At 35.4% G+C, this 461,373-nt stretch carries 389 protein-coding genes, 14 tRNA genes, 2 rRNA genes, 1 other RNA gene and 33 pseudogenes (2 of these 439 only partly in view); 221 read left to right on the top strand and 218 right to left on the bottom strand.

The features are described from left to right. The 7 genes from ABWU75_RS04610 to rsmD form a co-directional block, all read left to right on the top strand. A protein-coding gene (locus ABWU75_RS04610) for a VirB4 family type IV secretion/conjugal transfer ATPase (protein ID WP_353287072.1) crosses the window boundary here: on the top strand, positions 1–1,186 show its 3' end. The gene continues 1,220 nt to the left of window position 1, outside the view; the window shows 1,186 of its 2,406 coding nt (coding positions 1,221–2,406); its start codon lies beyond the left edge, outside the window; it ends in the stop codon at positions 1,184–1,186. After that, the gene (locus ABWU75_RS04605; protein WP_353286703.1) at positions 1,179–3,749 is read left to right on the top strand and encodes a type IV secretion system protein; all 2,571 of its coding nucleotides are present in this window, start codon (positions 1,179–1,181) and stop codon (positions 3,747–3,749) included. Before ABWU75_RS04610 ends, ABWU75_RS04605 begins: the two co-directional genes overlap by 8 nt. A 33-nt stretch (positions 3,750–3,782) precedes the next feature. Continuing rightward, positions 3,783–6,218: a type IV secretion system protein gene (locus ABWU75_RS04600; protein WP_353286702.1), complete on the top strand. Its 2,436-nt coding sequence runs from the start codon at positions 3,783–3,785 to the stop codon at positions 6,216–6,218. After that, a complete protein-coding gene (locus tag ABWU75_RS04595; RefSeq protein WP_353286701.1) occupies positions 6,215–9,247 on the top strand; it encodes a type IV secretion system protein in 3,033 nt (1,010 codons plus the stop codon). Before ABWU75_RS04600 ends, ABWU75_RS04595 begins: the two co-directional genes overlap by 4 nt. 90 nt (positions 9,248–9,337) lie before the next feature. Further along, positions 9,338–12,733, top strand: a complete 3,396-nt coding sequence (locus tag ABWU75_RS04590; RefSeq protein WP_353286700.1) for a type IV secretion system protein — start codon at positions 9,338–9,340, stop codon at positions 12,731–12,733. After that, entirely contained in the window at positions 12,717–13,349 is a 633-nt protein-coding gene (locus ABWU75_RS04585; protein WP_264731533.1) for a hypothetical protein, read from the top strand. The genes ABWU75_RS04590 and ABWU75_RS04585 overlap by 17 nt, the downstream gene beginning before the upstream one ends. A 120-nt stretch (positions 13,350–13,469) precedes the next feature. Then, a complete protein-coding gene (rsmD, locus tag ABWU75_RS04580) occupies positions 13,470–14,018 on the top strand; it encodes a 16S rRNA (guanine(966)-N(2))-methyltransferase RsmD (protein ID WP_253309159.1) in 549 nt (182 codons plus the stop codon). Here the strand turns inward: rsmD and ABWU75_RS04575 are convergent. The 3 genes from ABWU75_RS04575 to murD all read right to left on the bottom strand — a co-directional run bounded on the left by ABWU75_RS04575 (position 14,015) and on the right by murD (position 17,458). Continuing rightward, the gene (locus ABWU75_RS04575) at positions 14,015–15,355 is read right to left on the bottom strand and encodes a hypothetical protein (RefSeq protein WP_353286699.1); all 1,341 of its coding nucleotides are present in this window, start codon (positions 15,353–15,355) and stop codon (positions 14,015–14,017) included. The genes rsmD and ABWU75_RS04575 overlap by 4 nt on opposite strands. Before the next feature lie 90 nt (positions 15,356–15,445). Next, positions 15,446–16,045, bottom strand: coding sequence for a COQ9 family protein (locus ABWU75_RS04570; RefSeq protein ID WP_264329272.1), 600 nt, complete (start codon positions 16,043–16,045; stop codon positions 15,446–15,448). A 6-nt stretch (positions 16,046–16,051) separates the two neighbouring features. Then, positions 16,052–17,458, bottom strand: coding sequence for a UDP-N-acetylmuramoyl-L-alanine--D-glutamate ligase (gene murD / locus ABWU75_RS04565; protein WP_341822845.1), 1,407 nt, complete (start codon positions 17,456–17,458; stop codon positions 16,052–16,054). Between the two features lie 1,058 nt (positions 17,459–18,516). Here murD and ABWU75_RS04560 point away from each other — a divergent pair. From ABWU75_RS04560 to ABWU75_RS04550, 3 genes are read left to right on the top strand one after another with little or no spacing between them, the layout of a single operon-like run. Next, a complete protein-coding gene (locus tag ABWU75_RS04560; RefSeq protein WP_064125547.1) occupies positions 18,517–18,876 on the top strand; it encodes a ferredoxin family 2Fe-2S iron-sulfur cluster binding protein in 360 nt (119 codons plus the stop codon). A 2-nt stretch (positions 18,877–18,878) separates the two neighbouring features. Then, on the top strand, positions 18,879–19,919 hold the full coding sequence (locus ABWU75_RS04555) for a hypothetical protein (RefSeq protein WP_353286698.1): 1,041 nt from the start codon (positions 18,879–18,881) through the stop codon (positions 19,917–19,919). Further along, positions 19,903–20,298 (top strand): cytochrome c-type biogenesis protein CcmH, encoded by a 396-nt coding sequence (locus tag ABWU75_RS04550; protein WP_264735675.1) that lies wholly within the window; start codon positions 19,903–19,905, stop codon positions 20,296–20,298. Before ABWU75_RS04555 ends, ABWU75_RS04550 begins: the two co-directional genes overlap by 17 nt. Here ABWU75_RS04550 and ABWU75_RS04545 read toward each other — a convergent pair. Both ABWU75_RS04545 and gltX read right to left on the bottom strand, forming a co-directional pair. Further along, positions 20,291–21,181: an Rpn family recombination-promoting nuclease/putative transposase gene (locus ABWU75_RS04545; protein ID WP_353276007.1), complete on the bottom strand. Its 891-nt coding sequence runs from the start codon at positions 21,179–21,181 to the stop codon at positions 20,291–20,293. The two genes, ABWU75_RS04550 and ABWU75_RS04545, sit on opposite strands and share 8 nt — an antisense overlap. Before the next feature lie 163 nt (positions 21,182–21,344). Further along, complete coding sequence (gltX, locus tag ABWU75_RS04540) at positions 21,345–22,667, bottom strand: glutamate--tRNA ligase (protein ID WP_353286697.1); 1,323 nt, start codon at positions 22,665–22,667, stop codon at positions 21,345–21,347. A 78-nt stretch (positions 22,668–22,745) separates the two neighbouring features. Here gltX and ABWU75_RS04535 point away from each other — a divergent pair, with 78 nt between their 5' ends. From ABWU75_RS04535 to ABWU75_RS04525, 3 genes are all read left to right on the top strand, one after another. After that, positions 22,746–22,892: a hypothetical protein gene (locus tag ABWU75_RS04535; protein ID WP_264687924.1), complete on the top strand. Its 147-nt coding sequence runs from the start codon at positions 22,746–22,748 to the stop codon at positions 22,890–22,892. Between the two features lie 4 nt (positions 22,893–22,896). Then, positions 22,897–24,894 carry an NAD-dependent DNA ligase LigA gene (ligA, locus tag ABWU75_RS04530; RefSeq protein WP_353286696.1) on the top strand — a complete coding sequence of 666 codons (1,998 nt, stop codon included), beginning with the start codon at positions 22,897–22,899 and terminating at the stop codon, positions 24,892–24,894. Between the two features lie 415 nt (positions 24,895–25,309). Beyond that, positions 25,310–25,831 (top strand): hypothetical protein, encoded by a 522-nt coding sequence (locus tag ABWU75_RS04525; RefSeq protein ID WP_264731514.1) that lies wholly within the window; start codon positions 25,310–25,312, stop codon positions 25,829–25,831. Here the strand turns inward: ABWU75_RS04525 and dapA are convergent. The 11 genes from dapA to ABWU75_RS04470 all read right to left on the bottom strand — a co-directional run bounded on the left by dapA (position 25,824) and on the right by ABWU75_RS04470 (position 37,098). Continuing rightward, positions 25,824–26,753: a 4-hydroxy-tetrahydrodipicolinate synthase gene (gene dapA, locus ABWU75_RS04520; RefSeq protein ID WP_264731512.1), complete on the bottom strand. Its 930-nt coding sequence runs from the start codon at positions 26,751–26,753 to the stop codon at positions 25,824–25,826. The two genes, ABWU75_RS04525 and dapA, sit on opposite strands and share 8 nt — an antisense overlap. A 9-nt stretch (positions 26,754–26,762) precedes the next feature. Further along, complete coding sequence (gene ssb / locus ABWU75_RS04515) at positions 26,763–27,236, bottom strand: single-stranded DNA-binding protein (protein WP_096616007.1); 474 nt, start codon at positions 27,234–27,236, stop codon at positions 26,763–26,765. Positions 27,237–27,303: 67 nt separating this feature from the next. After that, positions 27,304–27,377 (bottom strand) — tRNA-Arg (locus ABWU75_RS04510). A 110-nt stretch (positions 27,378–27,487) separates the two neighbouring features. Beyond that, positions 27,488–28,303, bottom strand: a complete 816-nt coding sequence (locus ABWU75_RS04505) for a hypothetical protein (protein WP_353287071.1) — start codon at positions 28,301–28,303, stop codon at positions 27,488–27,490. A gap of 4 nt (positions 28,304–28,307) precedes the next feature. Continuing rightward, complete coding sequence (locus ABWU75_RS04500; RefSeq protein ID WP_253309205.1) at positions 28,308–28,916, bottom strand: hypothetical protein; 609 nt, start codon at positions 28,914–28,916, stop codon at positions 28,308–28,310. A gap of 4 nt (positions 28,917–28,920) precedes the next feature. Beyond that, a complete protein-coding gene (locus tag ABWU75_RS04495) occupies positions 28,921–30,360 on the bottom strand; it encodes a hypothetical protein (RefSeq protein WP_264731510.1) in 1,440 nt (479 codons plus the stop codon). 323 nt (positions 30,361–30,683) lie between these two features. Continuing rightward, the gene (locus tag ABWU75_RS04490; RefSeq protein WP_353286695.1) at positions 30,684–32,429 is read right to left on the bottom strand and encodes a type I secretion system permease/ATPase; all 1,746 of its coding nucleotides are present in this window, start codon (positions 32,427–32,429) and stop codon (positions 30,684–30,686) included. A 407-nt stretch (positions 32,430–32,836) separates the two neighbouring features. After that, positions 32,837–33,844, bottom strand: coding sequence for a tRNA (adenosine(37)-N6)-threonylcarbamoyltransferase complex transferase subunit TsaD (gene tsaD, locus ABWU75_RS04485; RefSeq protein WP_264731506.1), 1,008 nt, complete (start codon positions 33,842–33,844; stop codon positions 32,837–32,839). Between the two features lie 234 nt (positions 33,845–34,078). Continuing rightward, positions 34,079–34,369: a GIY-YIG nuclease family protein gene (locus ABWU75_RS04480; protein WP_264731504.1), complete on the bottom strand. Its 291-nt coding sequence runs from the start codon at positions 34,367–34,369 to the stop codon at positions 34,079–34,081. Positions 34,370–34,560: 191 nt separating this feature from the next. Then, complete coding sequence (locus ABWU75_RS04475; protein ID WP_264735927.1) at positions 34,561–35,298, bottom strand: hypothetical protein; 738 nt, start codon at positions 35,296–35,298, stop codon at positions 34,561–34,563. Between the two features lie 783 nt (positions 35,299–36,081). After that, complete coding sequence (locus ABWU75_RS04470) at positions 36,082–37,098, bottom strand: aspartate-semialdehyde dehydrogenase (RefSeq protein ID WP_264731500.1); 1,017 nt, start codon at positions 37,096–37,098, stop codon at positions 36,082–36,084. Positions 37,099–37,238: 140 nt separating this feature from the next. Between ABWU75_RS04470 and ABWU75_RS04465 the strand changes: the two genes are divergently transcribed. Then, the gene (locus tag ABWU75_RS04465) at positions 37,239–37,682 is read left to right on the top strand and encodes a hypothetical protein (RefSeq protein ID WP_264731498.1); all 444 of its coding nucleotides are present in this window, start codon (positions 37,239–37,241) and stop codon (positions 37,680–37,682) included. 8 nt (positions 37,683–37,690) lie between these two features. On the opposite strand, the gene ABWU75_RS04460 is transcribed toward ABWU75_RS04465, so the two are convergent. Next, complete coding sequence (locus ABWU75_RS04460) at positions 37,691–38,968, bottom strand: APC family permease (RefSeq protein ID WP_353286694.1); 1,278 nt, start codon at positions 38,966–38,968, stop codon at positions 37,691–37,693. Positions 38,969–39,099: 131 nt separating this feature from the next. Here ABWU75_RS04460 and ABWU75_RS04455 point away from each other — a divergent pair, with 131 nt between their 5' ends. Continuing rightward, positions 39,100–40,533, top strand: coding sequence for a hypothetical protein (locus ABWU75_RS04455; protein WP_353286693.1), 1,434 nt, complete (start codon positions 39,100–39,102; stop codon positions 40,531–40,533). A gap of 1,258 nt (positions 40,534–41,791) precedes the next feature. Here the strand turns inward: ABWU75_RS04455 and ubiA are convergent. The 5 genes and pseudogenes from ubiA to ABWU75_RS04430 all read right to left on the bottom strand — a co-directional run bounded on the left by ubiA (position 41,792) and on the right by ABWU75_RS04430 (position 50,137). After that, positions 41,792–42,649: a 4-hydroxybenzoate octaprenyltransferase gene (gene ubiA, locus ABWU75_RS04450; protein WP_253307364.1), complete on the bottom strand. Its 858-nt coding sequence runs from the start codon at positions 42,647–42,649 to the stop codon at positions 41,792–41,794. Between the two features lie 3 nt (positions 42,650–42,652). Next, entirely contained in the window at positions 42,653–43,069 is a 417-nt protein-coding gene (locus tag ABWU75_RS04445; RefSeq protein ID WP_353286692.1) for a ribosome-binding factor A, read from the bottom strand. A gap of 9 nt (positions 43,070–43,078) precedes the next feature. After that, positions 43,079–45,403: a translation initiation factor IF-2 gene (gene infB / locus ABWU75_RS04440; RefSeq protein WP_353286691.1), complete on the bottom strand. Its 2,325-nt coding sequence runs from the start codon at positions 45,401–45,403 to the stop codon at positions 43,079–43,081. Between the two features lie 9 nt (positions 45,404–45,412). After that, on the bottom strand, positions 45,413–46,975 hold the full coding sequence (nusA, locus tag ABWU75_RS04435; RefSeq protein WP_264731488.1) for a transcription termination factor NusA: 1,563 nt from the start codon (positions 46,973–46,975) through the stop codon (positions 45,413–45,415). Between the two features lie 88 nt (positions 46,976–47,063). Then, positions 47,064–50,137: pseudogene (locus tag ABWU75_RS04430) on the bottom strand (efflux RND transporter permease subunit). Between the two features lie 175 nt (positions 50,138–50,312). Between ABWU75_RS04430 and ABWU75_RS04425 the strand changes: the two are divergent. Next, positions 50,313–50,927 (top strand): hypothetical protein, encoded by a 615-nt coding sequence (locus ABWU75_RS04425; protein WP_264731484.1) that lies wholly within the window; start codon positions 50,313–50,315, stop codon positions 50,925–50,927. Here the strand turns inward: ABWU75_RS04425 and ABWU75_RS04420 are convergent. Beyond that, entirely contained in the window at positions 50,910–51,668 is a 759-nt protein-coding gene (locus ABWU75_RS04420; RefSeq protein WP_353286690.1) for a glutamine synthetase, read from the bottom strand. The two genes, ABWU75_RS04425 and ABWU75_RS04420, sit on opposite strands and share 18 nt — an antisense overlap. A gap of 326 nt (positions 51,669–51,994) precedes the next feature. On the opposite strand from ABWU75_RS04420, the gene dnaA reads away from it, so the two are divergent. Then, positions 51,995–53,377, top strand: coding sequence for a chromosomal replication initiator protein DnaA (gene dnaA, locus ABWU75_RS04415; RefSeq protein WP_253309363.1), 1,383 nt, complete (start codon positions 51,995–51,997; stop codon positions 53,375–53,377). A gap of 27 nt (positions 53,378–53,404) precedes the next feature. Here dnaA and ABWU75_RS04410 read toward each other — a convergent pair whose 3' ends face one another. Continuing rightward, on the bottom strand, positions 53,405–54,670 hold the full coding sequence (locus ABWU75_RS04410; RefSeq protein ID WP_353286689.1) for a metallophosphoesterase family protein: 1,266 nt from the start codon (positions 54,668–54,670) through the stop codon (positions 53,405–53,407). Between the two features lie 190 nt (positions 54,671–54,860). Here ABWU75_RS04410 and ABWU75_RS04405 point away from each other — a divergent pair. From ABWU75_RS04405 to ABWU75_RS04370, 8 genes are all read left to right on the top strand, one after another. Continuing rightward, positions 54,861–54,948, top strand: a tRNA-Leu gene (locus ABWU75_RS04405). Between the two features lie 31 nt (positions 54,949–54,979). Then, the gene (locus tag ABWU75_RS04400; protein WP_264731477.1) at positions 54,980–56,062 is read left to right on the top strand and encodes a GTP cyclohydrolase II; all 1,083 of its coding nucleotides are present in this window, start codon (positions 54,980–54,982) and stop codon (positions 56,060–56,062) included. A gap of 72 nt (positions 56,063–56,134) precedes the next feature. Continuing rightward, entirely contained in the window at positions 56,135–56,815 is a 681-nt protein-coding gene (locus tag ABWU75_RS04395; RefSeq protein WP_264731475.1) for a virB8 family protein, read from the top strand. Beyond that, complete coding sequence (virB9, locus tag ABWU75_RS04390; RefSeq protein ID WP_253309956.1) at positions 56,802–57,602, top strand: P-type conjugative transfer protein VirB9; 801 nt, start codon at positions 56,802–56,804, stop codon at positions 57,600–57,602. The genes ABWU75_RS04395 and virB9 overlap by 14 nt, the downstream gene beginning before the upstream one ends. Positions 57,603–57,618: 16 nt before the next feature. Beyond that, complete coding sequence (locus ABWU75_RS04385; RefSeq protein ID WP_353286688.1) at positions 57,619–59,115, top strand: TrbI/VirB10 family protein; 1,497 nt, start codon at positions 57,619–57,621, stop codon at positions 59,113–59,115. 1 nt (position 59,116) lies between these two features. Next, a complete protein-coding gene (gene virB11, locus ABWU75_RS04380; protein WP_253309358.1) occupies positions 59,117–60,109 on the top strand; it encodes a P-type DNA transfer ATPase VirB11 in 993 nt (330 codons plus the stop codon). Positions 60,110–60,139: 30 nt separating this feature from the next. Then, entirely contained in the window at positions 60,140–62,155 is a 2,016-nt protein-coding gene (locus ABWU75_RS04375; protein ID WP_264731469.1) for a type IV secretory system conjugative DNA transfer family protein, read from the top strand. Between the two features lie 122 nt (positions 62,156–62,277). Further along, the gene (locus tag ABWU75_RS04370) at positions 62,278–63,141 is read left to right on the top strand and encodes a P44/Msp2 family outer membrane protein (protein ID WP_353286687.1); all 864 of its coding nucleotides are present in this window, start codon (positions 62,278–62,280) and stop codon (positions 63,139–63,141) included. A gap of 194 nt (positions 63,142–63,335) precedes the next feature. Here the strand turns inward: ABWU75_RS04370 and prmC are convergent, their stop codons facing one another. Both prmC and ispF read right to left on the bottom strand, forming a co-directional pair. After that, positions 63,336–64,175, bottom strand: coding sequence for a peptide chain release factor N(5)-glutamine methyltransferase (gene prmC, locus ABWU75_RS04365; protein WP_353286686.1), 840 nt, complete (start codon positions 64,173–64,175; stop codon positions 63,336–63,338). A gap of 607 nt (positions 64,176–64,782) precedes the next feature. After that, positions 64,783–66,111: a 2-C-methyl-D-erythritol 2,4-cyclodiphosphate synthase gene (ispF, locus tag ABWU75_RS04360; RefSeq protein WP_264731464.1), complete on the bottom strand. Its 1,329-nt coding sequence runs from the start codon at positions 66,109–66,111 to the stop codon at positions 64,783–64,785. Between the two features lie 84 nt (positions 66,112–66,195). Here ispF and ABWU75_RS04355 point away from each other — a divergent pair, with 84 nt between their 5' ends. From ABWU75_RS04355 to ABWU75_RS04310, 10 genes are all read left to right on the top strand, one after another. Next, entirely contained in the window at positions 66,196–67,104 is a 909-nt protein-coding gene (locus ABWU75_RS04355; protein ID WP_253309353.1) for an alpha/beta hydrolase, read from the top strand. Positions 67,105–67,153: 49 nt separating this feature from the next. Next, entirely contained in the window at positions 67,154–68,227 is a 1,074-nt protein-coding gene (locus tag ABWU75_RS04350; protein WP_264735948.1) for an AI-2E family transporter, read from the top strand. Positions 68,228–68,356: 129 nt separating this feature from the next. Next, positions 68,357–68,992 (top strand): DnaA ATPase domain-containing protein, encoded by a 636-nt coding sequence (locus ABWU75_RS04345; RefSeq protein WP_253309351.1) that lies wholly within the window; start codon positions 68,357–68,359, stop codon positions 68,990–68,992. Positions 68,993–69,205: 213 nt separating this feature from the next. Continuing rightward, positions 69,206–69,376: a hypothetical protein gene (locus tag ABWU75_RS04340; RefSeq protein WP_309166781.1), complete on the top strand. Its 171-nt coding sequence runs from the start codon at positions 69,206–69,208 to the stop codon at positions 69,374–69,376. Next, positions 69,366–70,352 carry a tyrosine-type recombinase/integrase gene (locus tag ABWU75_RS04335; RefSeq protein WP_264731460.1) on the top strand — a complete coding sequence of 329 codons (987 nt, stop codon included), beginning with the start codon at positions 69,366–69,368 and terminating at the stop codon, positions 70,350–70,352. The genes ABWU75_RS04340 and ABWU75_RS04335 overlap by 11 nt, the downstream gene beginning before the upstream one ends. 55 nt (positions 70,353–70,407) lie before the next feature. Next, on the top strand, positions 70,408–71,133 hold the full coding sequence (locus tag ABWU75_RS04330; RefSeq protein ID WP_341822820.1) for a lysophospholipid acyltransferase family protein: 726 nt from the start codon (positions 70,408–70,410) through the stop codon (positions 71,131–71,133). Positions 71,134–71,184: 51 nt separating this feature from the next. Then, positions 71,185–71,454, top strand: a complete 270-nt coding sequence (gene rpsT, locus ABWU75_RS04325; RefSeq protein ID WP_006279236.1) for a 30S ribosomal protein S20 — start codon at positions 71,185–71,187, stop codon at positions 71,452–71,454. Between the two features lie 80 nt (positions 71,455–71,534). Then, positions 71,535–72,785 (top strand): citrate synthase, encoded by a 1,251-nt coding sequence (locus ABWU75_RS04320; RefSeq protein WP_353287070.1) that lies wholly within the window; start codon positions 71,535–71,537, stop codon positions 72,783–72,785. 1,189 nt (positions 72,786–73,974) lie between these two features. Further along, positions 73,975–76,548: a DNA polymerase I gene (polA, locus tag ABWU75_RS04315; RefSeq protein ID WP_353286685.1), complete on the top strand. Its 2,574-nt coding sequence runs from the start codon at positions 73,975–73,977 to the stop codon at positions 76,546–76,548. A 51-nt stretch (positions 76,549–76,599) separates the two neighbouring features. After that, positions 76,600–77,547, top strand: coding sequence for a hypothetical protein (locus tag ABWU75_RS04310; protein WP_264731454.1), 948 nt, complete (start codon positions 76,600–76,602; stop codon positions 77,545–77,547). 37 nt (positions 77,548–77,584) lie between these two features. Here the strand turns inward: ABWU75_RS04310 and ABWU75_RS04305 are convergent, their stop codons facing one another. The 4 genes from ABWU75_RS04305 to ABWU75_RS04290 all read right to left on the bottom strand — a co-directional run bounded on the left by ABWU75_RS04305 (position 77,585) and on the right by ABWU75_RS04290 (position 79,987). After that, positions 77,585–78,364, bottom strand: a complete 780-nt coding sequence (locus tag ABWU75_RS04305; protein WP_264328846.1) for an exodeoxyribonuclease III — start codon at positions 78,362–78,364, stop codon at positions 77,585–77,587. Beyond that, complete coding sequence (locus tag ABWU75_RS04300; protein ID WP_353286684.1) at positions 78,364–79,071, bottom strand: uroporphyrinogen-III synthase; 708 nt, start codon at positions 79,069–79,071, stop codon at positions 78,364–78,366. Before ABWU75_RS04300 ends, ABWU75_RS04305 begins: the two co-directional genes overlap by 1 nt. A gap of 245 nt (positions 79,072–79,316) precedes the next feature. Further along, the gene (locus ABWU75_RS04295; RefSeq protein WP_264732582.1) at positions 79,317–79,832 is read right to left on the bottom strand and encodes a hypothetical protein; all 516 of its coding nucleotides are present in this window, start codon (positions 79,830–79,832) and stop codon (positions 79,317–79,319) included. Positions 79,833–79,902: 70 nt separating this feature from the next. Further along, positions 79,903–79,987: transfer RNA gene (locus ABWU75_RS04290), tRNA-Leu, on the bottom strand. Between the two features lie 62 nt (positions 79,988–80,049). Between ABWU75_RS04290 and tldD the strand changes: the two genes are divergently transcribed. From tldD to ABWU75_RS04270, 4 genes are all read left to right on the top strand, one after another. Further along, positions 80,050–81,468, top strand: coding sequence for a metalloprotease TldD (gene tldD / locus ABWU75_RS04285; protein WP_353286683.1), 1,419 nt, complete (start codon positions 80,050–80,052; stop codon positions 81,466–81,468). A 1,040-nt stretch (positions 81,469–82,508) separates the two neighbouring features. Further along, on the top strand, positions 82,509–83,618 hold the full coding sequence (locus tag ABWU75_RS04280; protein WP_353286682.1) for a PQQ-binding-like beta-propeller repeat protein: 1,110 nt from the start codon (positions 82,509–82,511) through the stop codon (positions 83,616–83,618). Continuing rightward, on the top strand, positions 83,611–84,999 hold the full coding sequence (gene lpdA, locus ABWU75_RS04275; RefSeq protein ID WP_353286681.1) for a dihydrolipoyl dehydrogenase: 1,389 nt from the start codon (positions 83,611–83,613) through the stop codon (positions 84,997–84,999). Before ABWU75_RS04280 ends, lpdA (ABWU75_RS04275) begins: the two co-directional genes overlap by 8 nt. A gap of 2 nt (positions 85,000–85,001) precedes the next feature. Further along, entirely contained in the window at positions 85,002–85,934 is a 933-nt protein-coding gene (locus tag ABWU75_RS04270) for a tyrosine recombinase XerC (protein WP_253309339.1), read from the top strand. Here the strand turns inward: ABWU75_RS04270 and ABWU75_RS04265 are convergent. The 5 genes from ABWU75_RS04265 to serS all read right to left on the bottom strand — a co-directional run bounded on the left by ABWU75_RS04265 (position 85,879) and on the right by serS (position 92,903). After that, positions 85,879–87,468 carry an ankyrin repeat domain-containing protein gene (locus tag ABWU75_RS04265; protein ID WP_353286680.1) on the bottom strand — a complete coding sequence of 530 codons (1,590 nt, stop codon included), beginning with the start codon at positions 87,466–87,468 and terminating at the stop codon, positions 85,879–85,881. The two genes, ABWU75_RS04270 and ABWU75_RS04265, sit on opposite strands and share 56 nt — an antisense overlap. Positions 87,469–87,704: 236 nt before the next feature. Continuing rightward, positions 87,705–88,643, bottom strand: a complete 939-nt coding sequence (gene trxB, locus ABWU75_RS04260; RefSeq protein ID WP_264687975.1) for a thioredoxin-disulfide reductase — start codon at positions 88,641–88,643, stop codon at positions 87,705–87,707. Beyond that, a complete protein-coding gene (locus tag ABWU75_RS04255; protein WP_264731438.1) occupies positions 88,630–89,229 on the bottom strand; it encodes a peroxiredoxin in 600 nt (199 codons plus the stop codon). The genes trxB and ABWU75_RS04255 overlap by 14 nt, the downstream gene beginning before the upstream one ends. A 1,090-nt stretch (positions 89,230–90,319) precedes the next feature. Beyond that, positions 90,320–91,591 carry a phosphoribosylamine--glycine ligase gene (purD, locus tag ABWU75_RS04250; protein ID WP_353286679.1) on the bottom strand — a complete coding sequence of 424 codons (1,272 nt, stop codon included), beginning with the start codon at positions 91,589–91,591 and terminating at the stop codon, positions 90,320–90,322. Positions 91,592–91,625: 34 nt separating this feature from the next. After that, positions 91,626–92,903 (bottom strand): serine--tRNA ligase, encoded by a 1,278-nt coding sequence (gene serS / locus ABWU75_RS04245; protein ID WP_264731433.1) that lies wholly within the window; start codon positions 92,901–92,903, stop codon positions 91,626–91,628. A gap of 143 nt (positions 92,904–93,046) precedes the next feature. Between serS and ABWU75_RS04240 the strand changes: the two genes are divergently transcribed. Together ABWU75_RS04240 and dusB are read left to right on the top strand one after the other, a co-directional pair. Further along, the gene (locus tag ABWU75_RS04240) at positions 93,047–94,306 is read left to right on the top strand and encodes a hypothetical protein (RefSeq protein WP_353286678.1); all 1,260 of its coding nucleotides are present in this window, start codon (positions 93,047–93,049) and stop codon (positions 94,304–94,306) included. Positions 94,307–94,311: 5 nt separating this feature from the next. Beyond that, positions 94,312–95,274, top strand: coding sequence for a tRNA dihydrouridine synthase DusB (dusB, locus tag ABWU75_RS04235; protein ID WP_353286677.1), 963 nt, complete (start codon positions 94,312–94,314; stop codon positions 95,272–95,274). 6 nt (positions 95,275–95,280) lie between these two features. Here the strand turns inward: dusB and ABWU75_RS04230 are convergent, their stop codons facing one another. The 13 genes from ABWU75_RS04230 to ABWU75_RS04170 all read right to left on the bottom strand — a co-directional run bounded on the left by ABWU75_RS04230 (position 95,281) and on the right by ABWU75_RS04170 (position 112,022). Then, positions 95,281–103,794 (bottom strand): DNA-directed RNA polymerase subunit beta/beta', encoded by an 8,514-nt coding sequence (locus tag ABWU75_RS04230; protein ID WP_353286676.1) that lies wholly within the window; start codon positions 103,792–103,794, stop codon positions 95,281–95,283. Between the two features lie 56 nt (positions 103,795–103,850). After that, a complete protein-coding gene (gene rplL / locus ABWU75_RS04225; RefSeq protein WP_264731424.1) occupies positions 103,851–104,252 on the bottom strand; it encodes a 50S ribosomal protein L7/L12 in 402 nt (133 codons plus the stop codon). Between the two features lie 26 nt (positions 104,253–104,278). Beyond that, complete coding sequence (rplJ, locus tag ABWU75_RS04220; protein ID WP_253307300.1) at positions 104,279–104,797, bottom strand: 50S ribosomal protein L10; 519 nt, start codon at positions 104,795–104,797, stop codon at positions 104,279–104,281. A gap of 12 nt (positions 104,798–104,809) precedes the next feature. Continuing rightward, a complete protein-coding gene (gene rplA / locus ABWU75_RS04215; protein ID WP_182183217.1) occupies positions 104,810–105,463 on the bottom strand; it encodes a 50S ribosomal protein L1 in 654 nt (217 codons plus the stop codon). A 4-nt stretch (positions 105,464–105,467) separates the two neighbouring features. Beyond that, on the bottom strand, positions 105,468–105,908 hold the full coding sequence (locus ABWU75_RS04210) for a 50S ribosomal protein L11 (RefSeq protein WP_264731423.1): 441 nt from the start codon (positions 105,906–105,908) through the stop codon (positions 105,468–105,470). A gap of 2 nt (positions 105,909–105,910) precedes the next feature. Then, positions 105,911–106,747: a transcription termination/antitermination protein NusG gene (gene nusG, locus ABWU75_RS04205; protein WP_341823216.1), complete on the bottom strand. Its 837-nt coding sequence runs from the start codon at positions 106,745–106,747 to the stop codon at positions 105,911–105,913. Beyond that, entirely contained in the window at positions 106,737–106,946 is a 210-nt protein-coding gene (gene secE / locus ABWU75_RS04200) for a preprotein translocase subunit SecE (RefSeq protein WP_064125120.1), read from the bottom strand. The genes nusG and secE overlap by 11 nt, the downstream gene beginning before the upstream one ends. Before the next feature lie 10 nt (positions 106,947–106,956). Continuing rightward, positions 106,957–107,029 (bottom strand) — tRNA-Trp (locus tag ABWU75_RS04195). Between the two features lie 13 nt (positions 107,030–107,042). After that, positions 107,043–108,215, bottom strand: coding sequence for an elongation factor Tu (tuf, locus tag ABWU75_RS04190; RefSeq protein WP_353286675.1), 1,173 nt, complete (start codon positions 108,213–108,215; stop codon positions 107,043–107,045). 11 nt (positions 108,216–108,226) lie between these two features. After that, positions 108,227–110,299 (bottom strand): elongation factor G, encoded by a 2,073-nt coding sequence (gene fusA / locus ABWU75_RS04185; RefSeq protein WP_353286674.1) that lies wholly within the window; start codon positions 110,297–110,299, stop codon positions 108,227–108,229. A gap of 21 nt (positions 110,300–110,320) precedes the next feature. Continuing rightward, positions 110,321–110,800, bottom strand: coding sequence for a 30S ribosomal protein S7 (rpsG, locus tag ABWU75_RS04180; RefSeq protein ID WP_253307294.1), 480 nt, complete (start codon positions 110,798–110,800; stop codon positions 110,321–110,323). Positions 110,801–110,805: 5 nt separating this feature from the next. Further along, entirely contained in the window at positions 110,806–111,180 is a 375-nt protein-coding gene (gene rpsL / locus ABWU75_RS04175; protein ID WP_006279787.1) for a 30S ribosomal protein S12, read from the bottom strand. 765 nt (positions 111,181–111,945) lie between these two features. Then, positions 111,946–112,022, bottom strand: a tRNA-Arg gene (locus tag ABWU75_RS04170). A gap of 148 nt (positions 112,023–112,170) precedes the next feature. Between ABWU75_RS04170 and ABWU75_RS04165 the strand changes: the two genes are divergently transcribed. The 7 genes from ABWU75_RS04165 to ABWU75_RS04135 all read left to right on the top strand — a co-directional run bounded on the left by ABWU75_RS04165 (position 112,171) and on the right by ABWU75_RS04135 (position 118,046). Further along, on the top strand, positions 112,171–112,899 hold the full coding sequence (locus ABWU75_RS04165) for an ABC transporter ATP-binding protein (protein ID WP_353286673.1): 729 nt from the start codon (positions 112,171–112,173) through the stop codon (positions 112,897–112,899). A 173-nt stretch (positions 112,900–113,072) separates the two neighbouring features. After that, positions 113,073–113,240, top strand: a complete 168-nt coding sequence (locus ABWU75_RS04160) for a twin-arginine translocase TatA/TatE family subunit (RefSeq protein WP_006013840.1) — start codon at positions 113,073–113,075, stop codon at positions 113,238–113,240. A gap of 289 nt (positions 113,241–113,529) precedes the next feature. Continuing rightward, complete coding sequence (locus tag ABWU75_RS04155) at positions 113,530–114,624, top strand: hypothetical protein (RefSeq protein ID WP_264731420.1); 1,095 nt, start codon at positions 113,530–113,532, stop codon at positions 114,622–114,624. A gap of 226 nt (positions 114,625–114,850) precedes the next feature. Next, the gene (locus ABWU75_RS04150; protein ID WP_353276814.1) at positions 114,851–115,507 is read left to right on the top strand and encodes an exopolysaccharide biosynthesis protein; all 657 of its coding nucleotides are present in this window, start codon (positions 114,851–114,853) and stop codon (positions 115,505–115,507) included. A gap of 90 nt (positions 115,508–115,597) precedes the next feature. After that, positions 115,598–116,254, top strand: a complete 657-nt coding sequence (locus ABWU75_RS04145; protein WP_264687737.1) for an exopolysaccharide biosynthesis protein — start codon at positions 115,598–115,600, stop codon at positions 116,252–116,254. Beyond that, positions 116,247–117,620 (top strand): cysteine--tRNA ligase, encoded by a 1,374-nt coding sequence (gene cysS / locus ABWU75_RS04140; protein ID WP_353286672.1) that lies wholly within the window; start codon positions 116,247–116,249, stop codon positions 117,618–117,620. Before ABWU75_RS04145 ends, cysS begins: the two co-directional genes overlap by 8 nt. A gap of 6 nt (positions 117,621–117,626) precedes the next feature. Continuing rightward, the gene (locus ABWU75_RS04135) at positions 117,627–118,046 is read left to right on the top strand and encodes a hypothetical protein (protein WP_096560637.1); all 420 of its coding nucleotides are present in this window, start codon (positions 117,627–117,629) and stop codon (positions 118,044–118,046) included. A gap of 151 nt (positions 118,047–118,197) precedes the next feature. Here ABWU75_RS04135 and ABWU75_RS04130 read toward each other — a convergent pair whose 3' ends face one another. Both ABWU75_RS04130 and gatB read right to left on the bottom strand, forming a co-directional pair. Beyond that, the gene (locus tag ABWU75_RS04130) at positions 118,198–119,028 is read right to left on the bottom strand and encodes an NB-ARC domain-containing protein (protein ID WP_264732580.1); all 831 of its coding nucleotides are present in this window, start codon (positions 119,026–119,028) and stop codon (positions 118,198–118,200) included. A gap of 996 nt (positions 119,029–120,024) precedes the next feature. Then, positions 120,025–121,440 (bottom strand): annotated as a pseudogene (gene gatB / locus ABWU75_RS04125) (Asp-tRNA(Asn)/Glu-tRNA(Gln) amidotransferase subunit GatB); the annotation flags it as partial. A 374-nt stretch (positions 121,441–121,814) separates the two neighbouring features. Here gatB and ruvX point away from each other — a divergent pair. Continuing rightward, positions 121,815–122,282 carry a Holliday junction resolvase RuvX gene (gene ruvX, locus ABWU75_RS04120; protein WP_253309368.1) on the top strand — a complete coding sequence of 156 codons (468 nt, stop codon included), beginning with the start codon at positions 121,815–121,817 and terminating at the stop codon, positions 122,280–122,282. A 44-nt stretch (positions 122,283–122,326) separates the two neighbouring features. Here ruvX and ruvC read toward each other — a convergent pair whose 3' ends face one another. The 14 genes from ruvC to pheS all read right to left on the bottom strand — a co-directional run bounded on the left by ruvC (position 122,327) and on the right by pheS (position 135,573). Further along, positions 122,327–122,815, bottom strand: coding sequence for a crossover junction endodeoxyribonuclease RuvC (gene ruvC / locus ABWU75_RS04115; RefSeq protein ID WP_253309367.1), 489 nt, complete (start codon positions 122,813–122,815; stop codon positions 122,327–122,329). Next, positions 122,816–123,643: a cytochrome c oxidase subunit 3 gene (locus ABWU75_RS04110; protein ID WP_264731416.1), complete on the bottom strand. Its 828-nt coding sequence runs from the start codon at positions 123,641–123,643 to the stop codon at positions 122,816–122,818. Between the two features lie 47 nt (positions 123,644–123,690). Further along, on the bottom strand, positions 123,691–124,272 hold the full coding sequence (locus tag ABWU75_RS04105) for a TenA family protein (protein ID WP_353286671.1): 582 nt from the start codon (positions 124,270–124,272) through the stop codon (positions 123,691–123,693). A gap of 121 nt (positions 124,273–124,393) precedes the next feature. After that, positions 124,394–125,068: a TenA family protein gene (locus ABWU75_RS04100; RefSeq protein ID WP_353286670.1), complete on the bottom strand. Its 675-nt coding sequence runs from the start codon at positions 125,066–125,068 to the stop codon at positions 124,394–124,396. A gap of 125 nt (positions 125,069–125,193) precedes the next feature. Next, positions 125,194–126,366, bottom strand: a complete 1,173-nt coding sequence (metK, locus tag ABWU75_RS04095; protein WP_265016733.1) for a methionine adenosyltransferase — start codon at positions 126,364–126,366, stop codon at positions 125,194–125,196. A 169-nt stretch (positions 126,367–126,535) separates the two neighbouring features. Then, positions 126,536–130,822 carry a hypothetical protein gene (locus ABWU75_RS04090; protein ID WP_353286669.1) on the bottom strand — a complete coding sequence of 1,429 codons (4,287 nt, stop codon included), beginning with the start codon at positions 130,820–130,822 and terminating at the stop codon, positions 126,536–126,538. Positions 130,823–130,840: 18 nt separating this feature from the next. After that, a complete protein-coding gene (locus ABWU75_RS04085) occupies positions 130,841–131,347 on the bottom strand; it encodes a hypothetical protein (protein WP_353286668.1) in 507 nt (168 codons plus the stop codon). 68 nt (positions 131,348–131,415) lie between these two features. After that, the gene (locus tag ABWU75_RS04080; protein ID WP_353286667.1) at positions 131,416–131,568 is read right to left on the bottom strand and encodes a hypothetical protein; all 153 of its coding nucleotides are present in this window, start codon (positions 131,566–131,568) and stop codon (positions 131,416–131,418) included. 130 nt (positions 131,569–131,698) lie between these two features. Then, positions 131,699–131,775 (bottom strand) — tRNA-Ile (locus ABWU75_RS04075). Between the two features lie 9 nt (positions 131,776–131,784). Continuing rightward, positions 131,785–132,054: a 50S ribosomal protein L27 gene (gene rpmA / locus ABWU75_RS04070; RefSeq protein WP_096617064.1), complete on the bottom strand. Its 270-nt coding sequence runs from the start codon at positions 132,052–132,054 to the stop codon at positions 131,785–131,787. A 10-nt stretch (positions 132,055–132,064) separates the two neighbouring features. Beyond that, the gene (gene rplU, locus ABWU75_RS04065) at positions 132,065–132,367 is read right to left on the bottom strand and encodes a 50S ribosomal protein L21 (RefSeq protein WP_096617066.1); all 303 of its coding nucleotides are present in this window, start codon (positions 132,365–132,367) and stop codon (positions 132,065–132,067) included. A 330-nt stretch (positions 132,368–132,697) separates the two neighbouring features. Continuing rightward, positions 132,698–133,165, bottom strand: coding sequence for a P44/Msp2 family outer membrane protein (locus ABWU75_RS04060; protein WP_264687812.1), 468 nt, complete (start codon positions 133,163–133,165; stop codon positions 132,698–132,700). Positions 133,166–133,236: 71 nt separating this feature from the next. Then, positions 133,237–134,529 (bottom strand): bifunctional UDP-N-acetylglucosamine diphosphorylase/glucosamine-1-phosphate N-acetyltransferase GlmU, encoded by a 1,293-nt coding sequence (glmU, locus tag ABWU75_RS04055; protein WP_353286666.1) that lies wholly within the window; start codon positions 134,527–134,529, stop codon positions 133,237–133,239. Further along, a complete protein-coding gene (gene pheS / locus ABWU75_RS04050; protein WP_353286665.1) occupies positions 134,530–135,573 on the bottom strand; it encodes a phenylalanine--tRNA ligase subunit alpha in 1,044 nt (347 codons plus the stop codon). It lies immediately after the preceding gene. Positions 135,574–135,718: 145 nt separating this feature from the next. On the opposite strand from pheS, the gene ABWU75_RS04045 reads away from it, so the two are divergent. The 3 genes from ABWU75_RS04045 (at position 135,719) to ABWU75_RS04035 (ending at position 139,006) form a co-directional block, all read left to right on the top strand. Beyond that, positions 135,719–137,506 (top strand): hypothetical protein, encoded by a 1,788-nt coding sequence (locus ABWU75_RS04045; RefSeq protein WP_353286664.1) that lies wholly within the window; start codon positions 135,719–135,721, stop codon positions 137,504–137,506. A 240-nt stretch (positions 137,507–137,746) separates the two neighbouring features. Next, positions 137,747–138,343, top strand: a complete 597-nt coding sequence (locus ABWU75_RS04040; RefSeq protein WP_353286663.1) for a riboflavin synthase — start codon at positions 137,747–137,749, stop codon at positions 138,341–138,343. 57 nt (positions 138,344–138,400) lie between these two features. Next, on the top strand, positions 138,401–139,006 hold the full coding sequence (locus ABWU75_RS04035) for a CvpA family protein (RefSeq protein WP_253307316.1): 606 nt from the start codon (positions 138,401–138,403) through the stop codon (positions 139,004–139,006). Between the two features lie 50 nt (positions 139,007–139,056). Here the strand turns inward: ABWU75_RS04035 and uvrC are convergent. The 13 genes and pseudogenes from uvrC to secB all read right to left on the bottom strand — a co-directional run bounded on the left by uvrC (position 139,057) and on the right by secB (position 158,083). Further along, positions 139,057–140,876: pseudogene (gene uvrC / locus ABWU75_RS04030) on the bottom strand (excinuclease ABC subunit UvrC). 7 nt (positions 140,877–140,883) lie between these two features. After that, positions 140,884–142,977: a glycine--tRNA ligase subunit beta gene (gene glyS / locus ABWU75_RS04025; RefSeq protein ID WP_353286662.1), complete on the bottom strand. Its 2,094-nt coding sequence runs from the start codon at positions 142,975–142,977 to the stop codon at positions 140,884–140,886. Positions 142,978–142,980: 3 nt separating this feature from the next. Further along, positions 142,981–143,820, bottom strand: coding sequence for a glycine--tRNA ligase subunit alpha (locus ABWU75_RS04020; RefSeq protein ID WP_253307313.1), 840 nt, complete (start codon positions 143,818–143,820; stop codon positions 142,981–142,983). Between the two features lie 44 nt (positions 143,821–143,864). Then, positions 143,865–144,623 carry a phosphatidylglycerophosphatase gene (locus ABWU75_RS04015; protein WP_253307312.1) on the bottom strand — a complete coding sequence of 253 codons (759 nt, stop codon included), beginning with the start codon at positions 144,621–144,623 and terminating at the stop codon, positions 143,865–143,867. 137 nt (positions 144,624–144,760) lie between these two features. Continuing rightward, positions 144,761–145,765: a porphobilinogen synthase gene (gene hemB / locus ABWU75_RS04010; protein WP_353286661.1), complete on the bottom strand. Its 1,005-nt coding sequence runs from the start codon at positions 145,763–145,765 to the stop codon at positions 144,761–144,763. Next, the gene (nuoH, locus tag ABWU75_RS04005) at positions 145,758–146,783 is read right to left on the bottom strand and encodes an NADH-quinone oxidoreductase subunit NuoH (protein WP_264687804.1); all 1,026 of its coding nucleotides are present in this window, start codon (positions 146,781–146,783) and stop codon (positions 145,758–145,760) included. Before nuoH ends, hemB begins: the two co-directional genes overlap by 8 nt. Next, positions 146,767–148,815, bottom strand: coding sequence for an NADH-quinone oxidoreductase subunit NuoG (gene nuoG, locus ABWU75_RS04000; protein ID WP_353286660.1), 2,049 nt, complete (start codon positions 148,813–148,815; stop codon positions 146,767–146,769). The genes nuoH and nuoG overlap by 17 nt, the downstream gene beginning before the upstream one ends. A gap of 5 nt (positions 148,816–148,820) precedes the next feature. After that, on the bottom strand, positions 148,821–149,033 hold the full coding sequence (locus ABWU75_RS03995) for a hypothetical protein (RefSeq protein ID WP_006015760.1): 213 nt from the start codon (positions 149,031–149,033) through the stop codon (positions 148,821–148,823). A 245-nt stretch (positions 149,034–149,278) separates the two neighbouring features. After that, positions 149,279–150,781 (bottom strand): leucyl aminopeptidase, encoded by a 1,503-nt coding sequence (locus ABWU75_RS03990; RefSeq protein WP_353287069.1) that lies wholly within the window; start codon positions 150,779–150,781, stop codon positions 149,279–149,281. Positions 150,782–150,877: 96 nt separating this feature from the next. Continuing rightward, the gene (locus ABWU75_RS03985; protein ID WP_264735873.1) at positions 150,878–151,528 is read right to left on the bottom strand and encodes a protocatechuate 3,4-dioxygenase; all 651 of its coding nucleotides are present in this window, start codon (positions 151,526–151,528) and stop codon (positions 150,878–150,880) included. Positions 151,529–151,711: 183 nt separating this feature from the next. Continuing rightward, positions 151,712–154,852 (bottom strand): bifunctional proline dehydrogenase/L-glutamate gamma-semialdehyde dehydrogenase PutA, encoded by a 3,141-nt coding sequence (gene putA, locus ABWU75_RS03980; RefSeq protein ID WP_353286659.1) that lies wholly within the window; start codon positions 154,850–154,852, stop codon positions 151,712–151,714. 118 nt (positions 154,853–154,970) lie between these two features. Next, positions 154,971–157,565 (bottom strand): aconitate hydratase AcnA, encoded by a 2,595-nt coding sequence (gene acnA, locus ABWU75_RS03975; RefSeq protein ID WP_353286658.1) that lies wholly within the window; start codon positions 157,563–157,565, stop codon positions 154,971–154,973. A 14-nt stretch (positions 157,566–157,579) separates the two neighbouring features. Next, positions 157,580–158,083, bottom strand: a complete 504-nt coding sequence (gene secB, locus ABWU75_RS03970; RefSeq protein ID WP_253309505.1) for a protein-export chaperone SecB — start codon at positions 158,081–158,083, stop codon at positions 157,580–157,582. 164 nt (positions 158,084–158,247) lie between these two features. Between secB and ABWU75_RS03965 the strand changes: the two genes are divergently transcribed. The 5 genes from ABWU75_RS03965 (at position 158,248) to gyrB (ending at position 163,125) form a co-directional block, all read left to right on the top strand. After that, positions 158,248–158,898: a Tim44/TimA family putative adaptor protein gene (locus ABWU75_RS03965; protein ID WP_264688327.1), complete on the top strand. Its 651-nt coding sequence runs from the start codon at positions 158,248–158,250 to the stop codon at positions 158,896–158,898. Positions 158,899–158,922: 24 nt separating this feature from the next. After that, entirely contained in the window at positions 158,923–159,618 is a 696-nt protein-coding gene (gene dnaQ, locus ABWU75_RS03960; protein WP_353286657.1) for a DNA polymerase III subunit epsilon, read from the top strand. A gap of 44 nt (positions 159,619–159,662) precedes the next feature. Then, on the top strand, positions 159,663–160,271 hold the full coding sequence (locus ABWU75_RS03955) for an SCO family protein (RefSeq protein ID WP_253309508.1): 609 nt from the start codon (positions 159,663–159,665) through the stop codon (positions 160,269–160,271). Between the two features lie 69 nt (positions 160,272–160,340). Next, positions 160,341–160,571 (top strand): hypothetical protein, encoded by a 231-nt coding sequence (locus ABWU75_RS03950; RefSeq protein ID WP_264688326.1) that lies wholly within the window; start codon positions 160,341–160,343, stop codon positions 160,569–160,571. Between the two features lie 166 nt (positions 160,572–160,737). After that, complete coding sequence (gene gyrB / locus ABWU75_RS03945; RefSeq protein ID WP_353286656.1) at positions 160,738–163,125, top strand: DNA topoisomerase (ATP-hydrolyzing) subunit B; 2,388 nt, start codon at positions 160,738–160,740, stop codon at positions 163,123–163,125. A gap of 321 nt (positions 163,126–163,446) precedes the next feature. On the opposite strand, the gene ABWU75_RS03940 is transcribed toward gyrB, so the two are convergent. Next, a complete protein-coding gene (locus ABWU75_RS03940; RefSeq protein ID WP_264731352.1) occupies positions 163,447–163,569 on the bottom strand; it encodes a hypothetical protein in 123 nt (40 codons plus the stop codon). A 438-nt stretch (positions 163,570–164,007) separates the two neighbouring features. On the opposite strand from ABWU75_RS03940, the gene lpdA (ABWU75_RS03935) reads away from it, so the two are divergent. Beyond that, the gene (gene lpdA / locus ABWU75_RS03935; protein WP_353286655.1) at positions 164,008–165,393 is read left to right on the top strand and encodes a dihydrolipoyl dehydrogenase; all 1,386 of its coding nucleotides are present in this window, start codon (positions 164,008–164,010) and stop codon (positions 165,391–165,393) included. 1 nt (position 165,394) lies between these two features. On the opposite strand, the gene ABWU75_RS03930 is transcribed toward lpdA (ABWU75_RS03935), so the two are convergent. Continuing rightward, the gene (locus ABWU75_RS03930) at positions 165,395–165,787 is read right to left on the bottom strand and encodes a hypothetical protein (protein ID WP_264731349.1); all 393 of its coding nucleotides are present in this window, start codon (positions 165,785–165,787) and stop codon (positions 165,395–165,397) included. A gap of 69 nt (positions 165,788–165,856) precedes the next feature. Between ABWU75_RS03930 and murG the strand changes: the two genes are divergently transcribed. Beyond that, positions 165,857–166,888, top strand: coding sequence for an undecaprenyldiphospho-muramoylpentapeptide beta-N-acetylglucosaminyltransferase (gene murG, locus ABWU75_RS03925; RefSeq protein ID WP_353286654.1), 1,032 nt, complete (start codon positions 165,857–165,859; stop codon positions 166,886–166,888). Here the strand turns inward: murG and gshB are convergent. Then, positions 166,873–167,802: a glutathione synthase gene (gshB, locus tag ABWU75_RS03920; protein ID WP_353286653.1), complete on the bottom strand. Its 930-nt coding sequence runs from the start codon at positions 167,800–167,802 to the stop codon at positions 166,873–166,875. The two genes, murG and gshB, sit on opposite strands and share 16 nt — an antisense overlap. Before the next feature lie 60 nt (positions 167,803–167,862). Further along, positions 167,863–168,459 (bottom strand): BON domain-containing protein, encoded by a 597-nt coding sequence (locus tag ABWU75_RS03915; RefSeq protein WP_064124795.1) that lies wholly within the window; start codon positions 168,457–168,459, stop codon positions 167,863–167,865. Between the two features lie 140 nt (positions 168,460–168,599). Here ABWU75_RS03915 and ABWU75_RS03910 point away from each other — a divergent pair. From ABWU75_RS03910 to ABWU75_RS03885, 6 genes are all read left to right on the top strand, one after another. Beyond that, a tRNA-Leu gene (locus ABWU75_RS03910) sits at positions 168,600–168,681 on the top strand. Positions 168,682–168,839: 158 nt separating this feature from the next. Beyond that, a complete protein-coding gene (gene tig, locus ABWU75_RS03905; RefSeq protein WP_264731343.1) occupies positions 168,840–170,174 on the top strand; it encodes a trigger factor in 1,335 nt (444 codons plus the stop codon). Positions 170,175–170,185: 11 nt separating this feature from the next. After that, a complete protein-coding gene (gene clpP / locus ABWU75_RS03900; RefSeq protein ID WP_164225183.1) occupies positions 170,186–170,812 on the top strand; it encodes an ATP-dependent Clp endopeptidase proteolytic subunit ClpP in 627 nt (208 codons plus the stop codon). Next, a complete protein-coding gene (gene clpX, locus ABWU75_RS03895; RefSeq protein ID WP_353286652.1) occupies positions 170,812–172,089 on the top strand; it encodes an ATP-dependent Clp protease ATP-binding subunit ClpX in 1,278 nt (425 codons plus the stop codon). The genes clpP and clpX overlap by 1 nt, the downstream gene beginning before the upstream one ends. A gap of 15 nt (positions 172,090–172,104) precedes the next feature. Further along, entirely contained in the window at positions 172,105–174,558 is a 2,454-nt protein-coding gene (gene lon, locus ABWU75_RS03890; protein WP_264731340.1) for an endopeptidase La, read from the top strand. Between the two features lie 185 nt (positions 174,559–174,743). Beyond that, a complete protein-coding gene (locus ABWU75_RS03885; RefSeq protein WP_319803082.1) occupies positions 174,744–176,039 on the top strand; it encodes a cbb3-type cytochrome c oxidase subunit I in 1,296 nt (431 codons plus the stop codon). Positions 176,040–176,714: 675 nt separating this feature from the next. Here the strand turns inward: ABWU75_RS03885 and ABWU75_RS03875 are convergent. Beyond that, a complete protein-coding gene (locus ABWU75_RS03875) occupies positions 176,715–178,910 on the bottom strand; it encodes a hypothetical protein (protein ID WP_353286650.1) in 2,196 nt (731 codons plus the stop codon). Between the two features lie 130 nt (positions 178,911–179,040). Between ABWU75_RS03875 and ABWU75_RS03870 the strand changes: the two genes are divergently transcribed. Then, a complete protein-coding gene (locus ABWU75_RS03870; RefSeq protein WP_353286649.1) occupies positions 179,041–180,396 on the top strand; it encodes a phosphomannomutase/phosphoglucomutase in 1,356 nt (451 codons plus the stop codon). 360 nt (positions 180,397–180,756) lie between these two features. Beyond that, a complete protein-coding gene (gene ppdK, locus ABWU75_RS03865) occupies positions 180,757–183,438 on the top strand; it encodes a pyruvate, phosphate dikinase (protein WP_353287068.1) in 2,682 nt (893 codons plus the stop codon). 909 nt (positions 183,439–184,347) lie between these two features. Here the strand turns inward: ppdK and ABWU75_RS03860 are convergent. Further along, complete coding sequence (locus tag ABWU75_RS03860; RefSeq protein ID WP_353287067.1) at positions 184,348–185,643, bottom strand: Na+/H+ antiporter NhaC family protein; 1,296 nt, start codon at positions 185,641–185,643, stop codon at positions 184,348–184,350. A 2-nt stretch (positions 185,644–185,645) separates the two neighbouring features. Here ABWU75_RS03860 and ABWU75_RS03855 point away from each other — a divergent pair. Next, positions 185,646–185,858 (top strand): annotated as a pseudogene (locus ABWU75_RS03855) (RluA family pseudouridine synthase); the annotation flags it as partial. A gap of 7 nt (positions 185,859–185,865) precedes the next feature. Here ABWU75_RS03855 and ABWU75_RS03850 read toward each other — a convergent pair. Continuing rightward, positions 185,866–187,128, bottom strand: coding sequence for an MFS transporter (locus ABWU75_RS03850; RefSeq protein WP_353286648.1), 1,263 nt, complete (start codon positions 187,126–187,128; stop codon positions 185,866–185,868). A gap of 35 nt (positions 187,129–187,163) precedes the next feature. Next, positions 187,164–188,966 (bottom strand): aspartate--tRNA ligase, encoded by a 1,803-nt coding sequence (gene aspS, locus ABWU75_RS03845; protein WP_353287066.1) that lies wholly within the window; start codon positions 188,964–188,966, stop codon positions 187,164–187,166. A gap of 195 nt (positions 188,967–189,161) precedes the next feature. Between aspS and ABWU75_RS03840 the strand changes: the two genes are divergently transcribed. From ABWU75_RS03840 to ABWU75_RS03830, 3 genes are all read left to right on the top strand, one after another. Then, entirely contained in the window at positions 189,162–189,593 is a 432-nt protein-coding gene (locus ABWU75_RS03840; RefSeq protein WP_264731325.1) for a hypothetical protein, read from the top strand. Positions 189,594–189,596: 3 nt separating this feature from the next. Further along, complete coding sequence (ccmA, locus tag ABWU75_RS03835) at positions 189,597–190,220, top strand: heme ABC exporter ATP-binding protein CcmA (RefSeq protein WP_264731323.1); 624 nt, start codon at positions 189,597–189,599, stop codon at positions 190,218–190,220. A 456-nt stretch (positions 190,221–190,676) separates the two neighbouring features. Continuing rightward, positions 190,677–190,850: a hypothetical protein gene (locus tag ABWU75_RS03830; RefSeq protein WP_353286647.1), complete on the top strand. Its 174-nt coding sequence runs from the start codon at positions 190,677–190,679 to the stop codon at positions 190,848–190,850. Between the two features lie 317 nt (positions 190,851–191,167). Here ABWU75_RS03830 and ABWU75_RS03825 read toward each other — a convergent pair whose 3' ends face one another. Further along, a complete protein-coding gene (locus ABWU75_RS03825) occupies positions 191,168–192,190 on the bottom strand; it encodes an IS110 family transposase (protein WP_353286589.1) in 1,023 nt (340 codons plus the stop codon). Between the two features lie 203 nt (positions 192,191–192,393). Here ABWU75_RS03825 and ABWU75_RS03820 point away from each other — a divergent pair, with 203 nt between their 5' ends. Then, positions 192,394–192,603 carry a hypothetical protein gene (locus ABWU75_RS03820; protein ID WP_353286646.1) on the top strand — a complete coding sequence of 70 codons (210 nt, stop codon included), beginning with the start codon at positions 192,394–192,396 and terminating at the stop codon, positions 192,601–192,603. Then, positions 192,590–193,334, top strand: a pseudogene (locus tag ABWU75_RS03815) (integrase core domain-containing protein); the annotation flags it as partial. The gene ABWU75_RS03820 and the pseudogene ABWU75_RS03815, both read left to right, overlap by 14 nt. A 270-nt stretch (positions 193,335–193,604) precedes the next feature. Here the strand turns inward: ABWU75_RS03815 and ABWU75_RS03810 are convergent. Next, positions 193,605–195,013: pseudogene (locus tag ABWU75_RS03810) on the bottom strand (IS4 family transposase). A 164-nt stretch (positions 195,014–195,177) separates the two neighbouring features. Here ABWU75_RS03810 and ABWU75_RS03805 point away from each other — a divergent pair. The 11 genes and pseudogenes from ABWU75_RS03805 to ABWU75_RS03755 form a co-directional block, all read left to right on the top strand. Further along, positions 195,178–195,478, top strand: a pseudogene (locus ABWU75_RS03805) (major capsid protein); the annotation flags it as partial. A 181-nt stretch (positions 195,479–195,659) separates the two neighbouring features. Then, positions 195,660–195,957, top strand: a pseudogene (locus tag ABWU75_RS03800) (hypothetical protein). Positions 195,958–196,056: 99 nt separating this feature from the next. Continuing rightward, the gene (locus tag ABWU75_RS03795) at positions 196,057–197,202 is read left to right on the top strand and encodes a PQQ-binding-like beta-propeller repeat protein (RefSeq protein WP_353286645.1); all 1,146 of its coding nucleotides are present in this window, start codon (positions 196,057–196,059) and stop codon (positions 197,200–197,202) included. A gap of 155 nt (positions 197,203–197,357) precedes the next feature. After that, complete coding sequence (locus tag ABWU75_RS03790; RefSeq protein ID WP_353286644.1) at positions 197,358–197,741, top strand: phage tail protein; 384 nt, start codon at positions 197,358–197,360, stop codon at positions 197,739–197,741. 113 nt (positions 197,742–197,854) lie between these two features. Then, the gene (locus ABWU75_RS03785) at positions 197,855–198,328 is read left to right on the top strand and encodes a hypothetical protein (RefSeq protein WP_353286643.1); all 474 of its coding nucleotides are present in this window, start codon (positions 197,855–197,857) and stop codon (positions 198,326–198,328) included. Then, positions 198,315–198,779 (top strand): phage baseplate assembly protein V, encoded by a 465-nt coding sequence (locus ABWU75_RS03780; protein WP_264731077.1) that lies wholly within the window; start codon positions 198,315–198,317, stop codon positions 198,777–198,779. The genes ABWU75_RS03785 and ABWU75_RS03780 overlap by 14 nt, the downstream gene beginning before the upstream one ends. An 8-nt stretch (positions 198,780–198,787) precedes the next feature. After that, positions 198,788–199,042, top strand: a complete 255-nt coding sequence (locus tag ABWU75_RS03775) for a PAAR domain-containing protein (protein ID WP_253308963.1) — start codon at positions 198,788–198,790, stop codon at positions 199,040–199,042. Next, positions 199,026–200,129: a YhcG family protein gene (locus ABWU75_RS03770; protein WP_353286642.1), complete on the top strand. Its 1,104-nt coding sequence runs from the start codon at positions 199,026–199,028 to the stop codon at positions 200,127–200,129. Before ABWU75_RS03775 ends, ABWU75_RS03770 begins: the two co-directional genes overlap by 17 nt. Before the next feature lie 19 nt (positions 200,130–200,148). Further along, positions 200,149–200,484 carry a GPW/gp25 family protein gene (locus ABWU75_RS03765; protein ID WP_264731085.1) on the top strand — a complete coding sequence of 112 codons (336 nt, stop codon included), beginning with the start codon at positions 200,149–200,151 and terminating at the stop codon, positions 200,482–200,484. A 2-nt stretch (positions 200,485–200,486) separates the two neighbouring features. Further along, positions 200,487–201,266 (top strand): annotated as a pseudogene (locus ABWU75_RS03760) (baseplate J/gp47 family protein); the annotation flags it as partial. 2 nt (positions 201,267–201,268) lie between these two features. Beyond that, complete coding sequence (locus ABWU75_RS03755; RefSeq protein ID WP_264731090.1) at positions 201,269–202,432, top strand: phage tail protein; 1,164 nt, start codon at positions 201,269–201,271, stop codon at positions 202,430–202,432. Here ABWU75_RS03755 and ABWU75_RS03750 read toward each other — a convergent pair. The 13 genes and pseudogenes from ABWU75_RS03750 to ABWU75_RS03690 form a co-directional block, all read right to left on the bottom strand. Continuing rightward, entirely contained in the window at positions 202,429–202,722 is a 294-nt protein-coding gene (locus ABWU75_RS03750; protein ID WP_353286641.1) for a recombinase family protein, read from the bottom strand. The genes ABWU75_RS03755 and ABWU75_RS03750 overlap by 4 nt on opposite strands. Continuing rightward, positions 202,631–202,882, bottom strand: a complete 252-nt coding sequence (locus ABWU75_RS03745; RefSeq protein ID WP_353275781.1) for a hypothetical protein — start codon at positions 202,880–202,882, stop codon at positions 202,631–202,633. Before ABWU75_RS03745 ends, ABWU75_RS03750 begins: the two co-directional genes overlap by 92 nt. Positions 202,883–203,102: 220 nt before the next feature. Beyond that, complete coding sequence (locus ABWU75_RS03740) at positions 203,103–203,657, bottom strand: ankyrin repeat domain-containing protein (RefSeq protein ID WP_353286640.1); 555 nt, start codon at positions 203,655–203,657, stop codon at positions 203,103–203,105. 194 nt (positions 203,658–203,851) lie between these two features. Next, positions 203,852–205,015 (bottom strand): phage tail protein, encoded by a 1,164-nt coding sequence (locus ABWU75_RS03735; RefSeq protein ID WP_264731090.1) that lies wholly within the window; start codon positions 205,013–205,015, stop codon positions 203,852–203,854. A 2-nt stretch (positions 205,016–205,017) separates the two neighbouring features. Further along, positions 205,018–205,797 (bottom strand): annotated as a pseudogene (locus ABWU75_RS03730) (baseplate J/gp47 family protein); the annotation flags it as partial. A gap of 2 nt (positions 205,798–205,799) precedes the next feature. Then, positions 205,800–206,135 (bottom strand): GPW/gp25 family protein, encoded by a 336-nt coding sequence (locus tag ABWU75_RS03725; RefSeq protein WP_264731106.1) that lies wholly within the window; start codon positions 206,133–206,135, stop codon positions 205,800–205,802. Positions 206,136–206,137: 2 nt separating this feature from the next. Continuing rightward, positions 206,138–206,392, bottom strand: coding sequence for a PAAR domain-containing protein (locus tag ABWU75_RS03720; RefSeq protein ID WP_264731107.1), 255 nt, complete (start codon positions 206,390–206,392; stop codon positions 206,138–206,140). A gap of 1 nt (position 206,393) precedes the next feature. Then, a complete protein-coding gene (locus ABWU75_RS03715) occupies positions 206,394–206,858 on the bottom strand; it encodes a phage baseplate assembly protein V (RefSeq protein ID WP_353286639.1) in 465 nt (154 codons plus the stop codon). Next, positions 206,845–207,324, bottom strand: a complete 480-nt coding sequence (locus ABWU75_RS03710) for a hypothetical protein (RefSeq protein WP_264731109.1) — start codon at positions 207,322–207,324, stop codon at positions 206,845–206,847. Before ABWU75_RS03710 ends, ABWU75_RS03715 begins: the two co-directional genes overlap by 14 nt. After that, complete coding sequence (locus ABWU75_RS03705) at positions 207,321–207,845, bottom strand: phage tail protein (RefSeq protein ID WP_264731111.1); 525 nt, start codon at positions 207,843–207,845, stop codon at positions 207,321–207,323. Before ABWU75_RS03705 ends, ABWU75_RS03710 begins: the two co-directional genes overlap by 4 nt. Further along, entirely contained in the window at positions 207,846–208,151 is a 306-nt protein-coding gene (locus tag ABWU75_RS03700; protein ID WP_264731113.1) for a hypothetical protein, read from the bottom strand. Positions 208,152–208,253: 102 nt separating this feature from the next. Further along, positions 208,254–209,249, bottom strand: a complete 996-nt coding sequence (locus tag ABWU75_RS03695; RefSeq protein ID WP_353286638.1) for a major capsid protein — start codon at positions 209,247–209,249, stop codon at positions 208,254–208,256. A 70-nt stretch (positions 209,250–209,319) separates the two neighbouring features. Next, positions 209,320–209,397: pseudogene (locus tag ABWU75_RS03690) on the bottom strand (head decoration protein); the annotation flags it as partial. A gap of 249 nt (positions 209,398–209,646) precedes the next feature. Between ABWU75_RS03690 and ABWU75_RS03685 the strand changes: the two are divergent. Next, on the top strand, positions 209,647–210,246 hold the full coding sequence (locus ABWU75_RS03685) for an ankyrin repeat domain-containing protein (RefSeq protein WP_264731117.1): 600 nt from the start codon (positions 209,647–209,649) through the stop codon (positions 210,244–210,246). 126 nt (positions 210,247–210,372) lie between these two features. After that, the gene (locus tag ABWU75_RS03680) at positions 210,373–210,705 is read left to right on the top strand and encodes a hypothetical protein (protein WP_264731119.1); all 333 of its coding nucleotides are present in this window, start codon (positions 210,373–210,375) and stop codon (positions 210,703–210,705) included. Positions 210,706–210,824: 119 nt separating this feature from the next. Here ABWU75_RS03680 and ABWU75_RS03675 read toward each other — a convergent pair. The 7 genes and pseudogenes from ABWU75_RS03675 to ABWU75_RS03645 all read right to left on the bottom strand — a co-directional run. Further along, a pseudogene (locus tag ABWU75_RS03675) lies at positions 210,825–211,134 on the bottom strand (phage portal protein); the annotation flags it as partial. Further along, positions 211,134–212,165, bottom strand: a complete 1,032-nt coding sequence (locus ABWU75_RS03670; protein ID WP_353286637.1) for a YhcG family protein — start codon at positions 212,163–212,165, stop codon at positions 211,134–211,136. The gene ABWU75_RS03670 and the pseudogene ABWU75_RS03675, both read right to left, overlap by 1 nt. 26 nt (positions 212,166–212,191) lie before the next feature. Continuing rightward, positions 212,192–212,416, bottom strand: coding sequence for a gpW family head-tail joining protein (locus tag ABWU75_RS03665; RefSeq protein WP_353286636.1), 225 nt, complete (start codon positions 212,414–212,416; stop codon positions 212,192–212,194). Then, positions 212,403–213,143, bottom strand: a pseudogene (locus ABWU75_RS03660) (terminase gpA endonuclease subunit); the annotation flags it as partial. The pseudogene ABWU75_RS03660 and the gene ABWU75_RS03665, both read right to left, overlap by 14 nt. Positions 213,144–213,148: 5 nt before the next feature. After that, positions 213,149–213,481 (bottom strand): annotated as a pseudogene (locus ABWU75_RS03655) (Holliday junction resolvase); the annotation flags it as partial. 1 nt (position 213,482) lies between these two features. Further along, positions 213,483–213,806, bottom strand: a complete 324-nt coding sequence (locus tag ABWU75_RS03650; protein ID WP_353286635.1) for a hypothetical protein — start codon at positions 213,804–213,806, stop codon at positions 213,483–213,485. Continuing rightward, the gene (locus ABWU75_RS03645) at positions 213,766–214,020 is read right to left on the bottom strand and encodes a hypothetical protein (RefSeq protein ID WP_353286634.1); all 255 of its coding nucleotides are present in this window, start codon (positions 214,018–214,020) and stop codon (positions 213,766–213,768) included. Before ABWU75_RS03645 ends, ABWU75_RS03650 begins: the two co-directional genes overlap by 41 nt. Before the next feature lie 1,033 nt (positions 214,021–215,053). Here ABWU75_RS03645 and ABWU75_RS03640 point away from each other — a divergent pair. After that, positions 215,054–216,085 (top strand): virulence RhuM family protein, encoded by a 1,032-nt coding sequence (locus ABWU75_RS03640; protein WP_353286633.1) that lies wholly within the window; start codon positions 215,054–215,056, stop codon positions 216,083–216,085. A 745-nt stretch (positions 216,086–216,830) separates the two neighbouring features. On the opposite strand, the gene ABWU75_RS03635 is transcribed toward ABWU75_RS03640, so the two are convergent. Next, a complete protein-coding gene (locus tag ABWU75_RS03635) occupies positions 216,831–218,933 on the bottom strand; it encodes an AAA family ATPase (RefSeq protein ID WP_353286632.1) in 2,103 nt (700 codons plus the stop codon). A gap of 153 nt (positions 218,934–219,086) precedes the next feature. Here ABWU75_RS03635 and ABWU75_RS03630 point away from each other — a divergent pair, with 153 nt between their 5' ends. The 5 genes and pseudogenes from ABWU75_RS03630 to ABWU75_RS03610 all read left to right on the top strand — a co-directional run bounded on the left by ABWU75_RS03630 (position 219,087) and on the right by ABWU75_RS03610 (position 224,104). Continuing rightward, positions 219,087–219,671 (top strand): sigma-70 family RNA polymerase sigma factor, encoded by a 585-nt coding sequence (locus tag ABWU75_RS03630; protein ID WP_341814810.1) that lies wholly within the window; start codon positions 219,087–219,089, stop codon positions 219,669–219,671. Positions 219,672–219,722: 51 nt separating this feature from the next. Next, a pseudogene (locus ABWU75_RS03625) lies at positions 219,723–220,457 on the top strand (ATP-binding protein); the annotation flags it as partial. Between the two features lie 385 nt (positions 220,458–220,842). Continuing rightward, positions 220,843–221,112: a hypothetical protein gene (locus ABWU75_RS03620; protein WP_353286631.1), complete on the top strand. Its 270-nt coding sequence runs from the start codon at positions 220,843–220,845 to the stop codon at positions 221,110–221,112. After that, positions 221,076–221,573 (top strand): transposase, encoded by a 498-nt coding sequence (locus tag ABWU75_RS03615; protein ID WP_341822455.1) that lies wholly within the window; start codon positions 221,076–221,078, stop codon positions 221,571–221,573. Before ABWU75_RS03620 ends, ABWU75_RS03615 begins: the two co-directional genes overlap by 37 nt. A 950-nt stretch (positions 221,574–222,523) precedes the next feature. Then, positions 222,524–224,104 carry a hypothetical protein gene (locus ABWU75_RS03610; RefSeq protein ID WP_353286630.1) on the top strand — a complete coding sequence of 527 codons (1,581 nt, stop codon included), beginning with the start codon at positions 222,524–222,526 and terminating at the stop codon, positions 224,102–224,104. Between the two features lie 193 nt (positions 224,105–224,297). Here ABWU75_RS03610 and ABWU75_RS03605 read toward each other — a convergent pair whose 3' ends face one another. Beyond that, on the bottom strand, positions 224,298–224,480 hold the full coding sequence (locus ABWU75_RS03605; protein WP_353286629.1) for a hypothetical protein: 183 nt from the start codon (positions 224,478–224,480) through the stop codon (positions 224,298–224,300). 507 nt (positions 224,481–224,987) lie between these two features. Between ABWU75_RS03605 and ABWU75_RS03595 the strand changes: the two genes are divergently transcribed. Further along, positions 224,988–225,185: a hypothetical protein gene (locus ABWU75_RS03595; RefSeq protein WP_253309710.1), complete on the top strand. Its 198-nt coding sequence runs from the start codon at positions 224,988–224,990 to the stop codon at positions 225,183–225,185. Positions 225,186–225,219: 34 nt separating this feature from the next. Continuing rightward, a complete protein-coding gene (locus ABWU75_RS03590; RefSeq protein ID WP_353286627.1) occupies positions 225,220–227,583 on the top strand; it encodes a hypothetical protein in 2,364 nt (787 codons plus the stop codon). Positions 227,584–227,593: 10 nt separating this feature from the next. Here the strand turns inward: ABWU75_RS03590 and terL are convergent, their stop codons facing one another. Continuing rightward, positions 227,594–229,021, bottom strand: coding sequence for a phage terminase large subunit (terL, locus tag ABWU75_RS03585; RefSeq protein WP_353286626.1), 1,428 nt, complete (start codon positions 229,019–229,021; stop codon positions 227,594–227,596). A 60-nt stretch (positions 229,022–229,081) separates the two neighbouring features. On the opposite strand from terL, the gene ABWU75_RS03580 reads away from it, so the two are divergent. Beyond that, positions 229,082–230,182: an alpha/beta hydrolase gene (locus ABWU75_RS03580; protein ID WP_353286625.1), complete on the top strand. Its 1,101-nt coding sequence runs from the start codon at positions 229,082–229,084 to the stop codon at positions 230,180–230,182. 47 nt (positions 230,183–230,229) lie between these two features. On the opposite strand, the gene ABWU75_RS03575 is transcribed toward ABWU75_RS03580, so the two are convergent. The 3 genes from ABWU75_RS03575 to hflK are packed head-to-tail and all read right to left on the bottom strand — an operon-like array spanning position 230,230 to position 233,627. Then, the gene (locus tag ABWU75_RS03575; RefSeq protein WP_353286624.1) at positions 230,230–231,714 is read right to left on the bottom strand and encodes a DegQ family serine endoprotease; all 1,485 of its coding nucleotides are present in this window, start codon (positions 231,712–231,714) and stop codon (positions 230,230–230,232) included. A gap of 3 nt (positions 231,715–231,717) precedes the next feature. Continuing rightward, positions 231,718–232,590, bottom strand: a complete 873-nt coding sequence (gene hflC, locus ABWU75_RS03570) for a protease modulator HflC (RefSeq protein ID WP_353286623.1) — start codon at positions 232,588–232,590, stop codon at positions 231,718–231,720. Between the two features lie 2 nt (positions 232,591–232,592). Beyond that, entirely contained in the window at positions 232,593–233,627 is a 1,035-nt protein-coding gene (gene hflK, locus ABWU75_RS03565) for an FtsH protease activity modulator HflK (protein ID WP_264687825.1), read from the bottom strand. A 454-nt stretch (positions 233,628–234,081) separates the two neighbouring features. On the opposite strand from hflK, the pseudogene ABWU75_RS03560 reads away from it, so the two are divergent. Beyond that, positions 234,082–235,579: pseudogene (locus ABWU75_RS03560) on the top strand (hypothetical protein); the annotation flags it as partial. Between the two features lie 428 nt (positions 235,580–236,007). On the opposite strand, the gene ABWU75_RS03555 reads toward ABWU75_RS03560, so the two are convergent. Continuing rightward, on the bottom strand, positions 236,008–236,256 hold the full coding sequence (locus ABWU75_RS03555) for a hypothetical protein (protein WP_264731159.1): 249 nt from the start codon (positions 236,254–236,256) through the stop codon (positions 236,008–236,010). A 108-nt stretch (positions 236,257–236,364) separates the two neighbouring features. On the opposite strand from ABWU75_RS03555, the gene ABWU75_RS03550 reads away from it, so the two are divergent. The 4 genes from ABWU75_RS03550 (at position 236,365) to ABWU75_RS03535 (ending at position 237,536) form a co-directional block, all read left to right on the top strand. Next, complete coding sequence (locus ABWU75_RS03550) at positions 236,365–236,508, top strand: hypothetical protein (protein ID WP_353286622.1); 144 nt, start codon at positions 236,365–236,367, stop codon at positions 236,506–236,508. A 42-nt stretch (positions 236,509–236,550) separates the two neighbouring features. After that, positions 236,551–236,886 carry a divalent-cation tolerance protein CutA gene (gene cutA / locus ABWU75_RS03545; protein ID WP_264731156.1) on the top strand — a complete coding sequence of 112 codons (336 nt, stop codon included), beginning with the start codon at positions 236,551–236,553 and terminating at the stop codon, positions 236,884–236,886. Beyond that, positions 236,877–236,951, top strand: a tRNA-Gln gene (locus ABWU75_RS03540). Before cutA ends, ABWU75_RS03540 begins: the two co-directional genes overlap by 10 nt. Positions 236,952–237,086: 135 nt before the next feature. Then, the gene (locus ABWU75_RS03535; protein ID WP_253309718.1) at positions 237,087–237,536 is read left to right on the top strand and encodes a hypothetical protein; all 450 of its coding nucleotides are present in this window, start codon (positions 237,087–237,089) and stop codon (positions 237,534–237,536) included. 7 nt (positions 237,537–237,543) lie between these two features. On the opposite strand, the gene ABWU75_RS03530 is transcribed toward ABWU75_RS03535, so the two are convergent. Beyond that, positions 237,544–237,831 (bottom strand): hypothetical protein, encoded by a 288-nt coding sequence (locus ABWU75_RS03530; protein ID WP_264687830.1) that lies wholly within the window; start codon positions 237,829–237,831, stop codon positions 237,544–237,546. An 819-nt stretch (positions 237,832–238,650) separates the two neighbouring features. Next, the gene (locus ABWU75_RS03525) at positions 238,651–239,298 is read right to left on the bottom strand and encodes a heme exporter protein CcmB (RefSeq protein ID WP_353286621.1); all 648 of its coding nucleotides are present in this window, start codon (positions 239,296–239,298) and stop codon (positions 238,651–238,653) included. Between the two features lie 107 nt (positions 239,299–239,405). Between ABWU75_RS03525 and ABWU75_RS03520 the strand changes: the two genes are divergently transcribed. Continuing rightward, entirely contained in the window at positions 239,406–239,798 is a 393-nt protein-coding gene (locus tag ABWU75_RS03520) for a TraR/DksA family transcriptional regulator (RefSeq protein WP_253302608.1), read from the top strand. A 172-nt stretch (positions 239,799–239,970) separates the two neighbouring features. On the opposite strand, the gene ubiB is transcribed toward ABWU75_RS03520, so the two are convergent. Both ubiB and ABWU75_RS03510 read right to left on the bottom strand, forming a co-directional pair. Then, on the bottom strand, positions 239,971–241,401 hold the full coding sequence (gene ubiB, locus ABWU75_RS03515; protein WP_264736205.1) for a 2-polyprenylphenol 6-hydroxylase: 1,431 nt from the start codon (positions 241,399–241,401) through the stop codon (positions 239,971–239,973). Next, complete coding sequence (locus tag ABWU75_RS03510) at positions 241,398–242,138, bottom strand: metal ABC transporter ATP-binding protein (RefSeq protein ID WP_064124826.1); 741 nt, start codon at positions 242,136–242,138, stop codon at positions 241,398–241,400. Before ABWU75_RS03510 ends, ubiB begins: the two co-directional genes overlap by 4 nt. Here ABWU75_RS03510 and ABWU75_RS03505 point away from each other — a divergent pair. After that, positions 242,130–243,011, top strand: coding sequence for a zinc ABC transporter substrate-binding protein (locus ABWU75_RS03505; RefSeq protein ID WP_353286620.1), 882 nt, complete (start codon positions 242,130–242,132; stop codon positions 243,009–243,011). The genes ABWU75_RS03510 and ABWU75_RS03505 overlap by 9 nt on opposite strands. Positions 243,012–243,085: 74 nt before the next feature. Here the strand turns inward: ABWU75_RS03505 and ABWU75_RS03500 are convergent, their stop codons facing one another. Together ABWU75_RS03500 and rpmG are read right to left on the bottom strand one after the other, a co-directional pair. Then, complete coding sequence (locus ABWU75_RS03500) at positions 243,086–243,361, bottom strand: helix-turn-helix domain-containing protein (protein WP_264687833.1); 276 nt, start codon at positions 243,359–243,361, stop codon at positions 243,086–243,088. 25 nt (positions 243,362–243,386) lie between these two features. Next, complete coding sequence (gene rpmG, locus ABWU75_RS03495) at positions 243,387–243,587, bottom strand: 50S ribosomal protein L33 (protein WP_064124823.1); 201 nt, start codon at positions 243,585–243,587, stop codon at positions 243,387–243,389. Positions 243,588–243,736: 149 nt separating this feature from the next. Between rpmG and ABWU75_RS03490 the strand changes: the two genes are divergently transcribed. From ABWU75_RS03490 to ABWU75_RS03470, 5 genes are all read left to right on the top strand, one after another. Next, positions 243,737–245,500, top strand: coding sequence for a ribonuclease E/G (locus ABWU75_RS03490; protein WP_353286619.1), 1,764 nt, complete (start codon positions 243,737–243,739; stop codon positions 245,498–245,500). An 87-nt stretch (positions 245,501–245,587) separates the two neighbouring features. Beyond that, positions 245,588–247,510, top strand: coding sequence for a molecular chaperone DnaK (dnaK, locus tag ABWU75_RS03485; RefSeq protein ID WP_264731144.1), 1,923 nt, complete (start codon positions 245,588–245,590; stop codon positions 247,508–247,510). A gap of 88 nt (positions 247,511–247,598) precedes the next feature. Continuing rightward, positions 247,599–247,883 carry a BolA family protein gene (locus tag ABWU75_RS03480; RefSeq protein WP_253309613.1) on the top strand — a complete coding sequence of 95 codons (285 nt, stop codon included), beginning with the start codon at positions 247,599–247,601 and terminating at the stop codon, positions 247,881–247,883. A gap of 7 nt (positions 247,884–247,890) precedes the next feature. Continuing rightward, entirely contained in the window at positions 247,891–249,132 is a 1,242-nt protein-coding gene (gene metC / locus ABWU75_RS03475; RefSeq protein WP_264731140.1) for a cystathionine beta-lyase, read from the top strand. Beyond that, complete coding sequence (locus tag ABWU75_RS03470; protein WP_353286618.1) at positions 249,107–250,546, top strand: Mur ligase family protein; 1,440 nt, start codon at positions 249,107–249,109, stop codon at positions 250,544–250,546. Before metC ends, ABWU75_RS03470 begins: the two co-directional genes overlap by 26 nt. A 151-nt stretch (positions 250,547–250,697) precedes the next feature. Here the strand turns inward: ABWU75_RS03470 and ABWU75_RS03465 are convergent, their stop codons facing one another. The 6 genes from ABWU75_RS03465 to ABWU75_RS03440 form a co-directional block, all read right to left on the bottom strand. Beyond that, complete coding sequence (locus tag ABWU75_RS03465; protein ID WP_353286617.1) at positions 250,698–251,441, bottom strand: ankyrin repeat domain-containing protein; 744 nt, start codon at positions 251,439–251,441, stop codon at positions 250,698–250,700. Positions 251,442–251,505: 64 nt separating this feature from the next. Then, positions 251,506–252,231 carry a ComF family protein gene (locus ABWU75_RS03460; protein WP_353286616.1) on the bottom strand — a complete coding sequence of 242 codons (726 nt, stop codon included), beginning with the start codon at positions 252,229–252,231 and terminating at the stop codon, positions 251,506–251,508. A gap of 121 nt (positions 252,232–252,352) precedes the next feature. Beyond that, positions 252,353–252,949, bottom strand: coding sequence for a hypothetical protein (locus ABWU75_RS03455; RefSeq protein WP_353286615.1), 597 nt, complete (start codon positions 252,947–252,949; stop codon positions 252,353–252,355). 54 nt (positions 252,950–253,003) lie between these two features. Continuing rightward, on the bottom strand, positions 253,004–255,799 hold the full coding sequence (gene uvrA, locus ABWU75_RS03450) for an excinuclease ABC subunit UvrA (RefSeq protein ID WP_353286614.1): 2,796 nt from the start codon (positions 255,797–255,799) through the stop codon (positions 253,004–253,006). A gap of 300 nt (positions 255,800–256,099) precedes the next feature. Beyond that, the gene (locus ABWU75_RS03445) at positions 256,100–256,612 is read right to left on the bottom strand and encodes a hypothetical protein (RefSeq protein WP_253309619.1); all 513 of its coding nucleotides are present in this window, start codon (positions 256,610–256,612) and stop codon (positions 256,100–256,102) included. A 203-nt stretch (positions 256,613–256,815) separates the two neighbouring features. Then, positions 256,816–259,938, bottom strand: coding sequence for an AIR synthase-related protein (locus ABWU75_RS03440; protein WP_353286613.1), 3,123 nt, complete (start codon positions 259,936–259,938; stop codon positions 256,816–256,818). Positions 259,939–260,088: 150 nt separating this feature from the next. Between ABWU75_RS03440 and ABWU75_RS03435 the strand changes: the two genes are divergently transcribed. The 3 genes from ABWU75_RS03435 to ABWU75_RS03425 all read left to right on the top strand — a co-directional run bounded on the left by ABWU75_RS03435 (position 260,089) and on the right by ABWU75_RS03425 (position 265,124). After that, positions 260,089–260,844 carry an ankyrin repeat domain-containing protein gene (locus ABWU75_RS03435; RefSeq protein ID WP_341814748.1) on the top strand — a complete coding sequence of 252 codons (756 nt, stop codon included), beginning with the start codon at positions 260,089–260,091 and terminating at the stop codon, positions 260,842–260,844. Between the two features lie 80 nt (positions 260,845–260,924). After that, the gene (locus ABWU75_RS03430) at positions 260,925–263,807 is read left to right on the top strand and encodes a WPE palindromic element domain-containing protein (protein WP_353286612.1); all 2,883 of its coding nucleotides are present in this window, start codon (positions 260,925–260,927) and stop codon (positions 263,805–263,807) included. A gap of 294 nt (positions 263,808–264,101) precedes the next feature. After that, a complete protein-coding gene (locus tag ABWU75_RS03425) occupies positions 264,102–265,124 on the top strand; it encodes an IS110 family transposase (RefSeq protein WP_353286589.1) in 1,023 nt (340 codons plus the stop codon). Positions 265,125–265,367: 243 nt separating this feature from the next. Here the strand turns inward: ABWU75_RS03425 and ABWU75_RS03420 are convergent. Then, a pseudogene (locus ABWU75_RS03420) lies at positions 265,368–266,000 on the bottom strand (IS110 family transposase); the annotation flags it as partial. Between the two features lie 459 nt (positions 266,001–266,459). Here ABWU75_RS03420 and ABWU75_RS03415 point away from each other — a divergent pair. From ABWU75_RS03415 to petA, 4 genes are all read left to right on the top strand, one after another. Continuing rightward, positions 266,460–267,335 carry a tetratricopeptide repeat protein gene (locus ABWU75_RS03415; protein ID WP_253309898.1) on the top strand — a complete coding sequence of 292 codons (876 nt, stop codon included), beginning with the start codon at positions 266,460–266,462 and terminating at the stop codon, positions 267,333–267,335. Between the two features lie 81 nt (positions 267,336–267,416). After that, positions 267,417–267,489 (top strand) — tRNA-Val (locus ABWU75_RS03410). Positions 267,490–267,541: 52 nt separating this feature from the next. Beyond that, positions 267,542–270,250, top strand: a complete 2,709-nt coding sequence (gyrA, locus tag ABWU75_RS03405) for a DNA gyrase subunit A (protein WP_353286611.1) — start codon at positions 267,542–267,544, stop codon at positions 270,248–270,250. Positions 270,251–270,336: 86 nt separating this feature from the next. Beyond that, positions 270,337–270,936 (top strand): ubiquinol-cytochrome c reductase iron-sulfur subunit, encoded by a 600-nt coding sequence (petA, locus tag ABWU75_RS03400; protein WP_264731315.1) that lies wholly within the window; start codon positions 270,337–270,339, stop codon positions 270,934–270,936. 9 nt (positions 270,937–270,945) lie between these two features. Here petA and priA read toward each other — a convergent pair whose 3' ends face one another. Then, positions 270,946–272,949 (bottom strand): primosomal protein N', encoded by a 2,004-nt coding sequence (priA, locus tag ABWU75_RS03395; protein WP_353286610.1) that lies wholly within the window; start codon positions 272,947–272,949, stop codon positions 270,946–270,948. 102 nt (positions 272,950–273,051) lie between these two features. Between priA and ABWU75_RS03390 the strand changes: the two genes are divergently transcribed. Next, positions 273,052–273,861: a hypothetical protein gene (locus tag ABWU75_RS03390; RefSeq protein WP_353286609.1), complete on the top strand. Its 810-nt coding sequence runs from the start codon at positions 273,052–273,054 to the stop codon at positions 273,859–273,861. Further along, on the top strand, positions 273,833–274,666 hold the full coding sequence (locus tag ABWU75_RS03385; RefSeq protein ID WP_353286608.1) for a hypothetical protein: 834 nt from the start codon (positions 273,833–273,835) through the stop codon (positions 274,664–274,666). Before ABWU75_RS03390 ends, ABWU75_RS03385 begins: the two co-directional genes overlap by 29 nt. A 346-nt stretch (positions 274,667–275,012) precedes the next feature. On the opposite strand, the gene ABWU75_RS03380 is transcribed toward ABWU75_RS03385, so the two are convergent. Continuing rightward, positions 275,013–275,210 carry a hypothetical protein gene (locus ABWU75_RS03380; RefSeq protein WP_253309883.1) on the bottom strand — a complete coding sequence of 66 codons (198 nt, stop codon included), beginning with the start codon at positions 275,208–275,210 and terminating at the stop codon, positions 275,013–275,015. 211 nt (positions 275,211–275,421) lie between these two features. Between ABWU75_RS03380 and ABWU75_RS03375 the strand changes: the two genes are divergently transcribed. After that, positions 275,422–276,063, top strand: a complete 642-nt coding sequence (locus tag ABWU75_RS03375) for a hypothetical protein (protein ID WP_264731306.1) — start codon at positions 275,422–275,424, stop codon at positions 276,061–276,063. Positions 276,064–276,188: 125 nt separating this feature from the next. On the opposite strand, the pseudogene ABWU75_RS05905 reads toward ABWU75_RS03375, so the two are convergent. Further along, positions 276,189–276,376 (bottom strand): annotated as a pseudogene (locus tag ABWU75_RS05905) (hypothetical protein); the annotation flags it as partial. A gap of 319 nt (positions 276,377–276,695) precedes the next feature. Here ABWU75_RS05905 and ssrA point away from each other — a divergent pair. The 11 genes from ssrA (at position 276,696) to fumC (ending at position 285,767) form a co-directional block, all read left to right on the top strand. After that, positions 276,696–277,031, top strand: a transfer-messenger RNA (tmRNA) gene (ssrA, locus tag ABWU75_RS03370). 22 nt (positions 277,032–277,053) lie between these two features. Continuing rightward, the gene (locus ABWU75_RS03365) at positions 277,054–277,491 is read left to right on the top strand and encodes a ClpXP protease specificity-enhancing factor SspB (RefSeq protein WP_138264795.1); all 438 of its coding nucleotides are present in this window, start codon (positions 277,054–277,056) and stop codon (positions 277,489–277,491) included. Between the two features lie 209 nt (positions 277,492–277,700). After that, complete coding sequence (locus ABWU75_RS03360; protein ID WP_253309905.1) at positions 277,701–277,922, top strand: hypothetical protein; 222 nt, start codon at positions 277,701–277,703, stop codon at positions 277,920–277,922. Beyond that, positions 277,903–278,214 (top strand): type II toxin-antitoxin system RelE family toxin, encoded by a 312-nt coding sequence (locus ABWU75_RS03355; RefSeq protein WP_264731303.1) that lies wholly within the window; start codon positions 277,903–277,905, stop codon positions 278,212–278,214. The genes ABWU75_RS03360 and ABWU75_RS03355 overlap by 20 nt, the downstream gene beginning before the upstream one ends. Before the next feature lie 142 nt (positions 278,215–278,356). After that, positions 278,357–278,635, top strand: a complete 279-nt coding sequence (locus ABWU75_RS03350; protein ID WP_253309879.1) for a YggT family protein — start codon at positions 278,357–278,359, stop codon at positions 278,633–278,635. Beyond that, positions 278,636–280,759, top strand: a complete 2,124-nt coding sequence (locus ABWU75_RS03345) for an FtsK/SpoIIIE family DNA translocase (RefSeq protein ID WP_353286607.1) — start codon at positions 278,636–278,638, stop codon at positions 280,757–280,759. It abuts the gene before it with no gap. A gap of 154 nt (positions 280,760–280,913) precedes the next feature. Continuing rightward, positions 280,914–281,438, top strand: a complete 525-nt coding sequence (locus ABWU75_RS03340) for a GAS domain-containing protein (RefSeq protein ID WP_253309908.1) — start codon at positions 280,914–280,916, stop codon at positions 281,436–281,438. Positions 281,439–281,635: 197 nt separating this feature from the next. Beyond that, a complete protein-coding gene (locus ABWU75_RS03335) occupies positions 281,636–282,256 on the top strand; it encodes a TRP75-related protein (RefSeq protein ID WP_264731296.1) in 621 nt (206 codons plus the stop codon). Positions 282,257–282,281: 25 nt separating this feature from the next. Beyond that, positions 282,282–283,562 (top strand): flavodoxin-dependent (E)-4-hydroxy-3-methylbut-2-enyl-diphosphate synthase, encoded by a 1,281-nt coding sequence (gene ispG / locus ABWU75_RS03330; RefSeq protein WP_264736024.1) that lies wholly within the window; start codon positions 282,282–282,284, stop codon positions 283,560–283,562. Between the two features lie 111 nt (positions 283,563–283,673). Beyond that, on the top strand, positions 283,674–284,030 hold the full coding sequence (locus ABWU75_RS03325) for a hypothetical protein (RefSeq protein ID WP_264731293.1): 357 nt from the start codon (positions 283,674–283,676) through the stop codon (positions 284,028–284,030). 342 nt (positions 284,031–284,372) lie between these two features. Continuing rightward, complete coding sequence (fumC, locus tag ABWU75_RS03320; protein WP_353286606.1) at positions 284,373–285,767, top strand: class II fumarate hydratase; 1,395 nt, start codon at positions 284,373–284,375, stop codon at positions 285,765–285,767. 81 nt (positions 285,768–285,848) lie between these two features. On the opposite strand, the pseudogene ABWU75_RS03315 reads toward fumC, so the two are convergent. Both ABWU75_RS03315 and ABWU75_RS03310 read right to left on the bottom strand, forming a co-directional pair. Further along, positions 285,849–286,140, bottom strand: a pseudogene (locus ABWU75_RS03315) (IS4 family transposase); the annotation flags it as partial. A gap of 695 nt (positions 286,141–286,835) precedes the next feature. Next, the gene (locus ABWU75_RS03310; protein WP_353286605.1) at positions 286,836–287,972 is read right to left on the bottom strand and encodes a cysteine desulfurase family protein; all 1,137 of its coding nucleotides are present in this window, start codon (positions 287,970–287,972) and stop codon (positions 286,836–286,838) included. Between the two features lie 155 nt (positions 287,973–288,127). On the opposite strand from ABWU75_RS03310, the gene ABWU75_RS03305 reads away from it, so the two are divergent. Next, positions 288,128–288,826 carry an alpha/beta hydrolase gene (locus ABWU75_RS03305; RefSeq protein WP_353286604.1) on the top strand — a complete coding sequence of 233 codons (699 nt, stop codon included), beginning with the start codon at positions 288,128–288,130 and terminating at the stop codon, positions 288,824–288,826. Positions 288,827–289,071: 245 nt separating this feature from the next. Here ABWU75_RS03305 and ABWU75_RS03295 read toward each other — a convergent pair whose 3' ends face one another. Continuing rightward, a complete protein-coding gene (locus ABWU75_RS03295) occupies positions 289,072–289,746 on the bottom strand; it encodes an ABC transporter ATP-binding protein (protein WP_253309781.1) in 675 nt (224 codons plus the stop codon). 39 nt (positions 289,747–289,785) lie between these two features. Next, positions 289,786–290,247, bottom strand: coding sequence for a HesB/IscA family protein (locus tag ABWU75_RS03290; RefSeq protein ID WP_253309780.1), 462 nt, complete (start codon positions 290,245–290,247; stop codon positions 289,786–289,788). A 47-nt stretch (positions 290,248–290,294) separates the two neighbouring features. On the opposite strand from ABWU75_RS03290, the gene ABWU75_RS03285 reads away from it, so the two are divergent. After that, the gene (locus ABWU75_RS03285; protein WP_353286603.1) at positions 290,295–291,476 is read left to right on the top strand and encodes a deoxyguanosinetriphosphate triphosphohydrolase; all 1,182 of its coding nucleotides are present in this window, start codon (positions 290,295–290,297) and stop codon (positions 291,474–291,476) included. After that, entirely contained in the window at positions 291,476–292,726 is a 1,251-nt protein-coding gene (ribD, locus tag ABWU75_RS03280; RefSeq protein WP_353286602.1) for a bifunctional diaminohydroxyphosphoribosylaminopyrimidine deaminase/5-amino-6-(5-phosphoribosylamino)uracil reductase RibD, read from the top strand. Before ABWU75_RS03285 ends, ribD begins: the two co-directional genes overlap by 1 nt. A 63-nt stretch (positions 292,727–292,789) precedes the next feature. Here ribD and ABWU75_RS03275 read toward each other — a convergent pair whose 3' ends face one another. Next, positions 292,790–293,257, bottom strand: a complete 468-nt coding sequence (locus ABWU75_RS03275) for a hypothetical protein (RefSeq protein ID WP_353286601.1) — start codon at positions 293,255–293,257, stop codon at positions 292,790–292,792. 133 nt (positions 293,258–293,390) lie between these two features. On the opposite strand from ABWU75_RS03275, the gene truB reads away from it, so the two are divergent. Genes truB through pnp form a run of 3 tightly spaced genes read left to right on the top strand, consistent with a single transcriptional unit; the run spans position 293,391 to position 296,899 of the window. Then, entirely contained in the window at positions 293,391–294,326 is a 936-nt protein-coding gene (gene truB, locus ABWU75_RS03270) for a tRNA pseudouridine(55) synthase TruB (RefSeq protein ID WP_353287065.1), read from the top strand. A 12-nt stretch (positions 294,327–294,338) separates the two neighbouring features. Next, positions 294,339–294,611, top strand: a complete 273-nt coding sequence (rpsO, locus tag ABWU75_RS03265; RefSeq protein ID WP_006279944.1) for a 30S ribosomal protein S15 — start codon at positions 294,339–294,341, stop codon at positions 294,609–294,611. A 14-nt stretch (positions 294,612–294,625) separates the two neighbouring features. Then, on the top strand, positions 294,626–296,899 hold the full coding sequence (gene pnp / locus ABWU75_RS03260; RefSeq protein ID WP_353286600.1) for a polyribonucleotide nucleotidyltransferase: 2,274 nt from the start codon (positions 294,626–294,628) through the stop codon (positions 296,897–296,899). A 202-nt stretch (positions 296,900–297,101) separates the two neighbouring features. On the opposite strand, the gene rpe is transcribed toward pnp, so the two are convergent. After that, positions 297,102–297,782: a ribulose-phosphate 3-epimerase gene (gene rpe, locus ABWU75_RS03255; protein WP_353286599.1), complete on the bottom strand. Its 681-nt coding sequence runs from the start codon at positions 297,780–297,782 to the stop codon at positions 297,102–297,104. 117 nt (positions 297,783–297,899) lie between these two features. Continuing rightward, positions 297,900–298,328 (bottom strand): zinc-ribbon domain-containing protein, encoded by a 429-nt coding sequence (locus ABWU75_RS03250; RefSeq protein WP_264731275.1) that lies wholly within the window; start codon positions 298,326–298,328, stop codon positions 297,900–297,902. A gap of 73 nt (positions 298,329–298,401) precedes the next feature. Here ABWU75_RS03250 and dapD point away from each other — a divergent pair, with 73 nt between their 5' ends. Next, a complete protein-coding gene (gene dapD, locus ABWU75_RS03245; RefSeq protein WP_264731273.1) occupies positions 298,402–299,232 on the top strand; it encodes a 2,3,4,5-tetrahydropyridine-2,6-dicarboxylate N-succinyltransferase in 831 nt (276 codons plus the stop codon). A gap of 6 nt (positions 299,233–299,238) precedes the next feature. On the opposite strand, the gene ABWU75_RS03240 is transcribed toward dapD, so the two are convergent. Next, positions 299,239–299,523, bottom strand: a complete 285-nt coding sequence (locus ABWU75_RS03240) for a DUF2610 domain-containing protein (protein WP_007549418.1) — start codon at positions 299,521–299,523, stop codon at positions 299,239–299,241. Then, positions 299,524–299,895 carry a hypothetical protein gene (locus ABWU75_RS03235; RefSeq protein ID WP_353273101.1) on the bottom strand — a complete coding sequence of 124 codons (372 nt, stop codon included), beginning with the start codon at positions 299,893–299,895 and terminating at the stop codon, positions 299,524–299,526. Between the two features lie 101 nt (positions 299,896–299,996). Here ABWU75_RS03235 and ABWU75_RS03230 point away from each other — a divergent pair, with 101 nt between their 5' ends. Continuing rightward, positions 299,997–301,052, top strand: a complete 1,056-nt coding sequence (locus ABWU75_RS03230; protein WP_353286598.1) for a class I SAM-dependent methyltransferase — start codon at positions 299,997–299,999, stop codon at positions 301,050–301,052. Positions 301,053–301,160: 108 nt separating this feature from the next. Here ABWU75_RS03230 and ABWU75_RS03225 read toward each other — a convergent pair. The 4 genes from ABWU75_RS03225 to ABWU75_RS03210 form a co-directional block, all read right to left on the bottom strand. Beyond that, positions 301,161–301,247: transfer RNA gene (locus tag ABWU75_RS03225), tRNA-Ser, on the bottom strand. Between the two features lie 31 nt (positions 301,248–301,278). Beyond that, a complete protein-coding gene (locus ABWU75_RS03220) occupies positions 301,279–302,085 on the bottom strand; it encodes a DUF2163 domain-containing protein (RefSeq protein WP_353286597.1) in 807 nt (268 codons plus the stop codon). Between the two features lie 173 nt (positions 302,086–302,258). Next, a complete protein-coding gene (locus ABWU75_RS03215; RefSeq protein WP_253309591.1) occupies positions 302,259–302,549 on the bottom strand; it encodes a GIY-YIG nuclease family protein in 291 nt (96 codons plus the stop codon). A gap of 127 nt (positions 302,550–302,676) precedes the next feature. Next, complete coding sequence (locus ABWU75_RS03210; RefSeq protein WP_353286596.1) at positions 302,677–304,689, bottom strand: porin; 2,013 nt, start codon at positions 304,687–304,689, stop codon at positions 302,677–302,679. A gap of 337 nt (positions 304,690–305,026) precedes the next feature. Here ABWU75_RS03210 and ABWU75_RS03205 point away from each other — a divergent pair, with 337 nt between their 5' ends. Then, positions 305,027–306,349: a lipase family protein gene (locus ABWU75_RS03205; protein WP_353286595.1), complete on the top strand. Its 1,323-nt coding sequence runs from the start codon at positions 305,027–305,029 to the stop codon at positions 306,347–306,349. Between the two features lie 53 nt (positions 306,350–306,402). Here the strand turns inward: ABWU75_RS03205 and ABWU75_RS03200 are convergent, their stop codons facing one another. From ABWU75_RS03200 to ABWU75_RS03185, 4 genes are all read right to left on the bottom strand, one after another. Beyond that, positions 306,403–307,212 (bottom strand): 3'-5' exonuclease, encoded by an 810-nt coding sequence (locus tag ABWU75_RS03200; RefSeq protein WP_406719025.1) that lies wholly within the window; start codon positions 307,210–307,212, stop codon positions 306,403–306,405. Next, positions 307,205–308,089: a GTPase Era gene (gene era, locus ABWU75_RS03195; protein WP_353286594.1), complete on the bottom strand. Its 885-nt coding sequence runs from the start codon at positions 308,087–308,089 to the stop codon at positions 307,205–307,207. The genes ABWU75_RS03200 and era overlap by 8 nt, the downstream gene beginning before the upstream one ends. A 291-nt stretch (positions 308,090–308,380) precedes the next feature. Continuing rightward, positions 308,381–308,521 (bottom strand): hypothetical protein, encoded by a 141-nt coding sequence (locus tag ABWU75_RS03190; RefSeq protein ID WP_264736007.1) that lies wholly within the window; start codon positions 308,519–308,521, stop codon positions 308,381–308,383. Positions 308,522–308,845: 324 nt separating this feature from the next. Beyond that, positions 308,846–308,918, bottom strand: a tRNA-Gly gene (locus ABWU75_RS03185). Positions 308,919–309,098: 180 nt separating this feature from the next. On the opposite strand from ABWU75_RS03185, the gene ABWU75_RS03180 reads away from it, so the two are divergent. The 9 genes from ABWU75_RS03180 (at position 309,099) to ABWU75_RS03140 (ending at position 315,256) form a co-directional block, all read left to right on the top strand. After that, the gene (locus tag ABWU75_RS03180) at positions 309,099–309,719 is read left to right on the top strand and encodes a ribonuclease D (RefSeq protein ID WP_264731256.1); all 621 of its coding nucleotides are present in this window, start codon (positions 309,099–309,101) and stop codon (positions 309,717–309,719) included. A 125-nt stretch (positions 309,720–309,844) separates the two neighbouring features. Beyond that, positions 309,845–310,168, top strand: coding sequence for a thioredoxin (gene trxA, locus ABWU75_RS03175; RefSeq protein ID WP_253309585.1), 324 nt, complete (start codon positions 309,845–309,847; stop codon positions 310,166–310,168). A 42-nt stretch (positions 310,169–310,210) separates the two neighbouring features. Continuing rightward, positions 310,211–310,287, top strand: a tRNA-Ile gene (locus tag ABWU75_RS03170). Between the two features lie 78 nt (positions 310,288–310,365). Then, complete coding sequence (locus ABWU75_RS03165; RefSeq protein ID WP_410541774.1) at positions 310,366–310,995, top strand: CADD family putative folate metabolism protein; 630 nt, start codon at positions 310,366–310,368, stop codon at positions 310,993–310,995. Between the two features lie 62 nt (positions 310,996–311,057). Continuing rightward, entirely contained in the window at positions 311,058–311,453 is a 396-nt protein-coding gene (locus tag ABWU75_RS03160; RefSeq protein WP_264731255.1) for a dihydroneopterin aldolase, read from the top strand. After that, positions 311,453–312,733, top strand: coding sequence for a dihydropteroate synthase (folP, locus tag ABWU75_RS03155; RefSeq protein ID WP_353286593.1), 1,281 nt, complete (start codon positions 311,453–311,455; stop codon positions 312,731–312,733). Before ABWU75_RS03160 ends, folP begins: the two co-directional genes overlap by 1 nt. Further along, the gene (locus tag ABWU75_RS03150; protein WP_264731251.1) at positions 312,730–313,242 is read left to right on the top strand and encodes a dihydrofolate reductase; all 513 of its coding nucleotides are present in this window, start codon (positions 312,730–312,732) and stop codon (positions 313,240–313,242) included. The genes folP and ABWU75_RS03150 overlap by 4 nt, the downstream gene beginning before the upstream one ends. A gap of 76 nt (positions 313,243–313,318) precedes the next feature. Next, on the top strand, positions 313,319–314,089 hold the full coding sequence (locus ABWU75_RS03145; RefSeq protein WP_353286592.1) for a putative folate metabolism gamma-glutamate ligase: 771 nt from the start codon (positions 313,319–313,321) through the stop codon (positions 314,087–314,089). A 144-nt stretch (positions 314,090–314,233) separates the two neighbouring features. Next, positions 314,234–315,256: an IS110 family transposase gene (locus tag ABWU75_RS03140; protein ID WP_353286589.1), complete on the top strand. Its 1,023-nt coding sequence runs from the start codon at positions 314,234–314,236 to the stop codon at positions 315,254–315,256. Positions 315,257–315,445: 189 nt separating this feature from the next. On the opposite strand, the gene ABWU75_RS03135 is transcribed toward ABWU75_RS03140, so the two are convergent. From ABWU75_RS03135 to ABWU75_RS03125, 3 genes are all read right to left on the bottom strand, one after another. Next, positions 315,446–315,583, bottom strand: coding sequence for a hypothetical protein (locus ABWU75_RS03135; protein ID WP_353286591.1), 138 nt, complete (start codon positions 315,581–315,583; stop codon positions 315,446–315,448). 76 nt (positions 315,584–315,659) lie between these two features. Further along, a complete protein-coding gene (locus ABWU75_RS03130) occupies positions 315,660–316,415 on the bottom strand; it encodes an SDR family oxidoreductase (RefSeq protein WP_264687976.1) in 756 nt (251 codons plus the stop codon). After that, the gene (locus ABWU75_RS03125) at positions 316,402–317,217 is read right to left on the bottom strand and encodes a YihY/virulence factor BrkB family protein (protein WP_253309333.1); all 816 of its coding nucleotides are present in this window, start codon (positions 317,215–317,217) and stop codon (positions 316,402–316,404) included. The genes ABWU75_RS03130 and ABWU75_RS03125 overlap by 14 nt, the downstream gene beginning before the upstream one ends. A 135-nt stretch (positions 317,218–317,352) precedes the next feature. Between ABWU75_RS03125 and ABWU75_RS03120 the strand changes: the two genes are divergently transcribed. Beyond that, positions 317,353–317,703, top strand: a complete 351-nt coding sequence (locus tag ABWU75_RS03120; RefSeq protein WP_353286590.1) for a TrbC/VirB2 family protein — start codon at positions 317,353–317,355, stop codon at positions 317,701–317,703. A 536-nt stretch (positions 317,704–318,239) separates the two neighbouring features. Next, positions 318,240–319,262: an IS110 family transposase gene (locus ABWU75_RS03115; RefSeq protein ID WP_353286589.1), complete on the top strand. Its 1,023-nt coding sequence runs from the start codon at positions 318,240–318,242 to the stop codon at positions 319,260–319,262. Positions 319,263–319,661: 399 nt separating this feature from the next. Here the strand turns inward: ABWU75_RS03115 and trmB are convergent, their stop codons facing one another. Beyond that, positions 319,662–320,327 (bottom strand): tRNA (guanosine(46)-N7)-methyltransferase TrmB, encoded by a 666-nt coding sequence (gene trmB, locus ABWU75_RS03110; protein WP_353286588.1) that lies wholly within the window; start codon positions 320,325–320,327, stop codon positions 319,662–319,664. Positions 320,328–320,474: 147 nt separating this feature from the next. On the opposite strand from trmB, the gene ABWU75_RS03105 reads away from it, so the two are divergent. From ABWU75_RS03105 to ABWU75_RS03095, 3 genes are all read left to right on the top strand, one after another. After that, entirely contained in the window at positions 320,475–322,127 is a 1,653-nt protein-coding gene (locus tag ABWU75_RS03105; protein WP_353286587.1) for a 30S ribosomal protein S1, read from the top strand. A gap of 29 nt (positions 322,128–322,156) precedes the next feature. Continuing rightward, positions 322,157–322,435: an HU family DNA-binding protein gene (locus ABWU75_RS03100; RefSeq protein WP_010963035.1), complete on the top strand. Its 279-nt coding sequence runs from the start codon at positions 322,157–322,159 to the stop codon at positions 322,433–322,435. A gap of 72 nt (positions 322,436–322,507) precedes the next feature. Then, positions 322,508–322,834, top strand: coding sequence for a cell division protein ZapA (locus ABWU75_RS03095; RefSeq protein ID WP_353286586.1), 327 nt, complete (start codon positions 322,508–322,510; stop codon positions 322,832–322,834). Here ABWU75_RS03095 and ABWU75_RS03090 read toward each other — a convergent pair. Further along, on the bottom strand, positions 322,809–323,087 hold the full coding sequence (locus ABWU75_RS03090; protein ID WP_182158663.1) for a succinate dehydrogenase assembly factor 2: 279 nt from the start codon (positions 323,085–323,087) through the stop codon (positions 322,809–322,811). The genes ABWU75_RS03095 and ABWU75_RS03090 overlap by 26 nt on opposite strands. Positions 323,088–323,187: 100 nt before the next feature. Here ABWU75_RS03090 and rseP point away from each other — a divergent pair, with 100 nt between their 5' ends. The 8 genes from rseP (at position 323,188) to surE (ending at position 335,316) form a co-directional block, all read left to right on the top strand. Beyond that, complete coding sequence (gene rseP / locus ABWU75_RS03085) at positions 323,188–324,306, top strand: RIP metalloprotease RseP (protein ID WP_264731241.1); 1,119 nt, start codon at positions 323,188–323,190, stop codon at positions 324,304–324,306. Between the two features lie 7 nt (positions 324,307–324,313). Next, complete coding sequence (gene bamA / locus ABWU75_RS03080) at positions 324,314–326,650, top strand: outer membrane protein assembly factor BamA (RefSeq protein ID WP_353286585.1); 2,337 nt, start codon at positions 324,314–324,316, stop codon at positions 326,648–326,650. Continuing rightward, positions 326,651–327,202: an OmpH family outer membrane protein gene (locus tag ABWU75_RS03075; protein WP_264731237.1), complete on the top strand. Its 552-nt coding sequence runs from the start codon at positions 326,651–326,653 to the stop codon at positions 327,200–327,202. Between the two features lie 4 nt (positions 327,203–327,206). Then, positions 327,207–327,647: a 3-hydroxyacyl-ACP dehydratase FabZ gene (gene fabZ / locus ABWU75_RS03070; RefSeq protein ID WP_253309601.1), complete on the top strand. Its 441-nt coding sequence runs from the start codon at positions 327,207–327,209 to the stop codon at positions 327,645–327,647. A 29-nt stretch (positions 327,648–327,676) separates the two neighbouring features. After that, positions 327,677–330,520, top strand: a complete 2,844-nt coding sequence (locus tag ABWU75_RS03065) for an FAD-dependent oxidoreductase (RefSeq protein WP_353286584.1) — start codon at positions 327,677–327,679, stop codon at positions 330,518–330,520. Positions 330,521–330,823: 303 nt separating this feature from the next. After that, the gene (locus tag ABWU75_RS03060) at positions 330,824–332,383 is read left to right on the top strand and encodes a proton-conducting transporter membrane subunit (RefSeq protein ID WP_353286583.1); all 1,560 of its coding nucleotides are present in this window, start codon (positions 330,824–330,826) and stop codon (positions 332,381–332,383) included. Continuing rightward, the gene (gene ffh, locus ABWU75_RS03055) at positions 332,368–333,711 is read left to right on the top strand and encodes a signal recognition particle protein (protein WP_353286582.1); all 1,344 of its coding nucleotides are present in this window, start codon (positions 332,368–332,370) and stop codon (positions 333,709–333,711) included. The genes ABWU75_RS03060 and ffh overlap by 16 nt, the downstream gene beginning before the upstream one ends. 852 nt (positions 333,712–334,563) lie before the next feature. Next, entirely contained in the window at positions 334,564–335,316 is a 753-nt protein-coding gene (gene surE, locus ABWU75_RS03050; protein ID WP_253309702.1) for a 5'/3'-nucleotidase SurE, read from the top strand. 20 nt (positions 335,317–335,336) lie between these two features. Here surE and hisS read toward each other — a convergent pair whose 3' ends face one another. After that, entirely contained in the window at positions 335,337–336,563 is a 1,227-nt protein-coding gene (gene hisS, locus ABWU75_RS03045; protein ID WP_253309703.1) for a histidine--tRNA ligase, read from the bottom strand. Continuing rightward, positions 336,560–337,132 (bottom strand): NifU family protein, encoded by a 573-nt coding sequence (locus tag ABWU75_RS03040; protein ID WP_264731225.1) that lies wholly within the window; start codon positions 337,130–337,132, stop codon positions 336,560–336,562. Before ABWU75_RS03040 ends, hisS begins: the two co-directional genes overlap by 4 nt. Positions 337,133–337,301: 169 nt before the next feature. Between ABWU75_RS03040 and ABWU75_RS03035 the strand changes: the two genes are divergently transcribed. After that, entirely contained in the window at positions 337,302–337,553 is a 252-nt protein-coding gene (locus tag ABWU75_RS03035; protein ID WP_353287049.1) for a J domain-containing protein, read from the top strand. 19 nt (positions 337,554–337,572) lie between these two features. Here the strand turns inward: ABWU75_RS03035 and ABWU75_RS03030 are convergent, their stop codons facing one another. Further along, entirely contained in the window at positions 337,573–339,102 is a 1,530-nt protein-coding gene (locus ABWU75_RS03030) for an N-acetylmuramoyl-L-alanine amidase (protein WP_353287048.1), read from the bottom strand. 68 nt (positions 339,103–339,170) lie between these two features. On the opposite strand from ABWU75_RS03030, the gene ABWU75_RS03025 reads away from it, so the two are divergent. The 4 genes from ABWU75_RS03025 to ABWU75_RS03010 all read left to right on the top strand — a co-directional run bounded on the left by ABWU75_RS03025 (position 339,171) and on the right by ABWU75_RS03010 (position 342,261). Further along, on the top strand, positions 339,171–339,341 hold the full coding sequence (locus tag ABWU75_RS03025; RefSeq protein WP_264731219.1) for a DnaJ domain-containing protein: 171 nt from the start codon (positions 339,171–339,173) through the stop codon (positions 339,339–339,341). Between the two features lie 88 nt (positions 339,342–339,429). After that, complete coding sequence (locus ABWU75_RS03020) at positions 339,430–340,653, top strand: cytochrome b (RefSeq protein WP_353287047.1); 1,224 nt, start codon at positions 339,430–339,432, stop codon at positions 340,651–340,653. Continuing rightward, on the top strand, positions 340,653–341,414 hold the full coding sequence (locus ABWU75_RS03015; protein WP_406833358.1) for a cytochrome c1: 762 nt from the start codon (positions 340,653–340,655) through the stop codon (positions 341,412–341,414). The genes ABWU75_RS03020 and ABWU75_RS03015 overlap by 1 nt, the downstream gene beginning before the upstream one ends. 598 nt (positions 341,415–342,012) lie before the next feature. After that, on the top strand, positions 342,013–342,261 hold the full coding sequence (locus ABWU75_RS03010) for a hypothetical protein (protein WP_353287046.1): 249 nt from the start codon (positions 342,013–342,015) through the stop codon (positions 342,259–342,261). Positions 342,262–342,450: 189 nt separating this feature from the next. Here the strand turns inward: ABWU75_RS03010 and ABWU75_RS03005 are convergent, their stop codons facing one another. Both ABWU75_RS03005 and ABWU75_RS03000 read right to left on the bottom strand, forming a co-directional pair. Further along, a complete protein-coding gene (locus tag ABWU75_RS03005) occupies positions 342,451–343,473 on the bottom strand; it encodes an IS110 family transposase (protein WP_353286589.1) in 1,023 nt (340 codons plus the stop codon). Positions 343,474–343,711: 238 nt separating this feature from the next. Continuing rightward, a complete protein-coding gene (locus tag ABWU75_RS03000; RefSeq protein WP_353287045.1) occupies positions 343,712–344,728 on the bottom strand; it encodes a substrate-binding domain-containing protein in 1,017 nt (338 codons plus the stop codon). Positions 344,729–344,843: 115 nt separating this feature from the next. Here ABWU75_RS03000 and ABWU75_RS02995 point away from each other — a divergent pair, with 115 nt between their 5' ends. Together ABWU75_RS02995 and dcd are read left to right on the top strand one after the other, a co-directional pair. Next, entirely contained in the window at positions 344,844–345,005 is a 162-nt protein-coding gene (locus ABWU75_RS02995; protein ID WP_264732390.1) for a hypothetical protein, read from the top strand. A gap of 175 nt (positions 345,006–345,180) precedes the next feature. Beyond that, positions 345,181–345,738, top strand: coding sequence for a dCTP deaminase (gene dcd, locus ABWU75_RS02990; protein WP_353287044.1), 558 nt, complete (start codon positions 345,181–345,183; stop codon positions 345,736–345,738). Positions 345,739–345,741: 3 nt separating this feature from the next. Here the strand turns inward: dcd and ABWU75_RS02985 are convergent, their stop codons facing one another. Then, positions 345,742–346,611 carry a hypothetical protein gene (locus tag ABWU75_RS02985; RefSeq protein ID WP_353287043.1) on the bottom strand — a complete coding sequence of 290 codons (870 nt, stop codon included), beginning with the start codon at positions 346,609–346,611 and terminating at the stop codon, positions 345,742–345,744. A 339-nt stretch (positions 346,612–346,950) separates the two neighbouring features. Here ABWU75_RS02985 and ABWU75_RS02980 point away from each other — a divergent pair, with 339 nt between their 5' ends. Together ABWU75_RS02980 and ABWU75_RS02975 are read left to right on the top strand one after the other, a co-directional pair. Next, a complete protein-coding gene (locus tag ABWU75_RS02980) occupies positions 346,951–349,569 on the top strand; it encodes a glycoside hydrolase TIM-barrel-like domain-containing protein (protein ID WP_353287042.1) in 2,619 nt (872 codons plus the stop codon). 43 nt (positions 349,570–349,612) lie between these two features. Beyond that, on the top strand, positions 349,613–350,143 hold the full coding sequence (locus tag ABWU75_RS02975) for a hypothetical protein (protein ID WP_353287041.1): 531 nt from the start codon (positions 349,613–349,615) through the stop codon (positions 350,141–350,143). Between the two features lie 68 nt (positions 350,144–350,211). Here ABWU75_RS02975 and ABWU75_RS02970 read toward each other — a convergent pair whose 3' ends face one another. After that, positions 350,212–350,451, bottom strand: coding sequence for a hypothetical protein (locus tag ABWU75_RS02970; protein WP_264732387.1), 240 nt, complete (start codon positions 350,449–350,451; stop codon positions 350,212–350,214). Between the two features lie 102 nt (positions 350,452–350,553). Here ABWU75_RS02970 and ABWU75_RS02965 point away from each other — a divergent pair, with 102 nt between their 5' ends. From ABWU75_RS02965 to ABWU75_RS02955, 3 genes are all read left to right on the top strand, one after another. After that, positions 350,554–351,738: a multidrug effflux MFS transporter gene (locus tag ABWU75_RS02965; RefSeq protein WP_253309931.1), complete on the top strand. Its 1,185-nt coding sequence runs from the start codon at positions 350,554–350,556 to the stop codon at positions 351,736–351,738. Between the two features lie 58 nt (positions 351,739–351,796). Further along, positions 351,797–353,413, top strand: a complete 1,617-nt coding sequence (locus tag ABWU75_RS02960) for an ankyrin repeat domain-containing protein (protein WP_353287040.1) — start codon at positions 351,797–351,799, stop codon at positions 353,411–353,413. Between the two features lie 287 nt (positions 353,414–353,700). After that, positions 353,701–354,723 carry an IS110 family transposase gene (locus ABWU75_RS02955; protein WP_353286589.1) on the top strand — a complete coding sequence of 341 codons (1,023 nt, stop codon included), beginning with the start codon at positions 353,701–353,703 and terminating at the stop codon, positions 354,721–354,723. Positions 354,724–354,953: 230 nt separating this feature from the next. Here ABWU75_RS02955 and ABWU75_RS02950 read toward each other — a convergent pair whose 3' ends face one another. The 15 genes and pseudogenes from ABWU75_RS02950 to ABWU75_RS02880 form a co-directional block, all read right to left on the bottom strand. Continuing rightward, on the bottom strand, positions 354,954–355,121 hold the full coding sequence (locus ABWU75_RS02950) for a hypothetical protein (protein WP_353287079.1): 168 nt from the start codon (positions 355,119–355,121) through the stop codon (positions 354,954–354,956). Between the two features lie 13 nt (positions 355,122–355,134). After that, a pseudogene (locus tag ABWU75_RS02945) lies at positions 355,135–357,056 on the bottom strand (DUF4815 domain-containing protein). A gap of 16 nt (positions 357,057–357,072) precedes the next feature. Beyond that, on the bottom strand, positions 357,073–357,759 hold the full coding sequence (locus tag ABWU75_RS02940) for a hypothetical protein (RefSeq protein ID WP_065094337.1): 687 nt from the start codon (positions 357,757–357,759) through the stop codon (positions 357,073–357,075). A 20-nt stretch (positions 357,760–357,779) separates the two neighbouring features. After that, positions 357,780–358,997, bottom strand: coding sequence for a phage tail protein (locus ABWU75_RS02935; RefSeq protein ID WP_264951371.1), 1,218 nt, complete (start codon positions 358,995–358,997; stop codon positions 357,780–357,782). Between the two features lie 6 nt (positions 358,998–359,003). Then, a complete protein-coding gene (locus ABWU75_RS02930; RefSeq protein WP_065094335.1) occupies positions 359,004–359,801 on the bottom strand; it encodes a baseplate J/gp47 family protein in 798 nt (265 codons plus the stop codon). A gap of 9 nt (positions 359,802–359,810) precedes the next feature. Further along, complete coding sequence (locus ABWU75_RS02925) at positions 359,811–360,146, bottom strand: GPW/gp25 family protein (RefSeq protein ID WP_353287039.1); 336 nt, start codon at positions 360,144–360,146, stop codon at positions 359,811–359,813. A 5-nt stretch (positions 360,147–360,151) separates the two neighbouring features. After that, positions 360,152–360,406 (bottom strand): PAAR domain-containing protein, encoded by a 255-nt coding sequence (locus tag ABWU75_RS02920; RefSeq protein WP_065094333.1) that lies wholly within the window; start codon positions 360,404–360,406, stop codon positions 360,152–360,154. Between the two features lie 8 nt (positions 360,407–360,414). Beyond that, positions 360,415–360,869 (bottom strand): annotated as a pseudogene (locus tag ABWU75_RS02915) (phage baseplate assembly protein V). Further along, a complete protein-coding gene (locus tag ABWU75_RS02910) occupies positions 360,856–361,329 on the bottom strand; it encodes a hypothetical protein (RefSeq protein WP_353287038.1) in 474 nt (157 codons plus the stop codon). The pseudogene ABWU75_RS02915 and the gene ABWU75_RS02910 overlap by 14 nt, the downstream one beginning before the upstream one ends. After that, complete coding sequence (locus ABWU75_RS02905) at positions 361,310–361,807, bottom strand: phage tail protein (RefSeq protein ID WP_065094330.1); 498 nt, start codon at positions 361,805–361,807, stop codon at positions 361,310–361,312. The genes ABWU75_RS02910 and ABWU75_RS02905 overlap by 20 nt, the downstream gene beginning before the upstream one ends. After that, positions 361,800–362,120, bottom strand: a complete 321-nt coding sequence (locus ABWU75_RS02900) for a hypothetical protein (protein WP_065094329.1) — start codon at positions 362,118–362,120, stop codon at positions 361,800–361,802. The genes ABWU75_RS02905 and ABWU75_RS02900 overlap by 8 nt, the downstream gene beginning before the upstream one ends. Before the next feature lie 83 nt (positions 362,121–362,203). Then, entirely contained in the window at positions 362,204–363,208 is a 1,005-nt protein-coding gene (locus ABWU75_RS02895) for a major capsid protein (RefSeq protein ID WP_065094328.1), read from the bottom strand. Positions 363,209–363,234: 26 nt separating this feature from the next. After that, positions 363,235–363,606 (bottom strand): head decoration protein, encoded by a 372-nt coding sequence (locus tag ABWU75_RS02890; protein ID WP_353287037.1) that lies wholly within the window; start codon positions 363,604–363,606, stop codon positions 363,235–363,237. Between the two features lie 27 nt (positions 363,607–363,633). Beyond that, positions 363,634–364,704: a S49 family peptidase gene (locus tag ABWU75_RS02885; protein ID WP_353287036.1), complete on the bottom strand. Its 1,071-nt coding sequence runs from the start codon at positions 364,702–364,704 to the stop codon at positions 363,634–363,636. Continuing rightward, positions 364,701–365,920: pseudogene (locus ABWU75_RS02880) on the bottom strand (phage portal protein). The gene ABWU75_RS02885 and the pseudogene ABWU75_RS02880 overlap by 4 nt, the downstream one beginning before the upstream one ends. 66 nt (positions 365,921–365,986) lie before the next feature. On the opposite strand from ABWU75_RS02880, the gene ABWU75_RS02875 reads away from it, so the two are divergent. Continuing rightward, positions 365,987–366,998, top strand: a protein-coding gene (locus ABWU75_RS02875; RefSeq protein ID WP_353286847.1) for an IS630 family transposase whose coding sequence is annotated in 2 segments (ribosomal slippage) — positions 365,987–366,448 and positions 366,450–366,998 — 1,011 coding nt in all. Because the reading frame shifts where the segments join, the coding sequence is not laid out codon by codon here. Positions 366,999–367,008: 10 nt separating this feature from the next. Here the strand turns inward: ABWU75_RS02875 and ABWU75_RS02870 are convergent. From ABWU75_RS02870 to ABWU75_RS02845, 6 genes and pseudogenes are all read right to left on the bottom strand, one after another. Further along, positions 367,009–367,224, bottom strand: a pseudogene (locus ABWU75_RS02870) (phage portal protein); the annotation flags it as partial. After that, on the bottom strand, positions 367,225–367,449 hold the full coding sequence (locus ABWU75_RS02865) for a gpW family head-tail joining protein (RefSeq protein ID WP_065094324.1): 225 nt from the start codon (positions 367,447–367,449) through the stop codon (positions 367,225–367,227). Further along, positions 367,442–369,268: a phage terminase large subunit family protein gene (locus ABWU75_RS02860; RefSeq protein ID WP_353287035.1), complete on the bottom strand. Its 1,827-nt coding sequence runs from the start codon at positions 369,266–369,268 to the stop codon at positions 367,442–367,444. Before ABWU75_RS02860 ends, ABWU75_RS02865 begins: the two co-directional genes overlap by 8 nt. Continuing rightward, positions 369,265–370,755: an ankyrin repeat domain-containing protein gene (locus ABWU75_RS02855; RefSeq protein WP_353287034.1), complete on the bottom strand. Its 1,491-nt coding sequence runs from the start codon at positions 370,753–370,755 to the stop codon at positions 369,265–369,267. Before ABWU75_RS02855 ends, ABWU75_RS02860 begins: the two co-directional genes overlap by 4 nt. Positions 370,756–370,773: 18 nt before the next feature. Beyond that, a complete protein-coding gene (locus ABWU75_RS02850; protein WP_353287033.1) occupies positions 370,774–371,244 on the bottom strand; it encodes a hypothetical protein in 471 nt (156 codons plus the stop codon). Between the two features lie 132 nt (positions 371,245–371,376). Further along, the gene (locus tag ABWU75_RS02845; protein ID WP_353287032.1) at positions 371,377–371,847 is read right to left on the bottom strand and encodes a Holliday junction resolvase; all 471 of its coding nucleotides are present in this window, start codon (positions 371,845–371,847) and stop codon (positions 371,377–371,379) included. 873 nt (positions 371,848–372,720) lie between these two features. Here ABWU75_RS02845 and ABWU75_RS02840 point away from each other — a divergent pair. The 6 genes from ABWU75_RS02840 to ABWU75_RS02815 are packed head-to-tail and all read left to right on the top strand — an operon-like array spanning position 372,721 to position 378,074. Continuing rightward, positions 372,721–373,212, top strand: a complete 492-nt coding sequence (locus ABWU75_RS02840; protein WP_353287031.1) for a sigma-70 family RNA polymerase sigma factor — start codon at positions 372,721–372,723, stop codon at positions 373,210–373,212. 51 nt (positions 373,213–373,263) lie between these two features. Beyond that, positions 373,264–374,061: an ATP-binding protein gene (locus ABWU75_RS02835; protein WP_353287030.1), complete on the top strand. Its 798-nt coding sequence runs from the start codon at positions 373,264–373,266 to the stop codon at positions 374,059–374,061. A gap of 30 nt (positions 374,062–374,091) precedes the next feature. Further along, positions 374,092–374,571 carry a hypothetical protein gene (locus ABWU75_RS02830; RefSeq protein ID WP_353287029.1) on the top strand — a complete coding sequence of 160 codons (480 nt, stop codon included), beginning with the start codon at positions 374,092–374,094 and terminating at the stop codon, positions 374,569–374,571. Continuing rightward, positions 374,568–375,788 carry an AAA family ATPase gene (locus tag ABWU75_RS02825; RefSeq protein WP_353287028.1) on the top strand — a complete coding sequence of 407 codons (1,221 nt, stop codon included), beginning with the start codon at positions 374,568–374,570 and terminating at the stop codon, positions 375,786–375,788. Before ABWU75_RS02830 ends, ABWU75_RS02825 begins: the two co-directional genes overlap by 4 nt. 22 nt (positions 375,789–375,810) lie before the next feature. Beyond that, positions 375,811–377,865: an AAA family ATPase gene (locus ABWU75_RS02820; protein WP_353287027.1), complete on the top strand. Its 2,055-nt coding sequence runs from the start codon at positions 375,811–375,813 to the stop codon at positions 377,863–377,865. Next, on the top strand, positions 377,838–378,074 hold the full coding sequence (locus ABWU75_RS02815) for a hypothetical protein (RefSeq protein ID WP_353287026.1): 237 nt from the start codon (positions 377,838–377,840) through the stop codon (positions 378,072–378,074). The genes ABWU75_RS02820 and ABWU75_RS02815 overlap by 28 nt, the downstream gene beginning before the upstream one ends. Before the next feature lie 39 nt (positions 378,075–378,113). On the opposite strand, the gene ABWU75_RS02810 is transcribed toward ABWU75_RS02815, so the two are convergent. Together ABWU75_RS02810 and ABWU75_RS02805 are read right to left on the bottom strand one after the other, a co-directional pair. Beyond that, entirely contained in the window at positions 378,114–379,226 is a 1,113-nt protein-coding gene (locus ABWU75_RS02810) for a hypothetical protein (protein ID WP_264711505.1), read from the bottom strand. Then, positions 379,192–380,388 (bottom strand): hypothetical protein, encoded by a 1,197-nt coding sequence (locus tag ABWU75_RS02805; RefSeq protein WP_353287025.1) that lies wholly within the window; start codon positions 380,386–380,388, stop codon positions 379,192–379,194. Before ABWU75_RS02805 ends, ABWU75_RS02810 begins: the two co-directional genes overlap by 35 nt. A 349-nt stretch (positions 380,389–380,737) precedes the next feature. Between ABWU75_RS02805 and ABWU75_RS02800 the strand changes: the two genes are divergently transcribed. From ABWU75_RS02800 to trpS, 5 genes are all read left to right on the top strand, one after another. Then, positions 380,738–382,180: a recombinase family protein gene (locus tag ABWU75_RS02800; RefSeq protein WP_353287024.1), complete on the top strand. Its 1,443-nt coding sequence runs from the start codon at positions 380,738–380,740 to the stop codon at positions 382,178–382,180. Positions 382,181–382,427: 247 nt separating this feature from the next. Beyond that, positions 382,428–382,748: a 30S ribosomal protein S16 gene (gene rpsP / locus ABWU75_RS02795; RefSeq protein ID WP_253307256.1), complete on the top strand. Its 321-nt coding sequence runs from the start codon at positions 382,428–382,430 to the stop codon at positions 382,746–382,748. A gap of 11 nt (positions 382,749–382,759) precedes the next feature. After that, positions 382,760–383,746 (top strand): polyprenyl synthetase family protein, encoded by a 987-nt coding sequence (locus ABWU75_RS02790; protein ID WP_264732453.1) that lies wholly within the window; start codon positions 382,760–382,762, stop codon positions 383,744–383,746. Between the two features lie 61 nt (positions 383,747–383,807). Next, on the top strand, positions 383,808–384,377 hold the full coding sequence (locus tag ABWU75_RS02785) for a nucleotide exchange factor GrpE (protein ID WP_253307254.1): 570 nt from the start codon (positions 383,808–383,810) through the stop codon (positions 384,375–384,377). A gap of 17 nt (positions 384,378–384,394) precedes the next feature. Continuing rightward, positions 384,395–385,393, top strand: coding sequence for a tryptophan--tRNA ligase (gene trpS, locus ABWU75_RS02780; protein WP_341822535.1), 999 nt, complete (start codon positions 384,395–384,397; stop codon positions 385,391–385,393). Positions 385,394–385,479: 86 nt separating this feature from the next. On the opposite strand, the pseudogene ABWU75_RS02775 reads toward trpS, so the two are convergent. Further along, a pseudogene (locus ABWU75_RS02775) lies at positions 385,480–385,688 on the bottom strand (IS256 family transposase); the annotation flags it as partial. A 10-nt stretch (positions 385,689–385,698) separates the two neighbouring features. After that, positions 385,699–386,214: a gamma carbonic anhydrase family protein gene (locus tag ABWU75_RS02770; protein WP_253307252.1), complete on the bottom strand. Its 516-nt coding sequence runs from the start codon at positions 386,212–386,214 to the stop codon at positions 385,699–385,701. A gap of 144 nt (positions 386,215–386,358) precedes the next feature. On the opposite strand from ABWU75_RS02770, the gene secG reads away from it, so the two are divergent. From secG to ABWU75_RS02755, 3 genes are read left to right on the top strand one after another with little or no spacing between them, the layout of a single operon-like run. After that, a complete protein-coding gene (gene secG / locus ABWU75_RS02765) occupies positions 386,359–386,679 on the top strand; it encodes a preprotein translocase subunit SecG (protein WP_264732556.1) in 321 nt (106 codons plus the stop codon). After that, complete coding sequence (locus ABWU75_RS02760) at positions 386,679–388,283, top strand: CTP synthase (protein ID WP_353287023.1); 1,605 nt, start codon at positions 386,679–386,681, stop codon at positions 388,281–388,283. The genes secG and ABWU75_RS02760 overlap by 1 nt, the downstream gene beginning before the upstream one ends. Before the next feature lie 41 nt (positions 388,284–388,324). Next, positions 388,325–388,744 (top strand): nucleoside deaminase, encoded by a 420-nt coding sequence (locus ABWU75_RS02755; protein WP_264732554.1) that lies wholly within the window; start codon positions 388,325–388,327, stop codon positions 388,742–388,744. Positions 388,745–388,850: 106 nt separating this feature from the next. On the opposite strand, the gene ABWU75_RS02750 is transcribed toward ABWU75_RS02755, so the two are convergent. From ABWU75_RS02750 to ABWU75_RS02740, 3 genes are all read right to left on the bottom strand, one after another. Then, a complete protein-coding gene (locus ABWU75_RS02750) occupies positions 388,851–389,051 on the bottom strand; it encodes a hypothetical protein (protein WP_264732445.1) in 201 nt (66 codons plus the stop codon). A 765-nt stretch (positions 389,052–389,816) separates the two neighbouring features. After that, a complete protein-coding gene (locus tag ABWU75_RS02745; RefSeq protein WP_353287022.1) occupies positions 389,817–391,601 on the bottom strand; it encodes a ribonucleoside-diphosphate reductase subunit alpha in 1,785 nt (594 codons plus the stop codon). Positions 391,602–391,659: 58 nt separating this feature from the next. Then, a complete protein-coding gene (locus tag ABWU75_RS02740) occupies positions 391,660–392,736 on the bottom strand; it encodes a methyltransferase domain-containing protein (RefSeq protein WP_264329070.1) in 1,077 nt (358 codons plus the stop codon). Positions 392,737–393,071: 335 nt separating this feature from the next. Here ABWU75_RS02740 and ABWU75_RS02735 point away from each other — a divergent pair. Continuing rightward, a 23S ribosomal RNA gene (locus tag ABWU75_RS02735) occupies positions 393,072–395,837 on the top strand. Between the two features lie 66 nt (positions 395,838–395,903). Then, positions 395,904–396,010: ribosomal RNA gene (gene rrf / locus ABWU75_RS02730) — 5S ribosomal RNA — on the top strand. Between the two features lie 16 nt (positions 396,011–396,026). On the opposite strand, the gene ABWU75_RS02725 is transcribed toward rrf, so the two are convergent. From ABWU75_RS02725 to rpmH, 3 genes and pseudogenes are all read right to left on the bottom strand, one after another. Then, on the bottom strand, positions 396,027–396,251 hold the full coding sequence (locus tag ABWU75_RS02725) for a hypothetical protein (RefSeq protein ID WP_353287021.1): 225 nt from the start codon (positions 396,249–396,251) through the stop codon (positions 396,027–396,029). 90 nt (positions 396,252–396,341) lie between these two features. Then, a pseudogene (rnpA, locus tag ABWU75_RS02720) lies at positions 396,342–396,617 on the bottom strand (ribonuclease P protein component); the annotation flags it as partial. Positions 396,618–396,684: 67 nt separating this feature from the next. Further along, on the bottom strand, positions 396,685–396,819 hold the full coding sequence (rpmH, locus tag ABWU75_RS02715; protein ID WP_006279898.1) for a 50S ribosomal protein L34: 135 nt from the start codon (positions 396,817–396,819) through the stop codon (positions 396,685–396,687). A gap of 107 nt (positions 396,820–396,926) precedes the next feature. Here rpmH and pstC point away from each other — a divergent pair, with 107 nt between their 5' ends. From pstC to fsa, 4 genes are all read left to right on the top strand, one after another. Next, positions 396,927–398,015: a phosphate ABC transporter permease subunit PstC gene (gene pstC, locus ABWU75_RS02710; protein ID WP_264688474.1), complete on the top strand. Its 1,089-nt coding sequence runs from the start codon at positions 396,927–396,929 to the stop codon at positions 398,013–398,015. 101 nt (positions 398,016–398,116) lie between these two features. Then, the gene (atpD, locus tag ABWU75_RS02705) at positions 398,117–399,544 is read left to right on the top strand and encodes a F0F1 ATP synthase subunit beta (protein WP_353287020.1); all 1,428 of its coding nucleotides are present in this window, start codon (positions 398,117–398,119) and stop codon (positions 399,542–399,544) included. Between the two features lie 12 nt (positions 399,545–399,556). Next, positions 399,557–399,901, top strand: a complete 345-nt coding sequence (locus ABWU75_RS02700) for a F0F1 ATP synthase subunit epsilon (RefSeq protein WP_264732108.1) — start codon at positions 399,557–399,559, stop codon at positions 399,899–399,901. A 314-nt stretch (positions 399,902–400,215) separates the two neighbouring features. Next, positions 400,216–400,857 (top strand): fructose-6-phosphate aldolase, encoded by a 642-nt coding sequence (gene fsa, locus ABWU75_RS02690; protein WP_253309151.1) that lies wholly within the window; start codon positions 400,216–400,218, stop codon positions 400,855–400,857. A 10-nt stretch (positions 400,858–400,867) separates the two neighbouring features. Here the strand turns inward: fsa and guaB are convergent, their stop codons facing one another. Both guaB and rsmA read right to left on the bottom strand, forming a co-directional pair. Further along, positions 400,868–402,361 (bottom strand): IMP dehydrogenase, encoded by a 1,494-nt coding sequence (guaB, locus tag ABWU75_RS02685; RefSeq protein WP_253309150.1) that lies wholly within the window; start codon positions 402,359–402,361, stop codon positions 400,868–400,870. 31 nt (positions 402,362–402,392) lie between these two features. Beyond that, positions 402,393–403,211, bottom strand: coding sequence for a 16S rRNA (adenine(1518)-N(6)/adenine(1519)-N(6))-dimethyltransferase RsmA (gene rsmA, locus ABWU75_RS02680; RefSeq protein WP_264732538.1), 819 nt, complete (start codon positions 403,209–403,211; stop codon positions 402,393–402,395). Between the two features lie 78 nt (positions 403,212–403,289). On the opposite strand from rsmA, the gene ABWU75_RS02675 reads away from it, so the two are divergent. After that, positions 403,290–403,362 (top strand) — tRNA-Thr (locus ABWU75_RS02675). 24 nt (positions 403,363–403,386) lie between these two features. Continuing rightward, a complete protein-coding gene (locus ABWU75_RS02670) occupies positions 403,387–404,115 on the top strand; it encodes a triosephosphate isomerase (RefSeq protein ID WP_264732110.1) in 729 nt (242 codons plus the stop codon). Positions 404,116–404,335: 220 nt separating this feature from the next. Here ABWU75_RS02670 and ABWU75_RS02665 read toward each other — a convergent pair. After that, a pseudogene (locus ABWU75_RS02665) lies at positions 404,336–405,234 on the bottom strand (DNA-processing protein DprA). 61 nt (positions 405,235–405,295) lie between these two features. Here ABWU75_RS02665 and ABWU75_RS02660 point away from each other — a divergent pair. The 4 genes from ABWU75_RS02660 (at position 405,296) to ABWU75_RS02645 (ending at position 409,293) form a co-directional block, all read left to right on the top strand. Then, complete coding sequence (locus ABWU75_RS02660) at positions 405,296–405,670, top strand: ferredoxin family protein (protein ID WP_264732113.1); 375 nt, start codon at positions 405,296–405,298, stop codon at positions 405,668–405,670. Positions 405,671–405,884: 214 nt separating this feature from the next. Continuing rightward, on the top strand, positions 405,885–407,204 hold the full coding sequence (locus ABWU75_RS02655) for a hypothetical protein (RefSeq protein ID WP_353287019.1): 1,320 nt from the start codon (positions 405,885–405,887) through the stop codon (positions 407,202–407,204). A gap of 330 nt (positions 407,205–407,534) precedes the next feature. Beyond that, positions 407,535–408,554: a D-alanine--D-alanine ligase gene (locus ABWU75_RS02650; RefSeq protein WP_264732117.1), complete on the top strand. Its 1,020-nt coding sequence runs from the start codon at positions 407,535–407,537 to the stop codon at positions 408,552–408,554. Then, on the top strand, positions 408,535–409,293 hold the full coding sequence (locus ABWU75_RS02645; protein WP_353287018.1) for a cell division protein FtsQ/DivIB: 759 nt from the start codon (positions 408,535–408,537) through the stop codon (positions 409,291–409,293). The genes ABWU75_RS02650 and ABWU75_RS02645 overlap by 20 nt, the downstream gene beginning before the upstream one ends. 581 nt (positions 409,294–409,874) lie before the next feature. Here ABWU75_RS02645 and murB read toward each other — a convergent pair. From murB to ABWU75_RS02630, 3 genes are read right to left on the bottom strand one after another with little or no spacing between them, the layout of a single operon-like run. Continuing rightward, positions 409,875–410,762, bottom strand: coding sequence for a UDP-N-acetylmuramate dehydrogenase (gene murB, locus ABWU75_RS02640; RefSeq protein ID WP_253309144.1), 888 nt, complete (start codon positions 410,760–410,762; stop codon positions 409,875–409,877). After that, positions 410,753–411,631, bottom strand: a complete 879-nt coding sequence (hemC, locus tag ABWU75_RS02635) for a hydroxymethylbilane synthase (RefSeq protein ID WP_264688058.1) — start codon at positions 411,629–411,631, stop codon at positions 410,753–410,755. Before hemC ends, murB begins: the two co-directional genes overlap by 10 nt. Positions 411,632–411,670: 39 nt before the next feature. After that, the gene (locus ABWU75_RS02630; RefSeq protein ID WP_253309142.1) at positions 411,671–411,883 is read right to left on the bottom strand and encodes a hypothetical protein; all 213 of its coding nucleotides are present in this window, start codon (positions 411,881–411,883) and stop codon (positions 411,671–411,673) included. A gap of 964 nt (positions 411,884–412,847) precedes the next feature. Between ABWU75_RS02630 and secD the strand changes: the two genes are divergently transcribed. Then, on the top strand, positions 412,848–414,365 hold the full coding sequence (secD, locus tag ABWU75_RS02620; protein ID WP_353287064.1) for a protein translocase subunit SecD: 1,518 nt from the start codon (positions 412,848–412,850) through the stop codon (positions 414,363–414,365). Here the strand turns inward: secD and ABWU75_RS02615 are convergent. Further along, entirely contained in the window at positions 414,362–415,147 is a 786-nt protein-coding gene (locus ABWU75_RS02615; protein WP_264732120.1) for an enoyl-ACP reductase, read from the bottom strand. The two genes, secD and ABWU75_RS02615, sit on opposite strands and share 4 nt — an antisense overlap. Before the next feature lie 259 nt (positions 415,148–415,406). On the opposite strand from ABWU75_RS02615, the gene ABWU75_RS02610 reads away from it, so the two are divergent. The 3 genes from ABWU75_RS02610 to ABWU75_RS02600 all read left to right on the top strand — a co-directional run bounded on the left by ABWU75_RS02610 (position 415,407) and on the right by ABWU75_RS02600 (position 418,954). Next, positions 415,407–415,844, top strand: coding sequence for a hypothetical protein (locus tag ABWU75_RS02610; RefSeq protein WP_353287017.1), 438 nt, complete (start codon positions 415,407–415,409; stop codon positions 415,842–415,844). Continuing rightward, positions 415,796–416,602 carry a hypothetical protein gene (locus ABWU75_RS02605; RefSeq protein ID WP_353287016.1) on the top strand — a complete coding sequence of 269 codons (807 nt, stop codon included), beginning with the start codon at positions 415,796–415,798 and terminating at the stop codon, positions 416,600–416,602. The genes ABWU75_RS02610 and ABWU75_RS02605 overlap by 49 nt, the downstream gene beginning before the upstream one ends. A gap of 1,155 nt (positions 416,603–417,757) precedes the next feature. Then, positions 417,758–418,954: a hypothetical protein gene (locus ABWU75_RS02600; RefSeq protein ID WP_353287015.1), complete on the top strand. Its 1,197-nt coding sequence runs from the start codon at positions 417,758–417,760 to the stop codon at positions 418,952–418,954. 252 nt (positions 418,955–419,206) lie between these two features. On the opposite strand, the pseudogene ABWU75_RS02595 reads toward ABWU75_RS02600, so the two are convergent. The 8 genes and pseudogenes from ABWU75_RS02595 to mnmG all read right to left on the bottom strand — a co-directional run. Beyond that, positions 419,207–419,353, bottom strand: a pseudogene (locus tag ABWU75_RS02595) (transposase); the annotation flags it as partial. Positions 419,354–419,402: 49 nt separating this feature from the next. After that, a complete protein-coding gene (locus ABWU75_RS02590) occupies positions 419,403–419,537 on the bottom strand; it encodes an IS3 family transposase (RefSeq protein ID WP_353287014.1) in 135 nt (44 codons plus the stop codon). Next, positions 419,534–419,767 (bottom strand): DDE-type integrase/transposase/recombinase, encoded by a 234-nt coding sequence (locus ABWU75_RS02585; RefSeq protein WP_353287013.1) that lies wholly within the window; start codon positions 419,765–419,767, stop codon positions 419,534–419,536. Before ABWU75_RS02585 ends, ABWU75_RS02590 begins: the two co-directional genes overlap by 4 nt. A gap of 27 nt (positions 419,768–419,794) precedes the next feature. Next, positions 419,795–419,977 (bottom strand): hypothetical protein, encoded by a 183-nt coding sequence (locus ABWU75_RS02580; protein WP_264732130.1) that lies wholly within the window; start codon positions 419,975–419,977, stop codon positions 419,795–419,797. Positions 419,978–420,201: 224 nt separating this feature from the next. Continuing rightward, complete coding sequence (locus tag ABWU75_RS02575) at positions 420,202–420,345, bottom strand: hypothetical protein (RefSeq protein WP_264328802.1); 144 nt, start codon at positions 420,343–420,345, stop codon at positions 420,202–420,204. A gap of 252 nt (positions 420,346–420,597) precedes the next feature. After that, entirely contained in the window at positions 420,598–420,963 is a 366-nt protein-coding gene (locus tag ABWU75_RS02570) for a hypothetical protein (protein ID WP_096641498.1), read from the bottom strand. Positions 420,964–421,082: 119 nt separating this feature from the next. Further along, complete coding sequence (locus ABWU75_RS02565) at positions 421,083–422,750, bottom strand: aminopeptidase P family protein (protein WP_341822640.1); 1,668 nt, start codon at positions 422,748–422,750, stop codon at positions 421,083–421,085. 5 nt (positions 422,751–422,755) lie between these two features. Next, positions 422,756–424,777 carry a tRNA uridine-5-carboxymethylaminomethyl(34) synthesis enzyme MnmG gene (gene mnmG / locus ABWU75_RS02560; RefSeq protein WP_353287012.1) on the bottom strand — a complete coding sequence of 674 codons (2,022 nt, stop codon included), beginning with the start codon at positions 424,775–424,777 and terminating at the stop codon, positions 422,756–422,758. Between the two features lie 408 nt (positions 424,778–425,185). Here mnmG and ABWU75_RS02555 point away from each other — a divergent pair, with 408 nt between their 5' ends. From ABWU75_RS02555 to ABWU75_RS02525, 7 genes and pseudogenes are all read left to right on the top strand, one after another. Beyond that, a complete protein-coding gene (locus tag ABWU75_RS02555; protein ID WP_353287011.1) occupies positions 425,186–426,274 on the top strand; it encodes a Fic family protein in 1,089 nt (362 codons plus the stop codon). A 313-nt stretch (positions 426,275–426,587) separates the two neighbouring features. Next, positions 426,588–427,604, top strand: a complete 1,017-nt coding sequence (locus tag ABWU75_RS02550) for an RDD family protein (protein WP_353287010.1) — start codon at positions 426,588–426,590, stop codon at positions 427,602–427,604. Positions 427,605–427,802: 198 nt separating this feature from the next. After that, positions 427,803–428,252, top strand: a pseudogene (locus ABWU75_RS02545) (hypothetical protein); the annotation flags it as partial. Between the two features lie 51 nt (positions 428,253–428,303). Then, positions 428,304–428,519: pseudogene (locus tag ABWU75_RS02540) on the top strand (PD-(D/E)XK nuclease family transposase); the annotation flags it as partial. A 230-nt stretch (positions 428,520–428,749) separates the two neighbouring features. Then, positions 428,750–429,217 carry a thioredoxin-dependent thiol peroxidase gene (gene bcp / locus ABWU75_RS02535; RefSeq protein ID WP_264688477.1) on the top strand — a complete coding sequence of 156 codons (468 nt, stop codon included), beginning with the start codon at positions 428,750–428,752 and terminating at the stop codon, positions 429,215–429,217. Positions 429,218–429,233: 16 nt separating this feature from the next. After that, positions 429,234–430,313, top strand: coding sequence for a DNA replication/repair protein RecF (gene recF, locus ABWU75_RS02530; RefSeq protein WP_264732143.1), 1,080 nt, complete (start codon positions 429,234–429,236; stop codon positions 430,311–430,313). A gap of 301 nt (positions 430,314–430,614) precedes the next feature. Then, positions 430,615–430,962, top strand: a pseudogene (locus tag ABWU75_RS02525) (IS110 family transposase); the annotation flags it as partial. Positions 430,963–430,980: 18 nt separating this feature from the next. Here ABWU75_RS02525 and ABWU75_RS02520 read toward each other — a convergent pair. From ABWU75_RS02520 to ABWU75_RS02495, 6 genes and pseudogenes are all read right to left on the bottom strand, one after another. Next, positions 430,981–431,365 (bottom strand): annotated as a pseudogene (locus tag ABWU75_RS02520) (transposase). 217 nt (positions 431,366–431,582) lie between these two features. Then, the gene (gene leuS / locus ABWU75_RS02515) at positions 431,583–434,090 is read right to left on the bottom strand and encodes a leucine--tRNA ligase (RefSeq protein ID WP_353287009.1); all 2,508 of its coding nucleotides are present in this window, start codon (positions 434,088–434,090) and stop codon (positions 431,583–431,585) included. 12 nt (positions 434,091–434,102) lie between these two features. Then, complete coding sequence (locus ABWU75_RS02510; protein ID WP_253310003.1) at positions 434,103–434,708, bottom strand: murein hydrolase activator EnvC family protein; 606 nt, start codon at positions 434,706–434,708, stop codon at positions 434,103–434,105. Positions 434,709–434,761: 53 nt separating this feature from the next. Next, a complete protein-coding gene (locus ABWU75_RS02505) occupies positions 434,762–435,097 on the bottom strand; it encodes a MerR family transcriptional regulator (protein ID WP_264732147.1) in 336 nt (111 codons plus the stop codon). Next, on the bottom strand, positions 435,097–435,402 hold the full coding sequence (locus ABWU75_RS02500) for an integration host factor subunit alpha (protein WP_253307244.1): 306 nt from the start codon (positions 435,400–435,402) through the stop codon (positions 435,097–435,099). Before ABWU75_RS02500 ends, ABWU75_RS02505 begins: the two co-directional genes overlap by 1 nt. A 60-nt stretch (positions 435,403–435,462) precedes the next feature. Further along, positions 435,463–436,644 (bottom strand): MFS transporter, encoded by a 1,182-nt coding sequence (locus ABWU75_RS02495; protein WP_353287008.1) that lies wholly within the window; start codon positions 436,642–436,644, stop codon positions 435,463–435,465. Between the two features lie 260 nt (positions 436,645–436,904). On the opposite strand from ABWU75_RS02495, the pseudogene ABWU75_RS02490 reads away from it, so the two are divergent. Further along, positions 436,905–437,063, top strand: a pseudogene (locus ABWU75_RS02490) (hypothetical protein); the annotation flags it as partial. Between the two features lie 50 nt (positions 437,064–437,113). Here the strand turns inward: ABWU75_RS02490 and ABWU75_RS02485 are convergent. Both ABWU75_RS02485 and ABWU75_RS02480 read right to left on the bottom strand, forming a co-directional pair. Beyond that, a pseudogene (locus ABWU75_RS02485) lies at positions 437,114–437,694 on the bottom strand (winged helix-turn-helix domain-containing protein); the annotation flags it as partial. Between the two features lie 279 nt (positions 437,695–437,973). Further along, entirely contained in the window at positions 437,974–439,401 is a 1,428-nt protein-coding gene (locus tag ABWU75_RS02480) for a sensor histidine kinase (protein WP_353287007.1), read from the bottom strand. Positions 439,402–439,466: 65 nt separating this feature from the next. Here ABWU75_RS02480 and ABWU75_RS02475 point away from each other — a divergent pair, with 65 nt between their 5' ends. Next, on the top strand, positions 439,467–440,642 hold the full coding sequence (locus tag ABWU75_RS02475; RefSeq protein WP_353287006.1) for an aspartate aminotransferase family protein: 1,176 nt from the start codon (positions 439,467–439,469) through the stop codon (positions 440,640–440,642). A gap of 10 nt (positions 440,643–440,652) precedes the next feature. Here ABWU75_RS02475 and ABWU75_RS02470 read toward each other — a convergent pair whose 3' ends face one another. Next, positions 440,653–444,354 carry a DEAD/DEAH box helicase family protein gene (locus ABWU75_RS02470; RefSeq protein WP_353287005.1) on the bottom strand — a complete coding sequence of 1,234 codons (3,702 nt, stop codon included), beginning with the start codon at positions 444,352–444,354 and terminating at the stop codon, positions 440,653–440,655. Positions 444,355–444,474: 120 nt separating this feature from the next. On the opposite strand from ABWU75_RS02470, the gene rimM reads away from it, so the two are divergent. From rimM to ABWU75_RS02455, 3 genes are all read left to right on the top strand, one after another. Beyond that, positions 444,475–444,981 (top strand): ribosome maturation factor RimM, encoded by a 507-nt coding sequence (gene rimM, locus ABWU75_RS02465; RefSeq protein WP_253307237.1) that lies wholly within the window; start codon positions 444,475–444,477, stop codon positions 444,979–444,981. Between the two features lie 62 nt (positions 444,982–445,043). Then, positions 445,044–445,610 (top strand): elongation factor P, encoded by a 567-nt coding sequence (gene efp, locus ABWU75_RS02460; RefSeq protein WP_187297399.1) that lies wholly within the window; start codon positions 445,044–445,046, stop codon positions 445,608–445,610. Between the two features lie 8 nt (positions 445,611–445,618). Then, on the top strand, positions 445,619–446,314 hold the full coding sequence (locus ABWU75_RS02455; protein ID WP_264732157.1) for an inositol monophosphatase family protein: 696 nt from the start codon (positions 445,619–445,621) through the stop codon (positions 446,312–446,314). A 118-nt stretch (positions 446,315–446,432) separates the two neighbouring features. Here ABWU75_RS02455 and hemA read toward each other — a convergent pair whose 3' ends face one another. From hemA to htpG, 3 genes are all read right to left on the bottom strand, one after another. Beyond that, positions 446,433–447,641, bottom strand: coding sequence for a 5-aminolevulinate synthase (hemA, locus tag ABWU75_RS02450; RefSeq protein WP_341823204.1), 1,209 nt, complete (start codon positions 447,639–447,641; stop codon positions 446,433–446,435). A 71-nt stretch (positions 447,642–447,712) separates the two neighbouring features. Continuing rightward, entirely contained in the window at positions 447,713–450,778 is a 3,066-nt protein-coding gene (locus ABWU75_RS02445) for a lipase family protein (protein WP_353287004.1), read from the bottom strand. Positions 450,779–450,815: 37 nt separating this feature from the next. Continuing rightward, positions 450,816–452,720, bottom strand: a complete 1,905-nt coding sequence (gene htpG / locus ABWU75_RS02440; RefSeq protein WP_353287003.1) for a molecular chaperone HtpG — start codon at positions 452,718–452,720, stop codon at positions 450,816–450,818. A gap of 529 nt (positions 452,721–453,249) precedes the next feature. On the opposite strand from htpG, the gene ABWU75_RS02435 reads away from it, so the two are divergent. From ABWU75_RS02435 to ABWU75_RS02405, 7 genes are all read left to right on the top strand, one after another. Continuing rightward, positions 453,250–453,423 carry a hypothetical protein gene (locus ABWU75_RS02435; protein ID WP_353286647.1) on the top strand — a complete coding sequence of 58 codons (174 nt, stop codon included), beginning with the start codon at positions 453,250–453,252 and terminating at the stop codon, positions 453,421–453,423. A 658-nt stretch (positions 453,424–454,081) separates the two neighbouring features. Next, positions 454,082–457,522 (top strand): DNA polymerase III subunit alpha, encoded by a 3,441-nt coding sequence (gene dnaE / locus ABWU75_RS02430; protein WP_353287063.1) that lies wholly within the window; start codon positions 454,082–454,084, stop codon positions 457,520–457,522. Between the two features lie 48 nt (positions 457,523–457,570). After that, entirely contained in the window at positions 457,571–458,353 is a 783-nt protein-coding gene (gene rpsF, locus ABWU75_RS02425) for a 30S ribosomal protein S6 (protein WP_353287002.1), read from the top strand. Next, the gene (gene rpsR, locus ABWU75_RS02420) at positions 458,353–458,628 is read left to right on the top strand and encodes a 30S ribosomal protein S18 (RefSeq protein WP_064125330.1); all 276 of its coding nucleotides are present in this window, start codon (positions 458,353–458,355) and stop codon (positions 458,626–458,628) included. Before rpsF ends, rpsR begins: the two co-directional genes overlap by 1 nt. Positions 458,629–458,635: 7 nt before the next feature. Further along, positions 458,636–459,181: a 50S ribosomal protein L9 gene (gene rplI, locus ABWU75_RS02415; RefSeq protein ID WP_264735518.1), complete on the top strand. Its 546-nt coding sequence runs from the start codon at positions 458,636–458,638 to the stop codon at positions 459,179–459,181. A 112-nt stretch (positions 459,182–459,293) separates the two neighbouring features. Then, on the top strand, positions 459,294–460,586 hold the full coding sequence (gene purB, locus ABWU75_RS02410) for an adenylosuccinate lyase (RefSeq protein ID WP_253309630.1): 1,293 nt from the start codon (positions 459,294–459,296) through the stop codon (positions 460,584–460,586). Beyond that, positions 460,586–460,658 (top strand) — tRNA-Met (locus tag ABWU75_RS02405). The genes purB and ABWU75_RS02405 overlap by 1 nt, the downstream gene beginning before the upstream one ends. Positions 460,659–460,853: 195 nt before the next feature. Here the strand turns inward: ABWU75_RS02405 and ABWU75_RS02400 are convergent. Beyond that, a protein-coding gene (locus ABWU75_RS02400) for an iron-containing alcohol dehydrogenase (protein WP_353287001.1) crosses the window boundary here: on the bottom strand, positions 460,854–461,373 show its 3' end. The gene runs 818 nt beyond the window's last position; only the last 520 of its 1,338 coding nucleotides appear in the window; the start codon falls outside the window, past its right edge; its stop codon occupies positions 460,854–460,856.

Below are 461,373 nucleotides of genomic sequence, written 5' to 3'. Positions count from 1 at the left end.
TGCATCTCAACATAATTATCCTACTGGTAATAAATTCAATAACCACTGGGGAGATGCCGTTACAGTTTTCGACACGACATCTGGTACTCCATTTTTTTTCAACTTTCATATAAGGGATGTTGGACACACTATGATAATTGGCCCAACTGGTGCTGGTAAAACTGTTTTAATGAATTTCTTATGTGCTCAAGCGATAAAATTTTCTCCAAGGATATTCTTTTTTGACAAAGATCGCGGTGCAGAGATTTTCTTAAGAGCACTTGGTGGTATCTATACTGTAATAGAACCAAGAACTAAAACAAATTTTAATCCTTTGCAACTTGATGATACCTCTGATAATAGAACATTTTTAATGGAGTGGATAAAGTCTTTAATTTCGGTATATAATGATAAATTTACTTCAGAAGATATTGCACGAATTAATGATGCAATTGAAGGAAATTTTAAATTAAGAAAAGAAGACAGGTTCTTAAGAAACCTTGTACCGTTTTTAGGACTTGCAGGTCCTGATACTCTAGCTGGGGCAATATCTATGTGGCATGATAATGGTTCTCATGCTGCAATATTTGACAATAAAGAAGATTTGCTAGATTTTTCACGAGCAAGAGTATTTGGTTTTGAGATGGCTAGCTTGCTCAAAGATCCTGTTGCCCTTGGACCAGTATTGATTTATTTATTTCATAGGATTAGTATATCTCTTGATGGCACTCCATCTATTATCGTTCTTGATGAGGCATGGGCATTAATAGATAATCCAGTTTTTGCACCCAAGATAAAAGACTGGTTGAAGGTACTGAGAAAACTAAATGCTTTTGTGATTTTTGCTACTCAGAGTGTTGAGGATGCAAGTAAAAGTGCTATTAGCGATACGCTTGTACAACAAACAGCGACACAGATTTTTTTACCAAATCTGAAAGCTACTAGTGTCTATCGGGATGTTTTTATGTTAACTGAACGTGAATATATATTAATTAAGCACACAGATCCGAGTACTAGATTCTTTTTGGTGAAACAAGGAGTTAATGCTGTGGTAGCTAGAATAGACTTAAAAGACTTAGATGATATAATCAACGTATTATCCGGACGTGCAGAAAGTGTTCTATTGTTACACGATATATTAAATGAAGTTGGGGACAACCCAAAAGTATGGTTGCCTATATTTTATCAGAAGGTAAAAAATGTTTAAGACTAAGCTGTCATTGCTATTAATTGCGATATTTTTACTAAATATAGACTTTTTACTCTCATATCCAGTGCTTGCAGATGGAGTAAGTGGTACTGACAAGACAGAATTTGTTAGCAGATTTAATTCCACTGGCAGCTTCAGTCGTGCCTCTAATCCTGATTGTGGGGCGTTTAAAACAGCTGCAGCACTTGCTGGAATAGCGATTGCTGTTGGCGCAATATTTACTGGCATTGTCTTAATCGTCTCTTCTGCTGGTTTGTTTACCGCTCTTGTTATTGTTGGAATGATAGCTGCAATTGTTGGAGTCTGGAAAGCAATAGGGGGGCTTGTTGTTTGTGAACATAGTTTTGTTAAACACCCAGTTGCACGTGGTCATGATGGAAAATACAAAAATTTTAAATTAGAAGACACAGGTTATAGTGGCTGTACCAATAAAAATTACCAAACAGAAGATGAATATTTTTCTTGTTTGCAAGATAAAGCTCGGGAAGGCGTGAACAAAAAAGACTATGACGGGAAAAGAGCAGAAAAAGAAGCCTTAAATTCTAACGTTCAGGAGAGTACAGAAAGTTATTACTGGCCAAAAAACGGTGTGCAATACAGTGAATATATAGAAATATGTCATCGAAATCCTTTAACTTTTGGTAATCTTTTTAACAAGAAAGACTTTGATTCCAGAGAAAAACCTGGATACATAGACTTTGATGTAAGGGAAAAAGATACTGGATATGTAGATGGGTCATGGTCCCCGACGGTCGATGGTGAGCTGAAATGTAAAGTTCTTAAAGCTGGGCAAAGCGAAACCATACATGGGTCAACATTTAAAGCAGTGAGAAAAATGGGCAGATTGTGTGTGGAGTTAGCAAGTGTGAGAATGCTTGGTATCGAAATGACTCCTTGGCCGCAAGGGGTTGATATGGGGTGCACGGAATTGCCACCTGACCCACTTGCTCCTATGTGTGAAAAATCTATGATGATTTTCAAGGATAAGGCCAGTGTTAATACTGATAAGCCAATAGAAATTGATCCCAAGAAAGATTACAAAACTCTGATAAGGGAAACGGAAGAAAAAGGAAAAGTTTTTGTAGGTTATGATAATGCTCGCTGTTTTAGCTCGTATGTCTCTAAAGCTTGCTATAACCAGGCAGGGAGTAAATCATTAGCTCCTATTCCCGTGACTTCTATGATAGTGCAATGCATTAAGGAATCGTTAGATAATTTAGTTGCAGGTATTGATTCAAGTGGCAGCCCACTTAAAGATAAAGATGGACATAACAAGGGCAGTTTCTTATCTGTAGCACAAAAGAGGTTGAAAAACACTGTAACTGCTGTTTTGGTTTTAGCTTTAATACTGTTCTCTATAAAAGCTATGTCTGGTGGAGTTCGCAGTCCACAAGAGATGTACATGTTGATTATTAAATTCGCTTTAGTGATTTACTTCACAACAGGCAGTACCATGTCTCATTATTATGGAGAATTAACTCGTCTCTCAAATGGTTTGTCAGAGATAGTGCTAAAAGCGTCATCTGAAAGTAAAGGCATATGTAATTATAAAGCAGGTACAGATTATGAATATACTCGTGAAGGAAAGAAGGTATCTTACAGTTATCTTGCACCTTGGGATAGGCTTGATTGTAGAATTTTATTTTATTTAGGTGCCCCTTTAGATGGAATTGGTGGCAAAATTGGTACTGGAGGTGTTGCAACGTTAGCAGTCTTGCTTGGTGCTGCTCCTGTCTTGTTAGTTGCAGGTTCGGTGATTGGTATTATTTTCGCTGGTGGACAAATTTTAGTAGCTCTTGTCTGTATATTTATGGCCGTTCTGATGATGATGGTTATTTTGTGGCTGTGCTATGTATTTATTTTATCTCTAGTTGCTTTAAGTGTAATTGTTATTCTATCACCTTTGTTTATTCCTATGGTTTTATTCCAACACACCAAAGGATATTTTGACGGCTGGGTGAAAGAGTTGATTACCTATAGCTTATACCCGGTTATCCTTTTTGCGTTTTTGTCCTTTATGTTCATAGCATGTGATAAAATCTATTTTAAAAATTTAAATTTTGAACTGGACGAGTCATATAAAAATGAACAACCGGACAAGTCATATGAAAAGAAACAAGCAGAAATCTCATATAGTAAGAAAAAACAGTGGTTTAAATTGAAAGATGGGGAATGTGATAAAAATGAAACTAATCTTGCATGTATGATGCAAAATTATGGCTTTAAAAAGAGCAGCATACTTGGTCTATTCGACTTTACATACATGGAGTTTGGCAGCTCTCTCATCGGAGAGTTATTAAAGTTGTGTCTAGTGTTATTCCTCTTTTACCACTTTTTAAACATTCTTCCTAACATGGCTGCTGAACTTGCTGGTAACCATAGAGCATTACTCGGTTCTGGTAGTACACCTGGACAAATGGTGGGCAAAGCTTTATCTGCTGCCAAAGCTGCTGCTGGAGGTGTTGGTCAAGCTGCTGCTGCTGCTGTCAAGAAGGCAAGAGGTGGTGCTGGTGGAGGAGGTGGAGATAGTGGTAAAGGTTCCAGCGAAAAGATTAACTAAGGTGGCGGTGATGCTAGTTAAGGTAAGTAACAGATGCTTGAACGTTTAAGTAACCAAAACTTGGGTAAGCTATGCATAAGTTTTGTGGTACTTTTTTTATTGTCTGGATGCGGGGAGGATCACTGTATTAAGCCAGAAAATTTATCAGGTTTGCGTGAAAAACTAGATATAGTGTCGACAGAGCAGAAGTGGGTTGATTCTGGTGTTTACATCTCAGATGGGATAAGAAGCGTAACAGAGATTAATATAGTGCCTAGTAAGGTTAATTTTTGTCCTAAGCAGTATGCAGATTTTGCAATTAGGCCTGGGAGAAATGACGTTACATTACCATTTGCACTTAAAAAAGACGATACGATAAGCTTTAGTGTTATTGGAAGTAAAGTGTGTAAAGATAAAGAGAGTGAGACAAAAATCAGGTATGTGAAAATCGATGAAAAGTGTAGCGAGCAAGAAACGGAACATTTTGCACATGTTTTAAATCAAGAAGAATGTCAAGGTAGTATTCAAGATGGAATATGTCCTAATAAATATATAATAGGCGATGCGCAATGGTTGAATGGAAAAGAGTACTGGGATTCAGATTTTTCGAAGTTAGATCAAGATGAAAAAAAGATTAAAAATGTCATCAATTCTATAAAACAAGAAGGGGGAAATATAGACTGCAGGGGGCTTTCAAGTGATCAGAAAAGCAAAATAGATACGCGCATTTTGAATTTACTCTGCGGACGTATATGTAAATTTCCTTCCGACAGCGGAAACAAAGGTTGCGCATATATTGAATACAATAGTATAGAAGGTGAGATATTCAATGCTTTAAATTCTAGTGGTGAATCTGTTATTGCTGAAACTATTAGTAACGTATTAAAGGAAAAACAGGTAAAAACTGACATTACACTATTACGTGTTCACATGGATGGTGAAGATTTTGAATACATTCCAACAGGTGGCATATGTACTAACTGTGATTATAAGATAGAAAAATACCATCGAACACCAAGTTTAACTTTTAGTTTATGTAGTAGAAATGACGAGCACTGCTACGATAGAAATGACAAAGGTGGTTTCAACATAAGGGTAACAAAGAACCATAGCCTAAAAAATAACTTATATATACGTGTTTCTGATAAATTCCCTGACCATAAGCCTGGTGAAGACCAAGCGGATATATCTGTGGATATTAGCCAAGTTCATGATACTGAGTACATGGAAGGCTTAAAAGAAAAGTTAAAAGACAAAACAGGCACCATATATTACGGAATAAGAGACCATGGCTGCGATTACAAAAATGAAGGTCAGTTTAGCATTAACCTAACAACTAAAGAGCCACCTACAAGAACTTTTAGTGCAATCTATAATTTTTTTGACGAAAAAGTAAAAACTGCATTTTTTGGTTCCAGCTATAAAGACTCCAACGCGATTCACTCTGATACTAGTCCTGTAAAGCATCTTTACGAAAGTTTTCTAAAATCAAACAAAACAAACACCATTAGATCTACGATAATATCGCTGTTAGTATTATACATAATCTTATATACCCTTTACTACTTTTTTGGATTAACTCATATTTCTATATATGAGTTTCTAATTATATGCGTAAAGATAGGAGTTATTACCCAGCTGCTGCAGGACAACAGTTGGAATTTTTTTTATAACAATGCATTTTCTATTTTTATTAACACCCCAAAACAGTTAATAGAAATAGCAAATTTCAGAGGCACTACTTCAAATGTTTTTGAGTTTCTTGATTTGCCGTTAAATAGATTTCTGTCATCGCATTCAGTATTGTTAATAGTATCTCTTATATTTTCTGGCCCTTTGGGCATTGTATCTTTTTGCTTGGTGATTTGGGGTTTAATCACAGTGAGCTTATCTATTTTTAATGCCTTATTTTCTTTTATTACATCTATAGCAATAGTTGCGTTATTGCTTTCTTTAGCACCTATTTTTATTATTTGTCTTTTATTTGCGTATACTAGGCAGATGTTTCACAACTGGGTTAAAAATTTAGCAAGATTTGCGATTCATCCAGTAGTGCTTTTAATTTTTATATCACTGATAAGTCAGGTTATGGATTATATCATATATTCAGTATTTGATTTTGAAGTCTGCTCTACGTGTATACTTAGTATTAACCTAAAGATTTTTAACCCTTGTATCTTCTATGGTTATGCTTCCAAATATACACCTAATATTACCGCTATGATGGCTTTTGTTATTTTGGGACACGCTATGAAAGCTTTAGTTAAAGCTTCTTCGGCAATATCTGACTCGTTGTTTGGTGCTTATGTGCAAAACGAACCTGGAAAAGAATATCAACAAAGCTTAATGGGAACAGTAGGGTTAGATGAACAAAGCGTTCAAAGAAGAGGAGGAGGTACTTTTCAACAGTCAGGTGCGTCAAGACCTCAAATACCACAAGGGACTCAAAGGTCAACGCCTCAGATACCACAACCAGGAAGACAGCAATGATAAGTAAAAGATCACTATTATTGATACTGTGTCTTGCAATCACTGGTTGTACTATGGAGTGTGTTGAGCCTGGGTTGCAGAGCAGAAACACCAGCGTTAATGTGGATGTTCCAGTTCATAAAGCCGATAAAATTCATTGGGTTGATTCTGGTCAGGTAATTAGTGGGGGTGAGGAAATCAAATTCACCCTCGATGGATCAGTAAATTTTTGCCCTCTTAAAGAAGGTAAAAATCCAAGGAAAGTACTTGTGCCAGCTAGCTTTTGTGCTGATGGCTCAGAACCAAATTATAGTAAAGCTGCAAATATTAACGATGTGCCTAATAATTATGGCGTTGATGAAAAAGGCGTAAATGAAAACGAATTGTGCGGCGGTAAAGAATTTGGCAGCAATAGACGTTATGTGGACACTGGAATTAAAGTAAATCCTGGTGATAAGTTAAGCTTCAGCTTAATTCCCAGGAAGATAACAATTGATTATGATAATCCAGGAGGGAAAGGCATCAGCTTTGATGACAATTGTTATAGAGCTGAAGAAGGAGGTGAAAAAGTGTCAGCAAGTGAAATATTGAATGTTAGCAAGCAAGAGGGAGAGGAATTTTTTTGTGAGGGCAAGGATGGAAAGAGAAATAAAATAAAATTTTTACCTCTTGATAAAACAAAAGCAAAGGAAAGCAAAGTGCTAGTTGGCAATGGGTATACCCCATATGATAATAAGGTACATTTTAATAAAGGTTATATTCAAGACAACGAACCATGGATATATGGCTCGCTACTCGATTTACGCCGCGCTAAAATAGGATTGAACGAATTATGTGATGGAAAAAACTGCGATTCTAACGAGGTGAAAAAGTACAGCTCTTATGAGCTTAATTGTTACTATCAGAACGTGTGCTATACTGAGAAGGGTATATGGAATTATACATATAAAGACAAAGAACGGAACTGTGTCTCTTCTATAAGGTATAACAAATATGATAAAGGAAATAAATGTGATATGTATTCTCACCTTAAAGAAGTTGAAGATAAACTTAAGAAGAGAGAAGAAAATAAAGGGGATCTCAAGCAGATTAACATTGATTTTACAATAAACACTAAAGAAGATATTTCCTGGGCTGAGGCTCTTGTTGCAAAAATTGGTGATCTTGATAATCAAGGTACTGCTGTTGCAAAAATTGGTGATCTTGATAATCAAGGTACTGCTAAAGGTATGCAATGTCTTCCAGATAATGAAGTAGGTGCAAGAAAGGATAATGTGTGTTCGCAAATTAGTGATAATTTTAAGGATTTTTCTCTGAAATTAAATCATGACTATCCAATAGGAAGTGTAACACCTGGTAGCAGTGTGATGCTTGCCATTGCAGATTATGGTCATTATGGAGCTAATAGGGGTGGGTACCATGTTAAAGTGACTAGATCATGTGAATACATTAATGGCGAAAAATTATATGTATATTTAGGTGATGAGCCACCTAAAGATTTGCATAGTGTGGGAACTAATGATTTCAAAGTGGTAAGAGAAAGAGTAGACGGAAAAGATGAGTACACTATATTAGATGTAATAAGCGGAAAACACTTTCAGAACGAAGAATCTAAGAAGATATATTTTGGTATTGATGTAAGCAACGTAGAGAGAGATGACATTACGGACAAAAATGGCAAATATTACGAAAACAATAAGTATAGTGTAACTTTATTTGTCAAAAGAAAAATTAATGATTTTATTTCATCAAATATAAACAAGATATTTGGTTTTATGAAAAAAGAAGTAATTGGTGACAGCGTTAAAGATTCATACAAAGGATATGCAAGAGGTCTTCTTCAAGGAGTAAGAGCTTTGCTTACTCTATACGTTATATTTACTGTCGTTGGCTATATGCTTGGAACAATACAGCTAAGTAAATTTGATTTCATTGTAAGAATGTTCAAGATAGCATTTATAGCTTTTGCCTTTAGCGATAGAAGCTGGGAACTTTTTGGTACAACTTTATCCAGACTTTTTATAGATGGTAGCACTTATTTAGTTGATAGCTTTTCTGGCTATATAGGGGAAGGGGGGAGAAAATTTGCATTCTTAGACTTGACAGCAGGAATATTATTCACAGCAGAAACTTGGTTAAAGTTTTTATCGTTGATGCTCTCTGGTCCTTTTGGCTTTATTGCATTTTTGGCAATACTCTACGCTACTTTTGCGTTTTTAAAATGCATTATTAGCGCTACGTTTAAATATGTAATATCTACTGTTCTAGTAGCGTTTTTACTGTCATTAACACCTTTGTTTATCGTGTTTATTTTATTTCAACAGACTAAACCCTTGTTTGATAACTGGATAAAAACGCTGGCTCACGTTGCAGTACAACCAGTTATTTTATTTTCATCTTTATCTCTTTTAAATCAGTTGATGTATTCAGTTCTATACAATCTCACAAATTTTTCTGCATGCTATCAATGTTTAATTAGCGTAAATTTCTTATCGTATGATCTGTGCTTGATGAAATCAATACTGCCTCTTGGATACAGTCCTGGCACTAATGTTGATGTTGCACTCAGTACCGGAGAAAGGGCTGGTGGGCACTTTGCAGCGTTGCCCATAGATCTGATCCAAGCATTTATGTACTTAATTATTGCTAATGCAATGGAAGCTTTTGTTACTATATCAGAAACTATGGCACAAGCACTATTCAGCTCTGGTTGGGGAGCTGCTCAAAATGTTAGCAAAGTTGCCGGTAGCGCATCACAAGCTATACTGTCGGCTGTTGGCCTTGATAATAACACCCAAGGTATGATACAGAACATTAGGCAACAAGTGGGTAAAGATCGGACGGAAGTTGACGTGAAGGATAATTCCATGAGCCCTAAATCTGAAATACCAGAACAATCAGGTAAGCAAGAAGGTCCTGATAAAAAGGAGAGGGGGAGCTCTAAACCTGAAGCACCAAAACAATCAGGTCAGCAAAAAAATCCTGATGAAACAATAAGAAGTGATCCTAGTGATAAAGCTAAAAACAAGGAAGGAAATGGAGAGAAGTAAGATATGAATGATGTTATGGAGTAACTAATTAAAAAGATATTTTAAGTAAAGTTTTAGAAATTTATTTCTATATTTGGAAAAAGTTTAGATATGCAATCACGCTTAGGCAAATGTTGGTTTAGGGTATTACTTCTTGCAGCTTATGTGCTGATCACAGGTTGTAGTAAGAACGATATGCCTTTCTCAAGGTGCATATCTGCCGATTATTTTGGTCCTGAACCTATTGCAGTAAGCGCTCGTTTTACAAACGATCACGATGCGTTTATTCCAGAAGATGGAGAAGTTATTGATCCTGAAACTGGAGAAATTAATTATGGTTTCCACCATAACCAAGTGGTGAAGTGGAAAGATACTGGATTAGAAACCAATGGAGATAGCTTAATAGTGCGAGTTAATGGTGCATGGACATCTTGGAGTAATGATAACAAGAAGGAATCTAAAAAAGGCAGTTATACCTTACAAAGCTTGGAGCAGTTAAAATATGCAACTAAATTTGAAGGCAAGTCAGGTGATAATAGTCTACCTGACTTTCACTTAGTTTGTAATGATTATAAACCTAGCATACAAAAATTTTCAAGTAAGCCTGATGCAAGTTGCACTGTAAAGTGCAACTGCATTAATGAAGATGATAGCGCAAATACAGTATCACGTGGTGCTCCATGTTGGTTTACCAATGGTCATGGTGCTTATCTTTTGTTTCAAACGGGGAAAGATGATCCTAACGAAAATCTAAAGTTAATGCGCGATCCTCAATATCCTACTGTACATCTAGGTTATAACTCCACAGCAGAGGGCGCCAATGGACTTTTTACTTTAGACAGAGATAGCACTAAATTAAAGGACAGAAATTGTAATGAGTTGAAGTTAGAAAAGGGATGGAAAATATATGTAAAAATATTAGATAGATATTACTTAGATAATGTAGGTGGCTACTCTTTTGAGTTTTTGGGTGGAGTACAAAAACCAGGTACCTTTGGATTTTTCAATGAAGTTTATCATTATCTAAAAGACACTTTATTGATCTCACCTGATAAAGATTGTAAAGGTAGTGAGTGTGCGGCTGCGCAAACTATGTTTGAGAATATAGTTAAAAAAGGTTCAAGTTTTCACAATTTTGTTCTTTCCTTGCTTGTTCTATTTGTAATGATTTCATCGCTTCTTTATCTTTTTGGCATGATACGAGAAACTAAGCATGATATGCTCATCAGAATGATGAAAATCACTCTAGTAATAGTGCTTATATCTCCTGGAAGTTTTAGATTTTTCTATGATCATTTTCTCGTTCTATTCGTTAAAGGTCTTGAACAACTGATAAGTATAATTACTAATTTTGCTCCCAACATGAACACCGGAAGTATTGCTCAAGGAAATGAAGCTAAGTTGTTTAGCTTCATGGAGGACATGTTCAATAAGTTTTTTGCTTATTCTGTTTGGAAAAAGTTTGCAGCGTTTTTACATTACCAAATGTGGGCAAGCTTACTTATGATACCAGCAATTTTCATAGGGATAGTTTTATATTTCTTGCTGTGCTTATATGCTTACATAATATTTCTCTCTGGTTTTATGGGTATAGCTTTTCTTATAGCTATCATGCCATTGTTCCTGATCTCTATTTTATTTTCACCGCTGAAAAGTCTGTTTGAAGGTTGGATAAAATTCTGCATCAGCTTTTGTTTACAGTCGATTATGATATTTGCTCTCTTGTCATTACTGGCTTCCATTATAATGAATACCTTTTATAGGCAGTTAGGTTTTACTGTATGCTACAATAAATGGTTTGAGGTAAGGTTATGTGCTCCAAAATGGGTGTTTGGCGGTTTTTGTATCGTTGATAACCAGTACTTTGGTTGGACCCCAGGGCAAATTTTCGTACCTTACACTCTTGGAGAAGCTTCTCCGCTGAACGTAGATAAGAACATAGAAGGTATAGAAAAGATAAGCAGAGAAGGTGGTACAATAAAATTTACTGGAGGCGCTGGATATATCCCGCTTCCACCGGATTACCCTAAAGATAAAAATGGTGAACATATAAAAGGGTTTCGTTATATAGATTATCCTTTCTTTAATCCAATTCCTGGAACTAAAGATAATCCAGCAGACCACTATATTGCGGAAAGTGATATAGTAGTGGATAATAACTGTAGTGCAAAGGATCTAGTACGCTTAACAAATAGTTTATCTCATGCATCAGAGAGGGCTAACATTATATTACTGATCAACAATATAGACAAAAAGATAGGTGGTATGAATAGTAAAATAACAGAGCTTTACTGTCAACCTCAGCAAGATGAAGAAAAATGTAAAAATTATAGGAAAATAGTGGATGACTACAGAAAAGGTACCATAAGACCAGATCTTAAAAGAGAGATAAAGTCTTTGGTGCAGGATGTTATTAGACGAGAGCCACATTGCCAATTACAGGATTTGCACAAATTATATAGGGATCCCAACAGTGAATACTGTCAGAAATGTAAAGATTGTGAGGATTGCAAAAATTATCAAGAAAATAGCGATTACCAAAGGGTGCAAGACATACAGAGGGGCTATTTAATCAATGCGGGGGAAATCTTTGTATTATTCTTGCTCTCATTCTTAATGTTCTCCTTACGTGAGTTTGTGCAACAAATGGGCTCAAGTATTGCCGGTGGTGGATACAGCGTTTACAGCATATCTAGCATGTATCATGCGTCACCTTTAGCTGGTGTAGCAGAAGGATTAAAGCAGAAGTGGCAAGATTTTGCTGGTGGAAAACTAGAGTCTTTAGGCAGTTGGGCTACTCATTTACCAGACAGATTAGCCGGAGGTACAGCTAATCTACTGGGTAGGATACCAAGAGTTGAAGGTGTACTGAAACATGCTATTGATGCGCCACGTAAACTTGTAAATGCTACTATTGAAGCAACAAAATTTGTGACATCGCCTGAAAATGACATTGATAAGCTTGAGGAAAAAATTTATAGGGCATTTGGAGTTGATAAAGAAGATATTACACATAGAAGGATTGGTAAATATTTAGATTATTATAAAGGATATGTAGGGTCACATTTGGGCTATACAATAGAAGATGCTATGAAGTTTACTTGGGAGCATGGCCTTGATTCTATAGGAGTTAGCCACCGTACAGGAGAAAAAGATGGTTACCAAGGTAATCTGCTCTGTAGAGCAAAATCGCATAGGCGAGATTTCTTAGAAAAACTTCATGATTACACTATCGGACGTAAGAGAGAACCAGAAAAAGACAAGCTTGATCAACCACTAAAGGAAAATAAGTCTAATCAATCAAATGAATTAGCACGAGAGTTAGGCACAGAAAAATACACTAATACTCCGGAAGCTATAGAAAAACGTGCTGAAAGAGCTAGAAGAAAAAAAGAAAGAGATCAAGAAGGCGAAAATTACGACACCTCGTTACTTTTTGGAGAAGATACAGAACGTGAGAATAATGAAAGGGCTGATAACAGGGGTGATAATGACGAAGAATCATAACTTTAAAGGATTAAATTATTATGGTCTGCAGCAAGACGGTGATGGTAATATAAAGTTAAATGACTACGATGACATTTTAAATGCGCGTAGGGCAAGAGTAGATCTACTATTAGACAACACACCAGACAACAATATCGACCTCACTAAATTAAATAAAGCTTTGAGTGAGAAATTTGTAGATAATCATAGTTTATTGTCTGAATTTGATAAGGAAGACAAAGAGATTGCACAAGAAAGGCTTAAGGTGTTTAATATTTTAGACAATCTTGATAATCTTGCAAACATTAAAAGTGAAGATCTATTAGAGGTTAGTTTATTACTATCAGATCTTAGCTTCGTAGAGAGAAATGTTGTACTGAATACCGATCAGAATTCCGATTTAGTAGGATTTAAAAACCTATTTGTTGAAAAAAAAGCATCTGGCGAAGAGTATAGTGATGAAGAATGTAAAAGCTTTCTCGATAACATAGATAAAATTAATACTATAATTAAGCTGGAGTTAGAAAGCAGAATTGAAGGGATAAATCATGATGAAAGAAATGATTATGGTGGTTTACAAGATGAGATTGGTCAAGCAATTAATGCAGTAGGTAAATCAGAAAAAAATAACGGATGAGTTTTGTGTTTGTGTTTTTCTTACAAGCGACTCGATAGCTTCTCTCTATTAAACTGCTAAAGCCATATTGACATTAATCATATAGTATTAAATAATTAGTTATTTTGGAGCTTATTTAGTATGCTACGCATCATTGCAGGCAAATATCGCGGAAGAAAAATAACTACAGGTAAGCATTTAGCTGCACGGCCAACTATGAGTGTTGTCCGAGAAGCAATATTTAGTATACTTTCCTCAAGAAAACCTATTTATAACTTGAATGTACTTGATTTATTCTGCGGAAGTGGCTCTTTTTCATTTGAAGCACTTTCTCGCGGCGCTAAACATGCATTCATGGTGGATTCAGATTATTACAATTTGCAACTGCCTAAAAAAACAGCAGAAGATTTTGGAATTACGAACAATGTCACGCTAATTTGTTGCAGTGCTAACAAATTGCCACAACCTATTTCAAAGTGCGATGTAGTTTTTATAGACCCACCTTACAATAGCAATCTAGTTGAATCAACGTTGAATGGACTAGCTCACTCAGGCTGGTTAAGTGATGATGCATTGATAATTCTAGAGATTAGGAAAAACGAAGGTTTTGAGTGCAATAAAAACTTCAGTATAATCTTGGAACGTACCTACGGTATAGCAAGAATAATTTTTCTTTCTCTATTAACTTAAACTTGCATATACTTTTCATTGATGGGTTTCAGTTCTATTTCCGTCAAGTTTCCTGAGAAATGGCTTTTTTTGTATTCTTCAGGCTTATAACCTCCATTAAAGTTATTACTTACCAGATAATTATCCGCCAACTCAATAAAATCACTTTTTATTTTAATATAACTTTCATATTTTTCGCCATCTTTCCATACCAAATGTTCTTCATGATCGATGTGAATATTTTTATTCTCACAAGCTCTTTCTGGATCATGTTCAAGCACTCTATTTCTTCTTAACCTTTCTTCAGTTGATTGATCACTCAGTTTACCAACAAGTTGTATTTCCTGTGGAATCACAGTATCGCCTTTCCTACCGACAATCAATACAGGACATTTTGTATTCTCTATAATCTCTCGTGAATTAAATTCCAATCCGCAACGACTAAACCAAAAATTCAAGAATTTTGCAGGAAGCCGTCTCATGAAAAAACTCCCTACCCCATGAGGAAAGTTATTAGTTGCATCCTTAAGCGAGCTATAAGAATTACTATGAATTAGCGTTAAATAAATCCCTTGCTTTTCAAACCTTTTTAAAACTTCTGCTGCAATTCCTCCTCCAAGAGAGTTAGTATCCAAAATTATATCGTTTGGATGCACACCTTTTACAAGTAACATGTTTACCATTGCCATTCCAGCTTGAACTAACTTTTCACCGTTTGTTAGAAATTCATATAGCGCTACAATTTTCTTTCTTTCCAAGAGAAACTCCACGATATCTTCTATATCTTTATTTTCTCCTAACTCTTGATCGTGAGCTTCTGCATCCACTTCCTTATCGTCACCTACAAGTTCTTTTTTGTAACGCTTTATCCACTCAGGGCTAACTTCATTTTCCAAAAAGCTTTTGATTCTATGTACAACGAACCTTTTCTTAACAAAGTCAAAAAGCATCCATAGGCAAAATACGATAAAACATATGGTAGCCAAAATTGATAGCACTACTGATGCAAAAGCTAACCCTGTAAGTACCTTTTTTGATTTTTGATTCTGGTATGCCAAGTATAACGATACAATAGAAGCAGTAGAAAATATAGCAGAACATAACCATAGTGATACTATTCTCCTATTGAATTTTCTTTCTTCATCATTCAATTCTTTTTTAAAGAATTCTGGATTAACAATTCTAGAAAAATAAGGATAGTCAAAATAATGCTTAACTAACTTACTTTCTTGCCCATTAGGTGCACCTTTACCAAGTGCATTAACCTTAATACACCCAAGTACTCCAAAAAAGTTTATCACGTGTTTTGTATTTTCTTCTGGCTTGATATCACTATTGGTATGATAAATAACTTTCATTTTATCGTTAATGAATATTTAGTTATTTTAACATAAAGATCAAAAAAAAACAAGAGAATATAAATATGAATAACCAGTATGATGAAAAGCTTATAAGAAATTTCCTATGATTCCTTTTAAGCGAGTTTTGAATTTTTGAAATGTCATGACATTGTTGATACGGTTATCAAGAAACGATAAAGTATCCGCAAAATCTTCTGAATAATCATTGATAAAAAAAAGTATCGTACTTAAGTACACCCCAGCTAATATTGCTCTTTTTGTATAGTAGTTAAAATCTGTTGATTGGTCATGAATGCCATACCAAATCGCGCTAATAGTTCTGTATAAAAGTTTACTAGAAAAATATGTATTTTTTGGTGATACGGAGAATGATAAAACATTTTTTAAAAGTTCTCTATAATTCGGTAGCTTAGCGTAGTTTGAAAGGCGTATTTGAATAGCTAACTTTACCCGCTCTCGCACTTTCATATCTTCTAAATTGGAATTTCTTAGTTCAGCTTCCATTGAGCTATTTAAGTCCTCTGCTATGTGCTCCAAAGCGCTATATATTCCATTCTGAAATTTGCAAAAGCTATTAGCTAGATTAAGGTCTGTGCAAATTTTTAATAGGGTTTCATCGCTTATCCCTTCAAATGGAATAACCCTAATTAGCTTATCTATTATTAACTTTATTTCATCTTGTTCCACGCAACATTATACTAAACAGCATGTGTGATTGTACCTGAGATTTTCAAACATTCTACAAAATGCTTCACCACGTTCCTCGAAATTTTTCCATTGATCAAAAGAAGCACACGCGGGAGAAAGTAATATAGTTACTTCTTCTGCGCTATTTAAGGCCTCTTCAAAAGCCAATCTGAATGCATCTTCTAGATTGCAACATCTAACATAATCTACTTTATTCTCCATAGTGTTTGCAAAGGCTTCGGTTGATTCCCCAATAAGAAAAGCTTTTCTAATCCTCGTGAAATGCTTGCTTAATGATTCTATTCCACCTTTTTTGCTTCTTCCACCAACGATCCAATTTATGTTTTCATAAGATAAGATCGCCTTTTCGCTCGACTTTGCATTAGTTGCTTTGCTATCGTTCACGAAAAACACATTTCTTATTTTGCCAAGCAGTTCATTCCTATGCCTCAGTCCTGAAAAGGACTTGATTCCATTGATAATAGTGTTGCTATCTACTCCAAGTAGCTTACATACGGCATATGCGGCTGCTATGTTTTCTGCATTGGATATTAGGTTTATTTTCACGTCGCTTACTGATAAGCTATGATTCTCTAGTTTTAACGAGATCTTCTGGATCCGAGTAGCCAAGCACTGGGATGACAAAAGAAGTGGCTGGAATGACAAAGAGGATGACATCGAAGCTGAGATTGGAATTTTGTTTCCAGTGAATTTGTTGAATATGTCAGCAGTAATCTCATTGTCACATCCTATTACGGCAACCTCACTACCGTTTATCAGTTTTAATTTAGTTGCTATGTAGTTCTCCATACTTCCATGCCTATCTATGTGATCTGGTGTAATATTGAGCAGTGCTGAAATGTCCACGTTAATTTCATTCATCAACTCCAATTGAAAAGAGGAAAATTCAATTACATAAATTTCTGCATCTCTTTCTAGATCCAAAACAGGAACGCCTAAGTTTCCACCAATAGCTACTTTTTTCCCTGCAGATTTTAATATGTGCCCTATTAGTGATGTAGTGGTTGATTTACCATTTGTTCCTGTGATGCCTATTACCTTCTGGTTCGTAGTTTTAGCTTCAAGAAATAGCTCAATGTCTGATTTTATTTTGCAATCAAATCTCCTTGCAAGTTTTACTATCCAATGTGGCTCTGTTGGCACTCCAGGGCTTAAAACCAATGCACTGATCTCATGCCAATTGTATTCCTTGGGATGAATAAAATTACATTTTTTATACATCATTTTTGCATTTGCTATTTGCTCTTCATGATCATCCCATGCATATATTCTTGCACCACTCTTTATTAGAGCGTTAATGGCGGATAAACCAGTTTTACCAAGACCAAAAACCGCGACGTTTTGATTTTTGTATTTGTTTAGTTGCACTGCTAGATAACTTATGCGAACCATTTTATAAAGATATCGTACAAACTACAACAGACTTCTTGCATAGGTCACAACTGTCATTCAGTAGAAACGAAAAAACTTCCTTGACAAACTCCGCCAGCCCCCTTATTGTAGTATTAAGGGTATTTATGACTCAAAACTTGTTTTTGATCCGCGCGGGTTCAACAACAAAATTCAGTAAAAAAACTCAGGTATTTATTGGCGGATTACATAAAATTATAGCGGCTGCATGTCTTTTAAATTTTTTCTACATTCAGCCAAATCGCGCTTAAACTAAGCGTCAGCACATTATTACAGCGCCACTTACAGTAATATAGAGTCAAAACTCGCTACTCGGGGCTTCTTTTGCCTTTTTTTTCGTTTGGTAAATTTCTTAAACATTCATGGCTAAAGTAATCTAGGTTTACCGTCATCCCGCTACGTGTTAGCGGGATGACGTAGGGGTTGCCGAGAACTTGTCATTTCAGTCTGGAATCTAGTTCTTATTGTACATTTACTTGGTGTAGAGTTAAGTTTTCTGGATCCAAGTAGTCAGGGCACTGGGATGACACCCTCTTGGATGGAAACCAGTGTCAGCTACTTTCATGACACCATGACAACCGTCATCCCGCTGCTTGTTAGCGGGATCTAGAGATACCGCGGCGGTATGACGGTCTGCGGCGGTATGACGGTTCGTGGTGACATGACGATAACCTCGTCATCCCGCTGCTTGTTAGCGGGATCTATGTGAGATACCGTGAATAAATCACGGTATGACGGTCTGCGGCGGTATGACGGTTCGCGGCAGCATGACGATAACCTCGTCATCCTGCTGCGTGTTAGCGGATGAGATACCGTGAATAAATCACGGTATGACGGTTCGTGGCGGTATGACGTAGAAGCTATACTTTTATACTCACCAACTCAGTATCCAATCTGGATCCAAGTAGTCAGCTACTTGAATGACAAGAAAGGGGTACTTGGATGACAAAAAATAGGCACTGGAATTGCAAAGAGTTTGCAAATATTAGTTATTACCTGTAGAATACAGAGAAATTAGTAAGGATTTTAATAGGAATAATATGCCATCTGTTACTTTTGTTTTACCTGATGGGAGTAAGAAAAGCTATGAAGCTGCAGAGGGAGAAACTCTGCTTAATTTAGCCCACAGAAGTGATCCAGATCTGCTTGAAGGTGCATGTGAAGGCTCTCTTGCTTGTTCTACATGCCACGTGATTGTTGATCCAGAATTTTATGATGCTGTAGAAACGCATAATCCCATATCTGATGAGGAAAACGATATGTTAGATCTAGCCTTTGGCTTAACAGAGACATCAAGACTTGGGTGCCAAATAAAAATCACAAAAGATATCGACGGTTTGTGTGTAACCATACCAAGGGGTACAAGAAATATATCATTGGATAAACAGGGGAATAATTAGCTATGCGTAAGATTTTTATCTATATTATCATCTCTTTACTTTTGTTTATTCCTGTAGCGTATGGTGGTTTTTGGTATTTTTCTGCATGTAAGGTAAAAAATCTTTTAGCTGAAGCAATACTATACATTAACGACGAAAAGTTTGATATTTCACATGATTTCAGTGGACTTCCTTCTAACCTAATTTTCCGTGTGACAAACCCAAAATTTTCCAATAAGCAATTAACCATCTCATCTGATGCTTTATTGATAAAAAATAGATTGTTTGATAAATCAGTATATATCTACATACCAAGCAATGAAGTCAACATTGTTGTTCATGGTGATGAGAAAAAGAATATAAAATGCCACACAAACGATAGCAGCCACTTTGTTGTTAGACTAAATGATTTACCATCTTCATTGCGATTCAACAAAAATAGTACCGTGATAGACTATATAGATACACTTCGTTACGCAGATTATGGATTAAAATGTGATGTTTCAGAAAATCAGCAAAGTGTTATAACTGAAGTGAATGATAAAAGCAATTACATTCAATTTCACCTCGATAAAGAACCAAGTGGAAATACTAAACTAGGATTTGATTTTTATACTTATCGGTATAAAAATACTGCAAGTCCTGAAAGTTACCTTAGTATCGACACTAAATTTGATTACGAATTTGTAAACCACATCTCAGCTTCCAGAGTTAATTTCAACATAGAGAAATTTTTAATTCAAAGTAATAATTTTTCTCTTGCTGCAGATGGTGGAATGCAAAATTATAATTTGGTTACGTCTTCATTTAAAGACAAAATCAACGTGGCTATATCAAATTATAAAGAATTAATCTCGTTTATGATTGGTGACTCAAAAACTTCAGATGCGTTTGAAAAATTAATGTCTTCCTTATCAGAAAAAACAACTGATGACAGCGTTCAATTTTCAATAAAGTACGATGATGATGTAGGGTCAAGCTTTATTGGAAAGTTATCCACCACTGATTTTATGAACCAACTCAGTAAAATAACCCAATTAACCAAGGATGAGAGCAGTAGTTAGTTTACTTTTCATATTGATATTTCACTCAGGCGTAAACGCTTTTACTCTGGATAATAAACTCAGAGATAAAAGCATGGAAAAACGAGCAACCAGTTTATTTGAAATAATAAGGTGTCCAATATGTTCTGGCGAATCATTGTCTGAATCTGGATCTCAGATTGCGTATGATATGCGAGAAGCAATTCGTAAAAAAATCAATGATGGATACACAGATGAAGAGATAATCTCAGAGTTAAAAAATTCTTACGGCAATTCAATTATAACTACCCCACCTAGCACTTACATTTTGTGGTTTATTCCACTCACAACTCTGCTTATTGGGTGTTTTTTAATACGAAAGTATATCAGTATGTCCAGTATATTTAAACCTTTTATGTAATGTAACCGTTCACACTTAATTCTTCAATCTCACTAATAGAAAGGCCAGTAAACTTGACAATAGTGTTGACATCAACATTATTAGCCAGCATTGCTTTTGCAACTTCAATTTTTCCTTTCTCTATACCTTTTTCTATACCTTTCTCTTCAGCAAGATCAAGTCTGTATTCAAGAATGGCTTCTTCTTTGCGTAGATCCATTATTCTTTCTTCGTAAGCTACTAAATCTTTTTCGTTCCAACGAAACTTATCTAACTCATCATATGCTAGCTTTATTATTGGTGCCTTTTCTGCAATTTTCTTTAGATCTTCATCTGTCGTTTCTTCAGCATATTTAAAGAAAAATAGCCAACGATCTACTATGCTTTCTAGCTGTTCTACTTTGCTTTTTGTAAATTTAGGTAACTCAATAAAGACAAATTGAAAATCTTTTAAGTAATGGCCGTTGGTTTTTATATCACGTATATTATGAGTAGAGATATAACCAACTTCTTCAGGAAGTAAGTTACAATTGGAAATAGCAATAAAGAAGACTTTCTTTAAATCAATGTAGTTGCCAGATTTATCTAATTGTCTTGAGTAAGCCTTAGCAGCATATAGTTGAGCGCGTTTCTCAAAACCTTTATCACGAGCCAGTTGCATCTCAATCACAAACCTATTACCAATAGAATCCTTGCAGAGAACATCAACAATACTTTGTTTATCAGAGGCAATTTCGGGATCCATGATAGTACTTAAGAATTCTACTTCTTGTATTGCACTTGCCTCAGCAAATCCTAAAATATCGTTCAAAAAGTGAATAAGGATATTCTTATTTTTTTCCGTTCCAAAGATTTTTTTGAAACACAAATCATTGCGAGGATCGAGAAATTTTGAAAGAGCCATAATGCTTGGAAAATATTAATAATTATACACTATTATTAACAATTATTCAACTATATTTTTGAAGATAGCTAGTTTCTGTATTTACTTTAAATTGAAGAAAGCTCAAATGAAAGATCGTGTTTTTCACAGAATGCAGTCTGGTTACTATATAATTTTTTGATTTTCACTTTTTTTTTAACCTTGCAATGATATTTTCTTTGCCGATAAAAATCAATAATTTAGCAAGTTCTGGGCCTGTTTCTGTTCCTGTTAAAGCTGAACGCAACTGCATAAATAAGTCTTTTGCCTTTATATCCACTGTCTGTCGAATAGCTTTTACCCACTCTGATAATGTGTTTTCGTTACAATCGCCTTGAGGCAATGCATTGAACGCAATTTTTATAAGCTCCTTATCAAGAATCACAGGCTCTATATCAGATTTGCATATTTTCCACCACTTGGCCACCTCAGAAAACTTTTCTATATTGTTCCTTATAAAATACCAAAACTCTGAGGAGTCCACTCCAATTTGATTTAAACGGTCTTGCACTATTTCAAATGGCATTTGTTGCAGCACTTTGCTATTTAGCTTGTATACTTCACTCAAGCTGAATTGTACAGATGCTGAGCTAAATTTTTTAATGTCAAATGAGTCAATCAAAGATTGCATACAGGCGCAAGCTTCAATTGGATTGGATGTTCCGAGCTTCACTAAATAACTAACTAGCGCCATTGGTTCAGTCTCATCTTCTCTTATGGACTTGATATCCAGCCCGCCTTTCCGTTTCGATATCTTGCTATCATCAAAATGTAGTAGAGAAAGGTGAGCAAATATAGGAATTTTCGCTTTTAATGCTTTAATCATTTGGATCTGAACTGCGGTATTAGTTACATGATCTTCCCCACGTACAACATGGGTTACATTAAAGTCAACGTCATCAATAACAGAAGGTAGCATGTATGTATAAATTCCATCTTCTCTTTTTACCACAGGGTCACTGACGCTACTGGTTGCAATATTTATTTCACCTTTAACTTCATCATTCCATTTAACAACTTCATTTCTATCCAATTTAAACCTGAAATGTGGTCTTCGTCCTTCTTGCTCATAATGGATTTTCTCTTGCTCAGTTAGAAGCAATGCACTTCTGTCATAAACAGGAGGAAGTCCTTGTTTTAATTGCAACTTTCGTTTAATTTCTAACTCTTCTCTTGTTTCATAGCATGCATAAATATGCCCTTCTTTTATTAACTGCAAGAACGCCTTGTTATAGCGCTCAAAGCGCTCTGATTGCTTAAAACTTGCATCCCAATCGATACCAATCCATTTTAGGTCTTCTATGATATTATTTATATATTTGACATCTGAACGCTGAAGGTCAGTATCATCAAAACGGAGTAGAAATTTTCCATTTTGATTACGTGTGTACATCCAACAAACCAAAGCAGTTCGTACGTTTCCTACGTGGAGATAGCCAGTTGGGCTTGGAGCGAATCTTGTTAGCATTTAAATAGCAATATTGTAAAATAATAACTTATTTACTCTAATTTATTTTAATTTTATATAAATATACGGCTAAAGCAAGTGAGATCTGCTAATACAATTGAGCAAGAGAAGAATAAGTATGGCTATAGCATTGTGGCACCTTTGATATTTGATGGATTAAGACCATATGATAAATTCAAGAAAATTCACAACTTGACGACAAAGGCTAATGTAGCATCATATTGATATCATGACTAACTTAGAAAAGATGAGAGAAAAACTGCAAGATCAAATAAATTATCATAATGTTTTGTATCACCAAAAAAATAAGCCAGAAATAAGTGATGCTGAATATGATGAACTGAAGAAAAAGTTAGCTGAAATAGAGGCACAATTTCCAGAAATTTATGCAACACAAGATAGTGTTGGTGCTCCACCTGATGAGAGGTTTTCTAAGGTGGAACATCAAGAACCTATGCTTTCTCTTGAGAATGCTTATGATGAACAAGGTGTAGAGAAATTTTTGTCTAAAATAAAGAGATTTTTAATTGAAGACAAAATAGAGATATTATGTGAGCCCAAAATTGATGGGTTGTCGTTTTCTGCAATTTATGAGGATGGAAGATTTGTTAAAGCTGCAACTCGAGGTGACGGTTTTGTAGGGGAAGATGTCACTCACAATGTTGCAACAATAAAAGGCTTTCCTAAGTTTTTGCAAGGTGTGCAAGGAAGACTAGAAGTAAGAGGTGAAATATACATCAGTAACAGCGACTTTTTAAAGTTAAATGAAAACGATGAATTTGCCAATCCTCGAAATGCAGCTGCTGGTTCTCTAAAGCAATTGGATGCAAACATTACAGCAAGTAGACCACTTAGATATTTTGCTTATTCTTTGATTGGTGGAGCAGAGAAAAGTCAAAGTGAAATACTAAATAAGCTTGAGGCACTTGGTTTTTGCGTAAATGAGCATCAGTCCTTAACGAGTAGTTTGGATGGAATGCTGAAGTTCTATAACGAGGTCTATAATTGTCGCTATAACTTGGATTATGATATTGATGGAATAGTCTATAAAGTAAATGATTTGGTACTACAAAATCGTCTAGGGAATACTCACAAAGCACCGCGCTCAGCACTTGCATACAAGTTTTCTGCGGTTTATGCAAAAACAAAGTTAAATAAGATATTTATACAGGTGGGCAGAACAGGGGTTTTAACTCCAGTTGCAGATTTAGTGCCAGTCAATATTGGTGGGGTGCTAGTTAGTAGAGCAAGTCTGCATAACCAAGATGAGATAAAACGTAAAGACATAAGAGAGGGAGATATTGTAACAATCAAAAGGGCAGGAGATGTAATTCCCCAGGTCATTGAAGTGAACAGAGATTCTCGTCTTCCAAATACACCTGAATTTGTGTTTCCTGGAGTATGCCCTGAATGTGGTAGTAAAGTACGTCAGGTTGAGGGAGAGGCGGCAGTAAGATGTCCTGAGGAATTTGCCTGTAAAGCTCAAATAATAGAAAAACTAAAGCATTTTGTATCGAAAGATGCATTTGACATTGTTGGCCTTGGTGATAAGCAGATAGAGTTTTTTTACGACCTTGATCTGATAAAACAAATCCATGATATTTTTACTTTAGAAGAAAAATTGGATGAATTTAATCTGGAAGGACAGTCTGGCTGGGGCGAGAAATCTATAGCTAATTTGTTAAATTCTATACAAAGCAGAAGGGTAATAACTCTAGATAGGTTTATATTTTCTTTAGGTATTAGATTTATTGGCCAAGTTGCAGCAGAATTGCTTGCAGATTATTATGTTTCTTATGATAATTGGTATAATTCGATGATTGAACTGTCATCAGATAATACTGAGCTAGTCGGTATAGACGGCATAGGAAAAAAAGGGGCTGAATCTTTGGAATCATTTTTTTCTAAGGAACATAACATCAAAATGTTAAATGATCTTACTGCTTGTCTTCAAATTCTTCCTGTGAGCTCCAACTCTAGTGACTCTGTTTTAAATAATAAAATTATAGTGTTTACTGGTAAGCTACTTGCTATGAGTAGAGGAGAGGCAAAAGTAAGAGCCAAAACTCTAGGAGCAAAGGTCAGCTCACATCTTTCTGCTAAAACTGACTACCTAATTGCAGGAGAAAAACCAGGATCCAAATATAAAAAGGCAGTGGAATTAGGTGTAGAAATTTTAGATGAAGACCAGTGGCATAAAGTGATAAGTTCGGGAGTGTTCAAATGACACTTGGATTGTATATTAAATCAAAGTTGCAAGACTATAATGAGCAAGCTGTTAATTGGATTGATTGGATTACCACAAAAAAACTCCTTTCTTTCTCTCCATTTTTTCTGGGTAAGGTCATGGTGCTGGTACAGGTCCTATAGCTGACCCAAGCAACACATCATACCGCGATTTATTCGCAGTATCTCAGCATAGATTCCGCTAACAAGTAGCGGAATGACGAATTTTTGTTTTTCAAATTATCGGTAAACCTAATCCACTTTAGCTATAGATCTGACATGTCTTATAGCTTAAGATATTAAAATTGTATAGACTAAAGTGCGCTCAAAGTCAATTAAAAAGCCTCAGTTATATAATTGACATTGGTTGCAACATTATGCAATAATGAAGGATTACATCAATGAAGAGGATTATCATGCCTGATCAAAAAAAGTTTGCATCATATGCAGCAATAACCATAGGGTCTATAGGGCTTATAGCTAGTACCATAGCTCTTACTATGTATCGTTCTAGTTTATCACCTCTTATTGTAGGGGGGATGATTGGCTCTATGCTCCCGCTAGTTGCGTGTACGCTTGTTGGCATTTTATTGCTTATAGATAGAAGCTCTCTCGATAAAATATACGGTAATATATATGACCAAAAAAAGATAAATGAAAAAGCTGAATTGTTTGATAAATTGAGTAAGTGTGTTTTACCTCTTATAGCAGTGGCTGTTGTTTCTTTTGGAGTTGGAGCAGGTTTAGCTGCCCTTGGCCTTGAATCGCCCCTAGCTATAGCCGTCTTAGCTGCAGTAGCATGCAAAGTTATTATGTCACTTTTTAGTGCAATAACTGAACGCTCTTCTTCTCCACCAACACCACCAAGTGGCTTGGTTGACAGCGGTGTGAAAGCTGATGGTGCTGATAAAGGTTGTAATCCTTGTCCTACTAATTAGTCAGTTCTTTCCATCCAAGAATCATTTTATTGGCTTGCCTTAATATCTCAACAGAAGGCAAGTCTTCTGTGCTGAGTGGTAGGCGGACAGTTTGATGTTCTATAAGACCAATATCATGCAAAAGTGCTTTAGTGGGTATTGGGTTGCTGGCAATAAATAGAGCTTTGCAAGCTTGTTGCCAGATATCTGTTGAACTTTTCATGTCATTTCCTGTCATTTGAGGAGTTGTTTTTTTTCTAGTTACGTGCTGGAATGACAGTAGGCATTGCTTAACATATTCATGTGCTACATGTGGCCAAACATTGGAAGCAACGGAAACCAGACCAGCCGCACCATAAGCGGCCATATCGGATATCATATTATCATCTCCGCAAAAGACCTCAATATTTGGAGCAACTTTCTTATACTGAGCTAAAGTATCAACGGTGCCACTTGAATCTTTGATAGCCCAAAATTTTTCGTGGCTGGATAAGTTGCGTACAGTTTCAGCGTGAAGACTCACTCCCGCTCTCGATGGAATATTGTAAAACATAGCCGGCACATGTGCTTTCTCAAGCAGCTTTTCAAACCATAAAGTCTGCCCCATAATTCCGGGCTTTGCATAAATGGGAGTTGTCATTAGATAGCCATGAATAGGCATACCCTTGCAAAAATCAAGCCATTCAAGAGTTTGATATAGATTCACTCCTGGTACACCAATTATAATTTTCGTATTTAATTTTAGCTTACATACAAATTCAACTAATGTACGCTTTTCAGAATCAGTAAGCGATAGGCCTTCACCTGTGCTACCCAGTAAAACTACGCCATTTTCAGCTTCAGCTTGTATTGTAAGTAAACGCTGCAAACTGCGGTAATCTATGTCATCCCCATTGCAATTAAAAGGAGTAACACAAGCAGTCCATAAAAATGTAAATTTCAATTTAAATTGTTAAAATGGTATTTCATCGTCGATTAGTTCATCTTTTATATCGTTGTCAAAACTTTCGTGCTTATTTTTTTGTTCTGTTTCATTTTGCTTGTATTCACTTGGCTTGTAATCGGAATTTGGTCGCGAATCCAAGAGAGTAAGAGCGCTATTAAAATTATATAGAACCACCTCTGTTGTGTATCTTTCACTACCGTTTTGGTCAGTCCATTTTCTAGTTCTCAAAGAACCTTCAACATAAACTTTACTGCCTTTGCGTGCAAAATCTTTGACGATTTTTACTAATCCTTCACTAAAAATTACAATATTATGCCATTCTGTCTTTTCAGAGCGCATACCGGAAAGTTTGTCAGTCCAACTTTCAGACGTGGCTATTGAAAAACTTGCCATCTCTTTTCCATTTTGTGTAGTCCTAATTTCAGGATCTTTTCCTAAATTACCAACTAATATGACTTTGTTTATGGTACCACCAGACATAATTATGCTCTAAATAAATCTCTTTATTATCTTATGTGAAAGTACTATTGTCAAATTTAATTAAAAGTGCGCTTGGAGGGATTCGAACCCACGGCCTTTGCCTCCGGAGGGCAACGCTCTATCCAACTGAGCTACAAGCGCATATATAGCTACCCACCCGCGGTATCTATGTTGAGATCCCGCTAACGAGCAGCGGGATGACGGTTTTTCAAATTGTCGGTAAACCTAAGTCACTTTGGCTATATACTAAATTATTTAATAGATAAGCTATCCAAGTCAAATTTTTGTTTTGGATAAAGCGTAAACATAACACTCCCATGTCCAAGACATACATTTTGAGAATCATTCGCATGCTTTTTTATTGCTTTTTGATCTACGGCCCATACAAAAGTCACACAATTTTCAGTGACTGAGTGCACCTTTAAGTCCTTAGTATTTATAAACAGCTTTCCATTTACCCATATTTTCCATGTATCGGAAGAAAGATATAAAATTGAGTCTAAACTCACTACCTTACAGTTGAAATTATCTGATACCTCCTCTTTTGCAGCTCTTGAAGACCGTAAATTGAACTTTTCCATTTCATTGACCATTCTATTAACTGGCTCTTCATCAAAAAAAATGCTTTTTACGTTACTATATTGTGACAAAACGTCAAAGTCACTTTCCACTGCTTCTCTTATTATATCGTCCCGATCTGTATAGCTTAGTTTTTGATTGTTAATAAAGAAACACTCTTTTGCACGCAAATTTGCTATATCAATAAAATCATCGATTTCTTGATTGCCAACTTTAAGAATACTTTCAAAATATCTTTTTTCTATCATCATTCCATACTGAGAATGATGACAAACCATTTCATCATCACCTTGTTTTTCTATATATACGCATAAATTTCCACTATTTAATCCTAATATTTTATGCTCAATAAAATCTTCATTGCCAATACATTGTCGGCAAGAATACTCCTTACAAATTTCTATGCTTTCTATGATATCTTCACAACTGCAATATGCATTAACATTGGAAATGAGTAGCGTAAAAATAAAAAACAGCTTTATGTTCATCACCTTATCTACTTAATATAGTATACCAATCAAAGACTATATTAACTCTCACTATCTCTATCATATTACCATTCAAAATTTGATTCATAGTTGCAGCATCAATATTTCTCTGCTTGTTTAAAATAAGAGATTTGATCATAACATAACCGGGCAGATTTGGAATAGACTGTAGAAATAAAAAAATATGCTTATCGCTGATTGAACTTAAATTTAGGACCACTTCACTTTTTATTACTTTTGTGCGTTCACTTTTGTTGTGGAGCTCAACTTCTTCGGGTATAGAAATTGATATTTCAGGTTCTAATATATAGTACTTTTTATATAACCTGCTAAGCTCGAAATTTAAATTTGCAATGTATCTGCTACTGTGTAAATTTGAAGAAGAAATTTTTTTCCATAAATCTAGGTTTTTATTTAGAACAACTTCCTTTTTTTGAATTCCAGTAATCTGTAAATTAATAGAACGTATTTTATCAATCGCAATTTGGTTTTTATTATAAACCTTTTCGTTATAGATAACAACATATGTTAATAACCCTATTAATCCAACAGATAATAACAAACACGATATAAACTGAATTGTAGCTTTTCTTTTTAATTGAGAGATAGTCATTAATCTACATTGCCTCTCCTATTTCAACATCAATAGATAGATTTTGCCCTTTAGCAGCAGGTAAGTTAGAAATATTAATGTCATAGGTACGAAAATTATCGTTTAAATTTTTTCGTAGTTTCTCGTATTGATAGGAAATATTTTTACCGGATCGAAAATTAAACCTTAAAGTTGTGGTAATATAACTTTTTGCCTCATTATAATTCCATTCAAATGATCGAAGCTCTATACCTGGTACTTTTAACTTTTCTACATATTTAACTTGTGTAAGAGGAGAGTATTCTATTTTTGATAAAATATTATTGATATTAATAAAATCATAAACTTCATCTATTTTTTTTACATTATAGCTTTGGCTAAGTTTTGTTAATTGGTTATTTAAGGTGCTCTGCTTTGCGGATAAATTATCAGCGACACTGAAGTTTGAATACAAATTTAGCAAACAAAGGGCGTTAATTACAACTAAAACCAAAGCGAAGTATAGAAAAATTTGAGGAGAGTTTAAATAAAGATAATTGAATAGATAAAATTCTTTAGTTTCCTTTGTATTAAAAATAGCTGCTAATTTATTCTTAAAGCTGTGAAACAAAATTATGGTATCGCAAAAGTTATCTTTTTCACTTATAGCTAGTTCTGCTCCTAATAGTTTGCCTAACTCATATGGAGTTAATATGTTCACACTGTTCTCTGAAAAATTTATGACTGATAAACTAGCTTTAATATCTTCTGACACTATGATGCAAAGGTCGATAGGGTTATTTTTTTCAAACCCAAACTTAGTTAAGGATCGAATAGTATCTTGCACTTCCTGATATATTCCACCAGCAATAATTCCTGGTAAATTATCATTAGTAAATGGTACTAAACGCGTAAATATCATTTTATTCTCTTTAAGAACCACTTGTCTATAGCCTCCCGTTTTAGTTGCAGCAACTATAATTTTCCAATTATTAGGATCTTTATGTAGAATCTTTTTTGTTATATTACTTATTTCTATAGGAAACATTAATATTCCCTTAAAGTTGGAGCCTATCTCAATAAACACATTCAACCAATATTCTACTAAATGCTTTGCTTTTGATGAAACAAGAAGATAGCACCAGTTTTGATTGAATTTGTTTGGCTTCTCAACCAAAAAAACTGAACTTATGTCATTATTACGAGAAAAATGCTCCATCTTTGTTTTTGCTGATAGATAGGCACTAATCTTGTTTGCCCTTGTAATAAACTGTAGCGAGTAATTTTGATCTGCATGATTAAGCACCAGGTATAAAGGTGCTTTTTTGTCTGATGAAAGACATGAAATTAAATCGGAAACTGCTTTATCGTTTTTGCCCTTAACAAAATACCTTTTATTTAAAGTATTATTTTTAAAATATAGTAACATTATGCCTTCTTCTCCAATAGAAAGCATAAACTTACTTTTGGATTTTGAACTAAACATATTAACAGAGCATATACTTATCTAGAATTAAAAAGGCAATTTATTGAAATTCATTAAACGTTAGAGGGAAATATTGTTATAAATTTTCGCAGCAACATTATTTATATTATAATTTTTTTATAAAATCACTACTAATATTAAGCTATTTAATTAATAAATTAAGAAAACTCATTAATTAGAAATATACACTATCTGCCGATTAACTTTAATTAATAGGAGTTATTAATCTATTTACTATTCTTGTAATATTATTTCTAATGGTAAACATTTCTAGTAATACTGGAACAGTTGTTATTTCAGATACAGAATTTAGTGTAAGTAAACTAACCATTTGCTGAAGAGTGCTCATCTTCTGTGGTATTTGATGATGGAGCAACTAATTTGCTCAAAATCTCATCTTTTGGTCCCATAGCGTAAATGACACCATCTGACATGAGGATCACCTTATCAACTACGGACAATAACGGTAGCTTGTGAGTGATGATAACAGTAGTAGTATTTTGCTTTCTTGCAATGCCAATTGCATTAATTAAGCATGCCTCTCCATTGCTATCTAAGTTAGCGTTTGGTTCATCAAGTACTAAAAGTTTTGTGTGACCATAAAAAGCTCTGGCAAGTCCAAGAAGCTGTCTTTGGCCGCCAGAGAGCGTTACTCCTCCAGGACCTCCTATTGTTGTATCATATCCATTTGGTAAGCTTAGTATTAGTTCATGTATTCCTGCAATTTTTGCTGCTTTGATTATTTCTTCAGGATTTGGATCTGGTCTCATGCGAGCAATATTAGCTTTGACACTAGTGTTAAATAACTCAATATCTTGAGGTAAGTAGCCAACATAATTACCAAAATTTTCTCGATTCCAAGTATATACATCAGCGCCATCTAGTCTGACTACACCAGATATTGGCTTCCATACACCAACAGTTAATTTTGCGATAGTGGATTTACCAGAAGCACTTGCACCAATCACACCTACTACGTCCCCTGGTTCTATTACAAATGATATTCCTTTTACTGTCGGTTTATTGCTTCCATAAGGAGTAAAAAATACTCTATCAAATTCCAATTTTCCTTCAGGTTCTGGTAGAGCCATCGTTTGCTCTCTTTTTGGCGATGTTAATATAAGTCTTTGTAGCCTTCCATATGACATTCTAGCCTGATTTAAAAACTTCCAAGTATGAACCGCAGCGTCAAATGGTGCTAATACTCTACCCATTAAAATTGAAGCAGCGATGATGCTACCAGCAGTTTTATGAGCTGTAATTGCAAGTAATGCACCTGTTCCAATTACTGATATTTGCAGAGTTGAGCGCAAAAACTTAGTGATTCCAGTAATTACATTAGAGCGATTTTGTGCTTTAATTTGCATTGCTCGATTCTGATCATTTCGTTTACACCAATCAGAGACTATGAATTCTGACATGCCCATAGCTTCAACTACTTCTGCATTTCTTGTTGCAACATCTATAGCATTGATATTCCGTATAGTTTCTTCGTTGGTTTCTTGTAATATTCGTTTAGTGGCAAGTTCATTCCATATTGCCATAGAGACTAATATAATGATTCCAGCAATAGCTATAAACCCCGTGGAGGTGTGTATCATGAAAATCACAACAAGGTAAATTAACGACCATGGAGTATCAAACAGTGAGAATATACCATTTCCTGTAATGAAATTTTTTATTACCCCGAGATCTCGTATTGCTTCACCACTTGAAGTTGAGCTCTGCACTGACGTTAGCCTGATTGACCTTACTATCAGATCTGGTGTTGCAGTTTTATCGATCCAATCACCTATTTTTGCCATGGCTAAATATCGACAAGTTTCAAGCATTGCAGAACATGCAAATGCAGATAAAGTGATAATTGTCAGCATAGTTAGTGTTGATACACTTTCGCTTGATATCACCCGATCAAGCACTTGAGAGGTATAAAGTGGTAGAAATAACATTAATAAATTGATTCCCGCACTAAACCAAAAGATAAACCAAAATGCACTTTTGCATTTTTCTAGGCAAATATATAGAGTACTTTGCTTCAATTCTTTTTTTATTAATGGCGTAATTTCCACAATCTTCCTCTTAATTTGATTACATGCACCATATACAATTTTTATTACAAAAATATTAATAACGGCAGTTAGCTTACTTTAAGTGAGTAAAATATTAATATATGTAAATAGGAAATATAAACAATGGTAAAAAGAAGTATAGTTAATATTTCCTTCATTGCCTATAGCTGAGCTACGTCATACCGCCGCGGCGCTAACAAGAGATCCCGCTAACACGTAGCGGGATGACGGTTGTCAGGGTAGCTGTCATCCCTTGTGGAAATTGTTCTCAAATCACAATGTTCGTACAGCTATAGATTCATTCGCGGCGTAGATTCCGCTAACACGTAGCGGAATGACGAATTTGTCGTTTTTCAAATCGTCGGTAAACCTAAGTCACTTTAGCTATAATTCAGAATTGAGAGCTTTTAATAACTCTCCAACTCCCACTTAGGTCTTGGTGCAAAATTAAGTGGATCTATATAATTCTTCTGTAACCTTTCAATTCCTGCCCATCCAACCATTACTGCATTGTCTGTACATAGATTATTAGGGGGGAAAAATATGTTTAAGTTTATGTGTTCTTTCAGTTTTTCTCTCAAAAAATTATTTGCTGCAACTCCGCCGGTAATCACAAAGTCATTGATTTTGATATTTAAAGATTCAGCCATAATAATCGCATTACTAACCCTGTCCAGCAGTATGTCACTAATACACTCTTGAAACGAAGCACACACATCACACACATCTTGCTCGCTCATTTCGAGTTTCTGCACTAAGTTTTTTACTGCTGTCTTGATTCCAGAAAACGAAAAGTTACATCCAGAACGTTTTATCATCGCCCTTGGCAGTTTAAATCTTGCACCATTGCCTTTTTTAGCTAACTTTTCAATTAATGGCCCTCCGGGATAGCTTAAACCCAGCATCTTAGCAACTTTATCAAATGCTTCTCCTAACGAGTCATCAAGTGTCTCCCCGAGTTTAATATATTTACCTACATCCTGTGCAATTAAAAATTGACAGTGACCACCTGATATTAGTAGGACTAAAAATGGAAATTTCACCTCATGTAGTAACCTAATAACTAATGCATGCGCTTCTAAGTGATTCACTGCAATGAACGGTTTTTGTGCTACATGCGCAATTGCTTTAGCCATCATTGTACCAACTATTAATCCACCTATGAGTCCTGGTCCTGATGTTGCTGCAATTGCATCAAGATCGCAAAAGTTAAGGTTAGATTTTTCCACGGCGCTTTTTATTAGACCACTTAAATGCTCCATATGAGCACGTGACGCTATTTCAGGGATCACCCCACCGCGTTTTTTGTGTTCTGCTTGGGAGAGAATTTCGTGAGCAAGGACTTGCTTGTCACTATTTACAATCGCTACTGCAGTTTCATCGCAGCTTGTTTCAACAGCTAAAATGGTTTTCATGTATATTCGAGCACTTTATTATAAAAACTATACCTTGAAACGCTGTAGAAGTTAACTGCAAAGTTAACTTCTATAGCTAAAAGATTTACCGACAACCGTCATTCCGCTGCTTGTTAGCTGATGAGATACCGCGAATGAATCTACAATCGTATGAACATTGCGCTATTGAGATGGAGCACTTTCTTGTTATTCCAGGTCTCCTCTCTCGTCATCCCAGTGCGTGACACTGGGATCTCACTTAGTAATTTCGTAATATAAATCATACCAATTTGGGTTTTTTCTTGCAACTAAATTGATTTTCCATTCCCTTCTCCAACTTTTTAGAAGTTTTTCTCTATTAAGAGCCGAATCTACGTCTTGAAATTCTTCAAAATAAACTAATTTTTGTACATTATATTTCGACGTAAAACCGGGAATAACCTTGTTCTTATGCTCCCAAATTCGTTTAATTAAATTCGACGTAACACCTATACATAGAGCCTTATTGTGTCTACTTGCAAGTATATAAATATAATAGTTTTTCATAAAATTTAGATCCCAGTGTCACGCACTGGGATGACAGGAAGAGGAGACTGAGATGACAAATGTGAGTGCTGATGTAACAAATGTAAATGCTTGAATGACATCAATAATTATATACATTTTATCACTAAACTAGACGTTCGTACAGTCGTGGAATGAATTGCGGTATGACGTAGGAAAACCTGCACTATAAGCTAATCATCATCTCCAAATATAGAGCTAATTTTTTTGCCCCCAGGAGAAAATTTATTAGTCCAACTGCTTTGCACTTTGGTTACGTCTTTAGTGGCGGTTTTATTGCTGTATTCCTTGATTTCCTTATCTATTCTATCCATCATTTGTGGATCCAGGCAGCTCTTTTTCCATTGATCAGTAGCAAGGAACACTTTGTTTAAATCTTGAGTGCGAATTAAGTATTCTTTATCCTTAGGATAAACCTCTTGTGCCCAAGCAAATAGCTCAAAATAGCGTGCAAACAATTCAGATGCGCGTGACTTTGCAGTTTGATAAGCTTGTATCTCCTTAAATATAACTTGGCTAATAATTTTCTGCACAAGAACATTTGCTTGCCTTAAATTCTGCTCAATATCCTGGTAAACCTTATGGAGAAATTCCTGCTCTAGGCTCAAGTTAAGCTCATTTTCAACCATATGTGAAAGTTCATGCACTATAATGTATGGATTTGACCTTCTCAGCACAATAACATACCTATTTACACCGGAAGACCTGATTGTCTTACACACCCCTTCTTCCATATCCACTAATCCCTCTTGGTATATTTCAAACGAAAGCTTATTTTGCTTTATTAGTGATAAAGTGAGGTTTAATGTGTTTCTAAACTTCTCAAATTGATAGAGATACTCAATATATCGTATTGCATTTTCACTGCTTCCTACTTTAGTCGCTTGTTTGATTAAATTCCTGATTAGCATGCCTTATTATTAAAGGAATTTTTTTTTATACTCAAGAGCTATAAAGTGTTTTTTAGGAAATCTCATTGCATAGCTAAAGTAATTCAGGTTTACTGACAACCGTCATCCTGCTAACACGTAGCGGGATGACGAGATGCCACCGCGAACCGTCATACCGTCACGAACCGTCATACCGCGATTCATTCGCGGTATCTCTTAGCATAGATCCCGCTAACACGTAGCGGGATGACGATTGTCGATGAACCTAAGTTACTTTAGCTACAAACATTAAGAAATTTACCAAATAAAAAAAAGGCAAAAGAAGCCCTGGTCATTATCTATTTTCAGTATTGGCGTTTTTTAAGTCTTAAACACTGCAATTTAGCTGCTTTTAAGTGCAACTCACCTTAGTTCAAATGTTTAAGAAATTTACTAAGCAGAAAAAAAGGCAAAAGAAATCCCGTGTTAGCTAGTTGTCACTCTCTAATCCTGCAAATTGGCGTACTATACTGTCTTAAACGACTTATAAGCGCGTTTCAGCTTGTGTAGGTAAAAACCTAGAAATATTGTGAAGACATAAGGTGCACATAGTGCAAAAAATTAAAAATAAGACGCCAACTACGTTGTTTTCTTGCTGTTTAATCTGCACAGATGAAGATAACTGAATACCTTCAGTACCATGATAAGAGGACTGGCGGAGTTTGTCAAGGAAGTTTTTGTAGCTCTCATGGTTTTTGCGTCACACGCTGCCATGTGGTATACAAATTTCCTTCGAATTACAACGTACGTGCACTCTATATGCACTTAATACTCTCTTATCAAAATCTCAAGAATCTGCACTATATTTAATGCTGCGCCTTTGCGCAGATTATCAGCCACTATCCACATATTTAATCCGTGTTCAACAGTATTGTCTCTTCTAATACGCGATACATATACAGCATTCTCCTGTACAACATCAATTTGAGTGATGTATTCACCGTCTTCACGCCTGTTGTACACTAAAACTCCACTATCTTCGGCTTCACTTAGCACTTCACGAGCTTGTTCTTCAGTGATATGTTGATCAAATTCTACATTTACTGCCATAGCGTGACCGATAAAGACGGGTACTCTTACACAAGTTGCAGTAACTTTTATATCTTCCTCTAAAATTTTTTTTGTCTCCTCTTGCATTTTCCATTCCTCTTCTGTAGAACCATTCTCCATGAATTTCCCTACATGGGGAATGCAATTAAACGCTATTTGCTTGGGGAATATCTCGGGCTTTTTAGTCTCATTCATGAAGATTTTTTTTGTCTGGTCATAGAGCTCATCCATTGCTGCTTTGCCTGCGCCAGAAGTTGATTGATAAGTTGAAGCAACGATTCTCTTTATTTTTGCTTTCTGGTGTAATAGATGTAGTACTAGCAGCATCTGTATTGTAGTACAGTTTGGGTTGGATATTATGTTGTGGTTTTTATATTCCATAATTTTTTCTTTATTAATCTCCGGAATAATGAGTGGCACACCTTCTTTCATTCTAAAATGGGAACTGTTATCTATCACGATGCATCCAGCCTGTGTTGCAATTGGTACATACTTTTCAGAAACATGATATCCAGCACAGAAAATGGCTACATTAGTTCCAACGAAGTCATAATCCTCAAGGCACAAGACAGTTAATTCTTCATTACCGAAACTCACCTTCTTCCCTTCTGATTTTTTCGACGCAAGTGCAATAACAGAATCTATTGCCTCATCTTGAAACTCAGCAAGCGTGCTTAATACCTCGCGCCCTACTCTTCCGGTTGCTCCAATAACAGCAATTTTGTATCCCATATAGATGAACCTCTAACTTTAAAGTTCTATTATATTTTTACTGACAAAATTTACAATTGTTTTAATATTTTTACCTTGCAATTAATTGTAATTTAGCTATTATTATGCAATATTAGTAATATTACATAATAAAGTGAAAGATGAATAAAGAATACAATGAAACTAAGGTTAAACCTGCAATGTCTACACCTCAAGAGCCTGAAAGAACCAATGGATTAAAGGCTCAAAATGTTCTTTCGAAAAAAAGAAAGCCTGCAATAAATTTTGATGATAAAAAATATGGTGTAAGAAACCTTAAAATAGACCAACAGTTCCTAAATAAAAGACAAGAATCTTCAAAGCTAAGAGATTTCTTAAGATCAATACCAATAATAGGGAGATTTTTAGCAAGGATTTTCACACCTGAAAAAATAGAAATCATCAGTAACCCTATATATGACAACATGGAAGCATATGAAAAATCGCAAGCAGGTCACTCCAGTAAGATAAAAGATGAGACTAGTGTAGATGATGAACAAGCAAAAGTAGATAGTAAACTTAAGAAGGGTAATGTTGAACAAGTGGACAATAAGAAAAGTCGTTAAACTCTATTTTATTGTGCAGGAGCTCTGCAGTACCAAAATAAATAAATGGGTATGCCACTTGCGGTGAATAAGCTTGCGATCAGCAAGGTATTCACAGAAGTTTCAAATATTACCCAGCAGCAAAAGGTTGTTGCTATACTGCCAATTAAAAATTTGTAATAGTTTTTCTCCTTTATAATAACCTTGAGAAAAGCAAGACTGCATGCAAGGTAAACAAATAAAAATGAAACTACAGAAAAGTCGATAATTGATGTGATCTGTTTAGCAAAATTGTTGCTTGAAGTGAGAATTAGTAGAACTGAAGTGCCAACGGAGCTGATTGTTATGCCCCAGAAAGGAGAACCGTGCTTGTTTCTTTTAGCAAAGAACTGTGGCATCAGTTTATCTTCTGCAAGGCCAAGGGCCACTTGTCCACTAGCTAGTACCCAAGCATTTAAACTGCCAACACAAACAATAAAAGCAACAATAGAAATGATCAAATGCCAATTACCAGGAAACATAATTTTTATTGCGTCAACATACGGCGCTTTTGAATTAACTAGATCATTGCCGTTTATCAATCCCATGATTGCAAGGCTATTAATGAAATATATAACTGCAACAGAGATTGTGCCAAGCACTATGGCTCTTGGTATAGTCTTGGCTGGATCGTTGACTGATCCTGCAGGTGCTGTTGCTGATTCAAGTCCAATAAAACACCATAGAGTGAGTAGTGTAGAGCGAGCAAGGACTTGAGACATCGTGAGGGTTGATATTTCCTCACTTATGATAAAATTATTCCTATCAAAGAAAAACAACGCTGTTACTGGTATAGCAAGCAGTGCGGTAATTTTGACAGTCATCAATAAAAGCTCAACACATCCAGCAGCAGTGACACCTCTTAAATTTATTAGTGTAATGATCGTAAATAATAGTATTTCTAAAAATAAGCGTATATTTTGAATATCTCCATGAAAAAGCGAAGTAAGATAGCCAATACTTGCAACGATTACTGCTGTCGTGCTAACCCATGAGATCACCCAATACGTCCAACCAACAAAGAAAGCTGCAGCAGGGCCAAAAGCATGCTTTACATAAACGTGAGGACCACCCGTTTCTGGAAATTTTGCGCAGAGTAAGGCAAAAACCAAAGCAAGAGATATAGCACCAAGCCCTGATATCACCCAGCTTATAAGGCTGTACATGCCATATGGAGCAAGGCTAATTGGAAGCATAAAAATTCCAGAGCCAATTTGGCTGCTAATCACTAAGGCAAAAATAGCCCAAAAACCTATTTTATTTGACACAATAATTTTTATCTAAATAGACTAACGATATAACTGAAGCTCAGAAATTTCAATCGATCTTTATAAAAACTTGCATTTTTCTCAATTTATTTCTAAAATAGATTATGTTAACAGATTATTAAGAGGGGGTTATGAATCCAGGGTTAAAAGCATTTTTGGTTGTTTGTGGTTTTATTTTACTCTTATGTGGTTCTATTTTATTCTTATTTTTTACTTATTACTATTTAAGTCTTCTCGTCAACTATATCCTTGACCCGATTCTAGTTCGCCCTTGTAAGGACTTAATTAGTAATTTTTATACCTATTTATCTACAAGCACCTCTAGCCCTGCACTAGCATTTTTGGCTACAGGTTTTATTGTTATCGCTGCATTTATTTGTCTGAATAAAATGCTCCTTCCTTTGCAAGAAAAAATCATAAACAACTATAATTCCTTTAAAAACGACAACATTGATAGTAATAGCAAGTTATTTGAGGTTTATAAAGATCCAACAATAAAATTAAAGGACAAAATCTTATTCTTCAATATACACTTGATATATTACCTACAGCTTCCGTTTTTGTACGTTGCATCAAAGGTATCAGCTCTACGTGGGTTTCTTATATTTAATTTTGGTTTATTATTGTTAAATTATGCACTGCTAATTCCAGTAGCACTTCTTGAATTGATAAAGTATCCATTAGTGAGGCTTTTCTCACCTTTGGGTTTGAATGTAAAGCAGCTAAGCTTTTTGTTTAATGTAAGTGACGTGGGCACTAGTAATCAGAGTGTTCACACGAGTAGTTTTGAACATAGTATTCTCCAATGCGCTCAAGAGTTAAAACAGAAATTTGGAGCTCAACCAAATGTACTGGATAAAGAATTTGAGGATTACATAAATGGTTCAGATGAGTTGACAAGGGATCAAAAAGAGCAATTAAAACTTTATCTTAACTTTAATAACTCTAACAGAGCGGCTTGGCAAGAATCAAGAACTAGCCTTACTCTCACGCAAGCTGCAAATTTAGTTTTGACTACAGCTAAGGATCAAAAGTCAGATATAGATTTTCTAAAGTGCATGTTACTGATACGTTTCAAAGAGGGAAATGGTAAGTGCAATCTAGGAATGTTCAATCGTATTATTTACTCGCTTAGCTGTCTTGAAGCAAAAAATAACTTTACAGTTGAGGTAAACGCTCAAGTGTACGAGAGAATGCCAAGTATTACGGAAAAATTCCTGAGAAGCTGTAACAATAAAAAAATTACAGTTTTAAAGGACAATTTTGATAATTTTTATTCTGATGGTGATATGGATCCTCAAATAAAAAGCAACATCAGTAAACTAATAGAAGAAGCAAAACAATCTGTCTTTAATGAATTATATGTGGATTATTACAATAGGTATGGGCAAGATGTTGGAAGAGGCCCTATAAAACATAAATTAAAAGAGTTAATTACAAGCGACGATGTAAAAGAAGCAATAAGCGCTGTTATAGATGGTATAGAAATTCCTCCAGTACCACCTACTTATCTTGAAAGAGTAAAAGCATTTTTTGGAGGTCATGCAAGGTCTTCTGCTGCTTAGTAGTGCTATAGCAGAAAACTTTTTTATTTTAACTAAAAAAATTACTTCTGCATATTCAAAGCCTTATTATAATGACAATTAGAGATATTTAGAGAACTCAAAATCTATCTCCGTCTGCAGACTTTTCATCTAAATTTCAGTTAAAAATGTGGCGTATCTTCTTCAGCGTGTATACATTACTTAATCTCTGCCCAATGTACGTTGCATTTTTTCTGAATCTTGTTCATATGGGGGATTCTATGTCTAAAATTCCAGACACTTGACTTTAGCTAAAAACCATCTGGCGCCTATGGTTTTTTATAGTTTTGTCTTCCCTTTTCTGAATGGTTTGCAAGCTGCTGTAGCTAACCAAGAAAGGTTTCCCTACGTCATACCGCCGCGGTATCTCTAGATCCCGCTAACAACTTACTATTACCCACAAATAAAAACATAGTATTGTATTTACTCAAATAATTTAATTTTATTAACCTGAAAGCTTATTGGATTAAAATTATTAAACTAAGAGTTATAATCTTAGCAACTAAAAGCTGTAAATTGCACCATATAAACAGTTATTTCAAGCAAAAGTTATGCCATTAAGAGCTATGCAACAAACATTTATATTTGTGGGTAATAGTAAGCGCTAACAAGTAGCGGGATGACGAGATGCCACCGCGAACCGTCATATCGCCGCAGACCGTCATACCGCGATTCATTCGCGGTATCTCTTAGCATAGATCCCGCTAACACGTAGCGGGATGACGATTCTTCAAATCGTCAAGGTGTCATCCGAGTAGCTTGACTACTTGGATCCAGAAAACTTAACTTTAAATAAGTGGCTGCATAATAAAGACTAGATTCCAGCGTCACGCGCTGGAATGACACCATTTTCGGTCTCTTAAATTACTTTAGCTACAAACATTAAGAAATTTACCAAACGAAAAAAAGGCAAAAGAAGCCCCATGGTGCGAGTTTTGACTCTATATTACTGTAAGTGGCGCTGTAATAATGTGCTAACGCTTAAAATAAGCGCGATTTGGCTGAATGTAGAAAAAATTTAAAAGACATGCAGCCGCTATAATTTTATGTAATCCGCCAAAAAATACCCTAAGTTTTTTACTGAATTTTGTTATTGAGCCTGCAGGTCAAAAACAAGTTTTGAGTCATGAATACCCTTGTTATCATAATAAGGGGGCTGGCGGAGTTTGTCAAGTAAGTTTTTTCGTTTCTGCGAGCTACCTGAGTTTATTGACTTCATTAGAGCCAAAACTCTTGAGACCTAGGTGATAATTCTATCTAAAAGGATGCCAAAAAAGAGAAGCAACCCTACGTAGGAATTATTTTTAAATATGGACATGCATTGACTGGGATCGTCAGGATTGAAATTTTTGTATTGGCGGTGAAATATGAACCCTACAGCAAGTAGAGCAATATAAAAGATGTTATTTAATGATGATAAGATACCAGCATATAGCCACGTCATAAGAGATATTAAATAAAATCTTTTCAACCAAGATTTTGTTGTATCACCAAAATATAATGCGGTAGATTTCATTCCGAGTTTTTCATCATCTTTTTTATCTTGATGAGCGTATATGGTGTCATAGCTAAGTGTCCAAAAGACGCATCCTATATAAAACAGCAAGGATTCTATACTGATCTGGTTTATTATTGCTGCTGAGCCCATGAGCGATCCCATATTGAAGGTAAACCCTAAGAACAATTGTGGCCACCAAACATACCGCTTTAATAAAGGGTAAGTAGCTATCATACACATTGAGATTATTCCAAGTATGAGTGTGGTTTTATTAGTTAACAATAAAATTACCAAGGCGATAGATAGTAGCAGTGAGAGTAAAACCAAAGCCTGCTTTATGTTTAATGCACCACTTGCAAGTGGCCTATATTTTGTTCGTTCAACGTGCGCATCTATTTCCCTATCGAAAATGTCATTGATTATGCACCCTGCAGGTCTCATTAAAAATGCACCTATAGTAAATAAAACAAGGAGAAAAAGAGCCTGATACGATAGAGAAGTTGAGGCTAAAAGAATACCGCTCAAACTGGGAAATAGCACAAGCCACAAACCTGTTAAACTGTGCAGTCTCATTAATGAAAAGTAACGGTTGAAATACATTAATTAAGTGTGATTATGTAATATTTTGCTTACATTAACAAAATTATCGAACGCTAAATCAGGCTTGAAAACTAACTCAGGTATAAATCGCAAATCAACATAACACAATATAGATTTACGTATTGACCATGCAGATTGGTTCATTTCATTAACAACAGTGTTAATATCACAATTATCCTCAGAAGGATCTCCAGTGCGTGATGCTGAAATCCATGTACTTTTTTCTGAATCTGAGTAGTCAGCTACTTGGATATTCAATAAAGATAACACAATATATACATCTGCTTTTTTCAAATCTTTACTTAATTTTACGTCAGATACCGCTACATTTTTATTGAACACCTTACCTTCCATTAGGACTCTTGATATTGCTCTATGCAATACCGATGCTATTTTTAGGTTTCTAATTTCCTTTTTCATATCCATCTACTATAACACCCTTTCTTCTTGCACTAATTGATAAGCTTCCAAAATATCTCCAACTTTAATATCGATATTACCCTCTAGTGATACTCCGCATTCAAAGTTTACACCTACTTCTTTAACATCATCTTTAAATCTACGTAGTGCTTTTAACTTTCCTTCATGCACCAATTTGCCACCACGCACTACCTTAATTAAAGAATCTTTTCTTATGACTCCATCACTTACGTAACATCCAATGATATTACCAGCTTTAGATACGTTAAATATTTGCCTCACAGATGCAGAACCAACACGAACCTCTCGTGTAACAGGCTTTAACATTTTAGTTAAATACATTCTCATGTCGTCAATGAGCTCGTATATTATGTTATAAATATGTATTTCTACACCTTTTTGTTTTGCCAAGTCCCTTATTTTTGAGTCCACTTTTACATTAAAAGCTAAAATTACTGCACTTGATGCTTCTGCAAGCAGCACATCTGAATCTGTTATCCCTCCTACTGCTTTGTGTAGGATATTTAATTTCACTTGGTCTTTACCGAGTTTATCAATTGAACTTGATATTGCTTCAATAGAACCAGTTACATCGCACTTTAAAACTACAGATAGTTCTTCTGTTTCATTGTTATTACGACTGAATATATCTAAATTATTGTCGTCTAAATCTTCTTTCTTTTTCTTGATCAACTCTAGCCTGTATTCAACAATTTCACGCGCCTGCTTTTCAGAATTTACAACAACAAATTTATCTCCAGCATTTGGCACACCATTTAGACCAGTAATTTCAATTGGAGCGGAGGGTAGTGCTGCTTTTTCTCTTTGACCAAGGTGATTAACCATACTACGTACTTTGCTGTATGTTGTACCAACTACCAATATATCACCAACCTTTAACGTTCCTTCCTCAACTATCAATGTAGCTGATATTCCTTTCGCTTTATCTATTTTGGATTCTATTACCCATCCAAGTGCTCGACAATCTTCTATTGCTTCTAGCTTCATTAATTCAGCGATTAACAAAATCGCCTCTTCTAGTTTATCTAAATTAGTTTTCTTTTTTGCTGATACTGGCACAATCATAATATCACCACCAAGCTCTTCAGAGATGAGATCATATTGAGGCAAACTATTAATTATTTTTTCTACATCACCAGGTTCAGATTTATCAATTTTATTAATAGCAACTATAATAGAAACATTTGCTGCTTTTGCATGATTTATTGCTTCAACTGTTTGTTTCATGATTCCATCGTCAGCTGCAACTACTATTACGACTATATTAGTAATATTGGCACCACGTGCACGCATCGCAGTGAACGCTTCATGTCCTGGTGTATCAATAAAAGTAATTTTTTGCTTATCTTTTGTCGTTATTTGATAAGCACCTATGTGTTGAGTTATGCCACCTGACTCTCTTTCTGCAACATTAGATTCACGAAATGCATCGAGCAATGAGGTTTTACCATGATCGACGTGTCCCATAAAAGTGACGATTGGTGGTTTAGGTTTTTTAGGCAGGCTTTCTCTGCCTTCTATAAAAAATAAATCCTTTTCTCTGTTGGTATCGCTCACTCGTTTAGCCGTATGATTAAATTTTTCCACTATTTCAGATGCTATATCTGGATCCACCAGATCATCTACTCTATAACTCTCACCGACTTCTTCTTTGAACATTTTTAGCACACTCTTGCTATCTTCTGCCATACGAACAGATAACTCCCTGATAGTTATTTTGTCTGGTATAATAACTTCTCTTGATATATTTTTACCCTTAGTAAACTTTGACTTTCTACTTCTTATACCAAATCTTTGCTTAAATACAGGGGGTTGTTCAGTTTTTTCATCTATTGCCTGTGCAATTACCAGTTTAGAATGCTTAGAATATATATCTTTGTTGACTTTAGAAGACTTTTTATTGTCATCCTCATTGTCAACACCATCTTCTCTTAGTTCAACTAAGTGAACATCACTTAAAACTTTCTTATTTATTTCCTTAGATAAAGCGTCCGCTTCATTTTTCTCGTCAATCTCTTTATTGCTGTCTTCTTTTGCTGTTTTCTCTTTTTCTTCTCTCTGATTTCTTTCTTTCAGCAAAGCAGCATTCTGCACAGCATTAATGCGGAAAATTTGTTCTTTCTCTGTTAAAGAACCTAATTTACTCTCGTCAAATAAATTATGTTCTTCTGCATCATGAGATTTTTTTCTTCTTTTTTTTACTATTGTAGCTCCAGTACTTGGGCTAGCTGAAGAGTTTAAATTGAGGTCTAATTTAAGCTTGCTTAAGCCTTGGAGCGTTAATTTTTTATTACTGATATCTTCATTATTCATATTATTTTATTATATTAACCCAAGCTTTTTACGTGCTTCTATGATTATTGAGTCTACTGTATCTTTTAGATTTTCTTTACTATCAGCTGAGGAAGAGAGTATGCTGCAAAACTCATAACTTGATAAATCTGCTATGTCCTCTAAAGTCTTAATATCATGTTTACTAAGAGCAATTTTATTGTCTATTGATAAAGTTAAATTGATTACATCATCTTCCATACCTAGACTTTTTAGCTCTTCTATTTTTCTATCATTTTCTGCTTTCAGGTGCTTGTTTGCTCTGTTATGAAGTTCGTTTGCAATATCCTCATTAAAGCCCTCTATTGAAGAAAGCTCTTTAATTGAAGCGTTTGATATATCTTCTACGCTTGAAAAACCTTCTGTTACCAATAGCTGACCCATAATCTCTTCTAAGTTTAAAGCTTCAGCAAATAAAGCTGAACATTGACTAAGTTCTTTACTTCGCCTTTCTGATTCTTGCTGAGTGCTTAATATCTCAATTTTCCATCCAACAAGCTCTGAAGCTAATCTTACATTCTGGCCCTTTTTTCCTATAGCTAAACTCAATTGATCTTCAGCAACTATTAACTCTATGCAATTTTCATTTTCATCAATAATAACCTTCGATACTTCTGCAGGAGTAATGGCTTTAATAACAAATTGACCCAAATCTGAGGAGTAATTTATAACGTCAATTTTTTCACCATTTAATTCGTGTATAATAGTTTTTATTCTATCTCCCTTAACTCCAACACAAGCACCTACTGGATCAATGTTCTTGTCAGGAGAGAAAACAGCAACCTTAGACCTTGAGCCGGCGTCTCTAGCTATACCTTTAATTGTTACTAACCCGTCAGCAATTTCTGGTATTTCTTGATTTAATAATGCCTCTAAAAAGCCTTCATGAGTCCTAGAAAGAATAATTTGACGTCCATCATCAGAGCGCTTAACGGTCTGTATGTAAGTTTTAACCTTATCGCCTTCACGAAATGATTCACCACCGGTCAAATTTCGCAATGGAAGATATGCCCTAGTGCCATTTATGTCTATAATAAGATCTGAATATTCTACTTGTTTAACAATACCATACCTTATTTCTCCCACCTTATCTTTAAATTCCTCATATTGCTTTTTTGACTCTTCATCTTTAATTATTTGAGCAATCTTTTGCTGGGCAATCCTTGCTGAAGCAAGATCAGTGTTAAGAGAGAGCAATTCACTAACAGTATCTCCAACTTTTGCATCTCCTTTTATTAATTTAGCTTGTGTCAGCGTAATTGATTCATACTCAGTGTTCTCTTCTTCATTTGATTCGTCATCAATAACTTTTAGTTTTCTGTATGAAGTAACTTTGCCTGTATTTCTATCTATATTAACTACAATTTTACTTTTGCTACCATATTTTTGATAAGCCACTGCTTCTATAGCACTTTCTAGTGCCTTTATTACAACATTAAAATCTAAACCTTTTTGAAGTGAAAGTTCTCCTGCTGTTTTTATTACATCAAGGCTTCCAACTATGTTATTCTTGTTACTTTTCTGCTTAACACTGCTTTTACGATTAGCAATCATAATAAATAAATCCAATGTAATTAGTTATAATTATAGCTTCAACGGGCAAAGAACGCTATCTTAAATGTTAAATGATTGCTAATTTAAGTCAAGTTTTTTCATGTCTTTGTATGACAAGCAACGCCGGAGTAAAGAATAAAGTTAAGACCGTTGCAGCCAATATTCCACTTGCTATGGTTGTTGAAATGTCAACCCACCACTGGCTTGATGGAGCATCATATGTGATTTGTAGCGTAAAAAAATTGATATTTAACCTGGTAATCATCGGTATTAAACCAAGAACTGTGGTTGCAACGGTAAGCAATATTGGCCTAATGCGAGAAATTGCAGCGTTTATTACACATCGCTTGATGTCATTTTTGTGTACCTTAATTTGGTGATGAAAGGCATCAAGCAATAGTATGTTATTATTCACTATAATTCCTGCCAAAGCAATTATCCCCACTCCACACATAACAACTACGAAAACTTGTTGGATAAGAAAGAAAACAAAAAACACACATGTTGTGGATAAAAACACTGCTGTCATTACGATAAATGTATGGTATACATTATTAAACTGTGTCACTAATACCAATATCATTAGTGTAATTGCTAATATAAAAGCCTTTAACAAAAATGTTCCTGATTTTTGTTGATCTTCTTTGTCGCCTTTAAAATCAATTTTTACTCCCTTGTCCCAATCCTGGGCAATAGAATTCTGAATAAACTTTACTCTTTCATTAACAAGATAGCCAGTATCCACATCAGCGGAAATTGTCACTGTACGTAATCCATCAATCCTATTTAGTTTGTTTACCTTTTTTTCGGGAGCATATTTTACTATGTTGCTCATAGGATACGGGCCATTAACTGTATTGATAAAAAGATTATCTATAGTCTTCATGTTGCGGTCCCTTCTGGGGAAACGGAGTACAATATCGATTTCTTCATCCGTGTTATTTGGTCTATATTTTCCAATCAACACTCCATTTGTAACCATCTTTATAAAATCGCCAATGGTTGCAACACTTACTCCAGAACTTGTAGCCTTACTCTTATTAACACTCATATTCCACTCTATTTCAGGTGCTGATCTGCTATCTTGAATATTTATAAACCCGGATGAAGGTTGGTCCATAATTTTTAGAATTTTCTCTGCTGCTAAATTCAGATTGGATGCACTTCCGCTGAGGTTAATTTGTATTGGCTTGTCAGCCGACGGTCCTGACTTTTCCTCTTGAACATTAATTATTATTCCTTTCATGTCTTGCACACTGCTCCTTATATCGTTTAATATGTGCTTAGCTTTGCGCCTGAAGCGCCAATCCATAAGTTCTAGTTGAATTCTGGCGATAACGTTGTCTGAAAATGCTCCTGATCTAGCATAAGAAACATGAATTTCTTTTTCAACGCTCAAAATGCGTTCTTCCACTTCTTTTAGTATCAAATCTCGTTCTTTGGCTGATAAGCTTTCTTTTGCTTTAACACTGATTAAAATATTATCTGAATCCACTTTCGGAAAAAACTTCACTCCAGGACCAAAGGTAAAGTACAGCACACTAAATGAAAACAGGACGAATACAGTAGCACATATGAATTTTTTAGGATGATCTAAAACCTTCTCTAGCATGCGTATGTAAGCTCTTATTATAGGCCCAGCATTTTTTATCTCACCACTTTCTATAGCACTCATTTTTTTTATTTCTTTTTTTGAAGTTATTGAAGGCTTACCAAATATTGCACCAAGTGTTGGTATAAAAACCAAAGCCATAATGAGCAATCCAGTCAAAGTTAGAATTATTGTAATTGGTATGTACTGCATGAATTTACCAACAGTATCAGGCCAGAATAATAGAGGAAAAAACACTGCTAATTTAGTTAACGTCGATGATAGAACCGGATAAAACATATCACGAACTGAAGTGTGAAAGGCTTCTACTTTGTCCATTCCGCAGATCATCTTTCTATCGGCATATTCGCTGATCACAATTGCATCATCAACCAGCATGCCAACAGCCATGATTAAACTGAAGAGCACAACGATATTTAAGGTTATGCCCATAAAGTAAAGAGCTATTATCCCAATGAGAAAGGAACCGGGTATCGAGAGTGCCACAAGAATAGCAATCCTTGTTCCCATAGAAAGCATCATTATGATCAATATTAACAACACAGCGAATATTATGCCGTTTTCCAAGTCATCAAGCACATCGCGGACGTTTTTTGACTGGTCATTTAAGTACACCACTTTTAAATTTTCAGGTAATTGATCTTTTGCCTTATCCATTAAGTATTTTACTTGATTTACTGTGTCTATTATGTTTTTTCCGTTACGTTTTGAAATTTCTAGCACGACACTAGGTAATCCATTAATGCGAGCAAACCCTTGGTGATCCTCAAACCTAGGGTATACTTTTGCTATATCTTTGATTCTCAAAACTGCATCGCCTTGAGATCTAATAGGAATATTCATAATATCTTCTATATCTTTTAATAACCCTGATATTTTAATCGAATATTTACCGGTATCATTTTCCAGTGACCCAGCTCCCACTAGTCTATTATTGCTTGATATAGCTTGGAATATTTCGTTTGATTGAATGTTATATTTTGTTAGAACTGTGGGCTCAATTATAACTTCCACTGTTTCTTTACGCATACCTGCCACTTCAACTTTGAGAACATTTGGCAGAGATTCTATTTCTTTCTTTAGCTTGCGTGCTATTTCAGTTAAGGCTCTTTCTGGCAAATTACCAATTAAGCCGACATTGAGTATCGGAAATAAGCTCAAGTTTATTTCATTGATTATCGGAGATTCCGCTTCAACAGGTAACTTCGATTTTATGTTTGAAAGCTTTGAACGGACATTATCGAGCACTTCTTTATTATCATACTCTGTTCCAAATTCGAGTATCATGTGAGCACCATCATTAGTTGCAAAAGCTCTCAATTCTCTTACACCTTCGATGGATCTTAGTTCATTTTCTATAGGCAGCACTAATAGCTTTTCACTATCTTGAGCAGAAATCCCAGGAAGTCCAACAAACACGCTGATTATAGGAATCTGTATATCAGGGTTACTTTCCCTTGGCATTTTTACATAAACGTATGACCGAAGATAAAAATTACTATAAGTAATAATACCACCGCCCTGTTTCGCTCTATGAGTAAGCTCTGCATGTTGAATGTTAACTAAATATGTGTGTTTGTACAATATTATAGTCGAGATACGTTGCATATTAATTAATCCTTGTATAGCTTTAAAACTTTACGCAAATAATTAAAATTTTCGCAAAATTGCAAGTATAAGAAAATTTCTGTATAATAATTCTAGAACAGTATTTGAGAGGTTATTATGGTGGCAATTTTAAATGTAACAAAAGGCAAGAGAAAAGTTATTGTGTCTGGATTAGCTGGAGCTTTATCAGCTTTAATATTTTTAACAGCAATCCACATTGCCGCAAAGATAGCCATTATCGTTTCTGCTGCTGCAGTTACTTACTTATTACTTTTGCTGATTCATAAAATAAGAACTAAAGCTGAAATTACTCGTGTTTCAGAAGATGAAGGTGAAGAAAAAGATACGGAAATATCCGTAAAAGAACCAAAAAGAACTGAAACTGAGCTAGCAGAAGAATTAAAAAATAAAAGAGCACAAGAAGAAATGAAAAATGGACTACCTGAACATATGGATTTCAAAGGTAATTCACTTTCTAAAAGCGCTGATACTAAAGATAGTCATTCCGTTTCTAGTGATACAAATATTGTTATGGAACCTTTACCTAAACACATGGATGCGCTTGGTAATCCACTTCCTGAAAGACCAAGTGCAAATATTAGTATAGAATCTAAACCTGAGAGAAAACTATCTCCTGCAGAGTGGCTATTACAGCATGGGGTAAATAATGATGTGAGGGAAGTGCTAGAACGGCCAGCAAAGGGGTTTAACGGGTTAGGGTTTAACATGTAGTTGTTGTATTAAGCTCTCCATCTTATATTGAGAATCAGATGCAATGCCGTAGACCCTATTTGGCGGAGCAATTTTGTTCTCTATACCAAAAACTATACCTTCAATTATTGCTGTGAGTACTTTTTCAAGGTTACAGTCTGCTCCAGGAACACGGTGCTCTAGGCGGCATCTTTTGGAATCGTTGCCAAAATAGGGAATTCTTATCGCAGCAGTTCTGTTATTTACTCCCCAACTAATCGTAGTTGGAGTGTAAATATCCGGGTACTGAAATCTTAAATATGAATCATCATTTGGAGCAAAAAACAACATATGTTTTTTCATCATTGCACATAATCCGCCAATACTATGAATCAAATAATCACTATACTTTTGCTCATTGATATAAAATAAGTTATCGTTATTTGAATTCACGAGATTAACATGCACATTTAATGCACTGCCTGCTCTATCCAAATAAGGCTTTGCTTTAAAAGAAACGTTCCCACCAAGTTTTTGTACTACTTCAGTAAGTAATTGTTTTGCTAACTCAAAATGCTTAATTAAATTGTCGGAGTTCGTATAACAACCACTTTTTATCTCATATTGATGTGTAGAATTCTCCTTCTCGCAAGAAAATTCAAGAAATGCTATTTTATTTTTGATGCTATTCAGAAATAAATATTCTTTTTCTATTCCTTCAATGTAAAACTCTAGTTCAATACCGAATACAGCATGACAACTCAAATTACTTAATATAATCATAAATTTGCTTCAGTAAATCTATATTAGGTTAGCTATATTTATATGAATACTTTACTTATTTGCCAGTAAATTTAACATCTTATTTATACATAATGTATTACTATTTTTAATAGCATGCTTCTAATCCTCGATACAAGCGACATTTACAAATTTTTCATTTTTTTGAAATAAAAATGATCAATTTTAGTGTTTTTATACCCTTTACAACTCATCAAAAAATCACCATAATTTTTAGTATGTATTAAGTAGTATTAGCTTTTCATTTTGCAGTAAGCTATTGATTATCTTATATTTTTCTAATTGTTGCTTTTTTCTTGGTATGGTATATGAACTTAACTAGCCCTAAGGTTTCTACTATGTTTTTTGATCAGATTATTACAGTAACGGATCACAATGTTACTTGGGAAAAAATCCAAAATTGTCTTTATAATCTTTATGGAGAAGCAACATATAACAGCTGGCTGAGTTCGCTAAAATTTGTCAGTAGCAGAAATGGGGAAGTTCTTTTATCCGTGTCAACAAGGTTTATAAAAGAGTGGATTACAGTTCATTACATGAAAAAAATATTATCATTATGGCAAAGCGAAGATAAAAGCATACGTTCTATTGATATTCAAGTAATTGAGGAAAGGAATTCAAATTTTAATGTTATACTAAAAAACAGAGAGGAAAGTAATCATAATCTTGGTTCGCCGCTGGATCCAAGGTTCACCTTTGATAATTTTGTAGTGGGAAAGCCAAATGAATTAGCATTTACGGCGGCAAAGCGTGTGGCAGAATCTATAGATCCAATATTAGGCAGCAATCCTTTGTTTCTATATGGTGGAGTGGGACTTGGTAAAACACATCTAATGCATGCTATAGCTTGGCACATAGTCAATTCCCCATCAGAAAAAAGAAAAGTAGTATATTTATCAGCAGAGAAATTCATGTACCAATATATTACAGCGCTGCGAAGCAAAGATATTATGTTATTTAAAGAGCAATTTAGATCAGTAGATGTATTGATGGTAGATGATGTGCAATTTATCAGTGGTAAAGATAGTACACAAGAAGAATTTTTTCACACTTTCAATGCATTGATAGACCAAAATAAGCAATTGGTTATATCAGCTGATAGGTCTCCTAGTGATCTTGATGGAGTGGAAGAAAGAATAAGATCACGACTCGGTTGGGGGTTGGTGGCAGATATTAATGAAACAACTTTTGAATTAAGGCTTGGTATATTGCAGGCAAAAGTGGAGCAGATGAATATGTATGTTCCGAAAGATGTCCTAGAGTTTTTAGCAAGGAACATAAAATCTAATATAAGAGAATTAGAAGGAGCATTAAATAAGGTTACCCATACCTCATTAATTGGAAGAAGTATGACGGTAGAATCAGCTAGTGAAACCCTAATCGATCTTCTTAGGTCAAATCATAGGTCAATCACAATAGAAGAAATACAAAAGAAAGTAGCTGAATTTTTCAATATAAAGGTTGCAGATATGCAATCCAATAGAAGACTTCGCAGTCTTGCAAGGCCAAGACAAATAGCTATGTATTTTGCCAAAAAATTTACGCAAAAAAGCCTACCAGATATTGGGAGAAACTTTGGTGGCAGAGACCATGCTACCGTTATACATGCAGTAAAACAAGTAGAAAATTTTATAAAGACCGACTCAAAATTTGCTGATGAAATCAATCGATTAAAAAAAATGTTTAAGTAGCGTTGTTAAAATAGCTAATAACAAGTCCTAAAATGAATCGACTATAGTTTTAATCCGTTTAAGTTTAAAATCTTCTGTTAGCTTCGCAGAATACATTTCCTTATTGTGTTGATTATAGAAGGTAAATTTGTGATCATCTAAGTTTAGTATTGCAAAGCCAAAACCGAAAAAGTTTCTAACCTCGTGTACTAAGTAGTTTCTACCATTTGAATAGTCAAATTCTACATTTTGATAAACAGGCTCTTGATCTTGAGCGTGTAATAATGCACCACCGTTTCCAACTATAATCTGGTCTGGAACATTATCCATTAATAAAATCTGGGCTATATGAATGTGGCCAGAAACTATGGTAGTGACATTGCTTGGAAATTTATCTCCAAAAGCTTCAATTTGTGTAAGATTACCATGGCTTTTTAATGTCAAAAATTCTTTTTTTGGAGATCTCCAAAGCGGTTTATGAGTTAAAAACCACGTGGGCTTATCTTGTATCAATTTATCAAATTGCCTTTCAAAAGCATCAATTGTGCTTTGGGTTGTAAAAATATCCTCACCGGATGAAGAGTCGAAGATAAAAAATTTCATCGGTCCAGCATCTAAGGACCAACTAGAAACGAAGTTTCCACATTTTTCAGACGAAAAGGGGTATGAATCTAGATACCTGAACCATCCTTCATAAGCTCTATTACAACTCTCATGGTTTCCACGAACAAAAAGGAAAGGGGATTGTAATGAAATATCCTTTGCAGGCTCAAACCAATCAGCGTACCAAGCTTTTTTATTATATCCATAAATATCGCCACACTTTTTTGTATTTCTACATTTTGTTTGTCTATAATGATAATCACCAACATGGATAATTAAATCTGGTTTATGAAGGGCGATTGAATCTAAATTTTTTTTTAAAGGCCAGCTATCTACCGAATTACATTCCTGCTGAAATAACATATTTATTCTACAACCCGTGTCACCAATAAAAGCAATTTTATTAACCTTTTCTGGTAATATAGGAACTCGTAGATCCTCAATACTAATGTTTTTGGCACTTGTTTGTGCTGTCAGTTCACAAACTGTTTCGTTATGATCACCATTGTTAATTGAGCTGCGATTCAGCATTTCTATTTCCTCGCCATCGACATAAACAATGGGACACATGTCATTGTCTGTAATTGCACGTATGCTTAATTTATTTTCTGGGATAACTTGAGACCATGTGTATAATATCTGTGCATGGACGAAATGAAAGCTGGTTATAAGAGATAGAGCTAAAAAAATAAAGATATTAGCTACATTCATTTGTATAAAAACCTAAGTTAAAAATTAGTAGTAAGGTTGTCTTAAATGATTAAAATTTATAATCACAAAATTCATAATCAAATTATACAAGTAATTTCTAAATTATTCTAGTATCAGATTGACACTCTAGATGAAAAATTCTAAAATGATTAAATAATTTAAAATAATTATATAAAAACTAGAATATAGTGCGGCCGTGGTGGAATTGGTAGACACGCAGCGTTGAGGTCGCTGTGGCTCATAAGGCCTTGGAAGTTCAAGTCTTCTCGGCCGCACCAGTTTTTTCATAGCTGCTTAATATGGGTAAAAATGTTTATAGGAAATCAGAGTAGCAATAAGGTAGAAAGAGCTATCAGCGAAATCAGGCGCGGCCGGCCAATTGTAATATATGATAAAAGTAATTACCTATTGTTTGCTGCTGCTGAGGCTTTAGAAAGAGATTTATTTAATCAATACAAGCTTATATCAAGTAATGTATATGTTACTTTAACTTCAAGTAAGGTAAAATACATATCTCAGAATAAAGAACATAACAGCAAACGTCTGTTGGTGAATAATTTTGATGAACTGCTCCATTTAATAAACTGTTCAAAGGAAGATTGCATAAGAGAGTTGCAATGCTCAAAGACAATAGATGAATGTGCTATTGCCTTGCTTAAGTTCTCAGAATTATTGCCATACGCGTTAGTGGCTGATATGACTTTTGAGAATAACCATGAAATGCGAAATTGGTGCGAGAAAAATGACATTATTGCACTGGACACGTCATTCATAAATAATTTTCAAGAAAATCAGGATGTATATGAAGTGTGCAAAACATCATTATTTTTAAAACAGACTCAAGAAGTAAATATCATATCTTATAGAACAGAAAGTGGTGGAAGAGAACATCATGCAATTATCATTGGCAATCCAGATAAAGATGGCGAACCATTAGTAAGAATTCATTCTTCGTGCTATACGGGTGACTTGTTAGATAGCTTATCATGCGATTGCAGAAGTCAGTTACATCAAGCAATTCAAATGATAGCTGACTCTGGAAGTGGTATTATATTGTATTTGATGCAAGATGGAAGAGGCATTGGTTTAACTAATAAGTTAAGAGCGTACAGTGTGCAAAGAGGACATAATCTTGATACTGTTGATGCAAACAGAATATTAGGTTTTGAAGATGATGAAAGGAGTTTTGCTGTTGCAGCTAAAATGCTTAATAAATTGAACATTAACAAAATCCAATTACTTACAAACAATGATAGGAAATTGTCAGAATTGGAAAGTAGTGGTATAGGAGTTACAAAGTGTCTACCACTTATTGTGGAACGTAATAAATATAACGATTCATATATGGAGACAAAGTTTGGTAAGCTAGGCCATAGATTAAGAGTTTTTTAGCTTTTTTGTTGTAACTACTTTGTTAATTTGCTATGTTTATTAACATAAGTTAAGATTTTTAGGAATACTAAAATGCTAAGATTTTTTAAGCGAGAAAAAAATACTGAATCCTTAGATAAGGATATAGATTGGAATTCAAACCGCTACAGCACAGTTATTGCTCAAAGGAATATTCTACTTTTATTTGCATTAATATTATTAGCAACGATCTCTATCAGCATATTAGTCATATTTAAAATTAGCACAAGTAGCACTATTGAGCCATTTGTTATAGAAATTGACAAGAAATCAGGAATAGTGCAATTGGTTGATCCTGTCACAGTAAAACAATATTCTGCAAATGAAGCGCTAAACGATTATTTTATTTCAGAGTATATAAAAGCAAGGGAGGTTTTTGATCCATATCATTATAATTATAACTATTATACAAAGGTGAGGTTGTTTTCCTCACCTAATGTGTATAATGAATTTAGAAATTATGTAGGATCACAGAATATGGATGATCTTTTTAATTTGTACTCAGATACCAAAAGTGAATTTAAAATTCGCTCAATTCAAAAATTGGGTAACGATGCTCTTCAGGTGAGGTTTTTTGTGGAATTTATACGGAAAGATGGAAGTTCCACAAGAAAAAATAAGATAGTTATTATGTCATATAGATATGCATCGCTTGAAATGGATGATCAGCAAAGATATATTAACCCATTAGGATTTCAAGTTATTTCATATAGAGTAGATGATGAATATGTATAGGATATTATTAGTTTTAGCTTTACTTGTAAGTGGCAATTTAAACGCATCCATTAATTATAATGAGCCTATTTCTGTAGATAGTAGAATAAAGACTTTTGTGTATAGCCCTAATGAAGTATTTACGGTGGTTTTTAGTCAGGGTTACTATTCTTATATTGAATTTGCGGAAGGAGAAAAAGTTAAAAATATCGCTGTTGGTGATGCATCAAGTTGGAAAATTAATCCTTATGACAATAAATTGCTTATCATGCCATTTGAAGTTAGTAGTCGCACTAACATGATTATTACAACAACTAAAAAAAGAAATTACATTTTTGATTTAATCTCAAGGCCAAACTACGATAAATACCCAGATACTGATGCTAAGAAAGTGGGTCACGATTATTCTGCTGAAAAGGATATATCTTACGTAGTACGTTTTTATTATCCTCAAGAAGAAGGTGAATTTGATCTTGATTTAGATGAGGTTTCTTTACCTACTCAAATGCAATATACTACAGACAAGCCAGAAAAAATAATACAAGAAAATGATACGAAGTACAATTATACATATATTGATGAAGGTGGTAATGCGGATATAGTTCCGATTGAGCTATTTGATGATGGTTATTTAACCTATTTAAAATTTAGAAATAATAATAAAATACCTCAGATTTTTGTAGAAGAGGAGGATAAACCTTGTAAAAGGCTGTTATTTGATGATTATGTTATAATAAAAGGAGTACATAAAAAGCTATTTATGCGTTATGAAGATGGTGAAGTTGAAATTATAAATAGGTCACTTTAGCTGTGGTATATGCAATATGAGTAAAGAAAGGCGTAACAATTCAGAAGATGAATCAGAAATAGAGAACAAGGTAGTAACAGTTGGCTCTAATCAAGGTCATAGGGCATTGATGGTCATTATTTTAGTGCTTCTGGTTGGTGGAGTGTATTATCTCTATTTTAGTCCTTCTCATAAAGAGGGTTCAGAAGTTATTAAAAAAGAGGAAACAAAGCAAAATGTTCAAGAATTGAAGGGAAAGTTGGAACAAGTTCCAGATAATGTAATGGTTCCTGAAAGAATAATAACTGATCCCTTACCACCCTTACCTCCTCTTCCTACACCACCAATCATACCAGAAATAAAACAAATTAGAAAAGAAGAAGAGAAACCAAAAGAAACTCCTGTGTCAAATATACCTATTTTGCCAAAGCAAAATTTTCCTTCTAGTAATGTTATGGGCAATTTACCTACCTCGTTTCCTACAATAGGGGGTAGCGGTTATCCTAGAGACAGACGTAGTGCACAAATGTTAACAATTTCAAGTGATGGTGGAGAGAATAAGGCTGCTGATGCTATTTTATCTGACACTTCAGCACAATCGAGCAAAGCTACCAGAGTAGGAAAGCTTGGTTTAATGGTTACTCAAGGTAAAATTATTGATGCTGTTCTTGAAACTGCAATAAACTCTGATCTGCAAGGAATGCTGCGTGCTATGGTGAGTAGAGATGTTTATGCAGAAACTGGTGATACAGTTTTAATACCTAAAGGCTCAAGATTGATAGGCAGTTATTCATTTGACTCGAATGTCGCAAGAGCTCGTGTAAATATAAACTGGAGTAGGGTCATTCTTCCTCATGGAATAGATATTGCTATCTCATCACTTAGTACTGACGAGCTTGGCAGAGCAGGAATAGCTGGAATAGTTGATAATAAAATAGTAAGTGCATTATTCTCTTCAGTGGCACTTGCTGGTGTTTCAATTGGTTCGGCTGTTATAGGGCAAAAGGCCTCTAATCTTATTGATACGCTAACTGCTATGGATGCGGTGAGATCCATCACTGCAGCTGAAATAGATATCTCTTCTCTCAAAGGGGCTATTGTTGAGAGATTGGAGGATACTATAAAAACTGAAGTTGGGAGGGTAGGAGACGAAAAATGGAAATTGGGTCTTAGGGCTATTGAAAAAATTCGGAATGCTAAAAGTGATCAGGATTTACTGAGAATAATAAAGGAAGAAATAGTAAGTGTGATAAAAAGTTCTGGAGCTAGTGGAGTTGATGCAATTACTAGTGACAATATCGGTATAACTTTAGACGATGTACGTCAACTGTTGAGGCAAACTCAGAAAAGAAGCAAATCTGTTTATGATGAAGCAATCGGGAAGTCAATCAATGATTTTTCTAAAGACATGCGAGATATAGTGGGCAGATATACAGATAAAAAACCAACTATTTATGTCGATCAAGGCACCGCGTTGAAAGTATTTGTTAACCAAGATATAGTATTTCCTCCACAGGCAATATTAAATCAATGAAATGAATTATGCTGCACTTGATACATATTTGGAGCCATTACAAGGCATATTTCAAGAAGAAGGCGTAAATGAAATATCAATAAATAAGCCAAAGGAAGTATGGATTGAAAATCGCGGTGAAATAAGGTGTGAAAAATTAGAAGTATTCGATCTTAACCATTTGAAATCTCTTGGCAGACTGATTGCTCAAGCTACAGAACAAAAACTTAGCGAAGAAGCACCTTTACTTTCGGCAACATTACCAAATGGTTATCGTATACAGATAGTATTTCCACCAGCATGTGAACCTGATAAAGTAGTCATGTCGATTCGTAAGCCTTCTAGCATGCAATTAGCACTCGATGATTACGAAAAAATGGGGGCTTTTTCTGAAACTGTTACAGAAGCAACTGATAATCCAGTTGACCGTCATTTGGATTTACTGTTAAGGCAAAAAAAAATAAAAGAGTTTTTAGAATACGCTGTAATAAGTAAGAAAAATATTATAATTAGCGGTGGAACTTCCACTGGTAAGACTACTTTTACTAATGCTACTTTGCGTGCTATTCCAACTGAGGAAAGAATTATTACTGTTGAGGATGCAAGGGAAATCGTTTTGAACGATCATCCAAATAGAGTGCATCTGATTGCCTCCAAAGGAGGGCAGGGCAGAGCAAAAGTAACCACTCAAGATTTGATAGAGGCGTGCTTACGTTTAAGGCCAGACAGAATAATAGTTGGTGAGCTCCGTGGAGCGGAAGCTTTTAGTTTTCTTAGGGCGATAAATACTGGTCACCCTGGATCAATATCAACCCTTCATGCGGATAGTCCAACAATGGCCCTTGAGCAAATAAAATTGATGGTTATGCAGGCAAATCTTGGCATTCCTCCAGACCAAATTATACCATACATTAGAAATGTGATTGATATTGTTATTCAGCTAAAAAGAACCGGTGGGGGCAAAAGAAGCATTTCTGAGATATTATTTACTAGATCTGCAAGCGAAAATGCTTAAATTTATACATAAGTTAAAAAAGAGTAGTTTATGAGTAATGGAAATCACCTACGTAATATTCTCATAGGAGGTGTAGTAGCTTTTAGCGTACTTGAGTTTTGCTTCTATCTATCTGGTATATTGTTCTTTCTATTAGTTGACGGTCCGGATGCTGTGGATTTTAAGGCAATTAATCCTAGTTTGACGCCTTTCCCTCAAGCTCTTTGGCCAACGATTTTTGATCATATACAATATTGTTGGCACCACCCAGAGTTATATAGCCTTGAGCTCAAATTTAAATTAATTCTATCTTCTACAATGCCTATTGTTGTTTTAATGATTATCTTATGGAATTTAAGAGAAAGGATAATTGAGTGGCGACCATTTAAAAAGAAAGAATCACTTCATGGAGACTCGCAGTGGGCATCAGAGAAAGACATACGAAAAGCAGGATTAAGAAGCAAAAAGGGATTATTGCTTGGTAAAGATAAAAGAGGATACTTTATTGCTGATGGGTTTCAGCATGCATTGTTATTTGCACCTACAGGTTCTGGTAAGGGTGTTGGCTTTGTAATTCCTAATTTATTATTTTGGACTGACTCGGTAATTGTACACGACATAAAATTAGAAAACTATGAAATAACAAGTGGTTGGCGAGAACGACAAGGACAAAAAGTATACGTATGGAATCCAGCGCAGCCAGATGGAATAAGTCACTGTTACAATCCATTACAATGGATTAGTAAAAAACCTGGGCAGATGGTTGACGATGTGCAAAAAATAGCTAACCTCATCATGCCTGAACAAGACTTTTGGCAAAATGAAGCAAGAAGCTTATTTGTTGGAGTGGTATTATACTTACTTGCTGCACCAGAGAAAGTTAAATCTTTTGGTGAAGTTGTGCGTACGATGCGTAGTGATGACGTAGTTTATAATCTTGCTGTTGCTCTTGATACAATGGGTAAAATACTACACCCTGTAGCATATATGAATATTGCAGCTTTTTTACAAAAAGCTGATAAAGAAAGGTCGGGTGTTGTATCAACTATGAACTCATCGCTTGAATTGTGGGCAAACCCATTGATTGATACTGCAACTGCGTCAAGTGATTTTAATATTTTAGATTTTAAAAAGAAGAAAACTACAGTTTATGTTGGTTTAACTCCTGACAACTTGACTAGGCTCAGGCCTTTAATGCAGGTTTTTTACCAACAGGCAACTGAGTTTTTATGTAGAAAATTGCCATCGGATGACGAGCCTTATGGCGTATTGTTTTTAATGGATGAGTTTCCTACACTTGGAAAAATGGAGCAATTTCAAACAGGTATTGCATATTTTCGTGGTTATCGAGTTAGGTTATTCTTAATTGTTCAAGATACTGAGCAGCTCAAAGGAATATACGAAGAAGCAGGAATGAACTCCTTTTTGTCAAACTCGACTTACAGAATAACTTTTGCAGCCAATAATATTGAAACAGCTAATTTAATATCGCAACTTATAGGAAACAAAACTGTACAACAAGAATCGTTGAATAAGCCTAAATTTTTAGATTTAAATCCTGCTTCAAGGTCGTTGCATATCTCTGAAACACAGAGGGCATTGCTATTGCCTCAAGAAGTTATTATGTTGCCACGCGACGATCAGATAATTTTAATAGAGTCAACTTACCCAATTAAATCAAAGAAAATTTTGTACTATAGTGATAGCACCTTCACAAAAAGACTGCTCAAGCAAACTCGTGTGCCTACACAAGAACCATATGACCCAAACAAAGTTCTTTCTGCTGCTGCGAGCAAAGATAAGGTTAATAACGAGGGGAATAATGCTCTTGAGGGGCCTAATTCAGTTGATTATCCTGCTGAAACTAAAACAGAGGATGCAGTGTATGATGAATCAGATGAATTTGCAGACGAAGATATTGATGATGAAGATATTGACGATAAGTTTGAAGATGATGATGAAGGGTTTGATGACGAGAGGAGCGATGATGGGTTTGATGACGAAGACGAGGATGATGAATTTGAAGATGAGGATATTGACGATAAATTAAAAAATGATCAAAAATAAAGGTTAACTTTGCCTATTTTTAGCTCAGAAAAGTGCAAGTTATGCAAATAATTAGGTTTTTCATATTAAGCCATTTTTAATTAATTAGTATTAGATTAGCTATTTTAACTAGGGGAGTAGTAATGATTAGTAAAAAAACATTAGCGGTTACAGCACTTGCTTTGCTGTTGTCACAACAATCTTTTGCAAGTGAAACAGAAGGATTTTACTTTGGTAGTGGGTATTACGGTCAATTTTTAAATGGCATGGGTGAGTTGAAAGCAAAAATTGGAGATAAGGATGCTGCAGATACTAATAAGGTATCTATAAATGACAGGAGTGCTCAGAGAACAGACGGTCAATTACTAAGTAAGTATAAAGGAGATTGTAATCCACCTTTTGCTGCAAATGTGGCATTTGGTTACACAGGGGAATTGGGTAACAACAGCTATAGAGCTGAATTGGAAGGAATGTATTCTTCTGTAAAAGTGGATAATATTGGTTTAACAAGTAGCCAAATAACTGTTTCATACCTAAAGAAGATTGACAAGGATCCTAATAAAGGAACTTATCTCTATAGTGCTGCAGTTAGTCATGACCAAATTGAGAACATATCTGTAATGGCAAATGTTTATCATCATTGGAAAAGTGACCGTTTCTCTTTTTCTCCTTACGTTGGTATTGGAATCGGTGCAACAAGAATGACGATGTTTGAAAAACCGTCAATAAGACCCGCAGGTCAATTAAAAGCTGGCTTTGACTATCGCATAAACGAAGATGTAAATATGCATATCGGATATAGAGGTTTTGGTGCTATTGGTAGCGATATTAAGCTTACAGCAGAAAAGTTAGGACAAGTGGTAGACGACCCTAATAATATTGGAAAAAAGAAGCTTGATCCTAGCTCAGGTAACAAAGTAACTGAGGAAATAAATATAGGTAATCAACTATTTCACACACACGGCATAGAGGCTGGCCTTACTTTCCACTTTGCCAGCAAAGCTTAAACATGTTGCCCTTTTAAAAAATGCATAAAACCGTTCCTGTCATCCTATGGCTTGACCATAGGATCTAGTTAAATATAGATCCCAGTGTCACGCACTGGGATGACGAGGTAGAGGGTACTGGGATGACGAGGTAGAGGGTACTGGAATGACATAGGATAATATGGGATGAAGGAGATAATACAAGAAAACATTAGCTATGTTTTTTGCACAACAATGCACCTCTTCATTCCTGCCAAATCATGTACATATTCCTGAAAAGCTAATTTGTATGAGGGTATTATTTTGTCAATATCATTTTGATCTTCACCTATCTCCAATATCGCAAACCCATTTTTTTTAAGACACCTCCTTAATATTGAAAAAATACTCAAGTAACAGTTTAAACCATCAATTCCACCATCAAGAGCAATTCTTGGCTCTTTTTGCACTTCAGCTTGCAAGTCTTTCAATTTGCTTCTTTTAATATATGGAGGGTTGCTAATTATAAGATCGAATGAACCTCTGCACTCTGTCCATGAGCTTGGAAATATTTTGGCTCTGCTGAGGAGATTATGTTTCTTTGTGTTCTGATAGGCAACTTTGTATGCTTCCAAGCTTTTTTCAAAACCGATACCAACGGCATATTCATACTCACTAAGTACAGATATCAATAAACAACCTGTGCCTGTACCAAAATCTGCAATTTTTAGTCTCTGCTTTTTATTTGGGTAATATTTTAACACTGTTGAGATTAATGTTTCACTATCTGGTCTTGGATCCAAAACATGCTGGTTAACTATAAAATTTTTACTCCAGAATTCACGATTACCTATTATTTGCGATATTGGATATCTTTCCGCTCTTTTTTTTGTTAATTTCCAAAATAAAAGTTCTTTCTCCATCGGCACTTGATCAGCATGGTTCATAATTATGAATGATCTTTCCACTCCAAGTACGTGCTGCATGATGATTTCACAATCTAAATGTGGTGATTCAACTTTATGTGACGATAATAACTCCGATCCTTCTTGAATTAAAGTGCTGATTGTTTTCATTATTCTAAAAATGTGTTCCTTTCAGCCAAGAATAGCAATTCCAATTTAGGGTAGCTGCACTAAATCCAAGTGTCAAGCATGGGTTCTTGCATAACCTAAACAGAAAAAAGATACAAGGTATTATTTTAGATATAAGCTATAAATATTTAAGAAATTTACCAAATGAAAAAAAAGGCAAAAGAAGCCCCGTGGTTGGCTAATTACTTACATTATACTTTCAAGTATGGCGTTTTTTTATTCTAAACACTTAATAACCGCGATTCAGCTGCTTTTAAACCGCAACTAATCTAAATTATAAATGTTAAGAAATTTACTAAACAGAAAAAAAGGCAAAAGAAACCCTAGGGTAGCTAGTTATTCACTATCCATTTTTTAAGTTGGCGTTTTTTGATGTTTTAAATGCTTTATAAGCGCATTTCAGCTTATATTAGGTAAAAACCTAGAAATTTTATAAAGACATAGAGTGCACATAGTGCAAAAAATTAAATATGAAACGCCAGATACGTGAGTTTTTTTGTCATTTAATCTGTACAGAGAAGATAAATAAATAGCCTCAGTGTTTATGTTAAGGGGGTTGGCGGAGTTTGTCAAGTAAGTTTTTTCGTTTCTATTCCCAATAAAAGTTTGTATGCAATAACACAGAAGCATATGCTGCTATTCCTTCATTTCTTCCAATAGAACCTAATTTTTCTGCAGTGGTTGCTTTGATATTTACAAATTCATCATCAATCTCTAATGCTTTTGATATGAATTTCTTCATTTCTACTTTGTAAGGCGATATTTTAGGCTCCTCACAAACTATAGTAATATCTAAATTAGACACGCTGTACCCTTTTTCCTTTGCTTTTTTAGCAGCAAAGTCAAGAAAGTGAGATGAATTGCAATCTTTCCATTCAGAGGAACTAGGAGGAAAGTGCTCTCCTATGTCGCCACATCCCAGTGCTCCGAGTATTGCATCAACGATTGCATGTATTGCAACATCACCATCAGAGTGCGCTTCTATTGCCATGTTGTGTTCAATTTTCACACCGCAAATTTTTATAAAGCTCTCAGCACCATTTTGAACTTTAATGAACTTATGTATATCATAACCAGTTCCGACACGAAATTTTGGCTCTTCAAAGAGAAGCTTTGCCATATTGATATCCTCTTTTGTGGTTAACTTAAAATTGCTTTTCTCACCTTTAATAATCGCAACATGTTTTTTGTGCTCTACCATTAGTGATGAATCGTCAGTAAATTCTTTGTCTGATTGATGGCACGATAATAATTCTTTGAAATTAAAAATTTGAGGAGTTTGTATGGCTCTGAGTTTTCCTCTTGAAATCGTAGATTCAACGAAATTATTACCCACCAATGACATAGTGTCTTCGACTTCTATTGCTGGTACTACTCCTGTATATTGATCATTAATCATGGACTGAGCCAAGTTATCTATCAGAACATCTGACACAAAAGGCCTACAAGCATCGTGTATAACTACAAAATCTGGGTTAATTTTTTGTAAGCTTTCAAGCCCTAGTTTAACTGAATTTTGCCTGTTTTCTCCTCCATATATTGGACTTAGTAATTTAGTATCTACACCTCCTGTCATCCAAGTAGCTTGACTACTTGGATCCATACTTTCTTTTTTTCTAGATTCCAGCGTCACGCGCTGGAAGGAGTGTACTGCTGATTTTTCACTTAAATAATGGTTGGATAAGAGATCCATTGCTTCCCTATAAAAACTTTCATGGTCTCTATTAATTGCTATTCTTATGTAATCTATATATTGGTTAGCCAGAAATCTTTTAATTGCATGAAATAAAACAGATTTACCTGCAAGTTTTGTATACTGCTTAGGAATTGTGTTACTGCATCTACTGCCTACTCCTGCTGCAACTATTAATGCTGCTATTTTGTATTTCTTAAGTCTGTTAGTGTGCATATTTATCATTTTCAGCGTAAGTGTATAGTAACAAGTTATTTACAGTTTTAAAAAAAGAGTGTATTATCTTATAAGATATAATACGATGCTAGAATGCACATTACTAAGTGTAATAAAGAAAATGAGATACACCTTATATTCTTTCATGGAATAGGGGATAATCATAAAAATGCTCAACAATGCTTACAGCATTTATGTGGCAGAAATAGGCTAAAAGCTATTGCTCATACACATAAATATCCGGCTATATTCCAAAACTACATAACTTATGCTGCAGTTAGCTTTTTGTTCCTCGTGGCATCTGTATCAGCGCCCATTGCAATATTACTACTTATAAGCCCCATAACAGCTGGAGTAGTTGGTTTAGCAAGCTTAGCTGCTCTAACTTGCATTTTTTTATCCGTAATGCTTATTATTATTCCCTTTATAAATAGAGATCAAAGTTTGCTTAAGCCCTCGATAGAAGAAATCAATGAATTAATGGACAAGGGTGTGAGGCCTGAAAACATTATACTTTTTGGCCATTCCTTTGGAGGAGCAGTTGCATCGGCAGTTTTGAAGCACTTTGCAGACAAAAACGTTAAACTTGGAAGTGTTATTTTTACTAGCACTTTCAGCTCTTTTCATACAGCAATAGGGCATTTTCCGATCCCTCAAGCAAAAATTTTAAGTATGTTGCCCTCATCCATTTTTAAAAAATTGCTAAAGGCTTTAGATCTAGATTTTGATTTAGTGAACGATATACGAAAGTTGCGAGATGAGGGAAAATTGAATATGCCAATAATAGTTATTAATAGCAAAAGAGATTACTTAATACCACAACCTGCACAATTGGCGCACGCAATAGAAAATGATGTATTGCTACGTGGAAAATTGATCAAGATTGTTAATTCGAAAAGGTATGAAGATGATCCACATAACGGAGTTTTATCTAGTTGGGAATTGGGTGAAAATTTGATTGACCTAATACTTAATAAAATTGATAAAACAATGAATAGATAGTATTTACAATAAACTGTATATTTTTCAGTAAATTGACTATGCTAAACGCATGCAAAAACGTCATATAACTATTTGTTTTATACTGCTTTTTATAATAGGGATGTTATTCCTGATGCGTCCTATGATTTTTCCATGTTTAATGTCTATTGTTATTGCATATTTGTTTAATCCGCTAGTAGTCAAGTTTGAAAAGTATAGAATACCGCGTTCATGTTCTGTAATTTTTATAATACTTGTTTTATTAATAGCTTTTATACTAGTTATAACATTTGTTTTACCTATTATATATGTTCAAATTACTTCAATATTAAATTTCTTAGTGAGTAAAGTGCCTTCATTAAAACTTAAAGTAATCCCCTCTGTATTAGAATTTCTTAATATAAAAATCGAGGATAGCTTATTTGATCACTTATCTAAAAATCTAGCAGAAAATTACAGCGACTATGTATCTTATTTCATAAATGCTCTTGATATTGCTAGTAACTTTATAATCCAAGTGTTAAGTTCAAGCTTTAGCTTGATTCACACGGTATCATTAATGGTGATTACTCCTGTAGTGTTTTTCTATATATTACGTGATTGGCCTTTAATTATAGAAAAAGCTAATAAATTAATTCCTGTTTCTTATAGAGAAAAAGTTGCAAATTATTTTTCCAAAGTGGATTTCATCATATCTAATTATCTAAAGGGGCAGGTAAATGTATGTATTGTCATGATGGTCTTTTACTCTGTGAGCCTGAGCATAATCGGATTGAAACACTCTATTGTTATTGGAATTTTATCAGGAATATTAACGTTCATACCTTACGTAGGACCATTATTATATACCATTATTGGGTTTTTGAGCGCTATTACTCAATTTAGTGAATGGTTTGAAAGTGCTGCCGTTTTGCTATTATTTGGTGTTGGACAATTAATAGATTCAAACATATTAGTTCCTTTATTAATAGGAAAAAAAGTTCATATACATCCAACTGTAATTATTCTGGGAATTACTATATGCGCTTCATATTTTGGGTTTACAGGTATATTACTTTTTATTCCAATAATAGCAATGTTCAATGTATCAGTAGAATATGCAATCAATAAATATTTTAAAAGTGAGCTTTATAAAAACGGCTAACAGACCTTTTGCATAATCAATTTATGGTAAGAGGAGAAATGAGCCCAGAATACCTGAGATATTTGAGGAGCGTAAGTAAATTTCTGCGCAAAAATTACTACCAGAAAGAGGTTACGTAGGAGGTTTAATGTGCAATTAAATTTATTTAACAACAATCAAGCTGATTATAGTCGGCAAAATTACATCATCTTAGATGAAAATAAGCACATATATAATTCAGTAATTGAGGATTTATCTTGGAAATCTCTCATTCTTTTTGGACCTAAAAGCTCTGGTAAAACTCATCTTGCTCATATTTGGCAGTCAATAAACGATGCAATTTTTATCAATGTGAATAACTTTGTAAGCGAGATTAGGTATAGCGATGCTTTTATTTTAGAAGACGTACAAAACATTAAAGATGAAGAAATGTTATTACATTGTTACAATTACATGAAAGAAAATGATAAGAAGCTGCTAATCACTTCTTCAATTTCACCAAAAAAACTTAACTTCAAACTAAGAGATTTAAGTTCTCGAATATTGTCAACTATCAGCGTAAAAATTTTGCCTGCAAGCGAAGAATTATTAAGAATCATGCTAATAAAACGATTTTCAGATAAACAGTTAAAAATTGATTTAAAAGTGATTAATTATATTTTAGCAAGAATAGAACGTTCTTTCTATAGCATTGATAAAATTATAGAGAAGATAGATAATGAATCTATAGGGTCAAATGTGACCGTTCCTTTTATTAGCACTTTATTTAAAAAAGATGCCATTTGATTTCTTCTTTTGTAAAGTACTCATTGTATATATTAAAAATTTATTAACACCCATAACACTAACGTAATTGAAATCTCTATCTGTCCATGTTAGAATTATAATAAATGTTATGTTATAATAAATATAGATAGATACAGCTAAGAAGTATTCTATATTTATAGTAGAGCTCACTTTATAAGGTGTTTTTTATAGATTTGACGTTATAATTTAACTATGATAAGAGTAAGATTAAATTTAAAAAAAAGGTTAAAGCAAAGGTTTGTGATGTTCACTCTATTGATAAATGCCTTATTTGTCTCATATTTTCTCATAAGACACATAGGAAACACTTCCAATCAAATTATAGCCAAAGAAATAAATATAGGAGCTGATAATGAAAAATAAACAGTCGCAAAATAAAAAAGAAAATCTTTACATAACATATTACATAGATGCTTTGGCTTCAGAGAGGTCCGCTACACAAAATACTCTGGAAAGTTATCGTTCGGATTTACACCAGTTTGAAGAATTTTTATTAGAAAGCGGCACTACCTTGGTTGGCGTAAACAAAACCAATATTAAAGATTATGTGAAATATCTATGTACACAAAAAAAATATAAAAGTAGCTCTATATCAAGAAAAATATCCGCTACGAAAAATTTCTATAAGTGTCTATTTAATGACGGAATAATAGATTTTAATCCAGCACCGGCTAATGATGCTGAATTAAAGAATCCAAAAGTTTCTCGTCCTTTGCCTAAGTATTTAAGTGTCGAAGAAATATTTTTGCTAATGGACGCAGTGAGAAAATCAGCAAGCGAATCGAATAAAGAGATAAGCAGTAAAAGGCTATGTGCGATTTTAGATATCCTTTACTCTTCTGGAATGCGTGTTTCTGAACTAATTGATATGAAGTTATGTGAAGTGTCACATTTAATAAACAGTAATAACAAAGAATGCTATATAATAATAAAAGGAAAAAGTGGTAGAGAGAGGCAAATTCTTTTTAATGAACAAGCATTGCAGAGCCTTAGAAATTATTTATCAGTTCGTGACAATCTGATCCCTAACGAAAAGGAATCCGATTGGCTATTCCCAGGTGATAAACCTAATAAACCAATTACAAGGCAGAGGGTCGGTCAATTAATGAAGGAGTTAGCAAGAAAATGCAATATTGATGAAAATAAGATCTCTCCACACGTGATTAGGCATTCTTTTGCTACCCATCTACTGGATAGCGGAGCAAATATTGTGTTGATACAGAAAGTTCTTGGCCATACTAACCTTTCTACAACACAAATATATACTCATATTGCTAACGAAAAGTTAAAGGACAAATTAGCTGATTCGCATCCTATTACTCAGATGATCAATAATTAAACTTATTGCTTTTAATTTGTAGTAAAGTTAAATTCAAATAAGTTTATGTGAGTTTGTGATTTCAAGTTTATTGTTTAATTTCTTCCTTATATTATGGGAAGTATTCTATACTTTAATTGCTCTCCCTGTAATTTTCTTTCCTGAGTATGTAATAACCATTTTCCTCGTCTGTTCGGTGAGAGTTGTATTATTCATGCTGCGTTTATTATGTGGCATTAAATATGAAGTTAGGGGAATGGAAAACATTCCTAAGCAACCTTTTATCATTGCATCTAAACACCAATCTCCATTTGAAACATTTATTTTTATACTACTATTTAGAAAAGCGGTTTTTATTTTAAAACGTGAATTGAAATGGATTCCATTCATTGGTTTACATCTTATAGCGCTGAAAATGATTTTTATTAACCGTTCAGATGGTATCAGTGCTATACGCCATATAATTAAACTAGCAAAAATGCGTATAAAAGAAAATAGAAGCATAATAATATTTCCTGAAGGTACAAGAACGACTATAAACCAAAATATAAAATATCAACCAGGTATTGCTGCTTTATATAGCGTATTATCTGTTCCTGTGTTACCGGTTGCTTTAAACACTGGTTTGTTTTGGCCAAAAAGCATACTTTCTCTGAGAAAGAATCCCGGAAAGGCAGTAATAGAAATATTGCCCCCAATATATCCTGGGTTAAACAAAAATGAATTCTTGCAAAGTTTAGAAAAAATTATTGAAGAGAGAAGCAGTAGATTAACCATAGAAAAAACTGATATTGCAAATTAACAAAAAAACTTTATAATTAAAAAAAAAGTACAGTATTTTAGGTATTAATATATGGCAAATCATAAGAGTGCTAAAAAAATGATAAAGGTAATAGCAAAGCGCACTTTAATAAATAAGATGCGGAAAAGTAAAACTCGCACCGCTATTAGAAAATTGGTTGATATAATCAAGTCTGGCGACAAAGAAAATGTTGTTCTGGCATTTCGGAATGCTGAATCTAATTTACACAAGTGTGTGAATAAAGGTGTTATTCATAGGAATACTGCTGCGCGTAAAATAAGTCGCTTAAATGCAAAAGTAAAAGCATTGATGACCGCTTAATACGGTTAATGTAAAGTTAACTGTATTAATATATACTCTTCAGTTTGTATATTCTGTATAAAATTTAAGTAGCTTAAGTGATGGATAAAAAAGTGCTATTAGAACTAAGTAATGGATTAAAAATTGAGCTACCCATATTAAGTGGAACAATAGGTCCTGACGTGTTAAATATCAAGGATTTATATAAGACGACAGGATTATTCACTTATGATCCGGGGTTTGTTTCCACAGCTTCATGTTCTTCTTCGATTACATTTATTGATGGAGATGAAGGAGTTCTTAAATATAGGGAACATGATATAGCTGATTTGGCAGAGAATAATAGTTTTACTGCTGTGATTTATTTATTACTCTATGGTGAACTACCCAGTTCAGAGCAACACAAAAAATTTCTTCTCAAAATACAAGAATCATCCAAAGTATCAGAGCAAGTTACAAATGTAATCAAAGCATTTCCAAAAACTGCTCACCCTATGTCGATTTTAGTTGCATGTTTTGCAAATTTGTCAGCATCTTACCATGAAACACATGGCAACAATGTCAATGGTGAAGATTTAGATTTTGGAATTTCTGCAATAGCACAAGTTCCTGCAATTGTTGCAATGATTTATAGGCATATCAACAATCAGGAATTCATAAATGCTAACAATGAATTAAGTTACAGTGAAAATTTCTTAAAGATGATATTTGGCGATGCTGTTGATAATGATAAAAGCGCCCTTTTTGCAAAAGCTCTGGATAAAATATTTACTCTCCATGCTGATCATGAACAGAATGCTTCTACGGCGGCTGTCAGATTGGTGGGATCGGCTGGCTCTAATCTGTTTGCAAGCCTCTCTGCAGGAGTTGCTACACTTTGGGGACCAGCACATGGTGGAGCTAATGAAGCAGTTATAAATATGCTAAAAGAGATAGAGCAAAGTGAAGATATAGATAAATTCATCGAAAAAGCTAAAGATGATAAAGATCCATTTAAATTGATGGGATTTGGACATCGTGTTTATAAAAATTATGATCCGCGCGCGCGGATATTGAAAGACGCTTGTCATGAGGTTCTAAGTAAACTAGAACAAAATAATGAATTGCTCAAAATTGCAAAAAAACTTGAAGAAATAGCTTTAAAGGATGAATATTTTATCGTGCGTAAGTTATATCCAAATGTTGATTTTTACTCAGGTATAATAATGAATGCTATCGATATTCCCTCAAATATATTCACGCCTATTTTTGCACTTGCAAGAACCACTGGTTGGGTTACTCAGTGGTATGAAATGATAAATGATAAAGAAACTAAGATCTGTAGACCAAGGCAACTCTATTTTGGTAAATAAATTTATTTTCACTTCATTAGACTTCTTGTATAACCCAAGCTAAGTAGAAAAAAGGTATAGCTAACACGTCATACCGTGATTTATTCACGGTATCTCTAGATCCCGCTAACAAGCAGCGGGATGACGAGCTTATCATCATGCCGCCACGAACCGTCATACCGCGATTCATTCGCGGTATCTCTTAGCCGCTAACAAGCAGCGGGATGACGAGATGCCACCGCGAACCGTCATACCGCCACGAACCGTCATACCGCGATTCATTCGCGGTATCTCTTAGCATAGATCCCGCTAACACGTAGCGGGATGACGAATTGCTTAACCGTCATGTCACCGCAGACCGTCATACCGCGATTCATTCGCGGTATCTCGGCATAGATCCCGCTAACAAGTAGCGGGATGACGAATTACTTAACCATCATCTACACCGTCATACCGCCGCGGTATCTCTTAGCCGCTAACAAGTAGCGGGATGACGAGCTTATCATCATGCCGCCGCGAACCGTCATACCGCGATTCATTCGCGGTATCTCTAGATCCCGCTAACAAGCAGCGGGATGACGATTGTCGTTTAGCCACAAATATTAAGAAATTTACCAAATAAAAAAAAAGGCAAAAGAAGCCCCGATTAATATCTATTTAAAAACATTGGCGTTTTTTAAGTCTTAAACACTGCAATTTAGCTGCTTTTAAATACAACTTACCTTAGCTAAAATGTTTAAGAAATTTACTAAGCAGAAAAAAAGACAAAAGAAACCCCGTGTTAGCTAGTTGTCACTCTCTAATCCTGCAAATTGGCGTACTATACTGTCTTAAACGACTTATAAGCGCGTTTCAGCTTATATAGGCAAAAACCTAGAAATGTTGTGAAGACATAAGGTGCACATAGTGCAAAAAATTAAAAATAAGACGCCAACTACGTTGTTTTCTTGCTGTTTAATCTGCACAGATGAAGATAACTGAATACCTTCAGTTTCATGATAAGGGGGCTGGCGGAGTTTGTCAAGTAAGTTTTTTCGTTTCTATTCCCAATAAAAGTTCGTCATATGGTTATGCAAGAAGTCTAATTGGTATAACCATGCATGAATGCTATTTTCGGCAGAATCTCTTACAATGCTCAAAAGCAGAAAAACAAAAACTTGATTTTCGCAGCTAAATAGTGGACCATCAAAAGCACGCATAAATATCTACAATGAAAGAAAAAACTTTCACAATCATCGATGGCTATGGTTTTCTTTTCAGAGCTTACTATGTACTACCTCACTTAATTACCACAACAGGAATGCCAATAGGTGGTGTATATGGCTTTCTGAATATGGTTCTTAAGTACATTGCCCATTCGGACTACTTAACTATAGCACTTGATGCAGGAAAAAAGAATTTTAGGCACAATTTATATCCTGAATACAAAGCAAACAGAGTAACGCCTCCTGAGGATCTAATTCCACAGTTCACCATACTGAGGGAAGCGGTAGAAGCTTTTAACCTCAGCTATGAAGAAATTGAAGGTTATGAAGCAGATGACATAATCGCAACACTAGCTGCAAAATACGCCAACCACCAAGACTTTAAAGTGGTAGTCGTTTCATCAGATAAAGATTTATTTCAACTCTTGAACCATAATATTTTAATATTCGACCCCATTAAAAATATATATATAGATGAAAAACAAGTAATAGAAAAATTTAGTGTAAACTCACACAAGCTTCTTGATTTATTTTCTCTAACTGGTGATGCATCTGACAACATTCCAGGCGTTCCGGGAATAGGTCCGAAGACTGCAGCTAAATTACTAGATGAATTTGATTCATTGAATAATATTATAGAGAACATTGATAACATCGAGCAAACGAGGATTCGTAATATTCTTGCTGAACATAAGGAAAAAGCGCTAATTTCAAGAGAACTTTTATCACTATGCGAAAAAGTAGACCTTCAACATGATATTGCAAAATGTGAAGTTCGCCCTCCAAATATGGAAAAACTATTATCCTTTTTAAAGAAGTATGAATTCAATTCCTTAATAGGTAAAATAGAAAAGCTTTTTTCCTATAATGGATCTAGCACAAAAGAGAAAATAGAATATAGTAGTGAAGAGTTAGAGAAATTTTTGGAGCATTGTAGATATGAAGGCAAAATTGCAATTCATTACCACCTTGAAAACAATGTATTAAGTCTATCTTATAGCGAAAGTAATATTTTTTGTATAGAGCAAGATAGCATACAAAATGCACTCATTACAATCAACTCAACTTTACTCTCAAATGGGGTGCTTAAAATAATACATAACATTAAAGAGATGAGGAAAATCTTCCCTGCAGTGGAGAAGATGCTAGATTCAGTTGATGATTTGATGATAATGTCGTATAGCTTGGATACAGGAAAACATGATCACAGTATTCCAAACATAGTTGCGCATAATTTGAGTGAAAATGCAGAAATTTTCTCGGCAAAAACTTTAATAGCAATTCATGAAAAGCTAAAGCAAAGGTTATTTCAGGAAAAATTGTTCACAATTTACGAGCGCTTCGATAAGCCACTTATGAAAGTAATATTTGATATGGAGAAAAATGGAATATTGCTGAACATACAAAAATTACAGGAGCTGTCCGATAAATTTCAGCAGGTAATTGCCGTGCTTGAAGATGAGATATATAACTTAGCAGAGGAAAGATTTAATATTGCTTCGCCAAAGCAATTAAGTGATGTTTTATTTAATAAAATGGGGCTTAATAAAAAGAAAAAGTCAAAATCTGGATCGTATAGCACCAATTATGAAGTTCTAGAGGCACTCGAAGAAGAAGGGGTAGAAATTGCAGGTAAAATTTTAAGTTGGCGACATTTAAGTAAATTGAAGAGTACCTACACTGATGCATTAATAAAACAGGTTGATCCGCTCGATGATAGAATACACACAAGCTTTTCAATAACTGCAACTGCAGCTGGAAGGCTGAGCTCCAGCAATCCTAATTTACAGAATATTCCTATCAGAAGCGAAGAGGGAAATCTTATCAGACAAGCATTTATTGTGCCAAAAGGGTGCAAGATAATCTCTGCTGACTATTCGCAAATAGAATTGAGGCTCCTGGCACACGTTGCAAACGTTGCAGCATTTAAAGAAGCTTTTGCAAACGGACAAGATATTCACGATATCACCGCTAGGCAAGTTTTTGGAGTGCAAGAAATAGATGAGCAATTAAGGCGCAAAGCAAAATCCATTAATTTTGGAATTATATATGGAATCAGCCCGTTTGGCCTTGCAAAACGGCTTGGAATTACCATTGCGGAAGCTGCTGAATACATTAATTACTATTTTTCCTGTTACCCAGAAATAAAGGTCTATATGGAAAAAGCAGTGTCTATCGCAAGATTGCATGGTTATGTAGAAACTTTGTTTGGCAGGAGATGCTTTGTAAGAGACATAAACAATACAATTCCTTATGTAAGACAATTTGCAGAAAGGGCAGCAATAAATGCACCACTGCAAGGAACCGCTGCTGATATAATAAAACGTGCGACGATTCAGCTTTTTGATCAGTTAAAAGTAGGTAAAATAATCCTCCAAGTTCACGATGAACTACTGGTTGAAGTAGAAGACGAAAAGGTACAAGAAACAGCAAAACTTATGAAAGACGTAATGGAAAATGCAATAGAAATTTCTATACCACTTGAAGTGGAAGTAAAAATTGGCGACAACTGGGGTCTAAATTCTCTTAATTATGATTTAAACATTGCGAATTCTAGGAGTATAAATCATTTGAACTAATACGAAAAATATGCTACAATTATAGCATAGGTAAATGCAAATAGGTCAGCCATGACAGGTATATTAGTTCCACAAAAAGAGAATGCAAAACCTTCAGAGCCATCTGCTCAGGTAATGGAGGATGAAGTAATCTTTAAGGAGGAACATAAGGCAATCTATGATGCCTTTATACAGTCGCTAGAAAACAGAGTACAATCTGAAGAATTAAAGGAAGATGATGAGACAGTACTTGCTTTCATGCTAAGTCAAAATCAGATCATATTCAAAAATGTCAAGCTAGAAGATGTAAAACCACTAAGTGAAGAAAATTTTCTTCAGTTTTTACTTTCCGTATTTGAAAAAATTAGAGAAAAAAATTTAGCTAGTGAAGAGAATTTAAAGAATGACAAAATAAAGCAAGAAGTAGCTGAATGTGTAGCTGATATACGCGGTACAGAAGCTAAAGATTCACTCATAAAGCTTGCTGGGTGGCCGCTTGGAGTAAAGATAGACCCAAAAAATATTTCCAGCTCTTTTATGAATGGGGTGAAAGAAAAAATACCATTCTTAGGTAAAGGTAAAAAAGAGGAGGATGAACCACCACTCAGTGATGAAGAGATGGCAACAGCATTCTTACGTAAGATTTTTCTTCCTATTTCTTTTTCCATTGCTTCAATATTAATTTTTGGTCCTACTACACTCGCGATAGTTGCTGCCGTTATTGGTACAATATTCGCCATAAAAGGGGGAGTTGAGGTTCTTTTTTCAAATGACAAAGAAGGTACTTTATATAACCCTCATTCACGAGATGAAAAGAAAAAAGAAGGATGGGATGGGAAAATTCTTGATGGTATTAGTAAAATTTTAGGATCCAAAGTTAATGAAACTGGGCAGGGTAATCAACCTGCTGTAACAACTGAGGAGCAACTTACTCAAAAGAGTGAGCAGTCTACTGTGCTTGAACAAGTTACTTTAGATCAGCAAAAAACCACAGGGCAGCAACCAAGTAAGACTACCTAAGTTTGCCAATAAAGTGAGTTGTGTAAGAGGTCTACTATTATTCTATAACGCATACAACAGGAGTATGATCAGATGGATTTTCTAGCTTACGCAATCTATCATCTATGTAGCATGTTTCCAATTTATCTACAGCTTGTGGCGATAATAGCATATAATCTATTCGCATTCCTTGATTGTTTCTGAGTGAATTGCCTTGATAATGCCACCAAGTGAATTGTTGCAAATTGGGGTGGGATATTCTAAACGTGTCTTTAAACCCAAGATTCAAGATTGCTCTTAACTTCTCACGTTCTTTTATATGAAAGCACACTTGGCCATTCAATAAATTTGAATCAAAAACATCAATTTCATCCAGTGCAACATTATAATCGCCAGCTATAATAGTTAACTCTTCATTTTTCAACAAAGTGCTCATCCTTTCATATAGGTTATCAAAAAACTTGAGTTTATACTCAAACATATGAGAGTCTGGGCTTTGACCATTTGGAACGTATACACTTCCTACCCTTACCTTATGATTGGTGTGTTTTATCACACATTCTATATAACGTGCTTCTTGATGACTCTCTACAACATCAATTTTTAATTTTTCCAGTATCGGATATTTAGATAAAACACAAACGCCATTTCTTGCAACTTGTCCATAGATAGCATATTCATATCCTAACTTTTCTATCTCTACATAAGGAAATTGCTCTTCCGTACATTTTATCTCTTGCAGCAAAACTATATCTATCTGACTGTCAACTATAAAACTACAAAGTTGGTTAACTCTTTTACGTATGGAGTTTACATTCCAAGTTGCAATCTTTAGCATCAACAATCCTTATTAATTATATCAATTAAACTCTCCCCAGTAGGCAACCTCGATGTTATAATTTTTTTCCATTTGATTAACCTTAAACTATCAGCAATGTTTTTACTCATGGTATATGCAGCTGTATTATTCATCACATGAGATAGCCCACTTTTTAGAACTAATGAACAAAATACCCTTGCTGTCTGTGAGGAAAAAAAAGCAACACTATCAATTTTACCATCCAACAGTAAATTTTTACACCTATTAGTTAGACTCCTTTTTATAATTGTTTTATAGAGTACAACTTCTCTTACATTAAAATCTTCTTCAGATAATCTCTTTTTTAGGTCACATGATACTTCTTGTCCCCTTATATACAAGAACTTTATTGCGTTTGAATAATGAGCTTTTATGAATGATATCAGACCATCAACGTTGCTGTCTGCTGAGATTATATCAGAAAATCCCAAATTTTTTGCAGCCTGCATGGTTGAATTACCAGCTGTAATAATCGGAAAGTCATCCTCTTTGCATATTTGACTAAAAGCCTTTACACTGTTTTTACTTGTAGATATCACAACGTCAAATTCGTACGCAGATATATCAGGATTTAAGTACTTTATTGTGAATACTGGTTCTATAAAAACTTTGTATCCATACTTTCTCAATATATTTCTTGTATTGAACGAATCCAATAAAGGCCTCGTTAATAAAATAGACTTCATTCTGATTTATTTCACTACTAGTAAAATAGTACCCTTTATACACAAATTACTGAATAAAAATTTTTATTTTGATGGCTTGAGCAACTATTCAAGTAATTGATGTTGAAATAAGGATACTCAGTCCCCTATTTACCACTAAGCTTTAAATTCACTTATACTTTTCTAATGCTAATTACGTTGAGCTCTTTTGAATGGCTCCCTTCAATGGAATTATATAGCTAATATTCCTGTATAAGTCGAATGGGTTAATTTATTGATGCATGATAATTAGGCCCAGCTATCGCGGTTTGAATGTTAATTTGATCACTAGCTTTGAGATTATCATTTTTATCTATTTGTGGCTTACTAATCATAGTCCGAACGATATTAGCTGCCATAAAGGCACAGCCTAGAATAAAAAAGGCAGTAGAAACAAAAGGAATGATAGGAGATTCGAGAGGCAATATAGATGCAATTCCTCCTATTAAAAACGAAACGTTAGATGTAATATCAAGACAGATCTTTGTTAGTTTTTTTTGTCCTGCTACACCAAGTTGCTTCTGCTGTAGGAAATGATCCTTTAATGACCATATATTTAAAGCAAACGAAAGTACACTTAATATAGTGCCGGCAATACTAAAATACAGACTTAAGACAGGAATACTAAAGGCTAATGCTGCTATATATCCAATAAAAGAAGCAGTAGATAGTGTAGTAACTAAGCGTTTCGAGTAAGTTCGTACCTTCTTTCTGTAGGCTAACTTATCTTTTTCACCATACATAGCATAAATATTACCTAATACGTTATATTGTAGCATTAACTAATTCAACAAGCAATATGGAAGCTAAGAGTGCCCGAGAGAAGACTTGAACTTCCACAACTTAAAAAGTTACTAGCACCTGAAGCTAGCGCGTCTACCAATTCCGCCACCCGGGCTTTTTATAGTTTACTATGTTAAAGTTAAATAATATACTTAAACAATTTTTAGTTCAAAGGTAATGCCAAATCTAGACCAAATATTTTTCGCTCAAAACAATGTTAATATTAATAACGTATATAAAATAGTCAATAACGCTTTGAGCAATAGCGATGGTGGTGAGCTGTTTCTAGAATTTTGCCAGTCGGAGTCCCTAGTTTTTGATGACAATATATTAAGACACGTGGATTTGAATACCAGAAGGGGATTTGGTTTAAGGTCTTTTTGTGAGGATAGTACATCTTTCGTTTGTTCTTCTGAGATTAGCGAAAAAGAAATTAGTAATGCTGCTTCTATGGTAAAAAGCTCAGTGTCTTTAAACAAGACAAATTCAATAAATTTAAACGAAGAGACAAAAAGCCTATATTCGAGGATTAACCCTACAAATGAAATGGATCTGAATTCAAAGATTAAACTACTCAATGAGGTTAATGAGTATGTAAGGTCCAAAAATAACTGCGTGAAGCAAGTAAAAATAACTCTAAGTGGAGAATGGCAAGTCGTACAAATAATAAAGGGTGATCACAGATTAAGCGATATCAGGCCTCTGGTACGTTTTAATGTGCTAGTCATTGTAGAAAAGGATGGCCGTACCGAGAGAGGCTCCGCAGGACACGGTGGAAGGGATTCTTATAGTAAGTTTATTTCTGAGAAAAAGTGGAAAGAAGTTGCAAACCAGGCTTTGGAACAAGCACTGGTAAATCTTGAAGCAATTCCAACTCCAGCCGGAGAAATGACAGTTATTCTAGGTCCGGGCTGGCCGGGAGTATTGTTGCATGAAGCTGTGGGTCATGGACTCGAAGGCGATTTTAATCGTAAAGGAGTCTCAGCATTTTCAAATTCTATTGGTAAACAAGTAGCAGCTAGTGGCATCACAGTAGTTGATGATGGAACTCTGCCTAATTTGCGTGGTTCTATTAGCATAGATGATGAAGGTACTCCACCCAGTTATAATGTGTTGATAGAGGATGGAATTCTCAAAGGCTACATGCAGGATCATATGAATGCTAAACTCATGGGTGTGAATCCAGCTGGTAATGGTAGAAGAGAAAGTTATAAAGAAGTTACTATGCCGCGCATGACAAACACCTATATGTTACCAGGGAAACATACGCCGGAAGAAATAATATCTAGCGTAAAGAAAGGTCTGTATGCAGTAAATTTCGGTGGTGGGCAAGTTGATATAACGTCAGGGAAATTTGTTTTTTCATCTTCAGAAGCTTACTTAATAGAAAATGGTAAAATTACACGGCCAGTCAAAGGAGCAACACTAATTGGTGATGGGCCAACAGTGCTAAAAAAAGTATCCATGGTTGGCAACGACTTAAAGTTGGACCCCGGTGTTGGCACATGCTCAAAAGATGGACAAAATGTGCCCGTTGGAGTTGGTCAACCAACACTCAAAGTCGACGCAATAACTGTTGGTGGAACTGAGATATAGATAAGGGCTAAAACGGGTTCCAGCGCATGACGAACAATTGTACAAACATTGTAGCCGTTATTCAAGTAGCCCGCAGAAGCGAAAAAACTTACTTGACAAACTTCGCCAGCCCCCTTATTATGACAATAAGGGTATTTATGACTCAAAACTTGTTTTTGACCTGCAGGCTCAATGACAAAATTCAGTAAAAAACTTAGGGTATTTTTTGGCGGATTACATAAAATTATAGCGGCTGCATGTCTTTTTTATTTTTTCTACATTCAGCCAAATCGCGCTTATTTTAAGCGTTAGCACATTATTACAGCGCCACTTACAGTAATATAGAGTCAAAACTCGCACCACGGGGCTTCTTTTGCCTTTTTTTCCGCTTGGTAAATTTCTTAATGTTTGTAGCTAAAGCAATTTAAGAGACCGAAAATGGTGTCATTCCAGCGCGTGACGCTGGAATCTAGTCTTTATTATGCAGCCACTTATTTAAAGTTAAGTTTTCTGGATCCAAGTAGTCAAGCTACTCGGATGACACCCTCTTGGATGGAAACCAGTGTCAGCTACTTTCATGACACTATGACAACCGTCATCCCGCTGCTTGTTAGCGGGATCTATGCTAAGAGATACCGCGAATGAATCGCGGTATGACGATCTGCGGCAGTATGACGGTTCGCGGCGGTATGACGTAGGATTGCTGTCATCCCGCTATGTGTTAGCGGCTGAGATACCGCGAATTAATCACGGTATGACGCAGAGCTCGCGTTAGCTATACTTTTATACTCACCAACTCAGTATCCAATCTGGATCCAAGTAGTCAAGCTACTTGGATGACATCTTTCTTCTTGGTATAAATTACTTTTATATCTCAATGTTCATACAGCTATGCACGTTGCCGCATAGTGGATGAGGTGTATTACCTCTAAGAGTATGATTTTTACATAATAATATAATATTCTGTTCATAAATCAATGTTTCAACGTACAACAAGAACATTTTCATTGTGATTAAGATTTCTAGTATGTATATTAATAAATCTTGTTCTCAACTAAGTAATGAAAGTAATAATTGTTATAATAATGTTATTGTGTAGCAGTTACACAATGGCAAGCGAGCGAATAAGTCTAGTGGATAAAAAACTATCTCAAGGATATGTAGCTCCAGTGCTTACAGAAGATAGCGTTATTTTATCAGACAAGCACGGCGCTTTATATTCCTTTGATATTGATAACTCAAAGGCTATGAATTGGAAATTACACCTCTCACGTAGGAAAAAAATTGGTAACATGAGCCTATCGCATTATGAAAAAAATGTTTTCTTTATAGTGGATAACACTTTACACGCAATAGATGCAAAAACTGGCAAGATTGAGTGGGAAAAAGAATTGAGAGCTCCAGTAAGAGGGAAAGCAGCAGTAATAAATAATAAATTGGTAGTATTGACTATTGATAATTATCTGTACGTGTTTGATATAAAAGATGGCAGCTCCGTTTGGGCTTATCAAAACGGTATCAATGAGGTTCGAGGTTTGTATTCCATATCGCCAACAATTTCTAACGATAAAATAATAGCACCATTTTTAAATGGTGAGTTAATAGCTTTTAATGAAGACGGTAAAAAATTGTGGAGCCAAAAATTGGCTACAAACCTTTTGGATACACAGCTCACAGATGTAACTACTACACCGAGAGTGCTTGGCGATACTTTAATAGCTACAAACAATTCTTATATTTATGGTATTGACGTGAAATCAGGAAATATTTTGTGGTCAAAGTCACTGCAAGTAAAAAGTGTATCAGACATTGAGTCATATTATAGTCCTCTTATTCCTGCAGAGAAACAAAAAGAAGGCGGAAGAATTTTTATAGTAACTGAAGATAATAAAATAATCGGCCTGGATATAAAAAATGGAGAAACAGTCTGGGCATCTGATTTAATAGAAAATACGCAATTGTTTGCTCCAATTGTGCATGCCCATACACTGTGGGTGACAAGCAATAAAGGTTCAATGCTTGCTTTTCCTGGATCTGAAAGTGCAGGAAAGGTAATCAAAGTACCTGGTAATGTGTTTCACACTCCAGTGTTTACTCACGATAAAATATATGTAACAACTGAGGGAAATGGTGTTTATTCTTTAGAAAATAGGTTTGTTCTTTATGATTGATTATGACCTGATTGTTATAGGTGGTGGTCCAGGCGGTTATAAGTGTGCTATTGCTGCTGCAAAACTTGGATTGAAAGTTGCCTGCATAGATAAAAATAGCATTTTTGGTGGTACATGCTTGCGAGTTGGGTGCATACCTTCCAAAGCACTACTTCATTCTTCCTATCAGTATGCTCACACGAAAAATGATCTGTCGAAGCTTGGCATAAAAATTAAGGATGCAAGTTTCGATTTAAAAGAAATGCTAGGCTATAAGGACGCCAGAGTTCAGGAACTTGGAAAAGGTATAGAATATCTGTTTAACCTTCACAAAATCACTAAAATCAATGGACTTGGGAAAATTACTTCTTTTGACCAAGGTAATCTTGAAGTTTCAGTTGAAGATAAGGTGCTGAAGACAAAAAATATAGTAATTGCAACCGGTTCTGACGTTATTTCTTTGCCAGGAATTAATATCGATGAGAAAAGTATTATTTCATCAACTGGTGCATTGTCTTTAACTGAAGTACCAAAAAAACTTGTCGTAATCGGAGCCGGGGCAATAGGGCTTGAAATGTCTTCTGTATGGAGGAGGCTAGGGTCTGAAGTCACTGTAGTAGAATTTTTTGACAGAATCGCTGCAGCAATGGATGGAGAATTAAGTAAGTCTCTACTTTCTAGTCTACAAAAACAAGGAATAAAATTTTTACTTAGCACTAAAGTTGAGGGAATAAAACAAAGTAGTAACTTTTTGAGTGTGAAAGTTTGCTCTGTAAAAGATAATCAAACAAACACTATAGAAGCGGATAAGGTATTGGTGGCAGCAGGACGCAAACCATGTACTGATGGTCTTGGTATTGATGAAAAAATAGAAAAAGATAATCGCGGTTTCGTTCAAGTTAACAACAGATATGAAACTAATGTGAAAGGAATATTTGCTATTGGTGATGTGATTGGTGGAGCAATGCTTGCTCATAAAGCAGAGGAAGAAGGAGTGGCAGTTGCAGAGATAATAGCAGGACAGTCACCTCACGTTGATTATGAAATTATACCATCTGTCATTTACACTCACCCTGCGGTTTCTTCGATCGGTAAAGCCGAAGAGGAACTCAAAAATGCTGGCTATAAGTACAAAGTTGGTAAATGTCAATTTGCTGCAAACGGCAGAGCAAAAATCACTGATGATGCTGAAGGATTCGTGAAAGTGCTGACTTGTAGCAGAGCAGATACAATACTAGGTGTGCATATCATAGGAGCATACGCTGATACGCTAATCAATGAAGCAGCGGTTGCAATGGCATATGGCGCAGCAGCAGAGGATATATACAGAATTTGTCACTCTCATCCTGATATAAATGAAGCCTTTCGAGATGCGTGCATCGATGCTTTCTTTAAAAAATAATTGTGGACCTCGGTTCAATCATTGAAAAATGGTATGAGTGGCTGAGGTGCAACAGATCTTATTCACCAAACACTTTAGAGTCATACATGAGGGACTTGAAGGATCTTATAAGTTTCCTAAATACTCACATTGGTGGAGAAGTAAATGTTGGTACTCTGAAAAATTTAAGTATACCTGAGTTAAGAAGTTGGCTTACCTCTCGTTATGCAAGAGGTGTGAATGCAAGATCTAACGCTCGAGCACTCTCAGTAATCAGAAATTTCTTCAAGTACATAAAAAACAACTACAATATAGACAATGAAGCTGTATTTTCCTTATCAAGGCCAATTCAGAGAAGAACTCTGCCCAAAGCATTATCAATACCTGATATAAAAACTTTGGTGAAAGAAATGAAATTATCTGACTTGAGCGAACCTTGGGTGGTAAAAAGAGAAATTGCAATTATCGTCCTGCTATATGGTACAGGCTTAAGAATCAGTGAAGCGTTGAACCTTGGGGTTAGTGATATTAACAATGAAAGTTTAATAGTAACAGGTAAGGGAGATAAACAAAGGCAGGTATTCATTCTTCCGGTAGTAAAAAAGTGTATACAGGAATATGTAAAAGCCTGTCCTTATCTTGGCATTAATAATGAAACACAATATCTTTTTTTGGGAGTAAGAGGAAAAAAATTGGGAAGAACTTATGTGGCTAATCGTTTGCAGAAAATAAGGAGAATATTAAATCTGCCAGAAATCTTATCTCCACATGCATTTCGTCATAGTTTTGCTACTCATTTGCTTCAAGAAGATATTGACATAAGATCAATACAACAACTGCTTGGCCACTCAAGCCTGGAAACCACCCAGGTTTACACTCACCTCAATTATCAAGATGTTTTTAACATGTACAAAAATTTTCAGCAGGGCCTGGAGAAGAAATCAAAACCCTTGTAACTTGAGGATTGTCGGTGGTACCACCAGGTCCTATATCTCGTTCATCCGCTTTACATAAATAATATCCTACTAAAAAAAGGACCAGTGCAACTGCTGTAAGACAAGCACCTATTACTAGATAATCGTATAAAATTGCTAAACCTACACAACCAGTCAATGCTCCAGATAATATAAAAAATGCATAAGCATAGTTGCTTTGTTTTTTACCAGGAGAAATTGCTTGTGAGGATTTTTCGTTTTTATTACTCAGACTTTTAGTACGGAGCAGTATATTTTCTGATGAAAGCCTATCTCTTTCTTCCCTTACTTGTTTCAAATCTCTTTCTAATTGTGAAATTTTGCTAGTTTCGCTCGTTTTTTCACGCACAACCTTATCCAGCTTTTGCTCTGTTTCTGCAAGTTGAGCTTTTGTCTTTTCAAGTTCATCTACAAGTTTTTGTGCAAACTCCTCAAAACCTGCTGGTATATTATTCGTATTTGCTACAGGTTGCTCTGCACTTGTAGGGAATTTTTCATTTAGATAATTTCTGATACGTTCAATACTTTCAAATGCAGCAGTAACAATTGCACGATTTATGAAACAATTATCCTCTACTAACTTTTCTACATCATCTAAATCTTTTCTATTAATAGCATCAGTTAATCGCTCTGTAATAGCTTGTTCAATTATTTTCTTCAACCGTGAATTTTGCTCTATAGCTCGTATTGGCTTTATTTGACTAAAATCTAGGTCTTTATGTTTTAAAAGTTTAATCAATACTTCTTCGTTATCTTGTGTTATTCCTTGTAAACATATTAAGCTCAGGGGTGTTTCTATTTCTCCATTTTGGTTTCTTTTCCAGCAATTAGGATTAAGCTCTTGAGCCAACAGTGTTTTTGCTCGGTTAATATTTCCATTAAAAAGAGCATCTAATAATTTTTTTCCTTTTTGTGCTTTTGTTATTTCCATTGTAAGATGCGAAAAGTCCTTTTTTTGTATTCGCCCTATTTTTTCAATATATTCCTTAGAAGTATAAAAAAAACATTGGTTGTACTCTGCATGTTCTATAAGATATGCTCTGGTACGATCATGTTCAGGCTCAAGATATTTATCCTGAAGAAGAAAAACTTTGTTTTTACTGTTTGTATTAATGCTAGGATGTCTAAGTAACATCCGTATAAAATTCTTATTTTCCATGTGAAAGGCTAGATGTAGAGCTGTATTACATTTTTTAGTTTCTTGAGCATTAATATTTAAATTTTGATGTTGTAAAAGCAACATCATCATTTTTAAGCATATAGGGCTGTCATCACCATTCATGATAATAGTCATTAGTGGTGTATATCTCTCATCAAACGCATTAACATCCGCACCTTCTGCTAGAGCTTGTTTAAAATTCTCTAGGTTTTCATCATCAATAGCTTTAAATAACTGTTTTGTTGATTCACTTAGCTGTCTTAAAGTTGTCGAATTTCGAGCTTGCGATGCCGTGTTATCACCACCTCCATAAGCTCCATAAGCTCCATAATATGTTACACCGTTTCTATAAGGCATACTAAACCCTCTTTATTAATGATTTACTAATATAATTATGTAAAAAAAAAGGAAAATTGCAAGCGATTTATCTATAGCTAACCCAAGAAAGGTTTTCCTACGTCATACCGCGATTTATTCGCGGTATCTCAGCATAGATTCCGCTAACAAGTAGCGGGATGACGAATTTTTGTTTTTAAAATTATCGATGAACTTAAGTCACTTTAGCTATAAAATCCTAATTCTGAGTTAATTAATTACGACTCTAAAAACTTCTCTGCATCAAGTGCAGCCATGCACCCTGTTCCTGCGGCAACTACTGCCTGGCGATATACCTTATCTTGAACATCACCTGCAGCAAATACTCCTGCTTTACTAGTTAAAGTTGTTCCAGGTTTTGTAATTATGTAACCCTGTTCATCCATTTCAACAAAACCTTTAAAAATACCAGTATTTGGTGCATGCCCGATTGCAATGAACACTCCATCGACTTTCAATTCTTGAGCTTCCGTTGATTTAACTATAATACCAGTAACTTTTTTCGGATTTTCTTCTCCAAGAATCTGCTCTACGGTATGGTTCCACATTACTTTTATTTTATCATTTTTAAAGAGCCTATCTTGCATTACCTTTTCCGCTCTCAATTTATCACGCCTGTGTATTAATATCACTTCTTTGGCAAATCGAGTTAAAAATATTGCTTCTTCAACAGCGGTATTTCCACCACCAATCACGGCTACAACTTTATTCCTAAAAAATGCACCATCACAAGTTGCACAAGCTGAAACTCCGTAACCTTGAAATTCCTTTTCACTCTTGAGACCAAGCCATTTTGCTTGCGCACCAGATGCAATTATAATTGCATCTGAATAGTAGTCATTAGTATTACCAGAAGATCTAAACCTATACTCATTAGAATCCTCAAGTTGTTCAACGCTTTTTATCTCATCATCTATTATTTTTGCTCCAACCTGTTCTGCATGCAACCTCATTTGCTCCATTAGTTCTGGACCCTGTATTGAAACAAAACCAGGATAGTTTTCAACATCTGTAGTAATTGTAAGCTGACCACCAGGCTGCATTCCCGTTACTACAATTGGCTCTAAGTTTGCACGTGCTGCATATATAGCAGCAGCATAACCCGCTGCTCCAGATCCAATAATAAGAACTTTTGTACTAAATCTATAATTCTTCACTGTATGAGTTTAGATAATCAGCTACTCCTTCATCGCTTGCCTGCATTGCTGGCTTACCTTTTTTCCACCCTGCTGGACATACTTCACCATGCTCCTCATTATGTTTAATTGCATCAACGATTCTAACGAATTCATCGATATTACGCCCTAAAGGCAAATCATTTATCGATTGATGACGTACAATAAATTTATCATCAATAACGAAAGTTGCTCTCAGCGCAATTGAGTCATCATATAAGACCCCATAGTCTCTTGATATAGACTTTTTGATATCAGATACTAAAGTGTAGCTAACCTCTCCAATACCACCATCATTAACTGGAGTGTTTCGCCATTTATAATGTGAAAATTTTGAATCTACACTTATTCCTATCACTTCAATACCACGCTTTGCAAACTCATTTATTCTATTATTGAGCGATATCAATTCAGTTGGGCAAACAAAAGTAAAATCAAGTGGATAGAAAAAAAGGACAGCATACTTATTTTTTATGTGCTTACTCAGACAGAAATCATCAACAATTTCTCCGCCGGAGAGAACAGCTGAAGCAGTAAAATCGATAGCAGATTTTGTTACAAGATTCATAATTGACCTATTCTTTTAAAACAACTCTAATTTTACACTTGATGAACTTATATGCAAGTTTTCTTTAGTTTTAGCCCTATAAAAACTTCCTAAAATAGCTCTTCTTTTTTACCGATAAGATACAATCCAGATTGGACACTGAGTTGGTGAGTATAAAATTCTACGTCATTCCACCATGAACCGTCATACCGCCGCGGTATCTCTAGATCCCGCTAACAAGCAGCGGGATCCAGGATTTTGATTGGGTTGGTAAGCATAAAAGTATAGCTTCTACGTCATACCGTGATTTATTCACGGTATCTCACATAGATCCCGCTAACAAGCAGCGGGATGACGAGCTTATCGTCATTCCACCACGAACCGTCATACCGCCGCGGTATCTCTTAGCATAGATCCCACTAACATGTAGCGGGATCCAGGATTTTGATTGGGTTGGTAAGCATAAAAGTATAGCTTCTACGTCATACCGTGATTTATTCACGGTATCTCACATAGATCCCGCTAACAAGCAGCGGGATGACGAGCTTATCGTCATTCCACCATGAACCGTCATACCGCCGCGGTATCTCTAGATCCCGCTAACACGTAGCAGGATGACGGTTGTCGTTTAGCCATAAATATTTAAGAAATTTACCAAACGAAAAAAAAGGCAAAAGAAACCCTGGTCATTGTCTATTTTCTGTATTGGCGTTTTTTTAAGTCTTAAACACTGCAATTTAGCTGCTTTTAAGTGCAACTCACCTTAGTTCAAATGTTTAAGAAATTTACTAAGCAGAAAAAAAGGCAAAAGAAATCCCGTGTTAGCTAGTTGTCACTCTCTAATCCTGCAAATTGGCGTACTATACTGTCTTAAACGACTTATAAGCGCGTTTCAGCTTGTATAGGTAAAAACCTAGAAATTTGATAAAGACATAGAGTGCACATAGTGCAAAAAATTAAACATGAGACGCCAAATATGTTGAGTTTTTTTGTCATTTAATCTGTACAGAGAAGATAAATAAATAGCTTCAATTTCATGATAAGGGGCCTGGCGGAGTTTGTCAAGTAAGTTTTGCATTTCTGTGAGCTAACTGCTAACCGACAGCTAACATTAACTACCAATATCGTATCTGAAGAAGCCCCCTGGCCATTCTAAAAAATTTAATGCTGAGTACACCTTACTTTTGGCTTCCTCTATAGTGCTCCCTTCTGCTACTATATTTAGCACTCTTCCGCCATCTGAAACCCAATTACCACTCTCATCTAATTTAGTACCAGCGTGAAATACCAATATACCAGGAATGCTTTCAATTTTATCTAATCCCTTAATTACTTCTCCCTTTTGATAATCACCCGGATAGCCTTTACTTGCAACAACTACACAAACTGTAGATTTGTTGTTAAGTTCCACCATTTTGACATTTAACTTTCCTTCTGCAGATGACAACATCAATTTTAACAAATCGCAATTTGAATCAAATCTAGGTAATATAGATTGCGTTTCTGGATCACCGAATCTAACGTTATACTCGAGAAGTTTTGGGCCATCTCTGCAAATCATTAAACCAGCAAAGAGTACTCCCTTATAAGGCGTACCCATGTTAACCAATGCTTGAGCTGTAGGGTATATTATTTTTTGGATGATTTTTTGCTCCATGTCCTTACTTATAATTGAAGGTGATGAGTACGATCCCATACCCCCAGTATTTTGGCCTTCATTATTTTCATTCACTCTCTTATAATCTTTTGCGCACCCAAGAGTTACTACTTTCAACCCATCAACAAGAGCAAAAAAGCTTACTTCTTCTCCAATTAAAAATTCTTCTATGATTATTTCTTCACCTGATTCACCAAATTCTTTCTCCACTAGCATTGAATCTATTGCTGAAAAAGCTTCGTTTTCTGCGCAACATATCATCACGCCTTTCCCTGCCGCAATTCCATTTGCTTTCACTACAAGTGGAAACTTTATTTTATTGCTACGTACAAAATCTTTAGCTAATCCTTCATCAACAAAACACTCGTACTTGGCAGTTGGTATGCCATATCGCTTGCATAGTCCTTTGGTGAAAGACTTTGATCCCTCAAGTTTTGCAGCTGCTTGACTCGGAGCAAAAACATTTATTCCCTCTGCAACTAAATCATCAGCAAGCCCATCAATTATTGGTTGTTCTGGACCAATAACAACCAACTCTATATTTTCTCTCTTGCAAAATTGTGTAACATCCACTGAATTTTGAATATTTACATCCACAAGAGTCCCAAGATCTTTCATAGCTTGGCGACCAGGAGTTACATATAACTCAGTCAAGATAGGAGATTTTTTTAGAGCCCAAAGTAGAGCGTGCTCACGTCCACCAGAACCTATAACCAGAACCTTCATCTTTATTTCCTCGCTTTTCTATATGTCAAAATTATTATTTGCTTATAACAGTATCATTACTCATGTATTTTTGCAACACGTTTGGTATTGCAATCGACCCGTCAGAATTTTGATAATTCTCCATTATGGCAACAATCGTTCTTCCTATAGCTAAAGCTGAGCCGTTTAAAGTGTGAACATATTTTTTTATCTTTTTATCAGTTTCTGAAGAGTATTTAGCGTTCATCCTTCTTGCTTGAAATGCACCACAATTTGAGCAGCTTGATATTTCTCTATATTTATTTTGCTCAGGTAACCATACCTCTATGTCATAAGTCCTTTGTGCAGCAAAACCCATATCACCACTACACAGTAGCATTACTCTATACGGTAATTCTAGTTTTTTTAATATCTCTTCAACAACATTCGTCATGCGCTCAAGTTCATCATTTGATTGGTCTTCAGTTGTAATACTCACCAACTCCACTTTACCAAATTGGTGTTGCCTTATCATGCCTCTCGTGTCTCGCCCTGCGCTGCCTGCTTCTTTACGAAAACACTCTGAATACGCAGTAAAACGAATAGGCAGTTCTTTTTCCTCTACTATTTTATCAGCAACCAAATTTGTTAAAAACACTTCACTTGTGGGAATCAACCTCAATTCGTCGGTAGTTAAATACGAATCGTCAGAAAATTTTGGTAGCTGACCAACGTTATACATAGCTTCGTTTTTCACCAAAGCTGGGTGGTACACCTCAGTATAGCCAAATTCATTAACATGCATTTCAAGCATAAAATTTATTAGCGCTCGTCCAAGCTTAGCTAACTGTCCTTTTAATATCGCAAATCTTGATCCGGAAATTTTCGCCGCTTGTTCGAAGTCCATTAAACCTAATTTTTCTCCGAGTTCATAATGAGATTCTGGTACAAAATCAAACTGTCTTTTTCCTCCATATCTTCTCACCTCTAAATTAGAGTTCTCATCTGCGCCTATTGGCACATCTTGCGCAGGAATATTCGGCAAGTTAGATAAAACATTCACTAACTTATCCTTTTCTGCTTGTTCCTTTAAGCTAATTGCCTCTATCTCATTCGTGATGTCTTTTGACAACTCTATTTGCTCTTCACAAGGGCTCTTGCTCATTTTAAGCTTCTTTATTTCCTCTGTGATTTCATTGCGCTGCCTATTTAAATCTTGCAATTTAGTGGTTAATGACCTTTTCTCGTGATCAATTTCTAATACCTCTTTTGCAGTAAACTCTCTTATCCCCCTGCTTTTCATTGCCTTTTCAAATCCTTCAGGGTTTTTGCGTATATATTCTATATCGTGCATATATTGTGCTATTACTAACATTATTACTGTACTTCAAAAGCTCTTAATATTCAATATTTTCTCATACTACTAAAATTATTATGGTTGATTTTTTTGTTAGAATTTGTTAAAATCTAATTAACTTAGCGTTCATAGGATATAGTATGTCGGGCATCATAAAAAAATATAATCAATTTAAAGAGAGCACTTACTTTGCTGGTGGAAAATTCGTTATCTACGCTACTTGTGTATGCCTAGCAGCCACATTTGCTGTTGGCTATTTGGGGTTGATAATAGGATTCCCTCTATTGATCTTTCCACTTGCTATGCTCATCTCTAACCCCATAGTTTGGGTTTTAATGGGAATAATTCTTACAGTAGCATACAAAATGGTTGTTGAACCTTTATTTTACTTAGCAAAGAACTATATTAATGGAAAAGGAGCAGGTCAAGGTGAGCAAAAAACTCAAGATGGAGATAGTGGTGTTGTACCAGATGGCACGGAAAGCCCAGAGAATAGAAGTCGTAGAAATTCTGATGCTTCAGTAGATAGTGGTTTGGATATGAACTCAAAAATTGTTACATATAATACTGCAGGGGACGGTAACTGCTTTTTCCATGCGGTATTTGGTGATAATAGCTCTGGTCAATATAAGGCTGAAAAAGCACAAGATATGAGAATGGAGAGGCACAAATTTTTAAGTCAATTTAAATCTTTGGATGATCCAAGTATGCCAGCTTCTCTAAGAGGGCATCTAGAAACGCTTTTTAATATGTTTTTAAACAAGCCAGGAGATCTAACTGGGAGGTCAGATGAAATAAAGAAGCTGGTTGAACAGACAAATGAAAAGACTAGAAATGCTAAAGATAAGGTTGGGGAGCTAGTAGGTAGAGTTATTAGAAATTTTAATGTATCGCATGATAAAGCTATCAGCAATCTAAGAGAATATGCAGAAGCTCTTGATCCAGATAATTTTGATGAAGAGATTTACAAAACAAAATACAATAGTGATGTTATTACAAATTCATTTCTTAATAACCCTGAACTTTACAAAGCTTATTTAGAAGCAATAAATAATCCGTGCTATTATATTTTTATCAAAGAAATTCCTATTTTAGCTTCTTTAGCTAACATTAAAATTAATGTCTATTATAAAGACAATAACAACGAGAAGCACGAGGAGTTTAAGCCAGATCCACAAATGATAAATAATGATCTGCTAAATCACATATTTGGTCGTGGAAGTTATAAATTAAACGACGAGTTATGGGGTGATAAAAGACAAGAAACAATATACTTAAAACCTGGTCATTACGAGAGAGCTAAGGTAGTAGAGGCAGAGCCTTCTCTTATGGAAAAAGTAAATTCGGCTCTACAAGGTGCTGCAGCAGCATATGCTAATGCATTAAGTTTGAACACATAGAATGTATGCCCCTCCAAATAGGAAGTTTGACGATTGATTCTTCAGTTATTTTAGCTCCAATGTCAGGGGTAACTGATTATCCGTTTAGAAGTATTGTAAAGAAGCTAGGTGCAAGTTTGTTAGTTTCAGAAATGATTGCAAGCAGAGCCATGATTATGCAAACTCGCCAGAGTCTGCAAAAAGCAAAAGTCGATGAATTAACTGCTGTGCAGCTTGCTGGATGCGAGCCGGATGTAATGGCAGAGGCTGCAAAACTAAATGAGGATATGGGTGCAAAAATAATAGATATAAATTTCGGTTGTCCTGTTAAAAAAGTTGTAAACGGTTATGCAGGATCAGCGCTAATGCGTGATGAGAAAAAAGCCGCTGAGATAATTGAGGCCGTGGTCAAAGCAGTGAATGTGCCAGTTACGGTGAAAATGCGCACTGGATGGAACGATGAAAATCGCAATGCACCGAGGCTTGCGAAAATTGCCGAAGACTTAGGAGCAAAAATGATCACTGTGCATGGAAGAACGAGGGCACAGCTCTATAACGGCCAAGCAGATTGGAAATTCGTTAGAAATGTTAAGGAGCAAGTGAAAATTCCAGTTATAGTAAATGGCGATATTAAAAATTTAAATGATATTCAGAATGCTCTCAAAGAATCTGGAGCAGACGGAGTGATGATAGGTCGTGGTGCCTACGGTAAACCTTGGCTGATTAATCAAGCAATGAACTTCCTCAGTGGAAGTGAAACTTCTGAGCCAACAGCTTCAGAGAGATTAAGCATCATACTCGAGCATTACAACAATATTCTTGAGTACTATGGAAATGACACAGGAATAAAGATGGCCCGCAAACACATAGGTTGGTACAGTAGCGGGCTTCAAAGCTCATCTGAATTTCGCATGAGAGTAAATAACATGACAGATAGCACAGAAGTGAAAGAAAATATTATTGGCTTTTTTGGTCAAGAGACACACTAGCTGTACTCAATTCGACTGATCATATGCCACTACGCTCTCTTCCTCACCAGAGTGTAAATGACAATTATTATCCATAAACCATTTCTCGTCATAAGTTTCAATATCAAAATATTTTTCATATTTATCTATATTATCACAAAGTGAAAGTGCTCTGATCTTATTCATAATCAAACCTGTACCAGCAGGAATTAATCTTCCTACTATAACATTTTCTTTTAATCCACTTAAAGGATCACTCTTCCCGCAGAATGCTGCTTCTGTAAGTACTTTTGTTGTCTCTTGGAAAGAAGCAGCAGAAATAAAGGAGCTAGTTTCAAGACTTGCCCTAGTAATCCCCTGCAGAATAGGAAGATAATAAGCAGGCCGTTTGCCAGAGTTACTCATAGCATCATTTTCCCTATCAACTTCCAGCTTGTCAATGCTTTCGCCAACCAAGTACATAGTATCACCAGGATCAGTAATTTCCACTTTTTGTAGCATTTGTTTTAAGATCACCTCTAAATGCTTGTTGTCTATACGAACACTCTGCAATCTATAAACTTGCTGTATTTCAGAAATCATATAGTGCGCTAAAGCTTCTAACCCAAGCACACGTAAAATATCATGGAGATCAGGGTCACCATCCATCAATAGATCACCTTTACGTACAAAATCACCTTCATTGACTATTACATGCTTACTTCTTGATACCAAATATTCAACTGGAGAAATTTGTTCATCTACAGGTTTAATTAATATACTGCGTTTTCCTCTACGGTCTTTTTCAGAAAACGCTACATAGCCATCTATCTCACTAACAATAGCATGCTCTTTAGGACGACGTGCTTCAAATAACTCTATAACCCTCGGTAAACCACCAGTAATATCACGAGTTTTAACTGACTCTCTTGGTGTTCTTGTAATAACATCACCTGCATGAACCTTCTGGCCATTTTGTACATTGAGCACTGCACCAATTGGTATAAAATAACATGCTTCAACGCCACTTGCGAGTGTCATTACTTCACCATTATCGTCAAGCAGCACAATACGAGGACGTAAACTAGCTCCACCAGAATGCAATTTCCAGTCTTTTACTACTTTGCTTGATATTCCTGTAGATTCATCCATCACTTCAGTGATCGAAATTCCATCTTTTAAGTCCTGATAAGACACTGTACCAGTCTTCTCCGTGATAATAGGCAATGTATAAGGATCCCATTCCGCAACTTTATCGCCAATTTTTACTGACCCACTCTCATCCACATAAAGTTTAGCACCGTAAGGTACACTATGCTTCAACTTCTCACTACCAAGGCTATCAACCAACACGACTTCACAGGAACGGCTTATCACAATTTTATTTCCGTTTCTATCTATAATTATATTACTATTGTTTAACTTTATTTTAGCACTAATAGAAGCTATAATATTTGAGGATTCAACGCCTCTAGTCATTACCCCACCTATATGGAAAGTACGCATCGTTAACTGAGTACCTGGCTCTCCAACAGATTGAGCAGCTATAACACCAACTGCTTCACCTATTGAAACAATTTTACCAGATGCAAGGTCTCTTCCATAACACAAAGAACACACACCTGGACTTATTTCACAAGTTAAAGGCGATCTAATTTTTACAGCATCAAGACCTGCAATGCTGATTTGCTTTACTTTATCCTCATCAATTAATTCCCCTGCTTTTACTAATAATTCTTTTGTCACTGGGTTATATATACCATTTGCAGATGTTCTACCCAGCACAACACTCTCTAGAGATGCAACTATAGTACTTCCTTCAACTGTAGCTCTCACAACAAGACCATTTTTTGTTTTACAGTCATGCTTTGTAACTATGCAATTTTGAGACACATCAACTAAACGACGAGTTAAGTATCCAGAGTTTGCAGTTTTAAGCGCAGTGTCAGCTAAACCTTTACGCGCACCGTGAGTAGAATTAAAGTATTCAAATACGTTCAATCCTTCACGGAAATTAGAAATTATAGGTGTTTCTATAATCTCACCAGAAGGTTTGGTCATGAGCCCTCGCATTCCTGCTAGCTGTTTCATCTGTGAAGTAGAACCCCTTGCACCAGAGTTAACCATCATATACACTGAGTTGTACTTACTATTTCCATCATATATAGATATTGCTTTTAACATATCATTAGCTATCATATCCGTACACTTAGACCATTCATCTATAACCTTGTTATACCTCTCACTTCTAGTTATTAGCCCATCTTGATATTGCATAGAGAATTTCTTAATTTCACCCCTCGCGTGATCAACATGTGTAGCTTTAGTTTCAGGTATAACCAGATCACAACGACCAAAAGAAACACCAGAAAATGTGGCATACTCAAAGCCAAGTACCATTAATTTATCAGAAAATGCCACTGTAGCACTTTGACCACAGTTACGATATACTAAATCAACTATACCAGTTATTTCCTTGACTGTTAATATCTGATTTATTAGATCGAAGCCTAGATTCTCATGCTTAGGAAAAATTTGCCATAATATTAAACGGCCAGGAGTTGTACAAACAGTTTTATAGTGAGTTTCACCGCTGCTATTAATATACTCCATCCTATACTTTATACTAGAATGAATATGTAAAGTGCCATCACTCAAAGAATGCTCAACTTCACAAAAAGCACCAAAAGATGGTAAATTATCTTCCTTAGGTTCTTGTAAAGTCAGATAATATATACCAAGTACTATATCTTTACTAGGAACTATAATCGGTCTGCCATTAGAAGGACTTAAAACGTTATTAGTGGACATCATCAACACCCTAGCTTCAAGCTGAGCTTCCAATGAAATTGGCACATGCACTGCCATTTGGTCACCATCAAAATCAGCATTAAACGCCGTACAGACAAGCGGATGAAGCTGTATTGCTTTGCCTTCAATAAGGATTGGCTCAAAAGCCTGAATACCAAGTCTATGTAGCGTAGGCGCTCTATTCAACAAAACAGGATGCTCTTTTATTACCTCTTCAAGCATATCCCAAACTTCTGGTTTTTCTGCTCTTATCAACTTACTAGCAAACTTAATAGTTGGAGCCATACTATACATCTTAAGCTTTGAGTAAACAAAAGGTTTGAATAGTTCAAGAGCCATTCTTTTTGGTAATCCACACTGATTTAGTTTCAAAGTTGGACCAACAACTATTACAGAACGTCCAGAGTAGTCTACCCTTTTTCCTAAGAGGTTCTGGCGAAAACGACCCTGTTTTCCTTTTAACATATCACTAATGGACTTTTTATATCCAACAGCACCAGCTTTGTTTACCAAAGTATTACGACGACTATTATCAAAAAGAGAATCAACTGCTTCTTGTAACATCCTTTTTTCATTACGAATCATAATCTCAGGAGGATTTAAGCTCAACAATTTCCTCAACCTGTTATTTCTATTAATAATAGTCCTATAATGATGATTCAGATCAGAAACTGCAGGACGACCACTTTCAAGCGATACCAAAGGACGCAAATCAGGCGGTAAAATAGGTATAGTTGTAAGTATCATCCACTCAGGCCTATTTCCAGATTTAATGAAGTTTTCAATAATACGCAATCTCTTTATAATTTTCTTTCTTCTTATCTCAGAAGCAACAGACTCTAATTCTAGTCTTAAATCCTTCCTAATTTCATGTAAATCAAGGCGCGTTAGCAACTCTCTTATAGCTTCAACACCTTGCATAGCTACAAAACTATCGATCCCATAGCTATCTTTAGCTTCATTATAAGCTTTTTCACTAATAATCTCACCTTTTTCAAAAGGCGAAACAAGAGGATCTATCACGATATAATTATCGCTATATAAAATATTCTCAATATCTCTGAGAGACATATCCAATAATGCTCCAATTCTTGAAGGAAGCGATTTCAAAAGCCATATATGAGCAACAGGAGATGCAAGCTCTATATGACCCATCCTTTCTCTTCTTACTTTAGAAGATGTAACTTCTACTCCGCATTTTTCACATATGCGACCTCTGTGTCTTCTTTTTTTGTATTTTCCACATAAACATTCATCGTCATTGACAGGGCCAAAAACCTTAGGGCAAAATAATCCACCTTTCTCAACTTTGAACGTACGATAATTTGCAGTTGAAACATCTTCTATCTCACCACAAGATATACGCTTAATACTTTCAGGGCTAGCAATCGATATGCTAACCTCATTAAAAGGTTGTGCAATGTTAGTGTGAGATATATCTTCAATCACTACATCATTTTGCTTTAAATCTACATTTAAACATAAAGAACGTAGTTCTTTTATCATCACATTAAAGGATTCAGGAATTCCACATTCAAAATTACTGTCACCTTTTATTATCGATTCGTAAATCTTAACTCTACCATTAATATCATCAGACTTCACAGTTAACATTTCCTGCAAAGTATAAGCAGCACCATAGGCTTGTAATGCCCAACATTCCATTTCACCAAAACGCTGACCACCAAAATGAGATTTTCCTCCTAGAGGTTGTTGAGTAACCAAACTATAAGGCCCTACTGAACGCGCATGAATTTTACCATCAACCAAGTGGTGCAACTTAAGCATGTACATGTAACCAACTGTAACCTTGCGGTCGAATTTTTCACCACTGCAACCGTCATATAATACAGCTTGTCCAGAGTTATCCAAACCAGCAAGTTCAAATAATTTTGCTATTTGTTCATCTTTTGGACCCTCAAATACAGGTGCAGCAACAGGAACGCCATCACGTAATTTACGTGCAAATTCAATGAGATTATTATCACTAATATTACGAATATCATTACAGATAGATACGTTACTACCATAGCTATAAACCTCAATCAGGAAATTACGTAAATTGCTGTATGAACTTTTACAAGAGTTCAAATAGTTCTCTACTAACGCATTCAACTCGTCATTTAGTGCATTTTTATTAGGTGTATTTAAAACAGAAGCCATTATTTCATCATCATCAATATTTTCAATTTTTTTATTGTCAAGGTATGCTACTGAAAATTGTGTAAAATTATCATCGTTAAGGGACCTAATTCCCTTGCAAAAAGCACTTTTGATTTTATTGATCTCATCGAGAATATTACTTACCCTTTCCCCTAATTTTCTACAAGCCCAACCTACATGCGTTTCCAGTATTTGCCCTACATTCATTCGTGAAGGAACACCAAGAGGGTTAAAAATAATATCAACAGGAGTACCATCTTCCAAATAAGGCATATCTTCCACTGGCACAACTCGAGAGATCACACCTTTATTCCCATGTCTACCAGCCATTTTATCCCCTGGTTGCAGACTATGTTTCACAGCAATGAAAACTTTTACTGACATCGACACACCTTGAGGCAGGTCATAACCTTCATGTAATTTTTCTACTTTTCGCTTAAACTGTGCTATTGCATGTGATACTTTTTCATCAAAATCTTTTTTTAAGCTCTTAACTTGCTCAGAAATGGATTGGTTTTTTAATCCTATACCCCACCATTGCTCACGTTCAATAGAGTCAAATTTTTCTCGATCTTGAGAACCAGAATTAATAAGAAGTTTCTTCAGTTCATCATAGAAATATTCACTAGTAACATTGATTATATAATCTCGCTCTTCCTCAAAGTCATTTACCTCTTTTTGTTTGATGAGTAATGCCCTTTCATTTTCTTCAACCCCCCTGCGTGTAAAGACTTGTACATCAATTACTGTCCCTTCAACATCTGGAGATGTATATAAAGAGGAATCTGCACAATCGAATGACTTTTCACCAAAAATTGTCATTAATAACTTCGTTTCAGGAGGCAATGAAAGAGAAGGTTTAGGTGTAACTTTACCTACCAGAATATAGCCTGGACCAACTCTTGTACCAATTTTCACTATACCACTATCATCCAAGTGATATAGATTTTCTTCATTAACACCAGGTATAGCACGAGTTATTTTTTCTGATCCTAAAGGGGTATCATGTACAACACAGTCAAATTCTTCTATATGAATAGAAGTAAAGAGATCTTTTTTAACAACTTCACTAGAAATAATAATAGAGTCTTCAAAATTATAACCTTGCCAAGACATAAAAGCGACTAGCAAATTTTTACCAAGCGCCAACTCACCACTGTTAATTGCAGGACCATCAGCTATTACATCACCCTTTTTAACATAATCACCTACGCACACTAGCGGTCTTTGATTAATACAAGTATTATGGTTAGAACGCTGAAATTTCCTTAGATGATAAATATCTACGTCCAAGTAGTTAACCCTTTCTTTATCAAAAGCACGTATAACTATAGAGTTACTATCAGAACTATCAACTATGCCATCGCGTTTTGCTAAAACTACAGCACCAGAGCCAGAAGCTACAAAAGACTCCATACCAGTAGCAACCAGAGGAGCGGTAGGCTTCAATAAAGGTACGGCCTGACGTTGCATATTTGAGCCCATTAATGCTCTATTAGCATCATCATTTTCTAAAAATGGAATCAAGGAAGCCGCAACTGATATTACCTGCTTAGGAGATACGTCAATGTAACTCACCTGATCACTACTTACCATAATGAAACTACTAGCATATCTACAGTATAGCATATCATCAACAAAGCAATTATTTTCATCGAGCTTTGCGCTGGTATCAGCTATATAATATAAACCTTCATCTATGGCAGACAGATACTCAATTTGATCAGTAACAACCCTATTAACTACTTTTCTATAAGGACTTTCAATGAAACCATATTTATTAATACGCGCGTATATAGCTAAACTGTTGATTAACCCTATATTTTGCCCTTCAGGAGTCTCAATAGGGCAAATTCTTCCATAATGAGTTGGATGAACATCACGCACTTCAAATCCTGCCCGTTCTCTTGTTAAACCACCAGGACCTAACGCGGACAACCTTCTTTTATGTGTTATTTCAGATAACGGATTAGTCTGATCCATAAATTGAGATAATTGAGAAGAATTGAAGAAATCTCTTAAGACATTAGTTAACACTTTTGGATTAATAAAATCAGATGGAGAAACTTTATCTAAACTAGAAGTGGACATAGAATCAACTATTGCGCGTTCCAATTTCAACAACCCAGTTCTAAATTGATTTTCTATAAACTCTCCAACTGATCTTACTCTTCTGTTTCCTAAATGATCAATATCATCTACAAATCCTTGACCGTCACGTAACAATACTATTTTTTTTACAATTTCAATAATATCTTCATACGTTAAAACAGTTAAATCCTCATCATAATTTAATCCAAGGTAAGAGTTAAGCTTCAACCTACCAATGTTAGACAAATCATAATATTCCGGACTGAAGAAAAGATTACGGAAAAACTCCTCTACTATCTCTAAAACAGGAACTTCACCAGGACGCAAAACTCTATATATTTCATATAGCGCATCCTGATAAGACATGTTTTCGTCTAAGAAAAGCGTATTTAATATATAAGGTCCAACAGATACATTATCTATGTTCAATACTGATATTTCATCCACAGACAATAACTCAAGCTTCTTTATGTCTTCCAGCTTTATAGATTCACCAGCAGATAAAATTTTCGTAGAGCTAGCACTATCCATTAAATCTTCTGCGAGGAATAAACCACATATAGAATTAAAAGGAACCAGATACTCTTTCAATTCATTATCATATAGCTTTTTAGCTAGTCTTGAGGTGATACGAACGTTAGCTTTAAGCAGCACATTACCTTCAATATCCATTAAGTCGAAAGGCAATCTCACTCCTTTAAATTTATCAGGAACAAAAGGCACTTTCCAACCATCTTTATGTTTTACATACTTTATTTTCTCATAAAATCTATCAAATATATCATTATTTGATAGACCTAACGCCTTTAACAAAACTGAGATTGGCAATTTTCTTTTTCTATCAACACGAAAATACAAATGGTCTTTAACATCAAATTCAATATCAAGCCAAGAACCCCTATAAGGAATAATTCTAGCAGAATAGATCAATTTACCAGAATTGTAAGTTTTTCCCTTATCGCTATCAAAAAATACACCAGGAGACCTATGCATTTGTGAGACAATAACTTTTTCTACACCATTAATGATGAAAGTGCCCTTATCAGTCATCATAGGCAACCCACAAAAGTGGACTTCCTGCTCTTCTATAGATTTTACAACGGTTGCAAGTTTAGAATGATCTCCACTCTCTTTAATCGATTTATATTCATCAAGAGAAATACCATCCTGCATAACAACAAGACGTATAGAAGCAATAACCTGAGCAGAAAAAGTTACACCACGCTTTATACACTCAGATTCATCATACTTAGGATCATCTACCCTACAACTTATAAACTCAATAGTAGCCCTACGCAAAGGATCATTTATTGGAAAGATTGTATGAAAGATAACTTCAAGTCTTTCATTACCCTTATTCTTAGGAGCAAATGAATCATACGATTCTTTTTGAACCTTAACCAAATCCAATAAAGAATCTTTTAAATCAATCGACCTAGAATAAGAAACTCTAGGGACAAAAGCACCAGAAGCGTACATATAAGAAGAATCAACCATTAAAATACCCCAAACTAATTAAAAGAGCTATATCAATAAAATTAATACATTAAATATTATTCAAGCTCCACTTTAGTTGCTCCTGCTTCAATAAGTTTTTGCTTGATTTTTTCTGCTTCGTCTTTAGGAACATTAGCAGTTAAATCTTTAGGTAAAGATTCAACCAACTCTTTTGCTTCTCTTAAATTCAATGTAGAATTAACTTCTCTCACAGCTTTAATAACTTCTATTTTTTTTTTCGCATCAATTTCTTTAATCACAACTTTATACTCAGCTTTTTCTTGAGCAGCAGGAGCAGCAGCATTATCACTAATAGGCGCCCCAGCACCAACAGCCCCACCAAGAAAAGAACCAGCAGGCAACCCTATTTTCTCTTCTAGAACTTTTACAAGTTCAGAAGCCTCTAATAGGTTTAAAGATAATATTTTATCAACCAAATCACTTGTTACATTACTCATAATTACCACCTTACTTAACAACAAATTTATTTTTTAGAACTATAATAATCCAAAACTCTCATAAGCCTCATAGAAGATGAATTAATAGACAACGCCAATCGAGCAGGAATATCATAAGATATTAAACGCATAATTTTAACACGCAACTCATCCAAAGAAGGCAACTTAGCCAGTTTATTAACATCTTCCACTGTTAACAATTCATTTATATGAGCCGCGCAAATCACAGACATTTTTTCTTTGTTAGCATTAATAAAATCAACTATTAACTTTGCAGCTTCTACTATGCCACTAGAGTATATAATAGCAACAGAACCAGAAAATTTGCCTGATAAATAAGAAAATTTACCAGTCCTTTCCAAAGCCAAGCGCGCTAGAGTGTTTTTAACTACTAATACCCCACCTGCTATAGACTTCAGGCTATTCCTCAGAGTTAATGAATCATTAGCATTTATAGATTTAAAATTTACTAATATCAAGAAATCATTATTTACAAATACGTTTATTGTGCTCTGTATAAATTCATCCTTATTTTTACGCTTCACGGTATCACTCCCTTAAATTATATCTTCCACTTTGCTTATCTTATAAGCTTCACCCATAGTTGAATTTAAAAAAACACCCTTAAAGTAAATTCCTTTCGCAGAAATAGGTTTATTATCTTTAATTACTTTAAGAAAGGCTTTTAAATTTTCTAGCAAGTCATCAATATCAAATTTAATATTTCCTAATTTACCATGAATAACACCATTTTTATCTGTTCTAAATTTTATCTGACCAGACTTAATGGTTTTAATAGCTTCTGCAATGTTAGAAGTCACAGTACCAAATTTAGGGTTAGGCATCAGCCCTTTAGCACCCAATACTTTTGCAATAGGAGTGATTTTTGCCATAAAATCAGGAGTAGTAATGCACCAATCAACATCTAATTTTCTACCCTTTTTTATTTCTTCAACTAAATCCTCTCCTCCTGCAATATCAGCACCAGCTTTTTCAGCTTCTAATAAATGTTTATCTTGAGCGAAAACAGCTACTTTAATATTCTTCCCGATACCTTTAGGCAAAACTACTGTACCACGCACCTGCTCTTCAGATTTACGTGAATCTACGCCTAAATTGACTGCAATATCAACTGATTCATTAAATTTTGCTGAAGCAGACTCAATAATCTTCTTCAAACACTGCTTAGGATTATCATTATATGTATTCATTTACCTAACCTTCCACAACTTCTATACCCATAGATTTTGCAGTGCCTACAACCATTTTCACTGCTGAATCTTCATTATCCACTTTCATATCAACCATCTTGCACTTTGCCACTTTAATTATAGCAGACATAGGTAATTTAGCCACTAATTCTTTACCAGGATTACCAGAACTTTTACTTAATTTAGCCTCCTGCTTAAGTAAATAAGCCACAGGTGGACCGCTGACAGTAAAATCATGAGAGCGATCATCCTTTATGGAAATTCGCACTGTTACTAAATTGCCTACTTTATAATTAGCGTTAGCAGCGCTAGTAACTTTATTAAAAGCTTCACAAAACTTAGGAACAGGTATACCACGTGGACCAAGTACTGAAGCAATTTTCGGTCCTGGAATTGCTTTCCCAGCTTCCATAAGTAAGTTAATCTTAGCAACTATAACACTCATAATTAATCCTCTATTTTCTCTACTTGAGCCAGATCAAGCTCTATTATTGTCGGCTTACCTAAAATTGATACTTCCACATTAATAATTTTTTTCTCATCGTTTACCATATTTACCTTACCAGTAAAATTTTGAAAAAGACCATCATTAATTTTCACTTTTTCACCTTTTTCATAACCATAACCTAACTTCTTTGTCTCTTGAGCATTATAAAGTGCATTACACATTGAGTGAATCTCATCATCCAAAATCACCTTTGGAATATTACCATTTTTCAAAAATCCATAAACCTTAAGAGATTTTGGTATATTATTGATAAAATTCAATACTTCATCGCATAAATTCACGTATAAAAAGACATAACCAGGAAAGCATTTCCTTCGTGTAGCAATTTTCTTAGATTTCAACTCTACTTCACTTAGCTCTTCATATGGAATAAAAACTTCCTTAAAGTAATCATTAACACCCAATCTCATAGAATTTTCCAATATATGTTGGCGCACTTTCTCTTCACAATTGGAAGCAACTCTCAAGATATACCATTTATATCTATTAAATTCTTTACACTTTAAACTTATCTCATCATCTGAAATCATCTCAAAATCACCAGATTCGCCACTGCAGAATCCAGGCGTTTGATTCAAAATATTTTTGCTTTCATCACATAGATGCATATATACATACACTTCACATAACTCTTTTATATCAGACTTTGAATTACATACCGTTTGATAAGGAATAAACACTTCCTTAAAATAAACAGCATTACTTACCAATTCGCGTATATTTTGCTCATATCCATAATCAACTCTAATGATATACCATTTATATTCACATTCCATAAATAATTCCAAATAAAGCCTTAATTACGTAAAGAGACATAAAATCCACAAAACAGAAGAAAATCGAAAAGCATAATATAACAATCATCACAACAAATAGAGATGACAACACCTCCTGTTTCTTTACCCAAGCAATTCTTCGTATTTCTTGCTTTATATCATAGAAAAAAACACACAAACTTTTTAACATTTTCACCACAACATTAATGCAGGAGCGATAGGAATTGAACCTACAACCTCTGGTTTTGGAGACCAGCGCTCTACCAATTGAGCTACACTCCTATAACTCAAACTCTCACTCCAAAATTTCAGAAACAACACCAGAACCAACAGTTCTACCGCCTTCTCTTATCGCAAAACGCAATCCCTTATCCATTGCTATCGGTACTTGCAATTCTACTTCTACACTCACATTATCTCCTGGCATTACCATCTCCTTCCCATCTAGCAATTTTATGCTTCCGGTTACATCCGTTGTCCTTAAATAAAACTGTGGCTGGTAATTCGCAAAAAATGGTGTATGCCTTCCTCCTTCCTCTTTCTTTAATATATAAACCTCCGCCCTAAACTTTCTATGCGGCGTTATCGTCCCCGGTTTTGCTAATACTTGCCCTCTCTCCACTTCTTCTCTTTTTGTTCCTCTTAACAATATTCCTACATTGAGTCCTGCACTCCCCTTATCCAGCAACTTCTTAAACATTTCTACACCTGTGCATATCGTCTTTTGCGTCGCTTTCAGACCTATTATCTCTATCTCTTCTCCCGTCTTTATCTCTCCCTTCTCTATCCTTCCTGTTACCACCGTTCCTCGCCCCGATATCGAAAATACATCCTCGATTGGCAATAAAAATGGTAAATCCACAGGCCTTGGTGGAACCGCCACATACTCATCTAACTTTTCCATCAATTTATCTATTGATTTCTTTCCATATTCGCTACTGTCATCCTCCAGCGCTTTCAATGCAGACCCCACTACCACAGGCACTTCATCCCCTGGAAATCCGTATTTATTCAGCAATTCCCTCACTTCCATTTCTACCAAATCTATCATATCAGCATCAGCAACATCAGCTTTATTTATATACACCACGATATATCCAACACCTACCTGCTTCGCTAGCAATATATGCTCTCTCGTTTGTGGCATTGGCCCATCAACCCCCGACACTACCAATATCGCCGCATCCATCTGTGCTGCACCTACTATCATGTTCTTTACATAGTCAGCATGTCCAGGACAATCAACGTGTGCATAATGCCTTTTTTCCGTCTGATACTCAACATGCGCTGTTGCTATCGTTATCCCCCTTTTCCTTTCTTCTGGCGCCTTATCTATCTGATCGTACGCTACAAAATTTCCATAATGCTTTGTTATCGCCGCTGTTAACGTTGTCTTCCCATGATCCACATGTCCTATTGTTCCCACATTTATATGCGGCTTTCCAAATGCTTCCACTACTGCTGTCATAATTATTACCCTTAATTATACTTTAACTTTAACTCATCAACCACATATTGTGGTACTTGTTCATAATAAGAAAAATGCATACTATACTGAGCTCTTCCTTGAGATATAGAACGCAAAACATTTATATAACCAAACATATTTGCAAGAGGTACGAAAGCAAGAATTATAGTGCTACTATTATGCGTTTCCATACTTGAAACTTGCCCCCTTCTGCTATTTACATCGCCCATGATATCGCCCATATACTCTTCAGGCGTAATGATTTCAACTTTCATTATAGGTTCTAACATTTTTGGACCAGCTTTGTTTGCCATCTCTTTAAAAGCACCTTTAGCAGCAAGTTCAAAAGCTAAAGGACTAGAATCAACTTCATGGAAAGCACCATCAATAAGGGTAGCCTTAAAATCAATAACCGGAAAACCAGAGATCATGCCTCCTTCTTTTATCAACTCTAAACCATTTTGTACACCAGGAATATATTCTTTTGGAATTGCACCACCTACAATTTTACTTTCAAATTGAAACCCAGAACCAGGCTCAAGAGGTTCAAATATAATCTTTACTTTTGCAAATTGGCCAGCACCGCCGGACTGTTTTTTATGAGTATAATCAATTTCAACAGATTTAGTGATAGTTTCACGATATGCAACTTGAGGCGCACCGACGTTAGCTTCAACGTTAAACTCGCGCTTCATTCTATCAACAATAATCTCAAGATGCAGCTCACCCATGCCTTTCAATATAGTCTGTCCACTCTCCGCATTTACTGACATTCTTAAAGAAGGATCTTCTGCAACCAATCTATTTAAAGCAACACCTAATTTTTCCTGATCTGAAGTAGTTTTAGGTTCCACAGCAATTTCAATAACAGGCTCAGGAAATTCCATACGCTCTAATAATATAGGAAAATCAGGTGAACATAAAGTGTCACCAGTAATTGTTCTCTTTAATCCAACTAAGGCAACTATATCGCCAACTTTAGCTTCGTTTATATCTTCTCTGTTATTTGCATGCATAAGCAGCATTCTGCCAATTCCTTCAGTCTCATTTTTTCCCGCATTTAACACAGCGGATTTGGATTTTAACTTACCGGAATAAATACGAATAAACGTCAAGCTGCCTACAAACTTATCCGTCATCACTTTAAACGCAAGAGCAACGAATTTCTCTTTTTCTGAAGGTTTGATCTCAATTTTCTTTTCTGAATCTTTAGGATCAGTTCCAACAATTACATCAACATCAATAGGAGGAGGTAAAAAGTCAACCACACCATCTAAAAGTGGTTGTACGCCTTTATTTTTAAAAGCTGATCCACATAATACAGGAACAAATTTTCCTTTGATGGTTCCATTTCTCACGCATTTTTTCAGTAAATCTACTGGCAGATCATTAGACTCAAAGTAAGTATTCATCGCTTCATCATCCATCTCAGCTGCAGCATCTAATAAAAGATTTCGATATTCTTGAGCCTTGTCAAGCAAATCAGAAGGAATATCTTCATAAGAAAATTTAGCACCCAACGTTTCTTCTTGCCATATAATGGCTTTCATAGAAATAAGGTCAATTATACCTTTGAAATCTTTCTCACTTCCTATTGGCAACTGAATGACTAAAGGTGCTGCACCAAGCTTCGTCTTTATCATATCAACACATCGATAAAAATTTGCCCCTATTCTATCCATCTTATTAACAAAGCAGATACGAGGAACGCTATATTTATCAGCTTGACGCCAAACTGTTTCAGATTGAGGTTCAACTCCAGCAACTCCATCAAATACAGCAACTGCACCATCCAAAACCCTTAAAGATCTCTCAACTTCAATAGTGAAATCAACGTGACCTGGAGTGTCTATTATATTGACCCTATGATCATTCCAAAAACATGTTGTTGCAGCAGATGTGATTGTAATACCACGCTCTTTTTCCTGCTCCATCCAATCCATAGAAGCTGCCCCATCGTGCACTTCACCAATTCTATTTTGCTTACCAGTATAAAATAAAATACGCTCTGTTGTGGTAGTCTTACCAGCATCTATGTGAGCCATTATTCCTATATTTCTGTATTTAGATATCCCAATTTCCATATCACAATTAATTAGCTAACATTAAAAACGAAGATGGGAAAATGCCTTATTAGCCTCAGCCATTTTATATTTTTCTTCGCACATCTTAAACGCACCACCGCGTTTATTATAAGCATCCAGTATTTCAGATTGCAAACAATCAACAGTGGTTTTTCCACTCTTTTTTCGAGCAGCAGAAGTTGCTTTAGCAATCCACCTTAACGCTAAAGAAATCGCTCTATCTTGTCGAACTTCAACAGGCACTTGATAAGTTGCACCACCAATGCGTCGAGAACGCACTTCTATAGAAGGAGTAACATTTCCTACCGCTGTTTCAAAAATTGATAACCCACCTTCACCTATTTTCTTTTCAGCTAAAGACAAAGCGTCATAGATAATCTTTTCTGCAGTAGATTTTTTACCACATTTCATGATTGTATTAATGAAACGCATCAGCAAAACACTGCCATAACGCGAATCAGGACTTATTTCTCTTTTTTTTGCTTTATTCCGACGAGCCATAAATTTTAACCAGATTTCTTTACACCATATTTTGAACGAGCTTTCTTTCGATTTTGCACGCCACGCAGATCAAGGGCACCTCTTATTATGTGATAACGCACACCTGGCAAATCTTTAACCCGCCCACCACGTATCAAAACAACAGAATGCTCTTGTAAATTATGACCTTCACCAGGTATATAAGCTGTCACTTCACCATACCCACTAATTTTTACTCTGGCTACTTTACGGAGTGCTGAGTTAGGCTTCCTAGGAGTTGTAGTATACACCTTAGTGCAAACACCCCTCCTTTGAGGGTTGCTTTCTCCCAAAGCTGGTACCTTTTTCTTATGGGTCAATCCTAATCTACCCTTACGTATTAATTGATTTATCGTAGGCATATGTTATAAATTCAAGCTCATTAAAATAACTAAGTTTTTAGTTATAAAATAATAAACCTCAATAGTCAATATAAAAATAAACATTACTACTCTAATAATTAAGCTCAGCTGCTTTGAAAGCCATCAGTAGACTTCTTGCACTACCTCCCAAGCCACAATTGTCATTCAGTAGAAACGAAAAACTTCCTTGACAAACTCCGCCAGCCCCCTTATTATGACAATAAGGGTATTTATGACTCAAAACTTGTTTTTGACCTGCAGGCTCAATGACAAAATTCAGTAAAAAACTTAGGGTATTTTTTGGCGGATTACATAAAATTATAGCGGCTGCATGTCTTTTAAATTTTTTCTACATTCAGCCAAACCGCGCTTATTTTAAGCGTTAGCACATTATTACAGCGCCAGTTTAAATTATTATAGGGTCAAAACTCGCACCACGGGAGTTCTTTGCCTTTTTTTTCTGCCTGGTAAATTTCTTAAATATTTATAACTAAACGACAACCGTCATCCCTGTAAAGGTCAAGTATCCCGCTACGTGTTAGCGGGATCTATGCTAAGAGATACCGCGAATGAATCGCGGTATGACGGTTCGCGGTGGCATGACGATAACCTCGTCATCCCGCTGCTTGTTAGCGGGATCTATGCTAAGAGATACCGCGGCGGTATGACGTAGGGGTTGCCAAGAACTTGTCATTCCAGTGCTTGACACTGGAATAGGTGTGTGTATTTGTGAAAAAAAATCTCCATGAAATTTGTGAAGCAATGTGGTGGGACTAGTGCGATTCGAACGCACGACCTTCGGATTAGGAGTCCAACGCTCTATCCTGCTGAGCTATAGTCCCGTGTTTCCTACCATTTATGTAAAGTTATAGCAAAAAATCCTTCTCTTTTCTAGATTTCTTGCATAACCAATTTATGACGACAAGAAACATTTCTGTACTTCTTGAGTATAATGCTATTATATTTAATAACATGGTTTAAGTAAGATTAATGCTAGTTAACAACATTGGTTATTTCTATAACAATCAAGACGACTTTGCTTTAAGCAATATAAACATTAAAGTAAAAAAAGGAAGTGTTGCATGTTTATTGGGGCATTCTGGCTGTGGCAAGTCAACAATTTTGAAATTAATTGCAGGGATAGAAAATCCAAAATCTGGAACTATTTTTATAAATGATAGGTTAGTTGCAAGCAATAAGGCATCAGTCGCTATAGAGCATAGAAATATCGGATTGATTTTTCAGCATTCTGCATTATTTCCTCACAAAACAGTAGTAGAAAATATAACCTTTGCTATCCGCAGCTCTTCCAAGAGAGAAAAGCACCTAATTGCATTGGAAATCTTGAAGTTACTCAATATAGAAAAATATGAAAATATGTACCCTAACGCCTTATCTGGAGGACAGCAACAATTAGTTGCAATAGCAAGAGTGATGGCACAAAACCCTGATGTTGTGTTGTTAGATGAACCATTTTCTAATTTGGATATGCTGCTCAAGTGCCGAATAAGACAACATATATTGTCCCTTTTTAGAAGTAAAAATATCCCTGTGCTAATGGTAACTCATGACCCGCAAGAAGCATTGAAAGTTGCAGATTTTATCTACGTAATGAAAAATGGTAAAATTATTCAATCAGGAGTTTCTAGCGATATATACCATAGGCCTAAAGATGATACGCTAGCAAAGTTTTTTAGTGAGCTCTCCTCTACTCTATAGTTAAGCGAAAAGTTTCCACTTATTCGCTGCAAGAAAACAATCTAGTTTGGAATTGTTATAAAATAATTAAAAAACCTTGATTTATAATTAAATAAAGGTGATATAATCTATGTGTTACTTGACTTCAGTCAAGTTTTAATATTTAAAGGTCAATATTTTAAATGGAGGTGAAAATGAGTTTAGGACCATGGCAATTGTTTCTAGTCTTAATAATAATTTTAGTTCTGTTTGGTGCAGGCAGATTACCGCAAGTTATGGGTGATTTAGGAAAAGGCATCAAAAACCTTAAACAGGAGCTTAAGGACTCAGAAAAATTATCGTCTAATGAACCAGATCGTTAGCGTCCTCATACTTCGTGACACGCACTAAGGTGCGTGTTACTCACTTAAAGCATCAATTATTTTTCAATCTTTCCGCTTAAGCTGTTGCGTCTGCTTCACCTTCCTCTGAATTCATAATTTTTCTAATATTGTTAAAATGCTTTATAGAAATTTTCGCGGTCACTTTATATAGCATACAAACAAGTCTTGTAGTGAAAATTTAAAAATACAATCATTATTATTAATAAATTTTTATACATACTATACTGATAATGTAAGAGTAAATTTATTTAAATAGTGAGGTACGAAAATGAGTAAAAATAACAATCAACAATACAAAAACTATTCTGAAGATTATAATGGTAAAATAGGTATTAACACTAATGGACAAAAGTTTCAATTAATCAAAAATAACTCAAATCCTGTATACAATTATGAAGTTCGTGATATGGATGGGAATCATATATATAACATTAGAGAACAATGTATACCAAAATTCTTTAATAAGATATATAAGCCTTCAGAGTCAAAGATCTTTGACAAAGCACCAGAAACTATAGAGGAAGTATTACCAAAAGTATTTTCATTCCAAGATGAAGGTATAAAATATAATATAAGGTATGATGACATGTCATCACAAGAGAAGTTCCAAATTCAAAAGGACATTCATGCTGCTTATGAAAATTTTAAAAAATTGTTTGATGTAAACAAACCTGAAACAACTTTAAATTTAGAAGTTAATGTTTTTAACAACAAGAATGATTACCAGAAATATAATGAATTAGCTGGCATTGACGCAGATAATGCTTATGGTGCAACTGATGGTAAAGCGATAGTAGTATACAAATTTGCCGGTATGGACTTTGTTTTAGGTCATGAGCTGGGCCATGTGTTCCAAAATGAGCTATTAACAAATATGAAGAATTCATTAGACCCTGAATTAGTTGGAAATTTAATCGGGAATCAAGTAGAAGAAGAAAATAAAAAAGATATAGATAGTGGACAGACAAAAGAATATAAAACTGAAGAATATGAAAATCCAGCTCATAACAAGGCATTAGAGCTTAGAGAAAGCAATGAAGATGATAAAAAAACAAATATAGTGGAGGAAGAGGAAACAGAAGGAGATACACTATATAATAACAAAGAACTCTATAGAGAAAAAAGAGAAGTGCAAAAAGAAACCGCTAAGCTAGATGATAACACAGAAGAAAGTCAATCTACACAAACGAGTGAACCTGGTGTATTTTCATCTATTGCATCTATTTTTAGAAGTTTTATATCATGGATATGGGGCACAGAAGAAGAAAGTGAATCTATCGAATTATCACAGAGTTCATTGTATTCTGATCCATTAAGTGACGAAAGTCATTATTCACAGTCAGATACTAATGATATACTATAACTTTTTTTTATAGGTAGTTTAACCCTTGCGTGTAACCCAAAAAACACGCAAGGGAAAACTGTATTGCATTGATGCTGTAACAAACAACTTCATTTGCACCAACTGCAAGTATAATGACAAAATTACGATTGTACTTTAACTCTAACAATTAACAATAATAAATGTATATTGAAATACAGCAATAATTACGTTAGTTTAAAAGGAATAGTTTGATTAAAGGATAATTGTGCAAAAAAGTGAGAAACTAACTAAAGATAAAAAACTAGCTTCTGATATTCTAAAAGAGGTTGCAGATACCAATAACAATGATAGCGATAAAGTAACTTTGTTTGACATTAAAACAGCTTTGCATGAGCGCGGTTTTGGTATTTTAATAATCATCTTCTCCTTGCCGCTATCGGTGCCTATACCGGTTCCACCTGGTTATACAACTATTCTTTCTATACCTTTAATCTTATTCTCACTGCAGCTTCTATTTGGATTTGATTCTCCTTGGATGCCCAGTTGGCTAGAAAGAAAATCTTTTCAGCGTTCAACACTAGCTCTTGTGGTAGAGAAAACTTCCCCTGTATTAGAAAAAATAGAAAAATTCATGAAGCCAAGACTATCTTTCATTTTCTATGGGCCTGGTGAGAAGATTCTGGCTTTTATGATGTTGCTTTGTGCAATAATAATAGCTCTTCCATTACCTTTTACTCACTTCCTTCCTGCAATTGGCACAACTCTTATTTCACTTGGTATTATGAGTAAAGACGGGTTTCTATCCATATTGGGAGTTTTAGTGTCATTGTGTGCGTTGTTGCTTACTCTTGTTGTAATAGTCAAAGGACCACAACTTATAACCGGAGCACTTTCTCTTCTTAAAAGCTTTACAACACTTTAACAAAAGAATGAAGTACTAGCGCGAAATGAATAATGCATATTGAAATAAAACAATAATTGTGTTAAGAATTACTTTTATCAAGGGTTTTTCGTGTCACAAAATGATAAGTTGACTAAAAGTGATAAACTAGCTTCTGATATTCTAAAAGAGGTTGCAGATACCAATAACAATGATAGCGATAAAGTAACTTTGTTCGATATTAAAACAGCTTTGCATGAGCGCGGTTTTGGTATTTTAATAATCATCTTCTCCTTGCCACTATCGGTGCCTATACCGGTTCCACCTGGTTATACAACTATTCTTTCTATACCTTTAATCTTATTCTCACTGCAGCTTCTATTTGGATTTGATTCTCCTTGGATGCCCAGTTGGCTAGAAAGAAGATCTTTTCAGCGTTCAACACTAGCTCTTGTGGTGGAGAAAACTTCTCCAGCATTAAGAAAAATAGAAAAATTCATGAAGCCAAGAATGTCTTTTATTTTCTATGGGCCTGGCGAAAAAATTTTAGCTTTTGTAATGTTGCTTTGTGCATTATCAATAGCTCTTCCATTACCTCTTACCAACTTTATTCCTGCAATTGGTACGACTCTTATTTCACTTGGTATTATGAGTAAAGATGGGTTTCTATCCATATTGGGAGTTTTAATATCATTGTGCGGACTATTGCTTACTCTTGTTGTAGTAGTCAAAGGGCCACAACTTATCATTGGGGCATTTTCTTTTCTCAAAAGCTTCGTATATGGTTAGGCTTTACAACACCTTAACAAAAAAAAAGGAACTTTTTACACCAATCGATAAAGATCATGTGAAAATGTATGTTTGCGGACCAACAGTATATGACACAGCACATATAGGCAATGCACGGTCTGTTGTTGTGTATGATGTGTTATTTCAGCTACTTAAGTTTTGTTATGGCAAAGTTACCTATGTGCGTAACATAACCGACATTGATGATAAGATAATCAATGCAGCAAGTGAGAAAAATAGCAACATAGAAAGTATAACCACATATTACATTAAAGCTTTTCATGATGATATGGAAAGCATAAATTGTAAAGAGCCAACACACGAACCAAAAGCAACGGAAAACGTAGATTATATTATAGAATTAATTGAACATTTACTGCAATCAGGCCACGCTTACGAGTCTGACAAACACGTGTATTTTAATATAGAATCTTACCATGAATATGGTGCTTTATCAGGAAAAAAAACTGATGAATTGGTTCCAGGTAGCAGAGTTGAAGTTAATGAAAATAAAAAGCACCCTGGAGATTTTGTACTGTGGAAGCCTGCAAGTGATATTGACTACAAACTTTCAAGTTATTGGAATAGCCCATGGGGAGAGGGCAGGCCTGGATGGCATATAGAATGCTCAGCAATGTCATATGCTTATCTTGGCAAAGATTTTGATATTCATGGTGGCGGCATAGATTTACAATTTCCTCACCATGAAAATGAAATTGCACAGAGTAAGTCTGCATTTGCTGGATCAATGTTTGCAAAATACTGGATACATAACGGCTTTCTTACAGTAAGTGAAGAAAAAATGAGCAAGTCCTTATTTAATATAGTCAAAGTAAGAGATTTGCTAGATAGTGGAATAAAGGGTGAAGTAATACGCTATGCACTGCTCAAAACTCACTACAGAAAACCACTTGATTGGACAGAAAACGTTATTTCTGATGCACAGGAAACCTTAAATAAATTTTATCGGTTATTACGTGGCTTAGATACAACGAATATTGATGAAAGTAACGCAGAGATTTCTAAAGATTTTATAGACGCTTTAAAAAGCGACTTAAACATTCCTGAAGCTCTAGCTATACTGCATGAAATGGCTGCAAAAATTAACAAAATGAGTAATGAAAGTGAAAAGCTTAAATTAACTGAGAGTTTTGTTAAGAGTGCCAGATTTATTGGTCTTCTTGAGTCAAGTTATCAAGAGTGGTTTGCTGTGGATGTAAATCATCAAGAAATAGAAAGGTTGATAGACTTAAGAAAAATTGCAAAAAAAAATAAAAATTACGATACTGCAGACAAAATAAGGGATCAGTTGAAACAAATGGGGGTTACAATTTCTGACAATGAAGATGGTACAACAACTTGGTAAACTTATATGGAAGATTACTTTCTGCTGTTTAAAGATAGCCTATTATCATCGTTAATCTTGCCTATACACCAAGGCTTTATGTTTGAAGCTATGCTGTACTTTAGATCACATCACAATCTACTACTTATGTTATTTTTTGGAGTACTAGGATCAAGCCTTGGTGGAATAGTTAACTGGTATTTAGGTAGAATAACAATCTCTATACGAAAATCATACCACAAATTAGAAAACGAATATACAATGCCAAAAGTTACAAAAAATTTGCTAATTTTTGCAACTTTATTACTTTCATGGGTGCCAGCACTTGGAAGTGTGATTCAAATTTTATCAGGTTATTTCAAGTTAAACCTTTATATCCTTGCCCCTTTAATCATTCTATCTAATTTCTTCTATTTGTTATATCTAATACTTACTTTTGGCGTATAACACTATAGTACTACAGCTATTAAAGCCCACTTCTGTCATCCTATGCCCTGATAGAAGCGGAGCTATAAATTAAATGCAAATTTCTAGTAATAGGATGCACCATGAGCTAAAAGTAACTTTATTTGAAAAAATTTCTCTTATACAAATATCATCAGGAGCAAGGTAGGACATTTGTAATTTTCCAAATTACAAATGTTGTTTTAGTATAACAGTCACTTTTATATTTGGATTCAAAGTCAAGCAGTTTCTCTGCTTCTTCTTCATATTCTTTCAGGTAGTCACTAACACTAATTTTTTTCTTACTTCTACGACTTAGTACAATATTGCTTTCGTTTATATATTTTACTGCTTGCCCCAAAGCTAATGGAAAATACTGCAATTCTTTTGTTAGTTTTTTTATTTCTTCATCTTGTAAATTATTTCTTATATTCAAAGCCTTCTTCACAAACCTCAAAGCTTCTGTTTCAGTAAACTCATCTAATTGTATTACTTGTATCTTACCTTCCTCTTCCCCTACTTTCCAATCTTTACTACGAGAAGTAATTAATACGCAAGGCTTGTTATAGTCCTGGCCTAAAGAGAATGGCAAAAACTTACTAATATCCTCATATCCCTCAGCATTATCAAAAATGAACAGGCTTTTCCTTCCCCTTCTTGCAAAGAAAGCATATATTTCTTTAACAATAGTTTCTATCGTCTTGTCATTTCCGTACTTATCCTGGGGAGGAATACCTAGTTTATTATCCTCAGCTAACTTCAGAAAAGAATTCTTCATAATTCCAAAGTTTTCAGCGTTTACCCATACAACATTGCCATCATAATCTTTTCTATATTCATAAGCGTATTTCCTAGCTAACTCACTTTTTCCTATTCCTCCAAGACCACCGATAACAACCATTTGTGATATTGCCGTTAGTTTGCCAGTACTTTCATGCAATTTACCATATATTTCTTGCAATTCGCTGTCCCTCCCAACAAACATCTCAACTGGATATACTATATTAAACTGAATAGGCTTCTCTATCTGCTTGTTATTCTGTGTTGTTGCAACTGCATGTATTTTATGCAGTGTTTTACTATCCTTACGCTGTTGTTTTGCTATTTTACCTATTTCTTTATTCCCTTTCTCTACTTCTTGTCTTATCTCACTTAAAGTACTAGCACACATCTCTACTTTTCGGAAAAGCTCTTCGCCTTCTTTATGTGAAAGGAAACGTCCTTCTCTATCCTTCATCCAACTCCACATTTTCATAAAAAGCGCGTTGTAAGCAGTTTCGTCATTACCAAAGTAGTTGAACTTTTCGATCAATTTGTTACTTATCTCATTTTTGATTAATCCTTCCAGTTCAGCATGGTTAGGTAAATTAACTGCAAACACCAATTTATCTAGAAATTCCTCTATTTTCTTATTTATTTCTCCATCGCTAACTTGTCCACCTACCTCACCCTTTATAAAATCCATATTCTCCTGCAAGTGTGAGATAATACTATTATCAAATTTATATCTTACACTACTGCCTATATTCAGAAACTCATCTTCTGTGTTCATTCTTGTAAATGAAATTCCCTTATCTGCTAGACTTTCAAAGTCAAAACCGACATTTGTGGCAATAACAAAATCTTCTATTTCACCCTCGAACTTTCCTCTACTTTTGATTTTTAAATAAGCAACAAGATATTTTACTAAGCTGAATTCACTACTTTTTCGCCATGTTAATAAGTCACCTATGCTGATTTTTCTGTGTCCATCTTGCTTGTGCTTGATTTGTATGAATCTATGTGTTATTCTTCTGTTTTGTTCATACCGAAGAATAATATCACCAAAACCTTCAGCTAACTCCATTTCCGTAGCCAAGAGGAAAGGACACTTTTTATCCATCGCACGTTCGAGAAAGAATATGAGCCACAATTTTTGATAGGTAATACCATGGTAAAAGTGTTTTACCTCTCCAGCAGGATAACCTTCGGGCACCTTATCTAACTTTTCACTCAAAATTGAATTCATGACATCGGGGCTGGCTTTTCCCTTGGTAAGTTTCATGACTTCACCAACAAAGAAACCATATAATTTTGTTTTACCGCTTTTGTATTCTTGAACTTTATCTTGGTTGTCATTGATGATTTTATCTATTACCTCTGAAATTTGACATTTGTCAGTTATTTGCTTGAGATCCTGCTCTTCTATAATAAGGGATGCAGGTTTGCCAGTTTCAAACATAATATCAAAAATTTGTTTGCCAAGTTTAGCAGAGATTGTTCCATCAACGATAAAATCTAAGAGTTCCAACAAGGCATTTGCTTTGATTGGAGAGCTCACAATATCAATATTTGCTTTATTTAAACGACCGAAAAGCTCTACAGTTAACCAGGTGACCGCGAGCTTTGAATCATGTTTTTTTATCAATTCCTCAAAGTAATCAGCAATCGCCTTATCGGAAGTAATGACATTTGCATCGTATTCGTTGATACCTAATTTTTCAATGTATCGCTGCTTTTTCTGCTCTGGCAACTCAGGCAAAGATGATTGAATTAAATCAATTTTCTCCTGGCTTACCTCAACAGGTAATAAATCAGGCTCAGGGAAGTATCTATAGTCGCTTGCATCTTCTTTGTTTCGCATCACTTTTGTTTTTCCCGAAGCAACGTCAAACAATAAGGTATCTTGACTTATTTCTTCCCCACCTTCTAAAATTTCAATTTGTCTTTGTATTTCATAGTCTATAGCTTGCACAATATAACGTATCGAGTTCAGATTTTTTATCTCACAACGAGTGCCAAATGTGCTACTGCCTTTTAGGCGGACAGAAACATTTGCATCACAACGAAGTGATCCCTTTTCCATATCACCATCACATGAACCAATGTAACGCAAAATCTGCCTCAATTTTTTCATGCATTCTGCAGCTTCCGCAGATGAACGGAGATCTGGTTCTGAAACAATTTCCATTAAAGCAACCCCTGCACGATTTAAATCCACATAAGTTTTGCTTTCCTCATGAACGCTCTTTCCTGCGTCTTGCTCTAAATGAATTCTCGCAATTCTTATTTCCTTTTCATTGTCGTTGATAAATACTCTACCATTTTTAACTATTGGCTCAAAAAACTGGGTTATCTGGTAACCTTGCGGTAAATCAGGATAAAAATAATTTTTCCGATCAAAGTAAGAACACTTATTAATTTCTGCAGAAAGTGCAAGACCGGTGCGTATTGCTTGCTCTATGCAGTAATAATTTAGTATTGGCAGCGTACCTGGCATTGCCGCATCAACTAGAGAAACTTGAGTGTTATGCTCAGCACCAAACTCCGTTGATGAGCTAGAAAATAGCTTCGTATTAGAAGAAACTTGAGCGTGCACCTCAAGCCCAATTACCGCTTCCCAATCCTCTTTCGTCATGTATTTTATTTAAATGATAATCTTAATATTCTGCAAAATTAACACAAAAAGTCAAAACAAAACCCACATTTTTATTTTTTGTCTTAACTTTTTAACCTATAGTAATTAAAATATGACCTTACCCAGAAAGAGTGAAGAGAAAGAAAAGGCGTTTTTTTATAATAAAAATGTTTTTTCAAAAGGAGTAGTAATGACAAAAAGAAGAGAATATACAGTTGAGTTTTAATTAGAAGCTGTGTATTAAACAGCGTAGACATTCTGCTACTAATTATTGCATTCCTGAGCAATTTGATTCATTATTCTTTTTGTAAAAAATTTTCTTGACTTTCTCTCTACTTTTTCTGGGTAAGGTCACTTTAAAGGAAGTCTAATAGATGCTACATAGAAATCCAGATGAGTTTCTAAAGTCTATTCCAAAAGATAAGCGCATAATGTGCCTTGACATGGGAGAAAAGCAAATAGGCATAGCATTTAGCGATAAAACACAGCTTATAGCCACAGCTCATAGTGTATATTATAGGAAAAATATGAGCAAAGATTTAGGTTATCTGCATAGAATATTCAAAGAAAATGAAGCTGGATCAATGGTAATAGGACTACCATTAAAAATGGACGAGCAAGAAACTAAATGGTGTAAAACCATAATCCAATTCGCAAATAAAATAATAAAAAAATATAAAGTACATATATACTTACAAGACGAAAGCTTCTCAACATCTATCGCAACTCATACACTAAAAATCACTGGAATATCAATCACAAAATCGAAAAAAATAGATGATAAAATCTCCGCATGTATTATTTTGCAACGAACGTTAGACAAGATAAATACAATCAAATAGTTTTTTCAGATCTGGAAATCTTCAAACTGAATCTCATATAAAAGTTACTCAACAAAACAAGAACCTTTCGTATAAGCATGACAAATTGCTACAGCAAGAGCATCAGCAGCATGGTGACATTTTATACTCAAATTTTTAACTATTTGCTTCACCATAAATATAATCTGATCCTTATCAGCATGGCCATTTCCGGTAATGCTTTTTTTTACATAGTTTGCATCATATTCATTCATAGTTAGCTTTGTTATTTTTAACGCTAAAATTACAACCCCTCTTGCATATCCTAAAGTTAGTGAAGATTTAGGATTTTTATTAACAAAAATTTTTTCTACTGCAGCTTCATTCGGAGAATATTGAAATATTACTTTCTTTAATTGTTCAAAAATTATATGTAAGCGTTCACCTGTACCCAATTTACCATCAGTTGATATGGTACCGCCGCCCAAAAATTCAATATTATTTTTCTCGTTCAGGCTGATAATAGCCCAACCAGTCTTGCTTATCCCTGGATCTAGACCTATTATTTTAACCACTTAATAAACGCTTAACCAATAGACAAACAAAAATAAAAACATCCAGACTACATCTACAAAGTGCCAATACCAGGAGGCAAACTCAAAGCACAAATGGTCCTGAGGTGTAAACTGGCCTTTCCGCGCTCTAAATAAACACACTGATAAAAATATTATTCCTATTATAACGTGTGCGCAGTGAAAACCGGTAATCATATAAAAATTGGATGTATAAATAAGCTTTTCTCCTGTTTCTTGTAGAGAAAAACTCGCTTCATGATACTCTATTGCTTGCACTATTATAAAAAAAAACCCAAGCAATATAGTTATGGACAGCATTTTAATCATGCTCTTTTTATCATTTTCAAGTAAAGAGTGATTTGCCCAAGTAATTGTTGTACCAGAAAGCAATAATATTAATGTATTCATGAATGGTAATGACCATGGATCAGGCGGCAAAATCCCCTCAGGGGGCCATTCAACTTTTTTTGCAGGAGAAAACGCCTCAAATAAAAAAACTGGATCAAGCCAGGCTTTAAAGAATGAACAAAAGAACACTATAAAAAACACGACCTCCGAGAGAATAAATAAGTACATTGCAAATTTGAGTCCATGTTTTACAATGGCAGTGTGACATTTGTCATAAATGGCCTCCCTTATTACATCTCTCCACCAATAGAACAGCACCCCTGATACTGCAGAGATTCCCAGAACTAAACAAAACATTCCGAAAATTTGTTTATGAAGCGCGCCAACTAATCCAAGTGCAAGAATAAGAATTGCTGCTGATATAGCAATTGGCCAAGGACTTGGGTCCACTAAATGAAAATCATGTTCTTTACTTTTCATAGCATTTTAAAAAATACTTACTAAGGATACAAATTAGCTTAAAATTGTCAATGTTCCTTAGGAAATTGATTGAATCTTGAAAAATTATATGCACCGTTCAAAAAATCTAACACAAATTGTGCAGTTATTCTAAACAACTCAAGCATTTTGCTCTTTTCATTTTCTCTTGCTCTGCTGCAATATCCATCAATAATATTTTCCAAAATAATGCATCCAGACTTTACTGAATCACTGTAACAAAAATAAAACCAATCCCTATATCTATTATTTTTTTTGAATCTATTTTTCATGCTATCAACGACAGTCTTGTATATAAACATGCAAGAATACAAAACCGTCATAGCCTCATAGGTATTACTATACGAGATGGATAAAAGAAAATTAGTGAAATTAAAACACTCAAGAGATTTCTTTCCACGACTTATACTGTACATAGTAAAGTAGTAGTCATATAGCACTCTATTAACAGTCACTGCTCTTTGGGCTACTTCAGTAAGCGAGATAATACTACTATAATCTTCCATTCTGGATGCAGTAATTAAGGTGGTACGAATATAATCACCTAAGAGCAACGTCTTTTGTTGAGCATAGAATTTGAAGTTCTCTATATTTAGGGTGTTATTCGCCAACTTAACATTAAAAGGATGCTCAATTATATCCTTTAAAAGATTTGACCCGTAACAGCTCCTAATTATGCCACTGAACACTGTAGTTACCGATAAAGATCAAGTCAACGTAAATAATCCGCTGCTAATGTTCTTTGCTAGATATATTAGAGTAATACATCTCATCCCAGAATATTACCTCAAGTTCTAATCCGTTACGAAAAAACTCGAGCATCTTTTTCTTCTCCTTATTACTAGATTCTCTATACAGCTTATTCACAATCTCAGTTATAGCATCAGCTGTGTTATCCACTATATTAGTATTATAGAGATTAATCCATTTTTTATACTTATTGCTTGAAGGAATGCTATCTTTTACCGTATGTTGAAAGGTGATCTGACACATACCAAAACATGGATAAGAAGCTGCTAAGCCTTCAGCTACTGAATTATGGTATGCAGCACGCATGAAGAAATCAATAAAGGCAGAACTAGATTTCGATCTTTTGTGATTATCGGATGAGTTACATTCTGTAAACTGCTCCTCACATAGACTTCGCATACTGAATATTTTACGAGCTATAAAGGTTAATTTATCCATTGTTTCAATATCATTAGCTCTAGCTGCAATAATTAAAAAAGCACGAGTGCAATCCACTAAGCATAAAAAAGTCTGTTGAACGTAGAACTTGAACTTCTTATAACTTAATTTGCCATTCATCAATTCAACATAAAAAGGATGTTCTTCTATTCTATCAATAAGATCAGATGATTCTTTTATAGCTATGCTACAGAATTCTTCTTCTATTCCGTTATACATTTTATGAGCCTCACAATAAAAACTGAATATAATAATTATCACTAATATAGTATAATTATTATGAAAAAGCAATTATACTTCAACAATAAGCTAGTATATAAATATGAGGCTGTAAATCAAAAATTTTAGCAATCTAAAGAAATTTTACTATTACCTTCTATATTGAATTCTCTACAAAGATCAGCAGACAAGTTCATGCTTTCCCAAGAAAATCCACCGTCATTTTCTGACTCTTTACCAAAATGTCCATAACAGGCTGTACGTTTATATATAGGGCGATTAAGCGATAAATGCTTGATTATGCCTTTTGTTGATAAATCTATACTATTCTCGATAAACTCTTTAATTACTCTTTCCTCCACCGCATTCGTACCAAATGTATCAATATAGAATGAAGTAGGTTTTGATACACCAATTGCATAAGAAAGCTGCACAAGACAACGTTCAGCTAAACCTGCAAAGACAATATTTTTAGCAAGGTATCTTGCCATATAAGCTGCAGATCTATCAACTTTGGTTGCATCTTTTCCGGAAAATGCCCCTCCACCGTGTGGAATATAACCTCCATAGGTATCAACCATAATTTTTCGTCCGGTTAATCCACAATCACTAACCGGTCCACCAATAACAAATCTACCAGTTGGATTGACTAAGAGATTTTCCTCAGGACATATCCACCCTTTAGGTAAAGATGAAACTATGTAAGGATAAATTATTTCTTTTACTTTTGATTGATCCAAATCCTCAGGGTGCTGTATTGAGACAATGATACTTTCAGCACGTACCGGGAGGTTATTCTCATATGCCAAAGTGATTTGTGATTTTGCATCCGGACCAAGCTTTGCTTCTTTAACTGCGCTCATGATATTTTTCAGAATCGAGTGTGCATAAAAAATGGGTGCTGGCATAAGGTTTTCTGTCTCTGTTGTTGCATAGCCATACATTATGCCCTGATCGCCAGCACCTTGATCCAACCCTATTGCAATGTCATTTGATTGCTCATGCAGCAGTATATTTACCTTCACTTTTCTCCAGTGGAAACCATCATGCTCATAACCAATATCTTTTATTGTATTCCGTACAATACTTTCAATCCTGCTATTTTTGATGTTAGGTCCGAATACTTCCCCAGCTATAATAACGTTATCTTTGGTGACTAAAGTCTCTATTGCAGCTCGCGCAAAAGGATCAGTGAAAAGGTATTCATCAAGTATTGCATCTGAAATTTGATCTGCTACTTTATCTGGATGACCAGCAGCCACTGACTCACTGGTTACTAAATTTTTATATAAACTCATGCTTTAGGTTTCTGCTTATACAATATTAAAGTCGCTATAAAGGATACATCTACTAACTGTTAAATGGTGGACCAATAATACCAAAAACAAACTCCTCTCACAACCTTCTTGTTAAACGGGCAAAATTAGCAGTACTTTATGCATTTTAGATAATATTTATGTGCATAAATTAAGATAACCTTAAATCCAATGATTCCCCGCACCATTTTTGAGAAACAACATCATTCAGCTCAGTTGATATATTACCTTTGGAAAACTGTGCTCGGATAGGATTAGTGAACTCCGTGTTTGGAGATATAATAACTTCGCAGTTCAAAGGTTTTGCGCTTTTTAACCTTTCTCCAACACTTTCAGCAGCATATGCAACTTTCTCTTGCCTAGATGGATTATCATCTACCCAATACTTTATAGTAGAAGAACTTGACAATTTTTCCACGATTGGCTTTATGATATATCTACAAATATCCGATTTTACCTTATGAGCTTCCTTGTTTTCTAATTTCTTAATTTCTGATCTTGCGTTGTATACTGTATATTCACGTAAACTATTAGGCTGTGGTTTTATATTCTTACAGATCATTTTTTGTATTGCTGTCATATAGTCTATGACCTCTTTAGCCTGTCCTACATTAGGCTTTCCTTCTAACACGCTTTCATAAAATTTATTAATTTCTCCCACTTTTAAAGTGTTATCTTCATCACAGTAAATTGTATCCAGTGCTATCTGCAGCATACCATCATTGTACAGCGGCATTACAACATTGGTAAACAGCTCCAAGAAAACCGAACTCTTTGTGCAACAGATAATATGTTCTTCTAACTGATGAATGTCTGCATGTTCTTCTAACTGTTGAGAACCCTTACGGTCTTCTGTATAGTATTGGCTAAAAAATACCTCCATAAACTCTGGATATATCTTACGTACCCACTCAACTTTATTTTGCAAGTAATTTTTCTTGATGCTACTTTTTGTTAAAAATAAGTTAACTACGTTGTCGTAATGCTTATTATATTTCATACTATCTTCCTTATAATTTAGTATTTTTTCAAACTTCTCCTTTTTTTGTTGCGATTCTTGCTTTTTATTTGCAAGCTCTTCTATCTTTGCTTTTTCTTCCTTAAGCTTTTCTAATCTTATTCTAACAAACTCTAGACGTGCTTCATTAATAGTACTATCCACTTCACTACTCATATGTTTAAGCTGATCTATCAGTTGTTTTGCATATACATTAATCTGAGTTGTTTCGTCTAATTCCGTATTAGCGTTAGCTACAAGCGATTTTATCTCTTCTAATAAAGATAATGTTGTTTTTGTATTAAATTCAATTTTAACAAGCTGCATAAACCATTCTTCTCTCTTTAATACTTCCAGTGCTGTAATCTGCCCAAGAATGGTTTCTACTTCTTTTAAATTTTCCTTTGTAATTTCTATGTCATTTTCTATTATATACTTTCTCTCCTCCTCTGTTATATTTTTCCCTTTTATACTCTCTTTCTTTTTGATTATTCCTATGAACTCTTCTTTCTCTTCGGTTTTTATCTGTGCCTCAAATCGTGACTTTTCTTTTTCAAACTTTGTCTTTTCTTGATTAAGACTTCTTCCTTCTTTTTCAAGTCCTATTTTTTCTCTTTCAAGCTTTATTCTGCAAAATATTAAACGCCTTACTAAGCGATAAAGTTTAATTAGGAATCTTTTTATAATATTTCCATCAACTTTCAATTTTGCCTCAACTTCTCCTTTATTTTTGTTATTCTCCTGAATCTTATTCACTATATTATCAATTTTAGATTGAATACCCCTAATATTGTGCTCAATACCCAGATTATCTACTCTACCTCTAAATAGCCCCTCAATTTTATAAGTTACGCGTTTAAGAGCTTGAACAAAGTAGTCTTGTGCTTCTGCACCATTATGGCCTTTACTATTATAGGCTGCTTCAAATGCAGAAATTAGCTGATCAAGAACTTCAACTGCTAAATCATCAACCTCTTTAAATTGCAGCTTTTCCCCTTCATTACTCGAGCTTACGTCAGTCTCTTTTTTTCCTTTTATTATCTTAGATACCTCATTCTCAATGAGCTTATCTATCATACTTAAGATCTCATCACCAAACTGCTCTGGAGTTTTTGCATTATCCTGATTCACTGTTCTGTTGTAATCGTCTATGTAGTCTCCCTTCTGTAACAACTTTATATCAAACTTTAGCCTTTCACTTGAGTAACAGAAAAAGGTTGAAGGTCTTGCAAGGTTCAAACACCTAAGCCTACCAGGGCCTTGTATAAGTTGTGGTGGATTATTAAGAAAATCAGACCGTTGATCTATAAGCATCACAACATGCTGTAAGTCAATGGCATTAAAGCCCTGCACTTTCTCATGGTTAACATAATTACCACAAAGCCCCATACGCAATAGTGCATCATGATCCTGGACACTCCCTTCTATATATTTGTATTTATCAGAGAACTTCCTTAGCTTAAGCAATGGATATAGTTCTTGCATTTTAAACTGCTCTTTCACTTGACAAAATCTTTCAAATAAATTTTCCTTACTATAATGCACCAATGAGTCTAAGTCTAAGTAATCTTTGCCATTTTTATACTTGTTAAACTCTTCTTTGTCTTTACTGATTTTTTCCTCAAATTCATTTAGAGCTTGAGGACTTAAGGTATCACTGATCCTCCAAGACCGAAGCTGACAAAACCCTCCGTTACTAAGACTATATGTATATCCTTTAGGGCTTATAGCACGTACTCTATCTTCAAGTGGATACATATGCTGATCATAATATTCTTGCCTCTTTCTCTCACTCTCTTCTAATTGCTTGTACGCTTCCAAGCATTCCTCTTCTATCTTTGTAATATTGCCATTTATTTCATAATTATCTTTTAAGTACTGGAAAATATCTTTCAACTTTTTTTCATCAAATGTAAATCTTCTTCCTGAAAGTGATCTTGTTGAGTCAAACATTTCACATTCCGTAAAGTAACCAAGGTTTGTGAACAAAACCTCTTTTGCCCCTATTCCCAAAGATTTTAAAATCTTTTCTTTGTCAAGTTTATTAAGACCATATGCATCCACTGGAAGATTTATCGGTATCATAGTGTGAAGTTGTTTATCTTGATTCCAGTTTCTTACCAATCTTGTAAACAGGTCTGTATCTTTTTTATCCTGCAACAATTTAACTACATCTAGCATTCCTTGTATAATATCACTCGTTGTTTTGTCATTCACGATACCTTGCTCTGTCAAATACCTTCTCAGGCCTGCTTGCGTTTCTCCTGCGGAACATTTATCCAAACTTTCTTTAACTTGTGAACCCAGATCTTTAAAATTTGGAAACCTTGCTATATCTAACTCACTCCTTGAAAGCCCCGTAAGGAAGGAAAGTGTGTTCTCAATTACTCCATGCATAACACGAAATGCGGAATAATCGTGAACTTCACTCTTATAATCGAGAGTACCGTCAACAACTTCCTTGATTATATGGCTTTTATCACTTCCATATACATCAATTAAGTGATTTATTATTTCATTGCGTTTTTTGCCAACCGTATTATAGCCGTAACTAATCCCGTCTTTAAACACGTCATGGGTAATCTTCTTCCTGAACTCACCTTTCAGATTATTAGACTCTGCTAAAACGAGAGCTGGTTCACCAACTACGCTTTGAATATTGTAGAATATATAATTTTCTATATCCTTTTTTAAATCTTCATCCTCTAAGTCTGTGCACGGCGTATGATAAAAAGATTTTTTACTTCTTGCTTCCTCCCTAAAAGTTACCGCACCTTCAAGCTCACTAATATATTTAGTGACCAAGGGTTCTTCTACGCTTTGATGAACTTTAAGCTCCAGAGGGCCGTAAGCACCAGATTCCATTTTATCTTTCAGAGAAAGTGTTTTTATCAAGCCGTTATTGTTTTTAACATATTCATAAATATTGCCAGAAGGTGTTGCGCTCAAAAACAACGTAGGACAAAGTGCAGACAACAATCCCATGCGATACTTATACATCTCTTCTTTATCTACCCTATGTTCTTCATCAAAAGATAGGAATACTAGCTTCTCAATATCAAGAGTAAATTCTTCATTATTAATTTTAACTTTGCCATCTTTAACCTTGTATTTCTGATCGCCAAACTGAATTTCATTCTTGTGAATTACAAAACTCTTACCATCTATACTTATTTTTCCATCTCTTACTTTAAATTCTTTATCCTGAATACCCAAGGCTTTTATAATACCAGGAAGATTCTCAAGACCTACAACCTCCAAGAACTGATTCCAATTCTCCAGAAGACCCTTATTGCTTAATATAGCACAATTTCCTTTATTATTGATTCCATTTAACTTAATATCATTAACGCCTATATTAGATAATAGTTTTTTCCAATCATCACGTTTCTGTTCTACTAAATCAGTATCTGGTGCTAAAGATATGTAATGTATGCCCATTAGTCTAGCTGGCAGATATCATACAAGCAATTCTATAAAAGTTTTTCCAGTTCCTGTTGCAAGTGCTAACTCCGTAATAGGGTTCCCACCATCTTTCAAATGGGCTATTGCTTCTTTTACGTAAAGTAGATGTTGTGGAAATATTGAGATTTTACCTGGACCACCTATTATAGTATCTTTTCCCTTACTATCACCTTTAATTTTCACACTTAATATTTTCTTACCTGCCCTACCCTTGTTGATTAGCAGTTCATAAACATACGCACCCTTTATACCTAGCTGAGAATCATCCTCACTAAATTCAACACTATACGTATCATCATTTTGATGTATTAAACCCACGTAAACTTCTTTTCCATCTATAGTTATCTTACCTTTAGTTAGATTGTCTTCTATTAACTTTTCTATTTCTTCTCTAACTTCAGAGGTTGTTGACAACAAAACACCAAAATAAGTTTTTTTTAATCCTTCAATATAACTTGCTTTGAATTCATCATTAAATTTGCTAAGTACCTGTGCACCCACAGTTCTACCTCTCTATTATATCCTACTTTGTGAGTAGCTTTTTAGTATACTTAACTTAACACGAAATATCAATGATTTTTTTTATTATATTTCCTTACCCATTTGCCCAACACACCATCACTTACACCTAGTCTCTTGCTATTTTTGTAATCGTTTCTCTCACTAGCTTTACAGCTCCTAATGTTAAACTCAACTGTATATTCTCTTCTGTTTGCCATCACTATTCATTATTCAAACTTGAAAAAATATTTTCACTATAAAAAACGCCCTTTCTTTCTCTCCACTTTTTCTGGTTAAGGTCAGTTTTGTGCTATGTTAAATTACTATAGAGAAAAGTTCGAATAGGTTAAATGGTGGGTCTGGGAAGAGTTGAACCTCCGACCTCACGCTTATCAGGCGTGCGCTCTAACCACCTGAGCTACAGACCCCTGATTTATTCAAGCTGAAGCTTTCATATTATCTGTAGGCAAGATATCAATAAAAGTCTTTTTATTTGCTGACCTTCTAAAGCTGACCCAGCCTTCTACTTTGGCAAAAATCGTATGATCTTTACCTATACCAACATTCTTCCCAGGATGGAATTTTGTGCCTCTTTGGCGCACAATTATGTTACCAGGAATAACCTTCCCATTCTTCTTTATTCCTAACCTACGACCTGCTGAATCTCTACCATTACAGGAACTACCACCTGATTTTTTAGTTGCCATATCTTACCTCTTACTTTTGAAGATTAATTTCATTGATACGAAGAACAGTTATATACTGCCTATGACCAGTCTTTCTACGGTAATTTTTTCTTCTTTTCTTCTTAAAGATTATAATTTTTTCTCCTCTACACTGCTCCAATACTTCAGCTTTAACAGTAGCATTAGATGAATAAGATAAGCCATTATTTGAAATACAAATCACCTTATTGATTTCTACCTCTTTTTTTTCTTCAACTTCTAACTTCTCTACTTTTATTATACTGCCTTCTTTTACTAAATATTGTTTTCCACCAGTCTCAATTACTGCAAACATGACAAATATAAATTATTGTTATTAACTTTAATCGTAAACGATGTCATATATGCTGTCAATATAAATAAAAAACATGACTTAATGCTCCTTCTGAGCTACTTAAATACTTCTATCTTTTTTCACCTTGTTATCTGCTTTTTCTCAGACAATAATTAATTCTCAAAAAATCTTGTTTTGAACAGAAGCAAAACTTGATCATTTTTAATCTCCCTCACTTTGCTTTTGCGGTAGGTCTCTAATTAAAACTCCATAATACGGCTTATTAATTATCTAGCAAAAATTCAGCTTCAATTTGAAAAAAGTACAACCTGTTGCTATTCAGCTGGGGTTTTATAAGTTATAATTTATTCCAAGCTCAAATCCATGATTATAATCTTCAAATGCTTTCAATAGACTATAACCAGCAAAAGCACTTGTCCTTGAAGAAAGCGGAAAATCAAGACCAGAGCTTATTTTATATGAGAAACCAAACTTTGACTGTCCAATAAAATCGATAGCAGCACCTATACCAACATTGACATACGGAGTGATATCCGTGTTTGTAAACTCGTAATGATAACGTAAATTTGCTAAAATTCCTCCTTGCAGTCTGTATTTAAAAATATTTGCAACTGAAATCATAGGCTCAACTGAAATTTTTACGCTGTTTGTGTAGTGATAACCGATACTATGACTAAAATTGCCAGAACTGTATGACGAAGAAGTATAGATCCTATCTCTAACCCAATCAACTCCAAAACATGGTACTGACAAAGAAACAGCAGGCAATATAGCTACTAAGGTAAGTAATTTTTTCATTTTTACCCTCCAAATATTGATATACGCATGTATACAAATATAAGCATTAAAAATAATATAATTACAGCGAATTACTTTATTCTCTTAATCACCTGCTTTTCTCTTGCTATTGCAAGGCTTTTTTCTGGTACATCTTCCACTATAACACTACCTGCCGCAATTACAGAGTCATCATGAACATTAAGCGGTGCAATGAGTGAGCTATTGGCACCAATAAAGCAATTGCTTCCTATGTTCGTTTTATGTTTCTTTTTCCCATCATAATTACAAACAATAGTACCTGCTCCTATATTACTCCTCTGCCCTACTTTAGCATTTCCTATATAACTTAAGTGTTTTATTCTAGTGTTTTGACCAACTTCACTTGTTTTCACTTCCACAAAATTTCCTATTTTTGCCTTATTACCAATTGTTGTGTTTCCGCGTATTCTGGTAAATGGACCGACCTCAGCATTACTTTTAATTAAGCAGTTTTTTAAATGCGAAAATGGCAGTATTTTCGCACCAGACTCTATTTTCACTCCAGTACCGAAAAAAACATATGGGTAAATAACTGAATCTCTGGCAATTTGCGTATCAAGAGAAAAGAAAACAGTCTCTGGAGCAACAAGCGTTACTCCAGAGTTGGTAAAAAATTTTCTTTTGTTTTCTTGAAAGTAAAATTCAGCTTTTATAAGGTCATTTCTGTTATTTATTCCCGTTGCCTCTTCTCCACCGGTAATAACGTAACCGACATTTAAATTACTCTTCACTGCAATGGAAACTATATCGGTCAAATAATATTCATGAGTTGAGCTATTGCACTCTATTTTCTCCACCAATTCACGTAAATTCTTTGCACATGCAACCATTATTCCAGCATTTGCAAGAAACTCTTCATGATTATTTTTATCACTCTTTGCTTCTACGATTTCTCCTAAGGAACCATTCTCAATAATTAACCTACCGTATTCTTTATTGCTTGTCCTAAAACCTAGGCAAACTAGAGCCTTGCCTTCTAAGCAACTAACCATTTTAGTTATTGTGCTGCTTTTTATGAGTGGGGTATCTCCATACTGCACAATAATTATGCTCGAATCTGGCAATTCTTTCAGGTTTCTCATTGCAGTTTTGACTGCATCTCCCGTGCCAAGTGTTAATTCTTGTGTAATTAACTGTATATCCTTAAAGCACTTTAGTCTTTCAATTAAAGGCAGATCAACTACAACAGCAATATTTTCAGGATTTAACTGTTTTGCATTGTAAATGACATGCTGGAGCATGGAAAAACTGCCTATTTTGTGTAGGACCTTAGGCAAATCTGAATTCATCCGCCTGCCATGCCCTGCAGCAAGTATAACGAACGTATGAGTTTTACTTATCACTTATCTTAAAGATGAAAAATGAAAACCGTAATGATCAAGCCATCTGATTTTGTTGTCATAAAAGCTCCTTAAGTCGCTAATTTGATATTTTAGCATTGCAAGCCTTTCTATACCAATGCCAAACGCAAAACCGCTGTATTTAGTGTGATCTATTCCAACATTTTGAAATACATTTGGATGCGTCATACCGCATCCCAGTACTTCTATCCATTTACTACCTTTATAACTTATTTCCACTTCTGCAGAAGGCTCGGTAAAAGGGAAAAAACTATTACGAAAACGTATCTTCAGCCCTTTATCTCCAAAAAACTTATTAAGGAAGTGATGAATAGTAAATTTTAACTGGCCCATATTGACATTCTCATTGACATATAACCCCTCTATTTGATGGAACATAGGGGTGTGAGTTGCATCAAAGTCGTTTCTGTATACTCTACCAGGAGATACGATTTTAATCGGAAAAGTTTTCGCTTTTTCCATAGTTCTGATCTCCACAGATGAGGTATGAGTGCGCAGCACCATTCTTTTGTCGTTTATTTTATTCTTTAAGTAGAAGGTATCTTGCTCCTCCCGCGCAGGGTGGTGACTTGGAGTATTCAGTGCATCAAATACATGAAATTCATCTTCAATGTCAGGGCCATCAACTGCTTTAAAACCCATATGTGCAAAAATAAGCTTTACTTCATTTAGAACCTTACTGAGTGGATGGACCTTGCCCATTTTTTCTGGTCTAACGGGCAACGTGATATCAACCGCCTCGTTCTGCAATTTAAAGTTAACTTCTTCGGCTTTTAGTGCATTTTCCTTATTCATTATAAGCTGATCTAGCTTATTGCGTAAAACGTTGATAACTTCGCCTAAATTGCGCTTTTTTCCTGCGTCTTCTATCTCTTTTAAGTTGTCAAAATAAGCTTTAATTACACCCTTTTTTCCCAAATATGATAGCCTGACTTTTTCTAAATCTTGTAAAGAAGAAGCATTCTCAATTTCAGAGACCGCTTTATCTTCAAGTGAAGGTATTTCATTCAGTAACTCTTTATTCATCTTAGAAACGCTGGCTTAAACTTTAATTATAGTAAAATCTTGAATAGCATCAACAATCTAAAAACTGTCCCATTTTGATTATTAATTTATTGACCGATTAGTTTTTTTTATTTACCTTTGCGTTGATGAATTTGCTGTATCAACCATGCACAACAGTGACACTGAAACTGATAATAAGTACAAAATAGAGGATTTACCTAAGTTCTTTAAGGAAAGATCCAAAAACATAAGTAAAGCATTTTCTAGCAAAATAATTAAGATCAGTACCATTCGCTCGAGAAGTATTGAAAGTAATATACAAGAATTTTCATTTGAGCTAACAGCAACAGATAAAGACACCTTTAATATAAGATTATTTCGAATAAAATCTTTAATTGATTTTTTCAAAATCTGCCTTCTTCAGGAAAAAAATTTTACAGTCAACATAAAAGTGCCCAAAGAAAGCAGTGAATTATATAATAACTACTGTAAAACTAACAATTATAAAACTGTAAAAGAATTCGTAAATAATGCTCCGCCTCAAATCCTTCTGCAAGGAATAACAATCATACTACAAACAAATGTTAAAGACATTAACTTAGATAATTTGCACCAAATAGGGTCATTTTTAAATGAAAAGCTAAAACATGCAGAAAAAACTGAAAATGAGGAACAGAGTCAAGTTACACTACAAGTAAAAGAAGCAGAAAATAAAGACAGACAAGAACAGAGTGAAACTAAGCAAAAAAACGCACAAAATAGACAAATTGTACCATTTACAGGCTCGTTTGGCTTTAACGTAGCAAGCAAAGTAAATTGTAAAGCTCCAGTGGTTACTGCTGCAATAAAAGCTAATATACCAAAATATAGAATCTTCCTTCCCTTATCCAATTTTTTTAATGATGTAATAAGGTTATCCCTTTTAAGAACACCAAAACCTTCTATACAGAGCAACAATATACCATTTGGTGTCATTCCAGCGCTTGACGCTGGAATCCAGAAAAAAAAAGAAAAATGGACCCCAGTGTCAGCTACTTGGATGACAAGTAGTATAGGAAATCCAATACCTCAAGAAGCAGAACAGAATGTAGGTCAAACTACTTCGCACACAGAGTATTTTAAGGCTAACAGAAAAAAGAAGTCAAAAAAGCAGACCAAAGAACTATCAGAGAAAGAAAAACAATTAGCCATAAAACAAGCACAAAATGATGCTAGAGTAGCTATGTTAGATAACCAGATTGAGCGCAGGGGAAAAAAACTCGATGAAATATTTATTGAAGTGATGAATGGATACAAAAATCAAGATCCAGAAACATTTCGCAATGTTTTTAACTCAATATTCAATATTGTTTATTTTCAAGATAAACAATTACATGAAATATTAGAGTCAGGTGAGATATCAGAAGTATTAGAAATACTAGAAATACCACAACCAGCTGGCAAGTCTTCTTTTCCAAAAGAGTATTTACATAAGCAAGTATATAAAAAAAAAGAGCAATTGCTCAAATTAGTTTCAGGTGTTTATATACAACAACCTCCTACGCAACATGAAAATACTCCTCATAAATCTACAAACCCTTTACCAATAAATAAATATAAAGATCCTTCACCAGCAACAAATGAAGCTAAAACTCTACCACCTACTAACATTACACTCAAATCACCATTAAAAACTGTATTTTCCTCAAAAAAGGCTTATTTTTGTCTATTTATAATAGTAGCATCTGCATCAACACTTTGCTTATGGCATTTTCCATTAGGAAAAGTGTCAATGTTAAAAGGATTAGTGCCACCAGAAAAAAGAGAAAATATTGGGTTAGCATTGAACATAGGGTTACCAACATTGATTACATTATGTGTTTTGAGTTTAACTTACTTTATATATTCTGAATATTCTATAGAATCTGTTAAGCAAGTAAGTGAAAACGATCCCCTTTCTCGCGCCTATAGCTAGTGCAGGCTCAGTTTTCCTACGTCATACCGCCGCGGATAGATCCCGCTAACAAGCAGCGGGATGACAGCAGTCCTACGTCATACCGTCACGGTATCTCACATAGATCCCACTAACAAGCAGCGGAATGACGAATTTGTCATTTTTTAAATCGTTGGTAAACCAGAATTACTTTAGCTATAACAAAATAGAAGTAAGTTGTTGTAAAAAATTTTTCATGGTAAAATTATTTATTTTCACCATATGTTTAAAGGAATTATCACGGATATCGGGACTATAACTGATACTACCACTCACTCTAACTCTGATCAAATTTTCCATATCAAAACACAAAATTTACCTTCTATAAACAAAGGAGATTCAATAGCTTGCTCTGGTGTATGTTTAACTGTTGTGAACATACTGAACGATGTATTCACAGTTCAAGTGTCTCAAGAAACTATGAAGGTTGCTAACTTAAATACGTGGAGAATAGGAAAAAAAATAAACCTAGAACAAGCAATGCGGCTAAGCGACAGAATCGATGGCCGCTTGGTTCAGGGTCATGTTGATGGGATAGTAAAAATTTTAACAATTGAGCGAAATTTAGATTCTCATGAAATCAAACTATCGTGCCCACAAGAATTAATTAAATTTGTTGCAAAAAAAGGCTCCGTTACACTAGACGGGGTTTCCCTCACAGTGAATTCAGTTATTAATCAGGAATTTATAGTAAATATAATTCCCTATACATGGGAAAATACAACTTTTCAGTACAACAAAATAAATGATTATCTGAATTTAGAAATTGACATTATCGCTAGGTATTTAGATCAATTGATGCAGCATAAATACAATTAATTTTACAACCTTGTTATTTACAACTATTATATCTTGAAAACCATATAGATATAAAATATGCTTTTCGATAGCCTAATTATCTTCATTGTTGTTCTATGCGTAATAATCTCGGTAACTAGAGGTTTTATAAAAGAGCTATGCGCACTAATGTTTCTATTTTTATCAATTTTTCTGACAGCTAATCACTATGATTTTTTCACTCCAAATTATAGTAAATATTTTGATTCTAAAGTTATACTAAACATACTTTCTACAATCTCTGTATTTATTATACTTAATCTTATATTCATGATAATAAACAACTGGCTAATGTACATATTATCACCCATAAGGTTGGGGTTTATCGATAGAGTTACTGGAATCTTTCTCGGAGTGCTTAAAGGAATATTGCTCTCTTATGTATTATTTTTTGCTGTGCACTTATATTGCTATACAGTATATGACAAAAAAGAATATGGCAAAAAAGAGGAACATTCTGAAATAAAAGCAGAAGACATATTGCCTAATTGGATAATAAATTCACACTCTTATCAGGCTTTATTTGTGACAGCAGAAGAAGTAATTGACATGTATGTACCAGAGTCGTTGATACTAAAAATAAAAGAGATCGGTGGAGAAATGGTTGATCAAGAAAAACCCAAAAACAATAAAAAAGAAGAGTAAATATTTATTTATAAATATGTTCATTAGGAGTATTCAAAAAGCCATATGTGTCAGGTTAAGAGCACTCCTCTCTTATAATTCACGTATTTAAGAATGACTTCTGCTAAACCTTTACTAATTCCATGTACGTTTTGAATTTCAGCCAGAGAAGCTTTGCTTATATTTTTCACTGAACCAAAATAAGACATCAACGCCTTTTTCCTTTTGTTGCCAATGCCGGGTATTTTGCTTAATTGTGAAACTATAAACTGTTTATCGCGTTTTTTTCTATGTGAAGTTATTGCAAAACGGTGGGCTTCATTACGCAGCAATTGTAAGTAAAGCATGACTTTGCTGTCATTTGCCAGACTGAATTCTTCCCTGCCCAGCATATAAAATGTTTCATTTCCTGCGTTACGATCAGGACCTTTTGCCATACAAGCAAAAGGAACGTTTATATTCAATACTTCCAGTACATTCTGTACTATGGAAACATGTCCTGGTCCACCATCAATCAGTAAAAATCAGGTATTATGCCTTTTATATTGCCGGAGAAACGTCTGGTTAGCACTTCCCTCATCATTTTATAGTCATCGCCTGAAAATTTTTCCTTTATAGTAAATTTTCTGTACTCACTTTTTAAAAAACCCTCCTGCCCTGCAACAACCATTACACCAATTTGTTGATTTCCAAATATATGGCTATTGTCATAAACCTCAATACGCTTTGGAATGTTTGGTAACAAGAAGATTTTGCTAAGCTCCTCAAGCTTTTCTAGGTTATTTCTATAATCGATAAGCTTCTGCTCTAAGCTATGCTGAGAGTTATCATAAACAAATTTCAATAAATCACGCTCTTTTTTATTCTTTGCATGCAGAACTTTTACTGGCTTTTGAGCAACCTTATATAGTGCTTGTTCTATAATTTCCTTATCCACAATAGAATCTGGAACGTAAATTTGTATTGGAGGTATGTTAGCTGAATTATAAAAATTGACCAAAAAGGTGGATAAAATTTCATCATTTGAGTGATCACCACAGTTCTCGGCAAAGTAAGGAGTGCTGCCGTAGTTGTCTTTATTTCTGAACGATAACACACTAATACATGCTAGATCCTCTTCACGTACAATACTGAAGAAATCTGCATCTTTTTCAAAAGAAAAATCCGTGTGCTGTATTTGAATTTGCTCAAGAAACTTTACCCGATCTCTATATATAGCAGCAAGCTCATAGTTTTCTTCACTGCTGCACTTTCTCATTGTGAAAAGTAACTGTTCTTTCACTTCCTTATTTCTTCCAAGCAATGTATTTCGTGCCTGTTTTACTGATTGGCAGTAGTCGTCTTTTGTGATTTTGCTTATGCATGGTGCTGAGCAGCGCTTAATTTGATATTCAATACATGGTCTTTTTGTTGAGGAAAAGTATTGATCTGAACATACTCTTAGGAGAAAAGCTTTTTGCAATGACAATATAGTTTGCTTAACAGCAGCGGCAGATGTAAAGGGACCATAATAATGAAACTCATTCTTCTTAAATTTGCCTCTATATTTTGCTATTCTTGGATAATCGTGCTTGGAAATTGTTATATAAGGATAAAATTTTCCATCCTTGAGCACAATATTATAAAGTGGTTTCAATGATTTTATTAACTGTGCTTCAAGAAGCAGTGCTTCGATTTCATTCTCAGTGATGAATATTTCAACCTTAACAACCTGTGAGAGCATAACTCTAATTCGTTCAGAAAGGTTTTCGAATTGAAGGTAGTCAGATAATCTCGATTTCAAGTTTTTTGCTTTACCAATGTATAAAACTTTATCCTTATCTCCAATCATCTTATACACACCACAAGACTGCGGAGATAATTTTATCTGTTCTTTATATTGCTTGAACATTTATCCATTACTTGACTTGTATGAGGTTAAAATCTGCTACTAAATGAAAGACGGAAACTACATTTTCAAGCAAAGATAATCTGTTTCTTCTCAGCTTATCAGAATCACAGTTAATCTTTACACTGTCCATAAACTGATTGATAAACGGAGCAAAACCAGCAAGTTCATCAAGCGCTGCATTAAAGTGGTTATTTTTTATCGCTTGTTTTATGTTTTTACAAGCAGTTATAGCACAATTTGATAGCGCAATTTCTTCATTTTCAATCAAAAATCTCTTACTGTAAGATGCACTATAAGTAGTGCCATCACTTTTCCTTACTTTGCTCATCATGTTACTGACTCTTTTGTAAGTGCTTAGAATCTGTTCACCTTCTGGCGTACTAAGATAACGATCCAATATAACAGTTTGCTTTTCTGCTGTCAGCAGATCATTAATATCGATTTTATATAGTATTGAATCTACGACATCTTGCCTTATATCTCTATTTTTTAAAATAACCTTGAATCTTTCTAAGCAGAATCTAAATACTAGTTCTGAAATTTGTTTTCTATTTGGCTTATCAGCTGACGTTGTATTTTCATTAAATAGAAGCCTTGAATATAAAGATACTGACTTATCTATCAATAGCCTAATTGGAATATGCAAATTATTTTCAAGTATTGTTCTAATTATACTAATTGTCATTCTCCGCAAACCAAACTGATCATACGAACCAGAGATTTTCTCACCTGCTGCAATTAAACCAACTAAGCTATCCACTTTGTCTGCAATTGACACAGCAATTGCTGAAGGGGATTTAGGACACTCCTGCTCTGGCCCGATTGGCTTATAGTGTTCAGTTATAGCTTCCACTATTTCTCTATCTTCTTGAAAATAAGAAGCATAATATCCACCCATTACTCCTTGTAATTCTGGAAACTCTCTTACTATCGATGTTGCCAAATCAGCTTTTGCCAAATATGCAGCACGTTCAACTTTTATCAGCGAAGCATGTGGAATAAATATAGCTATATACTTTGACAGAGACGTAATACGCTTCACCTTTTCCCCCACGCTGCCAAGAAAAGCATGAAATAATATCGAACCCAATTTTTTGACATAATGATCCAGATCTTCCTTTTTGTCCTGAGATATCAAAAATTGTGCATCAGCAAGACGTGCTTCTAATATTCTTTCGTGTCCTTTAACAACTTCACCATTGTTGACGTTGACAACAGTGACAAAGTGTGAAATTCTCTTTCCATTACTTAAAGCAAGATATTTTTGCTGCGTATTAATTATACTAAGAATTACTTCCTTCGGTAATCCAAATGACTTTTCTTGATTCACTTCACCAAACAGTACGATTGGCCACTCTATAAGCCCTGTCAATTCATTTAGTAAATAATCATTTTTCTCAAGTTGTAAATTCTGCTCTTTTGTGAATTTATTAATCTGATCTAGTATAAATTGCTTTCTTTTGTCCAGCTGGAGAATTAAGCTATTTTTTTCTAGCAATTCAAAATAGTCTTTAGGTGCTTTAATAGTTAACGTCGCATCACTTGAGAGAAATCGATGGCCATATGTTGTGTTAGATGCTGTGATCCCTGCAAAAGACACAGGTATTATTTCGTCATTTAAAATGCATAAAATGTTTTTAATTGGCCTAACCCACCTTTCTTTTCCTTCGCCCCATCTCATGCTCTTCAACCAAGAAAAGTTTTTGAGCATTTCCTCCAGTTGATTTTTGAGGAATTCTCTGATGTTAAATGAGCAGCTTTCTCTTTTAATGAAGTAAAAATCCTCATTATTTACTTTTCGAACGAGCAAATCTTCTTCATTTTTCTGATATTTTCTTAAAAAACCTTCGATAGCACTTTTTGGTGCGTTAATGTTTGGTCCCTTAACTTCGTTATTGGAATCCTTTAGCTCCAAAGCATTTATGTTGTCAACAAATAGGGTAATGCGACGTGCCGTTACAAAAACCTCCATTGATGTAAATTTTACATTATTTTTGTTAAAAACATTGGCAATACAGCTCTTAACTTGAGTTGCAGCTACATTCTGCATTCTCGATGGTATTTCTTCTGAAAGGCACTCAAATAACAACTGCAACGACATACGCTATTTACTCATGTACAATTCGCAACATTTTTTTGTCAGCTCTCTAACTCTACCAATATGCGCTGTACGTTCATTGACACCAAGCACACCTCTTGCATCAAGCAGATTAAGTAGGTGACTAGTTTTAATACATTGGTCATAAGCTGCAATTGGTAGCTCCTTTTCAATAAGGAACTTACATAATTTTTCCGTATCTTCAAATTGCTGCTGTACCACTTTAGTATCATAATAATCTAACGCTAAATAAGAAAATTCATATTCTCTTTGTTTAAAAATATCTCCGTAAGTTACACCGTTATCGTTCCAAGTTATATCGTAAACATTATCTACACCTTGTATGCACATTGCTAAACGTTCCAACCCATATGCCACCTCACCAGGAATCATCTTGCAGTCAATCCCTCCAACTTGCTGTATATAAGTAAGCTGTGTTACTTCCATTCCATTGCATGTAACTTCCCATCCAAGTCCTGATGCACCAACACTTGGGTTTTCCCAATCATCTTCAACAAACTTAATATCATATTTTTCTGTAGATATGCCAAGAGCTTTTAAGCTATCTAAATAGACGTTTTGTAAATTATTACCAGATGGCTTTATTATAACTTGATATTGGTGATGTTGATACAAGCGATTAGGATTATCACTATAGCGTCCATCTGCTGGCCTAATTACTGGTTGTAGATATGCAATTTTTGTCGGTTTTGTATCAATTGCAGACATAATTGTTGCAGGATGTAATGTACCAGCACCAACTTCAGATGTGTATGGGTGAAGTATAACGCACCCTTCACCAGCCCAAAAATCTTGCAACTCTTTTATTATACTTTGTAAATTCACACAAATTGCACACTTTTTATACTAAATATATAAATAAATAAGTACTATTCAATATTTATTTTTTTTGCAGCACTATGTAAATAATCACCTAAAACTGCTGAACTTTCCCTCACATACTGAATTATGCTTTTATTTAGGACAATTGCATCATGCATAGTTAAATCGCAGAATATAAATGCTGTTAAATACAGTAAAATCACCGCATAAAATGTGTGAAAAATCCCCTCAAATGTAATTGAAATTGCATTATTATAGCTGAGTTGTATTGAACTTATTGGCCATGGTTTTATCACTTCTACGACATTAAAAAATACGTAAGGTATCATAAGAAAAAAGAAAAAGTGCATAAAATCATTAAACCAAAATGGGCATTGAAACATCTGCTTACATATACTCCCATAGAGTTTACTTACAGTATAATAAATTGACATTATTGCTGGCATTGAAAGTGCTACAGTCAATACTTGCCCTGACGCTATTTGTATTACTATTTCTTCACCACTGTTTGCTGAAGGGTCCTGAGCATGAAAAATAAATATTCCAATTAATTGTATTACTAACATAACTATTGCCAATTTTGTAAAAACAGCAGCTACAACTATTCCTGAATTTGGCATTTTATATAGTAAATATTCGCCTCCATATGTAAAAATCAATATAACATCGACAATAAATAATATTAAAAAAGAAGACCAATAGTTCTGCCAACCTGGTAAATATCCTATTCCCAAAAAAGAGCTTACTGTTTTGGCAGGAAAAACCTTACCTAGCATCTTTCCCAAAAATTCAAAAAAAATCCCCATGCTCTAAGTAACACTTGGTTTATATTATTTATAATACTGTATTGTAACGGACTTATCAATAACTTAAAACATGTATTGGAAAATTTTAGGTAATATGCAGCAACAGTAGAAGAACATGCGCCAAAAATTTAGTAATTTTATAGGGCTTGTGCACTTAAATTTTTTGCAATATCAAGTGCAGCGTAAGTGAATATTGCACTTGCACCCGCACGTTTGAAACCAATCAAAGATTCATAAATCACCTTGTCATAATTTAGCCAGCCATTATTTGCAGCAGCTTTTATCATTGCGTACTCACCGCTTACTTGGTAAGCAAAAATCGGAAAATTAAACTTATCACTTGCTGTTTTGATAATATCCAAATATGGCATACCTGGTTTAATCATAATAAAATCTGCACCTTCATTTATATCCATTTCAATTTCGCACATTGCTTCGTGCGCATTTTTATAATTCATTTGATAACCACTTTTGTCTATAGAATGTGATAGCCCACATGAACCAACGACTTGCCTGAATGGAGCATAGAAGCTAGAGCAATATTTCACCGCATAAGATAATATTAATACGTCTTGAAAGTTATTATCATCTAATGATTTTCTGATTCTTCCTATTCTACCATCCATCATATCAGAAGGAGCAACTATATCACATCCTGCCTTCGCTAAAGCAAGTGCTTGCTTACACAGTACTGATATAGTTTCATCGTTTTCTACATCCATCTGATTATCTTTTAAAATGCCGTCATGGCCATGAATAGTGTATGGATCCAGTGCAACGTCTGCAATAATACCAATTTCAGGTACCTTTAATTTTACAGCACGGATTGCTTTGCAGATTAAGTTGTCAGAATTATATGCTCCCTCAGCGTTTTCAGATTTTAGTTTACTATCAACTACAGGAAAAATTGCAACAGCATTAATTCCTAAATCTTTAGCTTCCTTAACTATAGACACTAATCCATCTATTGAATAACACTTTACGCCTGGTAAGCCAGAAATTGGTTCAGTTGTTTCTTTTCTGTCGTGAACAAACAGAGGAAGAACCAGATCATTTACTGATAGACTATTTTCACTTGTTAAATTGCGAACCCATTTGCTCGAGCGCCTGCGCCTTAATCTTGTATTTGGAAAATTAAACATTGGACCCAGGTAAATTCCCAGTAAAGAGCAACACTCCTGAAATGAGTACCACCCAAAGCACCGATATTGGCAGAAACACTTTCCAACCAAGACGCATTAGCTGATCATATCGATAACGAGGTATTGTTGCTCTAATCCAAATAAATACGAACAAAAGTATAACTATCTTCAAAACGAACCAAATCAAACCTGGAATTTTGTAAAGTAAACTGAACTCCAGCGGCGGATACCATCCTCCTAGAAAGAATATCGTCATCATAGCACTTGCTAGAATCATATTTGCATATTCTCCAAGAAAAAAGAGGGCAAAAGGCATGGATGAATATTCAACGTTATATCCAGAGACAAGCTCTGCTTCAGCTTCTGGTAAATCAAATGGGTGACGATTAGTTTCTGCAAGCAAAGAAATAAAAAATATTATTCCTATAGGCATTAGTAGCAAATCAACCCAAAATGGCATGTTGTGTTTCGCTACTACCATCTCTCCAAGGTTCAACGTACCAGTTGTAACAACAACTGTAGCAACTATTAAGCCTATTGAAACTTCATATGAAATCATCTGAGCAGCCGACCGTATAGCGCCAAGAAATGCATAATTAGAATTGCTTGACCAGCCTGCAATAATTACGCCGTATACTCCCAGCGACGATATAGCTAGCACATAAAGCACTCCAACATTAATATTTGCTATAACCTTAGGAATCACTACTTGCTGGCCATTTTCTACAATTACTTCAGCACCAAACGGTATAACTGCCCAGGCAATTAATGCCAAGATAAAGGTAAGCATTGGGGCCATAATGAACAGTATGGTGCTCGCTCTAAATGGTATTATCGGCTCTTTAATCAGTAGCTTAATAGCATCTGCAAATGGCTGCAATAGCCCAAAAGGTCCAACTACACTTGGGCCGTGTCTCAGTTGAATTGCACCAATAACCTTACGCTCAAAGTATACCAAGTACGCAACTGAAAGTAGTAGCGGTACTAAAATAAATAAAATATTAACTAGCGTGTTCATAAAAAGCTTTAGTACAATCTGCCATTATTTTTGAAGCGCGACTTATTGAATCCGTCATATAAAAATTACACTCCTTTAAAGTGAAAGGTGTATTACTTAAGCTTATCCCATCATTGCTAATTGGCACCCATGTGTTTTTTACCACTTGATCGGCATTTCTAAACTGTGGACCGATAGTATCTAATTTTTTTCTCACATCAAATAAACTATCATACGGTAAAGAAAGGTCTAAATATTGTGAAAGATTTTTAATAATTAACCAATCCTCCTTTGCTTCACCTGGAGGAAATACAGCTAAATTTGTTCTTTGCACTCGACCTTCAGTATTCACATAAGTTGCATGTTTTTCTGTATATGCAGCACCAGGCAAGATAACATCTGCCACATGTGCACCCTTATCACCATGATGACCTTGATAAATCACAAATGTATTTTCTAATTTTGATGTATCAATTTCATCTGCACCAAGAAGATAAACCACTTCTATGTCACCACTTTCTGCATTTTCCAGTATCTGATTAGTGTCTTTTCCACCTTTTTCAGGAACAAACTCAACGTCCAGACCACCGACTCTTGCTGCAGCTTTATGCAGCACATTAAAGCCATTCCAGTCATCTCTGACCATGTTAAATTTTTCTGCAATTTTGCCAGCTAGAACTAGAACTGATTCAGAATCATCTCTTACTAATGCATCTTGACCAATGATCAGCATAGGGTTTTGAGCAGCTACCAGCAGCTCACAGAATTTATGATTTCCATTTGCTATTTCACTCAAAATATCAGGATTATCGCCCAATTTCTCAACATGATACAAATATTCAATGTTAGGACCAACACTTGCAATAGGAAAGTTGCCCTGTAAATATCTCTTTCTCAATCTTACATTAATGATCGGTGCTTCTATCCTTGGATTTGTATTTATAAGCAGACACAAATCTGCATTCTCTATACCCTGGGTAGTGGTATTGAACACATAAGATCCGCGATTACTTGGTATAAGCTTTGCACCATCTTGCCTGCAGTCTATATTCCCCGAGCCGAGCTTCTGCATCACTTCTTTGAGTAGAAGCATAGACTCACAATCTGCTAAATCACCTGCAATTGCAGCTATTTTATTTGATTTTGTATTCTTTAATTTCTTTGCAGCAATAGTTAATGCTTCATTCCAATCAACTGGGGCTAATTTACCATCTTTTTTTACATAAGGTTGATCAAGACGCTGAACTTTTAGTCCATCATAGGCAAAGCGGGTTTTATCTGATATCCATTCTTCATTTACCTCTTCGCTCAGTCTTGGTAATATTCGCATAACTTCCAGGCCACGATAATCAACTCTAATGCTACTTCCCACAGCATCTAGCACATCTATAGTCTCACAATGTGATAGCTCCCATGGACGCGCTGTAAAGGAGTAAGGCTTTGAAGTTAAAGCCCCTACCGGGCAGAGATCTATGATATTTCCAGATAATTCAGAACTAATATGCCTTTTTATGTAAGTGCTAATCTCTACATTTTCTCCCCTTCCGATTCCTCCAAGTTCATTTGTACCTGCAACATCAGACAAAAATCTAACACACCGAGTGCAATGAATGCATCGATTCATCGCAGTCTCAATCAGTGGTCCGAAGTGTTTTTTTGGCACAGCCCTCTTATGCTCATCAAGTCTGCTGGTTCCTTTCCCATAAGCCATCGTGATATCTTGCAAATCGCATTCACCACCTTGATCGCAAATTGGGCAATCAAGCGGGTGGTTAATTAGCAAAAACTCAAGCACACCTTCACGTGCTTTTTTAACCTTAGGGGTATCAGTGTGAATAACCATCCCTTCTGCAACTGGCATTGCACAAGAGGCTACTGGTTTTGGAGGCCCACCCTCAACTTCAACCAAACACATTCTGCAGTTACCAGCAATTGCTAAACGCTCATGATAACAAAAACGTGGAATTTCAACGCCCACGACTTCACAAGCTTGAATTATAGTGAGCCCATGCTCTACTTCACATTCCTTAGAATTAATAGTAACTTTAACCACAACTATTATACAGCTTCCCACTTTATAGGATTGCCGCTTACCTCATCTTCAACCAGATTGCCGTTGTCATATTGAGCAGACATATAATTCATGCGCGAGTCACGATCTATATATCTAACAGGTTTTACCGGTTTATCTTTATACATTTTTTGCTCGGCCTTCTTACGCTGAGTAGGGTTATTTTTACTAGCTGTCTTTGCTTTCCCACCTACTGCCATATAAACTCCTAAAAACTTTTCATTCTATTTTAACACTTAAGTATATAGCGTCAATATTTAATAACTTTAAAATTTCAATAGATCTCTTATTATAATCATTGTTTAAATAAAAAGTTACTCCTTGATATCATTCCAGTGCTTGACCAGAAAAAAAGAAATATGCATCAGCTACTTTCATTTGCTGCGCCTCGAAAATAAACGTTCATGTAGCTGTGAGTCAAGCCATAAATCCAGTATAAAGACCTTTAATCATTGGCTTCGTAGTACTTTTTAACCAACTTATTAAGTAACCTTACACCAAAACCTACTGCTCCTCTTGGACAAATGTCAGTACCTTTTTCGTACCAAGCAGTGCCTGCGATATCTAAATGTGCCCAGCAAGTTTCATTCACAAAACGCTGTAAAAACTGTGCAGCCATTATGCTATCTCCACCAGAGCCTGCAGGAGCGATGTTTTGAACATCAGCAATCGGTGAATCAATAATTTTGTCATAAGTTTCATTCATAGGAAAACGCCATAACTTCTCACTTACTTCATTTCCTGCATCAATCAGACGGTTTGCTAATTCATCATTATTTGAAAGAAGACCAGCATATTCGTTATTTCCAAGTGCAACCACTATAGCACCAGTTAAAGTTGCAAGATCAATCATAAATTTTGGTGAGAATCTGTCTTGCGTATACCATAAAGCATCTGCAAGTATGAGCCTTCCTTCTGCATCGGTGTTCAACACTTCTATCGTCTGTCCAGACATTGAAGTTACTACATCACTCGGCCTTTGAGCATTACCACCCACTGCATTCTCTGCAAGTGCAACCACGCCGATTGCATTTACTTTTGCTTTTCGTCCTGCTAAAGCATGCATCACCCCAACTACAGCAGCAGAGCCTGCCATGTCATATTTCATCGACTCCATACCACGTGAAGGTTTGAGTGATACTCCACCAGTGTCAAACGTTATACCTTTACCAACAAAAGCTATTGGCTTTTGTTCTTTAGAAGCCCCATTCCATTTTATCACTACTAATTTTGGTTCTTTACTACTTCCTTGTGCAACTCCAAGCAAGGCTCCCATTTTTTTCTCTTCCATCTGCTTTTTATCAAGCACTTCGATTTCAAGACCAAGCTTAGTAAGCTCTTTTTTTATATGATCAGCATAGGATTCTGGATATAGAATGTTAGGAGGCTCTGTTATAAAAGAGCGCGCAAGGAATATACTCTCACCTTCTTGCCTTAAGTGCTCAAATGATCTTTCAGCATTACTTAATTGCTCATCTTTTACTAATACGGTAATTTCCTCTACCTCTGTAATTTTCTCATCCTTTTTAGTTTTATACTTATCAAACTTAAAACTACGCAGAAACGCACCATATGCAACATTTGCTGCACTACCTTCGATTAAAATAGCTGCTTTCTTAATTTTTAATCTGCTTAGCTCACAATATATTTTACCACCAATATTTAATTCTTTATTTTCATTCCATTCATCCTTCTTACCAAGTCCAACAACTACAACGTTTTTTCCTTCTGGTAAAATGGTAGAAGAAAATTCACCAAAGCTTCCATTAAAATCGCTAAATTGCTTTATATTATCTATGATCTGTTTTCCTTGCAAAACTCCGCCATCATTTACGGTTTCGTTGTCCTCAAATAAACCCATTACTATTGTTTTAAAATCGGGCGAAATTTTAGAAATTGTTATTTTCATTGCTGGCATCTCCGTTGCAAATAATTGTAAACTGTACATAAAACATAGCAAAAACATCAGTAAGATATTTTTCATATACATCCTAAGTACAATAACATTCAAGTTTACTATGGACTACCTTACATGCAAGGGTTTTTATCTTTTATTAGAGAACTTATTATATCCACCCAAGGTAATGTTAAACGTATAGGTTTTTATGACCTGATCACTGTAAGTAAATGGTGTTATGAGAAGGCTTGCAAGCCCATTACTAACAAAATCTCCAAGAACAGGATCAGCACAATTATCGCAATTATGGTCAGCAAAAAACATTTGCGTTGTGAATTCTGGAAAATCTGGATGTTGAACTAGAAAGTTAATATGTGGAGCTCTCTCACCAATTTTACCAGGTGCTATCGTAATAAAATTATAATAGCCAAGATTATTCACTACAAACCTTCCTGATCCAGCAAAATTCGGATCGAGTTGATTATCCTCTATATTCTCATCGTAATGGTTCACGCCGCGTGAATTCGCGTGCCATATAGAAACTACAGCATTTTGTATTGGTAAACAGTTTATATCAGTAATTCTACCCACTATGTGTATTAATTCTCCTATTGCACTATTTGGAGAACCAGCTTTCCTTCTTAAATTGTTTGAAGAGCTAAAATTTTTTGGCCTTGCATCAAGGTCATATATTTCTGGAGTTTCAATGCAGTTGAGCAAAACAGGATCAGCTGCAAATAGCGGCAAACTGAATACCGTTTGTACTAAAAGCGCTAATAAGATATTTTTCACATTCATTTCATTTATAATGCTTTTATTCAGATTATAGCAGCTTTTTTCTTTTGTTTAAAGATAAGACTTCCTTTGGAGCCGCTTTATTTCAGTGCATAAGCTGGTCCTTTTCGGATCTTAGCGCTGTGTACATAACTGCACGAACGTCTAGCTTAGGGGTAAGATAGGAGAAAAATTAGGGCCCGCAAATTAATCCAAACACATAAGTGTAGTGTTACCACCGAATGCTGTAGTGTTAACACTTACAACTTTTTCTGTAGAAAAACGCTGTAAATAATGAGGACCACCAGCTTTTGGCCCAGTGCCAGATAGTCCTCTACCACCAAATGGTTGTATCCCAACTGCTGCACCTATCTGGTTACGGTTGATGTAGACATTTCCAACTGATATTTTTTTGCTTATTAAATCGATCTGATTTTGTATACGGCTCTGCAAAGAAAATGTAAGCCCATATCCTGTATTGTTTATATCACTTATAACTTCATTTAATTGTGACTTGTTAAAACGTATGATATGCAAAATAGGACCAAATACTTCTTGCTTTAATTGCGAAATTTTTTGTATCTCATAAATATATGGAGGAAAGAAATAACCATTATGAGAATTTGTATCCATGGGTACTTTAAATAACAGATTTGAATCTTCGTCCTCTGACATTTTTTGCGTATGTTGAGTTAGCATATCGATAGATGCTTTGTCAATTATTGGACCAATATCAGTACTAAGTTGTATTGGGTCACCAATCTTGAGTTCTTGCGCTGCACCACATATCATTTTTATCTGCTTCTCTGCTATGTCCTCTTGAATAAACAGCACTCTAAGTGCAGAACAGCGTTGGCCGGCACTGCGAAACGCAGAAAGTACAACATCTGTAGTCACTTGCTCTAAGAGAGCGGAGCTATCAACAATCATAGCATTGAGCCCTCCTGTTTCAGCAATAAGCGGTACAATAGGACCATCCCTATCCGCAAGCATTTTATTAATTATTTGAGCAGTTTGTGTTGAGCCAGTAAAAGCTACTCCAGCAATTCTATTGTCTGGAACTAATATTTTGCCTAAATATCCACCATCCCCAGGAATGAGGTGTAACACATTTTTTGGTATCCCAGCTTCATGTAGTATCTTAACAGCTTCGTAGGCAATAATCGGCGTTTGCTCTGCCGGTTTTGCCAGCACCGCATTACCTGCTGCAAGTGCAGCTGAAACCTGCCCAATGAAGATAGCAAGTGGAAAATTCCATGGTGATATACACAGGAAAACTCCTCTGCCTTCAAAAAAGATGAAGTTATCTTCACCCGTTGGACCTGGCAATTTTTTCCAGTCGCTCGGTTCATTTTTTGCTATCGTTGCGTAGTAACGTAAGAAATCCACTGCCTCTCTTACTTCCGCTATTGCATCAGATAAAATTTTTCCTGCTTCTACGATCAGAATGTAAATCAACTCTTTCATCCTTTCTTCAAGCAAATCTGCAGCTTTTTCAAGGCATTTAGCGCGCTTTTCTGCTGAAACATTCTGCCATTCAGTAAAAGCATTATGTGCTATTTCAAGAGCGTTTAAAACTTGAGCACTTGTTGTATTTGACACTTCTCCAATTACATTTTCTAAATGTGCAGGATTCACCACTTCAGTAAATTTGGCATCATCAAAAAGTGACTGTCCGTCAATTATCGGCCCAACTTGCCATTTTTTTTCACTAAAGCTCTTTATATCATCTGCAAATTGTGAGACTATCACCGAGTCACTAATATCCATTCCCAAAGAATTTTTTCTTTCTGGTCCCAAAATATCTTGTGGTAACGGAATGCCTGGATGAGGTTCATAATTAAAATTTATAGCTTTTTCCAGTGGATCTGAAATTAACTCATCAATTTTAACGTTAGAATCATTTATTTGATTAACAAATGAACTATTAGCTCCATTTTCAAGAAGGCATCTTATAAGATAAGGCAACAAGTCACTATGTTCCCCAACGGGTGCGTAGACACGACAGCTAACATTTGTTGCAAGCTCTGACATTGCATAATCATATAAGTCTTTTGCCATTCCATGTAAGCGTTGAAATTCAAATCCAGGGTGGTTTTTATCAGCAAGTTCCATGATAGAAGCAAAAGTATAGGCGTTATGAGTTCCAAAGCATGGGTAAAAGCTGTTTGGTTTACTCAAAAGTTTCTGTGCGCACGCGAGGTAAGATACGTCAGTATAGCTTTTTCTTGTAAATACTGAGTAATCATTTAATCCCAATTCTTGCGTACGCTTGATTTCTGAATCCCAATATGCACCTTTTACAAGTCTGACCATAATTTTATGATTTGATCGAATAGCAACATCCTCTACAAAGTCAAGAACAGACAAAGCACGTTTTTGATATGCTTGTACAGCCAAGCCAAGCCCTTCCCACTCAGAAAGTGATTCATCAAGCCGTAATTGTTCAAACAAGATTAAGGACATTTCAAGCCTTTCTGTTTCTTCTGCATCTATGCATAATGAAATGTTGTATTTTTTTGCTTCATGACAAAGCTCTAGCAGTTTAGCTCTCAACTCTTCAGCTATATTATCGAATTGACCAAATTCATAACGTGGATGTAACGCAGACAATTTGATTGAAATTCCATGCGATTTAAAACAATCATTTATTTCAGTGGATTCACCTATAGCTTTTATTGAGTGCATGTATGAATTAAAATACTCTTCTGCATCTTCAGCTGTGTGAGCAGCTTCGCCAAGCATATCAAAAGAGTATAAAAACTTACTATTGTCATCTAGTTTTGCATACCTTAAAGCTTCTTCTATGGTTTCTCCAACAACAAAATGATTACCAAGCATAGACATTGCTTGTTTTACTGCTTTGCGAATGATCGGTTCTCCTAAATTCTTAAGTAACTTAGAAATTGCGTAATAGAACTTCGAATCGCCTTCATTATCTCTCAATATACTGCTACCTATCATCAAGCTCCATGTGGAAGCATTGACAAACAACGAAGAAGAGTGCCCTAAATATTTATTCCATTCCTGATTGGCAATTTTATCTTTGATTATTTCGTCTATTGTATAATCATCTGGTATTCTAAGTAGCGATTCAGCAAGGCACATCAATGCTATTCCTTCATCATTGGAAAGCGAGTATTGCTGCATAAAGGAATCTACAATACTTAATTTATTGTGTTTGATTTTTTCAATAACTTGTTTTGCAATATTATAAATTCTACTTTTTGAATCAGCTGAAAGCTCTGCTTTTTCTACAAGATAACGTATATAACTCTTTTCATCAGTACGATAAAATCCTTGTAAACGTTTTCTGAGTTCATTAGGTTCTTGTATAGAGGTAATCATAATTATCTATAAAACACCTTTACTATATGTAAGGTAAAATTATATCATAACTTCGCGTAGAATAAATTATTATTTATAAAAGAGCCAGGGCTGGCTAAAAGAAGTCCATGCAATAACTTTAAAAGGATTGTGCAAGTATGTAGCTTAACACTCCGCCATGCATTAAGTATTTAATCTCAGTTGCGGTTTGTACACAGCATTTGAGTTGAATTGATTGCTTTGAACTATCCTTTCTTTTGATGATACATTCTAAATTTCCACTTGGCACTATTTCACCTTTTATGCTTATTATCTCACTACCATCAAATATCTTTCTGGTTATTCCATTTTGGAATATAAGTGGAAGAACACCCATGCCGACCAAGTTGGACCTATGTATACGCTCAAAGCTTTCTGCAATTACAACTTTAATCCCCAACAATAAAGTACCTTTTGCTGCCCAATCCCTACTTGAACCTGTGCCATACTCCTTTCCTGCCACAATGATGAGAGGAACATTACTTTCTTTGTAGCGCATTGCTGCATCAAAAATCGACATAGTTTCTTGAGAAGGAATATATTTTGTATAGCCGCCTTCGATGCTTACCATTTCATTTTTTATTCTAATGTTAGCAAAAGTCCCACGCATCATTACATTGTGGTTACCACGACGAGACCCATACGAATTAAAGTCCTGTGGCTCAATTCCAAGATTTTTTAAATATATACCTGCAGGACTACTTGAGGCAATATTTCCAGCAGGGGAAATGTGATCAGTGGTTACGCTATCGCCAAACATTGCCAATATTTGTGCACCTTTTATATCGATTGTTTTATCTTTATTATTTTTAGGTGATAAATTATCAAAATAGGGCGGATCTTGTATGTAAGTGCTGTTTGCATCCCAATTATAGATTTCACTTTTTTCACACTTTATCTTTCGCCAATGTTCATCACCAGAAAAAACATCCTTATACTTTTGTATAAACATCTCACGTGTTACCACATTTTTAACACAATCTTCGATTTCATTGTTTGTTGGCCATATATTTTTGAGATAGACATCATTTCCATTCTTATCTTTGCATATTGAATCTTTTGTCAAATCAGTTTGCACAGTACCAGCAAGTGCATATGCAACAACAAGTGGCGGAGATGCCAAGTAATTAGCTTTGACTAACGGATGAATTCTTCCTTCAAAGTTACGATTACCAGATAAAACTGCAGCAACAGTTAAATTTTTGTTTTTAATGCCATCTTCTATATCTTTATTAAGTGGACCAGAATTCCCAATGCAAGTTGTGCAACCATATCCAACTAGATTAAAACCCAAAGCATTTAGATCTACCTGCAATCCAGACTTTTCTAAATATTCTGTTACAACTTGTGACCCTGGAGCAAGAGAAGTTTTAACCCAAGGCTTTGATTTTAATCCAAGTTTAATTGCATTACGAGCTACAAGACCTGCAGCAATCATTACACTTGGATTTGAGGTGTTAGTGCAGCTTGTTATTGCTGCAATAACTACACTTCCATCTTGAAGCTTATCACTTTCCTTTGATTCGTTAACTGAAAATGATTTAGAAAAAGACTCTGCCACTTGTGAAAGAAAAACCTTATCTTGTGGTCTTTTGGGACCAGCCATTACTGGCTTCACGCTTGATAAATCAAGCTCTAGTGTGTCAAAAAATGCTAACTCATTATTGCCACGCCACAATCCTTGCTCTTTCGCATAAGCCTCAACTAGCTTTTCTGGCCTTCCGGTTAAGCTTAAATAATCTAGCGTTTTCTGATCAATTGGAAAAAATCCACAAGTTGCGCCATACTCTGGGGCCATGTTTGCTATAGTTGCCCTATCTGCCAAAGATAAATAATCTAAACCATCACCATAAAATTCTACAAACTTACCAACAACACCCTTTGTTCTTAGGATATTGGTAACCGTCAGCACTAAATCAGTCGCAGTTACTCCTTCCGGCAGTCTGCCAATTAATTTAAATCCAACTACTTCTGGAATCACCATACTAATTGGTTGACCAAGCATCACAGACTCAGCTTCTATGCCTCCAACACCCCAACCAAGGACTGATAACCCGTTAACCATCGTAGTATGGCTATCCGTACCAACCAAAGTATCAGGATACAAAACCCCATCCTTATTACATACAACTTGCGCTAAATACTCAAGATTCACTTGGTGGCAAATTCCAGTACCTGGCGGTACTACTCTAAAATTTGTGAAGGATGATTCTCCCCACTTTAAGAATTGATATCTCTCCAAATTTCTTTTTACTTCTAGCTCAACATTCTTACTGAATGCGGAAACACTTCCATAACTATCTACTTGAACAGAATGGTCGATCACAAGATCAACGGGCACAGACGGATTTATGCTGCTTGGATCGCCTCCATTTTTCTTGACATAACTCCGCATAGAAGCTAAATCGACGACAGCAGGAACCCCTGTAAAATCTTGCATCAACACCCTTGCTGGCTTGTAGCTAATTTCATGATTAGCGTGTTTATTAATGCAACTTGCTAGTATTTTTATATCATCCAGCTTTACGTTTACTCCATCTTCATTGCGCAATAAATTTTCAAGCAGAACCTTAAGTGAGCAGGGCAATTTAGTTACATCTATTCCTAAAAATTCACTAGCACTATTTAGGCTAAAATAGTTGTATGACTTCCCGTCAATGTTTAAAGTCGTTTTTGCGTTTAAAGAATTATTCATCAGGCTACATCATATTAGTTAAAATTGGAATTACTACCGTTACTTCTTTGTTGTTGACTTTGCTGCTCGTACATAGTTTCAAAATCTATAGGATCTAGCATTAGTGGGGGAAATCCACCACTGCTTGTAACTCTTGCAATTATTTCTCTTGCAAAAGGGAAAAGAAAAGTAGGTCCGCCAATAAACAAAGCTTGTCTTACCTCTTCCTCACTCAACTCTTTAAAATTTTCTATTGAAAAAATGCCACAATATTTTGTCTCACAAATGAAAGCTACGCCATCTTTTATACCTTCATCTTTTATCGTTGCTCTGACTTCTATATGTAAAGTAATTTCATGGAAAGATTTTTCTTCATTTACTCCTTCTTTGTTTTCCATTCCTTCTAATTTCGCTGAATTGATATTAACCATTACATTAATATCGGGAGCTTTATTTGAAGAAAGGAATGGCGAATTCGGATTCTCAAACGATAGATCTTTAACATATTGACCGTGAATTCTCATTTTTTGTTGTGGCATTTCTTACGTCTCCTTTAATTAAGTTGAGATATTTAATACTTTCTTATATAATATATTCATTTACAAACGAATAGCAAACCTGATTATAAGTTGATATGAAAAACATATTTTCATTAATAATTAATAATGTTCGGATACTTTATATGCCAAGGAGTTGAGTTACTATGATAGAGCTTGTAATATATACTTTATTAGCGGCGTTCATTTTTTCACGTTTGTATAATTCTTTAGGAAGGTCAGCCAATCTCAATCTAAAAAAGCTAACTAGTGTGTTGGATGTAAGCCGAAGTAAAGAAGATGTAGTAGAAAACATTGAGGGTTACATTGATAGCAACGATGAAAATTCAATAAAAGTTACTTATGAACAAATATTAAAAAAAAACAAAGATTTTTCTATTTCCCACTTTATAGAAGGTTCAAGCATAGCTTTTGAATTAATAATAAAGTATTTCAATCAAGGAAATTTGTCTCAGTTAAAACCACTTCTCGATAAAGACTTATATGATAATTTTGCAGAGAAGATTAAACATCGTAAAGAGGTGCACGAGTCTATAATTGTTTCTATCGTTTCACAAAAGATTTTAGAAATAAAGCTAGTAAAAAACACAGTGTTTATTGCAGTATATTTCCTTTCAGAGCAAATTAACTTTATTAAAGATAGCTCAGAAAATATAATATCAGGTAGCACATCCACCATTAATAAAGTTGAGGATGTATGGCAATTCAAAAAAAATGTTAATTCATCAGACCCAAGCTGGTTGCTTGTTTCTATTAACTATAAAAAGACAAATAACGATAAGACAAATGACAAGTAAGATTAGTTTTATTTAGAGTTAACCATGGAAAGCAAGCTGCGCGAAATAGTACTTGACACTGAAACGACAGGTCTTGACACTGGATCTGGTCATCGAATTATTGAAATAGGGTGTGTGGAATTAATTAATCGTATTCCAACAGGTAAAGTATTCCATCGGTACCTTAACCCAGAAAGAGATATACCTTATCACTCGTTTAAGATTCACGGTATTAGTGAAGAATTTTTAGAAGATAAACCATTATTCTCAGATGTTGCACTTGAATTTCTTGACTTTATATCTAATGATATTTTGGTAATTCACAACGCTGAATTCGATGTTAAGTTCCTTAACATGGAGTTAAGCAAGCTGAATGCTGGGTTAATTTCCTCAGATAGAGTGCTAGATACATTACCTCTTGCGAGGAAAAAATTCGTAGGATCACCTGCTTCTTTGAATGCATTATGTAAGCGTTTTGATATATCGCTAGAGAATAGAGAATTGCACGGAGCACTAGTTGATGCTCAATTGCTTGCAAAGGTATATGTTGAACTTACAGGAGGGTTACAAACCTTTCTGTTTGATAATGAATGCAATCAGGACAGTAACTCTACATTCGTTCAGCATAAAGTGCGTAATCTAACTCCCAGAGAACATTCACCAAATAGTGAAGAAATTGATGAACATAAGAAACTGTTAGACAAAATTAACAATACACTTTTGGATAAATATATTGAATAGGTTAACCAATAAAGATACAATTTGATTTTACTGAGAGCATTCTAATGGTAAGGTTTATAAGATTGTTATCTAATGTGCTAGCAGCATTAGCAGTTGTTTTTTTAGGTTATTGTTATTTCACTAAAAAAGGCATATTTGCCCCGGCAGCGATTCACAACGCGGAAGTTAAGATAGGCGGAGATTTTTCTTTAATTAATCAGGACGGACAGATTCTGCGCAGTAGTGATTTTAAAGATAAATACATGATGATTTTCTTTGGATTTTCCTCATGTAAAAGAATTTGTCCTATGAACCTTGGGATAATTTCAGAAACACTTGCAAAGTTAGATGAGAAAACTAACAACAAGCTACAAACATTCTTCATCACAGTTGATCCTGAGCGCGATAGCACGGAAAGACTTAAAGAATTTCAGCAGCAATTTGACCATAGAATACAAATGTTAACTGGTGAAAGAGAAAAAATAGACGAAGTAGTTGCGAAATATAAAGTATATGCAAGCAAAGTAGACGGAGAAGAAGAAATCAACCATTCTTCGATAATATATCTTATTGGCCCTGGAGGAAAATATGTTACACACTTTGCAGCTGATTTAAATTCAGACGAAAGTCAATCTGATAAGATTTTGGCTGAGATAAGAAAATACGTAAACTGAATTATAGATTTTTCTGTTAATTAGTCGAGCACGCAACTGCATGAGCATTATGATTTGAGAGCAATCTCCATGGGAAGACATACACAGCTGTACGAACGTTGTAGTTTGGGAGCAATTCCCACCAGTGAGGTATCATCCCAGTGCCCAGACACTGGGATCCAGCTTCTATGCAACTTAATTAAAAACGTTTGTTTTAGCGTAAGACAACTACCTTTAGCTCATCAGCTCAGTTATAAGCAAAATTTCTGGATTCCAGACAGGAATGACATCATCTGTTGTGCAATTTACCTTCAAAAATGAATGTTCGTACAGTTATGGAAGACGCATTGGAATGACACCATTTGCTGTCCTTAAAAAATAAACGTTCGTAAAGTTGTGCTTTTAATGTGGGTTATCAGTTTAAAAATGTTGCTAACTAGTATATCTGGATGTAATATTAATTAACATTCATAAACGAAGCAATCTAATGGAAAATAGTTATAATGCCGATGCAATAAAAATCTTAAGGGGTCTTGATGCTGTAAGGAAACGTCCAGGTATGTACATTGGTGACACTGACGATGGATCTGGCTTGCACCACATGGTATATGAGGTTGTTGACAACGCAATAGATGAATCTTTAGCTGGATATTGTGATAAAATTGAAGTTAGCATAAATAAAGATGGTTCAGTATCTGTAACTGATAATGGTCGTGGCATTCCAACTGACCTTCATGAAGAAGAAGGAATATCAGCAGCAGAGGTAATAATGACTCAACTCCATGCTGGTGGTAAATTTGACAGTAATACCTATAAAGTTTCTGGGGGATTACATGGTGTTGGAATCTCAGTTGTGAATGCATTATCAAGCTGGTTGGAATTAACTATTTGGCGCAATAAGAAAGAACACTTTATGCGCTTTGAAGATGGTGAGTCTATTGAACCTTTAAAGGTAGTCAACAAAAATACAAACAAAAGAGGAACTAAAGTCACGTTCATGCCATCAACAGAGACTTTTAATGGCATTAATTTCAGTTACTCAACGCTTGAAAGTCGTATAAGAGAATTAGCATTTTTAAATTCAAATATCGACATTACTTTACGTGATCTGCGCAATGAACCATATACAGAATCTCATTTCAATCAGAGCAATCAATCTAAAGACAATTTTGGTACAGCGAATTTTGTGCGGTACTTAGATAAGAATAAGACACATGTAACTAAAATTGCCAGTATGAAAGGAGATGCAGAAGATCTTGGCATCAGCTTGGAAATATCGATGGAATGGAATGATTCCTACTATGAACATATGTTATGCTTCACGAATAATATAAGGCAACGAGATGGTGGTACGCATTTGGCAGGATTTAGATCCGCTTTAACCAGATGTATCAATAACTATGCAACTAATGAAGGGTTTTTAAAGAAAGCAAAAGTAAATTTAACTGGAGAGGACGTTAGAGAAGGTTTAACTTGTGTTTTATCTCTCAAGATGCCTGATCCTAAGTTTTCTTCACAAACAAAAGATAAACTAGTTAGTTCTGAAGCGCGTACAGTTGTGGAGAGCATAGTTTCTGATAAATTGAGCACAATCCTTGAAACTGATCCCAAATTGGCAGCAAGTATAGTAGAAAGAGCAATCAGATCAGCAAAAGGAAGAGAAGCCGCAAGAAAAGCACGAGAGTTAGTTAAAAGCAAAAACAATATTGATATTGCAACTCTGCCAGGAAAGCTTGCTGATTGCCAGGAAAAAGCCCCTGAGTTATCGGAATTATTTATAGTAGAGGGTAATTCAGCAGGTGGTACTGCAAAGCAGGGGCGTAATCGTAAAACACAAGCAGTGCTTGCCTTAAGAGGAAAAATTCTAAACGTAGAACGTGTAAGTTTAGATCGTATTTTTTCATCTGCAGAAATAGGCTCTTTAATTACTGCAATTGGTGCTGGAATAGGGAGTGAACACTTCAATATTGAAAAAGCTAGATATCATAAAATTATCATCATGACAGATGCAGATGTTGATGGTTCACATATAAGAACTTTGATTCTAACTTTCTTTTTTAGACATATGCGTGAAGTTATTGAAAAAGGCTACTTATACATAGCACAGCCACCCCTTTATAAAGTTACAAAGAATGCTAAAGACACTTATATTAAAGATGACGAAACTTTTGAAGAGTATATAATAAACTCAGCAGTTAAAAGATTAACACTAAGTGGTACAGCTACAGAATTTAACGACTTGCGCCTTATTTTGAATAAATGCGTTAGCATTTCTAATATTAGCAAAAATTATGATAGAGAAATACCACAAAATCTCTTAGAGTCATTGCTAATTTTAAGCAAAAAGAATGCTCTATCATCGGCTGATGAGATATTAAAGTATTTAAAATTAATGTACAGTGAATATACTTGGGAAGTAGAAATAAAGGATGAAGAAAAAGAAATTCACATCTCTAAATTATTTCAAGGATTGGCAGACAAATATATATTTGCACTTAGTATGCTTGAAGGCAAAGATATGCAAAACATATTAAGTTTGCTTGATGGTATAAGTAATTTATTTAATGGTGATTCATTTTTAAAGTCACAAGAAACTGAAATAAAAATCACTTCTCCAAGTACGCTTGCAAAAATAATAATGGACTATGGTAAAAAAGGTTTAACTCTGCAGAGATTTAAAGGTCTTGGTGAAATGAATGCTGATCAGCTATGGGATACTACGTTAAATCCTGAGGCTAGAACTTTATTGAAGGTTGAAATAAAAGATTGTGAAGAAGCTGATTCCATATTTTCAATATTAATGGGTGATATAGTTGAACCACGCCGTGACTTTATTAATAGCAATGCACTCAACGTGCATGATGTTGATATTTGAACTTTTAGCAAAATGTACGAACGTTACGGGTTTAAGCAAAAACTGTGTCATTCAAGTAGCTGACACTTGGATCCAGATTGGATACTGAGTTGGTGGGTATAAAAGTATAGCTTCTACGTCATACCGCGATTCATTCGCGGTATCTCAGCCGCTAACAAGTAGCGGGATGACGAGGTTATCGTCATGCCACCGCGAACCGTCATACCGCCGCGGTATCTCACATAGATCCCGCTAACAAGCAGCGGGATGACAGCAATCCTACGTCATACCGCGATTCATTCGCGGTATCTCATCCGCTAACACGTAGCAGGATGACGATTGTCAAGGTGTCATCCGAGTAGCTTGACTACTTGGATCCAGAAAACTTAACTCTACACCAAGTAAATGTACAATAAGAACTAGATTCCAGACTGGAATGACATCATATGGGCACTGGGATGACAAAAAAAGGAGCGCTGACCATTTTCGGTCTCTTAAATTGCTTTAGCTACAAACATTAAGAAATTTACCAAGCAGAAGAAAAGGCAAAAGAAGCCCCGTGGTGCGAGTTTTGACTCTATATTACTGTAAGTGGCGCTGTAATAATGTGCTAACGCTTAAAATAAGCGCGATTTGGCTGAATGTAGAAAAAATAAAAAAGACATGCAGCCGCTATAATTTTATGTAATCCGCCAATAAATACCTGAGTTTTTTACTGAATTTTGTCATTGAGCCTGCAGGTCAAAAACAAGTTTTGAGTCATAAATACCCTTATTGTCATAATAAGGGGGCTGGCGGAGTTTGTCAAGCAAGTTTTTTCGTTTCTATGTTGTCAGCTACCTGAATATTGATCATACGGTTTCCATCTGTTATATATAATCTTTTTGAATACGAAGAAAACTGATGAATGAGTATGATATTACGGTTATAGGTAGCGGTTCTGGTGGTTATATAGCAGCAATTAGGGCGGCACAGCTTGGGTTTAAAACTGCAATTGTAGAAAAAGAAAAAAATTTAGGCGGTATATGCTTAAATTGGGGATGTATACCAACAAAATCACTACTTAGAGCATCTGAGGTTTATAGGCTAATAAAAAGATCAAAAGAGTTTGGTATAGAAGTAAAGGGAGCGAGTTTTGATATACAATCAATAGTGAAATACTCAAGAAACGTTGTTGATAAATTGTCAAGCGGTGTTGCATATTTGATGAAGAAGAATAATATCAGAGTTCATCAAGGCTTTGGTAAACTTGCAGGCAATAGTACTATAAAAGTTGCTGGCGATAAGGAAGAACAAGAAATTGTTTCCAAACATATCATTTTAGCAACAGGAGTGAGGGCACGGAATCTGCCTGAAATAGAGGCAGATGGAGATTTAATATGGAATGCGCAGCACGCTATGACTCCAGAGAGATTACCAAAATCACTACTAATCATAGGGTCTGGTGCAATTGGAATAGAATTTGCAAGTTTTTATAGTACTTTGGGGGTTGATGTAACAATCATAGAGATAAAGAGCACTATTTTGCCGCTGGAAGATAAAGACATTTCAGGCCTAGCAGAAGAAATATTCACAAAACAGGGGATAAAAATATATACAAACAGTAGCGTAAAAGCTCTTACTAAAAGTAAAGACTCTGCTCAAGTGCTACTAAGTAGTGGCGAGAGCAAAGAATTTGATAGGGTGATTGTTGCGGTTGGAATTCAAGCAAATATTGAAAATATAGGTTTAGAAAATACAAAAATTAAATTAAGCCCTTCTGGTTTTATTGAAATGAATGAATGGTATGAAACTAGTGAATCAAATGTGTATGCAATAGGTGATGTAGCTGGCCCACCATGTTTAGCACATAAAGCGAGCCATGAAGCTGTGATCTGCGTTGAAAAGATTGCTGGTAAAAGTGCTCATGCGTTAAAAAAAGAATGCATACCAAATTGCACTTATTCTCATCCACAAATAGCGAGCATCGGCCTTACTGAGGAACAGGCAATAAGAGGTGGGTATGATGTAAAAATAGGAAAATTTCACTCTAACTTTAATGGTAAGTCTATTGCACTCAGTGAAACTGAAGGGTTAGTGAAAACAATTATAGACAAAAAGACAGGCGAACTTCTGGGTAGCCACATGATAGGTGCAGAAGTAACGGAGTTAATTAGCAATTTTGCTCTTGCAAAGCAACTAGAAGGAACAGACTTCGACATAAAATCTACGATTTTTCCTCATCCAACCATTTCAGAGATGATACACGAATCAGTGCTTGCTGCAGATGATGAGTCGTTAAATAGTTGAACTAACGTTCCATCGTTTTAGAGTTGTCAATGTCTTGGGTAGTAGTTTGATTAGGCACTTTAGTTTCAATAGATTGATTACCACCAGCATCAGAATTCTGTAACTCTTCTTTCAATCCCTTAGCTGCTTCTTTAACTTTAAGCTTTGCCTTTGGATGAAGATCTTCTGGGCCTTTTCCTTTAGTATCCAAACCTTGTTGTAGATTAGTGCTTTTCATTTTATTATGCTGCTCGTGCTCAGGTAGGTCAACAACCGAATTGAAAAGAATTTTTATTATATTTTTTAGCAGTTCTAAAAAACCTCCGCTTCTGCCTTCTCTTTGTTCTTGAGATTTATTTTTCTCATTAGGTTCTTTTTTACTATTACTTTTAGGCATTTTTAACTCAACTATCATAAAGCTTAATAAAATTCTACGTGCAAATTATTAAATAACAGTTAACAATCTAGGATGCATTATTTACAGATGGATATTATTTTAGCAACAGGTGGCACGGGTGGGCATATCTTTCCGGCCATAGCCTTAGCAAAAGCACTAAAGACACAAGGATACAATTGCATATTATTCACTGATAAAAAAACAAATAAAAATATCGACATAGAAAGCTATATTTTATCATTACGTAGACCAAGCGGCAACAAATTTAAGTTTTTCCTTTTATTAATGTATAGTTGTGTGCTAGCAATATATAAAATCAGAAAATTGAAGCCAAGATTAGTAATTGGTTTTGGTAGCTATGCTTCTTTTCCAACTCTTCTTGCAGCAAGGGTTCTTTCTATACCTATAATTTTACATGAACAAAATACAGTTTTAGGAAGAGTAAATAGATTCTTTTTTAAGAGTGCAAAATTAATTGCAACCAGCTTTCCGGAGACTAAATATACAGAAGGTAATAAATGTATTTTTACAGGAAATTTTATTGATATAAAAGCACAGAGCCATTCTAGCACTGAGAAAGTCCTAAACATATTAGTCATAGCAGGTAGCCAAGGTGCAAATTTTTTTGATGATGTAGTAAGCAGCGTAATTTGTAATTTGCCTATTAAAATGAAAAAGAAAATTAGAGTGACGCAGCAATGTACGAAGAAAAATGTAAACAAGGTCAAGAGTCTATACAAAAGTGAAAAGATCGATTGTGAATTGAGTGAATTTTTTGATGATATGGAAAATAGATTGGCCAATGCTCACTTGGTAATTAGCAGAGCAGGAGCAACTTCAATAGCAGAGATCACTCTTGCTAGGCGCGCTGCTATATACATTCCTTACCCTGACTCAAAAGATAATCACCAATTTTATAACGCAAAATATATTGAAGATTCGGAAGCAGCTGTAATAGTTGAGCAGAATAGTGAAGCAAAAAAAAATCTAACAGAGGTACTATTTGGTCTATTAAATAATTCTCAAAAATTGCGTGATATGACCAATAATACAAAAAAAACAGGGATAAAGAATGGGACTACTGAGTTTGTTAAGGTAATTGTTCACAGGTTTAGTTGATGGCTGCTTGCTTTTTCTTCAAACACATCCCAAAGGTCTTTTTCTAGCGATATATTATATAATTTATTGATATAAACCACTCCCGTGGGTGAAGTTGTGTTAATTTCGAGCAGGAAGTCATCTATAATATCAATACCAACAAATATTAGCCCCCTTTTCTTTAATTCAGGACCAACTTTGTTACATATTTCATTGTCTCTATCGTTCATTTGAGCGGGCTCAAAACTTGCTCCAAGTCGCATGTTTGTTCTGATCTCTCCACTGATTTTTGGAACTCGTTTCATTACTCCAATTGGTTGACCATAAAGTAGCAATATTCTTTTATCTTTATCTATGTTTTTACAAAATGATTGCGCAATTACAGGACATTCATATTTTGCTATCATGAGATCCACTACCACTTGAATGCTGTTTTCATCTCGTATTCTTATTACATCGTTTCCTCCATAACTATACAACGGCTTCAGAATAATATCTTGATAGTTGTGGTAGAAATCTCTAATCATCGATATATTTTCAGTGATCAAAGTCGGCGGAATTAGCTCTGGAAATAATGAAGTTATCAATTTTTCAGGACAATTTCTTATTTCTGTTGGATTGTTAATTACCAATGCGCTGGTTTTTTCTAAGATATAGGTTGTTGTAATGTAGCGCATATCAAAGGGTGGATCCTGTCTGATAAATATGATGTCCATTTCATTCAAGTTGATTGCTACATCCTCTTTAGAGATAAAACTAAAATCATCAACGCTGACTTTCTGAGCAAGAGCAATTGGATGGTTTAGCTTTAGTGCTAAATTGTTAGGAGCATAGACAAAAACTTCGTGCTTCCTCCTTTGTGCTTCCTTTATTAGCACGAATGTAGTGTCAGTTTCAAAATTTATATTTTCATCCATCTGAAAGGCAACTTTCATTTATGTTCTCTACCTATTGTCACAACTGTACAAATGTTATAATTTGAAGGCGATTTTTGCCTAATGGCGTAATTTACTGTACTTATATCGTACATAACTTACAACTTGTTTTACTCCCTTTACTTTTCTTGCAATTGATATTACAGCTTTTAATTCCGCTTTATTTTGGGCTATACCCATCAAATAAACAACTCTATCAACCGTATTAACGCTATAATTAATTGATTTAATATTTCTTTTCCCCAGAAGTCTTGTTCTTATTTCCGCTGTTATCATGCCATCTACAGTAGTGTCTAGCATGGAAGCCATTTGAATTGGTATTACTCTTATTTCATTTATCACTTCTTTAATTTCTTTTTGCTGCCAAGCTATTTTTTCTGCTGTAAGTTGTTTTTCAGGAGTGTCAACACTTCCAATGAGCAATACTCTTCCTTCACTTACTTTAACTTTTATGGATGAAAATAGCCCATGTTTTAAGAGCCCCTTATTAATTCTGATGACCATAGTCGTATCATCAATGATATTTCCCAAGGATTTGTCCTGCATTGTTATTGCTGTTGCTGTCGCTGTAGCCACCACACCACCTATTATAAGGGTTGTGCAACCACTTTGTGTAATCAAAAAAATTGCAAGTAAGAAGCTTGTTATTAATCTCATTATTGATTTTCAGGATTTAGAGCTTTCATTAAGAAATGTTAATAAGCTTTTTTGATTGTGTAAATACTATAAATTAAGTAAGACTTTAAACCTTGAATATTTTTAATGGAATACCTATAATAGGGTACTGAAAATTTCTTGCGGATATGGCGGAATTGGTAGACGTGCCAGGTTTAGGTCCTGGTGAGCTTGCTCGTGGGGGTTCAAGTCCCTCTATCCGCACTTTAAAGTCATGTAACTTAGGTTTTAAGGGAAAATTTATAATCACTGAATACACTTTTGTTTGTATAAAAACCTGTTCTTAAGGATTGTGTTTAACTTAAATTCTGGTAAAATGACTCTATTAAGATATGAATTAAAATGTTAATAAATGAATTATGATGTCTAATAATATACCTCAAAATACAGTCGAAGTAAGTAGCGTATATACCTACAAAGAGCTTAGTATAGATAAACTAAAGTATGAGTATGAAATCACAGTTGGTAGTGATTATATAAAACAAAAGGTAAATTCCAGGTTGCAAGAGATAGCAGAAAATGCAAAATCACCTGGGTTTAGGGCTGGAAAGATGCCCTATGACCTTGTTGTTGCAAATTATAAAAACGAAGCTTTGGAATATGTGATAAATAATACAATTGATTATTGCTCAAGTGATTTGATGAAAAAAATTGAAGTCAAGTCTCACATTTATCCTAAGGTTGATGTTATATCATTACCAGATCTGGGCAAAGAAAATGAGGAGGGCAATTTTGTATACAAGCTATCTTTTGAGTCGATGCCTGAAGTACCGATGATAGATCTTGACAAAATAAACTTAAAGAAAATTGAAGCAAAGATTGAAGAGGAAGATATAAAAGAATTTATTGATTCTATTAAAACAAAGTTCCCCAATTTCGCCTCTGTTGATGATGCTTCTTATCAAGCGAAAGATGGGGATAAATTGATAATTGATTTTGAAGGGCGGATTAGGAATAAGCTCTTTCAGGGTGGAAGTAGCAAAAATTTTGCCGTTAATTTAGGGTCTGGCACATTTATTAATGGTTTTGAAGACCAATTAACTGGTATGAAAAAGGGAGAAACAAAGGACTTTAAGTTGCAATTTCCTGAAAATTACCAAGCCATTTCCCTTGCAGGACAGGAAGCTGATTTTTCTGTGCGAGTTAATGAGATTCAAATTGCCAAAGATTTTGAAAATGATGATGAAATAGCTAAGAGTATTGGTTTTAAAGATTATTCTTTGCTAATAAGTCATGCAAAAAAAATGATTGGTGATCAGTGCACCGAAATGAGAAATCTCTTAATTAAAAAGGAGCTATTTGATTATTTGGATGCTAATTATAGTTTTGATTTACCCACAGACATAGTAAAACAGGAGCAACAAAGAATGGAAGGAGAACTGGGTGCTCAAAATGATTCTTGTAAAGAAGCTGAAAAACGTGTAAAGCTTGCTATGTTATTTATGAAATTTAGTGCAGAAAATAAAATATCATTAACTCAAAATGATGTTTTGAATGTTATTGTAAATCAATATGTCAGTAAGGATGTACCGTTTGACAGAGTACTTAAGCATTTTGAATCAAATAAACAATTTCAAGAATTAGTTAGAGGGCAAGCGCTTGAGTATAAAGTGACAGATTATATAATAGAAAAAGTTAGTAAAGAAGAGCAGATTATTTCTGTGAAAGAATTAAAGGAATTGTTTGGTAATATTTAATAGGAAAAGGTATGACTCTTATACCAATTGTAGTTGAACAAACTAGTCGCGGTGAGCGCGCTTATGACATATATTCAAGACTAGTGAAAGAAAGAATAATTTTCGTAACAGGTCCTATTGAGGACAACATGGCCAGTGTAATAGTAGCACAGCTTTTATTTTTAGAATCGGAAAATCCCGATAAAGACATTTGTATGTACATCAACTCACCAGGTGGTGTTGTAACTGCTGGTTTGTCGATCTACGATACAATGCAGTATATAAACCCAGACGTTTCAACTTTATGTATAGGTCAAGCTGCGTCTATGGGTTCCTTATTGCTTGCATCTGGTACAAAAGGTAAGCGCTACTCTCTACCTCATTCAAGAATTATGATACATCAGCCATCTGGTGGTTATCATGGTCAAGCAACTGATATAGAAATACATGCTAATGAAATTTTGCGAGTTAAGAAAAAACTAAATCAAATTTATGAAAAACATACTGGAAATTCACTGAAGAAAATTGAAGGAATGATGGAAAGAGATAAATTCATGGATCCTGAAGAAGCAAGGAAAATTGGCTTAATTGACAGGGTGATAGCTGAGCGTACAGATATTGAAATTGAAAATATTAAAGTTAAACAAAAGGTGGGTTAATGGATAACAATAATGATTTACACTACTGTTCTTTTTGCAACAAGGCGCAAGATGAAGTAGATAAATTGATTACTAACTCCTCGGATGGTTTAAAGGTGTTTATTTGTAATGAGTGCATAGAATTATCCCATAAAGCAATAAGTCAAAAGAAAGATAGATCTTTTAATTCAGATCGTATATCTGATATGAAGCTATTACTAAAGAAACCTGAGGATATAAAAAATTTTCTCAGCAAGCATGTTGTAGGTCAAGAACACGCGCAACACGTTTTATCTGTAGCTATGTATAACCATTGTCAATCCATGGTACAATTTCATGCTATAAGTGATATTGAAATCGAGAAGTCAAATATAATGCTTATTGGTCCCACTGGTTCTGGTAAGACTTTGCTAGCCAAAACACTTGCTAAAGTTTCAGATGTGCCATTTGCTATGGCTGATGCGACAACTTTAACTGAGGCAGGTTATGTGGGTGATGATGTAGAAAGCGTGTTGTCGCGTTTATTACAAGCTGCAAATTATGACGTTGCAAAAGCACAGCGTGGTATAGTGTTTATAGATGAAATAGACAAGATTACAAGAAAATCTGAAAGCACTTCAATAACCCGTGACGTTTCAGGTGAAGGGGTCCAGCAAGCTCTGCTTAAGATTATGGAGGGTACAGCTGCTTATGTTCCGCCACAAGGAGGGCGAAAACACCCACAACAAGAGTTTATACAAGTGGATACTAGTAACATACTATTTATTTGTGGAGGAGCTTTTGAAGGCCTCGATAAGATTATTGAAGCGAGAAAAAAGGGAACGTCAGTTGGCTTTGGAGCAGATATAAGTCAGTCTAAAGAGCAAAAGAAAAAGAATGCTTTACATGATGTTCAACCTGAAGATTTAATCAAATTCGGTTTAATACCCGAATTTGTAGGGCGGGTTCCAATAACTGCTGTTTTAGATGAGTTGGATCATGAAGATTTAATACATGTGTTGACAGAGCCAAGGAATGCACTAATAAAACAGTACAAAGCATTGCTTGCGTTTAGCAAAGTAAACCTTGAGTTTTCAGATGAAGCAATATCAGCTATTGCTAAAAAGGCTATAAGCTATAAAACAGGTGCAAGAATGTTACGTGCTATCTTGGAGTCACTTTTGCTTGACGTTATGTATACAGCTGGAAACGGAGATTTTGAAGGTAGCACTATAGTAATCACTAAGAAAATGGTAGAATTAGGAAAAGCAACGGTTAATCATAATAATAATGGCAATGTTATAACGGTTAATGATTAATTTGAGGCATATATTATGAACATTGAACGTGCTGTGAGCTCTAGTTTTACTGCATTGCCAGTATTACCTTTAAGAGATGTAGTAATTTTTCCAAATATAATGGTGCCTTTATTCATAGGCAGAGAAAAATCTGTTAATGCACTAGAATATGCAACAAGTAGTAGTAGTCACCAAAATGAGATTTTTCTTGTAGCACAGAAAGATGGCTCTGTTGATAATCCGGAGCCAGAAGATCTTTATGAAGTAGGTGTGTTAGCAAACATTATACAACCATTAATAAAATTGCCTGACAATGCAGTAAAAGTTATAATCCGGGGGATAAGAAGGGGAAGAGTTGTAGAATATATTAGCTCTCATACTTTATTACAAGCCAGGGTAGAGTTAGACAATCATTATAAAGAAGATGAAGACAATATTGATTTAGAAGCTTTAAGGCGATCTGTTATAGACGCGTTCGATAGCTGGTGTAAGCTAAACAAGAAAAATCAGCCTGAAGTTGCCATTAACCCCATTGATCAAATCAAAGAAGTTGATCAACTTGTAGACACGGTAGCTTCACATTTAAATATAAAAGTATCGGATAAACAAAGCATACTTGAGGCTTATGACCCAAAAGAGCGTTTAAAAAAAGCTTTTGCTTTTATTGAGGGAGAAATAAGTATTTTGAACGCACAAAACCGTTTATATAAGACAATTAAATCGCAAGTTGAAAGCACTCAGAAAGTTTACTACCTTAACGAGCAATTGAAAGCTATACAGAAAGAATTAGATGAATTTGAGAATGGTGATGAAGGGAATATACTCAATGAATTTGAAAAAAAGATAAATGAAACAAAGCTTTCCCAGGAAGCAAGAGAGAAAGCTATAACTGATTTGAAGAGATACAAGAAAATGAATCCCATTTCTCCTGAAGCTACAGTTATATCTAGTTACTTGCATTGGTTACTTGATTTGCCGTGGGGAAAGTACAAAGATGCAAAAATTAACTTAAATGCAGCTAAGAAAATCTTAGATGAAAATCATTATGGCATAGAGAAAGTAAAAGATAGGATAATAGAATTTTTAGCAGTATTAAAAAGAGTAAAAGAGATAAAAGGTCCTATACTTTGCTTGGTTGGACCGCCAGGTGTTGGTAAAACTTCTTTAGCTAAGTCTATGGCAGGAGCAGTAGGAAGAGATTTTGTTCGCATAGCTCTTGGTGGTGTGCGTGATGAGTCCGAGATACGAGGGCATAGGAAAACTTATATTGGCTCAATGCCTGGTAAAATTATTCAACATATGAAAAAAGCTAATTCATGCAACCCGCTTTTTCTGCTTGATGAAATAGATAAGATGGGTTCTGATTCGCGTGGCGATCCTGCATCTGCATTACTTGAGGTTTTAGATACTGAGCACAATAAACACTTTACGGATCATTACTTGGAAGTTGAGTTTGATCTTTCAAGTGTAATGTTTGTAGCTACGGCAAACAGCTTAAATTTGCCACATCCTTTGCGTGATAGGATGGAAATTATACAATTGTCCGGGTATACTGAAGATGAAAAAATCAGTATTGCTACACACCACCTTATTCCGAAGTTAAAGAAGGAGCATGGTTTGTATCAGAAGGAATGGGACATAACTAATGAGGCGTTATACAAGTTGATACGTTTATATACACGTGAAAGTGGTGTGCGGAGTATGGAAAGGGAGCTTGCAAAGCTCATGAGAAAGGCAGTTAAAGAAATATTGACTGATAAAAATAAGAAAATATCCGTAGGGGTTGACAATTTACAAGATTATTTAGGGGTACGTAAATATACCTTTGGTATTGCAGAAAATGAGAGTTTAGTGGGAGTAGTAACTGGGCTTGCCTATACTGAAACAGGTGGTGATATTTTGATGATAGAATCAGTCCTAATTCCGGGCAAGGGAGAAATAAAATACACAGGAAAGCTTGGAGAGGTTATGCAAGAATCTATAAAAGCTGCGTATAGTTATATTCGATCAAATTGTTTGTTTTTTGGTATAAAGCCCGAAAAATTCCAAAATAATGATATACATTTGCATGTACCTGAGGGTGCTGTACCAAAAGATGGCCCTTCTGCTGGCGGCGCGGTATGTACGTCTATTGTTTCTCTTATGACAAATATACCAGTTAACAAAAATGTTGCTATGACAGGCGAAGTGACATTGCGTGGTAGAGTTTTAGCTATTGGGGGCTTAAGAGAAAAGTTACTTGCAGCGCTCAGAGGATCAATCAAAACTGTGATTATACCAAGTGAAAATGAGAAAGATATGCAAGAGATTCCTGCAAGCATCAAAGAGGGGATCAACGTAGTTTTTGCTAAGAATATTGATGAAGTTATGAAAGTTGCTTTAATGCACCCTACTACTCCAATTGATGGTGATGATAATCAAAATAGTGTGTCTTCCTCTATAGAAAATAAAGATGATACTTTTCCTATGTCGGAAACATTGAAGCATTAGATTAAGAAGATATTATACAATCTCCATTTCTCTTTTATCCGGCAAAAATCCACCAACTTGTGCATTCCATAAGGATATGACCTGCTTTGCTGTGATATTATTCATCAATGCCAATTAATTTGAAAAATTTATAGCGCTTTATATTATAATACTTTATCAATCAAAAATAAAAAGAGAAAATGACCGTGCTCAACATACAAAATAACGCTACACTTTGCAAACAGTGGATATTCTTAGCAGTATGTGCTCTTGCTTGCTCTGGGTTACTGTCAATAATTGTTATTTTTTTACGATTGCCTTTTATCTCCTCTCTCGTTCCTTCTGCACAATATATCTTTGATAATGCGCTGGTGATACACGTGAATTTGTCAATTTTGGTGTGGATGTGCTCTATAATATCTCTGCTTTTTATTATAAACCTACAAAATACCAATAATTGGTTTAACTTTTCATGGGTTCTATCAACCCTTTCGATGCTGCTCATGTTTATATCCGCATTCGTTCCAAACACTGAAGTTATCAAAAGTAACTATATTCCCGTGTTACAAAACAAATTATTCTTATTTGGTCTTGGTTTGTTTACCACCAGTATATTAGTAAATGCAATGCTAGCATACACATCAAAAAAAGAGGTTTCATTTCTCTCTGTGGGGCAAGTTGGGCTGGTTATTACACTTGTTTCGTCATTTCTTTGCTTTGTTTTAGCATATCAAAATATGCCTCCAGGTCTATATCACTCAGATAAGAATTTGTTTTACGAATATCTCTTTTGGGGAGGCGGACATTTATTGCAGTTTGCTTTTACTCAAGGAATGTTTTTAGTCTATTTAATAATGTTAAGCGATGCTAGTTTAGCTTCAAGCAATAAAATTACTATTTTACCACTATTTATAAACACAATTTTGGCTATGGGTGCATCGTTTATATATTTTGTTTATCCAATTGATAGCGCCAAGTTAATACAGTTTTTTACTTGGCATATGAGGATTGCTGGAGCAGTTTTGCCGTGCTTTTTGATAATATTAGTGTGCTGCAACATCAGGACTTTTACTAATGATAAAAGCAACTATTTATTACATTCATTTTTATTGTTCATTTATGGAGATGTGCTTGGAGTGCTGACTATTGAAGGAAATGTCACCATTCCCGCTCATTATCATGGTTCTGTAGTTGGGATCACTATAGCTTTTATGAATTTCATTTATTGGCTGTTACCTAAATTAAACTTTAAAGAGGTAAAAAGTTCCATGGTAAGATTACAGATTTATGCGTACAGTGTGGGGCATTTTCTCCATATTACTGGACTTGTATGGCTTGGTGGATATGGTGCCTTAAGAAAAGTTGCAGATTTGCCAAGCATTTCATCAATGTTGGCACGCACGTGCTTCATTATAGGTGGCGCTATATCAGTTGTTGGTGGAATGTTATTCGTAATAATTGTGCTTTTACATCTGCTCAAAGGCAAAGCGCGTACCAACTAACCCATAGAAACGAAAAAACTTGCTTGACAAACTCCGCCAGCCCCCTTATTGTAGTAGTAAGGGTATTTATGACTCATTGTTTTTGACCTGCAGGCTCAATGACAAAATTCAGTAAAAAACTCAGGGTATTTATTGGCGGATTACATAAAATTATAGCGGCTGCATGTCTTTTTTATTTTTTCTACATTCAGCCAAATCGCGCTTATTTTAAGCGTTAGCACATTATTACAGCGCCACTTACAGTAATATAGAGTCAAAACTCGCACCACGGGGCTTCTTTTGCCTTTTTTTTCTGCTTGGTAAATTTCTTAATGTTTGTAGCTAAAGCAATTTAAGAGACCGAAAATGGTGTCATTCCAGCGCGTGACGCTGGAATCTGGTCTTTATTATGCAGCCACTTATTTAAAGTTAAGTTTTCTGGATCCAAGTAGTCAAGCTACTCGGATGATACCTTGACAATCGTCATCCCGCTACGTGTTAGCGGATGAGATACCGCGAATGAATCGCGGTATGACGTAGGATTGCTGTCATCCCGCTGCTTGTTAGCGGGATCTATGTGAGATACCGCGACAGTGTGACGGTTCGCGGCGGAATGACGATAACCTCGTCATCCTGCTACGTGTTAGCGCCATGGCGGTACGACGTCTTAGCTATAGTTAACAATAGAAGCAAAACTCATCCTTTTGAAAGAGGAGGAGATTTTTCTGGATCCTCAGCGGGGATTGATTTTGGATCTGATAATTCTGTATTTACCTTGATTGGCTCTAATGGAGTTTTCTGCTCTTCCGGTTTATCGTCTGGAATTGGAACAGGCCAATCCATAATGTTTTGCGGTATAACTTCTGCTTCTTTAGCTTCTTTTTGACCTGTTGAAGATGGTGTATCAACTCCTGCATTTTTAGTAACTTCTTGTTTTAGTTGTTTATTTTCTTCTTGTAATTGCTTTAAATTTTTCTTTAACTCGTCAATCTCTCTTATTTTTTGTTTTAATTGTTCAGATATAGTTAGTTTGTCTCTAGTCAATTTTTTGTTTTCTTGTCTTAACCCACTAGCTATTCTGCTTGAGTTGTTGTTTACAGCTTGTGTACCTTGGTCTTGCTGCTGCATGCTTGTTCCTCTACTTTCATATTCAACTTCAGTTTGAGTTGCCTGACCTTTTTCCTGCTGTAATATGTTCTGCAGCTGCTCTAGACTCTCTTTGACAGATGCCAGCTCTTCCTGTGTACACGTTAACATCCCTTCCTTTTCCTTAAGCTGTTGTTTAAGCTTATCTATTTCTGATTGTTGCTTTCTGAACGATGTTGAATCTGTACTTTTTGCTCTTAATTGTCTAAATAAATTTTCCTTTTCTTCTGCCAATTTTTCTATTTGCTCAGTCAGCTTATCTTTATTATCGATAAATTCAATCTCAGCTTGTTTTAGTTTACGGGTTAAATTTTCAATATACTCACTATCTTCGTTTTTTACTTCCGAATACTTTGCCCTTAAATCTTGAAGCTTTCCTTCTAATTTCTGGCTCTCTCTTACTATCTGCTGTATCTTTTCATCCTTCTGCTTAATTTCTTTTCTCAAACTCTCTATTTTCTCATTTTTCTCCACTTCTTCTATCTCATCTGCAAGAGACTTTTTACCTATACCAGATTGCTGAATTGCCATTTCTAAATCTTCTTTTTCTTTGTACAGTTGATTTAATTCCTTAACTAACTCTTGATTCTTTAATTGCTCTTTACTCATAAGCGACTCAATTAAAGTACCTTGCTCCTTTATTCTTTGATCTCTTTCAAATATCGCTCGCTGTTGTTCATTAACTTTATCTCTCAAGGAGTCACGTTCTAATCTTAGATCCTCAAGCTGCTTTGCCTGCGCTGCAAAATATTTAGCAAATGTTTCTTTTTCTTTCTCTAATTCCTCAATTTCGTCTACTTCACCTTTTGCTCCTTCTTGTTCATGCTCTTCTTCATCACTAGACATATCATCCTCAAGTATTTCATCTTCATCACTAAATTCACTAACACTAGAGAAAGAACTTCTACGTGAAGAAGGTGTGCTAGGAGAGGAATACCCACTGCTGCTTGGTGTAGGTGACTGTGGTGATATATGTGGATCTTTTGTAAATATTTCCTCTGCTGGTACTTGCTGATCGTCTACACTCCTGGACATGTCAGTAAAAGCTTGATGCAGAGTTTTTCCATTGATAAAAACTTCTTTATTCTGCTCAACTAATTTTAATATTTTATCTTTTGTTTCCTCTGGTGTGAACTTTAAATCACCAAACTTTGGCTCACCAATGACACTTTGTATACCACTAGAATCCAATTTTACGATCATGCTACAGTCTATGCTGTTGCCTTCAGAATCTTTAGCCTGCCAGTTAATGGTCATTTCACATGAGCTTGAACCAGTAAAATCATAGTGCCTTTCGCTGCCTTTTTTGGTCGCAGTTATTTGACTATCTTTCTCTAAAGATATGTTATAAACCTTACCTTCTCTGCTGGCTCTTAAAATATTGCTAATTTCTATTGGTTTTTCTTCATTTTCAAATCTAATTTTGAAGTCGTTATCTTTTGTTGAATACGCTAAGAAATTTTGACCAGGCAGAGACGACTTAAGTTCTTTATGCATTGCGTCTATTGATTGCTCAAATTTTTGGAACTCCTTTTCCCACTTTAAATTTATCTGTCCTGTAATGTCCTCATCTTTGCGTAAAGGACCAATAAAGTACCAGATTAAATTTTCTTCCTCCAGTCTTTTAATAAAATCCTGAAGATCGTTGCAAGATTCAATGACACTTAGAATATCATTTTTCTTCTGTTCATCTACATTTAGACTTTGATTCTCAGCTATAAATACATTTTCGTTTTCCTGTGGCATAATTTTGCATCTTTAAAAAGTATACTATAATATTAACAGATTTTTTTAAAAAATCAACTAATCGTTGAGTAAATAAACTTGAGCACTTGTCCACTATGCTATATAGTAGTTACTCCTTAAGCAGTGCAGTATGGACAATAGCATTATAAGAAAATACGATATTAGAGGTATAGTAGGCAAAGATTTGCAGATTAATGATGGGTACGAGATAGGTAGAAAGTTTGGCCAAACCGTAGCTAGTGTTTGTGTCAGCTACGACAGCAGGATAGATTCACCAAGTATAGAAAGAGAATTAATTAGGGGCTTAACTTTATCTGGAGCAAATGTTATACGTGTTGGACTATGCTCGTCACCTATGCTCTACGCTGCAACGCAAATCACGCAGGCGGATCTTGGTATCATAATAACTGCCTCTCATAACCCCAGCGAATATAATGGCTTTAAATTTTTTAGTAATAAAAAAGTCTTCTCAGATCAAGAGATAAAGGAAATTATAAGCAGTCCAATTAAAAACAGTACAAGAATTGGAAGCTTAATTAACATAAATATATATAGTGAGTACATTCGCATATTAAAAAGTGCAGTGAAGAATAATACTACACAGAAATTAAAAATAGCCTGGGATTGTGGAAATAGTCCAGCAAGTGGAATTATAAGGTGTATTGAAAAGATCTTGCCTGGTCATACGCATATCGTAACCAATAACTCTATAGATGGGGCATTTCCACTGCATGATCCAGATCCCATAGAGGAAAAAAATCTCGCTCAATTAATTGACATTGTGAAGGAATATGGATGTGATCTTGGCATTGCGCTAGATGGCGATAGCGATAGGGTGCGCTTAATTGATAATAAAGGCAACGTTGTTTCCAATGACCATTTATTTATAATTTTTGCACGTGAAGTGCTGGAGGAATATCCAGAAAGCAAAGTTATTGCCAACGTAAAAATGAGTATGAAGGTGCATGATTTTGTTAGTAAGTTAGGAGGGCAAGTTATTACCTGCGCTACTGGACATTCACTAGTTAAGAAGAAGATGGTAGAGGAAGAGGCAAAGTTTGCTGGTGAGTTAAGCGGGCACTTCTTCTTTTCTGAGCTAGGTTTTGATGATGGGCTATATTCTGCTGTTAAAGCAGCTGACATTTTGCTTAAGAAAAACCAAAGCCTATCTCAGGTGATTGAGGATTTACCGAAGTTATATATCACTCATGAAGTAAAGATTGTAGTTAAAGATGAGAAAAAATTTCAAATAATTGAATCAATAAAGAAAACACTAGAGCAGCAAAATATTGTATTTTCAGATCTTGACGGTGTTAAGGTAAATGATAACGATAATAAAGGTTGGTGGCTCCTTAGAGCATCAAATACACAAAACTGCATTACAGCAAGATGCGAAGGAGATACCTTAGAAGGTTTTGAACTTACTAAAAAGGTTTTGTTCCATTACATTGATGAAGCAAGGTCTTTAAATTGTAGCTGCTCATAGAGAAATTAACCCTATCTCTTAAATAGAGCCACTTAGGGTGGTTGCTCCTGAAACCCGATTTCGAAGGGCCTTCCTTCATTTTCAATAAAACAAACATTACTTTGTTTGTTACTGCAGCACACCATTATTCTTAGGGTTGAAAAACTTAGAAAGAGCCATAAAAAATTTTTAAATATATCTTTATATTATATATTCTTATTGATAATAATTTGTCATCTTTTTTGTTAACTTTACTGATGTTGCCAGAAGGAACGTTGTTGCCAAATTTTGTAAAATTTATTATCCTAAGGTTTCAAGTCCTCACAGGTTTATTGGAACTATATGTACAATGTGTTTATCAGTGAAAATCCGGAGAAAATGATGGGGGAAAAGTTAATACATTACTTTAGCCAGGGTAAATGCGAAGGCAATGCAGAAATGAAAAATCTGCTGGGAGGAAAGGGAGCAAATTTAGCAGAAATGTGCAATGTTGGCATTCCTGTTCCACCTGGTTTCACAATTTCCACCTCTGTTTGTCAGGCCTACTGTCAGGATAATGAATTGTCTAACGACCTACGTAACGAGATTAAAAACTACATGGCGATGCTCGAAAATGACATCGGTTGTAAATTCGGGGATTTAAATAACCCCTTATTAGTTTCAATACGCTCTGGTAGTGTTAGTTCAATGCCAGGCATGCTTGATACTATTTTAAATGTTGGTTTAAATGATGAAACAGTTATTGGGCTTGCAAAAAAAAGTGGAGAACGTTTTGCCTATGATAGCTACTGCCGTTTCATCATGATGTACTCCAATGTTGTACTACAGCTTGACCATCACCTATTTCAAGATGTTGTTGATAATGAGCAGCAAAAGAGTGGAGCAAAAAGCTTAGCTGATCTTGATGTTGATGTTTTAAAGAGAATTGTTAACAATTTCAAAAGGATAGTACATGAAAAAACAGGAAAACATTTTCCGCAGAACGTTGAAGAGCAATTGTTAAACTCAGTTAATGCAGTATTTACCTCTTGGAAAAATGATAGGGCTGTTTCCTATAGAAGAATACATAACATTCCTGAAAACCTTGGAACAGCGGTCAACGTGCAAGCAATGGTTTTCGGTAATTTAAATGATAATTCTGCAACTGGTGTGATATTTACACGAAATCCTTCAACTGGAGAAAAAAAGCTTTTTGGTGAGTTTTTGGTTAATGCTCAGGGTGAGGATGTGGTTTCTGGTGTTTATACTCCTATGCCAATTGACGGAGAGCAAGAAAACACCATGGAGAAGTTGCTGCCAAGTGTCTACCGAGAATTATGTGTGGTATGTGAAAAACTTGAAAGGCATTATAAAGACATGCAGGATATCGAATTTACTGTGCAGGACGGTAAGTTATGGATTTTGCAGACTAGGTCTGGCAAGCGCACGGCTGAAGCTGCTATTCGCATAATAGTTGATATGGTAAACGAAGGAACGATTACAAAAGAAGAAGGAATATTGAGAATTGATCCAAAAACTTTTGACAATTTATTGCATCCAGTTCTTGACGTTAAGAGTGACCAAAAAGTAATAGGGAAGGGACTGCCGGCTTCTCCAGGGGTTGCTTCTGGATATGTAGTGTTTAGTGCAAGTGATGCTGAAAAAGCTGCAGAGCAGGGTAAAAAAGTGATTTTAGTAAGGTCAGAAACGAGTCCTGAAGATATTAATGGAATGAATGCTGCAAGTGGCATAGTAACAGCACGGGGAGGGATGACCTCGCATGCTGCTGTTGTAACCCGTGGAATGGGTAAGCCATGCATTTGCAGTGTAAGTGGACTTTATATCGATAAAGATGGAACTTTCTTTTCTGTGGGGGATACAAAAGTAAATAAAGGTGAACCAATTACCATCAACGGAGGAACAGGGGAGGTTATGCTTGGCATTCTTCCTACAATTTCACCTGAATTATCGCAAGAATTCAAAACGATAATCAGCTGGATAGATGAAATCAAAACGGTCAAAGTGAGAGCGAACGCTGATACTCCAAAAGATGCAAAAATTGCAAAAGAATTCGGTGCAGAAGGTATAGGCTTATGTCGCACAGAACATATGTTTTTCGCTAGTGATAGAATCGAATTCATTCAAAAGTTGATAATAGCTGACGATGAAAATGAAAGGGCAAATGCGCTCATTAAACTGGAAGAAATGCAAAAGTCTGATTTCAAAGAAATATTTTCTATTATGGAGGGTAGGGAAGTCACTATACGGTTGCTTGATCCACCCTTACATGAATTTTTACCCAATAATCAGTCTACTATAGAAAAAATCGCCAAATCACTTAGTAAGTCAGTTGAATCAGTAAAAAATAAAATAGCACAGTTGTCAGAAAAGAACCCAATGCTTGGCCATCGAGGTTGTAGACTTGCCATTTCTCATCCTGAAATATATAGCATGCAGATTAGGGCAATACTTAGTGCTGCAAATGAGCTAAAAAAGGAAAAAAGTGTAGAAATCAAGCCTGAGATCATGATCCCTTTTATAATGAATGAGAAAGAATTTATTCTGATATGCGAGCTAGCAAAGAAAGAATCCTCTGTCATCTCAGCTGGAATCCAGACGCAGATTCCAGCGTCACGCGCTGGAATGACATCAGACAAGGCTTATTCAATTGGAACGATGATAGAACTACCAAGAGCAGCACTGATTGCTGATAAGTTAGCAAAACATGCAGAGTTTTTTAGTTTTGGCACTAATGATTTAACGCAAACAACCATGGGACTTTCAAGAGATGATTCAGTTAATTTCCTCGATTCTTATAAGGAAAGCAATATATTTGACAATGATCCATTTGAAGTGCTGGACATCGAAGGGGTAGGGGAGTTAATCAAGATAGCCATTGAAAGAGGCAAAAAAACCCGAAAAGAAATAAAACTAGGTATATGTGGAGAGCATGGAGCAGATCCAAAATCTATAGAGTTTCTCATCGAATCAGGGGTGGATTATGTTTCATGCTCACCCTATAGAGTACCGGTTGCAAAGTTAGTGGCAGCACAGTTTAGTGTAAAATCTAAGTTTGTTGGGTAAGTGAGAAATATAGCAATAATATAACCACTGGTGACTTTCCTCACTTAGACAACTGTGTCAAGCACTGGAATGACACCCTACTTAACCGTCATACCGCCGCGGCGCTAACACGTAGCGGGATGACGATTGTCAAGGTGTCATGAAAGTAGCTGACACTGGTTTCCATCCAAGAGAGTGTCATCCGAGTAGCTGACACTGGTTCACTCTATAATGGCAGTGCCTCTATGATGTAAGGAATCCAGTTTTTATGCAATCTCATCAAGAACGTTGTGTTTTAACGTAAGGTTGGCTACTTTTACACTCACTAACTTAGCTAGATCCCAGTGTCTGGGCACTGGGATGACAGCAGTCCTACGTCATACCGCGATTCATTCGCGGTATCTCTTAACATAGATCCCGCTAACAAGCAGCGGGATGACACCTCTCTTGGGCTCTTTTAGCTACAAACGTTAAGAAATTTACCAAGCAAAAAAAAGGCAAAAGAAGCCCTAGTCATTGTCTATTTTCAGTATTTGGCGTTTTTTAAGTCTTAAACACTGCAATTTAGCTGCTTTTAATTGCAACTAACCTACGCTGCAAATGTTTAAGAAATTTACTAAGCAGAAAAAAAGGCAAAAGAAACCCCGTGTTAGCTAGTTGTCACTCTCTAATCCTGCAAATTGGTGTACTATACTGTCTTAAACGACTTATAAGCGCGTTTCAGCTTGTGTAGGTAAAAACCTAGAAATATTGTGAAGACATAAGGTGCACATAGTGCAAAAAATTAAAAATAAGACGCCAACCACGTTGTTTTCTTGCTGTTTAATCTGCACAGATGAAGATAACTGAATACCTTCAGTTTCATGATAAGGGGGCTGGCGGAGTTTGTCAAGTAATTCCGTTCCTTATGGGTAAAAAAAAAGAGAAACTCTAAGTTGCAGCCGCACGATGTTTCTCTTTTCTGCTGTTGATGATTATTTCGCCTATTGTAACTGCTGCTAAAATAAAGCAGTAATATACCTGTGTTAATAAAGAAACAGGTGATACAAAGGCGATGCTACCTGCCAGCAATAGTTGAGAACCATAAGGTAAGATGCCTTTTGTAGCACAAGCAAAAACATCTAATAAGTATGCACTGCGGTATGGTATAATATCGTGTTTCTGTGCGAGTCTTTTTGCAATGCCACCACTTAGTAAAATAGCAATGGTATTATTGGCAACTAAGGTAGTAAACATAGACGCAATTCCTGCTATCAAAAATTCAGCTTTAGTTTTTGTGATATTGCTTTCATCGATGAGTTTATGCAACGCCTTTTGACCTTGTTTGTACATTATATGGCTCAACCCACCGATAAATAGAGCAAATATTACTATTTCGTTTACTTTTTTGAAACCGTCGTACACGTCATGAGGAAATTGAACGATGGCATAGTCAAAAAAAGCTATTCCTAGCACACCAGCAATAATTATGTTTACAGTTATTGTTACTAAAGTGGTGACTTCAAGCAGCCCCATGATTATTAAAGAAATATAAGGAATAATTTTTATTATAGAATAATAATCTAAATTTGATATAGAAATAATTTTTGTACTACTTGAAATCACTGCCAGATAGGTGAGTGTTATAATACCTGCAGTAAATGCAACCTTAGAGTTTATTTTAAGTTTATCTTTTGCTGAAGCTCCCTGTGAAGAAACAGATGCAATGGTGGTATCAGATATCATTGAGAGGTTGTCACCAAACACGGCACCACCTACTACAGCTGCAGTTCCTATTTCAAGGCCAAAAGCTCCACTTTTTGCCAGATTAACAGCTATAGGTACCATCAGCGCAACAACTCCCATAGATGTACCAATTGCAGTTGAAATAAAAGCAGAAGCCAAAAATACTCCAGGCAGCATTAATCTTGCTGGAAGGAAATTAAGAATTAAATTAGCAACAGTGTCTGCGCTACCAATTGATTGAGTAACCGCAGAAAATGCTCCAGAAAATAAAAAAATTAAACACATAGTAAGGGTATTTTTGTCACCCATGCCCTTGATAACAGTATCGATGTTATGCTGAATTTTATTTGTACCACGTGAGACAGCAAAAAATAGCGCTGGTAACAAGCAGATTACTGGTGAAACCTGATGAAGTGGATTATCAGTTCCGATAAAAGAAAAATAAGCACCACTTCCAAGGTACAAGATTAAAAAAATAATCAAAGGGACAAAAGCTGTCATTTCAGTTACGTGCACATTTAGCTCATATAAATTGCCCTATTCTTGGTGACGGTAAATACGGTGGTAAAAAAGCTTTTATTAATGGGGTAGCAAATAAAATTCACCTTCATTCGCATTCTTTATCTTTAAAATTACTAAGCAATAAAGAAATCACTATTACTGCTCCTATCCCTAAGCACATTGAAAAGTCTATTGAAGTGCTATTTTTCGACTGAAACGATTTCACCAATCAACTTTTCTGTCTTTGGCTTTGATTTGAAGCACAGATATTAGGCTAATTAATGCGCAGGCAGTAAGATAAATACCTGCTGCAAGTTTTGTTTCGGTTTTTTCTATAAGCCACATGCATATGTATGGAGAAAGGCCACCAAAAATTCCTGCAGATATGTTATGTGCGAGGCTAAAGCCGGTGCACCTAACTTTCGTTGGAAATAACTCACAGGCAAGAGAATTATATATCCCAAAAGATGCACCTATCGGCACACTTATCAACAGAAAAGTGAGCGTTACAATATAGTGATTATCATACGATAATAGCGAAAGTACCGGCAAACCGGCGCAAGCTAGAGCTACTAATGTAGGAATCATTACATTTTTTCTTCCAACTTTATCAGACAGTATTGCAAATAGCACTGCGGACGTTCCAAATGTAATTTCAACCATAATCCTTACTACATTTTTTATATCAATACCTGAGAGAATAAGTTCTTTTACAGATATGTTGTAAAACATGATTGCTGAATAAACAATTGCATTTTGGGCAACGCCAAGCCCAATTGCTAGCACAAATGCCTTTTTATAGTCCCTGATTAATTCTAAAAATGGAGAATCAGATAAGCTTCTATTTTGATCATGAATTTTATATGCTAGGCTCTCTTCCATTATGTATCTTATTAAGAAGCCTATTATGCCCATAATAAAGCAGAAATAGAAGAGCAACCTCCAGCCCCAAATTTCATAATTTTCACCTGTAAATTTTTTGCAAATAGCTATCATTACAAAACATGTAATAGAACCAAGAGCACCACTAAAAGCTTTCATGCTACCTAAAAAGCCTAGATTTTTTTTATCGCTTGAATGCTCTATTAAAAAGGCTGAGTTGATACTCGTTTCCCCTCCTGTTGCCATTCCTTGTATTATTCTACAAAGCAGAAGTAATATAGGAGAAAATATTCCTATTTCTTTAAATCCTGGTATGACCGCAATTGCAGTAGATGATATCGAAGCTAATATTACGGAAGTCAGCAAAATTTTCCTTCTGCCGTATTTATCTCCAATGTAACCAAAAATAAATGCACCAAGTGGTCTAAATCCAAATCCAATTGCAAAACTACCAAGAAATTTGATTGTGCTTAAATAATCGCTTTCTGAAGGAAAAAAAACATTGCTTATTATATGTGTTAAAACTCCAAATAGAGTTACTTCATACCATATAATCATATTGCAGATTATGCTTGATAGTATTGCTTTTTGAATATCGTTCATGATTTTCGGTTTACCACACTCCGCTATAAAAATTTTTATTCAATAACCTTTAAGGATAATTCACGTAAATGTTTATTGTCCACTTCAGAAGGAGCACCCATTAGAACATCCTCTCCTTGCTGATTCATAGGAAAACAGATTACTTCACGAATGTTTGGCTCATCAGCAAGTAGCATAACCATTCTATCAACCCCTGGTGCTATTCCACCATGAGGGGGCACACCAAACCTGAATGCACGCACGAGCGCGCCAAATTTTGTATCAACTTCTTCTTTGCTGTAGCCTGCAATGGCAAAGGCCTTATACATGATATCCAGCTTGTTACTACGAATCGCCCCGCTTGACAGTTCTATTCCATTGCAAACAAGATCATATTGGTAAGCAAGGATATCCAGTGGATTTTTGTCCTCTAAATCTTTCAAGCTACCATGTGGCATAGAGAATGGGTTGTGAAAGAAATCTATTTTTTTGCTCTTATCGTCATATACAAAATATGGAAAATCAATAATCCAACAGAACTTAAATATATCGTTATCTATAAGACCTAGTTCTGATCCTAAGAGAGAACGCACTTTCCCTGCAATTGTTGCTGCTTCATTTTCCTTATCAGAAGCAAAAAATACACTATCTCCAGGCTTTACATCCGTTATTTCTTTTATAGAATTTAGCCTGTTTTCATCAAGGAATTTAGCAATTGGCCCTTTTGCGATGCCGTCCTTATCAAATGTTATATACCCAAGCCCCTTAGCGCCGAATTCTTTTTGCGCATGTTCTATTTTTTTATCAAAGAAGCTGCGTGGTTCTTCTGCTGTTTTAGGAGCAGGGATGGCTCTGACTACCATACCACGATCAATATTACTTTTGAAAATATTGAACTCTGAATCACGGAAAATTTCTGTAACATCGCTGACTAATAATGGATTGCGCAGATCTGGCTTATCAGATCCATATTTGAGCATTGCGTCTTTGTATGTAATGCGCGGAAAATCTTTATCAACTGATTTGCAAGAAAATTTGGCAAACACTTTATATAAGGTAGACTCAATAATCTGAAAGATGTCTTCTTGAGTCACAAAAGACATTTCAAGATCTAGTTGATAAAACTCCCCCGGAGAACGGTCAGCCCTTGCGTCTTCGTCACGGAAACACGGTGCAATTTGAAAATATTTATCAAACCCTGAAACCATGAGCAATTGCTTAAAAATCTGTGGAGCTTGCGGCAATGCATAAAATTTACCAAGATTTAGTCTGCTTGGCACCAAATAATCACGTGCACCTTCAGGGGACGAAGCAGTAAGTATTGGAGTCTGAATTTCCAAAAACCCTTGCTCTATCATGAGCTTGCGGAGTTCTGCAATAATTTGTGAGCGCAGAATAATATTGTTGCGGGTGTTTTCTCGCCTTAAATCAAGAAAACGATATTTAAATCTCATATTTTCTGGGTATTCTTGTTCGCCAGCAATGCTCGCTAATATACTTCTTTCTTCTTTTGCTATTTCTTCATCACAGTGGAACTCGACTTCCGATTCAACGTGCAAATTGCTAACTACAACCTCAATTTCTCCGGTTGCGATAGAGCTGTTTACCGTATCTTCAGTTCTAGCTTTGACTATTCCTGTAACAGTAATTATACTCTCCAATTTTAAATTTGATGTCTCATCAAAAAAGTCTTTGTCATTATTCAATACTAGTTGAGTGATTCCATAGAAGTCTCTTAAATCAACAAAAATTAAGTTACCGTGATCGCGCTTACGATATAACCATCCAGAGAGGATAACTTCCTTTTCTACGTCGTTCTTCCTTAATTCTTCACACGTGTGAGTTTTATAGCAGTTCATATTTGTTTTACTTCTAAATTCTTTAAAAAGTATAGAAATAAACCTTACTACATACAAGCCCATTCTCAGATATTTGTCCAATTTACGAAATAGAGCAGTATTACTTTTATACTGTCTTTACCCGCAAAGAAATTGCACAATTTCTATAATTATGGTATAATAGTAAGGGTATTTTTAATGAATTAGGTACAGGAAATGCCACTTACACAGATCATATTATATAGCGTAACATTACTTGCTGTAGCTGCAGTATTTCTCTTTTTGAGAAAAATATACAAAAATCGCATTAGAAAAATCATATTTCCTAGAAAAGTTTTTAAAGAAGAGTGGGAAGAAGACAGAAAATTCAACGAATTATATCAAAAAAATAAGCAAAAAGAGTTGATGAAACAACAGGAAATGCTACGCGAAAAGCAAAAAGATATACAGGTTTATAAAGAAGATCTAGAAATAGTTGACATAGCAAAACCGTTAGGTAAATGGACAAAGATGGTTATGATGGGTAATGGTTTAATGCAGCGTTTTGCACAATTGATACATAGAGAAGGCGGCCAGAAAGGATTTTGGGAGCTATTTGTAAAAGCTCAGGCTTCAACTCAAGGTAAACATAAGGGGAAGGGCAGATAATCCATGCTCGAATGTGAAAATTTATCCTGCGCGCGTAATAATAAGGTACTATTTAAAAATCTCAGTTTTAAAGCTGAACCAAAGTCAAAGATTCTAATCACTGGTCCAAATGGTAGTGGTAAAACCAGCTTAATTAGAAGTTTATCTGGACTTTTACCGCCGGTATCAGGCAATATAAGGTACTGCGGAAAAGACATATATGATGATCCAAAATCCTATATACCTTCTATGGTCTATATAGGCCATAAGAATGCCTGTAAAGATAGCTTAACTGTTGCTCAAAACATAGAATTCTGGGCAGGAATACGAAATACTAGGGAATTGATTGTGGCAGCTATTTGTTGCTTGCAGTTGCAGCCTGTACTTAATATTAGATATGGCGAACTTTCTGCAGGCTGGAAAAGAAGAGTTGCGCTTGCTCGCCTCTTGATTTCTAATGCAAACGTTTGGCTGATAGATGAACCATTTTGTAATCTTGATAGTGCAACGTGTGAATTAGTGCTGAACCTAATCTCAATACGCTCTGAGCAAAATGGTATAGTAATTATTACAGGGCATAGCTCTACAGAGCAATTGTGTGATTTTACAACGATTGATATACGCGATTTCAATAGACTTCTTGCATAGTTTTTGGCAGCACGTTAACAACCGTTAGAAACGAAAAAACTTCCTTGACAAACTCCGCCAGCCCCCTTATCATGATAGTGAAGGTATTCAGTTATCTTCATCTGTGCAGATTAAACAGCAAAAAAAACAACGTACTTGGCGTCTTATTTTTAATTTTTCGCACTATGTGCACCTTATGTCTTCACAACATTTCTGGGTTTTTACCTACACAAGCTGAAACGCGCTTATAAGTCGTTTAAGACAGTATAGTACGCCAATTTGCAGGATTAGAGAGTGACAACTAGCTAACACGGGGTTTCTTTTGCCTTTTTTTCTGCTTAGTAAATTTCTTAATGTTTATAATTTAGATTAGTTGCGGCTAAAAAGCAACTGAATCGCGGTTATTAAACGTTTAGAATAAAAAAACGCCATACTTGAAAGTATAATGTAAGTAATTAGCCAACCATGGGGCTTCTTTTGCCTTTTTTTTCACTTGGTAAATTTCTTAATATTTATAGCAACATGAACAAACATTTGAGAGTAACTTCTGCTAGTAGGGTGTCATCCCAGTGCGTGACACTGGGATCCAGAAAAATTGATTATGTACTATACAACATTTTCGATCAAAAGCTGGATTCCAGACTGGAATGACATCATAGGGGCTACTTGCATGACATCATTCTTTTTCCTGGATCCCAGTGTTAGCTACTCGGATGACAGGAGATACCGTCTTGTTAGTCAACAAAAAAATTATAAAAATTTCCCAAGTTGCATCATAAAATCAAAAAATACTTCCAATTGTGTAACAGTACACAGATTATAGTTAGTGGATATGTTGATAAGTAAATTAGTTTTATACGCACAAAACAGATGAAGTTTACTTATCAACATATCCACTAACCAACAACATTCAATAAATTTGTGTAAGATACCACTTTACATAAGATAGATAGGAAGCATTTTTGATTTTAAAGTACTAAACCTTCAGTCAACCTCCTAGCCCTGTAGTTTTTGATATGGTTAGGATCAAAAGCACTTTTGGATGTCAGAATACCGAAAATGATATGGAGTAGCTTACGCATTGCAGCACCAACGATGGCCATATTATGCTTACCCTTTTCCTTTAATCTTTGGCAAAAGCTCATAATGATAGGATTGTGATTCTTAGCTACTATGGCAGGAAAGAAAAGTGCCTTACGTAATGTTTGTGAACCGGATTTACTTAATCTGGGTTTGGCATATACAGAGGAACCTGACGTCATATTTCGTGGTATAACTCCTGTATATGCTGCCAATTGCCTGGCATCTCTAAAAACCTCTATATCAGAAACTTCAGCTAAAATAGCTATTGCTGATTCTTCTCCTATGCCTGGAATAGTCAATAGAAGTTGAAAATTTTCCAACAATTCTTTGTGTTGATTTAATAGTTCACGTACGGAGTTTTTTATTGTTTCTATTTTTTGAGCTATATTCATTGCAAGGTCTTCCCAAGCATTTGCAACTTCTTTAGGCAGTCTCTCTTTTTTTTCTAAGTGGTTATTTACTAATGTTAACTCATCTTTTAACGCAACTGAGCAACGATAAAGATGTTTTAATTTTTTCATTTCAGGAGAAGGTGGTGTCCAACTAGAAGGTTCCTGTCTTTGGCAATAATCAGCAATAACTTCTGCATCGGTCTGATCATTCTTTTGTCGTATCAGCTTACTCCTTGCATAAGATTTTATGCAATAAGGATTTACAACACTTACAAAATGTCCAGCATTGTGTAGAAATTCAGCCAGTGCTTCGCTATAACAACCAGTAGATTCCATGCAGGTTTTTACTTTTTCTACATTATGTTTGTGTAGAAAATTCAGTAGACTTTGAAACCCATGATCATCGTTCTTAAAGCTTCTTTTTCTAGTTTCACGCTTTCCTTTTTTGCTTATAAATGAGAGAAAAACATCAAAGCGATCTTTTGATATATCTATGCCCAAAAAGTTGTTGATCATATATAACCCCATACGTTACCATTAAAAATGAAAAGTAAGGCTAGTCTTGTGAATACAGAATTAGAACCATTCAGGTCTTTCTACGATACCGTCCAGCCTATACTTTTGAGAAGGGAATTCTTATCTCCTCTACAGATTTTATATCTAAGAGGAAGCACAGAGTTCCTCCCTTCTCCACCTAATGCTTAAGCTTAAAACATTAGATGCTTTTGACAAGATACAAGACGTTGTCACTACTACATTATGCTATAAGTCATAAGAATAATCAAGCTGTAAAAGATCTTTTGGAAGAAGCCAAAAAACAAAAACTATTAAAGGAAGTTCTGAATGAAGAAATGACCACAAAATATTCAGATGGTCGGGAAGAAACTCATACAATACTTACAGATGCTATATCAATTGCCATTAGATGACTGTCTCTACGCTTTGCAAACCTCAATCCCACATTTGAGTCGCTCCAGCTTACATCGTTGTTTACAAAGGCACAACATTAGCAGACTACCAGATGTCGATGGTGAAGTTAAATCAAGAAAGAAATTCAAACAATATCCTATAGGCTATTTCCATATTGATATCGCGGAAGTTAGAACAGAAGAAGGAAAGCTGTATTTGTTTGTTGCAATAGATCAAATTCACCTACGTTGAGTTGCACAAAAGTGCTACAAAACCCATAGCTGCTGAGTTTTTAGGTAATCTGATTAGAATTTTACCGTATAAAATCCACACTATTTTGACAGATAATGGCATACAATTTACAAATCAGAAGCGCCATAAATACGCCTTCCAACACATATTTGATAGAGTTTGTGAAGAAAATAACATTGAACATCGTCTGACAAAAGTTAGCCATTCTTGGACAAATGGACAAGTTGAACGTATGAATAAAACTTTAAAGAATGCTACAGTTAAGAAATATTACTATCGTTCGCATCAGCAACTTAAGGAGCATCTTTATGACTTTGTTATGGCCTACAATTATGCAAAGAGACTCAAAGCTCTTAGGGGTCTTACACCTTTTGAATTTATATGTTCTCAGCTGACAAAGTCTCCTGAATTATTTATAATAGATCCATACCATCACACTCTGGAACCATACATCTTATTCGTCTCAAAGACTGGTGGCAAATACTCAAAGCCAAACTAAGAGGACACTATAACTACTTCGGGATTAGCGGAAATTATCGATGGCTCAATAAGTTTAATTGGGCAGTAAAGAAACTAACGTTTAAGTGGATAAACCGACGTAGCCAGAAAAAGAGCATGAATTGGGAGCAATTTATTCATTATACACAAGTCAATCCACCACCAAAACCAAAAATATGTTTTTCCTTGTATACACAGGAGGTATGTCGTGAACGCTAATATTGTGGAGCCGTGTGCGGGAAAGCTGCATGCACGGTTCTTGCGCTTACTATTACCCACAAGTATAGAATTCATGAGCAAGTCTCCATCCTTCTGCTAAATCAAAGAGACGTTTCCATCCCTTCCACAAAGCTATAGCTAAGTCATTTTTGCGAGCTAAAAACCCTCCTAACTTGGCCACCCACCTCACAATTTCTCTTATAGGTGCAGGATAGTTTTTTGTCTTAAGCATTTTGGTATATAAAACCTTCCATTCGTCATCAGTCAGTATGACAGTGCAAGAAAGATTCGCTAGCTACCAATGTGATAAAAAATATTCTCCATGCAATTATACTCATAATTGTAAGAAAGCGGATCAATCTATCTGCTGTTTGGAGCCTACATTCTTCAACTTTAAGACCGGATTTCAAAATTTTATGAAAAACCTCTATTCTCCATCTTAAGCAATACCATTGTATTTTTTCTACTGCTTCTTCAAAATTATTAATATTTATATTTGTTAACAAAATCCAGTTCATGGGCTCTTCGCCAAATGGGGGATATTTTTCTATAACATAGACAGCATTTAAATTTAAATTAGAAAGTTTTTGGGTTTTACGTCTAGCGTTGTTTTTTGATGCATTCATCACAAAGTTACTAAACTTTACTTCTAAAACTGTTGTTCTTTGAGGTTTGTTATCGCGAGCAGACTTGAATTTCTCCTTGACAAGACATGCGATTCATCAAATCCTACAATCTTTCACCACCTTTTTCAGAATAAGTCGACTTCTTGTTTACTGTTCTGTTTTGATTTCCTCTTACTACAAAAAGAGATTGATTAGTGGAAGCAACTTCAAATAAATCATAAATATCTGCTTCTCTATCACAAACGGTAACTACCTTAACATCCTTTAATCGAGGATGTTTAGTAGAGTCTTTAAGTGCACCGTATGCTTTCTTTCTCTTCTATGGGAAGAGCAGTATTATGGCTTCTTCTTTTCAACTCCTTTAGGTCTTCAGCTAAGGAAGGTCTAGTACTAATTTTTTGATCCAATAATCCTATCTTCTGTTGTAACTGCAAACGTTGTATGCATCATGGGTTTTAAAATTAGTTGTTTTAGATGTTAATCTTGCTGCTATAATCCCTAATCCTTCGGTCTTTTTATGACTTTTATATGAAATATAACTCGTGTCCTGGATAGCTAAGATAGTTGAGTATTCTTTAGCTCTTTCAACAGTTTTAATTATATGACTGTCTAATATCTTTCTTTCAGAAATGGCATCGTTTTGGAAAAATCTATAAGCTGCTTTACTTTGATGCCAATCTTCACAAGCTTGATTTATTGAACGCTCAGGCGATTCAGCAAAACTATTAACTATTTTTAGAAGCCTTTTACTTAATCTTATATCACCAAAATTAACAATTCCAAATTCACTTTCTGCCCATTCGCCAGTTGAGGTATTTATAGTTCTTTTCATCATATATTCCATTTTTAGACCATAGATCTATTTATAATAGAAAGTTGAATTAGTAAAATAGCAGCTTTTTCTCCATTTTTAGATTTATGGGTAATAGTAAGGTTCTTGCGGGGGAGTTATAGAAGTAAAACTCAATCAAGGGGGATAGGACTATGACTTCTACCGAACGATCAGGATTTACGTTCTGTGGAATAACATTTGAGGAGTACAGAGGACAAGCAACCGATCCTGAAGGAATTGTGAGAAGGTTTATAGAAAAAGATACAGGACATTGTTTTCCACTAGGAACAGCAAGCACATTTACTACTTACTTTGCGCCAGCGGACTTTAATGAAACGGTTTGGTCAGCCATTGTATGCAAAACAAGAGCCAAGAAGATTTGATAGAGGAACTGACCTTCATACCCAATCCAACCCTTTGCCGATGTGCCACCGTCCGGGGATATTAGTAAAAATCGTTGCAGCATAGAGGAGCCAAAAAGGAGATTTCCTCCTACCAATATAGCCACTTTCTTAGCGTGCTTCTTAAGTTACTATATAAAGGTAAAATGGTTTCCATGTTTGAGCAGGTAGATCAGCTATAAAAAAGAAGTGAGGTAAGAAAGTGGTCTACCCTGCTCCAAGTAAAGGCTAGTACATAAAAGCAAAAGATGCAAGAAAATATTAAAAGGTTATTGAAAGATTGTTTTGCACATTTAGGAGAGCAAGCGTTGTATGAATCAAGGGATAAGTCATACAAGGTACAGATATTAAAGCAACAGCCAGATAAATTATACGGAAGGACAATTTGTAGGAGAAATTTTGACTTTAGAAGTAAGTGTGTTTGATGTATTAAAGCCAATGGTAGGAGATATTTTTGTTGTTGGTAATCGTAGATACAAAGTCCACTCACCGCCGCTCAGGGATAATTCAGGAATATTGTGGAAAATAAACGCAGTGAGAATGTAAAATGGTTTTTCGTGTTAAAATCAAAACTAACGATAGTGAAATTGTTCAATATATCGTATCTTTAATGTGTATATAAAGTGATCTTTCTAGAAAAGTTTTATGAAACTAGCCATTTTTTTTATTGCTTTCTTATTGAGCACAAGTTGTGTTATTGCAAAAGATGGGGTAGAGCCTAGCTTAGAAATAAAAAATAAATATAGGTGTCACCCGTGGAATAATCCAAGTAGAGAGTTTTCTCAAGGTTATATACAACCAATTCCTATACACGAAAGTTATGAGCTAATTATTGGTGGTGATGGGGTATTGTACAACACAGGGTGGTACTGGAAGGATGTAGATTTATCTGGTAGTCATAAAACAATTGGTAGAATGAGTGCTACTTGCAGTGAATATTGTAGAGAAATTTACTTAGCAATAGATAATGTGCTATATGCAATAAATAGAGATAATACACAATATGAAATAAATGAAGACGCAGTTATGTGGAAAAAGGAGTTAAAGTCTTTGGTGAAAGGAAACCCTACAATTTTTAATGATAGAATAGCAATTTTGACTGTAGATAACTATTTATACATGCTGAACATAGAGAATGGTAATACAAGCTGGTTCTATCATATGTCTAATGGTAGTAATCAAATAACAAGATCAAATTACATATCTCCTGTGGTTATACACGATAAGCTAATAGTTCCATTTTCAAATGGAGAGTTAGTAGCTTTTGACAAAGATGGGAAAAAGTTGTGGTCTTATAAGTTACCTTCTACAGATATTTTAGACACTCAGCTTGCAGATATCACAACTACTCCAGTAGTAAAGAATAACACATTAATAGCTACAAACAATTCTACCATTGTTGCGATTGATATAGGATCAGGAGATCTTTTGTGGTTAAAGGCCATGGAAGCAAAAAATATCAGTGGTGGTGGGATTATGCCATGGCTGTACCCCGATGATATAAATGGTAACGAATTTTTTGTAGTAAACACAAAGAATGAAGTTATGAAAGTTGCAATACCTGATGGTCAGATAATTTGGAGTACTAACTTAGTGGTGAATGATGAGCTAAATGATAAACTAAAAGACACATATTATGCTAGACCGGTGATAGATGGAAAATTATTTATTGTGAGCAATAAGGGAATCATGTTTCTATTAGATGAGAAGTCAGGCATGATAGAAGAGATAGTCAGCATTCCAGAAGATGTGTATCATACGCCTGTAACTGATCTTGCAGTTGGGGATTAGTACTTTACAACTGAGAAAAAAGGTGTGTATAGCTGCATTGATCCAAATATCAGCAGATGAAATATTGCAGGTAATAAGGAAGGGATGTGCCATAGGTAGCACCACTTAGGGACAATTCAGGAGTATTGTGGAAAATTCAAGCGTCAGGGGTGTAGATGCGTATTAACATCGAAGTCACCGATAGCATCGAAAAAGTTATGCAAAGCACAGATGCTGAAAGAAGAAAAATAGAATTAGCAACAGTGAGAGCATTAAACAAAACAGCACTATGGGTAGGATCGCAAACTGTCAAACAAGTTAGCGAAGAAAAACAAATACCAAAAAAAGCAATGAGAAAAAAGTTAAGTGTGGATAAAGCAAATAGAAAGCGTTTATGGTCAGTAGTGAAGCTGAGTTTGCAGTGGATAGGAGTAGCAAAACTTGGGAGTATAAAACAGACAAAGATAGGAGCAAAGGTAGGAAGCCGTACGTATGAAGGAGCATTCATAGCAACAATGAAAAATGGTCATATAGAAAAGAAGGTACATACCAATAGATGAAATTAAAGTAAACACGCAAGCTCGGGAAATAATGAAAGAGTTAGTTGATAATGAAGTAGAGAGAGTATTTGAGAAGTATTTTGACCATGAACTTAATTTTATTTTAAGAGCGTATGTTTTGGAGAGATCTACATCAGAAGATTTGTACAACGCTAAAAGAAGAAATCCCAGCAATACAGACATGTGAAGTATATCCTGCAATAAGGAAAGAATTATTAGCGCCAGCGGTGTTTGTAGAGCTTGTGAGTTTAGAGCCAGGAAAAGATCCGGGGACTGAGGAATTAGCGTTGAGGGCAAGATTTGAGGCAAGAGTAGTAGTTGATGGAACAGTCGAGGATTCTCAGGTAGTGGTAAGGTTACTGGCAGCGGAAGTTGCAAGAGTAGTGAATAAAAACACTTGGGGCGTAGAAAACATTTCACCAGGAGAATTTTTATCAGCGGAAGTAGACAATTTTAAACCAGAGTTGGATGCATATTTAGTGTGGCTGGTAGAATGGGTTCACGAGCTACATACAGGTCAATCAATGTGGTTAGAAACTGGTATTATACCGCATATTATTAGTGTGGGGGAAAATGTTAGACCATAATTTTGCGATTGCAGAGCTAAATAGAAGGCTAGCGAACATTATTCGTATAGATCTAGTGAAAGAAATCGACTATGAAAAAGCAAGAGTAAGGGTCAAAGTAGGAGAATTTTTGACCGATTGGTTACCGTGGATAACAACAAGAGCGGGAGAAGATAGAAGTTGGTTTTCCCCAGATATTGATGAGCAGGTGATGGTATTATCGCCATATGGAGAGTTGTCATTAGGGGTGGTGTTACCGGCAATTTATCAGCAGAAGTATTTTCCCTCGGAATGCCGAAAAGACGCGCATATTTTAGAGTTTAAGGATGGAACGAAATTATCGTACGACAAGGAGAATCATCATCTTGAGATTGATGTAGTAGATAAAATAACGTTGAAAGTAGAAGGATCAAGCGTAGAGATGACAAAGGATGGAATAAAACTTAAGGCACAAAGAATAAATCTAAATTAGGAAAAGGAATGAATAAATCAGTTATATGCCTAGGAGATCACTGCGGGGAAGCGTTGCCGCATTTTTGTATAAGTGGAAGCAGAGATATATTTGTAAACGGAAGACCAGTTTGTCGGCAAGGAGATAGTTTTACAGAAGGTAAGGTAATGGCACAAGGGTCAAAAACAGTGTTTGCAAATGGTCATGGTATAGGAAGAGTTGGGGATTCAGTATCTTGTGGGTTTAAAGTAATAAGTGGAAGTAGTAATGTTTTTTCAGAATAAAAATAAACCATGTGCTATACTTACCAAAAGTAAAATTATGAACATGGATATAACTACTAGCCTATTAGGAGACGTTAGTAATTTAATAGATAGAGCAAAGAATCATCTTTCTGTTCAATTCAATTCTACTCTAGTATTGTTAAACTGGGAAATTGGCTCCAGAATTGATCAAGATATCCTAAAGCACAAACGTGCAGATTATGGGAAGCAAATCATCTCCCAACTTGCAAAAGAACTTCAGATGAAATATGGACGTGGATTTGATAGAGCTTCATTGTTTCGGATGGTGCAATTTTCCAAATTCTTTCCCGATCAAGAAATTGTCGCGACACTGTCACAACAATTGAGTTGGTCACATTTTGTAGAAATTATTGCAATTTCTGATGAGCTGAAGCGTAATTATTATATAGAAATGTGTCGTATTGAAAGATGGAGTGTTAGAGCACTACGTAGTAGAATCGATACCATGTTGTATGAACGTACAGCACTAGCAAAAAAGCCTGAGGACTTCATAAGACAAAGCATCAAACAGTTACGTGAAGAAAATACGTTAGCCCCCGAATTCATTTTTCACGATCCATACTTCCTTAACTTTATGGAATTGCCATTAAGTCATAGTGAGACTGATCTAGAAAATACGATTTTGGATGAATTGGTAAAATTTTTACAAGAGTTTGGTAATGATTTTTGTTTTGTGACACGTCAAAAAAGGATGAGTACCGAAAGAATTGATAGGTATTTAGACTTGCTATTTTTTCATAGGGGATTAAGGCGCCTTATTGCAATAGAACTAAAAATTGGTCGATTTGAACCAGCTTATAAAGGACAGATGGAATGGTACTTAAATTGGTTAGATAAAAATGAACGAAAACCAGATGAAGAAAAACCCCTAGGGATTATTTTGTGTGCTGATAAGGATCAAGAAGATATAGAATACCTGGAGCTTGAAGGATCTAATATTCATGTTGCACAGTATTTAACACAGTTGCCTCCTAAGGAAATCCTTGAGGAGAAGTTGAGAAAAGCTATCTCTATAGCTCGTGAAAAATACGCAAGTACTAAGAAGAAAATGATTAAACAGATATAACACAAAAGGCAACGTGTTTATGCGAGGAATGGACGTTAATACTGGAAAAGAGTTAGAAGGAATAGAACATTTAAAGCAATCAATTACTGATATTTTAACCACTCCTATTAACAGCAGAATAATGCGCAGGAACTATGGGTCAAGATTACTTGAGTTAGTTGACCGGCCAATCAATCGTGATTTTACGTTAGAAATTTACGCAGCAACAGCAGAAGCACTACAAAAGTGGGAAAAGAGATTTAAGTTAGAAAAAGTAAAAATAACAGAAGTGAAAGAAGGAAAAGTAACGCTTGACCTAGAAGGATTGTACTTACCAATGGGGGAAAAGATTCGCTTTGATGGAGTTGTGGTATAAAGATGGAGCAGCCAAATATTATCGAACCACTGAACTTTGAAGAGATTTTTTCTCGGATGAAAGAAGAATTAGTAAGTCGTGATGAAAGTTTTACGGCATTAGTAGAAAGTGACCCAGCAATAAAGATTTTAGAGGTAGCAGCATGGCGAGAACTTTTGCTCAGAGAAAGAATAAACGAAGCAGCAAGGGGCAACTTACTTAAGTTTGCAAGGGGAGAAGAACTTGATGATTTAGCTGAATTTTACGGAGTTGAAAGGGAAAAAGAAGAAAAAGATGAAAATTTTAGGAAAAGGATTAAAGCAAAAATAGTAGGCTGGAGTACTGGAGGAAATTATCGGTATTATGCATTATCAGCAGATACAAGAGTAAAAGATGCATTAGTAGAATCACCTGTACCAGGAAAAGTACAAGTTTCAATCTTATCAACAGAATTATCCACACTGCCAGAAGAATTACTAGAAATTGTCAGAAATCAGCTAAACAGGGAGGATGTGAGGATTTTAACAGATACAATTGAAGTGGTAAGTTGCAATATTATAGAAATAGATATCCACAGTAAAATTAGCATTAAAAGACCAGATATTATTGAAACGGTGAAGAAGAAATTTATAGAAAAATTTGAAACAACGAAAAGATTAGGATGGAATGTAACAAGGTCGTGGATTATAGCGAATTTGTTCGTAGAAGGAGTGGAAAACGTAGAATTAATCGAGCCAAGAGAGGATGTTGTGGTACTGGGGAATGAGTGTGCTGCCTTAAGAAGTTTAAATGTTGAGTTAAATTCATGCTATTACCGCCAAACGCAACAAAACAAGAAAAAGCGCTGGTTGATGCAATCGATTACAAAGTTGATCCAAGCAGCATAAGAGGGTTTAAATTCAGCCTAGAAGAAAAGATATTACCATGGATAGTAGAGGAATATGGTCTAGAAGAGATTCTGCGTTGGGTAACAGACAAAAGAAAGGCGATAAAAGAAGGGATAAAATTTCAAAGACTGCGTGGCACACCTGCCTCATTGAAAATAGCACTGAAGTGGGCAAATATAAATGAAGATATTACAATTATTGAAGAGCCACCTGGAGAACACTTTTTTGAATTACAGATAGGGATAAAAGATGTTCCGAAAGACTTCTTCGTAGATGCAGTAGTAGAACTAGCAAAGCTATCACTACCTGCAAGATCGAGGCTAATGAGGCTTTTCAATGACCACTATAATATTGGAAGATTTATTTTAGATGAAAGCTTTTTTGGCAGCTTATTATCAGACTACTCTGGTACAAAGATCGAAAAAGATGGACCAGTGTTATCATTTGGGAGAGTAAATTTTTTCAGGTCTAGTGGTCCAGTTATTAGGATTATAGAAAACTATCTACGCGATCATTATGAGCAGGCATTAAGTAATGATCTGTATAGGCTAGATGTAGCAATACTTGGAGAAACCGAGCCTCACACAAAGAATTATAACGGTATTTATGAAAGAAGTCATCAGTGGAATAATTTAAAAACGTTATATCCGCTACCACAGAGCTTATTACCTGAGATTAAGTTTGCTAAAGCGCAGATAGTATTATCGGACAGTTGGAGTTTAGGAGAAATAAACGCATGTTTTCCAGTAAGTAGTATAGAAGAGAGGGGAAAAAGGTTTTTACTAGGAAGTGATAAGCTATCTGAACAAGTGTGGAATTTAAAATACAAGCCAATTTTAGAAAGGTTTAGCGTTACCTATCATTACAAAGTAGAAAACTCTACCGATCAAAAAGTTATAAGATTTGGTTTAGCAAAGCACTATGTTCATTTTGAAAGCGAATTAAATTCAGAGCAAAAGGATGCAATACAGGAGTTAGAAAATTACATTTTAGTGTTTTACCCAGGTGTACTAACATGGCATGAACATCGACATTTGAACAGGTCCTGGGAAGAAAAACAACCTATATGCTTAATGAATTAAATACATATATTTATATCTTCATATACTACATTAACATTCGGTAAAAATGTGTGTTTTTTGAAAAAAAGAAGTTGCTTTTCCATTTTTCCTACTTTATCGCGTAACCTATCTAAACCGGGACGCTCTAAATCTGATCCACTATACCCATTGTCTATGAATCTATACTCATTTAGTAGCTTGTGCTCATCTTCACTAATTCTACGCTCCAACTCCGCTATTTGACTCTCTATTGTTCCCTTCTGTGCTTGCTTTTCTGATGATACTCTCGCATATAAACTCACTACTTTCATTTGTTTCTTTCTCTCTATTTTCTTTTTTTCTCTTTATTAATCTCTCTATCAGTTGCCCGTATACATCCGATAAGCGTTTATCTGCTAACTCATCAGGCTCATATCGACAGGTCACAGTTAACGTTCTCTTTCTCATAATTTCTCCTGTAAATGTTTTCATAGTTCAGGAGCCTGACCACTCCCTTTTTCCATAAATCCATTACTCTTGCGAAAAAGACGCAACTGTTAACCTTCGTTTTATTTTACTTTTATGCACAATTTTGGAAACACATAGCGCTATCTTTCATCAATTAAGCACTCTTCCAAATAATTGTCCCTTTTCCCTCAGCTCTGCCAAAGGTTTTCTCTCTAATGACAACACCACCATTTCCCTCCTTTTCTCACTTTTCTTCCATAACCTTCTGCTTCGCCACTAACTCTCTTATTATCTCCTTAGTCTTTGCCATATATGCCAGATCTATTGGTGTATATCCTTTATGATCTCTCGCATTTACATTACCTCCCGCTTCTAATATTGCTCTCACGTTCCCTATTTCCCTCATAAATACTGCTTCATGTCTTCCTATTTCATTTCCTATATTTACTTTTGACCCTCCTTTTATTAGCTCCCTTACTGTCTTTTCACAACTCATTAAGCTCGCACTATGTAATGCCGTATATCCTCCATCATCTATAGCATTTACATTTGCTCCTCCTTCTATCAGTGCTTTTACATTCTCTACCTTTCCATAGAATGCCGCTAGGTGCAATGGTGTCTCGCCTCTATTGTTTCTATCGTTTGTACCTGCACCTTTTTCTATTAATAACTTTATTACTTCTGGATTTGACACTTGTGCTGCTCGGTGCAATATTGTGCAACCTGCTGCGTCTTTTTCATTTATTCCACGAAATGAATTCTCCTTTAATTTTTCCAGTCTTTTATTTAAATTGAACATTTTAGTTACCCCACTATAAAAACATACATAAAGTCGCCAATTTGGCTCACTTCAGTGCAAGATCAATTTCTTATGTTTACCTACACCTACCTAATTTATAGCTGTTTTGGCATGGAAAAGCAACTTCTTTTTTTCAAAAAACACACATTTTTACCGAATGTTAATGTAGTATATGAAGATATAAATATATGTATTTAATTCATTAAGCATATAGGTTGTTTTTCTTCCCAGGACCTGTTCAAATGTCGATGTTCATGCCATGTTAGTACACCTGGGTAAAACACTAAAATGTAATTTTCTAACTCCTGTATTGCATCCTTTTGCTCTGAATTTAATTCGCTTTCAAAATGAACATAGTGCTTTGCTAAACCAAATCTTATAACTTTTTGATCGGTAGAGTTTTCTACTTTGTAATGATAGGTAACGCTAAACCTTTCTAAAATTGGCTTGTATTTTAAATTCCACACTTGTTCAGATAGCTTATCACTTCCTAGTAAAAACCTTTTTCCCCTCTCTTCTATACTACTTACTGGAAAACATGCGTTTATTTCTCCTAAACTCCAACTGTCCGATAATACTATCTGCGCTTTAGCAAACTTAATCTCAGGTAATAAGCTCTGTGGTAGCGGATATAACGTTTTTAAATTATTCCACTGATGACTTCTTTCATAAATACCGTTATAATTCTTTGTGTGAGGCTCGGTTTCTCCAAGTATTGCTACATCTAGCCTATACAGATCATTACTTAATGCCTGCTCATAATGATCGCGTAGATAGTTTTCTATAATCCTAATAACTGGACCACTAGACCTGAAAAAATTTACTCTCCCAAATGATAACACTGGTCCATCTTTTTCGATCTTTGTACCAGAGTAGTCTGATAATAAGCTGCCAAAAAAGCTTTCATCTAAAATAAATCTTCCAATATTATAGTGGTCATTGAAAAGCCTCATTAGCCTCGATCTTGCAGGTAGTGATAGCTTTGCTAGTTCTACTACTGCATCTACGAAGAAGTCTTTCGGAACATCTTTTATCCCTATCTGTAATTCAAAAAAGTGTTCTCCAGGTGGCTCTTCAATAATTGTAATATCTTCATTTATATTTGCCCACTTCAGTGCTATTTTCAATGAGGCAGGTGTGCCACGCAGTCTTTGAAATTTTATCCCTTCTTTTATCGCCTTTCTTTTGTCTGTTACCCAACGCAGAATCTCTTCTAGACCATATTCCTCTACTATCCATGGTAATATCTTTTCTTCTAGGCTGAATTTAAACCCTCTTATGCTGCTTGGATCAACTTTGTAATCGATTGCATCAACCAGCGCTTTTTCTTGTTTTGTTGCGTTTGGCGGTAATAGCATGAATTTAACTCAACATTTAAACTTCTTAAGGCAGCACACTCATTCCCCAGTACCACAACATCCTCTCTTGGCTCGATTAATTCTACGTTTTCCACTCCTTCTACGAACAAATTCGCTATAATCCACGACCTTGTTACATTCCATCCTAATCTTTTCGTTGTTTCAAATTTTTCTATAAATTTCTTCTTCACCGTTTCAATAATATCTGGTCTTTTAATGCTAATTTTACTGTGGATATCTATTTCTATAATATTGCAACTTACCACTTCAATTGTATCTGTTAAAATCCTCACATCCTCCCTGTTTAGCTGATTTCTGACAATTTCTAGTAATTCTTCTGGCAGTGTGGATAATTCTGTTGATAAGATTGAAACTTGTACTTTTCCTGGTACAGGTGATTCTACTAATGCATCTTTTACTCTTGTATCTGCTGATAATGCATAATACCGATAATTTCCTCCAGTACTCCAGCCTACTATTTTTGCTTTAATCCTTTTCCTAAAATTTTCATCTTTTTCTTCTTTTTCCCTTTCAACTCCGTAAAATTCAGCTAAATCATCAAGTTCTTCTCCCCTTGCAAACTTAAGTAAGTTGCCCCTTGCTGCTTCGTTTATTCTTTCTCTGAGCAAAAGTTCTCGCCATGCTGCTACCTCTAAAATCTTTATTGCTGGGTCACTTTCTACTAATGCCGTAAAACTTTCATCACGACTTACTAATTCTTCTTTCATCCGAGAAAAAATCTCTTCAAAGTTCAGTGGTTCGATAATATTTGGCTGCTCCATCTTTATACCACAACTCCATCAAAGCGAATCTTTTCCCCCATTGGTAAGTACAATCCTTCTAGGTCAAGCGTTACTTTTCCTTCTTTCACTTCTGTTATTTTTACTTTTTCTAACTTAAATCTCTTTTCCCACTTTTGTAGTGCTTCTGCTGTTGCTGCGTAAATTTCTAGCGTAAAATCCCTATTGATTGGCTTATCTACTAATTCAAATAATCTTGAACCGTAATCTCTTCTCATGATTCTACTACCAATTGGTGTGGTCAAAATATCAACTATTGACTGTTTCAGGTGCTCTAGTCCTTCCAACTCTTTTCCCGTTTTATTGCTCATCCCACGCATTTTTAGCTCGCAAATACATTTTTGCTAATACTCATTACATGAAAACCACACGATGCCAAGTCTCCTGTTCTTGTTACGCCAATACCATTAACAAATACGCTGTTTGACCCTTGCGTTAGTTTCTCACCTAGAGTTAAGATATCTCCTTTTCGACAAACAGATCTACCGTTTACAAAAACGTCGTTACTACCACTCATACAAACATGAACCGGTATCCCCATGCAATGATCTCCTATACAAACTATAGCTCTTCTCATGTCAATTGAGATCAACTCTCCTTCCCTTAAGTTTTATTCCTTCTTTTGTCATCTCTATACTCGATTTTCCAACTTTTAGCGTTATTTTATCTACTACTTCAATCTCAAGATGATGATTCTCCTTATCGTACGATAATTTCGTTCCATCCTTAAACTCTAAAATATGCGCGTCTTTTCGGCATTCCGAGGGAAAATACTTCTGCTGATAAATTGCCGGTAACACCACCCCTAATGACAACTCTCCATATGGCGATAATACCATCACCTGCTCATCAATATCTGGGGAAAACCAACTTCTATCTTCTCCTGCTCTTGCCGTTACCCACGGAAGCCAATCGGTTAAAAATTCTCCTACCTTTACCCGCACTCTTGCCTTTTCATAGTCTATCTCTTTAACTAGACCTATACGAATAATGTTCGCTAGCCTTCTATTTAGCTCTGCAATCGCAAAATTATGGTCTAACATTTTCCCCCACACTAATAATATGCGGTATAATACCAGTTTCTAACCACATTGATTGACCTGTATGTAGCTCGTGAACCCATTCGACCAACCACACTAGATATGCATCTAATTCTGGTCTAAAATCATCTCCTCCTGCTGATATAAATTCACCTGCTGAAACATTTTCCACGTCCCAAGTATTTTTATTCACTACTCTCGCAACTTCCGCTGCCAGTGACCTTACCACTACCTGAGAATCCTCAACTGTTCCATCAACTACTACTCTTGCCTCAAATCTTGCCCTCAACGCTAATTCCTCTGTTCCCGGATCTTTTCCTGGTTCCAAACTCACAAGCTCTACAAACACCTCTGGCGCTAATAATTCTTTCCTTATTGCAGGATATACTTCACATGTCTGTATTGCTGGGATTTCTTCTTTTAGCGTTTTACAAATTGCCTCATGTAAACCTTTCCAAAATTCTTTCATTGCTTCTTTAAAAGAACATTCAACTCATGCTCAAAATATTCCTCAAACACTTTTCCTGTTTTATAACTAGCCATTTCTTTTACTATCTTTTGTACATTTTCTCCGATCGGTACAGTAACTTCATGAATCGGCAAGGCTGTCCTTCCTCTTCGTCTAAAAATACCTCTATGTCCGGTTGGCATCTTAGCAATAAATGCTCCTTCAAACATATGTTTTCCTGCTTTTGCTCCTTTTGCCATTTGTTTCATATTGCCAAGCTTTGAAGATTTTACTCCGTATAACCCTATCTTTACTAGAGCCCTCTGATAATTTCTTGTTGCTCTGGTTATCCATAATCTTTTTCTGATTAATTGCCGTTTTATTTGCACATCTTTACTTAGTTCTTTCGTAGCTTGCTCTTTTGTCCACAATGCCGTTTTGTTTAATGCTCTTACTGTTGCTCGTGTTATCTTAGCTTGGCTAGCTTCAATACTTTGAATTATTTTCTCAATGCTGCCGCTTATTCCAATTTCAACACGCATTTACACCCCTGACGCTTGAATTTTCCAGATTATTCCTGAATTATCCCTAAGCGGCGGTGAGTGTACTCTGTATCTACAACTACCTATGGAAAAAGTATCTCCCACCATTGGCTTTAATACATCAAACACACTTACTTCTAAAGTCAAAATTTCTCCTACAAATTGTCCTTCACCAATTCCATATAATTTATCTGGCTGTTGCTTTAATATCTGCACCATGTACGACTTATCCCTTGACTCATACAACGCTTGCTCTCCTAAATGTGCAAAACAATCTTTCAATAATCTTTTTATTTTTTCTTGCATACTTTACCTTTATGCACTAATCTCTACATGCACGCTAAGAAGGGGCATACTGGTAGAGCACTTTCATGCCTCACCACTTTTGTAGTTGCTCTACCAGTATTGTTATGCTGCAACGACTTTGATTAATATTCCTGGGCGATGGCACATTGGTAAAGGATTTGACTGAGTATGTAAATCGGTCCCTCTATCAAATCTTCTTGGCTCTTGTTTTGCATATAACGGTTGTCCTAGTGTATTTACCGTCTCATTAAAGTCTGCTGGCGCAAAGTAAGTAGTAAATGTGCTTGCTGTACCAAGTGGAAAACAATGTCCGGTATTTTCTTCAATAAATCTTCTTACGTTTCCTTCAGGATCAGTTGCTTGCCCTCTATATTCCTCAAATGTTATTCCACAGAACGTAAATCCTGATCTCATATCGTTCCGGAGTGCTGCTCCTTCTTGCCATCTCTCATATGCTTCTTTTACTTTGGCATGCGAAGTTAATGCATCAAAAAACTCAGGGCTATGAATCCCGGTCATATATTCACCACTTAAGTTGTCCTCAACATGCCTCAATACTTCCAGACACTTACGCTTGACATCGGTGGTTGCTGTTCCCAGCGCAAAATTTACTACTTTTGGCGTAATTTCAAATTCGTTGTAAAGGTTTAATAACTCACTGCCATCTGCGTCCAAAATTATTCCTTTGAGCGCCCCCATTCGCAAATGTTCTAACGTTATTGCGTGTTTGTTTCTCATCAACTCCAGATGATCTGTTACTACACTCGCCAGTGCCGTAAGTTCGCTTTCTGACCCAAATGCCCTTATTCCTTGTACTTCTTCAGGCAATACTACGTCATCATGGGGAATATGTGGTATCGTAAACGTCCTTATTTTCCTTTTTCCTCTTTTCCCTACTGTTGCTGGTGCTCCTGGGACTTGTGTTGGTAATAAAGTTAAAACTCCGTGGTGTTCTTCTATCGTAATATGTCGAAATCTTACCGATCTACTTGGAAATAAATTTAAATTTTCGACGCAACCATAATTTATCGGCAATATGTTTATTGCTTTGGTTAATTCCGTCATACTAAATGCTGGATTTGTAAATGGATTTTGCATGTTTTTTCCCCTTAATGCTGTGTGTTTTAAGATGTTTGGTAGCTCTGCTCTTCAGTTAGGCAGTTGGCGTTTAAACTCCCTTGCGGATGATGATTCCTCGTGCTTCAAGTTGCTTTATTGCTGCAGCTTTTTGCTCTTCAGTTATATTTGTTAACTGTAGCCTTTTATCCTCTCTTAGTTCTTTTGATAATATTTGCTGTTCTGTTTTTTACTCTGCAGCTTGCATAAAACACCTTATCTTGACAATTAATGCCATTTATATTGAACAATTACATAATGTGCAAACATTTTTTTACATAATTTAATTTGTAGAAAGTTTTGCCTCAAATGCCTTTTAATTGACTCTCTTCTACAGGGTAGTCATAATGTATTATTTAATTAAAGAGAGAGGGTGATTATGGAGCCGCTACATGAAATACTGGAAGTATTAAATAATGATCAAGATTTAAACTCGAATAATATAGTTAAAAAGATAAAGAAAAAACTAGAAGAGAAAAGCAAACTAGATAGTGGATTTGAAGGAGCATTAGCAAAGGAAGAATATAATGTATGGAAAGAAAGTAAGTTTTCATTAGACTGCCAATTTACTACTAATATTGCTAGTTGGCAAGGTACATTACTGCATGTGGCTGCTAAACATGGCCATACGAACATAATAAAAATTCTGATAGAAAGTGGTGCAGATGTTGATGGCAAGCATAGCCATACTCCTTTACATGCAGCTGCTAAAAGTAATCAGCTAGAAGCAGCAAGGATTCTAATAAAAAACGGCGCAAATGTTCATACAAAAGATATCTGGGAATGTACTCCTTTACATTATGCTGCAGTTAGTGGTAGTGAATCTATAATACGGCTTCTCATACAAAATGGTGCAGATCCTTGGGTGAAGGATAAAAATAGTGAAACTCCAGTATATAGCTATGTATACGGGCGTGCATGGCTCCTTTCACCTCTTACTATTACCCACAAATATAAATGTTTGTTGCATAGCTCTTAATGGCATAACTTTTGCTTGAAATAACTGTTTATATGGTGCAATTTACAGCTTTTAGTTGCTAAAATTATAACTCTTAGTTTAATAATTTTAATCTAATAAGCTTTCAGGTTAATAAAATTAAATTATTTGAGTAAATACAATACTATGTTTTTATTTGTGGGTAATAGTAAGCTTTCACCTGGGTCTGGTGATGGGTGTTTAGCACAATTTGAAAAAGCACGCAATGGAGGCCTCTTTGTTCGTTATTCAACACTGTTACTAGGGGCTGTGGCGGCAATAACACTTTTTGCAACCGGTAGCATTACACCAGATGCACCACGTATAATAGGCGCAGCGGCTATAGTTACAGTAGCAGCACTTGCAGCTGGTCGTATCACATATGAGATATTTAAACCCAGTACTAAAATGGCAAGAGTAGAACATGAGCGTTTTGTAGCAGCACAGCAATCACCACAGTAGTCTATTTCTAAATAAAAAAACTGTTACATTATATCTCATATTATGGTAAGCCTAGCATTAGGTGGTTCATATGAGGTAAAAATGAAAAACATTATCATCGCAGGCTCTGGTCCTGTTGGTTCATCTGTCCATCTCAGCCATAATTCTTGCACTTTTTTCCGAAACTCTGCATCTTTAGCTTTTGATTGCGGTTTTATTCCTGTTCCAACGCAATTACTCACTATCGTATCGATTATGTTTGCTGCATAGGAGTTCTTTCTTACCATATCACGAGACCGACTGCGTAAGTGTTCAAGGCTTTGGGAAAGTAAGCTATTTATACTTCCTGACTCTGGTTGAAAGTGCAATAATCTCCTTCCTGAACCTCCATGCTGAACCTTTAGACTTTGGTGGTTTGCGGAATAATTGCTTGAATGATTTTAGTAGCATTACTTTTCCTTATCTGAAACTTTCGATAATTCAGCTTCTAACTCTTCTATTGTTGGCAAAGCTGTTTTGATGTTTTCTGGTAGATTTTCAGTTATTCGATATTCCGCTAATCCTATTGGTTTATTTATGTCTTTGAGTGTATATTTAGCAAGTACATCGTCTTTAGATTTACATAAGATTAACCCTATAGAAGGTTGATCTGTCGAGTGCTTCAGTAAATCGTCAGCTGCGGAAAGATAAAAATTCATTTTACCTGCATACTCTGGTTTAAAATCTTTATCTTTTAGTTCAATTACTATGAAGCAACGTAACTTTAAATGATAGAATAATAAATCAATATAAAAGTCTTTATTACCAACATCTAAATGAAATTGTCTACCAACAAATGCAAATCCCTCACCGAGTTCTAACAGAAATTTTTCCATATGCCCTACAAGTCCCTTTTCTACTTCTCTTTCGTGAGCATCCTTACCTATACTTAAAAAATCAAAAATATATGGATCTTTTAATGTGTAATGTGCTAGATCGGATTGTGGAGATGGTAATTTTTCTTCAAAGTTAGTAATAGCTTTCCCTTGACGTTTATGTAGACCAAGCTCTATCTGCATCACCATAATGTTACGTGACCAGCCATGTTCAATAGCTTCTTTTATGTAGAATAGCCTCGCTTCTTTGTCCTGAACTAAGTCCATTAGAAATACATTATGTCCCCACGGCAATTGGGCAACAAGTTGTTGCACAAATTCAATATCTTGATACTCCACTGCAAATTGACGCATATATTTCAAGTTTCTCGTGCTAAAACCTTTCATTTCCGGGAATTCAGCCTTTAAGTCTCTACTTAACTGCTCAATTACTTTAGATCCCCAACTCTGACTCTTTTGTTTTTCTAGAATCCGCGTTCCAATATAATGATAAAGCAGTAGCAGTTCTTTATTTACTGTTCTTGCTGCCTTATAACGACTAATAGCAATATGTTCTTTCAGCTGCTCTAAAAATTCTGTATATTCTTTTCCTATAATTTTTGTCATAGTGTTCCTTTCAACGATTTTTATCATTATATGATCCCTTTATTCGTTGCAATAACAATCTTTCTCTTCGGCTTCACACCTGCAACTTTTAACTCTGCTTTGATTCGTTGCCTGAGCTCCAATAAATCCTTTATTTGAACTTCCCCGTACCGAACTACATGGTCACCATATGCAATTGAGACAACCCTTTCCCCTCTTTGCAGCTTCTTTATCGCTTCTTCAACTTGGGCTAAATATTCACTGCTGTACATTCTTCTCACCCAGCCATCTACTCTTTCTTACCTTTTTAGGCTTTTTAGTTTTTTCACCTACTAAACTCTCCCACTTACTCTCTGGCCATCTGTCTACTCCCAGTGCTATCGATGCTGCTCTTGCATAAACTCTGCAATCTAGTACTTCATTTCGGTCTCTCATCTTTTGCCACTCTTGTTTGGTATATCCTTTTACTACTTTGGTAATTAGTTGCTCTGCGGTTAGCTGTTTAAAATACTCAGGTGGATACTCTGGAAAATGACAATACCCCGGCGCCCCTTCTGTTAAAACATTAAGTAGCTGAAAAAGCTCTGACTTTAATATCGATACCCCAACTGGCCACAGCTTCATTCCTTTCTTTAGCTTTTGTCCGCTAACTGTTACATCTACTCTACTTGGGCTGCTAAGTGGCACTAGCGCTTTGTTTGCCCCTTTCACTGCCATTACTCTCCCAGAGCCCTGGTGACCTCTTACCCAGTTGTATACCTCTTGTGTTGCATAACCAGCATCTACCGCCATCATACTTATCATGTATTCAAGACCATTTTCACCGATAAAATGATGATTTAATAACTCCGAAAGTTTTCCCCATACTTCTTCTCCTCCCGGATCTCCTTCAAATACCTGGTAGTCTATTGACCAACTTTCTCGGTTTTTTCCCCATGCTACAATTTCTGCCTCTAAACGATCTTTTTGTACATCAACCCCTGCCGTTAACACTACTTTGCCACACTTGCATTGCCTTTACCGGTGATAAAACGTTTTATCGTCTTGACAGGTACACCTTGATAAGGTATATGATGCTTTTCACACCAAGCAGCTAAAACAGCAAAGAAACCACCATAACAATGCGCAGCATCAGTTCCAAGGTGTCTCCTTACCTCCTCAAAGTACACTGTAGAAATGTCTTTCAAGGAATTAAGCCAATTACTAAAACTTAAAAAGCACATGCCACCTCCGCTGAAACGGCTACCATGAAAACTCTCACTTCCGCTTTGCATTACTCCATCTGTAAGAATAGCCCAACCTGTTTGTTTGCCGAGGTCGAGTGTTAAAATAGACATCCTAAATTACAAAGACCCCATCTTGATAACGCAAAAAATGACTAAATTCTCCGAACTGTAGAACACGTTCATCACTTGCTTCTTCTGATCTAGATAAGTAAAATGCCCTATTATGCCACATATCTATATTTGTATCGTGTTTACACAGCAAAACAGCGCAATTTACTGTCCTTGCTTGGCACAACAAAGCTGCATTACGGTGAGTACAGATATTTTCATCTCCTCCAAATAAATCTGAAGCTGCATCCAATATCACAAGTTTTGGTTGAAAAGATTTTATGTCTTCAAGCAAATCGTGAAAATAAGGGACCTGTATAGCTGTCATTGAAAACTATAAGTGAATTATTTTCACCTACTCGAGATAATAAACGAATATTGTTGACAAGATCAGGAGAATCTGCATTCAGTTGGTATAATTCATTTATTGCACATTGCTTGCGTATAAGATCTTTTTTTTCATCCTCACAAAATAAAGCATATGTCTTAACTTGTTTAACATCTATACTGAGCCAAGGTTTTCCGGTAGCAGCTGCTGTCATTAATTGCTGAGCGAGAAGGGACTTACCAACTTCATAATCACCACTGAGATATCCCTACAGAGAGCCAATTTTGTACTGTGAATTCTTTTTCAGGAGGTGAACCAACCTACTTTTACTCTTGAACAATCTATTACATTTATCATAAAATTACCAAAACATTGACTACGAGCAGCACTAAATATCGTTTGGTTCCTTCAAAATACACTAGCAATTTATAGTTTTTTGCTGACCAACAACGGAAATCCAAGAATCATCCTACAAGGTAATCTGTTTCATTGCCCCTATACTAATGTATTACCGTGTTTCTCATGGTTTTTTATGATGAATTTGAAAAAAAAGTTAAAATAATTTTAAATTGCAAAGTTGATTGTCGGCTACGTAGCTGTGTTTTTACAATTTTTTCAAATTTTTCTTTACAAAGCATAAAAACCGTGATAAACTTGCGAGCAAGTTTGTTTTGTAACAGTAAAATTACTAAAGATGCCTTTTATTTGCGTTTTAAAGGGGTCTACACGCATTAATTTAAAAAAGAAGGTTTCTTCCTACCTAAATTACAAATAGTGTTATAAGGACCTCCTAAAGCGTTTTAAAGGGTAGGGACATTTTGTCACCCTCCTTATGGTAGAAGTAACATGAGTTGGCTATTGCAAAAACATCAAGTGAGTTTTATAAATAAGACCTTCATACAAATTTTTTCTTTACAATGAATAAAAATGACGCTAAACTTACCTGTAAGTTTATTTGCACCAATGGAATCATTAGAAACGCTTTTTATTTGTCTTTTAAAGGGTGTTACAAGCGTTAAAGCTATCCCAGAGTTACAAAATCGTTTTAAAACGCAATTATGGACCTTTTGGTTTTCACCTCCTTTATCGGATAACTTTATATTTTTATTATAGGTTGTAGTAAGAGGGAAACGAACAGAGATATTGTATACAACTTTTTCTATGTATCAATTGACTGGCTCTGCGTCTAAAAATTTGTCACTTAAAGCAGAAGGTGTTATATATGCAGTACATGGCTAAGGAAGTATATGAACAACAAATCACTAGATTATAATGAAATTTTGTTCTATGAAACAGATGACGGAAAGGTATGTATTGAAGTTAGATTTGAAAATGAAAATCTATGGCTTACTCAGAAACATATGGCAGAGTTATTTGACTGTTCAATTGATAATATTTCATTGCACCTAAAGAACATTTATCTATGTAAAGAACTAGACAAAAATTCAACTACCGAGGAATCCTCGATAGTTCAAAAAGAGGGAGAAAGAGAGGTAAAACGTGATGTAGTTTTCTACAATTTAGAGGCTGTGATATCAGTTGGTTATCGTGTCAATTCAGAGCGTGGTGCTGCTTTTCGTACATGGGCAACTGATAAACTAAAGAAGTATATTTTCAAAGGTTTTGTGATTGATAGTAATAGATTTAAAAATGGCTCTAAATTTGACACTCGATTTTTTGATGAGTTACTTGAAGAAATTAGAGAAATTCGTGCAAGTGAGCGTGTAGCTTATCAGAAAATCACAGACATTTATGCAACTTCAGTAGACTATGCAAGTTGCTCAGTTGAAACGAAAAATTTCTTTGCTGTAGTACAGAACAAATTGCATTTTGCTATTACTGGAAATACAGCGGCAGAAATTATTGCAAATAGAGTGGATGGAAGTAAACCTAATATGGGCTTAACAAATTGGCGTAAGGCACCTAAGGGAAAAATCTTTCCTTCCGACACGCAAGTAGCAAAAAACTATTTAGATAAAAATGAAATTGCTCAGCTAAACAGGATAGTAAATATGTATATAGATTATGCAGAGTTTCAAGCTGCCAGAGGTAAAATAATGTATATGAAGGATTGGAAAGAGAAACTTGATGCATTTTTAAAATTTAATGAGCAAGATATATTGCAGAGTTATGGCAAAGTCTCTCATGAAGTAGCAATTACCTTAGCTACAAAAGAATATGAGATATTTAGAAAAACACAGGACAAGTCATACAAGTCAGACTTTGATAAATTGATAGAAGAAAAGAAAAGTCTTGATCAAAAAAGTGTAAAAGCTTAGGGCTAAATCTCATAAAAGTAAAGAAATCAGGAAGAGGTAAAAATATAGAATCGCTTTATATTGTTTCTTCTGAGCGTTTATCTTTTGCCAGATAGCTTGAAAGAGGTGTATATGAGCTGAAAAATATCAAGTGAGTTTTCTAAATAAGACCTTCATACAAATTTTTTCTTTACAATGAATAAAAATGACGTCAAACTTACATGTAAGTTTATTTGTACCAATAGAATCATTAGGAATACCTTTTATTTGCCTTTTAAAGGGTGTTACAAGCGTTAGTTAGGTCAGGGTGGTATAACTCTTATCCTCAGATCATAGAATCGTTTTAAAACGCAATTACGGGCATTTTTCTTTTCCTTTCATTCTTTTCCCCTTTTTAGCTTTAATGACACTAGCAGTATGTGTTTTATATACTTATATTTTCTATCCTAATATTTATTTATATTACTTTATATATCTACGTATGCATTATTTACATATATTATATAATATATAGGTTTTCGGAAATTGGAAAGCAGCTAGTCTGGCAGGTTTGAGTGTTACCAAATTGACTAAATTTTTTTAAAATGGAAACGTAACATTGTTTATATTTAGTAGCTGGAAGTTGCCGAATTTCAATAGGTTAGCTGCAATACACTCTCATTTCCAAAACTTGGTAAATTCTCCGGAAACGTTGGAAATTGGGTAGGTCCGGAAATCATTTTTGCTGTACTTTCTAGAGACAAAAAAGCTCACAATTTTCAAAAGTTTAGGAGTTAGCTATTTCAAACTTTCCTGCACCTAAATTAAAATCACCTTTACCCTTAGCAAATGGTCCTGTTGGTATATCAAGCCATTTATCTTCTTTTGCACCTGTAGACATTCCTTTAACTAACTGCTTTGCTTGTAAAAGTTCCTGAACTATACGCTCTAGTCGATCTCTTCCCATGCTGTGAAAAACTTCAGGTAGTCTATGCCGTTGCTTATATACTCCTGTGCTTCCTGTGTGAGTAAATGGATGTCCTGAAGCAGCAGATCGTGTAATTGCATCAGTAAGACATATTTTAAGGTCTTTTTCACTAGCATTTTTAACTGTTAGTTGTATTGTTATATCTTCTAGTAGCCCTGTTTCCTGATTTCTTAGGTAAGTTCTTACAGTGCGATCAGCTAAACCATTGGCCTTCACAACTGCCCCATGAAACAAAGCATTCTGTCTTGGTGTTTCTCCTACTGCTTTAAAGATTTCTAGCCTAGCTGTATTTTCTATTGGCCAAAAAGCGTATGAGCATCTAACACCATTAACAAGAGCAGAGGTACCTCTAATTGCATCGCGTGCTTGTTCAGCAGTTAATATCGGTTTTTCTCCTTTTGGCTTTCTCATGTGATGAGCAGTAATTATCGAAGCTCCAGTACTACATGCTAAATCAGATAATAAGCACATTAGATAATCCCCTACAGCAGGATCAGCATTTATATCTGCATGGATAAATGAAGCAAGTGGATCAAATACTATCAATTTCAGATCTTTAATTTCCTCGAGCTGTTTCATTACGGATTCGAATTCAGGAGAAACTTCGACGATTTTACCACGAACATTTCTGAGTATTGTAAGTGATCCTCTAACGTTTGGCAGTGGTACAATAAATAATTTATCTTTATGTTTCAACCTTTCACACTTAGGGTCGAGTCGTTCTAAGCGGCGGTGTATCTCACTTGCATCATCTTCTGCTGAAAAAATCACTACTGATCCATGTTCAGTAACAAGTGAACCAAAGCCACACATTTGATCTCTATTACTTGCAACTTTAAGTGCTAAATCAAGAAGTAGCATTCCTTTGCCTGTATCTCCCATTGCTGCTATTATTGAAGTAACACCTAAAGGAAATATCCCTTCAACAAGAAACTTTTGCTCTGGTACCGGACCTACAAAGCGCTCTGCACTCCAATCTAAAATGTTAAGTGGCTGTTTTGTGGATCTTTCTAAACTTTTCATATTTGAAGTATCAGTAGCTGGAGTATCAATAGTAAGTAACAGAGTTGAAGCTAAAAACTCTTTGACATCTATACCTTCCTCTACACAATCAGCAGCATCCCATTTCTCAGGTTTACCTTGCGGAATCTCAAGAACAGCAAGTGATGCAACTCCGATCTCTAAAAGCTTTTTTTCAACATTTTTAGCATATTTTTTACCTGCTTCATCATTATCTGGCCAAATGATAATATGCTTACCTTTAAGTGGTGACCAGTCTGTTTTATCAATTGGTGCGTTTGCTCCAGACATTGTTGTTGTAGCTGCAATCCCTTGTTCTATCAGCGCTTCAGCACATTTTTCTCCTTCAACCAGAATAACTTTATCAGACTTCAAAATGCCTGGAATATTGTATAGAGGCCTTATTTCTGGTGAAGCATAATTCAACGTTTTAACATCAAATGGACGATATTCTTTTCCTTCAGGTGGATCATATCGGTAAACTATAACAATAACTTGGTTGTTTTCATCGTAATAATTCCAGCTACAAGTCATGTACTGTTCTAGATCTTTGATACTCTTTTTTTCTCTAGTGTGTTGTTTGCCAAGCCATTCACTTATAGAAGCCATTACTTCAGGAAACTCTGTCCTGGCGTTTTTTCTATGCACAGCCGCCCAAAGATCGATAATGTCACCACTGTCCCCGGTTGCGAAATCATTCCATAATCCGGCTTTACTGCCACTTAGCTCTACTCTTAAACTTTTTCCTTTATTACCCCAGATATCACCTACTTGAAACTCATTTCTGCAAAAAGTTCCATTAGGTAGTAAGTACGGAAGACACGATCTTATCTGCAACAATAGTTCTGCTTTTAATTCTTCACTGCTTAAACCGAAATTCATAGTTCAAAACCTTTAAATGCTCCCTATATGCTCTATACCGTAATTGCTGCTTGTTGTGCGCCATCACCATTATTTAAATTGCTATCGCCATTATTCTCAAAAAAAAAGCATAGAATATCAGTAAGTTAAAAATCGCATCGCAATTGTTTAATTTTGCTCCGCAATTACAATCAGTCTCCGAAAACGATCACTCTTGAAGAAGTTAATTATTCAAGAAAAATTATGAAATCGCAGAACTCTTACTCGGGAATTAATCCTATAGTTGTTAAGTACGTAAAGTATTATGCAAAATGTCTTAAACGCCTTAAATGTTTTGCCGATGAAAGTATTGAAGATATTGAACAAGAACTTTTTTTACTTGTTTGGCCAACAATTATTCAATATGACGAGAGTAAAAGTTGTTTTGTCGCTTTTGTTAAACAACTCGTTAAGTGCCGTGCCATTAACTTAGTGTATAGGCAATCATGCGAAAAGCGTGGTGGCAAACAAGGTATATTATACATAGATCATACTATTTTAGATAACATTGCTGATGAAAGGTGCCGTTTTGAAGATGAAATAGCAGACCGTAGTGATCTTGATTACATTGTCTCAACACTACCTCAAGAATGGCAAGTTCTATGCAGACAGCTAGAAATCTTCAGTGTTCCAGAAGTAGCTGAAATACGTGGAATAGCAAGGACAACAGTCTATGACATTCTCAGAAGAATAAGACGACATACAAAAAAAGTTTTCTAGAACCTCCGACAACAGAGAACCATTCCGGTATATAAAACATAGGGGGAGATTATGACTCTAAAAATAATAAGTAACGAAGAAAGAGTAAAAACAGTAACAGGTGTAAAAATGGTAATCTTTGGACCTTATGGAATCGGCAAAACTAGTCTACTTAAAACTCTCGATGAGTCGACAACACTCTGTCTTGATTTTGAAGCAGGGCTTTTGGCAGTTCAGGACTGGAAAGGAGATTCAATCAGCGTTCGTACTTGGAATGAGGCAAGAGATATAGCTTGTCTTATTGGTGGGCCAAATCCTGCACTGAAGTCTGATCAAGCATATAGTCAAAGGCACTATGAGCATGTATCTGGCAAGTACAAAGCTCTTTCTTCGGAGTTTTTTAAATATCATTGCATTTTTATCGATAGTATCACTGTTGCATCACGTTTATGCTTTTTATGGGCAAGGATGCAACCTGAAGCTTTTTCTGATAGATCGGGAAGAGAAGATAAAAGAGCTGCTTACGGCACACTTGCTCAGGAGATGATGGCTTGGCTCAATCAGTTTCAACATATTCGGGATAAAGACATCATCATAGTTGGCACTTTAGGTCAGTATCTTGATGATTGCAATCGTCCAACCTGGCTGCCTCAATGTGAAGGGGCTAAAACTGCCAGTGAAATTCCTGGAATTGTTGATGAAGTAATCAGCATGGTTGGGATCAAGAAAGATGATGGTACAGAGGTACGTTCATTTGTCTGTCAGACGATTAATTCCTGGGGATACCCTGCTAAAGATCGAAGTGGATTGTATATTAAATCAAAGCCGCAAGGCTATAATGAGCAAGGAGTGATACTGTCAATTGGATTGATTGATAGAAATCGTAGGTATCTCAGTACACTCCTAGCTTTAAAAAATGTAGTACGAACGGTAGGGGAATCTAAAAGATCGAATCACAATCCTGTACAGCATTTGCATTATTATTTGATTATATTTATAGGTACAAAAATGGCTAGAACAGTTTTTATGGGTATTGATGTTTCAAAAGAAACACTTGATATCTCAATCAACAATAAACATCAGCGTATAGAAAATGTAGAGACAGCTATATCTGAGTTTATAAAGTCAAAAATAGTTAACGTATTTGTTAGGTTATATGTAAACAGGAGGTTATGAGAAACTTGTAATAAAGTTGTATAACATAGCTGTCCACAGAGCTCACCCAAATCGGGTATATGCATTTGCAAAAGCCTGCAACCACTTTGCAAAAACAGATAAATTAGATGCAAAATTACTAGAAAAATATGCTGAATTTATCACAAAAAATGACGAGGTAATAGAATACATAGTTTCACAAAAGCAAGAAGAACTAAAAGAGCTAAGAGCAGTTGAGCGCAATCTAAACAATACGCAAATAAGTGTCGTTTGCATAAGGTTACAGGAAAAGCCAGGGAATATATAGAAAAACAGATAGAATTTGCAAAAAAGCAATCAGAGCAAGTTAGGAAAGATATAGAAGGCATAATAAACTCTGACCCTGATTTGAAGGAAAAAAGCAAACTGCTAACTAGCTATAAAGGTGTTGGACGGAAAACCGCAAGTATCCTACTCATAGAGGTACCTGAACTTGGTAGGTTAGATAATAAGGAAATAGCTTGTCTAGTTGGAGTTGCACCAAAAACTAGTGAAAGCGGAAGGAAAGTGAGCAAGGCCCAAGTCATAGGTGGCAGATTTTATGCTCGAAAAGCATTATACATGTCTGCTGTGGTTGCAATGCGTCATAATAAAAAAATGAAAGTATTTTACCAGCGTTTAGTTGACTCTGGCAAAGCCGCTAAAGTCGCTTTAGTTGCTGTAATGAGAAAAATCATCATTTGTTTAAATGCTATGATAAAAAACAATAATTTTTATCTTGATGTTTAAGACGGTAGATGCCTTGTAAGGATCATCGTCCTTAATGATAGAAAAAACTGCTTCTTTTAGTTCGTCATAATCCATAAAACCCCCATGCCTTTACTACAAAACTTATGCTAATTACTGTGCCTCATCTTTCCCTATTAAGAAAATCTCTGAATAACATCAACGCCTAATTTGAAAAAGCTCGGACACCACGTAGAGAACGCCCTCCCTAATGGAAGACAAAACCCCTGAAACACCTTCTCACGCAACATAGCTACCTCTTGAAATGAATAGAAAAAACCGCTTTCCTATCCATGCTAGCAACTACATTTTGAGCATGATATTCCATCATTAAAACTTGTCAACCATCATTTAGAAATTTTTTTGAAATAATTTTTGATGAAAGTTTTTAATGGATTATTGTTAATTTAGCAATATATGTTACTAATAACTTAAATAATATAACCATTTCCAGCAAGCGTGAGAACAATTTTGTTGGGAATGTGTTGGTCAAGAGTTAAGATCTTGGATGTTTTGGAGCATCTTTAGTGAATAAGCATTTCCTCCATTTTCAAGTTTCCGGATCGAGGTTTAGAGAGTTTTTTACTATTTGTATTGCTCTGCCTCTGTTGCTCTGATAGCTGCTCTTTGATGATGGTAATTTTATATCATTACACTCTGAATATAATAACTTTGCACAATGTTATACCAAAGAGTATAATAAAACTTATATCAAATACTTTACAAGAAAAAGTGGTGGTAGAGGCAAAAGTGAACATTAATAAGAAGGAAAGCGCATGCTAGAGCTTGAAAAAGCAGCAAGAATAAAAAATATTATTGAAAGGTTAAATGGCGTATGATATAATATACATAGTGTAAAAATATAAATAATTTTATTGACATCTTTACGTTAACACTTCTTAAATGTTTAGTACTGTAGAATTAAATTATTAAGTTTTATGAAGGGAGTAAAAATGATGGAAAGCTTTTCAGGTAACAATAAAGACAGTAATTTTATTGAGGGGACAAAAATAATGGAAAATTTTTCAGATAATAACGAAAACGGTAGCTCAATCTTCCAAGGAAAAATCAGGGAGCAAGATTTCTCTGCGGAGCAGAAGTTAAATGAACTGAAAGCAGCCATAGAGAAGCTTGACAGACAAGATTTGCTCAGAAGGCTCGAGTGTGAGCGTCAGGCTTCTAGTTGTATCGATGAAATATCATCTCAAGCAGAGCTACATATCGAAGATGGTGACGGGGGCTACCTCGATTGTGAAAAACCACTGGGAGATTTCTGGAGTTTCTTTGAACCTCTCTTCAACCTCTTTGAAGTAGATGTAGATGATCCGAAAATCTACCAAATGCTCAAGGAGAAGAAAGAAAAAAACCTGATTGCTGCGATAATTAAGTTTTTGCGTGATAAGCTTAAGGAGTTAGTCAAGAAGATCTTCAAAAGTAATTTAGATTTGAGTTGGGACAAGAGGTTGGACAAAGAGATAAAAGAATTGCAGGAGAAATTAGGCAGTGGTGAGTTATCAGAAGAAGAGCTTGCAAGGGTGCTCGAACGTCTACAAACCTTGCAGGATCTTAAATTAAAGTTACAGCTCGCCGTTACCGGATGGATTATTACAATGTTTGCAGAGATGTTTGGAGTTGAGTTGGCGGCTATAGTAGAGGCATCTACAGAAGAAACAACTAAAGCAGAAGATAAAAAAGCAGAAAAAACATCATTAAAGGAAGAAGCAAATAAAGAAGTTCGTGAAGAAATAAAAGTGGATGAAAGAGAAAAACCTAAAGTGCCAGTTTTCCTTTTTGAAGTTTCACCCGGATTTGTAAGGCCGGTTGTTCTGAGCAAACCAGAACTTGAAATTGTGTCAGATCCTTTGAAACATCTATTGCGTATTACTGAGCTTGAAAGAAAATCTCATGAAAATTCACAAAAACCAGAAAAAGTGGACAAAGAAAAGGAAAAAGCGGAACCGAAGAAAGAGGTGTGTCCACCGAAAGTTCCAGAGAAGAAGCCTGTGGCAAGTGGGATAAAACTTGATTCTAAGCCAAGCGAGTATGTTAATTTTGAAGAAAGGCGTCCAAATACTAGTGTTAATGGAAGAGGAACCACGCCGCCCACTAATGGACAAGGAAACAAGCTTGATAATGGAAAGGAAAACAAGTCTGCTAGACGGCCCGCTGATGAACAAGGAAACAATAATAAAGAGAAGAAAAGCGGGTCTGCTAGTTGCGCAGAAAGCCGTCTAAATGGTAATATTAATAGTGTTAACAAGGAAGGAATCAAATCTACTAATAAGCAGGAAACGTATGACCCTTACGCTAAGCTTGCAAAAAAAGTTGCTGAAAGGAACACTCAAAGAAAAGAATCTGCCACTATTAAACACGATTATCCAATTGATACTTGGCAAGCTCCATCAGGAACTACTGATAATGGAAAATCTAGTGCTAGTTCTGCAAGTGATGCTAAAGAAAATCCTAAGTCAAAAGTTACTGATGTATTGAATGAACGTGCAGCAAGAGGGAATGGTAATACACTATCGAGATAGCTAGTGCTAGCTACTTATGTGATAAAGAACACCGGATCCCAGTACTGGATGACACCTATGGGTTATTTGTGATGACAAAGGAGGGTAGCCCGTGACGCTGGAATCCAGGGGCCAGTGTTTCCTTTTTGTCATTCCAGTGCGTGACACTGGAATCCAGGATGTACATTAGGTTTGATAAGTGTATGGTTTTATGTTAGAAGGGAGTGTTTTTGATGAATTGCAAAAAACCAGTGTCTGGGCACTGGGATGACAAGAAAAAGAGGTGCTGGTATGACATTAAAGAGTAGGGATTGATGGCAAAGATAAATACAGGTGTCATTCCAGCGCGTGATGCTGGAATCCAGGGGCATATAGATAGATGTCGACAGTTCGTCATTCCGCTACGTGTTAGCGGAATCTATGCTTGAGATACCGCGAATGAATCGCGGTATGACGTAGGGAACTTAGGGTTGCCAATGACTTGTCATTCCAGTGCGTGACACTGGAATCCAGGATGTGCATTGGGTTTGATAAGTGTATGGTTTTATGTTAGAAGGGAGTGTTTTTGATGGAAAAAAAACTGGATCCCAGTGTCTGGGCACTGGGATGACAGGAAGAGGAGGATGACACCCATAACCTTGTCATTCCAGTACGTGATGCTGGAATCCAGAGTTGTAGACCAAGTGTCTTTTCTTTGTCATTCCAGCGCGTAACACTGGAATCCAGGGGTATATAGATAGATGTCGACAGCTCGTCATTCCGCTACGTGTTAGCGGAATCTCGAAAACTTAAGTTTTATGAAAAAAGAGTGAATAAAATTTATACTAAAAAATATAAAAAAAGTACTTGCACTACAATTTATTTTTAGTATATTAGTTACATAATATTTTTACTGGAGGGTAATATGCCAAATGATAAAAAAAGCAAATCAGGACCTCAACCTGATGGTTCGTGGATTCCAAGTGAAAGGTTAGAATGGATTGGTCCTGATAAGTATAAAAACTACGAGCGGCAACGTGAAAGCAGTAAGCCTAACACACAACTGGGTAGTAGCAGTGCTACTAGTGCCGGTAGTAGTAAAGATAAAGGCAAAAGCAAGTAGTGTTGTTTCTTAACAATTTTTAATAGAGGTAGTTATGGATATAAAAGAGCTGGTTAAAGCGTTTAATTTAAATAATTATGCTTGTAATAAGATCAATACTAATTTTACTGTAGAAGGTAAAAAGATTGTTGGTTTATTTGCTAGTAATACTGATACAAAAGAATATCTGCGAGGAATAGGAGAGGAGATAATAAAGCGGCACTATCTTGGTGGAACTGAGGTAGCAAGTAGATATTATAACTTAAACTGTTTCCCATTTGTTCTAGGTGCTAATCCTGATAAAGAGGATTTAGGTAATGGCATAGTGAAAGTGAAGCTTGCAGGCTCTACAAATAATGAAGTGATTCGTAACTTGAAGGTTCATTTTGCTAATGAGTTTGAGAGGGCTGTGGGAGCGAAAGTGGTTGCATGTCTACAAAAAGAAGTAGGGATAACTAAGGAAGAAGCATATGAATGGATGGAAGGAACTGTTAAAACAGGAGCAATAGGTAAGCCTTATTTGTACTGTATAGCTTTTAGCGATGAATACCTTGAGAGGGAATATGATTTAGAGACTTTTGAATTTTTTAAGCAGGCATATATTAAAGAATTTAACTCAAGGTTAGAAAACTGTGGCCTGAAGAGCTCGGACTTTTACGAATATAAAAATGATATGTTATACGTCAAAAACGTTAGCGATAAGGTAATCAAGAGTGTAACAGAATATGTTAAAAAGGAAGTAGCATTTGATTTTAGAACTCCAGGCACAGAAGATTCTAAAGTCGAAAATTTTAAAGATGTTCTTGGCGATTTTATTTTTAAATTGACAGGGAAATCAATTAACGCTTATGATTATGATATTTTTACAGACAAAAAGAAAATAGAGAATGGTAATGATTTTGTCCTTGTACCTTTAACAGAAAGATATAGTGGTCAGCTTGAATTTTTAAAGCATAAGGATGTGTACAAAATTAATATAAAATATCAAAATCTTATAAGTGATATCAGAGGCAAGACTGCAGATCCAGATATTACTAATTCTGAAAACCCAATTTATGCTATCTCTAATGAAAGAATTGCTCAGTTACTTCCTGAAATTATGCAGTCTCCAATTGCATATAGTGAAAGAAACGGACGTTTTGAATTTGCAGTGGATCCTGAAAATTTTAAGAGACGTGGCTCGAGTCGATTCTCCTCAACAGTAAATTCTCCTATACATGCAGGACCGAGTGGACTAAGAACACCGCCCAACCAAAGGAAAGCAGACAGTGGTTATGATAGTAGTTCACCTCCGAAACCTAAGGATTCTGTTGCACATTCTTCAAGTAGCGATCCAAGATCATCCTTTGAAGAGATACAGGAGCCACAGTCGTGTTTTCCCAGGCGAGGGGTGCTGCCGCATAATGTAGGCGCTGCTGAGGTAGGTGCTGCTGAAAGTGGATCAGCAGGGACTAGTGCTCGGGCTCAGCAAACGAACCCTTGTTTATCACAAGGCACGTCCGGAAATAAATGGCAGCCACTGCAATTTACTGAACCAGGATTTAGTGGTTTATCATGGAAAGGTGCTAATGAAAGCACGTCAATAGGGAATAGTACTTGGTATGTGTCATTATCAGGTTCTCCAGATTTGGGGATTCTTGGAGATTATCCAAAAGGTACGGAGAGCATTTGTGGTGTGGAACCTGAAAAACAGCAAGTTAGTGATGAGTGTTCTGAAGCAAAGTCACAAGAGAGTGAATCTCCGAAGAAACATGGGGGTGGTCTCCAAAGTACAATAAAAAGTTTCCTCTCTTCACCTTCTAAGCATAAGCAACATGACGCAAGCTTGAAGCGATGTGATGTAGGGCGTGATACGATGCATTCAAGTGTAAGTGCTCCTGGGGATTTTGTAACTGAAAAACCACCTCTTTCTGAACGATCTGCCTCAGAAAGAAGAGCAAAAAATAATTCACCCTCAAAAGAGACTTCTCCTGTACATTCTACAATTATTGGTAGTATTCCAGGACTCCCGTCACAAGGTACTACCGTGGTAGAATCTAATAGTGGACTAAAGTCGCAAAAACGTCTTGATCTTGATCAGAGGGAGGAACTACGCCCATTTCTTTCTTCTGAGATGAAGGAGAAGCTAGACTCCAACTCTTTCTCCCCTGGGGAGGAGCAGCATTTATATTTGACGCATACTCCTTCGGGGAAATGCGAGATAACAAAATCTTTCGAGAGTCCAGAAGAGAACTTAATGCGATGTGTAAACGCACAATTACCGTCATCTGATAACCTTAGTTCTGAAAAAGTTAATAGAGATAGTGGCTTTTGTTCTATTGGATCGGCTTCTCCTGCTGTGCCACATAAGGGAGGTGTCTCTTCAGAGCTTAAACATCCGCAACAGGTAAAGCATATGTCAGAAGCTTTGGGGAAATAAATTTAGGTTTTTAGATATACCTTAACCATCTAAGCGTTTTATTAGGGTTGGGGCCAAAGTCCCTGACCCTGAAAGCACTGGTGTTAGTTTTTCTCATCCATTGCAGATATTGCACGGTACTATCCACTTGATCATCGTGGCGAGCTTCTGGGAACATTAAAATTTCGTACTCAAAATCATTGAGCCATACTGCTTGCTGTGGCAAAAAAACCCTGCCAGACTCTATCACCGGAACAATTTGATAAAATCGAGTGAGTTTGTCATTGTGTGGCACTATTTCAATAATCGGTAGATCGCTATTTGCCTTTAGCTCTTGTGTTAATTGCTGACCACTTGTTTTTGCTTCGATCAAAATTGCATGTGGTGCCCATCTTGCAGCTAGTGACAGAACTTGCTCTTTAAGCTTTGGATACTCAAGCTTTGCTCGATATACATCAAGTAAATAGAATTTATTATCTATTTTTGCCCAGGTGGTGCAGACGCTAAAGTCGCTGGAATCGTTTGTTGAAACTGCAGTGTCCCAGCTTTGAGTTACATGTGAGAGATTATCAGGGAAATTTTTATAGCGCTTTAGCCACTCTTGTTTTATTATACCACTTGAAAGCGGCAGGGGGTTTTGTTGATATTGAGCAGCAAAAGCGTAACTCCCGAGTTCAACTTTTATCATCTCAACTTCTTCTCTTCCTCCCTCCAGGGGATATAATAACTCATTCTCTTCTCTTGAATATAAACCTTTTTCTAGTGTCGTAATTGAGTTGATTATCTCCACTTTTTCAGAAATCATTGGCAAACAAATGTGATGCCATATGTTTTTTGGCTTGGATAAGAGGTGCCCAGTTAAGTCTTCCAGGTGCAGCCTGTGCATAACAAGCACAATTACTCCTTTTTTTCTATCGTTGAGCCTCGTTACCAAAGTCTGATCGAACCAATTTGTAACACGCTTTCTAAATGTTTCACTCAAAGCTTGAGCAGGGTTAAGCGGATCATCCACAATAATAAAATCACCACCTTCACCGGTTAACGTCCCTCCAACTGATGTTGCGATTCTGTATCCTCTCTGCACTGTTTGGAATTTATATTTAGTGTTCTGGTCTTTGGATAATTTTACCTCTGGAAACAGCTCTTTATACCAATCAGATTGCATTATGCACCTGGTATCAAGCGAGTGCTTTTCGCTGAGCAGCCGAGAATAACTTGCAACTATTATTCTTGCGGTTGGTTGATTTCCCAGTATCCATGCGGGCCACGCAACGCTTATGCACATGGACTTCATTGAACGCGGAGGCATATTGAATATTATGCGCCTTACTTCGCCAGCATTCGCTGCTTTCAGCCTGTCTTCTATGACTTTTATGTACTGATAATCATTATACTCACATCCCGGCACCACCGTTTGAAAGCACAGTTCAATGAATTTTAAAAAGTTGATTTTATTCATGAGGATTGACTCTTTTAAAGATTTTATGTATTATGAAATTGATGTAGTGAGAATTAAGGTATGACAGCAACGGAAAGAGTAAACACTAAGGAAGAGTTCATAAAAACTCGAAATGGGATAAAAATCCAGACAATAACGCTTCCTGGTAAAAATATAGATCAAAACAATAATCAAAGTGAAAAACATCTAATATATTTTATTGGCGGGAATAGAGCGTTAAAATCTAGCAAAGATTATACCCAAAACTGGGATTGGGCTACAGATCAAGGTATTACTGTCCATCTCTTTAATTATCCTGGACTTGGCTTAAGTAGAAACAGCTCATTGATACGTAGCAATAGAGTTAAATCTGGTATAGCAGTTGTAACTAACTTATTGGAAGAAGGTATAAAACCAGATGATATCATATTGTTCGGAGACTGCCTGGGTGGACATGTAACTGCAGAGGTTCATAAAAATTTTAAAGATAAGGATATACATTTGAGATGTATCGTTAGCAATGCTGCTAGTTCACTCAAACAAGCGTCTCTTTATTATTTTTGGTTCATAGCGAAATTAAAAATTTTTCTTGCTCCGATAATCAAATTAGTACTAAAGATTTTTGGTTGCCATTGGAAAACACACAAAATTATCAATGCAATTACTCCTTACATGATGTACTTCAATCGAGAGGGAGACAAGACGATTAAACAACCAGCGCAGCTTGCGACAAAAATAGAAAGAATAGAGCAAAACGGTAGAGGGAAAGATTACCAAAAAAAAGAAATCTTTGAAGATTTTGAGGAATATGAAGAATTTTTCAAGCAACATACAATATTAAGAAGGAATGATGAATGTATTGATCCTAAAAAAGCTGATAAAGATGTACACAAATTGCCAATTACATGTTTAAAATCTTACAATGAAGTTGGTTACACTTTTCCTGAGTTGATTCGTTTATATATTCAAAGGACAGATGAATATTTTGCTAAACATGGTTCACTAAATGATGAGAAGAAAGTTGAAGAGTTTAGAAGAAGTAAATTTTATGAAGATTTTTCTGGCTATACAAATTCAGAGAACTTCTTGCATAACCACGCTCACCCTTCGGGGTCATTCCAGCGCGTGAAGCTGGAATCTAGAAAAAAAGAAGATAGATCCCAGTGTCGAGCACTGGGGTGACAGGAAGTAACGCAAAATGTTGCCTTACAGAATAATCTGCAAGCCAGCTATTTTTTTAACTTTATTGAAGTAAAAAACTGATTTCCATTGCGGTAAATGAGCAACATTATTGAATCTTTACCGTTTTTCTTTACTGCTGAATCAACTTGTTTTTGAAAATCATTAGTATTTTCTATATCGGTTCCATCTAATTGGATAATAATGTCTCCTTTTTTAATACCACGCAGCGTGGCATTACTGTTACTATCTACATTAATAACTATCACACCTTTTGTAGGATTACTTTCTTTTGATTCTTTTGGCAGGTTTGAAACAGTTAAACCAGTTATGTAATCGGATGTTGATTTATTTTCTTCTTGATTATTACCTTGACCATCATTTGCAGATTCTTCAATCACAACCTTAATATTGACCTCTTTGCCCTTTCTAAGTAACTTAATTTGTACTTTTTTTCCAGGTTCAGTTCTTGAAACCATTTGAGGCAGTTGTGTCATTCTATCAATTTTTTTATCATCAAATTCTAATAATATGTCACCCACCTTAATTCCACCTTTTTCTGCAGGGCTATCCTTTACTATACTTGCAACCAGTGCACCTTTTGTATCTTTTAAACCCAAAGACTCAGCAAATTCTTTCGTTATAGGCTGAACTTGCACACCAAGCCAACCATGTTTTATTTTTTTGCCACTTTTTAATGTGTCAATAATTGACATAGCTAAATTAGATGGTATAGCAAAGCCTATACCCACGTTACCGCCAGACTCAGATGGGGAATAGATAGCGGTGTTAATGCCTATAACTTTTCCATTTAAATCAAATAATGGCCCTCCAGAGTTGCCTCTATTAATTGCAGCATCAGTTTGAATAAATTCATTCATAGTGCCGATACTAATGTCTCTGGACCTTGCAGATATAATTCCTGTGCTTACAGAGCTACCCAAACCAAATGGGTTACCTATTGCAATAACTGTATCGCCAACCCTTGCTGTATCAGAATTACCAAATGCAACAAAAGGAAGATCTTTATTAGAATGAACCTTAAGCACAGCAAGATCAGTTCTTGCATCATAGCCTAAAACTTCTGCTTTGAAATAAGTATTATCGTTCATAGTAACTGTGATATCTTGGGCGTTTTTAATAACGTGATAATTGGTTACTATAGTTCCACCTTTATCTAGAATAAACCCAGAACCAAGCAACACCACCTCTCTGTTAACACTAGGGCCCCTATCCATAAAAAACTGATCAAAATGCTCAAAAAATTCTCTAAAATCATCAAAGAAATTATTTCTTGGCATAAAAGGGATTTTAGTTCTATTGTTACTTTCTTGTTTGATTATTTGTTCGCTTGAAATATTTACAACCGCAGGAATGAGTTCTTCCACTAAATCGGCAAGTCCTTGATTACAGTTACATGCAGTAGTGCTAGCATCAACGACCTTTTTTGCATTCCAATCAAACATATTAGCGTATGAAGAAAACGCAATTAGAAAATATGCAAATATAGATAAAATAAATGCCTTACTTTTCATAAATTATTTCCATCCTTTGTTTAAAATATCTAAAAAGGTATTGTTTGGTGAAAGTACAAATTTAGTATTATTTTCGGCAAATGATTTACTGTAAGCGCTCATAGAGCGATAAAAGTTAAAAAACTCTTCATCAACCTTAAATGCCTCATTATAAATTCTAGTTGCTTCAGCATAACCACGGCCCCTTATTTCATATGATTCTTTTACTGCACTGGAGATAATTTCCCTTTTTAATTTATCAGCTTTTGATCTAACTTCCTGCCCAGCTTGCTCTCCTTCTGCTCTAATTTCTTTTGCTTCTTTTGCCCTTTCAGTTTGCATACGGCGAAATATTGCAGAACTATTTTCTTCTGGTAAATCTGCTCTCTTAATTCTTACGTCTATTATTTCTATGCCAAATTTTTCAGCTTCAGAATAAACTCCACGTTGAATCAATTGCATAACCTCTGATCTTTTTTCATTCAACAAACTAATCAACGAAAATCTGCCTATATTTTCTCTTATGTGTGCTTCTATAACCGGATACAATCTTCTAACCAGCCCTGATTCATTCCTCACAGCCTGGTAAAAAGTAACAGGATTTGTTATTTTATATTTTGCATACGCATCTACTATAATACGTTTTTGATCCGCTGTTATCACTTCCCTTGGGATCTTATCAGGACTTAAATCTAAAACTCTTTTATCAAGAAACTCTACACTGTTTATGAATGGTAACTTAAAATATAAGCCACTTTCTCTAACATCTCTTACAACTTTACCGAGTTGTATAACTATCGCTTGCTTTGTTTCTTGCACAACAAATATTGAATTAAATAAAACAATCAATAAAACAACAAATACAGAAACAAAAACAATTTTAATATTACTACTCATGGTTATTTCCCTAAATTTGTAAGAGGTAAATAAGAAAACATACCTTTCAGATCATCAGTTACAACAACTTTGTCTACCTTACTGAAAATATTTTCCATAGTTTCAAGATAAATACGATTCTTAACGAGAGAAGGATTCTGTCTATATTCCTCATAAAGAGATAAAAAGCGATTTGCATTACCTTTTGCTTCATTTATTACTTCATTCTCATATGCCTCTGCATCTAATTTTATCTTTATCGCTTCACCCTTTGCTCGAGGTATAATATCGTTATTATAAGCATATGCTTCGTTTATAGTACGCTCTTTGTCTGCACGAGCACTTTGTACATCTCTAAACGAACTGATTACTTTTTCTGGTGGATCAATTTTTTTCATTTGAACAGATAAAATCTCTATGCCCATTTGGTATCCATCAAGAATCTGCTGCAATAGAATTCTAGTATCTCTAGAAATTTCTGGTCTGCCTTGACCAAGTGCAAAAGAGATCGTGTTTTTACCTATTATTTCTCTCATGGCACTTTCAGCAGCATTTTTAACACTGAAACCGGGTTTGTAATCCCGCACTTTGAATAAATAGTCCTTAGCATCTCTAACGCGCCACTGAACCTCGAAGTTAACGTTGACTATATTTTCATCTCCAGTTAGCATCACACCTTCACCGCGATCTGTGTCTCGCCCATAAGAATTACTTACCCCAATTTCTTCACGATTTACTTCCTTAACATTCACTTTAAAAACCTTGCCAATAGGGTAGGGGAAGTGATAACGCAAACCAGGTGTTTCTGTATTAGAATATTTACCAAAGGTAAGTTCTATACTTTCCTCACTAGGATGGACAATATAAAAGCCAGTGCAAGCATAGAACAGTAAAATAATGAAAATGATGAAATAAGGTTTTTTGCCCCTGTTTCTGGTTAATCCATTAAGAAAGAATCTTACATCAGATACAGCTTTACTTAAAATATCTTCATTATTAGGAGTTTTGTTCCCTACCGGTTTCTTTCCCAAATTCCAAGGATTATTCTCATCAAACATAACGATTGATTCTATAATTAATACGCTAATATTACTTCTTTAATAAGAAAATGCAAACATAAATTGCTATTTTATTTACAAATTAATCATCAGGATGGAAAACATGATCGTACACTTCCTTTTCTCTATGTAGTATGGTCGACTCTATAGAATTTTCTGGCTTTTTTTTGAATTCTTTGTTGTCACTCTTTAAGTGCACTACGTCTTCGTGAAAATGGGAATTATACCTAAATAGTAAAGCTATTATTATTAAAGTTATAACAGCCAAAAAGATGAGTGCCCTTTTTATGCACCTCATAAATACTCCGGCTTCTTGACCTAATTTTCTACGCTTCCAAAAAACACGTCAAGCAGAATTATTCAAAGACAAATGAACATTAACAGTCAAATTAACACTAACTTAAGAATCGAGGGTGTACAATATGAATATATTTAATTAATAGTGAGGTTTAAAATGTTAGCCAGTAAACAAACAAATTCAAGTCCTGTTAAAAAAAATTCTCCTTTCATGGAAACTGTGCAGGATAAACTAAAAGATATAAAAAATTTCTCTAATTGGTCTGCAAAAGAGCAAATGATTGCAGTAGGTGCAGTAGGTGTGATGGTTGGTGCATTACTTCCATTTGTGGCAGTTGCTTTACCGGTTGCTGCAACAGGTGCAATAGTTGCCCTTACTCTATTTTTTGCTTATAAAGCAGTTGAATACACATTCAAAGGGCTCAAATGGTCAGCAGAAAAAACAGTTGATGGGGCGAAATATACTGCCGAGAGAGTTAAGGACGCGTCAGTATATACTGCAGAAAAAGCAAGAGAAGGTTATCATTCAGTAAAAGGAGCTATAAGTTCTGTGAGACGAGCAACAAGAGAGGGAACTGGTGCTACGTTAGGAAAAATGGGGCGCAGTTTAAGTAATTTAAGTGAAAGTATGTCTAGTTTAGACGCCATTCCATATTCAATAGGTAACGAAGGTCAAACTGTTGTTTTGAAAACAGAAGAAAAAACAAGGAATTTCAATAGTGTAAAGGAGATGTTTATTAAGGAAGTTCTTGAAGACAAAGCCGTGAATAGCTCTGCTTTAACTAAGGAAATATTTTCTAAGCTGGGAGAAAAAATATTAGAGAAAGCTTATTCTGTTGGTGGTCCACAAGGTGCCAAAAAGGACCAGTTGATCAATCAGTTGAAACAGCAAGCAGATTTTGTCAATAAATTAGACGCTAAGAAGTTGCAAAATTTGTTGTCTAAAAATAATAACAATCTTTATGAAATTTTCTCTGAGCATCACGATGAAATTAAGAGGATTATTGGAGAATGTAAAAGAGGATACGAATTTGATCAATCTGTGAGGCGTAACAACGCAAAAGACGCAGAAGAAAGAAAAGCTAGTAAGTCTTTTTCACTTTCATCAGTCTTTTCACTGAGAAGAAAAGACTCTACACAATCAACTAGCAGCTTGTCAAAAAGCAGTTCACTAGATTCTGTAAGGACTGACAGTACTGTTAGCAGCGAAGCGGAATTGTTAAATCCTGCGAAGCATAAAGAAGTGAAAACAACTGCTCCATTTAAAGTGCCATTATGGTTGGGGGGTAAAAAAGCACCAGAAGAAACTACTAATGTTAAATATCAAGTTCTTTCTGAATCAGACACGTTGTCTAGACAAGTAGGAAAGAGCACTTTTTACGTTGATACTCCTATTCCCATTGAAAATACTGGTAAAACTGCAACAGCAGGAGGAAGACTTTCTGGTAAGCAGCCTATTCCAGTTGCTCCACCAGAACTACCTAGAAGCGCCTCATTGACTAACTTAAATGGACAAAGTTCTTTCAGTGAAGATGTTCTCAGTGATCCTATTGTGGCGCAAAACCTGGATAGTTTGAGTAACAGAACTCTCACTCGCAGTAATTCTTTTGATAGTGGAAGAGGTTCATCTGATTCTTCTACACCGAAAAGAAAAAGTCCTTTTATTAATTTGGACCCCTTTGGCAGGGTTGATAGTGGAGATTTACCTGATCCTCTTATACCAAAGAAGCTAAATCTTTCTCAAAATAACTTATCCGAAGCTCGTGCAGAACTGAAAAAAACAGGTTATCTGGACAAACTGGTGGGACAGCCTTCTACGGAAGTAGGTAAAAATAGCGTTCATCATCTTGCAGGTGTGAAAGTGAAAATGGACTAAGCAAAATCACTCACCTTCTTCAAAAGGATGTTACTCATTGAGTAACATCCTTTTTTTGTTTTTAAACTATAGAAAAATCCCAGCGTTATGCGCACAACCGTATGAACATTATGATTTCTCCACTAGGGAAGGTGTCATCCCAGTGCCTTGACTACTTGGATCCAGGAATTTTATTAAGTTGGGAAGCATAAAAGTAGCCGTTTTATGTTAAAATACAACATTTTGATGATTATGAAAAGGCTGGATTCCAGCGTCAAGCGCTGGAATGACATGGTGAGGCGTCATCCTGCTGCTCCTTTCTTGCCATCCCAGTAGCCTCCTTTTTTTGTCATCCCAATACCCCCTCTTGTCATCCCAGTAGCCTCCTTTTTTTGTCATCCCAATACCCCCTCTTGTCATCCCAGCGCCCTCTCTTGTCATCCCAGTGCCCTTTTTTGTCATCCCAGTGCGTGACACTGGGATCTAGCCATTTCACGCAATCCCATCGAAAACGCTGTGTTTTAAAAAATGTTAGCCACTTTCATGTTTACCAACTTAGTGCTCAATCAAAATTCCTAGATCCCAGTGTCACGCACTGGGATGACATGGGAAGGAAGCACTGGAATGACAGAAGAGAGTGCTCGGATGACAGGGGAAGGAGGCACTGGAATGACAGAAGAGAGTGCTAGAATAACAGAAAAATCTCATCTATTTTCTCTTGATGAATAAACCTAAGTGGAGTATAGTAGAAATGCATTTACGTAGATTCTAATGAATAATTTAGTTTTGATTTATACAACTTTTTCAAGTTTGAAGGAGGCTAAAACTGTTTCTGAAGAATTGTTAAACGAGAAATTAATTGTATGTGTAAATATATTTCCCGAAGTGAATTCTCTGTATTTATGGGAAGGTAAAATTAGTAATAGTTGTGAAGTAGTAGCAATTATGAAGAGCAAAAATGATCAAATTGATAAAATTGTAGAAAAAATCGAAGCAATGCATTCTTATGATCAGCCAGCTATTGCTGTGATGTCCATAGAAAAAGCAAATAAATCTTTTACTAATTGGGCTAATAGTGTTATTGATGTAAGTAGTATTGGGGTGTAGCCAAGTGGTAAGGCAGCGGTTTTTGATACCGTCACGCGAAGGTTCGAATCCTTCCACCCCAGCCATATTGAAGTGGGTGTGAAATGATATCACTTTTCTATAAATTAAGATTATTGAATTATATATTAGGTAGTCTAAAAGATATAATTGTGAAACTGTCTCTCTTCACAATGTATCTTTACACATCCAGCATTGTGCTCATGTTTCTCAGCAATGGTTTTTGGTATGCTGTAGAATTTGGCTCTTTCAAAAATGCGTTTTACCATTTATTTCAATATTGCAAGTGGTATTATGAAAATAGGGAAGACCTCGGTTACGGAATTTCTATTCGAATATTAGTAGCATTCCTTACTCCGCATTTTCTCTATAAGTTGTTCCTTAGCACAGGCTGGAAGTCTTTTTTAAAGGAAAAGATAGTGCAGATACTCAGCACAAGAAGAAAAAAGGGTAGTGAGTTCAGTAACAGTAGTAAACCAAGTGGCAGTAGTTATAGTGATAAGAATAATTACAGCAATAACAGTGAGCATCACGCTCAAGATGCAAAGCGGAAAGTAAACATAATAAAGCAGCTATTAATCAAAGATATAGAGGCAACTATAGATAGGAGATTGAATGATATTTTTTTCGGTAAAAGGAGTAAACCTCATTAAAAAGGCTTTATCTAGTAAGGCTTTTTAAGATTGGCTGTATTTTGTTTTTTACGTATACCGGATCACAATCAGCCAATATACATGTGTGTGCAAAATCTTGACTAAAGTCCGATAACCAAGAAATCGCCTTACGTTTCTCTACCAAGCTTTCTGTTTTTTTACAGTGACTTGCTGCATCAGTCATTGCCTGCGCTATTACTGATTTCCACAGCAAATAATACCTTTGTATATCATCTGACGTACTATTTGTTTCATAGTGGTTAAAAAATTCTTTAAAATTGAAATTGTTTGACATAATGATACCTCTTTGGATTGAAATTTGAAATGATTTGAGTTTATGTCGCCACAGCAGATCCCGCTAACAAGTAGCGGGATGACGATTGTCAGGGTGTCATCCCAGTGCCTCTCTATAATGTCATCCCAGTAGCCCCTATAATGTCATCCCAGTGCGTGACACTGGGATCTCATTTCACTCTATAATAGCAGTGCTCCTTTCTTGTCATCCCAGTACTGATTAGCTATAAAATTTAAGAAATTTACCAAATAAAAAAAAGGCAAAAGAAGCCCCGTGGTTGGCTAATTACTTACATTATACTTTCAAGTATGGCGTTTTTTTATTCTAAACGCTTAATAACCGCGATTTAGCTGCTTTTTAATGCAACTAACCTTTAGTCATAAATGTTTAAGAAATTTACTAAACAGAAAAAAAGGCAAAAGAAACCCTAGGGTAGCTAATTATTCACTATCCATTTTTTAAGTTGGCGTTTTTTGATGTTTTAAATGCTTTATAAGCGTATTTCAGCTTGTATAGGTAAAAACCTAGAAATTTGATAAAGACATAGAGTGCACATAGTGCAAAAAATTAAACATGAGACGCCAAATACGTTGAGTTTTTTTGTCATTTAATCTGTACAGAGAAGATAAATAAATAGCTTCAGTTTCATAATAAGGGGCTGGCGGAGTTTGTCAAGTAAGTTTTTTCGTTTCTATGTTGTCAGCTACTTGCATGACACCATTTGTTGTAAACTCACTTTTTCTTGATTTTTTGGTTTATCTTGTCTACCTATTTTGCCACTCTGCTAAACGGATACCTACTGAATAACAGTAAGATTTTTCAATCCTGTTCCACAGCAAATTTTAGTGCCATGTGAGTAGTTATAGTGCTGTTAACAATCAAAACGACAAAAATTAACATGGTGATTAGTAGTGTATAAATATTCAAGGACAAATTTTCAAATTGAGTTAGCATTTTAAAATACACAAAGGTTGGCATTATCATTGGCAAAACAAGGATTTGCGATACTCCTGATGCTAAGTTGTTTCGACCAATCATCAATGCATTTCCAGTAGCTGAAATATTAATGATTATCAGCGTATTAAATAATAAAGACACTCCAACTGCTATTGAGTGTTCAATACTATTGCCTAGAACTGCAAAGCTGAATATGGAAGAAACCACTGAAATCGGTAGCCCAAATAATAACCAGTGAGCGAAAATTTTATAAGCAACTATAAGCCTAGAAGAGAGTGGCTGTACAAAGATTTGCTCTAATATTCCATCATGATAATCAGATGTAAACAAATTATTTGTAGAGATCTGCAAAACAAATGTAGCACATATCCATGTTAATGTTAACATAACTTCTTGTTTATTGTTGTTTTCAAGTGTAAATGAAGGTAAACTTAACATTATAATAAAAATACATACTATATAGGTAAGGTTCTTACCATCTATTACTAATTTTTTTACTAAGTCGATCATACTAGGCTTTTAAATGTTTATTATAAATTATAGTGTTTACTTTGAGGGTAGTATAATTTTTTGTTCATAAGTTATATAGGTTTTATTATTTTTTTGATAATGCAATTATGGAAAAGTTACCGAAAATAAAGTCACCAGAGGATTATACTCCTTCAGAAGATGAAGAATATATGAGCGTAAAACAACTGGAATACTTCAGCTTAAAGTTACAATCAATACTCGCTGAGTTGGAGAAACAAGAACTAGAAGATAATAGTATTGATACATACTATTCTGATGGAGATAGTGGAAATGAGGAATTAATCAAGCGCCGAAAAGATAGAAAAGAAAAGATTAAGGAGGCGTTAGAAAAAATAAAATTAGGCACTTATGGTTACTGCGATGGAACAGGAGAAGAAATAGGAGTCGAAAGACTTAAAGCTAATCCGCTTGCTATATATTGTATTGAAGAGCAAGAGAGAGTAGAAAAAGAAAAGAACGTGTACAACATTAACGATTAATTTACACATAAGTGGTGAGCTATTGGGCTTCAAGAGGAGCAAGAGGCGGATCAGGACTGAAGTATGTTATGCTATAAAGAAAGTGGAAAATTGGACATTCTCAACTCGACTCCTGCAGATTAAAAATTAAGTTGAATTAAAAATTGGGTTTGACGCAGTTTTTTCCCATAGTTTAAAAAATTAAAAATTTAACGATTAGAATTATAATTACAAACCACAGTAAAAAATAGACTTTTCCATTTGATTTATTTTTAACTTGGATGTTTTCTAATTTTTTATCAGCTATTAGGTTTAATTTTTCTATAAGGCTAAATATCCCTTGGATTGTTTTTACAGGATAAGAATTTCTAATTTTTTCCCTATACCCTATTTTACTTTCATGTTGACTGCTTATCCACGCTTCAACTACTTTCCACATATTGATTTCTGGGTAGATCTTTCTACATGTCCCTTCCAGTAAAATCATAGTTTTCTGCAGCAATAACAATTGTGTTTGAACTTTCATATCAAAATCACCAGTTATTTTTAATAGCTGAGCAAGTAAACTAGCAAATGAAATCTTCTGTATAGGCTGCCCAATAATGGGTTCACCTATTGCCCTGCAAGCTGTGACAAAATTTCTATGCTGTGATGAAACGTAACCAGCTTTAAAGTGCATTTTTGCAACGTGGTCATAATCCCGATTTAAAAAGCCTTTGAGTATCTCTATAACGTAATAGCATGTCTCACGATCTATTCTACCCATGATTCCACAATCCAGGGCAATAATATTGTTATTACTATCAACCATTAGATTTCCAGGATGCATATCAGCATGAAAAAAACAATCCCTGTATACCTGACTACAAAACGATTCTATAAGATTGATAGCTATTTGCTTACGATTATTCAGTTTTTCAACTTCGTATATTGGTGTTGCTTCTATCCATTCTAATGTTAAAACCTTTTTTGCAGTTCTATTCCAATCTATTTCAGGTACATAAAAACCTCTGTCATTTTTTGTGTTTTCCTTTAGTTCTGAAGAGTGAGCAGCTTCAAAACGTAGATCTAACTCTAATCGGCAAATTTCAGCAAAAGTTTTGACTAATTCAATTGGCCTCAGCCTTTTTGATTGTTCGCTAAATTTTTCTGCAATTTCTGCGAGCCAAGAAAGCATTTTTATATCCCTTGAGAATGTTTTCTCAATATTTGGCCTTAAAACCTTCACAGCAACTTCCTTACCCTCAGTTGTAACCGCTCTATGCACCTGAGAAATCGATGCTGCTGCAATTGGCTTTTCAGAAAAGCTTGAAAAAATGTCGCTCAATTTACAATTAAACTCACTTTCTATAGTTTTAACTGCTATTTTATGTGAAAATGATGGCAATCTATCACATATCAATAACAAGTTATTTGTTATATCCTCATTTAAAACATCAGTACGTGATGAGATAGACTGCCCAAACTTAATGAACACCGGACCTAATTTTTCAAGAGCACACTTTAGCTTATGGCCTTGTATTTTATTTATTGATTTCTTTGATGGTGGAAGTAAATAAGGTAATATATTGTAACGTGTTAGCACTGTAGTTATGTGCAGAAGACGCAAAATATTTTGAATCATTTTGCTGCGTAACTGCTAAATATTTCATTTAGGGTTCTATTTTTCATAATCTCATCAGGCTTGCCTTGGCAATAGATAGTATTATTTATACAAATTACGTAATCTGAGGATGGTAGAGCAGAGTTAAGATCATGAGAAGTCATAAGAATCGATACCAATCGTTTTTTTGCTATTTTATTTATAATATCATAAAATTTAGCCCGCGCGTTAATATCCATTGCACTGACTGGTTCATCTAGAATGATCAAGTCAGGCTCTGCAATTAAACAACGTGCAAGCAGTAGTAGTTGTGTTTGCCCTGCAGAAATTTCTAACACTTGATTCTTCAAAATGTTACCGATACCAACCAACTCTATCGCTTCTGTAATAATGGATTGATTTTTCTTTAGTCTTTTCAAGGAGCTATTTAAAAGGAAATATTCAACTGTTATTGGCATCAAATTACTAATACTAAAATTTTGCGGCATATAGCCAATTTTTATGTTGTCAGCAAATACGATACTACCGGTACAGCTTTTATTTATGCCAGCAATTGCTTTCACTAAAGAGGTTTTACCTCCACCATTTGGACCAAGTATTGTAATTACGTCTCCTCTTTCCATGAACATATTGATATTGTCAAGGATTCTTTTACCATCATATGTGAGAGCAAGATTTTCTATTTTTAGAACACGATTATTGACATTATTTAACTTTTTGGCAAAATTTAACTTCTTCTCAACGTTTATATGAGACATTTACTGCCTTTTTTTCTATTACTTTCATTTACACTATACTATAATATTGCCTTTTCATCCAATTTAAAAGTTGTAGCTACAATCAAACCTATCCACTCACTTGTAGCTTCTGTGACAGAAGGGATTTTAGAACCGGAATTGCTTGGCTATGCAACATCTGCGCATAATTATATATTAAAGCCGTCTGATGCGAGTAATTTGGAATCAAGTGATGTTATATTTTACACTGACGATAACTTAGAGACGTTTGTTCAAACTTTCGCCAAAAATAATAAAGAACTAGTGCAATTGTCAAAGGTAATCAACCTACTTCCTGCTCGGCCACATTCATTTTCTAGAAAAATTACCAATACTCAAGATGAAAAAGACCTACACATTTGGCTGAGTCCCGAAAATGCAAAGAGCATGGTACTTTTTATAAGTGCAACATTGTCTAAAATAGATAAAGAAAATTTCCATCGATACAACTCTAATGCAACAAAAGCCATAAAAAAAATAGACCAAGAAGTAAAAGAAATCGTGAAAGAACTGAATGATTTTAAAAATCAAAAATACATCGTCACTCACGATGCTTATCAATATTTTGAAAAATATTTTGGTTTAAATCACCCAAGCGCCATTCTTCCTATAGAAGAGGATTCGTACATAGGTATGAAGAGTTTAATGAAGCTAAAAAAGATAATGAAGGAAGAAAACGTTAAATGTATATTTGCTCATTCACAAGAAGATAGCATAAAGCCTAATGCTCTTTCTAATGACGCAAAAATGGTAGTTCTTGATCCTATTGGATCAGACATAGAGCCTGGAAAAGATGCATATCTAGCTATAATCAATAGCATTGCACAAAATTTCAAATCTTGTTTTGTTGAGTAACAAGTTCTTTTTAAAATGCCTCTGACTTACTGTTTTATTGTTCTGCATTTAAATCACCATTTGTCCTTTACATATTATACAGGTTTAGAATTATGCTTTATTCTTACGTTTATGTCTTGGTCCAATGCAATCAATAAGTTAAGCAAGTATTCTAAGGAAAACCCTTCGATTTTTGACCTATTGATTTGAGATACTTTAGGTTGATCAATCTTTAGAGCGCTTGCTGCTTTTTTCTGTGTTTTGTACCTCTTACTTATTAATTGTGCAATGACCTTTATTAATTTCAGTTTTGTATCTTTTACATCCCCCAACTCTACTATTATAGGATAACTTAATTGTAAATTTTGCATAATAATAAAATTCCTTATAAAAAAACTACTTTAATTTTTCTTCTTTAAATAATACGTGCCTTCTGACTACTGGGTCATACTTCCTAAACTCCAGTTTTCTGGTGAGCTTTTTTGGATTACGCTTTTTTACATAAAAATAGCCAGTTGATTTTTCTTCACCAGTTTTTGTTATCTTGATTGCAGTGCTGACTAACTTAACGAGCAAAGAAGCATTTTTTTTCGCCATACTTATAATGATATAATAAATTCTATGCGAGTTTATTACGCAAAACACTAAAAGTCAACCGAATAATGCAGATCGTAAAATTCTTGACAATCAACAGTGCATTAAGTAGCATGAAGTTAACTTCAGAATGAAAAGCAAACGGTAAATAAGTGGCAAATAGTGGCAAAAGGTTATTATTGATAGAAAATTCTGCCTGTTCTAATGAGGTAAGAGTTGCCTTATCAGTTAATAATAAGGTTGTAGAATTTGAACAAGAATTCAAGGAAAAAAAACAATTAAGAGGTAATATATACGTTGCTTATGTAAAGCGTATAGAGCCTTCTTTGCAAGCCGTATTTATTGAATATGGAAAAAACAAGCAAGGTTTTTTATCTTTTTCCGAGATATCTCTAGATTACTTCAATATTCCAGAAAAAGAAAAGGAAATTATCTTTGAGGGCTACTCAAATGACGATTGTACAGAAGAAGCTTCAGCAAATGTTTCTTCAGATTCTGCAGCTAGTAAGAATGTCAACGAGTTAGGTAGTGGTTTTGTAAGAGAGGTACCTTTATATAAAAAATACAAATTACAAGATGTTATTTCAGTAAATCAAAAAGTATTGGTCCAGCTAACTAAAGAGGAACGAGGCAATAAAGGAGCTTCATTTACAACATACATAACTTTAGTGGGTAGATACTGTGTTTTCATGCCAAATTCCATGAGTAAAGGTGGAGTGTCTCGCAGAATTGAAGATGCTAATGTCAGAAAGCAGTTAAAGGATATACTGAGTTCAATAAACTTGCCAAAAAGATCAGGTTTAATAGTAAGAACTGTTGGTTCAGGAAAAGATAAGAAAGAAATTGAGCAGGATTACAATTACTTATCCTCATTATGGCAGAGCATTCAAAAAAATGCCTTCTCTGTAAATGCTCCATCATTAATTTACAACGAAGCAGATGTAATTATGAGATCTGTTCGTGATTTTTGTAGCGATGGTATAGAAGTCATAGTATCTGGGAAGGAAGCTTTTGAAGCAGTGAGACAATATACTAAAAATGCATTAAAAGGTAGTAAGTTGCGTTACAGATTGTATAGAGGTTCTATCCCAATCTTTACTTACTATGGAATCGAAGATCAAATTTCTGAGTTATATAGCAATAGGGTAGAGTTGCCATCTGGTGGGTCTTTGGTAATAACTTTAACTGAGGCGTTTGTTTCAATAGACGTAAATTCAGGAAAGATGACAGGAGAAGATAGCATAGAAGAAACAGCTTATAGAACCAATATGGAAGCAGTACCTGAAATATCAAGACAGGTGAATCTTAGGGGCCTATCAGGATTAATAGTAGTCGATTTTATTGACATGTTGAAATATCAGTATTGCAGAGCTGTTGAGTCTGCTATAAAGCAAGCGTTTAAAGACGATAAAGCTAAAGTTCAATTTAGCTACATAAATGACTTTGGTTTAATGGTATTTTCAAGACAAAGAATTAAACCAAACATACAAGAAATTAATACTACAGAGTGTTTACACTGCAAGGGTATTGGAAGAGTAAAATCGAACGAAGTAATTGTTGCATCGATACTAAGGGATTTACAACACATTGCTCCTAGGAACCAAAATAAGTCTTTTGATTTAGTAGCGCATAGTGCAGTTATAGCGCATATTTTTAATAATAAAAGGAATACAGTTTCTACAATCGAAAAAGAGTTTAATATTACATTGAACATTAGTATTGATAACAGTTTAGATGTAAATACATTTGTTTTAAAACAAGGAGATGATGTTAATTCAAACGGTTATAAGCCATTACAGAACTCTGGATACCAAATTGAGGATAGCAGCAATGAAGAAGTTGATAATTCAAATAAACTACGAGGCAATTTTTGGCTGACTAAATGGCTTTCGCGCTTTTTAAGTTCTAATAACTAATTAGAAACCCTAAATTGGGCTTGTAATTAATAAGTCCTATACTTATATATTCTTATATCAGATAATATTTACAATGGGGTACTCATTATGGGAAGAGCAATAGGCATAGATCTCGGAACAACAAATTCTTGTGTTGCAATAATGCAGGGCAAGGATACAAAGGTAATAGAAAATAAAGAAGGGGCAAGAACTACTCCATCTATAGTTGCATTTACTTCGTCAGGAGAAAGGTTGATTGGCGCTCCTGCAAAAAGACAAGCAACCACCAATGCAAGTAATACTTTTTTTGCTACTAAGAGATTAATAGGCCGTCAATACGGTGATTCTGAAATGAAAAATCTAAACGTGCCGTATAAAGTGTTTGCAGCAAAAAATGGTGACGCATGGGTTAAAACCACTGATAATAAAGAATACTCTCCTAGTCAAATTGGTGCATTCATACTACAAAACATGAAAGAAGCAGCAGAAGCTTATCTTGGAGAGGAAGTAAAAGATGCTGTGATAACAGTGCCAGCATACTTCAACGACTCTCAACGTCAAGCAACAAAAGATGCAGGAAAAATCGCCGGATTAAATGTGCTCAGAATAGTAAATGAACCGACTGCTGCAGCGCTTGCTTATGGTCTTGATAAGAAACATGGGCACACAATAGTGGTATATGACCTTGGTGGTGGTACATTTGATGTCTCAATACTTGAAATAGGTGAAGGGGTTTTTGAAGTAAAGGCTACAAATGGTGACACTCATCTTGGAGGTGAAGACTTTGATAACGCAATAGTGAGTTATTTACTAGATGAATTCAAGAAAAGTAATGGCATTGATTTGAAAAATGATCCAATGGCTATGCAAAGAATCAAAGAAGCTGCTGAAAAAGCGAAAATTGAATTATCAAGTGCAATGGAAACGGAAATAAATCTACCGTTTATTACAGCTGATGCAAGTGGTCCAAAACACTTAAATATGAAATTAACGAGAGCAAAACTTGAAAGCTTAGTGAATGGTTTAATCGAAAGAACTATGGCTCCTTGTAAAAAAGCTCTTGAGGATGCTGGTTTGTCTGCTAGTCAAATTGGCGAAGTGGTTCTCGTTGGTGGCATGACTCGTATGCCAAAAGTCATAGAGAAAGTTAAAGAATTCTTTGGCAAAGATCCACATAGAGGAGTAAATCCTGATGAAGTTGTAGCAATTGGAGCTGCAATACAGGCGGGAATCATTCAAGGTGATGTAAGAGATGTGTTACTACTTGACGTGACTCCACTTTCTCTTGGTATTGAGACTCTAGGAGGAGTATTCACTCCACTTATTGAACGTAATACTACTATTCCTACTAAAAAATCTCAGGTGTTTTCAACTGCAGAAGATAACCAAACAGCCGTTACAATTAAGGTACATCAAGGTGAAAGAAAATTGGCGGTTGATAACAAGCTACTTGGTCAGTTTAGTTTGGAAGGGATACCTCCTGCTCCTCGTGGAGTTCCTCAGATCGAAGTAACATTTGACATAGATGCAAATGGAATAGCACACGTTTCTGCAAAAGATAAAGCTACTGGAAAAGAGCAAAAAATACGCATTCAATCTTCAGGTGGTCTATCTGATGATGAAATAAATCGCATGGTAAAAGAAGCTGAAGAAAAAGCGCAAGAAGATGAAAAGCGCAAAAAGTTTATTGAAGTGAAGAATCAAGCGGATAGTTTAGTTCATTCTACAGAAAAGTCTCTGACAGAGTATGGTGATAAAGTTTCACCAGAAGATAAATCTGCTATTGAAAATGCAGTTAACGAATTAAAAGAAGTTAGTAAATCTGATAACATTGATGACGCTGATTCAATCCAGCAGAAAGTTACTAATCTTTCTCAATTATCTATGAAACTTGGAGAAGCTATGTATAATGCCTCACAACAAAATAGTGCTGGAAATGGCTTTTCATCAGAAGGGAATCCAAATGATAAAGAAGAAAAAGTAGTAGATTCTGATTATCAAGACATAGATAATAAGGAAGAGAATAAATAAGGGTGTATTGTTATATCACTTTTCCTGTCATCCCAGTGTCAGCTACTTGGATGACAAGAGGAGCATGTTGTTGCTTAAAGAAACCATTATGGATATTATTAAAACAATAGAAGAAAAGATACGCGATTCGATAGATGTAATTGATATCAACATTGTCGATGAATCAGCAAAGCATGCTGATCATTATTTTGCTTCATCTTCAACATTACCTTCGCACATTAAATTAATATTAATATCTGACGGCTTTATTGGAATGAGCATTCTAAAAAGACATAAGTTGATTTATGAGTTATTGAAGGGTGAGATAGAGCTAATACATGCAATTTCTCTTCACTTGTATACGCAAAACGAGTACAATTTAAAAAATAAATAATAAAAATGTGAAGGAAGAGTCTATATTAGTTAAAGCAGGAAGAAAATTTAATGACTATAAAGGTTCTATGAACCCGCCAGTTTATCATTCTTCTACCATATTATTTCCTACTTACAAGGACTACTTAAATGCAGCAAATGGAGAAAGTATATACGATGTAATCAACGATGGTGTTGCAAGGGATTATAGCTACAGTAATGTTGGTACTCCTACTGTCCATTATCTTTCAAATGCACTGGCTGAAATTGAAGGGAGTGGACAAGCGCTTATTTATCCTTCCGGACTATTTGCACTTACTTTTGCTATTTTGACTTTCACTAAAGCAGGCTCGCACGTTTTAATTCAAGATAATAGTTATTATAGGCTTAGGAGGTTTGCAGAAAATGAGCTACCAAAAAGAGGAACAGAAGTAACTTTTTATGATCCAACGCAGGATATAACTGATTTAATTCAGAGTAATACTTCATTGATAATGATCGAGACTCCTGGTTCTATAATGTTTGAGATTTCGAATATAGAGCATATAGTAAAAGTTGCTAAAGAACATGGAATCGTAACCGTTTGCGACAATTCATGGGCCACTCCTTTGTTATTTAAGCCGCTTGATTATGGAATTGATGTTGCACTATATTCAGTGACAAAGTATCTAGCCGGTCACTCAGATTTAGTTATGGGAGCTATTATTGCTGAAGGTGAAATTTTTAAATTGCTTTATGAGAGCTATAAAAATTATGGAGTAACCATTCAATCGCACGACTGCTACCTTGCACACAGGGGACTAAGAACACTGCACACACGTATGAAAAGGCACCAAAATACAGCAATGGAAGTGGCAAAGTGGCTAGAAGCACAGCAAAAAGTTAGAAAGGTTTTATATCCAGCACTTCCCTCCCATCCTCAACACGAATTGTGGAAAAGTTATTTCAAAGGAGCAAGCGGCACATTCAGTATAGTACTAGATAGAGAATATTCATGTGAAGAACTAAGCTGCATGGTTGATCATATGAAAATTTTTAGTATTGGTGCTTCTTGGGGAGGGTGCGACAGTTTGATATTACCAGTAGATCGTAGATCTATGTCAAGATCTGTAATGAATTCAGATTGTGGTGGAAGTTTCGTGCGAATATTTTGTGGACTGGAAGATCCTGAAGATTTAATCTTTGACCTTAATGACGCACTAAAAAGGTTACCATGTTTAGACTTTCAAAACGATGAAGTAGGACATGAAACTGAGAGAATTACTGCATGATATTGTTGATGTTAACTTTGACGTTGAAATCAAGGGCGTTACATGTAATCCCAAGAGAGTCAAGGAAGGTTATCTTTTCGTTTGTGTGTCAGAAAGGGATAGGATTTACATAGATCAGATATTATCTTGTGGAGCTAAAGCGATAATTGCAAGTGATTGCATAACAAATGGTGTCATTCCAGTGCGTGACGCTGGAATTCATATTTTCCACCCAAATCCTCTTTTCCACCCAAATCCTCAAGAAATATACAGCGAAATAGTCAGCAGGTTTTATCAATTCAAACAGCCCAAATATGTTGCTGCTGTAACGGGTACGAATGGTAAAACTTCAGTAGTAGAATTTTGCCGCCAGATCTGGCAAAACTCTGGCTATAATGCTGCGTCTATTGGAACACTTGGAACATGTATCAATAATGGTAGAAAAGGTAATAGCAACAGTCTTACCACTCCAGATGCAGATGACCTTTACGCAACATTGCGTGGTATAAATGTAGAACACTTAGTGTTAGAAGCATCAAGTCATGGGATTGATCAATATAGAATCCATGGATTAAAGTTGAGTGCTGCAGCTTTTACTAATTTCTCGCAAGATCATTTAGATTACCATAAAAATCTTGGTGAATATTTAGAAACTAAAAAAAGGTTATTTTACGAGGTATTACCAGAAGGAAAAACAGCGATTTTAAATGCGGATATAGATGAATACTACGCGTTGCTTAAGATAGCTGAAAAACGCAGCAACAAAATTATCACCTATGGAAAAACAGGCTCTGATATTACTTTATTGGAGCAAACACCAACCCCTAATGGTCAACACCTTACAATAAAAATTGGTGGTGAAATTTATGATACGGTTTTTCCGGTTCTGGGGCAATTTCAAGCATATAATCTGTTGTGTGCAATGGGTATAGTTACCTCGTCTGGACTGAATTACAGAGAAATATGCGTAGAAAAACTCGTTTCTCCATCAGGAAGAATGGAAAAAGTGAAACCTTTTGCATTTGTGGATTACGCTCATACTCCAAGTGCGCTTAAACAAGCCCTATTGTCTTTAAAATGGCACTTCAATAAAAAAATAATTCTAGTTTTTGGTTGTGGTGGCAATCGTGATCAAACAAAACGCGCAGAAATGGGTAAAGTAGCACAAATATATGCAGACAAAGTGATAATCACGGATGACAATCCGCGTGATGAGAATCCTGCAGAAATTCGTCGTGGTATTTTACTACATTGCCCTAATGCGCTAGAGATAGAAGATAGAAGAGAAGCTATAGAGAAAGGAGTAGATATTGCCTATAACGAGGGTATGATTCTGCTAGTTGCAGGAAAGGGGCACGAAAGATTTCAAATCATAGGGAATCAAACCTTTGAGTTTAGTGATGTTGAGGTTATTAAAAGTAAAGTTTTATCTTGACCTATATACTCTGACCAATTTCCTGTACAGAGCTCTCTGTTTCTTCCATTTTAGTGTTAGGTTTTGACATTACGTACGCAATGCAAACAGATACTAATGCAATGGATACAGATATACCAATAGTTACTAGTATAGGTAATTCAACAATGTATCAAATACCCGCCACTATCAATGCAGTTGCAATACCACCTACAGCAATCATTTTTGCTTGCCTTTTTTTCTTACATTCCATTTCTCTCTTATGTTTTTCTTCTTCTGCTTTCTTTAAAGCAGCAGCCTCTTCCTGATGTTTTTTTTCCTCTGCCTCCTTTGCAGCATTTTCCTTATGCTTCTCTTCTTCTGCTTTCTCCAAGACAGCAATCACCTCTTTGTCTGTAGCAAACATACTGGGAATGGAATTATTATTATCTAGTGCTAAAGGACTAGCTCCTTTATTTAACAGGCACCTCACTGCATTTATATGATTATTAGTAGCAGCAAAATGCAGCGGTGTTGAGCCAAGTTTAGAACATGAGTGAATATATGCTCCTTGCTCCAGTAGTAATTCTATTATTTCCGTATTACCGCTGCTAGCGGCACAATGCAGAGCAGTGTGTCCACCACCATCGCATGTACTAACCTCTGCACCTTTCTCCAGTAGACGTCTTACTGTTTTTACTAAGCCTTTATGAGCAGCAATGTTTAATGCAGTAGTATAATGCCTAGAAGCATGGGTAATCTCTCGCCGTATTTCAAATAAATGATCTATGTGAAAATCAAGTCTTTTCCACTGATTGTATGTATCTTGGTTACATGCGAGCAGCTTTTGCTTAATTTCTTCAATTATGTCACTTTCTTTTGATTCTTGCTCTATTTCTTGGAATATAGCATCAATTTCTTGCTCTTTTATACTCATACGCTCCCCAACAACTATTTACTATAAATTATTTTATAGATAAAACAAAAACAAGTCAAGATTTTTACGTAATAGTTTCACAATCATTCACCGTTCTTGCAAGCGATAGCACTCTCACTTCTTTTGCACCGGAGTTTAAAATTTCCTGAGAGCAAGATCTTACAGCTGCTCCGGTTGTTACCACATCATCAACTAATATCACGATTTTATTTTCGATAATTTTCTTGTTGGTTATGCTAAAAGCCTTTTTCAAATTTTTTTCACGCTGTTTAAGTGAAAGACCAGCTTGAGGCGCAGTATGGCGAAGACGTTTTATTGCAAATGGCGTATAGGATAAATTGGACAACTTACTCAACTCTTTTGCAAGCAATGCTGCTTGATTATATTTACGTTTAAACAAGCGCATTTTATGTAACGGTATAGGAATTATGACCTCTGCGTTCTGAAACGTATCCTGATTAGCTTGGTGTATCCACTTTGCATAGATTTTTACGTAATTCAAATTATCAAAAAATTTGAAATTTATAATCATGTTTTTACTATGTTGATCATAAGCAAAAACTGATCTTAATACTTTAAACGGTGGAGGATTGATGATGCACTTACCACACGTATGAATATTGTCTGAGATTACTACGCCACAAACATTGCAGTAATGCTTAGTTAGAAAATTGATTTTTTTGTTGCATTCACTACACAGATTAAGATTTTCATCAATGATATATTCGCAACTTACGCATACGTTCGGAAATATAAGATTTGTAGCTTTTTTTAGTAAGAGAAGGTTCACAATTCATTAAATATATTATAAAATTTATATAGTATAGCTAAAGTAACTTGTGCTTACACTCTTTCACTTTTTATTTCATCTCAATGTAATTCAAACTGAGCCACTGCTGAAAAAGCAGAACTTATAACTTATTAGATAAAAGCTGATGTTTTTCTGGCTCCTGTATTTCACTTAACTTACTTTGCACTTTGTTGCAAGCCCACACAAGTGGCGTTATCATTGACGCGGCAGCCCAAATGATAGCAGCGCAAGAATAACTTACAATCTTGTTAAATACTTCAGCTACTGCACTAGCACAATCTTGCCCAGCACTTAAAAATGCATTTGAATGATCAACTAATGATTTTGTACTTGCTTTTAAACAATAGTCCCCTGTTATTTTTGACAATAACTTGGCTGGAAAGTATGACAAATATGCCACCATCAAAAATAAAGGTTGCAATATTATGCTAGCTGCTAGAAAAGCACCCCTTTCACAAAGTGGAAACACTTCCTCTGCTCTGTAACCTACATACTCACAATTTTTTATATATTGATCATTATAACCGTTCTTACTCTCAACTCCACAAATTACATCTTTTACAGGTCCTAATATATTATCAACGTAATGTACGGACTTATAGAAACTATTTTCTGGAACTAGTGTGCAATCTTCTGCTCTCTTAGCAGGTACAACTCCATATTCAACGTACCTTCTAAAGTGTCGATATACTGACATTCTTATCTCCAAATCATAAATATGCAACCTAGCCTAATATAATTAAGAAATAGTTTATAATAAATACGTTTTAAGATACCTGCCTGTAACACTTTCTGGAATTTTTGCCACTTCTTCTGGAGTTCCTGTAGCAATCACTTCTCCGCCTTTTATTCCGCCCTCTGGTCCGATGTCTATTATATAATCTGCAGTTTTTATAACGTGCAAATTGTGCTCGATAACTATAACAGTGTTTCCCAGATCGACTAATCTATGGAGTATTTTTAGTAAGTTATTTATATCTTCAAAGTGTAATCCAGTTGTTGGCTCATCAAGAATATACAATGTTCTTCCGGTAAATCGTTTTGATAGCTCTTTGGACAGCTTTATTCGTTGTGCTTCACCCCCAGACAACGTTGTTGACGACTGTCCGAGTTTTATATAGCCAAGCCCCACTTCCTGCAAAGAAACCAACTTTTCTTTTACCATTGGAAGGTTTTCAAAAAAATCACAAGCCTGATCTATCGTCATATCAAGCACATCAGAGATTGATTTTCCTTTATAAGTAACTTCCAATGTTTCACGATTATACCTTCGCCCTTTACACTGCTCACACTTCACATAAACGTCCGGTAGAAAATGCATCTCTATCTTTAAGTGCCCATCACCTTTACAAGCCTCACACCTTCCCCCTCTGGTATTAAATGAAAACCGGCCTATATTATATCCCCTTGCTTTTGACTCCGAAAGACCTGCAAACCAATTTCTTATATGAGTAAACATACCGACATATGTTGCTGGATTTGACGCAGGAGTTCTACCAATTGGCGACTGATCAACTTCTATAACTTTATCTATATATTCAAGGCCTTCTATTCTATCACACCGACCATACCGTGCAGACGAATGATATATCTTATGTGCTGAATATTTATATAACGTTTCTATGACTAAACTTGATTTTCCCCCTCCTGATATTCCAGTAACACAAATAAGATTCCCTATAGGAAATTTAACGTTCACATTTTTTAAGTTATTTTCACATGCATTTATTACTTTTATGAACTGAGTTGCTTGCTTTCTTCTCCTTGGAATTAAAATTTTTTTCTCTCCACTCAAATATTGCCCTGTTATGCTCCCTGAATTTCTTTGCACCTGGTCTGGTGTTCCTTCTGCAATAACTTTTCCACCATTTACGCCAGCTCCAGGACCAATATCAATCGCATAATCAGCAGCCATTATTGTATCTTCATCATGCTCAACAACGATTACAGTGTTACCCATGTCTCTCAAGTCTTTCAGTGTAGCAATTAACCGATCATTATCGCATTGATGAAGGCCTATCGAGGGTTCATCAAGCACATACAGCACTCCTGTTAAACCAGAGCCAATTTGCGAAGCAAGTCTGATCCTCTGACTCTCACCGCCAGAGAGAGTGCTAGATTCTCGATCGAGCGTTAGGTAATTCAACCCTACATTCTTTAGAAATGCTAGCCTCTTGATTATTTCATTTAATATTTTACTTGAGATTTGCTTCTGTTGTTCTGTGAGCTTGTCTGGCAAATTTTCAAACCACTTAAGGGATTTATCGATGCTGAGCCCTGATATTTCACCTATATGTCTGCTATCAATTTTCACTGTGAGTGCTTCTTTTCTCAATCTATGGCCAGTACATTCCTTACAATGAATAACAGAGCAGTATCGCTCAACAAGCGTTTCATCATAATCCATCTGGTTCTCCAAGATACTGATCAAACCTTGAAATTTATTAGAGCCAAAGAGTATCATATCTTTTACTTCTTGATCTATGTTCTTCCACGGAACATCAAGGCTAAATTTACAATTTTCAGCCAGTGATAGAATTGCACTTTTTAGAAATCCATAACTTGTGTGCACTTGACGGAACATTGGTCCTACTGGCTTTAAAGCACCCTCAGATATTGAAAGAGTTTCATCTGGCACTATCAGCTTTACATCAACAGCCAGCTTTTTACCAAGCCCATTACACGAACCACATGCACCGTAAGGGCTGTTAAAAGAAAATAATCTTGGTTCTATTTCCTCAAGAGTGAAACCAGACTCGGGGCATGCAAAATTCTCTGAAAAAGTCAGAATTTGACCATTTTTATACTCGGAATTATGGTTGTCAGGTAGGTTTACTACTTCTACATACATTAGACCATTACCAAGTTTTAGTGCGGATTCTATACTACTTGGCAGTCGATTTCCTATATCGCCCAATATTGATATTCTATCTGCAACCACAAAAATGTCGTGTTTCTTGTTCTTATCGAGTTTAGGCAAGTCATCTACATTATACACTTCACCATCTATTTTGAACCTTACGTAACCTTGTCTTTTAATTTCCAATATCTCTTTGAGATGTTCTCCCTTTCTACCACGCACAACAGGGGCAAGTATATATATTTTAGTTTCTAAAGGTAACGCAATTATAGTATCTACAATTTGAGATACAGTTTGCTTTGTTATCGGTAATCCAGTTGCAGGTGAATAAGGAACCCCTATTCGTGCATATACTAAGCGCAAGTAATCGTAAATTTCGGTAACAGTTCCAGCTGTTGACCTTGGATTTTTTGAGATCGATTTCTGGTTGATAGATATTGCAGGGGAAAGACCTGTAATCGACTCAACATCTGGTTTATCCTGAATGTTGAGAAATTGACGCGCGTAAGCTGATAGGCTTTCAACGTATCGGCGTTGGCCTTCTGCATAAATCGTATCAAATGCGAGACTAGATTTACCAGAACCACTTAGCCCAGTTATAACAACTAGCTTATTTTTCGGTATATTGACATCTATACCTTGCAGATTATGTTCCCTTGCACCCTTAACTCTTATAAAATCGTCCATATTATACTATATAACGTATTTTAACCATTATAGCCTTAAAATACATGAATTTACAGTGATATGTTGATTTTCTATTGATTTTTTCAACTGTTACGGAAAATTAGGCAGCGTTTGGTAAATCGTCATTCCGCTACTTGTTAGCGGAATCTATGCTGAGATACCGGGCGGTATGACGTAGGGCTGTACAACTTGTGTTAGAGTCTTAGGGCAAATCTACTACCTATAAATTCTAAACTGTTGTTACGTATTAGGACCACCAACCCAGGACCCAAAGTCAGTTTAGCTATATCAGAAAACAGGTTATGTGGAAATCTTAAAATACTTCTTGTTCGCCAAGCAAAATAAATACATTCCTACAAACAAGCAGATGCTTAATACTGACGCATAAGAAAACTTAAAAATTAAATCTCTAATATATATTGCTAAGCATTTACCTGCAGAAAATTTGTATAGTAATCCAACACATACAACGGCACTATCAATTACTGATGCCATAATTAAAGTAATGAAATTTGCCATATGAAAATTCAACTTGGACTTCAATTTTTCAAAAACAATTATGCTCGAGAGAAGAGATACTAAAATTGCAGCATATGAAGTCAATATCATCAAACTAAAACTTTGCCATTTTAAAATACAGCATAGCGCTGTACACACTATTAAGCTATACGTAGCTTTTTCTTTGCCATAAAATTCAACCATTGAATTTACAACTAAAGCAGCTCCTATAAATAAAGCAGCACATATCATCAATTTATTTGAAGCGTTGAGTAAAGAAAGACTGATAAATAAGAGTGTCAGTAAAATAGACATAACTACCTACCCAAATTTAATGACATACATTTATTTTAAGTAAATATTGCACATAGTGAAAGAGTTATTTAACCTAATGGAAAAAAAACATTTTAAACTGACATGCTATAGCTACCCAAGAAAGGTTTTCCTACGTCATACCGCCGCGGCCGCTAACAAGCAGCGGGATGACGAGTTTGTCGTTTATCAAATCGTCTGTAAACCTAAGTTACTTTAGCTATATAATAACTATTTCCCAAATCTTTCAGATTTACTTTTAAAACATCCTTTATGTTTAGCACCTTTTTCTCTGTTACTTCACCAATATATGAATAAACTACGCCTTTAAACAATTCTTCAAACCTCTGCTGATTTTGTGGTGCAATAGTAACCAAAATTCTACTTTGCGATTCAGAAAACATTATTATCTTGTTTATTATGTCTGTATTTTGTGTTTTTCCTATTGGTACTAGTGAAAGATCGATTTCAGCACCAAGGTCTCCTGCAATTAGCGATTTTGCCAGAGCAATAATTAAGCCGCCTAAGTTTGGTGCAATTGCAGAGGCAATTATGCCATCTTTTATTGCCTGGTTGTAACGCTCATACAACTTCCTAGCGCTCTTTGCATCAACTTTTGGCACGTTGTTATTATCTATTCCACTATATAACTGATATTCAGATCTACCAAGCTCATCGTGGGTTGTACCAAGCACATATATCAAGTCCCCTGGCATTTTCACATCAAGCGATACCGCATTTTCAATATTTTCTATAACTCCAATTGCTGAAATGAGTAATGAAGGTGGTGCAGATATCATCACTTTCTCGCCATTTTCGTCATATCCCTTGAAGTCATTGAACATACTGTCTTTTCCGGATATGAATGGCGTTTTAAATGCAGTTGCAAAGTCGTAACAAGCCTCTGCAGCTCTCTTTAGCTGCCATAGCCTTTCTGGATTATAAGCATCGCACCAGCAAAAATTGTCGAGCAACGCTAGATGATTTATATTTCCTCCTGCAGCTACGTAGTTGCGTATTGCAGTGTCAATCGCACATGCTGCCATGTGATAAGTGTCAATTTCTCCATAACTTGAGCCAAATCCCTGCGATTTTACAACACCTTTGTTTGAAGAAAGGACTGGCCTCGAGACAACAGCTTCACTGCACACTCTTCCCTTGCCTTGCAGTGGTTTCAGTATTGACGATCCTTGAACCTCATGGTCATATTGCACCACTATAAACTCTTTGCTGCGTATGTTTGGTCTGCTCAGCATTTTTTTTAATGCAAAGGTGTCATTCCAGTGCTTGACACTGGAATCCATTTCACATTCAATTCCACCGTTGGATGGGTTTTTGCATAAAATGTTTGCAGGCTCAGCCTGCTGGATCCCAGTGTCAAGCACTGGGATGACAGGGAAGAGTGTTGGGATGACAGGAGAGGGTTCCGGAATGACAGCAGGCTCCTTAGACCATGGCTTTGTCTGTAAATGCACTTTGGGATTACCGTCATACAGAAATTCAGTTTCGATGTCCATTATTACTTTCCCTTCAGGACATTTAACAACAGCTTTACCACTTTCGTTAAACTCTCCAATCACACAAACCTCCACATCATGTTTTTTCATGATTTGCTTAAACATAGGAAGATTTTCTTCTGGCACTGCTAAGGTCATTCTCTCTTGTGATTCTGATATCCATATTTCCCACGGAGCCATACCATCGTTTTTAAGGAGAACCTTGCTCAAATCAACTTCAAATCCGTCTTTTCCCATTTCACCAATGGACGATGATAGACCGCCTGCTCCATTATCCGTTATTGCATTATAAAGACCAAGCTCTCTTGCTTCTATGACGGCATTGGATAGTTTTTTTTGTGTTATGGGGTCGCCAATTTGCACAATCGTTGAAGGGCTGTTTCCCGACAAAGCCTCTGAAGAAAACGTTGCACCGTGAATTCCATCTCTTCCAACTCTTCCACCAATAATTACGATTTTATCGCCGTTTTTAGGCCCTTTGATGTGTGAAGGTACATTATTTATACTGCGCGGAATAGTTCCAACACTTCCAACAAAGACCAGCGGCTTTCCACAAAATCTATCGTCAAAATATACTGATCCAAGTTGTGTTGGAATACCGCAGCAGTTGCCAGCAACATTAACGCCATGAATCACTTCTTTCATTATATATTTTGGCGGTAAAATCTCATCAGTACGCTCCTTGTCCCTATAAAATTTGCCTTTTGCTTCTTTGGCAAAGCAAAAGTAATAGGTATTCATTATAGGCTCCGCGCCTTTCCCGAAACCCACTATATCACGATTAACTCCAAGCACTCCGGTCATTGCTCCACCAAATGGATCAAGAGCTGAAGGGCTATTGTGAGTTTCAACTTTATCTACAATCAAGTAATCGTCATCAAAAATTATTCCTCCTGCGTTGTCGGAGAAAACTGACACGCATATGTCAGAATTTATCTCACGTGTTGCACGCTTAATATAATGAGCATATAGACCGTCTTTTATTTCATCAATAGGGGAGCAAAAAATATTGTGTTTACAATGTTCAGACCAAGTCTGTGCCAGAGACTCAAGTTCAATATCATATGGATTTCTACCGAGTTTTTTAAAGTAATCCTTTATAGCTTTCATTGCTGCCAGCGAGAGCCCTAAAGTGCCATTACCATCGATTCCATCTCTGCTGATTTTTTCAAGCTCTTGGTCACTCACATTGAGGTCAACAGACTTAGTACTATCCTCTGTCATCCCAACCCTACCTTCTGTCATTCCAGTGCTTGACACTGGAATCCAGTTTGCATTATACAATTGCTTGAAATTTTCTGGATCCCAGTGTCGGGGCACTGGGATAACACCAGGTGTTGTATTCGATTTACCATAATATTTCCAGCTATAGTTCTTACAGATAAGTGTGCAATATTCAGTGATAGGGTTGAATTCTTGCTTTATATCATCTTCGATTGGCATGCTTCCTTTACCCAAAATCAGCTTTGAACTTCTTGCTTTGATATGAACGCCTTCATCAATGTGGCCCTTGCTAATTAAATACTCTCTAACAATTTGTTTCGCTGTGTTGCCCACATTGTCAGTCATGCCAGGTAAAAAGCTTATTTCCAAGCCCCACTTTGCTTGTGGTTCTATGAAGTCATATTGAAGGTTTTCATTGTAGGAATAATAACGGCAGTCTTGTATGACTTTATTATAAAATAGCCCACAAACTTCTTCATATAATTTTGGTGGTAGTTCTTTGCACATGCAAATCGAATAAACATTAACTACTCTTTTGCGGCCAACTTGCTCACATTTATTTAAAACTTCTATTCTGATGTTTGTCATGTAATATTATAAAAGATTTTAATATATAATAACATAAGAAACTGTGAGCACATTTATATTTTTAGTGATTTTCAACTTGAGATTTGTATGTTTGACTTTACTTACTAAAGTTATGTATAATAAATTATACATTTTAAGATAGGTAAGGTCATGGATGATGACATCATTATAAAGATATTGAAGCCAGTAAACAGTCTTCCAGATTTGAATCAATGGAATGTGATCAGCAAGATACAGGATGAATCGTATGCACAATATAAAGCTGGAAATCATATCTATTACGAAATAAGTAGAGCTTTGGAAGGGATAAATTACAATTTCTGTTATTTTTCTTCCCCGTTTCAATTAGGTAGAACACTATTACATTATGCTGCTAAGGGTGGCTGTGAAAAAGTAGCAGACGCTCTAATAAAAAGAGGGGGAAATGTTAGTAAAAAAGATAGATGGGGGTATACTCCTTTAGATTTGGCTATTGAAAGTGGCAATGGAGAGTTAGTGGAACTCCTAAGAATGAAACTTCTAGAGAAGGAAGCAGAAGCTCTGGCAAAAAAAAGATCAAGCTCTTTATCGAAGGATAGTTGTAGTAAAACTCCCAAAAGTCCTGGTACAAACGGAGACATAACAAAATCTTCAGAGGAAGCCAAAGAAATGCAACTTAAAACAAATAAAGCAATTGCAATAGGTGCTATTTCTGGTAGCTTAACAGCATTAGCCTGTGCTATTATAGCAACAGCACTATTTGCAACAGGGATAATAGCAGTTGAAACGCTCACTGTACTTGCAGCAATTAGCATAGTTGCAGTAGTAGGATTAGCAGTTGGCAAGGTTACATACGTAATGTCAAAGCCTAACACTGAAACAAATGAAGTGAAACTTACAGGTAAACAAGAAGAACTAAGACCATAACTTTCGCATAAGTGAAATAAAAATATTTATCCCCAAAATAAGCCCTGTATAATAAAGCATTGTATTAATTGTTACTGTTAGTGGGAAGAGTTTTTACCGTTAATGTGGATGAGTCCTTTTTCAATGTATTGGTTCAGCACATATTTTCTGAATATGAAAGAGAAAAAATTCCCGAGATAAAGATCATACTTCCCTGCAAAAGGGATGTAATAGCGCTGCTGAGTGCGTTCAAGAATTATAACGCTAAAAAATGCATAATTTTGCCAGAGATAGTTTCACTGGAAAACATTGATGAAGAGGATTTAATATTAAATCTTGATAGAGTTAAAGTTATCAATCCAACAAAGAGGACGCTGCTACTCATTCAATTCATATTGGAGTGGAATAGAAAAAATAATGATAATTTCCCCATTGATTTAGCTTATAGCCTGCCATCCTTGCTTGATAAAATTCAATCTACCCAAACAACGGATTGTTATCAATTCGATGAACATTCAAAAAAAATAGAGAATTTCATAAGCTTACTCATTGAGAGTTGGAATAAAATTTTAAAAGATTTAGGAGTAGTAGATATATTAGAACATAAGAGTGATTACATAAACAATATGATAATCTCTTTACAAAAAGACCAACATATAATCTTTGTTGGAATTGGAAAGGATAAGTCGTTAATTAAGGCTATATATGACCTGCCGTTTGGAAAAATAATTTTGCCTAATCTGAATTTGAAAATTAAAGAGAAAGATTGGCAATCACTTGATAAAAAACATTATCAATATTGCCTGAAAGATCTACTCGATTATTTAAATGTAGATAGAAGAGATGTGAGTTTTCTGCCAGAAGCGTGTTCTGATGTCATCCCAGTGCCCAGACACTGGGATCCAGAAAACTTAACTTTAAATGAGCGCACCAGGTGGCTGTGCAATAGAAACTGGATTCCAGTGTCAAGCACTGGAATGACACCATCTACTACTCAAATTACCTGCAAATTGCAATGTTCATACACCAAAAATCAAAGGGCTGGAATGACAGGAAGTCCTGAGGAATATCTAGATTACATTTTTGATACAACTGCCGATCTAAGCAAAGTTAGTAATGGACATATTGGCAATATTGAAGTCATCACTTGTGATTCCAGAGAGGAAGAAGCACAAGTGACATCATTAATTATAGAGAATGAAGGTTATGAAAACGTTTCTTTGGTTGTCTTTGATAAATTACTTGCAGCTCGTATAGCATGTTTATCAAGGCAACACAGTGCCATACCGGAAAATTATCCTTATATAACACTCCTACTTTATAGTATCGAAGTTTTGACCTCAAATTGGAGCAGTGTATCATTACTTTCGCTCCTTAAACATAGGCTAGTGACTTTTGATTACACTCAAGAAGAGTACTCTCAGATTTTATCTGAATTTGAAATAGAGATATTACGCAACTTTAGTACAAATGGCCTTAAAGATATTATAGATGCTATTAATACCTATAAAAAGCTAAAACATAAAGAGGATATATTGCTTATTATCAATAGGTTAGAGGCTATACTTAATCTTTTACTTAACTCTATAAATTGCCCTATTTCTGATGTGGTGGCAACTCATTTGCAGTGTATTAATGTGCTATCTGGTATAAATTTTTCAGAGCTAAATAGTGAAATAGGTAATTTCACCTGTAATTTCTTGAATGCATGTGAGGGTATAGAAATTAAGTGCTCCTTAGAGTTATATAGCCAAATTCTGACCTTATTTTTAGAGAAAGAGTTTTTCTCTGTAGCAAATGACTTGAATAAATTCAGCTTATATCACAACAAAGTTGTAATACTCGCTGGATTTAATGAAGCGCCAAGCTTTCAAAGTCCGCTTTTGAATGCGCTTACGAGAGAAAAATTTAACCTTCCTTCTGCGCAAGAAGAGCAGGGGTATTTTTTTTATACTTTACACAATTTGTTTTGCGCAAGTAAGGTTTATATTACAAGATCGCTAAGCCATAGAAAACCAATTCTATTGCAGCGTTTGGAAATTCTGCTCAAGGAGGGGAAACAGCCGTATCGCGATTGGCTGAGGATATTAAATACGCCTGAATGTACTGTTCCATGTACTCAGCCTATGCCAAAACCTCAAACCGAAGTTAGAAAAGAAAAAATGCAGGTGATGTCTTGCAGTGCAATAGAAAAGCTAATTCGTAATCCTTATTCATTTTACGTTGAATATATACTGGGCCTTAAACAATTAAGAGACTTGAATTTTAAGCCATCGATATTGGAATTTGGCACTATGGTGCACAACATTCTTGCAAGATATTTACGCAACAAAAAGTCGCCAATGAGCATTGCACGAAAAGCATTCTCGACTAGTCAGTTTAATTTTTCAAATATGTGGTGGGTAAGACTGCAAAGGATAATTCAATCTTTTGTCGAATTTGATGAAACTCGAAGCAATTATGTTGAGTTGGAAAAGAGCTTTTCCTGTCCGATATTTCATATTCCAGCGCGTGACGCTGGAATCTATATTTCTTGTGATGATGTATCCCAGTATGAAACTGCTTGGATGACAAATAGAGATCTGATCCCACAAGAAATTTTACTGACAGCAAGATGTGATAGAGTTGAGTATCTACCAAGTGGGCAAGTAGCAATTATAGACTATAAACTTGGTTCACCACCTTCCAACGAAGAAGTGATGTCGGGGTTTTTTCCACAGTTAATTTTGCAAGCCTTAGCGGTAGAACATATAACAAAAAGAGAAGTTTCAGAACTTGCTTATTGGAAACTTGATTATGATAAAATAAAAGTTATTTCTATACAAAATTATAGATACAAAATGCAAGAATTAAAAAATGATCTGCCTGGTTTTTTATCTAATTATTTAAGTAATTCCACACCCTTTATTGCCTCTCCATATTTTGATAAATTCCTGAGATTTAACAGCTATAAACAGCTAGAAAGGGTAGGGGAGTGGTTGTAAATGGTGTCATCCGAGTAGCTTGACTACTTGGATTCAGGAAAAAGAATGGTGTCATGAAAGTAGCCTCCTTCTTGTATCTTGTCAAAAGCATCTAATGTTTTAAGCTTAAGCATTAGGTGGAGAAGGGAGGAACTCTGTGCTTCCTCTTAGATATAAAATCTGTAGAGGAGATAAGAATTCCCTTCTCAAAAGTATAGGCTGGACGGTATCGTAGAAAGACCTGAATGGTTCTAATTCTGTATTCACAAGACTAGCCTTACTTTTCATTTTTAATGGTAACGTATGGGGTTATATATGATCAACAACTTTTTGGGCATAGATATATCAAAAGATCGCTTTGATGTTTTTCTCTCATTTATAAGCAAAAAAGGAAAGCGTGAAACTAGAAAAAGAAGCTTTAAGAACGATGATCATGGGTTTCAAAGTCTACTGAATTTTCTACACAAACATAATGTAGAAAAAGTAAAAACCTGCATGGAATCTACTGGTTGTTATAGCGAAGCACTGGCTGAATTTCTACACAATGCTGGACATTTTGTAAGTGTTGTAAATCCTTATTGCATAAAATCTTATGCAAGGAGTAAGCTGATACGACAAAAGAATGATCAGACCGATGCAGAAGTTATTGCTGATTATTGCCAAAGACAGGAACCTTCTAGTTGGACACCACCTTCTCCTGAAATGAAAAAATTAAAACATCTTTATCGTTGCTCAGTTGCGTTAAAAGATGAGTTAACATTAGTAAATAACCACTTAGAAAAAAAAGAGAGACTGCCTAAAGAAGTTGCAAATGCTTGGGAAGACCTTGCAATGAATATAGCTCAAAAAATAGAAACAATAAAAAACTCCGTACGTGAACTATTAAATCAACACAAAGAATTGTTGGAAAATTTTCAACTTCTATTGACTATTCCAGGCATAGGAGAAGAATCAGCAATAGCTATTTTAGCTGAAGTTTCTGATATAGAGGTTTTTAGAGATGCCAGGCAATTGGCAGCATATACAGGAGTTATACCACGAAATATGACGTCAGGTTCCTCTGTATATGCCAAACCCAGATTAAGTAAATCCGGTTCACAAACATTACGTAAGGCACTTTTCTTTCCTGCCATAGTAGCTAAGAATCACAATCCTATCATTATGAGCTTTTGCCAAAGATTAAAGGAAAAGGGTAAGCATAATATGGCCATCGTTGGTGCTGCAATGCGTAAGCTACTCCATATCATTTTCGGTATTCTGACATCCAAAAGTGCTTTTGATCCTAACCATATCAAAAACTACAGGGCTAGGAGGTTGACTGAAGGTTTAGTACTTTAAAATCAAAAATGCTTCCTATCTATCTTATGTAAAGTGGTATCTTACACAAATTTATTGAGTGTTGTTGGTTAGTGGATATGTTGATAAGTAAACTTCATCTGTTTTGTGCGTATAAAACTAATTTACTTATCAACATATCCACTAACTATAATCTGTGTACTGTTACACAATTGGAAGTATTTTTTGATTTTATGATGCAACTTGGGAAATTTTTATAATTTTTTTGTTGACTAACAAGACGGTATCTCCTATGCCTGGAATAGTCAATAGAAGTTGAAAATTTTCCAACAATTCTTTGTGTTGATTTAATAGTTCACGTACGGAGTTTTTTATTGTTTCTATTTTTTGAGCTATATTCATTGCAAGGTCTTCCCAAGCATTTGCAACTTCTTTAGGCAGTCTCTCTTTTTTTTCTAAGTGGTTATTTACTAATGTTAACTCATCTTTTAACGCAACTGAGCAACGATAAAGATGTTTTAATTTTTTCATTTCAGGAGAAGGTGGTGTCCAACTAGAAGGTTCCTGTCTTTGGCAATAATCAGCAATAACTTCTGCATCGGTCTGATCATTCTTTTGTCGTATCAGCTTACTCCTTGCATAAGATTTTATGCAATAAGGATTTACAACACTTACAAAATGTCCAGCATTGTGTAGAAATTCAGCCAGTGCTTCGCTATAACAACCAGTAGATTCCATGCAGGTTTTTACTTTTTCTACATTATGTTTGTGTAGAAAATTCAGTAGACTTTGAAACCCATGATCATCGTTCTTAAAGCTTCTTTTTCTAGTTTCACGCTTTCCTTTTTTGCTTATAAATGAGAGAAAAACATCAAAGCGATCTTTTGATATATCTATGCCCAAAAAGTTGTTGATCATATATAACCCCATACGTTACCATTAAAAATGAAAAGTAAGGCTAGTCTTGTGAATACAGAATTAGAACCATTCAGGTCTTTCTACGATACCGTCCAGCCTATACTTTTGAGAAGGGAATTCTTATCTCCTCTACAGATTTTATATCTAAGAGGAAGCACAGAGTTCCTCCCTTCTCCACCTAATGCTTAAGCTTAAAACATTAGATGCTTTTGACAAGATACAAGAAGAAGGCTACTTAGATGGCAGGGAGGAGCTACTTGAATGACGGTTCTTATCGTCGGTAAACTTAGAGCTATAATAACTATTTGCCTTTTTTCTACTTAAGTTTGGGTTATGCAAGAAGTCTAATAGAGCGAAATATGGAAGACAAAAGATAAGTGCATTCTACGCAGCATCGCTAATTAATAATATCTTTATTATTGTATGAGATAGGTAATTTAGCATTTATGAATTTGTAATGTGTTACGCATAGCTCAAAGAAATAAGGTTTACTGGTTACACGCTGCAGCCAATGCCACAACACTAGGATCTATGTTTGTCTGCATGTTAATTTGCGTTGTGATTTTATGGAGGTCTTCTGTTACCTATGCTAGTGAAAATTTGGAGATACAGAAGGCCTTTGATAGTGTTGTCAAGCATATAAAAGCTGATAAAAAGTATAAAGATCTTGATGTTATTGAGAGAAAAAGTGACAAATTTAATATCAAAATTGCGCAGAATTCTGGCAAGAGTTTTGACATATACTCTACTTTAAAAAAAGCAAAAGATTCCTTTGAGTCAGGAGATAATGAAACAGCTATTTCTCTCCTTAATCAGATCATCACAAAGTTTCCTTATCATAAAAATGCTTTAATTGGATTGGGAAATATTTATTACGCTAATAAAGAATACAAAAAAGCTGTAGAGATTTACACAAGACTGTTAAAAGAATACCCTAGTAACCCTTACATATTAAAAAATTTTCTGACGATAATCTCACAATATGATCCTGATCTGGCGTTGAGTGAAATGTTGAAATTGTATGATATACATAAAAATTATGCTCCTTTATTAGCAAATTTAGGTCTGATTTATATGAAAAAGGAGGATTATGTAAAAGGTAAAGAGTATATGACAACTGCTATTTCCCTTGATGAAAACAATATTTTTTATACCTATAATTTAGCTGTTATTCTAGATAAACTTTCAGATTTTAAAAATGCTACAATATTCTACTTAAAGTTGTTGAACATGGCTACAACTTCGAAAGATGTGAGTGAAAAAATACCTTTATACAAAGTGACAGCAAGACTAAAATTTATAAAACTCCACAGCACGCACCCAAAGATTTCATAAAAGCTTATAGCTTACCTAAATTTAATTTATCGCTATTTTTGTTTACAATAATAATATTGAGCTATAGAATTACATCTAAAGGGGCAATTAGCTCAGCTGGTAGAGCATCTCGTTTACACCGAGGAGGTCGGCAGTTCAAGTCTGTCATTGCCCATTTGCTTAACTGAATGTTAATATTATTAATTACTTCAATCAAAATATAGAAAATGCAGGATAATATAGTACCAATCTCAATAGTAAAAGAGCTGGAAGATTCTTATCTTTCCTACGCAATGAGCGTTATCATAAGCCGGGCTATACCTGACGTGCGAGATGGATTTAAACCTGTTCATAGGCGCATATTATATGCAATGTCAAGGGCTGGATACGATGCTGGTAAGCCATATAAAAAGGCGGCTCGTATAGTAGGGGATGTAATGGGGAAATATCACCCACATGGTGATGCAGCTATTTACGATTCCTTGGTTAGAATGGCCCAAGATTTCTCTCTTCTTTTACCACTTGTTGATGGACAAGGTAACTTTGGTTCGATAGACGGAGATCCACCCGCTTCGATGCGATATACAGAAGCAAGGCTTCACAAAGTGTCGCACTTCTTACTAAATGATATTGACGAAGATACAGTTGATTTTAGGCCAAACTATGATGGAAATGAAACAGAGCCTGTTGTACTGCCTGCAGAATTTCCGAATCTATTGGTAAATGGTGCAAGCGGTGTTGCAGTTGGTATGGCAACCAATATTCCTTCTCACAACCTTGGAGAAATAATAGATGCTTGTATGTTATATATAGATAATCCTGAAGTTACTTTGGATGAGTTACTTGAAGTGATGCCAGGGCCGGATTTCCCAACTGGGGGAACGATTCTTGGAAGGTCTGGAATAAGATCAGCATTTGCAACGGGTCGTGGATCAGTTGTTGTGCAAGGCGAGACTCACATGGAAGACCTGCCACAAGATAGGCAAGCAATAGTGATTGATGAAATACCTTACCAGGTAAATAAAGTAAAATTAATTGAGAAGATAGGTGAGCTTGTAAAAGAAAAAAGAATTGATGGCATAACAGAAATTAGGGATGAGTCCGATAAGTCTGGTATTAGAGTAGTAATTGACCTCAGAAGAAATGCTGAAGCAAGTTTTATACTTAATCAAATATTGGGACTAACTCCACTAAGAAGTAGTTTTAGTGTTAACACTTTAGTCCTCAACAACAACAGGCCTGCTTTGATGTCATTAAAAGAAATCATAGCTGCTTTTGTTGATTTTAGAAAAGAAGTATTAATCAGGAGAACAGAATTTCGTCTAAGAAAAACGAGGGAAAAAGCTCATATATATATAGGGCTCTACATTGCGGTCTTGAGCATAGATGAAGTGATAAAAATCATCCGTGGTGCAAAAGATCCTGCGGAAGCAAGTAGAGAACTTTTAAATAAAGAATGGAAAACTTCAGCTGAGATAAACACAATTATTGGATTAATCTCAGACAGCACAAGCTTTTTGAAAGACGGAGTGTATAGATTAACTGAGCTGCAAACGAAAGCTATTCTTGACATGAAATTGCAACGTTTAACAGGCCTTGAAAAAGACAAATTAGAAGCTGAGCTAAGTTCAATGATCAACCTGATAAAAGAATATATTGCTTTTCTTGGCTCAGGAGAGAAGTTGATGAAAGAAATAAAAAACAATCTACAAGAAATAAAGAACAGATTTGCTGTGCCGCGAAAAACTTCAATAGAGGAATCAGATACGGACATTGAAGCTGAAGATCTAATTCCACAAGAGGATATGGTGATAACCGTAACTATGAATGGTTATATCAAGCGTGTGAAGCTTTCTCATTATAGAACTCAGCGTCGTGGTGGAAAAGGAAAGCTAGGACAAGGATTAAAAGAAGAGGATGTAACCACAAAATTATTTGTTGGGAATACCCACACTAGCCTTTTATTCTTTTCTAATATTGGCCGAGTTTATAGATTAAAAGTTTATAAGTTACCTCTTGCAGAGCCAACTGCACGTGGAAGAGCACTTGTTAATATATTCCCGCTTAGCGATGGTGAAACTATAACTAATATAATGCCATTACCAAGTGAAAATGACGAAAATCAAAACATAGTTTTTGCTACTGCTCATGGGAACATAAGGCGCAACTCTTTAGCGGATTTTCACTATATTCCAAGCAATGGAAAAATAGCAATCAAGCTCGATGAAGGAGATAAGTTAATATCAGTTAAAGTATGCAATGAAATTGATCATGTTTTTCTTTCAACAAGATTCGGCAAAAGTATCAGATTTGTTGTAAGTGATGTGCGTCAATTTAAAAGTCGCAATTCAGATGGCGTAAGAGGTATCAAACTTGCAAAGAATGACAGCGTGATATCCATGACCATATTAAATGGGATAGGTGTAGCAACAGAAACAAAAGAACTTTACTTAAAAGTTCCACTTGCAAAAAGACTGGGGACTACAATTAATAACTCCATTGATTCCAAATTGGAAAAGACTTTGAATGATTTAGGAATAGATAACGAATTGTTCTTAAAACTTGCAGTGAATGAGGAGTTTATATTAACTATTACCGAAAATGGCTTTGGTAAAAGAACTTCTGCGTATGAGTATAGAATAACTAACAGGGGTGGTGTTGGTATCACCAATATTCTTACTACCAACAGAAACGGTAATGTTGTTGCTAGTTTTCCAGTTGAGCAGGGTGATAATATCATGCTTATTACAGATAAAGGAAAGTTAATTCGTATTTCAGTAAATGATATCAGAATTGCAGGACGTAGCACTCAAGGAGTCACTCTGTTTAAAACAGAGAGTAGAGAAAAGGTGGTGTCAGTAGCGAAAATTGAAGATCCTGATTCCACTGAAGATAGTATTTCTGAAGTTGAAAACTCTATCTCTTCTCAACTGTAGTACAGGTTAAACAAAAAGCGCAAGTTTTTGTTGATTAATACGCAGTATTTAATTTAAAATATATACTTATGGCTAAGTAGAGATCAATGGACAAAAATTTAACTAAAAATAAAAAACCACTGGCAAACAAAGAGGATAAAAAAACACCTCCTGTTAAAGATCTTACTAAAAATAAGAGTAGGAGAGATTTTATAACATTAACTACATGCGCTATGGCAGGTATAGGAGCTGCAAGTGGACTTTGGCCACTGGTTAAGTCTATGAATCCTTCTGCTGAAGTTTTAGCAACTTCCACAGTGGAGGTGAATTTGTCTGGAATTCAGGAAGGACACGGAGTAAAAGTAAAGTGGCAAGGTAAACCAGTATTCATTCGTAGACGCACAAAGCAAGAAATTGAGGCTGCAAGAGCTGTGAATGTGAAGAGCTTGAGGGATCCTCAATTAGATGAGCAGAGAGTATACGAAGGAAAAGACGAATGGTTAATTATGCTTGGAATATGTACACATCTTGGGTGTGTGCCGATTGATCACGCTACAAAAGATGGTAACGGTTGGTTCTGCCCTTGCCACGGTTCATATTATGACACATCAGGCCGAGTAATTGGGGGTCCTGCACCAAAAAATATGGTTGTACCTGATTATTTTTTTCCCAGTGAGAATGTTGTGGTAATTGGCAAGAAGGCTTAACGGAACTCGTTAAAAAAAACTCACAGGATCAACATCTATTATCACTGCAATACTCGAATTCAAGTTACAATTTTTAATCAAACATTTCAGCTTCTTTTGTATAGATAGACTGTGCTTATTGTGTATTTTTAGCAACACCCTATACCGATACTTATTATTTAAGAAATTTATTGCTGCTGGTGATGGACCAAGAATTTCAAATTCCTTTTTGTCTGCACTTACATTTTTTTCCTGAATACAAGTAGTTGAGCTACTTGGATGACGGAGAAGAGATTTTACTATTTCATTCGCTGCTTTTTGTGTCGCAATCTGATTCTTACCACAAATTATAAGCGCTATTAATCTGCTAAATGGTGGCATTTTGGCTTCGCGTCTTGACTTAAGTTCAATTTCATAAAATGAGTCCCTTTTTTGATGTAGCAATGCTTTTATTATTGAACTTTCAGGATTATTGGTTTGCACTATTACCATTCCTTTTTCATTGAACCTTCCTGACCTGCCTGCAACTTGGTGCAACAATTGATACGTCTTTTCTGCTGCTCTTAAATCAGAATTTTCGAGACTCAAATCTGCATTCATTACTCCAACCAAAGTTAATTTAGGAAAATTGTGCCCCTTAGCAATTATTTGTGTGCCGATTATAATGTTCACCTCTTCTTTCAGTACCAAGTCAATTACGTTACTAACCGACTTCTGATCGCTGCTTATCATCGCAGTTTTTGCGTTTGGTATTAATTTCACCATTTCTTCAAGTAACCTTTCAATTCCTACGCCATAAAGGGAAAATGACTGTTCACTCTGGCAATCAGAGCATTTTTCTGGGAGTTTTAATTGATAAGAGCAATGATGGCACAAAAGAGCATTTTTTTTCTTGTGATATGTAAGCCAAACAGCACAATTTAAGCAGGAAATTTTATATCCACACTTTTTACAAACTGCCAGTTGTGCATACCCTCGGCGGTTTAAAAAGAGCATAACCTGCTGTTTTTTCTCTATGGTTTGTTTGATGCTTTCAAAAAGCTCAGAGGAGATCCATTGCTTGTTGTTCCTCATATCTACTACTTTAATGAGTGGCAATTCTGCACCACCGAATCGCTTGGTTAGCTTTACATGATTATAATTCCCGCTTTTAACATGATGAATCGTTTCAAGCAGTGGAGTTGCTGATGATAAAATAATCGGAATATTTTCAAATTTGGCTAAGATTATCGCCATATCTCGAGCATTATATATAATTCCCTGTTCTTGTTTAAAAGATGAGTCGTGCTCTTCATCAATGATAATCAATTTTAGGTTTTTATAAGGCAAAAAAAGCGCTGACCGTGCACCAATAATTATCTGCGCATTTCCACTTGCTATATTGAGCCAATTATTCCGGCGAGTTTTTGGAGTGAGCCCTGAGTGCCATTCAACTAAGTTTTTTGATATCTGACCGCGAACACGATTTACCAATTGTGAAGTTAAAACAATTTCAGGCAAGAGGATTAAAATTTGTGCACTGTTTACAGTTTCTACCAATTTTGCAATTGCGGATAAGTAAACTTCCGTTTTTCCAGATCCTGTCTCACCGTCAAGCAAAGTCACTGAATACTCATTCAAACTGCTTATTATTTTATCGCTAGCTATCTGCTGTTCAGGGTTTAATTGGCAACTTATTTCACTTATTTCCTGCTTCTGCTTAGCACAAACCAATTTGTCTATGTGGTTTACTTTTAACACTCCTCCCATTATCACTTTGGCAAGCATACCAATAGGCATTACATTGTATTGTGCAACCCACTCTGCAAATGCAATCAATTTTGGTCTAATATTTGGTAAATCGATTTTTTGCTCAATAAATTTTAATGCTCGACCACTCTTGTCACTATATTTCCAAACTATTCCGATCAAGCGTTTTTTGCCAAATGGCACCACTACATAATCTCCAACTGAAACTTCAGTATTTTCTTCAACTGCATATGAAAATAACTGATCAACTGGAAGTGGTAGTAATACGTCAACTGTTCTTGTCATAGCAGCCTAAGTTTAGCACTGTTTTGAAAATATTCGTTTGATTTTTGTGGATTGATTGGTTGAACTGATATTATATAAGTTTATTTGGCTAGGATGGTAAATATGCAAGAGGCTCATATACAGAAACTAATAGAATTTTCTGAACTTCATAAGAACTTTATGCAGAACAGAAGACCAAGCAAGTCGGAAAAACAATTGTTTGAGATAAGTGAGGAATTTAAAAGGAAACACCCTGAAGTTAGATTGAATGTACGCAGTAATGTGATTGATAAGAGAACTTTTGCTGCACACGGTACCAATGCTTGGGCACTTTTTTCAGCATTTGCTTTTACAAATGGCCAATTACTACCAAAAAATGAAATGAAAGTAAGGGGAATACCTGTTGTTGCAGGCGAATTGATATATGAGAAAAATAGATATAGTCCAGGTTCCCATTGTCCAAACACAGTGAGCCAAAATGCAGTATCAACTGTTGGATTGCATAATAAGAGTTCGCATTTGTTTGATACACTTCGCTATGCAGAAATGGCAACAAAAGATCATAATTATGATTACAGTAACTTCAGTAAAAAATATCTTAGTAAATATCAGAAGAGAAGCGTAGAAAGCATTATAGAAAAAGCAAGAGCACTTTTGAATGACAAAGAAATGCAAGAAGCATATGAAAGGTTATCTTCTATTCGAATGGTTGTTTTAGGTGATAGAATTGGAGGAACAGCAATAAATTCGAGTGTAAATAATGAATGTGGATGTGAAAGATTTAACGTCAGAATTATCATAGTAAATGAAAAAGACAAAGAGTATATCAGAAATTTGATTAATAAAATCAATCCAAAAATAGCTGAAGGTATAGTGTATTTAGATATAGCAGAGGTTATGAAGCTTGAAGGTAAGCGTACTAAAAGCCCCTAACAAATTTTGCTTTCAAGAGATCTTTCTAGGTGGAAAGCGTATCTCTGTTCCAATTGCTTTTAAAGATAGTTTTGTGGACGATTTTGCAGAAACATTTAAAGATAAATTAACTTTCAGTTTTTCTAATAAGTTTAATGTGTGTCAAATAGAAAAGAAAAAGCTAGTAAAAAGAACGATAAAAGGTAGACCCGAAATATCTAATGCCACTATAACTTACTATCAAAATCCAGATCCAACTTCAGGAACAATAATTGATGATGTAGATTACAGTGTAGTGTTTACCGAATCATTTCAATCAAAAGTAGGTAGCAATGTGGCTATTAACTGTGATAATGAGCAAATTTTAGAACAACCGGCTGCAAGTGATACCACTACACAACCGTTTGTTTCAACCCCTCCACAACAAGAACAACCAGTAGACAGTGGCCCACAAACGATTACAAGCAGTGCAGTTCCATTGCAACAAACACCTGTCAGTAACGAAACTAACAATAATTTTCAGCAGAAAAAGCAAATTAATCAGCCACCTATAGTAGGCAACCCAAAACGTAATTCTCCACAAAAACAAGCTTCAGGAATTTCTCCAAGAGTTATAGGCTTAGCATTATTATTTGGTGCTGTAGGAGCTACACTAGTTGCAATAGGAATTATACCTGAGATTATTGCTATCGGAGTAATTGCAACTGCTGTATTATTAGGAATTGCAGGTGCAGCATTAGGTGGTATAGTAGGGTATCTTACAGACATAACAGTAAACAAATGTCATAAGCGAAGCTGTTATGAAAGTTGCGTAACTAACAACTAATGTCATTCAAATAGCTCGTCTAGGCATGTTTTTTTCTGGATTCTATAGTATTTTCTAAAACGAATGATAAACGTCTAAAATGGTATTACCAACTAAAAGGTGTAAGTCTTTACATTGATGCATTAGAGGTCTGAGGCGACTTTTGATGGTGTGCCAACAATGCTCTATCGGATTTAGATCTTACTATTACCCACAAATATAAATGTTTGTTGCATAGCTCTTAATGGCATAACTTTTGCTTGAAATAACTGTTTATATGGTGCAATTTACAGCTTTTAGTTGCTAAAATTATAACTCTTAGTTTAATAATTTTAATCCAATAAGCTTTCAGGTTAATAAAATTAAATTATTTGAGTAAATACAATACTATGTTTTTATTTGTGGGTAATAGTAAGTCTTTTACCCCATCGTTTTTTGCGATGAATTCAGCATATTTTTCCAACAGTTTTGCATCTAATTTATCGGTTTTTGCAAAGTGATTGCAGGCTTTTGCAAATGCATATGCCCGATTTGGGTGAGCTCTATGAACAGCTATGTTATACAACTTTATTACAAGTTTCTCATAACCTCCTGTTTACACATAACTTAACAAATACGTTAGCTTGTCTACCTATTTTGCCATTCTGCTGAACGGATACATCCGAGTAGCACATCCTTTACTTTGTAGGTATACTTTTTTTGACATGCGGTTATATCTTTTTTAATATAAAGGATATATACTTATGCATTATATATTTTTTTGTATGAGGAGTTATATGAAAATGAAGAGATTATGCGTTTTGGCTGTGTTGCTTACTTCATCTCTAGCAGGTGCAGCTAATAATAGTGCAAGTAAGTCAGAAGATCAGTACTATGCAGGTTTAAACTTTGGTGCTGGATGGGGTGGTGGCTTTGTAATGAAACCTAGCGTTGTTTTTGGTTATCATCATGACAAAAACTCTAAGTTTGAACTTGAGGTTCTTGCTAACATGAGTGATATTGCTAATAAGGATACAAGGAAAATAGGGGCTAGCTTATTGGCAAATTATCGTTATTACCCTGACCTTGATATTGATCCCGTTAAACTATATGTCAGTGGAGGTTTAGGAGGATACTTACAAGTAATACCTTTTGGCTTTGGTGAAGGTGGTAAAAGCAAAGATTCAAAATCTCAAGATCCAGGAGCTACCACTACTTCGAGTGCAGGTGAGGTTACTGGAGCTGCTGCAGAGGAGGCATCTGTAGTAGATAAAATACTGGGTTCTATTTCCTATAAACTGAAGGTCGGTGTTGATTATGAAATTGCTCCACAGATAGTTGGTGCAGTTGGTATTGCTGCAGGCGGGCAACTAAGTGGTATAAAAGCATTACAAATACCAGATGCAACTCTGGAGGTAGGAATACGTTATAATTTTTAATGCTGCTAAATTGTAACTTAGTTCATAAAGGTAGAGACAATGTTGAGGATGAAATAAACAGCATTGAAAAAATCTGGAAATATATGAGATACTTTTCGAATATGGTTTTGAATGCTAACTATAGATTAAAAAAATAACAAGAAAAAGGGTAAACTCCAGTATTTGTAACCGTTCACGGATTGTGAGAATGAATAAGGAAGTAGGTCCAAAGTGTGATGGTATGGATTTAGTATAAATAATTCAGGATGCTTGTGTCCACTGGTTACATATAAATTCATAAAGTTTTGAGAGTTTTGAGTCTTTTTGCGTAATATAACAAAGTTGTAAAGGTGTAACCATAATTCCTCCTTCGATGGCAATTTCTTATATATCATACCATCACACTTTGGAACTGTACACCTAAGCACTCCGTTCAACAAGCTAGAACTGCTATATTTGAATACATAGAAATTTTTACAAAAAACAGCGTAGGCATTCTGCTATTAATTATTGCATTCCTGAACATTGTGATTCATCATTCTTTTTGTAAAAAATTTTCTTAACTTTCTCTCCACTTTTTCTGGGTAAGGTCACAGAATTTTTTACTGGAAATCTTAATTTTGTCTTAGCAATAAATCAACTTAAGGTCATAATATCTTGACATTTATTTAATGTTGCTATATAATAGCTATGTACATTTTGTGTACTATAGCAATAAAATCACCCTGTAATAGGTGTATTGGACCCGAGGGCAGTACTCGGCGCCTCCACCATATTTTAAATTTATATGGGGGCGAATAAGGATCGACATGCATAGTAAAGATGGTAGTTTTGCTCGGTTAGACACCACCGCTAAGAGTTCATAATTTAAATGCAAACGATAATTTTGCTGCTGAAGACAATGATGCAATAGCTGCTTAATTTAAGCACTATAACTTCATTGCTATAAGCACGGTTCAGGGAACGCCGGGTAACAGAAGTTCCCCAAAAATTTACGTATGTGGAAGTTATATGGAGCAAACAGATTACAAAAAATTGCTTAATTCTGCCAAGTTTCAAGTTATCAAAAAGACTTTAGATGTTATATCAGGTAATGGTTTTATCCCTCATTTAGAAATATTATTTTTCACATATTTTAATGGTGTGACCATGCCAGATCGTTTGAAAAAGTCATACCCCACTCAAATGCTTATTATATTACAGCATCAATTCTATGATTTAAAAGTTTCTGAGGATAAATTTAGCGTCAGTTTGAGTTTTCAAGGAAAACAAGAGCGAATTACTATACCGTTTTTTGCTATTAGTGAGTTTCGTGATAAAATTTCAGGAGATGTTTTAATATTTGACAAAATCAGTATCGATTCTGATAAAGAATACAAAAGTGAAAAATATACTGAAAAATTATCAAACGGTAGTATTATATCCATAGATCAACTGCGTGATGAGTAATTGCTCATCTTTGTAAACAAAAAATATTAATAGAAAAAAGTGGTCTAACTTAAGTAATAGAATAGAGGAATACTATCGTAGACAAATATGCTAAATCTTTAATTGTTTATTAACGCAGGTGGCAGAATTTTTCTTACATATCATCAACTTTCTTTATTGAAAAATTCAGAAAAATGTTGTATAATTGTTAGTAGGCTTTGGTAAAACATATGGCAGATTCAGGAATTAGTATAACTTTTGACCCAAAAACTTCGCAGCATCTTGTTGAACTAGCTAGAGCCACTAAGCAGTCTGTTCAAAAATTAACAGAAAAGCTAGTCAAGGAAGCAATCGAACTTGAAGCGGAAGATATTGCATTTTCCAAAATTATTAGGGAGTTAAATGCTGATGATGCAGAAGAAGTAGAGGATAGTGAAGACATCTGGAAATAAGCGATACACCATTAAATATCTAAAGCATGTTCTTAAAAGAAATTTGCCTTTCTTGCCGAAAGATGTAAAGCCAAGTATTAAAGACGCAATAAAAAAGTATCTTGAGATTGATCCTATTGGTAACGGTGTGTTGCTACGCAAGAGATTAAAGGGACATAGAAGAATAAAAGTTGCTGATGATTACCGTATTGTCTATCGTGTAAATACTGCAAAACGTATAGTAATTATTGTTTCAATAGGACACAGGGACAATATTTACAAGCAGGCAATATTGGACCCACTGAAACATTAAATATATTTTATACAGCCCTCCTTCCTCCTACCTTAGGTGCAGCTCAAAAAATGAAGTTTTTTTTGGTTCAGCAAAAACAACATTTTGAGTTTGAAAAGGCTAAATACTTGTCTTTATTATAACTTTCGTGTAATAGATATGCATGCATCCAATTATATATCTACTCAACACGTTACTTGATCTTTATAGCTTCATTCTAATATGTTGGATTGTCCTAGATTTACTGATTAGGCTTAATATAGTGAACGTGTATAATGATACTGTCAATCGCATAATGCGCACCTTGAATCAGCTGACTTACCCACCATTGAAAATTATCAGAAGGTATATACCACCATTCAACGGATTAGATTTATCTATAATGATATTGCTAATAACAATTCACTTTGTAAAATATACAGTAGCTTACTACTTTAGGTAGATGTTAAAAAAATATCTAAAATCAGCAATATATCTATCCCTTTTAATATATGTATATATATCAGTTTTTAGCTACAACTATAAAGATCCTTCCTTAAACACGGCTACAAATAAGGAAGTGACAAATTTAGGTGGAATAGTAGGTTCATATTTAGCTGATATATTGGTTCAATTTCTTGGATTAACTAGTGTTACAATAGCTACAACCATAGTTTACTTGTTGATCTTCAGGCCAGCAAAAATACTGCTGAAAATTCTCTATTTAATATTAATCAATTTAGGGGTATGTGCTATATTACCACAACTTTCGCTAGGCATCACTGCAAGGTACAGACACAGTGGAATAATAGGGAATGCACTCGTTAATAACTGCCCATTTTATGTATTTGTGATAGTAACATCAATAGGTCTTGTAGGATCGGTTGGTTGGAAGAGAGCAATTTACTCTCTATTCTTCTTATGTAAAAAAATAGCTTGCTTATTTGTAAATGTTCCATTCTTCAGATCACATAAAACTGCTGAATATTCAGTTGCACCATTAGTAGTAGAAGAAAAACATAGAACTAAAATCACTACTAAACAACAACCAAAAGAAAGACAGAAAAAAGCTACCGAAGAAATTTTTAAACCTTCCAGTGAGTTCGAGTTTCCAAGCATTCATTTACTTTCTAAAGCAGAGGAGTCTTTGCAGAGAAAGCAGCTGAATGAAATGGGGAGCAATAAAAATTTATCTCTGCTGGAACAAGTCCTGAGTGATTTTGGCGTGCAAGGAAAAATTATCAGTGTATGCTATGGGCCGGTTGTGACTTTATACAAACTTGAACCACAAGCTGGTACGAAATCTGCAAGAGTAATTGGCCTTGCAGATGACATTGCACGTTCGATGAGTGCACTCTCTGCACGTATTTCAATAATTCGTGGGCAAAATGCTATGGGAATAGAGTTGCCGAACAAGGAACGAGAAATTGTAATGCTGCGTGATTTGCTTGAATCACCAGAATACCAGAATGCAAACTTAAATCTCCCAATCGCCCTTGGCAAAGAAATAAGTGGAAAACCAGTTATTGCAGATCTGACTAAAATGCCCCACTTGCTCGTTGCTGGAACCACAGGGTCGGGTAAATCAGTTGCGATTAACACTATGATTCTTTCGCTCGTTTATCGATTAAGTCCTGATGAATGTAAGATGATAATGATCGACCCAAAAATGCTTGAGCTTTCAATATATGATGCAATACCGCACCTAATGGCGCCAGTAGTAACAGAGCCAAAAAAGGCTGTTATCGCTCTTAAGTGGATAGTGAAAGAAATGGAAAATCGCTATCGCATGATGTCGTATTTAAATGTACGCAATGTAATAAACTATAACCAAAAAATCACAGAAGCAATGAATAGTGGAATAGAATTGGAGCGCGTTGTGCAGATTGGCTTTAACTCAACAACAGGCAAACCTTTGTTTGAAAAAATACCAATCAAGATGGAGACATTTCCGTATATTGTAGTGATCGTGGATGAAATGGCAGATTTGATGCTTGTTGCCGGCAAAGAGATAGAGTGCTCTATTCAACGTTTAGCTCAGATGGCTCGTGCTGCAGGAATACACATCATAATGGCAACACAACGCCCATCTGTGGATGTGATCACAGGTGTGATAAAGGCGAACTTTCCAACGAGAATCAGTTTTGCTGTTACTTCTAAGATAGATAGCCGTACAATACTTGGCGAACAAGGAGCTGAACAATTGCTCGGTATGGGTGATATGCTCTATATGGCCTCTGGTGGTAAGATCATTCGAGTTCACGGTCCATTTGTGAGCGATGATGAGGTGCAAGATATAGTTAATCATCTGAAAATGCAAGGTGAGCCAAGTTACATGGAGGAAATTACCAAAGAAGATGAAAATTCTTCTGTGGAATCAGAAGGTGAAACAGAGGATGAAGAAAACGACCTTTACAACCAAGCAGTGGCCATCATTCAAAGAGATCAAAAAGTTTCAACCAGTTACATTCAGCGACAACTTAGAATAGGCTATAACAGAGCTGCAAATATTGTTGAAAGAATGGAAAAAGAAGGAATTGTCAGCTCTCCAAATTACTCAGGAAAGAGAGAGATATTGGTTGAATAGCAACCTTGTAATACATTAACTTAAGTTTTTGCACTTTCAAAAAGCAAGTCAAACAAAATTATTAAAAGGTCAATACATAATGACAGTTGATTTAATACTAATTTAAGTACTAAGAACGTACAATAGTAATATATTAATTAATTAGGGGGTAAAAATGTCAAATATTTTGAGTAATGCTTGGTATAGTTTGTCTGGCAATGACATAACAGACATAACAAAATTGCAGGAACAAGTAGAAGAACTAGAGAAGCTATTAGGAAACTTCAAAGGTTTGCCAGAACAAGTAACAGAACTGTCAGATAAATTCGGTGGTTTATCAGAAAGATTTACAGAGTTGTCAGGTAAATTTGACGGTTTGTCAACAGATCTATCAGATAAATTCAATGGTTTGCAAGAAAAGTTTACAGGCTTGCAAGAAAACTTCACAGGTTTAGAAGAAAAAGTGGAAACACTCACAGAAGCAGTAGCAGATCAAGAAAAAACACTACTAATTTGTGCCATAGTCAGTGCTGTTGCCGCAATAGCGATAACTTCTTTTGTTGCATTCTGTATCTATCAGGGAGTTAAGTGTGAAAGGGAGAAAGAAAAGAACTTGTCTAAAGATACACCAGACGCAAAACTTAATAATGTAGATGCTATCGATGGCAATGAAAAGAAGCATATGCAAATGCCAGACTAAGTTGCATAACACTCTTCTTGAGAAGGTGTTACGCAACTTGTAGCACCTTACTCTTCTCTTAGCCTATGTAGGTTTTTTGATAGTAAACATATCACTTTTTAGAAAAATATTTGTATTGTAAAGTTAGTAAAGATTCTGGTTTACTTAAAGTTTGTTAATTGCTATCTTTTAAAACACGATATTTACTATAGCACCATATGCTTAGGATTTTTTCTAAAGTTTTGTTTATATTAATGTTTTTGGTTTCTAGCTTTTTTACTGTGCATAGTGCTGAAGCTAAATCTAAGCTCAGTAAGAGATACATACCTCCTGGTAACCCTGGTGGTGCAAACTTTCATACAGATGAGGATTTTGCTGAGTCATATAAACTGTATGAGAAGCGTAGGGAGCTCCTCAAGAAAAAAAAGTCACAAGATCGAGCTATAAATAAAGAAGATCTAATCAAAAAATTAAAAGAGAAAAAAATTGCTAGTCTTGATAATGAGCCAAATGACATGGAAGCGTGCATAGTCGACGATGAAGAGAGCGCTATGATAAATCAGCATGGTATTAATATCGCACGTTTAAAGGGTGCTGTATTTATAGATCAAGAGCCAGTTTCCCAGTATGAAAGCGAGCAGCATGAAAGTGAACAACAAGAAGGGAAGAAAGTTACTTCAACACGAGAAAAAAAAGTTTCTCCTATAAATGTCACTATAAAAGAAAATCCATCAAGAAAAACGTGCTCACATGATTCTATTGCTAATTTGGATAACGTAGATGCTTATAGTTTGAATGGTTCGAGTTCATTTGGCAGCGTAGCTGACACAGTAAAATAGTATCACAATATTGGCCATTAATAATATGCTAGATAAAGACCTGATATTGAATGACGATGCATATGAATTATCGCCAATTTCCAGGCACAAAACTCATGTTGTAGAAGTTGGAAAAGTAAAGATAGGTGGAAATAATCCTATAGTCGTACAATCTATGGCGCTTGGTGTGCATATAGATTCTGATGATATAAAAAGTAGCGCAAAACATTATGCAAAAGAAATAACAGAACTAGCGCGCGCAGGTTCAGAGTTAGTACGGATTGCTTTGAATTCAGAGGAAGTAGCAAGGGCAATACCTTATATAGTAGAAGAGATAAATAAAGAAGGTTTTGACGGTAAAATATTGGTAGGCTGCGGTCAATATGAGCTAGATAAATTAGTTCAAGATTATCCAGACAACATCAAAATGCTGGGTAAAATTAGAATCAATCCAGGCAATATAGGCTTTGGCGACAAACGTGATGAGAAATTTGAAAGGGTGATAGAGTATGCAATAATGCACGATCTTCCTGTTAGAATTGGGGTAAATTGGGGTAGTCTTGATAAATACCTTTTACAAAAACTGATGGATGAAAACTCTTCGCTTAGTAATGCAAGGCCTTCTGATGTTATACTGCGCAAAGCACTTGTAATGTCTGCTCTTGATAGTGCAAAAAAAGCTGAAGAAATTGGTCTAAATTCAAACAAAATAATCATTTCATGTAAAGTTAGCAAAGTACAAGATTTAATTTTAGTTTATATGGCACTTGCAAAATCTTCCAATTATGCGCTGCATTTGGGTTTAACTGAGGCTGGTATGGGCAATAAAGGTGTGGTAAATACCGCAGCAGGGCTTACTTATTTATTGCAAAATGGCATTGGAGATACAATACGGGCTTCTTTGACTCAACGTCCTGGTGAATTGCGTACTAATGAAGTGGTGGTGTGTCAGGAAATATTGCAATCTATAGGCTTGCGACACTTTAACCCTCAGGTTAATTCATGTCCTGGTTGTGGGCGCACAAGTAGCGATCGTTTTCGTATATTAACTGAAGAAGTGAATGGCTATATAAAAACTCATATGCCGATGTGGAAGAAAAAAAATCCAGGTGTAGAGCATATGAACATTGCTGTTATGGGATGCATAGTAAATGGTCCTGGAGAAAGCAAACACGCAAATTTGGGAATCAGCTTGCCTGGATATGGAGAAAAACCTGTTTCAGCAGTCTACAAAGACGGCAAGTATTTCAAAACTTTACAAGGTGATAATGTCTCTGAAGAATTTAAGGCAATTATTGATAATTATGTGAAGGAGCATTACACGTAACCTTTCACGGTTAATTAATAGATAAATCGCAAATAAAAAAGAAAATTAAACCTTGTTTTTCTTTTTTCGCTATTAATATATTTATAACACAATTGAGTTTAAATAGTTGGTATGAAAAGCTTTTTACGAAATTTCTTGCACTATCTTCTGTCATCCCAGTGCTTGACACTGGGATCCATATCTTTTTTTCTCTGGTCACGCGCTGGAATGACACCCAGGACGTGGTGTAATAGTTGTACAAGAATCCTACTAACTTTACTATTAATTCTATTTCCACTTTTAGCATCATCTATAAGCATTGAGGACATCGAAGAAAATTGCGATTACGAATATTACCCTAAATTAGATTCTTCTTCTGCTGATGAGTTACACGTTATAAAGCGAAATTATTATAGATACGGTGAGGAATTAAAAATACTAGCAGATGAGAGGATAAAGGAGATCACTTTAGGCACTAGTGATAAATAATTGTAACCAGACTGCATTCTGTGATTTTTAGCAAAACACGATCTTTCATTTGAGCTTTCTTCAATTTAAAGTAAATACAGAAAATTGCTGCCTATAGCTGAACTGACCTTACCCAGAAAAAGTAGAGAGAAAGTTTGGAATGTTTTTTACAAAGAGAATAAACTATTTGCCATATTTTGAAAAAACGTTTTATTTTACTCCAAAAACGTCTTAACTTTCTCTCTACTTTTTCTGGGTAAGGTCACACTTGACTACTTGGATCTAGTATGATTTAATTAACCAAGAAGTAGACATGAAAAAATTATGTAGTGAACCAGTTTGCATGACGCTAAGAAGGAAAATATGGATAGAAAAACGAGAATAGAATCAGACAGCTTAGGGGAAGTAAAAGTACCAAGTGAACATTACTGGGGAGCGCAGACTCAACGTTCTTTAGAAAATTTTAAGATTGGCACAGAAAAAATGCCAGAGCCTCTGATTAAAGCATTAGCAATAGTAAAACTTGCAGCAGCACGTGTTAACATGAAGCAGGGTAGCATAGATAATAAGGTAGGGGACGCAATCTGCGCAGCCGCAAGGGAAGTAATAGATAGCAAATTTAATAATGAATTTCCGCTTGTTGTTTGGCAAACCGGATCCGGAACGCAGACTAATATGAATATGAATGAAGTGATCAGCAATCGCGCAATAGAGATTTTAGGTGGTAATTTGGGTAGTAAATCTCCGATACATCCAAACGACCATGTGAATTATGGTCAGTCATCAAATGACACCTTTCCAACAGCAATGCATATAGCAGCAGCAGAGCAAATAAACTGCTTGCTTATTCCAAATCTTGAAAAATTGCATAAGGTGCTGGATAATAAGGTTCAGGAATTTAAAAATATAATAAAAGTAGGACGTACTCACTTACAAGATGCAACGCCCCTAACACTGGGACAGGAGTTTTCTGGCTATGCAGCCCAGATTAAAAAGGGGATAGAGAGAGTAAAATTAACTTTAAGTGGTATATACGAGCTTGCACAAGGTGGCACTGCGGTTGGCACAGGACTCAATACTAAAAAGGGTTTTGCTGAAGATTTTTCAAGCAAAGTTGCAGAAATTACTAATCTTCCATTTACTTCAGCAGGCAATAAATTTGAAGCGCTAGCAGCAAACGATGCTTTAGTTGAGCTCAGTGGAACACTCAATACAGTAGCAGTCAGTTTAATGAAAATTGCAAATGATATAAGGTTGCTTGGTTCTGGTCCAAGATGTGGAATTGGGGAAATAATGTTACCGGAAAATGAGCCTGGTTCTTCAATTATGCCAGGTAAAGTGAATCCAACTCAGTGTGAAGCAGTAACTATGGTGTGCACTCAAGTTATGGGAAATCATGTTGCTGTGACCATTAGTGGTTCAAACGGCCATTTTGAATTGAATGTGTTTAAGCCAGTGATAATTTACAATGTTTTGCAGTCTATAAGACTTTTAGCTGATGCAAGTTTAAATTTTACAGAAAAATGTGTAGTTGGTATTAAGGCAAATGAAGAGAGGATAAAAGATTTACTGAATCAGTCGTTAATGTTGGTCACTATATTAAATACGCATATAGGGTATGACAATGCAGCAAAAATAGCGAAGCTTGCTTATAAAGAAAATATCACTCTAAAAGAAGCAGCAGCAAAACTTCAACTGCTCACTGAGGAGGAGTTTGAAAGGATAGTGAAACCAGAAGAAATGGTGAATTATTTGTAACCGTTGGGAGTGTTAAATAAACCATACGCGTCAAGTTAAGAGGTATCCGTTCAGCCAATGGCGTCAACTTAAGAGCCTCCATTAGCAAACTCTCCTAAAAACATGATGGCGTTTGGGCTTATCTACCTTATTGTGGCTGCCCTGGTCGAATTTTAACTTTAGCACGCATGCTTAAAAAGGGCTTGAAAGTTTTTTGGTGCAATAAGTACTTGATAGAGTTTCTGCTCATTACACCAAACAAAACTGAAAAATTTAAACGATACTCAGTAATTTGATCTGGGTTCCAAGGCCCTTGTGCATCACACATATGAAGCGATAATATATTACACATAACTAAGTTCGCCCAAAATTCTTGTAATACAGCCTCTAGGTGTATGGTCCCATAATTCCTCCTTTGATGGTATTGTTTTCTCATATTTTATCATACCATCACACTCTGGGACTGTACACCAGGAATTATCCTATTGAATTCTATGATATTATTTTTGTAACATTGTCTAAAGTGCCCAGTGTCAAGCACTGGAATGACACCATTTCCGTGAATATTGCTCTTAATTTGTAACTAACCTAAGCCATAAATATTAAGAAATTTACCAAACGAAAAAAAAGGCAAAAGAAGCCCCGTTGGTGACTAGTTATTTATATGTACTTCAAAATATTGGCGTTTTTTATTCTAAACGCTACGATTCAGCCGCTTTTAAATGCGATTAACCTAAATTATAAACGTTAAGAAATTTACTGAGCGGAAAAAAAGGCAAAGAAACCCGGGTAGCTAGTATTCAAATTCTCCCTTGTCTATTTGACGTCTTTTACTGTCTTAAACGCTTTATAAGCGCGTTTCAGCTTATATAGGTAGAAACCTAGAAGTTTTATAAAGACATGAGGTGCACATAGTGCAAAAATTAAGCATGATTTACGCCAAATACATTAAGTTTTTTGTCATTAATCCACTGCAGAGATTGCGAAGATAAATAAATAGCTCCACTGTTATGATAAGGGGGCTGGCGAAGGGTATCAAGTAAGTTTTTACATCTAATTTATAGCTCCCTGCATGATACCACGTATTATCTATACCAAGGTGTTCTTCTTGTAGATATTATACCAACAATCCACTATTTTTTTTATGTCTTGTGGTTTAGTTTCTGGACCTATACTGATTCTAATTGAACACTCTGCTTGCTCTTTTGTTGCCCCCATTGCAAGCAAAACATGGGAAGACTCAACTTTTCCAGAAGAACATGCAGAACCATTACTAACTGCAATATGATTCAAGTCAAAATGCATGAGCTGCACATCACTCTTTACTCCTGGCATATAAATAAAACTTGTGTTTGGCAGCCTCTTAGAGTTTTTACCGAAGATTCTTATATCACTGGCAAGATTTAATAATTCACACTCTAATTGATCACGTAGCTCCTTTACTTCATCCATTTTTGATAGAAGGTCTGGAATATTTTGCAGTGCAGCAGAAAGGCCTGCAATCGCAACAGTATTTTCCGTACCACCACGAAATCCCTTCTCTTGTCCACCACCTATTATAATAGGTTCTATCGCAAGTTCTTTATTGAATATTAAAACTCCACTGCCTGCTACACCGCCAAATTTATGGGCGGATAAAGTGAGTAAATCCACTCCTAAATCTTCCATATTAACTTTAATTTTCCCAACACTTTGAGCAGTGTCAGTGTGGCAAATTGCTCCAAATTTGTGTGCTATTTCAGCTATTTCCTTAACAGGCTGAATAACTCCGGTTTCGTTATTTGCCATCATAACTGAAACTATTGCTTTGTTTCTTTTAAGTTCGCTTAGAATTTTTTCTAGCTCTAAAAAGTCAACAATGCCCTCCTGATTAACGGGTATTATATATGGATTACATGCAGAATTAAGAATTGAAGGATGCTCTATAGCTGAAATTACATGCAGATAGCCTGCTATTCCTCTCATAACAAGGTTATTCGCTTCAGTCGCACCAGACGCAAAAACTATTTCTTTATCACTTGGAACACCAATAGCATCACGTATGTTATCTCTTGCATCCTGAAGAATCTTCCTCGCTTCTTGTCCTCTTTTATGTAGTGATGATGGATTGAGCGTTTGTTTTAACAAGACCTCAAATATACTTTTTTTTACATTCTCACTAATTGGAGCAGTTGCATTGTAATCAGCATATACGTAACCACTATTTTCTAAAGAGAATGGACTCATCTGTCACTTAAATAAGTTTACCATCAACTATAGCCATAACTATGTACGTTAGCTTTAACACGATAAAAAATTTATTGCAAAAACAGCGAAATTAATACATAATTAATAATTCATGTCATCAATACCTGTCAAGCAGGTTTTTATTAGGAGTTACCGTGGTAGAAGTTTTTTTGAATAATGCAACAAGAAAGATAGAAGGTGAATACCACCAAAGCAAAGATGCCAACGCGCCGGTTGTGCTGGTTTTACATCATCACCCTCAATATGGTGGTAATATGGGTAGTAAAATTGTACATGGTATATATACGTCTTTTATCGATAACAATTTTTCTGCATTGAAAATTAACTTTCGTGGTGTGGGAAAATCTACCGGAACTTTTGATAAGGGTATAGGAGAATTAACTGACGCTGCGGTAGCTATTGATTGGCTTCAGGAACATAATCCTAGCAACGTTCCAATTTGGATCGCTGGTTTTTCTTTTGGAGCATGGGTGGCTATGCAGCTAACAATGCGTCGCCCTGAGATAGTGGGTTTTATTGTTCTTTCTCTTCCGGTAACTAAGTACGATTTTTCTTTTCTTTCTCCCTGTCCAGTTTCTGGGCTTATAATACAAAGCAGTAACGATACAATCTCAGAAGAAAACGATGTAACAGAATTAGCAAAAAGGTTAATAAATTCAGTAAAAAGTGATCACATGAAATACCATATAATAGACGATACTAATCACTTTCTAAGGGATAAAGAAGAGGAAGTGACTCAAATCGTAGATGGTTATATAAAACTGCGCTTAAACAGTGCAGCTATTTCTTCTCAAAAGGTCAAAAAAGAGGTAAGGGTAAAAGAATATGCCTAACCTTTACAAACAAGAGAAATGAGTGTAGTAATATAAATGAAAAGGTTTTGTTATGTTTAAAAAGCTATTATTTTTTGTTTTAGCTGTGTTTATGTTATCGGGGTGTTCCCTAAGTAAACAGCGTAAGTTAAAAAGTCCGTGTATAAAAAGCAATGAAAGCGTTTCATGCGAGTTGTACTCTGTTAATGATCATTGGTTAGATAAGTATAAGGCATAGGTAGTTTAAATTGTGCTATTTTCCCTATTCACAACTTCACTAATGATCGATCTCTCAATTGGAAAATGCAGTCTGCCTTTTCTGCAAGGAGATGATTGTGCGTCACTATAAGCATAGAGCTGTTATTTTCCTTTACGTATGAATGTAGCAGTAAAAACACGTTAAAAGAATTTGTTGGATCTAAATTTCCTGTTGGCTCATCTGCAAGTAAAAGCTTTGGAGAATTTACAATGCTTCTTGCAATTGCAACTCTCTGCCTTTCCCCACCCGAAACTTCAGATACCATGCTACTTGCTTTGTTTTCCAGACCAAATTTTTCCAACATTGCTTGCGAATTTTTTTTTGCTTCAGCTTTGCTTTTTCCTGCAATAAGTTGAGGAAGCATAATATTTTCCAACACCGATAACTCTTGTAACAAATAGTGAAATTGATAAACAAAACTAAGAAAATTTCTTCTTACATGGGTTTTATGCTTATTATTGGCTTGTGTGCAATTTATTCCATCTATCGTAACTATACCTGAAGTTGGCTTGTCCAACAAGCCTGCGATTTGCAATATAGTTGTTTTTCCTGCACCTGAATTGCCAATCAGCGCTACTACTTGCCCTCTTGTGACACTTAGGTTGATGTCTTTTACAACAGCAGAATTGTCCTTGAAGCTTTTATCTACAGAAGTTAGTTCTAGAGCTACATTATCACCCATGTTTAAAAGACCCAGAAGGCATCTAAATTTTGGTAATAATTAAACCGAAAAACTGTTACCACAACCACATTGAGACTTAGCAAGGGTATTCTTTATTTGAAAACCAGAACCACTGAGATCCTCAGTATAATCTATAACTGAGTTATTTAAAAATTTTGCTGAACAATTATCAACCATTAATACAGGATTGCCATTTTCATCATTAATTACTATATCTTTACCTTTTTCGCTAAAACTGGAGTGGCTTCTATAGTCCTCGCTTTCTTCATAGTCATCATCTTCGTCTTCGTCATCAAACTCATCATCGTAATCATCATCTTCATCATCCAAAGATAGATTTTTATTCATTTGATCCATAAGAAAATTGTATTTGAAGCCAGAACATCCACCGCCTGAAACTGCAACCCGCAAAACAGAACTCTTATCCCCTTCCTGCTCTGCAAGAAAGTGGATTTTTTTTAGTGCATTATCAGTTAAGTTGATGTTGTAATTTGTTGACATAGTAACCACCGTTTATTATTGATAATTTATTATAGTAGAAATTTTACATGTCAAACAATAATTTTCTATTAAGTTATGCATGCTTTCCAAGCAAAACAAAAGGGAGATACTTCAAAGAGCCAGAAGATGAGAATCGCAGCTGCTTTCAGCGTGATAGGGATCGCATTGTTCACTCTAATGCGTTTAGGAAATTGGGGTACAAAACACAAGTTTTTATCAATTACGAGCACGATTACTATCGCACTCGGCTGACTCATAGCCTTGAAGTTGCACAAATTGCAAGATCCATCGCACGCAGGCTCAGCTTAGATGAGGACATCACTGAATGCATAGCACTTGCACATGACCTTGGTCATCCCCCATTTGGTCACACAGGTGAGGATGCTCTAGTTCAAGTTGATAGTGAGAAGTATGAGTTTGATCATAATGTTCAAGCTATAAGGATTTTAACTTATCTTGAACAAAAACATGCTGATTTTGATGGTATGAATCTAAGTTGGGAGGTGATTGAAGGGGTTGCAAAACATAATGGTCCCTTGCTTGGTCAAAACGAGGAGTCTTCTACAAATAATCAGCTGTTATTAAAATATAATGAAAAATATGATCTAAAACTTGAGGAATTTTCAAGCATTGAAGCGCAAGTTGCTTCAATTGCCGATGATATTGCTTACAGTGTTCACGATCTTGATGATGCACTCAGAGCAAATTTAGTAACCATCGAAGATTTGCTGAATGTTCCTTTAATTGAAAAAATGTTTAAAGACATAAGGAGCAGATATTCAGAATTACCTCAGAGCAAACTCATACATGAATCACTGAGTGGAACTATAGGAACTATGATAAGTGATGTTGTTTCTCAGACTGAAAGAAATATTGAAGATCATAAAATAAAAAGTGTAGAAGACGTAAGAAGTCTAAATAAAATGCTAGTCACATTTTCACCAGAAGTTGCGAATGCTACAAAAGAAATGAAAAGATTCAACATGGAGAAAATATACAGAAGCTATAAACTGAGTAGAACGATGAACAAAGCGAAACGCATAATACAGGAACTTTTTCAATGTTTTTATGAAAATCCAAGATTACTTCCTACAGAGTGGAGCAAACTTGCTTGTGAATCCCAGCGTTCAATAGTAATATGCGACTATATCTCGGGAATGACAGATAGATTTGCTATACATGAGCACAGGAGAATATTCGACACTTCATATGAAATGACTTCTTTCTAATGACTGATGATCATTTCATGTCAATTGCATTAAGGCTTGCAGAAAAAAATCTTGGGAATGTTGCGTCAAATCCTACTGTCGGGTGTGTTATTGTAAAAGATGGTATAATCATTGGTGAGGGATATACAGGAGTAGGTGGGCGCCCACATGCAGAAGTGGTTGCTTTGCAAAGTGCAGAAGGTTTAACCCATGGTGCAACTATGTATATCACGCTCGAGCCATGTTGCCACTTTGGAGTTACAGGACCATGTACTGCGGAAATCATAAGAGCTGGAATAAAAAGGGTAGTAATTGCAACTATTGACCCAGATAGCAGAGTTTCAGGTGGAGGCATTAAAGCTCTGAAAGAAGCAGGAATTGAAGTTGAGCAAGGTATTATGCAAAAAGAGGCAGAAGAACTGAATGTCGGTTTTTTCACCACTAAAGAATTTCATAGACCATTTATAGCTTGCAAAATTGCAACAACTCTTGACGGAAAAATCGCAACATTTACAGGCGATAGCAAATGGATAACAAGTGAAGATACGAGAAATTGGGTGCATGAGCTCAGAGCAAAATATGATGCAATTATGATTGGTAGCAACACCCTCATTAATGACGATCCACTCTTAACTTGCAGATTACCAGAACTCGGAAGTAGATCGCCAATAAGGCTAATTATAGATAGCCAGGAAAAATTGCAGGAAGAGCATAATATTGCAAAGACTGCAGATAAAGTAATAACTTGGGTGATTACAAACAGAGAAATAGAGAGAAAAATAAAAAACATTAATTATTTGATAGTCAATTCAAATCACAAACCTCCTGTTATTCCAGATGTCACCCCAACACACTCTCCTGTCATTCTAACGCCTTCTCCTGTCATCCCAGTGCCCAGACACTGGGATCCAGAAAACTTCAAGCAATTGCATAATGAAAACTGGATTCCAGCGTCACGCGCTGGAATGACATCGGAGCCTGACATTATCGATAAAGTCTGCCTAAAAGACATGGCATCAAAACTTGCTTCAGAAATTGGCATAACAAGGTTATTAGTTGAAGGTGGAGGAGTGTTAATCACAGAGCTACTGAAGCATAGTTTAATCGACAGGCTGATAATCTGCCGTAGTGGTAAAATTTTAGGTAATGATGCCATCCCCTTTATAGGGAATTTAGGAATTCAATCCATCAACAACTGTTACCAATTTAAAAAAGTAGAGATAATAGAGTTTAGTAAGGATGTAGTTGAGGTATGGAATAGATTGCCTTAACCTTTACATATTCAAATGAAAGGAAAAAGAAAGAGGTAGAAAATCTACCTCCTATACAATTTGTTATATTGTTTTTTCTTCGAACTTATCTTCAAATATTTTCATAACTTCAGGTTCTTCTATCATAGTTTTAAGTGCTTCTTTATCAATTATACCTGGAGCACCATCTTTACCTGGAGCACCATCTTTACCTGGAGCACCATCTTTACCTGGAGCACCATCTTTACCTGGAGCACCATCTTTACCTGGAGCACCATCTTTACCCTGAGTGCTCTCCATTGCATTCATTTGCTGATATGAAGCATAAGCTGCTGCGGCAAAATATACAGCGGCAATAAATAGAACTGCAATTCCAGCAGGGCTAGCAACAAGTGCTAAAGATGCAGGTCCAGCAATTACTTTAGTAGCAATTAATATTGCCGTTATTGCTCCCGCTAAAGATGCAAGTGCAACTAAACCTTCAATACTCATTTTTGTTATATGTGCAGTGTTTTCCCACTTCAATATGCTTTTATTTGTATTTATAGTCATAATAGTCCCCTTAAAAGGATTAAGTATGTGTTAATAGATGCATGTTAGTCAAGCTATTTTTTACATTATTATTTAAAGTATATATTTCAAGCTGCTTCCTAAACTGTCATCAGCTGTATATAATTCACATATGATACACGGCTGGCTGAATCTCGATAAACCAATAGGAATTAGTTCTGCACAAGCTGTAACCCAAGTTAAAAAGATCTTTGGAATTAAGAAAGCTGGTCATCTGGGAACACTTGATCCTTTAGCTTCAGGTGTGTTGCCAATTGCTCTTGGCGAGGCAACAAAAACTATACCGTATTTATCTTGTGACTTAAAGGCATACGATTTTACAATAAAATGGGGCGAACAAAGAACAACGGATGATTTGGGTGGTGATATCATTAGAACTAGCGATATAAAACCCGAATATAATCAAATAAATTGTGCAATTAAAAATTTTATTGGTGAGATCAAGCAGACTCCTCCTCAATTTTCAGCAATAAAAATTAAAGGAGCAAGGGCGTATAAATTGGCAAGAAGTGGGCAAAAGGTAAATATAAAACCCCGACAAGTCAAAATACATGAGCTGAAATTGATATCTGTGGACACCATAAATAATAGTGCAAATTTTTCTATGATGTGCGGTAGTGGTGTATATGTGAGATCAATTGCTCGGGATCTTGGCATTGCATTAAATTGTTTTGGACACATTACGAAATTAAGAAGAACTATGGTAGGTGACTTTAGAGAAAACGAATCAGTGACAATTGAACAGCTCGCTGAAAGAAACACAATAACTTACTCTCCGATAACAAAAGGTGATACTGGAGTAATAGAAGATACAGGGAGTAATGCAAAAAGTTTCATCATTCCCATTGAATCGGCTTTAAAATCGATGTTCAAAATTGAAATTTCCCCAGAAGATGCGGGGAAAATCGGAAAAGGTCAGGAAGTTGTATTAAATAACTTGCGTAATTTAAAGAATTATGATATTTGTTGTACGATAGTGGGTAGTGTACCTATTGCAATCTGCAGTTTTATTTATGGTTGTGTGAAACCTATTCGTGTTTTTAATATTTAAAATGAGGTTTAGATGTCGATAACATCCGAAAAGAAAAAGAGTTTGATAAATATATATGCGATTAAAGAGGATGATACAGGTTCATCTTTTGTACAATGTGCAATTTTGACCGAGAGGATCAGTAACTTAACTGAGCATTTTAAAGTGCACAAGCATGACCATCACTCTAAGCGTGGTTTACTTATATTGATAGGTAGAAGACGCAAGCACTTAAATTATATAAAGCGTAAATTTGGTAATGAAGCCTATCAGGAATTAATAGAGAAGTTAGGCATTAGAAAATAATCGAGGAATTTAATATGTTTAAAATTATAAAAAAATCTATAGAGTGGGGTGGTCGTGCCTTATCTTTAGAAACAGGAAAAATAGCACGCCAAGCTCATGGTTCAGTAGTTGTAAATTACGGTGATACTTCTGTTTTAGTAACTGTTGTACGTAAAAAGAAGGAAGAAAGCGTTGATTTCCTACCTTTAAATGTGCAGTTTATCGCAAAAAGCTATGCCATGGGTAAGATCCCTGGTGGTTTTTTTAAAAGAGAAGGCAAGCCATCTGATAGAGAAACTTTAATCTCAAGAGTAATAGATAGGAGTGTAAGGCCACTCTTTCCAGAAGGATTTCATGATGAAATTAGTGTGGTGTGTAATCTATTAACTTATGATACAGTCAATCCTCCTGAAGTGCCAGCATTGATTGGTGCTGTTGCAGCTCTTGCGGTTTCTGGTGTTCCTTTTCACTTTACTATAGCTGGAGTGATAGTTGGTTGTGATGAAAATAATAACTATATACTCAACCCTTCTGTTCAAGAGATGAAAGCAAGCAGCTTGGATCTGTTTTTGTCTGGTGATGAAAATTCGATTTTAATGGTTGAGTCAGAAGTGAAAGAGCTCTCTGAAGAAAATGTTTTTAATGCAATAAAATTTGGCCATGAACACCTTAAACCTGTCATTAAGCTCATAAAAGAGTTTGCTGATACAGCTGGCAATAAGCCTGAAAGCTTTGCTCCTGTTGATACATCAGATATAACACAAGAGCTCGAAAAATACGGTAAAGATTTTGAAAAAGCATATTCGCAAACAGTAAAACAAGAGCGAGTTCAAGCTCTAGAAGCGGTCAGAGAGAATATATTGAATACTCTTAAAGAGACTGGAAAAGATGAAAAGTTAATTACGTATGCAGTAAAAAACTTTGAAAGATCTTTAGTACGTGAAATAATTAGGAAGAAAGGTGTAAGGATAGACGGTCGTAAGCATGATGAGATACGTCAGATAGAAGTTGAAGTTGATATTCTGTCCAGAACTCACGGTTCTGCGCTGTTTACAAGAGGCAACACTCAGGCATTGGTTGTTACTGCTCTTGGTACTACTCAAGATGAGCAAATTGTGGATGATATTGAAGGGGATAGACGTGAGCATTTCATGTTGCATTATAACTTTCCCTCATTTGCTGTTGGAGAAACTTCTGCTGCACGTGCACCAGGAAGAAGAGAAATCGGTCATGGCAAACTTGCTTGGAAAGCAATTCATCCTGTTTTACCCGATAAATCTGAATTTCCTTATACAATAAGAGTAGTATCCGAAATTTTGGAGTCTGATGGTTCTTCTTCTATGGCAACAGTTTGTGGGACTTCTCTTGCTTTAATGGATACGGGTGTGCCAATAAAGGCCCCTGTTGCTGGAGTTGCTATGGGCCTTATTAAAGATAAAGACGAGTATGTGATACTTTCCGATATATTGGGTGATGAAGATTATCTTGGTGATATGGACTTTAAAGTAGCAGGAACTAGTGAAGGGGTTACGGCACTACAAATGGATATGAAAATTTCTGGTATAAGCTTTGAAATTGTTGAAAAATCTTTAGAACAGGCAAAAGCTGGAAGATTACATATTTTAGAAAAAATGAATGCAGTGATTTCAGAACACAGTGATGACGTCAAAGACCATGCACCAAGGATGTTATCATTTTACATAGATAAAGACAAAATTTCTGCAGCTATTGGTGCTAAAGGAAAAAATATACGCAGTGTGTGTGAAAGAAGTAATGCAAAAATTGAAATAGGAGATGATGGTAAAGTTTCTGTTTTTGCCACGAGTGGCACTGAAGCTGAAATTGCAAAGAGTATGATGATTGATTCAATAACAGAACTAGAACAAGGTTCTATAGTTGATGTCAAAGTTGTAAAAATAGAGAAGTCTATTGTAGAGCTTGAATTTCTTAATGGCAGAAAAGGAAAAATGCACATAAGTGAAGTAGCTAATGAACACATAGATTCTATAGAGAGCATACTTAAACAAGATGATACTTTCAAAGCACTAGTAATTGACTTCGAAAAAGGTGGATGTCCAAAGTTGTCAAGACGTCGAGTTGATCAAGAGACGGGAGAGTTTTTTGAAGGTGAGCTTTACAACGAGGAAAGGAAAGATGGTCCAAATGACAGGGATAATTATTACAATAATTCATTTAATAGAAAACCTGGAGGAAGTTACCATAAGAAGCCTTCTCGTCCTCGTTCTGGTTTCAGCAACAGAAATAAGCCGAAATTTGGTAATAATGATTCATCATCAGGCTTTTATTAAAAGTAAACTTCTTGCGTTACCTCTTGTCATCCAAGTAGCTTGACTACTTGGACCAGAGACTTTTTCAAATTGGTAGATAATAGAAATAATTTGTGTTAACTAGCTAAAGATCTTAGGTTTGCCAACATTCCGCTACGTGTTAGCGGCTGAGATACCGCGAATGAATCGCGGTATGACGTAGGGCTGCACTAGCTATATAGGATTACCACGATGGATTTTTAAGATCATTTACGGCCTTCTTAATATCTTCAGCCTTGAATATCGCCGATCCCGCAACTAAAATATCAGCACCTGCTTTTATTATATCAGTTGCGTTAGAAAAGTTAATTCCACCATCTACTGAAATTTGTGTTTTAAGATTACGCTCCTGTATTATTTTTTTTATAGTAGATATCTTGTTCAACTGTGAATGAATAAATTCCTGCCCTCCAAAGCCAGGGTTGACTGTCATAATCAGCACAATATCTAGCTCATGTATTATGTATTCAAGCACACTTGGGGAAGTTGAAGGAACAATTGAGACTCCAGCTTGAATCGTTTTTTTTGCGTCGTTTACATTTTTGTATGACTTTACCTTTCTTATCAACCTCTCAAGGTGTATCTCTGCTTCTGCATGTACAGTGATAATATCAGCACCAGCATTTATAAAGCTTTCAATGTGGTTACCAGGAGATTTGACCATTAAATGCACATCAAAAGGAAGATTGCTATATTTACGTATTGCAGAGACAACGCTAGGACCAATTGTAATATTTGGAACGAAATTCCCATCCATAACGTCTATGTGTATGTAATCTACACCTAAATCGCTAATTTTTCTTACTTCTTCTCCTAATTTTGCAAAGTCTGCTGAAAGTATAGAAGGTGCAATTTTAATACTCATGAGCTGTTTTTTACTAAAAAATAACTTATTTTTAAGACTCTGTCACCCTAATACTATTTGCATCATCTGAGTAGCTATAGGAACTGGATACCGATATCGGCGATGGTTTATGCCTATTTAACTAGATCTTAAATTAGATAAAAAAAGGTAGTCTTGATAAAACTTATTTACAACAAGTTTTTTTACATTTGGATTTTCTGTTTGTTCTTTTTTGTACCCTAATTTATAGCTTATTGAATCCTTATATGAACTGATCGTTTTGTATGCTTTGTTCATCTCTCTAGGAAAGATGCCATTAGCAATTACGACGCATAACCCTGTAGCTGTTGCAAAAGCTAGAGTGGTAAATGCTAGATTTTGTAAAAAATTCCTTCCACTAATTTTTTTTTCCTGTATATTAGCAGAGTGCGATTTGTTTGACGCTTCTTCTAGATGTTCATGCCATATATGATTGCAGTTCGTACACTTTACCTTTCTTCCAAATGCACCAATTTGCTCAGAAGATACTAAGTAAGTTTTAGTACAACTATTACATTGTATTTTCATAGCACTTACATATAAAGTGGTAACAAGCTCAAATGATACAGAGCTATAAATTTAATATTAATATATATAACAAATGGAAGGTTTGCAACTAAAAAAAACACAAAGTGAGATAGAAAATATTTGGAAAAATAGAGAAAAATTTAATGACTATAACCTAAAGGAAACAGCAAGAATAGCAATTAAAGAGGTAATTGAGCTCCTTGATAGTGGCAAAATTAGAGTAGCAGAAAAGCTATCAAGTGGAGAATGGGTAGTACATAAGTGGATAAAGCAGGCAATATTATTACATTTTCTCACTGAAGAAAACAAAATAATAGACAATACCAATTGCTGGTTTGACAAGATCGGTAACAAATTTAGTGAATGGAATGAGGAGAAATTTCGCCAGTTAAAAATTAGAGCAGTTCCTGGGTGTTTTGTCCGCCGATCTGCTTATATAGGTACAAATGTTGTTCTAATGCCAAGTTTTATCAACGTTGGTGCATATGTTGATTCAGGAACAATGATAGATACCTGGTCAACGATTGGTAGCTGTGCGCAAATAGGAAAAAACTGCCATATTTCCGGTGGAGTGGGAATAGGTGGAGTCCTTGAGCCTATTCAAGCTTCACCTGTCATTATAGAAGATAATTGCTTTATTGGAGCACGTAGCGAGGTAGCCGAGGGTGTGGTAGTGAGAGAAGGATCAGTCCTTGGCATGGGTGTGTTTATTGGAGCATCAACAAAGATTATTGATAGAGAAACTAGCGAGGTATTTTATGGCGAAGTGCCACCTTATTCTGTAGTGGTACCAGGGTCTATTCCATCTAAAAATAACATTTCAACCTATTGTGCAGTTATAGTAAAAAAAGTGGATGAAAAGACGAGATCGAAAACCTCTATAAATGAAATATTGAGGGATTAAACTATCTCACTGCTTGTCGTCACTTTTTTTATCATTATTACTAACCACAGTAATGGCATACGCACATAACTCTGAGAAAGAGACTCCATTTTCTTGAGATAGTTTATATAATTTTTGTAGACTTTCTTTTACTTTATTAGGGATATTCCCTCCACGTTCTTTTACAAGCCAGGAATCTTGATGATGAATTGGATGAGCATCACTTTTTGGATTTCCTATATATATTGCAAAAGGTGAACTTTGTCCTTTGAAGTCACATTGTACAGTAAATTTTTTTATAGATTCAGCCATCTAAAGACCTCTACTTTTCTTTTTGGTCGATTTTATAGCAGGTGGAAGAGGTGGTTTCTTTATAAAATCTTGTCTATTGACAACACTTTCTTTACCTTCCAAAGCTCGGCGAACATCAGCTCTGCTTAATTGCGACTCTTTTGCTACCTTCATTCCATGCTTTGCCATAATATTAGCATATGCTAGTACTTTTTTTACCAATTCTAGATCACCATCTAGCATTTGAACTAGCACTTGAAACACTTCCGCTAAAGTTAGTCCATCAGCATTTATAACCTTGTTTTCTATAAAATTGACAGCTTCTTCAAATTTGTATTCAATACTATCATCTTGAGGTATAAGGGCAACATAATCGGTGTTTTTGTCGTCCATAACTGAAGCACTATTACTCACAAACTTAAGTTTATACTATATATATAAATACTCTACTATTTTATATTATGGCACGCTATAGTTAAACATTTATTAATAACATGCTCACTTATATACACGAATTAATTGACAAAAGTCAAGGATCAATATCCATCAGTGATTTCATGAATGCCGTTTTGTACCATGAAAAATACGGCTATTATACGAGTAGATTACCACTTGGTAAGGATGGTGATTTTACTACTGCACCTGAGATCAGCCAATTATTTGGTGAAGTAATTGCAGTTTGGATAATGCATACATGGGAAAAATTAGGAAAGCCATCAAAATTTTCTCTAGTTGAACTTGGACCAGGCAAAGGAACACTCATTCACGATATAATAAGAGTCACTAAAAAATACAGCAGCTTTTTTAATTCAATGTTAATCCACTTAGTTGAAATAAGCCCTACTTTACGGAAGATACAAAAGGAAAAATTAAAAGGCTTAGATGTTAATTGGCACAAAAATATTGACAACCTACCAGAACAACCAACCATTTTTTTAGCAAATGAGTTCTTTGACGCTCTTCCGATAGATCAGTTTGTATATCGTGATGAGGGGTGGTATGAAAATATGGTGACAAAACAAGATGATGGCAGTCTCTTGGTGTCATGCCAGTGCGTGACACTGGAATCCAGAAAAAAAGAATCATGGATTCCAGTGTCAGCTACTTGCATGACAGGGGGTTTCGATGGTGCAGTGGTGGAAATATGTTCAACTGGGGTTGAAATATTAAAAAAACTTGAGAAGAAGATATATAATCATAAAGGAGCTGCTTTGATTATAGATTACGGTTATGTATACCCCGCATATAAGAGCACTTTGCAATCGATAAAACAACATAAGTATGCTAATTTTCTTGAGAATGTTGGTAATAGTGATATTACTGCACTTGTGAACTTTCAAGCATTAAAAGATTCATTAAAACACGTAGATTGCGAGATTTTAACTCAAAGAGAATTTTTATATCTTTTTGGCATAAAAGAAAGAACCCAGGCTTTAATGAAAAGTGCAAGTGATGAACAAAAGAATAGGATCTTTAGTGAATTCTTAAGGTTGACTGAAAGTATGGGCACTCTTTTTAAAGCAATGCTATTGATAGCATTGCTAAAATAATTTATGTTGTTGGGAATGTTGTAACAAAATTAGGTATATTGGTACATACCTAAGTGGGGTAAAAGGAGGCTGACATAGCGGGTTTTATACTATTCTAGAAGTAATATGCGGAAAAGGGGGGATTCGAACCCCCGACATATTTTCATATGTGCACGCTTTCCAAGCGTGTGCTTTAGACCACTCAGCCACCTTTCCATGCATATTCATAATATTGAAAATTGTGCTGCTAAACAATATAAAAACCTGATATATAGGGTTCACCACGAAAATTTACAGTATTGTTAAACTTGCTTCTGCAAGTTGGAAATGTTTTATCGCAACCTGCGAGTATTGAATATTTATCTCCAGCAAAAATTTGGTATGAAGGCGAAGTAAACAATGTAACTACTTTATTTTTATATTCTTTTACTATACCTTCAAATGCTGTTGAGCCAAAGAATTTCACTACTCCGTGCTTATAATATTCATCACTCTCAGTTAAATTCGTGTCTTCAAATCTTCTTTCGTCTATTACTTTAGTGATTGTACTTATTTTACTAAATTTTTTAGTATCGGCTTTGCATTTATCATCGCAAAATTGTGCTCTGCATGCAGGAGAGTATAATTCTGCTATGCTTCTCTCAAGCTTTGCTGAGAGCCCTCTAATTTCAACAATAAATCTTCCACTACTTAATGTCACTTTACCAAAAGTTCCTGAATGTAGATTCATTGTTCCCTGGGTCAAGTCTTTATAATTCACAAGAAATATTTCAATATTTGCAAAGTCGTACTTTCCTGATAAAACATCTTCTTCTTTAATATCACCACTATTTAATATCCCTTCAATTTCTAGATTATCAGTTTTTAAATCGCTGTTTAATATTATACTACTGGCTGTAAATCCACTTGAAGATTTATAGAGTATATTATTAATATTTAAATCTTCATCATAGTCAGTGAATCCCATTACTTCTCCACCTGCGAGCTTTAATTTCCAGCACGTAGCGGTGGTAAGTAATTCTCCAGCTAAATGATTTTTTAGTGTGGTTTGCATAGGGGCCTCCTGTTTAATTGATTGAATTTGAAAGTAGCTATACGGCTAGTAGATAAGCCAGTGTGTTCTTTTCCCGTCATCTGAGTAGCTATAGAGTGTCATTCCAGTAACCATAGGGTGTCATCCCAGTAACCATAGGGTGTCATCCCAGTGCGTGACACTGGGATCTAATTTTACCTGACTATGTTATCATATAAATCTACCCAATTTGGATTTTCTTTTTCGATCAAATCAGTCTTCCATTTTCTTTTCCAACTTTTTAACAGTCTTTCTCTATTAAGAGCTGAATTTATATCTTGAAATTCTTCAAAATGAACTAATTTATGTACATTGTATTTTGATGTAAAGCCAGAAATAACTTTACTCTTATGTTCCCAGATTCGTTTAATCAGATTTGATGTTATACCTGTATATAAAGTTCGATTATTCTTGCTTGCAAGTATGTAAACGTAATAATTTTGCATATAACTTAGATCCCAGTGTCATGCACTGGGATGACAGGAGAGAGGACACTATATGTTTATTTGATTGACAAATAAACACTAACAAATAAGATACACACCACATTAAATTGTGGTGTGTACTAGCTGGTTAGAAAGAAAACTTCACACCAGTAAGAAGGAGAATTCCTTGGTTAGAAGGTGCCTCTTCTGTGGTACTACCTGCTTTTGTAATCTTATGATTTGCGTTTTGTTTCTCGTTAGTCATAAAATAATGGAGAGCTGCGTAAGGAACAAATTTGCTCTTACTGCATGCAGGAGATAGATCATATTGAACGCCAAGTGCGCCATCGTGAAGCATATCTCCATCATTCATTCTGCTACCAAAGTATGTTAAACTTGTGTAGATATTCTCATATTGATAGCCAGCTCCTACAGTCCAATACATGGTGTCCATACTATCTTCACCAAATTGAGCTTTCAGCCCTTCCATTCTTTTGTTAGCATCAGGAAGCAGTTCATATTTTTCAATTTTATTATTAGCATCTTTTGTCAGTATTTCAATACCTTTTGGTTGACCAGATTTGCCCAGATATGCAAAAGAGGCAGCAAATTTTATGCCTTGATCCTCATTAATCTTATAATCAGCGCTTACACCCAAATTAACACCCATAAGGTCATTGTACTCTACAAATTCCTTATAAAGATGCTTATCTTTACTTGGTTTTTTCGCTTGACCATACTCACCAGCTGCAGAAGTTTTAACTTTCACCTTATATTTATCAAAGTCATATTCATATGATGCACCAGCACTTATTATGTGCTCATAGTCTGGACCGACATGTTTTATCTCTTCCTTATGTTTTATTTTATCATTATCTGTACTATCCTTGAAAGGAACTGTTTCTTTTACAGTAAACAAGCTACTATCATAACGAGGTGAGTAGCTGATACCAAATCTTGCGCCCATATAATTTGGTGAGTAGTAAGCAACTCTAAATGGCAGTGTAGTCATAACATCTTTGTTGTATTTCCCTGCCATGCGGAAAGAGAATTTTTCACTTTCACTCGAAAAACTTTCAGTGTAAAGACGTGGTGTTACATAAAATGGAAAGCTCGCAGCGCTTCCTTCTAAGTTCACTTTTCTGAACCAGTCACTATCTGCAGCTCCGTCAACAGTTGCAATTCTTGTTGCATCAAGTCTCATCAGAGCCTCAGGACCAAATTGATAACCAAGCTTTAGATCACCATGTTTTGAATTTAAAAATACATGTGCACTCCTGCTCCTTGCAGCGTAAACACCCTGTGAAGCCCCTTTGCCTTCTGTAACTGGGACGTGAAATTGCACGTCAGCACCATAAAGAAGACCTAAATCTTCATTTTTATTTTCTGCTCTGAGGTGTAATATCGCATCAGCAGTCATACCCATATCGTTGCTGTAATCACCAATATTTCCTATTCCACTAGGGAATACGGGATTTGCTCCTTGTATCTTATCCTGAGGGGCAGTATAATACTCTATAGATCTGTTTGGCATAACGTTGTAACGTTTATACTCTTCACCACTTGGCCCTGCTTTGCCATAGCTTTGAGCATCAACAACACCACCAAAAGTTATTCTTAAGCCATCTTTTCCTTGGTTGGTGTCGATAATATCAACTCCACCAACTGAAACAACAGGACTTGCCTTACCTTTTTCCTCTGTATTTTTGTTAACAACTTTTACATCCTTCTTTACATCTTTAGCTTTAATTTTAGCATTCTTAGTTTTAGAAGCCTTAGTTTTTGAAACTTTACCTTTTTCTATATTAGAATTCTTAGCATTTAGAGCTTTCGCTTTTGAGTCCTCTATAAGCTTTGCTTTTTTCTCATTTGCTAGCCTGATCTCCTCTTTTTTCTTCTGCTCGGCTGCTAATCTTAGCTCCTCTTTTTTCTTAAGCTCTTCAGCTTTTTTTCTTGGATCAGCATTACATATTCTGTCCATCTTTTCTTTCAGTTTTTTATTTGATGTTTTCATAACTTCTGTTTTTCCAGAAGTTTTTGTGCTCTCTTGCTTTTTTATTTCCTTCATACTCTCATCAGGAAAGTCAGCTGCAAAACTGCTGAAAGAACATAAAGTTAATAAAGAAACTAGAGCAGTTCTAGTATAAATAGATTTTTTCATGAAGTGCCCCCAAAAAATTTCGAAATCATTGTCTTAAATGTAAATATATAAAAATGTTGAAAATTCAACTTAAAGCAATCTTATAGCGAAAACAAAAGTAAAGTGCAACACCTTAAAAACAACTTTTTTAATATGCCTAACGTTTATATTAACCAAAATTTAGCACAAAGGTTAATATTTTTTGCTTGCTGGTGCATTATAACTCTACTATTTATTCTATGGAAGTAAAATTTTTTTATTCTAGCAATAGAAAGATTATAGAAAATACTATTGACAATAATATCAATCTACATTATAGTTAAATAAATTGTTTAGCTGATAGTAGATTGAGGTAGTTATGGATTTTAGTTTTTTACGCAATTGGTTTACCACAAATACTAGTGTAGGTGATGTAAGCTCAAAGTTAGACAATGCTGAACAATCAAACTCTTCTTTAATAGGGGACAACATAGAAAAAGACGATGCATTTGAGATTATTGAAGATTACGAATTTATAAACCCTCGCGACCCAAATGAACCACATTCTTTACCTTCTGCTTACCAGATAGATGAAAGTATCGCAGAAATTGCAGGGTTTGATAAGGAGAAATTATTGGAAATGAGTAATTTCTGTAAAATAAGCTATGGTGATAGTGACGATAAGTTAGATGAAAAAAAACATCATATATTAACTTGTAAAAATGTAAGTGAGGAAGATTTTATAGCTATTGAAGCAGATGGGAGAATGCACAAAGAAACTAATCCTTCTGAGGATATTATTTTTGAATTTAAAAAAATGTATAAAACTAGAGCTGAACTTTTTAGCGAAGGTTATAAAATCATTCCATTTGGTAATAGTTTCGAAGAAGATGCTGGGTATGTTTTCATAAAAGGTGAAGAAATAACAATAGCTTACCACGGTACTCGTGGCTTAAATGATGCAATCACTGATCTAAATGCATCTTTTACTACTTCAGAACTTTTACCTGACGGTGGAAGAATTCATCGTGGTTTTTATAATTCATTTACAGATTCATGGCCTAATCTTTATGGCATTTTGAAATCTCATGCTGAAAAACAAGGATCAGAAATCAAAGATTTTAAAATCAATCTCACAGGTCACAGTATGGGAGGAGCTATTGCTAAGATAGCTGCTTTATGCCTCAACAAAACAGAAGGCGCTGAAGATGTTCATGTTGCAACTTTTGCTGATCCAAGGGTTTTTGACCTGACTGCCAGTGAAATTTATAATGACGCTCTTCAGGAAAAAACCATAAGGGTCACTCACCATCAGCGAGATCCAGTGCCAGCATTGTGCCCTGGTTCGTTTGGTTATGCTCACGTAGGTGCACAATTAAGAGTATCGACACCAGAAAGATATTCTAGTCTAGTAAGTTATTTGCATGGAATAGATGGTTATCATGAGGCCGTTTATAGGGTGGATGAAAGTGATTTTCGATCAAATAATAACGTATCTCTCTTTTACTATCCTGTTAGGATATTAAATCGAATTAACTCTGCAGTTTTAGGTAATGCTCAATATTACGCTGCCAATGCAGTAAATTATATTTTTGGTGGGTCAAATTTTTTCGAAGAAGTAAAAAATAAAAATTCTTCTCAGATTGAACAAGCAGAAGTTGAGCAGATAGCACATGAAAGTTTCCCAGCAATAGGTGGATAGCTACTATTATGGAGCAATTATTAGATTGCTCCATAACATCTATTCATTTAAATTCAATATAAAAATTTCCACCACAACCATTCCTCTTTAAATTTTTTTAGATGTTCTTTTTTTTCGCACTCTAAAAGCAGCTCTTCCACGCTTTTGTTGTAGCTTTCAGTAGTAATCCTTCCCTGATGATGCATGAACCTCAAGTAAATCAAATAAGTGTTAATCACATCTGTTTCACAATAATCTCGAATCTCTTGTATCTTGCCGCTATCGTATAAGCCCATAACTTGTGACCCATCAACTCCAATCTTACCAGGAAGATTAAACGCTGCACAAACTTCGTTCATTTTTACTCTTGCAGAGGCTCCAAAATCAGAGAGGGTTTCAAGTAAGTCACAATGCCAATCACTACTATATCTCTGATTGTAACTATTCCACTTATCACCAGCTTTATGAAAGTATTCTGCTTGAATGCCATGGACCATAGCACGATACTTCAGTACTGGTATATCAAAAGTGCGTCCGTTGAACGAAACTAATCTTGGCTTTTTCTCTGATATGTAGTTAAAAAATCCTTTCACTAGCTCCTTTTCACTGGAATTTAGTGTGCCTCCAGATCTTATTTCTTGCAGTGTGAACACCTCGTAACCGCTCTGGTGGCTTATATTGCAAAGTAAAAAACTGATAACTACAATTTGGTGGAAGGGCTGACGCAGAAAAGAGTTTTGCCCGTTTGTTATTTCCAAGTGGTATTTTGTTAATGCATCCCTTTTCTCTTCCACACTGCTATTGTCATCAATATCCAGCAAATTCTTGCAGGAATTTATGTCCGGTATAGTTTCAATATCAAATACTAACAAAGAATTAAGCATTGCCTATATACTCCTCAGGACGGTCGATCCAAGGTCGCACTTTCACAAATAAAAAGAGGTGTACCTTGCACTCAAATAATTTTTCTAGTTCAGCACGTGCTTCGATATTAATTTTTTTAATATTACTGCCATCTTTCCCTAGCACTATTTTTTTATGACTATCTTTCAACACGAATACAATCTGTTTGATGACTAAACTCTTATCTTTTTTTTCCTCAAATTGTTCAGTTATAACAGCTGTAGAGTATGGCAATTCTTCACGCAAGTTCAAGAATAATTTTTCTCTTGTAATTTCTGCTGATAAAAAATTTGTCGAGGAATCGGTTATTTGATCTTCTTCATAAAACCAAGGGCTCACCGGTGCAACTTCAGACAAGTAATTCATCAAATCAGAAAGTCCATCATTCTTTAATGCTGATATCGTAAAAACTTTTTCAAATTTATAAAGCAAATTCAGATGCTCATGCGCCATCTTGAGTTCTGGCCTTTTTACCAAATCAGTTTTATTGATAACCAAAATGCATCTGCCTTTTGTGCGCTGCAGCCGCGTAAATATAGTCTTAATTCTTTCTATATTTTTCAAATAATTGCTTACATCAACAAGTAACAAAGTGATGTCATCACCCTTGATTGCTGACCATGCAGATTTGACTAAAGCTTTTTCAAGTTTTGTTTCTGCTGAGAAAATTCCTGGGGAGTCAGTAAAGACAATTTGTGTGTTGTTGCATGTTGCAATACCCCTTATTTGCGTCCTTGTTGTTTGCACTTTGGGTGTAACAATTGCAATTTTCTTGCCTATGATGCTGTTAATCAATGTAGACTTCCCAGCATTTGGTAAGCCAGCTATGGTTACAAATAAGCACTTTTGTTCTTTCACAAAGGAAATTATAAAGAAAACTGGATGCCAGTGTCAAGCACTGGAATGACAAGTTCTCGGCAACCCCTACGTCATACCGTCACGGTATCTCTAGATCCCGCTAACACGTAGCGGAATGACGAATTACTTAACCGTCATACCGCCGCGAACCGTCATACCGTCACGGTATCTCATCCGCTAACAAGCAGCGGGATGACAGCAATCCTACGTCATACCGCCGCGGTATCTCTTAGCATAGATCCCGCTAACACGTAGCGGGATGACGATTGTCAGGGTGTCATCCCAGCGCCCCTATGATGTCATCCCAGTGCCCAGACACTGGGATCTAGTTTTCCATAAATGGTGCATTTTAACATAACTTTTATACTTGATAAAATTCCTGGATTCCAGCATCAAGTGCTGGAATGACACCTCTCTTTGAGCTATAAACATTAAGAAATTTACCAAACGAAAAAAAAGGCAAAAGAAGCCCCGAGTAGCGAGTTTTGACTCTATATTACTGTAAGTGGCGCTGTAATAATGTGCTAACGCTTAAAATAAGCGCGATTTGGCTGAATGTAGAAAAAATAAAAAAGACATGCAGCCGCTATAATTTTATGTAATCCGCCAATAAATACCCTGAGTTTTTTACTGAATTTTGTCATTGAGCCTGCAGGTCAAAAACAAGTTTTGAGTCATAAATACCCTTATTGTCATAATAAGGGCGCTGGCGAAATATGTCAAGGGATTTTTGACGAAATGATTTTGAAAGTAAAGAGCGGGAGAAGGGGTTCGAACCCTCGACCTCAACCTTGGCAAGGTTGCGCTCTACCAACTGAGCTACTCCCGCAATTAAATTAACCTAAATTTACTTAATTATAGGCATATACAGCGATTTGTAAACCCCGTGTACACGAAAAATGTGAGAGCCCATAAATTTGCGTGGTTCCTTCTATGATCTTTTCGTATACTTAAGGCTCATTTTTGATTATCATAGGTTTTCAATTGTGCCAAAAAATGTATTAATTTTATGGGAATATTTTTATATAAAGACGACTTGCCAGCTAGTTCAATACCAGATGATATAAGGTCTATAGCTGTTGATACCGAGGCAATGGGGCTACTTCATAGCAGAGATAGATTATGCCTTGTGCAGCTCTCTTTTAATGATGGCAACGTTCACTTAGTTCAACTCAAGAACGATTACACAGCGCCAAATTTGAGAAAAATATTAGAGGATAAAAATATAACTAAAATATTTCACTTCGCGCGATTTGATCTGAGCATAATACATTATTACTTGGAAACTTGGGCACTTCCGTGCTATTGCACAAAAATAGCTTCACGGTTAGTTCGCACTTACACAGATAATCATAGCTTAAAAGAACTGTGCTTAGAACTACTTGATACCAAATTAAATAAGCAACAGCAATCTTCTGATTGGGGAAATGAAAATTTGACAGACAAACAAAAAAATTATGCTGCATCTGATGTTTTGTATCTCCATAAGATAAAGGAAAAGCTAGATTTAATGTTGGAACGTGAAAATAGAAAAGAATTGGCCCAAAAGTGCTTTGAATTTCTTCCTACTCGCATTGAGTTAGACTTAATGGGTTGGGAAAACGTGGATATCTTTAATCATCAGATATAACCATTTGTGAGAAGTTTTTTGTTTGTGCAAGACACTTTAGGGCAATTTTTCAGAAGAATTTAGTTGATTAACTGTTGATTGATGCGCTATATTTTACAAGCAATCGTTCTAAGTTTAGGTATTTTATGAGTGATGACATTATATCAGTAAATGATCAAAATTTCAAATCTGAAGTCACTGACTATAAAGGGTTTGTTCTGATAGACTTTTGGGCAGAATGGTGTGGGCCATGTAAAAGTCTAATGCCGCGTATTGAACAGTTGGCTAAAGACAGAAAAGGCAAGATTAAGATCTGCAAGTTCGACATAGATGAAGGGACTGAAGTGCCAAGTAAGTATGGAGTACAATCTATACCCACTTTAATCATATTTCAAGATGGTAAGGAAATTGCACGCAAAATTGGTGCAACAAATGATTTGCTAAGTTGGGTTGATAGTGAAATAAGCTAATAGACAAATTTGCTTTTGTGTGTATTATAAATATTGATAAAAGGGATTGTAGCTCAGTCGGTTAGAGCAGTTCGCTCATAACGAATTGGTCGTAGGTTCGAGTCCTACCAATCCCACCATTGTGTTGATCTTAGCATGATCGTAACAATGAGAAAACTATAGTATATGAATTATATGTTGATATAATAGAGGAAATAATGGAATTTACTAAATCTTTGAATAATAAGTTAGATGAGTTGCACTTACTAAATCATCCATTCTACCAATCATGGAATATAGGAAGCTTAAGCTTGCAAGCTTTACAAACCTATGCTAAAGAATATTATCACCACGTTGCTGCGTTTCCTCGTTATATCAGTGGTATACATTTTTTGTGCCCAGATCTAAAAATGCGACAGGTTTTGCTTGGTAATTTGATAGAAGAAGAACAAGGTGATGAAAATCACCCAGAGTTATGGAAACGTTTTGCTGAAGGGCTTGGTGTAACACGGTCTGATCTCCATAAGGATGCACAGATTAAAGAGACACAGGAGTTAGTTGATGGTTACTTTGATATTGTACGATCAGACTTTGCTTCCGGTTTGGGTGCACTTTATGCTTATGAACGTCAAACTCCAGAGGTTTCTAAGTCTAAAATTGAAGGTTTAAAAAAACACTATTCAATAAGTGATGAGCGTTCTCTTCAATTTTTTACGGTTCATATGCATGCTGATGAATGGCATTCTGAGGAATGTGCAAATCTTATTGCAGACTTAAGCGAAGAAGAGCAAGAGAAAGCCATGCAAGGCGCTAAAAAAGGAGCAAAACTCTTGTGGGGTTTTCCTTGACGGGATGATGAACGCTAGTGTGTGTCATTAATTGTAAGTAGATTAAACTCAGTGATATTAAAATGCAATGTAATCTTCTTATATCTGACCTGCGGCTTTGGGTTCATTTAGGATGTAGTGCAGAAGAGAAGTTTCATTCTCAATTAGTTAGTGTTAATATTGATTTTACCTTTAAATCCCCCCCTTTAGGACTTACAACTGACCGGCTTGAGGATACTATATGCTACTTGGAGGTAGTTCAGAGTATTCAATCTCTCGTTCAAAGCAAGCAATTCAATTTAATCGAGCACTTAACCCATGATATATACAGAGCCATTAATAATCTTTTGGTGCAAAAAAAACATATTATTTCTTCCATAAGAGTGACTGCTCACAAAGTTGCACCACCCGTTCCCGGTGTGCATGGAGGTGTTCTCTTTACTTATTGTAATACATTACAAGAACAGGAAGATAACTAATGATCTATATTTCTATTGGCTCAAATATAGGAAATCGCTTTTCCCATTTACAAAGGGCTGCTCAGTTACTAAAGGAACGCTATTTTAAAGATTTAAAGTCTTCGATCATTCTAGAAACTAAGGCCATTTTACCAAACGGTGCTCCACCTGAGTGGGATAAGCCATTTCTCAACATGATTGTCTATGGAAGTTGTTCTTCTTCTCCCGAAGAGCTATTAAAAGGTCTAAAACAAATTGAGTGTGATATTGGCCGTTCGCAGGTCTATGAAAAGTGGGCACCTCGCGTTATTGATTTGGATATTTTGTTATGGGATGATCTAACGCTCGATACACCCTACCTTAGAATTCCTCACCCAGAATTGATAAACAGACCATTTTTGCTTCACTTGATGGCAATGCTGAGCCCCATGGCAGTAGTTAACAAAACGTTTGGTACTGTTAACCCTAACATTAAGGATTGCTTTTTAAGGAGTTTTACGCTTTCACCAGAGCTTGTAGGTATTGTCAATATTACTCCTGATTCATTTTCAGATGGTGGTCTTTATTATGATTCAGATCAAGCAACCAAGCAGGCACTGCGGCTGTTATCAGATGGTGCAAGCATAGTTGAACTTGGTGCTCAATCAACAAGACCTGGATCTTTAATGCAGATCCCAGAGGAAGAGTATGCACGTCTAAAGCCAGTACTTGATAATCTCAATCAGTATATGAAAGTTGGTGATATTAAAGTCAGCATTGATAGCTTCTGGCCAGACGTTATTTTAAATGTTTTGGAACACTACAACATTGCCTGGGTAAACAATCAGAAGGAAGCTCTAGATAATAATACCTTAAAAGCAATTGCTAGTAATGGTTGCAGCATCGTTATTATGCATTCACTTTCAATACCACCACATAGAGACAACATTATTCCAGACGACACTGACCCAATTGATATCATAAATAATTGGGCAGAGAAGAGCATTAGCAGGTTACTTACCCTAGGTTTTGATCAAAGCTCGATAATTATTGATCCTGGTATTGGTTTTGGAAAATCTCTATATCAGAATATCTGGCTTTTACGCAATATAGAAGCATTGCGAAGTTTTGGCTGCAAAGTTCTGGTTGGTCATTCTAGAAAGTCATTTATTTCTTCTTTTTCTACAGAACCTGTCTTTAACCTAGATTTAGAAACAATTGCTTTATCATCTGCATTGCACAACAAGGTTGATTTCCTTCGAGTGCATAATGTGCGTGATCACATGCGATTTTTTGTAGCTCAAGCTGCTTTACAGGAATGAAGATTATCGGAATTATGGCTGTTGATCCCAAGGGGGTGATTGGAATAAATAATGGATTGCCCTGGCATTATCCAAGTGAGTTAGATCATTTTCGTCAGGTGACTGACAAACAAGTTATTGTTATGGGAAGAAAAACATTTGAAACAATACCACAAAACATATTAAAGCCTATTGTTTTTTCTCGTAACAAATTAAGTCCTTGTTTTAATAAAGGCATAGAATGCACTATTGTTTCTTCTATGCAAGAGTTCTTGTCAATCCAAGGTAATTGGAGTTACCCTCAAATCTTCATGATTGGTGGAGCACAAATAGCGCACCTTTTTTTGGAGTATGATCTAATTTCAGAGTTTATCATAACAGAAATTCACAGACTTTATAAAGGTGATGTATATTTCAACTTAACACTTCTTGATGGATGGTATAAAACCGCTCTTGCTAAAACAAAAGATTATACTATATGTAGGTTAACACGTGATAAAGATGGAAGAAAAAATTGTGAAGCTCATTAAGTCTCTTAATTGTAAATTATGCCAACTGAAACAACAGGCAAGAGGGCTTTTATGAGAAACTTTTTGATGTAATAGTATGTATGTTAAAGCAATTTATACCCACCGCATTGAATGTGGAGAAGTATTAGAGCAGGTTCTTGATCGCTATGTTTCAAAGTTGCTAAGAGAGGAAGTTGTTCTTGCTATCACATCAAAAATCATTTCCGTTTGTCAAAAACAAGTGGTTTGCAAAACTGCTTGTTCTAAAGAAGAGCTAATCAAAAGAGAAGCTGATGCAATTGTTGATATGGCTCACAGTATCTGTTTAACGATTAAAGATAATATCTTAATTCCATCTGCTGGTATTGATGAATCAAATGGTAATGAGGTGTATATTCTATATCCAAAAGATGTTCAGAAAACAGCTCTATCAATATGGAACTATCTCAAGACAAAACACTGCATAAAACATCTTGGTATTTTGATTACAGATAGTAATGTAACACCTATGCGTCGTGGGGTTACGGGCGTTGCTCTTGGTTGGTGTGGATTTGAACCACTTTATTCCTATATAGGCAAGCCAGATCTTTATAATCAATCACTGCAAGTAACACAAGTCAATCTTCTTGATGCACTGGCAACATCTGCTGTTTTAGTTATGGGAAAAGGGGCAGAGCAAACACCAATGGCAATAATTAGTGGTGCACCAAAGGTTCACTTTCTTACTCGTCCGCCAACTACAAAAGAAGAAAAAAGTGTTAAGATATCTATGAAAAAAGATCTTTACTCTTGTATCTTGTCAAAAGCATCTAATGTTTTAAGCTTAAGCATTAGGTGGAGAAGGGAGGAACTCTGTGCTTCCTCTTAGATATAAAATCTGTAGAGGAGATAAGAATTCCCTTCTCAAAAGTATAGGCTGGACGGTATCGTAGAAAGACCTGAATGGTTCTAATTCTGTATTCACAAGACTAGCCTTACTTTTCATTTTTAATGGTAACGTATGGGGTTATATATGATCAACAACTTTTTGGGCATAGATATATCAAAAGATCGCTTTGATGTTTTTCTCTCATTTATAAGCAAAAAAGGAAAGCGTGAAACTAGAAAAAGAAGCTTTAAGAACGATGATCATGGGTTTCAAAGTCTACTGAATTTTCTACACAAACATAATGTAGAAAAAGTAAAAACCTGCATGGAATCTACTGGTTGTTATAGCGAAGCACTGGCTGAATTTCTACACAATGCTGGACATTTTGTAAGTGTTGTAAATCCTTATTGCATAAAATCTTATGCAAGGAGTAAGCTGATACGACAAAAGAATGATCAGACCGATGCAGAAGTTATTGCTGATTATTGCCAAAGACAGGAACCTTCTAGTTGGACACCACCTTCTCCTGAAATGAAAAAATTAAAACATCTTTATCGTTGCTCAGTTGCGTTAAAAGATGAGTTAACATTAGTAAATAACCACTTAGAAAAAAAAGAGAGACTGCCTAAAGAAGTTGCAAATGCTTGGGAAGACCTTGCAATGAATATAGCTCAAAAAATAGAAACAATAAAAAACTCCGTACGTGAACTATTAAATCAACACAAAGAATTGTTGGAAAATTTTCAACTTCTATTGACTATTCCAGGCATAGGAGAAGAATCAGCAATAGCTATTTTAGCTGAAGTTTCTGATATAGAGGTTTTTAGAGATGCCAGGCAATTGGCAGCATATACAGGAGTTATACCACGAAATATGACGTCAGGTTCCTCTGTATATGCCAAACCCAGATTAAGTAAATCCGGTTCACAAACATTACGTAAGGCACTTTTCTTTCCTGCCATAGTAGCTAAGAATCACAATCCTATCATTATGAGCTTTTGCCAAAGATTAAAGGAAAAGGGTAAGCATAATATGGCCATCGTTGGTGCTGCAATGCGTAAGCTACTCCATATCATTTTCGGTATTCTGACATCCAAAAGTGCTTTTGATCCTAACCATATCAAAAACTACAGGGCTAGGAGGTTGACTGAAGGTTTAGTACTTTAAAATCAAAAATGCTTCCTATCTATCTTATGTAAAGTGGTATCTTACACAAATTTATTGAATGTTGTTGGTTAGTGGATATGTTGATAAGTAAACTTCATCTGTTTTGTGCGTATAAAACTAATTTACTTATCAACATATCCACTAACTATAATCTGTGTACTGTTACACAATTGGAAGTATTTTTTGATTTTATGATGCAACTTGGGAAATTTTTATAATTTTTTTGTTGACTAACAAGACGGTATCTCCTGTCATCCCAGTGCCCAGACACTGGGATCCAGGAAACTTTGATTGTAAACTAATTTGGTAAGCATAAAAGTAAAACACAACGTTCTTGATTATGTTAAATTAAAAACTAGATCCCAGTGTCTGGGCACTGGGATGACATCCTTTCTAGTGTAATTTATTCGGGAGATTTGCTAAGCGGTAAGATTTTTCCTGATACGCTGCAATCGTTAGAAGCTAACTCCACAAATTTGTCTGTTAGTTTATCAGGTGACACCAATTCAGATCCAGGAAATGCCTGCTCACTACCCACAGGTCCTTTCGTGTATACAGCATTTACACATAATTTTGTATGTTTTGTCTCAGATGCATATATCTGCACCATTATTTCTAGTGCAACTTTACTTGCAGCATACGGCATCCAATATGGATAAGAGGAAGGAGAAAGTGTCACCTCTGAGGTCATGAATATCACTCTTCCAGCATTAGACTTCTTTAGCATTGGATCTAAGTTTTTTAGTAAGTACCAATTGGCAGTAAAATTTGTATTCATTACGTTCTGTAGCTCTTCAATCTCACAGTCGTGAATAGGGTTCAATTTGCCTAAAATTCCAGTACATGCAACTAATATATCAAGTGCTCCAGATTCTGATAATTTCAGGCTTTCTATCATGTTTGTCAGTATCTTTACATTCTCAAAGTCTAAAAGATCAAGCTGAATTAGTTTCACAGAGCCTTCTTTAAATTCTTCAAGCTCTTCAATTTCATTATATAGTGGCTTGAGATTATCAAGAGATCTTGAAATCAGAATTACACATGCACCTTCTTTTACAAATCTTTTTGCAACAGCAGAGCCTATTTCACCTGAAGCTCCGGTGATTAAAGCTACTTTACCTTCTAACTTACTCATTTCTTTCTCCTTAGCGAGATTCATTGAAATATTTTAGCTGAAAATTAAATTTTGCTCCATATATAAAAATCAAACTTAGCATATAAAAAAATAGTAATGACACTACCATACCACCTAAACTTCCATATATCAAATTCAGTTGATCAAAGGAAGCTTTTAAGTATTGCTTGAAAGCTGAAGCAGAAATTGTCCAAAGAATAACAGCCACACAAGATCCAGGAAAGACGTCTGATAAATTTTGTTTTATGTTTGGCAACATAAAATATAGCCAAGAGACTACTGTGAAAAGTACAAATTCAATGAGGAGATATTTAGTATAACTAATCCCCTGATAGGAAAAATCAATTAGCATTGGCACTAATGTAGAGAACACTATAGTTAGAGTTATAATAAGCGTGATCACTAAAAATTGTAGTATACTTAACAACCTTCTTAATATATAAGGTGGCGAAACCGGAACTTTATAAGCTTTGTTCAATATTGTTCTTAGCCCTTCAATTGTTGACGAGGCGGTCCAAACAGCGCCTACAATTGCTAAAGTTAGTAAGCTTTGCGGCGGGCCTGATATTATCTCTCTGATACGCGGCATCAAAGATGATAAAATATCCTGTGGCATGTTATCAATGATAAATACCCAGCCAATGTTATACTGGTCTAAGAAATTTGCGAATGTTGACGCCACAGCCATTAAAACGATGAGAAAAGGGAATATTGATAACAGGATTAAAAATGATAGATACCCTGCGTGCTCCACTCCATCATTATGAATTGTGTCAATCAAAGCACGATAAAGGCAATAAACGATGCTGTAAAATTTCTGTAGCACTGTAATATAAACGAACCAAGAAAAGTATTCTAAATGAAATAAAGGATACTTTTAAGCAAAAAATCCTCACCATTTACTTAAACTTAATCAATGTGATAGATAATCAAATATGAAACAGAAATTATAGGAGGCGTAATGAAAAATTTTCTTCTACTTGTAGCTTTAATTCTCTCCTTTGCATTTGATGCAAATGCTGATACTGGCAGCAGTGGTACTACTACTGCTACTACTTTTGTTGATAAAAATGATACAACATCATTAGTGATATGCAAGATAATAGGCTATACTCATGGCATAGGTGGACCAATGATCACAATAGTGATAATTGGTGCAGCGTTGCTTGCAATATTCGGCAGGATGCCGTGGCCAGCGCTTTTTGCACTCGGTGCATTTACTGCTGTGTTTTTTGGCGCTCCTGTAGTCGTTTCAAAAATAACACCAGGCGGTGTGATTTGTAAAAACGGTGCAGTAGAGGCTCATCCATAGAAATTATTGGAGGCACAAAACGTAGTTTTCTTTACTTGAAAGTGGTAAAACTTACCACTTTCAGTGTCTATGACTACCTAATAAATTCTCTTTCTGTAATCATATCAGTTAAAGTCTGGATTCCAGCGTCACGCGCTAGAATGACAAGGTTATCGTCATGCTGCCGCATACCGTCACGGTATCTCTAGATACCGGCTAACAAGCAGCGGGATGACGGTTGTCAGGGTAGCTGTCATCCCAGTGCCCCTTTTTTTGTCATCCGAGTAGCTGACACTGGTTCACTCTATAATAGTATCATCCGAGTAGCCCCTTCTTGTATCTTGTCAAAAGCATCTAATGTTTTAAGCTTAAGCATTAGGTGGAGAAGGGAGGAACTCTGTGCTTCCTCTTAGATATAAAATCTGTAGAGGAGATAAGAATTCCCTTCTCAAAAGTATAGGCTGGACGGTATCGTAGAAAGACCTGAATGGTTCTAATTCTGTATTCACAAGACTAGCCTTACTTTTCATTTTTAATGGTAACGTATGGGGTTATATATGATCAACAACTTTTTGGGCATAGATATATCAAAAGATCGCTTTGATGTTTTTCTCTCATTTATAAGCAAAAAAGGAAAGCGTGAAACTAGAAAAAGAAGCTTTAAGAACGATGATCATGGGTTTCAAAGTCTACTGAATTTTCTACACAAACATAATGTAGAAAAAGTAAAAACCTGCATGGAATCTACTGGTTGTTATAGCGAAGCACTGGCTGAATTTCTACACAATGCTGGACATTTTGTAAGTGTTGTAAATCCTTATTGCATAAAATCTTATGCAAGGAGTAAGCTGATACGACAAAAGAATGATCAGACCGATGCAGAAGTTATTGCTGATTATTGCCAAAGACAGGAACCTTCTAGTTGGACACCACCTTCTCCTGAAATGAAAAAATTAAAACATCTTTATCGTTGCTCAGTTGCGTTAAAAGATGAGTTAACATTAGTAAATAACCACTTAGAAAAAAAAGAGAGACTGCCTAAAGAAGTTGCAAATGCTTGGGAAGACCTTGCAATGAATATAGCTCAAAAAATAGAAACAATAAAAAACTCCGTACGTGAACTATTAAATCAACACAAAGAATTGTTGGAAAATTTTCAACTTCTATTGACTATTCCAGGCATAGGAGAAGAATCAGCAATAGCTATTTTAGCTGAAGTTTCTGATATAGAGGTTTTTAGAGATGCCAGGCAATTGGCAGCATATACAGGAGTTATACCACGAAATATGACGTCAGGTTCCTCTGTATATGCCAAACCCAGATTAAGTAAATCCGGTTCACAAACATTACGTAAGGCACTTTTCTTTCCTGCCATAGTAGCTAAGAATCACAATCCTATCATTATGAGCTTTTGCCAAAGATTAAAGGAAAAGGGTAAGCATAATATGGCCATCGTTGGTGCTGCAATGCGTAAGCTACTCCATATCATTTTCGGTATTCTGACATCCAAAAGTGCTTTTGATCCTAACCATATCAAAAACTACAGGGCTAGGAGGTTGACTGAAGGTTTAGTACTTTAAAATCAAAAATGCTTCCTATCTATCTTATGTAAAGTGGTATCTTACACAAATTTATTGAGTGTTGTTGGTTAGTGGATATGTTGATAAGTAAACTTCATCTGTTTTGTGCGTATAAAACTAATTTACTTATCAACATATCCACTAACTATAATCTGTGTACTGTTACACAATTGGAAGTATTTTTTGATTTTATGATGCAACTTGGGAAATTTTTATAATTTTTTTGTTGACTAACAAGACGGTATCTCCTCTCTTCATGGGAGCCCGTTGGTTAAAGAGAAACTTAAAAAATTTGCTATTTCTTCATAAGGAGAAATAGTTAAAGGAATTTACTCTATTTCTCCCTCTTTTTTTATTATTTTTAATCTATAGTTAACGTAAAAGAGATATGCAAAAACTCTATTGATCCATAGTCTGCAAATTATTAATAACACTTACTTTAAAGAACCTTACTTTACGCTGATCTTTGAGCGCTCTTTTGTGGTATTTTGTAAGAGTATAACTTGTGAAATCGTCTTCCCTATAGATTAAAGAGTTACACTGCTTTATATGTGATGCTATCCACTCTGCATAGTCCTGATGATCGGTTGCAATGAATATTTCCCCTGTTATAAGTATTTTTTTTGCTAATAAATTTAAAAATTCCGTATTAATTAATCGTCTTTTATTGTGACTTCTTTTTGGCCATGGATCTGGAAAGAGGATAAAGAATCTTTTAACACTGTTGTCAGGAAAATTTGCAATCAATTCTCTTGCATCTTCTGTCCATATTAAAATGTTTTTTATGTTTTGTATTTCTATGTTTGTTAGCAAGCGAGAAACCCCCTTTAAGTAGGTCTCACATCCTATAAATAATAGATCAGGTTCATTGAGCACCTGGTAAAGCATATTTTCACCGTTGCCAAAGCCTATTTCTACCCATATTCTTTTTCGTGAATTTACAATCTTCTCTATAGATTCCTTGCTGTTTTGAATAGAATATTTTTCCAATATTTCATCAACATCCGGTTTTAACCTGGACCTTCTGGAGAACGATCTAATCCACTTGCTATTCTTAAATAGCATATTCTTGATACATATATAATTTTCTCACTATATTTTATATAGCTTAAACAATTCTCGAAATGAATTAACGAAAAATTACTTGTCAATAATTATTAATATTATATAATATATGAGTTCTAATAAAGTTTAAATTAAAGGTCACATTGCATGAATAATAATGATCCAGCTGTAAATCTACCGGTTACTATCAGAAAGCTATCATCAAACAAGTTTATAGAAGAGATATGTCAAGGCCAATTTGAGGATCAAGATAATGCCTTGTTTGAAGATTCTTTTGTTAACAAAATTAAAGAAGGAGATGTGGTAGAAGGTGTAATTACAAGAATAAACCCTAACGACGTTGTGGTTGATATTGGTTTAAAGTCTGACGGGAGAATTCTGATCAAGGAACTCGGTTGTAATGATGAGATCATTATTGGCTCGAAAATTAGAGTTTATGTGGAAAGAATTGAAGATTATCATGGTAATGTTGTTCTTAGCCGTGAAAAAGCAATTAGAGACGAGAAATGGAATAAGTTGGAAGAAGATACAGTTACAAGAGCTGAAGTAAGCGGAGTTATTAAACGCTCAATTAAATGTGGTTTTATTGTTGATCTTGGTGACGGAATAAGCGCTTTTTTACCGCTGAGTCATGTGGATTTGAAGCAAGTAAAAGACGCGAAGCACCTTATTGAAACTGAACAAAAGTTCATCGTGCTTAAAATGGATAAGAAGCAAGGTAATATTGTAGTATCAAGAAAGCTGGTGTTAGAAAAATTGCACGCTGGTGAAAAAATTAAATTTTTAGAATCTTTAAATGAAGGCGATATAATAGAAGGAAAAATAAAAAGCATCACTCATTACGGTGTATTTGTCGGTATTCATGAATCAGATGTAGTGGGAGTTATAGATGGATTGCTACATATTACAGATATCTCTTGGAGTAGAGTGAGTCATCCATCTGCAGTTTTTGCTTGTGGCCAGACTATAAAAGTTAAAATTATAAAAATAGATAAGGAAAATGCTAAAATTTCCTTGGGTGTGAAGCAGCTAGAAGATAGCCCTTGGCAAGATGCAGAGTCAAAATATCCAGTTGATAGTGTGCATAAGGGTTATGTAACAAGCATAGAAGATTATGGATTGTTTGTTGAGCTTAGACCTGGAATTGAAGGTTTAGTGCACTCGTCAGAAATAACTTGGGTTAAGAGTAATTTACCAGTTAGTAGTCTCGTAACAAGGGGACAAGAAGTATATGTAAAAATTCTCAGTATTGACATTGCTAAGAGTAGGATGAGTTTAAGCATGAAAAGGTGTGTAGACAACCCTTGGCAAGTATTTATCAAGAAATATCCTCCTGGTTCTATTGTTTCTGGTGAAGTGAAGAATAATACCGGCTCATATGTATCTGTTGCTTTCAATGATTCTGAAATAGATGAGAACGTAGAAGGGACAATATATGTGAAAGATTTAAGTTGGTCTAAAAATAGCTCAGATGAGATAAAGAAGTATAATGTAGGTGATAAAATAGAAGCAAAAGTAATAAGGGCTAACGTGAATCGGGCAAGAATTTATCTTGGAATAAAACAAATAGAGTATGATCCTCTTGAAGAACTGATAAAGAAAGTTAAGGTAGGCGATAAAATACAGGTTATTGTAGGTAAGAGAGAAGATAATGGACTAGTCGTTGAAGTTGAGAACGATGTAACCCTTCTAATAGATCAAGAGCATTTACCGGAAAATAAAAAGTTCTCTATATCAGAAAAAATAGAAGTTGAAGTATTGGGTGTTGAAGAATATAACATAGTATTATCTGCTAAGTGATAAGGTTTACTTATTTTGGCTTCATATAAATGGCAACAAAGTCTGATATAATAGCGAGGGTAGCAAAAAGACATCCTTTTTTAGATAAGATTGTTATAGCAGCTATAGTTGATAGATTTTTTGGGATACTTTCAAGCACATTGAAGCATCATAATAGAGTTGAAATTAGGGGGTTTGGTTCTTTTTCAGTTAGAAGTTATAACTTGAAAGAAACAAGCCATTTAATGTTACAGAAGTTTACAAAGAATCAATACTTTAAAACATATTTTCGTAGCAGTAAAAAATTATCTGATTTGATAAATGAATAAAAATTTATACCATAAATAAGATGAAAGTAGGGGTTTGAGTTTATACTGTACGATAGAAATTTTTAGCACCATATGCAAGTAGTAGAAATAGTTATACGTAATAACACATACAAAATATCTTGCGAAAGTGAGAAAAAGAGCCATTTATTACGTCTTGCTAATAGTTTTGACAAGCTAGTTGGTTCTGTATCTCAAAAAACTGGAGGTAAGGGTTCGGATGCATTAAATTTCTTACTTGCAGCGCTAATTCTTGAGGATAAAATTTTAGAATTAACAAAGCGGTTGGATGAAGCAAATCAAGAGCGCGAAAAGTATAGAAACGAGAAAAGAATAGAATATATTGAGGTACTAGATAAGGTAAATAAGATTATCACTAATCTTGAGTGCATAAAGGATTAGCTTCAATAAAGCAAGCAATTAAATTGACTATCTGACTATTTAAGCCAGGAGGGAGGTTTGTCTTACGAGTTATGTAACAATATAATTCGTAATCATCAAGATCAACTATTTTTTCGTATTCGATTAGTTCGCTCAAGGAAAATTTATCAAGATATTTCAATGCGAAATGCCCTAAAAGTATATCGGTTTCTTTGCAACCCCTATGCCAGCTTCTATACATCAATTTTCTTCTGAGTAGTGAGGTATCTGTCATTACAATTAAACTTTTTTTTAATTTAAAAGTTAAACTAAATACTTGTCAAGCGAGGCGTATTTTAATATACTTAAGATTTGGTTAAGATCTAAATATACAGGTGGAATTAATTTCTAATCTTATTCATCAATTTAGCGATGGAATATATTGTTTTTTGTCATTTGCCTTAATCATTTCTGTTATAGTGTTTGTGCATGAATATGGGCATTATGTTGTTGCCAAAGCATGCAAAGTTAAAGTTGAATCTTTTTCTATAGGTTTTGGTCCTGAAATTTTTGGTTTTAACGATAAGTCTGGAACTAGATGGAAACTAAGCGCTGTTCCATTGGGTGGTTATGTTAAAATGTTAGGGGATACTAATGCAGCGAGTGTCCCAGCTGATCAAAAAGAATTAACTGAAGAAGAAAAGTTGTATTCATTTCATACAAAACCGCGGTATAAAAAAGCAGCAGTGGTTTTTGCAGGACCTTTTGCAAATATGATACTTGCTGTTATAGCTTTTACAATATTTTTTAGCACGGCAGGTTATTACCGCACTCCACCGGTGATTAGGGATGTAATTGAAGGAAGTGCAGCCAAACAAGCTGGCCTATTACCAGGTGACACTATTACACAAATCAATGAACATAAAATAAAATACTTTGAAGATATTTCACGTGTGATAATGTCGAACCCCAAGACGAGAATGGAAATTAAATATAGCAGAAATAATGAGGAGCGTAGAACTAGCCTGACTCCATTGACAATTGAGAGTAGAGATGTTTTTGGCAACATAATAGAAAGAGAAACTATAGGGATTATTTCAGTCAATACATTAAAGCAGTCATCTTTTCTTGGGGCTGTGAGCTTATCAGTAAGTGAAACTTACCACACTATGTGCTTAACGATCAAAGCTATCTTTCAAATTATCGTTGGTAAGAGAAGTGCAAGTGAAATAGGTGGACCAATAAAAATTGCAAAATATTCAGGGCAATCAGCCAAAAAAGGATTTATTATGGTTGTGTATCTCATGGCAATTATTTCAGCTAATTTAGCTGCGATTAACTTGCTACCAATTTCGCTACTGGATGGTGGGCATTTATTTCGTTATATTATAGAAGCAGTTATACGTAGAGATTTAAGTTTGAAATATCAAAAATATGAGGCTACCTTTGGTGCTTTCATTTTGTTCTTGCTGATGGCAATTGCAATTTCGAATGATATTAGGAGTCTTTTTTAAAATAAATATGAAAAAGCTATTTTACATACTAATAGTAATTTTTATCTCCTTTCCCGCTCTACTTGTTGCTTTAGAAAATAAGGAAAAAGTACAGATAAAAGATATCAAATGCATTGGCAATGAGCGAGTAAGCAATCAAACAATAGGGTTTTATATAAAGTTAGAACCTGGTAGCTATGTAGACGACGATGATATAGATTCGATTATAAAAGGTTTATATAAAACAAAGTTGTTTGCTAGTGTTAACGCTTATATCGATGATAAAAAAAATTTAGTAGTAAAAATTCAAGAAAATCCACTAATTAACAAGATAATATTAAAGGGTAATAAATTATTTAACAGCAAAGAGCTGCTAAATAATGTAATTCAATCAAAATCGCTAACTATTTTCACTGAAACAAAATTGCAAAACGATTTAATGAATTTAATCACTACTTATAGAAATAACGGTAAGGTTGGTGTTAACGTTGCATATGAGCTGAATAAGCTTGATAGTAATAGGGTTAATCTAATTTTTAAAATAAAAGAAGGTAAAACCTCTAAAATTAAGGATATAAGATTTATAGGTAACAAAAACTTTTCTGAAAACGAGCTAGAGCAAGCTATTAAAGTGCATAGTAATGACATATTTAGTAAGTTATTTAGAGCCATGTTTAAGGGCGGAACTCGTTATTCACCACAATATTTATTGATTAACACAGAATTGCTCGATCGTTTTTATTCGTCTAAGGGATATATTCAAAATAATATTCAACCGATTGTTGAGATTGATAATAACAATCAGATAGAATTGACTTTTTTGATTGACGAAGGACAGCAATATTTGTTTGGAAATAATGAGGTTAATATTGAAACTGAAATTCAGGATTTAAGCCTAAAAGAAGAAATATTGGACTTTATAACAGAGGAAGACGATAAGATATTTAATAGAGTTAAAATTAATAATACAGTAGAAAAAATAAACAAGTATTTAAATGAGAAAGGATATATATTTGCAAAAGTTAATCCAGAGTATGCACAACGTGACAATGTTGTAGATGTGACCTACAGAGTGCTGCCGGGTAAAAAGATTTATATAAATCAAATTACAATTGATGGTAACGATCGCACTTTAGATAAAGTGATCAGAAGTAAGCTAAGTGTAGCAGAAGGTGATGCATACAATATATCTGAGATTCAAAAATCACGTAAAAAACTAATTAGTAGTGATTTTTTTGAAACAGTGAAAGTAAATAGTTACGCAGTTAATGACGATGTAGTAAATCTTGACTTAAATGTTAAAGAAAAAAACACTACTTCGTTGTATTTGGGAGGAGGTGTGTCTCTTCCTGGTGGAGCATTGATTAAAATTAACCTCAAAGACCGTAATTTATTTGGTACTGGAAAAGAGCTCTCTTTTGCTCTCGAAAAAAGTCAATACGTATTTTCTACTGATTTAGAGTTTGTTGAAAATAATTTTAACGATTCTGATACGTCACTAGGCATGGGTGTATTTTATGAAAAACAAGATAAACCAAACACTACTTTCGATACTTGTAACTGGGGAGGAACAGCAAAATTATCATATAAAATCTCAGAAAATCTCATCAATTCCTTTCACTATTCTTATAAGTATAATCATATACACATGGATAATAAGGGTGGAAAAGATGAGGATATCTCTCAGATAATAAGAGATCAAAAAGATGAACATCAGATTTCATCAGTAGGATACACATTGGCATATAATAAACTGGATAATCTTTATGCTCCAAAAGAAGGATATTTATTGCGTATAAGTCAGGATATTTCAGGATTGGGAGGGAATGTAAACTTCCTAAAATCTGAGTTCTTGTCTTTTTACACGCATCCTATATTAAGTAAAATTGACGATAGCATAATACTACGCTTTAAGATGGCAGCAGGTCATATTTTTTCTTATACCGATGAAGATCTAAACATTGGCCAGCACTTTTTTAAAGGGGGTAATGAGATTAGAGGGTTTGACCTTTCCGGCATTGGACCAAGAGCAGAAGACAAAAATAAAAGCTCATTGGGAGGCAAAACTTATTTTAATTTAACACAGCAAGTAGATTTCCCACTACCAAAACTATATGACTATGCTGGTATCAAAGGCTCATTATTTGTTGACTATGCAACACTTTTTGGCTTAGATGATAAAAATGAGAAATATAAAGATCCATATAATGATAGTAAGCTTATAAGAGTGTCACCAGGTTTTGGCTTTTCAATGCCTTCTCCTTTTGGTAGACTTAGATTAGATTTTGGGTTTCCTTTAGTAAAGGAATCTTATGATATAATACCATCACCAAATGTTAAATTTTCTATTGAAGCGGGGATTTGAATGAAATATATACAGTTATTTATATCAGTTATTGCCTTAATTATTTCCTTATTTGTGGGGTATAAGTTTGCAGGATATCAACCTCAGAACACAAAGGCTGCCATTATTGATAGTGATAAAGTTATCAATGAATCTCTTGCTCTGCGAAACATACAACAACAAATAAAGGAGCAGAATTCTAGATTACAACAAGAATTTGAAAGTGAGTTAGAAAAACTTAAGCCATCAAAAGAAGAATTTGAACTTTTGTCAGAAGAAGCAAAAAAGGAAAAGACAGAACAGTTTAATAAGCATACTGTAAATGCTAGAGATGCTTACGCTGAAAAAATGTTGTATTTAGAAGAAAGTTATAGAGATGCAGTAGAGAGTGTTTTTAACAAGATAAAAGAAGTTGCTAAAAAAACGGCAGAAAAAAACAACATAGATTTGGTACTATTTATTTCAAAAAAGAACCAAGTTTTATACTCTATGGATGAAGTTGATTTATCGGATATGGTATTAAACAATATAAACAAGGAAATACCTGAATTTGCTTTAAAAGGCATTGAGTAGGCTTATGCAATTTAATATCAGTGATATTATAAAAATACTACCACATTCTTATCCGTTTCTCTTAGTAGATAGGGTTATAGAGTGTGATCCTGGTAAAAGTATAAAAGCAATCAAAAATGTGACTTTTAATGAGCCATTTTTTATTGGTCATTTCCCTGGTCATCCAATAATGCCAGGAGTCTTGATAATTGAATCTCTAGCTCAAGCATCTGCTATATGTGTTCTTGGTAAAGAAAGTCAAGGTACAATAGAAAACAAAGCTATTTACTTTATGTCTATTGAAAATGCAAAATTCAGAAAGCCAGTCACTCCAGGGGACACACTGATTCTGCAAGCTAATGTTAAAAACGCACGTTTAAGTGCATGTAAATTTGAGTGTATTGCGTGTGTTGGTGAAGAAAAGGTTGCAGAAGCAACGATTTTAGCTATGCTACAAAATACGTAATATACAAAAGACAGTGTGCATACTGTATAATGCAGCTTAATATCTCATTTTCAAATTTATATACTCGCAGTGGATTAATAAAATTGGATGAGACATTTTTGAATTATATTAAATCATGTGATGAAAGCTTGTTTTGTTCATTAATTGAAGCAAGGGAAAATCAGATTGGTGATAGCCAGTTAATAATAGACCTCTCATATTTATTTGACGAGTTCATTGCAAAACTTTTCAACATTGAAAAAGAAATAGAAGAGCTAAAGAAAAAACACAATGACTTTGCTGTGATATATAAATGCAAAAGGTTATTTGTCCAACGCTACGCATTGAAGAAATACATTAATGTGGCGAATATAGATATTACTAACAAACTAAGTCATTTTCTCACTTTGCCAACAACAGAAAAAAATTTTGCCGAGCAGGTGATGCATTGGTTTCAAGATAAAGAAAATCACAAAGAAGAAATAGAACTTGCGGCACAATATGCAGTGTGGAGAGTAAAAAATAAACGGAGTATACTCTTTAGTATCCATAGGAAAATTGACCATGAAAATCTCATACCATTTTCTAAAAAAGAAGTAGACAGAGTTGAAGTGCTGTATTCAAATGAAGTAAAAAGACGATATGGTTTTGATCTAACAAGCAAAAAGGTGAGTTTGAACAAAGCATTAGATAACGCTCACTACTGCATATTCTGTCATAAGCAAAATAAGGACAGCTGCTCAAAGGGGCTAATTAATAACGACAATACTTTTAAACAGTCCCCACTAAAAGTTGAGCTGCATGGCTGTCCACTAGAACAGAAAATATCAGAAATGAATCTGGTGAAAAGCGAAGGTTACAGCATAGCAAGCCTTGCAATTGTGATGATAGATAACCCATTATGTGCGGCTACTGGGCACAGAATATGCAATGACTGCATGAACTCGTGCATATATCAGAAACAAGAACCCGTGAATGTGCCAATGATTGAAACAAGGATTTTGGATGATGTGCTTAATTTACCGTACGGATTTGAAATATATTCTCTGCTCAGCCGTTGGAATCCTTTAAATTTTCAGCGTTCATTGCCAAGAGAAAACACCGGAAAAAACGTTCTAGTTGTAGGCCTTGGTCCTGCTGGTTTTAATTTAGCTCATCATTTGTTGAATGATGGGCATAACGTTATCGCCATTGATGGACTAAAGATTGAACCTTTAATCGATAATTTCCAGCTAATTAAAGATTTTGAACACGAAAAATTGAGTGAACGCACGGCAGGTGGGTTTGGTGGAGTGGCAGAATATGGCATTACTTCTAGGTGGGATAAAAATTACTTAAAGATTATTAGATTACTGCTGGAAAGACGTGAGAATTTCGCACTTTATGGGGGCATTCGTTTTGGTGGCACGATTAATGTTGATGATGCTTTCAACTTGGGTTTTGATCACATCGCACTAGCACTTGGCTCTGGCAAGCAACGAATGATCAAAATAAAGAATATACTAGCTCGTGGGGTGCGCATGGCATCTGACTTTCTTATGTTGTTACAGCTGACTGGCGCTCTTAAATTTGATTCTATAGCAAATCTGCAAGTTCGTATGCCGATAGTTGTCATAGGTGCGGGGCTTACTGCGATTGACACTGCCACTGAAGCTTTAGCGTATTATCCAATTCAAGCAGAAAAATTTCTTCTTCGTTATGAGATATTAGTTGATAAGTATGGAAAGGACTGTGTTGAAAAGGATTGGACAGAGGAAGAGCGCGAAATTGCGAATGAGTTTATATCGCACGCACAATTGATCCGAGAAAAGCAAAAGTTAGCAAAAAAAGAGAGTAGAGAAATAAAAATATTAGAGTTAATGCAGAGTTTGGGGGGAGTGAAAGTTGTATATAGAAAAGAGCTAAAAGATTCGCCAAGTTATCGATTAAATAGCGAAGAGGTGCAAAATGCACTGTCAGAAGGGATTTACTTTATTGAAAACTTAGAGCCAGTTGAAGTTGTGACGGATAAATACAATCATGCTGAATCAATAAAACTAATAGACACAAAATCCGGCGAAATCAAATGCATGAAAGCACGTTCTATTTTTATAGCAGCAGGTACTGAGCCAAATACAGTTATTGCAACAGAAGATAAAAAGCATTTTAAATTAAGCAATGGGTATTTTACTCATTTGAATTCATCAGGAAAAGAAATAGATCCAATATTTTCTCCTAAGATGCAGAATAAAGACAGAATATTAGTATATAAGCAAGGCAATAAAACAATTAGCTTTTTTGGTGATCTTCATCCTTCGTATAGCGGCAGCGTCGTGAAAGCTATGGCAAGCGCTAAGAATGGTTACCCTATCATTTCTCAGCTTTTGAATAGAGTTAATAGCTTCATTTCTGCCACTCCAACTAGAATCTCGGAGTCATATGCACAATTGTATGAATGTTGTAATGTAAGAGTAACTTTCACCAAAAAAGATGTCATCCAAGTAGCTGACACTGAGATCCAGAAAAAAAATGCGTGGTCAAGCGTTGAAGATCTAGCTAACAAAGAATTTTTCAATAAAATCAAAGAGCAATTCACTGCAAAGGTTATAAAAGTTCAATATTTAACAGACAAAGTTGTGGAAATAGTGATCAAAGCACCACTTGCGGCAAAGAATTTTAAACCTGGACAATTCTTTAGGTTGCAAAATTTTGAAACCAATAGCAGAAAAGCCAATAATATAAACCTTGCTATGGAAGGTATAGCCGTAACCGGCACTGAAGTAGACAAAAAAAAAGGAATTATTTCCACTATTGTGCTTGAAACTGGCGGTTCCACTAATTTATGTAAATGTTTTAAAGAAGGTGAACAAGTAATTCTTATGGGTCCAGCTGGAAGCCCTACTGAGGTTTACTAAGTCTCAATATTAAAGTGATGCCAAATTTTATTTCAAAAAGTAAATAATTTACTAACGCTCGTGCACAAATTAAAAATAAATTATGCACGAGTGTAGCATTGTGAATTAAGAATGCTATATTAAAGCTTACCTCACTATTAAAGCTATCGGTCAGATTAGATTAAAAACCTAATCTGACCGGTTTCTCTATAACCCTCTAAACTCTGATATAATTATATGATAATTAGTTTAATTAGTGGTTAATATGCAAATTGATTTTATTCATATATTGAGATAGCATAAACCATATTGGTTTAAATTATTGTGCAACTTTATAAATCGTCACTGTTACTTCTACTGACTGTATTAATAGTTATAGTCCTAAAATTACCTGAAAATTTGAGCATTGCAGTAAATTGGTCTCTCCCAATTCTAGATTTTGATTTATCTTTTCGTATCATACTAATATCTTTTTTATCAGTTGCATTTTTAGCTGTTCTACCAGCACAAAATTTGACTTTTTCAGAGATGCTATCTTTTGCTGCTTACACTATTAGTTCACTTTATGCAGTTTTATCTAAACATATGATATTGGTTATAATATTTTGTGAATTAATGACTGTCAGTGCATTTTTTATTATCGCAGCTGGCTGTAGAGATAGTGGACCTGCAATAAGGTACGCTTGTGTACACTTTTTCGTTGGAGTTATATTAATAGCAGGATTGGCACTTCAAAGCACTGACCTGATAATTTTAGGTTTATTGATAAACTGCGCTTGTTTCCCTTTTTCGTTTTGGGTTGTTGATGCATATCCTGCTGCATCGCTACATGGCACTACATATCTCTCTTTATTTACCACTAAAGTCTCTTTTTTAGTGATGCTTTTACACACTTATAACCTATGGCAAGATTGTACTGAAATATTAGCGCTTGTAGGCGCCATCACTGCAATTTACAGCATTATATTTGCTTCTCTTGAGCAAAATATTCGTAGATTTTTATGCTATAATATTGTAGGACAAATGGGCTTGCTGATTATTGCAGGAGGTTTACTCAGCCCTTCGGAAAAGGCAATACCAATTTTGATACTGCATATAATCTTCTCTCTTGTTTATCAATCATTATTGTTTGTGGTCAGCAATTCGATTATTTCACGAACAAAAACAATTAGTTTTAATGGAGTAGGTAAACTGATGTCAGTGGAAGGCATGTGTGCTATAATCGCAATACTTACAATGGCTGCATTTCCTGGAACCGCTGGATTTATCAGTAAATCATATATCACAGCTGAAATTGAAATGAACACTGTTGCCTTAAAAGGGTATAAAAATTTATATAAGGTTCTAAATTTGCTGCTTCATTTAAGCGTGGGGCTAAAGTTTCTTTATTACTTATTTATTGCAAAAAGTAAGTCAAAACCGTTAGCAGAGAGGGGGAGCAAAATGACTATGATCATTTTAGCATTTATATGCGTAATCGCTGGCAATCCTTACTTACCTATTTACAATAAACCTTCGATTTTCGATTTTGTGTACAACACAAAAAATATTTTGTCGCAATTTAATTTGTTATTATGTACCACTTTATTGTTTATTCCTTTACGCAAGTTATTTTACCCGAGAATAAATTTTAAAATGGATGTTGATTGGACTTTTAGAGCTTTCATACCCTATATTGTCTTGCTGTTCAATCAGTTAGTCTCTAAAACTAGAGAAATGTTTGCCAGCATAGTGCAAAACTTGACTAATTCACTTGCTGGTTTATACTTTAATAATATTACTAAACTTAAAGAAGTGCTGGATTATAACTCAGTGAGTTTTGTTTCAGCTTCTTCTCTCTTTTTAATGAGTATTCTACTAACGCTATTATGTTTAAATCGTTAACTGAAAGTTTAAATTCTGTATTTAGTAAACTGAGAGGAAAGTCAATCATTTCTGAAGATGATTTTAATCTTGCCATGCGTGAAATACGTATAGCTTTAATTGAAGCTGACGTTTCACTTGAAGTTGCGAAAAAATTCATCAATGACATTAAAGATAAAGTGATTGGGGAAAAAGTCATAAAAAGTGTTTCTCCAGCACAAATGATAATTAAAATTGTGCAGGATAATTTAGTTGCAGTTCTCGGATCAGAGAAAAGTGACTTAAATCTAGCAGTTAAACCCCCTGCTGTGATTATGATGGTGGGCTTACAAGGTGCAGGTAAAACAACTACCTCAGGAAAGCTTGCTTTAAAGCTAAAAAAGCAAAAGAAAAAAGTGATGCTTGCCTCTTTAGACATTTATAGGCCGGCTGCCCAGAAACAACTTGAGGTGCTGGGTAAACAAATAGACGTACAAACTTTATCTATAGTAATAAATGAGGGGCCTATTGCAATTACAAAAAGGGCACTGGCAACAGCAAAGAACGATAATTGTGATGTATTAATACTAGATACCGCAGGCAGGCTTCATATTGACAATAATATGATGAATGAGTTGAAAGCCGTAAAGGAAATAGCTTCACCTGCAGAAGTTATTTTAGTAGCCGACGCAATGATAGGCCAGGATGCGGTCAACATTGCCAAATCATTCAATGAGGTAATAGGTGTAACCGGTATTATTCTCACCCGCGTTGATGGTGATGCACGTGGTGGTGCTGCTCTTTCTATGAAAATGATCACCGATTGTCCAATTAAATTTATTGCTTGTGGTGAAAAATTAAGTGACCTCGATGATTTTTATCCCGATAGAATTGCAAAAAGGATACTTAGCATGGGTGATGTTGTATCGTTGGTTGAAAAAGCTGCTGAGATTGTTGGTCAGGAAGAAATTGATAAGTTACAAAAGAAAGTAAAAAAGGGTAAATTCGACCTAAACGACCTAGTGGGAATGTTAAAAACTCTGAGTAAAATGGATGGCATTAGCAACATAATGAAATTCATCCCTAGTTCATTCACAAAAAAGCTAAGTAGCAGTGTGCCAGATGACAATAAAGTGAAAAAATATATAGCCATCATAAACTCAATGACTGAAAAGGAAAGGCAAAATCCAGATATTTTAAATGGCAAAAGAAGGCTTAGAATTTCTAAGGGGTCCGGAACAAGTGTAACTGAAGTTAATCTTCTGATTAAGCAGTATAATCAAATGAGCTCTGTGGTAAATAAGTTCAGTAAAGTTGACCATAGTAAACTCAAAGAATCTGATTTGATGGATATGCTAAGCAGAAAGTAAGTCAGCAGGTAGTGGAATGAGACGATTGTCAGTAAACCTTTAGCTATATCAAAAGCGGCTTAGGTCTCGCAAAAAAATTTACAGCTTCTTGCTAGCCAAGAAATTTATTATTAATTTTAAGAAATACTATAGCTGATCCAAGCAACATGTCATACCGCGATTCATTCGCGGTATCTCAGCCGCTAACAAGAGATCCCGCTAACAAGCAGCGGGATGACACCTCTCTTGGGCTCTTTTAGCTACAAACATTAAGAAATTTACCAAACAAAAAAAAGGCAAAAGAAGCCCTAGTCATTGTCTATTTTCAGTATTGGCGTTTTTTTATGTTTTAAACGTTTAATAACCGCGACTCAGCTGCTTTTTAATGCAACTAACCTTTAGTCATAAATGTTTAAGAAATTTACTAAGCAGAAAAAAAGGCAAAAGAAACCCCGTGGTAATTAGTGTTCACTCTCTAATCCTGCAAATTGGCGTACTATACTGTCTTAAACGACTTATAAGCGCGTTTCAGCTTATATAGGTAAAAACCTAGAAATATTGTGAAGACATAAGGTGCACATAGTGCAAAAAATTAAAAATAAGACGCCAACTACGTTGTTTTCTTGCTGTTTAATCTGCACAGATGAAGATAACTGAATACCTTCAGTACCATGATAAGGGGGCTGGCGGAGTTTGTCAAGTAGGTTTTTTCGTTTCTATTGTAATGACAGTTATGGCCTGTGCAAGAAATCTATTGATTTACAGCAGGTTCTTTGTTACAGTTCATAGTTATGCAAAGAAACTTAAAGCCTCATGAGTTTATTTACAGCCAGTGATTTACATAATTTGGAACTGTATAGCTGAGTATTGTATATGATAATATTGATAACAAACGATGATGGCTTTGGAAGTGAAGGAATAAAATTACTCAAAGAGATTGCACGGAATTTTGCGTCAGAAATATGGATAGTGGCACCAGATACTGATAGAAGCGGGGCTGCAAGATCTCTTGATTATCCAGTGAAACAATCTATTGGAATAAACCAACATAGTGAAAGGGAATTTAGTGTGTCTGGTACTCCTGCAGATTGTGTCATTATTGCGCTAAATAAAGTTATGAATAAAAAACCAGACTTAATATTGTCCGGAGTAAATATTGGATCAAATGTCGGGGACGATATTTGTTATTCAGGAACAATTGGTGCTGTAATGGAAGGTGCTGCAAGGTCTATACCTTCTATTGCGCTGAGCCAAGTTTATCATGATAAAATAGACTGGCACAATACAAAGGTTTTTGCACCAAAGGTTATTGCCAAGCTAGTTAAGGTTGGTTGGCCTAAAAACATAGTGATGAGTGTAAATTTTCCTGCTACGGAAAAAGTAAAAGGAGTAGAATTTGCTGAACAAGGTGAATATAACATTGATGGGGATTTAACTTTTACTGAAAATTCGAATGGCTTTTTTAGCTTAAATTGGTCTCGAGAGCACTCAGGCAGTGGTAGTGTAAATAAAATAAAAGAAGGATTTATTACTATCACACCAGTAAAATTAGATTTTACAGATTATGATACATTGAATGCTATGAAAAATTCTTGTGCAGACGAATTTTCTTCTATAGCTGACTAAGAAAAACATTTGCATTGCTCCTAATTGATGTTTTCTATTGTGTTATCGCGAGCAATTATTTTTTCTTCACCTGTATCCATGTTTTTAATCTTTAAAGTTTTACTACTCAATTCTTCATCGCCAAAGATTAAAGCAGCTTTAGCATTTGCTTGATTTGCTTTTTTCATTCGGTTTTTAAGTGCTCCGCTATATTCGTAGACTACATATAAACCATTTCTGCGCAATTCATTCGCAAGTGTTAGAGCATGTTCATCAGCCTCTCTGCCGATCGGAATTAGGTAAATAGGTCGCTCTTCTTTCGGAGAATAATTGATTAACTCCATTATGCGTTCAATACCTCCTGCAAATCCTATCGCTGGAGTGTGTTTTCCACCTACTGAAGATACTAAATTATCGTATCTTCCACCGGCAAAAACTGCCCCTTGTGCACCTAAATCTTCTGTGACAAATTCAAATACTGTGTGACAATAATAGTCTAGACCTCGAACTAATTTGCTATTTACAGTGTAAGGTATGCCAAGAGCTTGCAGTCCATTTAACACTTGGTCAAAGAAATATGAAGATTCTTTTGTATAGTGATCACTGATTTTAGGTGCATCAGAAATTATTAATCTATCTTTCTCATCCTTAGAATCCAGTATTCTGAGTGGATTTTTGATCAACCTATTTTTGCTATCTTCTGATAGATCGTTTTGATACTTTGTAAAGTATAAGATCAAAGCTTCTCTATACTTAGTTATTGTTTCACTATCACCTAAAGAGTTGATTTCCAGCTTTACATTTTTATTGATGCTAAATTCAGTTAGTAAGTGCTGAGCGAGTGATATCAATTCAACATCGGCTTTTGAATCTTCTACACCAAAAACCTCAAAATTTATCTGATGAAATTGCCTCTGTCTTCCCTTTTGCGGTCTTTCGTAACGAAATGCAGGCCCTGTTGAAAATAATTTTATCGGCGTTTGCAGTTTTTTTTCAATTAATAGCCTAACAACCGCTGCAGTGAACTCAGGACGTAAAGTTATGCTCTTTCCCCCTTTATCATTAAAGGTGTACATCTCTTTAGTGATGATGTCTGAGCTATCACCTAAAGTCTTTGTGAAAACTTCCGTATATTCAAATATCGGAGTTTGAGCAGGCAAAAAGCCATATAGACTTGAGATTCTGCTTGTTGTTTGCTCTATGTGTTTAAACTTGTACCATTCATCAAACAGGAGATCTTTTGTTCCTCTAACCGTTTGATTAGTCATAGTGTGGTCTCTATACCTGCAACCTCTGGTATGTGGTAGCTCAGCATATTCTGCACTCCTTGCTTTAAAGTAATTGCAGCACTTGGGCATCCAGAGCAAGCTCCTTGTAACTCAACATAAACTATCCCGTCTTTATAGCCACGAAATTTGATATCGCCACCATCTTGAGCAACTGCAGGTTTGATATAACTTTCCATCAATTCTTTTATTCTATTTACAATTTCTATATCATTTTTATCAAAAAATTCTTCATCCGGTATATTATTATCATTTACTCCTTCTTTATCTAGTGCTTTTCCACCTGAAGTAAAGTGATCCATGATTGTAGTTAAAATTTCTACTTTTAATGTATCCCAATTAATTCCACCCAATTTTGTTACTGAAATAAAATCATGACCAAAAAACACTCTTACCACATGTTCTATTTGAAAAAGATTTGCTGCTAGCTTGGAGTTTTTTATTTCATCTGCATTTGAAAAATCAGCCGTTTCTCCTTCGTTTAGAATTGCAAATCCAGGGAGAAATTTCAGTGTGTTTGGATTTGGTGTTTCTTCAATCTGGATGAACATGTTATTTACCATGACAATTATAATTGTTACTATTTAATCATAAAATGATAAAAAAATATACATGTCATTCATCTTTTTTCTTTTTTTAGTATTCATAGTAGTTACATTTGTTTTGCCTAGCGTTGTTGTATTTTTTCTTTTCCTGACAAAAAAAAATAACATAAGTTTCATGATGAACTCTATATTGAGTAAGTTTTTGAACGAATTTAATAGCAGTAGAAGTTATACTGGAAATTACACTGGTGATAACATGTCCAAAGATGAAGCATTAAAGATACTGGGGCTGAATCCTGAGGCAAGTCAAAATGAAATTAATAAAGCATATCAAAATTTAATGAAATTAGTTCACCCAGATAAGGGAGGCTCAGAGTATTTTGCACAGAAATTAAATGCGGCACGTGATAAATTGTTAAAAAAGTGATCTTAAAAAAAGTTTTCGTTTAACGAATTTCTTCCTTTGCTTTTTCTAAATAATCCAATATTGCTTCATGTAGTGCAGTCCATGTTATCTTCTCTTTCAAAGAGGGTATAAATTCTTTCTCCCAGGCATTCTTAAATTCCTGAAGCCATTGCTCCTCAAAATCCTGAAATTCTAAAGAAATATCTGCTTTAAAGCTATCAATTAAACTGGAGACTTCTGCAGCCTCAGAGCTATCTAGTGATTTTAAAGATAACACTCCACTCTTTAAAATGTCTAACTCTTCCAATAAATTAAGCTTAAATGGTTTATAGAGTGAAGACCATATGCGATATCTTAAATAAGAATCATAGTATAACTTAATTTTGTACATTAAAGTGGTAGATGCATCAGGAGAAATGTTATTCTCATATTGTGCAAGAGAAGATAATAAATTCTCATAATCTACTTTGCTTAAACATGATTGTAGAGTCGATTTAATTTTTTCACTAAAGGTTAGATAACTAGAAGAAATGCCATGACTATATTTACTAAAGAATTCAGGAAATATATCTGCTTGTTCTAATTTAAGAGGTAAATCTTTTCTAATTTCTCTTGGTAAACTATGTATTGAAAACTGATAAATAACCCATACAAAATTCTCATCAAACTCATCTGAGTAATCAGCATTATTATCAGGAAAAATTACATTACCTTTCTTATTATTCCAAGGTAATATCTTATAGAAAAATCTGTTCAGCCTTTGTTTTAATTTCAAAATACCTTCATTTCTATCACCTGCTTTATACAATATTTCGCCCATTTGCTGTTTAGCATCTTTAGGGTTTATTCTGTCACTTATGTGCAATCCAATTCCATTTTTCTCTAATAACTCCCAACCAAACAATTTGTGTGGATCTGGTTTACGCATTGTATAGCCAAGTTCTTGATTGTAAACTATGGTTCCTATTTCAGAATGACTAAATATCATATCCCTTTTAATTTTAAAACGCTCCATAAGGTATAAAATCAGCTCTTTAACGGACCTCATTTGCTCTTCCGGAAAAGGCTCAAGTCCTGTGTTTACAATTTCAATACCTACAGAATAGTTGTTAAGCTTCCGTAGCTCTTCAAGCTTGCTATCTATCTTAACTCTTGCATAACTAATACCAGCATGCCATGCTTCTTTCTCTAATGGAACCATTAAGGTGATGCTGCCATCCCTATCGACAATAAAATGAACTGACAATCCTCTAGCATTCAGCGTATCTTTTGTATCTTTTAATGTTGATGTTTCAGTATGGTGAACTATAACCATTAACACTTTTTCACCTGCCCTATCACCATAATTTAAAGCTGAAGCTGGACTTAAAAATAACAAATCCTGATCTTTCAATAATGGTAATTTTTCTTGTAAATCTTGAAAATCATTCTCGATACTGTTTGAACTGGATACTTGCCCAGATATGAGAAATGCTGAGACAGTAATCAGTAAAACTAATAAATATTTGTTGACTTTAGATAGTTGGATTTTCATACCATCTTTATAAACACTTTGTAGATAATTTTTCATTATATAGTTAGAATAGGGTTGTTGAATAAATTTACAAGACAAAATCATACTAGTTCGGTAGTAGTAACATGTCCAAAGATGAAGCATTAAAGATACTGGGGCTGAATCCTGAGGCAAGTCAAAATGAAATTAATAAAGCATATCAAAATTTAATGAAATTAGTTCACCCAGATAAGGGAGGCTCAGAGTATTTTGCACAGAAATTAAATGCGGCACGTGATAGGTTGCTGAAGAGGTAGTAATTAATATCGCTTTAAACTTTTTATTTGTGTGTAAAGGATAAGTTGCTACAATAAAATGAGTTAAAGGTAGAGAAAGCTTTAAGTTATGCAGAAAAAAAAAACAACGATAGAAGAAGAAAAAGGCATATTAGGGTGGATAGAATATAGATTGCCTATATTTTCTTTTTTGAAACACACTGCTTCTTACCAAGTGCCAAAAAACTTAAATTATGCTTGGAACTTTGGCTCTTTGGCTGGTATAGCGCTAATTTTACAAATAATAACAGGTATATTTCTTGCTATGCACTACACTCCGCATGTTGATTATGCGTTTAATAGTGTAGAGCGCATAATGCGAGATGTGAATTACGGGTGGTTAATACGCTACACTCACGCTGTTGGAGCATCGCTCTTCTTTATGGTAGTCTATGTTCATATAATGCGTGGATTATATTACGGATCTTACAAGAGGCCACGAGAGATGGTGTGGTTTGTTGGTATATTTATATTTTTTGCAATGATGGCAACTGCCTTTATGGGATATGTATTGCCTTGGGGACAAATGAGTTTCTGGGGTGCAACAGTCATAACCAACTTATTTTCAGCTATACCTTTAATTGGCAATAAAATAGTTATATGGTTATGGGGTGGTTTTTCCGTTGATAATCCAACACTTAACCGTTTTTTCGCTCTGCATTATCTTCTGCCTTTTGTTATTATTGCTTTAGCTATGCTTCATGTGATAGCTCTGCATAGGTTTGGCTCTGGTAACCCAAGTGGAGTGGAGGTAAAATCAGATAAGGATACCATTCCTCTCTATCCTTATTATATAGTCAAGGATTGCATAACTTTTGGTCTGTTTTTTGTAGTTTTGTTTGCATTTGTTTTCTATGCTCCTAATTATCTTGGACATCCAGACAATTATATAGAAGCTGATTCTATGGTCACTCCGGTACATATAGTGCCAGAGTGGTACTTTTTACCTTTTTATGCAATGCTACGTTCAATTCCAGATAAACTTACTGGTGTGCTTACCATGTTTGCGTCTATTTTAGTTTGGTTTTTGTTACCTTGGCTTGATAAATCAAAAGTTAAAAGTGGTGCTTATCGCCCAGTGTTCAAAAAATTTTTTTGGGTTTTCGCAATAAATTTTGCACTTCTTGCCTGGCTTGGAGGACAAGAGGTGAAAGAGCCTTACATCACTATGAGTAGGCTATCCACTCTTTATTATTTTGCATATTTTGTAATAATTTTACCACTGCTTAGTAAATATGAAAAGCCAAAAGAACCACCAAAAACCTTAAGTGATTCTGTGCCGGAGATGAAGTAATGCTGATGAGAAGTATGTTAGCTATACTTTGCATATTGTTTTTTGCTAATTTTGTGTATGCAGAAGAATTCAAGCCATCACCAAATAAAAAAATGGACTGGAAATTTGATGGAATTACCGGATCTTTCGATAGAGAGTCAATTCAACGAGGCTATAAAGTGTATAAAGAAGTCTGTGCTGCTTGTCATTCAATGAATAGGATAGCATTTCGTAATTTGCAAGATGTTGGTTTTTCTGAAGAAGATATAAAACAGATTGCAGCTTCTTATCAAGTTAAAGATGGTCCGAACGATTTGGGTGAAATGTTCGATAGACCTGGAGTACCTTCGGATTATTTTATTGCACCTTTTGATACAAAAGAAGCAGCTGCAGCAAGCAATAATGGTGCAGTTCCACCAGACTTATCGTTAATTATTAAAGCAAGGCATGATGGTGCAAATTATGTCTATTCACTGTTAACAGGCTATCAAAACGGCGAGCACGATGAAAATGATTTATACTTCAACCCTTACTTTTCAACAGGCAGGTTAGCTATGGCGCCACCACTTTCTGAAGGAATGGTGGAATATGATGGTGCAAGACAAGCCACAGTTGAAAATATGGCGTATGATGTGATAAATTTTTTACAATGGGCAGCAGAGCCAGAATTAGAGCGCCGGCATAAACTTGGATTAAAAGTAGTGGCGTATTTTATAATTTTAACAGTGTTTTTTGTATTAACTAACAATAGAATTTGGAGCAAGCTCTATAAAAAGAAGTGATAGTCAATTTTGCCTCAAATACAATGGTTGTCATCCAAGTAGCTAACACTGGTTCCTTTATGACGGCAGTGCCCAGAGGTGTCATGCAAGTAGCTGACAACATAGAAACGAAAAACTTACTTGACAAACTCCGCCAGCCCCCTTATCATAACACTGAAGCTATTTATTTATCTTCGCAATCTCTGCAGTGGATTAATGACAAAAAAACTTAATGTATTTGGCGTAAATCATGCTTAATTTTTTGCACTATGTGCACCTCATGTCTTTATAAAACTTTTAGGTTTCTACCTATACAAGCCGAAACGCGCTTATAAAGCGTTTAAGACAGCAAAAAACGTCAAATAGACAAGGGAGAATTTGAATACTAGCTACCCTGGGGTTTCTTTGCCTTTTTTCCTGCTTGGTAAATTTCTTAAACACTTGCGGTGTAGGTTAGTTGCAAGTTAAAAGCAGCTAAATCGCTCTTAATCAAGCGTTTTAGAATAAAAAAAACGCCGATATTTTAGTACATAGTGAATAGCCAACCACCATGGGGCTTCTTTTGCCTTTTTTTTCGTTTGGTAAATTTCTTAAATATTTATAGCTAAAGATTGCACGAATGTTGCAATTACAAAAGCGATCTCTACTAGGAGGATGTCATCCCAGTGCCCAGACACTGGGATCCAGTTTTCTTTACAAATTCACCAAAAGTGCTTCATTTTATAACGCAAAACCCATACTCACCAAACCCAATGCATTACTTACAATTAAAATTCCTGGATCCCAGTGTCTGGGCACTGGGATGACAGGAGATACCGTCTTGTTAGTCAACAAAAAAATTATAAAAATTTCCCAAGTTGCATCATAAAATCAAAAAATACTTCCAATTGTGTAACAGTACACAGATTATAGTTAGTGGATATGTTGATAAGTAAATTAGTTTTATACGCACAAAACAGATGAAGTTTACTTATCAACATATCCACTAACCAACAACATTCAATAAATTTGTGTAAGATACCACTTTACATAAGATAGATAGGAAGCATTTTTGATTTTAAAGTACTAAACCTTCAGTCAACCTCCTAGCCCTGTAGTTTTTGATATGGTTAGGATCAAAAGCACTTTTGGATGTCAGAATACCGAAAATGATATGGAGTAGCTTACGCATTGCAGCACCAACGATGGCCATATTATGCTTACCCTTTTCCTTTAATCTTTGGCAAAAGCTCATAATGATAGGATTGTGATTCTTAGCTACTATGGCAGGAAAGAAAAGTGCCTTACGTAATGTTTGTGAACCGGATTTACTTAATCTGGGTTTGGCATATACAGAGGAACCTGACGTCATATTTCGTGGTATAACTCCTGTATATGCTGCCAATTGCCTGGCATCTCTAAAAACCTCTATATCAGAAACTTCAGCTAAAATAGCTATTGCTGATTCTTCTCCTATGCCTGGAATAGTCAATAGAAGTTGAAAATTTTCCAACAATTCTTTGTGTTGATTTAATAGTTCACGTACGGAGTTTTTTATTGTTTCTATTTTTTGAGCTATATTCATTGCAAGGTCTTCCCAAGCATTTGCAACTTCTTTAGGCAGTCTCTCTTTTTTTTCTAAGTGGTTATTTACTAATGTTAACTCATCTTTTAACGCAACTGAGCAACGATAAAGATGTTTTAATTTTTTCATTTCAGGAGAAGGTGGTGTCCAACTAGAAGGTTCCTGTCTTTGGCAATAATCAGCAATAACTTCTGCATCGGTCTGATCATTCTTTTGTCGTATCAGCTTACTCCTTGCATAAGATTTTATGCAATAAGGATTTACAACACTTACAAAATGTCCAGCATTGTGTAGAAATTCAGCCAGTGCTTCGCTATAACAACCAGTAGATTCCATGCAGGTTTTTACTTTTTCTACATTATGTTTGTGTAGAAAATTCAGTAGACTTTGAAACCCATGATCATCGTTCTTAAAGCTTCTTTTTCTAGTTTCACGCTTTCCTTTTTTGCTTATAAATGAGAGAAAAACATCAAAGCGATCTTTTGATATATCTATGCCCAAAAAGTTGTTGATCATATATAACCCCATACGTTACCATTAAAAATGAAAAGTAAGGCTAGTCTTGTGAATACAGAATTAGAACCATTCAGGTCTTTCTACGATACCGTCCAGCCTATACTTTTGAGAAGGGAATTCTTATCTCCTCTACAGATTTTATATCTAAGAGGAAGCACAGAGTTCCTCCCTTCTCCACCTAATGCTTAAGCTTAAAACATTAGATGCTTTTGACAAGATACAAGAAGAAGTGTTGCCGTCACGTTATATCATAAACCTTTGCTGAAGCTTTCTTTATATATTCACTTGAAAGTGGGATTAGACCAAGCCTAGATAGGTACCCATCTTCAATGCCGATCGAATCTATAATTTCTTTTATGAATTCTCTTAATCCATCAACAGTATCCAGGTGTTCTTTCTTTATATAAAGGTATAGAGGTCTTGCTAATATATATTTTCCCGATGATATATTTTCGTAAGTTGGCTCAATTCCTGCAATTGTGCTCCCTTGTATTTTATCTTGATTCCTCATTAAAAAGCTAAAACTAAATATCCCTAAAGCGTTCTTGTTACTTTTCAATTTTTGTATTATTATGTTTTCATTAATTCCAACTTCTATATACCTTCCGTCATCCCTTATATTACCACATGCTTTCTTTCTTTCTTCCTGATCTTTATAATTCTCTTTGAAAATTCTCGAGTTCATGCATGAATATTGATTGAACATAATGGAATTAACCAAAGTTTCGTATGTGCCTGTATTTTGATGTGGACCATAAATTTCAATTTCTGTTTTTGGTAAGGCTTGATTTACATCAGACCAAAACTTCTTATTATTTTTTACTAATTTATCATTTTCTTGAGAATATGCAGATAAAGTTTCAAATAAGTCCTTTTTTGTGAAATCAAATCTATGGCTTTGATTTGAATTTGCAATGACAATTCCATCATAGCCAATGATGATCTCTATCACTTCATTAATTTTATTTCTTTTACATAGTTCTCTTTCTACTTCCTTCATAGGGCGAGATGAAGTGGTGATGTCTGGCGTGTCTTCCCCTATTCCTGAGCAAAACATTTTGAACCCTGATCCACTTCCTATCGATTCCACAACTGGAGTCTTAAAAGAGAATACACGATTGAACTCCTCGGCTATAAATGAGATAAAAGGAAAAACGGTTGAAGATCCAACAATTCTGATGTATTTCCTGGCATCAGCATTTGACAGCGGCGTGAATAATACGAATACAAAAATCAGGAGAAAGTTTCTAAGCATTATTTTTAGTTAAGAACATAAATCTAATTATTGTAACAAAAAATCAAACTGAAAAGCTTTAATTTTCTCTTGTGATTGACCTATAGCTAATCCAATTGACCGCTATTTCAATTGCATGAACATTGTAACAATGGTATCTGCAAGCAGCTTACTGTACGAACATTGTGATTTGAGAGCAATTTTCACTAGGAGGATGTCATCCCAGTGCCCAGACACTGGGATCCAGTTCTTATTACCTGGTGTAAAGTTAAGTTTTCTGGATTCCAGACTGGAATGACATCATTTACCATGTACAATTTGTTAGTTAATAATCCATTGTCATCCCAGCGTCATGCGCATAATTGTATGAACATTGTGATTTGATACAAGCTACTTGCATGACAAAAGCTACAGTTTACATTTAAATTTTATTTTATATTATTGTAAGTATTACACAACTTTAAGGGGCAATTATGGCAGTTATGCCAGATAAATGGATCAGAGAAAAAGCTGAAAATTTTGGAATGATAGAGCCTTTTGTGGATCACAAAAGCAGCAAAGGTGCTATATCTTTCGGACTATCGTCTTATGGGTATGATGCAAGAGTGGATAATAAATTTAAAATTTTTACTAACGTTAATTCAGCCATCGTGGACCCTAAAAATTTCTCTGAGAATAGTTTTATAGATAAAGAAACAGACGTATGCATAATTCCACCAAATAGCTTTGTGCTTGCAAGCACAGTGGAATATTTTCGTATACCAAGAAATGTACTGGTCATTTGTGTTGGTAAATCAACTTACGCAAGGTGTGGAATTATAGTAAACGTTACTCCCTTAGAACCTGGATGGGAAGGTCATGTCACACTCGAATTCTCAAACACCACCCCACTTCCTGCAAAAATTTACGCTAATGAAGGCGCATGCCAATTCGTATTTTTAAGCGGCGAAAGTGAGTGTGAAAAATCATATGATGATATGAAAGGAAAATATATGAATCAGCACGGTATCACTTTGCCGCTGGTAAAGTGATTACTACTTTTGTTGTGAGCTACTAAGCTGCTCTATAGACAATATCCCACTATCACCAGATAGCAAAGTTCGCGCTGATTCACTTTCTCCCAAACGTTCAATTGCCTGCTTTTTGTTACTTCCAATGCGTGTGCTAAGACCACATTGAAGGTCTACGCCACCCTCTTCAGTAAGGCTACATTGTAAACCAAAACCGACAGCATAACCTTCTGTTTCACCAGCAGCAATTATCCCCTTTATAGCTACATTGAGGTCATCTTCAACTGTTCTTATCACTCCTTTACCGTCTTTAATATCATCATTTACAATCCCTACTATAATGGTCCGATCTATACCTTCCACTGTTCGAGATATTACTTCTGTAGTTGGTTCTGCAATGTTTTGCTGTTCCAATTCACCAACTTCTTCTTCAATACGCTTTTTGTACTCTTCATCATTCATTGTATCTGCCGCTTGATTTTCTATACTTGTATTTTTTTGATGAAGGAAATCTCTATTAATGCAATAAAAAATAAGTGCAGGTATCAGTGAAATTACTACATTTGATATGATGCACGGAATTAAAATCATAGCGGCAGCAATATAGATGAAGATTTTAGCTGTAAATTTTGCTATTTTAGATAATAAGGAGTTATTTTTTTGAATACTAACTGCATCCAAAAGAAAATAGGTACACACTCCCCATGCTACTGTAATGGCAGTGGGTACAATGATTGGGACAAGTAAAAAAGCATCTATTAGCTTTTTTCCAGAGCTAGTTGGTTTTATGCTATTATTATTCAGTGATGCAAAATAACCTTGAACAAGGTTAGCAATCCATTTTGCACCGGATAAGACTCTCTCACTATTTTCTTTAGATAAGTTAACTTTCATTGGTTTTACCATACTTATAATCATGCTAATTATGCTAATAATTAATATTGTAAAATCAACATAAATTTTTTACTTCCGCACTTTTTTTCACTGATTATAATAAATTTGTAACCATATGGTTCGCCATGTGCTTTTCTTAATTAAAAACTTCAACTATTCATTGTAAGCTATTGAATTTCCTACTATTTAGTGGCAAATTGTCATCCAAGTGGCTGTAAAACGACAAATTCGTCATTCCGCTACTAGTTAGTGGAATCTATACCGCGAATGAATCGCGGTATGACGGTTCGCGGCGGCATAACGATAAGCTCGTCATCCCGCTACTAGTTAGCGGAATCTATGCTAAGAGATACCGCGAATGAATCGCGGTATGACGGTTCGTGGCGGCATGACGTAGAGCCTACATTAACTATAGAAACAAAAAGGAGGATTATCATGTCCACAATAATTTTATCATCAATTTTTGGTCAAGCAGGCAGCATTTTTGGTCCAATTGGCCAGATTATCGGCTCAGAACTCGGTGCTCTTCTTGGTGCCCAGCTTGATGGTGCGATGTTTAGCCTTGATGCTGAGCAGAAAGTAACGCATGGTGCGAGACTAAAAAATCTGCAAGTTCAAACCTCAACCTATGGAAGGACGATACCAATTATCTATGGCACTGCTCGCATTGCAGGGAACATTATTTGGTCACAGCCAATAAAAGAAGAGGCGATAACCACCAAAAGCAAAATTGGAAGAGGTATGAATGTTGAGTATAATTACTATGCAACGCTTGCAATTGCGATCTGCAAGGGGAAAGTAGAAAAATTAAACAGAATCTGGGCAGATACAACATCACTTAGCTTTGATGAAATAGATTATACTTTTTACCGCGGTACAGAAGACCAAAATCCTGATCCATTTATGTCGTCAATCGAAGGTGTGCCGGCTTATAGGGGAATATCTTACATAGTCATCAAGAATTTTCCTTTAGCAGACTATAATAACCGCGTTCCGGTATTCACATTTGAAGTGCAGACTATATTAAAGCCTAGCGGATTTTCAGTAGTAGAAAATATTCAGAATATCAATATAATACCAGGCTCAGGAGAGTTTGTATATGATACAAAAATACAGAAGAAAATCGCGCAAGAGAAAATAAGCAGCAACCAATATATCCCATATGGGCTAGCACAAAGGGTAAATCATAACAACCACACTAAAAAGAGCGATGCAGTGCTTTCTTTGGATCAATTAAAGGGAGATTTACCAAATGTTGAGTGGGTATCGGTAGTAGTCAATTGGTTTGTGAATGATCTGAACATTAAAGATTGTAAAATATACCCTGCAGTTGAATTTCAAGATGATTCCGCAATATTACCTGATGATTGGCAAGTAGGAAGTAGTACCAGAGATGATGCTCAGCTAATTTCAAAAGATGATAATGGAAACCCAAGATATGGTGGCACAGTTAGTGATTCAGCGCTAATAAGATATATAGAAGAGCTACACAGCAGAGGCTACAAGGTGATGCTCTATCCGATGCCCTTACTTGATACAAAGAACAAAGAGTGGCGAGGAAGATTGAGCGGGGCTCCTCAAGATATAAGTGATTTTTTTAAGAATCAGTACAACAAATTTATAGAGCATTATGCAAGCATTGCCAAACAAACTAAAGTGGAAGGGTTTATCATTGGTTCTGAATTTGTTGAACTTACCAAAATCAGAGATGAAAAAGGTAATTACCCTGCAGTGGCAGAGCTAGTTAAGCTTGCAAAGCAGATAAAACTTGATCTTGGAAAAGAAGTAACAGTAACTTACGCTGCGGATTGGAGCGAATACCACTCATATGATGGTTGGTATAATATGGATGAACTGTGGTCTTCACAGTACATCGACGTTGTTGGCATAGATGCTTATTTTCCACTGACTGATGGTCCAGAGCCTCCTTTTGGCTATTCTGCGGAAGATGTAATGGGTGGTTGGAGCAGTGGAGTGGGGTATGATTATTTCTATGATTACTCAAAAAGTGAGCCTGAAAAAGTAAAGTATAACGACAGCAGGTATGCGTGGAAAAATATAGAGAAATGGTGGAGTGAAACTCACATAAACCCCGGTGGTAGTAAAACAAAATGGCAACCAAAAATGAAAAAAATATGGTTTACTGAATATGGATTTCCCAGTATGAACGGCTGCACTAATGAGCCAAATGTGTTTGTTGACAAAGGCAGCATAGAGAGCAAATATCCACGATATTCAAACGGAGAGGTGAGCTTTCTTTCACAAAAAATTGCAATTGAAGGAACGCTAAAGAAGTGGCAAAGCTCAGAAATGGTAGAAAAAATGTTTCTCTGGGCATGGGATGCAAGGCCATTTCCTTACTTTCCCAATTTGTGTGATGTGTGGGCTGACTGCCATAACTGGCAGTCAGGACATTGGATTCAGGGAAAGCTTTTACAGCTTAATATTTCCGATGTTTTATTGGATCTGTTACAAAAAACAGGTTTAAAAAGCAATCAGTTCGATACAAGCAACGTCAAAGGGTTATTGTCTGGATATGTAATAAATGACCAGCAACCCGTACGTTCAATTATTAAAATGCTGCAAAGTTGCTATTTTTTTGATGTGGTTGAACAGGGCTCTAAATTGAAATTTGTCCAAAAGGGCAGGGGAGTTACAACTGTAATGCCAATTGGTGAAACGGTTTTCAGTAACAATTCAAAACTTGTTAATATTAGTCAACTGGATTTAAACAATAAAGTTAACGTCGTTTATTTTAATCGCAATTTTGGCTATCCAATTGATGTTAAATATGCTGAGTTGCCAAAGCAAGGCACTGCTGCAACAGTTGAAATACCGCTCATTATGGAGGAGGGAGAGGCACAAAATATCGCTGAAGTTTTACTTTATTCTTCGTGGCAAGAGAGAAATATATACAATTTCAAGCTACCGATAAAATATGCATGGCGTTGGTTATGATCACTCTATATATAAGCTCTCTTTTCCTTCAACAAGGTCACTTATGCTGAAGGAATACCCTCCTTCTCACATCAGCAAAACCATCATAGAAATGATAGATTTACCGTATGTTAAAGGTAATAGCGCAAGCTTTACTTTAATTAATGAGGAAAAGAATTGGAAAGGAGCAACACTCTTTATTTCGTACAACGATAAGGATTATAAGCCTATCGCAAGCACAAATAAACAGTCTACTTACGGATATGTAATGGAATCTACCGATGAGGGGCTTGTAATAGTATTACGTTTTGGTAAGCTGCTAGGAATTATCGATTCAAATTCAGCATTAATCGGAAAAGAGATAGTGAAATTCCAGAGTACTAAACTCATAGATAAAAATAAATATAAGCTTAGCAACCTAATTAGAGGGCAAGAAGGTACTAAAGAGTATGAGCATACAGGAGGTGAGAAATTTACCTTACTTGATGATTCAATAATTTCTTTTGAAGTGCAATCAGGGAGAAAATTTTACCTCAAAGCAGTGACTTATGGTGATTCGTTGGATAACACGGAAGCAAAGGTCCTGAACAATTGATGCTCAGTATTTAAACTTAAACCTGAATAATCAAAGATAAGGTATTGAAATTCAGGCTTTTTATGATTTTAGCTTAAGATTCCAGTGTCAAAGCACATAACTGTACGAACATTGTGATTTGAATCCACTAGGAGGGTGTCATTCCAGTGCTTGACACTGGAATCCAGCTTTTTCATAATCATCAAAACGTTGTATAAAACGGCTACTTTTATACTTAATAAAATTCCTGGATCCAAGTAGTCAAGGCACTGGGATGACAAAGGAGGACAGTGTCCGCTACTCGAATGACATCGTTTACTATGTAACATTGTACTTATACTAATGAAAAAAATATATTATAATCAAGTATATTTAATCCAGTAAATCATTAAGTGAAAACAGCTCTTTCGCAAAATATCATCTCTCTTATTATGATATTGTCTGTAGCAATTGTCGATATGGCAACTGACCTATACTCAGTTGCACTACCAAGCATTGCCAATTATTTTAAAGTAGAAGGCAGTGTAGTGCAGCTTACAATTAGCTTGAATCTAGTTGGATTTGCAGTATCTGGATTAATTTATGGTCCATTATCGGACCATTATGGTAGGCGTCCAATGATGCTGATTGGTATGACAATTTTTACTTTAGCAAGTATCATGTGTTATATAGCCGACAGTATTGCGCTCTTGATACTAATTCGCTTCATACAAGGAGCAGGGGCTGGTGTTGCAGGTGTTGTTGGGTATGCAGCAATAAGGGATATGTACTCGGGTAGTGAATACTCGAGAGTAATTTCAAAGTTAAATATGGTAGTGGCACTCTCACCTGGAATAGCTCCAGTGGTGGGCGGTTATATAATTTCACATGGGTATAGTTGGAAATTTTTGTTTTTTATTATATCACTTGCGGCAATTGCTATGCTTATTTTTATTTACTTTAAGTTACAAGAAACACTCATTGTGAATAAAAATGAAACCAGTATAACTAACATAACTACTAATATCTTCAAGCAATATATATCAATATTTAGAAATTATCGTTTCCTTGGGTTTTCAGCCATTCATGGATTAACTTTCATGTGGCTTTGGGCATATGTTGCTAACTACCCGTTCATATTTGAATCAATGGGCATTGAAGTACAGTATTTTGGCTACCTCATATCGATCATAGTCATATTTTACATAATTGGAACTTTAATTAATAGAAGGTATGTACCAAAAGTAGGGGTGAGCAAAATGCTAATAATAGGTTTGGTGTTACCGATAATATCCGATAGTTTATTGGTATATTTTTATTTCGCGGACAAGTTAAATATATTAATTCTTCAAGTTGCCTGGATTCCAGCCAATATTGGGCTTGCATTAGTAATCAGCAATAACGTAACTTCTGCTTTAGAAACGATCAAAGGTATAGGGCTTGGTAGTGCAGTCCTCTCATTCTGCAATATGATGTTTGGGGCTATTGGAATATATATAGTAGGAAAATTTTTTCGCTATGGCATTTTACCAAATTTACTATTAACAATAATATGCTCTACAATTGCGATTCTTATGTACAGCCTGCTCAAATATACTGAAAAACATGGGCATTATTTGCGTGATCCAGGAACATAAAGGTCATAGATTATTAACGGCTTTGCCGTGATAATATAATTTTACATGGAGGTGTGGGATGAGTAATGTAAATAAAGATATAGTAACAGATAATTTTGGAAATGCTCCTTTACATTGGTCTGCTCTAAATGGCGAAAAAGATGTAGTAAAAGCCCTATTGGGTGAAGGGGCAAATGTTGATGTACAAAATGATAAAGGAGAGACTCCTTTACATTGGGCTGCTGAAAAGGGCCATAAAGATGTAGTAAAAATTCTATTAAAAGGAGGAGCAAATGTTAATGCAAAAGATAATAGTGGATGTACTCCTTTACATTTGGCTGCTCTAAATGGCAAAAAAGATGTAGTAAAAGCCCTATTGGATGAAGAGGCAAATGTTAATGCAAAAGATAATAGTGGATGTACTCCTTTACATTTGGCTGCTCTAAATGGCAAAAAAGATGTAGTAAAAGCCCTATTGGATAAAGGGGCAAATGTTGATGTACAAAATGATAAAGGAGAGACTCCTTTACATTGGGCTGCTGAAAAGGGCTATACGGATATAGTAAACACTCTGTTAGGAAAAGGAGCAGATGTTAATGCAAAAAATGATAAAGGAGAGACTCCTTTCAATTCAGCCACTGATAAAGGAATACAAGATCTATTGCAAAGCGTAAAAAAGGCCAATGATAAACTGCTTAAGGCTGCTGAAAACGGTAATATTGATGATGTAAAAAATCTGTTGGTTGAAGAAGGAAAAGCACAGGTTAATGCAACAGATGATTCTGAAAATACTCCTTTACATTTGGCTGTTGAAAAGAATGACAAAGAGGTAGTAGAAGCCCTACTGAAAGTAAATGGGATCAATGTTAATGCACAAAATAAGGGTGGATGGACTCCTTTACATTTGGCTGCTGGAAATGGCGAAAAAGATGTAGTAAAAGCCCTATTGGATAAAGGGGCAAATGTTAATGCACAAAATGATAAAGAAGAGACTCCTTTACATTCTGCTGCTCGAAATAACAACAAAGAGGTAGTAGACGCTCTAATAAAAGCAGGAGCAAATATTAATGTAAAAGATAAAGATGAAAAAACTCCTTTCGATTTAACTACTAACGAAGAAATGAAAACTCTATTTCAAAAAGCCGCAGAAAGCCCTGATGCTGGTTTAATTGATGAGCCATCGACGGATAGTAAAGGGGTTCAAGAAGAAGATGCTGGTACAGAAAAGAAAGAAAAGCAAGAAGGTGATGCTAAATCAGAATCAGACATTGCAGAAAAAGGAACTGGTGTAAGCAACGGTAGTCAACCTACAGGACCTACACAAAATAATGGAGGACAACCCACCACCAGTGCAGGACAAGGAACTGGTGTAAGCAACGGTAGTCAACCTACAGGACCTACACAAAATAATGGAGGACAACCCGCCACCAGTGCAGAAAAAGGAACTGATGTAGCAACCGGAAGTGCACAGCCTATTGCTCCCATAGAACCTGCACAAACAGAAGAACAGCCGAGCTCTTTTTTTGGTAGTTTGTTTAGTATACTTATGAAGCCTTTTTCATTAATTGCATCATTTTTTGGTGGGGTTTTTTCATGGTTGTTTGGGTCTGATGAGCCAATACAATCATCATCTGAATCTGACCAACCAGTTGTGTTAGAACCACCGAATAGTTCAGGAGACCATGACATAATATAGCTAAAGGTTTACTAGATTCCAGCGTCACGCGCTGGAATGACATCCTCTCTAAGTAGCCTCCTTCTTGTATCTTGTCAAAAGCATCTAATGTTTTAAGCTTAAGCATTAGGTGGAGAAGGGAGGAACTCTGTGCTTCCTCTTAGATATAAAATCTGTAGAGGAGATAAGAATTCCCTTCTCAAAAGTATAGGCTGGACGGTATCGTAGAAAGACCTGAATGGTTCTAATTCTGTATTCACAAGACTAGCCTTACTTTTCATTTTTAATGGTAACGTATGGGGTTATATATGATCAACAACTTTTTGGGCATAGATATATCAAAAGATCGCTTTGATGTTTTTCTCTCATTTATAAGCAAAAAAGGAAAGCGTGAAACTAGAAAAAGAAGCTTTAAGAACGATGATCATGGGTTTCAAAGTCTACTGAATTTTCTACACAAACATAATGTAGAAAAAGTAAAAACCTGCATGGAATCTACTGGTTGTTATAGCGAAGCACTGGCTGAATTTCTACACAATGCTGGACATTTTGTAAGTGTTGTAAATCCTTATTGCATAAAATCTTATGCAAGGAGTAAGCTGATACGACAAAAGAATGATCAGACCGATGCAGAAGTTATTGCTGATTATTGCCAAAGACAGGAACCTTCTAGTTGGACACCACCTTCTCCTGAAATGAAAAAATTAAAACATCTTTATCGTTGCTCAGTTGCGTTAAAAGATGAGTTAACATTAGTAAATAACCACTTAGAAAAAAAAGAGAGACTGCCTAAAGAAGTTGCAAATGCTTGGGAAGACCTTGCAATGAATATAGCTCAAAAAATAGAAACAATAAAAAACTCCGTACGTGAACTATTAAATCAACACAAAGAATTGTTGGAAAATTTTCAACTTCTATTGACTATTCCAGGCATAGGAGAAGAATCAGCAATAGCTATTTTAGCTGAAGTTTCTGATATAGAGGTTTTTAGAGATGCCAGGCAATTGGCAGCATATACAGGAGTTATACCACGAAATATGACGTCAGGTTCCTCTGTATATGCCAAACCCAGATTAAGTAAATCCGGTTCACAAACATTACGTAAGGCACTTTTCTTTCCTGCCATAGTAGCTAAGAATCACAATCCTATCATTATGAGCTTTTGCCAAAGATTAAAGGAAAAGGGTAAGCATAATATGGCCATCGTTGGTGCTGCAATGCGTAAGCTACTCCATATCATTTTCGGTATTCTGACATCCAAAAGTGCTTTTGATCCTAACCATATCAAAAACTACAGGGCTAGGAGGTTGACTGAAGGTTTAGTACTTTAAAATCAAAAATGCTTCCTATCTATCTTATGTAAAGTGGTATCTTACACAAATTTATTGAATGTTGTTGGTTAGTGGATATGTTGATAAGTAAACTTCATCTGTTTTGTGCGTATAAAACTAATTTACTTATCAACATATCCACTAACTATAATCTGTGTACTGTTACACAATTGGAAGTATTTTTTGATTTTATGATGCAACTTGGGAAATTTTTATAATTTTTTTGTTGACTAACAAGACGGTATCTCCTCTATGGTAATAGTTTTTTTACCAGTATAAGCTGTTTCTCCATAGCTTCCTTTATCGCCGTAAAACTGTACTAATTTAGTACCTGCTGGAATATTTGCCGGTATCTTCACCTTTCCCTTTAATTTTCCCTGGTTGTTAGCTGTGAGCATATTTTTTTACCTCTTATACAGTAGGCTGAATGACGATACCATCGAACTTCACCTCCTTGAGCTTTTCATTTGGCTCAAAACCTTCAATTTCAAATTCTGTACTGCTTCTCTCATAAATTCAGCTTCGTATGAGGCACTTGACAACAGCTCTGTTGTTTCTTTAACATTAAATACTCTGGTTACTGGACTTTTCCAGTTTGTTTTTACCTCTGTCCAGTGGTCAATATTTTTATTGAGGGTAATTTGTGCAGGAACTGGATCAAAAGCTTGATATGGATTGATCTTTTCTCCTTTGGTCTGTAAAAGCTGCTCCAGTACCGGCTCAAGTTTGTATGGCAATAAATAAGGTTCTTTACTCCTTTCAACATCAATGATTTCTACGTTTATCGGCAATATCAGTTCCTTATTTACTATCGCTGCAGACTGCGAAATTCCTTGATCACGCATATCATCATCAAAGAATGGGTCAACAAATACTCCTTTTTTGGTGGTAGGTTCTCTTGAATTTGCATCATTGCGTAGACGTTCCTGTGCAACTAGCGCATAAAGATCATTTATTCCCTTCTTCATTGCTTCAAGTTCATTCATCGGTACTGCGTGAATAGCATTGTTCACTACTTTTATTTTTTTGCCTTTTTTCCACGTCTGATGAATGTAGCAGAGCAAAAGTTGTCCGCTAGGTGCTTTAGGCACCGATGGTCGCCAAGGGTGAGCTATGCCTTTTATCCTTCTTATTGCGCCTTTTGCATCTATAGTAATTAAATCAAAGCGTGGCATTTTCCAGGTGTAATCAATCAGAACCAAGCTGTTATCAACTGCTCCTTTTACTTTACATCCCTCTTCACTTATATCTTCAGGGCTTACGTGGGTACGGCAACGATAAGTTATTTGATAACTACTTCCAGGAGCTGGCTCTTTGCCGGGTAATGACCAATCAACGTTTCCTGCATTTAACTTATAGTCTGTACTGTTTTCATAAATAATATTGCCTTGTTTAATTTGAATAATCTCAAGTACTGCAGAGTCAGGTATCGGATCAATGGCTCCTGAATATGAACCGTGAGTAACAGTAATGGTTTTTTGAACAGTTATATCTACTTTTTTAATTTCACTTATTGGAAAATCATTAACTTTAAGTTCCATTACTCTTTGGCTATTTGGCTGAAAAGTATGTGGTTCTGATTCAACTGATTTTATATCTGGATCTTCATCAAAAGAAACACGAATACTGTGAGGAAGTTCAATCTCATAACCATCAACATGAGCTTTGCCCTCATTAATCACAAATATTTCTCCACCTTTTTCGTCCCTTTGCAAAAACATTACTTCAAGGCCATTTACAACGTAGGAACCATTGGCTTCTTTGTCATAACGAGCAAGAGCGGTAGTTACTATGTTTGCTTGTGGTGGTGGTGAATATTCTATTAATACTCCATTTTCAATATTATAAATTGGATAAAATTCTCCTTCAGAAAAACGTGGAGAAAGACCTTCTGCTTGATAACCCCAAATGGTGGAAACTTTAAGCCTTGCTGCCCCTACTTCTTGATAATTACGTGTACCAACAGCAGGATCACGAAGATTTTCGTCCTCAAGTTCTGTAATGGTGGATTCTAGATAATAAACACCTATACGCACTGTGGTACTCAGTGGAATAACAAATTCTTTTGCTTCTACTTTTCTAACTGCTCCACGAAGATAGATTTTTCCTCCCTCAAGCGTAGCTTTACCAGTTTTTGCATCTATAATACAATTGCTTCCTGTTATAACATCACCATCACGGAATATTGCATCACCTATGCCTTTAAGCTTAGAGAGAGCATATTCTTGGGTTTCGTTTAATTCTGCTGACTGTAGACCTCTTCCTGCAAGAAATAAGCTTTTTTCGTATTCTTTGTCAGGATTAAAGCGGTCATAATAGGCGTTTAAAGTCATTTTATTCTAGAAAAATTCAAAAGGTTACAACAAATGAAAAAGTCTCTCTTGTAGCAGAAGTCCTGATTAATGGTACTGTATGTTCCAAAATCAATAAAATCCCATGGTCTTCTATGTCTTGGAGTTCAAAATATCTCTGTCCTGTAGGTAATCCTTCTTTTACTTTAGTACCAACCATAACCCCAAGCTCCCGTATAACTTGATTTGCTGCGTCTGTGAAATCGAAAGTAAATTTAAGGTACAAGTTATTGGTTGGTACATTAGAGGGTTTAAACCTACCTGTAGGAGTTAGAAGCTCTCCATTCTCATCACCTGTACAGAAGAGAACCTCATCAACAACACGACGTCCAACTTCCTTAATTAATGTTGCAGAAGTAATTAGTTCCGGTGGTGTGTCTTGAGTATACTCTATAGTGATTACGCTATCTGCTATAATTGCACCATTTTCTACACGCTCAATAGCGCCTGCGCTACTATCAACTATATAATCTATGCTTGACTGATAAATTGTTTGCCCTGTATAAACTTTTACATCTTTAATAGTGTGGTGATCTAAACTTATCTTGCCGCCTGCTGTAAAAGTTTTTTCAACTTTGTAGCTGCTTTCCCAGGTAGAATCTCCAGATCCCCAAGCAAGATGTATTGGTTGCTCTTTTATGCTCGCAGCAATAGCTGCTCTGCCTGATTGTGTGAGTACTGACATAGTTGATTGTGCAGTTGATATTATGTATATACAAGATCCGTGGAAAAAACGTCCAATTTTTTTGCAATAATAGGATCAAAATCTTTCCAAGGGCGATTTAAGTGGCGATGTTCATGCCAAGTAACCATACCTAGATAGAATGCTGCTACGTAATTTTCTAGCTCATGAATGGGATCTTTCTGTTTTGAATCTGAATCATTTTGACAATCAACATGATATTCCATTAAATTAGACTCTATTATTCTTTGATCAGTAAAACTCTTTGCTTCGTAGTAATAAGTTATACTAAACCGCTCTAAAATCGGTGTGCATCGAAAGTTCCAAATTTGCTCAGAAAGTTTATCTTCACTTAAGTGAAATGTATGCTCTATTTCTTCATAAATAGTCGATGCAAAACAAGCATTTATATCCCCTAAATTCCAACTATCTGACAATACTATCAATGCTTTAGCAAACTTAATTTCTGGCAATAAACTCTGTGGTAGAGGATGTAGTGCTTCTAAGTTGTACCACTCATGATTTCTTTCATATGTACCGTTGTAATTCTTCATGTGAGGTTCTGTCTCTCCTAATATTGCAACATCTAACCTATATAAATCATTACTGTAACTTCTATCATAATGTGATCTAAAAGTGCCAAATTTAAATCTTGGATTTCCTATTTTCAGCTCAAATGAGTTTTTTCTTCCAAACGATAATACTGGTCCTTCTTTTGCTATTTTTACACCTGAGTAGTCTGAAAGAAGATCTCCAAAAATACTTTCATCTAACATAAACCGCTGAGCATTGTAATAGTCATTGAATATTCGCATTAATCGAGATCTTGCCGGTGCAGAAAGTTTTGCCAGAGCAATTACACTATCGACAAAAAAGTCATTAGGAACATCAGAGATGCCAATTTGAAATTCAGCAAAATGCTCTCCTGGTGGTTCTTCTTGAATGGTAATATTATCAATGTTTGCCCACTTCAGCGCCATCTTCAGTGACTGTGGTGTACCGCGCAAACGTTGAAATCTTATTCCGTTTTGCTTAGCTAAGACCCATTCTTTTAATGCACTCTTAGTAGCTTTCTTACCCCAGGATAAAATTTCTCCCAAGCCGTATTCCGCTACTAGCCACGGCAACATTTCAGTCTGTGGGTTAAATTTAAATCCCCGTAGAGAATTTGCATCAAGAGAATAATTAATTATGTCTGTAAGTATTTGCTCTTGCTTTGAAGCATTTGGAGGAAGTATCACCAATTTTTACCTAACACTTAAATTATTTAAAGTAACGCATTCATTATCTTGCACGACGATGTCTTCTATCGGCTCTGTAAGCTCTATATTCTGCATACCTTCTATAAAGAGGTGGGCAATAATCCATGATCTGGTAACATTCCACCCTAAACCTTTAGCAGATTCAAGATCTTTGATAAATTGTTCCTTTGCAGCTTCGATAACATCTTTGGATGCAGTAGGGTAAATATGCACTTTAGCATGAATAGTAATGGGAATAATACCACAGCCAATAACTGTAAGCGTATCTGTTAATACACGAATATCATCGCGAATAACGTGATTTCTGACGATCTCTAGCAATTCTTCTGAAGGTACTCCATCATTTTCTGTGGAAAGTATTGAAATCTGTACACTTCCTGGTATAGGTGATACCACTTGCGCATCTTTTACTCTTGTGTCAGTAGATAATGCATGATAACGATAATGCTCTTTGCTTCCTGCTGTTGACCAACCAACAATTTTGGCTTTTACCCGCTTTCTTAAGGATTCATCATCCTCTGATTCCTTCCGCACAACGCCATAAAATTCAGCTAAGAGATTAAGGTCATTGTCCTTTGCAAAAGCAAGTAAATTTGCTTTTGCTGCATCATTAATCCTTTGCCTAAGCAAAAGTTCACGCCAGGCTGCCACTTCCAGGATTTTTATTGCTGGATCACTCTCAGTTAGCGCAGAAAAATTTTTATCTCTATGAACTAACTCTTCTTTCATGCGAGAAAAGATTTCCTCAAATTTTAATGTTTCGACAATATTTGGTGTTTTCATCCTACTACCTTATACTATAATACCATCAAGGCGGATCAGCTTTCCATTTGGCAGATAGATTCCTTCTAAAATGAGGGTTACTTTACCTTCTTTTATTTCTGTTATTTGTACACGTTTAAGCTTAAATCGACGCTCCCACTTTTCTAATGCTTCTGCAACTGCTGCATAAAGTTCTTGTGCAAAACCAGGTACAATTGGATGATCAATCAGCTCAAATAACCTTGATCCGTAATCTCGGCGCATAACACGAGTGCCAGCTGGCGTAGTTAAAATATCAACTATTGATTGTTTTAAATGCTCTATACCACTTATTGTTTTACCAGTTTCAGAACTCATACCACGCATATTATTTACCCTGCAAAAACGTTATCACTCCCTTCTTCTGCTATTGCTCCACAGGAAATTAGGTCACCAGTACGAGCAATGGCTTTGCCATTTACAAACACTGCTTTCGACCCTTGTGTCATTACTTTTCCTTCACTAAAATTATCTCCTTGCCTACAGACAGGTCTTCCGTTTATAAATACATCTCTGCTTCCACTTATACAAAAATGCAGCAACGCTCCTTCACAGTGATCTCCTAGGCGTATAACTGATTTATTCATTCCTTTCCCTAATTTAGATTTACTCTTTTTGCTTTTAGTTTTATTTCGCTCTTTGTTATCTCTACACTTGATTCCCAACATTCAGTGTTATCTTGTCTACTACTTCAATCTCTAAATGATGTTTCTCTTTATCATATGTAAATCTTGTCCCATCTTGAAATTTTACACTATTTACTTCCTTTTTATTCTCTGGAGGAGGGTATTTTTCCTGATATATTGCCGGTAACACCACCCCCAAAGACAATTCTCCCAATGGTGATAATACTATTACCTGTTCATCAATATTTGGTGGTGACCAACTTTCAGCTCTATTTGTTATCCATGGAAGAAAATCTGTTACAAGTTCACCTATTTTAACTTTTACTTTAGCTTTTTCATAATCTATTTTTTCGACAATGCCTATACGGACAATGTTGGCCAATTTCCTCCGCAATTCTGAAATTGCAAAATTACTTTCCAACATTCACATCGATTAAACGAGGTTTTATTTTACTCACTTCCCAAATCGATCGCCCTACATGCAATTCGTGCGCCCAGTCTACCATCCACACTAAATATGCATCGAGCTCTGGCCTAAAATCATCTCCTCCTCCTGATATAAATTCTCCTGGTGAAACATTTTTCACGTTCCAAGTATTTTTATTTACTACTCTGGCAACCTCAGCAGCTAATGATCTGACAATAATAGGGGCATTTTCTATTGTGCTATCGATCACTATTCGTGCCTCAAATTTTGCTCTCAGCGCTAGCTCCTCTGTTCCTGGATCTTTTCCTTGCTCTAGACTTGACAATTCTATAAATACCGCTGGAGCTGCTAACTCTTTCCTTATTGCTGGATAAACCTCACAAGTTTGAATTGCTGGTATCTCTGCCTTTAGCGTATTACAGATTGCCTCATGTAAATTAGTCCAAAATGCCGTCATAAAATAACTCATGTGTAAAATATTTTTCAAATATCCTTTCAACTTCATAATTAACAAGATTTTCTATTATCCTTGAAGCCTCAGGTTCAAGTGGTAGTTTAACCTCCTGTATCGGTAGTGCTGTTCTTCCTACACGTTTAAAAATACCACGATAGCCTCTTGGCATCGTTGCCATAAATGCATCATTAAATGCTGTTCTTATTTTTGCTTGTTTTATATTTCTCATTCTCATATCATACAGATATGCTCTAATTAAAACCTTCAAAGTGCTTTTCCTTGCCTTGATAATTCTTAGTCTTTTTCTAATTACTTTTAGCCTAATTTGCTTTTCTTCACTGATTTCTCGGACAGCCTGAGATTTTAACCATAATGCCGTTTTGTTTAGCGCTCTTACCGCTGCCAATTCTATTTTGGCTTTGTTAGCATCAATGTTGTGAATAATTCTCTCAATATTTTCATTAACCTCAATGTTAAACATCCTTCTCTCCAAGTACTGTACATTTTATATTCCATACTATTCCTGAATTATCTCGCAGTGGTGGAGAATATACTTTATATTTACGACCATCAATAACAAAAATATCTCCCACCATTGGCCTCAGTACATCAAAAACATTTACCTCAAGAAAAAGCATCTCTCCCACAAATTGTCCTTCACCAATCTCGTATAATTTATCTGGCTGTTGCTTTAATACCTGTACCATATATGACTTATCCTTTGATTTATAACAAGCCACTTCTCCTAAATGGGCAAAACAATCTTTAAATAATCTCTTAATATTCTCTTGCACATTTCTCCGCTATATACTAACATTTATATGCTAAGAAGAGGTAAAGCATTCTTCTGCCTCACACCGCTTTATATTTGCTCTACCTATGTTACAACGATCTTGACTAGTATTGCTGGACGGTGGCACATTGGCAGAGGGTTTGACTGCGTATGCAAATCAGTCCCTCTATCAAATCTTCTTGGCTCTTGTTTTGCATATAGTGGCTGTCCAAGTGTATTTACTGTCTCATTAAAATCTGCTGGTGCAAAATATGTTGTAAATGTGCTCGCTGTTCCTAGTGGAAAACAGTGCCCTGTATCTTTCTCAATAAATCTTCTCACAGTTCCTTCAGGGTCGGTTGCTTGTCCTCTATATTCCTCAAACGTTATACCACAAAACGTAAATCCTGACCTCATATCATTCCTTAGCGCTGCACCTTCTTGCCATCTTTCATATGCTTCTTTCACTTTACTATGCGAAGTTAATGCATCAAAAAACTCAGGGCTTACCAAGGCATGAATTCCTGTCATATATTCACCACTTAGGTTATCTTCTATGTGCCTCAATACCTCCATACACTTACGTTTTACATCTGTTGTTGCTGTTCCTAGTGCAAAATTTACTACTTTTGGCGTAATTTCAAATTCGTTGTACAGATTTAATAATTCACTGCCATCTGCGTCCAGAATAATCCCTTTCAGCGCTCCCATTCGCAAATGCTCTAACGTTATTGCGTGTTTGTTTCTCATTAGCTGTAAATGATCGGTTATTACATCTGCCAGCGCTTTAAGTTCACTCTCTGATCCAAAAGCTCTTATTCCTTGTACTTCTTCTGGCAGCACTACATCATCATGCGGAATGTGCGGAATCGTAAATGTTCTTACCTTTCTTTTTCCTCTTTTTCCTACTGTTGCTGGTGCTCCGGGTACTTGCGTTGGTAGTAAACTTAACACTCCGTTGTGTTCTTCTATCGTAATATGTCTAAATCTTACTGACCTACTTGGAAATAAATTTAAATTTTCAACTCGTCCATAATTTATCGGCAATATATTTATCGCATTTGTTAGTGCCGTCATGCTAAATGCTGTATTTGTAAATGGATTTTGCATTTTTTTCTCCCCCTTATTAATTTAAGTTACACTCCCTTGCGGACAATGATCCCTCGTGCTTCAAGTTGCTTTATTGCTGCAGCTTTCTGCTCTTCAGTGATATTTGCTGGCCATACAACTGCATGATCGGCAAGAAGAGCAATACGAGTAATTATTATTGCTTTAGTATCTCCATCTTTGCTATTTACATCGCTTGTTATTACACCTATCGCTGTTTGTGTGCCATCTGTGGCAGCTGGATTTATTACCTTAATCATGTTGTCTTTATCACGACCAACAACTGTACCAAGTTTAAGATTTTGACCTTTAGCTACTGCTATTAAGTCTCTTGAATACAGGCTTGATGCCTCATACTTTAATAAGTCACCTAGATTATTTTGTTCGGTTATAGTACTCATTTTGCTTTTCTCCTTTTGTTATATATTTTAAATGCCTGATTGCGCACGACTTTTCGCTACCTGCATCATCAACTCTTCTCCTGAATTCTGTGGTATTGCACTCAGTATCTCTGTCTTTTTCGTTCGCTCTACAAGTAATTCCATTAAAACCTCCCTTGCTTGCTCAACACTTACGCCCTGCTCAATAAATTCTCCTATTTTCTCTGGCATTCGTGATAAGTTACATAAACGTATTAATTCAAGAACTTCAGTACGATACTTGATTTTATTAGTTGAATTATCAGTTTCTAGGTCAGTTGTAGTTTGTTCGTTCATAGTAATACTCCTGTTTTTATTAATAGATTTAAACTCTGAAAGAATTGTAATTCCATCTGCAAGACCTATTTCTACTGCTTTCTCGCCAAAATATAGCCCTGCTTCTGTTGATTTTATTGCCTCTACAGAAAGGTTTCTATTGCGTGCTATTAGCTCAACCAGCATTCCATATAAACGATTCACTTCGCTTTTTAGGTTTTCTAAACTCTCAGAAGTTATTGGCTCATGTGGATTTAAATCATTTTTTCTACTTCCTGCAAATACTGTCGTATATTTTATTCCCTGTTTTTCATCAAACCCACTTTGATCTATATGACTTGCTATTACTCCTATGCTTCCTACTCCTGAAGTTCTACTCACAAATACCTTTTCAGCGCTAGAAGCTATAGCGTACGCTGCAGAATATGCATCATCATTTGCTATCGCTATTATCCTCTTTTTTCCCCTTGCACTGTAAATAAAATCAGCAAGGTCAAACACTCCATTGACCTCTCCTCCAGGACTGTCTATATCCAACAGGATTGTTTCTATATCACTATCTTCTATTGCTTGTGTAATTTGTGCTTCTATTTGATTATAGGAAGTCATTCCAAAAATATCATCAAAAGTTTCTGACTTTTTTGTCAAGATTCCATGTATCGGTATTATTCCTCTTTCACTATTTCTTACTGCATGTTTTATATTTTTAAAGATAGGCTGCTTTCCTGTTTGTAGTGACAGTAATTCAAAACTCCTTGGTTCTACCATTACACATTTGTTTAACCATGTTGTTTGTTGCTTCATATCACCTCTTGATTGGCCGTAACGTCAGAATCAAAACTTAAGCCCAGTTCACTTGCACGTCTTTGATCTTCAGCAATTTCCTGATCAATTTCTTCTACATCGTAACCCATTTCTGATACTACTTCTGATCGACTCTTAAATCCATTTCTTACTGCCATTTGCTGTGCTTGCTGATCTTTTAGCGGATCCACCCAATCAAACCCTTGTGCTATCCATTTTACTTCTTTTTTTGCTCCTTCTTTTCCCTTTGTCCATTCTTCACCTATGTCTAGCTCTCCAGAAAGTAGTGCTAACTCTAACCACCTATCCCATACAGGACGGCAAAACTGAAATACCATAATGTTATGCTGTAACATCGTGCACCTCCTGCGAAACTCTATCAATCCTGCTCGAATGGATGAATAATTAACGCCTGTTAAATCTCCTGTTAGCTGTTCATATGTTATCCCTGTGCCTATTGCTATTGCCCTGAGTTGCTGTCTCATAAACGCTTCATAACTTCCTCCTACATCTGACGGCTCTGAAATTTTATATCTTCTCCTGGGTCTAAAAGCTGCATTGTTCCAGGTTCTAGGCCAGATAGTGCTATTCCTTGCTCATTACTTTCACCTTCTCCCATGATATTTGCTTCAGGATCAAGTCTCGTAATAAACCCTGCAAACATCGCTGCTGTTTTCTTTCTTACTAGCTCTGCATCGTCGTATTGATCAAGCTCATAGAGCTTTAGCAGTATATTAGAAAGCCATGGCTCTCCTCGGATCTGACCAGGTCTTAGTGGTCTATAAATATGTAAAACATCATTTGCTGGCACTCTCACTGACTCTCCAAATGAGCCTTCACCTGGATGTTCTCTAAATAGGTAATACGCTTCTCTCTGCCCAAGCCTATTGAACTCAATCCCGTTTCTAATTACATTACCGTTGGCAAGGGTTTGATTGCTCTTATCGTCTAAATGCTCTGATTCAAGTACTTGTAATTGCAGAGGTACACAAAGACCATCTTCGTATCTCAGCCGTACAAAACATTCTCCTCCCTCTATCATACTTCTGCATACTAGAGTTTGTAATCCGTAAAAATCACTTATCCCATTACTGTCTGCTTCATCTGTCCATTTCAGCCATAATTCTTGTACTTTCTTTCGAAATTCTCCATCCCTTGCTTTTGATTGCGGTTTTATTCCTGTTCCAATAGAGTTACTTATACCAATTCCCACTATACAAAGAACGGATAGACAATAATGGAAAAAAAGCCATACTAAAGTAAGTGAAGTAGCGAGGTTTAAATGGCATTAAGATCAAAATTATTGGATGAAAAAGTAGTAGAATCAGCAAAAGAAATGCTGAAGAAAGTAAGGAACAATGCATATGTTTCAAAAAAACTAAATGCTGTAATTGCGGCAAAAAAGCATAGTATAACGGCTGTAGCAAAAATATATTGCATTTCAAGAAGCGCACTAACTTCGTGGATAAAACTCTTGAAATTTGGCAGAGAAGAAAAACTGTTTGCTCCTCCATCACGCCGTAGAAAAACTAAATTAAATCAGGCTCAACTACAGCAAATTGAAGCATGTATAGAAGAAAATCCTAATATTACCATTAAAGAAATGAGAATAAGAATCCAGGAAAAGTTCGGATTAAATATCAGCAAATCTACAGTACACTGCCATATGCAAAAGATGAAATTTTCATATATTACACCAAGACCAGTACACAACGTACAAGATAAAAGTAAACAAGAGGAATTCAAAAAAAAATCTCAATGAAGTTATTGGCAAGTATCCAGAAAAAGAGCTATTTTTCTTTGATGAATCAAGGTTTGGCACACATTCGAAAGTTGGGCATGGATGGTTTAAAAAAGGCACTAGGACTCGGGTTAAAATAAAATTAGGTAGGCATAATTTTTATCTCTACAGTGCAGTTAATCCTAAAAATGGAGAGAGTTTTAGCTTATTTGCACCAAATGTTAACACTGATTGCATGAATGTATTTCTTGAGCAAATGTCGCAATATCTAGGGACAAGAGAAGCTGTTCTTGTTATGGACTGTGCTAGTTGGCATAAGTCAAAAAATTTAAAGGTAGCTAAAAATATTGAGATTATATACCTACCTCCATATTCACCTGAACTTAATCCTGTTGAGAGGCTTTGGTTATACATAAAACAGAACATTTTGCGCAATAAAATATACGATACAATTGCTCTGCTTGAGGGTGCTTTGTGCAAATTTATTACTTCTCTTGCCAGCTCCACAATTAAACAACTCTGCAATGTCTCCTATTTGACTGACCAACAATGAGAATTGGTATTACTATTGTATCAATGATATTTGCTGCATATGGGTTTTTTCTCACCATATCCCGAGAACGGCTACGTAAGTGCTCAAGGCTCTGAGAAAGTAAATTATTTATGCTTCCTGTTTCTCCTTGCCAATACATTACCCTTCTCCCTGAGCCTGATGCATCCCAGGCTGAATTTTTGATTTTTGGCTTGTAGAATAATTGTTTGAAGGTTTTTAGTAGCATTTATAAAATTCCTTTATTTGTTGAAAAAACAATCTTTCTTTTAGGTTTCACACCTACAATTTTCAATTCAGCCTTAATACGTTGCCGTAGATTCAGCAAGTCATTTATCTGGACTTCAGCATATCTCACCACATGGTCACCATATGCAATTGATACTACTCGCTCTCCGTTTTGCAGCTTCTTTATTGCTTGTTCAACTTGAAACAAATACTCTTCGTTATACATTTTTCAACCACTTACTCTGTCTTACTTTTTTAGGCTTTTTACTTTCCATTTTTCCACTCAGACTATTCCATTTACTCTCTGGCCAACGATCAATTCCAAGCGCAATAGATGCAGCTCTGGCATAAATCCGGCAATCTAGTACTTCATTTCTTTCTCTTACCTTTTGCCACTCTTGTTTAGTGTATCCTTTTACTACCTTGCTGACTAATTGCTCTGCCGTTAGCTGCTTAAAATACTCAGGTGCATACTCGGGAAAATGACAATACCCTGCTGGCACTTTCTCTTCTTCTTTTAAAACATTAAGTAATTGAAAAAGTTCTGACTTTAATATCGATACTCCTACTGGCCAGAGCTTTATTCCTCTTTTCAGCTTTTGACCACCAACTGTTATATCTACTCTGCTTGGACTGCTAAGTGGTACTAGAGCTTTATTTACACCTTTGACTGCCATTACTCTTCCAGATCCTTGATGACCTCTTACCCAGTTGTATACTTCTTGCGTTGCATATCCAGCATCTACTGCCATCATGCTTATCATATATTCAAGCCCATTTTCACCGATAAAATGATGATTGAGTAACTCTGAAAGCTTTCCCCATACTTCTCCACCTCCTGTATCTCCTTCAAATACTCGGTAGTCTATTGACCAACTTTCACGGCTTTTTCCCCATGCTACAACTTCCACCTCTAGACGATCTTTTTGGACATCTACTCCTGCTGTGAGGATTACTTCGCCTTTTGGTACTGTGCCAATCTGAAAAAATTCTCTCCTGTTAAATAATTGCTTCCAGTCTGGTACTTCTCCTTTATCTACCCAAGTTTCTCCTAAAGTGGTATTTATCCATACTTTTAGTAATTGTTCACTTTCCTTTGCATGAAGAAAATCCTCCACTGCTTGTTGCCAACTATACCAGCCAACTGGACTATAAAGACTTGAAAGATGAAATCCTTTTTTCTCACCTTTTATTGGATTGGTAGGCCTCCATTCTCCACGCTCAAGCATCTCTGTCTTTTGATGATTTTCTATCTTTTCACCACATTCTATACATATATAGTGTGCTGTATTTGGATTTTTATCTTCCCATTTTATTTGTGACCATTTTAGAACTTGATAGTAATTACAATGCGGACAGGGAACAAAAAAGTACTGCTTATCTGTTGCTTCAAATTCCTTCTCAATTCTGCTTATTCCATGAATAGTTGGTGTTGATACTAAAAAAATCTTTCGCCGTGCAAATGTATTGGTACGAGCTATGCTGAGTAAAACTGGATCTCCTTCTCTACCTGAGTCTCCTGGATAGGCATCTATTTCATCAAGAAAGAGGTATTTTACTGGCATAGATCTAAGTCCTACACTGCTATTTGCTCCAGTTATTACTACTATTCCACCTGGAAATTCCTTACTTTGTACAGTATTGCCTGAGTCTCTTGACCTTGGGTCTTTTACTTTACTTTTTAAACATGGTGTACTTTCAATCAGTGGTGCAAATCTTCCCTTTGACCAACGTTTTCCCATTTCAACTGTTGGCTGTACTACTAGCATTGGTCCTGGCGTTTGATCGATAATATAGCCAATCCAATTGTTACCAGCTTCTGTTCCTCCAATCTGCGCTCCTTTCATGAATACTACTTTTTCAGCCTGTGAAGAAGGAGATAGTGAATCCATGATTTCTTTTAAATAAGGAGTTCTTTCTGTTCTCCATTTACCTGGCTCTGATGCTGCAGTTGGCGCTAAAACTCGATACTCATTCGCCCACTCTGATACTTTAAGCTGGGGATCTGGTCTTAAACCTTCAGAAAAAGATGTTGCGTATATCATTGTCTGCATCTACTCATAATTGGTTCTATCTCGACACCATTAACAGTAGAACTACACTCCTCCAATTCCATAAACATCTTTTTCTGAAATTCGTTTTCTATACATCTTTTGCTCATCTCACTTATCATTATTGCTATAACAAGCGCAAATACTCCTGTTATTGTTGCAAAAATGATCGTACTGCTTATTGTTGTTGCTGTTAAACCTATATATGCCGCTATTGCTATTGCGCTGGCTGTAATATAGATGCAGATAATATTATTATATTTTTTCGTCCTTTTATCTGCTATTTCTCTCTGTGCTGTATATTTATTATGAAGGGTTGGAAAATTAACAATGGTATCTCTGCAGAGCAGTGCCCCATTTTTTTCAGTAAATAAAACTTTAAGTAACTCTAAATTGTTTGATTTGATTGCTAAGTGCAAAACAGGTGTATAATTTGCTCCTTTTTTCAGCAATAACTTTACTATATGTAAATGCCCTTTTTCTGCAGCAAGGTAAATCGGAGAGTGACCTTTGTTATTTAAGATATTAATATCGATTTCTTCTTTTAAAATAGACTCTACAAGTTCAATTTCTCCTCTTTGTGCAGCTAAATGTAATAGACTATTCTTCTCAGAACCATACTTATTATTCATTAAAGCCTTCTTTATCTCAGGTCTATTTTTAGCGTAATCAAATGGTGTCTTGCCGCTATCGTCTTTTACCAGAGGGTCTATATCTTCTCGCGTTAGTAAAACTTCTATTGTTTTAAGTCTTTCAGCATAGTGTAGTGGTGTTTTATTTTCGTAGTCTTGCAAATTGACTTGAGCATTAGGCTCCCTTATTAAGCATTTGAGGATATCCAAACACAAATCTCTTTCATCGTAATTAGTATTACTTACAGCTATATGAATAGGTGACAATTTCATTGAGTTTTGTCCCATGCGCGCGCTATTTACATCTGCTCCAAGCTTTAGCAGTAACTTTACTATCTCCAACTTTTTGTTATTAACTGCATAGTGCATTGGTGTCTGATTTCGTGCATCAAAGACATCTATTTCAGCGTTTCCTTCTTCCACTAAAATTTTGACAACATTTCCATGTCCTATGCCTGCCGCTAGATGTAATGGCGTATGATGCAAAGCATTTCGTACATTAACGTCAATACCTTTTCCTATCAAATATCTAACTGCATTAACTTCACCTATCATTGCAGCTAAATGAAGTAAGCTATCTTGTTCTGATCCGTATTTGTTATTAATTAGCGCTTGTAATATTTCTGCTTTTTTCCCTTCTTTGGCGTAATCAAGAGATGTTTTACCGTCATTATCTTCTACAAAAGGATTAATGTTCTTCTTTGTGAGTAACAAATCTACCATACTTAATTCGTCAAACTCTATAGCACAATGTAGTGGTGTCTTTCCATTCAACCCTCTAACATTAACATCTAATCCAGGTTGATTGATGAGACACTTTATTAACTCTAAACTTAAGTTATCAGCCATTTTACATTCAAAATCTTTTTATATTTGAAATTTATTGTTAGATAATTCTTGGAGTGAGTTTGTAATCTCTTCAGTTAGCACCATATGAATCTTTTCAGTGTCACTCAGTGATGCAAGCAGCGCTGAAACTCTATTTGGAATATTAAGCAAATTATTACGAACAACTCTTGCTACGTTAAATGCTTCAGTTTTTACCTCTTCAATTGACACAAATTTGCCTATTTCAGCTTTCACTTTAGCTTCCAAAAGTTTACCACGCTCCGTTTCATTTTTTATTCGCGTTTTTAGCAATATCGTTGAAAGTTTTTCTCCGCGCTCTTTTCTCCTAAGTGGTTGACTTGGATCTCTTATTGCTGCTACCGCTTCATTTGCTTGTTCTCGGTCAATAAGTCCATCTTCCAGCTCAACTATTCCTTTTTTTACTAAAGAACAGACATATTGCCTCGAAAACCCTTTTTCCCTTGCCCACTCTGCTTGCGTAATTCTCACCTTTTTTTCTCCTTTTTAGCACTGCTCAGCTATAATTTCGTAAGTAGTTAACATTTGAAATATATCTAACGCTAAAGAAGGCCCGAGGTCAGGACCACCAAACCCGCCAGCATGGCTAAAAGGACCCGCTTTTTATGATATTTCTAATGTATAAAAATCTTTACTGAAATTCATAACATAGAACATTAAAGCTAAAGAATCCGCTTCATTATCATCTGTTGGACAAAAACCCTTTTCCTGCACTGCTTCAATGACATCAGCTTTACTTGCATTACCCTTGCCAGTTATAAAACGTTTAATAGTCTTAACCGAAACACCTTGATAGGGAATATTACTTTCTTCGCACCAAGCAGAAAGGTGTGCTAAAAACCCTCCATAGATGTGTGCAGCATCAGTTCCCAAGTGTCTTCTCACTTCTTCAAAGTACACAACTTCAATACCTGGAAATTTATACTTAAGTGAATTAAGCCAATTACGAAAATTTAAAAACTGCATTCCACCACCACTAAACCTGCTAACATGAAAACTCTTACTTCCACTTTGCACTATTCCATCATGTAAAATAGTCCAGCCAGTTTGTTTGCCAAGATCTAGTGTGAGCATTTACTTTCAGTTGTTGTGTACATATATATACAAGATTCAAAAAAATTATGTCCAAAAAATCTTTAATTTTCGAAATTTAACAACTAAAAACTAACATGAAAACTCTTACTTCCACTTTACAGCCAGTTTGTTTGCCAAGATCCAGTGTGAGCATTTCCTTTCAATTGTCAGGTAAATATATATACAAGATTTGAAAAATTTTCGTCCAAAAAATCTTCAAATTTTTAGGAATTTTTTTTATAATTCTCGAATTTGAAGACCTTTCAAACGGGTTTCTCTACTTTTAGAGGTTTTTATTATTCTACTCTTATATTTTATATGTTTTTATATATGTGTATATTTTTATATATGTATTATATATATATATTATATATAAGGGTTTCAGGAACTCCATATTGGCGGACTTCAGATATGCCGTTCCTAGAGGAACGCATGGTGAAAATCCGCCATACAGGCTAGTTCTAGATTCCTGATTTAGGAAGCCAGTAATTAGGAACGGAACTTAAGGTTATAGAGAGCATACTTTTCAACTATTTTCCTCTTAAAAATTTAAGCTATTCTTTTAATAGCGAAATCTACATTTTTAGCTCTTTAGGTGATATTGAATTTCAAAATATGAAATTCTTATATATTTTTAATATAACTTTAGGAAGCCTGAGCTACCCATTCTTAAAAATATTGAAATCCATTCAAAATAGGTTCCAAAAACCTGAACTGTATTATTTTAAATTGTATAAGTATTATTCTCAAAAAAAAATAACAGAATATCAATAGATTAAAAATCGCATCAGTATTATTTATTTTTGCTCCTGTCCTACATAAGGGCATTAATAACTTCCATCCTTAAAGCATTAATTTGTTTTAGGGAAAACCATGAAATTAAAAAATATAGCTATAATTGTTAAAAACGTAAAATACCAAGCCTATAGACTAAAGCTTGCTAAGTGCTTTATTGATGAGAATAACGAAGACCTTGAGCAAGAACTCTTGTGTGAAATTTGGCCATGCCTTGATCAGTATGATGAAGATAAAAGTAGCTTTAACACTTTTGTAGCAAGACTAACTGAAAATAAAGCTATTAACCTGTTAAAGAAACAGCAATGTGCAAAACGTAATATCAATAACTATATTAGCATTGATGTAGCAGAGCTATTTGAGGGTGAAATAACAAAACGCATTGATGTAGACTATATGATCTCGGTTTTACAAAAGGAATGGCAAAATATATGTGAGCAACTTAAATTTTTTAACTTACATGAAGTTGCCAAGATGAACAACGTTTCAAGAACCACTTTAAACAATATTATCAAGAAGATACGTGCCAAACTTTCTCCTATTTACTACGCAGGCAAAAGGAAAAATTGAACAAAATTTTTGCCTTTCTTGTATATATATACATCGTAGCATGGATAAATAATGGTTCTTAAAATTTTGAATAATAATGAAAGATTGCAAACAATATCAACTGTAAAAATGGTCATCTTTGGTCCTTATGGTATTGGTAAAACAAGTCTCCTAAAGACCGTAGATGAACCAACACTTTGCCTTGATTTTGAAGCAGGGCTTCTTGCTGTTCAAGATTGGCAAGGAGATTCAATTAGTCTTCGCACTTGGAATGAAGCTAGAGATATTGCTTGTCTTATAGGGGGGCCTAATCCTGCGCTGAAGTCTGATCAAGCATATAGCCAAAGACACCATGAACATGTATCTGGTAAGTACAAAGATCTTTTCTCTGAGTTTTCTAAATACCAATGCATCTTTGTAGATAGTATAACCGTTGCTTCACGTTTATGTCTATTATGGGCAAAAATGCAACCTGAAGCTTTTTCTGAGAGATCGGGAAAACAGGACATGAGAGCTGCCTATGGATTACTTGCTCAGGAAATGATGGCTTGGCTCAATCAATTTCAACACATCAGAGACAAAGACATCATCATAGTTGGCACTTTAGGTCAATATCTCGATGATTTCAATCGTCCAATTTGGCTACCTCAATGCGAAGGGGCTAAAACTGCTAGTGAAATTCCTGGAATAGTTGATGAAGTAATCAGTATGGTTGGAATCAAGAGAGATGATGGAACGGAGAAACGCTCTTTTGTTTGCCATACTCTAAATCCTTGGGGATACCCAGCTAAGGATCGTAGTGGACGCCTGAGTATGCTTGAAGAACCACACTTGGGGAAGCTACTTACAAAGATTAAAAGCAAGTTTTAAAATTTAAACCATAAACATGGAGAGTGATATATGTTGCAAACTGATTTTAACACCGCAAAACCGCAAAGTAGACTAATACCTAAAGGGACAATAGTAAAGGTAAAAATGACAATCAAGCCTGGAGGTTATGAACACTGGTTTACTAAAAGCCCCACTACCGGTAGCATTTATTTAAATACAGAATTTACCGTTATTGAAGGTCTATATGAAAAGCACAAGATTTACCAAATAATTGGTATTAAAAGTAGTAAAGCAGAAGATACTTGGGGAGAAATGGGTCGCTCTATGCTTCGCAGTATCTTGGAATCGGCACGTGACATTCATCCACATGATAACTCAGAAAGTGCAATCCTTGCTCGTAAGCTAAATTCAGTTGCAGAATTAAATGGGTTGGAGTTTACAGTAAAGGTAGGTGTTATAACTGATGAATATGGAGAGAAGAACAAAATTGCTTCGGTAATTACTCCAGAATACCGTAAAAATTATGAAATTGACAGAGTACCATTTTGAAGTACGACGAGGAAAAGCTTTGGTCTGCTGTCGTTACTAGGGGTATTCAGGACGCAGTAGGAAAAACCCCAAAGCTAAGAGAAGAAGCAATTAATTGGCTGAATTCAAAATCTTTTGAAACTGTTTGTGAGCTAGCTAATCTCAACTTTAAACGTATGAAAAGTATGTATAGGAGTTTTATGTCTAAAAAGCAAGAAAAGATAAAAGCATTATTAATTGATAATATCAAAGAGTGTGTTTCTTACCTACTTCCAAATGGTGAATTTTACCGAGATAAAACTTATATTGGAAACTTAAATGGAAATACAATTACAGTTAAAATAGTAGGTAAGGAAGCTGGTGATTGGCGTAATTTTACTGAAGGGACTAGCGGTGATATTATTGATCTTTGGGTTTTAATTAAAGGTGATATAGATTCTGCTAGGAAGTGGCTCAATAAGAAATCAAAGAGTGGAGAAAAAAGGGAGAGAGCAGAAAAAATATTTTCTGTAAAGCAGTACTTGAGTGATCAATCACCAATACCAGAAGACATAATAGCTCCACGAATTCTCACTCCAGGTGGTCTTTTAGTCATTGGTGGTACTCCAAAGGTTGGCAAAAGTTATTTTCTTCTCTCTTTGCTTGCACATCTTGCAGCAGGAGTATCGTTTCTTAAGATGAAGTCAGCAAGGCCACTAAAAATAATCTATCTGCAAAATGAGATGGAGTACAATTACATCAGGGAACGCATACAACAAATCATAACTAATCAAAGGCTGCCAAATCTAGCAGAAGAAAACTTGATTGTTACTACAAAGATGAGATTAACTTTAAACGATGAAGGTATAGAGAGAATAAAAGAGATTATAGGAGAAAAATTTAAAACGATAGACCTTATCGTTTTGGATTCCCTTGACTATGAAAATATATTTTCCGGTCTGCAAAGCAAAATAGAAAAATTACGTTCTATAATTAATCCTATGGCTGGAATAATTATTACACGTCATACCAGAAAAGTATCCACAGCTACATTAGCAAAAAGTCCTTTTCAAGCTTTAATTGGTGCTAATGCTTTAAGAAGCTTTTATACATCTGGTATGGTAATGTTTCAACCAAATAAACGTGCAAATGTCTTGCAAGTAGTATATGAGCTAAGAAACGGTAAATCAATACCAGCAAAATTCATTAGCAGAGTAAATGGGCGTTGGCAGAACTCTAAAGTTATAGCTACGGCTTAATTTGTCTGCAAAAACGGACAGCATGGTAGAGCTAAAAACTCAGATTTTGCAAAACATCAGATCTTGTCTTTTTCATCTGTTACCAAGAGGGACATTTCGTGGTGATAAGTTTTATGTAGGTGATGTACAGGGTAACAAAGGCAAAAGTACTGTAATAGAGTTAACAGGCGAAAAAGCTGGATTATGGAAAGATTTTGCAACGGGAGAAGGTGGTGACATTATCGACCTTTGGGCAACAGTACACGGGAAGAATGCGAAAACAGAATTTCCTGAAGTAATGCTCTCAATAAGTGAATGGCTTGGCATCAAAGAAAAAAATAATATTAGAGATCTAGAACAATATCTGACTTGTAGTTGGAACTACTACGATGAAAATAACCAATTGATTGTAATAGTCTACCGTTATGATCCTCCTTTAGAGAAAAAACAGTTTAAACCATTTGATGTTAAAAAACAAAGATTCAAAGAGCCAGAGATAAGGCCACTCTACAACATTCCAGGTATTTTAAAGTCCAATAAGGTTATTCTGGTTGAAGGAGAAAAATGCGCAGAAGCACTTATAGAGAAAGGAATTACAGCTACAACTGCGATGTTTGGAGCAAATGCGCCTATTGATAGAACAGATTGGACTCCGCTAAAAGGTAAACAAATTATCATTTGGCCAGACAATGATGAAGCAGGTAATAAATATGCCAAAAACGCTGAAAAGAAACTTTTAGAACTTGGTGTTGCATCACTTGCTACGCTTAAGATTCCACCAGATAAACCAAGGAGTTGGGATGCTGCTGATTGTGTGTTAGAGGGAATAAATATTGAAGAATTTATCCTTAGCACAAATAGTCCTTATCATAGAAAGCCACTCAGAATAGATACTAGAGCTTGGACTAATATTGCTCCAGAAAGGGAATGGATTGTAAAGGATTGGCTTCCTGTTGGTAGTGTTACAGCTCTTTACGGTGATGGTGGTGTTGGAAAATCTCTCCTTGCTCAGCAATTAATGACTGCTGCTAGTACTGGTAAATCTTGGCTAGGGATAGCAATTGAGAAAATCAAGACATATGGTGTATTTTGCGAAGACGACACAGAAGAGCTTTGGCGTAGACAATGTGCAATAAATAAATTATATCAGCTTGATATGAAGTCTTCTGATTTTCTTAACAACATTTGTTTATCATCTCGTACAGGAGAAGATAATTTACTGATGGTATTCAATAGTAAAAGTACAGGACAATTAACTACTTACTTTCAGGAATTACTTGAAGATATTAAATCATTTCAGCCAAAACTTGTAGTTCTGGATACAGCAGCAGATTTGTTTGGAGGTAACGAAAATGATCGCTCTCATGTGAGACAATTTATACAAAACTGTTGTGGCAGAATAGCGCAGATAATTAAAGGGGCTGTTTTGTTATGTGCACATCCTTCGGATTCTGGAATAATACGCAAAACTGGCACAGGAGGTTCAACAGCATGGAATAATTCTGTTCGATCTAGATGGTATTTGTCAAGACCAGAAAAGACTGGTAATGATCGTGTTCTTTGCCGAATGAAATCTAATTATTCTGCATCAGAAGAAAATAAGATTTCATTTTGTTGGCAAAATGGATCGTTTTTGCAATATGATACAAATTTTAATTCAGAAAGGGTAGTAAGGGATGATTATAATAATAAACTGGATTTAGAGCGCTTGAGAAGACATGATATAATTTTAGAATTAATTGCCAATGAAGCATATAAAGGAGAAGTGTATACTGCAGCGAGCTTTGCAAAATGCTTTGAAGGAAAGTTGGGACTTGGTAGTGAACGTAGCATTCGTGAAAGAATCAGCCATCTTGCAACCATAGGTTATATAAAATTCTTTAAAAAGGCTGTAAGATCAAGTACAAGGTCAAAGTATGGTTACTTGTGTGTAAGAGACATGGAGCTGAAGATTGCTGAAAATCAATATAGATTAGTAAAACCAGATTATTATCTCTCGTCAAACAATGGAGTAACTCTGCCTGTTGAAAACCCAGATATTTGGGTTATGCGTGATTTTACCAAATTAGATTGGCAGAATGGCAGATTGGCAAACTGAAGAATTTGCCAATCTGCCATTCTGAATTTAGTAAAAATACAAGAAAATCAATATCTTATATAGTTTTGTACAAACGTCAGATTGGCAAGATGGCAAAAAGTTGCCAACTAGAAGGAGTAGCCAAAAGCGCTCTTCTCAGGCTGGTTTCAGCAAGTTGGCAGATTGGCAAATTACCTTATATATATAAATATATTATGGTTATATCATAGTATATTATAAGTATAAATTGTACTACGTAAGAGAATTTTTTAGTATTTTTTTATAGTCAAAGTAAAAGGGTTAATCCGATAACCATGTGATGATCTTTGCCAACCAAGTGTTTGTATTACATCATTACGTTCAATACTTAATCCTAATTTCTCAGCCAATGTAGCTTTGATCGTTTTTTGCATCTTGTTTAATGGTTTTCTGATTTGATGTTCTAAATCTGCTTCTAAACTAAGTCCCAAGAGTTTTTCTAACTGGTTAATATTGAGAAGTGTATGTTTTTCAGGTGGCAGCTCTTTCTCGCAGTCATGTAAAAATTGCTTGAACAATATTCGAAAAATATTAAGACATGATACAGCTTTTTTATTTATAACTTCAACGCTATTAACATATACCATACCTTTAACTACCTGTAACTCCAAAAGCTTTGTTGGTACAATTGGTTCAACACGTTTAAGCGAAATATATGAAGCTGGTAAAACTTGCAAAGAAGTATTTTCTACTACCTTTGGTACTCCTCTTTTAGCTGCCTCTTGGAATATCTCAGTTAAAGTCTTAAGCTGACAAAACAGTTCTACCATTGGCACTATATATAGGCTCAATAATAGATTCGGTATATCTTTTTTTAGGGTGATGAGAACTGTCGGATGGACTCTAAGTTTATCTATGGTTAAAAATATTGCATCAGTACAAAAATCAAGGATTATTAGATTTACAATACGACCTTGATTACAAATATAATAAACTCCTTTTTCCACTTTTTCCCACATAAGTCTTGAATCATTCAACTTTGTTTCAAGCCAGTCTATGATCTTTTCTGTATTTAAGTATATGGATAAGAGATGAAATCTCTGTTTTTGATAAGTATTAGGCAGAATATGACGAGAACAGTTTTCACAAATAGCGTCATCACATGCTTCATCAAAGTCTGGATCAATGAAAATCTCATTGCTACAATTTGGATCAATTACATTTGGCCAATCAAGATGATCTTCTTCACGAGAACAAACAATATAGTACCTTTCTTGCATTTTTATTAATCCAAGATCAAATAAGTATCTTGCTGCTTTAATGTGATTTTGACTTAGATTAACCCAAGAACTATTTAAACTTAAAAGATCAGCAATTTGCTCGTGAAAGGATTTTAAGACCATAAGATTGTTCTATATGTTTCTTCAGTTCCTCTCTTTCCTTTTTATTGAGTGGATGCTCTGAATAATAAACTTCCCCACTTATTTTGAAAGAAAATGTTACCTTTTTGTTTTGGAACATTACTTTAGCTGATTGAATAGATTGTAGTATATTGCCAATAGATGACTTTAAAATATGTAACTCTGGTGCAATAGGATCATACGGCTTTACACTCAAAGTAAGATATGTATTACTATTTTTGAAATAATCTGACTTAAAATTTAACTCAAATATACAAATATTAGGGTCAGAACCCTCTATACATGCTTGAAGAAATTTATGCACTTGTAGTGGAAAGTTCTTATCCTGTATATTTACAAAAGTACATTCGCAGTTAAAATAACCACTTACAATACTATTTGCTATTTCCACAGCTTTATTAGTATTTTTAGCACAGAGATTAACCTTTGTACCATCAAGCGAAAAATCTAAAATCATCCACTCAGGTTTATGACCATGAACAACTTTGTTTGAATTAAGCAGTAAATCCATGTCACTTCCTCGACGTACAAACATATATATTCGATCTTGATGATGGAAAAAACCCTGCAGCTGGTCATCATCCTTAAGTATCTGCTCTACGGCTTCTTGTGACATAAATTCCTTAAATGAAGTATTTATTTGTCTTGGTGATTTCTGTAGAGCAAATGATACGAAACCTTTCTTTTGTACTTTATCAAAGTGATAGACAGATTTTAGAAGTTTACAATTTATGTGAAATAGTAAAAACAATAAGGATCTTTTATCATACTTAGTGTTATTTTTTATCAGGTATGATCTCATTAACTCTTGAGTAAGGGCAAATCTTGCTACTTCACTGACTGTAGCCTCAAGCTTTGTACGATCAAAGTAGCTAATGAGATAATAGTTAAAAAGAGAGTCAGAGTAACTGGTAAGTATCTTACGTTTTTGTTGAGTGGATCTATCGTCATAATCTCCGTCCTGAAAAAGTTGTCCATTTAAATGATTTTTAAAGCAATGCTGAAAAATGATGCTCAGTTGTTTACCAGAAAGGGAATCTAACCAAGATTGACGTATATTATAATCCTGAAAACGTTCTAGTAAAAGGTTGACCGGAACTTCTAAATCACTTTCCCAGAATTCGTAACTTGGATGAACATTCATACCATATTAAATAAGCTATATTATACATAATATGACAATTCAAGCAAAGATTTTTTGGACATAATTTTTTCAAATCTTGTATATTTATTAGGGAGAATTTCTTGTTTGCGCGAACTAGACAGCTTTTTTAAATAAGGTGTGCATTAGCTTAGTTTAAAATGGTAAACGTTTTCTTTTAGCTATGGCAATAGAAGTCTCCTAACCTATAAGAAAATTCACAGGAAGAAAAACATGCAAAAGGGAGAGTTGGCTATTTATTGGGGTTATAAACCTAATCGGTTGGCAGATACATATTTGGCAGATGCTTATGAACAATTATTGAAATATAAAATAAAGGAGGTAGAAGAAAATGGTAACGGTAAGCTTGTATGCAAGAGTCTCATCAAGACAACAGGCACAGGAGAATACGATAGAGAGTCAGATTGTAGAATTGGAGCGTCGCATTGGTAGTGATGGACATGAGTTATTAGATGAGCATAAGTTTGTCGATAATGGTTATAGTGGATCAAATTTAGAACGTCCTGGCTTAGAGAGTTTACGTGATAGAGTAGCAGAGTATGAACGTGCAAAGATTATGGAACGTAATCGCAGAGGAAAACTTCATGCAGCTAAAACTGGCCGTATCAGTGTAATGAGTAATGCACCTTATGGTTATCGCTACATAGCAAAACATGTAGGTGAAGGAAGTGCTCAGTTTGAGATTAATGAAGAAGAGGCAAATGTAGTACGCAAAATATTTAATTGGGTTGGTCAAGAAAGAATAAGCATCAATGAAGTTATACGTAGACTTAGCGAGATATCGGTAATAACACAAACAGGAAAGGAACGTTGGAAAAGAAGTAGTATCTGGAAGATGTTAAGAAATCCTGCTTATATAGGACGAGCAGCTTATGGTAAAACTAAGGCATGCTCGAAGCCACAAGTAAGGAAATCAAAAAAAGGAACTTGTGGTAAACTCAAAAATGGTCATTTTAGTAATGATAAAGAGAACTGGATTTACGTTCCAGTGCCAAAAATAATCAGTGATAATTTATTTGATTCAGTGCAAGTACAGCTGACTGAAAATAGGCAAAGGGCAAGAGCTCGAGAAAGAAAAGAAACTTTTTTGTTGCGGAGTTTAACAGTATGTCAGCGTTGCCAATATACTTATTGTGGTGTATATAGTAGAAATAAACGTTATTCTTACTACCGTTGTTCTGGCTCCAGGTTTAATGGCAACAGAATATGTGACAATAAATCAATACGCACTGATGTATTAGATGCAGTTATATGGGAAGAAGTCAAGAGTATACTAAAAGAGCCAGATAGGATTGCAAATGAATATCAACGTAGATTGTCAGAGAACAAAAAACCTCTACATAATCAACCACGTGAAAAGCAAGAAAGTAAGTTAAGATTAAGTATAAAAAAATTTATAGATAGCTATGCCAAAGGGTTTATAAGCCAAGAAGAATTTGAGCCAAGAATTACAACAATGAAACAGCATTTAAAAGAAATTGAGGAGGAAAAAGAAAAAGTACTTGATCAAAAGAAATTACAACAAGAATTGAGCCTTGTTACAGATAGCTTGAAAAACTTTTCCTCAAGTGTTGAATCAAAACTTGATCTGGTAGATTGGCAGACTAAGCAAAATATTATTAGAATGTTAATTCATCAAATTGAAATCAATCACAATCACTTGTATATAGTATTTCGCATAAAAAGTCTTGCAAACTTTGATCAAAATAGCCATAATAGAATTATGCAATGTTGTACTAGTCGTACAGACACTGGGATCCAGGAATTTTATTAAGTATAAAAGTAGCCGTTTTATGTTAAAATACAACATTTTAATGATTATGAAAAGGCTGGATTCCAGACTGGAATGACACCATTTACTGTGCAATTTACCTTCAAAAATGAATGTTCGTATAGCTGTGCGCCCGGCGCTGCCCTACATTATTGGTAATTATATTATAAGGTGCAAAAGTTGTATAATTCATTTGACTTAAAACGGCTCATTGTATAAAATTGTGACTAATATATGAATAAAGGTTAACATGGTAGTTAAAATAAGGTTGGCAAGGTTTGGCGCAAAGAAACGCCCTTTTTATAGGATAGTTGTAGCTGATTCACGAGCACCAAGAGATGGGCGTTTTATTGAGAAAATAGGACAATATGATCCAATGTTACCAAAAGACAATAAAAATCGTGTTGTGGTGAAGGCTGATAGATTAAAACATTGGCTAAGCGTAGGCGCGCAAGCAACTGAAAGAGTACTATGGTTCATTAAAAAAGGCATAGTAACTTTAGAAACAGAACCAAAGAAAACAGAAAAGAAGAAAGTAGAGAACGAGAAAGCACAGGGACAAGAAGCATAAGTCTCTTTAAAATGCTAAATACTGATTTAACAAATAATGGTAAATTAGACGATGTCGTATCTTCTGATTTATCAGCTATGAAGGACTTTATCTTCAAAAATGTCAATGATGAAGGTGCTAAGCTTGCTACTGATATTATATCTCATCTTGTTAGTTCAGGTGGAAAAAAAATAAGGCCTAAACTAGTTTTTATTATATGTAAAATGCTAAACTATTCTGGGGAGGATAGGATCAACGTTGCTGCATCGGTAGAGTTTATACACAATGCTACTTTACTTCATGATGATGTGCTCGATGAAAGTGAGGCACGCCATGGAGTTAAAACAGCGAATAAGATTTGGGGAAATAAATCAAGCATTTTAGTTGGTGATCTATTGTTGACTCTAGCATTTAGATGGCTTATAGAGTGTGGAAATTTAAATATTCTCTCTATTTTATCTAAAGCATCGCATTTACTTGTGAAGGGTGAAATAAAGCAGATGACAACATGTTTTGACCCCCACACAGTCAGGGAAAATTATTTTGATATCATTGGAGAAAAGACAGCATCTTTATTTTCTGCATGCTGTGAAGCTGCATCTACAGTATCTGGTGCAACAAATGACGAAACAGAGAGGCTAAAGAATTTTGGTTTTAATTTTGGTATGGCATTTCAAATAGTTGATGATATGCTCGATTATACTGCTAATCAAGGCACTTCTGGAAAACAAGTCGGAAAAGACTTTTTCGAAGGTAAAGTCACCTTACCTGCTATTATAGCATACGAAAAGGGCAGTCCAGCAGAGCAAAAATTCTGGGAAAAATGCTTTTCTTCAGCTAGACACAATTTTGACCAAGCATTACACTATATTAATCACCATAATGCCATTCAGCTTTCTATGGAAAAAGCTAGACACTACATTAATATGGCACAAAATGATATTAGTACTTTTTCTGATTCTTTTTATAAAATTACTTTAATTGACTTTTTAAATGCGAGCATAGAAAGACAAATGTAGCTGGTGCTTGATATTTTCGAATTAATTGCTATATATTTATTAGATTCTTAAGGATAGTGATATGTCAGACAGCAGTAAAGAAAAAAAGAGGAAATTTGCCGATATGGTAAATAGGCAAAAAGGTGACGACCAACAAAGTGATAACCATAAGCAAACTGATGATTTAAATGAAGATCTCAATACATTAAAAGAACGTGCAGCTCAGCTTGAAGATCATTTACGCCGTGCTGTTGCAGATAATGAAAACGTCAAACGTATAATGCAAAAGCAAATTAGCGATGCAAGTGACTATGCAGTCACAAAATTTGCACGTGATATGATCGACTCGTGCGACAATTTAAAAAAAGTAATGGAAATTTTGAAAGACGGTGATCCTGTTCATGAGGGGATTAAAGTAGCTTATCAAAAAATTATAAATGATCTAAAAAAACATGGAATAGAGGAAGTAGATCCACTTGGTGAGCTTTTTGATAGTAATTTACACCAAGCTGTTGTGGAAAGAGAAGACAATGAAAAAGAGCCTGGCACTATTATAGAAGTACTACAGACTGGTTATACTATCAAAAATAGGTTGCTCCGTCCTGCAATGGTTATTCTTTCTAAGAAATCTGCTGATTGTGGAAGCGATTAGCATGAGGTAAATGTATAATGACAAGTATTGTCTTTTCAGGTATCCAGCCAAGTGGCGTACTACATTTAGGTAATTATCTTGGTGCAATCAAACAGTGGATAGACTTACAGGATAAATACAAATCTCTTTTTTGTATTGTCGACCTACATGCAATCACAGCAAATAAGCTTCCCGCAAGTGAATTAAAAAGTAATATTTTCAAAACAGCAGCAGCTTATATTGCATGTGGAATAGATCCAGAAAAGTCCATTATTTTTAATCAGTCCACGGTTAGTGGTCATGCAGAACTGGGCTGGCTGCTTGGGTGCTATACACCAATTGGTTGGCTTAATCGCATGACTCAATTTAAAGATAAAGCTGGCGGCGATAAACAAAAAGCCTCTCTTGGATTATATAGTTATCCAGTACTTATGGCTGCAGATATATTGTTGTATCAAACTAAATACGTTCCTGTTGGTGATGATCAAAAACAGCATTTGGAGCTTGCACGTGATATTGCATCAGCTTTTAACAATCATTATAAACTGGATTATTTCATCGTACCTGAAATCTTAACTTTGGATTGCACATCAAGAATAATGAGCTTAAGAGATGGTACAAGCAAGATGAGTAAATCTGACCCTTCAGAATATTCGTGCATTAACCTTGATGATACAGATGACTTAATTGTTAAAAAAATAGAAAAAGCAAAAACAGATTCAATTCTAGGCTTTGATTTTGCTACTTTAGAGTGCCGACCAGAGATAAGCAATTTGATAAACATTTATTCAGTGCTTAGTAATTTAAGTGTAGAAAAAGTGTGTGAAGAAGTGAACAAACATGACATGAAGCACTTCAAAAAAGAGTTAGCTGATTTAATTATCAGTGTTATATCACCCATACGTGAGAGAATGAATGATCTTTTAAAAGACCAATTCCATTTACATGAAATATTAAAAAAAGGTACAAAGAAAGCAGCAGAAATTGCAACCCATAATATAAAAGAAATCAAGGATATTATTGGATTTGCTCAATAGACCTCTTGCATAACCTAAGGAATCAATTCAAAATTGTAAAAACAGGCAATAAGGAAATGTTCAAAAAAGTGTGTCAAACCGCATTTTTAACTCAACTCAATTTTCAATCTACCAGGAAAGAAAATATCAAGTTGAGATATAGTTAAAGCCCAATTAGGATAGTCCAATTTTGCTCTGCCTTTTTTATAGCACAATATACCTGTTTGTACAAGCTAGTAAATGAGCCCTTAGTTTTAGTGAATTTTCTAATCTGTCTATGCAGTCCCTTAATAGGGTTGGTAGTATAAATTAGCCTCACGCGAACTTTAATTTTTATATTCCTTCATTAGCATAATATAATTTTGTGCTGATTGTGTAATATGTTTAATTTCTTCATTCGACATTTTTTTGAAGAACTTTGCTGGCCTGCCAGCCCATATTTCCCCACTTTTTATTACTTTTCCATGTGTCACTAGCGAGCCAGCAGCTACCATAGCTTCAGGCTCCACAACTGCATGGTCCATCACGGTAGAGCCCATACCAATAAACGCTTTATCATGCACCATACATGCATGCAACATACAAAAATGTCCCACTGTTACCATATTGCCAATAGTTGTATCACCACCTGGGTTTCTATCCACATGAATTACCGTTCCATCTTGAATATTTGTTCCATCACCTATTTTTATTGATCCAACGTCCCCTCTGACCACACAATTAAACCAGATGCTCGCATCTTTTCCTATTTCAACCTTGCCTATGATATGCGAACCACCTGCGATGAAAGCACTTTCGTCTATTTTTGGTTCATAATCTTTGTATTTTAAAATGTGATACATATTAAGCCCACAGTTTTATGCATATGCTAACCAAAATAAGGTAGGCAGTAAATACATACTTAGATTCCAAGCTACTTGGGTGACAGATGTTCTTGACTTATGCACTTTATGCTCCTAAAATTTTTATTTTCAGCTCTATCTATAATGTCAGTAGCGGTATTAAGTATATTTCAAGTAATATTGGTTGTTGTGTTAGTAATTTTAGTGCTCTTGCAGCCGCCTGGGAGTAGTTCGTTAAGTGGTTTTAGTAATACACAACAGGGAGTCAATTCGATGATTCCGGTAAAATCTTCTGAAAACCCGCTCAGCAGAATAACGGCTATTGTTGCTGGATTGTTTATTATAAACACATTGCTATTGTCAGGATTATATTCAAAAGACGTACATAAAAAATCGATTGCAGAGAAAATTATATTAGAAAAAAAGCAAGAAAGTGAACCTACTTCTGTTCCATTTGAAAATTAATGAAGGAAGCTAAATTTATCTTTGTCACAGGTGGAGTTGTGTCATCGCTTGGTAAAGGCTTAGTTGCTTCAAGCGTTGGTGCGCTTCTTCAAGCTTACGGTTTTAAGATCCGTATCAGAAAACTTGACCCGTATCTCAACATTGATCCTGGGACAATGAACCCAACTCAGCACGGAGAGGTGTTTGTTACCGAGGATGGTGCTGAAACTGATTTGGATCTTGGGCATTATGAGCGTTTTACTGGAATTAAAGCAACAAAAGATGACAATATAACAACTGGTAAGATATATCATGAGTTGTTGAAGAAAGAGAGGCGTGGTGATTATCTGGGCAAAACTGTGCAAGTCATTCCTCATGTGACAGATTTAATCAAATCGTTCATTTTTAATGGTACGGAAGGTTTAGATTTTGTAATATGTGAAATAGGCGGAACTGTAGGTGACATTGAAAGCCAACCATTTTTGGAGGCTATACGCCAAGCTAACTACACATTAGGAAAACAAAGAGTTATCCTTATTCACTTAACTTTAATACCATATCTTACCGCAGCGCAAGAATTAAAGACAAAACCAACGCAGCATTCAGTTCGAGAGTTAAATTCCGCGGGGTTACAACCAGATATTATATTATGCCGCAGTGAGAAAGAAATTTTCGATAATCAGAGAGAGAAAATAGCTAAGCTTTGCAATGTTTCTTTGTCCAATGTGATACCTGCTCCTGATGTGAGTCATATATATGAGTTACCGGTGTTGTATAGCCAATGTGGGCTTGATACGCAAATTTTGGAGCACTTTCATTTAAGTGAGCCAAAACCAAGCTTGATTGAATGGGATCAAATAGTGCATTCCATAAGGCACCCAACACAGGAAGTTACTGTGTCTATAGTGGGAAAATACACCGAATTCCCTGATGCGTATAAATCACTAGTTGAAGCATTAAATCATGGTGCGATTAGTAATAAAGTCAAAGTAAAGATAAATTGGGTTAACTCAAGAGAGAAGGAAGAAAAACCTATAAATGAAAAGCTTATAGGGGAGAAGTTACAGAATTCTCATGCAATTCTTGTCCCAGGGGGGTTTGGTGATGACGGAGTAGAGGGTAAAATATTAGCAATAAATTATGCCCGTACAAATAATATCCCATTTTTCGGAATTTGCCTTGGTATGCAGCTTGCAATTATTGAGTTTGCTCGTAATGTTGTTAAGCTTGAAGATGCACACTCTGAAGAATTTCATAACTGTAAACATCCAATCGTTAAGTTAGCTGGCGATCAAGATGACGATCTTGGTGGAACCATGAGACTTGGGGCATACAAATGTAATATAAATGCAAGCTCTAAAATGATGGATGCATATAGTAACACTACTATTTCAGAGAGACACAGGCATAGATACATAATCAATTCAGATTATAAAGATGATTTGGAAAAAAATGGGCTTCTATGCAGTGGCATATCAGAAGATGGAACGTGCATAGAGGCAGTGGAGTTAGAGAGTCATCCGTGGTTTATTGGTGTGCAGTTTCATCCAGAGTTTCAATCAAAGCCGTTTTCTCCTCATCCTCTTTTTATATCGTTTATTAAGGCAGCAGTTAATAAAATTTAAAAAAAGAAGATTAGCAAAGGAAAGTGTTCAAGTATCAATATATGGAGCTTGCCATAGAGCAAGCCAAACTTGCTCAGAAAGATGATGAGGTTCCCATAGGTGCCGTAATAGTTAGTGGAAGCAATGTCGTTTCTTCTGCACACAACATATCCAATGATCCAACTGCACATGCAGAGATGTTAGCGATCAAGCAGGCATGTGAGTTGCTCTCAACTTCAACGCTTTATGATTCTGACATATACGTAACATTAGAACCATGTCCGATGTGTGCTCAAGCTATTTCCTTTGCTAGAATTAAACGATTGTACTTTGGAGCTTATAATCCAAAAGGTGGAGGAATTGAAAATGGTGCTAAGATATTTCAATTTTGCAGCCATATACCTGAAGTTTATGGTGGGATATTAGAAACAGAATGCTCTTTTTTGTTAAAGGATTTTTTTGAAAGACTGAGAGACATTTGACAAACCGTCATGCTACTTGTTTTCCGATACAAATTCGTCATCCCGCTACGTGTTAGCGGGATCTATGCTAGGAGATACCGTGACGGTATGACGGTTAAGTAATTCGTCATTCCAGCGCGTGACGCACAACTATACAAACATTGTCCCACCAGCAGGGTGTCATGCAAGTAGCTGACACATAGCTGTACGAACATTCATTTTTGAAGGTAAATTGCACAGCAAATGGTGTCATCCCAGTGCCCAGACACTGGGATCCAGTAAATTTATTTCCTATATATGAAAAGTTATTATGTTTATATACAGACACATCAGAAATGGAAAGATTTATATGATGAAATTACATGATAAAGGCTGGATCCCAGTGCCCAGACACTGGGATCCAGGAATTTTATTAAGTTGGTAAGCATAAAAATAGATGTTTTACGTTAAAATACAACATTTTCGATGAGATTATATGGAAAACTGGATCCCAGTGTCAAGCACTGGGATGACAAAAAAAGGAGCACTGGCATGACACCTCTCTTGGGCTCTTTTAGCTACAAACGTTAAGAAATTTACCAAACGAAAAAAAAGGCAAAAGAAGCCCTAGTCATTGTCTATTTTCAGTATTGGCGTTTTTTAAGTCTTAAACACCGCAATTTAGCTGCTTTTAAATGCAACTCACCTTAGTTTAAATGTTTAAGAAATTTACTAAGCAGAAAAAAAGGCAAAAGAAACCCCGTGTTAGCTAGTTGTCACTCTCTAATCCTGCAAATTGGCGTACTATACTGTCTTAAACAACTTATAAGCGCGTTTCAGCTTATATAGGTAAAAACCTAGAAATATTGTGAAGACATAAGGTGCACATAGTGCAAAAAATTAAAAATAAGACGCCAACTACGTTGTTTTCTTGCTGTTTAATCTGCACAGATGAAGATAACTGAATACCTTCAGTTTCATGATAAGGGGGCTGGCGGAGGGTGTCAAGCAAGTTTTTGTTTCTATTCTCTTCTATTTGCCATATTTTGAAAAAACGTTTTATTTTACTCCAAAAACGTCTTAACTTTCTCTCTACTTTTTTTGAATAAGGTCACTATTGGCATGACAAACATTCATCGTAGTCAATATCTGTTTTGTGTTGCAATATTTCACTTTTTTTGAATATGTCATGCGAAACCTTGTCAGCTCTCTGCATTGATTGTGATCTGCAGTAATATAAGCTCTTCAATCCTTTTTTCCAGGCAAGCATGTGTATTTTATGCAAGTAACGTTTGTGTATGTTGGCAGGCAAGAACAGATTGACTGATTGAGACTGACAAACATACGGAGTTCTATCACTTGCATGTTCTATAATCCATCTTTGATCAAGCTCGTACGCTGTTTTAAATGTCAATTTTTCATGCTCACTAAGAAAATCTAAATGCTGAACGGAACCCTCGTTTGTCGAAATTGAAGACCATATTTTATCATTGTCTTGATTTTTTTCTGCTAATAGTTTTTGCAAGAATTTATTTCGCACTACAAATGAGCCTGTCAGTGTCTTTTGTATGAATACGTTTGCTGCATATGGCTCTATTCCAGGAGAGGTATTGCCTGCAATAATGGAGATTGAGGCAGTTGGAGCAATAGCGAGCTTGTGTGTAAACCTTTCCATTAGATCGACTTCTTTGGCATCAAGACATGCCCACTTTTCCTCTGCTAATTTTTTAGAAACTATATCTGCTTGCTCACGTAAATACTTAAATATTTTTTTATTCCATTGTTGTGCTATTACTGATTCAAAAGGAACCATTTTGCTTTGTAAAAATGAATGAAAACCCATCACACCAAGACCAATACTGCGTTCTCTGGCTGCAGAATATTTTGCTCGCTGCATTTCATTCGGTGCTTTATTTATGAAATCTTCCAATACATTATCAAGAAAGCGCATTATATCTTCTATGAAGAGTTTATTGTCTTTCCATTCTTCGTAGTACTCAAGGTTTACGGATGATAGACAACACACAGCAGTGCGTGACTTATTCAGGTGATCATAACCTGTAGTTAAAGTTATTTCACTGCATAGATTTGACATCTTGATGTCTAAGTTGAGCTTTTTGTAAGATTCTGGCTTATTGTTATTTGTTGCATCAAGGAAAATAATGTAAGGTTCTCCAGTTTCAACTCTTGCTGTTAATATTTTGATCCATATATCCCGCGCTTTTACAGTTGAAATAACCTTATTGTTGTGAGGGCTTATTAAATTCCATTCTTGATCATTCTCAACAGCCTGCATAAATTTATCTGTTACTATTACAGCATGATGTATATTTAACGCTTTGCGATTTGGGTCACCGCCTGTTGGCTTGCGCAAATCCAGAAACTCTTCTATCTCCGGATGAGATACAGGAAGATAGACTGCTGAACTTCCTCGCCTTAAGGATCCCTGACTAATTGCGAGCGTTAGAGCATTTTGCACCACAATAAATGGTACAATTCCTGATGTTTTACCACTACCTTTTACACTTTCACCGATTGAACGTAAATTTCCCCAATAACTACCTATGCCTCCTCCACGTGCAGCAAGCCAAACATTTTCATTCCATAAGTCAACTATTCCCTGCAAGCTGTCTTCGGTTTCATTAAGAAAGCAAGAGATAGGCAACCCTCTCTTGGTGCCACCATTGCTGAGTATTGGTGTTGAAGGCATGAACCACAAGTTGCTCATGTAGTCATAAAGACGCTGCGCATGTTCTTTGTTATCAGAATAGTAATTAGCAATACGTGCAAAGAGGTCTTGGTAACTTTCATTTTCTATTAAATACCTGTCTGATAGAACTGCTTTTCCAAAATCGGTTAATTTGCTATCCTTTGCGTAATTAATAGTAATGTTATTCATAAAATTCCTTTTATTCTTTTATTATATATAGATACTTAAAAGCCACTTTGAGCGATTTTTAAGTTAGGTTTTTCGGATTTTCTTGTTGATGCTGTAATGCAAACAAGATACCGTCAACCTGACTGCCATATATTTTACAGTAACTCATATAACTTATCTGCATATTTATTTTTTTTGCAACATGTTGAACATAACTTTCTGAGTGACGAAAATAGTCTCCTTTGTTTACAAAGTCAATACCTTCACCTTCCTTTCTTCTTATTAAACATATAATAACCCCTTTTTTGCTCGTAGATCTTTTTGCTAATTCCAATTCTTCTTGAAAGTCATGTAGATAATGTAGCACTTCAGCAAAGATAATTACATCATACTGCTGGTTTTTCTTTTGTTTAAGAAACTCTTTCATTTCCATATGTATTAATTCATTGTAAACAGGCTTACCTTTTATAAAGCATCCTCTTGCGATATTTAGCATTCTACTTGAAATGTCAATTCCTGTTATGTGGCTTCCAGTACTATTTATTTTCAAGAAATGACCACATATTCCAGTCCCACAACCAAGGTCAAGTATATTGAGCTCAGAAGTGGAGTTGTTGAAGATTTTTGTAATTATCATGTGTACAAGTTCATGCCCTCTATACTGTTTAGCAATCAACCAATGCTCAACAAAATATTCACCTGTGTAATCAAAATATTGTCTTATGAGGTTTTTTGGCAATTCTGTAATAGGCGCTGAGTTTGTCATTTTTTTTATATAGTAAGATGCCTCCTCGTGATCACTATCTAATTTTAGTGTCTGTGTTAAATAATTATAAGCTTTATTAGTATTCCCTACCGCAAAATGACACCTTCCGATGTTATACCAGACTATGGGTAAATGGGGGTAAAATATGCTAATTAACCAAAATCGTAACTTTGCATCTGATATGCTACCTTTATAAAAGTGATATAAACCGATTTCAATGTTGGTATTTAACAGGTTCTTAGATTTTTTAAGAAGCACTGTCATTTCTTTATGAAGAGTATTATATTTATTCACAATGAAGTGTTTTACTTTCTTAATATTTAATACACCAATGAGCTTAGACATACAATTTAAAGCAACGTTTTTTATAAAAGAGAGATTACTTTTCATACATGAGAAATACTCCGAATGTTCATTATCATTTTTAGGCAATTGATTTTAACACATTTTATCTTACAAAATATCTTTTTTATTAATTTTTACTGTATATATAAGTTTACCGCATATTTCTCAGATTGTACTGTTTAGGATTGCTAGTATATTGTTGTTGATAATATAAGTAAATGTTTTGTGCAAAAAGGCGTTGACATATTATTTATTAGGTTATAATATATAAAAGATTAATTTAGTTTTTAGATGTTTGACAAGTTTTATGGTAGAGATTAATTTAATCTCAATTCAATTTTAATAATATTTAACTCTGCATATTCTGCATATAGTCGGATAAATAAATTATTAAGAGCACTTGATGGATGCCTTGGCGTTAAGAGGCGATGAAGGACGTGGCAGGCTGCGATAAGCTGTGGGGAATTGTCAACAAATTTTGATCCGCAGATTTCCGAATGGGGAAACCCAACTAGCTTAGCTAGTTATTACATACTAAGTATGTAAGGCAAACTTGGTGAACTGAAATATCTAAGTAGCCAAAGGAAAAGAAATCAACCGAGATTCTGTTAGTAGTGACGAGCGAAAGCGGAAAAGGCTAGTGATTTAAGAATAAGAATTAGAATACTCTGGAAATAGTAACCATAGAAGGTGATAGTCCTGTATAAGTAGAAAGTTTTTAAATCCTTGAGTAGAGCGGGGCACGTGAAATCCTGTTTGAATATGGGGGGACCATCCTCCAAGCCTAAATACTCCTTAACGACCGATAGTGAACAAGTACCGTGAGGGAAAGGTGAAAAGAACCCCGGGAGGGGAGTGAAATAGAATCTGAAATCAAGTGCTTACAAACAGTTGGAGCTCTATATCAATTTATTGATATTTAGAGTGACAGCGTACCTTTTGCATAATGGGTCAGCGAGTTAATCTATGAAGCAAGCTTAAGCCGTTAGGTGTAGGCGTAGCGAAAGCAAGTCTGAATAGGGCGTTTTAGTTTTATGGATTAGACCCGAAACCAAGTGATCTAGTCATGACCAGATTGAAGGTGTGGTAAAACACACTGGAGGATCGAACCAGTTAATGTTGCAACATTATTGGATGAGTTGTGATTAGGGGTGAAAGGCCAATCAAACTTGGAAATAGCTGGTTCTCCGCGAAATCTATTTAGGTAGAGCGTTGTATGTATGTTGTTGGGGGTAGAGCACTGGATAGACTAGGGGGATTCACCGTCTTACCAAATCTAACTAAACTCCGAATACCAACAATTAATTATACAGCAGGCACACTATGGGTGCTAAGTCCGTGGTGGAAAGGGAAACAACCCAGATCACTATCTAAGGTCCCAAAATTACAGCTAAGTGGGGAAGGAAGTAGAAAAACCATTACAGCTAGGAGGTTGGCTTGGAAGCAGCCATCCTTTAAAGAAAGCGTAACAGCTCACTTGTCTAAATAAGTTTTTCTGCGCCGAAAATGTACCGGGGCTAAAGCTGTATACCGAAGATGTGAGTGCTTGTTGATTTCGATCAATAGGCGCGGTAGCGGAGCGTTCCGTAAGTCTGTGAAGGTGGTTTGTGAAAACTGCTGGAGATATCGGAAGTGAGAATGCTGACATAAGTAGCGTAAAAGAGTGTGAAAAACACTCTCACCAAAAATCTAAGGGTTCCTACGTTAAGTTAATCTGCGTAGGGTTAGTCGGTTCCTAAGGCGAGTCCGTAAAGGAGTAGTCGATGGCAATTAGGTTAATATTCCTAAACCTCTTAAGTGTGACGGGTTTCGTATTTGTATAGATCTTATTGGATTGATCTATGCTTAAAAGAAGCTCCAGGAAATAGCACTTATATTTATGAGGCCGTACCGCAAACCGACACTGGTGGATGAGTAGAGTATACTAAGGTGTTGAAAGAATGATGTTGAAGGAACTCGGCAAATTATACCTGTAACTTCGGAAGAAGGGTAACCTGCTTTTAGGCAACTATGAGCAGGTGGCACAAAATAGGGAGTAGCGACTGTTTACTAAAAACACAGGACTCTGCAAACACGTAAGTGGAAGTATAGGGTCTGACGCCTGCCCGGTGCTGGAAGGTTAATAGGAGGGGTGCAAGCTCTAAATTGAAGCCCCAGTAAACGGCGGCCGTAACACTGACGGTCCTAAGGTAGCGAAATTCCTTGTCGGGTAAGTTCCGACCCGCACGAATGGCGTAACGATTTCTCCACTGTCTCCAACATCACTTCAGCGAAATTGAATTCCCCGTGCAGATGCGGGGTACCCGCGGTTAGACGAAGAGACCCCGTGCACCTTTACTATAGCTTTACATTGCTATTAAAAGTGTGATGTGCAGGATAGGTGGGAGACTTTGAAGTTATGGCGCTAGCTATAATGGAGTCAACCTTGAGATACCACCCTTTACACTTTTGATATCTAACTATGTTTCATTATCTGGAACTAGGACATTGTATGGTGGGTAGTTTGACTGGGGCGGTCGCCTCCTAAAAAGTAACGGAGGCGTGCGAAGGTAAGCTAGAGCTGGTCGGAAATCAGCTTGATAGTATAATGGCATAAGCTTGCCTGACTGCGAGGCTGACAAGCCAAGCAGAGACGAAAGTCGGTCATAGTGATCCGGTGATTCTGTATGGAAGGGTCATCGCTTAACGGATAAAAGGTACGCCGGGGATAACAGGCTGATGGTGTTCGAGCGTTCATAGCGACGACACCGTTTGGCACCTCGATGTCGACTCATCACATCCTGGGGCTGAAGAAGGTCCCAAGGGTTCGGCTGTTCGCCGATTAAAGTGATACGTGAGTTGGGTTTAGAACGTCGTGAGACAGTTCGGTTTCTATCTGCCGTGGGTGAAGGAAATTTGAGAAGGTCTGACTCTAGTACGAGAGGACCGAGATGGATATACCTCTGGTGTACCAGCTGTTATGCCAATAGCATCGCTGGGTGGCTATGTATAGATGGGATAATTGCTGAAAGCATATAAGCAAGAAACCCTCTTCAAAAAGATTTCCCAATTAAGGCCGTGGAAGACTACCACGTTGATAGGCTAGGTGTGGAAGCATGGTAACATGTGAAGCTAACTAGTACTAATAGCCTGATTGATTTATTTGTTTTCTATATGTGTGTATGCAGTGTTAAATATTAAGTTAAAATTGTTAAGTTAGAAATTTTTATTGACTTGGTGGCTATAGCAAAAATGAACCACCCGATCTCATCTCGAACTCGGAAGTGAAACTTTTTAGCGCTGATGGTACTTGAAAAGGGAGAGTAGGTCGCCGCCAAGTTTATAAAAATTTCTTTTTATCGCCTTTTAATAATTCTTTTATTACGAGAAGTCGCTTCTATATTCAAATCTAATAATTGTGGTCTAGGCTTATTCTTATTCTGCTCTAAGTATTGACTTTGCTCAAATGCTAATTCCCATTGTGTACGATAACTAGATTTTTTATATTCATAAAAATCTTCTTTAACATTATTTGTATTTATATTGAGATTTTTATCTTGTTCTTTTCTACTCTCTACCATTAAACACCCACACCCGTTAATTTATTTTAAAAATTTTACTTATGTTATCATAAAAAATATAGTTGTAAATACCTTAATTGAGATTTTTTTTTATTTTATCTTTTTTAAGCAAATAGTTAGATCTTTTTGTAAGTTTTTATAATTTGCTTGCATAATGTTTCTATGAGTTAGTATTATGTAGTAGTGCCCTATATTGCTTATATTTAAAATGCTAATTTTAGCAAGCATTCGTAATTGCCTTTTTATTTTATTTCTTTTTGCTGCTTTTCCGGCTTTTTTACTGATAGCCAGACCTACTCTAATAGTATGAGTGTACTTTTCAGGTTCTCTTTCTTTTATGGCGTACAGTGATATATAAAGCCCACGATAAAAAAGACTGCTGAGTGCTAACTTATTTTTGAAAGCAAAGGAAAAATCTTTTTTTTTATACTTACTATGCGCATAATTTGTTACACCCTAATGAACGGCGCCTATTAAGGATTTTTCTTCCAGCTCTTGTTGCCATACGTGAACGAAATCCATGTCTGCGCTTTCTTATCAAATTTTTTGGTTGAAATGTTCTCTTCATTGTTTTTATATTAATATAATTATTTATTTTAAATTGTTTTACTTTATTGTCAAATGATGGTGAACTTGTATGACATTTTCGTAGAATAAAATTTGATGCATGGGAAAATGAATTCGGTGATAGTCATACCTGTCCTACTAATCCTTTTATTTTGTTTTAGTAGGTTTCAAGAAGTAAATAAGGTTAAATCTTATCTATATCTTAGTTGTGTATGGATGCTAACTTGGTTGTTAGTACTCTATAATAATTGTTTTGTAACTTTTATTTCTATAGCGTTACTTTTTTTCATGCTTGCTTTTATCTTTAAAAATAAAAGAAATAAGATAATAAAACTTTCGTTATTTGTGGCTTTGGCCATATCATTTTTTATCACTTTATTTATAATGCTATCTATTTTTATTCAATCCATTAATTTTTTTAATAAAGTAGCTATTTCAGAATTCTTGTTTTGCTTGAAATGGGGCCACAATGTAGTCACTGTCAATGAAGAGAAGATAGGATATTTTGGTATAGCGCCGCTTTTAGTAGGTACATTACTTATAACTATTATAGCAATGTTAGTTGTCGTTCCGCTTGGTTTATTTTCTGCAATATATATTAGTGAATATGCGAGTGAGAAAGTGCGTTATATTGTTAATACAACTTTGCAAGTTTTATCTGCTATTCCTACGGTTGTATATGGATATTTTGCGGTTGTGTTCTTGTCTTTCTTTATAAAGCAGGTAGCAAATTTTTTTGGTTTAAGTATACACTCAGAAAGTGCCTTAGTTGCCGGTTTATCGATTGGGATAATGATTCTTCCTTTTATTATTTCTTTACTCGAAGATGCCATAAGATCTGTTCCAAAAAGCTTGCGTTATGGCTTCATGGCACTTGGCGCAACTCCAGCGGAAACTATATGGCATATAACAATACCTTATGCAATGCCTACAATTTTAAGTGCAATTTTATTGTCAATTTCAAGAGTGATAGGTGAAACAATGATTGTGCTAATGGCTGTGGGAATCAACGCAAATTTGACTTTTAACCCTCTTAATTCAGTTACTACCATTACCGTGCAGATCGCTACATTACTTACCGGAGATCAGGATTTCAATAGTGTACAAACTCTTGCTGCTTATGCGCTTAGTTTAGTATTGTTTATTATTACTTGGCTATTAAATGCATTTGCATTGTTTGTAATGAAGCGTAACTAGTAAGCGTTTTAATGTTGCAAAATTTCTATTAATAATATAAGATTTATTTTCTTTAGAAGTTCTTTTATGGAATTATAGTGTTGGGTGATAAAAATAAAGAGATGAATATAGGTAGAGCGATTAAGGTAACTCAAGCAGTTGTTGATATAAAATTTGAAGGTGAATTGCCTAAAATATTTAATGCTTTAAAAAGCAAACTAAAATATAAGGATAAGGAGCTGGTTTTAGAAGTTTCGCAGCATATAGGTGACAATATAGTTCGTTGTATTGCTATGGATAGCACAGATGGCATGTCAAGGGGGGATGAATTTGTTGATACAGGCGCACCAATATCAGTTCTGGTTGGGCGTTCAACTTTAGGAAGGATTTTTAATGTTGTTGGAGAGCTTATAGATGAGTGTGGTCCACTGAAGGGAAAATATAACTTAGAGCCTATACATAGAGCACCTCCAAGTTTTACTGAACAGAGAATACAGGAAGAAGTTTTAGTTACGGGAATAAAAGTTATAGATCTTCTTGCACCTTATCTTAAAGGAGGAAAAATTGGCTTATTTGGTGGAGCCGGTGTTGGTAAAACAGTCCTGATAATGGAATTAATTAATAATATAGCAAAAGCTCATAAAGGATTTTCTGTGTTTGCCGGGGTAGGGGAGAGAACGCGTGAAGGTAACGATCTTTATCACGAGATGATCACTTCAAATGTAATAAATATAAATGAGCATGAAAAATCTCAAGCTGTTTTGGTTTATGGTCAGATGAATGAGCCTCCTGGAGCAAGGGCTAGAGTTGCTTTAACAGCACTTACTATGGCAGAGTATTTTCGTGACCGTGAAAACCAAGATGTTCTATTTTTCGTGGATAATATCTTCCGTTTTACACAAGCTGGTTCTGAAATTTCTGCTTTACTTGGAAGAATACCGTCAGCTGTTGGTTATCAGCCAACCCTTGCAACTGATATGGGTGCAATGCAAGAAAGAATAGCTTCAACAACTTCTGGCTCTATTACTTCTGTGCAAGCTATATATGTTCCTGCGGACGATTTAACTGATCCAGCCCCAGCAACTACATTCTCTCATCTTGATGCCACCACAGTGTTGTCAAGGCAAATAGCTGAAATGGGAATATACCCTGCTGTTGATCCACTTGATTCAACTTCTCAGTCTTTATCTGCTGAAATCATTGGTGAAGAACGTTATAAGGTAGCTTCTGAGGTGAAACGTATATTGCAAACTTATAAATCACTGCAAGATATTATCGCAATACTTGGTATGGATGAGCTATCTGATGAAGATAAAATTATTGTTGATAGGGCTCGTAAGATTCAGAAATTTCTTTCTCAACCTTTTCACGTTGCAGAAATATTTACTGGTATGCCTGGTAAATTTGTTTCACTTTCTGATACTGTTTCCAGTTTTAAAGAGATTGTTGAAGGTAAATATGATCACTTACCAGAGGCTGCTTTTTATATGGTGGGGAATATAGATGAAGCAATAAAAAAGGCTGAATTAATACAAGCTGAAGCTAAATAAAAGTTAAAGATTATGAATACTTTTAAAGTGCAATTTTTCTCTCCTGATGATCAAATTTCATTCAGTGGAGTGGTTTCTCTTTCAGTAACTGGGCTCGAAGGGGAGCTTATGATTTTAGCTCACCATGCTCCTTACTTAATTTATTTATTGCCTGGTATGATTACTGTTAAAATGAGTAACCAAACAGAAAAGAAGGTTGTAATTGATAGTGGCGTATTAGAAGTTGCAAATAATAATTGTAGCATTATAACAAGTCAAATTCAGGTTTTTGATCATGCAATTCATGATGAGAAATCGTTTAAAAATAAGAGAATTAGTATATATTTAAGTTATCTTGATGAGAAATTTCTTTCTTAGTTATTTTAGGCAAAAAGTCGGTTATCACTTTCTTGTCATCCAAGTAGCCCAACTTTTGTCATCCAAGTGCTTTTTTTTCTGTCATTCAGTATTCTCTTCCCTGTCATCCCAGTATTCATCTTTGTCATCCCAGTGCGTGACACTGGGATCTAGGTGTAAAAATATTTGTAAATTATGCAATGGGTAATAGATTCTAGGAGCATATAATGTTCATAATAAAAAAAGATGGATCCCAGTGTCAGCTACTTGGATGACAAAGGAGGGCGTTTGGATGACAAGATTTTGCAAGGGTATTTTTTTTATGGGAGATTAATATGGAAATTTTTCTTGATAGCGTTGATTTAAATGAAATTAAAGAACTAAAGGAGTTCATTGACGGCATAACAACTAATCCTTCTTTAATAGCAAAGTCCGGGCGTAAAGATAAATACGAGGATTTAGTGCGTGAAATATGCTCTATTATCAAGGGGCCTGTTAGTGTTGAAGTTGTTGCAAATAACCATGCAGATATGGTTAAAGAAGGCCTTAAGTTAGCGAAAATCGCTGATAATGTTGTGGTAAAATTGCCCCTTACATATGAAGGATTAATTTCTTGTAAAAAGTTGTGGACAGAGCATAAAATACCTGTTAACATCACATTATGTTTTTCTCCTGGACAAGCACTGCTTGCCGCTAAGGCCGGTGCTTGTTTTATTTCTCCCTTTGTTGGTCGCCTTGATGATATAAGCTATGATGGCTTATCGCTAATAGAAGATATATGTACTATATATTCTAATTACGGTTTTGATACTAAAGTTCTTGTTGCATCAGTGAGAAGCCCAGCACATGTAATAGAAGCTGCAAGGCTTGGTGCTGATTCAATTACTGTGCCAGCAAAAGTACTTAGACAATTAATTAATCACCCACTTACTGACCAAGGGCTAGCAATATTTGAAAAAGACTGGGGTGCAAAATAATAAACGGTCACTACTCTGAATCGGTTGACAAATTGGACGCTTGATAAGCGTAATTTGGAGCTTCTTGTGTAATGACTACATCATGAGCATGACTCTCTCTTAATCCTGATGCAGTAATAGTAACAAATTTACAATTTTTTTTCATCTCTTCTATATTCCTATTACCAGTATACCCCATTGCAGCTTGCAATCCGCCAATCAACTGATGGATTACTCCTGAAGCTGGACCTTTGAATGGAACTCTTCCTTCCACTCCTTGTGGAACTAATTTTAGTTTTGAATCTTTATCTTGAAAATAACGGCTAGCTGAACCTCGTTTCATTGCACTAATAGATCCCATTCCTCGATAGCCTTTATATGCTCTGCCCTTATACATGATAATCTCACCTGGGCTTTCGTCAGTGCCAGCAAAAATCGAACCAATCATCACAGAGTCAGCACCAGCTGCAATAGCTTTTGCAACATCTCCTGAGTATTTTACCCCACCATCAGCAATTAGTCTGACGTTTCTTGCTCTACACGTCTCTGCAACATTCTTGATTGCAGAGAATTGTGGCACACCAACACCTGTAACTATTCTGGTTGTACAGATTGATCCTGGTCCTATTCCGACCTTCACTGCATCAACACCCGCATCAATCAACGCTTCAGCAGCCTCCTTTGTTGCAATGTTTCCGCCAATTAATTGCGTATTAGGATACATCTTTTTTATTTCCCTAATGGTATTGATAACGTTTTCGGAATGACCGTGAGCAGTATCCACAACAACTACATCAACTTCTTCTCCGATCAAAGCTTCACATCTTTCTATACCATCTTTTTTACCAGTGCCAATTGCAGCGGCAACTCTGAGCCGCCCTTTACTGTCTTTACATGAATTTGGGTATCTATTGTATTTTTCAATGTCTTTAACCGTAATTAAACCTATACAACAAGAATTTTCATCTACGACCAAAAGCTTTTCTATTCTATTTTCATGCAACAATTTCATTGCTGAGGCACTATTCACTCCCTGCTCCCGCACTGTCACTAACTTATCTTTTGTCATCACTTCGGAAACTTTTACATTCATGTTCTGGTCTTCAATAAACCTCACATCTCGGTTAGTTAAAATTCCAACTAACTTGAGTTGATCGACTACAGGAATGCCAGAATAATTGTGCTCTCTCATTAATGAAATTGCTTCCGCAACTGTTTTATCCGGTGAAATCGTAATTGGGTTATACACGATCCAACTTTCATATTTTTTCACCCTTCTTACTTCTAAAACTTGTTCATCTATTGATAAATTCTTATGTATGCAACCTATCCCTCCATGTTGGGCAATAGCTATTGCAAAGCCCGATTCAGTAACAGTATCCATTGCAGAGGATATGAGAGGGATATTTAGTTCTATATTATTTGTTAAATAAGTTTTTGTATCTGCATCGCAAGGCAATATATTAGAATAGGCTGGCAAAAGAAGTATATCGTCAAACGAATAACAAGCTTCCATTTTTTTCATAGGCTTTATTTAAAGCTTATACGCCAATTAATTAAATTGCAATAGGGCTTTTGCAAAATAAGCATTCTACATTATTTGCCAGCAAACAAAACTGCTCAATAGTTAAGTTTTCTGGACGTTCGTTTCCACTCAATTTAGCGTTTTCAAGGACAGTTTCAGCGTGGTTCGTTATATTTTGCAAGCTATTTCTCAGCATCTTTCTTCTTTGAGCAAAAACGGCACGTGTTAATCTTGTTAAGGTTTCCAAATTTACTGCAAACTTTGGGGTAGGCAAAGGATTTACTGTAATTACTGAAGAATGTATTTTTGGTCTTGGAAAAAACTCTTTAGGTTCAATATCAAATTCCTTTTTTATATCACATAGTAACTGGCTTAGCACTGATAAGGAACCATAATCTTTAGAATTGGGTCTTGCCGTAATGCGATCTGCTACCTCTTTTTGAAACATTAATGTCAAGTTCGTAAAAAATTTTATATTATTTAACCACTTTAAAAATAACACTACCGAGATATTGTAAGGCAAGTTAGCAATAACTTTGACTGGGCGCTCTATCAGCTCTTCTTCTATAACATGCAGTGCATCCGCTTCTATAATTCTATACTTTCCTTGATGCTCATTTAGCAGTTGGTCATGGTGTTTTACTAAATCTCTATCTTTTTCTATAGAAAGTAGAGACTTTGGATTATGCACCAATATTTCTCTTGTTAATGCACCATATCCAGGACCAATTTCAATGACATTAAAATTCTCTAGACTACCGGCTAAAGCGACGATTTTTTTTGTTATCTCACTCGATAAAATAAAATTTTGCCCTAGACTCTTTTTTGGCTTCAGTAAAAATTTTCTCATATTATTTTCATTATACAGTATTTTAAAAATCAGTTGACTAAAATCCATTGATAATTGTATATTATTAATGTGTTTAACGCCGGCTTAGCTCAATTGGTAGAGCAACTGACTTGTAATCAGTAGGTTGTCAGTTCAAGTCCGACAGCCGGCACTCTCGCCCATATAAGTAAAGTTGATGTCCTTTTTAATAGTAGCAAATTGGAAGATGAATGGAACACGGTCTTCATTTGTTGACTTTATAGGCAAACTTAGTAACAAGAACAATGAGATTACTTCTAGACTAGTGATTTGTCCACCATTTACTGCATTTTCAGACAGTATAGAGTTGAGCGATAATATTAATATAGGAGCACAGAATTGCCATTATAAAAAATCTGGTTCTTACACAGGTGAAATTAGCGCAGAAATGTTAAAGGAATTAGGGTGTACTTACGTAATACTTGGGCATTCTGAAAGGGCTAACGAAACAGATAGTGAAATAAAACTTAAGTCGGAAATAGCAATAGAATCAGGCTTGCACCCAATTATCTGTGTAGGTGAAAATTCAGAAGATTATAAGAATGAAAAAACAAAAGAAGTAATAGAATATCAATGCAAAAACCGTTTGCCAACACACGGTGAATATACCGTAGCATATGAGCCAATATGGGCAATAGGCACAGGTCATGTGCCAAATAATGATGCAATTGCTGAGGTGATAGAGGTAATAAAATTGTGTACTGGTAAAAAACACATTACATATGGTGGTTCAGTCAATTCAGAAAATATAGAAAATTTGTTAAATATTTCAAATTTATCAGGAGTTTTAATTGGCAGTGCAAGCTTAGATTTCGATCACTTTGATAAAATCATACAACAAGTTGAAAAAAAGTTTTCTCTTATCAATTCTAAAATCAGCAACTAAGAATCCTATAGCAAATGGCATCATTCCAGTGTCAAGCATATATCTGTACGAACATCTAGTAAAACGACATACTGACCTATAGCTAAAGTGACTTAGGTTTACCGATAATTTGAAAAACAAAAATTCGTCATTCCGCTACTTGTTAGCGGAGTCTATGCCAAGATACCGCGGCGGTATGACGTAGGAAAACCTTTCTTGGGTTAGCTATAGCTAAAGTAATCTAGAAAATTAACGATATTTTATTCCCCGGTGAACGCTCTATTTTGTTTTCCAACTCTAGTTCTAAAAGAGCCATTAGAGCTATGTTGGCAGAAAGTCCGCTTGCTAATATAAGTTCATCTATATCAACAGGTACAGAGTTAATATGATCAACTATAACAGATTTTGCCTGTTGTAATTTTTCTTGTTTTTGGTTAACAGAATGGTGCTCAACATCAAATAGGTTTTTTTGCTGCGGAGGTAAACTAAACCTAACACTTTCTATTATGTCATCAGCGGACTCGATAAGCTTAGCACCGTTTTTAATTAAATAATTACTACCACTACAGCGTGAATCTAAAGGGAAACCAGAAACTGCAAATACCTCTCTCCCTTGATTTAAAGCAAAATCTGCTGTTATTAGAGAGCCAGAACGTTTCGATGCTTCAATCACTACAACACCCAGCGATAGACCAGATATAATTCGATTCCTTTTGCAAGTCCAGAAACGATAACAAAACCAGCTTCGCTTAAATCAAGTGCTAGTTTACTGGCAAAATTTCTTCCATTCATCGAAGAGTTGCGCCCACCGATTATTGCAATTATCTCACGGCTTAATAATGATATATCACCAAGTGCAGTTATTATAGGAGGACAACTAGAGATATTTCTTAAAAGATCAGGGTAATCTGGGTCACATGCGGGTATAATTTTAGCTCCAATTCTTTCTGCATTATTGATTTCTTCTCGTGCATCTTGAATGCTATACACCTTATTATTAGCCACCCTATTGAGATATTTTAGCACCTCATCTAGCGATCCATGTGTTCTTAGTATACTAAAAAACTTTATTGGTCCTATAGTTCTAGCCAAGCTTAACCATACTTCTAATTCTTTGTTGTTCAATTTATTTATCTTCATAAAAGGCTTGAATTTCTTATCAATTTAGTGTACCCAAGATAATGCAAATATACAGTGTTTTATGACGCATTTTGTTACAGATAAATGCATAAAATGTAAATATACGGACTGTGTGGAAGTATGTCCCGTTGACTGCTTCTATGAAGGTAAAAACATGCTCGTGATTAACCCAGATGAATGTATTGATTGTGGAGTGTGTATACCTGAGTGTCCAGTAGATGCAATTGTAACTGATGATTCCATAAAAGGTATTTTAGAACTAGATGAAGAGTTACTGAACAGTGAACAAAAAATCTTCAAATCATTTTACAACATAAACATAGAATACTCACAAAAGTGGCCAAATATCACAGCTAAAAAGCAACCTCTCCATACTGCAGAAGAGTATAAGGAAAAAAAGGATAAAACAACTTATTTTGATGAAAATTTAGAGTAATACTGTTGAAGAGGAAGAAACTTCTTTTATATCTTATCCTGTTTGTCTTTGGTTATTGAAAATGGTCGTATTATTTAGGTTTTTAGTAATATTTAATATTAGATTAATAATAATCTACTTGGAAACAACGAAAAATTATGTTAAATATAGAATTAACGAATTATTATATAACTTTTAGTAGGATGACAGTATTATAAAATTTAGAGGCATCAAAATGGAAAATCACGCTAAAGAGAGTATAAAGCATAAAGTAGTATTACCAAACTCAAAAACAATCAATATTGAAGGAACAAACTTCAAGTATGAAATACATTACGATCAATTAGATGATATAGATGCTCCTATGTTGGAAAAATACGTTAATCATATTTTTCATGCCTACCAAGAGAGATATGGTTTAGATATCAACACAGATCATACTTTTAAAGGCTTTATATATAACAGCTTAACAGATTTGCATAATGCACGTTCAGGGCATAACGCAGGCGAGTATTTTTACAACTCCCCTTATAAAGGTAGGCCTATGACTTATGATTTGACATTAATTATTTACATTACTCTAAATAAGTATAATAAGGAAAAGCACGGTATTCCTTACCCAAAAGACACAATCGCATCTATACTAAATGTAGTAAAAGAATTAAAAGCTCTTAGATTAGACGATAATCAAGAAGGGCCAAAAAAAATAGAACCTTCAGGCCCAGAAGAAGAAAAAATCAAGCTAGATGAGGAAAAAAGTTACCAAGAAAAGGAAAAGATCAGTCCAGAAACAGTGTTGCCAGATTTGAATAACTCGGACAATAACCAAGAAGAGTCAAATACAGCGGAGAAACCTGAAACAACAATTAATCAAGAAGAGCCAAAAAGAATAGAACCTTCAGGCCCAGAAGAGGAAGGAAAAATCAAGCTAGATGAGGAAAAAATTGACCAAGAAGAAATCAGTCCAAAAACAGTGTTGCCACATTCAAAAACAATCAATATTGAGGGAACAAAATTTAAGTATGAAATACATTACGATCAATTAGATGATAAAGATCTTCTTATGATTGAAAAATACGCTAATCATATTTTTCATGCCTACCAAGAGAGATATGGTTTAGATATGAACACAGATCATACTGTTAAAGGTTTTATATATAACAACTTAACAGATTTTCGTAGTGCAACAAATCTGGGGGATGGAATAACAGTTCATGCAACCTCGAATAATCACCGCTACCCTCATAACAGTGGATCTGTAGCTCATCATGACTTGACAACAGCGATTTACTTTACTCTAAGTTTGTATAATAAGGAAAAGTACGGTATTCCTCCCAACGAAAACCGCTTTATAAGAAATGTAGCAGAAGAATTAAAAGCCATTGGATTAGACGATAATCAAGGAGAGTTAAATACAGAGCAGAAACCTGAAACAACAATTTATCAGGAGAAACAGGAAAAAGAATTAAAGGAATCTGATCAACAAGATGTTATAACAACTACTGATCACCCGCTAGATGATTATAATTATGACTATCACTTAATAGACTGGTGAGTAACGCTGCCAAAAATTAATCAGGAAAAACAGGAAGAAGAGTTAGAGGAATCTAATCAACAACACGATGTTATAACAATTATTGATCACCTGCCAGATGATTATAGTCATGAGAACCTGTTCATAATCTTTTGAGGATAGGTATACAGATTCCAAAATGAACGGTTCTCACAACCTTTAGTTTTTATTGCTGAAAATAATCATATTATCAAGTTTTTAACATTATTTAATACTAAGTTAATATTAATTCATTGATAAATTTTTAGCTATAGAAGCAGGTTTTTATTGAAGATAAAAGTATCTTCTATATGCTATATAGCAAAACATAGAATGCTCATGATTCCAACTATAGCAATTTTAAGTGGTGGATTTTCTTGCGAGAGAGAAGTGTCGCTTATGAGCGGAAAAGCCGTAAAGAAGGCACTTGATAGCCTTTCATATAATGCAATAGAAATAGATGTTGACAGCAACATTGCTGAAAAGCTTAAAAAAATTAATCCGGGCCTTACTTTTATCGCTCTGCATGGACCTTATGGTGAAGATGGTTGCATTCAAGGTTTATTGGAAATCTTAGGTATAAAATATACACACTCAGGAGTTATGGCTTCTGCTGTTGCTATGAATAAAGTGATGTCAAAGCATATATTTCGATCCCTTAGTATCGACACTCCAAAAGGTTATGTAATTAGCCAAGAAGATCTACTAAAAAATAATATTAAAATCGATTATCCGTACGTCTTAAAACCAATTAACGAAGGTTCTAGCATCGGAGTGCATATTGTTTCCTCATATGAAGACCATTTAAAATTTAAAAATGACGCTATCATACTTGATGTCATTCAAGTAGCTGACACTGGAATCCAGAAAAAAGAACCAGTGTCAGCTACCTCTATGACAAGAGACTTGATGATCATAGAAGAATATGTCCCAGGAATAGAGTTACATACTGCTGTATTGCTAGATGAAGCAATTGGCACTATGGAAATACGACCAAAAAATAAATTCTATGATTATGAAGCAAAGTATACAGATGGATTTGCAGAACATATATTTCCTGCTGAAATTCCTGACAATATATATAAAATGACCTTGGAACACGCACTGAAAATTCATCAATTTTTAGGCTGTAAAACTATTTCCCGCTCAGATTTCCGTTATAATCCCAAAAATAACACTTTAAAAATGCTTGAGATTAATACACATCCTGGCTTTACTGAGTTATCGTTAGTGCCAGAAATTGCAAAATTGGCAAAAGGAATCAATTTTAATGAATTAGTTAAAATTATTATTGAAGATAGTTTGCAGCACAAAAATATTAGGGATTTAAGTCATGTTGAGCAGTATTACTAGAAGCCAAAGGAGTTTTTTGCGCAAGTACGCTTTCGTTATTATAACTGCGCTTTTTTTTACATTAGTACTTTATAGTTCACTTGATAAAATAATAAATCGATTTAATTACTACTTTACTTGGTGTAATGAGTGCCTATCCAGTTTATTACTCAGCAATGGATTTTCAATCGATGAAGTAGTCGTGAGCGGCAACAAATTTACAAACAAAAAGGATATTCTAAGTTTGACAGATAGAACGCAACCTATCCTGTATATATCACTTTCAAAACTTGCCGGTAGCATACAATCCGTAAGCAGATGGATAAAATACGTAGGAGTTCACAGAATTTTGCCCAATACCCTACATATTAATATAGATGAGCATAAACCGTTTGCTCTCTGGAAAGATAATAACAAAACCTCGGTAATTGATTTCGAAGGCAAAGTGATCGTAGATGACTATCCAGTAGATGATCTTGTTGTAATTACAGGACAAAACTCGTTATCAAACCTAGAATTTGTTAGAGATGTGTTAGAGAGTAAAACTCAATTAAGTGACCACATTTCTTCTTTTGCTTATATAGGGAATAGAAGATGGAATATCATACTTGATAACGATTCCACAGTGAAACTGCCTGAAGATAACCCTTCTAGTGCATGGGACTATTTAAACCACTTACACAATACAACTGATTTTACTTTCAGCGATTGGAGTATTATTGATATGCGTATTACTGATAAAATTTTTGTGAAGAGGTGATCTGCTGTCATCCAAGTAGCGGGATGACGAGCTTATCGTCATGCTGCCGCGAACCGTCATACCGCCGCGGTATCTCTTAGCCGCTAACACGTAGCGGGATGACGGTTGTCGTTTAGCTACAAACATTAAGAAACTTACCAAATGGAAAAAAAGACAAAAGAAGCCCCGGTTAATATCTATTTTAAAACATTGGCGTTTTTTTTATGTTTTAAACACTTAATAACCGCGACTCAGCTTATATAGGTAAAAACCTAGAAATGTTGTGAAGACATAAGGTGCACATAGTGCAAAAAATTAAAAATAAGACGCCAACTACGTTGTTTTCTTGCTGTTTAATCTGCACAGATGAAGATAACTGAATACCTTCATTGTCATAATAAGGGGGCCGGCGAAACTTGTCAAGCAAGTTTTTTCGTTTCTATAAATCTGGATTTCAGCGTTATGCGCTGGAATAACAACGTAAGGTAAATTTTTCAACATCCCAAAATTACAGAATTTAGTCTGTTTAATTAAGTGTGAAAGGTTACGATCATGCTGAGTCATTAGGAAAGATTAGAATATACAGCAGCTATAAAAACTGTTTAATAGCCACCCAAAACCCTTATTTCCCACTCAAGTTCAACATTAAATTTATCCTTCACTGCATCTTTTACTCTGTTGCCAAGGTTTTCCAAGTCAGATGCAGTTGCATTATCGTAATTGAGCAAGAAGTTACAATGTTTCTTAGAGATTCTAGCTCCACCAATATTTAACCCTAGGCAGCCAGATTTATCAATTAACTCCCATGCTCGGTAGTTTTTTGGATTTTTGAATATGCACCCAGCAGTTTTTCCTCTTATTGGCTGGCTTTTATTTTTTTTCTCAACAATTTCTTTTAACCTTTGCAATATAAGCTCATGCTCTGAGTTTACTCCTTTAAACTCAGCTTCAACAAAAATCCAATTTCCTTTTAAGCTATGTCCACGATAAAAATATCCCATTTCTTTGCTGGAGAACTCATATAGGTTTCCATCCTCTAGGTTCACTGCTTTTATGGATTGTACAACGCTTGCGATGTCACTACCATACGCACCTGCATTCATTTCTATTCCGCCACCAACTGTTCCTGGAATTCCAACTAGAAACTCGAGTCCACTAATTTGTTGCTCTCCTGCAAAGTAAGCAAGGTTCCTGAGCAGCGCAGCACCACCTGCAACAATGGAGTTGTTACCCTTACTTTTAATATATGCAAACTCCTTACCTAATTTTATTGTTATTCCTCGAATGCCACTATCTCGTACTATTATGTTGGATGTTGCACCAATAACGCTAACTGGCAGTTCAGTATTTTTAATCAAGTATGTTAAATCTTCAATATCACATGGTTTAAATAACACATCAGCTCGTCCACCGACGTTTAACCACGTCGCTTTAGACATTAAGATGTCATAACGATAGATTCCACGTACTTTAGGTAAGCTTATAAGCATTTTGATTTCAACTCTAGTCCTGCATCCATACCCATTTTCTCCGCATCTTCTATAAATGAAGTGCGCTCAGTGAAGTATATATTTTTTCCACTTGCTAACATACAACAAAGGTGTAGCATATTTTCGTTCACATATTCAGCCAAAGCTGCAAGTGGTGTAAAACATGAACCATTCACTGTCTTCATAAAACTGCGCTCTGATTTCACTCTTATAAAAGACATATTATTATTAATTTTCTCTACAAGATCGATAATTTTTACATCATTCCTTCTACATTGAATACAAATCGCTCCCTGTCCCACTGCACTTAACATAACTTTTGGTGGCAATACCTCTGTAATTAAGTGATTCTTTTCTAATCTTATGAGTCCTGCTTCAGCTAGAATTATTCCATCAAAACTTTGATTTTGCAATCTAGTTGTTACATTTCCACGTAGCGATATTATATTTAGATCTGGTCTAACATTTAACAACTGAACTTTTCTTCTTATTGAAGAAGTGGCAATAGTAGCCTGCTGTGGCAAAGACTCAAGGCTATTGTGTTTATGAGAAATAAACGCATCGCATGGACTTAGCCTTTCTAAAACACAAGGAATTGTTAAACCCCCTGAGAAAAACGCAGGCACATCCTTTAGCGAATGAACTGCCATATCTATATTATTTTCGAGCAATTCAGCCTCAATTTCTTTAATGAATAATCCTTTACCTCCTATTTCAGCAAGATTTGCGTTTGCATACTTATCTCCAGAAGTTTTTATCTTAACAATTTCAATAGATAAGTTAGGAAAAGAGTCCAGCAACTTTTGTTTTGCTTCCAAAGCCTGGGCAACTGCAAGCTTGCTTCCTCTGGTACCTATTTTGACTAGCATATGTATGACTGTTTGAATACCAAACCTTAACCTAATTAATTATTTAAACACTTTGGTAGCGTGTATCGCATGAACTTCGGTTACCATCTCTCTGATGTCATCCGAGTAGCTGACTACTTGGATCGAGTTTAATTCATCATATGAGCCTTTGCATTTATTGTACTTTAACTTAAAACCAAAAGCAACTTTGCCTTTACAAAATAATAACCTTTTATATGCATAAATAAGCTTACTGGATTCTAGTACTTGCATGACAGCAGTCCTACGTCATACCGCCGCGGTATCTCACATAGATCCCGCTAACAAGCAGCGGGATGACGGTTGTCAGGGTGTCATCCAAGTAGCCTCTTTCTTGTCATCCCAGTGCCCAGACACTGGGATCCAGAAAACTTAATTTTAACCAAGTGGCTGCATAATAAAGACTGGATCCCAGACTGGAATGACACCCTACTTAACCGTCATACCGCGATTCATTCGCGGTATCTCAGCCGCTAACAAGAGATCCCGCTAACACGTAGCGGGATGACGAATTACTATCCACACCGTCATACCGCCGCGGTATCTCTTAGCCGCTAACACGCAGCGGGATACTTAACCGTCATACCGCGATTCATTCGCGGTATCTCAGCCGCTAACAAGAGATCCCGCTAACACGTAGCGGGATGACGGTTGTCGTTTAGCCATAAATATTTAAGAAATTTACCAAACGAAAAAAAAGGCAAAAGAAGCCCTAGTCATTGTCTACTTTCAGTATTGGCGTTTTTTAAGTCTTAAACACTGCAATTTAGCTGCTTTTAAATGCAACTCACCTTTGTTTAAATGTTTAAGAAATTTACTAAGCAGAAAAAAAGGCAAAAGAAACCCCGTGTTAGCTAGTTGTCACTCTCTAATCCTGCAAATTGGCGTACTATACTGTCTTAAACGACTTATAAGCGCGTTTCAGCTTATATAGGTAAAAACCCAGAAATGTTGTGAAGACATAAGGTGCACATAGTGCAAAAAATTAAAAATAAGACGCCAACTACGTTGTTTTCTTGCTGTTTAATCTGCACAGATGAAGATAACTGAATACCTTCAGTTTCATGATAAGGGGGCTGGCGGAGTTTGTCAAGGAAGTTTTTTTGTTTCTATAGCTACTTGGATAGGTTATTTGGGCAATAGAGAATTTTACAAAAATCTATTTTTAACTTACACTGCAATTTTAAACCTACAACTTATGTACAACAAGCTTATAGTCAAATCTTTTTCAGTGTTATGCATCTGTTTACTTGCTTTATACATAACACTGCCAAATTTCTTTGATAATAAGCTTTTTATTTCGAAAAAAAGAATAAACTTAGGCCTTGACCTGAAAGGAGGGGCATCTTTGCTTCTAAACATAGACTTAGACTTCTATTTTAAGGAAAAGCTAGGCATGCTAGCAGGTGAGATAAAAGAGACATTGCTAACAAAAAATATTGAATCTAACGTACAAAATAGCGAACAAGTAATTGTAACTTTAAATAATATTGATGATTATAAAAAAGCATCTGTGTTGATTAATGCGATAAATCCAAATTTAGAGCTAAATAGAAAAGATTCTTCAATTCTCATTTCGTATAAACCCCATTATAAAAATTCTTTGATCAGTGAAGTAGCTGCAGAATCAATAAACAATGTCCAGCGCCGTTTGGACAAACTTGGCACAAAGGAAGTCAGCGTTCAAAAACAAGGGCAGAATAAAATATTAGTGCAGGTGCCTGGAGTAGAAGACACCGAGCAGATAAAATCTCTGCTTGGCAAAACTGCTAAGCTAGCTTTTCATTTGGCAAACACTAACATACCCAAGGTGCAGGATATAGATCACGAAACTACTGTCATGCTCAAGGATTCTTTAGGTAATTCTTATCCAATATTCCGCAAAACTGAAATAGGTGGCGATTCGCTGGTTAACGCATCAGTTAGATTTGGTCACTTAGGTAAACCAACAGTGCATTTTAAATTTGACAGCATAGCGAGTAAAAGATTCGCGAAAATCACTAAAGAAAATGTGGGAAAACCTTTTGCAATTGTTCTGGATAACACAGTCTTAACAGTACCTACAATACGTGAGCCAATTTTAAATGGAGAGGGAGAAATTAGCGGTAATTTCACTGAAAAACAAGCAAGCGAACTTGCAATACTTTTAAAATCTGGAGCACTGCCAGCACCACTTAAAATAATTGAAGAAAAAAACATTGGCCCAAGCCTTGGAGAAGAATCAATAAAGGCAGGGGAAATGGCAGCAACAATCTCTATTATAGCCGTGGCTTTATTTATAATTATCACTTACGGCAAATTAGGTATATTAGCTTCTGTTGCGCTTTTTTCTAATGTAATTCTTATATTATCAATTCTCACTCTGCTTGAAGCAACTCTAACTTTACCTGGAATTGCAGGTATTGCACTCACTGTCGGTATGGCGGTGGATGCAAATGTTTTAATATTTGAGCGAATTCGCGAGGAAATCAAATCTGGCAAGAGAGTGGAACGTGCTATTGAAGAAGGGTTTAAAAACGCTATAAAGACAATACTGGATTCAAATATCACAACACTCATTGCTGCAGGAATAATGTTCATTATTGGCAGCGGAGCAATTAGAGGCTTTTCTGTCACTTTATCAATAGGAATTTTATGTTCGATGTTTTCTGCAATCACAGTCACAAAACTCCTGATAGAGTTGTGTATGAACCCGAAGGAACTAGTGCTTTGTTAGTCAACCACCTTCATTCCCACAACGTTATATCCTGAATCGACGTGCAAAATTTCTCCAGTAGTGCCACTACTTAAGTCGCTTAATAAGTATAACGCTGCCTTGCCAACATCCTCTATTGTAACATTGCGTCTAAGCGGAGAATTATTTCTATTCCATTCTGATATGAAGTGAAAATCGCTTATTCCAGAAGATGCTAAAGTTCTGATTGGACCAGCGGAAATTGCATTTACTCTGATATTTTGTGGCCCGAGATCACATGCTATATATTTTACACTTGCTTCAAGTGCTGCTTTACATAAACCCATAACGTTATAATTTGGCATAACTTTTTCAGCGCCATAATAAGATAAAGTAAGTAAACTACCACCACCTGACATCATTTTTTCAGCTCTTTGCGCTAAAGCAGTGAAAGAATAGCACGATATATGCATTGCATTGAGGAAGTTATTCAGTGAAGTATTGACATATTTACCATCTAACTCATTTTTATCGGAGAATGCTATTGCATGTACCAAAAAGTCAAGAGTACCCCATTTTTTCTCTATTATTTCAAAAGCGTTATCTATGATTTTTTCATTTGAAACGTCACAGTGTAATATTAGCTCCACATTTAATTCATCTACTATCGGTAATAATTTTTCTTTTACTATTTCGTTCTGGTAGGTGATTGCAAGTTCTGCCCCGTGCTCTGAGAGAGCTTTTGCTATACCGCATGCTATTGATCTCTTATTTATTATTCCAGTTATTAACCCCTTTTTGCCTTGTAATAGACTTGTCATCATAGAACTATCTGTTTTTTTATAATTTGGAGTATTAACTAGATAAAGTCAAGATATCAACTATGTTTTAAAACATTTTTTGCAGTAACTTGAAGTCTAATACCACTGTTAACAAAAAGGCAGCGATGAGAGTTTCTTAGATTGCTTTTTATTAAAAAAACAAGGCTTTATTAATTAAGTATTATAGTTAATAATTACACTTTCTTGACAAGTAATTAAAATAGTGTTAAACTGCATGCATAAAATAATTAATGAGGTTACGATGTTAAGTGATATTATAAAACAAGCTAGTGGCTGGGATACGAAAGCACTAGCTAAGATATTTAGTAACAAAGAATTTCTTAAGTCAGCTGATGGTGATAAAGAAAAGTACCTAGCAGATCTGATTTCAGGATACGCTGTAACTCTGCCAAGAGAAATAATACCTGATATTGTTACTCTGGATGCTTTGTGTTTTACTTATAAAAAAGATCCTTCAATTTTACCGATTTTATTAAAATACCTTACTCATAAAAATTTACTTCAAGAAGCCAAAGATGATTTGGATAAACTAAATCAAAAGTTGCAAGGTGTAATGGATGAGGAGCTAAAAAAGCTACAGGACGAGCGGAAGCTATTGTGTGAAGAGACAGCTGAGTTATCTGGTAAGAAGTGGATGTTGAACAGGGTGAAGTGCTTGTTAAAAAGAGTGAAAAAATAACTGAAACTGCATCTAAGATCGAGGAAATTAAGTTATATAAAGAAGACATCAAAAACCTTTTTAACGGTAGTAAAACAAAATCAAATTCTTATCCATCCAAATATTTCTCTATACTAAATAGTGGGCTTATAGAGATAATGGAAAAAAAGCTAACAGCTTATGTTAAGGATAATACTGATATTGGAGAAACATATTCAAGTCTGAATAGTAAAGCGAAAAAAATTGAAATGTTAAACAATGTAAAAATTGTATTACTGTGTTCTTCCGCTATGGTTTGTGGAATGGCATGCATGCCATTTATTGCAGTTTTTTGTCAATCATGTGCAGGGCCTAGTGAATTCCACTACTCTATGCTTTATTTCTTCATTCATTACTCATTACCAATTCTATTTCCAATCGCTGCTACACTACTTGCACTGGCAGGTGCGGTTTACCTAGTGCAGAGGCACTATGAGCAAAGTTTTGAAAAGGAAATGCAAGACTTCATAGAAGGACCAAAGCGTGCAGAGAAAGCAACTAATGAAGATGTGAAGAAATTAGAACAAGAAGGAACAAAAGTAGGCGATGTAATAGATCTTTCTGGCAATTGTGAGATGAATGATAAGGTAGAACCTTCGGCACCACCTAAGCGGTCAGGATTGTACCCAGATCTTTCAGAAGAACTTTTAGCATCGTCATGCAATAAGAAAGATTCACAACCAAACAGTAATCTTGATTCTCCTCTACTTCCATCCAATACAATGCAGCAAGTGGTATAACTCAAAGCTAGAGGTTGCGATTGTAATAAAGACATAAAAAAAACGGACAAGTCAAGTAAAGTTACAAATGTAATTTTGCTTGACTATCCATTTATCACCACCTAAAGCAGCTAACAAAGCCATCTCATATGACATTTTGTCTATACCTAATTAAGCATATCAATAAGTAAGTAAATTTTAATATAATCTTATTATACTTATAAATATGCTGTATATAGGGAGAGTAGACCAGCGGACCTTCCCCGCCAGCCTCTCACAGAACTGTGCATGAACCTCTCGACTCACACAGCTCCCATTATTCGGCCCTTGCTACTAATTATAGCATAATCAAGGACTCTGTTTTAATCAATTGCTCATCCCATTTCTGGTTGACAAATAATTAAAACTGAATAACTCAGCCCCTTCGCTCCATTTCCATTACAGAAACTTCTTCACTACTACGAGCTGATCCGCCCCTGTTTCTCGCGTCGGTACTCTCATCCTTAGAGATCAGCTCTTTGGACTTCTCCCTTATCATCGAAACGACAGGTTCCCGCAGTTCCACGCAATAGCCCAAAATAGATTCACGCCACCTCTATGCCGTACGCCACCTATCCGGTAAACAAGCTCCCGATAGATTTATCCCAGGTTACAAACAACCCCCTGGTTTTGACGTCATTTAAAAGGTTTCGACACTTCATCAGTGGTTCACTTTCGTTCATCTCTCCATTCCTTACATGACATATAATTATGCCTTTTCCATAACGCTCACTACCTTGCCAAAGCAGCTTATAGTTGTTTGAAGCCTGCTCTTGTAAACCGGCTCCGAGGGGCCCACCCTCATCTATTGCGTAGCTTTTGCACTTAGTTTGCTCTTACTTGAACATTCTTTGTGTCTCTACGGCACACCTAACCCAAGAAAGGTTTTCCCACGTCATACCGCCGCGGTATCTCAACATAGATTCCGCTAACGAGTAGCGGAATGACGAATTTGTTGTTTTTCAAATCGTTGGTAAACCTAAGTCACTTTAGCTATAGCAGCCGTCTATCTTAGATTGCTTCTTATTAAAAAAACAAAGCCTTATTAATTAAATATTATAGTTAATAATTACACTCTTTTGACAAGTAATTAAAATAGTGTTAAACTGTGTGCATAAAATAATTAGTGAGGTTGCAATGTTAAGCAGTATTATAAAAGTAAAATTAGAGAAAAACTGTTGTCCTTTTGAGAAATTAGAAAACTTCTTTGCTAAAAGGGTATTTCATATAGATGATCGAAAAGGATTCAAAGATTCTTCAGTAAAGTTAGTTATCGAGTATCCCTACGATTCAACTTTAACTTTAACTCTACCAAGAGAAGCAATACCTAATTCTTTCGCTTTGCAGCTTTTATCTTCACTTTATAGAGGAAATGCACTAGCTTTACCTATTATATTAAAATACCTTGTTCACAGGAATTTATCTAAAGATTTTGATGAGATCAGTAAAAAATTACAGGCCAAAATGGATCAAGATATACAAGAAGCTCAGCTACAACACAATTCTGAAATTTCTAAAGAAATTGAGTTATGCAAAAAAGATATTTTAAATGTTCTGGATGGTGGTAAATCAGTATTGAGTGTTCAATTGAAGCAAAAATACTATTCTATACTAAAAAATGATGTTAAAGAATTAGAGGCTGAGATTTCAGAAGAACTAGAAGATTATGTTAACAACACTAACATTCACGAAATATATCAAAGCCTTAACAGTAAAATAAAGAAAATAAAGCATTATAATAAAATAGTATATCGTACACTTTGTACTTCTGGTTTTGTCGCAATGTCTTTATTGATTGCTCCATTGATAGCATTGATAGCATTTGATGTAACGACTAAAGGTGGTGGTTTTTTAGAGGCTCTTATGTATACAGCAACTCCATTTTTGGTTGTTGCAACGTTAGCACTTATAATAGCAGGTGTAGCTTACTTAGCAAGTTGTTATCTAGAGCATAGTTTTGCAAAAGAAATGCAAGACTTTATAGAAGGACCAAAATATGTAGATAAAGCAACTAATACTGAAGATGTGAAGAAATTAGAACAAGAAGAAACAGAAGTAGGCGATTATGGTAAAAAACCTTCGGCACCACCATACGATGGACCTAAGCAGCCAAGATTGTACCCAAATCTTTCAGAAGTACAACAACCACCATCATACGAAGAAGCTTGCTCTACCGTGCAACCGAAAGATTCACAACCAAGCAGTAATCTTGATTCTGCTGAGCCTGAGCAGCCAAAACTAGTTATGGATCTTTTAGAAAGTCTTCCAGAACAACTAAACGCAAAATTGGGTCCTGTTCTACGTCCATCTAATACAGCAAGAGGTGTAATTTAGGGCTAGAGGTTATGATTGTAATAAAGATATAAAAAAACGGACAAGTCAAGTAAAGTTACAAATGTAATTTTGCTTGACTATCCATTTATCACCACCTAAAGCAGCTAACAAAGCCATCCCATATGACATTTTACTTATATCTAATCAAGCATATTAATAAGTAAGTAAATTTTAATATAATCTTATTATACTTATAAATATGCTGTATATAGCTAACCTAAGTAAGGTTTCCCCGAGTGCTGAAAAACAAAATCAATAGCCGAATTGATATCGGGCCAAAAGCTTGGCAGCGCTTTTTTTTATGGCATGCTTGATGGCAAACCAGAACTTCTCAATTGGATTTAAATCAGGCGAGTATGGCGGCAAAAATAAAACTTTACATCCAACACTTTCTATTAATTTTCTCGTTCTTTCAGACTGACCTTACCCAGAAAAAGTAGAGAGAAAGTTAAGACGTTTTTGTCATGAGAATAAATTGTGCAGGAATGCAATAATTAATAGTAGAATGCCTACGTTGTTTGTTATAAAAGATTTCTATGTATTCAAATATGGCAGTTCTGTTTTGTTGAGCGAAAAGTATCAATAAGCAGCTCCCTTTTGAGTGAACTTTTCTGCAACAGAGTTATCGTAACAACAGCTCTTATGGCTCATGCTGGAAATGATGTTTTTTGTATTCAATAGAAATTGGTAATTTTGAGAGGTATACTGTGACCCTTGATCGCTATGTAACAGCAGATTTTTATCGGGTTTGCGCTTATTAACGGCTATCAATAAAGAGTCAATAACCAATTGTTTATTTATTGAGCTACTCATTAACTACCATACGTGAATATAGGTCAATTATTGCTGCCAACAACCTTCCTTAGTTTTTATATAAGTAATATCGTTTACCCAAACTTTATTTGGCTGATCAGTGGTGAATTTTTGATCCAATGTGTTCGGAGCCACAACTCGGTTGCTTATTTGCTGTTTTTTATTTTTGAACCTTCGTCTAAGTTTGGCTTTAATGCCATTTTCTTGCATAACACTTTGTACTGTTTTAATTTTTGCCTAAAGCTTTTAATTCAGCGTGAATTTTAGGGATCTGCATTTGGATGCTTTTTTTGAATATCTGCTAGAAGCCCATCTCTTGCTAATTCCTTACTGCTTTTTCCCTTAGCAACCCATTTATAATAACCACCAGCAGATATGTCTAAAACCCTACATAGTTCCTGTATTTTATAGCAATTTCTATATAAAAGAATACTTTACTCTTTTTGTTTGGTCAGGGCTTTTTTTTTAATGTCTCTTTCTCTTGTTACTCTTGCTAGTTCTTTTTTTAGATCAAATCTTTCTTTGTCATAAGGAGCCTTTGTCTGGAAATGCGTATGCTTCTGACATTTTTCCATCATATTTTCTTACCCATTTACTTAACATACTGCCATCTATGCCTAGATCTTTTGCTATTTTTTTACTTCTGTTTCTTTAACCAGCTTAACAGCTTCTAATTCGAATCCTGCTGCTTCTATTTGCCATATTTTGAAAAAACGTTTTATTTTACTCCAAAAACGTCTTAACTTTCTCTCTACTTTTTCTGGGTAAGGTCACTAGACACTTATGCAGCTGTGCATAGAATGACAGAAGAGACTTGCGTTAGATATTGTTTATTTACTTTCGATCTTTTCTATCAATTTTTTAACTAAGCCTCTTAGCTTTTTACTGGATTCATCAAGCTCTTGAATCTGCGAGCTATGCTCTTTCATTAGTTCCTTATAGTTACCTCTTATGTAGTCAATCATTTCCTTCATCTGAGCAATCATCTTGTTAACATCCATACTACCCAAATCAGGTACCATGCCAGGCATAGCCCCTTCTAACATACCGCCAGCCATAAGCTGCTGGGACATTTGCATAAATGGTTTTAAAGTCTGATTAAGCAATTCAGGATCCTTGGCTAATTTTTCTATTTGCTCTTTGCAAGTATCCATATACTGCTTCATAAATTCATCTTCTTGTCCTTTGTCTATCATAATATGTCTACCTAAAAATACGTATTCTTTATTATATATCGTTTTTAAATTAAAAACAATACAAAATACCTATCACAATTGCATTAATACTTTTTAAACAATAAAAAATGCTCCTTTGCTTACAAATGGTCACATACCTTCTTTAACCATTCCTTATCTTTTACGCTATTTTCTAAGTTTTCATAGACAAATTGATGATAGCTATTTATCCATTCAATTTCATCTTTAGTAAGCATTTGCACATCTATTAGCCTTCTATCATATGGAATGAAGGTCAGTTGTTTGAAATGTAAAAAGCTATTTTCTTGTCTGTCAACATACATCAGATTTTCAATTCTTATTCCATACTCTCCCGGAATGTAATAACCAGGTTCGTTGGAAAGTATCATTCCTGGCGTGAGTTTCACTTTATTGCCCTTTGATATTGCTTGTGGTCCTTCGTGTACTGATAGGTAACTTCCTACTCCATGCCCTGTACCATGCATATAGTCCATTCCAAATTTCCATAAATGCGTACGTGCCAATATATCCAATTCTCCACCAGTAGTGCCAGAAGGAAAGATGACACTTGCTATAGCAATGTGAGCTTTCAATACTATTGTATAGTGGGTTATTTGCTCACTAGTTGGATTACCAACCACTACAGTTCTTGTCACATCAGTTGTGCCATTAAGGTATTGGCCACCAGAGTCAATCAAATATAGTCCACTTTTCTGAATTACCTTATTCGTCTTACTGCTTGCACGATAGTGAATTATTGCACCATTTTCATTAAATGCGGAAATTGTTGGAAAACTTGGTTGCTTAAACAAATTCTGTTCTTTTCTGTATTCTAAAATCTTTTCTTCAGCTTCAAGTTCTGTACCAACATTACTTTCAAGCCAATGTAGAAAGTTTGTAACTGCCACTCCATCTCTGATATGCGCATTTATAGCCCCAGCTATTTCAGTTTGGTTTTTTACTGCTTTATAAATTAGACAAGGATCTTCTCTTTCAGCTACCTGTTTATCTTTTATTACAGCCATGATACTCATTGGAGTTGTGTTTGGATCTATAACTATTGAATTTAGCTTGTGCAGCGAATTTTCTAGCTCACTAATATCAAAAATATTTATATGATTGCCTAAATTTGCTTCTATAGTTGAATGTTCTTTATCTTGAATAAACAAATCAACATTACCGCTTTTATACAATATAGCACGGCCCAATATACATGGAGTATATTTGGCATTTTCATTTCTTAAATTTAATAGCCATGAAATTGAATTTGGATCAGTTAAAAGCACTGCTTCAGCTTCTTTATCTATGCTTTTAGCGACTTTTTCACATTTATTCTTGCTACTTTCACCAGCATATTTAATAGAATGTAAAACCACTGCTTGTTTTCGATAGTCACTTTTTTTTCCAGCTAAACAGGGTATTAATTTACAGATATTCTCATACTTTCTTATATCTTCTATGGTAAAATATTGCAAATAGTAACCTAGTGAGGTGGTCAATGTTAAGTTTGCTTTTACCCATTCGCGTGGATCCTCTTCTTGTATATTATATACTTGAAAATTGCCCCGATCGAGCTGATTGCGAGCTTGTGTGATATAGCGTCCATCCGTAAAAAATGGGCACTTGTTGTCTTTTGTAACGATAAGTAGCCCATTTGTTCCTGTAAAGCCACACAGCTTTGTTAGCTCCTCTGAATACTCATTTAAATATTCATCTTTAGTATGCAACATAAATGCGTCAACATTTGTTTCACACATAAAAGAACGAAATTCTTCGATTTTTGACATATACCTCACGCAAAACTAGCAGCTACTTTCGTTTTCTTATTCCTAAGGTACACTAATATGCTCACTATCGCTGTGGGAGTGATGCCTTGTATTTGCTTTGCAATGCCAATCGTCGCTGGTTTTATCGTCTGCAACTTTTCTATTACTTCACTTGACAGGCCTTTAACTTGTGAATAGTTAAAATCAATTGGAATTTGAGTGTTAATTTCCTCTCGTAAAAACTTCATATCTGCTTCTTGTCTTATTAGATAAGGTTTGTATTTTGCTTCAATTTCAACTGCTTCGCATATTTCATTCTTAGTTATGCTACCCATTGCGGCGTCATTCCAGCGCGTAACGCTGCTTTTTTCCTGGATCCTAGTGTCAGCTACTCGGATGATATGAGAGTGTCCTGAGATGACGGAAGAGGATCCAGTATCCGTTGTGCAGCGCGTGATGCTGCTTAACTCCGGCCATATTTCTTGTAATTTATTCCAGTCGATGTTTGGATAGCTGAGTAAATCTAGTGCCGTTTTTCTTATCCCATCATAAGATATTTTAATACCATAAGACCTAAGCTGCTCAGGAGTAATCGTCAGACTCCCTAACTTCTCTTCAAGCTGCTTAATGGATTTAAGTTTATTCTGTAAAACAGAGTATCTCTCATGCGAAACAAGGGAAATATCATAACCTTTTTGTGTTAATCTTCTATCCGCATTGTCTGACCTGATAGCTAGCCTATATTCTGCACGTGAGGTAAATAATCTATAAGGCTCGATCACCCCTTTGGTGACCAAATCATCTATCATTACACCGATATATGAATCTGTGCGGTGAAGAACAAAGCTTTCTTTTTTTTCAGATGCAGAGAGTGCTGCATTAATTCCGGCGATAATTCCTTGCCCTGCTGCTTCTTCATATCCAGTGGTGCCATTAATTTGGCCAGCAAAATATAGACCTTTAATTTTCTTAGTTTCAAGAGTATGGCTTAGTTCTCGTGGATCAATATAGTCATACTCAACTGCATATCCAGACCTCAATATTTCTGCGTTTTCAAGTCCTTTGATACTCTTTATCATTTCATTTTGCACTTCAACAGGCAATGAATTTGAAATTCCGTTTGGGTATACAGTATCATCATCCAGCCCTTCTGGTTCTAAAAATATTTGGTGACTACTTTTTTCTGCAAATTTATTAACTTTAACTTCAATGGATGGACAGTATCTTGGTGCAACAATGTCATCCAAATACGAAGAAGCTGACCTATGAAGATTTTCTCTAATTATTTTATGCGTATTTTCATTAGTATGGGTAATAAAGCATGATACCTGAGGTTGGTTAATTTTTTCTGTGAGATAAGAAAACGGCACAGGTGGGTTATCACCCACTTGTTCTTGCAATATTGACCAGTTTATAGTATTACGATCAAGCCTTGGTGGAGTTCCGGTACGCAGTCTACCTAATCTAAAATCATACTTCTTCAACGTATTTGCAAGTTCTACTGCAGACTTATCTCCCATTCTTCCTGAAGGAGTTGTTTGCTCTCCTATATGAATCACACCCCGCAGAAAAGTCCCTGTAGTTAGAACGACTTTACTTGTTGATATACGTTCACCTGAGCTTATCATTACAGCTTTAATGCACGGTTCTCCATTGCCATTACTTTCTATAAGAAAATTGTCAACTGACTCTTCTTTTACCGTCAAATTGTTATAATTTAGAATAATTTCCTGTATTGCCTGCTTATATAATTTTCGGTCTGCCTGTGCACGTGGTCCCCATACTGCTGCACCTCTGCTGCTATTTAAAATGACTGAGTGTATGCTTGCTTGATCGATTGCTCTTCCCATTATTCCATCAAGAGCGTCAACTTCCCTGACTACAACACCCTTTGCAACTCCTCCAATTGCTGGATTGCAGGACATTTCTCCTATAGTTGAAATTTTATGAGTTATAAGCAGCGTGTTTGCACCAAGGCGAGCTGCCGCAGCAGCAGCTTCGCACCCTGCATGACCACCACCTACTACTACTACGTCATATTTATGCATGCTTTTTTGAGTAATTCTACTCTACTAATATTCCGATTATCAACGGTTAATGTCAAATCTTGTTATTCCAATGTTACACACTGGAATAACAGAAACCTTACTTGATTAGCTTAAACTTTCTTCCTTCCCTTTTGAAGAAAAGTGCTCAAATTTATTAGCAGAATGGGGTGGATGCTATTGAAATTAAGCACGCTTCAGAGTGATTTTTTTTAAAATGTACAGTATTTCTGTGAACTCTCTCAAACAGCTAAGGGGTTATACAGGTCAGCAGACACGCAAAAGTTAAACTTGTGCCAATAAATGAAATAGATCAACTATCCAGAAAGTAATCTACAGTATTTAGATTTGCAAATGTTGCATTATCTGCATTTTATCAGCATAATATAGAAGTAATGTAATGCAGATATTATGCCGATAAAATTTACACCAAATTATACAATTACCTCCAAAATCGCTGGTTGTCTTATGAGGATTGAAGCAGCAAAGGAAAAAGTGTTACATTTACCACTCACTGTATCAATGCTTTCATCTCTTCGTGAAACTGCAAGGCTCTATACAACACACTACTCTACTATGATTGAAGGAAATCGACTTGAACCTAAACAGATTGAAGAGATTTTAAAGCATAAAGGTCACTTCCCAAGGTATAAGAGAGATGAAAATGAGGTTAAAGGATATTATGCAGCCTTAACTCGAATTGAACAATGGGCAGCAAGGAGAATACCCATTACTGAGAAAGCTGTTCAAACACTACATGCTCTAGTAATAGCAAGTGGAAAATCTAAAATAAAACCAACACCTTATCGTGATGGTCAAAACGTTATTCGTGATAGCCGTACACGTGCAATAATTTATATGCCACCTGAAGCAAAGGATGTACCAAAGCTCATGAGCAGTATGATTGATTGGATTCGTGACAGTGAGCAAGTGCCTTGCCCAATTATTGCAGGTATTGCGCATTATCAATTTGTAACAATTCACCCTTACTATGACGGTAATGGTCGTACTGCAAGATTGTTGACTACATTAATTTTACACCTTGGTGGATATGACCTAAAAGGACTTTATTCATTGGAAGAATATTATGCCAAGAATCTAGGAGCGTATTATGAAGCAATCAGTATAGGTCCATCGCACAACTATTACATGGGAAGAGCTGAAGCAGATATTACCAAGTGGATAGATTATTTTGTGGAAGGTGTGGCAATTGCATTTAAGAATGTTTTACAGCGTATAAACGAGGAAGGGCACAGAACTGACCAGACTGATCTTATACGTAAACTTGATCCTAAACAGCGTAGGGCTCTTGAGCTCTTTGGGGAATTTTCCATGATTACAGCTAGTCAAGTAGGCAAATTATTTAATTTTAAGCCTCGCACCAGTGCTCAGCTTTGTAAAAAGTGGGTAGAAATGGGATTTATTGAGGTTGTAGACTTTTCCAACAGAGGAAGAAAATACAAGCTTAGCAAGCAATATGAGGATCTGATTTCAAACTAAAAACTGTTTCTAATCTAGAATTCGGGTTAAAAGCACGCACTCAAGGCAAGTAGGGCATCGTAGGACATGAGTACTAGCAGAATGGGGTGGATGCTATTGAAATTAAGCACGCTTCAGAGTGATTTCTTTAAAAATATACGATATTTCTGTGAACTCTCTCAAACAGCTAAGCATACACGCAAAAGTTAAACTTATGCCAATAAATGACCTTACCCAGGTTGCTCGGTTGTAAGCAAGAGAAGACAAGGAAAGGAGCAGGTTAATCCAAACAATTTACTATTATTTAATTGCTAGTCTGATATGTTAGGCAATCATGTTGGATACAAAAATGGATAACTATGCGGGAATTAATAAACGTGTTATAGCGTTTATAGTTGATCAAATAATATTTCCAGTCTTTTTTCTATTCATTTTGTCCATATCATCAGGTGAGACCTTTACTGAACTTGTTAATGTTGTCTTCAGTTATACTGATACAGACTTTTCAGTGCAAGAAGGAGTATTAGGAATATTACTGCTTATAGTATTGGAAACATTAATGATAGCAAAACTTGGCTGGACTCCAGGAAAGTTATTATGTGGCATATACATAAAAGATGCAAATACACTTGAAAATATTGCTTTAATGCAAGTAGTGATAAGAAGCTCTCTTAAGATGCTTGTGTTCGCACCTTTCTGTATTTCTGAGTGGTTTTTAATATTACCAGTCTTGGTTTTAATATTCGCAGTATTTGATAAACGCAAGCAGTTCTTCCACGATAAAGTTGCAAAAACAGTAGTAATAGATTACAGACCTGAAAAATGCCACTTAAATTTAAACTGCGTGGGAATAACTAGGCGTGTTATAGCATATATTATTGATCGTTTTATTATTATTGGAGCCTCTTTGTTTTGTGTTTCTCTTGTAAAAACAACTTTCCACCCTGATAAATCTCAAATATTAATCATATACTTTTATTTATTTTTTTTCCTACCAATAGTGTTAGGAATATTTATAACAAGAAGACTTAGTGGCACTTTAGGGCAATTGTTGTGCTATATTTGCATTAAAGATATAAATACACTTAAAAATCCTACTCTAATACAAACAATAATTAGGTGTGTTTTGTTTGAAGTTATTAACTTCATATTGATTTCTATATTAATTATGAATACATTTTTTGATGCTCTTGATAAGTATACTTCTGAGTGGTGGTTTGACCCTTTATCAAGCTTAACCTTTATAGCTATAATACTAATTTTTACATCTGCAATATTCGATAGACGTAAGCAGTTTTTTCATGATAAAATTGCAAAGACAGTGGCAATAGATTATAAGCCTTCAAGCTGATTTCTTCTCCAGTTGTGGGTTTATACTTACTTTTTTTCTATTCAAATTCTAATCTGCATAAAATTTATTAAAAAGACTATTGACACTAAAAATATTCGTGTTATAGGTAAGGTCATATTTGGTATTTACATAAATTGTCTACGACCATTTAGTTTTACAGTGAGGGTAATTTTTTAGTTACACTTAAGGGAGGGTGAAATGGGTATAGGTCAACAACAACCAATTCGTGATACAGTTGATGAAGTTTGCACAGCGGTAAATAGCTTCATATATGATATTATCGCCGCAAATCAGAAGGATGATGCATGTAAACTTCTTAGTTTAGCGCTAAAAGTAAGGAAATTTTTGTTAAATGCTAATTTAGGTGGGTTTGTAAATGCTCTTCGCAAGTATATTACTGGGGAACTTATAGATAAGTTTATAGAGCAGCTTATTGAGGAATATACAACTGAAGAACAACGCAAGGCTTTTATAAAAGAGGTTTGTGAGATTGTTTTAGATTCTCTTCCCACGTTCAATATTGAAGAGAGGTTTTTTCGGATATTAAATAAAAAGTATGACACAGAGGAGCATAGAAATAAATTTTTACACTTAGCCGCTGAGCAAGGTAATTTAGATGCAGCGAAATATTTTGTAGAAAAAGGGGCTGATATTAGTGCTAAGACCAATGGTGATGATACTCCTCTCTACAAGGCTGCATTTGTGGTCGAAATGCAGCTCGCTCGCGACAAGGGCTTTGAAAAACGCGCACAAGCATATGCTGGTAAAGTTTACTCAAGACAGTCTGGCAGATACACTAATTTAAAGAAGGTCTTCTTTATTGCGATTTCAAATTGTATTTTGTTTCCTAAGAAATCCAATTATATATCTAGCCATACTATAAGAGATGAGGAAACTAATGAGCATGACTTACAATGCTTAAGCTTAAAGCATTAGATGCTTTTTACAAGATACAAGGCAGAAACTTATCAATAAGCCCCCATCAAGAATCTTATCTGTTAGCTATATATAAAATTTGATACTCTGACTACAATATACTACTATAGATAAAAGTGTTATCAATGGAGCAAAGTATGGAATTAACAGTGGGAAATAATGTACCATACTACTATAATACCACAGAAGTGGTATTAATGGAGAGAGGTATGGAATTAGCAGTAGGAAATAATGCACCTGATTTTAGCTTACCAACAGATTCTGGTGAAAATTTATCATTGAGTGAATTTTTTGATAAAAAAAATGTAGTTCTTTATTTTTATCCTAAAGACGATACTCCGGGTTGTAGGATGGAGGCAAAAGGCTTTAGAGATAAAATAGATGATTTTTCTTCCCTTGACACAGTGATAATTGGTGTATCAAAAGATAGTGTTAAGCGCCACGCTAACTTCAAAGCAAAATATTCTCTGCCATTTTCCTTAGTTTCTGATGAGAATGCTGAAATGTTGGAAAAATATGGTGTTTGGGTAGAGAAAAGTATGTTTGGCAAAAAGTATATGGGAATAGAGCGCACTACTTTTTTAATAGATAAAAAAGGTAAAGTAGTGAAGATCTGGAAAAATGTAAAAGTTAGTGGGCATGTTGATGAGGTTCTGGAAGAAGTAAGGAGAATGTAAACTAAAGAATAGGTTAATGGCTACCCATTGCTACATAAAAAAGCTGAAATTACATAATTTTCGTAGCCACTCAAACTTTGAACTGGATTCAGATGATAGCTCAGTTGTAATAACTGGCGAAAATGGTATTGGTAAAACTAATATACTTGAAGCAATCTCGTTGCTTGCTAAAAGCAATGGAATGAAAAAAGCAAAAGCCAGTGAGATACAAAATAGATTCAGTAATGAAGATTGGGTAGTGCACTATGATTTTTTTAATGGAACGGATTTTAATTCAATTGGTATCGCAAAGAGTTTTGATAAGAAACTAATACAAATTGATGGAAAAACGCAATCAAGTTATTCATCTCTGTATAAGATATCCAATGTAATATGGCTGATTCCACAAATGGACTATGTTCTTCTTAATTCTCCAAGTGACAGATTAAAATTTTTAGACCGTATAGTTTCACTGTTTGAAGAAAAGTACACTTGCTGCTACATGAAATATAGAAAAGCTAAACATGAGCGAAGTAAACTATTGAGGGAGAACATTTTGAACAAAAACTGGTTCTCTAGTCTTGAAAACATAATGGCCGTTAATGCAGTTAGTATTTTACATATGCGATCGTCTGTTTTAAAAATATTACAAGATACAATTGATAACCATTCCAGTAAGCTTTTTCCGAAGGCAAGTTTGAAATTCAGCAGCCAGCTAACTTTGGACGATACTGCAGAATATTTTCAGAATCGTCTAAAGGAAAACAGAGAAAAAGATTCATTGACTGGTAGAGTAACCCTTGGTGTGCATAACGATAATTTTCGGGTTTTTTGTCAAAAAAGAAACGTACCAATAAATCTGTGCTCCACTGGAGAACAAAAGTTATTACTGCTTTCTATTATTTTATCCAGTGTAAAAGCAAGGTGTATTCATTACAATAAGGCACCACTTCTTCTACTTGATGATATAATGTCTCATCTGGATAAACATTACAGAAAGGCGTTAATAGAGGAAGTGTTAAGTATTCAATGTCAAACTTGGATAACTGATGTAAATCAAGATAATTTCAATAGCTATCTTTATTCTTTCAAGTTTTTTGAATTGTTAAGTAAATAAGTGACAATATTCTTCTGCAAAAGGAAAGAAATACTTACGTCCTTGGTCTTTTATTATATGACTGTGACCTTACCCAGATGATATGAATAAGTATTGCTTGGTTGAAAGCAAGAGAAGATAATAACTTTTCAGAGTGGATAGGTGGCAGGTTGGTACTTCTTTTGAGGCACTTTCTGCTCTTACATGGAGTGTAGGAAGAAGACCTCGTGACCCAGATTCTGCCACCGGCGAGGCTCACAAAATGTGATGACCTCGTATAGGAGTTTGGAACAACCGGTACTCTGATATATTGAAATATGCAATTGGAGGAAAAAATGCGTCACATTGGAGTTATACTAATAGCTTTACTGCTTGTTATCTGCAAGAAGGGAAGCCAGAGTATATTCAAACGTTTTGCTTAAAAGACTTGGATAATTTTATCGAAAATCTTCAAGAAACAGATAAAGTGGCTATAGAAGCAACAGGCAATAGCTGTTTCTTTTATGATGCAGTTTCACCTTACGTTAAGCGTGTGGTAATAGTCGCTCCCGGACAGTTTGAAGTTGTGCGCCGCTCTATACACAAAACAGACAAGCATGATGCAAGAGCTATTGCTTTCTTTCTAAGCAAAGATATGTTGCCTGAGGCAAGGCATAAAAGCAAACAATGTTAGCAGTTATAGTATTTTCTAAAACGAATGATAAACGTCTAAAATGGTATTACCAACTAAAAGGTGTAAGTCTGTACATTGATGCATTAGAGGTCTGAGGCGACTTTTGATGGTGTGCCAACAATGCTCTATCGGATTTAGAGCAGGTGAATATGTTGGAAGATAAAGCAAATGACAGCCAAAAGACTCTATTAATGACTTTGTTTTGGGAGTTTTATGGAATGTAGCATTATCCATAACTATGGTTGTATTACGCTGCAATTGTGGTTCGCTCTAACCATACATTAAATACATCTTTATTACACCCTCCTGTGAAGGTCATTGGTGCAATAAACTTCTTTTCAATCCATCCACCTATTATACTCACTCTTTCCCGCTTTTTTCCTGGAACATCAGCATATATTTTTTCTCCTCTTGGAGCTCGTGCATATTCTCAGTATAGAATATATTATACCTTTATCATTCGCTTTTGAAAATACTATAAAACAGAAACAAAAGTGCTGTTTATTGCAGCTTTTGGGTAATTTAATGGTAAAAATTTTAGAGAGAAATTTTATACACTATCACTGATATTTTCCCTTAAGTTGACGCCATTGCCTGAACAGATACACTCGGATTTTTTATATAACTATATTTACTATCTTATTTGGTACAGCATATACAGTGCGAACTTTGCTTTGACCGATCTTACTGGACACAGAGTCTATCGCTATTTTCTTCAATTCTTCTTGAGGTAAGTTAATTGCTACCTTTATTGTTGTGCGTAATTTTCCATTGATTTGCACTGCTATAGTTACCGTATCGTCAACTAATAATGATTCATCAGCTTTTGGCCAAGGTTGACCTCCTATTTCTTGCCATAGGCTTTCAGCTAGATGTGGTATGAATGGTTCGATTACTCTGATTAATATACATATACCTTCATCAATAAGAGATTTTCCAGTTTTTACATCTATTTCAGCTATTAAATTCGTCATCTCACGAAATTTTGCCACTACACAGTTTAATCTGCAGTTTTCCAAGTCATCTGTAAGTCCGTGTAAGAGTTTATGAATTTTTTTTCTGTACTCTAGAAGTCCACCCGTAATACTTTCATTATCATAGTGTATATTTACAGGTCTCAGCTGCATGACCATACGCCACAATTTATTTACATAACGAGAACAACCTTCCACGCCATCATCGGACCATTCCATATCTTTTTCTGGAGGAGTGTCGGACAACACAAACAAGCGAGCAGTATCAGCACCATACTTTTCTATGATAAAATTTGGATCAACTGTGTTCTTTTTCGACTTGCTCATTTTTTCAACTTTGCCCACTTGAACCTTAGCTCCTTGTGCAATCAACTCTTTTGCTTCTGCGGGAAATAGCCACTTACCATTTTCGTCTTTATAAGTTGCATGGCAGACCATTCCTTGAGTGATTAAAGTAGAGAAAGGCTCTTTAATAGCAAAATAGCCACATTTGGTTAAAGCACGGCAGAAAAATCGTGAGTAAAGCAAATGCAGAATTGCATGTTCTATCCCACCTATATAATAATCAACAGGCATAAAACGATTACATGCATCTTTGTCTATTGATTTATCTTCACTACAGAATGCAGCAAAATACCAGGAAGACTCAAAAAAGGTGTCGAATGTATCAGTTTCACGCTCTGCTTGCTTTCCACATTTTGGGCAATCAACGAACTTCCAAGTTGGGTGCTTATCCAGCGGATTGCCACCACTTGTAAATTCTACATCTGCAGGTAGAACCACAGGAAGGTCTTTTTCTGGCACTTGCACAGTTCCACAATCTTTACAATATATTATAGGTATAGGGCATCCCCAATAACGTTGTCTCGAAATTCCCCAATCATGTAAACGATAGTTTGTTGTTTTCTCACCTATCCCTTTTTCTTTGAGCTTTTTAATGATTACTTCCTTTGCTCTACTTACCGTTAATCCGTTTAAGAATTCAGAATTGAACATTACCCCATCGCCAGTATACGCCTCCTTTGTCATCCCAGTGCTTCGACACTGGGATCCATTGTAAGAATTCTGGATTCCAGCGTCACGCGCTGGAATGACACCTAAGTGGGCTGAAGAAATAACGGGAATAATCGGCAAATTATATTTCTGTGCAAATTCAAAATCACGCTGATCATGTGCAGGGCAACCAAAAATCGCGCCTTCCCCATATTCCATCAACACAAAATTCGCTATGTAAAGCGGCAATTCCTTATCAAGAAATGGATGCTTGACGTTTAATCCGGTGTAAACTCCTATTTTTTCATCATTCTCCCCATTTGTTTTTATGTTATCGATAAAGTCCTGTATTTCTTTATTTTTTAAATCCTGCACAATAGGGTGCTCTGCTGCCACTGCACAAAAAGAAGCCCCAAATAAAGTATGAGGATAAGTTGTAAAAACCTTCAATTTCTTATTTAAGCCAACTACTTCAAACTCTATAGTTGCTCCTTCAGATTTTCCTATCCAACGCTCCTGCATTGTTTTGACTTTTTCTGGCCAATTTTTCAAACTTTGCAGGCACTTGAGTAAGTCTTCAGCGAAATCAGTAATCTTTAAAAACCATTGGGACAACTTACGTTTTTCAACAGCTGCACCTGATCGCCACCCTTTTCCATCAACCACCTGTTCATTTGCAAGCACTGTTTGGTCCACTGGATCCCAGTTAACCCATGACTCTTTTCGATAGGCAAGCCCATGCTTTAAAAAATCCAGGAAAAATTTTTGTTCGTGTTTGTAGTAATCAGGCTCACATGTGGAGAGTTCACGCTCCCAATTATAAGAAAGACCTATAGATTTCAACTGTGTACGCATATTATCTATATTCTCTTTTGTCCATGTTTCAGGGCTAATATTATTGTCCCTTGCTGCATTTTCAGCTGGTAATCCAAACGCATCCCAGCCAATTGGATGCAAAACCTCAAATCCACGAGCTCTCTTGTAACGCGCTATCACATCCCCTATTGCATAGTTACGTAAGTGCCCCATATGAATTTTACCGGATGGATATGGAAACATCTCCAATACGTAACATTTCTCTTGTTCACTATTCTTGCTTACAGAAAAATCCCATTTATCTTGATAAAATTTTTCAACACTTTTAAAATCATATTTCATATAAATCCAAATTCAATTACAGTTCACATGCATCAAAGGATCAACCGCTTGGCCATTATGCCGTATTGTGAAACACATCTGTGGATCTTTATCTTGTGTGCTTGATTTACCTGCAGATCCAATCACTTGACCTTGCTTTACTTTATCACCAATTTCAACATGTATGTTTTTTAAATAGGAGTACACAGTCATGTAATTATCTTTGTGTTCTACTATAATTAAATTTCCATACCATCTCAGCCCTTTGCCTACATATACCACTTTGCCGGGTGCAGAGGCAACTACATTCGTCCCATTTTGAGCAGCAATTTTTATGCCATCCTTACACATTTCATCAGAAGAGGTAGCTGAAATAACTGTACCTTTAACTGGCATTACAAATTTGCAATTTACCCCCACGTTTTGTGCATTATTGTTATCTTTGTATATCCTGTTTATGATGGCTTTTCTATTTTCTTTTTTTATTAAAGGCTCCCTAATTAAATGGTACTCTCTTGTATATTCCAGCTCTCTTTTTCCGTAAAATTCTTCGCCTTTAAGCAGCACAGGTGCAGGTTTTTGCAGGCCACAGCCTATTAATATTGCTAATAATATAAGAAATGAAGCTATATGCCACATTTTAGATATATCAACTCTCACAAAACTCCAAAATTTTAGCGAGACGTAGTGTTTCACGCCTGTTCGTTACTTTCCTCGTTATTTATTTTACTAGTTAAATAATCCCTCAAATCGGTAAGTTCTTGCAACAAATTCTTTGGATCACGATTGACTTTTATATCATTACCAAATTCTTTTTGCACTCCTTTTATTGTATATCCTTTATCATATAGCATGTATTTTACTTTCTTTATGGCCTCTATACACTTAAGATCATATAGCCTTCTTCCTTTACGCTTTGTAGGCTTAATTTGATGAAATTGACCTTCCCAAAATCTTAAAACATGCTGTTCCAAATGTAGCTCTTCAGCTACTTCCCCAATCGTATAAAATAATTTTTCCTTATTCATTAATTATTGATTAATTTTTTTATAATTTTTGAAGGCCTAAAAGAAATTGAATTTCTTGCCTGAATCATCACTTTCTCTGATGTATTTGGTATATTTCCTGGTCTTTCCTTCTTTTTCTTAACCAAGAATGTTCCAAATGACGATATTTTTACTATTCCATCCTTTACCAAGCTTGTCTTTATTTCGTTCAATATATCATCTATTATCGAAGCAGAGTCTTCCTTTGATAATCCTATTTCTTGGTTTATATTTTCAGCTATCGTTGCCTTAGTTACTGTTGTGTCTTTTGTTGTAACGTGATCCATTATTGATAAATATTACAATACGTAAATATAATATAGCAATCGACTCGAGATTCAGCTACTTTATTTTTTAGGGTATGTCTCTTCTGTAGCATAATTTAAAATACTAGCAACTGCCAACATTACAAATATTGCAAAAAGCGCCATTTGATGATCTGTAAAAAGTGCTAGCATTGACACTATAATTCCGCTGACAATAAACATAAACCCATTGATAATGGATGATGATGTGCTAATGTATTTTCGTTTCACAATCTCGCTGCCGACAGTAAAATTAAGCATATGTCCTCCCGCAAAAAACCCGAACATTAACATACAAAAGTACACAACGTGAACTGTTAAGTGGCTGCACAACAAAATAATCATTGAAATACCTTGTAACAGAGCAAAAGCAGAGATTACATGCCTTCTATTTTTAAATAGATTTGAGATTCGATCTGCAATTGGAGCACCAACTGCAAGACCAAGCCATAGTATTGCGGTTGCTACACCTGACTCCACTGCATCAAGTTCTGAGTTGCTCAGTAACCTTGGAGCCCACAAGGTATTCAGTGCTAAAAATGTTCCAAAAGTAATAGCACCCACCACTGAAGTTATCCAGATATCTCTTAATTTTAGCACTGTGAGTACAGAGCACATTACTGTTCTTATAGAGCTTTTTATTGTGCATTCTTCTGAACTGCTTTCTGGAAGTGTGTTTGGACAAAAAAGCGTAAGTACAAATATCAACACACCAAATAGTATTATGCATACAATCAGATTCTTCCAATCTGCACCTTCGGCAAGCAAGCTAGAGAACAACATTTGAATCACCAAAGCGGAAAGACTTGAAATTGTCTGCACTAGTGAAAACATTAATCCAAATTGGGCAACGGAAAAACATATGCTACTTATATGAGCAGCACCAATAAAACCAAATGATGCTCCAGCTGCAATCAATACTTGAGATAAAATCAAATGGGAAAAATTATCACTATTAATAAGGACAAAAAACCCCAAGATCATAGTTGATAACGAGAAAAAATAAATTTTTTTACTGGAAAAAACATTAAACGTTGCCCCACTAAAAAATTGTAAGATAGCAAAGGTCCAAGTATATACTGAGTTAGCTAGCGCAACTTGCGCGATTGTAAGTCCAAGTTCTTTTTCAAGATTCACACTTATAAAAGTATAAACTATCTGAATATTGCTGAATATAACAACCAAGTTACTAATCAGCCAAATGAACCAAGCTCTACTTTCCATAAGATTTATTTTTATAAGTAATCTATTAGAAATTTAACACTAAGTCTCTTTTTAAGCTATTGTTTCCTGAATAAGTGCTGGACTTGACTTTCTTTAGCTTTATTGTACAATTAAATAATTTTATTCTAGAGGTTGGTAATATGGCACCACAAGATAAATCTCAATTCAAAAAGTTTGACAATATATTAGCAAGAATAAGTGACACCATTGATTCTGGTAAGGGTGATTCTATTGAGATTTATGATGAAATAAAAAATTAGCTGAGAGAAGAACTTAATAATGTATATGAAGAATGGAAAAGTAGTGAATTTAATCCAAACTTCAGATTCAAATTAGATGATAGTTATGAAGTAGAAACAACGCTACTGCACATTGCCATTCAATGCAGGAAAAGTGCTGCGTGTGTACCACTAGTCCAATGCTTGTTAGATCAGGGAGCTGATCCCAACGTACAAGATAGTCCTTATAGTAGTTTTACCTTAACCTGTGTCCTAATGCCTTTTTTAAACCACCCGTGTCCAATCTTTGAATGTGTGCCAAACCGCGATTCATCGAAGAAAAACAGCTCTTTTTCAGGATACATGACAATAGTTTCATTAAGATTTTTTTTTAAACTCCTCTTGTTTACTTTTATCTTGTCCGTTATGCACTGGTCTTGGTGTGATATATGAGAATTTCATTCTTTGCATATTACGGTGTACTGTAGACTTGCTAAACCAAACTTTTCCTGAATTCTTATTCTCGTTTCTTTAATGGTAATGTTGGGATTTTCTTGTATCCATGCTTCAACTTGTTCAAGTTGGCTTTGGTTCAATATAGTTTTTCTACGGCGTTGAGGTGGAGCAAATAATTTTTCTTCTCTGCCAAATTTTAGGTCATGCAGTAAGTGCCTTTCTTGAAATGCAACATATTTTTGCTACGGCTGTTATACTATGCTTTTTTGCTGCAATTACAGCATTTAGTTTTTTTGCAACATATGCATTATTTCTTACTTTCTTCAGCATTTCTTTTGCTCACTTTTTCATCCAATAATTTTGATCTTAATGCCATTTAAACCTCGCTATTTTACTTACTCCAGTATGGCTTTTTTCCATTATTGTCTATCCGTTACTTGTATAGCGGGAATTGGTATAACTAATTTACTTATCAACATATCCACTAACTATAATCTGTATACCGCTACACAGTTAGAAGTATTTTTTGATTTTACAATACAGCTTGAGATTCAATTTTTATAATTTTCTTGTTGACTAGCCAGACGGTACCTACCTTCTCGGCTTGCTGCTTTTGATAAAGTGTGGTTTTCAAGACCATATCAAATAGATCCTATTAAAAATCAATCGAATCTTCACATGTTTGTTCTTCATAAAAGAAGTTCAATGTTATCGTAGTACCAAGTTTTGCTTCACTTTTAATGTCGAAAGTCCCACCCATTAACTCTACTAATTTCTTGCTTAGCGGTAATCCGATGCCCGTACCTTCATTTCTATATCCCGAATCTGCTTGGCCAAAAACAGACATAACTTTATATATATCCTGCTGCATTATTCCTATTCCATTGTCATGAAACTCAATAGTTAATAAGTTTTTTTCTATATTTTCTTTTATCACCATTCTTATTAAACCATCTTTGGGAGTAAACTTGATTGAGTTTGATAATAAATTTATTATAACTTGTTTCATTCTCTTAGGATCTGCAATGACTAATAATTGTTTATTAGTCGTCTCTTTTTTTAAATTAATCCCGGCTTCTTTTAATTTAGGTAATAGCATATTTACGCATGAATCTATTATTTTGTTCAGGTTAAACTTCACTTTTTCTACTGTTAAACTACTTGATTCAGCTTTTGAAAAATCTAACACATCATTAATTAAGGTAAGTAAGTGTGTTCCTGCATTATATATATCGTCTGCATACTCCTTGTATTGAGAGTTATCCATTGAACCTAAAGTTTCATTTTTGATCAACTCCGCAAATCCAATAATAGCATTAAGAGGTGTGCGTAATTCATGTGTAACGCTTGCAAAAAATTTTAGCTTATTTGCATTTTCTTGCTCTAATGCCTCTTTTATCTGCTGTAATTCAATGTTAGTTTTATGTTGCTTGGCTAGCATTTGGGTATTAGAAAATTGCAAATAGAACATTATTAATATTAAAATTATTAATAATAAGCCCAAAAATGTTAAAAATAGGCCATATGCTATAACATAAGAATTATTGTAGCTTCGAAGAATCTTCAAAAAAAACGAAGGTTTAACGCTATTTTCATGGAATATAGGAAAAATAGAAGTTAATGTATTTCCTGTAGTATAAAATATTTCTTGGTTACTTAATAGTTCATCAATTTCATCGTTTGTAAGTAACTGTTCATAATCATAATCTTGAGTGTTAAAATTACTGAATATTATTCTGCTGTTTTGATCATACAGTATTAAGCTGAAATCCTTTACTTTGCTCACTGATTGTAATAATTCAGCACGCAGTTTTACCAGTTGGTTTATGTAGTCAAAATTTTTGTATTTAATGTGATGCTTTTCTATTAGTAAATAATGGTATTTTTTTATTATGCCATTTTCCAGTATACTTTTTAAGTTTACACTTGAATCACGGTAAGAAGAAAGGAAATTACTCCTTAGTAAATAATTACAATATATCACACTGAATAAAATCATAAAGATCGATGAGAGTAATGCAATAACTTTTGTGTATTTGTTTTTCTCCAGTGCAGAAAACATTGATTTACCTAGCTTATACATATTCTTCTTATTGTGAAACAACGGTTTTTATGTTATTAATAATAAAATCTAGCATATAATATTTTATGACAATTTCTCCTATTTTGCCAGTTTATTCTCCTGTTAACATAAATTTTTCTTATGGTAAAGGTATTTACTTGTATGATATTGACGGTAAGCGCTACGTAGATTTTCACTCTGGAATAGCCGTTAGTAGCTTAGGTCACACCAATTCGCGATTAATTAGTGCTCTAAAATTGCAAGGAGAAGAATTATGGCATATATCAAATACCTATAATATACCTGCTGCCAATAATTTTGCAGAAAAATTAATAAACAACAGTTTCGCTGACACTGTATTTTTCTCAAATTCTGGATCAGAGGCAGTAGAATGTGGGCTTAAGATTGCTAGGGTCTATCAAAACGGAAAAGGCAATAAAAACCGTCACAGAATTTTAACATTCCATGGTGCATTTCATGGAAGAACCTTCCTAACTTGTGCTGCAAACGATAAACAGAAATTTTCTGAATTACTGAGTCCCTGTATTGATTGGTGTGATAATATCGAGCCCAATATTGAGAGTGTAAAGAAAGCAATTTCAAGTGGTATAGGCGTTATATTAATAGAACCAATACAAGGGCAAGGTGGTATCAAAGTAATGAATGAAGTCTTTATGAAAGAACTAAGAAAGCTGTGTGATGAAAATGACATATTGTTATTTTTTGATTGCGTACAATGCGGTGCTGGTAGGACAGGAAAATTATTCGCATACGAACATATAGGAGTGGAACCTGATATATGTGCTCTTGCAAAGGGAATAGGAGGAGGCTTTCCGCTAGGGGCTTGTCTTGCAGCTGAAAGGGCTGCTAAGTATATGGCGGTCGGTATGCACGGTTCCACTTTTGGTGGCAATCCGCTTGCAACCTCAGTAGGTAATGCTGTGCTCGAAGAATTGCTCAGTCCTGGCTTTTTGAAAAATGTTGAAATTAGAGGTAAGTATTTAAAAAATAAATTAGAAGACTTAGCAAGTAAATTTCCAATAATAGAAGAAGTGAGAGGGAAAGGGTTAATGCTTGGAATAAAGGTGAAAGCAAACAATAAAAAGTTTGCAGAAGAGCTAAGTTATCGCGGCTTGCTTACTGTTGGGGTAACATCAGATAACGTTGTGAGAATTTTACCTCCACTAATTATCACTGAAAAAGAGATTGATGAAGGAATTGAGATTCTTAGACAATACTTATCTGAAAAATCTTCTGATTAAGTGCTACGTATCAAGCAGATGCAGACACATAAGGAGATTTCTCTTCATGAGGTATTGGCTGTATCAGGACTGAAGATAGGTCAGTAGCTATAGCATCAGCCATCTCGTTCATGTATTTTACCTTATCCTGCTCTCTTATCAATGTAAGCTCATTCATATCACTTAGTGAGTCAAACTTTGTTGCATCCTCAAATATAAATGATTGTATGATGCTTGTCGGAGTACAGAAAAAAGCGTTATTACCAAGCGACAATGTTATGTCTAATAAATCCTGTACTAAATCGTTTCTAAAAACGCATTTTGACAACTCCCCTAACAGGATTGGTATTCCAAAAAGAAAAAATGTTCCTTTCACTAAATAGGTCGTTACTCCACATAATAATGCACCACACAAAAATGCTAGCGGTCCAAATGCTATGGAACCGCAAAGTGATGGCAATAGCATAGTATAGCCTAATGATATTTCATATATAAGCTTCACTGAAACTATAAGTCCGATGAATAGCATAGCTGTACCCAAAACCATCCTTTGTCCAGAACGTTCTGTCAAGTTCTTGCGCCACAATTCAGAAAAGTCATTGTTAACTTTTACTTTAAAAATATTATGGTTAGTTTTTAATTTAAGTCCTAAATCAAAATTTTCTCTAAGCTCTGGGTCAAGAAAATTTTCCCACTCTGAAATTACTTCATGACGCCATTTATGGCAACTTACAATCTCATCAATTACCATACTAATTTGATTATTGATCTTGTATAAATTGCTCATTTTATATGAACATCCACAATAATGCTTTTTTCTAAAGTCTGTGCAGCTTAAATTCTTTAAATCACACAAAAAGTCTTTAATTTCTTGTGCTGTTTTATTAGCATCATCTCCGTAACCTACGGCTTTCAAAACTGTTGCTAAATGCTCATTTTCAATGCAAGCAACTGTTTTATCTAATGCGTGTATATATTGTTTGGATTGAAAATATGAGATGATTTTTTCTTTACACCTATCTCCATTGCCTTCGTACAAACTATTTTGTATAAAACTATCATCATTTTCTCCGGCAATTTTTAATACATGACTTAACATATTTTGAGCCTTCACACTACTTTCAAAGTAGCAGTTTCTGATTATATGTACATATGCCTTTGCATTAGCATCTTCGGACTTGCCTACATTATACGCTTTAGCTAAAAAGACTAAATAATCAAACCCTGCCCATAGATAATACATGGACTTTACAATAGCACTTCCCACAGAAAATAGAACTGAGCGCGTGCAAGATAATTTACCGTTGTTTTTAATTCTGTCTTCATATGAACAAAGATATTTTTCTGTGCTTTTTAAAATCTTACGTAAATCTTCTTCTGTCTTTCCTACGTCAAAATCATTTATATCATGTACTTTTTCATACACCTCTTTCATCGAATCATCTGAAAATTTTTTCAGAGCTGCGTCATCGATATTTCCTAGTGCATCCATGTTTTCGCTAATATAGATCTCTATTTTTTCTCCAAGCTCTATTCCCATTCTATTTTTTATTAGTTTATTGTACCTATCAGTGGCTGGAAATAAAACCTTTTGACAAAAATCCTGCGGTGCGCTTTTTAATTTTGCTAAAACTTTATCTACAAATAACTCAATTTTTTCACCTCCAGCAGCAAAAAACCAAGGTTGCCTGTTAGGATTGCGTTCTCTATTTCTTCCCAAATTCTGCAAAGCTTCTGCTGGATTGTTGAACTGACTAGTTGAATCTCTAAATATTGATGCAACGTGATTATACTCACTATCGAAACCACGGCCTTTTGACTCGTCTATAATTGTTATCAACGCATATTTAGCCAATGTACTTAAATCACCTTGGTCATAATTACAATAGTCAACTTCATATTCACCTTCGTCATTACGTGTTATTTTAAAAAAAGGTTTATTTGTCTCAATACCAAGATCATTTTTTCCAAGTCCTGCAAAAATACATTTATTTTTTTCACAGAAATCGCTGAGATTGTGTAGTGCACCTTCTATAAGATCATGTAGCTTTTGACTTAAGTGCCAATTGTCTACTATTAGTCTACTTTGATCATCGTTGCTTGTTTTCAGTGCACTAATAACTGTATTTACCTGTGGTAAAAGCTTGTCCCTAGCGAATTGCTCACTAAAACCTTTTTCCTTTAAGAAAGCTATAATGCTGCCATCATTAGCAGTATTAATCTTATTTTTAACACCTTCTATTAATCTACCTAAATCTTCTCTTCTTTGTTTATCCAAAGCGGTGTTATCGCATCCCATTAAATACGAGAGTGTAAGATCGATCATTGAATGCATTACTCTGTATTCTAGATACTTAACAGTATCGCTAAAATCTACCTTGTCTTTCAATTTAGATATCTGTTCTTCCGTTAGACCGGGGTGTTGCTTTTTAATGCAGTTTATAAAGTTTGATTGACGTAATTTGAGTCTGTAATCTTTGTACAACATCCCTTCAGGCTGAAATTTATCATAAACTTTATAACGCGTACCATCTTCATATACCAAATTATCCTTACCTTGCAATGCAAAGCTAAGGTTAATTATGCTATTCACATCATCAACTAGAATAAGAGCATTTTCCCCAATTGGGCTTTGTACGTTCCACCTTACAGATTCCAGCAGATTATCAGAGTCAACAAGTTTATCGTAATTAAAAACTTCTTCACTCTCTTCAACGTATTCATGAGCTGGACTAGACTTTTCCCTAGTAAATAAGCTGCGCACGTTAGCAGCTAACCTAGAGAACAGTTCTTTTGACTCTACTCCAGTTATTTTGGTCAACACCCACCAAATTGGCAACATTACTATAGAAAATATAACGAAAGAAATTGTAAAGTATAGATTATTAATTAAAGCGGAATATAACCAATAATCTGAAGTTAGACCAATTATTGCAGCAACATTACTATTTATAATAGGGAATAATGTAATTAAAGGTATTATGGTAGCAGCAACATTCACCACGAATGCCCGATTGAATTTTTCTCTTTCATTAGTTTTTGCAATAACATTTACTGTTTTGATAGTGTTTGAAATGCAGCGTCTACTTGATCTAGTAGGGCTAATAACTTTTCCACATCTATTTAGGATCCTTTTCTTTGGTGTTGCAGTTAGGTAAGTCGTAGGATATTCCGCATCAAGTTTGCACATATTTTCAAAGGCCTGCTGCTTGTTAATGCTATCTGCTTCATCAACACTAACCCACAATTTAGGCTTTTCACCGTTTTGCTCTTCAAATTTTCGATCATTCTCTTGCTGTAAAAGCAGATCATGTGTTACTATAATTGTTGTAGGTTCAGTGACTTTCAGCGCATCTTTAATTTCTTGCACAGTTTTAGGTGTTTTAACATCTACAGTAAATGCACCATCTATCATTTTCTTAGCCTGTTCAACTAAATTACCATTTGGCACTGCAACTAAATGGTGATATCCTGCTTGAGCTAGCGCATGACTCCACAATCCAATATCATAAGTCTTGCCAAACCCAGTTTCTGCATCAATCATAGTATTACAGTTAGTGATGGAAGAACTTTCTAGATGCTTTAGCATCTCTTCAACAACAGGTTTACGACGTTCTACTATTATAGATTCTTTGTCACTGAAGAGCTTTATAGATTCACCTTGTAGCTTACTATTAACTTCCTTTAAATGAGGGATAAGCTCTTTTATTTGATTAGTAATACATTGACTCATATCTTCCCACTATCAATACAATGTATTCCATAATACATTGTATTGATAGAATTACAATAAACATTTTTAGGTATTTTATGCCTTATAGACAAAAAATCCAACATTAGTTATCATCTTAATATGAACGACAATCTGGTATGCCTCGGAATGATTACTTCTCCTCACGGAATTAAAGGAGCTGTTAAATTAAAAACTTTTACCGAAAAACCTGAAAATATCTCCTTATATGGTGAGCTAATAAGTGGTGATGAGAATTATAAAATAGACTTAGTATCCGTCATAGGTGATAATCTAGTAATAGCTACAATCAGCGGAGTAAATTCCCGTAATGAAGCAGAGCTTTTAAGGAATAAGAAGCTGTATATAGAAAGAAGCAAGCTACCGAAGCTAAATGATGAGAATGAATTTTATCAAAGTGACCTTGTAGATATGGAAGTAAGGCTGGAAAGTAATGAATTATATGGCAATGTAAAATCTATATATAATTTCGGCTCAGGGGATATATTAGAAATTTTAGTTATCAGCACAAAAAAACGCATTATGCTGTCTTTTACCAAAGAAATGTTTCCGCACATAAACATGAAGGAGAGGTATATGGTGCTCAATATGCCAGAATTTATTGACTAATAAAGACTTTGATATTTATATAAAGCTATTTATAATTGTAAGATCGAACTGAAAATGTAATTATGGCAGAAAGAGCTAACGATATCAGACCAGGTCAGGTGTTAGAACATAACGGCGGATTATTTTTGGTTGTAGGTATTATGCATACTCAACCTGGTAAAGGTGGTGCATACATACAAGCCGAAATGAAAAACATTAAAACCGGAGCAAAACACTATGAAAGATTTCGCTCTGATGCAACAATCAGAAGGGCAATTTTAGATGAAGAGGAGTATGTTTACCTTTTCACTGAAGGAAACATTGTAAATCTTATGCATCCAAGTAATTACGAGCAAATCACTATAAATTTGGACTTATTGGGAGAAAAAAAGATTTATCTACAGGATAATATGAAAGTTAAAATAGTAACTTATCAAGACAAAATAATTTCTGCGCATGTACCTGATTATGTTACACTTGCTGTGAAAGAAACAGAGTCTGTTATTAAAGGACAAACTGCTACTGCTTCTTATAAGCCTGCAATTTTAGAAAACGGAATGCGCGTTAACGTGCCTCAGTTTATAAAAGAAGAGGATAAAATTGTAGTATATACTCCAGATGACAGCTATTATGAAAGAGTGAAAGAGTAAAAGGAAGAATGTCCATCTCATCACCACGAATTAATGTGATGCTTGATTCTGTGCGTAGTGCTTCCAGGCAGCTTATGCGCGATTTTAATGAATTGCAAATTTCTAATGTTAAATCAGCAGACTTCATTAATAAAACTTATTCAAAATCCAAGCAAACCATATACGATTGCTTGCACGACTACAAACGAGACTATGGGTTTATTTCCGAAGATGATACTGACCAAGAAATAAAAGATAACGGTTACACTTGGTTTATTATGCCTATAGAGGGCAGGGAGAACTTTTCTAGTTGCATGGTTTATTTTGCAGTATCAGTCTGTCTCATTCATAAAAATAAAGTTGTGGCAGCTGTAATTGATGCTCCGGCTCTTAGAGAAACTTTTTGGGCAGAAGAAAAGAAAGGTGCTTTTCTTGAGGATTTTAGATCTCGTCATATAAAAATGCGGGTGAAAAGCCGTGAAGGGGGTCTAATAGATGTAAGTGGTAATTTATTAAATAAACTGCTGCCTGGCAATAGTAATGTACGCTCCATCGGTTCAACAATTTTAGGCTTTGCGTACCTTGCAGCAGGAAGGCACAGAGGAGCAGTTTACTCTGGAGTTAACAAATATAAAGCCTTGCTCGGTAGACTTTTTCTGCAAGAAAGCGGTGGAAGGCTAACGGAAGACAACGGGCTAATCATTGCTGGAGATATAAAACTATAGCTAAAGTAATTTATGTTTACCTACAATTTGATAAGCGTAAAACTCGTCATTCCGCTACTTGTTAGCGGAATCCATGCTGAGATACCGCGAATAAATCGCGGTATGACGTAGGGCTGTACTAGCTATAGCATAAACAGGCTACAGAGATGGACAACTTCTCAAAAACTTTTACAAGAGATTCTGTTAAATGTTCTATCATTTCATCAGTATGATAAGGTGTAGGGGTAATACGGAAACGCTCAGTTCCTCTTGGCACTGTTGGATAATTTATATGTTGAACGTATATTCCATGCTCATCAAATAATAATTTTGATGCTCCTTTGGATAACTCTGGGTCGCCAATTATTATTGGAATTATATGAGTTTCTGTTGGAATGAAGTTAATTCCTGTATTTCTCAGTGAGTTTTTTACTTTTTCAACGACTTGCTTTTGCTTTTCCCTTTCAATGTTGCTCGATTTTAGGTGTTCAACGCTTGCCTTTGCTGCCGCTGCTAAAACAGGCGACATAGCAGTGGTGAAAATAAATCCTGGAGCGGAACTTCTTATTACATCTACCAAGCTCTTTGAAGACGCTATATACCCACCCATCACTCCAAAAGCCTTCGATAGTGTACCTTGAATGACGGTTATTCTATCCATCAGGCCTTCTCTTTCTGCAATTCCGCCACCATGTGAACCATACATGCCAACTGCGTGCACCTCGTCCAAATAGGTGATTGCATTATGTTGATCTGCAAGATCGCATATCGCTTCAAGCGGCGCTATATCGCCATCCATTGAATATACGGATTCAAGTGCTATTATCTTTGGTGTTTTTGTGTCTACGGACTTTAACAACTGCTCTAAGTGATCAACATCATTGTGTTTAAATATATGTTTTGGTCTTTTTCCTGATTTTATGCCTTCTATCATTGAAGAATGGTTCTTCTCGTCTGAAAAAATTACTACATTTGGAATAATAGACGATAAAGTGCTAAGTGTTGTCTGGTTAGCAAGGTAGCCACAAGCAAAAGTTAAAGCAGCCTCTTTTTTATGCAAACAAGCTAAGGATTTTTCCAGTTCGACAACCTCTTTTGTTGTACCAGATATATTTCTTGTTCCCCCCGCACCAATTGATGAATTTTGAATAGCGGCAATAACTTTCTCATTTTGTGACATTCCTAAATAGTTATTACTGCACCAGACTATTACTTCCCTATTTCTTTCATAGTCCATAATGTGGGGGAGCCTACCTGGCAATGACGCAAAGTGCGTAAATTCACGGTAGCGCCCCTCATCTTTTATATCTTTGATTTTGTTTAAGAATATTTCTTCGTAGTTTACCAAGTTTTTATTCACTAATAATTAATACAATTATAATAAATTATTAAACGATAGACTACTATATTTATTCATTGTCAGCTACAGCAAGGTGTACTTTTTTGCATATCATCATCAACCTTTTCGACCTTATCGTTTTCAATTAAGGTTTTAGGCCTATAGCAGTAGGTAACTATAGCTACAATAAGACAACAAGCTGCAACACCTGCTATTATTCCTGTTGTCAGTAAGCTAACACTAAAAGCAAAATATGCAGCCGGTGCAGCAGCCCCTGCAAGTATTCCAGCTACTGCGAACGTCCATGTAGCTACGGTAGGCCACTTACTCTTTTGCGTATTTTGTGTTGCAGTAATACTTCCATTTCCTGGATTATTAGGCAGCTTGCCATTGGTTTTAGTATCATTCACCTGCTCAAATTTGTTGTTAGCTACTGAAGGTATTAGTGTTGGCTTCAGTGCCGGTGTTGGTTGTGGTGTTGGCGCCGGCGTAGGTATTGGAATTGGATTCGGTGTTGGTGTTAGGTTCGGCGTTGGCACCGGCGTAGGTGTTGGAATTGGATTCGGTGTTGGGTTCGGTGTTAGCACTGCTACATCTTCCCCGGTGCCAATAGCATTGCGAGTTCTATCATCAAGTGCACCATTCTTATACAAATCTGTAAGTACTTTTACTATATTTTGCAATCCTTCTGGACTTTCTTCGTTGATCACATTCAAATTAAAGGTAATGAAACCATTAGGGGCAGGAAGTTGGATTTCCGATATTCCATTGTTAAGAAACTCCTGTACCGTAAGCTTAAGTGTAAGCGGAGTAAAATCCTCTCTACCATGCTTGTTGAAAATTCCAATGGTATTGCGGGAAGCAAGCTGTTGACTACTTAAAACTGCAGATTGCAAATTCTGTGCATTTCTTGTTTTGAAAGTAATATTTCTTTCATGCGCAACTTTCAATGGAGTATAGCAAAAACTACCTTGTACCCTAATAGGTTGAGGAGAATGCGTGTTATCTTCTGGCTGCTTGGTGGTAGTTTGAGTACCACCTTCTTGTTCAGGGATTTCGTTAGTTGATGTAGGTACTGGATCTCCTAGAAGACTATTGTCATCATCACTTGAAAAATCTATTAAATCTTTTTCTAGCGCATCATCTTGGTGCTCTTCAGGCACGGCTTTATCATGTTCACCATCATTTTGACTGCCTTGTGTAATTACTACAGACTCTTCTTCATCACTTCTAGATGTCAAAACATCCTCACTAACAGGAGTTACTTGATTACTTGCAGTAGCGCTAACATCATTTACTGATGATGCAGCAGCCTTAGCATCAATTCCAATGCTTTTGATCCTTTCTGTAAGCAAATCTCTAGTTTTTAAGAGTTTTTCTTTCTGAGCAATGCTTTTTTCCTTCTTAACAGAACCTAGACTGTTAGTCTTCTCCTTCTCTTGAATTTTAGTATTTACTCTCTCTAGGATACTCTTCAAAGTAAGTTCATCTTTTATACCATTCTTTTCTAGGTAATTCTCCATATCCTCAGGATTGTGGATAGCATCCAACAATCGCTGATCTAATTTCTGCTTTCCATCTTTTTTACTTTTAGGCATTTTACTCCTCCTATAATCATTACCTATAGTTTCTTCTATTGAAGCCTTTTCATTATTCATAATATTTTCTCGTTTGTCCACAATATTTTCTTGTGGTTGTTGACTCAATTCACTATTACTGCAGGTAGATCTCATTGCTAAACTACCACCTGCTACTAGATTATCACCAATTGAACTAAGAAATCTAACAGACATATTTTCAGTTCCACACAACTGCCTTAACTCCATACTGTTTCCATTATTGTTAATATAAAGAGGCACTTCGCCTCTTCCATTAATGTTACATTCTATATGAGACATTATTAAAGGATCTTCACTGACCATAGCATTTTTATGGCTTATTAAATCAGCAAACTCCATTTCTCTTTCAAAATAGCGTTGTTCCGTGTTTGAAATAGCATTGCGAAAAAGATAATAAGGTGTAGTTAAAGCTGTAGTGATTATATAATAAGGAACTGCAGCTACATAAGAAAAGTAATAGTATCTAGATCTATTACTATCTGATTGAAAATCTTCTGGTTTCATATCTTGAATGCAACCATAATAGGTGTCTGTTTCATGATAATACTTTCCTACTATATGGAGGTCTGTCACAAGGCAGTTTACTATCAAGTTACCTGTTTTTAATGGTTCACCTACATGTTTAAAGCCCATAGAGCCGGTTGGGAACATGGGTATTGGATCTGATAAATTAGTTACTCTAATGGTATTTTCTCCAAGAAGCCTTTCATAAATTTCAGCACCACGGGAGTCAAAAACCCTCGGAGAACCAAAAGTTGCAACACGAACATGTTCAGCACTCTTTACTTTCTTAAGATATAAAGCAGTTATAGTAGCAAGAGCGGCTCCCATACTATGGCCCGTACAATTAATTCTAAAGTCTTTGATTTCTGATTCTTGCTTTTCAATGTAATCGCTTAATACTTTATCAAGACTAGGCAACAAATCATAAAATGCATTATAAAAACCACTATGCATTTTCCCACCTTCAGGTAAAAATTCTTGAGTAAATGCTGCGCTTACATCAGTCATCACATCATCAAGGCCTTTAGTACCACGATAGGCTATGGTTATTTCTTTATCTTTTGTAAAAACAAAACCAACAGGCGTTCCATTTTTCTTATAATAAAATGGAATAATACCATAACCTTCGTTAATGAGTTCAGCTTTAGTTTTATATCTGCTATCTAACTTTTCGTCGTTATTACCATAGCTGATCTTACAGAAATTACACACCTCTAATAATTCCTGTTTACTAAACCCTGCAATTTGTATTTTGTCTAGATCACTAACCTCGATAATTTCATAACCATTCTCAAAGCTACTACATTGAAGTTTATCCTCGGGTTGACTTCTATCACCTGAAATTTCAGACTCTTCTTCTCCTTCAATACCTGAATCTCCAGAATGGCGGCGCTCCTTAATTTCTTCTCGCTCTAAAATTTCAAACTCCTCTTCAGTACCTGAATCTCCAGAATGGCGGCGCTCCTTTTCTTCTGTATGATTTGCTGTTGGTGGCATAAGCCCACCAAATAAATTCCATCCCATGTTTTACCCCTAATTAATAGCTAAGCCAAGTATAGCATTAAACAGAAATCTTGCCAAGCAAATTATTAACTCTCTTAGCAAACAGACTTACATCATCCATCTCTTCACCTTCCACGATGCAAGCTTGGTAAAATAATAAATGAATCATGTCTTCCAATGTTGGGTTTTCACCATTTTCAGCGTGAGATTTCATTATGCTTTTTATTACAGGATGCTTAGTGTTAATTTCCAGTACCTTTGGCGTGCGGTAATTTAGCTGCTTTTGTTCACGCAAAAAACGCTCCATGCGAAGATCCATAGCTCCTTCATCAACCGCTAAACACACAGGACTGTCAGTCAGTTTTTTTGAGATTTTTACGCTTTTCACTGAATTGCCAAGAACCTTGGTGAAATATTGCAGTATAGAGTCCATATTTTCTTCAGTCTTTTCTTCATCTTGCTTATTTTCCTCATCTTTTTTATCTTCTTCTGAAGAGAATTTTTCCAAATCAACATCAGCGCGGGTCACAGACTTAAATTTTTGATCTTTATATTCATGAATCACGCTAGTCCAGAAATCATCAACTGGATCAACAAATAGAAGCACTTCTAGTCCTTTACTGACGAATCCCTCAAGTTGCGGACTGTTTTTCACTGAATCGAGGCTATTTCCGGTGAGATAATAGATATGCTCCTGCTCAGGCTTCATTCTGCTTATATAGTCATCAATGCTGACTAATTTCTCATCACCAGTGCTATGAAATCTGCAAATCGAGAGCAGTGCCTCTCTCTCATCAGTTGGCATAGCTTCACAAAGACCCTCTTTTAATACTGCACCAAAATTGGTCCAGAATTTTGTATATTCCTCTAAATTCTCTTTTGCCTTTTTACCAAGCTCTGATATCGCGCGTTTAGTTAAGGATTTTCTGATTTGCTCAACAACACGATTATTCTGCAGCGTTTCTCTGCTGATGTTAAGAGGCAAGTCCGGTGAATCAACAATACCTTTCAGAAAACGCAAGTATTGTGGTATGATCTGTACGTTATCTTCAGTAATAAATACCTTGTTTACATATAACTTCACAGAGCAACGTCTATCTGGATGGAATAAATCAAAAGGTTTAATGGAAGGAACATAAAGCAAATTTGTATATTCTATTGCACCTTCATTTTTATTATGCAATATCATCCAAGGCTCCCCGCCAACGTGAGCAACACTGCGGAAAAAATCATTGTGTTCCTCTTGAGTAACATCATTTTTTGGCTTAGTCCAAATTGCAGCCTTACTGTTTAACTTTTCACTTTTTCCTTCTTCATTTATGAATTCAACAGGAAAATTTATGTGATCAGAGTAAGTAGTGACAATGTTTTCAACACGAAATTTATCTAAAAACTCATTCTCTTCAGGACGCATAATGAGTGTAATTTTAGTTCCACGAGAAATTTGATTATCTAGTTTACTTATCGAATACTCTCCATCTCCCTTGGATTTCCAGACCCAAGACTCCTCCTCTCCAGCTTTTCTTGATTCTACTATTACTTCTGATGCAACCATAAAGCTTGAGTAAAAACCAACACCAAACTTCCCAATCAGCTCCACAGCTTGGCTTGAATCCTTGCTATTTTTAATCGCATCTAAGAACTTTTGCGTACCAGAGCTTGCAATTGTACCAAGGTTATCTATTAAATCTTGTCTGTTCATCCCGATGCCATTATCAGTGATATATAGCTCGTTCTTATCTTTATTGGAGCTAATAGTGATTTTTAACTCATCACTTGAATTTAGCAAATTTGAATTAGATTGAGATTCATAGCGCAATTTATCACATGCATCCGATGCATTTGATATTAACTCACGCAGAAAAATGTCCTTATTAGTATAAAGTGAATGAATCACTATATTCAGTACTTTCCCTACTTCAGCGTCAAATTTTAAATTTTCAGTTTCTTGTACGTTATGCATTTTGAGCTCCATTATTTGCCTACTACCCTAATAATCTAAGTATTGCACTGCAATCTTTCAAGGTCACGCACGCCAAAATTAATGTAGCCGCCATATTATGACACCCAATTTATGGGATCTCTTGCATAAAAATTCCTTGACACCCTTCGCCAGCCCCCTTGAAGGTATTCAGTTATCTTCATCTGTGCAGATTAAACAGCAAAAAAAACAACGTACTTGGCGTCTTATTTTTAATTTTTTGCACTATGTGCACCTTATGTCTTCACAACATTTCTAGCTATATAAGCCGAAACGCGCTTACAAAGCGTTTAAGACAGTAGAGAACGCCAATTTGCAGGATTAGAGAGTGACAACTAGCTAACACGGGGTTTCTTTTGCCTTTTTTTCTGCTTAGTAAATTTCTTAATGTTTATAATTTAGATTAGTTGCGGCTAAAAAGCAACTGAATCGCGGTTATTAAACGTTTAGAATAAAAAAACGCCATACTTGAAAGTATAATGTAAGTAATTAGCCAACCATGGGGCTTCTTTTGCCTTTTTTTTCACTTGGTAAATTTCTTAATATTTATAGCAACATGAACAAACATTTGAGAGTAACTTCTGCTAGTAGGGTGTCATCCCAGTGCGTGACACTGGGATCCAGAAAAATTGATTATGTACTATACAACATTTTCGATCAAAAGCTGGATTCCAGACTGGAATGACACCCTACTTAACCGTCATACCGCCGCAGTATCTCTTAGCATAGATCCCGCTAACAAGCAGCGGGATGACGAAGTTATTGTCATGCCACCGCGAACCGTCATACCGCCGCGGTATCTCCTTAGCATAGATCCCGCTAACAAGCAGCGGGATGACGAATTACTTAACCATTATACCGCCGCGGTATCTCTAGATCCCGCTAACACCTTACTATTACCCACAAATATAAATGTTTGTTGCATAGCTCTTAATGGCATAACTTTTGCTTGAAATAACTGTTTATATGGTGCAATAGAAGCCCCGAGTAGCGAGTTTTGACTCTATATTACTGTAAGTGGCGCTGTAATAATGTGCTGACGCTTAGTTTAAGCGCGATTTGGCTGAATGTAGAAAAAATAAAAAAGACATGCAGCCGCTATAATTTTATCTAATCCGCCAATAAATACCCTAAGTTTTTTACTGAATTTTGTCATTGAGCCTGCAGGTCAAAAACAAGTTTTGAGTCATAAATACCCTTATTATCATAATAAGGGGGCTGGCGGAGTTTGTCAAGGAAGTTTTTGTATTTTAATTTTAGAATTTTATAGGCTTTTGTTTTCATGAAATTATGTTCTCATGGGTAAATTAATGTTATCCTTTTTTGTTGATCTAAAGTTTTTTATGTTCATACACTTACGTGTTCATAGTGTTTATTCGCTGCTTGAAAGCTCGGTTAAAATTGAGGAGCTGATAGGCCTTTGTTTGCGAAATAAAATGCCAGCGGTTGCAATTACTGATTCAGGCAACTTGTTTGGCTCGCTCGAATTTTCAGAATATGCAGCAAGTAGGGGAATACAGCTAATAATAGGATGCAATATTATAGTTAAACATTCAGAACAAAATTTACCTATATTATTGCTTGCAAAAAATGAGCAAGGGTACACTAATTTAGTCACTTTGGTGAGTGAGTCTTTTAAAAAGCGCAAGAATAACAGCGATATTCCTTACGTTGATTTTGATGAGCTATTGAATTTAAGTATGGGTTTGATCGCTTTAACCGGTGGATGTTTGGCTCAACTATTGTTGGGGCAAGATAAAGAAACGGTTGAAAAACTGCTTTCAGCATTCGATGGTCATTTATATGTTGAATTGCAGCGTCATGGGCTGAATAAAGAGCTAGAGCTTGAAGAAGCTTTAATAGATTTTGCTTATCAGCGCAATGTACCACTGGTTGCAACGAACGATGTGTTTTTTCCAAATAGGTCTGATTATGAGGCTTATGACATATTAACGTGCATATCGGAGGGGAGTTATGCCCTGGAGAATAACAGAAAGAAGTTAACTACCGAGCATTACTTCAAATCTGTGGCAGAAATGGAGGAACTGTTCAGCGACATTCCCGAAGCAATTCATAACACTTTAGTGATAGCTAAGCGGTGCTCTTACATGCCAAGAAGCAGGCAGCCTATCTTGCCTAAATTTCCTTGTCGAGAAAATAAAACTGAGAATGAAGAACTGAGGGAGCAGGCAGCTGCAGGATTGAAGCTGCGTATTGCAAAATCCTCTTCTGTCACCAGAACACCCTCCACTGTCATCCCAGTACTTGATACTGGGATCCAGAGAGATTCCAGCGTCACGCGCTGGAATGACACCAAACCAGATGATGACACACAACATGATATCGATTTCAAGCAATACTACGACAGGTTAGATTATGAACTAAGTGTAATCACTTCAATGAACTATGCTGGTTACTTTCTAATAGTTTCTGACTTTATCCGCTGGAGCAAAGCAAATGGCATTCCAGTTGGTCCAGGAAGAGGCTCTGGTGCTGGATCAATTGTTGCTTGGAGCTTACAGATTACAGACCTTGATCCAATAAAGTTTGGCCTAATATTTGAAAGGTTTTTAAATCCCGATCGTGTATCAATGCCTGACTTTGATATCGATTTCTGCCAAGAGAAAAGGGACCTGGTTATTGATTATGTTCAGAAAAAGTACGGTTATGTTGCTCAAATAATCACTTTTGGAAAATTGCAAGCAAGGGCAGTATTGCGTGATGTTGGTAGAGTATTGCAAATGCCTTACTCTCAAGTGGATAAAATATCTAAAATGGTTCCATTTAATCCAGTAAATCCTGTAACTTTATCGCAAGCGATAGAGCTTGATCAAAACCTGCAGAAAGAACGGGATAGTGATGAGGTAATTGCAAAGCTTCTTGATATATCACTAAAGCTTGAAGGAATATATCGTCACGTTTCAACTCATGCTGCTGGAATTGTAATATGTGATCAAAAGTTGGAAAATTTTGTTCCTGTGTACTACGATCCAAATTCGGCTCTGCCAATCACTCAATACAGCATGAAATATGTGGAGAAAGCTGGGTTAATAAAATTTGATTTTCTTGGACTTGGTACGCTAACACTAATAGATCATGTGTGTCGTTTAATTAATCGTGATGAAAAAAAGATCGATATTTCTTCAGTTCCTTTGAATGATCAAAAAACCTATGAGATGCTCTCTAGCGGTGATTCAATTGGAGTGTTCCAGCTTGAAAGTTCGGGAATGAGAGAAGCTTTAATCAAATTAAAGCCAGATTGCATTGAAGATATTATCGCTTTAATTTCCCTTTATCGTCCAGGACCTATGGATAACATTCCAACTTATGTTGCAAGAAAGCATGGACTTGAAAAGCCAGATTATATTCATCCGTTACTTGAAGGAGTGTTAAAAGAAACATTTGGGGTAATAATCTACCAGGAGCAGGTGATGGAAATAGCCCGTATTCTCTCTGGATATAGTCTTGCAGAAGCAGATTTGCTGAGACGTGCTATGGGTAAGAAAATTAAGGAAGAGATGGATAAACAACGTGAACTTTTCATCCAAGGGGCAACAAAGAATGGCGTTGATTATGACAGGGCAAGTTATATCTTTGACCTTGTTGCAAAATTTGCTGGTTATGGATTTAATAAATCTCACGCAGCTGCATATGCGGTTATATCTTATCAAACGGCTTACCTTAAAGCTAATTATCCATTAGAATTTTTTACAGCACTAATGAATCTAAATATTGATGATAGAGATAAACTGAATTTATTTTATCATGCAGCAAAGTTTAGTGGCGTTACCGTTCTTCCACCTGATATAAACAAGTCTCAAGCTGAATTCTCAATAGAGGGTGAGTGCATACGTTATGGTATTGCTGCCTTGAGGAATGTTGGTTTTTCTATAGCAGAAGGAATAGTGAACACACGTTCAAGCGCTTATAAGGACATATGGGAATTCATTCAAAATTCAGGTCATATAATAAATAAGAGAGCGCTAGAAAGCCTAATTAAATCCGGGGCATTCGATAGCGTGCATAAGAACAGAAAGCAGCTATATGAGTCAATGGACATGCTGATTTACTTTGCAAATAAAAACAAACAGGATAGGGAATCAAGTCAAGCTGCTTTGTTTGGTAGTCTTGATGTCCTCAAACCGAAATTTGAGAATGTGGAAGATTTTGATGAAGAGGAAAAATTAGAGCATGAGTTATTTTCACTAGGATTTTATTTAACTAATCATCCACTTGAAAAATTTAGAATTCTTCTGGAAAAGTTAAATATTGGGTTTATCGGAGAAAATAGAACAGCAAAAACTGCTGGGGTAATATTAAATGCACGTATGAGAACTTCAGAGCGTGGAAGGTTTGTTATACTCACACTTTCTGATCCCCATAACGTTTCTGAAATAGCATTTTATAATAATGAAATAATAGAAGAAAAAAGAGATTTATTCTCACCAGGAACATTTGTGATAATTGATCTTGAAGCTTCGGAAAATACGACAAGATTAGCAGGCAAGGATATATCTGAGTTTACAAAAAGAATCGCTTCTACAATAAAGGAATTAGTTCTCACCACTGAGTGCACGGATTCGCAAAAAGCCGCTATGGAATTAAATGCAATATTGAAAGATAAAGGCAGAACCAAAATAATGCTAAAACTTCTTCTCGAAAAACATAAAGTGAGCATCTTATTACCAGGTGCATACTCAATTGCTCCTCAAGTTATTTATGAAATATCTAACTTAAGCTGGATTAAAGGCGTAGAAATTAATACAAATAACTTGCTTATATAAAAAAGCTTTATATAATGAAATATTTAATCGGTATTAAAGGAAGATATAGTGAATCTTTATGAATTTACTTTTATAGCACAACAAGGATTATTACAGCAAGAAGTAGAGGAGATGGTCCAAGAGCTAGCTGTTTCATTGAAAAATATTAAAGCAGATGTTATTTTCCAGAAGATCAAGAGTCTTATGGAAAGGCAAAATAGTACGCTTACAAAACAAGAGTTAGAAACGCGTGCTGAAAACATTAAAGAAGGTCTAGTTGTTTACTCTGATTTCTTGGAAGATCTTACAAAAATTTTATGGGTTGAATTGGAAGAAGATCTTTCAAATTTGAAAGAAGTGAAGTCAAAAATCGATAAAGAGTTGAAAGATGACCTAAAAGATTTAGGAATAACGCAAGATTTTATAAAATTTCTAGGAGGCAGTGAGCAAATTACTAAAAGTGCGTTTATCCATAATGCAGTAAATGCTTTGAAGAGAAATATTTCAGAACATCTAATAAAGATTTTTCAAGATATTTTGAAAGATTTTAGAATAAACGGTCCAACTCAATCGAGCAAAGCATTGGAGATGCTTTTGGAAAACATTGAAGCATCGGGATTAATCAAGTATGAACATTGGGGTCTTTTGGATTTTGCATATCCAATAAATAAGATGAAGAGCGGTCATTATTGTATAATGTGCATAAGTTCTACTGCAAATATTCTGGATGAATTTGTGCGTAGAATGAAACTTAATGAGAACGTTATTCGCCACTTGTCTGTGCAGGTTGATAAATTTTTTGAAGGTAAATCTTATATGATGAATAAACAAATTGAGGAGCAAAACGCATAATGATGAAAAGACGAAATAGTTTTAATAATTCCTACGTATCTGTAAATAATAGGACTGGCTTTAGGCGTTCTAAAGTTTGCCCTCTTGCTACGTCTAAAGATGAAGACATAGATTATAAGAATACAGATTTATTATCCAAGTTTACCTCTGACTATGGTAGGATATTACCTAGAAGGTTAACAGGCGTATGTGCAAAAAAACAAAGGAAGTTACGCTTAGCGATCATAAGGGCACGTTTTTTGGCTCTTGTTCCTTACTGTACTAAAAAAGTTTAGGTAATTTATGTTGATAATTTTAAAGGAAAATATAAGGACTTTAGGTAAGCTTGGTGAAGTTGTCAAAGTTAAACCAGGTTATGCACGTAATTTTCTTTTTCCACAAAGAAAAGCGGTGAAAGCTACCAAGGAAAATTTAACAAAGCTAGAGGAGCAACGTTTATTACTGGAAGAAGAGAATATAAAAAGATTAAATGTAGCAAAAGAGCTTGCATTGTCACTACATGATAAGTTTGTGGTATTGATAAAGCAAGCTTCAGAGGATGGTAAAATTTTTGGTTCTGTAACAACACGTGAAATTGCGAAAGTTTTACTACAAGAAGGACATGCGATAGATCATCGTAGTTTATCTTTTGGTGGAATAAGCATCAAAAACTTGGGTGAATACCAAGTAAACGTAGAATTACATAGTGAAGTAGTAGTACCAATTACTATATACGTCGTGAAATCCGAAACAGATGCGCATGAATTAAGGCAAGTAAAGTTGCAAAATCAGAAGTCTGAGCAACAAGAAGGTGAAGCAGTGGAGCAAGAAGATACAAATAACAAATAGCAGTGAATAAAATATATCAACTATTCCTGTCATTCCAGTGCCTTTTTTTTCTGTCATCCCAGTGCGTGACACTGGGATCTAGCATGTTCAAAGATAAGACGGGGGTCATTTAATGATCCCGCGCTATAGCCAAAAAGAAATGTCTTCCATTTGGGAGGAAAATAATAAATTTAATATATGGCTTAAAATAGAAAAATTAGCGTGTGAAGCTCAAGCAGAGTTAGGAGTGATTCCAAATAGTGTTGCTCAGAAGCTCTCTGGTGCTATTGAATTTGATATTGAACGTATCAACGAAATTGAATCCATTGTAAAACATGATGTTATAGCTTTTCTGACATATGTTGCTGAAAAAGCGGGAGTTGATGTTCGTTATCTCCACTATGGAATGACAAGTTCTGATGTTTTGGATACATGCCTTGCGGTGCAGTTGAAAGAGTCATGTGATATTTTACTCGGGAATCTAAAAAATTTACTTGCAGTATTGAAAAAAAAAGCTGAGGACTATAAAGATATTGTTTGTGTTGGGCGCAGTCATGGAATGCATGCAGAACCAACAACTCTTGGATTAAAATTTGCTAGATTTTATGCTGAATTTAAACGCAATTATCAGAGATTAATTAGCGCGCAAAAAGAGATCTCAATTTGTAAAATATCAGGTGCAGTAGGTAATTTTGCAAATGTTGATCCGTTTGTTGAAGAGTATGTAGCAAAAGAAATGGGACTCATACCTGAAACCATATCGTCTCAAGTCATTCCTCGTGATAGACATGCCATGTTCTTTTCGGTTTTGGGAGTGATTGCAAGCTCAATAGAAAATATTGCAATTGAAATTCGTCATTTGCAAAGAACTGAAATCGGCGAAATTTCTGAGCATTTTTCCATTGGGCAGAAGGGAAGCTCTGCTATGCCACACAAATGTAATCCTATTTTAAGTGAAAATCTGACGGGACTCTCACGTTTAATACGCAGTTATGTTTTTCCTGCGTTAGAAAATGTTGCATTGTGGCACGAACGTGATATATCACACTCGTCTGTGGAAAGATGCATTGCTCCTGATGCTTGTATAACAATGGATTTTGCTTTAGTGCGATTAACAGATTTGATAGATAAATTGGTAATCAATAAGGAAAACATTGAAAAGAACTTAAATTCTTCAAAAGGTTTAGTTTTCTCACAGCGTGTATTGCTTGAGTTAGTAAATAGTGGTTTGGCAAGGGAAGAGGCGTATAAAATTGTTCAGAGCAATGCAATGAAAGTGAAACAAAACAACAGTGATTTTCTGGCCGAATTGAAACAAGATAAACCTTTACTTAAGGTTATTAACTCGGAAAAACTTGAATCTTTGTTTGATTTGAAATATTATACAAAGCATGTAGGTCACATATATAGCAAGGTTTTCAATTAGGCTGAGTAGCTCAGTTGGTAGAGCAGGAGGATCATAATCTCTTGGTCGGGGGTTCAAGTCCCTCCTCAGCCACTCGAACTAAACTATGTTTAGCAAGATAGTGCTATTGGTGAAGTAGTGCGACCCAGTGTCAGCTACTTGGAATGGTTACGTTCAGTTGTATATCCACTTAGGTGTATAGTTTAGAGGAAAATGGATAAGAGATTGTGAAAAGGGTTTAGCTTTTGGCCTATGATCTCTTTAAATGATAGAATTTCACTACAAAACTTAACTTTCTTCTATGCAATTAGCTAAGTCAAGAAAGGTGAATCTATCTCTTGTTGCAAACGCAAGATCGACCACTTCACAATATTGTTCTTTATTCCAACTGAGGTGCTCTGGTAAGTGCGGAATTGATAGATCTTCAAATATTTTTTGCAGGTATTTTGCAGGTAGTAAATTTTGCTTAATTAAATTGGAAATATTAGTCCATTCTTTACAAATAATCTCTTGGATTTTTTGCTGCATAATTTGCTTCTGTTCAAAAGTTCTTACAAATTCGATATTATCAAAGCACTGAGTTATATGTTTTACATCTAAAGTGGTCGGGTTGATAATCGGGTTTTGTATTGATAATATCTTTTCCTGCAAATTAGCCATGGTAATCGTCGTAACAGCAATTTTTTCGCCATGTAGTGAGGAATGATCTCTTGTTACCATTTCCATTGCGTGAGCTATCATATGCTCTCCTTGGCTTGCAGAATAGCTGCCTTTTGATATTACCATTCCAAGTCCTGAAATTAGTAGA

Origin of the sequence: Wolbachia endosymbiont (group A) of Anthophora plumipes, from assembly GCF_964028115.1 — a bacterium.
Lineage (GTDB): Bacteria > Pseudomonadota > Alphaproteobacteria > Rickettsiales > Anaplasmataceae > Wolbachia.
The sequence above is the reverse complement of the archived record's forward strand: the minus strand, read 5'-3'. Positions and strand labels throughout refer to the sequence as shown.

Excerpts from the sequence above, each read along its gene's own strand:
- ABWU75_RS04605 (WP_353286703.1), top strand. The coding sequence starts at position 1,179 with ATGTTTAAGACTAAGCTGTCATTGCTATTAATTGCGATATTTTTACTA.
- ABWU75_RS04600 (WP_353286702.1), top strand. The coding sequence starts at position 3,783 with ATGCTTGAACGTTTAAGTAACCAAAACTTGGGTAAGCTATGCATAAGT.
- ABWU75_RS04595 (WP_353286701.1), top strand. The coding sequence starts at position 6,215 with ATGATAAGTAAAAGATCACTATTATTGATACTGTGTCTTGCAATCACT.
- ABWU75_RS04590 (WP_353286700.1), top strand. The coding sequence starts at position 9,338 with ATGCAATCACGCTTAGGCAAATGTTGGTTTAGGGTATTACTTCTTGCA.
- ABWU75_RS04585 (WP_264731533.1), top strand. The coding sequence starts at position 12,717 with ATGACGAAGAATCATAACTTTAAAGGATTAAATTATTATGGTCTGCAG.
- rsmD (WP_253309159.1), top strand. The coding sequence starts at position 13,470 with ATGCTACGCATCATTGCAGGCAAATATCGCGGAAGAAAAATAACTACA.
- ABWU75_RS04575 (WP_353286699.1), bottom strand. The coding sequence starts at position 15,355 with ATGAAAGTTATTTATCATACCAATAGTGATATCAAGCCAGAAGAAAAT.
- murD (WP_341822845.1), bottom strand. The coding sequence starts at position 17,458 with ATGGTTCGCATAAGTTATCTAGCAGTGCAACTAAACAAATACAAAAAT.
- ABWU75_RS04560 (WP_064125547.1), top strand. The coding sequence starts at position 18,517 with ATGCCATCTGTTACTTTTGTTTTACCTGATGGGAGTAAGAAAAGCTAT.
- ABWU75_RS04555 (WP_353286698.1), top strand. The coding sequence starts at position 18,879 with ATGCGTAAGATTTTTATCTATATTATCATCTCTTTACTTTTGTTTATT.
- ABWU75_RS04550 (WP_264735675.1), top strand. The coding sequence starts at position 19,903 with ATGAGAGCAGTAGTTAGTTTACTTTTCATATTGATATTTCACTCAGGC.
- ABWU75_RS04545 (WP_353276007.1), bottom strand. The coding sequence starts at position 21,181 with ATGGCTCTTTCAAAATTTCTCGATCCTCGCAATGATTTGTGTTTCAAA.
- gltX (WP_353286697.1), bottom strand. The coding sequence starts at position 22,667 with ATGCTAACAAGATTCGCTCCAAGCCCAACTGGCTATCTCCACGTAGGA.
- ligA (WP_353286696.1), top strand. The coding sequence starts at position 22,897 with ATGACTAACTTAGAAAAGATGAGAGAAAAACTGCAAGATCAAATAAAT.
- ABWU75_RS04525 (WP_264731514.1), top strand. The coding sequence starts at position 25,310 with ATGCCTGATCAAAAAAAGTTTGCATCATATGCAGCAATAACCATAGGG.
- ssb (WP_096616007.1), bottom strand. The coding sequence starts at position 27,236 with ATGTCTGGTGGTACCATAAACAAAGTCATATTAGTTGGTAATTTAGGA.
- ABWU75_RS04505 (WP_353287071.1), bottom strand. The coding sequence starts at position 28,303 with ATGAACATAAAGCTGTTTTTTATTTTTACGCTACTCATTTCCAATGTT.
- ABWU75_RS04500 (WP_253309205.1), bottom strand. The coding sequence starts at position 28,916 with ATGACTATCTCTCAATTAAAAAGAAAAGCTACAATTCAGTTTATATCG.
- ABWU75_RS04495 (WP_264731510.1), bottom strand. The coding sequence starts at position 30,360 with ATGTTTAGTTCAAAATCCAAAAGTAAGTTTATGCTTTCTATTGGAGAA.
- tsaD (WP_264731506.1), bottom strand. The coding sequence starts at position 33,844 with ATGAAAACCATTTTAGCTGTTGAAACAAGCTGCGATGAAACTGCAGTA.
- ABWU75_RS04480 (WP_264731504.1), bottom strand. The coding sequence starts at position 34,369 with ATGAAAAACTATTATATTTATATACTTGCAAGTAGACACAATAAGGCT.
- ABWU75_RS04475 (WP_264735927.1), bottom strand. The coding sequence starts at position 35,298 with ATGCTAATCAGGAATTTAATCAAACAAGCGACTAAAGTAGGAAGCAGT.
- ABWU75_RS04470 (WP_264731500.1), bottom strand. The coding sequence starts at position 37,098 with ATGGGATACAAAATTGCTGTTATTGGAGCAACCGGAAGAGTAGGGCGC.
- ABWU75_RS04465 (WP_264731498.1), top strand. The coding sequence starts at position 37,239 with ATGAATAAAGAATACAATGAAACTAAGGTTAAACCTGCAATGTCTACA.
- ABWU75_RS04455 (WP_353286693.1), top strand. The coding sequence starts at position 39,100 with ATGAATCCAGGGTTAAAAGCATTTTTGGTTGTTTGTGGTTTTATTTTA.
- ubiA (WP_253307364.1), bottom strand. The coding sequence starts at position 42,649 with ATGTATTTCAACCGTTACTTTTCATTAATGAGACTGCACAGTTTAACA.
- ABWU75_RS04445 (WP_353286692.1), bottom strand. The coding sequence starts at position 43,069 with ATGAAAAAGGAAATTAGAAACCTAAAAATAGCATCGGTATTGCATAGA.
- infB (WP_353286691.1), bottom strand. The coding sequence starts at position 45,403 with ATGAATAATGAAGATATCAGTAATAAAAAATTAACGCTCCAAGGCTTA.
- nusA (WP_264731488.1), bottom strand. The coding sequence starts at position 46,975 with ATGATTGCTAATCGTAAAAGCAGTGTTAAGCAGAAAAGTAACAAGAAT.
- ABWU75_RS04425 (WP_264731484.1), top strand. The coding sequence starts at position 50,313 with ATGGTGGCAATTTTAAATGTAACAAAAGGCAAGAGAAAAGTTATTGTG.
- ABWU75_RS04420 (WP_353286690.1), bottom strand. The coding sequence starts at position 51,668 with ATGATTATATTAAGTAATTTGAGTTGTCATGCTGTATTCGGTATTGAA.
- dnaA (WP_253309363.1), top strand. The coding sequence starts at position 51,995 with ATGAACTTAACTAGCCCTAAGGTTTCTACTATGTTTTTTGATCAGATT.
- ABWU75_RS04410 (WP_353286689.1), bottom strand. The coding sequence starts at position 54,670 with ATGAATGTAGCTAATATCTTTATTTTTTTAGCTCTATCTCTTATAACC.
- ABWU75_RS04400 (WP_264731477.1), top strand. The coding sequence starts at position 54,980 with ATGTTTATAGGAAATCAGAGTAGCAATAAGGTAGAAAGAGCTATCAGC.
- ABWU75_RS04395 (WP_264731475.1), top strand. The coding sequence starts at position 56,135 with ATGCTAAGATTTTTTAAGCGAGAAAAAAATACTGAATCCTTAGATAAG.
- virB9 (WP_253309956.1), top strand. The coding sequence starts at position 56,802 with ATGAATATGTATAGGATATTATTAGTTTTAGCTTTACTTGTAAGTGGC.
- ABWU75_RS04385 (WP_353286688.1), top strand. The coding sequence starts at position 57,619 with ATGAGTAAAGAAAGGCGTAACAATTCAGAAGATGAATCAGAAATAGAG.
- virB11 (WP_253309358.1), top strand. The coding sequence starts at position 59,117 with ATGAATTATGCTGCACTTGATACATATTTGGAGCCATTACAAGGCATA.
- ABWU75_RS04375 (WP_264731469.1), top strand. The coding sequence starts at position 60,140 with ATGAGTAATGGAAATCACCTACGTAATATTCTCATAGGAGGTGTAGTA.
- ABWU75_RS04370 (WP_353286687.1), top strand. The coding sequence starts at position 62,278 with ATGATTAGTAAAAAAACATTAGCGGTTACAGCACTTGCTTTGCTGTTG.
- prmC (WP_353286686.1), bottom strand. The coding sequence starts at position 64,175 with ATGAAAACAATCAGCACTTTAATTCAAGAAGGATCGGAGTTATTATCG.
- ispF (WP_264731464.1), bottom strand. The coding sequence starts at position 66,111 with ATGATAAATATGCACACTAACAGACTTAAGAAATACAAAATAGCAGCA.
- ABWU75_RS04355 (WP_253309353.1), top strand. The coding sequence starts at position 66,196 with ATGCACATTACTAAGTGTAATAAAGAAAATGAGATACACCTTATATTC.
- ABWU75_RS04350 (WP_264735948.1), top strand. The coding sequence starts at position 67,154 with ATGCAAAAACGTCATATAACTATTTGTTTTATACTGCTTTTTATAATA.
- ABWU75_RS04340 (WP_309166781.1), top strand. The coding sequence starts at position 69,206 with ATGATAAGAGTAAGATTAAATTTAAAAAAAAGGTTAAAGCAAAGGTTT.
- ABWU75_RS04335 (WP_264731460.1), top strand. The coding sequence starts at position 69,366 with ATGAAAAATAAACAGTCGCAAAATAAAAAAGAAAATCTTTACATAACA.
- rpsT (WP_006279236.1), top strand. The coding sequence starts at position 71,185 with ATGGCAAATCATAAGAGTGCTAAAAAAATGATAAAGGTAATAGCAAAG.
- ABWU75_RS04320 (WP_353287070.1), top strand. The coding sequence starts at position 71,535 with ATGGATAAAAAAGTGCTATTAGAACTAAGTAATGGATTAAAAATTGAG.
- polA (WP_353286685.1), top strand. The coding sequence starts at position 73,975 with ATGAAAGAAAAAACTTTCACAATCATCGATGGCTATGGTTTTCTTTTC.
- ABWU75_RS04310 (WP_264731454.1), top strand. The coding sequence starts at position 76,600 with ATGACAGGTATATTAGTTCCACAAAAAGAGAATGCAAAACCTTCAGAG.
- ABWU75_RS04305 (WP_264328846.1), bottom strand. The coding sequence starts at position 78,364 with ATGCTAAAGATTGCAACTTGGAATGTAAACTCCATACGTAAAAGAGTT.
- ABWU75_RS04300 (WP_353286684.1), bottom strand. The coding sequence starts at position 79,071 with ATGAAGTCTATTTTATTAACGAGGCCTTTATTGGATTCGTTCAATACA.
- ABWU75_RS04295 (WP_264732582.1), bottom strand. The coding sequence starts at position 79,832 with ATGTATGGTGAAAAAGATAAGTTAGCCTACAGAAAGAAGGTACGAACT.
- tldD (WP_353286683.1), top strand. The coding sequence starts at position 80,050 with ATGCCAAATCTAGACCAAATATTTTTCGCTCAAAACAATGTTAATATT.
- ABWU75_RS04280 (WP_353286682.1), top strand. The coding sequence starts at position 82,509 with ATGAAAGTAATAATTGTTATAATAATGTTATTGTGTAGCAGTTACACA.
- lpdA (WP_353286681.1), top strand. The coding sequence starts at position 83,611 with ATGATTGATTATGACCTGATTGTTATAGGTGGTGGTCCAGGCGGTTAT.
- ABWU75_RS04265 (WP_353286680.1), bottom strand. The coding sequence starts at position 87,468 with ATGCCTTATAGAAACGGTGTAACATATTATGGAGCTTATGGAGCTTAT.
- ABWU75_RS04255 (WP_264731438.1), bottom strand. The coding sequence starts at position 89,229 with ATGAATCTTGTAACAAAATCTGCTATCGATTTTACTGCTTCAGCTGTT.
- purD (WP_353286679.1), bottom strand. The coding sequence starts at position 91,591 with ATGAAGGTTCTGGTTATAGGTTCTGGTGGACGTGAGCACGCTCTACTT.
- serS (WP_264731433.1), bottom strand. The coding sequence starts at position 92,903 with ATGCACGATATAGAATATATACGCAAAAACCCTGAAGGATTTGAAAAG.
- ABWU75_RS04240 (WP_353286678.1), top strand. The coding sequence starts at position 93,047 with ATGTCGGGCATCATAAAAAAATATAATCAATTTAAAGAGAGCACTTAC.
- dusB (WP_353286677.1), top strand. The coding sequence starts at position 94,312 with ATGCCCCTCCAAATAGGAAGTTTGACGATTGATTCTTCAGTTATTTTA.
- ABWU75_RS04230 (WP_353286676.1), bottom strand. The coding sequence starts at position 103,794 with ATGGTTGATTCTTCTTATATGTACGCTTCTGGTGCTTTTGTCCCTAGA.
- rplL (WP_264731424.1), bottom strand. The coding sequence starts at position 104,252 with ATGAGTAATGTAACAAGTGATTTGGTTGATAAAATATTATCTTTAAAC.
- rplA (WP_182183217.1), bottom strand. The coding sequence starts at position 105,463 with ATGAATACATATAATGATAATCCTAAGCAGTGTTTGAAGAAGATTATT.
- ABWU75_RS04210 (WP_264731423.1), bottom strand. The coding sequence starts at position 105,908 with ATGAGTGTTATAGTTGCTAAGATTAACTTACTTATGGAAGCTGGGAAA.
- nusG (WP_341823216.1), bottom strand. The coding sequence starts at position 106,747 with ATGGAATGTGAATATAAATGGTATATCATTAGAGTTGATTATGGATAT.
- tuf (WP_353286675.1), bottom strand. The coding sequence starts at position 108,215 with ATGACAGCAGTAGTGGAAGCATTTGGAAAGCCGCATATAAATGTGGGA.
- fusA (WP_353286674.1), bottom strand. The coding sequence starts at position 110,299 with ATGGAAATTGGGATATCTAAATACAGAAATATAGGAATAATGGCTCAC.
- rpsG (WP_253307294.1), bottom strand. The coding sequence starts at position 110,800 with ATGGCTCGTCGGAATAAAGCAAAAAAAAGAGAAATAAGTCCTGATTCG.
- rpsL (WP_006279787.1), bottom strand. The coding sequence starts at position 111,180 with ATGCCTACGATAAATCAATTAATACGTAAGGGTAGATTAGGATTGACC.
- ABWU75_RS04165 (WP_353286673.1), top strand. The coding sequence starts at position 112,171 with ATGCTAGTTAACAACATTGGTTATTTCTATAACAATCAAGACGACTTT.
- ABWU75_RS04160 (WP_006013840.1), top strand. The coding sequence starts at position 113,073 with ATGAGTTTAGGACCATGGCAATTGTTTCTAGTCTTAATAATAATTTTA.
- ABWU75_RS04155 (WP_264731420.1), top strand. The coding sequence starts at position 113,530 with ATGAGTAAAAATAACAATCAACAATACAAAAACTATTCTGAAGATTAT.
- cysS (WP_353286672.1), top strand. The coding sequence starts at position 116,247 with ATGGTTAGGCTTTACAACACCTTAACAAAAAAAAAGGAACTTTTTACA.
- ABWU75_RS04135 (WP_096560637.1), top strand. The coding sequence starts at position 117,627 with ATGGAAGATTACTTTCTGCTGTTTAAAGATAGCCTATTATCATCGTTA.
- ABWU75_RS04130 (WP_264732580.1), bottom strand. The coding sequence starts at position 119,028 with ATGTTTGTTGGGAGGGACAGCGAATTGCAAGAAATATATGGTAAATTG.
- ruvX (WP_253309368.1), top strand. The coding sequence starts at position 121,815 with ATGCTACATAGAAATCCAGATGAGTTTCTAAAGTCTATTCCAAAAGAT.
- ABWU75_RS04110 (WP_264731416.1), bottom strand. The coding sequence starts at position 123,643 with ATGAAAAGTAAAGAACATGATTTTCATTTAGTGGACCCAAGTCCTTGG.
- ABWU75_RS04100 (WP_353286670.1), bottom strand. The coding sequence starts at position 125,068 with ATGTATAACGGAATAGAAGAAGAATTCTGTAGCATAGCTATAAAAGAA.
- metK (WP_265016733.1), bottom strand. The coding sequence starts at position 126,366 with ATGAGTTTATATAAAAATTTAGTAACCAGTGAGTCAGTGGCTGCTGGT.
- ABWU75_RS04090 (WP_353286669.1), bottom strand. The coding sequence starts at position 130,822 with ATGGGCATACATTACATATCTTTAGCACCAGATACTGATTTAGTAGAA.
- rpmA (WP_096617064.1), bottom strand. The coding sequence starts at position 132,054 with ATGGCAACTAAAAAATCAGGTGGTAGTTCCTGTAATGGTAGAGATTCA.
- rplU (WP_096617066.1), bottom strand. The coding sequence starts at position 132,367 with ATGTTTGCAGTAATTGAGACTGGTGGAAAACAATATTTAGTAAAAGAA.
- ABWU75_RS04060 (WP_264687812.1), bottom strand. The coding sequence starts at position 133,165 with ATGAAAAAATTACTTACCTTAGTAGCTATATTGCCTGCTGTTTCTTTG.
- pheS (WP_353286665.1), bottom strand. The coding sequence starts at position 135,573 with ATGAATAAAGAGTTACTGAATGAAATACCTTCACTTGAAGATAAAGCG.
- ABWU75_RS04045 (WP_353286664.1), top strand. The coding sequence starts at position 135,719 with ATGCACAACAGTGACACTGAAACTGATAATAAGTACAAAATAGAGGAT.
- ABWU75_RS04040 (WP_353286663.1), top strand. The coding sequence starts at position 137,747 with ATGTTTAAAGGAATTATCACGGATATCGGGACTATAACTGATACTACC.
- ABWU75_RS04035 (WP_253307316.1), top strand. The coding sequence starts at position 138,401 with ATGCTTTTCGATAGCCTAATTATCTTCATTGTTGTTCTATGCGTAATA.
- glyS (WP_353286662.1), bottom strand. The coding sequence starts at position 142,977 with ATGTCGTTGCAGTTGTTATTTGAGTGCCTTTCAGAAGAAATACCATCG.
- ABWU75_RS04015 (WP_253307312.1), bottom strand. The coding sequence starts at position 144,623 with ATGGGGATTTTTTTTGAATTTTTGGGAAAGATGCTAGGTAAGGTTTTT.
- hemB (WP_353286661.1), bottom strand. The coding sequence starts at position 145,765 with ATGTTTAATTTTCCAAATACAAGATTAAGGCGCAGGCGCTCGAGCAAA.
- nuoH (WP_264687804.1), bottom strand. The coding sequence starts at position 146,783 with ATGAACACGCTAGTTAATATTTTATTTATTTTAGTACCGCTACTACTT.
- ABWU75_RS03995 (WP_006015760.1), bottom strand. The coding sequence starts at position 149,033 with ATGGCAGTAGGTGGGAAAGCAAAGACAGCTAGTAAAAATAACCCTACT.
- ABWU75_RS03990 (WP_353287069.1), bottom strand. The coding sequence starts at position 150,781 with ATGTACAGTTTACAATTATTTGCAACGGAGATGCCAGCAATGAAAATA.
- ABWU75_RS03985 (WP_264735873.1), bottom strand. The coding sequence starts at position 151,528 with ATGAATGTGAAAAATATCTTATTAGCGCTTTTAGTACAAACGGTATTC.
- putA (WP_353286659.1), bottom strand. The coding sequence starts at position 154,852 with ATGATTACCTCTATACAAGAACCTAATGAACTCAGAAAACGTTTACAA.
- acnA (WP_353286658.1), bottom strand. The coding sequence starts at position 157,565 with ATGAATAATTCTTTAAACGCAAAAACGACTTTAAACATTGACGGGAAG.
- secB (WP_253309505.1), bottom strand. The coding sequence starts at position 158,083 with ATGCCACAACAAAAAATGAGAATTCACGGTCAATATGTTAAAGATCTA.
- ABWU75_RS03965 (WP_264688327.1), top strand. The coding sequence starts at position 158,248 with ATGATAGAGCTTGTAATATATACTTTATTAGCGGCGTTCATTTTTTCA.
- dnaQ (WP_353286657.1), top strand. The coding sequence starts at position 158,923 with ATGGAAAGCAAGCTGCGCGAAATAGTACTTGACACTGAAACGACAGGT.
- ABWU75_RS03955 (WP_253309508.1), top strand. The coding sequence starts at position 159,663 with ATGGTAAGGTTTATAAGATTGTTATCTAATGTGCTAGCAGCATTAGCA.
- ABWU75_RS03950 (WP_264688326.1), top strand. The coding sequence starts at position 160,341 with ATGGGAAGACATACACAGCTGTACGAACGTTGTAGTTTGGGAGCAATT.
- gyrB (WP_353286656.1), top strand. The coding sequence starts at position 160,738 with ATGGAAAATAGTTATAATGCCGATGCAATAAAAATCTTAAGGGGTCTT.
- lpdA (WP_353286655.1), top strand. The coding sequence starts at position 164,008 with ATGAATGAGTATGATATTACGGTTATAGGTAGCGGTTCTGGTGGTTAT.
- ABWU75_RS03930 (WP_264731349.1), bottom strand. The coding sequence starts at position 165,787 with ATGATAGTTGAGTTAAAAATGCCTAAAAGTAATAGTAAAAAAGAACCT.
- murG (WP_353286654.1), top strand. The coding sequence starts at position 165,857 with ATGGATATTATTTTAGCAACAGGTGGCACGGGTGGGCATATCTTTCCG.
- gshB (WP_353286653.1), bottom strand. The coding sequence starts at position 167,802 with ATGAAAGTTGCCTTTCAGATGGATGAAAATATAAATTTTGAAACTGAC.
- ABWU75_RS03915 (WP_064124795.1), bottom strand. The coding sequence starts at position 168,459 with ATGAGATTAATAACAAGCTTCTTACTTGCAATTTTTTTGATTACACAA.
- tig (WP_264731343.1), top strand. The coding sequence starts at position 168,840 with ATGTCTAATAATATACCTCAAAATACAGTCGAAGTAAGTAGCGTATAT.
- clpP (WP_164225183.1), top strand. The coding sequence starts at position 170,186 with ATGACTCTTATACCAATTGTAGTTGAACAAACTAGTCGCGGTGAGCGC.
- clpX (WP_353286652.1), top strand. The coding sequence starts at position 170,812 with ATGGATAACAATAATGATTTACACTACTGTTCTTTTTGCAACAAGGCG.
- lon (WP_264731340.1), top strand. The coding sequence starts at position 172,105 with ATGAACATTGAACGTGCTGTGAGCTCTAGTTTTACTGCATTGCCAGTA.
- ABWU75_RS03875 (WP_353286650.1), bottom strand. The coding sequence starts at position 178,910 with ATGCCACAGGAAAACGAAAATGTATTTATAGCTGAGAATCAAAGTCTA.
- ABWU75_RS03870 (WP_353286649.1), top strand. The coding sequence starts at position 179,041 with ATGGACAATAGCATTATAAGAAAATACGATATTAGAGGTATAGTAGGC.
- ppdK (WP_353287068.1), top strand. The coding sequence starts at position 180,757 with ATGGGGGAAAAGTTAATACATTACTTTAGCCAGGGTAAATGCGAAGGC.
- ABWU75_RS03860 (WP_353287067.1), bottom strand. The coding sequence starts at position 185,643 with ATGACAGCTTTTGTCCCTTTGATTATTTTTTTAATCTTGTACCTTGGA.
- ABWU75_RS03850 (WP_353286648.1), bottom strand. The coding sequence starts at position 187,128 with ATGAACGATATTCAAAAAGCAATACTATCAAGCATAATCTGCAATATG.
- aspS (WP_353287066.1), bottom strand. The coding sequence starts at position 188,966 with ATGAACTGCTATAAAACTCACACGTGTGAAGAATTAAGGAAGAACGAC.
- ABWU75_RS03840 (WP_264731325.1), top strand. The coding sequence starts at position 189,162 with ATGCCACTTACACAGATCATATTATATAGCGTAACATTACTTGCTGTA.
- ccmA (WP_264731323.1), top strand. The coding sequence starts at position 189,597 with ATGCTCGAATGTGAAAATTTATCCTGCGCGCGTAATAATAAGGTACTA.
- ABWU75_RS03825 (WP_353286589.1), bottom strand. The coding sequence starts at position 192,190 with ATGATCAACAACTTTTTGGGCATAGATATATCAAAAGATCGCTTTGAT.
- ABWU75_RS03820 (WP_353286646.1), top strand. The coding sequence starts at position 192,394 with ATGCTTTTGACAAGATACAAGACGTTGTCACTACTACATTATGCTATA.
- ABWU75_RS03795 (WP_353286645.1), top strand. The coding sequence starts at position 196,057 with ATGAAACTAGCCATTTTTTTTATTGCTTTCTTATTGAGCACAAGTTGT.
- ABWU75_RS03790 (WP_353286644.1), top strand. The coding sequence starts at position 197,358 with ATGCGTATTAACATCGAAGTCACCGATAGCATCGAAAAAGTTATGCAA.
- ABWU75_RS03785 (WP_353286643.1), top strand. The coding sequence starts at position 197,855 with ATGTTTTGGAGAGATCTACATCAGAAGATTTGTACAACGCTAAAAGAA.
- ABWU75_RS03780 (WP_264731077.1), top strand. The coding sequence starts at position 198,315 with ATGTTAGACCATAATTTTGCGATTGCAGAGCTAAATAGAAGGCTAGCG.
- ABWU75_RS03775 (WP_253308963.1), top strand. The coding sequence starts at position 198,788 with ATGAATAAATCAGTTATATGCCTAGGAGATCACTGCGGGGAAGCGTTG.
- ABWU75_RS03770 (WP_353286642.1), top strand. The coding sequence starts at position 199,026 with ATGTTTTTTCAGAATAAAAATAAACCATGTGCTATACTTACCAAAAGT.
- ABWU75_RS03765 (WP_264731085.1), top strand. The coding sequence starts at position 200,149 with ATGCGAGGAATGGACGTTAATACTGGAAAAGAGTTAGAAGGAATAGAA.
- ABWU75_RS03755 (WP_264731090.1), top strand. The coding sequence starts at position 201,269 with ATGCTATTACCGCCAAACGCAACAAAACAAGAAAAAGCGCTGGTTGAT.
- ABWU75_RS03750 (WP_353286641.1), bottom strand. The coding sequence starts at position 202,722 with ATGAAAGTAGTGAGTTTATATGCGAGAGTATCATCAGAAAAGCAAGCA.
- ABWU75_RS03745 (WP_353275781.1), bottom strand. The coding sequence starts at position 202,882 with ATGAAAACATTTACAGGAGAAATTATGAGAAAGAGAACGTTAACTGTG.
- ABWU75_RS03740 (WP_353286640.1), bottom strand. The coding sequence starts at position 203,657 with ATGTTCAATTTAAATAAAAGACTGGAAAAATTAAAGGAGAATTCATTT.
- ABWU75_RS03735 (WP_264731090.1), bottom strand. The coding sequence starts at position 205,015 with ATGCTATTACCGCCAAACGCAACAAAACAAGAAAAAGCGCTGGTTGAT.
- ABWU75_RS03725 (WP_264731106.1), bottom strand. The coding sequence starts at position 206,135 with ATGCGTGGGATGAGCAATAAAACGGGAAAAGAGTTGGAAGGACTAGAG.
- ABWU75_RS03720 (WP_264731107.1), bottom strand. The coding sequence starts at position 206,392 with ATGAGAAGAGCTATAGTTTGTATAGGAGATCATTGCATGGGGATACCG.
- ABWU75_RS03715 (WP_353286639.1), bottom strand. The coding sequence starts at position 206,858 with ATGTTAGACCATAATTTTGCGATTGCAGAGCTAAATAGAAGGCTAGCG.
- ABWU75_RS03710 (WP_264731109.1), bottom strand. The coding sequence starts at position 207,324 with ATGAAAGAATTTTGGAAAGGTTTACATGAGGCAATTTGTAAAACGCTA.
- ABWU75_RS03705 (WP_264731111.1), bottom strand. The coding sequence starts at position 207,845 with ATGCGTGTTGAAATTGGAATAAGCGGCAGCATTGAGAAAATAATTCAA.
- ABWU75_RS03700 (WP_264731113.1), bottom strand. The coding sequence starts at position 208,151 with ATGCAAGAAAAAATAAAAAGATTATTGAAAGATTGTTTTGCACATTTA.
- ABWU75_RS03695 (WP_353286638.1), bottom strand. The coding sequence starts at position 209,249 with ATGCAAAATCCATTTACAAATCCAGCATTTAGTATGACGGAATTAACC.
- ABWU75_RS03685 (WP_264731117.1), top strand. The coding sequence starts at position 209,647 with ATGGAGCCGCTACATGAAATACTGGAAGTATTAAATAATGATCAAGAT.
- ABWU75_RS03670 (WP_353286637.1), bottom strand. The coding sequence starts at position 212,165 with ATGACAAAAATTATAGGAAAAGAATATACAGAATTTTTAGAGCAGCTG.
- ABWU75_RS03665 (WP_353286636.1), bottom strand. The coding sequence starts at position 212,416 with ATGTACAGCAGTGAATATTTAGCCCAAGTTGAAGAAGCGATAAAGAAG.
- ABWU75_RS03650 (WP_353286635.1), bottom strand. The coding sequence starts at position 213,806 with ATGACAGCTATACAGGTCCCTTATTTTCACGATTTGCTTGAAGACATA.
- ABWU75_RS03645 (WP_353286634.1), bottom strand. The coding sequence starts at position 214,020 with ATGACAGCAGCTGCTACCGGAAAACCTTGGCTCAGTATAGATGTTAAA.
- ABWU75_RS03640 (WP_353286633.1), top strand. The coding sequence starts at position 215,054 with ATGAACAACAAATCACTAGATTATAATGAAATTTTGTTCTATGAAACA.
- ABWU75_RS03635 (WP_353286632.1), bottom strand. The coding sequence starts at position 218,933 with ATGAATTTCGGTTTAAGCAGTGAAGAATTAAAAGCAGAACTATTGTTG.
- ABWU75_RS03610 (WP_353286630.1), top strand. The coding sequence starts at position 222,524 with ATGATGGAAAGCTTTTCAGGTAACAATAAAGACAGTAATTTTATTGAG.
- ABWU75_RS03605 (WP_353286629.1), bottom strand. The coding sequence starts at position 224,480 with ATGACGAACTGTCGACATCTATCTATATGCCCCTGGATTCCAGCATCA.
- ABWU75_RS03595 (WP_253309710.1), top strand. The coding sequence starts at position 224,988 with ATGCCAAATGATAAAAAAAGCAAATCAGGACCTCAACCTGATGGTTCG.
- ABWU75_RS03590 (WP_353286627.1), top strand. The coding sequence starts at position 225,220 with ATGGATATAAAAGAGCTGGTTAAAGCGTTTAATTTAAATAATTATGCT.
- terL (WP_353286626.1), bottom strand. The coding sequence starts at position 229,021 with ATGAATAAAATCAACTTTTTAAAATTCATTGAACTGTGCTTTCAAACG.
- ABWU75_RS03580 (WP_353286625.1), top strand. The coding sequence starts at position 229,082 with ATGACAGCAACGGAAAGAGTAAACACTAAGGAAGAGTTCATAAAAACT.
- ABWU75_RS03575 (WP_353286624.1), bottom strand. The coding sequence starts at position 231,714 with ATGAAAAGTAAGGCATTTATTTTATCTATATTTGCATATTTTCTAATT.
- hflC (WP_353286623.1), bottom strand. The coding sequence starts at position 232,590 with ATGAGTAGTAATATTAAAATTGTTTTTGTTTCTGTATTTGTTGTTTTA.
- hflK (WP_264687825.1), bottom strand. The coding sequence starts at position 233,627 with ATGTTTGATGAGAATAATCCTTGGAATTTGGGAAAGAAACCGGTAGGG.
- cutA (WP_264731156.1), top strand. The coding sequence starts at position 236,551 with ATGAATAATTTAGTTTTGATTTATACAACTTTTTCAAGTTTGAAGGAG.
- ABWU75_RS03535 (WP_253309718.1), top strand. The coding sequence starts at position 237,087 with ATGTTTCTCAGCAATGGTTTTTGGTATGCTGTAGAATTTGGCTCTTTC.
- ABWU75_RS03530 (WP_264687830.1), bottom strand. The coding sequence starts at position 237,831 with ATGTCAAACAATTTCAATTTTAAAGAATTTTTTAACCACTATGAAACA.
- ABWU75_RS03525 (WP_353286621.1), bottom strand. The coding sequence starts at position 239,298 with ATGATCGACTTAGTAAAAAAATTAGTAATAGATGGTAAGAACCTTACC.
- ABWU75_RS03520 (WP_253302608.1), top strand. The coding sequence starts at position 239,406 with ATGGAAAAGTTACCGAAAATAAAGTCACCAGAGGATTATACTCCTTCA.
- ubiB (WP_264736205.1), bottom strand. The coding sequence starts at position 241,401 with ATGATTCAAAATATTTTGCGTCTTCTGCACATAACTACAGTGCTAACA.
- ABWU75_RS03505 (WP_353286620.1), top strand. The coding sequence starts at position 242,130 with ATGAGACATTTACTGCCTTTTTTTCTATTACTTTCATTTACACTATAC.
- ABWU75_RS03510 (WP_064124826.1), bottom strand. The coding sequence starts at position 242,138 with ATGTCTCATATAAACGTTGAGAAGAAGTTAAATTTTGCCAAAAAGTTA.
- ABWU75_RS03500 (WP_264687833.1), bottom strand. The coding sequence starts at position 243,361 with ATGCAAAATTTACAATTAAGTTATCCTATAATAGTAGAGTTGGGGGAT.
- rpmG (WP_064124823.1), bottom strand. The coding sequence starts at position 243,587 with ATGGCGAAAAAAAATGCTTCTTTGCTCGTTAAGTTAGTCAGCACTGCA.
- dnaK (WP_264731144.1), top strand. The coding sequence starts at position 245,588 with ATGGGAAGAGCAATAGGCATAGATCTCGGAACAACAAATTCTTGTGTT.
- ABWU75_RS03480 (WP_253309613.1), top strand. The coding sequence starts at position 247,599 with ATGGATATTATTAAAACAATAGAAGAAAAGATACGCGATTCGATAGAT.
- ABWU75_RS03470 (WP_353286618.1), top strand. The coding sequence starts at position 249,107 with ATGAAACTGAGAGAATTACTGCATGATATTGTTGATGTTAACTTTGAC.
- ABWU75_RS03465 (WP_353286617.1), bottom strand. The coding sequence starts at position 251,441 with ATGAGTATAAAAGAGCAAGAAATTGATGCTATATTCCAAGAAATAGAG.
- ABWU75_RS03455 (WP_353286615.1), bottom strand. The coding sequence starts at position 252,949 with ATGTCAGTATATCGACACTTTAGAAGGTACGTTGAATATGGAGTTGTA.
- uvrA (WP_353286614.1), bottom strand. The coding sequence starts at position 255,799 with ATGGACGATTTTATAAGAGTTAAGGGTGCAAGGGAACATAATCTGCAA.
- ABWU75_RS03445 (WP_253309619.1), bottom strand. The coding sequence starts at position 256,612 with ATGTCTATTTTACTGACACTCTTATTTATCAGTCTTTCTTTACTCAAC.
- ABWU75_RS03440 (WP_353286613.1), bottom strand. The coding sequence starts at position 259,938 with ATGACAAACATCAGAATAGAAGTTTTAAATAAATGTGAGCAAGTTGGC.
- ABWU75_RS03435 (WP_341814748.1), top strand. The coding sequence starts at position 260,089 with ATGGATGATGACATCATTATAAAGATATTGAAGCCAGTAAACAGTCTT.
- ABWU75_RS03425 (WP_353286589.1), top strand. The coding sequence starts at position 264,102 with ATGATCAACAACTTTTTGGGCATAGATATATCAAAAGATCGCTTTGAT.
- gyrA (WP_353286611.1), top strand. The coding sequence starts at position 267,542 with ATGCAGGATAATATAGTACCAATCTCAATAGTAAAAGAGCTGGAAGAT.
- petA (WP_264731315.1), top strand. The coding sequence starts at position 270,337 with ATGGACAAAAATTTAACTAAAAATAAAAAACCACTGGCAAACAAAGAG.
- priA (WP_353286610.1), bottom strand. The coding sequence starts at position 272,949 with ATGACAAGAACAGTTGACGTATTACTACCACTTCCAGTTGATCAGTTA.
- ABWU75_RS03390 (WP_353286609.1), top strand. The coding sequence starts at position 273,052 with ATGCAAGAGGCTCATATACAGAAACTAATAGAATTTTCTGAACTTCAT.
- ABWU75_RS03375 (WP_264731306.1), top strand. The coding sequence starts at position 275,422 with ATGAAAATGAAGAGATTATGCGTTTTGGCTGTGTTGCTTACTTCATCT.
- ABWU75_RS03365 (WP_138264795.1), top strand. The coding sequence starts at position 277,054 with ATGGAGCAAACAGATTACAAAAAATTGCTTAATTCTGCCAAGTTTCAA.
- ABWU75_RS03360 (WP_253309905.1), top strand. The coding sequence starts at position 277,701 with ATGGCAGATTCAGGAATTAGTATAACTTTTGACCCAAAAACTTCGCAG.
- ABWU75_RS03350 (WP_253309879.1), top strand. The coding sequence starts at position 278,357 with ATGCATCCAATTATATATCTACTCAACACGTTACTTGATCTTTATAGC.
- ABWU75_RS03345 (WP_353286607.1), top strand. The coding sequence starts at position 278,636 with ATGTTAAAAAAATATCTAAAATCAGCAATATATCTATCCCTTTTAATA.
- ABWU75_RS03340 (WP_253309908.1), top strand. The coding sequence starts at position 280,914 with ATGTCAAATATTTTGAGTAATGCTTGGTATAGTTTGTCTGGCAATGAC.
- ABWU75_RS03335 (WP_264731296.1), top strand. The coding sequence starts at position 281,636 with ATGCTTAGGATTTTTTCTAAAGTTTTGTTTATATTAATGTTTTTGGTT.
- ispG (WP_264736024.1), top strand. The coding sequence starts at position 282,282 with ATGCTAGATAAAGACCTGATATTGAATGACGATGCATATGAATTATCG.
- ABWU75_RS03325 (WP_264731293.1), top strand. The coding sequence starts at position 283,674 with ATGAAAAGCTTTTTACGAAATTTCTTGCACTATCTTCTGTCATCCCAG.
- fumC (WP_353286606.1), top strand. The coding sequence starts at position 284,373 with ATGGATAGAAAAACGAGAATAGAATCAGACAGCTTAGGGGAAGTAAAA.
- ABWU75_RS03310 (WP_353286605.1), bottom strand. The coding sequence starts at position 287,972 with ATGAGTCCATTCTCTTTAGAAAATAGTGGTTACGTATATGCTGATTAC.
- ABWU75_RS03295 (WP_253309781.1), bottom strand. The coding sequence starts at position 289,746 with ATGGGTGATAATGTAGCTCTAGAACTAACTTCTGTAGATAAAAGCTTC.
- ABWU75_RS03290 (WP_253309780.1), bottom strand. The coding sequence starts at position 290,247 with ATGTCAACAAATTACAACATCAACTTAACTGATAATGCACTAAAAAAA.
- ABWU75_RS03285 (WP_353286603.1), top strand. The coding sequence starts at position 290,295 with ATGTCAAACAATAATTTTCTATTAAGTTATGCATGCTTTCCAAGCAAA.
- ribD (WP_353286602.1), top strand. The coding sequence starts at position 291,476 with ATGACTGATGATCATTTCATGTCAATTGCATTAAGGCTTGCAGAAAAA.
- ABWU75_RS03275 (WP_353286601.1), bottom strand. The coding sequence starts at position 293,257 with ATGACTATAAATACAAATAAAAGCATATTGAAGTGGGAAAACACTGCA.
- rpsO (WP_006279944.1), top strand. The coding sequence starts at position 294,339 with ATGTCGATAACATCCGAAAAGAAAAAGAGTTTGATAAATATATATGCG.
- pnp (WP_353286600.1), top strand. The coding sequence starts at position 294,626 with ATGTTTAAAATTATAAAAAAATCTATAGAGTGGGGTGGTCGTGCCTTA.
- rpe (WP_353286599.1), bottom strand. The coding sequence starts at position 297,782 with ATGAGTATTAAAATTGCACCTTCTATACTTTCAGCAGACTTTGCAAAA.
- ABWU75_RS03250 (WP_264731275.1), bottom strand. The coding sequence starts at position 298,328 with ATGAAAATACAATGTAATAGTTGTACTAAAACTTACTTAGTATCTTCT.
- dapD (WP_264731273.1), top strand. The coding sequence starts at position 298,402 with ATGGAAGGTTTGCAACTAAAAAAAACACAAAGTGAGATAGAAAATATT.
- ABWU75_RS03240 (WP_007549418.1), bottom strand. The coding sequence starts at position 299,523 with ATGGCTGAATCTATAAAAAAATTTACTGTACAATGTGACTTCAAAGGA.
- ABWU75_RS03235 (WP_353273101.1), bottom strand. The coding sequence starts at position 299,895 with ATGGACGACAAAAACACCGATTATGTTGCCCTTATACCTCAAGATGAT.
- ABWU75_RS03230 (WP_353286598.1), top strand. The coding sequence starts at position 299,997 with ATGCTCACTTATATACACGAATTAATTGACAAAAGTCAAGGATCAATA.
- ABWU75_RS03220 (WP_353286597.1), bottom strand. The coding sequence starts at position 302,085 with ATGCAAACCACACTAAAAAATCATTTAGCTGGAGAATTACTTACCACC.
- ABWU75_RS03215 (WP_253309591.1), bottom strand. The coding sequence starts at position 302,549 with ATGCAAAATTATTACGTTTACATACTTGCAAGCAAGAATAATCGAACT.
- ABWU75_RS03210 (WP_353286596.1), bottom strand. The coding sequence starts at position 304,689 with ATGAAAAAATCTATTTATACTAGAACTGCTCTAGTTTCTTTATTAACT.
- ABWU75_RS03205 (WP_353286595.1), top strand. The coding sequence starts at position 305,027 with ATGGATTTTAGTTTTTTACGCAATTGGTTTACCACAAATACTAGTGTA.
- ABWU75_RS03200 (WP_406719025.1), bottom strand. The coding sequence starts at position 307,212 with ATGCTTAATTCTTTGTTAGTATTTGATATTGAAACTATACCGGACATA.
- ABWU75_RS03190 (WP_264736007.1), bottom strand. The coding sequence starts at position 308,521 with ATGTTTATAGCTCAAAGAGAGGTGTCATTCCAGCACTTGATGCTGGAA.
- ABWU75_RS03180 (WP_264731256.1), top strand. The coding sequence starts at position 309,099 with ATGGGAATATTTTTATATAAAGACGACTTGCCAGCTAGTTCAATACCA.
- trxA (WP_253309585.1), top strand. The coding sequence starts at position 309,845 with ATGAGTGATGACATTATATCAGTAAATGATCAAAATTTCAAATCTGAA.
- ABWU75_RS03165 (WP_410541774.1), top strand. The coding sequence starts at position 310,366 with ATGGAATTTACTAAATCTTTGAATAATAAGTTAGATGAGTTGCACTTA.
- ABWU75_RS03160 (WP_264731255.1), top strand. The coding sequence starts at position 311,058 with ATGCAATGTAATCTTCTTATATCTGACCTGCGGCTTTGGGTTCATTTA.
- folP (WP_353286593.1), top strand. The coding sequence starts at position 311,453 with ATGATCTATATTTCTATTGGCTCAAATATAGGAAATCGCTTTTCCCAT.
- ABWU75_RS03150 (WP_264731251.1), top strand. The coding sequence starts at position 312,730 with ATGAAGATTATCGGAATTATGGCTGTTGATCCCAAGGGGGTGATTGGA.
- ABWU75_RS03145 (WP_353286592.1), top strand. The coding sequence starts at position 313,319 with ATGTATGTTAAAGCAATTTATACCCACCGCATTGAATGTGGAGAAGTA.
- ABWU75_RS03140 (WP_353286589.1), top strand. The coding sequence starts at position 314,234 with ATGATCAACAACTTTTTGGGCATAGATATATCAAAAGATCGCTTTGAT.
- ABWU75_RS03130 (WP_264687976.1), bottom strand. The coding sequence starts at position 316,415 with ATGAATCTCGCTAAGGAGAAAGAAATGAGTAAGTTAGAAGGTAAAGTA.
- ABWU75_RS03120 (WP_353286590.1), top strand. The coding sequence starts at position 317,353 with ATGAAAAATTTTCTTCTACTTGTAGCTTTAATTCTCTCCTTTGCATTT.
- ABWU75_RS03115 (WP_353286589.1), top strand. The coding sequence starts at position 318,240 with ATGATCAACAACTTTTTGGGCATAGATATATCAAAAGATCGCTTTGAT.
- trmB (WP_353286588.1), bottom strand. The coding sequence starts at position 320,327 with ATGCTATTTAAGAATAGCAAGTGGATTAGATCGTTCTCCAGAAGGTCC.
- ABWU75_RS03105 (WP_353286587.1), top strand. The coding sequence starts at position 320,475 with ATGAATAATAATGATCCAGCTGTAAATCTACCGGTTACTATCAGAAAG.
- ABWU75_RS03100 (WP_010963035.1), top strand. The coding sequence starts at position 322,157 with ATGGCAACAAAGTCTGATATAATAGCGAGGGTAGCAAAAAGACATCCT.
- ABWU75_RS03095 (WP_353286586.1), top strand. The coding sequence starts at position 322,508 with ATGCAAGTAGTAGAAATAGTTATACGTAATAACACATACAAAATATCT.
- ABWU75_RS03090 (WP_182158663.1), bottom strand. The coding sequence starts at position 323,087 with ATGACAGATACCTCACTACTCAGAAGAAAATTGATGTATAGAAGCTGG.
- bamA (WP_353286585.1), top strand. The coding sequence starts at position 324,314 with ATGAAAAAGCTATTTTACATACTAATAGTAATTTTTATCTCCTTTCCC.
- ABWU75_RS03075 (WP_264731237.1), top strand. The coding sequence starts at position 326,651 with ATGAAATATATACAGTTATTTATATCAGTTATTGCCTTAATTATTTCC.
- fabZ (WP_253309601.1), top strand. The coding sequence starts at position 327,207 with ATGCAATTTAATATCAGTGATATTATAAAAATACTACCACATTCTTAT.
- ABWU75_RS03065 (WP_353286584.1), top strand. The coding sequence starts at position 327,677 with ATGCAGCTTAATATCTCATTTTCAAATTTATATACTCGCAGTGGATTA.
- ffh (WP_353286582.1), top strand. The coding sequence starts at position 332,368 with ATGTTTAAATCGTTAACTGAAAGTTTAAATTCTGTATTTAGTAAACTG.
- surE (WP_253309702.1), top strand. The coding sequence starts at position 334,564 with ATGATAATATTGATAACAAACGATGATGGCTTTGGAAGTGAAGGAATA.
- hisS (WP_253309703.1), bottom strand. The coding sequence starts at position 336,563 with ATGACTAATCAAACGGTTAGAGGAACAAAAGATCTCCTGTTTGATGAA.
- ABWU75_RS03040 (WP_264731225.1), bottom strand. The coding sequence starts at position 337,132 with ATGTTCATCCAGATTGAAGAAACACCAAATCCAAACACACTGAAATTT.
- ABWU75_RS03035 (WP_353287049.1), top strand. The coding sequence starts at position 337,302 with ATGATGAACTCTATATTGAGTAAGTTTTTGAACGAATTTAATAGCAGT.
- ABWU75_RS03030 (WP_353287048.1), bottom strand. The coding sequence starts at position 339,102 with ATGAAAAATTATCTACAAAGTGTTTATAAAGATGGTATGAAAATCCAA.
- ABWU75_RS03025 (WP_264731219.1), top strand. The coding sequence starts at position 339,171 with ATGTCCAAAGATGAAGCATTAAAGATACTGGGGCTGAATCCTGAGGCA.
- ABWU75_RS03020 (WP_353287047.1), top strand. The coding sequence starts at position 339,430 with ATGCAGAAAAAAAAAACAACGATAGAAGAAGAAAAAGGCATATTAGGG.
- ABWU75_RS03015 (WP_406833358.1), top strand. The coding sequence starts at position 340,653 with ATGCTGATGAGAAGTATGTTAGCTATACTTTGCATATTGTTTTTTGCT.
- ABWU75_RS03010 (WP_353287046.1), top strand. The coding sequence starts at position 342,013 with ATGTTGCAATTACAAAAGCGATCTCTACTAGGAGGATGTCATCCCAGT.
- ABWU75_RS03005 (WP_353286589.1), bottom strand. The coding sequence starts at position 343,473 with ATGATCAACAACTTTTTGGGCATAGATATATCAAAAGATCGCTTTGAT.
- ABWU75_RS03000 (WP_353287045.1), bottom strand. The coding sequence starts at position 344,728 with ATGCTTAGAAACTTTCTCCTGATTTTTGTATTCGTATTATTCACGCCG.
- ABWU75_RS02995 (WP_264732390.1), top strand. The coding sequence starts at position 344,844 with ATGAACATTGTAACAATGGTATCTGCAAGCAGCTTACTGTACGAACAT.
- dcd (WP_353287044.1), top strand. The coding sequence starts at position 345,181 with ATGGCAGTTATGCCAGATAAATGGATCAGAGAAAAAGCTGAAAATTTT.
- ABWU75_RS02985 (WP_353287043.1), bottom strand. The coding sequence starts at position 346,611 with ATGAAAGTTAACTTATCTAAAGAAAATAGTGAGAGAGTCTTATCCGGT.
- ABWU75_RS02980 (WP_353287042.1), top strand. The coding sequence starts at position 346,951 with ATGCTAAGAGATACCGCGAATGAATCGCGGTATGACGGTTCGTGGCGG.
- ABWU75_RS02975 (WP_353287041.1), top strand. The coding sequence starts at position 349,613 with ATGCTGAAGGAATACCCTCCTTCTCACATCAGCAAAACCATCATAGAA.
- ABWU75_RS02970 (WP_264732387.1), bottom strand. The coding sequence starts at position 350,451 with ATGTTACATAGTAAACGATGTCATTCGAGTAGCGGACACTGTCCTCCT.
- ABWU75_RS02965 (WP_253309931.1), top strand. The coding sequence starts at position 350,554 with ATGATATTGTCTGTAGCAATTGTCGATATGGCAACTGACCTATACTCA.
- ABWU75_RS02960 (WP_353287040.1), top strand. The coding sequence starts at position 351,797 with ATGAGTAATGTAAATAAAGATATAGTAACAGATAATTTTGGAAATGCT.
- ABWU75_RS02955 (WP_353286589.1), top strand. The coding sequence starts at position 353,701 with ATGATCAACAACTTTTTGGGCATAGATATATCAAAAGATCGCTTTGAT.
- ABWU75_RS02950 (WP_353287079.1), bottom strand. The coding sequence starts at position 355,121 with ATGCTCACAGCTAACAACCAGGGAAAATTAAAGGGAAAGGTGAAGATA.
- ABWU75_RS02940 (WP_065094337.1), bottom strand. The coding sequence starts at position 357,759 with ATGTCAGTACTCACACAATCAGGCAGAGCAGCTATTGCTGCGAGCATA.
- ABWU75_RS02930 (WP_065094335.1), bottom strand. The coding sequence starts at position 359,801 with ATGAAAACACCAAATATTGTCGAAACATTAAAATTTGAGGAAATCTTT.
- ABWU75_RS02925 (WP_353287039.1), bottom strand. The coding sequence starts at position 360,146 with ATGCGTGGTATGAGTTCTGAAACTGGTAAAACAATAAGTGGTATAGAG.
- ABWU75_RS02920 (WP_065094333.1), bottom strand. The coding sequence starts at position 360,406 with ATGAATAAATCAGTTATACGCCTAGGAGATCACTGTGAAGGAGCGTTG.
- ABWU75_RS02910 (WP_353287038.1), bottom strand. The coding sequence starts at position 361,329 with ATGACGGCATTTTGGACTAATTTACATGAGGCAATCTGTAATACGCTA.
- ABWU75_RS02905 (WP_065094330.1), bottom strand. The coding sequence starts at position 361,807 with ATGTTTAACATTGAGGTTAATGAAAATATTGAGAGAATTATTCACAAC.
- ABWU75_RS02895 (WP_065094328.1), bottom strand. The coding sequence starts at position 363,208 with ATGCAAAATCCATTTACAAATACAGCATTTAGCATGACGGCACTAACA.
- ABWU75_RS02890 (WP_353287037.1), bottom strand. The coding sequence starts at position 363,606 with ATGAGTACTATAACCGAACAAAATAATCTAGGTGACTTATTAAAGTAT.
- ABWU75_RS02885 (WP_353287036.1), bottom strand. The coding sequence starts at position 364,704 with ATGAAGCAACAAACAACATGGTTAAACAAATGTGTAATGGTAGAACCA.
- ABWU75_RS02865 (WP_065094324.1), bottom strand. The coding sequence starts at position 367,449 with ATGTATAACGAAGAGTATTTGTTTCAAGTTGAACAAGCAATAAAGAAG.
- ABWU75_RS02860 (WP_353287035.1), bottom strand. The coding sequence starts at position 369,268 with ATGATATACGCAACATCTTTTTCTGAAGGTTTAAGACCAGATCCCCAG.
- ABWU75_RS02855 (WP_353287034.1), bottom strand. The coding sequence starts at position 370,755 with ATGGCTGATAACTTAAGTTTAGAGTTAATAAAGTGTCTCATCAATCAA.
- ABWU75_RS02845 (WP_353287032.1), bottom strand. The coding sequence starts at position 371,847 with ATGCTCACACTAGATCTTGGCAAACAAACTGGCTGGACTATTTTACAT.
- ABWU75_RS02840 (WP_353287031.1), top strand. The coding sequence starts at position 372,721 with ATGAAATTAAAAAATATAGCTATAATTGTTAAAAACGTAAAATACCAA.
- ABWU75_RS02835 (WP_353287030.1), top strand. The coding sequence starts at position 373,264 with ATGGTTCTTAAAATTTTGAATAATAATGAAAGATTGCAAACAATATCA.
- ABWU75_RS02830 (WP_353287029.1), top strand. The coding sequence starts at position 374,092 with ATGTTGCAAACTGATTTTAACACCGCAAAACCGCAAAGTAGACTAATA.
- ABWU75_RS02820 (WP_353287027.1), top strand. The coding sequence starts at position 375,811 with ATGGTAGAGCTAAAAACTCAGATTTTGCAAAACATCAGATCTTGTCTT.
- ABWU75_RS02810 (WP_264711505.1), bottom strand. The coding sequence starts at position 379,226 with ATGGTCTTAAAATCCTTTCACGAGCAAATTGCTGATCTTTTAAGTTTA.
- ABWU75_RS02805 (WP_353287025.1), bottom strand. The coding sequence starts at position 380,388 with ATGAATGTTCATCCAAGTTACGAATTCTGGGAAAGTGATTTAGAAGTT.
- ABWU75_RS02800 (WP_353287024.1), top strand. The coding sequence starts at position 380,738 with ATGGTAACGGTAAGCTTGTATGCAAGAGTCTCATCAAGACAACAGGCA.
- rpsP (WP_253307256.1), top strand. The coding sequence starts at position 382,428 with ATGGTAGTTAAAATAAGGTTGGCAAGGTTTGGCGCAAAGAAACGCCCT.
- ABWU75_RS02790 (WP_264732453.1), top strand. The coding sequence starts at position 382,760 with ATGCTAAATACTGATTTAACAAATAATGGTAAATTAGACGATGTCGTA.
- ABWU75_RS02785 (WP_253307254.1), top strand. The coding sequence starts at position 383,808 with ATGTCAGACAGCAGTAAAGAAAAAAAGAGGAAATTTGCCGATATGGTA.
- trpS (WP_341822535.1), top strand. The coding sequence starts at position 384,395 with ATGACAAGTATTGTCTTTTCAGGTATCCAGCCAAGTGGCGTACTACAT.
- ABWU75_RS02770 (WP_253307252.1), bottom strand. The coding sequence starts at position 386,214 with ATGTATCACATTTTAAAATACAAAGATTATGAACCAAAAATAGACGAA.
- secG (WP_264732556.1), top strand. The coding sequence starts at position 386,359 with ATGTCAGTAGCGGTATTAAGTATATTTCAAGTAATATTGGTTGTTGTG.
- ABWU75_RS02760 (WP_353287023.1), top strand. The coding sequence starts at position 386,679 with ATGAAGGAAGCTAAATTTATCTTTGTCACAGGTGGAGTTGTGTCATCG.
- ABWU75_RS02755 (WP_264732554.1), top strand. The coding sequence starts at position 388,325 with ATGGAGCTTGCCATAGAGCAAGCCAAACTTGCTCAGAAAGATGATGAG.
- ABWU75_RS02745 (WP_353287022.1), bottom strand. The coding sequence starts at position 391,601 with ATGAATAACATTACTATTAATTACGCAAAGGATAGCAAATTAACCGAT.
- ABWU75_RS02740 (WP_264329070.1), bottom strand. The coding sequence starts at position 392,736 with ATGAAAAGTAATCTCTCTTTTATAAAAAACGTTGCTTTAAATTGTATG.
- ABWU75_RS02725 (WP_353287021.1), bottom strand. The coding sequence starts at position 396,251 with ATGGTAGAGAGTAGAAAAGAACAAGATAAAAATCTCAATATAAATACA.
- rpmH (WP_006279898.1), bottom strand. The coding sequence starts at position 396,819 with ATGAAGAGAACATTTCAACCAAAAAATTTGATAAGAAAGCGCAGACAT.
- pstC (WP_264688474.1), top strand. The coding sequence starts at position 396,927 with ATGAATTCGGTGATAGTCATACCTGTCCTACTAATCCTTTTATTTTGT.
- atpD (WP_353287020.1), top strand. The coding sequence starts at position 398,117 with ATGAATATAGGTAGAGCGATTAAGGTAACTCAAGCAGTTGTTGATATA.
- ABWU75_RS02700 (WP_264732108.1), top strand. The coding sequence starts at position 399,557 with ATGAATACTTTTAAAGTGCAATTTTTCTCTCCTGATGATCAAATTTCA.
- fsa (WP_253309151.1), top strand. The coding sequence starts at position 400,216 with ATGGAAATTTTTCTTGATAGCGTTGATTTAAATGAAATTAAAGAACTA.
- guaB (WP_253309150.1), bottom strand. The coding sequence starts at position 402,361 with ATGAAAAAAATGGAAGCTTGTTATTCGTTTGACGATATACTTCTTTTG.
- rsmA (WP_264732538.1), bottom strand. The coding sequence starts at position 403,211 with ATGAGAAAATTTTTACTGAAGCCAAAAAAGAGTCTAGGGCAAAATTTT.
- ABWU75_RS02670 (WP_264732110.1), top strand. The coding sequence starts at position 403,387 with ATGTCCTTTTTAATAGTAGCAAATTGGAAGATGAATGGAACACGGTCT.
- ABWU75_RS02660 (WP_264732113.1), top strand. The coding sequence starts at position 405,296 with ATGACGCATTTTGTTACAGATAAATGCATAAAATGTAAATATACGGAC.
- ABWU75_RS02655 (WP_353287019.1), top strand. The coding sequence starts at position 405,885 with ATGGAAAATCACGCTAAAGAGAGTATAAAGCATAAAGTAGTATTACCA.
- ABWU75_RS02650 (WP_264732117.1), top strand. The coding sequence starts at position 407,535 with ATGCTCATGATTCCAACTATAGCAATTTTAAGTGGTGGATTTTCTTGC.
- ABWU75_RS02645 (WP_353287018.1), top strand. The coding sequence starts at position 408,535 with ATGTTGAGCAGTATTACTAGAAGCCAAAGGAGTTTTTTGCGCAAGTAC.
- murB (WP_253309144.1), bottom strand. The coding sequence starts at position 410,762 with ATGCTTATAAGCTTACCTAAAGTACGTGGAATCTATCGTTATGACATC.
- hemC (WP_264688058.1), bottom strand. The coding sequence starts at position 411,631 with ATGCTAGTCAAAATAGGTACCAGAGGAAGCAAGCTTGCAGTTGCCCAG.
- ABWU75_RS02630 (WP_253309142.1), bottom strand. The coding sequence starts at position 411,883 with ATGCAAGTACTAGAATCCAGTAAGCTTATTTATGCATATAAAAGGTTA.
- secD (WP_353287064.1), top strand. The coding sequence starts at position 412,848 with ATGTACAACAAGCTTATAGTCAAATCTTTTTCAGTGTTATGCATCTGT.
- ABWU75_RS02615 (WP_264732120.1), bottom strand. The coding sequence starts at position 415,147 with ATGATGACAAGTCTATTACAAGGCAAAAAGGGGTTAATAACTGGAATA.
- ABWU75_RS02610 (WP_353287017.1), top strand. The coding sequence starts at position 415,407 with ATGTTAAGTGATATTATAAAACAAGCTAGTGGCTGGGATACGAAAGCA.
- ABWU75_RS02600 (WP_353287015.1), top strand. The coding sequence starts at position 417,758 with ATGTTAAGCAGTATTATAAAAGTAAAATTAGAGAAAAACTGTTGTCCT.
- ABWU75_RS02585 (WP_353287013.1), bottom strand. The coding sequence starts at position 419,767 with ATGAGTAGCTCAATAAATAAACAATTGGTTATTGACTCTTTATTGATA.
- ABWU75_RS02580 (WP_264732130.1), bottom strand. The coding sequence starts at position 419,977 with ATGCAAGAAAATGGCATTAAAGCCAAACTTAGACGAAGGTTCAAAAAT.
- ABWU75_RS02575 (WP_264328802.1), bottom strand. The coding sequence starts at position 420,345 with ATGATGGAAAAATGTCAGAAGCATACGCATTTCCAGACAAAGGCTCCT.
- ABWU75_RS02570 (WP_096641498.1), bottom strand. The coding sequence starts at position 420,963 with ATGATAGACAAAGGACAAGAAGATGAATTTATGAAGCAGTATATGGAT.
- ABWU75_RS02565 (WP_341822640.1), bottom strand. The coding sequence starts at position 422,750 with ATGTCAAAAATCGAAGAATTTCGTTCTTTTATGTGTGAAACAAATGTT.
- mnmG (WP_353287012.1), bottom strand. The coding sequence starts at position 424,777 with ATGCATAAATATGACGTAGTAGTAGTAGGTGGTGGTCATGCAGGGTGC.
- ABWU75_RS02555 (WP_353287011.1), top strand. The coding sequence starts at position 425,186 with ATGCCGATAAAATTTACACCAAATTATACAATTACCTCCAAAATCGCT.
- ABWU75_RS02550 (WP_353287010.1), top strand. The coding sequence starts at position 426,588 with ATGTTGGATACAAAAATGGATAACTATGCGGGAATTAATAAACGTGTT.
- bcp (WP_264688477.1), top strand. The coding sequence starts at position 428,750 with ATGGAATTAGCAGTAGGAAATAATGCACCTGATTTTAGCTTACCAACA.
- recF (WP_264732143.1), top strand. The coding sequence starts at position 429,234 with ATGGCTACCCATTGCTACATAAAAAAGCTGAAATTACATAATTTTCGT.
- leuS (WP_353287009.1), bottom strand. The coding sequence starts at position 434,090 with ATGAAATATGATTTTAAAAGTGTTGAAAAATTTTATCAAGATAAATGG.
- ABWU75_RS02510 (WP_253310003.1), bottom strand. The coding sequence starts at position 434,708 with ATGTGGCATATAGCTTCATTTCTTATATTATTAGCAATATTAATAGGC.
- ABWU75_RS02505 (WP_264732147.1), bottom strand. The coding sequence starts at position 435,097 with ATGAATAAGGAAAAATTATTTTATACGATTGGGGAAGTAGCTGAAGAG.
- ABWU75_RS02500 (WP_253307244.1), bottom strand. The coding sequence starts at position 435,402 with ATGGATCACGTTACAACAAAAGACACAACAGTAACTAAGGCAACGATA.
- ABWU75_RS02495 (WP_353287008.1), bottom strand. The coding sequence starts at position 436,644 with ATGGAAAGTAGAGCTTGGTTCATTTGGCTGATTAGTAACTTGGTTGTT.
- ABWU75_RS02480 (WP_353287007.1), bottom strand. The coding sequence starts at position 439,401 with ATGTATAAGCTAGGTAAATCAATGTTTTCTGCACTGGAGAAAAACAAA.
- ABWU75_RS02475 (WP_353287006.1), top strand. The coding sequence starts at position 439,467 with ATGACAATTTCTCCTATTTTGCCAGTTTATTCTCCTGTTAACATAAAT.
- ABWU75_RS02470 (WP_353287005.1), bottom strand. The coding sequence starts at position 444,354 with ATGAGTCAATGTATTACTAATCAAATAAAAGAGCTTATCCCTCATTTA.
- rimM (WP_253307237.1), top strand. The coding sequence starts at position 444,475 with ATGAACGACAATCTGGTATGCCTCGGAATGATTACTTCTCCTCACGGA.
- efp (WP_187297399.1), top strand. The coding sequence starts at position 445,044 with ATGGCAGAAAGAGCTAACGATATCAGACCAGGTCAGGTGTTAGAACAT.
- ABWU75_RS02455 (WP_264732157.1), top strand. The coding sequence starts at position 445,619 with ATGTCCATCTCATCACCACGAATTAATGTGATGCTTGATTCTGTGCGT.
- ABWU75_RS02445 (WP_353287004.1), bottom strand. The coding sequence starts at position 450,778 with ATGGGATGGAATTTATTTGGTGGGCTTATGCCACCAACAGCAAATCAT.
- htpG (WP_353287003.1), bottom strand. The coding sequence starts at position 452,720 with ATGCATAACGTACAAGAAACTGAAAATTTAAAATTTGACGCTGAAGTA.
- dnaE (WP_353287063.1), top strand. The coding sequence starts at position 454,082 with ATGTTCATACACTTACGTGTTCATAGTGTTTATTCGCTGCTTGAAAGC.
- rpsR (WP_064125330.1), top strand. The coding sequence starts at position 458,353 with ATGATGAAAAGACGAAATAGTTTTAATAATTCCTACGTATCTGTAAAT.
- rplI (WP_264735518.1), top strand. The coding sequence starts at position 458,636 with ATGTTGATAATTTTAAAGGAAAATATAAGGACTTTAGGTAAGCTTGGT.
- purB (WP_253309630.1), top strand. The coding sequence starts at position 459,294 with ATGATCCCGCGCTATAGCCAAAAAGAAATGTCTTCCATTTGGGAGGAA.